Origin of the sequence: Sphingomonas sp. BE123 (assembly GCF_031456015.1) — a bacterium.
Lineage (GTDB): Bacteria > Pseudomonadota > Alphaproteobacteria > Sphingomonadales > Sphingomonadaceae > Sphingomonas.
Map to the genome: position 1 here is coordinate 891,622 of NZ_JAVDTW010000002.1, position 450,454 is coordinate 1,342,075.

Annotated in this window: 427 protein-coding genes, 2 tRNA genes, 1 pseudogene and 1 riboswitch (2 of these 431 running past the window's edge); of the genes and pseudogenes, 188 read left to right on the forward strand and 242 right to left on the reverse strand. The window is 66.9% G+C overall.

Annotation, left to right across the window (positions count from 1 at the left end):
• The 8 genes from J2Y54_RS12435 to J2Y54_RS12470 form a co-directional block, all read right to left on the reverse strand.
• Positions 1-1,589: the 5' portion of a diguanylate cyclase domain-containing protein gene (locus J2Y54_RS12435; protein WP_310040089.1), read on the reverse strand. The gene continues 361 nt to the left of window position 1, outside the view; the window shows 1,589 of its 1,950 coding nt (coding positions 1-1,589); the start codon lies at positions 1,587-1,589; the stop codon falls past the left edge of the window.
• A 160-nt stretch (positions 1,590-1,749) separates the two neighbouring features.
• Positions 1,750-3,144 (reverse strand): dihydrolipoyl dehydrogenase, encoded by a 1,395-nt coding sequence (lpdA, locus tag J2Y54_RS12440; RefSeq protein ID WP_310040091.1) that lies wholly within the window; start codon positions 3,142-3,144, stop codon positions 1,750-1,752.
• Positions 3,145-3,355: 211 nt separating this feature from the next.
• A complete protein-coding gene (gene odhB, locus J2Y54_RS12445) occupies positions 3,356-4,585 on the reverse strand; it encodes a 2-oxoglutarate dehydrogenase complex dihydrolipoyllysine-residue succinyltransferase (RefSeq protein WP_310040092.1) in 1,230 nt (409 codons plus the stop codon).
• Between the two features lie 23 nt (positions 4,586-4,608).
• A complete protein-coding gene (locus tag J2Y54_RS12450; RefSeq protein WP_310041302.1) occupies positions 4,609-7,578 on the reverse strand; it encodes a 2-oxoglutarate dehydrogenase E1 component in 2,970 nt (989 codons plus the stop codon).
• Positions 7,579-7,648: 70 nt separating this feature from the next.
• Positions 7,649-8,533 carry a succinate--CoA ligase subunit alpha gene (gene sucD / locus J2Y54_RS12455; RefSeq protein WP_310040093.1) on the reverse strand — a complete coding sequence of 295 codons (885 nt, stop codon included), beginning with the start codon at positions 8,531-8,533 and terminating at the stop codon, positions 7,649-7,651.
• Positions 8,534-9,127 (reverse strand): hypothetical protein, encoded by a 594-nt coding sequence (locus tag J2Y54_RS12460; protein ID WP_310040095.1) that lies wholly within the window; start codon positions 9,125-9,127, stop codon positions 8,534-8,536. It lies immediately after the preceding gene.
• Complete coding sequence (gene mdh / locus J2Y54_RS12465; protein ID WP_310040097.1) at positions 9,127-10,089, reverse strand: malate dehydrogenase; 963 nt, start codon at positions 10,087-10,089, stop codon at positions 9,127-9,129. The genes J2Y54_RS12460 and mdh overlap by 1 nt, the downstream gene beginning before the upstream one ends.
• A gap of 311 nt (positions 10,090-10,400) precedes the next feature.
• Complete coding sequence (locus tag J2Y54_RS12470) at positions 10,401-12,014, reverse strand: NAD(P)/FAD-dependent oxidoreductase (RefSeq protein WP_310040099.1); 1,614 nt, start codon at positions 12,012-12,014, stop codon at positions 10,401-10,403.
• A 275-nt stretch (positions 12,015-12,289) separates the two neighbouring features.
• Between J2Y54_RS12470 and J2Y54_RS12475 the strand changes: the two genes are divergently transcribed.
• The 3 genes from J2Y54_RS12475 (at position 12,290) to J2Y54_RS12485 (ending at position 15,437) form a co-directional block, all read left to right on the forward strand.
• On the forward strand, positions 12,290-13,888 hold the full coding sequence (locus J2Y54_RS12475; RefSeq protein ID WP_310040101.1) for an MFS transporter: 1,599 nt from the start codon (positions 12,290-12,292) through the stop codon (positions 13,886-13,888).
• A gap of 35 nt (positions 13,889-13,923) precedes the next feature.
• A complete protein-coding gene (alr, locus tag J2Y54_RS12480) occupies positions 13,924-14,958 on the forward strand; it encodes an alanine racemase (RefSeq protein ID WP_310040103.1) in 1,035 nt (344 codons plus the stop codon).
• 71 nt (positions 14,959-15,029) lie between these two features.
• Positions 15,030-15,437 carry a hypothetical protein gene (locus J2Y54_RS12485; RefSeq protein WP_310040104.1) on the forward strand — a complete coding sequence of 136 codons (408 nt, stop codon included), beginning with the start codon at positions 15,030-15,032 and terminating at the stop codon, positions 15,435-15,437.
• 141 nt (positions 15,438-15,578) lie between these two features.
• On the opposite strand, the gene J2Y54_RS12490 is transcribed toward J2Y54_RS12485, so the two are convergent.
• The 3 genes from J2Y54_RS12490 to J2Y54_RS12500 form a co-directional block, all read right to left on the reverse strand.
• Entirely contained in the window at positions 15,579-18,791 is a 3,213-nt protein-coding gene (locus tag J2Y54_RS12490; protein ID WP_310040105.1) for a TonB-dependent receptor domain-containing protein, read from the reverse strand.
• Between the two features lie 210 nt (positions 18,792-19,001).
• Complete coding sequence (locus tag J2Y54_RS12495; RefSeq protein ID WP_310040106.1) at positions 19,002-20,180, reverse strand: acetyl-CoA C-acetyltransferase; 1,179 nt, start codon at positions 20,178-20,180, stop codon at positions 19,002-19,004.
• Positions 20,181-20,211: 31 nt separating this feature from the next.
• Positions 20,212-21,273 carry an alpha/beta hydrolase gene (locus J2Y54_RS12500; RefSeq protein WP_310040107.1) on the reverse strand — a complete coding sequence of 354 codons (1,062 nt, stop codon included), beginning with the start codon at positions 21,271-21,273 and terminating at the stop codon, positions 20,212-20,214.
• Positions 21,274-21,296: 23 nt separating this feature from the next.
• Here J2Y54_RS12500 and phaR point away from each other — a divergent pair, with 23 nt between their 5' ends.
• Entirely contained in the window at positions 21,297-21,869 is a 573-nt protein-coding gene (gene phaR, locus J2Y54_RS12505; RefSeq protein WP_310040109.1) for a polyhydroxyalkanoate synthesis repressor PhaR, read from the forward strand.
• Positions 21,870-21,912: 43 nt separating this feature from the next.
• On the forward strand, positions 21,913-23,223 hold the full coding sequence (locus J2Y54_RS12510) for an amidohydrolase family protein (RefSeq protein ID WP_310040112.1): 1,311 nt from the start codon (positions 21,913-21,915) through the stop codon (positions 23,221-23,223).
• 190 nt (positions 23,224-23,413) lie between these two features.
• Here J2Y54_RS12510 and J2Y54_RS12515 read toward each other — a convergent pair whose 3' ends face one another.
• Complete coding sequence (locus tag J2Y54_RS12515) at positions 23,414-24,244, reverse strand: methyltransferase domain-containing protein (protein WP_310040113.1); 831 nt, start codon at positions 24,242-24,244, stop codon at positions 23,414-23,416.
• 81 nt (positions 24,245-24,325) lie between these two features.
• On the opposite strand from J2Y54_RS12515, the gene J2Y54_RS12520 reads away from it, so the two are divergent.
• Positions 24,326-24,481 carry a hypothetical protein gene (locus tag J2Y54_RS12520; protein WP_310040116.1) on the forward strand — a complete coding sequence of 52 codons (156 nt, stop codon included), beginning with the start codon at positions 24,326-24,328 and terminating at the stop codon, positions 24,479-24,481.
• 1 nt (position 24,482) lies between these two features.
• Here the strand turns inward: J2Y54_RS12520 and J2Y54_RS12525 are convergent, their stop codons facing one another.
• Both J2Y54_RS12525 and J2Y54_RS12530 read right to left on the reverse strand, forming a co-directional pair.
• Entirely contained in the window at positions 24,483-25,667 is a 1,185-nt protein-coding gene (locus J2Y54_RS12525; RefSeq protein WP_310040117.1) for an aspartyl protease family protein, read from the reverse strand.
• Between the two features lie 103 nt (positions 25,668-25,770).
• Positions 25,771-27,312, reverse strand: coding sequence for an ATPase, T2SS/T4P/T4SS family (locus tag J2Y54_RS12530; protein WP_310040119.1), 1,542 nt, complete (start codon positions 27,310-27,312; stop codon positions 25,771-25,773).
• 156 nt (positions 27,313-27,468) lie between these two features.
• Between J2Y54_RS12530 and J2Y54_RS12535 the strand changes: the two genes are divergently transcribed.
• Positions 27,469-27,939 (forward strand): hypothetical protein, encoded by a 471-nt coding sequence (locus J2Y54_RS12535; RefSeq protein WP_310040122.1) that lies wholly within the window; start codon positions 27,469-27,471, stop codon positions 27,937-27,939.
• Between the two features lie 79 nt (positions 27,940-28,018).
• Here J2Y54_RS12535 and J2Y54_RS12540 read toward each other — a convergent pair whose 3' ends face one another.
• The 7 genes from J2Y54_RS12540 to J2Y54_RS12570 all read right to left on the reverse strand — a co-directional run bounded on the left by J2Y54_RS12540 (position 28,019) and on the right by J2Y54_RS12570 (position 33,895).
• Entirely contained in the window at positions 28,019-28,273 is a 255-nt protein-coding gene (locus tag J2Y54_RS12540; protein WP_066657871.1) for an ATP synthase F1 subunit epsilon, read from the reverse strand.
• A gap of 121 nt (positions 28,274-28,394) precedes the next feature.
• Entirely contained in the window at positions 28,395-29,921 is a 1,527-nt protein-coding gene (atpD, locus tag J2Y54_RS12545) for a F0F1 ATP synthase subunit beta (RefSeq protein WP_310040123.1), read from the reverse strand.
• Between the two features lie 30 nt (positions 29,922-29,951).
• The gene (locus J2Y54_RS12550; RefSeq protein ID WP_310040125.1) at positions 29,952-30,557 is read right to left on the reverse strand and encodes a hypothetical protein; all 606 of its coding nucleotides are present in this window, start codon (positions 30,555-30,557) and stop codon (positions 29,952-29,954) included.
• A gap of 1 nt (position 30,558) precedes the next feature.
• Positions 30,559-31,437 carry a F0F1 ATP synthase subunit gamma gene (locus tag J2Y54_RS12555; protein ID WP_310040126.1) on the reverse strand — a complete coding sequence of 293 codons (879 nt, stop codon included), beginning with the start codon at positions 31,435-31,437 and terminating at the stop codon, positions 30,559-30,561.
• A 3-nt stretch (positions 31,438-31,440) separates the two neighbouring features.
• The gene (locus J2Y54_RS12560; protein WP_310040128.1) at positions 31,441-31,803 is read right to left on the reverse strand and encodes a hypothetical protein; all 363 of its coding nucleotides are present in this window, start codon (positions 31,801-31,803) and stop codon (positions 31,441-31,443) included.
• The gene (gene atpA, locus J2Y54_RS12565; protein ID WP_310040130.1) at positions 31,800-33,329 is read right to left on the reverse strand and encodes a F0F1 ATP synthase subunit alpha; all 1,530 of its coding nucleotides are present in this window, start codon (positions 33,327-33,329) and stop codon (positions 31,800-31,802) included. Before atpA ends, J2Y54_RS12560 begins: the two co-directional genes overlap by 4 nt.
• An 11-nt stretch (positions 33,330-33,340) precedes the next feature.
• A complete protein-coding gene (locus J2Y54_RS12570) occupies positions 33,341-33,895 on the reverse strand; it encodes a F0F1 ATP synthase subunit delta (RefSeq protein WP_310040131.1) in 555 nt (184 codons plus the stop codon).
• 220 nt (positions 33,896-34,115) lie between these two features.
• On the opposite strand from J2Y54_RS12570, the gene J2Y54_RS12575 reads away from it, so the two are divergent.
• Positions 34,116-35,072, forward strand: coding sequence for a hypothetical protein (locus J2Y54_RS12575; RefSeq protein WP_310040132.1), 957 nt, complete (start codon positions 34,116-34,118; stop codon positions 35,070-35,072).
• Positions 35,073-35,124: 52 nt separating this feature from the next.
• Positions 35,125-35,760, forward strand: coding sequence for a hypothetical protein (locus J2Y54_RS12580; protein ID WP_310040134.1), 636 nt, complete (start codon positions 35,125-35,127; stop codon positions 35,758-35,760).
• 39 nt (positions 35,761-35,799) lie between these two features.
• On the opposite strand, the gene J2Y54_RS12585 is transcribed toward J2Y54_RS12580, so the two are convergent.
• Together J2Y54_RS12585 and J2Y54_RS12590 are read right to left on the reverse strand one after the other, a co-directional pair.
• Positions 35,800-37,281, reverse strand: coding sequence for a DEAD/DEAH box helicase (locus J2Y54_RS12585; protein WP_310040135.1), 1,482 nt, complete (start codon positions 37,279-37,281; stop codon positions 35,800-35,802).
• A gap of 208 nt (positions 37,282-37,489) precedes the next feature.
• Positions 37,490-38,890: a 50S ribosomal protein L11 methyltransferase gene (locus tag J2Y54_RS12590; protein WP_310040136.1), complete on the reverse strand. Its 1,401-nt coding sequence runs from the start codon at positions 38,888-38,890 to the stop codon at positions 37,490-37,492.
• A 598-nt stretch (positions 38,891-39,488) separates the two neighbouring features.
• Here J2Y54_RS12590 and J2Y54_RS12595 point away from each other — a divergent pair.
• Positions 39,489-40,199 (forward strand): hypothetical protein, encoded by a 711-nt coding sequence (locus J2Y54_RS12595; RefSeq protein WP_310040138.1) that lies wholly within the window; start codon positions 39,489-39,491, stop codon positions 40,197-40,199.
• A complete protein-coding gene (locus J2Y54_RS12600; protein ID WP_310040139.1) occupies positions 40,196-41,803 on the forward strand; it encodes a hypothetical protein in 1,608 nt (535 codons plus the stop codon). The genes J2Y54_RS12595 and J2Y54_RS12600 overlap by 4 nt, the downstream gene beginning before the upstream one ends.
• A 115-nt stretch (positions 41,804-41,918) precedes the next feature.
• Here the strand turns inward: J2Y54_RS12600 and mfd are convergent, their stop codons facing one another.
• Positions 41,919-45,380 carry a transcription-repair coupling factor gene (mfd, locus tag J2Y54_RS12605; protein ID WP_310040141.1) on the reverse strand — a complete coding sequence of 1,154 codons (3,462 nt, stop codon included), beginning with the start codon at positions 45,378-45,380 and terminating at the stop codon, positions 41,919-41,921.
• Positions 45,381-45,501: 121 nt separating this feature from the next.
• The gene (locus tag J2Y54_RS12610; RefSeq protein WP_310040144.1) at positions 45,502-45,768 is read right to left on the reverse strand and encodes a succinate dehydrogenase assembly factor 2; all 267 of its coding nucleotides are present in this window, start codon (positions 45,766-45,768) and stop codon (positions 45,502-45,504) included.
• 170 nt (positions 45,769-45,938) lie between these two features.
• Between J2Y54_RS12610 and recG the strand changes: the two genes are divergently transcribed.
• A complete protein-coding gene (gene recG / locus J2Y54_RS12615) occupies positions 45,939-47,996 on the forward strand; it encodes an ATP-dependent DNA helicase RecG (protein ID WP_310040146.1) in 2,058 nt (685 codons plus the stop codon).
• A gap of 19 nt (positions 47,997-48,015) precedes the next feature.
• Complete coding sequence (locus J2Y54_RS12620) at positions 48,016-48,420, forward strand: hypothetical protein (protein ID WP_310040147.1); 405 nt, start codon at positions 48,016-48,018, stop codon at positions 48,418-48,420.
• Here J2Y54_RS12620 and J2Y54_RS12625 read toward each other — a convergent pair.
• Positions 48,417-48,755 (reverse strand): PilZ domain-containing protein, encoded by a 339-nt coding sequence (locus J2Y54_RS12625; protein ID WP_310040148.1) that lies wholly within the window; start codon positions 48,753-48,755, stop codon positions 48,417-48,419. The two genes, J2Y54_RS12620 and J2Y54_RS12625, sit on opposite strands and share 4 nt — an antisense overlap.
• Positions 48,756-48,868: 113 nt before the next feature.
• Complete coding sequence (gene tyrS, locus J2Y54_RS12630) at positions 48,869-50,095, reverse strand: tyrosine--tRNA ligase (protein WP_310040151.1); 1,227 nt, start codon at positions 50,093-50,095, stop codon at positions 48,869-48,871.
• A 113-nt stretch (positions 50,096-50,208) separates the two neighbouring features.
• On the opposite strand from tyrS, the gene J2Y54_RS12635 reads away from it, so the two are divergent.
• The 3 genes from J2Y54_RS12635 (at position 50,209) to J2Y54_RS12645 (ending at position 55,220) form a co-directional block, all read left to right on the forward strand.
• Complete coding sequence (locus J2Y54_RS12635; protein WP_310040152.1) at positions 50,209-52,107, forward strand: tetratricopeptide repeat protein; 1,899 nt, start codon at positions 50,209-50,211, stop codon at positions 52,105-52,107.
• A gap of 50 nt (positions 52,108-52,157) precedes the next feature.
• Positions 52,158-52,697: a DOMON-like domain-containing protein gene (locus J2Y54_RS12640; protein ID WP_310040154.1), complete on the forward strand. Its 540-nt coding sequence runs from the start codon at positions 52,158-52,160 to the stop codon at positions 52,695-52,697.
• A 174-nt stretch (positions 52,698-52,871) separates the two neighbouring features.
• Positions 52,872-55,220, forward strand: coding sequence for a TonB-dependent receptor (locus tag J2Y54_RS12645; RefSeq protein ID WP_310040156.1), 2,349 nt, complete (start codon positions 52,872-52,874; stop codon positions 55,218-55,220).
• 54 nt (positions 55,221-55,274) lie between these two features.
• Here J2Y54_RS12645 and J2Y54_RS12650 read toward each other — a convergent pair whose 3' ends face one another.
• On the reverse strand, positions 55,275-55,721 hold the full coding sequence (locus J2Y54_RS12650; RefSeq protein ID WP_310040157.1) for a DUF4126 family protein: 447 nt from the start codon (positions 55,719-55,721) through the stop codon (positions 55,275-55,277).
• Positions 55,722-55,833: 112 nt separating this feature from the next.
• On the opposite strand from J2Y54_RS12650, the gene J2Y54_RS12655 reads away from it, so the two are divergent.
• The 5 genes from J2Y54_RS12655 (at position 55,834) to J2Y54_RS12675 (ending at position 61,186) form a co-directional block, all read left to right on the forward strand.
• Positions 55,834-57,030, forward strand: coding sequence for a DUF1343 domain-containing protein (locus J2Y54_RS12655; RefSeq protein ID WP_310040159.1), 1,197 nt, complete (start codon positions 55,834-55,836; stop codon positions 57,028-57,030).
• 68 nt (positions 57,031-57,098) lie between these two features.
• On the forward strand, positions 57,099-58,265 hold the full coding sequence (locus J2Y54_RS12660) for a hypothetical protein (RefSeq protein WP_310040160.1): 1,167 nt from the start codon (positions 57,099-57,101) through the stop codon (positions 58,263-58,265).
• Between the two features lie 35 nt (positions 58,266-58,300).
• Complete coding sequence (locus J2Y54_RS12665) at positions 58,301-59,419, forward strand: DUF2336 domain-containing protein (RefSeq protein WP_310040162.1); 1,119 nt, start codon at positions 58,301-58,303, stop codon at positions 59,417-59,419.
• Complete coding sequence (locus J2Y54_RS12670; protein ID WP_310040163.1) at positions 59,416-60,792, forward strand: HAMP domain-containing sensor histidine kinase; 1,377 nt, start codon at positions 59,416-59,418, stop codon at positions 60,790-60,792. The genes J2Y54_RS12665 and J2Y54_RS12670 overlap by 4 nt, the downstream gene beginning before the upstream one ends.
• Positions 60,793-60,823: 31 nt before the next feature.
• Positions 60,824-61,186 carry an MmcQ/YjbR family DNA-binding protein gene (locus tag J2Y54_RS12675; RefSeq protein ID WP_310040164.1) on the forward strand — a complete coding sequence of 121 codons (363 nt, stop codon included), beginning with the start codon at positions 60,824-60,826 and terminating at the stop codon, positions 61,184-61,186.
• Here the strand turns inward: J2Y54_RS12675 and J2Y54_RS12680 are convergent, their stop codons facing one another.
• Positions 61,187-61,924, reverse strand: coding sequence for a MauE/DoxX family redox-associated membrane protein (locus J2Y54_RS12680; protein ID WP_310040166.1), 738 nt, complete (start codon positions 61,922-61,924; stop codon positions 61,187-61,189). It lies immediately after the preceding gene.
• A 67-nt stretch (positions 61,925-61,991) separates the two neighbouring features.
• Positions 61,992-62,858, reverse strand: coding sequence for an MBL fold metallo-hydrolase (locus tag J2Y54_RS12685; RefSeq protein WP_310040168.1), 867 nt, complete (start codon positions 62,856-62,858; stop codon positions 61,992-61,994).
• A gap of 84 nt (positions 62,859-62,942) precedes the next feature.
• Here J2Y54_RS12685 and J2Y54_RS12690 point away from each other — a divergent pair, with 84 nt between their 5' ends.
• On the forward strand, positions 62,943-63,710 hold the full coding sequence (locus J2Y54_RS12690; RefSeq protein WP_310040169.1) for a sulfite exporter TauE/SafE family protein: 768 nt from the start codon (positions 62,943-62,945) through the stop codon (positions 63,708-63,710).
• A gap of 39 nt (positions 63,711-63,749) precedes the next feature.
• Here J2Y54_RS12690 and J2Y54_RS12695 read toward each other — a convergent pair whose 3' ends face one another.
• Complete coding sequence (locus J2Y54_RS12695) at positions 63,750-65,024, reverse strand: citrate synthase (RefSeq protein WP_310040172.1); 1,275 nt, start codon at positions 65,022-65,024, stop codon at positions 63,750-63,752.
• Positions 65,025-65,053: 29 nt separating this feature from the next.
• Positions 65,054-66,499, reverse strand: coding sequence for a glutamate--tRNA ligase (gltX, locus tag J2Y54_RS12700; protein ID WP_405052930.1), 1,446 nt, complete (start codon positions 66,497-66,499; stop codon positions 65,054-65,056).
• A 130-nt stretch (positions 66,500-66,629) separates the two neighbouring features.
• Here gltX and J2Y54_RS12705 point away from each other — a divergent pair, with 130 nt between their 5' ends.
• Positions 66,630-68,765 carry a ComEC/Rec2 family competence protein gene (locus tag J2Y54_RS12705; protein ID WP_405052916.1) on the forward strand — a complete coding sequence of 712 codons (2,136 nt, stop codon included), beginning with the start codon at positions 66,630-66,632 and terminating at the stop codon, positions 68,763-68,765.
• 17 nt (positions 68,766-68,782) lie between these two features.
• Here the strand turns inward: J2Y54_RS12705 and J2Y54_RS12710 are convergent, their stop codons facing one another.
• The 10 genes from J2Y54_RS12710 to J2Y54_RS12755 form a co-directional block, all read right to left on the reverse strand.
• Positions 68,783-69,088, reverse strand: coding sequence for a hypothetical protein (locus tag J2Y54_RS12710; protein ID WP_310040174.1), 306 nt, complete (start codon positions 69,086-69,088; stop codon positions 68,783-68,785).
• 99 nt (positions 69,089-69,187) lie between these two features.
• The gene (locus J2Y54_RS12715; protein WP_310040176.1) at positions 69,188-69,598 is read right to left on the reverse strand and encodes a GFA family protein; all 411 of its coding nucleotides are present in this window, start codon (positions 69,596-69,598) and stop codon (positions 69,188-69,190) included.
• A gap of 105 nt (positions 69,599-69,703) precedes the next feature.
• Positions 69,704-70,375 carry a transcriptional repressor LexA gene (lexA, locus tag J2Y54_RS12720; RefSeq protein WP_310040177.1) on the reverse strand — a complete coding sequence of 224 codons (672 nt, stop codon included), beginning with the start codon at positions 70,373-70,375 and terminating at the stop codon, positions 69,704-69,706.
• A gap of 109 nt (positions 70,376-70,484) precedes the next feature.
• The gene (locus tag J2Y54_RS12725; protein WP_310040179.1) at positions 70,485-71,369 is read right to left on the reverse strand and encodes a PilZ domain-containing protein; all 885 of its coding nucleotides are present in this window, start codon (positions 71,367-71,369) and stop codon (positions 70,485-70,487) included.
• A 134-nt stretch (positions 71,370-71,503) separates the two neighbouring features.
• Entirely contained in the window at positions 71,504-71,980 is a 477-nt protein-coding gene (gene moaC / locus J2Y54_RS12730) for a cyclic pyranopterin monophosphate synthase MoaC (protein ID WP_310040180.1), read from the reverse strand.
• On the reverse strand, positions 71,977-72,762 hold the full coding sequence (trpC, locus tag J2Y54_RS12735; protein WP_310040182.1) for an indole-3-glycerol phosphate synthase TrpC: 786 nt from the start codon (positions 72,760-72,762) through the stop codon (positions 71,977-71,979). The genes moaC and trpC overlap by 4 nt, the downstream gene beginning before the upstream one ends.
• Positions 72,759-73,754 carry an anthranilate phosphoribosyltransferase gene (gene trpD, locus J2Y54_RS12740; RefSeq protein ID WP_310040183.1) on the reverse strand — a complete coding sequence of 332 codons (996 nt, stop codon included), beginning with the start codon at positions 73,752-73,754 and terminating at the stop codon, positions 72,759-72,761. Before trpD ends, trpC begins: the two co-directional genes overlap by 4 nt.
• Before the next feature lie 71 nt (positions 73,755-73,825).
• Positions 73,826-74,218 (reverse strand): PilZ domain-containing protein, encoded by a 393-nt coding sequence (locus J2Y54_RS12745; RefSeq protein ID WP_310040184.1) that lies wholly within the window; start codon positions 74,216-74,218, stop codon positions 73,826-73,828.
• 98 nt (positions 74,219-74,316) lie between these two features.
• Positions 74,317-74,901: an aminodeoxychorismate/anthranilate synthase component II gene (locus J2Y54_RS12750; protein WP_310040185.1), complete on the reverse strand. Its 585-nt coding sequence runs from the start codon at positions 74,899-74,901 to the stop codon at positions 74,317-74,319.
• A gap of 19 nt (positions 74,902-74,920) precedes the next feature.
• A complete protein-coding gene (locus J2Y54_RS12755; protein WP_310040186.1) occupies positions 74,921-75,856 on the reverse strand; it encodes a D-2-hydroxyacid dehydrogenase in 936 nt (311 codons plus the stop codon).
• 161 nt (positions 75,857-76,017) lie between these two features.
• Between J2Y54_RS12755 and J2Y54_RS12760 the strand changes: the two genes are divergently transcribed.
• Together J2Y54_RS12760 and J2Y54_RS12765 are read left to right on the forward strand one after the other, a co-directional pair.
• Positions 76,018-77,724 carry a DUF1800 domain-containing protein gene (locus J2Y54_RS12760; protein ID WP_310040188.1) on the forward strand — a complete coding sequence of 569 codons (1,707 nt, stop codon included), beginning with the start codon at positions 76,018-76,020 and terminating at the stop codon, positions 77,722-77,724.
• An 11-nt stretch (positions 77,725-77,735) separates the two neighbouring features.
• The gene (locus tag J2Y54_RS12765) at positions 77,736-79,106 is read left to right on the forward strand and encodes a DUF1501 domain-containing protein (protein ID WP_310040190.1); all 1,371 of its coding nucleotides are present in this window, start codon (positions 77,736-77,738) and stop codon (positions 79,104-79,106) included.
• A gap of 121 nt (positions 79,107-79,227) precedes the next feature.
• On the opposite strand, the gene cysS is transcribed toward J2Y54_RS12765, so the two are convergent.
• The 13 genes from cysS to J2Y54_RS12830 all read right to left on the reverse strand — a co-directional run bounded on the left by cysS (position 79,228) and on the right by J2Y54_RS12830 (position 88,253).
• Positions 79,228-80,670: a cysteine--tRNA ligase gene (gene cysS, locus J2Y54_RS12770; RefSeq protein WP_405052917.1), complete on the reverse strand. Its 1,443-nt coding sequence runs from the start codon at positions 80,668-80,670 to the stop codon at positions 79,228-79,230.
• Positions 80,671-80,710: 40 nt separating this feature from the next.
• On the reverse strand, positions 80,711-80,938 hold the full coding sequence (locus tag J2Y54_RS12775) for a hypothetical protein (protein ID WP_310040192.1): 228 nt from the start codon (positions 80,936-80,938) through the stop codon (positions 80,711-80,713).
• Positions 80,939-81,044: 106 nt separating this feature from the next.
• A complete protein-coding gene (locus tag J2Y54_RS12780) occupies positions 81,045-81,848 on the reverse strand; it encodes an RNA methyltransferase (RefSeq protein ID WP_310040194.1) in 804 nt (267 codons plus the stop codon).
• 4 nt (positions 81,849-81,852) lie between these two features.
• Positions 81,853-82,125, reverse strand: coding sequence for an HPr family phosphocarrier protein (locus J2Y54_RS12785; protein ID WP_310040195.1), 273 nt, complete (start codon positions 82,123-82,125; stop codon positions 81,853-81,855).
• Positions 82,122-82,529 (reverse strand): PTS sugar transporter subunit IIA, encoded by a 408-nt coding sequence (locus tag J2Y54_RS12790; RefSeq protein ID WP_310040196.1) that lies wholly within the window; start codon positions 82,527-82,529, stop codon positions 82,122-82,124. Before J2Y54_RS12790 ends, J2Y54_RS12785 begins: the two co-directional genes overlap by 4 nt.
• A 24-nt stretch (positions 82,530-82,553) precedes the next feature.
• On the reverse strand, positions 82,554-83,474 hold the full coding sequence (rapZ, locus tag J2Y54_RS12795) for an RNase adapter RapZ (RefSeq protein WP_310040197.1): 921 nt from the start codon (positions 83,472-83,474) through the stop codon (positions 82,554-82,556).
• Complete coding sequence (locus J2Y54_RS12800) at positions 83,471-83,908, reverse strand: HPr kinase/phosphorylase (protein ID WP_405052918.1); 438 nt, start codon at positions 83,906-83,908, stop codon at positions 83,471-83,473. The genes rapZ and J2Y54_RS12800 overlap by 4 nt, the downstream gene beginning before the upstream one ends.
• Positions 83,909-83,925: 17 nt before the next feature.
• On the reverse strand, positions 83,926-85,524 hold the full coding sequence (locus tag J2Y54_RS12805) for a stimulus-sensing domain-containing protein (RefSeq protein WP_310040198.1): 1,599 nt from the start codon (positions 85,522-85,524) through the stop codon (positions 83,926-83,928).
• Positions 85,493-86,209, reverse strand: a complete 717-nt coding sequence (locus J2Y54_RS12810; RefSeq protein WP_310040199.1) for a response regulator transcription factor — start codon at positions 86,207-86,209, stop codon at positions 85,493-85,495. The genes J2Y54_RS12805 and J2Y54_RS12810 overlap by 32 nt, the downstream gene beginning before the upstream one ends.
• A 67-nt stretch (positions 86,210-86,276) precedes the next feature.
• Positions 86,277-86,918 (reverse strand): DUF1109 domain-containing protein, encoded by a 642-nt coding sequence (locus J2Y54_RS12815; RefSeq protein WP_310040200.1) that lies wholly within the window; start codon positions 86,916-86,918, stop codon positions 86,277-86,279.
• 2 nt (positions 86,919-86,920) lie between these two features.
• Positions 86,921-87,451 (reverse strand): sigma-70 family RNA polymerase sigma factor, encoded by a 531-nt coding sequence (locus tag J2Y54_RS12820; protein WP_310040202.1) that lies wholly within the window; start codon positions 87,449-87,451, stop codon positions 86,921-86,923.
• A 25-nt stretch (positions 87,452-87,476) separates the two neighbouring features.
• Positions 87,477-87,941, reverse strand: coding sequence for a DoxX family protein (locus J2Y54_RS12825; protein ID WP_310040203.1), 465 nt, complete (start codon positions 87,939-87,941; stop codon positions 87,477-87,479).
• A gap of 27 nt (positions 87,942-87,968) precedes the next feature.
• Entirely contained in the window at positions 87,969-88,253 is a 285-nt protein-coding gene (locus tag J2Y54_RS12830; RefSeq protein WP_310040205.1) for a DUF2282 domain-containing protein, read from the reverse strand.
• 190 nt (positions 88,254-88,443) lie between these two features.
• On the opposite strand from J2Y54_RS12830, the gene J2Y54_RS12835 reads away from it, so the two are divergent.
• The 5 genes from J2Y54_RS12835 to J2Y54_RS12855 all read left to right on the forward strand — a co-directional run bounded on the left by J2Y54_RS12835 (position 88,444) and on the right by J2Y54_RS12855 (position 93,479).
• Positions 88,444-88,734, forward strand: a complete 291-nt coding sequence (locus J2Y54_RS12835) for a hypothetical protein (protein WP_310040207.1) — start codon at positions 88,444-88,446, stop codon at positions 88,732-88,734.
• Positions 88,735-88,822: 88 nt separating this feature from the next.
• Positions 88,823-89,647, forward strand: coding sequence for a DUF692 domain-containing protein (locus tag J2Y54_RS12840; RefSeq protein WP_310040208.1), 825 nt, complete (start codon positions 88,823-88,825; stop codon positions 89,645-89,647).
• Entirely contained in the window at positions 89,644-90,450 is an 807-nt protein-coding gene (locus J2Y54_RS12845) for a DNA-binding domain-containing protein (protein ID WP_310040210.1), read from the forward strand. The genes J2Y54_RS12840 and J2Y54_RS12845 overlap by 4 nt, the downstream gene beginning before the upstream one ends.
• 121 nt (positions 90,451-90,571) lie before the next feature.
• Entirely contained in the window at positions 90,572-92,191 is a 1,620-nt protein-coding gene (locus tag J2Y54_RS12850) for a phosphoenolpyruvate carboxykinase (RefSeq protein ID WP_310040212.1), read from the forward strand.
• A gap of 130 nt (positions 92,192-92,321) precedes the next feature.
• The gene (locus J2Y54_RS12855; RefSeq protein ID WP_310040213.1) at positions 92,322-93,479 is read left to right on the forward strand and encodes a mechanosensitive ion channel domain-containing protein; all 1,158 of its coding nucleotides are present in this window, start codon (positions 92,322-92,324) and stop codon (positions 93,477-93,479) included.
• On the opposite strand, the gene J2Y54_RS12860 is transcribed toward J2Y54_RS12855, so the two are convergent.
• From J2Y54_RS12860 to J2Y54_RS12875, 4 genes are all read right to left on the reverse strand, one after another.
• Entirely contained in the window at positions 93,476-95,290 is a 1,815-nt protein-coding gene (locus J2Y54_RS12860; protein ID WP_310040215.1) for a DUF885 family protein, read from the reverse strand. The two genes, J2Y54_RS12855 and J2Y54_RS12860, sit on opposite strands and share 4 nt — an antisense overlap.
• Positions 95,291-95,370: 80 nt before the next feature.
• The gene (locus J2Y54_RS12865; RefSeq protein WP_310040217.1) at positions 95,371-96,561 is read right to left on the reverse strand and encodes a GNAT family N-acetyltransferase; all 1,191 of its coding nucleotides are present in this window, start codon (positions 96,559-96,561) and stop codon (positions 95,371-95,373) included.
• 109 nt (positions 96,562-96,670) lie between these two features.
• Positions 96,671-97,135 (reverse strand): NfeD family protein, encoded by a 465-nt coding sequence (locus J2Y54_RS12870; protein ID WP_310040219.1) that lies wholly within the window; start codon positions 97,133-97,135, stop codon positions 96,671-96,673.
• Positions 97,132-98,118, reverse strand: a complete 987-nt coding sequence (locus J2Y54_RS12875; protein WP_310040221.1) for an SPFH domain-containing protein — start codon at positions 98,116-98,118, stop codon at positions 97,132-97,134. Before J2Y54_RS12875 ends, J2Y54_RS12870 begins: the two co-directional genes overlap by 4 nt.
• A gap of 46 nt (positions 98,119-98,164) precedes the next feature.
• Between J2Y54_RS12875 and J2Y54_RS12880 the strand changes: the two genes are divergently transcribed.
• The 7 genes from J2Y54_RS12880 to J2Y54_RS12910 all read left to right on the forward strand — a co-directional run bounded on the left by J2Y54_RS12880 (position 98,165) and on the right by J2Y54_RS12910 (position 105,888).
• Positions 98,165-98,986 carry a CoA ester lyase gene (locus tag J2Y54_RS12880; protein WP_310040222.1) on the forward strand — a complete coding sequence of 274 codons (822 nt, stop codon included), beginning with the start codon at positions 98,165-98,167 and terminating at the stop codon, positions 98,984-98,986.
• A gap of 86 nt (positions 98,987-99,072) precedes the next feature.
• Entirely contained in the window at positions 99,073-100,530 is a 1,458-nt protein-coding gene (gene guaB / locus J2Y54_RS12885; protein ID WP_310040223.1) for an IMP dehydrogenase, read from the forward strand.
• A gap of 119 nt (positions 100,531-100,649) precedes the next feature.
• The gene (locus J2Y54_RS12890; protein ID WP_310040225.1) at positions 100,650-102,737 is read left to right on the forward strand and encodes a PAS domain S-box protein; all 2,088 of its coding nucleotides are present in this window, start codon (positions 100,650-100,652) and stop codon (positions 102,735-102,737) included.
• A 48-nt stretch (positions 102,738-102,785) separates the two neighbouring features.
• Positions 102,786-103,595, forward strand: coding sequence for a hypothetical protein (locus J2Y54_RS12895; RefSeq protein WP_310040226.1), 810 nt, complete (start codon positions 102,786-102,788; stop codon positions 103,593-103,595).
• Between the two features lie 20 nt (positions 103,596-103,615).
• Positions 103,616-104,155 (forward strand): hypothetical protein, encoded by a 540-nt coding sequence (locus J2Y54_RS12900; RefSeq protein WP_310040228.1) that lies wholly within the window; start codon positions 103,616-103,618, stop codon positions 104,153-104,155.
• Between the two features lie 9 nt (positions 104,156-104,164).
• Complete coding sequence (locus J2Y54_RS12905; protein WP_310040229.1) at positions 104,165-105,349, forward strand: RsmB/NOP family class I SAM-dependent RNA methyltransferase; 1,185 nt, start codon at positions 104,165-104,167, stop codon at positions 105,347-105,349.
• Between the two features lie 32 nt (positions 105,350-105,381).
• Positions 105,382-105,888, forward strand: a complete 507-nt coding sequence (locus J2Y54_RS12910) for a tetratricopeptide repeat protein (RefSeq protein ID WP_310040230.1) — start codon at positions 105,382-105,384, stop codon at positions 105,886-105,888.
• Positions 105,889-106,017: 129 nt separating this feature from the next.
• Here the strand turns inward: J2Y54_RS12910 and rsmA are convergent, their stop codons facing one another.
• The 4 genes from rsmA to J2Y54_RS12930 form a co-directional block, all read right to left on the reverse strand.
• Positions 106,018-106,833 (reverse strand): 16S rRNA (adenine(1518)-N(6)/adenine(1519)-N(6))-dimethyltransferase RsmA, encoded by an 816-nt coding sequence (gene rsmA, locus J2Y54_RS12915; protein WP_310040232.1) that lies wholly within the window; start codon positions 106,831-106,833, stop codon positions 106,018-106,020.
• The gene (gene pdxA, locus J2Y54_RS12920) at positions 106,830-107,852 is read right to left on the reverse strand and encodes a 4-hydroxythreonine-4-phosphate dehydrogenase PdxA (RefSeq protein WP_310040234.1); all 1,023 of its coding nucleotides are present in this window, start codon (positions 107,850-107,852) and stop codon (positions 106,830-106,832) included. The genes rsmA and pdxA overlap by 4 nt, the downstream gene beginning before the upstream one ends.
• Before the next feature lie 3 nt (positions 107,853-107,855).
• On the reverse strand, positions 107,856-109,202 hold the full coding sequence (locus tag J2Y54_RS12925; protein WP_310041307.1) for a peptidylprolyl isomerase: 1,347 nt from the start codon (positions 109,200-109,202) through the stop codon (positions 107,856-107,858).
• A 128-nt stretch (positions 109,203-109,330) separates the two neighbouring features.
• Complete coding sequence (locus J2Y54_RS12930) at positions 109,331-111,589, reverse strand: LPS-assembly protein LptD (RefSeq protein WP_405052919.1); 2,259 nt, start codon at positions 111,587-111,589, stop codon at positions 109,331-109,333.
• A 175-nt stretch (positions 111,590-111,764) separates the two neighbouring features.
• Here J2Y54_RS12930 and J2Y54_RS12935 point away from each other — a divergent pair, with 175 nt between their 5' ends.
• The 3 genes from J2Y54_RS12935 to ndk all read left to right on the forward strand — a co-directional run bounded on the left by J2Y54_RS12935 (position 111,765) and on the right by ndk (position 114,324).
• Positions 111,765-113,240, forward strand: coding sequence for a leucyl aminopeptidase (locus J2Y54_RS12935; RefSeq protein WP_310040235.1), 1,476 nt, complete (start codon positions 111,765-111,767; stop codon positions 113,238-113,240).
• Between the two features lie 7 nt (positions 113,241-113,247).
• Positions 113,248-113,688 carry a DNA polymerase III subunit chi gene (locus J2Y54_RS12940; RefSeq protein WP_310041309.1) on the forward strand — a complete coding sequence of 147 codons (441 nt, stop codon included), beginning with the start codon at positions 113,248-113,250 and terminating at the stop codon, positions 113,686-113,688.
• Between the two features lie 213 nt (positions 113,689-113,901).
• A complete protein-coding gene (gene ndk / locus J2Y54_RS12945; RefSeq protein ID WP_310040237.1) occupies positions 113,902-114,324 on the forward strand; it encodes a nucleoside-diphosphate kinase in 423 nt (140 codons plus the stop codon).
• A gap of 206 nt (positions 114,325-114,530) precedes the next feature.
• Here the strand turns inward: ndk and J2Y54_RS12950 are convergent, their stop codons facing one another.
• The 6 genes from J2Y54_RS12950 to J2Y54_RS12975 all read right to left on the reverse strand — a co-directional run bounded on the left by J2Y54_RS12950 (position 114,531) and on the right by J2Y54_RS12975 (position 120,575).
• Positions 114,531-115,076 carry a hypothetical protein gene (locus tag J2Y54_RS12950; RefSeq protein ID WP_310040238.1) on the reverse strand — a complete coding sequence of 182 codons (546 nt, stop codon included), beginning with the start codon at positions 115,074-115,076 and terminating at the stop codon, positions 114,531-114,533.
• Between the two features lie 53 nt (positions 115,077-115,129).
• Complete coding sequence (locus J2Y54_RS12955) at positions 115,130-116,497, reverse strand: HAMP domain-containing sensor histidine kinase (RefSeq protein WP_310040239.1); 1,368 nt, start codon at positions 116,495-116,497, stop codon at positions 115,130-115,132.
• Complete coding sequence (locus J2Y54_RS12960) at positions 116,494-117,216, reverse strand: response regulator (protein WP_310040241.1); 723 nt, start codon at positions 117,214-117,216, stop codon at positions 116,494-116,496. Before J2Y54_RS12960 ends, J2Y54_RS12955 begins: the two co-directional genes overlap by 4 nt.
• Positions 117,217-117,299: 83 nt before the next feature.
• A complete protein-coding gene (locus J2Y54_RS12965; protein WP_310040242.1) occupies positions 117,300-118,001 on the reverse strand; it encodes a hypothetical protein in 702 nt (233 codons plus the stop codon).
• A gap of 277 nt (positions 118,002-118,278) precedes the next feature.
• On the reverse strand, positions 118,279-119,049 hold the full coding sequence (locus J2Y54_RS12970) for a thioesterase family protein (RefSeq protein ID WP_310040243.1): 771 nt from the start codon (positions 119,047-119,049) through the stop codon (positions 118,279-118,281).
• A complete protein-coding gene (locus tag J2Y54_RS12975; protein ID WP_310040244.1) occupies positions 119,046-120,575 on the reverse strand; it encodes a class I adenylate-forming enzyme family protein in 1,530 nt (509 codons plus the stop codon). Before J2Y54_RS12975 ends, J2Y54_RS12970 begins: the two co-directional genes overlap by 4 nt.
• An 86-nt stretch (positions 120,576-120,661) precedes the next feature.
• Between J2Y54_RS12975 and J2Y54_RS12980 the strand changes: the two genes are divergently transcribed.
• The 5 genes from J2Y54_RS12980 to J2Y54_RS13000 all read left to right on the forward strand — a co-directional run bounded on the left by J2Y54_RS12980 (position 120,662) and on the right by J2Y54_RS13000 (position 123,218).
• Entirely contained in the window at positions 120,662-121,276 is a 615-nt protein-coding gene (locus tag J2Y54_RS12980) for a glutathione S-transferase family protein (RefSeq protein ID WP_310040245.1), read from the forward strand.
• Entirely contained in the window at positions 121,273-122,061 is a 789-nt protein-coding gene (locus J2Y54_RS12985; protein ID WP_310040246.1) for an SDR family oxidoreductase, read from the forward strand. The genes J2Y54_RS12980 and J2Y54_RS12985 overlap by 4 nt, the downstream gene beginning before the upstream one ends.
• 2 nt (positions 122,062-122,063) lie before the next feature.
• Positions 122,064-122,213, forward strand: a complete 150-nt coding sequence (locus tag J2Y54_RS12990) for a DUF2256 domain-containing protein (protein ID WP_310040247.1) — start codon at positions 122,064-122,066, stop codon at positions 122,211-122,213.
• Complete coding sequence (locus J2Y54_RS12995; RefSeq protein WP_310040248.1) at positions 122,210-122,791, forward strand: nitroreductase; 582 nt, start codon at positions 122,210-122,212, stop codon at positions 122,789-122,791. Before J2Y54_RS12990 ends, J2Y54_RS12995 begins: the two co-directional genes overlap by 4 nt.
• A gap of 70 nt (positions 122,792-122,861) precedes the next feature.
• Positions 122,862-123,218, forward strand: coding sequence for a GntR family transcriptional regulator (locus J2Y54_RS13000; protein ID WP_300495190.1), 357 nt, complete (start codon positions 122,862-122,864; stop codon positions 123,216-123,218).
• Positions 123,219-123,342: 124 nt separating this feature from the next.
• Here J2Y54_RS13000 and J2Y54_RS13005 read toward each other — a convergent pair whose 3' ends face one another.
• Positions 123,343-125,034: an acyl-CoA dehydrogenase gene (locus J2Y54_RS13005; protein ID WP_310040250.1), complete on the reverse strand. Its 1,692-nt coding sequence runs from the start codon at positions 125,032-125,034 to the stop codon at positions 123,343-123,345.
• Positions 125,035-125,082: 48 nt separating this feature from the next.
• Between J2Y54_RS13005 and J2Y54_RS13010 the strand changes: the two genes are divergently transcribed.
• Positions 125,083-126,021, forward strand: a complete 939-nt coding sequence (locus J2Y54_RS13010; protein WP_310040252.1) for an L-threonylcarbamoyladenylate synthase — start codon at positions 125,083-125,085, stop codon at positions 126,019-126,021.
• 100 nt (positions 126,022-126,121) lie between these two features.
• Here J2Y54_RS13010 and msrA read toward each other — a convergent pair whose 3' ends face one another.
• Entirely contained in the window at positions 126,122-126,667 is a 546-nt protein-coding gene (msrA, locus tag J2Y54_RS13015; RefSeq protein WP_310040254.1) for a peptide-methionine (S)-S-oxide reductase MsrA, read from the reverse strand.
• An 82-nt stretch (positions 126,668-126,749) separates the two neighbouring features.
• Between msrA and galE the strand changes: the two genes are divergently transcribed.
• The 3 genes from galE (at position 126,750) to J2Y54_RS13030 (ending at position 131,137) form a co-directional block, all read left to right on the forward strand.
• Positions 126,750-127,751: a UDP-glucose 4-epimerase GalE gene (gene galE, locus J2Y54_RS13020; RefSeq protein WP_310040256.1), complete on the forward strand. Its 1,002-nt coding sequence runs from the start codon at positions 126,750-126,752 to the stop codon at positions 127,749-127,751.
• A complete protein-coding gene (locus J2Y54_RS13025; protein WP_310040258.1) occupies positions 127,748-128,371 on the forward strand; it encodes a MarC family protein in 624 nt (207 codons plus the stop codon). Before galE ends, J2Y54_RS13025 begins: the two co-directional genes overlap by 4 nt.
• Before the next feature lie 261 nt (positions 128,372-128,632).
• Positions 128,633-131,137 (forward strand): TonB-dependent receptor domain-containing protein, encoded by a 2,505-nt coding sequence (locus tag J2Y54_RS13030; protein WP_310040262.1) that lies wholly within the window; start codon positions 128,633-128,635, stop codon positions 131,135-131,137.
• Between the two features lie 66 nt (positions 131,138-131,203).
• Here the strand turns inward: J2Y54_RS13030 and J2Y54_RS13035 are convergent, their stop codons facing one another.
• The gene (locus J2Y54_RS13035; protein ID WP_405052931.1) at positions 131,204-132,946 is read right to left on the reverse strand and encodes an AcrB/AcrD/AcrF family protein; all 1,743 of its coding nucleotides are present in this window, start codon (positions 132,944-132,946) and stop codon (positions 131,204-131,206) included.
• Positions 132,947-133,110: 164 nt separating this feature from the next.
• On the opposite strand from J2Y54_RS13035, the gene J2Y54_RS13040 reads away from it, so the two are divergent.
• Together J2Y54_RS13040 and J2Y54_RS13045 are read left to right on the forward strand one after the other, a co-directional pair.
• A complete protein-coding gene (locus J2Y54_RS13040; RefSeq protein WP_310041310.1) occupies positions 133,111-133,491 on the forward strand; it encodes a GtrA family protein in 381 nt (126 codons plus the stop codon).
• Between the two features lie 9 nt (positions 133,492-133,500).
• Entirely contained in the window at positions 133,501-134,229 is a 729-nt protein-coding gene (locus tag J2Y54_RS13045) for a class I SAM-dependent methyltransferase (RefSeq protein WP_310040265.1), read from the forward strand.
• Here the strand turns inward: J2Y54_RS13045 and J2Y54_RS13050 are convergent.
• Genes J2Y54_RS13050 through J2Y54_RS13060 form a run of 3 tightly spaced genes read right to left on the reverse strand, consistent with a single transcriptional unit; the run spans position 134,204 to position 137,853 of the window.
• Positions 134,204-135,301, reverse strand: coding sequence for a tetratricopeptide repeat protein (locus tag J2Y54_RS13050; RefSeq protein WP_310040266.1), 1,098 nt, complete (start codon positions 135,299-135,301; stop codon positions 134,204-134,206). The genes J2Y54_RS13045 and J2Y54_RS13050 overlap by 26 nt on opposite strands.
• Before the next feature lie 27 nt (positions 135,302-135,328).
• Positions 135,329-136,771 carry a D-alanyl-D-alanine carboxypeptidase/D-alanyl-D-alanine-endopeptidase gene (gene dacB / locus J2Y54_RS13055; RefSeq protein WP_310040268.1) on the reverse strand — a complete coding sequence of 481 codons (1,443 nt, stop codon included), beginning with the start codon at positions 136,769-136,771 and terminating at the stop codon, positions 135,329-135,331.
• Positions 136,768-137,853, reverse strand: a complete 1,086-nt coding sequence (locus J2Y54_RS13060) for a glycosyltransferase family 2 protein (protein WP_310040271.1) — start codon at positions 137,851-137,853, stop codon at positions 136,768-136,770. The genes dacB and J2Y54_RS13060 overlap by 4 nt, the downstream gene beginning before the upstream one ends.
• Positions 137,854-137,986: 133 nt before the next feature.
• Between J2Y54_RS13060 and J2Y54_RS13065 the strand changes: the two genes are divergently transcribed.
• The gene (locus J2Y54_RS13065) at positions 137,987-140,143 is read left to right on the forward strand and encodes a TonB-dependent hemoglobin/transferrin/lactoferrin family receptor (RefSeq protein ID WP_310040273.1); all 2,157 of its coding nucleotides are present in this window, start codon (positions 137,987-137,989) and stop codon (positions 140,141-140,143) included.
• A 26-nt stretch (positions 140,144-140,169) separates the two neighbouring features.
• A complete protein-coding gene (locus J2Y54_RS13070) occupies positions 140,170-141,153 on the forward strand; it encodes a DUF6607 family protein (RefSeq protein WP_310040274.1) in 984 nt (327 codons plus the stop codon).
• Positions 141,154-141,226: 73 nt separating this feature from the next.
• Here the strand turns inward: J2Y54_RS13070 and J2Y54_RS13075 are convergent, their stop codons facing one another.
• A complete protein-coding gene (locus J2Y54_RS13075; protein ID WP_310040275.1) occupies positions 141,227-143,314 on the reverse strand; it encodes a bifunctional (p)ppGpp synthetase/guanosine-3',5'-bis(diphosphate) 3'-pyrophosphohydrolase in 2,088 nt (695 codons plus the stop codon).
• A gap of 111 nt (positions 143,315-143,425) precedes the next feature.
• The gene (locus J2Y54_RS13080; protein WP_310040276.1) at positions 143,426-143,731 is read right to left on the reverse strand and encodes a CC_3452 family protein; all 306 of its coding nucleotides are present in this window, start codon (positions 143,729-143,731) and stop codon (positions 143,426-143,428) included.
• A 145-nt stretch (positions 143,732-143,876) separates the two neighbouring features.
• Between J2Y54_RS13080 and J2Y54_RS13085 the strand changes: the two genes are divergently transcribed.
• Positions 143,877-144,356: a helix-turn-helix domain-containing protein gene (locus J2Y54_RS13085; RefSeq protein WP_310040277.1), complete on the forward strand. Its 480-nt coding sequence runs from the start codon at positions 143,877-143,879 to the stop codon at positions 144,354-144,356.
• Positions 144,357-144,366: 10 nt separating this feature from the next.
• Here J2Y54_RS13085 and J2Y54_RS13090 read toward each other — a convergent pair whose 3' ends face one another.
• Entirely contained in the window at positions 144,367-146,127 is a 1,761-nt protein-coding gene (locus J2Y54_RS13090) for a diguanylate cyclase (protein WP_310040278.1), read from the reverse strand.
• Between the two features lie 84 nt (positions 146,128-146,211).
• Positions 146,212-146,628, reverse strand: coding sequence for a thioesterase family protein (locus tag J2Y54_RS13095; protein WP_310040280.1), 417 nt, complete (start codon positions 146,626-146,628; stop codon positions 146,212-146,214).
• Positions 146,629-146,798: 170 nt separating this feature from the next.
• Here J2Y54_RS13095 and J2Y54_RS13100 point away from each other — a divergent pair, with 170 nt between their 5' ends.
• The gene (locus J2Y54_RS13100) at positions 146,799-147,383 is read left to right on the forward strand and encodes an outer membrane beta-barrel protein (RefSeq protein WP_310040282.1); all 585 of its coding nucleotides are present in this window, start codon (positions 146,799-146,801) and stop codon (positions 147,381-147,383) included.
• Positions 147,384-147,440: 57 nt separating this feature from the next.
• On the opposite strand, the gene J2Y54_RS13105 is transcribed toward J2Y54_RS13100, so the two are convergent.
• Positions 147,441-148,646, reverse strand: coding sequence for an LL-diaminopimelate aminotransferase (locus J2Y54_RS13105; RefSeq protein WP_310041311.1), 1,206 nt, complete (start codon positions 148,644-148,646; stop codon positions 147,441-147,443).
• 235 nt (positions 148,647-148,881) lie between these two features.
• On the opposite strand from J2Y54_RS13105, the gene J2Y54_RS13110 reads away from it, so the two are divergent.
• The 3 genes from J2Y54_RS13110 to clpS all read left to right on the forward strand — a co-directional run bounded on the left by J2Y54_RS13110 (position 148,882) and on the right by clpS (position 151,948).
• A complete protein-coding gene (locus tag J2Y54_RS13110) occupies positions 148,882-150,588 on the forward strand; it encodes a class I poly(R)-hydroxyalkanoic acid synthase (protein ID WP_310041313.1) in 1,707 nt (568 codons plus the stop codon).
• A gap of 89 nt (positions 150,589-150,677) precedes the next feature.
• Positions 150,678-151,427 (forward strand): TIGR01841 family phasin, encoded by a 750-nt coding sequence (locus J2Y54_RS13115; RefSeq protein ID WP_310040283.1) that lies wholly within the window; start codon positions 150,678-150,680, stop codon positions 151,425-151,427.
• Between the two features lie 179 nt (positions 151,428-151,606).
• Positions 151,607-151,948, forward strand: coding sequence for an ATP-dependent Clp protease adapter ClpS (gene clpS, locus J2Y54_RS13120; protein WP_310041315.1), 342 nt, complete (start codon positions 151,607-151,609; stop codon positions 151,946-151,948).
• Between the two features lie 33 nt (positions 151,949-151,981).
• Here clpS and J2Y54_RS13125 read toward each other — a convergent pair whose 3' ends face one another.
• Positions 151,982-152,716 carry a Crp/Fnr family transcriptional regulator gene (locus tag J2Y54_RS13125; protein ID WP_310040285.1) on the reverse strand — a complete coding sequence of 245 codons (735 nt, stop codon included), beginning with the start codon at positions 152,714-152,716 and terminating at the stop codon, positions 151,982-151,984.
• Positions 152,717-152,840: 124 nt separating this feature from the next.
• On the opposite strand from J2Y54_RS13125, the gene murA reads away from it, so the two are divergent.
• Both murA and J2Y54_RS13135 read left to right on the forward strand, forming a co-directional pair.
• Positions 152,841-154,136 (forward strand): UDP-N-acetylglucosamine 1-carboxyvinyltransferase, encoded by a 1,296-nt coding sequence (murA, locus tag J2Y54_RS13130; RefSeq protein WP_310040288.1) that lies wholly within the window; start codon positions 152,841-152,843, stop codon positions 154,134-154,136.
• Positions 154,137-154,341: 205 nt separating this feature from the next.
• Positions 154,342-156,075, forward strand: a complete 1,734-nt coding sequence (locus J2Y54_RS13135) for a bifunctional metallophosphatase/5'-nucleotidase (protein WP_310040289.1) — start codon at positions 154,342-154,344, stop codon at positions 156,073-156,075.
• A 121-nt stretch (positions 156,076-156,196) separates the two neighbouring features.
• On the opposite strand, the gene nusB is transcribed toward J2Y54_RS13135, so the two are convergent.
• The 3 genes from nusB to hisG form a co-directional block, all read right to left on the reverse strand.
• A complete protein-coding gene (gene nusB / locus J2Y54_RS13140; RefSeq protein ID WP_310040291.1) occupies positions 156,197-156,658 on the reverse strand; it encodes a transcription antitermination factor NusB in 462 nt (153 codons plus the stop codon).
• Between the two features lie 98 nt (positions 156,659-156,756).
• Positions 156,757-158,040, reverse strand: coding sequence for a histidinol dehydrogenase (hisD, locus tag J2Y54_RS13145; RefSeq protein ID WP_310040292.1), 1,284 nt, complete (start codon positions 158,038-158,040; stop codon positions 156,757-156,759).
• A complete protein-coding gene (gene hisG, locus J2Y54_RS13150) occupies positions 158,037-158,711 on the reverse strand; it encodes an ATP phosphoribosyltransferase (protein ID WP_310040294.1) in 675 nt (224 codons plus the stop codon). Before hisG ends, hisD begins: the two co-directional genes overlap by 4 nt.
• Before the next feature lie 59 nt (positions 158,712-158,770).
• Here hisG and J2Y54_RS13155 point away from each other — a divergent pair, with 59 nt between their 5' ends.
• Positions 158,771-159,820: a DUF2332 domain-containing protein gene (locus tag J2Y54_RS13155; protein ID WP_310040296.1), complete on the forward strand. Its 1,050-nt coding sequence runs from the start codon at positions 158,771-158,773 to the stop codon at positions 159,818-159,820.
• Between the two features lie 29 nt (positions 159,821-159,849).
• Here J2Y54_RS13155 and J2Y54_RS13160 read toward each other — a convergent pair whose 3' ends face one another.
• Positions 159,850-161,157, reverse strand: coding sequence for an isoprenylcysteine carboxylmethyltransferase family protein (locus J2Y54_RS13160; protein ID WP_310040297.1), 1,308 nt, complete (start codon positions 161,155-161,157; stop codon positions 159,850-159,852).
• A 243-nt stretch (positions 161,158-161,400) separates the two neighbouring features.
• On the opposite strand from J2Y54_RS13160, the gene J2Y54_RS13165 reads away from it, so the two are divergent.
• Both J2Y54_RS13165 and ppa read left to right on the forward strand, forming a co-directional pair.
• The gene (locus tag J2Y54_RS13165) at positions 161,401-163,317 is read left to right on the forward strand and encodes a peptidase M61 (RefSeq protein WP_310040298.1); all 1,917 of its coding nucleotides are present in this window, start codon (positions 161,401-161,403) and stop codon (positions 163,315-163,317) included.
• Between the two features lie 41 nt (positions 163,318-163,358).
• Positions 163,359-163,910 carry an inorganic diphosphatase gene (gene ppa / locus J2Y54_RS13170; protein ID WP_310040299.1) on the forward strand — a complete coding sequence of 184 codons (552 nt, stop codon included), beginning with the start codon at positions 163,359-163,361 and terminating at the stop codon, positions 163,908-163,910.
• A 45-nt stretch (positions 163,911-163,955) separates the two neighbouring features.
• Here ppa and J2Y54_RS13175 read toward each other — a convergent pair whose 3' ends face one another.
• From J2Y54_RS13175 to J2Y54_RS13200, 6 genes are all read right to left on the reverse strand, one after another.
• Entirely contained in the window at positions 163,956-164,432 is a 477-nt protein-coding gene (locus J2Y54_RS13175) for a GNAT family N-acetyltransferase (RefSeq protein ID WP_310040300.1), read from the reverse strand.
• Entirely contained in the window at positions 164,429-165,325 is an 897-nt protein-coding gene (locus J2Y54_RS13180) for a DMT family transporter (RefSeq protein ID WP_310040303.1), read from the reverse strand. The genes J2Y54_RS13175 and J2Y54_RS13180 overlap by 4 nt, the downstream gene beginning before the upstream one ends.
• A gap of 47 nt (positions 165,326-165,372) precedes the next feature.
• Positions 165,373-165,648: a type II toxin-antitoxin system RelE/ParE family toxin gene (locus J2Y54_RS13185; RefSeq protein WP_310040304.1), complete on the reverse strand. Its 276-nt coding sequence runs from the start codon at positions 165,646-165,648 to the stop codon at positions 165,373-165,375.
• A gap of 227 nt (positions 165,649-165,875) precedes the next feature.
• Entirely contained in the window at positions 165,876-166,187 is a 312-nt protein-coding gene (locus J2Y54_RS13190) for a hypothetical protein (protein ID WP_310040306.1), read from the reverse strand.
• Entirely contained in the window at positions 166,184-167,308 is a 1,125-nt protein-coding gene (gene ispG, locus J2Y54_RS13195) for a flavodoxin-dependent (E)-4-hydroxy-3-methylbut-2-enyl-diphosphate synthase (RefSeq protein WP_310040308.1), read from the reverse strand. The genes J2Y54_RS13190 and ispG overlap by 4 nt, the downstream gene beginning before the upstream one ends.
• A gap of 33 nt (positions 167,309-167,341) precedes the next feature.
• Complete coding sequence (locus J2Y54_RS13200) at positions 167,342-168,385, reverse strand: DUF3089 domain-containing protein (protein ID WP_310040310.1); 1,044 nt, start codon at positions 168,383-168,385, stop codon at positions 167,342-167,344.
• A 50-nt stretch (positions 168,386-168,435) separates the two neighbouring features.
• Here J2Y54_RS13200 and J2Y54_RS13205 point away from each other — a divergent pair, with 50 nt between their 5' ends.
• From J2Y54_RS13205 to J2Y54_RS13220, 4 genes are all read left to right on the forward strand, one after another.
• A complete protein-coding gene (locus tag J2Y54_RS13205) occupies positions 168,436-169,632 on the forward strand; it encodes an acyltransferase (RefSeq protein WP_310040311.1) in 1,197 nt (398 codons plus the stop codon).
• Positions 169,598-170,821, forward strand: a complete 1,224-nt coding sequence (locus J2Y54_RS13210; protein ID WP_310040314.1) for an acyltransferase — start codon at positions 169,598-169,600, stop codon at positions 170,819-170,821. Before J2Y54_RS13205 ends, J2Y54_RS13210 begins: the two co-directional genes overlap by 35 nt.
• Before the next feature lie 32 nt (positions 170,822-170,853).
• A complete protein-coding gene (locus tag J2Y54_RS13215; RefSeq protein ID WP_310041316.1) occupies positions 170,854-171,804 on the forward strand; it encodes an isoaspartyl peptidase/L-asparaginase in 951 nt (316 codons plus the stop codon).
• 159 nt (positions 171,805-171,963) lie between these two features.
• Entirely contained in the window at positions 171,964-172,839 is an 876-nt protein-coding gene (locus J2Y54_RS13220) for a S1/P1 nuclease (RefSeq protein WP_310040316.1), read from the forward strand.
• Positions 172,840-172,842: 3 nt separating this feature from the next.
• On the opposite strand, the gene J2Y54_RS13225 is transcribed toward J2Y54_RS13220, so the two are convergent.
• From J2Y54_RS13225 to J2Y54_RS13240, 4 genes are all read right to left on the reverse strand, one after another.
• A complete protein-coding gene (locus J2Y54_RS13225) occupies positions 172,843-173,115 on the reverse strand; it encodes a hypothetical protein (RefSeq protein ID WP_310040318.1) in 273 nt (90 codons plus the stop codon).
• 117 nt (positions 173,116-173,232) lie between these two features.
• Positions 173,233-173,448 carry a PF20097 family protein gene (locus J2Y54_RS13230; protein WP_310040320.1) on the reverse strand — a complete coding sequence of 72 codons (216 nt, stop codon included), beginning with the start codon at positions 173,446-173,448 and terminating at the stop codon, positions 173,233-173,235.
• On the reverse strand, positions 173,435-173,650 hold the full coding sequence (locus tag J2Y54_RS13235) for a toxin-antitoxin system HicB family antitoxin (RefSeq protein WP_310040323.1): 216 nt from the start codon (positions 173,648-173,650) through the stop codon (positions 173,435-173,437). The genes J2Y54_RS13230 and J2Y54_RS13235 overlap by 14 nt, the downstream gene beginning before the upstream one ends.
• A gap of 17 nt (positions 173,651-173,667) precedes the next feature.
• The gene (locus J2Y54_RS13240) at positions 173,668-174,561 is read right to left on the reverse strand and encodes an SPFH domain-containing protein (protein WP_310040325.1); all 894 of its coding nucleotides are present in this window, start codon (positions 174,559-174,561) and stop codon (positions 173,668-173,670) included.
• Between the two features lie 132 nt (positions 174,562-174,693).
• On the opposite strand from J2Y54_RS13240, the gene J2Y54_RS13245 reads away from it, so the two are divergent.
• Together J2Y54_RS13245 and J2Y54_RS13250 are read left to right on the forward strand one after the other, a co-directional pair.
• A complete protein-coding gene (locus tag J2Y54_RS13245; protein WP_310040328.1) occupies positions 174,694-174,891 on the forward strand; it encodes a type II toxin-antitoxin system VapB family antitoxin in 198 nt (65 codons plus the stop codon).
• Positions 174,888-175,262: a type II toxin-antitoxin system VapC family toxin gene (locus tag J2Y54_RS13250; RefSeq protein ID WP_310040330.1), complete on the forward strand. Its 375-nt coding sequence runs from the start codon at positions 174,888-174,890 to the stop codon at positions 175,260-175,262. The genes J2Y54_RS13245 and J2Y54_RS13250 overlap by 4 nt, the downstream gene beginning before the upstream one ends.
• A gap of 57 nt (positions 175,263-175,319) precedes the next feature.
• Here J2Y54_RS13250 and pal read toward each other — a convergent pair whose 3' ends face one another.
• The 7 genes from pal to J2Y54_RS13285 all read right to left on the reverse strand — a co-directional run bounded on the left by pal (position 175,320) and on the right by J2Y54_RS13285 (position 180,257).
• Positions 175,320-175,835: a peptidoglycan-associated lipoprotein Pal gene (gene pal, locus J2Y54_RS13255; protein ID WP_310040331.1), complete on the reverse strand. Its 516-nt coding sequence runs from the start codon at positions 175,833-175,835 to the stop codon at positions 175,320-175,322.
• Positions 175,836-175,924: 89 nt separating this feature from the next.
• The gene (tolB, locus tag J2Y54_RS13260; protein WP_310040334.1) at positions 175,925-177,298 is read right to left on the reverse strand and encodes a Tol-Pal system beta propeller repeat protein TolB; all 1,374 of its coding nucleotides are present in this window, start codon (positions 177,296-177,298) and stop codon (positions 175,925-175,927) included.
• Positions 177,299-178,156 (reverse strand): cell envelope biogenesis protein TolA, encoded by an 858-nt coding sequence (locus J2Y54_RS13265; protein ID WP_310040336.1) that lies wholly within the window; start codon positions 178,154-178,156, stop codon positions 177,299-177,301.
• On the reverse strand, positions 178,156-178,590 hold the full coding sequence (gene tolR / locus J2Y54_RS13270; RefSeq protein ID WP_310040337.1) for a protein TolR: 435 nt from the start codon (positions 178,588-178,590) through the stop codon (positions 178,156-178,158). Before tolR ends, J2Y54_RS13265 begins: the two co-directional genes overlap by 1 nt.
• A complete protein-coding gene (gene tolQ / locus J2Y54_RS13275; protein ID WP_310040339.1) occupies positions 178,590-179,303 on the reverse strand; it encodes a protein TolQ in 714 nt (237 codons plus the stop codon). Before tolQ ends, tolR begins: the two co-directional genes overlap by 1 nt.
• Before the next feature lie 7 nt (positions 179,304-179,310).
• Positions 179,311-179,781 (reverse strand): tol-pal system-associated acyl-CoA thioesterase, encoded by a 471-nt coding sequence (gene ybgC, locus J2Y54_RS13280; RefSeq protein ID WP_310040341.1) that lies wholly within the window; start codon positions 179,779-179,781, stop codon positions 179,311-179,313.
• A gap of 74 nt (positions 179,782-179,855) precedes the next feature.
• Positions 179,856-180,257 carry an EVE domain-containing protein gene (locus J2Y54_RS13285; RefSeq protein ID WP_310040343.1) on the reverse strand — a complete coding sequence of 134 codons (402 nt, stop codon included), beginning with the start codon at positions 180,255-180,257 and terminating at the stop codon, positions 179,856-179,858.
• A gap of 221 nt (positions 180,258-180,478) precedes the next feature.
• On the opposite strand from J2Y54_RS13285, the gene J2Y54_RS13290 reads away from it, so the two are divergent.
• Both J2Y54_RS13290 and J2Y54_RS13295 read left to right on the forward strand, forming a co-directional pair.
• The gene (locus J2Y54_RS13290) at positions 180,479-180,847 is read left to right on the forward strand and encodes a hypothetical protein (protein ID WP_310040345.1); all 369 of its coding nucleotides are present in this window, start codon (positions 180,479-180,481) and stop codon (positions 180,845-180,847) included.
• A 67-nt stretch (positions 180,848-180,914) separates the two neighbouring features.
• The gene (locus J2Y54_RS13295) at positions 180,915-181,181 is read left to right on the forward strand and encodes a DUF3297 family protein (protein WP_310040346.1); all 267 of its coding nucleotides are present in this window, start codon (positions 180,915-180,917) and stop codon (positions 181,179-181,181) included.
• A 77-nt stretch (positions 181,182-181,258) separates the two neighbouring features.
• Here J2Y54_RS13295 and J2Y54_RS13300 read toward each other — a convergent pair whose 3' ends face one another.
• Together J2Y54_RS13300 and J2Y54_RS13305 are read right to left on the reverse strand one after the other, a co-directional pair.
• Positions 181,259-182,059: a LytTR family DNA-binding domain-containing protein gene (locus tag J2Y54_RS13300; protein WP_310040347.1), complete on the reverse strand. Its 801-nt coding sequence runs from the start codon at positions 182,057-182,059 to the stop codon at positions 181,259-181,261.
• Between the two features lie 102 nt (positions 182,060-182,161).
• Positions 182,162-183,259: a histidine kinase gene (locus tag J2Y54_RS13305; RefSeq protein WP_310040349.1), complete on the reverse strand. Its 1,098-nt coding sequence runs from the start codon at positions 183,257-183,259 to the stop codon at positions 182,162-182,164.
• Between the two features lie 135 nt (positions 183,260-183,394).
• Here J2Y54_RS13305 and J2Y54_RS13310 point away from each other — a divergent pair, with 135 nt between their 5' ends.
• Positions 183,395-183,820 carry an OsmC family protein gene (locus tag J2Y54_RS13310; RefSeq protein WP_310040350.1) on the forward strand — a complete coding sequence of 142 codons (426 nt, stop codon included), beginning with the start codon at positions 183,395-183,397 and terminating at the stop codon, positions 183,818-183,820.
• A 106-nt stretch (positions 183,821-183,926) separates the two neighbouring features.
• Here the strand turns inward: J2Y54_RS13310 and gpmA are convergent, their stop codons facing one another.
• Complete coding sequence (gene gpmA, locus J2Y54_RS13315) at positions 183,927-184,613, reverse strand: 2,3-diphosphoglycerate-dependent phosphoglycerate mutase (RefSeq protein ID WP_310040353.1); 687 nt, start codon at positions 184,611-184,613, stop codon at positions 183,927-183,929.
• Positions 184,614-184,726: 113 nt separating this feature from the next.
• Here gpmA and J2Y54_RS13320 point away from each other — a divergent pair, with 113 nt between their 5' ends.
• Positions 184,727-185,449, forward strand: coding sequence for a dienelactone hydrolase family protein (locus J2Y54_RS13320; RefSeq protein WP_310040355.1), 723 nt, complete (start codon positions 184,727-184,729; stop codon positions 185,447-185,449).
• 171 nt (positions 185,450-185,620) lie between these two features.
• On the opposite strand, the gene J2Y54_RS13325 is transcribed toward J2Y54_RS13320, so the two are convergent.
• From J2Y54_RS13325 to radC, 3 genes are all read right to left on the reverse strand, one after another.
• Complete coding sequence (locus J2Y54_RS13325) at positions 185,621-186,211, reverse strand: hypothetical protein (RefSeq protein ID WP_310040358.1); 591 nt, start codon at positions 186,209-186,211, stop codon at positions 185,621-185,623.
• Between the two features lie 51 nt (positions 186,212-186,262).
• A complete protein-coding gene (gene purB, locus J2Y54_RS13330; protein WP_310040359.1) occupies positions 186,263-187,576 on the reverse strand; it encodes an adenylosuccinate lyase in 1,314 nt (437 codons plus the stop codon).
• Positions 187,577-187,637: 61 nt separating this feature from the next.
• On the reverse strand, positions 187,638-188,327 hold the full coding sequence (gene radC, locus J2Y54_RS13335) for a DNA repair protein RadC (protein ID WP_310040360.1): 690 nt from the start codon (positions 188,325-188,327) through the stop codon (positions 187,638-187,640).
• Between the two features lie 347 nt (positions 188,328-188,674).
• Here radC and J2Y54_RS13340 point away from each other — a divergent pair, with 347 nt between their 5' ends.
• The 5 genes from J2Y54_RS13340 to J2Y54_RS13360 all read left to right on the forward strand — a co-directional run bounded on the left by J2Y54_RS13340 (position 188,675) and on the right by J2Y54_RS13360 (position 191,273).
• Entirely contained in the window at positions 188,675-188,992 is a 318-nt protein-coding gene (locus J2Y54_RS13340) for an AtpZ/AtpI family protein (protein ID WP_310040364.1), read from the forward strand.
• A 63-nt stretch (positions 188,993-189,055) separates the two neighbouring features.
• Entirely contained in the window at positions 189,056-189,820 is a 765-nt protein-coding gene (locus J2Y54_RS13345; RefSeq protein ID WP_310041317.1) for a F0F1 ATP synthase subunit A, read from the forward strand.
• 41 nt (positions 189,821-189,861) lie between these two features.
• A complete protein-coding gene (locus J2Y54_RS13350) occupies positions 189,862-190,089 on the forward strand; it encodes a F0F1 ATP synthase subunit C (protein WP_066658331.1) in 228 nt (75 codons plus the stop codon).
• 67 nt (positions 190,090-190,156) lie between these two features.
• Positions 190,157-190,648, forward strand: a complete 492-nt coding sequence (locus J2Y54_RS13355) for an ATPase (protein WP_310040366.1) — start codon at positions 190,157-190,159, stop codon at positions 190,646-190,648.
• A complete protein-coding gene (locus J2Y54_RS13360) occupies positions 190,641-191,273 on the forward strand; it encodes a F0F1 ATP synthase subunit B (protein WP_310040368.1) in 633 nt (210 codons plus the stop codon). Before J2Y54_RS13355 ends, J2Y54_RS13360 begins: the two co-directional genes overlap by 8 nt.
• Before the next feature lie 293 nt (positions 191,274-191,566).
• On the opposite strand, the gene J2Y54_RS13365 is transcribed toward J2Y54_RS13360, so the two are convergent.
• Positions 191,567-192,886 carry an amidohydrolase gene (locus J2Y54_RS13365; protein WP_310040370.1) on the reverse strand — a complete coding sequence of 440 codons (1,320 nt, stop codon included), beginning with the start codon at positions 192,884-192,886 and terminating at the stop codon, positions 191,567-191,569.
• 29 nt (positions 192,887-192,915) lie between these two features.
• Here J2Y54_RS13365 and uvrC point away from each other — a divergent pair, with 29 nt between their 5' ends.
• Together uvrC and J2Y54_RS13375 are read left to right on the forward strand one after the other, a co-directional pair.
• Positions 192,916-194,871, forward strand: a complete 1,956-nt coding sequence (gene uvrC / locus J2Y54_RS13370) for an excinuclease ABC subunit UvrC (protein WP_310040373.1) — start codon at positions 192,916-192,918, stop codon at positions 194,869-194,871.
• A gap of 110 nt (positions 194,872-194,981) precedes the next feature.
• Positions 194,982-195,467: a hypothetical protein gene (locus tag J2Y54_RS13375; RefSeq protein ID WP_310040375.1), complete on the forward strand. Its 486-nt coding sequence runs from the start codon at positions 194,982-194,984 to the stop codon at positions 195,465-195,467.
• A gap of 60 nt (positions 195,468-195,527) precedes the next feature.
• Here the strand turns inward: J2Y54_RS13375 and J2Y54_RS13380 are convergent, their stop codons facing one another.
• Positions 195,528-196,757, reverse strand: a complete 1,230-nt coding sequence (locus tag J2Y54_RS13380; RefSeq protein ID WP_310040378.1) for a DUF2254 domain-containing protein — start codon at positions 196,755-196,757, stop codon at positions 195,528-195,530.
• A gap of 174 nt (positions 196,758-196,931) precedes the next feature.
• Here J2Y54_RS13380 and J2Y54_RS13385 point away from each other — a divergent pair, with 174 nt between their 5' ends.
• The 7 genes from J2Y54_RS13385 to J2Y54_RS13415 all read left to right on the forward strand — a co-directional run bounded on the left by J2Y54_RS13385 (position 196,932) and on the right by J2Y54_RS13415 (position 206,426).
• Complete coding sequence (locus tag J2Y54_RS13385; protein WP_310040380.1) at positions 196,932-200,138, forward strand: type ISP restriction/modification enzyme; 3,207 nt, start codon at positions 196,932-196,934, stop codon at positions 200,136-200,138.
• A 499-nt stretch (positions 200,139-200,637) separates the two neighbouring features.
• Positions 200,638-201,591 (forward strand): polysaccharide deacetylase, encoded by a 954-nt coding sequence (locus tag J2Y54_RS13390; protein WP_310040381.1) that lies wholly within the window; start codon positions 200,638-200,640, stop codon positions 201,589-201,591.
• Positions 201,588-202,508: a GNAT family N-acetyltransferase gene (locus J2Y54_RS13395; protein WP_310040383.1), complete on the forward strand. Its 921-nt coding sequence runs from the start codon at positions 201,588-201,590 to the stop codon at positions 202,506-202,508. Before J2Y54_RS13390 ends, J2Y54_RS13395 begins: the two co-directional genes overlap by 4 nt.
• A gap of 9 nt (positions 202,509-202,517) precedes the next feature.
• Positions 202,518-203,249: a DNA repair protein RecO gene (recO, locus tag J2Y54_RS13400; protein WP_310040386.1), complete on the forward strand. Its 732-nt coding sequence runs from the start codon at positions 202,518-202,520 to the stop codon at positions 203,247-203,249.
• A gap of 49 nt (positions 203,250-203,298) precedes the next feature.
• Positions 203,299-204,345: a 3-isopropylmalate dehydrogenase gene (gene leuB / locus J2Y54_RS13405; RefSeq protein ID WP_310040389.1), complete on the forward strand. Its 1,047-nt coding sequence runs from the start codon at positions 203,299-203,301 to the stop codon at positions 204,343-204,345.
• Between the two features lie 65 nt (positions 204,346-204,410).
• Positions 204,411-205,445, forward strand: coding sequence for a glycosyltransferase family 2 protein (locus J2Y54_RS13410; protein ID WP_405052932.1), 1,035 nt, complete (start codon positions 204,411-204,413; stop codon positions 205,443-205,445).
• Positions 205,446-205,487: 42 nt separating this feature from the next.
• Positions 205,488-206,426 carry a TraB/GumN family protein gene (locus J2Y54_RS13415; protein ID WP_310040392.1) on the forward strand — a complete coding sequence of 313 codons (939 nt, stop codon included), beginning with the start codon at positions 205,488-205,490 and terminating at the stop codon, positions 206,424-206,426.
• A gap of 41 nt (positions 206,427-206,467) precedes the next feature.
• Here J2Y54_RS13415 and J2Y54_RS13420 read toward each other — a convergent pair whose 3' ends face one another.
• Positions 206,468-207,706, reverse strand: coding sequence for a glycosyltransferase family 39 protein (locus J2Y54_RS13420; RefSeq protein ID WP_310040394.1), 1,239 nt, complete (start codon positions 207,704-207,706; stop codon positions 206,468-206,470).
• Between the two features lie 81 nt (positions 207,707-207,787).
• Between J2Y54_RS13420 and J2Y54_RS13425 the strand changes: the two genes are divergently transcribed.
• From J2Y54_RS13425 to J2Y54_RS13440, 4 genes are read left to right on the forward strand one after another with little or no spacing between them, the layout of a single operon-like run.
• Positions 207,788-208,996 (forward strand): aminotransferase class I/II-fold pyridoxal phosphate-dependent enzyme, encoded by a 1,209-nt coding sequence (locus J2Y54_RS13425; protein WP_310040397.1) that lies wholly within the window; start codon positions 207,788-207,790, stop codon positions 208,994-208,996.
• Positions 208,993-209,391, forward strand: coding sequence for a Co2+/Mg2+ efflux protein ApaG (gene apaG, locus J2Y54_RS13430; protein WP_066658294.1), 399 nt, complete (start codon positions 208,993-208,995; stop codon positions 209,389-209,391). Before J2Y54_RS13425 ends, apaG begins: the two co-directional genes overlap by 4 nt.
• 3 nt (positions 209,392-209,394) lie before the next feature.
• Entirely contained in the window at positions 209,395-210,189 is a 795-nt protein-coding gene (locus tag J2Y54_RS13435; protein WP_310040399.1) for a LysR family transcriptional regulator, read from the forward strand.
• Positions 210,186-210,725, forward strand: a complete 540-nt coding sequence (locus J2Y54_RS13440) for a GNAT family protein (RefSeq protein ID WP_310040400.1) — start codon at positions 210,186-210,188, stop codon at positions 210,723-210,725. Before J2Y54_RS13435 ends, J2Y54_RS13440 begins: the two co-directional genes overlap by 4 nt.
• A gap of 9 nt (positions 210,726-210,734) precedes the next feature.
• Here J2Y54_RS13440 and parE read toward each other — a convergent pair whose 3' ends face one another.
• Complete coding sequence (gene parE, locus J2Y54_RS13445) at positions 210,735-212,717, reverse strand: DNA topoisomerase IV subunit B (RefSeq protein WP_310040401.1); 1,983 nt, start codon at positions 212,715-212,717, stop codon at positions 210,735-210,737.
• A gap of 145 nt (positions 212,718-212,862) precedes the next feature.
• Between parE and J2Y54_RS13450 the strand changes: the two genes are divergently transcribed.
• Positions 212,863-213,687 carry an outer membrane beta-barrel protein gene (locus tag J2Y54_RS13450; protein ID WP_310040402.1) on the forward strand — a complete coding sequence of 275 codons (825 nt, stop codon included), beginning with the start codon at positions 212,863-212,865 and terminating at the stop codon, positions 213,685-213,687.
• A gap of 77 nt (positions 213,688-213,764) precedes the next feature.
• Here J2Y54_RS13450 and J2Y54_RS13455 read toward each other — a convergent pair whose 3' ends face one another.
• From J2Y54_RS13455 to J2Y54_RS13465, 3 genes are all read right to left on the reverse strand, one after another.
• Positions 213,765-215,315 (reverse strand): methyl-accepting chemotaxis protein, encoded by a 1,551-nt coding sequence (locus J2Y54_RS13455; protein WP_310040404.1) that lies wholly within the window; start codon positions 215,313-215,315, stop codon positions 213,765-213,767.
• The gene (locus J2Y54_RS13460; RefSeq protein ID WP_310040407.1) at positions 215,312-215,623 is read right to left on the reverse strand and encodes a hypothetical protein; all 312 of its coding nucleotides are present in this window, start codon (positions 215,621-215,623) and stop codon (positions 215,312-215,314) included. Before J2Y54_RS13460 ends, J2Y54_RS13455 begins: the two co-directional genes overlap by 4 nt.
• Before the next feature lie 62 nt (positions 215,624-215,685).
• The gene (locus J2Y54_RS13465) at positions 215,686-216,393 is read right to left on the reverse strand and encodes a GcrA family cell cycle regulator (RefSeq protein ID WP_310040410.1); all 708 of its coding nucleotides are present in this window, start codon (positions 216,391-216,393) and stop codon (positions 215,686-215,688) included.
• Between the two features lie 63 nt (positions 216,394-216,456).
• Between J2Y54_RS13465 and J2Y54_RS13470 the strand changes: the two genes are divergently transcribed.
• Positions 216,457-217,302 carry an ABC transporter permease gene (locus J2Y54_RS13470; RefSeq protein ID WP_310040411.1) on the forward strand — a complete coding sequence of 282 codons (846 nt, stop codon included), beginning with the start codon at positions 216,457-216,459 and terminating at the stop codon, positions 217,300-217,302.
• Between the two features lie 24 nt (positions 217,303-217,326).
• On the opposite strand, the gene J2Y54_RS13475 is transcribed toward J2Y54_RS13470, so the two are convergent.
• A complete protein-coding gene (locus J2Y54_RS13475; protein WP_310040412.1) occupies positions 217,327-219,249 on the reverse strand; it encodes an ATP-binding protein in 1,923 nt (640 codons plus the stop codon).
• A gap of 302 nt (positions 219,250-219,551) precedes the next feature.
• On the opposite strand from J2Y54_RS13475, the gene J2Y54_RS13480 reads away from it, so the two are divergent.
• From J2Y54_RS13480 to queE, 6 genes are all read left to right on the forward strand, one after another.
• Positions 219,552-220,748: an aspartate aminotransferase family protein gene (locus tag J2Y54_RS13480; RefSeq protein ID WP_310040414.1), complete on the forward strand. Its 1,197-nt coding sequence runs from the start codon at positions 219,552-219,554 to the stop codon at positions 220,746-220,748.
• 58 nt (positions 220,749-220,806) lie between these two features.
• Positions 220,807-221,730, forward strand: coding sequence for an ornithine carbamoyltransferase (gene argF / locus J2Y54_RS13485; protein WP_310040416.1), 924 nt, complete (start codon positions 220,807-220,809; stop codon positions 221,728-221,730).
• A gap of 155 nt (positions 221,731-221,885) precedes the next feature.
• Positions 221,886-222,776 carry an Hsp33 family molecular chaperone HslO gene (locus tag J2Y54_RS13490; RefSeq protein ID WP_310040417.1) on the forward strand — a complete coding sequence of 297 codons (891 nt, stop codon included), beginning with the start codon at positions 221,886-221,888 and terminating at the stop codon, positions 222,774-222,776.
• Between the two features lie 50 nt (positions 222,777-222,826).
• Entirely contained in the window at positions 222,827-223,228 is a 402-nt protein-coding gene (locus J2Y54_RS13495) for a hypothetical protein (RefSeq protein WP_310040419.1), read from the forward strand.
• Between the two features lie 54 nt (positions 223,229-223,282).
• Positions 223,283-223,969 carry a 7-cyano-7-deazaguanine synthase QueC gene (gene queC / locus J2Y54_RS13500; RefSeq protein ID WP_310040421.1) on the forward strand — a complete coding sequence of 229 codons (687 nt, stop codon included), beginning with the start codon at positions 223,283-223,285 and terminating at the stop codon, positions 223,967-223,969.
• Positions 223,970-223,979: 10 nt separating this feature from the next.
• Positions 223,980-224,612 carry a 7-carboxy-7-deazaguanine synthase gene (gene queE, locus J2Y54_RS13505; RefSeq protein ID WP_310040423.1) on the forward strand — a complete coding sequence of 211 codons (633 nt, stop codon included), beginning with the start codon at positions 223,980-223,982 and terminating at the stop codon, positions 224,610-224,612.
• 24 nt (positions 224,613-224,636) lie between these two features.
• Here the strand turns inward: queE and J2Y54_RS13510 are convergent, their stop codons facing one another.
• The 3 genes from J2Y54_RS13510 to lipB form a co-directional block, all read right to left on the reverse strand.
• The gene (locus J2Y54_RS13510; protein WP_310040425.1) at positions 224,637-225,287 is read right to left on the reverse strand and encodes a hypothetical protein; all 651 of its coding nucleotides are present in this window, start codon (positions 225,285-225,287) and stop codon (positions 224,637-224,639) included.
• Between the two features lie 234 nt (positions 225,288-225,521).
• The gene (locus J2Y54_RS13515; RefSeq protein ID WP_310040428.1) at positions 225,522-225,773 is read right to left on the reverse strand and encodes a hypothetical protein; all 252 of its coding nucleotides are present in this window, start codon (positions 225,771-225,773) and stop codon (positions 225,522-225,524) included.
• Positions 225,774-225,858: 85 nt separating this feature from the next.
• The gene (lipB, locus tag J2Y54_RS13520) at positions 225,859-226,533 is read right to left on the reverse strand and encodes a lipoyl(octanoyl) transferase LipB (RefSeq protein WP_310040429.1); all 675 of its coding nucleotides are present in this window, start codon (positions 226,531-226,533) and stop codon (positions 225,859-225,861) included.
• Between the two features lie 92 nt (positions 226,534-226,625).
• On the opposite strand from lipB, the gene J2Y54_RS13525 reads away from it, so the two are divergent.
• Entirely contained in the window at positions 226,626-227,450 is an 825-nt protein-coding gene (locus J2Y54_RS13525) for a hypothetical protein (protein WP_310040432.1), read from the forward strand.
• The gene (locus J2Y54_RS13530) at positions 227,447-228,181 is read left to right on the forward strand and encodes a hypothetical protein (protein WP_310040433.1); all 735 of its coding nucleotides are present in this window, start codon (positions 227,447-227,449) and stop codon (positions 228,179-228,181) included. Before J2Y54_RS13525 ends, J2Y54_RS13530 begins: the two co-directional genes overlap by 4 nt.
• Here the strand turns inward: J2Y54_RS13530 and J2Y54_RS13535 are convergent.
• From J2Y54_RS13535 to J2Y54_RS13545, 3 genes are read right to left on the reverse strand one after another with little or no spacing between them, the layout of a single operon-like run.
• Positions 228,145-228,744 carry a GNAT family N-acetyltransferase gene (locus J2Y54_RS13535; protein ID WP_310040435.1) on the reverse strand — a complete coding sequence of 200 codons (600 nt, stop codon included), beginning with the start codon at positions 228,742-228,744 and terminating at the stop codon, positions 228,145-228,147. The genes J2Y54_RS13530 and J2Y54_RS13535 overlap by 37 nt on opposite strands.
• A 1-nt stretch (position 228,745) precedes the next feature.
• The gene (hemF, locus tag J2Y54_RS13540) at positions 228,746-229,600 is read right to left on the reverse strand and encodes an oxygen-dependent coproporphyrinogen oxidase (RefSeq protein WP_310040437.1); all 855 of its coding nucleotides are present in this window, start codon (positions 229,598-229,600) and stop codon (positions 228,746-228,748) included.
• Positions 229,597-230,046 (reverse strand): tRNA (cytidine(34)-2'-O)-methyltransferase, encoded by a 450-nt coding sequence (locus J2Y54_RS13545; RefSeq protein WP_310040438.1) that lies wholly within the window; start codon positions 230,044-230,046, stop codon positions 229,597-229,599. Before J2Y54_RS13545 ends, hemF begins: the two co-directional genes overlap by 4 nt.
• 346 nt (positions 230,047-230,392) lie before the next feature.
• Between J2Y54_RS13545 and petA the strand changes: the two genes are divergently transcribed.
• The 4 genes from petA to J2Y54_RS13565 all read left to right on the forward strand — a co-directional run bounded on the left by petA (position 230,393) and on the right by J2Y54_RS13565 (position 233,722).
• Positions 230,393-230,965 carry a ubiquinol-cytochrome c reductase iron-sulfur subunit gene (gene petA, locus J2Y54_RS13550; protein WP_310040440.1) on the forward strand — a complete coding sequence of 191 codons (573 nt, stop codon included), beginning with the start codon at positions 230,393-230,395 and terminating at the stop codon, positions 230,963-230,965.
• 14 nt (positions 230,966-230,979) lie between these two features.
• The gene (locus J2Y54_RS13555) at positions 230,980-232,266 is read left to right on the forward strand and encodes a cytochrome b/b6 (RefSeq protein WP_310040442.1); all 1,287 of its coding nucleotides are present in this window, start codon (positions 230,980-230,982) and stop codon (positions 232,264-232,266) included.
• A 15-nt stretch (positions 232,267-232,281) separates the two neighbouring features.
• On the forward strand, positions 232,282-233,115 hold the full coding sequence (locus J2Y54_RS13560) for a cytochrome c1 (RefSeq protein ID WP_310040444.1): 834 nt from the start codon (positions 232,282-232,284) through the stop codon (positions 233,113-233,115).
• 67 nt (positions 233,116-233,182) lie between these two features.
• Positions 233,183-233,722 (forward strand): adenine phosphoribosyltransferase, encoded by a 540-nt coding sequence (locus J2Y54_RS13565; RefSeq protein WP_310040447.1) that lies wholly within the window; start codon positions 233,183-233,185, stop codon positions 233,720-233,722.
• A 15-nt stretch (positions 233,723-233,737) separates the two neighbouring features.
• Here the strand turns inward: J2Y54_RS13565 and J2Y54_RS13570 are convergent, their stop codons facing one another.
• Genes J2Y54_RS13570 through J2Y54_RS13585 form a run of 4 tightly spaced genes read right to left on the reverse strand, consistent with a single transcriptional unit; the run spans position 233,738 to position 237,164 of the window.
• A complete protein-coding gene (locus J2Y54_RS13570; protein ID WP_310040449.1) occupies positions 233,738-234,193 on the reverse strand; it encodes a MaoC family dehydratase in 456 nt (151 codons plus the stop codon).
• Between the two features lie 40 nt (positions 234,194-234,233).
• A complete protein-coding gene (locus J2Y54_RS13575; RefSeq protein WP_310040450.1) occupies positions 234,234-235,478 on the reverse strand; it encodes an ectonucleotide pyrophosphatase/phosphodiesterase in 1,245 nt (414 codons plus the stop codon).
• 36 nt (positions 235,479-235,514) lie between these two features.
• On the reverse strand, positions 235,515-236,801 hold the full coding sequence (locus tag J2Y54_RS13580) for a hypothetical protein (RefSeq protein WP_310040452.1): 1,287 nt from the start codon (positions 236,799-236,801) through the stop codon (positions 235,515-235,517).
• A gap of 51 nt (positions 236,802-236,852) precedes the next feature.
• Positions 236,853-237,164, reverse strand: a complete 312-nt coding sequence (locus tag J2Y54_RS13585; protein WP_310040454.1) for a hypothetical protein — start codon at positions 237,162-237,164, stop codon at positions 236,853-236,855.
• Positions 237,165-237,214: 50 nt separating this feature from the next.
• Between J2Y54_RS13585 and J2Y54_RS13590 the strand changes: the two genes are divergently transcribed.
• Together J2Y54_RS13590 and J2Y54_RS13595 are read left to right on the forward strand one after the other, a co-directional pair.
• Entirely contained in the window at positions 237,215-238,054 is an 840-nt protein-coding gene (locus tag J2Y54_RS13590) for an oxygenase MpaB family protein (RefSeq protein ID WP_310040457.1), read from the forward strand.
• Positions 238,055-238,088: 34 nt separating this feature from the next.
• The gene (locus J2Y54_RS13595) at positions 238,089-238,874 is read left to right on the forward strand and encodes a hypothetical protein (RefSeq protein WP_310040459.1); all 786 of its coding nucleotides are present in this window, start codon (positions 238,089-238,091) and stop codon (positions 238,872-238,874) included.
• Between the two features lie 9 nt (positions 238,875-238,883).
• Here J2Y54_RS13595 and ychF read toward each other — a convergent pair whose 3' ends face one another.
• Positions 238,884-239,984 carry a redox-regulated ATPase YchF gene (gene ychF / locus J2Y54_RS13600; protein ID WP_310040462.1) on the reverse strand — a complete coding sequence of 367 codons (1,101 nt, stop codon included), beginning with the start codon at positions 239,982-239,984 and terminating at the stop codon, positions 238,884-238,886.
• A 68-nt stretch (positions 239,985-240,052) separates the two neighbouring features.
• Complete coding sequence (locus J2Y54_RS13605; protein ID WP_310040464.1) at positions 240,053-240,652, reverse strand: TIGR02466 family protein; 600 nt, start codon at positions 240,650-240,652, stop codon at positions 240,053-240,055.
• Positions 240,653-240,763: 111 nt separating this feature from the next.
• Here J2Y54_RS13605 and J2Y54_RS13610 point away from each other — a divergent pair, with 111 nt between their 5' ends.
• Both J2Y54_RS13610 and J2Y54_RS13615 read left to right on the forward strand, forming a co-directional pair.
• Complete coding sequence (locus tag J2Y54_RS13610) at positions 240,764-241,303, forward strand: hypothetical protein (RefSeq protein ID WP_310040465.1); 540 nt, start codon at positions 240,764-240,766, stop codon at positions 241,301-241,303.
• Between the two features lie 161 nt (positions 241,304-241,464).
• The gene (locus J2Y54_RS13615; protein WP_310040467.1) at positions 241,465-242,484 is read left to right on the forward strand and encodes a hypothetical protein; all 1,020 of its coding nucleotides are present in this window, start codon (positions 241,465-241,467) and stop codon (positions 242,482-242,484) included.
• A 60-nt stretch (positions 242,485-242,544) separates the two neighbouring features.
• Here J2Y54_RS13615 and pth read toward each other — a convergent pair whose 3' ends face one another.
• The 3 genes and pseudogenes from pth to J2Y54_RS13630 form a co-directional block, all read right to left on the reverse strand.
• Positions 242,545-243,120 carry an aminoacyl-tRNA hydrolase gene (pth, locus tag J2Y54_RS13620; RefSeq protein ID WP_310040468.1) on the reverse strand — a complete coding sequence of 192 codons (576 nt, stop codon included), beginning with the start codon at positions 243,118-243,120 and terminating at the stop codon, positions 242,545-242,547.
• Positions 243,121-243,260: 140 nt separating this feature from the next.
• Positions 243,261-243,551, reverse strand: a pseudogene (gene rplY / locus J2Y54_RS13625) (50S ribosomal protein L25); the annotation flags it as partial.
• A gap of 110 nt (positions 243,552-243,661) precedes the next feature.
• Positions 243,662-244,507 (reverse strand): TraB/GumN family protein, encoded by an 846-nt coding sequence (locus J2Y54_RS13630; protein ID WP_310040469.1) that lies wholly within the window; start codon positions 244,505-244,507, stop codon positions 243,662-243,664.
• An 81-nt stretch (positions 244,508-244,588) separates the two neighbouring features.
• Here J2Y54_RS13630 and J2Y54_RS13635 point away from each other — a divergent pair, with 81 nt between their 5' ends.
• The 5 genes from J2Y54_RS13635 to J2Y54_RS13655 all read left to right on the forward strand — a co-directional run bounded on the left by J2Y54_RS13635 (position 244,589) and on the right by J2Y54_RS13655 (position 252,753).
• On the forward strand, positions 244,589-245,482 hold the full coding sequence (locus J2Y54_RS13635) for a glycine--tRNA ligase subunit alpha (protein ID WP_310040472.1): 894 nt from the start codon (positions 244,589-244,591) through the stop codon (positions 245,480-245,482).
• Positions 245,479-247,659: a glycine--tRNA ligase subunit beta gene (gene glyS / locus J2Y54_RS13640; protein WP_310040475.1), complete on the forward strand. Its 2,181-nt coding sequence runs from the start codon at positions 245,479-245,481 to the stop codon at positions 247,657-247,659. Before J2Y54_RS13635 ends, glyS begins: the two co-directional genes overlap by 4 nt.
• Positions 247,660-247,944: 285 nt before the next feature.
• The gene (gene ppdK / locus J2Y54_RS13645; RefSeq protein WP_310040477.1) at positions 247,945-250,608 is read left to right on the forward strand and encodes a pyruvate, phosphate dikinase; all 2,664 of its coding nucleotides are present in this window, start codon (positions 247,945-247,947) and stop codon (positions 250,606-250,608) included.
• 151 nt (positions 250,609-250,759) lie between these two features.
• Positions 250,760-252,118, forward strand: coding sequence for a globin-coupled sensor protein (locus J2Y54_RS13650; RefSeq protein WP_310040480.1), 1,359 nt, complete (start codon positions 250,760-250,762; stop codon positions 252,116-252,118).
• Positions 252,119-252,201: 83 nt separating this feature from the next.
• On the forward strand, positions 252,202-252,753 hold the full coding sequence (locus J2Y54_RS13655) for a hypothetical protein (RefSeq protein ID WP_310040482.1): 552 nt from the start codon (positions 252,202-252,204) through the stop codon (positions 252,751-252,753).
• Positions 252,754-252,761: 8 nt separating this feature from the next.
• Here J2Y54_RS13655 and J2Y54_RS13660 read toward each other — a convergent pair whose 3' ends face one another.
• The 8 genes from J2Y54_RS13660 to J2Y54_RS13695 form a co-directional block, all read right to left on the reverse strand.
• Positions 252,762-253,298 (reverse strand): hypothetical protein, encoded by a 537-nt coding sequence (locus J2Y54_RS13660; RefSeq protein ID WP_310040483.1) that lies wholly within the window; start codon positions 253,296-253,298, stop codon positions 252,762-252,764.
• Positions 253,299-253,384: 86 nt separating this feature from the next.
• Entirely contained in the window at positions 253,385-254,380 is a 996-nt protein-coding gene (locus J2Y54_RS13665) for a type II secretion system F family protein (RefSeq protein ID WP_310040486.1), read from the reverse strand.
• A gap of 7 nt (positions 254,381-254,387) precedes the next feature.
• Positions 254,388-255,365 (reverse strand): type II secretion system F family protein, encoded by a 978-nt coding sequence (locus tag J2Y54_RS13670; RefSeq protein WP_310040489.1) that lies wholly within the window; start codon positions 255,363-255,365, stop codon positions 254,388-254,390.
• 45 nt (positions 255,366-255,410) lie between these two features.
• Positions 255,411-256,694 (reverse strand): pilus assembly protein CpaE, encoded by a 1,284-nt coding sequence (locus J2Y54_RS13675; RefSeq protein ID WP_310040491.1) that lies wholly within the window; start codon positions 256,692-256,694, stop codon positions 255,411-255,413.
• On the reverse strand, positions 256,691-257,329 hold the full coding sequence (locus tag J2Y54_RS13680) for a CpaD family pilus assembly lipoprotein (RefSeq protein ID WP_310040493.1): 639 nt from the start codon (positions 257,327-257,329) through the stop codon (positions 256,691-256,693). Before J2Y54_RS13680 ends, J2Y54_RS13675 begins: the two co-directional genes overlap by 4 nt.
• Positions 257,330-257,347: 18 nt before the next feature.
• Positions 257,348-258,982 carry a type II and III secretion system protein family protein gene (locus J2Y54_RS13685; RefSeq protein ID WP_310040495.1) on the reverse strand — a complete coding sequence of 545 codons (1,635 nt, stop codon included), beginning with the start codon at positions 258,980-258,982 and terminating at the stop codon, positions 257,348-257,350.
• 1 nt (position 258,983) lies between these two features.
• Positions 258,984-260,030, reverse strand: a complete 1,047-nt coding sequence (gene cpaB / locus J2Y54_RS13690) for a Flp pilus assembly protein CpaB (protein ID WP_310040496.1) — start codon at positions 260,028-260,030, stop codon at positions 258,984-258,986.
• Positions 260,031-260,080: 50 nt separating this feature from the next.
• Complete coding sequence (locus tag J2Y54_RS13695) at positions 260,081-260,551, reverse strand: prepilin peptidase (protein ID WP_310040499.1); 471 nt, start codon at positions 260,549-260,551, stop codon at positions 260,081-260,083.
• A gap of 50 nt (positions 260,552-260,601) precedes the next feature.
• Between J2Y54_RS13695 and J2Y54_RS13700 the strand changes: the two genes are divergently transcribed.
• From J2Y54_RS13700 to J2Y54_RS13715, 4 genes are read left to right on the forward strand one after another with little or no spacing between them, the layout of a single operon-like run.
• On the forward strand, positions 260,602-261,546 hold the full coding sequence (locus J2Y54_RS13700) for an alpha/beta hydrolase (protein ID WP_310040501.1): 945 nt from the start codon (positions 260,602-260,604) through the stop codon (positions 261,544-261,546).
• On the forward strand, positions 261,543-262,649 hold the full coding sequence (locus tag J2Y54_RS13705; RefSeq protein WP_310040502.1) for an FAD-binding oxidoreductase: 1,107 nt from the start codon (positions 261,543-261,545) through the stop codon (positions 262,647-262,649). The genes J2Y54_RS13700 and J2Y54_RS13705 overlap by 4 nt, the downstream gene beginning before the upstream one ends.
• Positions 262,650-262,709: 60 nt before the next feature.
• Positions 262,710-262,880 carry a DUF1508 domain-containing protein gene (locus tag J2Y54_RS13710; RefSeq protein WP_310040504.1) on the forward strand — a complete coding sequence of 57 codons (171 nt, stop codon included), beginning with the start codon at positions 262,710-262,712 and terminating at the stop codon, positions 262,878-262,880.
• Positions 262,877-263,722: a hypothetical protein gene (locus J2Y54_RS13715; protein ID WP_310040506.1), complete on the forward strand. Its 846-nt coding sequence runs from the start codon at positions 262,877-262,879 to the stop codon at positions 263,720-263,722. The genes J2Y54_RS13710 and J2Y54_RS13715 overlap by 4 nt, the downstream gene beginning before the upstream one ends.
• 4 nt (positions 263,723-263,726) lie before the next feature.
• On the opposite strand, the gene rnhA is transcribed toward J2Y54_RS13715, so the two are convergent.
• The 3 genes from rnhA to ispH all read right to left on the reverse strand — a co-directional run bounded on the left by rnhA (position 263,727) and on the right by ispH (position 266,225).
• Positions 263,727-264,167, reverse strand: coding sequence for a ribonuclease HI (gene rnhA / locus J2Y54_RS13720; RefSeq protein ID WP_310040510.1), 441 nt, complete (start codon positions 264,165-264,167; stop codon positions 263,727-263,729).
• On the reverse strand, positions 264,164-265,159 hold the full coding sequence (gene thrB, locus J2Y54_RS13725; RefSeq protein WP_310040511.1) for a homoserine kinase: 996 nt from the start codon (positions 265,157-265,159) through the stop codon (positions 264,164-264,166). Before thrB ends, rnhA begins: the two co-directional genes overlap by 4 nt.
• 112 nt (positions 265,160-265,271) lie before the next feature.
• Complete coding sequence (ispH, locus tag J2Y54_RS13730; RefSeq protein ID WP_310040513.1) at positions 265,272-266,225, reverse strand: 4-hydroxy-3-methylbut-2-enyl diphosphate reductase; 954 nt, start codon at positions 266,223-266,225, stop codon at positions 265,272-265,274.
• A 108-nt stretch (positions 266,226-266,333) separates the two neighbouring features.
• Here ispH and J2Y54_RS13735 point away from each other — a divergent pair, with 108 nt between their 5' ends.
• The 8 genes from J2Y54_RS13735 to J2Y54_RS13770 all read left to right on the forward strand — a co-directional run bounded on the left by J2Y54_RS13735 (position 266,334) and on the right by J2Y54_RS13770 (position 273,999).
• Positions 266,334-267,014 (forward strand): hypothetical protein, encoded by a 681-nt coding sequence (locus J2Y54_RS13735; protein ID WP_405052933.1) that lies wholly within the window; start codon positions 266,334-266,336, stop codon positions 267,012-267,014.
• Positions 267,015-267,208: 194 nt separating this feature from the next.
• Positions 267,209-267,305, forward strand: a riboswitch (glycine riboswitch).
• A gap of 214 nt (positions 267,306-267,519) precedes the next feature.
• Positions 267,520-268,629: a glycine cleavage system aminomethyltransferase GcvT gene (gcvT, locus tag J2Y54_RS13740; protein WP_310041318.1), complete on the forward strand. Its 1,110-nt coding sequence runs from the start codon at positions 267,520-267,522 to the stop codon at positions 268,627-268,629.
• The gene (gcvH, locus tag J2Y54_RS13745; protein WP_310040517.1) at positions 268,626-268,997 is read left to right on the forward strand and encodes a glycine cleavage system protein GcvH; all 372 of its coding nucleotides are present in this window, start codon (positions 268,626-268,628) and stop codon (positions 268,995-268,997) included. The genes gcvT and gcvH overlap by 4 nt, the downstream gene beginning before the upstream one ends.
• 129 nt (positions 268,998-269,126) lie before the next feature.
• Positions 269,127-270,485 (forward strand): aminomethyl-transferring glycine dehydrogenase subunit GcvPA, encoded by a 1,359-nt coding sequence (gene gcvPA / locus J2Y54_RS13750; RefSeq protein WP_310040518.1) that lies wholly within the window; start codon positions 269,127-269,129, stop codon positions 270,483-270,485.
• Positions 270,482-272,050, forward strand: a complete 1,569-nt coding sequence (gene gcvPB / locus J2Y54_RS13755; protein WP_310040520.1) for an aminomethyl-transferring glycine dehydrogenase subunit GcvPB — start codon at positions 270,482-270,484, stop codon at positions 272,048-272,050. Before gcvPA ends, gcvPB begins: the two co-directional genes overlap by 4 nt.
• 113 nt (positions 272,051-272,163) lie before the next feature.
• On the forward strand, positions 272,164-272,514 hold the full coding sequence (locus J2Y54_RS13760; RefSeq protein WP_310040524.1) for a hypothetical protein: 351 nt from the start codon (positions 272,164-272,166) through the stop codon (positions 272,512-272,514).
• Positions 272,511-273,152 carry a DUF938 domain-containing protein gene (locus J2Y54_RS13765; RefSeq protein WP_310040527.1) on the forward strand — a complete coding sequence of 214 codons (642 nt, stop codon included), beginning with the start codon at positions 272,511-272,513 and terminating at the stop codon, positions 273,150-273,152. The genes J2Y54_RS13760 and J2Y54_RS13765 overlap by 4 nt, the downstream gene beginning before the upstream one ends.
• Before the next feature lie 157 nt (positions 273,153-273,309).
• Positions 273,310-273,999 (forward strand): hypothetical protein, encoded by a 690-nt coding sequence (locus tag J2Y54_RS13770; protein ID WP_310040530.1) that lies wholly within the window; start codon positions 273,310-273,312, stop codon positions 273,997-273,999.
• A 124-nt stretch (positions 274,000-274,123) separates the two neighbouring features.
• Here J2Y54_RS13770 and J2Y54_RS13775 read toward each other — a convergent pair whose 3' ends face one another.
• A complete protein-coding gene (locus J2Y54_RS13775) occupies positions 274,124-275,041 on the reverse strand; it encodes a DMT family transporter (protein ID WP_310040531.1) in 918 nt (305 codons plus the stop codon).
• Between the two features lie 85 nt (positions 275,042-275,126).
• Between J2Y54_RS13775 and J2Y54_RS13780 the strand changes: the two genes are divergently transcribed.
• Complete coding sequence (locus J2Y54_RS13780) at positions 275,127-276,659, forward strand: aminoacyl--tRNA ligase-related protein (protein WP_310040535.1); 1,533 nt, start codon at positions 275,127-275,129, stop codon at positions 276,657-276,659.
• Positions 276,660-276,756: 97 nt separating this feature from the next.
• On the opposite strand, the gene J2Y54_RS13785 is transcribed toward J2Y54_RS13780, so the two are convergent.
• Together J2Y54_RS13785 and glpD are read right to left on the reverse strand one after the other, a co-directional pair.
• Complete coding sequence (locus J2Y54_RS13785) at positions 276,757-276,936, reverse strand: hypothetical protein (RefSeq protein WP_310040537.1); 180 nt, start codon at positions 276,934-276,936, stop codon at positions 276,757-276,759.
• Between the two features lie 62 nt (positions 276,937-276,998).
• Positions 276,999-278,132: a glycerol-3-phosphate dehydrogenase gene (gene glpD / locus J2Y54_RS13790; RefSeq protein ID WP_310040540.1), complete on the reverse strand. Its 1,134-nt coding sequence runs from the start codon at positions 278,130-278,132 to the stop codon at positions 276,999-277,001.
• A gap of 83 nt (positions 278,133-278,215) precedes the next feature.
• Between glpD and J2Y54_RS13795 the strand changes: the two genes are divergently transcribed.
• Positions 278,216-279,235 (forward strand): hypothetical protein, encoded by a 1,020-nt coding sequence (locus J2Y54_RS13795; RefSeq protein WP_310040541.1) that lies wholly within the window; start codon positions 278,216-278,218, stop codon positions 279,233-279,235.
• Between the two features lie 3 nt (positions 279,236-279,238).
• Here the strand turns inward: J2Y54_RS13795 and J2Y54_RS13800 are convergent, their stop codons facing one another.
• On the reverse strand, positions 279,239-279,943 hold the full coding sequence (locus J2Y54_RS13800) for a carbonic anhydrase (protein ID WP_310040542.1): 705 nt from the start codon (positions 279,941-279,943) through the stop codon (positions 279,239-279,241).
• Positions 279,944-280,074: 131 nt separating this feature from the next.
• On the opposite strand from J2Y54_RS13800, the gene rnr reads away from it, so the two are divergent.
• Positions 280,075-282,330, forward strand: coding sequence for a ribonuclease R (rnr, locus tag J2Y54_RS13805; RefSeq protein ID WP_310040544.1), 2,256 nt, complete (start codon positions 280,075-280,077; stop codon positions 282,328-282,330).
• Between the two features lie 5 nt (positions 282,331-282,335).
• Positions 282,336-282,644: a hypothetical protein gene (locus J2Y54_RS13810; protein ID WP_310040546.1), complete on the forward strand. Its 309-nt coding sequence runs from the start codon at positions 282,336-282,338 to the stop codon at positions 282,642-282,644.
• A 37-nt stretch (positions 282,645-282,681) separates the two neighbouring features.
• Here J2Y54_RS13810 and J2Y54_RS13815 read toward each other — a convergent pair whose 3' ends face one another.
• Complete coding sequence (locus J2Y54_RS13815; RefSeq protein ID WP_310040548.1) at positions 282,682-283,851, reverse strand: saccharopine dehydrogenase NADP-binding domain-containing protein; 1,170 nt, start codon at positions 283,849-283,851, stop codon at positions 282,682-282,684.
• A gap of 101 nt (positions 283,852-283,952) precedes the next feature.
• Here J2Y54_RS13815 and J2Y54_RS13820 point away from each other — a divergent pair, with 101 nt between their 5' ends.
• Positions 283,953-284,258: a hypothetical protein gene (locus J2Y54_RS13820; protein WP_310040551.1), complete on the forward strand. Its 306-nt coding sequence runs from the start codon at positions 283,953-283,955 to the stop codon at positions 284,256-284,258.
• Here J2Y54_RS13820 and J2Y54_RS13825 read toward each other — a convergent pair.
• On the reverse strand, positions 284,255-286,057 hold the full coding sequence (locus J2Y54_RS13825) for an ABC transporter transmembrane domain-containing protein (RefSeq protein WP_310040552.1): 1,803 nt from the start codon (positions 286,055-286,057) through the stop codon (positions 284,255-284,257). The two genes, J2Y54_RS13820 and J2Y54_RS13825, sit on opposite strands and share 4 nt — an antisense overlap.
• Positions 286,058-286,244: 187 nt before the next feature.
• On the opposite strand from J2Y54_RS13825, the gene J2Y54_RS13830 reads away from it, so the two are divergent.
• Positions 286,245-287,474 carry a polyhydroxyalkanoate depolymerase gene (locus J2Y54_RS13830; RefSeq protein ID WP_310040554.1) on the forward strand — a complete coding sequence of 410 codons (1,230 nt, stop codon included), beginning with the start codon at positions 286,245-286,247 and terminating at the stop codon, positions 287,472-287,474.
• 13 nt (positions 287,475-287,487) lie between these two features.
• Here the strand turns inward: J2Y54_RS13830 and J2Y54_RS13835 are convergent, their stop codons facing one another.
• From J2Y54_RS13835 to J2Y54_RS13855, 5 genes are all read right to left on the reverse strand, one after another.
• Entirely contained in the window at positions 287,488-287,862 is a 375-nt protein-coding gene (locus J2Y54_RS13835; protein WP_310040556.1) for a YkvA family protein, read from the reverse strand.
• A gap of 124 nt (positions 287,863-287,986) precedes the next feature.
• The gene (locus tag J2Y54_RS13840) at positions 287,987-289,162 is read right to left on the reverse strand and encodes an acetyl-CoA C-acyltransferase (protein ID WP_310040558.1); all 1,176 of its coding nucleotides are present in this window, start codon (positions 289,160-289,162) and stop codon (positions 287,987-287,989) included.
• 25 nt (positions 289,163-289,187) lie between these two features.
• On the reverse strand, positions 289,188-289,661 hold the full coding sequence (locus J2Y54_RS13845; protein ID WP_310040559.1) for a MaoC family dehydratase: 474 nt from the start codon (positions 289,659-289,661) through the stop codon (positions 289,188-289,190).
• Between the two features lie 152 nt (positions 289,662-289,813).
• Complete coding sequence (locus tag J2Y54_RS13850; protein ID WP_310040561.1) at positions 289,814-291,007, reverse strand: mechanosensitive ion channel family protein; 1,194 nt, start codon at positions 291,005-291,007, stop codon at positions 289,814-289,816.
• A 9-nt stretch (positions 291,008-291,016) separates the two neighbouring features.
• Positions 291,017-292,024, reverse strand: a complete 1,008-nt coding sequence (locus J2Y54_RS13855; protein WP_310040563.1) for a DNA topoisomerase IB — start codon at positions 292,022-292,024, stop codon at positions 291,017-291,019.
• Between the two features lie 102 nt (positions 292,025-292,126).
• Here J2Y54_RS13855 and J2Y54_RS13860 point away from each other — a divergent pair, with 102 nt between their 5' ends.
• Complete coding sequence (locus J2Y54_RS13860) at positions 292,127-292,678, forward strand: type 1 glutamine amidotransferase domain-containing protein (RefSeq protein WP_310040564.1); 552 nt, start codon at positions 292,127-292,129, stop codon at positions 292,676-292,678.
• An 85-nt stretch (positions 292,679-292,763) separates the two neighbouring features.
• Positions 292,764-293,696 carry a right-handed parallel beta-helix repeat-containing protein gene (locus tag J2Y54_RS13865; protein ID WP_310040566.1) on the forward strand — a complete coding sequence of 311 codons (933 nt, stop codon included), beginning with the start codon at positions 292,764-292,766 and terminating at the stop codon, positions 293,694-293,696.
• A gap of 3 nt (positions 293,697-293,699) precedes the next feature.
• Here J2Y54_RS13865 and J2Y54_RS13870 read toward each other — a convergent pair whose 3' ends face one another.
• From J2Y54_RS13870 to J2Y54_RS13890, 5 genes are all read right to left on the reverse strand, one after another.
• The gene (locus tag J2Y54_RS13870) at positions 293,700-294,059 is read right to left on the reverse strand and encodes a hypothetical protein (RefSeq protein WP_310040567.1); all 360 of its coding nucleotides are present in this window, start codon (positions 294,057-294,059) and stop codon (positions 293,700-293,702) included.
• Positions 294,056-294,415, reverse strand: coding sequence for a hypothetical protein (locus tag J2Y54_RS13875; protein ID WP_310040570.1), 360 nt, complete (start codon positions 294,413-294,415; stop codon positions 294,056-294,058). The genes J2Y54_RS13870 and J2Y54_RS13875 overlap by 4 nt, the downstream gene beginning before the upstream one ends.
• A gap of 5 nt (positions 294,416-294,420) precedes the next feature.
• Entirely contained in the window at positions 294,421-297,090 is a 2,670-nt protein-coding gene (gene acnA / locus J2Y54_RS13880) for an aconitate hydratase AcnA (RefSeq protein WP_310040572.1), read from the reverse strand.
• Between the two features lie 218 nt (positions 297,091-297,308).
• On the reverse strand, positions 297,309-298,589 hold the full coding sequence (locus J2Y54_RS13885) for a hypothetical protein (RefSeq protein WP_310040574.1): 1,281 nt from the start codon (positions 298,587-298,589) through the stop codon (positions 297,309-297,311).
• A gap of 35 nt (positions 298,590-298,624) precedes the next feature.
• The gene (locus J2Y54_RS13890; protein WP_310040575.1) at positions 298,625-299,740 is read right to left on the reverse strand and encodes an acyltransferase; all 1,116 of its coding nucleotides are present in this window, start codon (positions 299,738-299,740) and stop codon (positions 298,625-298,627) included.
• A 122-nt stretch (positions 299,741-299,862) separates the two neighbouring features.
• On the opposite strand from J2Y54_RS13890, the gene J2Y54_RS13895 reads away from it, so the two are divergent.
• Both J2Y54_RS13895 and purT read left to right on the forward strand, forming a co-directional pair.
• Positions 299,863-300,114: a hypothetical protein gene (locus J2Y54_RS13895; RefSeq protein ID WP_310040576.1), complete on the forward strand. Its 252-nt coding sequence runs from the start codon at positions 299,863-299,865 to the stop codon at positions 300,112-300,114.
• Positions 300,115-300,383: 269 nt separating this feature from the next.
• Positions 300,384-301,553: a formate-dependent phosphoribosylglycinamide formyltransferase gene (gene purT, locus J2Y54_RS13900; RefSeq protein ID WP_310041319.1), complete on the forward strand. Its 1,170-nt coding sequence runs from the start codon at positions 300,384-300,386 to the stop codon at positions 301,551-301,553.
• A 15-nt stretch (positions 301,554-301,568) separates the two neighbouring features.
• On the opposite strand, the gene J2Y54_RS13905 is transcribed toward purT, so the two are convergent.
• From J2Y54_RS13905 to J2Y54_RS13915, 3 genes are read right to left on the reverse strand one after another with little or no spacing between them, the layout of a single operon-like run.
• Positions 301,569-301,961, reverse strand: coding sequence for a hypothetical protein (locus J2Y54_RS13905; protein WP_310040578.1), 393 nt, complete (start codon positions 301,959-301,961; stop codon positions 301,569-301,571).
• A gap of 50 nt (positions 301,962-302,011) precedes the next feature.
• On the reverse strand, positions 302,012-302,902 hold the full coding sequence (locus J2Y54_RS13910) for a hypothetical protein (RefSeq protein ID WP_310040579.1): 891 nt from the start codon (positions 302,900-302,902) through the stop codon (positions 302,012-302,014).
• Entirely contained in the window at positions 302,889-304,409 is a 1,521-nt protein-coding gene (locus J2Y54_RS13915) for a fumarate hydratase (RefSeq protein ID WP_310040580.1), read from the reverse strand. Before J2Y54_RS13915 ends, J2Y54_RS13910 begins: the two co-directional genes overlap by 14 nt.
• Before the next feature lie 87 nt (positions 304,410-304,496).
• Between J2Y54_RS13915 and J2Y54_RS13920 the strand changes: the two genes are divergently transcribed.
• Both J2Y54_RS13920 and J2Y54_RS13925 read left to right on the forward strand, forming a co-directional pair.
• Positions 304,497-304,889 carry a hypothetical protein gene (locus J2Y54_RS13920; protein WP_310040582.1) on the forward strand — a complete coding sequence of 131 codons (393 nt, stop codon included), beginning with the start codon at positions 304,497-304,499 and terminating at the stop codon, positions 304,887-304,889.
• 71 nt (positions 304,890-304,960) lie between these two features.
• Positions 304,961-306,991 (forward strand): TonB-dependent receptor domain-containing protein, encoded by a 2,031-nt coding sequence (locus tag J2Y54_RS13925; RefSeq protein ID WP_310040583.1) that lies wholly within the window; start codon positions 304,961-304,963, stop codon positions 306,989-306,991.
• A 72-nt stretch (positions 306,992-307,063) separates the two neighbouring features.
• On the opposite strand, the gene J2Y54_RS13930 is transcribed toward J2Y54_RS13925, so the two are convergent.
• From J2Y54_RS13930 to J2Y54_RS13955, 6 genes are all read right to left on the reverse strand, one after another.
• Positions 307,064-308,074 (reverse strand): hypothetical protein, encoded by a 1,011-nt coding sequence (locus tag J2Y54_RS13930; RefSeq protein WP_310040584.1) that lies wholly within the window; start codon positions 308,072-308,074, stop codon positions 307,064-307,066.
• Between the two features lie 113 nt (positions 308,075-308,187).
• Positions 308,188-309,480 (reverse strand): ATP-dependent protease ATPase subunit HslU, encoded by a 1,293-nt coding sequence (hslU, locus tag J2Y54_RS13935; RefSeq protein WP_310040585.1) that lies wholly within the window; start codon positions 309,478-309,480, stop codon positions 308,188-308,190.
• A gap of 17 nt (positions 309,481-309,497) precedes the next feature.
• Entirely contained in the window at positions 309,498-310,553 is a 1,056-nt protein-coding gene (locus J2Y54_RS13940; protein ID WP_310040586.1) for an aldo/keto reductase, read from the reverse strand.
• Between the two features lie 23 nt (positions 310,554-310,576).
• Positions 310,577-311,140, reverse strand: coding sequence for an ATP-dependent protease subunit HslV (gene hslV, locus J2Y54_RS13945; RefSeq protein ID WP_294019598.1), 564 nt, complete (start codon positions 311,138-311,140; stop codon positions 310,577-310,579).
• 89 nt (positions 311,141-311,229) lie between these two features.
• A complete protein-coding gene (locus J2Y54_RS13950) occupies positions 311,230-311,643 on the reverse strand; it encodes a holin family protein (protein WP_310040587.1) in 414 nt (137 codons plus the stop codon).
• A 37-nt stretch (positions 311,644-311,680) separates the two neighbouring features.
• Complete coding sequence (locus tag J2Y54_RS13955; protein WP_310040589.1) at positions 311,681-312,223, reverse strand: glycosyl hydrolase 108 family protein; 543 nt, start codon at positions 312,221-312,223, stop codon at positions 311,681-311,683.
• Positions 312,224-312,422: 199 nt separating this feature from the next.
• Here J2Y54_RS13955 and J2Y54_RS13960 point away from each other — a divergent pair, with 199 nt between their 5' ends.
• On the forward strand, positions 312,423-313,175 hold the full coding sequence (locus J2Y54_RS13960; RefSeq protein WP_310040590.1) for a TlyA family RNA methyltransferase: 753 nt from the start codon (positions 312,423-312,425) through the stop codon (positions 313,173-313,175).
• Positions 313,176-313,276: 101 nt separating this feature from the next.
• Positions 313,277-313,426: a hypothetical protein gene (locus J2Y54_RS13965; protein WP_310040591.1), complete on the forward strand. Its 150-nt coding sequence runs from the start codon at positions 313,277-313,279 to the stop codon at positions 313,424-313,426.
• Between the two features lie 9 nt (positions 313,427-313,435).
• On the opposite strand, the gene J2Y54_RS13970 is transcribed toward J2Y54_RS13965, so the two are convergent.
• From J2Y54_RS13970 to J2Y54_RS14025, 12 genes are all read right to left on the reverse strand, one after another.
• Positions 313,436-314,932: an ATP-binding protein gene (locus J2Y54_RS13970; protein ID WP_310040593.1), complete on the reverse strand. Its 1,497-nt coding sequence runs from the start codon at positions 314,930-314,932 to the stop codon at positions 313,436-313,438.
• Between the two features lie 179 nt (positions 314,933-315,111).
• A complete protein-coding gene (locus tag J2Y54_RS13975; RefSeq protein WP_310040594.1) occupies positions 315,112-315,960 on the reverse strand; it encodes a dienelactone hydrolase family protein in 849 nt (282 codons plus the stop codon).
• 1 nt (position 315,961) lies between these two features.
• Positions 315,962-317,689, reverse strand: a complete 1,728-nt coding sequence (locus J2Y54_RS13980) for a gamma-glutamyltransferase family protein (RefSeq protein WP_310040596.1) — start codon at positions 317,687-317,689, stop codon at positions 315,962-315,964.
• Positions 317,686-319,404, reverse strand: coding sequence for a gamma-glutamyltransferase (gene ggt / locus J2Y54_RS13985; RefSeq protein ID WP_310040598.1), 1,719 nt, complete (start codon positions 319,402-319,404; stop codon positions 317,686-317,688). The genes J2Y54_RS13980 and ggt overlap by 4 nt, the downstream gene beginning before the upstream one ends.
• A 161-nt stretch (positions 319,405-319,565) precedes the next feature.
• Complete coding sequence (locus J2Y54_RS13990; RefSeq protein ID WP_310040599.1) at positions 319,566-320,867, reverse strand: dicarboxylate/amino acid:cation symporter; 1,302 nt, start codon at positions 320,865-320,867, stop codon at positions 319,566-319,568.
• Positions 320,864-322,450, reverse strand: a complete 1,587-nt coding sequence (locus J2Y54_RS13995; RefSeq protein ID WP_310040600.1) for an amidohydrolase family protein — start codon at positions 322,448-322,450, stop codon at positions 320,864-320,866. The genes J2Y54_RS13990 and J2Y54_RS13995 overlap by 4 nt, the downstream gene beginning before the upstream one ends.
• Positions 322,450-325,494, reverse strand: coding sequence for a TonB-dependent receptor domain-containing protein (locus J2Y54_RS14000; protein ID WP_310040601.1), 3,045 nt, complete (start codon positions 325,492-325,494; stop codon positions 322,450-322,452). The genes J2Y54_RS13995 and J2Y54_RS14000 overlap by 1 nt, the downstream gene beginning before the upstream one ends.
• 53 nt (positions 325,495-325,547) lie before the next feature.
• Positions 325,548-326,765 (reverse strand): FAD-dependent oxidoreductase, encoded by a 1,218-nt coding sequence (locus J2Y54_RS14005; RefSeq protein ID WP_310040603.1) that lies wholly within the window; start codon positions 326,763-326,765, stop codon positions 325,548-325,550.
• A gap of 152 nt (positions 326,766-326,917) precedes the next feature.
• Positions 326,918-327,814, reverse strand: coding sequence for a LysR family transcriptional regulator (locus J2Y54_RS14010; protein WP_310040605.1), 897 nt, complete (start codon positions 327,812-327,814; stop codon positions 326,918-326,920).
• Between the two features lie 9 nt (positions 327,815-327,823).
• Positions 327,824-328,648: a phytanoyl-CoA dioxygenase family protein gene (locus J2Y54_RS14015; protein ID WP_310040606.1), complete on the reverse strand. Its 825-nt coding sequence runs from the start codon at positions 328,646-328,648 to the stop codon at positions 327,824-327,826.
• 55 nt (positions 328,649-328,703) lie between these two features.
• Positions 328,704-328,871: a hypothetical protein gene (locus J2Y54_RS14020; RefSeq protein WP_310040607.1), complete on the reverse strand. Its 168-nt coding sequence runs from the start codon at positions 328,869-328,871 to the stop codon at positions 328,704-328,706.
• Between the two features lie 51 nt (positions 328,872-328,922).
• Entirely contained in the window at positions 328,923-329,204 is a 282-nt protein-coding gene (locus tag J2Y54_RS14025; RefSeq protein WP_310040608.1) for a hypothetical protein, read from the reverse strand.
• Between the two features lie 191 nt (positions 329,205-329,395).
• Here J2Y54_RS14025 and J2Y54_RS14030 point away from each other — a divergent pair, with 191 nt between their 5' ends.
• The 4 genes from J2Y54_RS14030 (at position 329,396) to J2Y54_RS14045 (ending at position 333,026) form a co-directional block, all read left to right on the forward strand.
• Positions 329,396-330,052 (forward strand): DUF1013 domain-containing protein, encoded by a 657-nt coding sequence (locus J2Y54_RS14030; protein ID WP_310040609.1) that lies wholly within the window; start codon positions 329,396-329,398, stop codon positions 330,050-330,052.
• A gap of 80 nt (positions 330,053-330,132) precedes the next feature.
• On the forward strand, positions 330,133-331,230 hold the full coding sequence (locus J2Y54_RS14035; protein WP_310040610.1) for an MBL fold metallo-hydrolase: 1,098 nt from the start codon (positions 330,133-330,135) through the stop codon (positions 331,228-331,230).
• Positions 331,231-331,316: 86 nt separating this feature from the next.
• The gene (locus tag J2Y54_RS14040) at positions 331,317-332,177 is read left to right on the forward strand and encodes a dienelactone hydrolase family protein (RefSeq protein WP_310040611.1); all 861 of its coding nucleotides are present in this window, start codon (positions 331,317-331,319) and stop codon (positions 332,175-332,177) included.
• A 222-nt stretch (positions 332,178-332,399) separates the two neighbouring features.
• A complete protein-coding gene (locus J2Y54_RS14045) occupies positions 332,400-333,026 on the forward strand; it encodes a glutathione S-transferase (RefSeq protein ID WP_310040612.1) in 627 nt (208 codons plus the stop codon).
• 186 nt (positions 333,027-333,212) lie between these two features.
• Here the strand turns inward: J2Y54_RS14045 and J2Y54_RS14050 are convergent, their stop codons facing one another.
• The 3 genes from J2Y54_RS14050 to J2Y54_RS14060 are packed head-to-tail and all read right to left on the reverse strand — an operon-like array spanning position 333,213 to position 336,483.
• Positions 333,213-334,958 carry a hypothetical protein gene (locus J2Y54_RS14050; protein WP_310040613.1) on the reverse strand — a complete coding sequence of 582 codons (1,746 nt, stop codon included), beginning with the start codon at positions 334,956-334,958 and terminating at the stop codon, positions 333,213-333,215.
• Positions 334,959-334,982: 24 nt separating this feature from the next.
• Entirely contained in the window at positions 334,983-336,344 is a 1,362-nt protein-coding gene (locus J2Y54_RS14055) for a DUF5935 domain-containing protein (RefSeq protein WP_310040614.1), read from the reverse strand.
• Positions 336,337-336,483, reverse strand: a complete 147-nt coding sequence (locus J2Y54_RS14060) for a hypothetical protein (RefSeq protein ID WP_310040615.1) — start codon at positions 336,481-336,483, stop codon at positions 336,337-336,339. Before J2Y54_RS14060 ends, J2Y54_RS14055 begins: the two co-directional genes overlap by 8 nt.
• 174 nt (positions 336,484-336,657) lie before the next feature.
• On the opposite strand from J2Y54_RS14060, the gene J2Y54_RS14065 reads away from it, so the two are divergent.
• Both J2Y54_RS14065 and J2Y54_RS14070 read left to right on the forward strand, forming a co-directional pair.
• Positions 336,658-337,899, forward strand: a complete 1,242-nt coding sequence (locus tag J2Y54_RS14065; RefSeq protein WP_310041321.1) for a TIGR04063 family PEP-CTERM/XrtA system glycosyltransferase — start codon at positions 336,658-336,660, stop codon at positions 337,897-337,899.
• Positions 337,869-338,765: a hypothetical protein gene (locus tag J2Y54_RS14070; RefSeq protein WP_310040616.1), complete on the forward strand. Its 897-nt coding sequence runs from the start codon at positions 337,869-337,871 to the stop codon at positions 338,763-338,765. Before J2Y54_RS14065 ends, J2Y54_RS14070 begins: the two co-directional genes overlap by 31 nt.
• Before the next feature lie 13 nt (positions 338,766-338,778).
• On the opposite strand, the gene J2Y54_RS14075 is transcribed toward J2Y54_RS14070, so the two are convergent.
• Positions 338,779-339,093 (reverse strand): hypothetical protein, encoded by a 315-nt coding sequence (locus J2Y54_RS14075; protein ID WP_310040618.1) that lies wholly within the window; start codon positions 339,091-339,093, stop codon positions 338,779-338,781.
• Positions 339,090-339,290 carry a hypothetical protein gene (locus tag J2Y54_RS14080; protein WP_310040619.1) on the reverse strand — a complete coding sequence of 67 codons (201 nt, stop codon included), beginning with the start codon at positions 339,288-339,290 and terminating at the stop codon, positions 339,090-339,092. The genes J2Y54_RS14075 and J2Y54_RS14080 overlap by 4 nt, the downstream gene beginning before the upstream one ends.
• 101 nt (positions 339,291-339,391) lie before the next feature.
• On the opposite strand from J2Y54_RS14080, the gene J2Y54_RS14085 reads away from it, so the two are divergent.
• Entirely contained in the window at positions 339,392-340,012 is a 621-nt protein-coding gene (locus J2Y54_RS14085) for a S24 family peptidase (protein WP_310040620.1), read from the forward strand.
• Positions 340,013-340,019: 7 nt separating this feature from the next.
• Here the strand turns inward: J2Y54_RS14085 and J2Y54_RS14090 are convergent, their stop codons facing one another.
• Together J2Y54_RS14090 and J2Y54_RS14095 are read right to left on the reverse strand one after the other, a co-directional pair.
• Complete coding sequence (locus J2Y54_RS14090) at positions 340,020-340,793, reverse strand: TonB family protein (protein ID WP_310040621.1); 774 nt, start codon at positions 340,791-340,793, stop codon at positions 340,020-340,022.
• Positions 340,794-340,838: 45 nt separating this feature from the next.
• Positions 340,839-341,024: a hypothetical protein gene (locus tag J2Y54_RS14095; protein WP_310040622.1), complete on the reverse strand. Its 186-nt coding sequence runs from the start codon at positions 341,022-341,024 to the stop codon at positions 340,839-340,841.
• A 178-nt stretch (positions 341,025-341,202) separates the two neighbouring features.
• Here J2Y54_RS14095 and J2Y54_RS14100 point away from each other — a divergent pair, with 178 nt between their 5' ends.
• The 3 genes from J2Y54_RS14100 (at position 341,203) to J2Y54_RS14110 (ending at position 342,529) form a co-directional block, all read left to right on the forward strand.
• Positions 341,203-341,415 (forward strand): hypothetical protein, encoded by a 213-nt coding sequence (locus tag J2Y54_RS14100; RefSeq protein WP_310040624.1) that lies wholly within the window; start codon positions 341,203-341,205, stop codon positions 341,413-341,415.
• 103 nt (positions 341,416-341,518) lie between these two features.
• Positions 341,519-341,884 (forward strand): zf-TFIIB domain-containing protein, encoded by a 366-nt coding sequence (locus tag J2Y54_RS14105; protein ID WP_310040626.1) that lies wholly within the window; start codon positions 341,519-341,521, stop codon positions 341,882-341,884.
• A 30-nt stretch (positions 341,885-341,914) separates the two neighbouring features.
• The gene (locus J2Y54_RS14110) at positions 341,915-342,529 is read left to right on the forward strand and encodes a hypothetical protein (protein WP_310040628.1); all 615 of its coding nucleotides are present in this window, start codon (positions 341,915-341,917) and stop codon (positions 342,527-342,529) included.
• 42 nt (positions 342,530-342,571) lie between these two features.
• Here the strand turns inward: J2Y54_RS14110 and J2Y54_RS14115 are convergent, their stop codons facing one another.
• The 7 genes from J2Y54_RS14115 to J2Y54_RS14145 all read right to left on the reverse strand — a co-directional run bounded on the left by J2Y54_RS14115 (position 342,572) and on the right by J2Y54_RS14145 (position 351,690).
• Positions 342,572-343,996 carry an aldehyde dehydrogenase family protein gene (locus tag J2Y54_RS14115; protein WP_310040629.1) on the reverse strand — a complete coding sequence of 475 codons (1,425 nt, stop codon included), beginning with the start codon at positions 343,994-343,996 and terminating at the stop codon, positions 342,572-342,574.
• An 84-nt stretch (positions 343,997-344,080) separates the two neighbouring features.
• Entirely contained in the window at positions 344,081-344,692 is a 612-nt protein-coding gene (locus J2Y54_RS14120; protein ID WP_310040630.1) for an NAD(P)H-dependent oxidoreductase, read from the reverse strand.
• Positions 344,693-344,727: 35 nt separating this feature from the next.
• Positions 344,728-346,023, reverse strand: a complete 1,296-nt coding sequence (locus J2Y54_RS14125) for a M20/M25/M40 family metallo-hydrolase (protein WP_310040632.1) — start codon at positions 346,021-346,023, stop codon at positions 344,728-344,730.
• Between the two features lie 185 nt (positions 346,024-346,208).
• On the reverse strand, positions 346,209-347,258 hold the full coding sequence (locus J2Y54_RS14130; protein ID WP_310040634.1) for a phytase: 1,050 nt from the start codon (positions 347,256-347,258) through the stop codon (positions 346,209-346,211).
• The gene (locus J2Y54_RS14135) at positions 347,258-349,597 is read right to left on the reverse strand and encodes a TonB-dependent receptor domain-containing protein (protein ID WP_310040636.1); all 2,340 of its coding nucleotides are present in this window, start codon (positions 349,595-349,597) and stop codon (positions 347,258-347,260) included. Before J2Y54_RS14135 ends, J2Y54_RS14130 begins: the two co-directional genes overlap by 1 nt.
• 213 nt (positions 349,598-349,810) lie before the next feature.
• Positions 349,811-351,223, reverse strand: coding sequence for a type I glutamate--ammonia ligase (gene glnA / locus J2Y54_RS14140; RefSeq protein WP_310040637.1), 1,413 nt, complete (start codon positions 351,221-351,223; stop codon positions 349,811-349,813).
• A 128-nt stretch (positions 351,224-351,351) separates the two neighbouring features.
• Positions 351,352-351,690, reverse strand: coding sequence for a P-II family nitrogen regulator (locus J2Y54_RS14145; RefSeq protein ID WP_224923404.1), 339 nt, complete (start codon positions 351,688-351,690; stop codon positions 351,352-351,354).
• A 302-nt stretch (positions 351,691-351,992) separates the two neighbouring features.
• Here J2Y54_RS14145 and J2Y54_RS14150 point away from each other — a divergent pair, with 302 nt between their 5' ends.
• Positions 351,993-353,807 carry a DUF885 domain-containing protein gene (locus J2Y54_RS14150; RefSeq protein WP_310040639.1) on the forward strand — a complete coding sequence of 605 codons (1,815 nt, stop codon included), beginning with the start codon at positions 351,993-351,995 and terminating at the stop codon, positions 353,805-353,807.
• Between the two features lie 7 nt (positions 353,808-353,814).
• Here J2Y54_RS14150 and J2Y54_RS14155 read toward each other — a convergent pair whose 3' ends face one another.
• The 4 genes from J2Y54_RS14155 to map all read right to left on the reverse strand — a co-directional run bounded on the left by J2Y54_RS14155 (position 353,815) and on the right by map (position 358,246).
• Positions 353,815-355,794, reverse strand: a complete 1,980-nt coding sequence (locus tag J2Y54_RS14155; RefSeq protein WP_310040641.1) for a tetratricopeptide repeat protein — start codon at positions 355,792-355,794, stop codon at positions 353,815-353,817.
• Positions 355,795-355,908: 114 nt separating this feature from the next.
• Positions 355,909-357,078: an NAD(P)/FAD-dependent oxidoreductase gene (locus J2Y54_RS14160; protein WP_310040643.1), complete on the reverse strand. Its 1,170-nt coding sequence runs from the start codon at positions 357,076-357,078 to the stop codon at positions 355,909-355,911.
• A 142-nt stretch (positions 357,079-357,220) separates the two neighbouring features.
• Positions 357,221-357,403, reverse strand: a complete 183-nt coding sequence (locus tag J2Y54_RS14165) for a hypothetical protein (protein WP_310040644.1) — start codon at positions 357,401-357,403, stop codon at positions 357,221-357,223.
• 15 nt (positions 357,404-357,418) lie between these two features.
• Complete coding sequence (gene map / locus J2Y54_RS14170; protein ID WP_310040645.1) at positions 357,419-358,246, reverse strand: type I methionyl aminopeptidase; 828 nt, start codon at positions 358,244-358,246, stop codon at positions 357,419-357,421.
• Positions 358,247-358,309: 63 nt separating this feature from the next.
• Between map and J2Y54_RS14175 the strand changes: the two genes are divergently transcribed.
• The 5 genes from J2Y54_RS14175 (at position 358,310) to J2Y54_RS14195 (ending at position 364,444) form a co-directional block, all read left to right on the forward strand.
• Positions 358,310-359,065: a molybdopterin-binding protein gene (locus tag J2Y54_RS14175; protein WP_310040647.1), complete on the forward strand. Its 756-nt coding sequence runs from the start codon at positions 358,310-358,312 to the stop codon at positions 359,063-359,065.
• Between the two features lie 7 nt (positions 359,066-359,072).
• On the forward strand, positions 359,073-360,224 hold the full coding sequence (locus tag J2Y54_RS14180) for an FAD-binding domain-containing protein (RefSeq protein WP_310040649.1): 1,152 nt from the start codon (positions 359,073-359,075) through the stop codon (positions 360,222-360,224).
• Between the two features lie 96 nt (positions 360,225-360,320).
• Entirely contained in the window at positions 360,321-361,739 is a 1,419-nt protein-coding gene (locus J2Y54_RS14185; RefSeq protein WP_310040652.1) for a pitrilysin family protein, read from the forward strand.
• Position 361,740: 1 nt separating this feature from the next.
• Complete coding sequence (locus J2Y54_RS14190) at positions 361,741-363,156, forward strand: pitrilysin family protein (RefSeq protein ID WP_310040653.1); 1,416 nt, start codon at positions 361,741-361,743, stop codon at positions 363,154-363,156.
• Positions 363,157-363,244: 88 nt separating this feature from the next.
• Entirely contained in the window at positions 363,245-364,444 is a 1,200-nt protein-coding gene (locus tag J2Y54_RS14195; protein WP_310040655.1) for a hypothetical protein, read from the forward strand.
• On the opposite strand, the gene J2Y54_RS14200 is transcribed toward J2Y54_RS14195, so the two are convergent.
• The 13 genes from J2Y54_RS14200 to J2Y54_RS14260 form a co-directional block, all read right to left on the reverse strand.
• Positions 364,441-364,818, reverse strand: a complete 378-nt coding sequence (locus J2Y54_RS14200; RefSeq protein ID WP_310040657.1) for a hypothetical protein — start codon at positions 364,816-364,818, stop codon at positions 364,441-364,443. The genes J2Y54_RS14195 and J2Y54_RS14200 overlap by 4 nt on opposite strands.
• A gap of 272 nt (positions 364,819-365,090) precedes the next feature.
• Positions 365,091-365,468: a 50S ribosomal protein L7/L12 gene (gene rplL / locus J2Y54_RS14205; RefSeq protein ID WP_310040658.1), complete on the reverse strand. Its 378-nt coding sequence runs from the start codon at positions 365,466-365,468 to the stop codon at positions 365,091-365,093.
• A 56-nt stretch (positions 365,469-365,524) separates the two neighbouring features.
• Positions 365,525-366,040: a 50S ribosomal protein L10 gene (gene rplJ / locus J2Y54_RS14210; protein ID WP_310040659.1), complete on the reverse strand. Its 516-nt coding sequence runs from the start codon at positions 366,038-366,040 to the stop codon at positions 365,525-365,527.
• Positions 366,041-366,481: 441 nt separating this feature from the next.
• On the reverse strand, positions 366,482-366,793 hold the full coding sequence (locus J2Y54_RS14215; RefSeq protein WP_310040660.1) for a hypothetical protein: 312 nt from the start codon (positions 366,791-366,793) through the stop codon (positions 366,482-366,484).
• A gap of 17 nt (positions 366,794-366,810) precedes the next feature.
• The gene (locus J2Y54_RS14220) at positions 366,811-368,286 is read right to left on the reverse strand and encodes a murein L,D-transpeptidase (RefSeq protein ID WP_405052920.1); all 1,476 of its coding nucleotides are present in this window, start codon (positions 368,284-368,286) and stop codon (positions 366,811-366,813) included.
• A gap of 75 nt (positions 368,287-368,361) precedes the next feature.
• A complete protein-coding gene (locus J2Y54_RS14225) occupies positions 368,362-368,682 on the reverse strand; it encodes a multidrug efflux SMR transporter (protein ID WP_310040664.1) in 321 nt (106 codons plus the stop codon).
• 125 nt (positions 368,683-368,807) lie between these two features.
• A complete protein-coding gene (locus tag J2Y54_RS14230; protein ID WP_310040666.1) occupies positions 368,808-369,263 on the reverse strand; it encodes a YaiI/YqxD family protein in 456 nt (151 codons plus the stop codon).
• 46 nt (positions 369,264-369,309) lie between these two features.
• Positions 369,310-371,058, reverse strand: a complete 1,749-nt coding sequence (locus J2Y54_RS14235) for a DEAD/DEAH box helicase (RefSeq protein WP_310041322.1) — start codon at positions 371,056-371,058, stop codon at positions 369,310-369,312.
• Positions 371,059-371,233: 175 nt separating this feature from the next.
• Positions 371,234-371,932 (reverse strand): 50S ribosomal protein L1, encoded by a 699-nt coding sequence (gene rplA, locus J2Y54_RS14240; RefSeq protein WP_310040667.1) that lies wholly within the window; start codon positions 371,930-371,932, stop codon positions 371,234-371,236.
• Between the two features lie 4 nt (positions 371,933-371,936).
• A complete protein-coding gene (gene rplK, locus J2Y54_RS14245) occupies positions 371,937-372,368 on the reverse strand; it encodes a 50S ribosomal protein L11 (protein ID WP_310040668.1) in 432 nt (143 codons plus the stop codon).
• Between the two features lie 228 nt (positions 372,369-372,596).
• Positions 372,597-374,411 (reverse strand): translational GTPase TypA, encoded by a 1,815-nt coding sequence (typA, locus tag J2Y54_RS14250; protein WP_310040670.1) that lies wholly within the window; start codon positions 374,409-374,411, stop codon positions 372,597-372,599.
• 73 nt (positions 374,412-374,484) lie between these two features.
• Positions 374,485-375,426 (reverse strand): hypothetical protein, encoded by a 942-nt coding sequence (locus J2Y54_RS14255; RefSeq protein WP_310040673.1) that lies wholly within the window; start codon positions 375,424-375,426, stop codon positions 374,485-374,487.
• Positions 375,416-375,583, reverse strand: coding sequence for a hypothetical protein (locus tag J2Y54_RS14260; RefSeq protein WP_310040676.1), 168 nt, complete (start codon positions 375,581-375,583; stop codon positions 375,416-375,418). The genes J2Y54_RS14255 and J2Y54_RS14260 overlap by 11 nt, the downstream gene beginning before the upstream one ends.
• Before the next feature lie 156 nt (positions 375,584-375,739).
• Between J2Y54_RS14260 and J2Y54_RS14265 the strand changes: the two genes are divergently transcribed.
• Both J2Y54_RS14265 and J2Y54_RS14270 read left to right on the forward strand, forming a co-directional pair.
• Entirely contained in the window at positions 375,740-376,948 is a 1,209-nt protein-coding gene (locus tag J2Y54_RS14265; RefSeq protein ID WP_310040677.1) for a toxic anion resistance protein, read from the forward strand.
• Positions 376,949-376,957: 9 nt separating this feature from the next.
• On the forward strand, positions 376,958-377,671 hold the full coding sequence (locus J2Y54_RS14270) for a hypothetical protein (protein WP_310040678.1): 714 nt from the start codon (positions 376,958-376,960) through the stop codon (positions 377,669-377,671).
• Here the strand turns inward: J2Y54_RS14270 and J2Y54_RS14275 are convergent.
• The 3 genes from J2Y54_RS14275 to ubiA are packed head-to-tail and all read right to left on the reverse strand — an operon-like array spanning position 377,661 to position 380,737.
• Complete coding sequence (locus J2Y54_RS14275) at positions 377,661-378,449, reverse strand: 3'(2'),5'-bisphosphate nucleotidase CysQ (protein WP_310040680.1); 789 nt, start codon at positions 378,447-378,449, stop codon at positions 377,661-377,663. The two genes, J2Y54_RS14270 and J2Y54_RS14275, sit on opposite strands and share 11 nt — an antisense overlap.
• Positions 378,442-379,788: a TldD/PmbA family protein gene (locus tag J2Y54_RS14280; RefSeq protein ID WP_310040681.1), complete on the reverse strand. Its 1,347-nt coding sequence runs from the start codon at positions 379,786-379,788 to the stop codon at positions 378,442-378,444. Before J2Y54_RS14280 ends, J2Y54_RS14275 begins: the two co-directional genes overlap by 8 nt.
• Positions 379,789-379,819: 31 nt before the next feature.
• Positions 379,820-380,737 carry a 4-hydroxybenzoate octaprenyltransferase gene (gene ubiA, locus J2Y54_RS14285; protein WP_310040683.1) on the reverse strand — a complete coding sequence of 306 codons (918 nt, stop codon included), beginning with the start codon at positions 380,735-380,737 and terminating at the stop codon, positions 379,820-379,822.
• A 188-nt stretch (positions 380,738-380,925) separates the two neighbouring features.
• Between ubiA and J2Y54_RS14290 the strand changes: the two genes are divergently transcribed.
• Both J2Y54_RS14290 and J2Y54_RS14295 read left to right on the forward strand, forming a co-directional pair.
• Positions 380,926-381,669 (forward strand): 16S rRNA (uracil(1498)-N(3))-methyltransferase, encoded by a 744-nt coding sequence (locus J2Y54_RS14290; protein ID WP_310040684.1) that lies wholly within the window; start codon positions 380,926-380,928, stop codon positions 381,667-381,669.
• A 212-nt stretch (positions 381,670-381,881) separates the two neighbouring features.
• Complete coding sequence (locus tag J2Y54_RS14295; protein WP_310040686.1) at positions 381,882-383,255, forward strand: glutamate--cysteine ligase; 1,374 nt, start codon at positions 381,882-381,884, stop codon at positions 383,253-383,255.
• Here J2Y54_RS14295 and J2Y54_RS14300 read toward each other — a convergent pair.
• From J2Y54_RS14300 to secB, 4 genes are all read right to left on the reverse strand, one after another.
• Positions 383,252-384,814, reverse strand: a complete 1,563-nt coding sequence (locus J2Y54_RS14300) for a hypothetical protein (RefSeq protein ID WP_310040687.1) — start codon at positions 384,812-384,814, stop codon at positions 383,252-383,254. The two genes, J2Y54_RS14295 and J2Y54_RS14300, sit on opposite strands and share 4 nt — an antisense overlap.
• A 48-nt stretch (positions 384,815-384,862) precedes the next feature.
• On the reverse strand, positions 384,863-385,873 hold the full coding sequence (trpS, locus tag J2Y54_RS14305) for a tryptophan--tRNA ligase (protein WP_310040688.1): 1,011 nt from the start codon (positions 385,871-385,873) through the stop codon (positions 384,863-384,865).
• A 19-nt stretch (positions 385,874-385,892) separates the two neighbouring features.
• Positions 385,893-387,458, reverse strand: a complete 1,566-nt coding sequence (gene murJ, locus J2Y54_RS14310; RefSeq protein WP_310040690.1) for a murein biosynthesis integral membrane protein MurJ — start codon at positions 387,456-387,458, stop codon at positions 385,893-385,895.
• Between the two features lie 169 nt (positions 387,459-387,627).
• Entirely contained in the window at positions 387,628-388,140 is a 513-nt protein-coding gene (secB, locus tag J2Y54_RS14315) for a protein-export chaperone SecB (RefSeq protein WP_310040691.1), read from the reverse strand.
• Positions 388,141-388,316: 176 nt separating this feature from the next.
• Between secB and J2Y54_RS14320 the strand changes: the two genes are divergently transcribed.
• The 4 genes from J2Y54_RS14320 (at position 388,317) to J2Y54_RS14335 (ending at position 392,573) form a co-directional block, all read left to right on the forward strand.
• Positions 388,317-388,961: a Tim44/TimA family putative adaptor protein gene (locus tag J2Y54_RS14320; protein ID WP_310040692.1), complete on the forward strand. Its 645-nt coding sequence runs from the start codon at positions 388,317-388,319 to the stop codon at positions 388,959-388,961.
• 30 nt (positions 388,962-388,991) lie between these two features.
• A complete protein-coding gene (locus J2Y54_RS14325) occupies positions 388,992-390,242 on the forward strand; it encodes a murein transglycosylase A (protein ID WP_405052921.1) in 1,251 nt (416 codons plus the stop codon).
• Between the two features lie 76 nt (positions 390,243-390,318).
• The gene (locus J2Y54_RS14330) at positions 390,319-390,825 is read left to right on the forward strand and encodes a Smr/MutS family protein (RefSeq protein ID WP_310041324.1); all 507 of its coding nucleotides are present in this window, start codon (positions 390,319-390,321) and stop codon (positions 390,823-390,825) included.
• 71 nt (positions 390,826-390,896) lie between these two features.
• Positions 390,897-392,573: an EAL domain-containing protein gene (locus J2Y54_RS14335; RefSeq protein WP_310040695.1), complete on the forward strand. Its 1,677-nt coding sequence runs from the start codon at positions 390,897-390,899 to the stop codon at positions 392,571-392,573.
• Between the two features lie 3 nt (positions 392,574-392,576).
• On the opposite strand, the gene dapE is transcribed toward J2Y54_RS14335, so the two are convergent.
• A complete protein-coding gene (gene dapE / locus J2Y54_RS14340; RefSeq protein ID WP_310040698.1) occupies positions 392,577-393,698 on the reverse strand; it encodes a succinyl-diaminopimelate desuccinylase in 1,122 nt (373 codons plus the stop codon).
• 25 nt (positions 393,699-393,723) lie between these two features.
• On the opposite strand from dapE, the gene J2Y54_RS14345 reads away from it, so the two are divergent.
• Positions 393,724-395,379 carry a hypothetical protein gene (locus J2Y54_RS14345; protein WP_310040700.1) on the forward strand — a complete coding sequence of 552 codons (1,656 nt, stop codon included), beginning with the start codon at positions 393,724-393,726 and terminating at the stop codon, positions 395,377-395,379.
• Positions 395,380-395,383: 4 nt separating this feature from the next.
• Here J2Y54_RS14345 and J2Y54_RS14350 read toward each other — a convergent pair whose 3' ends face one another.
• Positions 395,384-396,049 carry a glutathione S-transferase family protein gene (locus J2Y54_RS14350; RefSeq protein ID WP_310040701.1) on the reverse strand — a complete coding sequence of 222 codons (666 nt, stop codon included), beginning with the start codon at positions 396,047-396,049 and terminating at the stop codon, positions 395,384-395,386.
• A 79-nt stretch (positions 396,050-396,128) separates the two neighbouring features.
• On the opposite strand from J2Y54_RS14350, the gene J2Y54_RS14355 reads away from it, so the two are divergent.
• Complete coding sequence (locus J2Y54_RS14355; protein ID WP_310040703.1) at positions 396,129-396,494, forward strand: DUF393 domain-containing protein; 366 nt, start codon at positions 396,129-396,131, stop codon at positions 396,492-396,494.
• A gap of 74 nt (positions 396,495-396,568) precedes the next feature.
• Positions 396,569-398,521, forward strand: a complete 1,953-nt coding sequence (locus J2Y54_RS14360; protein WP_310040705.1) for a S9 family peptidase — start codon at positions 396,569-396,571, stop codon at positions 398,519-398,521.
• 14 nt (positions 398,522-398,535) lie between these two features.
• Here J2Y54_RS14360 and yihA read toward each other — a convergent pair whose 3' ends face one another.
• The 6 genes from yihA to J2Y54_RS14390 all read right to left on the reverse strand — a co-directional run bounded on the left by yihA (position 398,536) and on the right by J2Y54_RS14390 (position 402,074).
• Positions 398,536-399,177, reverse strand: a complete 642-nt coding sequence (yihA, locus tag J2Y54_RS14365; protein ID WP_310040707.1) for a ribosome biogenesis GTP-binding protein YihA/YsxC — start codon at positions 399,175-399,177, stop codon at positions 398,536-398,538.
• Complete coding sequence (yidC, locus tag J2Y54_RS14370; protein WP_310040708.1) at positions 399,174-400,928, reverse strand: membrane protein insertase YidC; 1,755 nt, start codon at positions 400,926-400,928, stop codon at positions 399,174-399,176. Before yidC ends, yihA begins: the two co-directional genes overlap by 4 nt.
• A 20-nt stretch (positions 400,929-400,948) precedes the next feature.
• The gene (gene yidD, locus J2Y54_RS14375; protein ID WP_310040710.1) at positions 400,949-401,161 is read right to left on the reverse strand and encodes a membrane protein insertion efficiency factor YidD; all 213 of its coding nucleotides are present in this window, start codon (positions 401,159-401,161) and stop codon (positions 400,949-400,951) included.
• Positions 401,158-401,475, reverse strand: coding sequence for a ribonuclease P protein component (rnpA, locus tag J2Y54_RS14380; protein ID WP_310040711.1), 318 nt, complete (start codon positions 401,473-401,475; stop codon positions 401,158-401,160). Before rnpA ends, yidD begins: the two co-directional genes overlap by 4 nt.
• 92 nt (positions 401,476-401,567) lie before the next feature.
• Positions 401,568-401,702, reverse strand: coding sequence for a 50S ribosomal protein L34 (rpmH, locus tag J2Y54_RS14385; protein WP_224922788.1), 135 nt, complete (start codon positions 401,700-401,702; stop codon positions 401,568-401,570).
• Between the two features lie 87 nt (positions 401,703-401,789).
• On the reverse strand, positions 401,790-402,074 hold the full coding sequence (locus J2Y54_RS14390; RefSeq protein WP_310040713.1) for a hypothetical protein: 285 nt from the start codon (positions 402,072-402,074) through the stop codon (positions 401,790-401,792).
• Between the two features lie 106 nt (positions 402,075-402,180).
• Between J2Y54_RS14390 and J2Y54_RS14395 the strand changes: the two genes are divergently transcribed.
• On the forward strand, positions 402,181-403,689 hold the full coding sequence (locus J2Y54_RS14395; protein WP_310041326.1) for a YifB family Mg chelatase-like AAA ATPase: 1,509 nt from the start codon (positions 402,181-402,183) through the stop codon (positions 403,687-403,689).
• 234 nt (positions 403,690-403,923) lie between these two features.
• The gene (locus J2Y54_RS14400; protein ID WP_310040716.1) at positions 403,924-405,288 is read left to right on the forward strand and encodes an alginate export family protein; all 1,365 of its coding nucleotides are present in this window, start codon (positions 403,924-403,926) and stop codon (positions 405,286-405,288) included.
• Between the two features lie 109 nt (positions 405,289-405,397).
• On the opposite strand, the gene rpoC is transcribed toward J2Y54_RS14400, so the two are convergent.
• Complete coding sequence (gene rpoC, locus J2Y54_RS14405) at positions 405,398-409,672, reverse strand: DNA-directed RNA polymerase subunit beta' (protein WP_310040719.1); 4,275 nt, start codon at positions 409,670-409,672, stop codon at positions 405,398-405,400.
• 80 nt (positions 409,673-409,752) lie between these two features.
• A complete protein-coding gene (gene rpoB, locus J2Y54_RS14410; RefSeq protein WP_310040721.1) occupies positions 409,753-413,898 on the reverse strand; it encodes a DNA-directed RNA polymerase subunit beta in 4,146 nt (1,381 codons plus the stop codon).
• A 294-nt stretch (positions 413,899-414,192) separates the two neighbouring features.
• On the opposite strand from rpoB, the gene J2Y54_RS14415 reads away from it, so the two are divergent.
• Positions 414,193-414,276 (forward strand) — tRNA-Leu (locus J2Y54_RS14415).
• Between the two features lie 47 nt (positions 414,277-414,323).
• Here the strand turns inward: J2Y54_RS14415 and J2Y54_RS14420 are convergent.
• The 7 genes from J2Y54_RS14420 to J2Y54_RS14450 form a co-directional block, all read right to left on the reverse strand.
• Positions 414,324-414,608, reverse strand: coding sequence for a PqqD family peptide modification chaperone (locus J2Y54_RS14420; protein WP_310040723.1), 285 nt, complete (start codon positions 414,606-414,608; stop codon positions 414,324-414,326).
• Positions 414,609-414,728: 120 nt separating this feature from the next.
• Entirely contained in the window at positions 414,729-414,872 is a 144-nt protein-coding gene (locus J2Y54_RS14425; RefSeq protein ID WP_310040726.1) for a hypothetical protein, read from the reverse strand.
• Between the two features lie 108 nt (positions 414,873-414,980).
• A complete protein-coding gene (locus tag J2Y54_RS14430; RefSeq protein ID WP_310040728.1) occupies positions 414,981-416,915 on the reverse strand; it encodes an asparagine synthase-related protein in 1,935 nt (644 codons plus the stop codon).
• Positions 416,912-417,931, reverse strand: a complete 1,020-nt coding sequence (locus tag J2Y54_RS14435) for a DUF4118 domain-containing protein (protein WP_310040729.1) — start codon at positions 417,929-417,931, stop codon at positions 416,912-416,914. Before J2Y54_RS14435 ends, J2Y54_RS14430 begins: the two co-directional genes overlap by 4 nt.
• 111 nt (positions 417,932-418,042) lie before the next feature.
• On the reverse strand, positions 418,043-418,312 hold the full coding sequence (locus J2Y54_RS14440; RefSeq protein WP_310040730.1) for an SWIB/MDM2 domain-containing protein: 270 nt from the start codon (positions 418,310-418,312) through the stop codon (positions 418,043-418,045).
• A gap of 39 nt (positions 418,313-418,351) precedes the next feature.
• Positions 418,352-418,558 (reverse strand): DUF2945 domain-containing protein, encoded by a 207-nt coding sequence (locus tag J2Y54_RS14445; RefSeq protein ID WP_310040731.1) that lies wholly within the window; start codon positions 418,556-418,558, stop codon positions 418,352-418,354.
• A gap of 123 nt (positions 418,559-418,681) precedes the next feature.
• Complete coding sequence (locus J2Y54_RS14450) at positions 418,682-421,354, reverse strand: TonB-dependent receptor (RefSeq protein WP_310040732.1); 2,673 nt, start codon at positions 421,352-421,354, stop codon at positions 418,682-418,684.
• A gap of 228 nt (positions 421,355-421,582) precedes the next feature.
• On the opposite strand from J2Y54_RS14450, the gene folE reads away from it, so the two are divergent.
• From folE to secA, 6 genes are all read left to right on the forward strand, one after another.
• Positions 421,583-422,206, forward strand: a complete 624-nt coding sequence (gene folE, locus J2Y54_RS14455) for a GTP cyclohydrolase I FolE (protein WP_310040734.1) — start codon at positions 421,583-421,585, stop codon at positions 422,204-422,206.
• A gap of 4 nt (positions 422,207-422,210) precedes the next feature.
• On the forward strand, positions 422,211-422,960 hold the full coding sequence (locus J2Y54_RS14460) for an SDR family oxidoreductase (RefSeq protein ID WP_310040737.1): 750 nt from the start codon (positions 422,211-422,213) through the stop codon (positions 422,958-422,960).
• A complete protein-coding gene (locus J2Y54_RS14465) occupies positions 422,953-423,324 on the forward strand; it encodes a dihydroneopterin aldolase (RefSeq protein ID WP_310040739.1) in 372 nt (123 codons plus the stop codon). The genes J2Y54_RS14460 and J2Y54_RS14465 overlap by 8 nt, the downstream gene beginning before the upstream one ends.
• Complete coding sequence (locus tag J2Y54_RS14470; protein ID WP_310040740.1) at positions 423,314-423,784, forward strand: energy transducer TonB; 471 nt, start codon at positions 423,314-423,316, stop codon at positions 423,782-423,784. The genes J2Y54_RS14465 and J2Y54_RS14470 overlap by 11 nt, the downstream gene beginning before the upstream one ends.
• A gap of 109 nt (positions 423,785-423,893) precedes the next feature.
• Entirely contained in the window at positions 423,894-424,157 is a 264-nt protein-coding gene (locus J2Y54_RS14475) for a hypothetical protein (RefSeq protein ID WP_310040741.1), read from the forward strand.
• Between the two features lie 117 nt (positions 424,158-424,274).
• Complete coding sequence (secA, locus tag J2Y54_RS14480; protein WP_310040742.1) at positions 424,275-427,016, forward strand: preprotein translocase subunit SecA; 2,742 nt, start codon at positions 424,275-424,277, stop codon at positions 427,014-427,016.
• Between the two features lie 209 nt (positions 427,017-427,225).
• Here the strand turns inward: secA and J2Y54_RS14485 are convergent, their stop codons facing one another.
• The 4 genes from J2Y54_RS14485 to moaA all read right to left on the reverse strand — a co-directional run bounded on the left by J2Y54_RS14485 (position 427,226) and on the right by moaA (position 430,038).
• Positions 427,226-427,816, reverse strand: coding sequence for a CC0125/CC1285 family lipoprotein (locus J2Y54_RS14485; protein WP_310040743.1), 591 nt, complete (start codon positions 427,814-427,816; stop codon positions 427,226-427,228).
• A 163-nt stretch (positions 427,817-427,979) separates the two neighbouring features.
• Positions 427,980-428,054: transfer RNA gene (locus tag J2Y54_RS14490), tRNA-Asn, on the reverse strand.
• A 215-nt stretch (positions 428,055-428,269) separates the two neighbouring features.
• Positions 428,270-429,043, reverse strand: coding sequence for an NAD kinase (locus J2Y54_RS14495; protein ID WP_310040744.1), 774 nt, complete (start codon positions 429,041-429,043; stop codon positions 428,270-428,272).
• Positions 429,040-430,038: a GTP 3',8-cyclase MoaA gene (moaA, locus tag J2Y54_RS14500; protein ID WP_310040745.1), complete on the reverse strand. Its 999-nt coding sequence runs from the start codon at positions 430,036-430,038 to the stop codon at positions 429,040-429,042. Before moaA ends, J2Y54_RS14495 begins: the two co-directional genes overlap by 4 nt.
• Positions 430,039-430,096: 58 nt before the next feature.
• On the opposite strand from moaA, the gene J2Y54_RS14505 reads away from it, so the two are divergent.
• From J2Y54_RS14505 to J2Y54_RS14525, 5 genes are all read left to right on the forward strand, one after another.
• On the forward strand, positions 430,097-432,076 hold the full coding sequence (locus tag J2Y54_RS14505; protein WP_310040746.1) for a bifunctional diguanylate cyclase/phosphodiesterase: 1,980 nt from the start codon (positions 430,097-430,099) through the stop codon (positions 432,074-432,076).
• Complete coding sequence (locus tag J2Y54_RS14510) at positions 432,073-432,510, forward strand: hypothetical protein (protein WP_310040747.1); 438 nt, start codon at positions 432,073-432,075, stop codon at positions 432,508-432,510. The genes J2Y54_RS14505 and J2Y54_RS14510 overlap by 4 nt, the downstream gene beginning before the upstream one ends.
• Positions 432,511-432,529: 19 nt before the next feature.
• On the forward strand, positions 432,530-433,417 hold the full coding sequence (locus J2Y54_RS14515; protein WP_310040748.1) for an alpha/beta hydrolase: 888 nt from the start codon (positions 432,530-432,532) through the stop codon (positions 433,415-433,417).
• Positions 433,414-433,899 (forward strand): FKBP-type peptidyl-prolyl cis-trans isomerase, encoded by a 486-nt coding sequence (locus tag J2Y54_RS14520; protein ID WP_310040749.1) that lies wholly within the window; start codon positions 433,414-433,416, stop codon positions 433,897-433,899. The genes J2Y54_RS14515 and J2Y54_RS14520 overlap by 4 nt, the downstream gene beginning before the upstream one ends.
• A gap of 123 nt (positions 433,900-434,022) precedes the next feature.
• Entirely contained in the window at positions 434,023-436,014 is a 1,992-nt protein-coding gene (locus J2Y54_RS14525) for a BCCT family transporter (RefSeq protein WP_310040750.1), read from the forward strand.
• 9 nt (positions 436,015-436,023) lie between these two features.
• Here the strand turns inward: J2Y54_RS14525 and J2Y54_RS14530 are convergent, their stop codons facing one another.
• Positions 436,024-436,734, reverse strand: coding sequence for an SDR family NAD(P)-dependent oxidoreductase (locus tag J2Y54_RS14530; RefSeq protein WP_310040751.1), 711 nt, complete (start codon positions 436,732-436,734; stop codon positions 436,024-436,026).
• Between the two features lie 4 nt (positions 436,735-436,738).
• A complete protein-coding gene (gene purF / locus J2Y54_RS14535) occupies positions 436,739-438,190 on the reverse strand; it encodes an amidophosphoribosyltransferase (protein ID WP_310040752.1) in 1,452 nt (483 codons plus the stop codon).
• Positions 438,191-438,470: 280 nt separating this feature from the next.
• On the opposite strand from purF, the gene katG reads away from it, so the two are divergent.
• The gene (katG, locus tag J2Y54_RS14540) at positions 438,471-440,675 is read left to right on the forward strand and encodes a catalase/peroxidase HPI (protein ID WP_310040753.1); all 2,205 of its coding nucleotides are present in this window, start codon (positions 438,471-438,473) and stop codon (positions 440,673-440,675) included.
• 155 nt (positions 440,676-440,830) lie between these two features.
• Here katG and J2Y54_RS14545 read toward each other — a convergent pair whose 3' ends face one another.
• On the reverse strand, positions 440,831-443,497 hold the full coding sequence (locus J2Y54_RS14545; RefSeq protein WP_310040754.1) for a DEAD/DEAH box helicase family protein: 2,667 nt from the start codon (positions 443,495-443,497) through the stop codon (positions 440,831-440,833).
• 129 nt (positions 443,498-443,626) lie between these two features.
• Here J2Y54_RS14545 and hisI point away from each other — a divergent pair, with 129 nt between their 5' ends.
• The 4 genes from hisI (at position 443,627) to J2Y54_RS14565 (ending at position 446,928) form a co-directional block, all read left to right on the forward strand.
• Positions 443,627-443,986, forward strand: a complete 360-nt coding sequence (hisI, locus tag J2Y54_RS14550) for a phosphoribosyl-AMP cyclohydrolase (RefSeq protein ID WP_310040755.1) — start codon at positions 443,627-443,629, stop codon at positions 443,984-443,986.
• Between the two features lie 128 nt (positions 443,987-444,114).
• Positions 444,115-444,615, forward strand: a complete 501-nt coding sequence (locus tag J2Y54_RS14555; RefSeq protein WP_310040756.1) for a hypothetical protein — start codon at positions 444,115-444,117, stop codon at positions 444,613-444,615.
• Between the two features lie 78 nt (positions 444,616-444,693).
• Positions 444,694-445,113: a MerR family DNA-binding transcriptional regulator gene (locus J2Y54_RS14560; protein WP_310041327.1), complete on the forward strand. Its 420-nt coding sequence runs from the start codon at positions 444,694-444,696 to the stop codon at positions 445,111-445,113.
• A 15-nt stretch (positions 445,114-445,128) separates the two neighbouring features.
• Positions 445,129-446,928, forward strand: a complete 1,800-nt coding sequence (locus J2Y54_RS14565; protein WP_310040757.1) for an acyl-CoA dehydrogenase C-terminal domain-containing protein — start codon at positions 445,129-445,131, stop codon at positions 446,926-446,928.
• A 31-nt stretch (positions 446,929-446,959) separates the two neighbouring features.
• Here the strand turns inward: J2Y54_RS14565 and J2Y54_RS14570 are convergent, their stop codons facing one another.
• Positions 446,960-448,516 carry a deaminase gene (locus tag J2Y54_RS14570; protein WP_310040759.1) on the reverse strand — a complete coding sequence of 519 codons (1,557 nt, stop codon included), beginning with the start codon at positions 448,514-448,516 and terminating at the stop codon, positions 446,960-446,962.
• A 456-nt stretch (positions 448,517-448,972) separates the two neighbouring features.
• On the opposite strand from J2Y54_RS14570, the gene J2Y54_RS14575 reads away from it, so the two are divergent.
• Both J2Y54_RS14575 and J2Y54_RS14580 read left to right on the forward strand, forming a co-directional pair.
• Positions 448,973-450,307, forward strand: coding sequence for a hypothetical protein (locus J2Y54_RS14575; RefSeq protein WP_310040761.1), 1,335 nt, complete (start codon positions 448,973-448,975; stop codon positions 450,305-450,307).
• A 46-nt stretch (positions 450,308-450,353) separates the two neighbouring features.
• Positions 450,354-450,454, forward strand: the start of a protein-coding gene (locus tag J2Y54_RS14580) for a PH domain-containing protein (RefSeq protein ID WP_310040763.1). 385 nt of this gene lie beyond the right edge of the window; 101 of the gene's 486 nt are visible here — the first part of the coding sequence; it begins with the start codon at positions 450,354-450,356; its stop codon lies beyond the right edge, outside the window.

Genomic DNA, 450,454 nt, shown 5'->3' on the forward strand with positions numbered 1-450,454 from the left:
GCAACCTGAGTCAGCGCCGCATCGCCGGCGGCGCGGCCATGCTCGGCGTTGATCCGGTCGAACTGGTCGATATCGATCGCGAGCAGATAATGATCGTCCGGGCCAAGCACGGCCAGCCGCGCCTCGATCTCGGTCATCAGGTGGCGGCGGTTGGGGATGCCGGTGAGCGGGTCGCGCGTGGCTTCGACCTTCAACGCCTTGTTGGCATTGCGCAGGGCATCGGTGCGCAGCGCGACCTTGCGCTCCAGCTCGTCCTGGGTGCTCAACACGCGTTCGGCCATCAGGTCGAAATCATGCGTGAGCTGGACCACCTCATCCGGGCTGGTCAGCCGCTCGCGCTCGACAAAACGGGCCGGCGCGGTGCGGCGGGTGATCAGGCGGGTCCGTTCGATCAGCGCCTGAAGCGGTACGCCGACCTGCCAGCGCATCAGCAGGAAGATGGCGAGCGCCTGCAGCACGAGGCAGACCAGCGCGGTCATCGCGATGCGGCCGACGGTGCGCCATGTGTCGGCGTGGAGCACCGCGCGGTCCTGGCGGACCAGCACATACCATCCCGTCGCCTCGATCCGGCGCAGCGCGACGAAGGAATCGATCGCGGGCGCCTCGCCAAGGAAGGGGCGGTTGCCGGACTCACGGACGAAACGCCACAGCGCCTGGAGCGCGGGATCGGCGGTTCGGGTCAGGTCGAGCAGCGATTCGGGGCCGGGCTGGGCCTGACGCGTATAGCCGGGGTGATAGATCAGCCGCCCTTCGCGCGAGATCAGGATGACATCGGCGCCGCGAATGTCGCCAAAGTCCCCGGCGAGCATCAGCTGGTCGAGCAGGATGCTGGTGCCCCATGCGGCGACATGGCGCCCGCCAAGGTCGACCGGGGTCATGCAGCCGGTGGTCCAGGTACCGCCCTTGCGATCCGACAGGATGTGCCGCAGCGCGGTGCAGCGCATCGCCCGCGCGGGATTGGCCGCCGGCGTCACGATGGTCGCCAGTTCTTCCCTCTGGAAATCGAAATCCGGCGGCGCATCCTTGCGGTAGAAGTTCAGCCGGTCGGACCGGGCCGGGGCAAAGATCACGAGATCGTTGCGCGGGGTGAACAGGTACAGGCTTTCCATCCCCGGATGCACCGCCTCGCCCAGCGCATGGACGGTGTGGACCGCCGCCGACAGCATCCGGCGCTGCTGCGGATCGGGCTCGCCAGGGACAATCGCGCCGACGCCACGGACATAGCCCATCGGCGTCACGCCGCCGTCGAACAGCGCCGGAACACTGCGTCGCCCGCCGCGCGGATCGGGCGCGAACAGCGAATCGAAGGTGGCTGGCGTGCCCAAGGTCGGATTGGTCGCAAGCTCGGCGCGGAGCAGCTGGGTGGCACGCTGATGCACGGCGCGGATCCGGGCGAAGCGCTCATCCTGCTGCCGCGCGACCTGACGCGCATAATGATCGAGATTGGCAAGCCCCGCGGTACGCGCGCGGTGATCGGTGTCGCGAAAGGCGAAAATGCCGGCGATGATGAAGATCGCGCCGACCAGCGCCGACAAGAGGATGGCGGTGCGCGTGGTGATCGACATGTCACCAAAGATGTGTCGCGTCACCCTAGCCATGCCGCGACGCTAGCCGTTGGCGGGTAAAGCGGACCTTAAAGCCGGCCTAGGGGACCGCCCGGTGCGTGCTGGCACGCAGCCGCGTCAAGCGAAGCAAGGGGGCAGGGTCGGGATCCGGCCGCACCCCCCGCTTCGCTGCCGTGAGCACGGATCAGATGTGGATCGGCTTGCCCGTGACCGCCATCGCCGCTTCCTTGATCGCTTCGCTGTGCGTCGGATGGGCGTGGCAGGTATAGGCGATGTCTTCGCTGGTCGCGCCGAATTCCATTGCCTGCGTCGCCTGCGCGATCATCGTGCCGGCGAGGCTGGTGATGATCCACACGCCGAGCACGCGATCGGTCTTGGCGTCGGAGATGACCTTCACGAAGCCATCGGGCTCATGGTTGGTCTTGGCGCGGCTGTTGCCGGCCATCGGGAATTTGCCGACCTTGATCTCGCCCTTTTCCTTCGCCGCTTCCTCAGTGAGGCCGACGCCGGCGATTTCGGGCATGGTGTAGACGACCGACGGGATCAGGTCGTGGTTCACGATGCCGGTGAGGCCCGCGATATTCTCCGCGACCGCAATCCCCTCATCCTCGGCCTTGTGCGCGAGCATCGGGCCGGGGACGACGTCGCCGATTGCCCAGATGCCGTCGACCGCGGTTTCGAATTCGTGCCCGACCTCGATCTGGCCGCGCGCGTTGACGGTCAGGCCGGCGGCTTCGAGGTTGAGGCCGTCGGTGTTGGGACGACGGCCGATCGCGACCAGGACATTGTCCGCCTCGATCGTTTCCGCGTCGCCACCCTTGGCGGGTTCGACGGTGATCGTTGCCTTGCCGCCATTGACCGCGACGCCGGTGACCTTGGTCCCGGTCTTGAACTCGATGCCCTGCTTCTTGAACAGCTTCTGCGCTTCCTTGCGCACGTCGCCGTCGAAGCCGGGGAGGATCTGGTCGAGATATTCGACCACGGTGACCTTTGCGCCGACGCGGCGCCACACGCTGCCCAGCTCAAGCCCGATCACGCCGCCGCCGATGACGACGAGATGTTCGGGCACCTTGGCGAGCTCAAGCGCGCCGGTCGAGTCGACCACGACCTGCTGGTCGACGGTGACGCCGGGGAGCGGAGTGACGCTGGAGCCGGTGGCAATGACGATGTTTTTGGCGCGGACGGTGCGGTCGCCGACCTGGACCGAATCCTTGCCGGTGAACGCGGCATAGCCCTTGAGCCATTCGACCTTGTTCTTCTTGAACAGATATTCGATGCCGCCGGTCAGGCCCTTGACCGCTTCCTTGCGCTGCGCGTGCATCGCGTCGAGGTCGAGCTCGACGCTGCCGAGCTTGACGCCAAGCTTGGCGAGCGCGCCGCTGGCGGCTTCATTGTACAGCTCGGACGCGTGCAGCAGCGCCTTGGACGGGATGCAGCCGACATTGAGGCAGGTGCCGCCCAGCGTCTCACGACCCTCGGCGCAAGCGGTCTTGAGGCCCAGCTGCGCCGCGCGGATCGCCGCGACATAACCGCCGGGCCCGGCACCGATCACGAGGACGTCGAAGTCGTATTCAGCCATTTTCTACTCCGTTCGCCGTGTCTCGGCGTTTGTCCGGCCTCATGCACCGGAGCAATATGAGCCGCTGCGTTCCCATCGGCCGCCAGCATCAAGGCAAGCGTCGATCAGATTTTCCTTCTGTAGCAGCCATCCGCCTGCCAGCCCAACCAACAGGGCCGCAATAGTGATGGCCACGTACAGAGCGCGCCGCACGCTTTAGTTCCTTACCAAATTACAGGTCGATCAGCAGGCGGGTCGGGTCCTCGATCGCGTTCTTGAGCGCGACGAGGAAGGTGACGGCCTCACGCCCGTCGATCAGGCGGTGGTCGTAGGACAAAGCGAGATACATCATCGGGCGGATGACGATCTGGCCGTCGCGGACGACCGGGCGGTCCTCGATGCGATGGAGGCCCAGCACTGCCGACTGCGGCGGGTTGATGATCGGGGTCGACATCAGCGATCCGAACACACCGCCGTTGGAGATGGTGAAGGTGCCGCCCTTCATCTCTTCCATCTTGAGCGTTCCGTCCTTGGCGCGCTTGCCGAAGTCGCCGATCGTCTTTTCGACCTGCGCGACGCTCATCTGGTCGGCGTCGCGGATCACGGGGACGACCAGGCCCTGCGGCGCGCTGACCGCGACCGAGATGTCGGCATAGTCGTGATAGACGATCTCATCGCCGTCGATCTGCGCGTTGACGGCAGGGATGTCCTTGAGCGCCATGCACGCGGCCTTCACGAAGAAGCCCATGAAGCCGAGGCGGACGCCGTGCTTCTTCTCGAACAGATCCTTGTACTTGGCGCGCGCTTCGATGACGGCGGTCATGTCGACGTCGTTGAAGGTGGTGAGCAGCGCGGCGGTGTTCTGCGCATCCTTCAGGCGGCGGGCGACGGTCTGGCGCAGGCGGGTCATCCGCACGCGCTCTTCCTTGCGGCCGCCGGATGCTGCCGGGGCGGCGGCGGTCGCAGCCGGGGCCGGAGCCGCAGCCGGGGCGGCGGCGGGCTTGGACGAGGCGGCGGCGATCACGTCTTCCTTGGTGATGCGGCCATCCTTGCCGGTGCCGGTGATCGTCGCAGGATCGACGCCATGCTCCAGCACCGCGCGGCGCACGGCCGGGGAGAGGGCGGCGGCGGCTTCGCCGGCGGGCTCGGCGGGCGCCTGCTGCGCGGCGGCGGCGGGCGCGGGGGCCGGGGTGGCAGCGGCAGGCGCCGGTGCGGCGGCGCCAGAGCCGGCTTCGATCGTGCCGATCAGCGCGCCGACATTGACGGTGTCGCCGACCGCGACGGCATGCGCGCCCATCACGCCAGCGACGGGCGCGGGAACTTCGACCGAGACCTTGTCGGTCTCGAGGCTGGCGACGGGCTCGTCAGCCGCGACGGGCTCGCCCGGCTGCTTGAGCCATTCGCCCAGCGTCGCTTCGGTGATCGATTCGCCCAGCACGGGGACGAGGATTTCGGTGGCCATCTCGTTGGGTCCTTCCTGGGGAATCAGGCGCCCGCCTTGCCGGCGGTCTTGGGGTCTTCGGTGGTGCGTGCGCGGCGGATTTCCTCGCGCACATTATGGCCGAGCGCATCGGCGATCAGCGCGCCCTGTTCGGCCTGGTGACGCTTCATCAGGCCGGTGGCGGGCGATGCCGCCGCGGCGCGACCGGCATAGCGCGGACGCTGCGGCTTGATGCCTGCCTCGACCATGCATGCCTCGATATACGGCTCGACGAAGAACCAATAGCCGTTATTGCGCGGCTCTTCCTGTGCCCACACCACTTCCTCGACATTGGTCATGCGCGCGAGGCGCTTGACCAGCGGATCGCCGGGGAAGGGATAGAGCTGCTCGATGCGGATGATCGCGGTGTTCTTGTCGCCCGCCGCATCGCGCGCCTCGATCAGGTCGTACGCGACCTTGCCGGTGCACAGCACGACGCGCTTCACATCCTGATCCGCCGGGGCCGACGGATCCGACAGGATGCGCATGAAGTGCGTGTCGCCGAGGAACTGGTCGGCGCTCGACACCGCCAGCTTGTGGCGCAGCAGCGACTTGGGCGTCATGATCACCAGCGGCTTGCGGAAGGTGCGGTGCATCTGGCGGCGCAGCAGGTGGAAATAGTTCGCCGGGGTGGTGACGTTCGCGACCTGCATATTGTCGCCCGCGCACAGCTGCAGGAAGCGTTCGGGACGTGCCGAGCTATGCTCGGGGCCCTGGCCTTCATAGCCGTGCGGGAGCAGCATCACGAGGCCGTTGGCGCGCAGCCACTTCGACTCGCCCGACGCGATGAACTGATCGATCATGATCTGTGCGCCGTTGACGAAGTCGCCGAACTGCGCCTCCCACAGCACCAGGCTCTTGGGGTCGGCAAGCGCGTAGCCATATTCGAAGCCGAGCACGCCATATTCGGAGAGCGGGCTGTCCAGCACCTCGAACCGGCCGTGCGGGATTTCGTTGAGCGGGACGTACTTGCGCTCGTCGGTCTGGTCGACCCACACCGCGTGACGCTGGCTGAACGTGCCGCGGCCCGAATCCTGGCCCGACAGGCGCACGCCATAGCCTTCCGACAGCAGCGAGCCGAAGGCGAGTGCCTCACCGGTCGCCCAGTCGAAATTCTCGCCCGACTTGAACATGTTCGCCTTGGCATCGAGCACGCGCAGCAGCGTCTTGTGCGGGGTCAGCCCCTCGGGAACGCTGGTCAGCGTGCGGCCGAGGCTGTCGAACAGCTTCTTGTCGATGCCGGTTTCGACGTTGCGGCGCGCATTTTCGGCATCGACCGGGGCGGACAGACCGGTCCAGCGGCCGCCGAACCAGTCGGCCTTGTTCGCCTTGTAGGTCGCGCCAGCGGCGAACTCTTCCTCGAGGTGCGCGGTGAAATCGGCGACATGCTTGGCCGCGAAGCCGCTGTCGACCACGCCCTCGGCCTCGAGCCGCTTGGCATAGAGGTCGGCGACGCCGGGATGGCCCTTGATCTTGGCGTACATCAGCGGCTGGGTGAAGGACGGCTCGTCGCCTTCGTTATGGCCGAAGCGGCGATAGCACCACATGTCGATGACTACGTCGCGCTTGAACTTCTGGCGATATTCGATCGCCATCTTGCACGCGAAGGTCACGGCTTCGGGATCGTCGCCATTGACGTGGAAGATCGGCGCCATGACGCCCTTCGCGACATCGCTCGGATAGGGCGAGGAGCGCGCGAATTGCGGGCTGGTCGTGAAGCCGATCTGGTTGTTGATGATGAAGTGGATGCAGCCGCCGGTATTGTAGCCGCGGATGCCCGAGAAGCCGAGGCACTCCCACACAATGCCCTGACCCGCGAACGCCGCGTCGCCGTGCAGCAGCACGGGGAGCACCTGTTCATGCTCCTCGAGGTCGTTGCGGTTGGTCTGCTGTGCGCGGACCTTGCCGAGCACGACCGGGTTCACCGCTTCGAGGTGCGAGGGGTTGGCGACCAGCGACATATGGACGCTGATCCCGTCAAACTCGCGGTCGGTGCTGGTGCCGAGATGGTATTTCACGTCGCCCGAGCCGCCGATATCGTCGGGGTTGGCCGAACCGCCGGCGAATTCGTGGAAGATCACGCGATAGGGCTTGGCCATCACGTTGGCGAGCATGTTGAGGCGGCCGCGATGCGCCATGCCGTACACGATCTCGCGCACGCCATACTGGCCGCCATACTTGATGATCGCTTCCATCGCGGGGATCATCGATTCACCGCCGTCGAGGCCGAAGCGCTTCGTGCCGACATACTTCTTGCCGAGGAATTTTTCCCACTGCTCGGCTTCGATCACCTTGGCCAGGATCGCCTTCTTGCCGTTGGGCGAGAATTCGATCGCCTTGTCCTGGCCCTCGATCCGGTCCTGCAGGAAGCGGCGCTCCTCCACATCGGCGATGTGCATATATTCGAGGCCGACATTGCCGCAGTAATTCTTGCGCAGCGTCGCGACGATCTCGCGCATCGTCGCCTTTTCGAGGCCGAGATTGCCGCCGAGGAAGATCGGACGGTCCATATCGGCTGGCGTGAAGCCGTGATATTCCGGCGTCAGATCGGCCGGCAGCTCCTGCTTGGCGAGGCCGAGCGGGTCGAGATTGGCGGCGAGATGCCCGCGCACGCGATAGGTGCGGATCAGCAGCATCGCGCGGATCGAATCATTCGCGGCGCGCGCGATGTCGGCGGTCGACGCTGCGGGGGCAGGGGCTGCCGCCGGGGCCGGGGCGCCGCCGCGCGCGGGCTTGGGCGCAGGCTCCATCTGCGTCGGATCGAGCGCCGCGGTCAGCGCGTCGGTGTCCTTGAGCGGCCAGCGCGGATTGGCCCAGCTCGGGCCGGTCGCGGTGCTTTCCAGCCCTTCGAACCACTGGCGCCAGCCAGCTTCGACCGCCGAGGGATCGGCCTTGAACTTCGCGTACATCGTCTCGACGAAGGCGGGGCTCACGCCACCTGCGATCTCCGCGAAATCCAACCCATCAACGCCCATCATCAAATTCCTTCTACCCCCGGGGAATGGCCGGGCCGCGCGCCGCGCGCGCCCGGCCGGGAGTGGTGTGTCAGCCCTTCAGCGCCTCGAGCAGCGTTTCGCCGAGCAGGCTGGGCGACTGGCTGACGCGGATGCCCGCTTCTTCCATCGCCGCGATCTTGCTCTCGGCGTCGCCCTTGCCGCCCGACACGATCGCGCCGGCATGGCCCATGCGACGGCCCGGAGGCGCGGTGCGGCCCGCGATGAAGCCGGCCATCGGCTTCTTGCGGCCGCGCTTGGCCTCGTCGATCAGGAACTGCGCGGCCTGTTCTTCGGCGTCGCCGCCGATTTCGCCGATCATGATGATGCTCTCGGTCGCGTCGTCGGCGAGGAACAGCTCGAGTACGTCGATGAAGTTGGTGCCGTTGACCGGATCGCCGCCGATGCCGACCGCGGTGGTCTGGCCGAGGCCCGCGTTCGTGGTCTGGAACACCGCTTCATAGGTCAGCGTGCCCGAACGCGAGACGACGCCGACGCTGCCCTTCGAGAAGATGTTGCCCGGCATGATGCCGATCTTGCACTCGCCAGGCGTCAGCAGGCCGGGGCAGTTCGGCCCGATCAGGCGCGACTTGCTGCCCGACAGCGAGCGCTTCACCTTGACCATGTCGAGCACCGGAATGCCTTCGGTGATGCACACGATCAGCGGGATTTCGGCGTCGATCGCCTCAAGGATCGAGTCCGCGGCGAAGGGCGGCGGGACGTAGATCACCGACGCGTCGGCGCCGGTCTTGCTCTTGGCTTCGGCAACCGTGTCGAACACCGGCAGGCCGATATGCGTGGTGCCGCCCTTGCCCGGGGTCACGCCGCCGACCATCTGCGTGCCGTACGCCAGCGCCTGCTGGGTGTGGAAGGTGCCGGTCTCACCGGTCATACCCTGCGTGATGACCTTGGTATTCCGGTCGATGAGAATGGACATTCAGAACCCTCCGATAGATTGCGAGACCAGGACCAGGCCCTGGATGCCGTAAGACGAGCCGAGCGGGTGACCGCGCGGGACATAGGTAATTTCGAGCGTGACGCCAGTCTGCCACGGTTCCCACAGCCGCTTGGTGGCGGTGCCGTTGGCCTGAACGCCGGTGGGGGCGGAGCCGACCCAGCCATCGATCACTTCGCGCGGCGGCGCGGCGGGCGCGTCGAGGTCATAGGCGCGACAGCCATCGCCCCAATAGCCTTCCTTCGCGACGAAGCGGCTGGTGACGAGCCAGACGGTGCGGCCATCAACGCTGTGGCGGAACATCTGGCCGGCATAGCTGCCGCCGGGTTCGGCATCCTGCACCGCCTTGCGGCCCATCGCGGTGATGCGCGCGATGCGCGGGTCGGCATCGGCCTCCGCGACCTCGGTCCAGCCGGCAGCCTTGGCAGCGGGCGCGATCGAGTCGAACGCGGACTTGCCGTCCGCGCCCTTGAGGTTGAAGCACGCCGCCTTGAACGCAGCAAACAGCGGCGATGGCGCAGGGGCGGGTGCCGCCTGCGCCAGTCCGAATGCTGCGATGAGGGCGGCTGCCGACATCAGGCGAGCGTGCTGTCGATGCCCTTGCAGGCCACCAGCAGTTCCTTGACCGCGTCGACCGAGACCTGGAGGTTGGCCTTGGCCTCGTCATCCAGAGCGATTTCGACGATCTGCTCGACGCCGTCCGCGCCGATGATCACCGGCACGCCGACATAAAGGTCATCGACGCCGTACTGGCCGGTCAGGTGTGCGGCGCAGGGCAGCAGCCGCTTCTGGTCGTAGAGATAGCTTTCGGCCATCGCGATCGCGCTGGTCGCCGGGGCATAGAAGGCCGAACCGGTCTTGAGCAGGCCGACGATTTCGCCGCCGCCCGAACGGGTGCGCTGAACGATCGCGTCGATCCGCTCCTTGGTCGAACGGCCCATCTTGATGAGGTCGGGGATCGGGATGCCCGCGACGGTCGAATACTGGACGACCGGGACCATCGTGTCGCCATGGCCGCCAAGCACGAAGCTGTTCACTTCCTTGACCGACACCTTGAACTCGTCGGCGAGGAAGTGGCTGAAGCGCGCCGAATCGAGCACGCCGGCCATGCCGACGACCTTGCTGTGCGGGAGCCCCGAGAATTCGCGCAGCGCCCACACCATCGCGTCGAGCGGGTTGGTGATGCAGATGACGAAGGCGTCGGGCGCGTTGGCGGCGATGCCTTCGCCGACGGCCTTCATGACCTTGAGGTTGATGCCGAGCAGGTCGTCGCGGCTCATGCCCGGCTTGCGGGCGACGCCGGCGGTGACGATGATCACGTCCGCGCCCGCAATGTCGGCATAATCATTGCTGCCGGTGATGGTGGCGTCGAAGCCTTCGACTGGGCCGCACTGCGACAGGTCGAGCGCCTTGCCCTGCGGAACGCCCTCGACCACGTCGAACAGGACGATGTCGCCGAGACCCTTGAGGGCGGCGAGATGGGCAAGCGTGCCGCCGATATTGCCGGCGCCGATAAGGGCGATTTTCTTGCGGGCCAAATGAGCCTCCCTGAACATGCGTTGGGCGGCCGGTCCTACATATTTGGCCGCAGGGACGGAGGCGCCTTAGGCCCTTTATAGAGGCGGGGCAACCGACGAAATGCGCCGTGTCAAGAAATCTTTGCTCGTGCGAATTAGTTGCAATAAGGTCAGTTTTGACGTGCTGATCTTGTTATCCTTCCCCGCCAGGGGGAGGTGGCGCCGAAGGCGACGGAGGGGTAGGACGGCTGTGACCTCAAGCCTCTTGCGCATCGCTTCCTCCCCCTCCGCCACGCTGCGCGTGCCACCTCCCCCTGGCGGGGGAGGATTATTCAGGGTTCCGCCCCCAACCGCGCCGCCACTGCCTCAGCCACCTTGATCCCGTCGATCGCGGCGGACAGGATCCCGCCGGCATAGCCCGCGCCTTCGCCCGCCGGGAACAGGCCGGGAGTGTTGAGGCTCTGAAAATCGCCGCCGCGGGTGATACGCACGGGACTCGAGGTGCGGGTCTCGACGCCGGTCATGATCGCGTCGGGATGGGCGTAATTGGCGATGCGGCGGCCGAACACGGGCAGCGCCTCGCGAAACGCCTCGATCACGAAGGGGGGCAGGCAGGCGGACAGGTCGGTCGGCGTCACGCCCGGCTTGTAGCTCGGCACCACCTCGCCGATTGCGGTCGAGGCACGGCCGGCGAGCAGGTCGCCGACGCGCTGAACCGGGGCGTTGTAGTTGGAGCCGCCGGCGATGAAGGCGAGATCCTCGAAGTGGCGCTGGAGCGCGATGCCTGCCAGCGGGCCGTCGGGATAGTCGCGCGCGGGGTCGATCGCGACGACCAGGCCGGAATTGGCGTTGAATTCGGCGCGGCTATACTGGCTCATGCCGTTGGTGACGACGCGGCCTTCCTCGCTGGTCGCGGCGACGACACGGCCGCCGGGGCACATGCAGAAGCTGTAGACGCTGCGCCCGTTCGCGGCGTGATGCACCACCGAATAGGCGGCGGGACCGAGATCGGGATGCTTGGCGCAACTGCCGAAGCGGGCGGTGTCGATCCAGCTTTGCGGATGTTCGATCCGCACGCCGATCGCGAACGGCTTCGCCTCGACATGCACGCCACGGCGGTGGAGCATTTCGAACGTCGGGCGCGCGCTGTGACCGACCGCGAGTACGACCATGTCGGTTTCGAGGAAGCTGCCATCGTGCAGGTGCAGGCCGCGCAGATTGCGGTTGGCGTCCAGTTCGATGTCGTCGACGCGCGTCTGCCAGCGATATTCGCCGCCCAGCTCCTCGATCGCCGCACGCATGCTTTCAACCATGGTGACGAGGCGGAAGGTGCCGATATGCGGGTGCGCCTCCCACAGGATGTCGTCGGGCGCGCCGGCCTTGACGAACTCCTCCAGCACCTTGCGGCCGAGGAAGCGGGGATCCTTGACCCGGCAATAGAGCTTGCCGTCGGAAAAGGTGCCGGCGCCGCCCTCGCCGAACTGGACGTTGCTGTCGGGATTGAGCTCGCTGCGCCGCCACAGGCCCCAGGTGTCCTTGGTCCGCTGCCGCACCACCTTGCCGCGATCGAGGATGATCGGGCGGAAGCCCATCTGCGCGAGGATCAGGCCGGCGAAGATGCCGCAGGGGCCAGCGCCGATCACGACCGGGCGCTTGCCCGACCAGCCGGCTGGCGCGGTGACCGGCGGGCGATAGACCATGTCGGGGGTGGGGCGGACGTCCTTGTCGTCCGGGAAGCGTGCGAGCACGGCGGCTTCGTCGGCAAGGTCGAGGTCGAAGGTATAGACCAGCTGGATCGCGTTGCGCCGGCGCGCGTCATTGCCGCGCTTGAACAGCGTCCAGCCGCGCAGGTCGGCGCGCGTGATGCCGAGCCGCTCGCAGATCGCGGCGGGGATCGCTTCGTGGGCGTGGTTGAGCGGGAGGTTGAGGCCGGAGAGACGGAGCATGGGGTGGCTTTAGGCGCAACTGCGCCGCAATCCAATTCCTCCCCCAGCTTGCGGGGGGCGTGGGACCGCCCGCGAAGCGGGTGGTGGAGGGGCCGCCCCTTAGAGGGCGGAATTTTGCCGAGCCGCTTCGGCCGTCTGCGCGGCCGCCCCTCCACCACCGCCTACGGCGGCGGTCCCCCTCCCCTGAGCAAGCTCAGGGGAGGAATGGGATGCCCCTTGCCGCTCCCTTCATTCCCGTTAAACCTTTGCGTCAAAGGGATTGGGGGATTCTGGACATGGCGACCACCGCGGACGAGGCGTTGGCACAGCGCGAGCCGAGCAGGGCGGAGATGCGGCAGGTGGTGACGGCGTCGTCGCTGGGCACCGTGTTCGAATGGTATGATTTCTTCATTTACGGCACGCTCGCCGCTTCGGGGATCATCGGGCGCACCTTTTTCGCGACCGGTAATCCGGTGCTGGAGGCGCTCTATGCCTGGGCCGGGTTTGCGGTCGGGTTCGGCTTTCGCCCGCTGGGCGCGGTGCTGTTCGGGTATCTGGGTGACAAGCTCGGGCGCAAATACACGTTCCTCGTCACCATCACGCTGATGGGCGTGGCGACGGCAGGCGTCGGCCTGGTGCCGTCCTATGCCAGTATCGGCATCGCCGCGCCGATGATCGTCATCGGTCTGCGCATCCTGCAGGGGCTGGCGCTGGGCGGCGAATATGGCGGAGCGGCGATCTATGTCGCCGAGCATTCGCCCGCAGGCCGCGCCGGCTATCACACCAGTTTCATCCAGGCTAGCGTGTCGGCCGGGTTCGTGCTGAGCCTGACCGTCGTGTTGGCGACCCGCTTTGCCATGCCGCAGGCGACGTTCGACGACTGGGGCTGGCGCCTGCCGTTCATCTTCTCGATCGCGCTGCTCGCCATCTCGTTGTGGATGCGGGTCAAATTGTCGGAAAGCCCGGTGTTCCGCGCGATGAAGGCGTCGGGCGAGATCGCGCGCAACCCGCTCAAGGAAAGCTTCACCTATCCGGGCAACTGGCGGCGCCTGTTCGTCGCGCTGTTCGGGATTGCCGCCGGCCTGACCGTGATCTGGTACACTGCGACCTTTTCGGTCCTCTCGTTCCTGCAGGGGCCGATGCGGGTCGAGCCGGTCACGGCGCAACTGCTCGCCGCCGGGGGCGCCGCGGCTGGGCTGTTCTGGTTCATCCTGTTCGGCAAGCTGTCCGACCGGATCGGGCGCAAGAAGCCGATCATCATCGGCTATGGCTTCACGCTGCTGCTGCTGTTCCCGCTGTTCTGGGCAATGGGGCACGCCGCGAATCCGGGGCTGGCCGAAGCCGCCAAGCGCGCGCCGGTCGTCGTTTCGGGACCGGACTGCGCCTATGATCCCTTTGCCGCGCAGCAGGATACGACCTGCGGCCAGCTGATGGATTATCTGACCAAGAAGGGGGTTCCCTATACCCAGGCGGTGACCCCGTCGGCATCGGTCGCGATCGGCAGCGTGCCGGTGGTGTCCAACACCGCGACCGACATCGACGCGGCGCTGGCCGATGCCGGCTATTCGCTCGACAAGGTGACCCCGGGCACGGTCGACCTGGTGCTGATCCTGATCGCCATCGTTGCGCTGGCGGCGCTGTCGGGCGCGACCTATGGCCCGGTCGCGGCGCTGCTGACCGAGCTGTTCCCGCCGCGCATCCGCTACAGCTCGATGTCGATCCCCTATCATATCGGGACGGGCTATTTCGGCGGGTTCCTGCCGCTGATCAGCCAGTATATGGTCGCCAAGAGCGGGGACCCCTATGCCGGCCTGTGGTACACCTGGGCGGTGGTGGCGATGGCGCTGGTGGTGACCGTCTTCTTCCTCAAGGAACGCGATCTGGTGCAGGAGTGATTGCGGTTGCGCGCCGCGATGCCTAACCGGGCGGCATGATCGCTGCACCGCTCCGCCTGATCCTCGACCGTGACGCGCTCGTCGCCAACTGGCGCACGCTGGCCGCGATGAGCGGGCCGGCGGCGTGCGGGGCGGCGGTGAAGGCCGATGGCTATGGGCTGGGGGCGCGCGCGGTGGTGCGTCACCTGGCCGAAGCCGGCTGCCGGGACGTGTTCGTCGCGACCTGGAGCGAGGCCATGGCGCTCGTCGATGCCGGGATTGCGCTATCGGTGCTGCACGGCGTGCGCGCGGCGGACATGGCGGTGGCGTTGGCGGCGACCCATGCCCGGCCGGTACTCAACAGCGTCGAGCAGCTGCGCCGCTGGCGCGATGCGGGCGGGGGCGCGTGCGACGTGATGGTCGACACCGGCATGAACCGGCTGGGCATCGCGCCGGAGGATGTGGCGGCGGGGCTGCTCGACGGGATGCAGGTCGAGACGCTGATGAGCCACCTCGCCAGCGCGGACGAGGATGTGCCGCTCAACGCGCGCCAGCGCGACGCCTTTGCCGCGCTGCGGGGGCGCAGTGCGGCACGACGAATGAGCCTCGCCAATTCGGCGGGAATCGCGCTGGGCGCGGACTATGCGTTCGACCTGACCCGACCGGGCATCGCGCTCTATGGCGGGGTCCCCGGCCCGGCGCTGGCGGGGCGGATCCGGCAGGTGGTGACGCCCGAGGCCCAGATCTTGCAGCGCCGGCGCGTCCCGGCGGGAGCGAGCGTCGGATATAATGCGACCTGGACCGCGGCGGTCGATACCGAGGTGGCAATCGTCAATCTGGGCTATGCCGATGGCTATCTGCGCTGTTTTTCCGATCGGGGGCAGGCTGGCGCCAGCGGCGCCGTGCTGCCGGTGATCGGGCGCGTGTCGATGGACCTGACCGCGATCGATGTCAGCGCCGCGCCGGACCTGGCCGAGGGGGACTGGCTGGCGTTCGGGTACGACCTGCCCGCGACCGCGGCGCTGTCGGGGCTGTCGCAATATGAACTGCTGACCGGGCTGGGTGCGCGGTTCGACCGGATGTGGCGCTGATCCTGCGATCGGTTCAGCGTTGCGAAAGGCGCGGGACGGTATCATCCTGAGTAACAGAGGAGTGAAGCGCCATGCGATTTGCCATTGCCGCCGCCGCCCTTGCCGCCCTGGCCCTGCCGGGTGCCGCGATGGCCGATGAACAGCCCGATGCGAAGGGCGAAGCCGAACTGGCCAAGATGATCGAGGGGCGCGTCGCGGGTAAACCGGTGCGCTGCCTGCCGACCACCGCGATGAGCCAGACCACGGTGATCGACAAGACCGCGATCGTCTATCGCGCCGGATCGAAGCTGTACGTCAACCGTCCGCGCAGCGGCGCCGATCAGCTGGATGACGACGATATTCTGGTCACCAAAATCTATGGCAGCCAGCTGTGCAACATCGACAAGGTCGATCTGGTCGACCGCACGTCGCGGATGTGGAGCGGCTTCGTCGTGCTCGGGGACTTCGTGCCCTATACGAAGGTAACCGCCGCGCGCTGACCGGCGACGCGGACGACACCTGACGACCAGGCCGGCGGGGCAACCCGCCGGCCTTTTTCGTGCGCAGCCTCGGGCGTGCGCGGCATATACAAAAAGGGCCGCTCCCGAAGGAGCGGCCCCGATTGTCCAGTGCGGACCGGATTACATCCGGACGCGGAAACCGGCGTAGAAGTAACGACCGGTGACCGGCCAGATACCGCTGCCAGCGCCGGTGCCGGTGGCACCCAGCGGCGGCAGTTCGTCGGTGATGTTGTCGACACCGATGTAGAAGCGATACTTTTCGCCAACCTTATACCCGACCTGCAGGTCGTGGTAGAAGATCGCCGGGTACCACGGATCGGCAATCACGTCGCCATTGGTCGGTGCGCGGCCCTGGTGCGAGAACTGGGTTTCCCAGCCGAACACGGTCTGCTTGCCGACATAGCGCAGGTCATAGCCCAGATCCCACTTCGGGAAGTTCAGGTTTGCGCTGAACTGGCCCTGCCATTCCGGATCGCCGAGCGTGCCGTTGATCCGGTCCGAACGTGCCGGGTCGGTGATGTAGGTGAACTGCTCACGCTCCTTCAGCCAGCTGACGATCGCGCGGGTGCGGAACGTGCCCTCACCGATGCGGGTCGTGTAGCTTGCGTCAACGTCGATGCCCGAGGTGGCGAGCTTCGCGAAGTTGAAGGGCGCGGCAGTGAAGCCGGCCGTGATCGGCTGGTTGTACGGTGCGCCAGTCAGGTTGAAGTCGGGGAAGCCGTCGAAACGACGCCCGGCCTGCCCGGTGAACGTGCCGTTGACCAGCGGATCGCTCGACGTACGACGGTTGACGACGGCGCAGAACGGGTTGTTGATCCCGACGGGGTCGTCATAGCAGCGGTTGATGATCGCCTGACCCGTCAGGCTGTTGATCGCCTGCTCAACCTCGATGTCGTAATAGTCGACCGTCAGCGTGAAGCCGCGCAGGAAGCTCGGCTGGAACACGGCACCAACCGTGAAGCTGTAGCCGATTTCAGGCTGCAGGTTGATGTTGCCCGAGGTCGTACCCTGGATACCCGACGACGGTGCGTTGACCCACGGGCGGGTCGAACCGTCCGGAAGGGTGATCGTGGTCGGGATGCCGGCCGCGGCGCAGTTGCGGGCGCGGTTCGGGTTCGCGTTGATCGGGTTGCCCTGCGAGCAGGGGTCGACCAGATTGTTGGCGAACGTCGTGCCGGCAGTGGCGTAGACGTCGCTGAGGTCGGGCGCACGGACCGACTTGGCGTAGCCGACGCGCATGCGCAGGTCGCGGACCGGAGCCCAGACGGCGCCGACATTGTATGCCCAGACCGGGTCAGCCGAGTTGCTGTAGTCCGAAACGCGGCCCGAACCTTCGATCGTCAGTTCGTGGAAGAACGGAACGTCGGCGAGGATCGGCACGCGAAGCTCGGCGAACGCTTCCTTCACGGTGATCGCGGGCGGGTTGAACTCCGCGAAGCCGTTGAGGAAGGTCAGGCTGGCCTGCGTGACATCGTCATAGTCCGAATAGGCGTCTTCGCGACGATATTCGGCACCGAGCACCGCACCGATCGGACCGCCCGGCAGGTTGAAGAAGCCGCCCGTGTCGCCGGAGACATAGCCGACGAAGTTGAGCTGCTCGGCCCACTGGGTGCGCGACGAGGTGTGCAGGACATAGGCCAGGCCTTCCGGCGTGGTCGACGGAGCGCCTTCGCCGAACAGGTTCAGCGGACGGCAGTTGGGATCGTCGTTGGTCGTGCTCGCATCGGCGTTCACGCGGCAGACGATCTGGCCGGCGCTGTTCCGGACGGCGTTCGCCGCACGGTTGAAGTTGGCAATGTTAACGTTGCCGCCGGTTTCGTAATAGGTTTCGGTGCGGCCGAAGTTACCCGCGATTTCGTAGCGCAGGTTGCCGGTGTCCGACAGCTCGCCACGCAGACCGCCGACGATGCGGAACGTCTCACGCTCATGATCCTCGGCGCGCGTGCCGATGTCGTTGTTGAAGCGGAAGAAGGTGAACGCACCGGTGTCGTAGTTCGCCGTGCCCGGAGCATAGCCCTGGATCGTGCGGATCTGGTCACGCGCCTGTGCCGACAGGAACGGGTTGTCGAGGAAGAAGGTCGGCGACAGGTTCGAGTTGATGAAGGTCGGCTGCGTCGACGTCTGGTTGTTGGTGATCTTGACGTACTTTGCCTCGAGGAAGGCAGTTGCCGCCGTCGAGAATTCGTAGCGCAGCAGGACGTTGCCGGCATAGCGCTCCAGACCCGGAAGCAGCATCGCGCCTTCGACGCCGGTCGCGCTCAGGCCGCCGAAGCGACCGCCGCCGATGCGACGCAGGTCGAGCGTGGGATCGTCGCGGACGAGCTGACCGTTCGGGAGGAACACATAGCCGTCGGACAGCAGACCGCCGGTGCCGGGACCATTGACGGTCGCGCCACGCTCGCCGGTGCAGTTCGCCGCGATGCGCGCGGCGATGATCGGGTCGGTCGAGCTTGCCGCAGGGCAGGTGGTCTGGACCATGCCGCCGAGCGAGATGATGCCGAAGCGGTTACCCGGCGCGTTGATGCCGAAGAAGGTCTGGTCGGGGATGCCGTCGCCCATGCCGGTTTCGTCGGCGCTGAACTCCGAGGTGAAGTAGCCCGGGATGCCGCTATAGGCGCCGGTCTGTTCGTCACGGTCGTTGAACAGCAGGGTTTCGGAACGGGCATATTCCGCCGCGAGCGCGATATTGCCGCGGCCGCCAGCGAAGTTCTTGCCCCACACGACCGAAAGGCGCTGCGAATCGCGGTCGCCGCGATCCGAAATGCCGCCCTGGCCCGCGATGTCGAGACCTTCGAAATCCTGCTTGAGGACGAAGTTCACGACGCCGGCAACGGCGTCCGAGCCGTAGATTGCCGAGTTGCCGCCGGTCACCACGTCGACGCGCTCAAGCAGTGCGTTCGGGATGGTGTTGACGTCGACGGCGTAGCTGCCCGGAGTCGAGGTGACGTGACGGCGGCCGTTGACGACGACCAGCGTGCGGGCGGTGCCCAGGCCGCGCAGGTCGAGCAGGTTGAGGCCGGCGGTGCCGATCGCGCGGGTCGAGTTCGCCTGGCTGAAGGTCGAGCGCAGCGTCGGCAGCTGGTTGAGCGCGTCACCCAGCGAGAGGTTGCCGGTGTCGAGCAGGTCTTCCGCGGTGACGCTGGTCACCGGAACGACGGTGTCGACGCCCGGACGGGCGATACGCGAGCCGGTGACGACGACGACGTCGCTCGAGCTGGCTTCTTCGGTCGTCTCTTCCTCGGTCGTCGGCGCCTGCTGCGCGAACGCAAGCTGCGGAACCGTCAGTGCGGCACTCGCGAGCACCGTTGCCGACAATAAGCGGCTGATCTTCATGGTAGGGAGCCCCCAGAATCGTTGCAAGGAGCCGGCTCATGGCCGGTCGTCTCCATTGAAACCGCCCATTCATCCTGTGGCAAGCAAAACCGACCGAAATTGTCCCTTTCAGCGTCATTCCGTTGCAACAATACCACATTTGTGCGGTGCAACACGAATCGCGCGTAACATAATTACGTAACGCGCGATTCGCGTGAGGCTTTGTAATCCTTAGCCGGCGCGCTCGATGCACATGGCGATTCCCATGCCGCCGCCGATGCACAACGTCGCCAGCCCCTTGCGCGCGTTGCGGCGCGTCATTTCATAGATCAGCGTGGTCAGCACGCGCGCGCCGCTCGCGCCGATCGGATGGCCGATCGCGATGGCGCCGCCATTGACGTTGACCTTCGCCGGATCGAAGCCGAGCTCCTTGCCGACGCACAGGGCCTGCGCGGCGAAGGCCTCATTGGCTTCGATCAGGTCGAGGTCGGCGACGGTCCAGCCGGCCTTTTCCAGTGCCTTTTTCGACGCGGGGACCGGGCCGATGCCCATGATCGACGGATCGACCCCGGCGGTGGCCCAGCTCTTGATCGTGGCAAGGATCGGCGCGCCGCGCTTTTCGGCTTCGTCGCGGCTCATCACCACCAGCGCCGCCGCGCCGTCGTTGAGGCCCGATGCGTTGCCGGCGGTGACGGTGCCGTCCTTCTTGAACGCGGGACGCAGGCCCGCGACCGAATCCAGCGTCGCGCCGGCGCGGATATATTCGTCCTGATCGACGATCGTGTCGCCCTTGCGGCCCTTGATCGTGACCGGCGCGATCTCGGCCTTGAAGCGGCCTTCGGCACGCGCGGCTTCGGCAAGGTTCTGCGAGCGGACCGCGAACTCATCCTGCTCGGCACGGCCGACCTGATATTGTTCGGCGAGGTTTTCCGCCGTGATTCCCATGTGATAGCCGTTGAACACGTCGGTCAGGCCATCCTTGATCATCGTATCGACCAGGGCGACATCGCCCATCTTCGCGCCGGCGCGCAGCGTCTGGGCGTGCGCGGCGAGCGACATGGATTCCTGGCCGCCCGCGACGACGATGGTGGCGTCGCCGGTCTGGATTGCCTGCGCGGCGAGCGCGACGGCGCGCAGACCGGAACCGCACACCTGGTTGAGGCCCCATGCGGGCACTTCCTTGGGCACGCCAGCGGCCATCGATGCCTGACGCGCGGGATTCTGACCCTGCGCGGCGGTCAGCACCTGACCCAGAATGACTTCCGACACCTCTTCGCCCTTGACCCCGGCCTGCGCCAGCGCGGCTTCGATCGCCACGCGGCCAAGCTCGTGCGCGGGGGTGGCGGCAAAGGCGCCGAGGAAGCTGCCGACGGGGGTACGCTTGGCGGCGGTGATCACGACTTCGGTCATGGTGGAGCGACTCCTGATTGGACTTTGCGCGCTATCTAGGCGCGGGGAGGGCGGTTAGCCAGTCGGCAAGCGGGCGCCACAGCGATTGCCGTGCCGCGGATCCGACCATCATGCCGACATGGCCGAGACGCAGCTTGCGCTGATCGGCGAAGCCGACGGCACTGGCGGCGGGGACGATGCGATCGGTGAGCGAGACGAACTCGACCGTGGGGCAGGGGAGGGCGAGCGGGGTCACCGCCTGCCCCGCCACGCGCCATTGCCCGCGACCGGGGAGGTCGGCGGTGAAGAAATCGTCGAACAGCTGGCGCCCGGCGGCATAGGTCAGCGGGGCCCCGGCATTCGCCCAGTCTTCGAGCACCACGAAATTCTTTGCCGCCGCGCTGGCCGGGTCGAGGCGACCGAACTTCTCGAACTTGGCGATGGTGCGCGCCGGGTCGAGCTGCCAGAAGCCGGCCTGCAGGACCTCCATCGGCACCAGCCCGAGCACATCGCAGGTGCCATGCGCGGCGTGCCAGATCGCGTCGATCCGCTCCAGCGCCTCCGCGCCGAAATTCGCGAAGCGCCACGGCGCGGCAATCAGCGCGAGGCCCCGGACCGGCACGGCCTGAGCCGCCGCCGCGGCGATCGTGCCGCCGAGGCAATAGCCGGCGAGCGCAACCGGCTCACCGATGCTGCGGAGCAGCGGGATGAGCTGTTTTTCGACATGCTGCGTCACGCTGAACCCACGATCGGCAGCGGTCGGCGCGCCCCAATCGACCAGCAACGGGCGCACCCCCTGCCGCGACAGCCAGCGCAGCAGCGAACGGCGGTAGCGCATGTCGAGGATCATCGGCGGATTGATCAGCGAGGGCACAAACACCGTCGGAATCCCCGTTCCGCCATAGTCATGTAGCGTCGCGCGACCGGCGGTTGCGACCACCGGCATCGGGCGGCGCGGGCGCGGGCGCGGCGCGGCCTGATAGGCGGCGAGACCGGCAAGCGCAGCGGCGCGCCGCTCGGTCGATGCTGCGGTCTGTTCGCGCAGCAAGTCCAGAAACAGCGGCAGCGGACGTGGCCCGTGTTGCGACGCGGCAATGAAAGATGTTAGGGCCATGTCAAATACCCTTGGGGGCGAGCATGAAAAAGACAGCGCAGACGGACGGCCCGGTCATCATCAAGAAATACGCGAACCGTCGGCTCTACAATACCGAAAGCTCGTCGTACATCACGCTCGACCATCTCGCCGCGATGACGCGCGAAGGTCGCGATTTCAAGGTCGTCGACGCCAAGACCGACGAGGATATCACGCACAATGTGCTGACCCAGATCATCATGGAAGAGGAAGCGCGCGGCCAGACGCTGCTGCCGGTCAATTTCCTGCGCCAGCTGATCGCGCTCTATGGCGACTCGATGCAGGCGATGGTGCCGGGTTACCTCGAAGCGTCGATGGAAAGCTTTCGCCGCAACCAGGAACAGTTCAAGACTGCGGTCGAAGGCGCCTTCGCCAATTCGCCCTTTGCCGAGATCGCCAAGCGCAACATGCAGATGTTCGAGGCGGCGGCAGAAGCGTTCAAGCCCGGCGCGGGCGGCGTGACCGGCGCTGCACCGACGCGGCCCGCTGCGGCGCCGGAGAAGAGCAAGGACGACGAGATCGCCGCGCTCAAGGCCCAGCTCGCGGCGCTCAAGGATCAGGTCGACAAGCTCGGCTGAGCGCAATAGCTTTCCCGCTTTCGTGTTGTCGAAGGGGGAAGCCATGAAGTCCTGGATCGCCGTAGCTGTCGCCGGCCTGCTCGCCGGGTCGGCGCTTGCGCAACCACAGGCCCAGCCCGCAGGCGAGCGCCCCGACCGCTACATCCATGCCGGTGCGCTGCTCGACCGGCCGGGCCAGGCACCGCGCGGTGCGAGCACGATCGCGATCCGGGGCGAGCGGGTGATCGGCGTCTATGACGGCCATGTCATGCCGCTTGGCGACGCGCCGGTCATCGACCTCAAGGACAAGACGGTGCTGCCCGGGCTGATCGACAGCCATGTGCATCTGGGGTCCGACCGCGCGGGGCAGGAAGGGCTGCTGGCGGGCTTTGCCGAGAGCAAGGAACTGGGCGCGTACGAGGCGCTGTGGAATGCGCGCAAGACGCTGATGGCGGGCTTTACCACTGTGCGCAATCTGGGCGATGACGGTGCGACGCTGGCGCTGCGCGAAGCCATTGCGCGCGGCTGGGCCGCCGGGCCGCGGATCATTGACGCGGGACGGTCGATCTCCACCACATCGGGGCATATGGACCGACGACTGGGGGTGGTCGAGGACCTGCACCCGGTGATGAACATCGAAAATCTGTGCGACGGGCCGGAGGAGTGCCGCAAGGCAGTGCGCAATCAGGTCGCGCGCGGCGCGGACGTGATCAAGATCGCCACCACCGGCGGGGTCAACAGCCGCATCGGCGCTGGCCTTGGCAAGCAGATGTTCGACGACGAGGCCCGTGCAATCGTCGAGACCGCGCGCCTGTATGGCAAGAAGGTCGCGGTCCACGCGCATGGGGCCGACGGCATCACGCTGGCACTGAAGATGGGCGCAGATTCGGTCGAGCACGGCACGCTGATGGACGACGAGGCGATCGCGCTGTTCCGCAAGAGCGGCGCCTATTACGTCCCGACGCTGTCGACCGTGAACGGCTATCTGGAGCGGATCGCCAAGGATCCCAACGCCTATCCGCCCGCTGTCCGCGCCAAGATCGACTGGCGCATCTCGATCACCGGCAAGGCGCTGGAGCGGGCCGTGCCGGCCGGCGTCCGGATCGCGTTCGGCACCGATGCCGGCGTGTCCAAGCATGGGCGCAACGCCGATGAGTTCGAACTGATGGTCAAGCACGGCATGACGCCGATGCAGGCCATCGTCGCGGCGACCACCAACGCGGCCGATCTGCTGGGGCTGGCGAGCGAAGTGGGCAGCATCGAACCGGGCAAGAGCGCGGACATCATCGCCGTCAGCGGCGACCCGCTGAAGGATGTGCGCGTGCTGAAATCGGTCGGCTTCGTGATGCGCGCCGGGGTGGTCCACAAGCAATAAGGCGACCGAGTGCGTCGGAGGCGCGGGCGATGCGGCGGGGGCATCGCCGCGTTCGGAGCGGGCGATATTGCGAAGGCGCCTGCCGGACTGGAGGCCGCGCGCTCAGGTGGCGCTGCGCGGCTATCGTCCGCTTTATCCGGGCAGGGTCTACACCGCACGGGTGCTGGCGCAGACCCCGCCCTGATCGGGTTTACCCGCCCCGGACGCTCGGGTTGGGCTTGCGGAACTTGAGGGTCATGCGGTCGCTTTCGCCGATCGCTTCATATTTGGCGCGATCGACATCCTTGAGGCGGTAATTGGGGGGGAGCGTCCATACGCCCTGCGGCCAATCGGCCGTATCCTTGGGGTTGGCGTTCACCTCGGACGCGGCGACGAACTTGAAACCGGCTTCCTCGGCGAGGCGGCGCACGGTCGACACCTTCATGTAGCCGCTCGTCTTTTCGCGCTCGGCGTCGGCGGATTCGGGCAGGCGGTGCTCGACAATGCCGAGCGTGCCGCCGGGCTTGAGCATTGCGAAGATCTGCTTGAACGCCTCGGCGCTGCGGTCGGTCGTTCCCATCTTCCAGTTATGGATATTGCGGAAGGTCAGGACGACATCGGCGCTGCCGGCCGGCACCGCCGGCTGGTCCGCAGCGGCGGGGAAAGCGGCGAGCTTGATGGCGCCATAGGTCGCGGCATCCTTGGCCTGCAGCGCCTGGGTCCCGCGCGTGCCGTTCGGCCACGGTGCCGCCGCGTAGAGCGTGCCGCCGCCCTTTGCGATATAGGGCGCGAGGATTTCGGTGTACCAGCCGCCACCCGGCCACAGCTCGACCACTGTCTGGTTCGGCTTGACCCCGAAAAAGGCGAGCGTCTGCGCCGGGTTGCGATATTTGTCGCGGGCGATATTGGCCGGCGTCCGGGTCGGGGCAGCGACCGCAGCCTTGAGCGCTGCACTTGGCTGCTCCGCCTTCGGGCTGGCGGCGATGGCAGCAGTGGTAAGGGCGATCGCGGTGACGGCGATCGCGGGCAGGGTGTAGCGCATGGACGGCTCCTCTCTGTTCTGGCGCGAAGTTAGGCAGGGCGGGGCGCGATGCAAGGGGCGTTATGGATCGGAGTGGGCGCGATGGTTGCGCTGGTCGGCGTCAGCGGCCTGGCCGAGTGGCGACGCGGGCGACGCCGCGACCTTGACCGGGTCGGCTGGATGCCCTGGACCTTCATCCAGATCATGGCGCTGCTGCTGGCAATTGTCGGCGCCGCCCTGGCGCTCAAGGCGGGATAGGTCAGTAGAAGCGGGCCAGGGTCAGCGCGCGATCGCCGCCGCCGCATAGCGTCAGCCGAACCCGACGGCCCGGCGTTCCGGCAGCCCAGCCGGTCATCTGCGCGGCAGTAGCCCGACTCACCTGAACCCCGTCGACCGCGCAGATCGATGCGCCCGCCGTCCAACCCGTCGCCGCCGCCGGACTGCCGCGCATCACGTGCAGCACGCGGAGCCGATCCGCTTCCCGCCGCAGCAGCAGGCCGCTGGTCGATCGCGGGACCGGCCAGTGGCTGCGTGCACCATCGGCCAGCACCAGGCGGCCTGCCTGCGGATCGAGCAGGACGCGGTGGCGCCGCAACAGGCCGCCCCCGATGCGCCCCGCCGCACCCTTGCTGCCCGAAAAACCGTGGTCGCGCTCGATCCGCACCTCGACCTCGCGCGCGGCGATGCCGGGCAGGTGCAGCGCGGGCAGCACCGCGAGGTCGGTCTCGACTGCGCCGCCCAGTCCCCAGCCGATCGCGCTGGTGACGGGGCGGGCCGCATAAGGGCTGGCCAGCCAGGCGCTGCGGGTCAGGCTGAGCATTCCGCCATCGCCGGTATCGACGATCATCGGCCGTGCCGGCCCGCCGGATACGGTCATGCTGGCAAGATAAAGCCGGCTGTGGTCGGCGAGGCGGAGCGGCACGATGGCCCCGCGGAACGGCATCCGACCGCTGGGGAGCAGGCGGAAGCGCTGCGAATCATAGTCGATCTCCAGCGCATGACCGGCAAGTAGGTCCGCGCCGACGAACAAATCGACCGCGCCCGGCCCGGTGGCGCGGGGGTCGGCATCGATGATCGCCACGCGTCCGCCGGTTCGCACCAGTCCGCCGACCTCGACCCGGTCGATCCCGGTCCAGGCCAGCGCGATCGCGCCGCCGATCGCGTCGGCGCGGCCCGCGACGAGCGGCTTGAGCGCGGCGGTGCGGGCGAAGCGGGCCGTAACCGCAGTGTCGGTCGCGCCGGTGTCGAGCAGCGCATCGACCCAATGGCCGTTGACGAGGGTGCGAAAGCGGATCTGGTTGGCGGCGGTGAGTTCGAACGGCACCCAGCGCGCCTCGCTGTCGGCGGCGAGGTGCAGCACGGCCGGCGCCGCCCCGGCCTGTGGTGCTGGCAGGGTGAGTGCAAGCAGGGCGGCAAGCGCGGTCATCGGCGCACGAACATCCATGACCGCGATGCTAGGCCCCCCTCACTTGGGCGCCAGCGGTTGCGGTCGTGGTTAATGTCCCGTTGAGGGAGCGGGCGGGAGCCGGACCGCCGCCGCGCTGCGATCAGAGACACGCCTCGAGCAGTGCCTGATCGAACCCGAACGAGCGGGCCTTTTCCAGCGTGTAGGGGCGCAGGCCCATCGAGCGATACTCGCCGATGATCTTTCCATCGGCGCTCTCGTCGAGATATTCGAACTTGAACAGCTCCTGCGTCACGATGACGGGGCCTTCCATGCCGATCACTTCGGTAATGTTCGTCACGCGGCGGCTGCCGTCGCGCAGGCGCTTCACCTGAACGATCAGGTCGACCGAGTCGGCGATCTGGCGGCTGATCGCTTCCTTCGGGATCTTGATGTCGCCCATCAGCACCATGTTCTCCATACGCCCGAGGCATTCGCGCGGGGAGTTGGAGTGGAGCGTGCACATCGACCCGTCATGGCCGGTGTTCATCGCCGACAGCAGGTCGAAACATTCGGGTCCGCGAATTTCGCCGAGGATGATGCGGTCCGGGCGCATACGCAGCGCGTTCTTGACCAGGTCGCGGATCGTGATCTCGCCCTGACCTTCCAGGTTCGGCGGGCGGGTTTCGAGCGGGAGCCAGTGCGGCTGCTGCAGGCGCAGTTCGGCCGCGTCCTCGATCGTCAGCACGCGCTCGCCCGGGTCGATCATCTTCGACAGGGCGTTGAGCATCGTCGTCTTGCCCGAACCGGTGCCGCCCGAAATGACGATGTTGAAGCGGCTGGCGCCGGCGATCTTCAGCATGGTCGCCATCTTCTGCGACATCGACCCGAAGCCGGCCATCATGTCGAGCGTAATCGGCTTGTCGGAGAATTTGCGGATCGAGATGGCGGTGCCGCGCAACGACAGCGGCGGAACGATCACGTTGACGCGGCTGCCGTCCTTGAGGCGCGCATCGGCGAGCGGGGTAGTCTGGTCGACGCGACGGCCGACCGAGTTGCAGATGCGCTGCGCGATCTGGAACAGATGCTCCTCATCGCGGAACTGGATGTTCGCGAGCTCGAGCTTGCCCTTGCGTTCCACGAACGTCTGTTCGGGGCCGTTGACCATGATATCGCTGATCGAGCTGTCGGACAGCAGCTCTTCGAGCGGGCCCAGGCCGAGCAGCTCGTCGACCAGCACCTTTTCCAGCGCGAATTGTTCGCGGCGGTTGAGGGTGAGTTTGAGCTCGGCCAGCACTTCGCCGATGATCGGGCGGAATTCCTCGGCCAGCTCGTCCTTGTTGAGCGTTGCCGCCGCTTCCGGGTCGACGCGCTCAAGCAGGCGGGGAAGGACCTGTTCCTTGATCCGGTGGATCGAAGCTTCGAACCCCTCGACTCGCGAACTGCTCGGCTCGCCGGTCGCCGCCTGGCGGTCGGCGAGTCGCTGCATCGCCTCGCTGGTCGAGCCGGGGTTGCCCGCAGCGAGCGGTTCGGGCGGAAGCTGGGACGCGCCGGGCAGCGGCACGTCATGCAGCGGTGGGAATTGCTCGCCGCCCAGCGGGTCGGGCGGGCGCATCGCGCCGCCACCTTGCATCGGGCGCGCAACGCCGAAGGCAGGCCGGCCCGGCCCTCCCCCTGGTCCGCTGCGTCGTCCGAATGCGCTCACGCTTGCTCCCGCTCTCAATCTGCGAAGCACGGGATAGCCGCCAAGGTTTGACAAGTTCCTAACCATCAATGGGTTGGCGGGCTGACCGATCCTGACCGTGGCCAGTGCCGCCCATCGATGGGAGAGGGAAGCGCACTGATGTTGAGGAGGATTGCCATGGTCGCCGTGTTTCTTTCGATCCTGTCATTGTGGCTGGCACCGGTGCCCGGCGCGCCGGCACCGGTGCCCGCCGCGCCGGCGCCGGTCGCGCAGGGGGCGGCGCCCGCAGGCTCGGGTGCGTTCGATTGGCTGGACGGCACATGGCGGCGCACCGGGCTGGAGATGCGCTGCGGCCAGACCAAGCAGGGGATGACGTGCAGCGAGGAAGGGAGCGGCGCCATGGCGGGCGCAAAGGCAGAGCTGGCGTTCGATACGCTTGGCGAAAAGGCGGTGCTGGAAATCGCGCTTCCGTCGGTTCCGCCGAGTCGGTTCACCGAAGTCGCGCGCGATACGCACAGCGTGACGTTCGAGATGCCGACCAAGACCGGGGTTGCGCGGCTGCGCTTTACCCGGTCGGACAATGTGCTGAAGGTCGAGCGTGGCAGCGCGGCGGGCTGGGCCAATGCGATGGAGTATCGGCGCGGATGAGCTGACGCCGCTTTCCCGCGCACGAAAAAGGCCGCAGGGGCACCCCTGCGGCCTTTTCGCATCCGGCGAACGGGGTGGCTCAGCCCGCCTTTTCGGCGAGGACCGTCAGCCCCTTTTCATTGACCTCGGCAAAGCCGCCCTCGACCCGGATGATCTCGGGCGACTGGTTGGCCGCGGTCTTGTAGATTTCGATATTGCCGTCGCGGATCGTCGACATGAAGGGTGCGTGGCCCTCCAGCACGCCGAAATCGCCCTCGCTGCCGGGGACCACCACCATGTGGACGTCCTCCGAGCGGAGCAGCTTTTCGGGGGTCACGAGTTCGAAGTGCAGCATGTTCTTACCTTACTCCCTCTCCCCTTCACGGGAGAGGGTCGGGGAGAGGGGGAGAGCGATGGACCTGAGGACAGGCCCCTCTCCCAACCCTATCCCCCGAGGGGGAGAGGGCTAGCGTGGCTTACGCGTCGGCGGCCATCTTGGCGGCCTTGGCGACGACGTCGTCGATGCCGCCGACCATGTAGAAGGCCGATTCGGGCAGATGGTCATATTCGCCGTTCACGACCGCCTTAAACGACTTGATCGTGTCTTCCAGCTGCACGAACGCGCCCGGGATGCCGGTGAAGACCTCGGCGACGTGGAACGGCTGGCTGAGGAAGCGCTGGATCTTGCGCGCGCGGGCGACGGTCAGCTTATCTTCTTCCGACAGCTCGTCCATGCCGAGGATCGCGATGATGTCCTGCAGCGACTTGTACTTCTGCAGGATCGACTGGACGGCGCGGGCGGTCTCGTAATGCTCCTGGCCAACCACGCGCGGTTCGAGCACGCGGCTGGTCGAGTCCAGCGGGTCCACCGCCGGATAGATGCCGAGTTCCGAGATCGCACGGTTGAGAACCGTGGTCGCGTCGAGGTGGGCGAACGAGGTTGCCGGTGCCGGGTCGGTAAGGTCGTCCGCAGGGACGTACACGGCCTGGACCGAGGTGATCGAGCCCTTGTTGGTCGAGGTGATGCGCTCCTGCAGCGCGCCCATGTCGGTCGACAGGGTCGGCTGATAGCCCACCGCCGACGGGATGCGGCCGAGCAGTGCCGACACTTCCGCGCCCGCCTGGGTGAAGCGGAAGATGTTGTCGACGAAGAACAGCACGTCCTGACCTTCGACGTCGCGGAAATATTCGGCAATGGTCAGGCCCGACAGCGCGACGCGGGCGCGGGCGCCCGGCGGCTCGTTCATCTGGCCATAGACCAGCGCAACCTTCGACCCTTCGCTGATCGCGTTGCCGTCGGCATCCTTGGCGATCACGTTCGCGTCGAGGAACTCGTGATAGAGATCGTTGCCCTCACGGGTACGCTCACCGACGCCCGCGAACACCGAGGTGCCGCCATGGCCCTTGGCGATGTTGTTGATCAGTTCCTGGATGAGAACCGTCTTGCCGACGCCGGCGCCGCCGAACAGGCCGATCTTGCCGCCCTTTGCATAGGGTGCGAGCAGGTCGATGACCTTGATGCCGGTGACGAGGATCGCGCTTTCGGTCGACTGGTCGACGAACAGCGGCGCTTCGGCATGGATCGGTGCGCGCAGGTCGGTGGCGACCGGGCCGCGCTCGTCGATCGGCTCGCCGACGACGTTGAGGATGCGGCCGAGCGTGGCCGGGCCGACCGGCACCTGGATCTGCGCGCCGGTGTTGGTCACGGCCTGACCACGGGTCAGACCCTCGGTCGCGTCCATCGCGATCGTGCGGACGGTGTTCTCGCCCAGATGCTGCGCGACTTCGAGGACCAGGCGGTTGCCGTTATTGTCGGTTTCCAGCGCGGTGAGGATCGCGGGCAGTTCGCCATCGAAGCTCACGTCGACGACGGCGCCGATGACCTGGGCGATGCGGCCCTGGCCGGTCGCGGCGACCGACGCCGTCGCGGTGGCGTCCGCCTTGGGCTTGGTCGCGCGGGGCTTGCGCGCGGGCTTGTCTGCGGTGGGGGCTGCGGTTGCCATGTTCTTCAAGTCCTTGCTTGGCGAATGCGATCAGGGTTGTTGGGAATTGCCGACCATCGCCTCGGCCGGGGCCGTAGCGGAGGGGCGGCGGAAAGTCACGGTCAGGGTGCGGGCGGCGTCGCCCTTGTCGATGGCGATGACGGTCGGCGCCGCGCCGATCGTGCCGTCGAACGCCTGTTCCTTGGCAATGGCGTCGAGCGCCTTTTGGTCGTCGATGCCATATTGGAACAGGAAGGCGCGGATGATGTCGGTCAGGCGCTTCTTCGCCGTTTCGGCATTGGCGTCGTCGGTCAGCGACAGCGCGAAGGCGACCGAGTCGATCGCCTCGACATCCGAACCCGCGACGGTCACGGTACCGGTGTTGGGCGATTTGGCATCGGACTGCGACAGGGTGATCGTCGCGCCCTTCGCGGCGAAACCGGTCCCCGCCGCCGCATAAGGAGCGAGGCGATAGCCATATTGGTTCAGGCGGCCGATCGTTTCGCTCGGGAAGCCGAACATGCGGTCGGCACCCTTGAGGTCCGCCGCCGCGTCGCGCGCCGCCGCCTCATTCTGCGCAAGCGTCGGCTGCTCGGCAGGCTGCTGGTTGCAGCCCGCGAGCGCGACGGTCGCAGTCAGGAGGAGCAACGCGCGCATCTTACAGCGCCTCGGCGCCCGAAATGATCTCGACCAGTTCGGTCGTGATCGCGGCCTGACGTGCGCGGTTATACTGGATCGACAGCCGCTTGATCAGGTCGCCCGCGTTGCGCGTGGCGTTGTCCATCGCGGTCATCTTGCTGCCCTGTTCCGACGCGGCGTTTTCACGGATCGCGCGGTAGAGCTGGATCGCGACGTTGCGCGGCAGCAGGTCGGCGAGAATCGATTCCTCGTCGGGCTCATATTCGGTGACCGCTGCGCCTTCCTCGACAACGGCGACTTCCGGGATCTTGACCGGGATCAGCTGCTGCTCGGTCGGCTCCTGCGTGAGGACCGACTTGAAGTTCGAGTAGAACAGGTGCGCGACGTCATACTCGCCCGCTTCGAAGCGGGCGATCAGGTCGTCGGCATAGCCGCGCGCATCGGCGAAGCCGAGCTTGCCGAGGTCGCCTGGCTCGATCCCGTGAACGAAGCTGTTCGGGAACAGGCGGTTCAGCACCGCGCGGCCCTTGCGGCCGATGGTGTAGAACTTCACCGTCTTGCCCTGCGCGATCAGTTCCTGCGCGCGGCGACGCGCGAGGCGGGCGATGTTGGTGTTGAACGCACCCGCCAGGCCCTTGTCGCTCGTCGCGACGACGAACAGGTGGACCTGGTCCTTGCCGGTGCCGGCGAGCAGTGGCGACACGCCGGGGCCGCCCGCGACCTTCGACGCGAGGCTGGCGACGACCTGTTCCAGTCGCTGCGCGTAGGGACGCCCGGCCTCCGCCGCTTCCTGCGCGCGGCGCAGCTTGGCGGCGGCGACCATTTTCATCGCCTTGGTGATCTTCTGGGTCGACTTGACCGAGTTGATCCGGACTTTGAGTGCCTTGAGGCTAGCCATTTTCTAGTTTCCAGCCGCGCGGACGGCGTTCCAGTTGAACAGGAAATTGCGGTGTACGGCCCAGGTCTGGCCCTGCACTTCGGTTCCGACCAGACAGGCGGCGGTGTGATACGGCCCCTGACCATCGGTAGTGCGAAAGCTGACACAGGTACGACCGCGTGCGGTTTCCCAGCGCCCCGCCTGAATGTCGCTGTTGTAGAAACTCCCGGTCACGGTGCCGTCGGCTTCCAGCTTCAGCTTCATTGGCTGGGTGTAAGGCTTGCCCGGTTCGGTCGAGAGGTCGACCGTCCACGCGCCGTCCATCGGCTGCGCTGCGGGTGCAGCAGCAGCCTGGGCCGCGGTGATCAGGGCAAGCGCCAGGATCACGCGAACGTCTTGCCGAACGCGGCGAGCGCGTCCTTGAGCTTCGCCTTGGTGTCGTCGCTCAGATCCTTGCTGTCGCGGATCGCGGCGAGGATGTCGGCGTGCTTCGAACGCATTTCGGCGAGCATCGCGGCTTCGTAGCGGACGACGTCCTGCACGGCGATGCCGTCGAGATAGCCGTTGGTGCCGGCGAAGATCGACACGGTCTGCTCTTCGAATGGCAGCGGGCTGAACTGCGGCTGCTTGAGCAGCTCGGTCAGGCGCGCGCCGCGGTTGAGCAGCTTCTGCGTCGAGGCGTCGAGGTCCGACCCGAACTGCGCGAACGCGGCCATTTCGCGATACTGGGCGAGCTCGAGCTTAATCGAGCCCGACACCTTCTTCATCGCCTTGGTCTGCGCCGACGAACCGACGCGCGACACCGACAGGCCGACGTTGATCGCCGGGCGGATGCCCGCGAAGAACAGGTCGGTTTCAAGGAAGATCTGGCCGTCGGTGATCGAGATCACGTTGGTCGGGATGTAGGCCGACACGTCGCCCGCCTGCGTCTCGATGATCGGCAGCGCGGTGAGCGAGCCCGAGCCATTGTCCTCGTTCAGCTTCGCCGCGCGCTCGAGCAGGCGGCTGTGCAGATAGAAGACGTCGCCCGGATAGGCTTCGCGGCCCGGCGGGCGGCGCAGCAGCAGCGACATCTGGCGATAGGCAACGGCCTGCTTCGACAGATCGTCATAGACGATGACGGCATGCATGCCGTTGTCGCGGAAATATTCACCCATCGCGCAGCCGGTGTAGGGCGCGAGGAACTGGAGCGGGGCGGGGTCCGACGCGGTCGCGGCGACCACGATCGAATACTCCATCGCGCCATTCTCTTCGAGCGTGCGCACGAGCTGGGCGACGGTCGAGCGCTTCTGGCCGACGGCGACGTAGACGCAGTAGAGCTTCTTGCTCTCATCGGTGCCGGCGTTGACCGTCTTCTGGTTGATGAAGGTGTCGATCGCGACGGCCGACTTGCCGGTCTGACGGTCGCCGATGATCAGCTCGCGCTGGCCACGGCCGACGGGAACGAGTGCGTCGATCGCCTTGAGGCCGGTCTGCACCGGCTCATGCACCGACTTGCGCGGGATGATGCCGGGAGCCTTCACTTCGACGCGCGAACGCTGGTCGGAGACGATCGGGCCCTTGCCGTCGATCGGGTTGCCAAGGCCGTCCACGACGCGGCCGAGCAGGCCCTTGCCGACCGGAACGTCGACGATCGTGCCGGTGCGCTTGACGGTGTCGCCTTCCTTGATCTCCGAGTCCGAGCCGAAGATCACGATGCCGACATTATCGGCTTCGAGGTTGAGCGCCATGCCCTGAACGCCATTGGCGAATTCGACCATCTCGCCCGCCTGGACATTGTCGAGGCCGTGGACGCGCGCGATGCCGTCACCCACGCTCAACACCTGGCCGGTCTCGCTGACCTCTGCCTCGGTGCCGAAATTGGCGATCTGGTCCTTGATGACCTTGGAGATTTCTGCGGCGCGGATATCCATGGTTCTAGCTTTCAGCCTTTCATCGCATGCGCGAGGGAATTGAGACGGGTCTTGATCGAGCTGTCGATCATCTGGGAGCCGATCTTCACGACCAGCCCGCCAAGGAGCGAGGGATCGACCGACAGGTCGACAGTAACGTCGCGGCCGACACGGGCGCGCAGCTGGGACTTGAGCTCGGCCACCTGAGCGGCATCGAGCGGATGAGCTGAGGTGACTGCAGCGGTCACCTCACCCCGGTGACGCGCGGCGAGCATGGCGAAGTCGCGGATCATCGCGGGGAGCGCCGACAGGCGGCGATTCTGGGCGAGGACGCCGAGGAAACGGGTGGTGAGCGGGTCGAGCTTCATCGCCCCCGCTGCTGCAGCAACGCCGCGTGCCGCCGCATCGCGACCGAGCAGCGGGCTTTTGGTCAGCGCCGCAAACTCTGCCGAGTCGGTCAGCGCCTGCTTGACCGTGGCAAGGCTCGATTCGACCGTCGCGATCGAACCGCCCTCGCGCGCCAGATCGAACAGCGCGGTCGCATAACGACCGCTTAAGCTGGCTTGGATACCGCCGGAATTATCCACGGACGCGTGTTTCCTCTTGGACTAGCAGAAATGGCCCCATGGGGATTCGGGGCATGCCGCGATGGCATCCCCGATGGGTTGGCGCGCGCCTAGCAAAGGGGTGGCGCGGATGCAACCTGTGTGACCGCGCGATGACGGCGGCGGCCGTGGCGTGGGGGTTGCCCGGTGGCGAAACGGGTGCGACACCGTCAGTGCCGACGCAGCAACAGGGGGAACTGCCATGCTTCAGACGCCGATCCGTGCCGCCATGGTTCTTGCGGCGACGACGCTGCTCAGTCCGGGCGCCCATGCCGAAAGTGCGCGCATGACCGGGCGCTTTGCCGCGCCCTATCGCGATGCGGCGATGCTCGAGTCGCTGCGGGTCGGCCGCATCGCCGGGGAGGACGGCATGCAGCTTGGCATGGCGATCGAACGCGCGCTGGCGCGACCGGATATCGAGGGGCGCACCCATTTCGATCTGGTCGGCGGGCGCGGCGGCGATGCCGACGGGCTGTTGAACGGCAATGTCGTCACCGGCGTTCAGGAAAGCCGCTTCAAGCGCAAGGAAATGGAATGCGTCGAGCGTGAGGGCGGGAAGCGCGACGGCAAGTGTGTGAAGGAGGCGGAGGTCGAGAAGGACTGTACGCGCCGCATCATCAACGTGAATGCCGATCTGCGCCTTGCCGGCCCGGATGGGCGGGTCCTCTATAGTGTCTCACGTCCGCGCCGCGACGAGACCAGCTGGTGTCGTGGCCAGACCCCGGGGCGTACCACCGAAGAGGCGATCCGCGGAATGATCATCGACATTGCCGAAAATGTGCGCGCGGACATCGTGCCGGCGGTGCAGGACTATTCGATCCGGTTCCGTGAGAGCACCAAGGGGCTGCCCAAGGATCTGGTCCGGCCGTTCAAGGATATCGTGCGGCAGACCCAGCGCGACCTGCCCGGTGCGTGCGCTGCCTGGGCGGCGATGGACACGCAGCTGCCGAACCATCCGTCGATTACCTTCGACCTTGGCCTGTGCGCCGAATCGGCGGGGGCGTATGACAAGGCGCTGGCGCTGTACCGCCGCGCCGCACCGTTGATCGGGCGCGGCGCGAACGAGGCGACAGCCGGGGCAGAGCGCGCGCAGCGGCTGATCGCGGGACGCGACGATGAGGCGGAGCGGCGGCGCGGGCGCGGGCCGGGGCGGCGGTGAAGCCGCTTTAAAAGTGACTCGATTTCGACCGAAACTGCCTTAGCGTGGCGCCATGAAATTGATCCTGATCGCCGGCCTGTTTGCCGCCATTGCCACCCCCGCCGCCGCTCAACACCGCTTTCGCGTGGGCACGGTGGAGTTCACGACCGCGCTGCCGGCGGGCTATTGTGCTGCAGATGGCAGGAATGCAGCCGTCGCCCAGATGGTCGCGGCTGCCGACAATCGCAATGTCACGCATCTGACTACCCTGTCATGTGACGCGGACGTGGCGTGGAAGGACTATTTCATCCTCAAGACGCCGAACGAGTTGCTGGCCGTCAGCACCAGTACGACCGAGCTTCAGCAGGCGGTCGGGCCGGTGCTCAAGGCGGCGCAGTCCGGCGGCGAAAACGAAGAGGCGTCGAAAAGCGTTTCGCGCACCATGGGCAGCCCGGTCCAGATCAAGGGCGAGGTGCGCGGCTATGGCCAGGATGCGCACTGCCTCTATCTGGGTGCGGTGCTCGACATGGCGGTGCCGGAAAAGGGCGTCAGCTACACGCTGGCGATGAGCGGCTGCATGACCGTCGTGTCGGGCAAGGTGGTAACGATCTATCGCTACGCGCCGGGTACCACCGATGCGGATATCCGCGCGCTGATGCCGTCGGTGCTGGCCTTCGCCAAGGCGATCACGCCGGTCGTCGCCAACTGATCCGCTCCCCCCGGACGGGCCGGGAGGAGCGGGGATCGGTTACCCGCGACGCTGGCCCTGGCCGCCACCATTGCGCTGGCCGCCGCCGGCGCCAGCGGGACGCGGGGTGAACTTCTTCTTGCGCGGGCCGTAGAAGCGCGGCTTGTCGCCGGCTCCTGCGCCTTCGCCGCCGCGCGGGGCAGTGCCGAGGGTCTGGCGCTGGCCATCGCCCCGCGGCTGTTCGCCCTGGCGACGCTCACCGGCCGGATTGGCGCGCGGGCCGCGGTCGCGCTGGGCGGCGCGGTGATGGGCGTTGCGATCCTGCATCGTGCGGCCGTTGCGACCGTTGATCTCGTCGCGGCTCATCGGGATCGGGCCGCGGCTCGACTTGATGCGGGCGGACTCGGCAAGGAAATCTTCGGGCAGCGGCTGGACCGTCACCTTCTGACGGATCAGCTTTTCGATGTCGCGCAGGTACGGCCGCTCGTCATCGGCGCAATAGCTGATGGCGATGCCGGTCGCGCCGGCGCGCGCGGTGCGGCCGATGCGGTGGACATACTGATCGGGCACGTTGGGCAGTTCGAAGTTGAACACATGGCTGACGCCCGACACGTCGATGCCGCGTGCGGCGATGTCGGTCGCGACCAGAATCTTGACCTTGCCCGACTTGAACTCGCCCAGCGCTCGCTCGCGCTGCGGCTGGCTCTTGTTGCCATGGATCGCGTTCGACGCGATGCCGCTCGCCGCCAGCAGCTTCACGACGCGGTCGGCGCCATGCTTGGTGCGGGTGAAGACCAGCGCGCGATCGATGCTTTCGTCGCGCAGCGCGATGGTCAGCAGCGACTGCTTCTCGCTCTGGTTGACGTGGGTCACGAACTGCTCGACGCGCTCGGCGGTGGTGGCGACCGGGGTCACCTTCACCTCGACGGGATCCTTGATGAACTGCGTCGCGAGGTCGCGGATCGACTTGGGCATGGTGGCCGAGAAGAACAGGGTCTGACGCTTGGCCGGCAGCTCGCGCACGATGCGCTTGAGCGCATGGATGAAGCCCAGGTCCATCATCTGGTCGGCTTCGTCCAGCACCAGGATTTCGATCCCGATCAGGATGGCATAGCATTGGTCGATCAGGTCGACGAGGCGGCCCGGCGTGGCAACGACGATGTCGACGCCGCGCGCCAGATCGGTCTTGTTCTTGTGGATCGACGTGCCGCCGAACACGGTGGCGACGGTCAGGCCGGTGCCCTTGCTGTACTGGCGCGCGCTGTCGGCGATCTGGCTGGCCAGTTCGCGGGTCGGGGCGAGGACGAGCATGCGGCAGCCGCGCGGCTGGGCCCGCTTCTTCGACGCGACCAGGCGCTCGATCGACGGGAGCATGAACGCGGCGGTCTTGCCGGTGCCGGTCTGGGCGATGCCGAGCAGATCGCGCCCTTCGAGCAGCGCCGGGATCGACTGGGCCTGAATCGGGGTCGCATTGGTATAACCCTTTGCCGCGAGCGCAGCGAGGGTGGTCTCGGACAGGCCGAGGGTATTGAACTGAGTCATGAATTCTCTTTGCAGAACGGCCAGCGCGCAGGCGGAATGCGCGCGCGCAGGCGGGTCAATAAATGACGACCCGCGTGATATGGGAAGCCGAGCAATCAACCGAGGCGGAGCCGGAGCCGCGGGATGAACCCCGGCCCGATCACGCTGCATAACGCCTCGCTGCGGCGCGATATGGCAGTAGCGCTGTCTTAAGTCAAGGTGCCGCCGGTTATCGCGGCTGTTCCGGCAGCGGCATCAGGATCAGCGTGATCCGGTCATGGCCGACCGCGATGTCCAGCGTTTCGCCCGCCGCCACGTCGATCGGCGCGGGGAAGCTGTGCAGCACCTGCAGCCAGCCGCCATCGGTATAGCGGTCGGGATGGTTGTCGAACGCGATACCGTCCCACAGGTCGATCCGCATCCACTGAACGATGCCGATGGCGCGGCCGGTGGCGGTGACCGGGATGCGCAGCCGGGCGAGCGTCGCGTCATGCTTGTGCCGGGTGAGATCGAGATGGACCAGCTCGAGATCGTCCGACAACCGGGTCCAGCCGGTCATCGTGCCATGGATCGGCAACCGTTGCGGCGCGAAGTCGGTGAAGGGCGAGAGATCGAACCCCGACACCTGGCCGACAAAGGCATAGTCGGCGAGTGCATCGCTGGCGACGAGGCAGCCGATCGCGGTCGCGGCGCGGGGGATGACCAGCGCGTCGGGGGCGAGCAGGCGGCGGTGCGCATCCTCGAACGTGTCCAGCACCTTTTCGGTCAGCAGGTCACTCGACAGGATTTCGGAGACGAGGATGTCGGCCGGGGCGTCGAGCTCGGCCCCCACGGCGAGGTCGATCGACGGCCTGGCATGGACGGTGATGCGGTCGGCATAGCCGTTCAGCGCGACGATCCGATCGGCCATTTCGGCGATCATCGGCTCCATCTCGCACGCCACGACGGCGCGGGCGCCGGCGCGGGCGGCCATCAGCGAGAGCAGGCCGCTGCCAGCCCCGATATCCAGCACCCGCGCATCCGGCCCCCGCTCCGCCAGCGCCGCAGCGATCGCGGCCTCGAACGCATCGTTGCGCGGCGCGTCGTTCATCATCGGGATGTGCCAGAAGGGCACCGACGCCGACCCCAGCCGCCGCAGCTGATGCTGCAGGTGCAGATTGCCGGGCTGCAGCGTCAGCGCGTGGCGGAACTGGCGCACGGCATCGAGGTTGCGCCCGGCATCGGCGAGCGCCACGGCGAGGTTGCCCGCCGCAATCGGATTGGCCGGATCGACCGCACAGGCCCGCTCCAGCGTCGCGATCGCTTCATCGGTGCGGCCGAGCCAGTGGAGCGTCAGCCCCTGTTCGTGCAGCGCCAGGGCATGATCGGGTTCGAGCGCGAGCAGATCGTCCCACGCCGCCAGCGCATCCTCGGCCCGCGACAGGCGGCCGAGCACGCCGGCGAGCAGCGGCAGCACATCGGTGGCGCGATAGCCCTGCGCCAGCACCGCGCGATAGCCCGCCTCCGCCGCATCGAACGCGCCCTGTTCATGCGCCTCCATCGCCGCGGCGAGCATCGCGCGGGCGTCGATCGACGGATCGGCGGGAGCCGGATCGGGCAAGAGGGGGTCGGAGGCAGCGGCGTGGGTCAAGCAAGCGTCCTTAACACATCCAGTCGGCAACGCACCTGTCACGATGCACCGACCCGCTTCCCTAGCCGAAAATGCGGCGATTGCGATTCGGGATTGGTGGAGGGGCGCGGCGGGGAGGGGCGGCGCGGAAGTTTACACTGGCTTTACACGATCGCGCTGTGCGGCGCGGTTCGGTTGGGGCCGTGGACTGTTGCGACCCTGACGAAGTTACGCGAAACGCGGTTTATCCTGTCAGCTTTGGGCGGGGTTGGCGCGGGGGCCGCGGGGCGGGCCGGACGAAACTGACAACTATGCGCGTGTGTCCGGCGGGCGTGTCAGCTTCGTGCGAAGGACAGCGCAGTTCCGGCGGCGGGGCGATCGACGGGGTCAAAGAGCGGTCAGAGTGCGACCGGGGGATGAGAACATATCAGGTCCAACATTGCAAGGGGGTTGGCCGGCGCGTCGTCGACTCGTGGATCGAGTCACAAGGCCTGATGGGCGTCGCGCGAAAAATCGCATTGCGCGTTAGGCAATGTTTTGTACGCTATAACGCTCAAAGTTCAGGAAGAGTGAGATCCGGCTGAGCCGGGTATTCATCCTACAGCGAGATACGACGATGGTGGCTGAGCATTACGCCGGAATTATTGCTAAAAGCCGGGCGGCATTTCAGGATATGTCAGGTGTCGATGCAACGTACCAGAAATTTGTTGCTGCGCACAACGATGCCGATGAATTGGATCTGTTAAGCAAGTTGGTAGTAGGTCGACCTGAATATTCGATCTTTAGACTGGCTCGCTTAGAATACCAGCATTCGTTGTATTCGATGGCATTTTCTCAATATCGCCAAGCTCATGTCAGTCTTAGGTTGTTTCTTGAACTTTCTCTTTCTAGTGTTCTTTTTTCAGCTCATGAAATAGATGCGCATCTATGGCTTAAAGGAAAAAAAGATTCGAACTGGAACTCGATAATATCTAATGAAAATGGAGTGTTCTCAAAATTATTCGTCGGGGCATTTTTTGAAGAAATGAAAGAGTTCTCGGCTGAGTATCTTGCAATGGCGGCGAAGGTATATCGCGAGTGTTCAGAATTTGTTCACGGTAACAGGTCGTCTTATGAGGGTATAGACGCAGAAATCGTATTTAATGCAGATATAGCTGAAAGTTGGCTTGATCGAACGGACACTGTAAGGATGCTGGTAAAATTTTCCTTTCTCGTGCGGTATCTTGCTCATGCTGATGCTGAGCTAAGAAGTGAGTTCGAACAAATGGCACTAGAAGGTTTCGGTTATTTTGCGCCGATCCAGTCTCTGTTTTCGGGGGTGAGGCCATGAGCGATTTTTTTTATCGAACCGAAGACATTGGCCCGAAAGAAATACTGAATTTTCTCGTTGAAACTAACGAGGATCGAGAAGCCATTGATCAACTGAAAGGCAGAAATCCAACGGTTTTGATTGGAAGCCGTGGTGTAGGTAAGTCCTTTCTCATGAGAGTGGCCGAACAAGAGTTGCTTTCTGAGTACAAGCAGGCCGGCGTTATACCGGTGTTTGTTACGTTTGTCAGTAGTTCTCTTCTTCGGACAGCAGATCCAGATCAGTTTCGGCATTGGATGCTTGCTCGTTTGTGCACGTCTATTCTGCGCACTGTTCGTAAGCTTGGGCTTCTGGCTTCCACGCCAGCATCCGCCAACATCCTTGCTGGGCTGCCCGCGCATCACTCTGATACTGCAAAACTCGAGGAAATAATAAAAACTTATGAGGAGTCTTGGAGAACGCCAAATCAAGTTATAGACGCGAGCGTAGTGCCCGGGGTTGATGATGTAAAATACGCCCTTGAAGACCTTGCGGAAGAAATCGGTGTATCTCGTTTTGCATTGTTTATGGATGAGGCGGCTCATATCTTCCTTCCGTCCCAACAGAGGCAATTTTTTACACTGTTTCGAGATTTAAGAAGTCATTGCGTTACGTGCAATGCAGCAGTTTATCCGGGCGTCACTAGCTACGGAGATACTTTTCAGCCGACACATGATGCCACAATGATCTCGGTGAATCGAGATGTAAGTGCTGATGAGTACGTTGAAAGAATGCGGCAAATCGTAGAGAAGCAAGCGGACTCGAGGCTTTTAAAAAACATATCGAAGAACAGGCAAAACTTTGCAACCCTAGCATACGCCGCTAGCGGAAATCCAAGAATTCTTCTTAAGACAGTTTTTTCGGCGTCGGATATGTCATCTACTGACGTGAACGGTGTGATGCGCAGTTTTTATCGCAATGATATATGGTCTGAGCATTCCGCGCTTTCCGAGAAATATAATGGTCATGCGCCAGTCATAGATTGGGGCCGAAATTTTATTGAAGATGTCGTTTTGCCAGATCTTAAAAAGAAAAACGACGCATATTTGGCCAGCGAAAAGAACTCGACTGCTTTTATATGGATTCATCGTGAGGCTCCCGAATCTGTTAAGGAGGCTCTGCGTATACTTTGTTATACCGGAGTTTTGACGGAACATGCGTCCGGCATGAAGGGTACCAGAAGTGAGATTGGTACGCGATATTTGTGCAATTTGGGTTGCCTGTTTAGTCTCGAGGCCAATCCGTCCTCATCGGCTTTTGCGATTGCAAAGGCACTTACGCCCAAGCGGATGAGCGAGTTCGGGGCAAACCATCCGTCGTACCGAGCACTTACTGAGCAAGAGGGCGACCTTGGTGACATCGATGAGGGATTTGATCTTGAGGAACAGCTCGCCAAGCCAAATACGGTTCTGGATATTACGCCATGGCAGAGAGGAAAGCTCGATAGTTTAGAGCTGTTCACTGTGGGTCAGGTACTGGCTGCGGGCGAGGATAAGTTAAAAGAGGCGTTCTATGTGGGGGATAAGCGGGCCCGCCAAATGCGAAATGCTGCTTTGGCCTCAGTGCTTGAGTACCTTTCGGGCTGAGTAGCGGTTGATTTCCCCATCCGTCTGCATTGGAGGCGGGGCAGGGCTAGGCGGTGGGATTGTGACTGGGTTTACATAGATCGACCGTCGCATGGGCTTAGGTTCCACTCCCCCCTCACCCCGCCGCCTTCGCCAACCCCCGCGAAATCTGCAGCGCTGCGTTCAGCCGCGCCTTTGGCGTCGCGAACACGCGTGCCACGACCAGCTTCATGTCCGGGCGCAGTTTCGCTGTGCCGTCCAGGCGTTCGACATAGGCCATGAGCCCCTCGACGCTGGGGAATTTGTCTTCGTGGAAGGTGATGAGGGCGCCCTTGGGGCCGACGTCGATCTTGGCGATGCAGGCGCGCTTGGCGTTGAGCTTGGCCTCGATCAGGGTGAGGAGGTTTTCGGTCTCCTCGGGCAGCTTGCCGAAGCGGTCGATCATTTCGGCGGCGAATTCGTCGATGCCGCGCTTGTCCTCGACCTCGTTCAGGCGGCGGTAGAGGCCCATGCGCAGGTCGAGGTCGGGGACGAAGCCTTCGGGGATGAGGATCGGGGCGTCGACGGTGATCTGGGGCGACAGGTCGCGCGGGCGGGCGTCGTCGCGGACGCCGCCGGCCTTGGCGTCCATGATCGCTTCCTCCAGCATCGACTGGTAGAGTTCGTAGCCGACCTCCTTGATGTGCCCCGACTGTTCGTCGCCGAGCAAATTGCCCGCGCCGCGAATGTCGAGATCGTGGCTGGCGAGCTGAAACCCTGCGCCCAAGGAGTCGAGGTCGGAGAGGACCTTAAGGCGCTTTTCCGCGCCCTCGGTCATCAGCCGCTGGGGCGCGGTGGTCATATAGGCATAGGCGCGCGTCTTGGCGCGCCCGACGCGGCCGCGCAGCTGATAGAGCTGGGCGAGGCCAAAGCGGTCGGCGCGGTTGACGATCATCGTGTTGGCGCTGGGGATATCCAGGCCGGATTCGATGATGGTGGTGGAGACCAGCACCTCGTATTTCTTGTCGTAGAAGGCGGACATGCGCTCCTCGACCTCGCCCGCCGCCATCTGGCCATGGGCGACGACGTAGCGGACTTCGGGCACATCCTCGCGCAGGAACTTCTCGATATCGGGCAGGTCGGCGATGCGTGGGGTGACGAAGAAGCTCTGCCCGCCGCGATAATGTTCGCGCAGCAGGGCTTCGCGCAGGACCACGGGGTCCCATGGCATGACATAGGTGCGCACCGCGAGGCGATCGACCGGCGGGGTCTGGATCACGCTGAGTTCGCGCAGGCCCGACATCGCCATCTGCAGCGTGCGCGGGATCGGCGTTGCGGTGAGGGTGAGCATGTGGACGTCGGTCTTGAGCGCCTTCAGCCGCTCCTTGTGCGTGACGCCGAAGCGCTGTTCCTCGTCGACGATGACGAGGCCGAGGCGCTTGAAGTCGATCCCCTTGGCGAGGACGGCATGGGTGCCGACGACGATGTCGATGGTGCCGTCGGCAAGGCCGTCCTTGGTCGCCTTGGCCTCACCCGCGGGGACGAGGCGGCTGAGGCGCCCGATCCGGATCGGGAAGCCTTCGAAGCGCTGGACGAAGTTGGTGTAGTGCTGGCGCGCGAGGAGCGTGGTGGGGCAGACGACGGCGACCTGCATGCCCGCCATGGCCGCGACGAAGGCGGCGCGCAGCGCGACCTCGGTCTTGCCGAAGCCGACATCGCCGACGACGAGGCGGTCCATCGGCTTGCCGGCGGAGAGATCTTCGAGGAGGTCGCCGATCGCGCGGTCCTGATCGTCGGTTTCCTGGAAGGGGAAGCGGTCGACGAAGACGGGGTAGCTGCCGGGATCGGTCTCGGCCACGTCGGCGGGGCGGAGCGCGCGCTTGGCGGCGGTGGCGATGAGTTCACCCGCGATTTCGCGGATGCGCTCCTTCATCCTGGCCTTGCGCCGCTGCCACGCTTCGCCGCCGAGGCGGTCGAGCGTCGCGGCTTCTTCGGAGGAGCCGTAGCGGGACAGGACTTCGAGATTTTCGACCGGAACGTAGAGTTTGTCGCCGCCGGCATAGGAGAGGGCGACGCAGTCGTGCGGCGCCTGTTGCACCGGGATTTGCGTGAGGCCTTCGTAGCGGCCGATGCCGTGTTCGATATGCACGACGAGGTCGCCGGGGGAGAGGGTGGCGAGTTCGGCGAGGAAGGCGTCGGTCGATTTCTTGCGCTTGTTGCGGCGGACCAGCCGGTCGCCGAGCATGTCCTGTTCGGTCAGCAGCGCGATGTCGGGGCTGGTGAAGCCGTGGTCGAGCGGGAGGACGATGAGGGCGACCGACGTGGCGGCGATGCCCAGCGCCTCCTGCCAGCTGTCGGCCGGGCGGGTGTCGGTGACGCCGTGGTCCTTGAGCAGCCCGGCGAGGCGATCGCGTGAGCCGTTGGAATAGCTGACGAGGATCGGCTTTTTCGCGGAGATGCGCAGGCCGGACAAATGCGCGGCGACGGCGTCGTAGATGTTGGTCTGCGCCGCGCGTTCGGGGGCGAAGTCGCGCGGGCCGTCGACGGCGAAGTCGAGGACGGTGGCGGATTCGGGCTCGTGGAACGGGGTGACGAGGTGGGCGCGAGCCGCGGTGAGACGCTCGGTCCATTCGCTGGAGGTGAGGTAGAGCTGGTTGGGGGCGAGCGGGCGGTAGCTGCCGGCGTCGGTCGACTGGGCGCGGACGCGGTTGGATTGATAGTCGGCGATCGCCTCGAAGCGGGATTCCGCAGCGCCCGCTTCGCCGGAGTCGCGCACGATGACCGCACCGTCGGGGAGGTGATCGAACAGGGTTTCCATCCGCTCTTCGAACAGCGGGAGCCAATGCTCCATGCCGGCGAGGCGGCGGCCCTCGCTGATCGCCTGATAGAGCGGGTCGCCGGTGGCGGTGGCGCCGAACTTCTCGCGATAGCGGGTGCGGAAGCGCTTGACCGTGTCTTCGTCGAGCAGCGCTTCGCTGGCGGGGAGCAGGGTGAAGCCGTCGACGCGGCCGGTGGTGCGCTGGTCGGCGGGGTCGAAGGTGCGGACGCTTTCGATTTCGTCGCCGAAAAAATCGAGCCGGAGCGCCTGTTCGGCTCCGCTCGGGTAGAGATCGACGAGGCCACCGCGCACCGCGAACTCGCCGCTGTCATGGACGGTGTCGGTGCGGACATAGCCGTTGGACGAGAGCAGGGCGGCGAGCTTGTCGAGCGAGATGCGCTCGCCGGGTGCCAAGCGCGCGGTCATCTGGCGGATGCGGAAGGGGGTCAGCGTGCGCTGGGTCGCGGCATTGACGGTGGTGAGGATCAGGCGCGGGCCGGTCGGCTTGGCCTGAAGCGCGGCGAGGGCGGCCATGCGTTCGGCCATGACGCGCAAAGTCGGGCTGGCGCGGTCATAGGGGAGGCAGTCCCAGGCGGGGAACTGGATGACCTCAAGCTCCGGCGCGAAGAAGGGCGCGGTGCCGGCGATGGCGCGCATCGCGGATTCGTCGGGGGCGATATAGACCGCGCCGCTGGTCGACGCGCGCGCAAGGTCGGCGAGCAGCCAGGGGAGGAAGCCCGTGGGGACGCCCGACAGGGTCAGCGGGGCTTTGGCGGAGAGGATGCGGTTGAGGTCGGGCATCGGCTTCTTCTTTAGCCCTCTCCCCTTCAGGGGAGAGGGTTGGGAGAGGGGGCAGGAGTGGCGCGCGCATCGCACTGCCCCTCTCCCCGGCCCTCTCCCCTGAAGGGGAGAGGGAGTTGGGTCATTTCGAAATCGGGACGTAATCCAGGGACTTGAGGTCATCCATCATCGGCCCTTCCCAGCGCGCGGGGACAGGTTCGGTTCCCATCGCCCAGGCCATGATGTCGACGTCCTGTTCCTCCATCAGCTCCTCGAACCAGGCGACCTGATCTTCGCTCCAGCTGGCCGAGCGCGCGTCGTAAAAGCCGCCGAGCATCAGGTCGGCTTCCTTGACGCCGCGATGCCAGGCGCGGAAGCGGAGGCGTTTGAGGCGGGTTTCCAGATCCATCTTCGTCCAACGCAGATTGGCCGACGGCGCGGAAAAGCGCTGTCGGCTGGGTGGGCTCCAGCTTCATCTAGGACCGGGTTTGCCAAATTGCCAGCGCGCCGCAGCTTCCCCTTTGGACAGGGCATCGCGGCGCATGGCGCGGCGCGGGTGACGGTGATAGTCAGGCCGCGATGCGTCCCGAAGTGCTCAATCCCCTGTTCGCCGAAGTCACGTCGCTGAAAGGCGTGGGGCCGCAATTGGCCAAGCCGCTGGAGCGGCTGGGGCTGGCGCGGGTGGTGGATGTCGCGTTCCATCTGCCGAGCGGATATATCGACCGGCTGCCGCGCGAGGCGCTGGATCAGGCCGATGTCGGGCGGACGATCGCGATCCGGCTGACCCCGGTGAATTACCGCATGAGCGGGAGCGCGCGGGCGCCGGCGCGGGTCGAGGCGACCGATGCGCGCGGCAACTACGTCACGTTGGTGTTCTTTGGCGGCAACAGCGGCTGGGCGAAGAAGCAGCTGCCGCTGAACGAGGCCAAATGGATTTCGGGGCGGCTCGACCAATATGGCCAGGAATTGCAGATCGTGCATCCCGAGATTGCCGCGATCACCGATCCGCGGCCGGGCGGGCGCGAGGCGATCTATCCGCTGTCGGAGGGGATGACGTCGAAGCGGCTGGCGGATTTCGCCGCGCAGGCGGTGGCGCGCGCGCCGGAGCTGCCCGAATGGATCGAGCCGAGTTTGAAGGAGCGCAAGGGCTGGCCCGACTGGCGTGAGGCGCTTGGGCGCATCCATGCCGATCCGGCGGATGCCAAGGCGCGCGACCGGCTGGCCTATGACGAGGTGTTCGCCAATCAGCTGGCGCTGATGCTGGTGCGCGGGGCGGCGCGGGCGAAGAAGGGGCGGGCGCTGGCCGGCGACGGGCGGCTGCGCGATGCGCTGAAGCTGCCGTACACGCCGACGGGGGCGCAGGCGCGGACGATCCGCGAGATCGAGGGCGATATGGCGCAGCCGCGCCCGATGCTGCGGCTGCTGCAGGGCGATGTCGGCGCGGGCAAGACGCTGGTGGCGGCGATGGCGCTGCTGATCGCGGTCGAGGCGGGGGCGCAGGGGGCGATGCTGGCGCCGACCGAAATTCTGGCGCGGCAGCATTATGAGACGCTGCGCAAGCTGTTCGCTGGGCTTGGCGTCGAGATCGCGATCCTCACCGGGCGCGACAAGGGCCGGGCGCGGGAGGCGACGCTGATGGGGGTCGCGGATGGATCGATCGATATTTTGATCGGCACCCACGCGATTTTCCAGCAGGGGGTGGACTATCGCGACCTGGGGTTGGTGGTGGTGGACGAGCAGCATCGCTTTGGCGTCGCCGAGCGGATGATGTTGCAGGCCAAGGCAAAGGTCGCCCCGCATCTGTTGGTGATGACCGCGACGCCGATCCCGCGCACGCTGCAACTCGCGACGCATGGCGAGATGGATGTCAGCCGCCTCGACGAAATGCCACCGGGTCGTCAGCCGATCGAAACCAGCGTGATCAGCGAGGAGCGGCTGGAGGAGGTCGTCAACGGCCTCGCGCGGCATCTGTCGGGCGGGGGGCAGGCATACTGGGTATGCCCGCTGGTCGAGGAGAGCGAGAAGACCGACCTTGCCGCCGCCGAGGCGCGGGCCGAGGCGCTGCGCGCGCGGTTCGGCGAGCGGGTGGGCCTTGTCCATGGCCGGATGAAGGGGCCGGAGAAGGACGCGTTGATGGCGCGCTTTGCCGCCGGCGAGCTGGGCGTGCTGGTCGCGACGACGGTGATCGAAGTGGGGGTGGATGTGCCCAACGCGACGCTGATCGTGATCGAGGCGGCGGACCGGTTCGGGCTGGCGCAGCTGCACCAGCTGCGCGGGCGCGTCGGGCGCGGCGGGGGGCGGTCGGTGTGCGTGCTGCTGCGCGGCGGGACGTTGAGCGAAACATCGCGCGCGCGGCTGGCGCTGATGCGTGAGACCAATGACGGGTTCCGCATTGCCGAGGAGGATCTCCGGCTGCGCGGTGCGGGCGAAATGCTGGGGACGCGGCAGTCGGGGGAACAGACGTTCCGGCTCGCCCCGCCCGAGAAGTTCGCCGAACTGATCGCGGCGGCGACGGACGATGCGCGGTTGCTGGTCGATCGCGATGGCGGGCTGGACGGGGAGCGCGGGCAGGCGGCGCGCGTGGCGTTGTATTTGTTCGAGCGGGATGCTGCGGTGGGGTTGTTGCGGGCGGGGTAGGCCAAGCTAGATGACGCAGATGTACGACGAAGCCCTGAGAGACTTGATAATGTCTGTTCGGGGAGAGGTATCCCCGGCGGGACATCTGGGGCCCGTTAGTAAGCCTGACATCGACCGATGGGCTGAATCGGGCGGTATGGGCGTCGAGGAAGTTTTCGATGCAATCGGTGTCGGGCTGGCGAAAGACTATGACCGGGGTATTCTGACCTGGGGGTTTTGCGATCGAGTGGCCAACGACCTGTTTGGTGTCCTGGTTCAGACTGAATTTTCGGGGCAATGCGATCTATTCTGGAAATTCTATCTGGCGTTTGATTGTAGCGAGATGAAGCCAACTGAAGCTGAATCGGATGCACTGGCGCGAGAGGAAATCGCAAAATTTCTGAGGTCTTTGCCGACCTCTAGCCCGCAGTTTAAACCGCGTTAGCCCGCCTTCAGCATCTGCGCGAGCAGCTCGTAATAGCTCGCCAGATCGACCGCGCCGTCGAAGCTCACGCCGATACGGCCGCCGAGGGACCAGCGGATTTCGGCGGGGAGCGCGCCGACCACCGGGAGCATGACGCGCAGGCGGTCGCCCTCGACAAAGTCATGCTCGCAGCGCGCCATCAGGCCGTGCGGGGAGATGTTGACGATCAGCAGCGTGTGCGGCTGGGCGTCGGGGCCGAAGGCGCGGGCGCGGTAATGGACTTCGTCGCGTTCGATGGTCCGGCGATCGGTGTCGACCGCGGTGGCGCGCACGATGGATGAGAACTGATAACTCACACTGGACCCCGCCGACTCGTGGTTCAATGTCAGATTGGGTAGGGCGCAGGGCGTAAACAGCTCGGCAACCGGATTGGTTACCAGTGGTTACTTACGTAGTCTTACGGGGGCAATCACTCTGCGCGAAGCAGGCCGTGATGCTTCTTGCCCGCCGAGACGCGCACTTCCGCCGCACCGACCGTGACCGTCGCGGCCTCATCGCTGACCTTTTCGCCGTCGATCCGCGCGCCGCCGCCCTTGATCAGGCGGCGGGCCTCACCCTTTGACGCGGCGAAGCCCAGGCCGACGAGCGCGTCGACGACGCTGATTTCGCCGCTGACCGACAGGGTCGGGAGCGCGTCGCCGGAAGCGCCCTCCTCGAACGTCTTGCGCGCGGTTTCCTCAGCCGCCAGCGCGGCGTCGCGGCCGCGGCACATGGCGGTAGCTTCGGTCGCGAGGATCTTCTTTGCCTCGTTGATCTCGGCGCCTTGCAGCGCCTCCAATCGGGCGATTTCGTCCAGCGGCAGGTCGGTGAACAGGCGCAGGAAGCGGCCGACATCGCGGTCGTCGGTGTTGCGCCAGAACTGCCAGTAATCGAAGGCGGGCAGGGCGTCTTCGTTGAGCCACACCGCGCCCGACATGGTCTTGCCCATCTTGCCGCCGTCCGCGGTGGTGATCAGCGGGGTGGTGACGCCGTACACTTCGGTGCCGTCGACGCGGCGCGACAGTTCGATGCCGTTGACGATGTTGCCCCACTGGTCCGAGCCGCCCATCTGTAGGCGGCACCCGGCGCGGCGCGACAGCTCCAGAAAGTCGTAGCCCTGGAGGATCATGTAGTTGAATTCGAGGAACGACAGCGACTGTTCGCGGTCGAGGCGCAGCTTCACGCTGTCGAAGCTGAGCATGCGGTTGATCGAGAAATGCTTCCCGATGTCGCGCAGGAACGGGATGTATTCGAGCTTGTCGAGCCAGTCGGCATTGTCGACCATCACCGCGTCGGTCGGGCCGTCGCCAAAGGTCAGGAACTTTTCGAACACCGTCTTGATCGACGCGACGTTGGCGGCGATGACGTCGTCGGTCATCAGCTTGCGCGCTTCGTCCTTGAAGCTGGGATCGCCGATCTTGCCGGTGCCGCCGCCCATCAGCACGATCGGCTTGTGCCCGGTCTGTTGCATCCGGCGCAGCAGCATGATCTGGACGAGGCTGCCGACGTGCAGCGAGGGCGCGGTGGGGTCGAAGCCGATATAGCCGGGCACGATCTGCTTGGCGGCCAGTGCGTCGAGCGCAGTGGCGTCGGTGACCTGGTGGATATAGCCACGGTCGGACAAGGTGCGGAGCAGATCGGATGCGTATTCGGTCATAGCGCGCGCGGCGTTAGCAGGGATTAACGCACTGCGCCACCGGGTCGGGCAGGGCGCCGGCGCGCCACCGGTTTTGACTGTTTCGCTGTCGCAACGGGGTGATATGGCACGGCATGGTCAAAGCGGGATCGATGCTGGGGATGGCGGTGCTGCTGGTCGCAGCTTTGCCCGGCGCAGCGGCGGGGTACCCCGTCGATGCCGGTTCGGCGCGCCAGCATGCCGAACGGCTGGCGGCGGCCGGGCGCGATGCCGAGGCGGAGCGTTGGTGGCGGGAGCATCTGGCCGAGGTGGAGGCCGCGCGCCCGGGCGATGCGGCGGCGCGGGCATCGGCGCTGGATCAGCTTGGCCTCAACCTTGCGCGGCAGGGGCGCCCGGTCGAGGGTGAGCCGCTGCTGCGCGCCGGCCTGGCATTGCGCCGCGCCGCGGACCCGGTCGATCCCCTGGCCGTCGCGACAAGCCTCAACAACCTCGCCAGCTGCCTGCAGGACATGGGGCGCTATGAGGAGGCGGAAGCGGCGCTGCGCGAAGCCCTGACGCTCAAGGAAGCGCATCTGCCCGCAGTGCATCCGGATCTGGCGGCGGGCTATGCCAATCTCGGGTCGGTGCTGTTCGCACTGGCACGCTATGCCGAGGGCGAGGCGTTCACGCGCCGCGCGCTGGCCCTGCGCGAGCAGATCGGGCCGCCGGGCAGCGCCGATATTGCGCGCGCGATGAACAACCTGGCCGCGAACCTGGTGGCGCAGCGCCGCCTTGACGAGGCCGAGCCGCTGATCCGCGCCGCACTGGCGCTGCGTGAAGCGGCACTGCCGGCGGGCCATCCCGAGCTTGCGCAGGCCTATCTCAATACCGGGGTGACGCTGGTCGAACTCGACCGGCTGGACGCCGCCGAGCCGCTGTTGCGCAAGGCGCTGGCGCTGACCGAAGCCGCCTTTCCGGCCGGGCATCCGCAGATCGTGGTTGCGACGCTGCGGCTGGCCGATTGCCTCTATCTGCGGCGCGCGCATGATGCGGCCGAGGCGCTGTATCGGCAGGCGGTGGCGCGCGCCGGCACGCTCGCGGATGACCATCCCGAGCGGATCGACGCGCTCGACCAGCTCTCCCATTTTTTCGAGCGGCGGCGACGCGCGCCCGACGCGGTCCGGTCGCTGAGCCGCGCGGCGGGCGTGGCAGCGCTGGCGCGGATGGACGCCTATCGCGGGTTCAGCCCCGGCGCGCGGGCCGAACTGCAGCGGCACCGCCCGCTGTTCCAGCGCCACGTGGCGGCGGCGTGGCGGTTGGGACAGCGCTGGCCGCTGCCGCTCGCCTTTGTCCAGGCACGCGCGGCGGGCGACGCGGCGGCGGTGACGGAGCTGCAACGTGCGCTGCACGAATGCAGTGCGGGCGCATCGCCGGGGCTGCGCTGCTTCGACGTGATGCTCAGCCTCGCCAATGTCGAGGCCTATGAGGGCGATCCGGCGCGCGGCGAGCCGGTGGCGCGTGCGACAGCCGCGCTGGCGGATGCGGCGCTGCCGATCGGCCATGCCGATCGCGCCGCCGCGTGGAGTACGCTTGCGGCGTGCCTGACCGGACAGGGGCGCTTTGCCGATGCCGATGCGCCGTTCGTCCGCGCGCTCGCCGAATTCGATGCCGCCGCCGCGCCCGATCCGGCCGTACGCGCCGCGGTCCAGCGGGCGCGGGCAGTCAATCTGGACGAGCTGAAGCGCTACACCGAGGCCGAGCCGATCTATCGCGCGCTGCTGGCGATGCGCGAGGCGGCGGGGGAGGCGGGCGCGATCGTCGCTGCGCTCAACGACCTGGCCTATAATCTCGACCAGCAGGGGCAGGGGGCCGCAGCCGAGGCGTTGCTGCGCCGCGCACTGGCGATCCGGACGGCGAGCCTGCCGGCGGGGCATCCCGACCTGGCACGGGCCTATGCCAATCTGGCAGCCAATCTTGAGCGCCGGGGGCGGGCCGATGCGGCGGCAGCGCTGCGCGCGCAGGCGGCGGCGATGCGGGGCGCTGCGCCGCACTAGCGCGCATTCTTTGGTTTGCGCCGGAAGCGCTGCCGCAGGATAAGCGGGGCATGCATTGTGCGCTTCTCTGCCATCCCGACACGCCGGCGCGCCGCGTCGATCAGGTCCAGGTTTCGCTGGCGCTGGATGGAGCCATGGTGACGCTGGTCTGGCGGATCGCGCCCGCCGCCAGCGTCGCCATGCCCGCCCCCGCCCCGGCGGTGCGCACCGATGGCCTGTGGCAACGGACCTGTGTCGAGCTGTTTGCGGCGCCGGCGGGGGCGGCGGGCTATGTCGAGTTCAACCTGGCGCCGGGCGGTGCATGGGCGGCCTATCGCTTCGACGGCTATCGCGCGGGGATGGCGGCGCTGGACCTGCGCGCCGATCCGGTGATCGCGACGGCGATCGCCGACGATGCGCTGGTCCTGACCGCGCAACTGACACTCGATGCGCTGCCCCCCGGACCGATCGATCTGGGACTGTCGGCGGTGATCGAGGAAGTCGATGGCACCAAATCCTATTGGGCGGTTGCCCATCCGGCCGGTGCCCCCGATTTCCACCATCCCGAAACCCGCCAGCTGTCGCTGGCGCTGGGTCGTGGAATTAGTTGAAATTACAAATTATCTGCGCACGGGCCAAATAGTTCTGCAACATAACTGTTATTGACTTGAACAATTATCGGTGGGAGGAAGTCGCGACCGGCGATCGCCAAAGAATCGCGGAATGAGGGGAGTGTGATGATGGGTCGAGGGACTTTGCGCGCGCGGCGCTGCGCCGCATCCAGCATGGCCGCAATCGCGGTATTTCTGAGCGCGACTGCCGCTGCTCCGGCACTGGCGCAGGACGCGCCCGAAACCGCGTCATCCGCAGCGGACGACGAGATTCTGGTGACGGCCCGCCGGCGCGAGGAAAGCCTGCAGGACACGCCGGTTGCGATCTCCGCATTCAGCTCCGAAATGCTGCAGGAGCGGCAGATCACGCAGACGCAGGATCTTGAGCGGATCACGCCGAGCCTGCAGTTCAAGCCCGCCGGCCAGTTGTCGGGCAACAGCGCGTCGTCGGTGGTGTTCATCCGCGGCGTGGGTCAGGTGGATCCGACCGCCGCGGTCGATCCGGGCGTCGGCGTCTATCTCGATGAGGTCTATCTGGGCCGTGCCGTTGGCGGGGCGATCGATTTCGGCGATATCGCGGGCGTCGAAGTGCTGCGCGGTCCGCAGGGCACTTTGTTCGGTCGCAACACGATCGGCGGCGCGATCCTGGTGCGGACACAACAGCCCAAGCTGGGCGAATTCAGCGGCCGGGCGCGGGTGCGCGCGGGCAGCGAAAACCTGATCGAAGGCTTTGGTGTCATCAACGTGCCCGTGGGTGACACGGTCGCGGCGCGCGTTTCGGGCGGCTTCCGCAAGCGCGACGGCTATGTGATCCGCGCGGTCGACGGCCTCGACCTGGGCAACGAGAATCGTTTTTCGCTCGCCGCGTCGCTGCTGTGGGAGCCGTCGAGCGATTTCGACCTGTTCCTGCGCGCCGATTACAGCAAGCAGGACGAGAATGGCGCGCCGTTCACCTTTGCCGGGATCAACGAGCAGGCACCGGTCGCGGCCATCGCCAGCGTGGCGGCGGGCTGCCCCGGCGCGACGATCCCGTTCGCGCCGCTGACCCCCGGCGACCCGCGCTTCGGCGCGCCCAATGTGCCGATGATCAACGACATCCGCTGCGCCAATGACCTGCAGGCGCGTGGGCCGTTCGTGAATGGCGGCACCGCGCCGGTCGAGAGCAATTCGGAAGTCTGGGGCATCGGCGCGACCGCCAATATCCGCCTGACCGATGTCGCGTCGGTCAAGCTGATCACGTCGTATCGCGAAACCGAATCGCGCGGCATTCGTGACGGCGACAACACCCCGTTGCTGCTGATCACCACCGATGTCGCCGCGCAGTCGGCGCAGTTCAGCCAGGAAGTCCAGCTTCAGCTCGACTTCGGGTCGGTCAATGCGATTATCGGCGGTTACTATTTCAACGAGGTCACCGACGAGCGCGCGACCGTGCCGCTCGCCTTCCCGCCCTCGCCGCCGGTAATCGGGTCGCTGCTCGCCGGCGGACCGGGGTCGCGCGATCTTCAGGTCTCGCGGCTCAAGACCGACTCCGTTGCGGCGTTCGGCGAGCTGGCGTGGAACATCACCGACGCGCTCGAGATCAGCGGCGGCCTGCGCTACACCAGCGATCGCAAACATTATCGCGGGACGGTGCTGAACCTGTTCCCGGCGACGCAGCCCGATCCCAACCCGCTGCCGACGCTTGCGACCAGCCAGGGCGGCCCGCTGTTCATCTTCAACCGCCCGTTCAAGCAGGATTTCTCTGCGCTGACCGGTTCGGCGAGCATCCAGTATCGCTGGAATGACGCGATCAGCACCTATGCCTCCTATGCCAAGAGCTTCAAGTCGGGCGGCTACAACACGCGCTACAATGCCGCGCCGGCCGGCAACCTGCCCGTGCCGTTCGCGGAGGAAAGCGTCACCAGCTACGAGATCGGCGCCAAGACCAATATCGGGCGGCTGCGCCTGAACCTTGCCGCGTTCCAGGCCGAATATCAGGACATTCAGCTGATCTTCCGCCAGGGCGTCGTGCCGCTGCTGTTCAACGCGGGTGAAGCGCGCATTCGCGGGCTGGAGGCCGAGGCGAGCCTGCGTACCAGCTGGGGCCTGACCTTCGACGGCGGGATCAGCATCCTCGATGACAAGATCAAGAGCATCACCCCGGTGCCGGGCGCGACGGCGACCGTGACGCCGAACGACGACCTGCCGTTCACTCCAGACATGCAGGCCAATTTCGGCATCAGCTATGCGATCCCGCTGGGCGGCGACATGACGCTGACGCCGCGGGTCGATGGCAGTTATCAGTCGAAGATCACTTTCATCACCGGCAGCATCCCGCTGATCGAGGAGGATGGCTATTTCGTCGGCAATGCCTCGCTGACGCTCAAGCTCGGCAACGGGATCGAGGTCAGCGGCGGCGTCAACAATCTGCTCGACGAACGCTATCTGATCCAGGGCAACGCCAGCCTGGCGACGCTGGGCTATGCCGAGCGGATCTTTGCCCGCCCGCGCAGCTGGTATGTGCAGGTGGCAGCTTCGTTCTGACCGGCTGACGGTCGGTAGAAGAGGCGGCTCGGGCGACCGGGCCGCCTCTTTGCGTCAGCGGGCGGTGGCTGCGGCAAGCGCAGCGGGGACTACGATCGCGTCCTCCACGAAGCCGGTCGCTTCGCCGCTGTGCTTCGCCATTGCCCGTGTCCGGGCGCGCCAGGTGAGGTAGGTGGCGACCGCCGCCGTCGCGCCCGCGGCTGCTGCGCCCGCCCAGCGCTGACGTTTTGGCGCGACCAGCGCGCCGGCGATGGCGGCATTGACGATGCGGACCGCCGCGGCGGGAGCACTGATCCGGTCGGGTGCGTCGGGGTGCTTGTCCCCGATCAATTCATAGACGGCGAGCGCGGTCGTTCCCGCCGAGACCAGCGGGTGCGCGAGCAGATCCGGTGCGGCGCCGGATTTGCGCAGCTTGCCCGTGCGCGCGGCATTGGCGACCACCGCCAGCGGGGTCATGGCACGGGCTCCGGCGGCGGCGCCAAGCAGGATCGATCGCAGCATAGGTCAATTTCCCTCGGGTTCAGTCCGTCCAACGGCCGGGCAGGGGCTTGGGTCCGTCGCGCCGCGACAATCGCGATTGCGTTGCGGCACAAGGTTCGGCACCTGAAGCGCCATGAACTTCGGTATCGACCGGCTGCTCGCCGACCCCGCTTTGCTCAACCAACTCAAGGGCCGCCGCGTCGCGCTGCTCGCGCATCCGGCGTCGGTGACGGCGGACCTGACGCACAGCGTCGATGCGCTGGTTGCGGCTGGGCTTTCCGTGTCGGCGATGTTCGGTCCGCAGCATGGCGTGCGCGGCGACCTGCAGGACAATATGATGGAGTCGCCGGACTATACCGACCCGACCTACGGGATGCCGGTGTTCAGCCTGTATGGCGAAGTGCGGCGGCCGACCGGCCAGTCGATGCATACGTTCGACGTGATCCTGATCGACCTGCAGGATCTGGGCTGTCGCATCTACACCTATGTCACGACGTTGCTCTACATGCTCGAAGCCGCAGCCGAGCATGGCAAGGAAGTGTGGGTGCTCGACCGGCCCAACCCGGCGGGCCGCCCGGTCGAGGGGCTGACGCTGCTGCCCGGATGGGAGAGCTTTGTCGGCGCCGGGCCGATGCCGATGCGGCATGGCATGACGCTGGGCGAGATGGGCGCGTGGTTCATCGAGCAGTTCAAGCTGGACGTCGCCTATCGCGTGATCGAAATGCAGGGCTGGGCGCCCGATGCGGCGCCGGGCTTCGGTTGGCCGCCCGAGCGGGTGTGGATCAACCCCAGCCCCAATGCCGCCAACGTCAACATGGCGCGCGCCTATGCCGGCACGGTGATGCTGGAGGGGACGACGCTGTCCGAAGGGCGCGGGACGACGCGCGCGCTGGAGCTGTTCGGCGCGCCCGATATCGATGGCAAGGCAGTGATCGCGGAGATGCGCCGGATTGCGCCGGAGTGGACCGCGGGCTGCACATTGCGCGACTTCTGGTTCCAGCCGACGTTCCACAAGCATGTCGGGCAGCTGTGCAGCGGCGTGTTCATCCATGCCGAAGGGGCTGGGTACGACCATGCCGCCTTCCGCCCGTGGCGGTTGCAGGCCCTGGGGTTCAAGGCGATCCGGTCGCTGTACCCGGATTATGATCTGTGGCGCGACTTTCCGTATGAATATGAGTTCGAGAAGCTGGCGATCGATGTGATCAATGGCGGGCCGGGGCTGCGGGCGTGGGTCGATGATGCCGGCGCGGCGCCGGGCGATCTGGATGCGGCGGCGGGCGCGGACGAGGCGGCGTGGGCCGCAATGCGTGAGCGTTTCCTGCGCTACTGATTCCGCTCCGTGCCGGGGAGGATTTCTGCCCCTTCCCCCGCCGAATCAATTCGCCTAACCGGATCAATATGCTGGCAGGGCTGATCTTTGCGACCGAGGATGCGGGCGACCGTACGGGAACGCTCGCGGCGACGCTGCCGTTCGGCGGCATGACGCTGCTCGAATATCAGGCGCGCTTGCTGGTCGGTGCTGGGGCCGGGCATATCCTGGTCGCGGTGAGCCGGGTCACCCCGGCGCTGCTCGGCGCGGTCAGCCGCGCGGCCAAGCGCGGGGTGCCGGTCGATATCGTGCGATCGGCGGCCGAAGCGGCGGCGCGGGTGCATCCGCTCGCGCATGTCGTGGTGATCGCCGATGGCCTGGTCACGACCGACGACGTGATCGACAAGATGGCGCATGAGGGCAAGGACGCGATCCTGGTCACCCAGGACCCGGCCGCCGCGCTGGAACGGGTCGATTCGCGCAGCTGCTGGGCCGGAGTCGCGCGCGCACCGGCGCAGCGGATCAAGGATATTGCCGACTTCCCGCCCGATTATGATTTTCAGTCGACGCTGTTGCGCGTGATCGTTCAGGCCGATGCCGAACAGGTTGCGCTGTCGACCGCGGCGGTGCGTGCCGGACATGGCGTTGAGCGCGACGGCGCCGCGCTGGCCAGCCGCAGCAATGCCGTGCTGGCGGCACTGACCGAGCGCCGGACCAGCTGGGCCGACCGCCACGTCTTCACCCGCATCGCCCGTCTGGTCCTGCCCAAGGTCGTCGAAAAGGGACTGCCGGGCTGGTTGCTGATGGCTGGCGGTGCCGTCGCCGGCGCTGCCGCCACCGCGCTGATCGCCTTTGGTCATGCCTGGGGCGCGGCGATCGCGCTGCCCGGCGTCGCCGCGCTGGCGACCGGCGCCGCGCTGTCGGCGCTGCGTGGCGAGGAAAAGCGTGCGCTGATGCAGGAGGCGCTGATCGGCGCGATCGTCGGCGCCGTGGTGGGCGCGCTCGGCCTTGGCGAGATGCGGGTCGATGCGACGCTCGACGGCACCATCCTCGCGCTGGTAACGATCGCCGCCACCGCGATTGCCGAACGCAGCCAGGCGGTGATCCGGCGCTGGTGGGGCAGTCCCGCGGCATATCTGCTGCTGGTGACCCCGTTTGCGATCGCCGATCGGGTCAGCTGGGGCCTTGCGGTGATTGCGATCTACGCATTCGTGACGCTGGCCGCTGCGGTTGAGAGCCAACGGGAAAAGCCTTAGGGCGCCCTTAACTGCATTCCGCTAGTCCGGGGACCATGTCTGACCCGAATGTCGACATGAGTGACGGCGTCCAGATGGGCGCACGCACGCTGCTCGCGCATGCCGCGGCGGCGGACGATGCCGCGCACGATGGACTGTCCGGCGCGATTGCCGACTTTTTTATCCATGATTCCCATCGTTTGGACGAGCGTACCCGGCTCGGCCTGGCGCGGTTGATCCGTGCGTTGATCGATACGGTCGAAGGGGAATTGCGGGATCATGGCATCCGGCAGCTGCAGGCGCAGGGTGAGGGCGAGCTGGCCGAATCGCTGGCGCGGTCGACAGGCGTGTTTGCCGCGTTGAGCGAATCGGGCCTGTTGCGCGACCGCACCCTGATGGCCGAGCTGATCGCGCAGGTGCGTCAGGAACAATTGGCGGCGGCGCTGCCGATTCAGGCGCATGACGATCCGGAGCAGCCGAGCCTGGTCAACCGGCTGGTCCAGCACCCCGACCGCGTCCTTGCACAATGCGCAATGGGGCTGCTGATCGCCGAAAGCCGGCGGCGCAGCGTCCCCGAACAGGGTCCGCTGCCGCAGACCGACCTGTCGGCGGAACTGCATCACCGGCTGGTATGGTGGGTCGCGGCGGCGCTGCGGCAGTGCGTTCCCGGCGGTTCCGAACGCGACATGAGCGGCGCGGCGCTGCTCGACCGGGTGCTGGCCGAGGCGGCGCAGCGCAGCCTGGCCGCGCATGATGAAGGCGACCGGGTCGAGGCCGCGGTCATGCGCCTTGCGGTTGCGATCGATGCGCGACCCGAGGAGCTGCCCGAATTGCTCGACGAGGCGCTGGGGGATCGGCGGGTAACGCTGTTTGCCGGCCTGCTCGCCCATGCGCTGGGCGTCGACTATGCGGTGGCGCGCGATCTGGCGCTCGACAGCGCGAGCAGCCGGCTGTGGGTCGCGCTTCGCGCGCTCGGCCTGGAGCGTCCTGCAATCGCCCGGCTCGGCCTTGCCCTCGCGCAAGCCGATCCGCGCCGCGACATTGAGGCATTTGCCGAACAGATCGATACGATCATGGCGATCACGGTCGAGGATGCCCGCGCGGCACTGGCCGGGCTGCGGCTTCCCGTCGATTATCGCGCCGCCGTCCAGGCGTTGCGGCGGGGCCCGGCATGAACGCGATCGATCCCCATCTGCCCGTCGCCATCGGCCGGGTCGGGCGCGACGGGCGGCTGCTCGACGCCGAACCGCGCCTGTCCGACCTCAACGCCCGCGCCGGGGGGCGTCAGGGCGCACCGCTGGCGATCCCGCAGATCGCGTCGATCGCGCGCCTGTCCCAGCGGCTCGGCGTCGCGATCTCCCGCAACATCATCGCGGCCGATGGCGAGGATGACATCGACCTGTGGGTCCGCGCCGAGCCGGATGCCGATGGCGTGCGCCTCGAGGTCAGCGGATGGCGCCCGCGCGCTGCGTGGCGGGCGGTGCCCGACGCGGCGCGCGAGGATGATTTTCTGCGCAGCGATGCCGACTGGGTGTGGGAATGCGATTCGGCGATGCGGTTGACGCATCTGTCGATCGAAGCGGGCGCGCGCCATGGCTTTGACGCCGGCAAGATCCTTGGCCAGCCGCTGACGCTGCTGTTCGCGCTGGAAGCCGATGACGAGGGGGCGTTGCCGATCCTTACTGCCGCGGCCGAACAGGGCCGGTTCGAGGGGCAGGTAGCCGAACTGCGCGGCACCGGCCGCCGGGTGCGGCTTTCGGCCAGCCCGCGGGTCGACGCGCTGGGCCGCTTTGCCGGGTTCAGCGGCGCTGCCGAAATGATCGATCCGGCAGCGGAGGCGCCCGTCCAGCCGCCTGCGCCGCCAGCGGTGTTCACGTCCGAATTCGGACAGCGGCTCGACCGCGCACTGCGCCAGCCGCTCAGTCGCATCATCGCCAACGCCGACAGCATCAGCGCGCAGGTCGATGGACCGCTGCGCGCCGATTATGCCGATTATGCCGGCGATATTGCCAATGCCGGACGGCATTTATTGTCGCTGGTCGACGATCTGGCCGACCTGAGCGCGGTCGAGCGCGATGATTTCCAGGTTGAGGCCGAGCCGGTCGACCTGGCCGATATCGCGCGCCGCGCGGCCGGGCTGCTTGCCGTGCGCGCGAGCGAAGCGGATGTGCGGATCGACAAGCCCAAGGCGGACGAGCGCCTGCCCGCCACCGGCGAGTTTCGCCGCGTGCTGCAGATCATGGTCAACCTGATCGGCAATGCGCTGCGCTATTCGCCGCCAGGCGGGTCGGTCTGGGTGCGGCTGGAGCGCGAGGGCGCGCTCGGCTGTGTCATCGTCGCCGATCAGGGCAAGGGCATCGCGGCAGAGGATCATGCCCGCATCTTCGAGAAATTCGGACGGGTCGATCCGAGCGAACCGGGCGGCAGCGGCCTGGGTCTCTACATCGCGCGGCGGCTTGCCCGGGCGATGGGCGGTGATATCACCGTGGACAGCGCGCCGGGACAGGGCGCGCGCTTCGTCCTGACCCTGCCCGCGCGCGAGGGCTGACGCGACACCCGGAACGCGCTATCGGGGGCGAATGGCATCTCCGCGCGAAATCATCGATGCGCTGCGCCAATGGGGGCTGACCCTGCCCGGCGCGCATCTCAAGGCGCCGTGGCCGGATCACTCGGACCTGGCGGTCAATGACAAGACCTTTGCCTATCTGACGACCGGCGACGATTTCCGCATGTCGGTGAAGCTGCACTACACCGGCGCGATGGCGCTGGACCTGCCGTTCGCGCGGCCCACCGGCTATGGCCTGGGCAAGAGCGGCTGGGTCACGTTCGAGTGCGACGCGGCGGCGATCCCGGACATGGGCCAGCTGCGCGAATGGGTCGAGGAAAGCTACCGCGCTCAGGCGCCCAAACGGCTGGTCAGGGAACTGGACGCGCGCGGCTGATCAGCGCAGCAGCATCCATACCGCCATCGCCACCATCATCACATTTTCGGTCAGCGCGATGAAGCCGAGCGGGACATTGCTGTCGCCGCCCATGCAGGCGCATTTGAGTTCGCGCCGTTCGACATAAACCGCCTTGAACACCGAAACCGCGCCGACGCTGCCGATGAGCGCGGCGAGCGGGATCGACAACCAGTGCAGCGCCTGCGCGGTCATCAGGATGCCGGCCAGCCCCTCGGCAAAGGGGTAGAAATAGGCATAGGGCACCCAGCGCCGCGCGAGCAGGTCGTAACCGAGGAACATCGTCGAAAAGCTTTCGACATCGCGAAGCTTCTGGATGGCGAGTGCGACCATGCTGAAGGAGATGAACCACTCGGCCGCGCGGATCGTGAAGGGCGAACCATAGGCGGCATGGCTGGCCGCCAGCGCCATCAGCGCCATCATTCCGAACAAGGCGATTACCGGGGCGTAGCTGGTCGCGCCCTTTTCGCGGACATGCAGGCCGAAATGCCGCCGCAGATCGTCATGGCCACCGATGCGCACGCCATCGATAAAGGTCTGGGGTGTGGTCGCAACGCCATGCTGCGCCTTGAAGGCATCGGTCTCGGCACGACTTTTGAGCCACCGGTCGTCGACCGCAAATCCCTTGCGTTCCAGCAGCGCCTTGGCCTTCAGCCCATAGGGGCAGATATGCCCCGGCATGACCATGCGAAACAGGGTGGCAGTCGGGCGGTCGGACATGACAGGCTCCTCGATGGGGCAACGCCCCGCCGGCCGATCGGCTCCGCCGCCGGTCGGCAGGGTACGGTTACGCCGTGCGGGCTTTCACCGGGATGCGCAGATAGCGTACGCCATTCGCCTCGGCTTCGGGCAAGCGCCCGGCGCGGACATTGACCTGGATCGACGGCAGCAGCAGCCGCGGCACCGCCAGCGTCGCATCGCGCGCTTCGCGCATCGCGACGAACGCGTCTTCGCTCACGCCATCATGGACATGCACGCTCTCGCGGCGCTGGGCTCCGACGGTGGTTTCCCAGCGATAGTCGGCGCGGCCCGGTGCCTTGTAGTCGTGGCACAGGAACAGGCGCGTGTCGTCCGGGAGCGACAGCAATTTGCGGATCGAGCGGTACAGGGTCCGCGCGTCCCCACCCGGAAAATCGGCGCGAGCGGTGCCGTAATCGGGCATGAACAGCGTATCGCCGACAAAGGCAGCGTCGCCGATGCGATAGGCGATGTCGGCGGGGGTGTGACCGGGCACATGCATCACCTCGACCTCCAGTTCCCCCAGCGCGAAGCGTTCGCCATCGGCAAACAGCCGGTCGAAATCGGACCCATCGGGGGTGAGATCGGTGAGGTTGAAGACCGGCCGGAAAATCTTCTGCACGTCGCGGATATGCTCGCCGATGCCGATCCAGGCCCCGGTCCGCTCCTTGATCAGCGGCGCGCCCGACAGATGGTCGGCATGGGCATGGGTTTCGAGCACCATCGCGATGTTCCAGCCGCGCGCGGCCGCGGCGTCGAGCACGCGGTCGACCGACGCCGTATCGACTTCCCCGCTTTCGGGGTCGAAATCATGGACCGGGTCGATCACCGCCGCCGTGCCCGTTGCGGGATCGGCAACCAGATAGGTCACGGTATTGGTCGGGGTATCGAAAAACGCCTCGATCAGCGGCTGCATGCTATCCTCCATCACTGATTGACAATATATGAGCACTATCTAAATCAGCAATAGCTAATGTAACTCGGTCAATGGAGGCCGGCGATGTGGGTGGCAACGATCCTGTCGGGGGCGCTGATCGGCCTGGTGCTGGGACTGGTGGGCGGCGGCGGGTCGATTCTTGCGGTGCCGTTGCTCGTCCATGTTGTCGGCGTCGGATCGGCGCATGCGGCGATCGGCACGGCTGCGGTCGCGGTGGCGGCGAATGCGCTGGCGGGCCTGGTCGGTCATGCGCGGGCAGGAACGGTCAAGTGGCGGTGCGGCACGGTCTTCGCGATCGCCGGCGTCGCTGGCGCTGCGGTCGGCGCCGAAGCCGGCAAGGCGATGGACGGGGCGCGGTTGCTGATGCTGTTCGGCCTGCTGATGGTCGTCATCGGCCTGTCGATGTTCCGCAAACGCGGCGGCGCAGACCGGCCCGAGGTGCGGCTGACCCGCGCCAGCGCCGGGCAGCTCATCCCGCGCCTCGTGCCGGCGGGACTGCTGGTCGGCCTGGCATCCGGCTTTTTCGGGATCGGCGGCGGGTTCCTGATCGTCCCGGCGCTGATTGCATCGACGCGCATGTCGATGACCCAGGCAGCGGGAACGTCGCTGGTGGTCGTCAGCGCACTCGGCGCGACGACGGCAGGGTCCTATGCGGTGTCGGGCTTTGTCGACTGGCGCATCGCGGGCCTGATGCTGCTGGGCGGCATCGGCGGCGCGGTGGCGGGCATCGCGCTCGGCAAGCGGATGGCGGCGCGCAAGGGGCTGCTGGAGCGGCTGTTCGCGGTCGTGGTGATCGCGGTCGGTGGCTATCTCGTCGCCACCAATCTGTGAAACCCCCTCCCCGGCGCGCCGGAGAGGGGGTGGGTCACATCAACGCTGGCTGACCGGCACGTAATCGCGCTGGGTCGGGCCGGTGTAGAGCTGGCGCGGACGGCCGATCTTCTGGTCGGGATCGCTGATCATTTCGTTCCACTGCGCGACCCAGCCGACGGTGCGGGCGAGGGCGAAGAGGACGGTGAACATCGTCGTCGGGAAGCCGATCGCCGACAGGATCACGCCCGAGTAGAAGTCGACATTCGGGTAGAGCTTCTTTTCGATGAAGTAATCGTCGCTGAGCGCGATCCGCTCAAGCTCGCGCGCGGTGTCGAGCACCGGATCGCTGATGCCGAGCTTGTCGAGCACTTCGGTCGCGGCCTTGGACAGCACCTTCGCGCGCGGGTCGAAATTCTTGTACACGCGATGACCGAAGCCCATCAGGCGGAACGGATCGTCCTTGTTCTTGGCGCGGGCGATATACTCGGGGATGCGCTCCGGACGGCCGATCTCACGCAGCATGTTGAGCGCGGCTTCGTTCGCGCCGCCATGCGCCGGGCCCCACAGGCACGCAATGCCCGCCGCGATGCACGCGAACGGATTGGCGCCCGACGAGCCGGCGAGACGCACGGTCGAGGTCGACGCATTCTGTTCGTGATCGGCGTGGAGGATGAAGATCTTGTCCATCGCCGATTCGATGATCGGATCGACGACATATTCCTCCGCCGGCACGCCGAAAGTCATGCGCAGGAAGTTGCCGGTGTAGGACAGCGAGTTGTCCGGATACAGGAACGGCTGACCCACGCTGTACTTGTATGCCATCGCCGCGATCGTCGGCATCTTGGCGATCAGGCGGTGGCTGGCCACCATGCGCTGGTGCGGATCGCTGATGTCGGTCGAGTCGTGGTAGAAGGCCGAGAGCGCGCCGACCACGCCGCACATGATCGCCATCGGGTGCGCGTCGCGACGGAAGCCGCGATAGAAGGTCGCGAGCTGCTCATGCAGCATCGTGTGGCGAGTGATGGTGTTGGTGAACTTGCCCAGCTCGTCACCGTTCGGCAGCTCGCCGTTCAGCAGCAGATAGGCGACCTCCATGAAGCTCGACTGCTCGGCGAGCTGGTCGATCGGGTAGCCGCGGTGCAGCAGCACGCCCTGGTCGCCGTCGATATAGGTAAGGGCGCTCTCGCACGATGCGGTCGAGGTGAAGCCCGGATCATAGGTGAATTTGCCCGTCTGGGCATAGAATTTGCGGATGTCGACGACCTCGGGGCCGACGCTTCCCTGTCGTACGGGATATGCCTTGTCGCCCAGATTGAGGGTGGAGTCGGTCATCGTCACTTCCTTTCCTTCAGCCGTCCGTTTCATGCGCCCGGGGAGGCCGTCATCTGATCTGCAATGCGGCTGAGGCTTTCGTCGCGCCCCAGCAAGAAGAGCACGTCGTAAATCCCCGGCGAGGTGCGCTTGCCGGTAAGCGCCGCGCGCAATGGCTGTGCCACCGCGCCCAGTTTGACGCCTGCCGACTCCGCGACCTCACGTACCGCAGCTTCGAGTGCTTCCGTATTCCAGTCCGCCACCGCGTCAAGCGCGCTGTGCAGTTGCGAAATAAGTTCGCGTGCCGGACCTTCAAGCAGCGGCTCCGCATCCGCGTCGATTTGCAGCGGCCGGGTGGCGAACAGGAAGGCGGCGCCGTTCGCGATTTCGATCAGGCTGGCAGCGCGCGGCTTGAGCGCGTGCATGCTGCGCTGCAGAAGATCGCGCTGCTCCGGCGTCGGTTCGAACGGCAGGAATTTCGCGGCAAGCTCGGCCAGCCGGGCATCGTCGGCGGCGCGGATATAATGGCCGTTGAGGCTGTCGAGTTTCTTGAGGTCGAAGCGCGATGGCGACTTGCCGACGCCGTCGAGCGTGAACCATTCGATCGCCTGTTCGCGGTCGATAATCTCGGCATCGCCATGGCCCCAGCCGAGGCGGAGGAGATGGTTGAACAGCGCTTCGGGCAGCACGCCAAGGTCGTCGCGATAGTCGTTGACGCCGAGCGCGCCGTGCCGCTTCGACAGCTTCGCCCCATCCGCGCCGTGGATCAGCGGGATATGGGCATAGGTCGGCTCGGCCCAACCCATCGCGCGGATGATCGTGAGCTGGCGGAACGCGTTGTTGAGGTGATCGTCGCCGCGAATGACGTGGGTCACGCCCATGTCGTGATCGTCGACCACTACCGCGAGCATATAGGTCGGCGTGCCGTCGGAGCGCAGCAGGACCATGTCGTCCAGCTCGGCATTCTGCACCGTCACTTCGCCCTGGACGAGGTCGCGGATGGTTGTCGCGCCCTCGCGCTCGGCGCGGATGCGGACGACGTGGGGCTGGTCGAGCGGGCCGTCATTGCGGTCGCGCCACGGGCTGCGGATGCGATAGGGCTGTTTCGCTGCCTGCGCCGCCTCACGCTGCGCGGCGATTTCCTCCTGCGTCATCCAGCAGCGATAGGCATGGCCGCTTTCGAGCATCGCGTGCGCGACCTGCGCATGCCGATCGGCGCGGGCGAACTGATAGACTTCCTCGCCATCCCAATCGAGGCCGAGCCAGCGCATCCCGTCGAGGATCGCGGCGATGGCAGGCTCGGTCGAGCGCGCGCGGTCGGTATCCTCGATCCGCAGCAGGAACTTGCCGCCGTGATGGCGCGCGAACAGCCAGTTGAACAGCGCGGTGCGCGCGCCGCCGATGTGCAGGAAGCCAGTGGGCGAGGGCGCGAAGCGCGTAACGATGGTGGCGCCCGTGGCGGGCTCAGGTGCAGCGCTCAACCGCGCAATCTCCAGCTTGTCATTGGCGGCCAGGATGGCCGGGTGCGCCCCTAGCACGCGGTGCGGCGCGCTTCAAACCGCAGTGATACGTAGGGGATTGGAGTGGGTTGCGTAGGGATCATGGCTGGCCCAAGCTGCACGCCCGATGGGGACCGACGCCGCGCGCGCATGGGGGCCGGTGCGGTTCCCGACCCCGGCATGGCCGGGCAGCATTGGCGCGCGGGTCGAGCGCTGGCTGGAGGCCGAGCGCGGGCAGCTGTTCCTGTGGGTGCCGGTGATGATCGGCGCGGGGATCGCCGCATGGTTCGCATTGGCCGACGCGGCGCGGTGGGGCGCGGTGATCCTTGGTGGACTTGCACTCGCGGCGGCAGCGCTGGCTCTGGGACGCAGCGGCCGGATGCTCCGGGCGTTGGCCTGGGCCGGACTGCTGGTCGCGCTGGGCTGCGCGCTGGTGTGGTGGCGGGCGGAGCGGGTTTCCGCGCCGGTGCTGGCGCGTCCAGCGGTGGTGCAGGTGATGGGGACAGTCGCACGGATCGAGCCATTGCCCGCGCGCGCGCTGGTACGGCTGCGCATCGCGACCGATGTCGGGACCGGACTGCCCGGACTGGTGCGGGTCAATCTGGCGGTGAAGGACGTGCCCGCCGGGCTGACTCCCGGCGCGCGGGTGCGGTTGCGCGCGCGGTTGATGCCGCCCGCGCCGCCCGCCGTGCCGGGGGCTTATGATTTCGAGCGGGTGGCGTGGTTCGACGGGCTGGGCGCGACCGGGCGCGGCTTTGCGCCGGTCACCGTGCTGGCGCCGGGGCGGGCCGATAGCGGGCTGCGCGCACGCCTGACCGCGCATGTCCAGTCGCGCATCGACGGGAGTGCGGGCGGGATTGCAGCGGCGCTGGTCACCGGCGACCGGGGTGCAATCAGCGAGGAGGATGCCGAGGCGCTACGGCGGTCGGGGCTGGCGCATCTGCTGTCGGTCAGCGGGCTGCATGTAACGGCGGTGGTCGGCGCGACGATGCTGCTGGTGCTGCGGCTGCTCGCGCTCAGCCCGACGCTGGCGCTGCGCTGGCCATTGCCGGTGATTGCGGCGGGCGTCGCCGGGCTGGCGGCGGTGGGCTATACGCTGCTGACCGGGGCGGAGGTGCCGACGGTGCGATCGTGCATCGCGGCGCTGATGGTGCTGGCGGCGATGATGCTGGGGCGACAGGCGATCACGTTGCGGCTGGTGGCGTTCGGGGCGGTGGTCGTGCTGCTGCTGTGGCCCGAGGCGTTGATGGGCCCGAGTTTCCAGATGAGCTTTGCCGCCGTCACCGCGATCGTCGCGCTGTACGAAAACCAGCGCGTGCGCGGCTGGTTCGAGCGGCGCGAAGAGGGCTGGGGGGCGCGGTTGCTGCGGGGCGTTGCGTCGCTGCTGCTGACCGGCCTGGTGGTCGAGATCGCGCTGACGCCGATCGCGCTCTACCATTTCCACAAGTCCGGCCTGTACGGATCGCTCGCCAATATCGTGGCGATTCCGCTGACCACATTCGTCGTGATGCCGTTCGAGGCGGCGGGGCTCGTGTTCGATGCAGTCGGGCTGGGCGCGCCCTTCTGGTGGGTGGCTGAGCGGGGGCTGCATCTGCTGCTGTGGATCGCGCACACGGCGGCCAATGCGCCGGGTGCGTTAGCGATGCTGCCCGCGATGCCGGGCGGGGCCTATGCGCTGATGGTCGCAGGCGGGCTGTGGGTCGCGCTGTGGCGGACGCGGGTACGGCTGGCGGGGCTGCTGCCGGTTGCGGTGGGGGCGGTATGGGCGCTGGCGACGCCGATGCCGGACCTGCTGGTGACCGGGGACGGGCGGCATTTGGCGCTGCGGATGGATCATGGCGAACTGGCGCTGCTGCGCGACCGGGCGGGGGACTATGTGCGCGACACGCTCGCCGAGAATGGCGGGGTCGATGCCGAACTCCCGGCGCTGGCCGAACAGCGCGATGCGCGGTGCAGCGCGGATCTGTGCATGGTGGCGGTCGAGCGCGGCGGGCGCGAATGGCGGATCGCGGCGACGCGCAGCGGCTATCGCGTGCCGTGGCGCGCGATGGTGGAATTCTGTGCCTCGGCGGACATCATCGTCGCGGACCGCTGGCTGCCGCGCGGGTGCGTGCCGAAATGGCTGAAGCTGGATCGCGCGACGCTGGCGGAAACCGGCGGGGTGGCGATCACCTTCGGCGCGCGGCCGACGGTGGTGACGGTGCGGCGCCCGGGCGCACGGCATCCGTGGCTGGAGGCGGAGACGGTGATGCCGGGGCGGTGAGGGGGGCGCCGCCCAACTCAGTCGCGCACGACCTCATAGTTGGACACGCGACCCGCCGCATCGACATCGACAACGAGCCATTCGGAGTCGATGGACAGCAGCGACCGCTCGTTCCCGAGCCAATAGACATAGTCGCGATCGCGGAAATAGCTGGCGTCGGACGGTGCGCCCAGCAGCGCGACCAGCTCGCTGCGGTTCAGGCCGTCTAGCTTCCTGCTCCACATGAGATGCGCGATCATGTGAATACGGGCCTGATCGTCGGCGCGCTCCACTTGCTTCCAGCGATCCGAGTCAAACGGGCGCACCGGCAGATACCCGGTCACGAACCCATAAGTGACCGCCAGCGCCAAGAGGGAGACAAGCAGGCCCACGACACAACCAGACCCACGCGCGCGCGCACCGGAATAGGGCATGTCGCGGTCCTAGGCCCCGCCCGGGAACCGCTCAAATTCGGGCAGACCATGCGCATCCTTCATCCAGCCGATGCGGTCGGCGGTCTGGATGTGCGCGGCGGCGGGGACGGCGTCGGGGTCGTCGAGGGTCGATGCCTGGACATCGACCAGGCCCGGCAGGTTGGTCGCATTGCGATAGAACAGACCGGTGCCGCAGATCTCGCAGAACCAGCGGCGCCCGGTGTCGGACGAGGCATATTCGCGGGGCGCCCCCTGCGTGACCGTCAGCGCGTCTTCAGGATACATCGCCCAACCGACCATCGGTGCCCCGGCGCAGCGGCGGCAGTCGGTACAGTGGCAGAGCGCCTGACCGCCGTGGAGCGGTTCGCCGTCGATTGCGTAGCGCACCGCGCCGCAATGGCATCCGCCGGTCAGGGTCATGCTCACTCTCCCTTAGTTCCGCGAAGGGCTCGGCTTGGCGTATTCGCCCTTGCCGCACCGCCCCACCCCAACCCCTTCCCTGAGGGGGAGGGGCTGGTTCGGGTTTCAGTAGCGGCGCAGCAGGCCGGCCAGCTTGCCCTGCACACGCACCTGATCGGGGCGGTAACGCTGCGGGTCGTAGCTGCGGTTCGCCGGGTCGAGGCGGACCATGCTGCCCTCGTTCCGGAAATATTTCAGCGTCGCTTCCATCTCGTCGATCAGCGCGACCACGATCTCGCCGTCGCGCGCGGTCTCCTGGCGGCGGATCAGCGCATAGTCGCCGTCGAAAATCCCGGCCTCGACCATCGAATCGCCGGCAACTTCGAGCGCGTAGTGATCGCCCGAGCCAAGCAATGCGGCGGGGACGGGGAGCATCGTCGAGCCCTCCATCGCCTCGATCGGCACACCGGCGGCGATGCGGCCGTGGAGCGGGATTTCGATCACGTCGTTCGCCGGCTGCGGCGCGGGGCGCGGCATCGCGACCACCGTCGACTTGGGCGCTGCCGCCTTCTTGGTCTCGCCCCGCTCGGGCATCTTGACCACTTCGAGCGCGCGCGCACGGTTGGGCAGGCGGCGCAGGAAGCCGCGTTCCTCCAGCGCCGAGATCAGGCGGTGAACGCCCGACTTGGACTTGAGGTCGAGCGCGTCCTTCATCTCCTCGAACGAGGGCGAGACGCCCGTCTCGGCCAGCCTGTCGGCGATGAAGCAGATCAGCTCATGCTGCTTCCTGGTAAGCATTCCACGTCCCCTATCCAGAACAGACGCGGAACGTTTACGCCTTGTTCCACATCGCGTCAAGCGGTGGGATCGGCACGGTCCAAGGATTTCCCGCGAGTCGCCGCAGGAGTCAGCGCGGGCGCGCCGCTTCGCTCAATCGGGCCATGTCGTGCGGGCGCAGCGGCAGGCGGAATTCGGCGACATGGCGCGCGCCATGGCATTCGATCACGCGGATCGGCCAGCCGCCGATCTGCGGCAGCGACAGCCACAGGCCGCACAGCGGCGCGAATTCGATATCGCTTTCGAACTCGACCAGCGCATTGCTCAGCGCGGTGATCTGGGCATTCCACCAGCGGCTGCCCGAACGGACATGGGTGGCGGCATCGAGCTTGATCGCGTTCTTCACCGCGCCGAGCGGCGAGGTTGCACCGGGCATCGGCGCGTGCGCGACCGGCGGGCGCCGGTTCGCGACCTGGCGCAGCCATGGCATCAGCACCTGCCAGCCCAGTTCGCTGTCAAAGGCGAGCCCGGCCTGGCCGCGTTCGGTCCAGCGGACCTCGCCGGTAATCGGGCGCAGACCGTCGAGCGTGACTTCGACCGGCGCGCCGATCGCCAGCGGTGCGCGCGTTTCGACGCCGAGGCCGGCGGGAGACAGGTTGCGGGTCCAGGCGAAATCGACCTGGCCCGAATGGCGGATGCACAGCCGCTGGCGCAGCTCGATCCGGGGCATCTGCCGGCGCTCCGCGGGCAGCGCGGCGAGGCAGCGGGCCAGCGCGCCGACCACGTCGAGCGGCGCGTCGAAGCGGAAGGTGAAACCGGCCGGATCGTCGCCGTCGACCGATCCTTCGGCGCTGACCCCGAACGGGAATTCGATCGTGGCGCGCGTGCCGTGCGTGACCGGTCCGGTCATGGTCAGGGTCGCGCCGGCAGCCGTGATGCGATGGACGAAGCAATCGCGCGCGCCATCGGCATCGATCAGGCGTCCGGGGGTCGTGTTGTCGCCGGTGGCCGGCACCACCTGCTCCAATCCGCCCGACAAAGAAAATACGGCCGACCGCGCCGAACCCGACATAACGCCCCACAACTGAACTGCATCAAGGTGCAGCCGGGGCCATCAAGATTCACTGAGCGAGCGCGGTAAGGCGTCGGTTAACCCTGCTCCGCGCGCCAGTCGCCGGACTTGCCGCCGCGCTTTTCGATCAGCCGCACCGCACCGATTTCCATCGTGCGGTCGAGCGCCTTGGCCATGTCGTACACGGTCAGCAGCGCCACGGTGACGGCGGTGAGCGCCTCCATCTCCACCCCGGTGCGGCCGATCAAGCCGACCGTGGCGGTGGCGGTGACGCCGCCATCGTCGGGGACCAGGTCGAGGCTGACCTTGCTGAGCGACAGCGGGTGGCACAGCGGGATCAGGTCACTGGTCTTCTTTGCCGCCATGATCCCGGCAATGCGCGCGACGGCAATGACATCGCCCTTTTTGAGCAGACCGTTGCGGATCGCGGTCGCCGCCTCGGCCGACATGGCGATCCGCCCGGTGGCGATGGCGACGCGTTCCGTTTCGGCCTTGGCGCCGACATCGACCATGCGTGCCGCGCCGGTGGCGTCGAGATGGGTGAGGTCGCTCACCCGATCATCGCCCGCGTCGCCGCCTCCACATCGTCCTGCCGCATCAGCGATTCGCCGATCAGGAAGCAGCGCACGCCATGCTGCGCCATCGCGTCGAGGTCGGCGCGGCTGGTGAGCCCGCTTTCGGCGACGAAGGTGCACCCCTCGGGCGCGCGGCCGACCAGTTCATAGGTGCGGTCGAACGAGACGGTGAAATCCTTGAGGTTGCGGTTGTTCACCCCGATCAGCCGCGAGCGCAGCGCCAGCGCGCGGTCAAGTTCCTCGGCGTCATGCACTTCGACCAGCACGTCCATGCCAAGGCCCAGCGCCGCGTCCTCGATCTCCGCCATCTGCGCGTCTTCGAGCGCGGCGACGATGATCAGGATCGCGTCGGCACCGATGCTGCGCGCCTCCAGCACCTGCCACGGATCGATCATGAAATCCTTGCGGATCACCGGCAGCGGACAGGCGGCGCGCGCGGCGATCAGATAGTCCTCATGCCCCTGAAAGAAGGGCGCATCGGTCAGCACCGACAGGCATGCCGCGCCGCCAGCGGCATAGGCGCGGGCATGGGCGGGCGGATCGAACTCGGCGCGGATCAGTCCCTTGGAGGGCGAGGCTTTCTTGATCTCCGCGATCAGGCCGTATCCGGTTGCCGCCTTGGCATCCAGCGCGGCGCGAAAGCCGCGCGGCGGGGTTTGCGCCATGGCCAGCGCCTGAAGGTCGGCAAGCGACGTCGTCGCCTTGCGTGCCGCCACTTCGCCGCGCTTCACCGCGATGATTTCATCCAGCATCGTGCTCATGCGGCGGCGATCCAGCAGTCGAGCAGCGCTTTGGCAAGCCCCTTGTCGATCGTTTCCGCCGCTTCCTCCGCACCTTCGCGCAGATCGATCGCTTCACCCGCGACGACCAAAGCCGCCGCGGCGTTGAGCAGCACCGCATCGCGATAGGCGCCGTGCTCGCCCTCGAGCAGACGGCGGAGCGCTGCGGCATTCTCCTGCGCGTCGCCACCGCGGAGGGCAGAGAGCGGGTGGGCGGACAGGCCCGCGTCCGCAGGGGTCACACGCGCGGGCAGGCTGACATCGCCGATGCTGACCACCAGCGACCCGCCTTCGGGCGACAGTTCGTCCAGCCCCTCTTCGCCTGCCACGATTGCCGCGCCCTTGACGCCCAGCTGCGCCAGCGCTTCGGCATAGATCGGGGCATAATCGGGCCGGGCGATGCCAATCAGCTGGCGCTGCACCCCCGCCGGATTGGCGAGCGGACCCATCAGGTTGAAGATCGTGCGCCGCCCGATGCGCTTGCGGATCGGCGCGATCCGGCCCAGCGCCGGGTGGTGCTTCGCCGCAAACAGGAACGCGATGCCCAAGTCGTTGAGGTGCGCCTCGGCATTGGCGGCCGCGCGATCGAGGTCGAGGCCGAGCGCTTCCAGCGTGTCCGCCGCGCCCGATTTGGAACTGGCCGCGCGGTTGCCGTGCTTGGCCACCGGAACGCCCGCGGCCGCAACGACGATGGCCACGGCGGTCGATACGTTGAGCGTATGTTGCCCGTCGCCGCCGGTGCCGCACACGTCGATGGCATTGGCCGGTGCGCGGACCGGGATCAGCCGCGCGCGCATCGCCCGCGCCGCTTCGGCAATCTCGATGCTGGTTTCGCCGCGATCGGACAAGGCGATCAGGAACGCCTCGATCTCGTCCTCGGCGGCGCGGCCGTCGAGGATGTCGGCGAATGCCTGCGCCGCGCTTTCGCGGGCGAGCGGGCTGGCGGGGTCGGGGAGCAGGCTGAAGTGGGTCACGCCGCCTCTATTCCGGCGCGCGAACGCCAAGTCGAGCAATTCCTGTTATCGGCGGGACAAGCGCGGGCCGCTCAGCGCCGGTACGGGCTGTTCAGATCCTGAATCCATCCGGCGGTCGCGCCGCGATCGACCGCCACTGCCGGGCGCGGTTTGGGCGGGGCGATGATCGCCTTTGACCGCGCGGCATCGGGATCGATCAGCTCGGCAAAGCGCAGCCCGGCCAGGTCGTCCTTGACCCAGATCACCGTCGCGCCGACCGCCTTGAGCACGCCGACCGACACCAATACCGTCGCGCCGGGCCGCAGCATCCCGGCGCGATCGACCTTCGCGCCGGACACGGACAGGTCCTTGACGCGATGCTTGGTCGGGCCTCCGCCGCCGAACCCGCAAATCTCCGCGCCCAGCAGCACCTGCTGGCGCGGCATGCGGGGCGGTAGCGAGTCATGTGTGGCGGCTTCGCCCATGGCTTCCCTTGCAGCCCGTCCGGGAGACGGGGGTGAGACTGGATCGACGCTGTCGTATCGCAAAGGGGTTAACCCGATATTGATTCGCGGCCCCGGCGTTACGCCGGGATCGTCGCCTCAAGCCCCGCGATCTTCAGGAAATTCGCCAGCATCGCATGGCCGTGCTCGGTGGCGATGCTTTCGGGATGGAACTGGACCGAATGGATCGGCAGGTCGCGATGGCGGAATGCCATGACGCTGCCGTCGGATGCGGTGGCGTTGACCACCAGCGCGTCGGGAATGTCGGTGACGATCAGCGAATGGTAACGCGTGGCGGTGAACGGGCTGGGCAGCCCTTCGAACAGCCCGGTGCCGTCATGCGTGACTGGCGAGGTCTTGCCGTGCATCAGCCCGCCGCGCACCACCTTCCCCCCGAAATGCTGGCCGATCGACTGATGGCCGAGGCACACGCCGAGCAGCGGCTTGCCCGCGTCCGCACAGGCGGCGACGAGGTCGAGGCTGATCCCCGCTTCGTTGGGCGTGCACGGGCCGGGGGAGAGCAGGAACGCCTGCGCGTTGCTGGCGATCGCTTCCTGCGCGGTGAGCGCGTCGTTGCGCACCACCTTCACCTCCGCGCCCAGCTCCATCAGATAGTGGACGAGGTTCCAGGTGAAGCTGTCGTAATTGTCGATGACGAGGATCATGGGAGGGGGATTAGCCGCGTCAGTACCCCGCGTCGAGATCGACGACATTCTTCATCGGCCGACCCTCGGCAAAGGCGCGGGCATTGTCGAGGAACAGGGCGGCGGCGCGCATGAACATCTTCGTCTGCGAACGGCCTGACAGGTGCATCGAATGGAGCGTGTTGGGCGCGGTCCAGAGCGGGTGGTCTGCGGGCAGCGGTTCGGGATGGACGACATCGAGAAACGCGCCGCCGATCCGGCGCTTGTTCAGCGCCGCGATCAGCGCGTCCTGATCGACCATGTCGCCGCGCGCGATGTTGATCAGCCACGCGCCGGGCTTCATCGCCGCCAGCTCCTCCGCACCGATCATCGCCGCCGTTGCATCGGTCGAGGGGGCGGCGAGCACGATCCAGTCATAGTCCGCGATCCGGTCGCGCCACTGGTCAGGGGTGAGCGTGCCGTCGCGGCCCGAGCGGGTGACGCCGGTGACCGCGACCCCGAACGCGGCCAGCCGCTCCCCGATCATCCGCCCGATCGTGCCATAGCCGATCACCAGCGCGCGCGTTTCGAACAGCTCGACCTTGCCCGGCGCATCGCCCGGCCATTCGCGGCGGTCGGCGATCCGCACCACCTCATCGAAGCGTTTGGCCGCGGCGAGGATTCCGAGCACCGCATATTCGGCAACCGCGATGGCATTGATCCCGACGCCATTGGTCAGGATCGTGCCGCGCGCCTTGAGCAGATCGATGTCGAACGCGTCGATCCCGGCATAGATGGTCGACAGCCATTTGAGCTGCTGGCCCGCCGCTGCGATCTCGCCGGTCCAGCCGGGCCGGTTCATGTCGACCCAGCCGATCTGTGCATCGCCGATCAGCGCCAGCGCCTCCTCGCGGCTGGTGAACCAGTGGGCGTCGATTCCGGCGGGCAGGCCGGGTTCGATCAGCGGGCGGGCAAGCGCTGGCAGGACGGCTTTCATGGCGGACAGGATGGCGCGATCCGGGCGCCGGGGCAATCGCGGCGCTGATCTTGGTTTGCGACAAATTGATACTCTTTTTGGCTGGCGCGCGTCCGCTTAACGGGGAATGCTGGGCGTGGGTGATTTGGGGCGGGAGGCTCCATGCGCCCGGGGTGGAACCAATGGATAAACTGGAATCGCCGCCGATCGCGGTGGATGAACCGCTCGCGCCGCAACCGGCGCTCGCGGGCGATGCGGCGCGTGCAGGCGGTAGCTTCACCGCGGTCGGGGTCAGCGGGCTCGCGCTCGCGCTGGCGGCATGCGATTCGGGCGGCGGTGGCAGCGGCGGAGTGGTGTCCACACCAGGCCCGACGCCCACGCCCAGCCCCGCACCCGTTACCGCCGCGCAGGCCAGCCGCTTCCTGTCGCAGGCGACGATGGGCGCGACCGCCGCCGACATCGCCGAGGTACAGGCGCGCGGCTATGATGGCTGGATCACCGCCGAATTCGCCAAGCCGCGCCCGACCAGCCTGTGGGACTGGCTGGTGAGCAAGGGTTATAGTGACGCGGCCAACGTCAACAACCAGAACGGTTTCGACAACGCGATGTGGAGCCAGCTGATCGGAGCGGGCGATCAGTTGCGGCAGCGTGTCGTCATGGCGCTGCTCGAAATCCTCGTCGTCGGGATCGACGGGGTGAACCTGAGCTGGCGGCAATTCGCGATGGCCGCCTATGTCGACATCCTCATGGACAATGCGTTCGGCAATTTCCGCACGCTGATCGATCGGGTGACCTATAATCCCGCAATGGGGTCGTTCCTGACCTATCTCGGCAACCGCAAGGCGGACAGCCGCACGGGATCGGTCCCCGACGAGAATTATGCGCGCGAACTGATGCAGCTGTTCACCATCGGCCTGGTGCGGCTGAACATGGACGGCAGCGTCGTCACCGCCTCCGGACAGCCGGTCGAGACCTATACCCCGGCCGACGTGTCGGGGCTGGCGCGGGTGTTTACCGGGCTGGTGCTCGACAGCACCGACAATACCACCCCGGACCGTTACCGCCGCGCGATGATCTTCAACACCGGTCAGCACGAGACCGGCGCCTCGACCTTCCTCGGCGCGAATGTCCCGGCGGGGGCGTCGGGGGCGGATGCGGTCCGCCAAGCGCTCGACACGATCTTCGCGCACCCCAATGTGCCACCGTTCGTATCGAAACAGCTGATCCAGCGGCTGGTCACCAGCAATCCCTCGCCCGCCTATGTCGGGCGCGTGGCGGCGAAGTTCGCCGATAACGGATCGGGCGTGCGCGGCGACATGCAGGCGGTGATCCGCGCAATCCTGATGGACAGCGAGGCGCGGACCGAGCCGAGTGCCACCAGCGCGGGCAAGCTGCGCGAGCCGGTCATGCGCCTTACGGCATGGGCGCGCGCATTCGGCGCGACATCGAACTCGGGCAACTGGACGACGGGTAACACCAGCAATTCGACCAACCGGCTGGCGCAGTCGATGGGGCGCAGCCCGTCGGTGTTCAACTTCTTCCGCCCCGGCTACACCCCGCCGAACACGCCGATCGCCACCGCCGGACTGGTCGCGCCGGAACTGCAGATCACCAATGAAATCAGCGTCGTCGGCTATGTGAATTACATGCAGGCGGTGGTGAACAACACGACCGATCTGCGCACCGATTACGGGTCGCTTTCCACCTTGGCGGCGAACAGCGCGGATCTGGTCGACCGGATCAATCTGTGGCTCGCTGCCGGGCAACTATCGAGCGCCACGGTCACTGCAATCCGCGCCGCCGTCGACAGTTCGACCAGCACCAGCAACCGCATCGCGATCGCCGTCCTGCTGACGCTGGCATCGCCCGAATTTCTGACGTTGAAGTGAGGGGCCGGGACATGGACCAGAACCAATCGCGCCGCGCCTTCCTGAAGCGTACCGCCGCACTCGGCGGTGCTGGCGCCGCCGCGCCCTTCGTCACCCAGCTTGCCGCGATCGGTGAAGCATCCGCCGCCGTCGCCAGCGATTACAAGGCGCTGGTGTGCATCTTCCTCTATGGCGGCAATGACTATGCCAACACGCTGCCGCCCTATGACAGCGCGACCCACGCCGCCTATCTCGCGCAGCGCCCGACGCTGGGCCACAGCCGCGACAGCCTGACCGCGACCTTGCTCAACCCGGCCAATTCCCTTGGCGGGCGGCAATATGCGCTCGCGCCGACCATGGCGTCGCTGCTGCCCTTGTTCGATGCGGGCAAGCTCGCCCCGGTGCTCAATGTCGGCACGCTGGTGCGCCCGACGACCAAGGCCGAGTATAATGCTCGGTCCGTGGCGCTGCCGCCCAAGCTGTTCAGCCATAATGACCAGCAAAGCTATTGGCAGGCATCGAGCGCGGAGGGTGCGACATCGGGCTGGGGCGGGCGCATCGGCGACCTGCTGCAAAGCGGCAACGGCACCAGCGCGCTCACCTGTATCAGCGCATCGGGCAATGCGGTGTATCTGTCCGGCCGCAACTCGATCCAGTATGTCACCGGCACCAACGGGCCGACCGCGCTGATCAACGGCGCATCGACCCTGTACGGATCGGCCACCGCCGCCAGCACGCTGCGGTCGCTGATGGGCGGGGCGCAGGCAAACCTGATCGCCAATGAACACGCCACCGTGTCGAAGCGAGCGCTCGACCTTTATGCGCAGGTCAATGGCGCGCTGGGCAGCGCACCGGCGGCGAACTTCCCGCTGTTTCCGACCGGCAATTCGCTGGCCGACCAGCTCAAGATCGTCGCGCGGCTGATCTCCGTGTCGCAGGAACTGGGCGCGAAGCGGCAGGTGTTCTTCGTCTCGCTCGGCGGGTGGGACATGCACGATTTCCTGCTGCGCGATCACCCGACCCTGGTGGGGCGTGTCGCCGATGCAATGCGGGCCTTTTACGACACCACGGTAGCGTTGGGCGTGGCGGACAAGGTGACCAGCTTCACCGCATCCGATTTCGGCCGCACGCTGACCCAGAATGACGATGGCTCCGACCATGGCTGGGGCAGCATGCATTTCGTGCTGGGCGGCGCGGTGCAGGGCGGACGCATCTATGGCACGGCCCCGGACTACGGCCACAATACGCCGAGCGATGTGGGACAGGGGCGGCTGCTGCCGACGACCTCGGTCGATCAGTACGCCGCGACGCTGGCGAGCTGGTTCGGGGTGTCGGCGGGGAATATGTCCACGGTGCTGCCGAATATCGGGAACTATTCGACGACGAATCTGGGGTTTGTGTAACCTTCATCGTCACCCCCGCGAAAGCGGGGGCCCATCTCCAGGTGTTGCGGCATATCGTGCCGGTGTGACTGCGGACGGTTCAGGAGATGGGCCCCCGCTTTCGCGGGGGTGACGAACGGGATTAGAGTTCTACCCGCCAGTCCCACCCGATCGGGTCGCCGTCCATCACCTCGACTCCCGCACCGATCAGTTCGTCGCGGATCGCGTCTGACCGCGCGAAGTCTTTCGCCGCGCGGGCTTCCTTGCGCTGGGCGAGGCGGGCTTCGATCTCCGCTTCGGTCACCTGGGCATCGGCCGGCCGCACGCGCAAATCGGCGCGGGACAGGTCCATCAGGTTGAGGCCGAGCGCGGTGTCGAACTGCGTCAGCGTCATCAGCCGCGCTTCCTGTCCCAATTGCTTGTCGGCGAGCAATTCCTCCAGCACCGGTAGCGCCTTGGGGGTGTTGAGGTCGTCGGACATCGCCGCGTCGAGCCGTTCGAGATAGCTCGCGGCGTTACCGCCACCCTTGCCCTCGGTCGCGCGGAACTTCTCCGCCGCCAGCACCAGCCGCCGCAGCCGTACCAGCGCCGCCATCAGATTCTCGCCGCTGAACTCCAGCTCGCTGCGATAATGCGCGGAGAGGCACATCAGGCGATAGGCGAGGGGGTGGACGCCCTTTGCCACCAGCGCATCGAGCGTCGCGATGCCGCCCTTGGACTTCGACATTTTCCCGCCGCGATCGACCAGGAAATTGTTGTGCATCCAGAACCTCGCGCCGGAGTTCGCGCAGCGGCAATGCGCCTGATTCTGCGCGATTTCGTTGACGTGGTGGATCTCGCGATGGTCGATCCCGCCGGTGTGGATGTCGAACGGCAGGCCGAGCAGCTCGGCGCTCATCACCGAGCATTCAAGATGCCAGCCCGGCGCGCCGCGGCCCCAGGGTGAATCCCACTCCATCTGCCGCGTCTCGCCCGGCGGGGTGGTGCGCCAGATCGCGAAATCCTGTGGATGGCGTTTGCCCTCGACGCTCTCGATCCGGCCCTCGCCGGCATCGTCCTGCCCGCCCGACAGTTTGCCATAATCGGGCACGGTGCTGCTGTCGAAATACAGGCCGCTATCGAGCTGATAGCAATGCTGGTCGGCGATGCCCTTGGCGAAGTCGATCATCTTGGCGACGTAGTCGGTCGCCAGCGGCATGTGATCGGGGGTGCGGATGTTGAGGTCGCGCAGGTTGCGGCGGAACACATCGGCATAGTGACGGGAAATGTCCCACGCGCTCAGGCCGCGCTGCTTCGCCGCCGCCTCCATCTTGTCCTCGCCCGCGTCGGCGTCGGAGGTCAGATGGCCGACATCGGTGATGTTGATGACATGGGTGAGCGCATAGCCCTTCCACCGCAGCACCCGGCTGAGCGTATCGGTGAACACATAGGCGCGCAGATTGCCGAGATGCGGGTCGCTATAGACTGTCGGCCCGCACGAATAGACGCGCACACCCTTGGCGGGGTCGATCGGCGCGAACGCTTCGGTCGCGCGGGTGAGGCTGTTGTAGAGGGTGAGCGTGGCGCCAGTCATGCGCTGCGCCATAGCGCGGGGGAGGCGGCTTACCAACCTCCCCGCGCGCGAATTACGCCGCGAGCGGCTTGGACTTTTCGCTGACGCGGAAGGTGCCCGCGCCAAAGCTGCCGCCATGGTTGATCGGCAGCGCGGTGGCGCAGAAGGCGCATTCCGCAGTCATCCGCCCGATCGTCCAGTGCGACTGGCCGCAACCGGGGCAGATATTCTGCTCCCCGGGGCGAAAGGCAATGCGATAGCCGCTATTGGCGGCGGTGAAGGGGGTCGTGTCGTAAAACATCGGCTCGTCTCCAGACTTGCCCGGTTCGACGCACGGAATCCGGTTTTTGTTCCAAGTGCGTAGCGAAGCGGTTTGCCCGTGTTGCCAATGTGCAACGGTCGCGCGGTCAGTCCAACGGACGGATTCGGTCGAGCACCGTGTACGCCATCACCGCCGTCGCGACCGCGGCATTGAGGCTGTCGGCCTTGCCCAGCATCGGGATTTTCACGCGCACATCGCACGCCGCGGCATAGTCGTCGGGAAGTCCCTGCGCCTCGTTCCCGGTCAGCAGGAACACCGGCGCGGCAAAGTCCGGCGCGCGGTAATCGACCGCACCCTCGAGCGCGAGGCCGACGAGTTGGCCCGGCCCGGACCGCAGCCACGCATGGAACTCCGCCCACGGCGCGCGCGCCAGGGGAATCGTGAACAGCGCGCCCATGCTCGCGCGCACGGCCTCGACGCTGAACGGGTCGACGCACTCGTCCACCAAGATCAGCCCGCCCGCGCCGACCGCGTCGGCGGTGCGCAGGATCGTGCCGAGATTGCCCGGATCGCGCAGCCGCTCTGCCACCAGCCAGAGGGGCGCGGTGCTGCGGTCGATGCGGGCAAGATCGGTCGACAGCTCGCGATACACGCCAACCACCGCGCCGGGATTGTCCTTGCCCGACAGCTTGGACAGGATGTCGCTGTCGGTCGCGATCACCTCACCGCCCGCAGCTTCGGTCGCCGCGATCAGCTCCTGTGCCAGCGGATGCCCGTCATGCCCCTTGGCAAAGAACAGATAGGCAGGGAGGTGCCCCGCCTCGCGCGCCTCGGTCAGGATGCGCAGCCCTTCGGCCAGGAATAGCCCCTCGTCGCGACGATGCTTCTTGTCGCGCAGGCTGCGGACCCGCTTCACCAGCGGATTGGAAAAGGCGGTTATTTCGCGCACCGGCTCAATCCTCGCCGAAGCGATCCTCGACCAGTTCGACCAGCTTGAGCACCGCGTCCTCGGCGCCGTCGCCGGCGGCGCTGATCGTGATCGTGTCGCCCATCGCGGCGCCCAGCATCATCAGGCCCATGATCGACGTGCCGGTGACGGCATTGCCGTCCTTCTCGACCGTCAGTTCGACCGGCTGGGCCGAGGCGAGGGTGACGAACTTGGCGCTCGCGCGTGCGTGCAGGCCGCGGCGGTTGCCGATCAGGACGGTGCGGCTGACCCGGCTCAAGCGGCCGCCTCGCCCAGCACCTCGGAAGCGACGGTAATGTATTTGCGCCCGGCCTCACGCGCCGCTGCCACCGCTTCGGTCACCTTCATCGTCTTGCGCGCGCCGCCCAGGCGAATCAGCATGGGCAGGTTGATGCCCGCGATCACCTCGACCTTGCCCGCTTCCATCAGCGAAATGGCAAGGTTCGACGGGGTACCGCCGAACAGGTCGGTCAGGACAATGACCCCGCGGCCACCATCGACGGCCAGGATCGCCTTGGCGATATCGCTGCGGCGCTCTTCCATGTCATCTTCAGGCCCGATCGCGATGGTCGCGATTCGATCCTGCCGTCCGACAACATGCTCCATCGCGACGACGAACTCCTCCGCGAGCCGCCCGTGCGTCACGAGTACCAGTCCAATCATGTCGTTACATTTGTCCCATGCGGTTCATTTGCCGACCGGCGGGCCTTCTAGCGAGTCCTGCGGCGCGGTCTGCAAGTCACGATGTGTTACCGTGGGCGAAAAACCCGCATCGCGCAACCGCGTAGCGATACGTTCGGCGACATGGACCGACCGGTGTCTTCCCCCGGTACAGCCAAAGGCAAGGGTGACATAGGATTTCCCCTCCGCCTGATAGCGCGGGAGCAGCAGCAGGATCAGATCCTCGATCCGCTGCATCGCTTCGGGATAGGCGGTATCGGCGGCGACATAGGCGGCGACGTCCGCATCTTTGCCCGTCCCGGGCCGGAGCGATTCGACCCAGTGCGGATTGCGCAGGAAGCGCATGTCGAGCACCAGGTCGGCGCCGGCGGGAATGCCGCGGGCAAAGCCGAACGACATCACCGACACCACCGTCTCGCCAAGGCCCGGGCCGGAAAAGGTCCGCCGGATCTGCTGCGCCAGCTCGTTCGCGCTCATGCTCGTCGTGTCGACGACGCGATTGGCCCAGCGACGCAGCGGCTGAAGCAACTCGCGCTCGCGATGGATGCCGTCGCTCGCCGGACGGTCGAGCGCGAGCGGGTGGCGGCGCCGGGTCTCGGAATAGCGGCGTTCCAGCTCCGACCCAGAACAGTCGAGGAACAGGGTCCCCATGTCATAGCCGCGTTCGTCGCGCAGCTTCTTGATGCGGCGCACGATGCTGTCGGCGTCGAACGCGCGGGTGCGGGTGCCGATGCCGAGCGCCAGCGGCCGGTCGTCGCCATCCGCCCCTTCGGGCGGGTCGGTGTCGAGCAGACGGTTGAGCAGCAGCAGCGGCAGATTGTCGACCACTTCCCAGCCCAGATCCTCCAGCGTGCGCAGCACGGTCGATTTGCCCGCCCCCGACATGCCGGTGACGAGCAGAATCTGCTTGGGACGGCGCCTGTTCATCGGCCCAGCTCCTTGAGGTGACGCAGCGCCAGTTCGACCTTGATCGGCGCGGACGGTTCGAGTGCGGGAAGCGCGACGACCGGCACGTCGACGCCGGCGATCCGGCGCCGCTGCGGCAGATCGGGCATGCGTGGCGGATCGTCGAAAATCGTGATGAGCAGCGCGACCGGGGCGCTTTCGGCATGGGGCAGGGGGATGACGCCAATCCCGCGCACTTCGATCCGGCCGGCGATGGTCGCGGGGGCGGCGGCGTGCAGCACGCCATCACGGCGCGTACAGATCGTATAGTCGTCCGCGACCAGCATCGCGCCGCGGTCGATCAGGCGCAGCGCCAGATCCGACTTGCCTTCGCCCGACCGCCCCTCGACCAGCACGGCGCTACCGTCGATCGCGACGCACGAGGCATGGAGCGTTTCGGAAGACAGGATCGCCACGTATCGCCTCCGTGTTGCTACCGTTCCTGCACGCGCGGCAGGCGGACGACGAACCGGGCGCCGCGAATCCGGTCTTCGCGCGTTTCGACGCCGATCGTTCCCTGATGGCCTTCGACGATGGTCCGCGCGATCGCAAGCCCCAGTCCGGAATGTTTGCCGAATTCCTCCCCCTCGGGCCGGTCGGTGTGGAAGCGGCGGAAAATCGCCTCGCGCGCGTCTTCCGGCACGCCCGGCCCCTCATCCTCGACGCGTGCCTCGAGCATCTCGCCCGCCGGAATGAGCGACAGCGCCACCGTCCCGCCATCGGGCGAGAACGAGATGGCGTTGTCGATCAGATTGGCGAACACGCGCTCCAGTCGCGCGCCTTCGCCCATCACCAGCGGGGCTGGCGCTGCCCCCGGGGGCGCGTCGAAGCGCAGGCGGATGTTGCGCTCGATCCCGCGCGCGGTGCGGTGTTCGACCATGGCGGCGAGCATCGCGGCCAGATCGACCGGATCGAATTTGGCGCGCGACAGCTGCGCGTCGAGGCGCGAGGCTTCGGAGATATCGCTGATCAGCCGGTCGAGCCGCAACACATCGTCGCGCACTACCGCCAGCAGCTGCGCCTGCAATTCCGGATCGCGCACCGCCATCAGGCTGTCGACCGCGGAGCGGAGCGAGGCGAGCGGGTTCTTGATCTCATGCGCCAGATCGGCGGCGAATGCCTCGGTCGCGTCGATCCGCGCGCGTAGCGCCAGGCTCATGTCCGATAGCGACCGGGCGAGGTGGCCGATCTCGTCGCGCCGCTCGGGCAGACGCGGTACCACCACCTCGCGCGCGCGCCCCAGCCGCACCCGCACCGCCGCGCGGGCAAGGCGGCGCAGCGGGCGGACGATGGTTCGGGCGAGGAACAGCGAGAGGAAGATCGACAGCCCGGCGGTAAAGGCGAGCACCAGCCCCAGTCGGAACCGCTCGATCCGCACCCGCTGCGTGATGTCGCGCGCGTTGGAGCTGGTGAACACCGCTCCCCCCGGGCCATAGGGCGCGGCGGCGGTGATGACCGGCGTGCGATCCGGCGCGCGCCACACGCTCGCGCTGGCTTCGCCGGTGCGCAGCGCTGCGGCCAGGTCGGGCCAGTCAAGGCCCCGGTCGGGCGCGCGTTCGCGAAACTGTGCGACCCGGTCGGCGCCCGCCACCTTGTCGATCACCGCGTCGAGAAAGCGCGCCGCGCTCTGGTTCCACGGGTCCTTGTCGGGATCGCGCAGCACGAAATTGTTGAGCCCCAGCGCGCGCGTGTCGAGCGTCATCCGCCCGGCGCGATCGTACAGGCGGATGCGGATGTCGGCCTCGCTCGCCACGCGTTCGATCAGCGCGGTGCGGTCGTCGGGCGGCGTCATCGCCACCGCCTGCGCGATCAGCCGCGCCTCGCGGCTCGCCTGTTCGACGCGGCTGTCGACGATGCGCGCGCGATAGCTGTCGAGGTAGAAGAAACCGCCCGCCAGCATCACCAGCGCAAAGATGTTCACCGCCAGAATGCGCGGCGTCAGGCTGACCCGGCCGGACCAGCGCAGCGACAGGTCGCGCTCTTCCCGCGTCGCGGCGGACCTATTCGTCGGAGAAGCGATATCCGGCGCCATAGAGCGTCTCGATGGCGTCGAATGTCGGATCGACCTGCCGAAATTTGCGGCGCACGCGCTTGATATGGCTGTCGATGGTGCGGTCATCGACGTAAATATCGTCCTGATACGCCGCATCCATCAGCTGGTTGCGCGTCTTGACGATGCCGGGCCGCTGGGCGAGCGTTTCGAGGATCATGAACTCGGTGACGGTCAGCGTGACGTTGTCGCCCTTCCACGTCACCTTGTGTCGTGCCGGGTCCATCGTCAGCGGCCCGCGCTCGATCACCGGCTGGACCTCGGCCGCTGCCTCTTCTTCGCCCTGCGCCGTCGCCGCGACCAGCTCGGTCCGGCGCAGGATCGCGCGGATGCGGGCGATCAGCAGCCGCTGGCTGAACGGCTTGGCGATGTAATCGTCCGCGCCCATCGCCAGACCCAGCGCCTCGTCCAGCTCGTCATCCTTGCTGGTCAGGAAGATCACCGGGATCTGGCTCTTCTCGCGCAGCCGCCGCAGCAGCTCGAGCCCGTCCATGCGCGGCATCTTGATGTCGAGCACCGCCAGCTCGGGCGGATTGTCGACCAGCGCCTTCAGCGCCGCCTCCCCATCCGAATAGACGCGCGTGACAAACCCCTCGGCCTGCAACGCGATCGACACGGACGTCAGGATGTTGCGGTCGTCATCGACCAGCGCAATCGTTGCGGTCATGGTGCGGGGGTAGCGGAATGTGCGGCGCGGCTCAACGGGCCACGGCGCCCCGCAGCCGCCAATCGCGTTACCAGCGAATCCAGCGCGGCACGAGCAAGCGCCCCAGCGCCGCCCATATCGCAACCGGTGCGACGTGCCAGATTCCGAGATGCGCGATTGTGTCGATCGGGCATGACAATCCGTAAGCAAAGCTGCCCAGCGCGCCCGCAGCTACGCCGGTGTAGAAGCCGGCGCTGTTCAGGGCGACCGGCGCACCCCGGCGCAGCCATGCAATCAATGCTGCCGCGACGCCAGCACCGCTTGCTGTGCCGGCGAGAAAGCATTCGAGACCGTGCACGGCATAGTCATGCCCCAGCGGATGACCGTTCAGGAGCACAACCAAGACCGCAGTCGCGGGTAAGATGGCGAGCGCGACCATTAGCCAGCGCGCGCTATCCTGCCGCGCGCCGACGCGTGGTCCGGCCATGCGAATGACCCCAAGCGCCGCGACAAGCCCGACAAGGCCGATCAGCGCGTTCGCGACAAAGAACATGCTGCTCGCCTCGCCCAGAAGCGGGCCGGACCACAGTCCCATTGCGAGCGCCACCGCCGCGATCGTCGCGGCCATGGCAAGTGTCAGCCAACGCAGGCCCTGTTTCGTCCGCAACGGGCTCACGGGCTCAAGCCCTTTGGCGAGCTGGGCAATCAGGGGCGAAGGCGGGCGGGGCATGGTCAGTCAGCCTCTTCTACGAGCGTGGCGAGTTTTCTCAAACCGCGATGGATATTGACCTTGATGAGGCTTTCGCTCTGACCGCTGCGTTCGGCCGCTTCTGCGACAGACAGCCCCTTGATCTTGACCAGTTCGATCGCCGCGCACTGGCCCGGCGGCAGGTGAACAAACAGCCGCTCCAGGCTCATCCGCGCCAGCACTGCATCTTCGTCGCTGTCTTCCGCCGAATCCTGATCCTCCAGCGCGTCTTCGGCCGTGCGATAGACCCGTCGCAGATGATCGACCCAGCGGTAGCGCGCGATGGCCGCGAGCCACGGGAGAAAGGCGCGCGTCTCATCCCAGGTCGCCCGCTTGGCGTGCACCGCCAGCAACACGTCCTGCACCAGATCGTCAAGCTGCCCCGGTGCGACGCGGCGGCGGAAATAACGTTCCAGCCACAGCTGCACTTCGGTCAACAGGACAGTGTAGGCGCGACTGTCGCCTGCCTGAGAGGCGATCATCAGCCGCACGAAGCCGGCTTCGTCAGCAATCATCGCCGCCCTCCCGTCGCGCCTCGGTTCAGCCCAGCCGGCCGCGCCTGCCGTCGATCATCGCATCGAGCGATACGACGCCGCCACCCCGCGCGATCAGGATAGCTGCCAGTGCGACCCAGAGGATATGTGTCGCCCACCAAGCATCGGGATAAACGAAAACCTGGATGACCAGCGTCATGCCGAGCAGCGCGAGCGCGGAGAAGCGCGTCGCCAGGCCGATCAGCAGCAGCGCTGGGAACAGATGTTCGGCCATCAGTGCCATTGGTGCGGCAAGTTCGGGCGGCAGCGGGACCGCGCTGTAGTCATGTTCGAACAGATAGCGGGTGGAGTCGCTGAGTTCGAACCAGCTGCCCTCCACCACCTTGCTGCGGCCCGCGCGCCAGAACACTCCGGCGAGCGCGACCCGCGTGAGCAGCAGCGCAACGCCCTCTGCCGTGCGCGAACCGACCAGAGTGACGGCCCGGTCATACAAAGATGCGATGCGCTGCATGTCGATATCCTGTCAGATGCGAAGGGGTCAGCGCTGGACCGGGGTCAGCGAACCCTTGCCCTTGGGCGTTTCGGTCTTCGCGCACGTGCCCTTGGGCACCAGCTTCCAGGCATTGCCCTGATAGTCGCGGGTCGAGCTCCCGGCGCAGCTGGTGCCGGGGCCCGCCGCACAGTCATTCTTGCCCGCCTTGGCGATGCCATAGCATTTTTCCATCTCGGGCTTCTGCGCGGCGGCGGGTGCGGTGCTGAGGGCAGCGGCAAGGCCTGCGGTGGCGGCGAGCCCGGCGATGCGGGCAATCGTGGAAGCAGTCATCGTCATCGTCTCCAGATAAGGGTGCGATGCCGACGCATGGGATCATCATCGGCACAGCCGCTTATTCGGAAGCGCGTCGGCAATCGTTACAACGCAGGAAAAATTGTTTCGGGTGTAACCCCGGCGGCGGGTGCGGCGAACTAGCCACTGTGCGCTTTCGCACGACGATCCGCTTGAAAGGACTAGCGACATGAAGACCGCAACGCGCACCGCCGCATCCATCGCCGCCACCGCCGCCGCCATTGCACTCGGTTCGGTCGCGGCCTTCGCCGCTGACACGCCTGCGGGCAGCAAGGGCCGCGCGGTCGGCGCGAAGGACACGGTGCATTGCTATGGCCTGCACAGCTGCAAGGGCCAGTCCGACTGCGCGACGACCGAACACCAGTGCAAGGGTCAGAATGCGTGCAAGGGCCATGGCTTCAAGGCGATGAAGGCCGGCGAATGCCTCTCAAAGGGCGGAACTATCGGCGACCTCGGCTGATCCGTCCGATCCGGCGGGTCGTCCCCGTAAACCTGGCCCGCCGGATCACACACTGGTTTCATCGAGGAACAACGTGATGCCTGCATGCATGTCCCTTGGCGGCTTCGGTCTTGGCCTGCGCCGCGACCATTATCGCGACTTCCTCGACGGCGAGGTGCCGGTCGATTTCGTGGAGGTGATCTCCGAAAACTTCATGGTCGATGGCGGCCGCCCGTTGCGCATCCTGGAGCAGGTGCGCGCGAAGCTGCCGGTGATCCTGCATGGCGTGTCGATGTCGATTGGATCGGCGCATGGCCTCGACCCCGATCATCTCGCCCGCTTGCGCGCGCTGGCTGACCGGATCGACCCCCTATGGGTGTCCGACCACCTATGCTGGACGCGGACCAGCGCACACAATAGTCATGACCTGCTCCCGATGCCGCTGACTCGCGATGCACTCGATCTGGTGTGCGACAATATCGACCGTGCGCAAACGGCGCTGGGCCGCGCGCTGCTGTTCGAAAATCCGTCGAGCTATCTGTCCTTTCCGCAGGACGATTTCGCCGAGTGGCAGTTTCTGGCCGAGATGAGCCGCCGCACCGGCTGTTACCTGTTGCTCGACGTCAACAACATCTACGTCAGCGCGTGCAATCTAGGCTTCGATCCGGTGGATTACCTCGCGGGCATCCCTGCCGAGCGGGTGCGGCAGGTGCATCTCGCCGGGTACACCCCTGGCGAGATCGTGATCGACACGCATGACCGACCGGTTTGTGACGCGGTCTGGGCGCTGTTCGCGCGGGCGATGCCGCTGCTCGGCCCGGTTGCGGTGATGATCGAGCGTGATGACGCGATCCCGCCCTTGCCCGAGCTGCTGAACGAGCTCGATCGCGCGCGCAGCATCGCCGCGACCGCGCGGCTGGAGGCAGCGGCATGACCGCGCTTGCGATGCTTCAGGACGCGTTTCTGGCATGTCTGCACGACGATGATGCGCCGTTGCCGTTCGGCCTCGACGCTACGCGCGCGGCGGGCATGGCGGTCTATCGCAACGGTTATCGCGTGCGGCTGCTCGACGTGCTGGCGGACAGCTATGCGCGCACTGCCCGGCTGGTCGGCTCAGAGGTCTTTCATCAGGCCGCGGCGCACCATTTGATCGCGCACCCGCCATCGTCCTGGACGATCGACCGGGCAGGTGAGGGGTTCGCCCAGACCTGCGACGGGCTGTTTGCCAACGACCCCGATGTGGCCGAACTCGCCTGGCTGGAATGGGCGATGCAAACCGCGTTTACGGCCCGTGACGAAGCTCCGCTGACCCATGCCGGTTTTGCCGCGGCGACGGCGGCCTTCGATGCGGCGGAATGGGAGCGGTTCGTGCCGGTGCCGGTCGCCGGAACGGCGCTGCGACCGGTGACCCATGATTTGCCCCGCCTGTGGCGGTCGCTAGCAGACGATGCGAATCAGCCGGTGGTCGAGCGGCTGGATCAGCCGCAATGGCTGCTCGTCTGGCGCGAAGGCGAGGAAGCGGTGTTCGCGCTCCTCCCCGACCACGAGGGCGAGGCGCTGAACATGGCGCTGCACGGCGCGACCTTTGGCGACATCTGCGCCCGTGTGGCCGACCGGTTCAGTGCGGAAGGGGCCGCAGCGGCAGCGGCGGCGCTCCTTAAGCATTGGCTGGAAGTCGGCGTGATCGGGTCGGTGCGCACCACGATGCAACAGGTCAGCGTTGTCAGCCAAAAATAGCCGGTTAACGCGCTTTTGACACCGGTTACTCCGGTTGACCCCCCTTTTTTCCGCCGCCTATGCGCGACTCCACGCATACGAATGCAGACCCGCGCAGCGAGGCGCGGCGGAGGAGAGAGACGTGACCGATCGTACCCCGAAGATCGGCCTCGACGCGCTGGGCGTCGCGGCTGGCACCGCCATCCACTGGAACCTGCTGACCGCGCCGCTGGTCGAGCATGCCGTCCAGCGCGGCGAGGGCCGCCTCGCCAAGGACGGACCGCTGGTCGTCGAAACCGGCAAGCACACCGGGCGCAGCGCCAAAGACAAGTTCATCGTCCGCGATGCCGAGACCGAGAACAGCGTGTGGTGGGGCAGCACCAATGTCGGGATGACGCCGGAGCATTTCGCGGCGCTCAAGGCCGATTTCCTGACGCACCTTGGGAGCAAGGACACGCTGTTCGTGCAGGACCTGTACGGCGGTTCGCAGCCCGAGCATCGCGTGCGCGTCCGCGTCGTCAACGAATATGCGTGGCACAGCCTGTTCATCCGCACGTTGCTGTGCCGGCCGGAGGCGGACGAGCTGCCCGGCTTCGACCCCGAATATACGATCATCGACCTGCCGAGCTTCCGCGCGGACCCAGCCAAGCATGGCTGCCGCAGCGAGACGGTGATCGCGGTCAACCTGACCGAAAAGCTGATCCTGATCGGCGGCACCGCCTATGCTGGCGAGATGAAGAAGAGCGTGTTCGGCCTGCTCAACTACCTCCTCCCGGTGAAGGGCATCATGCCGATGCACTGCTCGGCCAATATCGGCCCGAACGGCGACACGGCGGTGTTCTTCGGCCTCTCGGGTACCGGCAAGACGACGCTGTCGGCCGATGCCAGCCGCACGCTGATCGGCGACGATGAGCATGGCTGGTCGGACACCGCGGTCTTCAATTTCGAGGGCGGCTGCTACGCCAAGATGATCAACCTGTCGGCCGAGGCCGAGCCGGAGATTTTCGCGACCACCAAGCGCTTCGGCACGGTGCTCGAAAATGTCGTGATGGACGCCGAAACGCGCGAGATCGACCTGTTCGACAACAGCCTGGCGGAAAACAGCCGCGGCTCCTACCCGCTCGATTTCATTCCGAACACGAGCGAGAAGAATCTGGGGCCGGTGCCGCAGAACATCATCTTCCTCACCGCCGACGCCTATGGCGTGCTCCCCCCGATCGCAAAGCTGACGCCGGAACAGGCGATGTATCACTTCCTCTCGGGTTACACCGCGCGCGTCGCGGGCACCGAGATCGGCGTGACCGAGCCGTCGGCGACCTTCTCGACCTGTTTCGGTGCGCCGTTCATGCCGCGCCATCCGTCGGTCTATGGCAATCTGCTCAAGGAGCGGATCGCCAAGGGCGGGGTCGATTGCTGGCTGGTCAACACCGGCTGGAGCGGCGGCAAGGCGACGATGCCCGGGATCAAGCGCATGCCGATCCGCGTCACCCGCGCGCTGCTCAACGCTGCGCTCGACGGCAGCCTGAAGGACGCGGAGTTCCGTCAGGACCCCAATTTCGGCTTCATGGTTCCGGTCGCGGTCGGCGAGATCGACCCCAACATGCTCGACCCGCGCGCCGCCTGGGCGGACAAGGGCGAATATGACGCGACCGCCGCCAAGCTGGTGGACGAATTCGTCGCCAATTTCGCGCAGTTCGCGGATCATGTCGACGCGGGTGTCCGTGACGCGGCACCGCGCAGCCGCACTGCCGAACCCGCCTGATCGCGACGGGGCGCGACGGTCCGCCGGACCTCGCGCCCCGCTTCCCGATCTCACGAGGCGCAGATCGGGCGTATCCGCCAGTAGGCGACCGTAGCGGGAACCGGCTGCGGCGTGGCCGGTTCATGCTGCAATGCGGCAGATTTTTCCCGAGCGCTGGGACGTGCCTGTTCAGGTCGTCGACTCACTGACCGTGCTCGCCGCGATCCTGATCGCGTTGGTGGTCCATTGGGCCGCAATGCGGATCGCGCGCCAACTCGCCGCGCGCACGCCGGAATCGATCGACGACGTCTTTGTCGATGCGGCAGCACGGCCCGCGCGCTGGATTGTCGTCGCCCTGGCGCTCGCATCGGTGCGGCAATTGCTTCACCTCGACGACGGCGCCCGCGCCTTGTGGGGGCAGGCGGCGGGGATGATCGTGCCGCTCCTGCTCGGCTGGCTCGCGATCAACCTGATCCGCGCCGGGGGCAGGGCGGTCGAACTGAGCGCCGATATCAGCGTAGCCGACAATCTCCGCGCGCGCCGCCGGCGAACGCGCAGCGCCATTCTGACCCGCGTCGCCGTGTTTCTGGTCGGGTTCGTGACCATCTGCCTGATGCTGCTCTCGATCCCCAGCGTTCGATCGGTCGGGGTCACGCTGATGGCTTCGGCGGGCCTTGCCGGGCTTGCGGTCGGCGCCGCCGCGCAACCCGCGCTCAAGAACATCATCGCCGGCATCCAGATGGCGTTCACCGAGCCGATCCGGATCGACGATGTCGTCATCATCGATGGCGAATGGGGCCGGATCGAGGAAATCCGCCTGACCTATGTCGTGGTCGCGATCTGGGACGAGCGGCGATTGGTGGTGCCGGTTTCGAAGTTCCTGGAAGAAAGTTTCCAGAACTGGACGCGCAATTCGAGCCAGCTCCACGGGACAGCCTTTTTCTGGCTCGATCCGACTGCGGACATCGCACGGCTGCGCGCGCGGCTGGAGGAACTGGTGCGCGCCAACGAGCGCTGGGACGGGCGCGGCTTTGTGCTGCAGGTCACCGATACCCGGCCGGACGCGATCGAGGTCCGTGCGCTGGTCACGGCCCGGGACGCGGCCAATGCCTTCGACCTGCGCTGCGACGTTCGCGAGGGGATTCTGGCGTTCATTCGCGACGAAATGCCTGAAGCATTGCCGCGCGGCCGCATGGAGCTGGGCCGCCCCGGCTGGACCGATCCGGCCGCGCTACCCGTGCCGCCCGCGCCGGGCGAGGAGGGCGCGAGCGGCGGCGCCGGCACGATCCCGGACGACGCGCGACCCTAGGCCTTGCGGCTGGCGATGTGCCGGTCGATCACGCTTTCCAGAACGCTCATCGGCACCCCGCCGCCGAGCACCAGCGCGTCGTTGAACGCGCGGAAATCGTAACGCGGGCCAAGTTCGCGCTGCGCCCTGGTGCGCAGCCGGTTGATCGCGGTGTGGCCCAGCTTGTAGCCGCACGCCTGACCCGGCCAGCTGCAATAGCGGTCGACCTCGCCGCTCACTTCCTCGACCGACGAGCCGTTGGCGGTGGCGAACCATTCGATCGCCTGTTGCCGCGTCCAGCGCTTGGCGTGCAGCCCGGTGTCGACCACCAGACGGCACGCACGGAACGCGAGGCTCTGGAGATAGCCCAGCCGCCCGACCGGATCGCTGTCATACGCCCCCAACTCCGCGCCGAGCTGTTCGGCGTAGAGCGCCCAACCCTCGCTATAGGCGTTGAAGCCGAGCAGCGAGCGGACCAGCGGCAGCTTGAACGTATATTCGCCCTGCCACGCATGGCCCGGAATGCCCTCATGATAGGCAAGGGTGGCGAGGCTGTATTTGGTGTGCAGATGCGTGGTGCGCAGGTTGAGCCAGACGCGTCCCGGCACCGTGCCGTCGATCGACCCCGCGCCGCCATAGGCGCCCGGTGCGCCCGGCTCCTCGGCCAGTGGCAAGCGCTTTACCTCGACATTGCCGCGCACCAATGTGTGGAACGCCTGCGGCATCTTGGCCTTCATGTCTGCGATCGTCTTGGTCATATAGGCGAGGATTTCCTGTCGCCCCGCATCGGTGTCGGGATAGAGGAACTTCGGATCCTTGCCGAGCGCGGTCATGCGCGCGCCGACCGTCCCCTGGCTGTAGCCGAGCTTGCGCAGGATGCCGTCCATCTCCGACTGGAGCGCTTTCAGCTCCTCCTGCCCGGCGCGGTGGACTTCGTCCGGGGTCATCGTCGTGGTGGTCGCCGCGCGCAGCGCCCAGGCGTAATAGGCCTCGCCGTCCGGGAATTTCCACACGCCCGCATCCGACGTCGCCTTTGCACGATGGCGCTTGAGCTCGGCGATCTGGCGGTCGAGCGCCGGGGCGATTTTCCCCGCCGCCAGCTTCGCCGCCGCCACCGCCTGATCGCCGGTCACGACCTTGTTCCCGGTGAACTTTTCGACCAGCTCCCATTTGCCCGCATCGGTGCCGCGGGTCAGCGCGATCTGGCGCAGGCACTTGTCGAGCAGGAAATCGGGCGCGACGACGCCCTTGTCGTACGCGATCTTCAGCCGCTCGGTCTCGCCGTCGATCTGTCCGGCCCAGCCCTCGAACCGCGTCAGCCACGACGCCGCATCCGCCGCGCTCTCGACCTTGTGATCGCTGTCGAGGAAGCGCGGCATGTCGAGATAGGCGCCGACATTCTGGATCGCGACATAGGGGGTGTTGCGCCACCCGCCGACCGCGACATCGCCATAGCCGAAGGCAAAGCCGTCCAGTCCGGTCTGGAACGCGGTGCGCACGACATCGACATTGGTCTGCATCACCGGCGACAGCGTGCTGCGGTCGAGTGCGTCGAGCTGCGCGATGCGTGCCCGCAGGCCCTCGGCCACCTTCTGCCGGCCCGCCATGCTGCGATCCTCGACCATCGACCTGAGGTGCGCGCGCTCGCCCTTGTCGATGCCGAGCGAGGTCGCGCTTTCGGGCGAGCTGGTCAGCAATTGTTCGGCAGTCGCGCTCAACAGCGCATCGGCCGCGGCGTCCGCCGATGGCGCGCCCTTGGCGCAGGCGGGCAAGGCGGGAAATGCGGCGAGGGTGGCGGTTGAGGCAAGGAACTGGCGGCGGGTGGGGGTCATGCGGGCTCCGGATACGCGGAAGGGTTGTTACCCGCGTTACCTTAGCCGCAGGGATGGCCAGCGCCACCCGCTAACCGCGCCTATTCCCCGAAACTGATCGCCGCCGCCGCGATCGCGCCCATCGCCATCAGCATGTCGATGCGGCTGCGCCCCTTGCGCGCGCGGGCGGCGTGGCGGAGCAGGCTGGCGGTGCGATAGGCTTCACCGGCGATGGCGCATTCCGGGCCCCAGCGCAGCTGGAGCAGCGACGATGCCGCGCGGTTGCGCACCAGCAGCAGGTCGACGATCCGCGACCCCGCTTCCGCGCCCATTTCGCGCTTGTAGCCCGAATCGCCCGCGCCGAAATCGATCCGCTCGATTCCCAGTGCCGCTGCCTGGCTCACCAGATGGGCAGTGACCAGCTTGCCGGGGCGATAGGCGGCAAAGGCCTCGTCATAGCTGCTGGCGATGCTGTACTGGACCGGCGGGGTCAGCAGGTCGAACGAGAAGGCAATGGGCCGCCCGTCGACGCGCAGCACCGTTGCCATCAGCATATTGGCCAGAACGGGATCGCTCAGCACGCGCCGCCAGTCGGCGCGGCGTGTTTCGGACAGGAATTTGGCGCCCGTTCCGTCGGTCGCGCGACCGACCCAGCTCGCCTGCTCGATCGCGCCGAGATCGTCGAGCAGCGCCGCGCTCCAGCCGGACCCGCGCGCGCACTCGATGGTGACCGCGCCCTGCTGCGCCAGCTGCCGCGCATAGTTGTTGAGCCGCCGCCGCGTCGATGCGCGCGGCCAGCCGGTCGCCGGATCGAAGAGGAAACTTTGCCCCAGCGGGCGCGACAGCACCGTCCATCCCGCCATCGCGGCGGCGCGCGAGAACAGCTGCGCTGCGGGATCATCGGCATAGGTCGGGCCAAGCCGCCACAGCTGCCCCAGCGCGCCGAGCGTCACCGGATGGGTGAGGAAGTCGGCAAGCTCCTCGGCGGTGGCATCTGCCGCGATCGGCAGCGCACGGAACGGCCAGTAGCTGCCCGGTACGGTCCGCGCGCCGACCAGTGCCGGACCAAAGCCGACCGTCGGGAGCGCCGCCACCGGCGTCTCGTCGGCGCGCCACGCGATCAGCGTTGCCGCGCGGCCGTCGTCCGCCGCGCCGAACCAGGCGGCGCGCAAAAAGCGGTGATGCGGGGCGAGGGCAGGGCAGAGCAAGTCCACGACGCGGCTGATGCCCGGCTGCCGCTCCACCGCGACGCCGATGCGCTGCTTTGCCCAGTCGATCCGTTCAACGTACATCGATCCGCTCCCTGGCGCGCAGGGTTAGCGGGCAAATCCCTTCGATCCGGTAAGCAGGCCGGCCGCACGCGTTCAGCCGGACGGCAGCAGCCGCAAGGCGGCAACAGGCTCAGTCGGAGGCGATGGCGCGCACCGGTTCGACCACCACGATCCCGCCGCGCACGGCGACGATCCGGCCCTTGCTTCCGGCGGGGAGATCCGGTCCCTCCGCCGGCCATTCGCCATCGCCGACGCGCACGCGTCCGGTGCCGCCGTCAATCGCCTCGACCACGGTCACGCTTTGCCCGATCATCCGCGCAGCGCGGTTGTTGAGGTCGGGGTCGGCGCTCGGCACCGGGTTCGCGCCATACCAGCGCTTGCCGACCAGGACCGCGACCGTCGACCATGCCGCAAAGCTGATGAACTGGCCGATCGCGCCCAGCTCGGGAAACAGCAGCGCCAGCACGCCGGTCGCCGCCGCGCCGAGCGCAAGGAAGGTCAGATACACGCCCGGGATCAGCAGCTCGCAGATCGCGAACAGCGCCGCGACGATCAGCCAGACGAACCCTGCCTGATCCGACAGCCACTCGCTCATTCCTGCGCGGCTCCGAACGGCGACTGGCGCACGCGCGCGGGCGGGGCGGGGGGCGCAGGCGGCGTGTCCTTGCCGCCCAGCGCTTCCTTCGCCAGCTCGCCGATACCGCCCAGCGTGCCGATCAGCTGCGTCGCCTCGACCGGGAACAGGATCGTCTTGGCGTTCGGGCTGGTCGCGAACTTGCTGACTGCTTCGACATATTTCTGCGCGATGAAGTAATTGAGCGATGCGGCCGATCCGCTCTCGACCGCCTGGCTGACCAGCTGCGTCGCCTTTGCCTCGGCCTCGGCCGCGCGCTCGCGTGCCTCGGCGTCGCGGAAGGCGGATTCCTTGCGTCCCTCGGCTTCAAGGATGCGGGCCTGTTTCTGCCCCTCGGCGCGCAGGATCTCCGACGCGCGGCTGCCCTCGGCCTCGAGGATGTTGGCGCGCTTCTCGCGCTCGGCCTTCATCTGTCGCGCCATCGCGTTGACGATGTCGGCGGGCGGGCGGATGTCCTTGATCTCGACTCGGGTGATCTTGACGCCCCACGGCGTGGTCGCATGATCGACGACGTTGAGCAGCCGCGCGTTGATCTCGTCGCGCTTCGACAGCGTCTCGTCGAGGTCCATCGATCCCATCACCGTGCGCAGGTTGGTCGTCACGAGGTTGAGCAGCGCGACATAGAGATCGCTGACCTCATACGCCGCCTTGGGCGCGTCGAGCACCTGGAAGAAGACGACGCCATCGGTCGAGATCATGGCGTTGTCCTTGGTGATGATCTCCTGCCCCGGAATGTCGATCACCTGCTCCATCATGTTCACGCGGCGCCCGACGCGATAGAAAAAGGCGGGGTAGAGGTTGAACCCCGGCTGCGCGACGGCGGTGAAGCGGCCGAAATGCTCGATCGTGTAATGATAGCCCTGCCGGACGATCTTGATGCTGGCGAACAGGTACAGCAGCACCAGTAGCATCAGGATGAAGAAGGTTCCGATCGTCAGTTCCATCGCTAGTCCCCTCGCATTTCGGCCGTGACTCTAGCATAGCGCTGCCATGAGCAAAGCGATTTACGCCCCGCCGCGCACCGCGCTGTTCCTGCCTGCATCGAATGCCCGCGCCATCGAAAAGGCGAAAGGGTTGAATGCTGACATGGTGATCCTCGACCTCGAGGACGCGGTGAAGGCGGAGGACAAGGAAGCCGCGCGCGCGGCGATGAAGGCGGTCGACGGCTTTGGCGACCGCCCGTTCGGTGTCCGCGTCAATGCCAAGGACAGCGATCACTGGAAGGCGGACCTGAAGGCGGTCAAGAAATCCGCCGCCACCCATGTCATCGTGCCCAAGGTCGAGACGGCCGAGGCGATCACCTATGCCGCGCTCTATGCCGACCGCCCGGTGCTGGCGATGATCGAGACCGCGGCGGGGGTGATGAATGTCGGCCCGATCGCCAGCACCACCGGCTGGGGCGTCGAGCTGGCCGGGCTGATCGTCGGCACCAACGATCTCGCCGCATCGCTCAAGCTGCCCCCGGCGGCGGGCCGCGCACAGATGGCGCTGTCGCTCCAGCTCGTGGTGCTGGCGGCGCGCGCGCGCGAACTCTGGGTACTCGACGGCGTGTTCAACCGCCTCGACGATCCCGAGGGGCTGGCGGCGGAATGCACCGAGGGTCGCCTGCTCGGCTTCGACGGCAAGAGCCTGATCCACCCCAACCAGATCGACATCGCCCGCGCCGCGTTCGACCCGACCGAAGCGGAGCTCGACGAAGCGCGCGCGCTGGTCGCGGCGTTCACCGGCGGCGCCGAACGTTATAAGGACGCGATGATCGAAGAGATGCATGTCGACCGCGCCAAGGCGCTGTTGGCGCGGGCGGCTAGCTGAACTTGATCAATCCTCCCCCCTAGCGCCTGTCCCCATGCGCGGTTACATGGGCCGCCAATTCTCGACTCAGGAACTTGGCGCACCCCATGGATATCCCCCTCGGCCTCACCTTCGACGACGTCCTGCTCTATCCGGGCGAGAGCGAGGTGCTGCCGAGCATGGCGGACACGCGCACGCGGGTGACCAAGGCGCTCGCGCTCAACATCCCGATCCTGTCCTCGGCGATGGACACGGTGACCGAAGCGGACATGGCGATCGTCATGGCGCAGCTCGGCGGGCTCGGCGTGCTCCACCGCAATCTCGAGATCGACGAACAGGTTGAAGCGGTGCGTGCCGTCAAGCGCTTTGAGAGCGGCATGGTTGTTAATCCGATTACCATGTCGCCCACCGGCACGCTGGCCGAGGCGCAGGCGCTGATGGCGCGGCGCAAGATCAGCGGCATTCCGATCACCGAAGCCGGCGGCAAGCTGGTCGGCATCCTCACCAACCGCGACGTGCGCTTCGCCGAAAATCCGGGCCAGCCGGTCAGCGAGCTGATGACCCACGACAATCTCGCCACCGTGTCGATCGGCGTCGGGCAGGAAGAGGCGCGCCGCCTGCTGCACCAGCGCCGCATCGAAAAGCTGCTGGTCGTGGACGAAAACTACCGCTGCGTCGGCCTGATCACGGTCAAGGACATCGAAAAGGCGGTGAACTATCCCAACGCGACCAAGGACGGTGCGGGCCGGCTGTGCGTCGCCGCTGCCACCACCGTGGGCGACAAGGGCTTCGCGCGCACCGAAGCGCTGGTCGATGCCGAGGTCGACCTGATCGTAATCGACACCGCGCACGGCCATAACAAGGACGTCGCCCGCGCGGTCGAGCGGGTGAAGAAGCTGTCGAACCGCGTCCAGGTCGTCGCCGGAAACGTCGCCACCGCGGCGGCCACCCGCGCGCTGATCGACGCGGGCGCGGACGGGATCAAGGTCGGCATCGGCCCGGGTTCGATCTGCACCACCCGCGTCGTCGCCGGCGTCGGCGTGCCGCAGCTGACCGCGGTGATGGACGCCGCGAACGAAGCCGCCAAGTCGGACGTGCCGGTGATCGCCGATGGCGGCCTGCGCACCTCGGGCGACCTTGCCAAGGCGCTTGCCGCCGGGGCCTCGACCTGCATGGTCGGATCGCTGCTCGCGGGCACCGAGGAAGCACCGGGCGAAACCTTCCTGTATCAGGGCCGCGCGTACAAATCCTATCGCGGCATGGGCAGCGTCGGCGCAATGGGCCGCGGCTCGGCCGACCGCTATTTCCAGGGCGATATCAAGGACCAGCTCAAGCTCGTTCCCGAGGGGATCGAGGGGCAGGTTGCGTTCAAGGGCCCGGCCAAGGACGTGATCCACCAGCTGATCGGCGGCATCAAGGCGGCGATGGGCTATACTGGCGCCGCGACCATCCCCGAGCTGCAGCAGAAGGGCAAGTTCGTCCGCATCACCAATGCGGGCCTGCGCGAAAGCCATGTCCATGACGTGACGATTACGCGTGAGGCGCCGAATTACCCGACGCGGTAACCCCCGCCGAAACCGCGTGATCTCAAAAATTTAGGTGCCGCAGGAACCGTGCGGCGCGCGGGTGCGTTGTGTGCTCCGGGGCGATGCATGTGCGTCGACGGGGCAGCGACGGAGCAGGCGTGGTATCCAGCGCACAGAGGGCGGCGAACGTCCCGGCATTTCTGGCAAATGGCGGCGAGATGGGCGCGCGCATCGCCGCCTATGACTGGTCTTCCACATCGGTCGGCGCCATCGCCGACTGGTCGCAGAGCCTGCGCAGCATCGTCGCCTTTCTCGTCAATTCCCCCGTCCCGCTGGTGATGCTGTGGGGGGAGGACGGCCACCTCGTCTACAATGACGCATATTCCGTGTTTGCCGGTGAGCGCCATCCCGGCCTGCTCGGCATGAAGGTGCTGGAGGCGTGGCCCGAAGTCGCCGATTTCAATGCCAATGTCATGCGCGTCGGGCTGGCGGGCGGCACGCTGGCCTATCGCAATCACAAGCTGCTGCTCAACCGGACCGGCACCCTGGCGGAATGCTGGCTCGACCTCGATTACTCGCCGGTGTTCGACGATGACGGTCGGCCTGCCGGCGTGCTGGCGGTGGTGGTCGAGACGACCGAGGCGGTGCTGGCCGACCGCGCGCTGCGCGACCTCAACGCGACGCTCGAACGGCGCGCGACCGAACGCGCGACCGCGCTGGAGCAGAGCCAGATCCAGTTCCGCCTTCTGGTTCAGGGGGTTACGGACTATGCGATCTACATGCTCGATCCGGACGGGATCGTTGCCAGCTGGAATGCCGGTGCCCAGCGGATCAAGGGCTATGCCCCCGACGAGATCATGGGTGCGCATTTCTCGACCTTCTATCTTGAAGACGATCGCGCCAGGGGCGAGCCGCAACGCGCGCTCGAAGCGGCGCGGCGCCAAGGGCGCTTCGCCGCCGAGGGTTGGCGGTTGCGCAAGGGGGGCATCCGCTTTCGCGCCAGCGTGGTGATCGACGCGATCCATGACGATGACGGCAAGCTGATCGGCTTCGCCAAGATCACGCGCGACATTACCGAGCGCGAAGAAGCACAGCGCGAGCTGGAGGTGGCGCGCGAAGCGCTGTTCCAGGCGCAGAAGATCGAGGCGATCGGTCAGCTGACCGGCGGGGTCGCGCATGATTTCAACAATCTGCTGATGGCGATCATGAGTGGCCTCACGCTGCTGCGCAAACGCCTGCCCGATGGCGATGCGCAGGCCGTCCGGCTGATCGACAATTCGATGCAGGCGGCCGAGCGCGGCGCCGCGCTGACCCAGCGGATGCTGGCCTTTGCCCGCCGCCAGGAGCTCAAGACCGAACGCGTCGATGTCGGCGCGCTTGTCGCCGACATGCGCGGCCTGCTCGAACGGACGATCGGTCCGGCCTGGCGGATCGAGACGTCGTTCCCCGATCGCCTGCCGCGCGTGGTGGCGGATTCGAACCAGCTCGAAATGGCGCTGATGAACCTGGTGGTGAACGCGCGCGACGCCATGCCTGATGGCGGCGTGATCCGGATCGAGGGGATGGAGCAGGAGGCGATCGGCAGCGTGCGGGGACTGGCGCCGGGCCATTATGTCCGCATGACCGTCATCGATTCCGGGACCGGCATGGACCCGGCCACGCTGGCACGGGCGACCGAACCCTTTTTCACGACCAAGGGCGTGGGCAAGGGGACCGGGCTCGGCCTGTCGATGATCCATGGCTTTGCCCGTCAGAATGGCGGCGCGCTGGAGATGGAAAGCGCGCCCGGCCTGGGCACCCGTGCGCATGTCTGGCTGCCGGTTGCGGGGGCGTGCGACCGCATTGCGGCCAGCCCGCCGGTGCGCAGCCTTGCGCATCCGCCTGCCCGGTCGCTGGTCGTACTGGTCGTCGACGACGATCCGCTCGTCCTGATGAACACCGCCGATCTGCTCGCCGATCTGGGGCATCGCGCGATCGAGGCTGAATCCGGTGCGGTCGCGCTCGATCGCCTGGCGACGCGCGACGATATCGCGCTGCTGATCACCGATCAGGCGATGCCGGGGATGACCGGGACCGAATTGATCGCCAGCGCGCGCGCGATGCGGCCGGGACTGCCGATCGTGCTCGCCACCGGCTATGGCGAGACGCCGAGCGACGCGGCGAGCGGTCTGGTGCGGCTCAACAAGCCATTCACGCAAGGCGACCTCGAGCGCGCGGTCGCGGAGGTGATGCAGCAACCGGCGTGATGGTGCGACATGATTTCGACGCAATGCCCGGGCAGGTGCGTCGACGTCTTGTCGAACTCAGCCGTCCTGCCCCCGCCTGACCATGCGCCCCCTCCGCTGTCGCGGTTGCGTGAGCGCTTCGGCACGCGCGCGGTTGCGATCGCGCTTGCGCTGCTGGTCGAACTGCTGCTGGCGTTGCTGCTGCTCACGATCGCGCCGCGGATCCTGACCCCGCCCGAGGAAACGGTGCCGATGGCGACATTCGGGGTCAGTCCGGAACCGGAACCAGCGCCGGAGCCGCCCTCGGCCGCGCGCCCGGCGGAGACAGCGCCGCGCACCGCTGCGCAGCCCCGGCCGGTCGAAGCCGAGCCGCAGCCGGCGGAGCCGGCGGTCAACGATCCCGCTCCCGCGCCACCGGTGCTGCTCGATATTCCATTGGGGCGCATGCCCGACATTGGCGCGGTGCCGCGTCGCCCTGCTGCCGGGCCGGCGGCGCCCGCGCGCCGGGTTGCCGGTCCGCCCGCGCCCGGCCCCGATCCCGGAGATTCGCGGCGGGTCGAGGGACGCGGGCCGAACGGAGAGCCGCTCTACGCCGCTGCCTGGTACCGCAAGCCCTATGACAGCGAATTGCGCGGCTATCTGTCGACCGCGCGCGCGCCCAGCTGGGCGCTGATCGCATGTCGCACCGTTGCCGATTTTCGCATCGACAGCTGCGCGCTGCTCGACGAATATCCAGAAGGCGCGAACATCGGCCGTGCGGTGCTGGCCGCCGCATGGCAATTCCGCGTCCGGCCGCCCCGCTTGCGCGGGCAATATCAGGTCGGCGAATGGGTGCGCATCCGCATCGACTGTGGACTGGATTCGGTTGCGGCCGAGTAGGCGTTGGAAGGAATTTGGGCATGTGGATTGCGGCATTGGCATTTCTCGCGGCGGCGCAGGCGGGCGGACAGGATGCGCCGGCGCTGACCCCCGGCACCGTCACGGTCGAAACCGCGGCAGGCGCCGATGCGCCCGCTGCGGTGCGGCAGGTGTTCGCCGATGCCGTCGAACAGGCGCTGCTCGACGCCCGCTTCACCGCGCTGCCGTCCCAGGCGCGTGGCCGCTACATCGCGCGCATCGGGGTCACGCGCGCGCCGCGCGGCGCGGTCGCGTCGAACGGGCGTGAGCCGGGGGCATCGGGCGGCGTCGGCAATTGGGGCGGCGGCATCAGTGTCGCGCTGCCATCGGACAAGCGCCAGCTGCGCGGGCTGATCGTGACCACGCTGACCGTCGAGCTGGTCGCCCGCGCGGACGACACGGTGGTGTGGCGCGGCAGCGCGCTGACCGCCCAGGCCGAAGGCACGCGCGCCGACACCCCGGCGGCATTGGCGGCGAAGCTGGCGCCCGCCATCATCCGCAGCTTTCCGCAGCCGCTCGCCGAACCGCTGTCGATCCCCTAGAGCGCCGGCATGACCCCCGCCGCGCGCACCCGGACCGCCATCGAACTGCTCGACACGATCATCGCCGCCGCGCGCGACGGTGGCGCGTCGGCGGACGTGCTGATCGCGCGTGAACTCGCCGCGCGGCGCTATGCCGGGTCGAAGGACCGGCGTGCGATCCGCGGCCTGGTCTATGACGCAATCCGCCTGTGCGGTGCGGTTCCGGCGAGTGGGCGTGCGGCATTGCTCGCGCTGGCCGCGCGCGATCCGGATCTCGCCGCGACCTTTGACGGCTCGCCCTACGGCCCGGCGCCGATCGCGCCCGAAGAGGCCGTCGCGGCACCGGGCGTCGCGCCGGCGTGGCTGATCGACGCGCTCGCCGCATCGGGTGTGGCCGCAGAGCAGGCCGCGGCGTTGCTCGACCGCGCCCCGCTCGACCTGCGCGCCAATCCGCGCAAGACGACCCGCGACCAGCTCGCCAATCTCTTCCCCGATGCGGCGCCGATCCCCGGCCTCGATCTGGCGGTGCGCCTGCCCGCCGACACGCCGGTGGAAAAGAGCGACGCCTACGCGCAGGGCTGGTTCGAGGTGCAGGACGCGGGCAGCCAGGCCGTCACCCTCGCCGCTGGTGCAGCACCGGGCATGCGCGTGGTCGATCTGTGCGCTGGCGGGGGCGGCAAGACGCTCGCGCTGGCTGCCGCGATGGCGGGGGAGGGGACGATCCTCGCCAGCGACAGCGACCGCGCGCGCCTCTCGCGCCTCGCCCCGCGTGCGCAGCGGGCCGGAGTGGAGATCGTCGAAACCCGCATACTCAACCCGAACCGCGAGGCTGAGGCGCTGACCGACTGGGTCGACGGCGCCGACGTCGTCCTGATCGATGCCCCCTGTTCGGGCACCGGCACCTGGCGCCGCAATCCCGAGGCACGCTGGCGGCTCACCCCCGCCCGGCTTGCGCGGCTGGTCGAAACGCAAGGCCGCCTGCTCGATGTCGGCGCGGCGCTGGTCCGCCCCGGCGGCGCGCTGATCCACATCGTCTGCTCGCTGCTCGATGCGGAAGGGGCGGATCAGGTCACCGCCTTCCTCGCCCGCAACCCTGGCTTCGCTGTCGAGCCGCTTGCGCTCCCGCTCGGCACGCCGCATGGGCCGGGCATGCGTCTCACCCCGCTCCGCGATGCGACCGACGGCTTTTTTGTCGCGCGGCTGGTGCGCGCATGATAGCCCTGTCCACTCCACGTCCGGAGACTGTCATGCGTATCTCGCTTGTGTCCGCTGCCGCTGCCCTGGCGCTGCTCAGCGTGTCCACCTCGATCAATGCCCAGCGCGCCGACGATCAGATCGATCCGCGATCGGTGGCGCTGCTCGAACGCGGGAAGGCCGCGCGTGCCGCGGGCAATCTCGACGCCGCCAATGGCCTGATCGAAAGCGCGCTGGCGGTCGATCCGCGCAACCGCGCCGCCTATCGCGCGCTGGCCGACATCGCGCGCGCACAGGGCCTGCCGGGCAAGGCGATCCGCTTCTACCGTGAGGCGCTGACGCTGGAACCCAATGACCAGGCGGCGCTGCGCGGGCAGGGTGAGGCGATGGTCCAGAAGGGCGCGGTTGAGCGCGCCAAGGAAAATCTCGCGCGCCTCAAGACGCTGTGCGGCAATTGCGCCGACGCGACCCAGCTGGCTGCGGCAATCGCCAAGGGCCCACCGGCGACGGCGACCGCGCAGGTCGCTCCCGCAGCAAAGGCCGACGAGAAGAAGAACTAGAAAAATCCTCCCCGGAACGGGGAGGGGGACCAGCGAAGCTGGTGGAGGGGGCCCGAGGCAGGCGAATCCGGTTCCTCGGGCCCCCTCCGTCAGCGCTAAGCGCTGCCACCTCCCCGTTCCGGGGAGGATTTAAGACAGCGCCCGCGCCAGCGCGACGAACTCCGCCACGCTCACCGTCTCCGCCCGGCGGGTCGGGTCGATCCTCAGCGCTTCCGCCGCCTCGACCGCGCCCGGCACTGCCTTCAAGCTCTGCCGCAGCATCTTGCGCCGCTGGCCGAACGCGGCGGCGGTCAGCTTTTCCAGCACCTTGAACTTCACCCCCGGCGGCTCCTCGCCCGGAACGATATGCACCACCGCCGACATCACCTTGGGCGGCGGGGTAAAGGCGCTGCGGTGCACCGGCATCGCGATCCGCGCGCTGCTGCGCCACTGCGCCAGCACCGCCAGGCGGCCATATTGATCGGTGTCCGGCGCGGCGACGATGCGCTCGGCCACTTCCTTCTGGAACATCAGCGTCAGGCTCGCCCACCACGGTTCCCACTCGGCCGAAAGCCAGCCGACCAGCAGCGCGGTGCCGACATTATAGGGCAGGTTGGACGCGATATGCGGCTTGCCGGTGAAGAGCGCGGGGGCATCGACCTCCAGCGCATCGCCCTCGATCACCGTGAGCTGCCCCGGAAATGCCTCGCCCAGTTCCTGCAGCGCGGGGATGCAACGCCGGTCGCGCTCCACCGCCGTCACCTTGGCGCCAGCGCCCAGCAGCGCCCGGGTGAGGCCGCCCGGCCCCGGTCCGACCTCGAACACCTCGGCGCCGTTGAGATCGCCGGGCACCCGCGCGATCCGGTCGAGCAATTGCGAATCGAACAGGAAATTCTGGCCCAACGCCTTGCTGGCGGAGAGCCCGTGTTTCGCAATCACTTCACGCAGCGGGGGCAGCTTGGTCACGCGGTCGCGGCCTGCTCTGCGTCATAAGCGGCGCGATGCTCGGCCGCCTGCGCCGCCATGCGGATCGCCGCGATCATCGCGCCGGGCTCGGCCATGTCCTTGCCGGCAATGCCGAACGCGGTGCCATGATCGGGGGAGGTGCGCACGATCGGCAGGCCCAACGTCAGATTGACCCCCTCGTCGAAATGCAGCGTCTTGAGCGGGATCAGTGCCTGATCGTGATACAGGCAGATCGCGGCGTCATAGGTCGCCCGCGCCCGCGCATGAAACATCGTGTCGCCGGCAAACGGGCCGGTCGCGTCGATCCCTTCGGCGCGGAGCTGTTCGATCGCCGGGATCAACAGGTCGATCTCCTCGCGCCCGATCGCGCCGCCTTCGCCGGCATGCGGGTTGAGGCCGGCAAAGGCGAGCCGCGGCGCGCTGATCCCGAAATTGCGGGCGAGGCCGCGTGCGGTCGCGCGTGCCTTGGCCAGGATCAAGGGGATGGTGAGGGTCGGGGCGACCTCGGTCAACGCGATATGCGTCGTCACCGGCACCACGCGCAGCGTCGGGCCGGCGAGCATCATCACGGCATTCTCCGCCGCCACGCCACAGCGTTCGGCGACGAATTCGGTCTGGCCGGGATGGGTGAAGCCGATTGCGTACAATTGGGCCTTCGACACCGGACCGGTGACGACCCCACTCGCCGCGCCCGACCGCGCCAGCCCGGTTGCCAGCTCAAGGCTGCTCAGCGCGCAGCGCGCCCCCGCGACATCGGGCACGCCGGGGGTGACCGTGTCGGAACAGTCGACCGGCAATACCGGCAGCGCGTCGTCGAACAGCGTCAGCGCCGCATCCGGGCTGCTGATCGGCGCGATCGGGCCGTCCCACACGGCAGCGATCGCGCCCGGTTCGCCCACCGCAAAGAACGGCGCAAGCGCATGGAGCGCGCGGTTTCGCCACGCCTTGCCGATGATCTCCGGCCCGATCCCGGCGGGATCTCCCATCGCGATCGCGAGCGGACGCAGCGCGCCGCTCACGACTCAGCGATACTCGACGATCGCGTCGCGGCGCAGATCGCGCAGCAGCCGCTGGGCACGCAGGTTGGTCCGGCGCTCTTCCAGGCCGTCGCGGATCGCGTCGGCAGAGGGGGCGCCCGGCGTCTTGGGATCGTCGCGCCCGCACAGGACCAGCGCGCGGATCCCCTCGGTCGGCGACCCGAATGGCGGGGTCGCCTGCCCGACCTGAAGGCCGAGGATCAGGTCCTGCAGCTGCGGCGGCAGATCGCGGACGACGACCGAATCATTGTCCACCACCTCGGCGCCCAGCTTTTCCGCCGCGCTGCCTACCGCGCCGCAACCGGCGGTCGACTTGAGCACGGCGGCGAATTCGGCGACGCGGGCAGTGGCCTGGGCCTGGGTGATTCCGGGGGCGAACTTGACCGTCAGCTGGCGCAGGCTCAGCCGCGCATCGCGCGGGTCGGGCATGCCGACTTGGCGCTTGTCGACCAGATAGAGGATCGAAAAGCCACCCGGAACCTCGACCGGCCCGGCAACCTGGCCGACCTGCATTTGCTGCGCCGCCTGGGCCAGCGGTCCCGGCAGCATTTCGGTGCGCACCCAGCCAAGGTCGCCGCCCTGCGCGCTGGTGGTCGCTTCGGAAAAGCGCGCGAAATATTCGAACGGGCGACCCTGCTGCATCTGCTGGATCATCTGCTGCATCGCCTGGAACACCTCGCCCGCGCGCTCCGGCGTGGCGGAGATATAGATTTCGCGCAGGTGATATTCGTCGGTGCCCTTTGCCGCCTCGATCGACTTGATGATCTCGTTGACCTCGTAATCGCCGATGTTGATGAACGGCCCGACGCTGCGGCGGATCACCGCCTGCCACGCCAGTTCGCCCTCGATCTGGCGACGGAACGAGCGGTCGGACGAGCCGATGTCACGCAGCCACGCACGCATCTGGTCGGGCGAGCGGCCATAGCGGCGGGCGATCCCGGCAAAGCTGCGGTCGATCTGCTCGGCGCTGACCGAAACGCTTTCCGACTTGGCCTGCTGGATCTGGATCGTTTCGTCGATCAGCAGGCGCAGCACCTGCATGCGCAGCTGGTCCTGCTCCTCGGCGCTCAGCTTGAGCTGGTTCAGCGCCATGAACAGATTGACCCGCTGGTCGACATCGGTGCGGGTCAGGACATGCCCGTTCACGATTGCGGTGGGCTTGCGGACATTGGGGTCCGCCTTGCCGAACAGCTGAAGATTTTCGGGGAGATTGAGATTTGCGGTCGACGGGACGTCGCCATCGGCCACCGTCTGCGCCGCCAGCGCGGTGCTGCCTGCAATTCCCAGAACAAGGGCCGCAATCCGGCCAAAACGCGCGACGTTCGAGGTCATCTTCACCTGTACCTGAAATCTGTCCGACAATCGGATCGAGGACTTTTAATAGCCAATTGTGCCTGAACTGGGGCTTACGGCGTGGATCGGGTTGCCGCAACGGTCATCATTGCCGCGTGCCGGGCAAATCAGCGGCCCAGATTCTTGAGCGACAGGGTGAACAGGAAGGAATTGCCGCGCCGTGCATCGCCGGTCGTCTGGTAATCGCGCTTCCACGTCATGCCGACGCGAATGCAATCATCTTCATATTCGACGCCCAGCCGGTGACGGATCGGATCGAACCCGTCCGCGAGCGACGTCGGATCCTCTTCGGCATCGGTCAGGTCGATCACGGCCGAACCGAACGCGGACCAGAAGCGGTTGATCTGAACCCGCGCGCCGACGCGCGCTTCCTCGCGGTCCTGCAGGTCCTCCAGCGCAAAGCCGATATTGCGGTTGAGGCGCAGATAGCCGAGCGTGACAAAGGTCGTGCGTGACCCGACCGTGGTGTCGATCTCGTTGCGCCGCACCGCGAAATTATCCTTGTCGACGCGGTAGCGGTGGGTGAACGACAGGAAGTCGCGATACCGCACCACCGTACGCCCGACGATGTCCGAAAACCGCCCGTCGAGCCCGGTGCCATCCGGCAGGATCGCGGGGCGCGCGGTCAGGCGATAGCTCTGCCCGACATTCGCCTCGATCGACAGGCCGGGCAGGTACAGCGCGTAATCGACCCCGAAAGTGAAGCGGGTCGAATCCTCGAACCGGTCATAGCCGGGGAAGCGGTTGAGCGCGAAGAGGTTCGAATCCTCAAGGTCGACCGATCGGGCGTCCTCGTTCGGAACGTCGAAATTCTCGACCCGCGGCGCGGCGACGATCTGGAAGCGCGGGGTGATGCGCTGCGTGCCCCCGAACGCTTCGCCGATCAGCGGCCATTTGACGTCGAGCGCGACCGCCCCGATCGCCCGCCCGCGAAACCCCTCGAGCCCGCGATAGCTCGCCACGCTCGTCGCGGCGGTGTCCTGGCTGTTGTACAGGTCGCCGCGCGCATAGCCGGTCAGCGTCACTTCCTGGCCCCACGCCGTCAGCTTGCGCAGGTCGTAGCGCAGCGAGGTGAAGGCGCGCTGGGTATCCTGTCCCGCGCTGCGCCCGATCGCCAGCGTATTGGCCTGAAGCTCGAACCGCCCGCCGGGGATCAGATCCTGGCCAAAGCGCAGGCGATAGTCGATTTCGGGCAGCGCGACCGGCTGCAGTCCTTGGTTTTCGGTCGGGCGCAGCGTCTGGACGAACCAGCCGTTGATCGAGAAATAGGAATCGCGGTCGATCCGCTCGACGCGCAGATTGTTGCGCAACCGGTCGTCGCTCGAAATGTCGTAGCGGCGCAGGAAGGTGCGGTCGCTGGCCAGCCGTACCGACCCGCTGGTGCTCCAGTTTTCGTCAAACTGGTAGCGGCCGGCAGCGTCGATATAGCCGCGCAGTGCATTTTCGCTCGACACGCCCGGCGTCGGCGAGATGAAATCGTCGCTGCGCCGGCTGTAGGTCGCATAGCCGGTGACGCGATAGGCACCGCGGTCGAGCAGGTGGCGATACTCGCCCTGCACCATCGGCAGTGCATTGGTGAACAGCCGCGGCGTGACCGTCACGTCGCGATTGGGCGCGAGGCTGAAATAATAGGGGAGCGCGGCCTCGAACCCGTTGACCGCGTCATAGCGGATTTCCGGGGCGAGCAGGCCGCTCGCATTGGCGTCGCCGACCGAATGGGAAAAGACCGGCAGCGGCAGCGCGGCGACACCGAACAGCGACACGCGCGCGCCGGTATAGCGGATCCGCTGCTTGACCGGATCGTACACGACTTTGACCGCGGTGATCTTCCACGATGGCTCCTTCGGGCAATTGCCCGAATCCACCACCGCGCACGGGGTATAGGCGGCGCGGTCGACCCGGATCACGCCATTGGCATCACGGGTGCCGCGCTCCGCCGCCAGCCGCCCGCCCTGTTCCAGCACGACCAGCATGTTGTCGATCGCGCCGTCCTTGAGCGAATCGGTCAGCTCGATCCGGTCGCCAAAGGCGGTGTCGCCCTCGGGATTGGTGACCGCGATATTGCCCTCGGCCACGACCTGGCCGGTCTTGCGGTTCCACACGACCTTGTCGGCGCGCAGCCGGCTGCCGTCGCGGAACAGGCGCACGTCGCCCGCGACCGTCACGATATCGCCGGTCGAATCATATTCGGCGAGGTCGGCGGAAAACTGGATCTGGTTCGGATCCTCGGGCAGCGGGGTTGCGGACGGCGGCGGCGGTTCGACCGCGCGGTTCTGCAGGTCCTGAATCCCGGTCGCGCCGGCCCCCGGGGCCAGACACAGGGCCAGCGGGACGACCCCGGCGAGCAGCAGAGCCTTGCGCGTCACGTTCCTTGAAACCCCTTCGTACTCACCATCGCCCCGCGCAGGGCCAACGCCGCCGTATCGCACCGCCGCGCCCGGTTCGCAATCGCCCGGCGTTGCCCCGTCCGGGGTGCCGCCCTAGATAGACCGGAATCGCGGTCGCACCGAACCGCAAACGTCCACAGGAACAGGAAGCTTCATGCAGGTCATTTTTTCCGCCACCCGCCCCGCCGACGCGGCGGTGCTCGCGCTCCCGGTCGAAAAGGACGGGCTCGACCGGATGCCTGCCGGCACGCTCGATGATGCGACGCTCGCGCTGGTACGCGGCGCGGCGCGCGCCGGGCGGTTCGAGGGTGAGACGGGCGGCATCGCCGAGATTTTCGTCCCCGGCGACGACGCGGCGCACCGCGTGCTGCTGCTCGGCGTCGGTTCGGGCAGCGAGGCGGATTATGAGCGGGCCGGCGGCGCGCTCACGGCGCGGTTCCTGACCTCGGGCGTCACCGGCGTGACGGTCGACTTCGCGGCGCTGGGCGGTCAGCCCACCGCGCGCGCCGTCGCCCGCTTCGCCGCCGCCGCGGTGCAGCGCAGCTGGCGGCACGACGTCTATCGCACCAAGCTCAGCGACAAGCAGAAGCCGACGCTGACCACCCTGACCCTCGCCAACGCCCCCGCCGACAGCGAGTCGAGCTGGGCGAGCCTCGACGCGGTGACGCAGGGCATGGAACTGACCCGCACGCTGGTGTCGGAGCCGCCGAACATCATCTATCCCGAAAGCTTCGTCGAACGCTGCCGCCACCTCGCCGACCTCGGCGTCGAGATCACCGTGCTCGACCGCGCCGACATGGAGGCGCTCGGCATGGGCGCGCTGCTCGGCGTCGCGCAGGGCTCGCGCCGTGAGGCGCGCCTGCTGGCGATGCGCTGGAACGGCAAGGGGTCGGGTGACGTCGATGTCGCGCTGGTCGGCAAGGGCGTGACCTTCGACACCGGCGGCATCTCGATCAAGCCCGCCGCCGGCATGGAAGACATGAAGTGGGACATGGGCGGCGCCGGTGCCGTGGCCGGCGCGATGAAGGCGCTCGCGCTGCGCAAGGCGAAGGCGAACGTCATCGGCGTATGCGGCCTCGTCGAAAACATGCCCGATGGCAACGCGCAGCGTCCGGGCGACGTCGTCACCTCGATGTCGGGCCAGACGATCGAAGTCATCAACACCGACGCCGAAGGCCGGCTCGTCCTGTGCGACGCGATCACCTGGGTGCAGAAGACCCATTCGCCCAAGACGATCGTCGACCTCGCCACGCTCACCGGCGCGATGATCATCAGCCTCGGGTCCGAGCATGGCGGCCTGTTCGCCAATGACGATGGCCTGGCCGAGGAATTGCTGTCGGCCGGCCGCGCGACCGGCGACCATTTGTGGCGCTTCCCGCTGGGTGAAGCATATAACAAGCTGATCGACAGCCCGATCGCCGACATGAAGAATGTCGGTCCGCGCGGCGCCGGGTCGATCACTGCGGCGCAGTTCATCCTGCGCTTTGTCGATCCGGGCGTGCGCTGGGCGCATCTCGACATCGCCGGCATGGTCTGGGCCGACAAGCCCGGCCCGAACTACGACAAGGGCGCAACCGGCTACGGCGTGCGCCTGCTCGACCGCTATATCCGCGACAATTTCGAGCGGTGATCGGGTGATGCAGGTCGATTTCTACCACCTGACCGCGACCCCGCTGGAGCGCGCGCTTCCGCAGATCGCGGCCAAGGTGGTGGAAACCGGCCAGCGCCTGCTGATCGTCTCCGCCGACGCGCAGCAGCGCCGCCGGATCGATCAGCTGCTGTGGACCTTCCGCCCCGACAGCTTCCTGCCGCATGCGCAGGCCGGGGCAGGGGACGACAGCCTCCAGCCGGTCCTGATCGGTGAAGCGGTCGCCCCCGCCAACGGCGCGCGCCACGTCGCGCTGATCGACGGCGAGTGGCGCGACGAAGCCCTGACCTTCGACCGCGCCTTCCACTTCTTCGGCGAAGACAGCATCGGCGCCGCCCGGATCGCATGGAAGACCCTTGCCGACCGCGACGGCGTCGAGCGGCGCTACTGGAAACAGGACGAAACCGGCCGGTGGGCACAGGCGGCGTAATCCCAAATCCTCCCCGGAACGGGGAGGGGGACCATGCGCAGCATGGTGGAGGGGGCCCGAAGCAACGGAGTCTGGTGCCTCGGGGCCCCTCCGTCAGCGCTACGCGCTGCCACCTCCCCGTTCCGGGGAGGCTTGAACGGCCTTGCCACCGCCCGCGCCTGCCTCTAAGGGCGCGCGCAATCCCTTCCCCCATATGACAGGAGCCGCATGGCCATGGCCGTGACCCGTACCTTTTCGATCATCAAGCCCGATGCCACCCGCCGCAACCTGACCGGCGCGGTCACCAAGATGCTTGAGGACGCCGGTCTGCGCGTCGTCGCCAGCAAGCGCATCCACATGACCCGCGAACAGGCCGAAGGCTTCTACGCGGTCCACAAGGAGCGCCCCTTCTTCGGCGAGCTGGTCGAATTCATGATCTCCGCCCCGGTCGTCGTGCAGGTGCTCGAGGGCGAGAACGCGATGCAGCGCAACCGCGACATCATGGGCGCGACCAACCCCGCGAATGCCGAGCCGGGCACGATCCGCGCGGAACTCGCCGAATCGATCGAAGCCAACACCGTTCATGGTTCGGACAGCGAAGAAAATGCGGCGATCGAAATCGCGTATTTCTTCAAGCCGGAAGAAATCGTCGGCTGATCGATCCGATCATCGGACTACGACCAAGCGGGCCGGGGGCAACCCCGGCCCGTTTTAGTTTTGGGGTCAATTTATCCTCCCCCGCCAGGGGGAGGTGGCGCCGAAGGCGACGGAGGGGGAGGAAGGGAATAACCTCACCGGTCGTGCGTCCTCCCCCACCGTCAGCTGCGCTGACACCTCCCCCTGGCGGGGGAGGATTAGGGCACTCAATGCCAGATCGCCGATAGCGGATAGAGCGCGATCAGCCAGACCAGACAGGCGATCACCACGGGTCGCTTGCGCACGAAAATCGCGATCAGGCTGACCGGAAAGAATGAGAAGGTCAGCACGAAGGTACGCACGTCGAACGCGAAGTTGAGCAGGGCAAAGGCAACCCCGATCAGTGCCAGGTTGCACAACAGCACCGCCCCGATCACGGTCCGGTAATTGCGCTCGAAATGCGCGTCGAGGTCGCTGTCGCGGTCGACCGCGTCGGGGAAGACCAGCGACGCCGCGACATAATAGACCGCCGTCACCAGAAACCCGCCGAACATCACTGGCCAGCTCAGCGGCAACTGGTCGCGCATCGCCCAGCCATACATCCAGAAGGTCACCACGTCGCACGACACGAACAGCCCGAGCAGCCCGGTCGACCAGCCGATCGTGCGGATCCCCCGCGCCTTGATCGCCCGTGTGAGGCCGCCCAGCCCTTCGGCCAAGGCGAGACCCAGGATCAGGCCGAACAGCGAAAAGATGAATTCAAAGCCGCTCATGCCACGTCCCCCGACCCCCATTGGTCGGGGGAAGCGGCTGGACTGTCAACCGCTTAGCGGCCCGGCAGCGTGATCGTCGCGCACAGTCCGCCACCCTCGCGGTTGGCCAGCGTGATGTCGCCGCCCGCCTCACGCACGATCGCACGCGCGAGCGTCAGGCCAAGGCCGACGCCGCCGGTGGTGCGGTTGCGCGACGGGTCGAGCCGGGTGAAGGGATCGAACACCGCCGCGATCTGCTCCGCCGGAATGCCCGGTCCGCGATCGCCGACTTCGATCCGCACGCCGCCCGCATCCTGGATCAGCTTCACCTCGGCCCCGCCGGCATATTTGACCGCATTCTCGATCAGGTTGCGCAGCGCGCGGCGCATCAGCGACGGGCGGATGCGGCGGATCAGGCGGTGGCCATTTTCATACTCCACCGCCGCGCCCAGATCGCGGAAATCCTCCACGACGGCATCGATCAGCGCCGACAAATCGGTCTCGGTCGGCGGTTCGCTCGGTCGTCCCAGCCGCGCGAGCGACAGGATATCGTCGAGCGTGCGGTTCATCTCGTCGATCGTGTCGGCCATGCGCGCACGATCCTCGTCATCCTCGACCGATTCGATCCGGACGCGCAGCGCTGCCAGCGGGGTGCGCAGGTCATGCCCGATCGCGCCGAGCATCTGGTCCTTCTCGTCGAGCATCGCGGTCACGCGGCGGCTCATCAGATTATAGGCGGCGATCACCGCGCGCACGTCGCCCGGCCCGCGTTCGGCGATCGGCTCGGTCGCGCCGGGACTGAACCCGCGCGCCGCATCGGCGAGCGAGCGCAACGGCCGGTTCACCCGCGCGCCGACCCACAGCACCGGCACGAGCACGATGCCATAGATGATTAGCGTCTGCAGGATCAGCCGCCAGATGATGTCGACATCGCTGCGCGGCCAGGCCGAGGTGAGTACGAGCCAGCCCCTGCCGGGTAGCTCCACCGCGACCATCAGCTCGCCGCCCAGCCGCTTCATCCGCTCGGCGCGCAGCGCGTTCATGCGGGCAAAGCGCGGATCGGTCGGCGACAGCCGGCGGACCCCGGTGACGATGCGTCCGACCGGGATGCCCGCTTCGGCGAGCGACGCGCGGATGCCGTCCTCGACATCGGGCTTGCTGCGCAGGCCGGGCGGGATCGGGTTGGTCGGCTCCAGCCGCAGCCGCGCCTTGCGCCCCTCCGGCGGATCGCGGAAGCGGCCGTCGCGAATGCGCTCGGCGGCATCAACCACGCGGGTGATTGCGGGCGCGGTCACCTGTTCGAAGCGCAGCGAGCGGCGTTCGCGCAGGATCAGCGCAAAGTTGATCGCCTGCGCCACGAACAGCGCGAGCGCCACCAGCAGCGCGATCTGCCCGGTCAGGCTGCTCGGGACGAGCCGCTTGAGGAAGCGCGGTGCGGTCACAGCTTGGTGACATCGCTTGCCAGCGTGTAGCCGCCGCCCCACACCGTCTTGATCAGCGTCGGATTCTTGGCATCCGGCTCGATCTTCTTGCGCAGCCGGCTGACCTGATTGTCGATCGCGCGGTCGAACGCCGCCGCCTCGCGCCCCTGCGTCAGGTCGAGCAACTGGTCGCGCGTCAGCACCGCGCGCGGACGCATCACCAGCGCCAGCAGCAGATTATACTCGCCGGTCGACAGCGGCACCGACACGCCCTCGCGGTCGACCAGTGCGCGCTCGCCGGTCTTCAGCACCCATCCGGAAAAGGCATAGCTGCCCGTCTCCGGCGCGACGAGGCGGGTGCCGCCGGCCTGCATCCGGCGCAGCACGACCTTGATCCGCGCCGCCAGTTCGCGGGGGGAAAAGGGCTTCACGACATAATCGTCCGCGCCCATTTCGAGGCCCACGATCCGGTCGGTTTCCTCGCTCTTGGCGGTCAGCAGGATCACCGGCACTTCGCTGGTCGCGCGGATATGGCGGCACAGGCTCAGGCCATCTTCGCCCGGCATCATGATGTCGAGCACCACCAGATCGATCGCATAGGCCGACAGCCGCACCCGCGCGGCTTCGGCATCGGCGACCTGCGTGACGCGAAACCCCTGTTTGGTCAGATATTGCGCCAGCGGCTCACGGATCGAGCGCTCGTCATCGACGAGCAGCAAATGCGGGGTCTCGTTGGTCATCTCGCTGGGGTTAGCAGATTTGGTCCGCTCGGGAAGTGCCGGGCGGGCGCGGAGGAGGTCGCTGATCCCGCCCGGCATCGCCGTCACGCGCCCTGGGGGTTGGGCGGTGGCGGGGTGTTTCCGCGGCGCTCGCGCATCGTCTGCATCGCGTCGCGCGCCTTCTTGCGCTGCGCCTGCATCTCGGTCGCGTCGATCTTGCCGTCCTTGTTGGTATCGAGCCGCGCGAAGCGCTGCGCCGACATCGCGTCGAATTCGGCCTTGCTGATCGCGCCGTCCTTGTTGGTGTCGGCCAGCATCATGCCGCCGCCGCGCATGCCCTTGGCCTTGCCGCCACGGCCTTCGCCGCGCTTGCCCCAGCCCGTGCGGCCTTCGCCGGCCTCGACGCTGCCGTCCCTGTCGGCGTCCATGCGGGCAAAGCGGGCCTCCACCATCGCGCGGTGCTCGGCCTTGCTGATCAGCCCGTCGCCATTGGTGTCGACGCGCGCCAGCATCCGCTCGCCCATGCCGCCGCCACGCTGTGCACCGGGCATGAAATCCTGCAGCTCGCCGCCCTTCTTCTCGGCCATTGCCTTGCGGGCGGCCTCGGCGCCGGCCTTGCGCTCGTCCGCGCTCAGCTGGCCGTCCTTGTTGGTGTCGAGCCGGTCGAACCGCGCATCGGCGCGGGCCAGCGCATCCGCCTTGGACACGGGCGGTTTGGGCGCCGCTGCGGGCGTGGTCTGCATCGCGATCGCGGTGCCGGTGATCAGCATCGCGCCGATCGCGGCGGTGGTCAGAAAGGTCTTCATCGGTGGCTCCTGTCACGCGGCAAGGGGCAGCCGCTGTGGTGCTCCTTCTGAACCCCGGCTGTCGCAGCCATTTGTCAGCGGGACAGGAAACTGTCGCAAAGTGTGTCGGGTTAGCCTTCGATCCTCCCCCGCCAGGGGGAGGTGGCGCCGAAGGCGACGGAGGGGGAGGACGGCTGCGCGCGTGAGGCCTCTTGCCCCAAAACTTCAAACCGGAGTGCTTCCTCCCCCTCCGTCAGCTGCGCTGCCACCTCCCCCTGGCGGGGGAGGATCGTCCAGCTCACCCGAATACCGCCACGCCCTGCATTCCCTCGGCCACCAGCGTGCCGTCGGCGCGCCACATCCGCATGGTCTGGCTGGAATAGCCGCCGCGCGCGCTGTCGGTCTCCGCCTCGAGCAGCCACCAGCCATCGGTGGTGGCGGGGGCCGGCTGCAGGATGTTGACCTGCCAGGTCAGCGACGACACCGGCGTCATCTTGGCGAACAGCTTGAGCGATGCCGGCGGCAGCGCGTCACCCATCACCATCAGCTCGACCTCCGGGTCCAGCCCGGCCCGGTCGATCAGCCGTCCCCAGCGCAGCCACTGCGTCGGACCGGCTTCGGCCTTGAGGTCGAAGAAATTGAAATTGCCGGTGAAAAACTCCTTCGGTCCGGTGTAGAGTTCGGCATCGGCCGGCGGCGGCGCGAAGCCGGTCGGCGCGGTCGTGTCATGCTCGATCGCCGACTCCAGCCGGCTCATGAAGACGAAGTTGGTGCGCAGTCCCAGCCCCGCCTCGCTCATGATGTCCGCCTGAATGAACGCCGCATTGCGTCCGCGCCGCAGCTTGGTTGCGGTGACTGTCACCGGCCCGGACAGCGGTCCGACAAACGCCACCTGCGCCGAACGCAGCGGCGGCAGGTCCGGCTCGACCTGCTTCGCCGCCGCCAGTGCCAGCGCCGACGACAGCCCGCCATAAGCGGTGCGCCCCTGCAGCCAGTTCGCCGGAATCTCGGTGGTAAAGCCGGTCTCGGTACGCTGCGCCGATGCCAGCAGGTCGATAAGCGAAGTCATGCCGGGGTCTTCTCCACATACAGGTCGCGCAATTCGCGCTTGAGCACCTTGCCGATCGCGCTGCGCGGCAACTCCGCGATCGCGATCAGGTCGGCCAATCGCTGGGTCTTCCCCAGCGTTGCGTTGACCGCCGCCAGGATCTCTGCCGCCGGGGTCGTGTCGGCCGGGACATAGAAGCCGACCGGCGTCTCGCCCCATTGCTGCGACGGCACGCCAACCACTGCGCAGTCGCGTACGCCGGGGTGCCGGCGCAGCTCCGCCTCCAGATCGCTGGGATAGATGTTGAACCCGCCGGAAATGATCAGGTCCTTCTTGCGGTCCATCAGGATCAGGAAGCCGTCTTCATCGAACCGCCCGACATCGCCATGGCGGATGAAGCGATTGCCATCTGCATCGAACCACTCCGCCTCCGACGTCGCCTGTTTGCGCCCGTGATAGCCCGACATCATTGCGCCGCTGCGCCCGACGACCTCGCCCATCTCGCCCTGCGGCACCTCGCAGCCTTCGTCGTCGATCAGGCGGATGTCATGCCCCGGCGCGGGCTGACCGACCGTGTGCAGCTTGTCGGGGTGCGCGGTCGCGTTGAGGATGCAGGTGCCGCCCCCCTCGGTCATCCCGTAATATTCGACCAGCAGCCCCGGCCAGCGCGCCACCACATCGGCCTTGAGCGCCGCCGAAAAGGGCGCGCTGGTGCAGGTCTTCAGCCGAAAACTCGACAGGTCGAAGCGATCGAAATCGGGCAGCGCCATGATCCGCTGATATTGCACCGGCACCAGCATCGCATGCGTGCCGCGATGCCGCTCCGCCGCCTCCAGAAACCCGCGCGCATCGAACTTGCCCAGCAGCACCGCCGTCCCGCCCCAGGCGAGCGTCGGGATGAAGCTCACCAACGTCGTGTTCGAATAGAGCGGCGTCGCGATCATCGTCACCGCTTCGGCAAAGCCCGCCGCATCGCCGCGCGCAACATGCGCCCAGCGCATCGCATGCGGCTGGACAATCCCCTTGGGCGTCCCGGTCGTGCCGCTCGAATAGATGATGTTGAACGGGTCCTCGGGCCGCAGGTCGACGGGGGAGGGCGCACCTGCACCCGCCAGCCACGTGTTGACCGCCTCCGGGGTCAGCATCACGCGCCGCGCCGGCACCGCCCGGTCGCCCAGCGTCGTCGCCGCATCGGCATCGAGGAACACGATCCCCGCGCCGCTGTCCGCGATCATCGCCGCCATCTGGTCACCGGTGGAGGACGGCGCGATCGGTGCCGGTGCGCCGCCCGCCCGAATCGCGCCGAGGAAGAGCGCGGCATAGTCCACGCTCATCGCCCCGACGATCGCCACTGCCTGCCCGCGCGCCAGCCCGTCGCGCTGCAATGCCGATGCGATGGCATCCATCCGCGCGTCGAGCTGCGCATAGGTGAGGGCATCCTCGCCATGCACCACCGCCGGCTTGTCGCCGCGCTCGCGCGCATGGGCCGCGATCAACTCCGGGATCGTCCCGAACGGCTGGGCCAGGATTTCCGCCGCTGTCTGCATCCCCACTCCTCGATTCGGATCAACTGCTATGCGAAACCGCCATTGGCTGCCATACGCGATCTTCGAAAAATAATGAGGAGAGGTCGATGCTGTTTTACGATTCGGCGATGCCCGCCCCCAATCCCCGCCGCGTCCGCATCTTTGCCGCGGAAAAGGGGATCACCCTGCCGACGCAGGATGTCTCGATCCTCAAGGGCGAGCACAAGAGCGACGCGTTCAAGGCAATCAACCCGCTCGGCCAGACCCCGGCGCTGCAAATCGACGATGGCACCTGCCTCTCCGAAAGCGTCGCGATCTGCCGCTATCTCGAAGCACTCCACCCGGAACCGCCTTTGTTCGGCAGCACCCCGAGCGAGATCGCCCAGATCGAAATGTGGAGCCGCCGCGTCGAGCTGCGCCTGATGGTGCCGACCGGCATGATCTGGATCCACACCCACCCGTTCACTGCGCGGGTCAACCCGAACCAGTATAAGGAGTTCGGCGAAAGCAACCGCCCGCTCGTCGCCCGCGCCCATGCGCTGTTCGACGCGGCGCTCGGCGAAACCCCGTACATCGCGGGCGAGCGGTACAGCATGGCCGACATCCTGCTGCTCACCACGATCGATTTCGGCACGTTCATCGGGCTGACGATTGCCGAGGAGCATGCCCGCCTCAACGACTGGCACCGCCGCGTCACCGCGCGGGAAAGCGCCACGGCATGACCATGGAGGGCATGGCCGCCATCGTCACCGGCGGTGGCACCGGCATCGGCGCAGCCGTCGTCCGGCGGCTGGCGGAGCGCGGCGTGCGCTGCGTCATCAACTACGCCAACAGCCGCGATGCTGCGGAGGCGCTGGCGGCGGAACTCGGCAACGGATCGATCGCGGTCCAGGCCGACATCGCCGACGACGTCCAGTGCCGCGCGCTGGCCAAGGCCGCGAGCGATGCGTTCGGTCGCATCGACCTGCTGGTCAACAATGCCGGGAAGACGAAGTTCGCCAATCACGAGGATCTCGATGCGCTCAGCGCCGACGATTTCCTCGACATCTACCGGCTCAACACCGTCGCGCCGTTTCAGATGATCCGTGCCTGCGCTCCCGCCATGCGCACCGGGCCGGCCAGCGCGGTGGTCAACATCGCCTCGGTCGCCGGGGTGTTCGGCAACGGCTCTTCGGTCGCCTATGCCGCGTCAAAGGGCGCGCTGGCGACGATGACCAAGAGCCTCGCCCGCGTCCTCGCCCCCGCGATCCGCGTCAATGCCGTAGCACCCGGCTATGTCGGTACCGGCTGGTTCAGCGAGCGGATGACCCCCGAAGCGTTCGACAAGTTCGAATCCTTCATCGCCAGCCAGACCCCGATGGCGATGGCCGCGCATGCCAAGGACATTGCCGGCCCGATCGTCAACCTGCTCGATCCGGCCAGCCGCGTGATCACCGGAGAGGTTGTGCTGCTCGATGCCGGTGCCCATCTCGATGTCGGATTGTCGCGGCGACCGGGAAAAGGATAAGGGTGGCGCACAAGAAGCTCAATCTGCCGACCAAGCTCTGCATTGCCTGCGCGCGCCCGTTCGCGTGGCGCAAGAAATGGGAACGCGATTGGGACAATGTCAAATATTGCTCCGACCGCTGCCGCGCGAAGGGGCCTGGTGGAGCCGCATGACGTTCAACGACCGCACGACCCCGCTCGCGCTGCTGCGCACCCGTCGCTCCGGCAAGGCGCGCGACCTGGTCGCGCCCGGCCCGGACGCGGCGCAGCTGCGCGACATGCTCGAAATCGCGGCGCGGACGCCCGATCATGGCAAGCTTGCGCCGTGGCGCTTCGTGGTGGTGCCGGCCGACGCGCGCGATGCCCTGGCCGCGCGGCTGGTCGATGCCTATCGCGCCGAGCGTCCCACCGCGTCTGCACTCGAACTCCAGACGATGGAGCAGTTCGCGCAGCAATCGCCCACGCTCGTCGTCGTGCTGCATTCGCCCAGGGTGGGCAGCAAGATCCCGCTATGGGAACAGGAATTGTCGGCGGGCGCCGCGACGATGAACCTGCTCCACGCGGCGCATGCCCATGGGTTTGCGGGCAGCTGGCTGACCGGCTGGCCAGCCTTCAGCGACGCCGTGCGCGACCTGTTCGGCGCCGCGCCGGAGCGGATCGCGGGCTTCGTGTTCATCGGGACCCCGGCCAAGCCATTGGAAGAACGCCCGCGCCCCGATCTCGACGCGATCGTGTCGAACTGGGCAGGTTGAGCGGCGGGTAGTTACCGTAGAAACCCGATGGGGGGTGGAACTTTGATCCCCTGTGCTGTATTAAGTCAGCATGACAGCGCTCGAGCATGAAGACAGCCCGGTTTACCTGAAGCTGCGTGCCAGCATCGCGACCGCGATCCTGCGTGGCGAGTATCGGGCAGGGGACCAATTGCCATCGGTGCGCGCGCTCGCCGCCGAACATGGCGCCAACCCGCTGACCGTGGCCAAGGCGTATCAGAGCTTTCAGGACGACGGCTATGTCGAGGTGCGCCGCGGCGTCGGCATGTTCGTCCTGCCCGGCGCAGTCGAACGGCTGAAACTGGCCGAGCGCGAGCGCTTCCTCACCGGATACTGGCCCAAGGTGCGCGATCATATCGCACTGCTCGGCCTCAGCGCCCACGAACTGCTGGACCGCGAGATCGCCTGAGGCCCCGTGCGTCATCCCCGCGAAAGCGGGGACCCATCTCCTGTCATGGCGTCTGACTGCGCCGGTGTTTGGGACCGATGGTCCGGGAGATGGGCCCCCGCTTTCGCGGGGGTGACGAATTTGGTTACGCCGCAAATGTCTCCGCATCGACGGCATAGAGCGCCTCGGCGCTCGCCATCCCCGCAGCCTTCAGCCCCATCGCCTCCGGCACGATCTGCGCGACATAGAAGCGCGCTGCCGCTGCCTTCATCGCCAGGAATGCAGGGTCGCCTTCGGCCCCGGTCGCGATCCGGCCCTGCGCTTCCATCAGCCAGCCGCATACGGCGGTCGAGACCATGGTGAGGAAGGGATAGCTGCCCGCCAGCCGGTCATCCATCTCCGCCGCCAGCATATGCTGCGTCACCTCCGCGCACGCATCGATCAGCGCGATCAGCCCCGAATCCTGCGCATCGGCCTTCATCCGCGCGAGCAGCGTCGTCAGCGTCGCGCCGCCGTCCATGTTGAGCTTGCGTCCGACCAGATCGGCGGCCTGAATGCCGTTGGTGCCTTCATAGATCGGGGTGATGCGCGCGTCGCGGAAATGCTGGGCCGCGCCCGTCTCCTCGATATAGCCCATGCCGCCATGCACCTGGATGCCGATGCTGGTCACTTCGCACCCGATATCGGTGCCATGCGCCTTGGCGAGCGGGGTGAGCAGGTCGAGCAGCGCGCGCGCCGCTGCGTCGCCGGCATTGGCGCGGTCGACCTGTGCCGCCGCCAGATAGACCAAAGCGCGCGCCGCCATCGTCTGCGCCTTCATCCGCATCAGCATGCGGCGGACATCGGGGAATTCGACGATCGTCGCGGGCTTGCCCGCGCGCACGCCCTGCACGCGGTCACGGGCATAGGCGACGGCGCGCTGGGTTGCGCGCTCGGCGACCTGCACGCCCTGCAGCCCGACGTTCAGCCGCGCATTGTTCATCATCGTGAACATCGCGCGCATGCCGCCCATTTCCGGGCCGATCAGCTCGCCGATGCAATCGCCATTGTCGCCGAAGCTGAGGACACAGGTGGGCGAAGCGTGCAGCCCCATCTTGTGCTCGATCGATACCACGCGGACATCGTTGAAGTCGCCCGGCGTGCCATCGGTATTCAGCCGGTACTTCGGCACCAGGAACAGCGAAATGCCCTTGGTCCCCGCCGGTGCACCCGGGGTGCGCGCGAGGACGAGGTGGACGATATTGTCGGCCAGATCATGGTCGCCAAAGCTGATATAGATCTTGGTCCCGCTGATGCTCCACTTGCCGTCCGCGCGCGGCTCGGCCTTGGTCTTGAGCGCGCCGACGTCCGATCCGGCCTGCGGCTCGGTCAGGTTCATCGTGCCGGTCCATTCGCCGGTCGCCAGCTTTGGCAGATACGCCGCCTGCTGTTCCGGCGTGCCATGGTGCATCAGCGATTCGATCGCGCCGACGGTCAGCGTCGGGCACAGCGCAAAGCCCATGTTCGCGCTGCCCAGCGTCTCCAGCACTGCGGTCGACAGCGCAAAGGGCAGGCCCTGTCCGCCAAAGGCTTCGGGCGATCCGATCGTGCCCCAGCCGCCCTCGACATAGGCCTGGTACGCCGCGCGATAGCCGTCGGGCATCGTCACGCCGTCGGGCGACCATTTCGCGCCGACGGTGTCGCCCGCACGGTCGAGCGGCGCCCATTCGCCCGCGGCGAACGCGCCCGCGCCCTCCAGAACGGCGTCGAGAATGTCGGATTCAACGCCCAGATCGGCAATCTGCGCGACATGCTCCAGCACGAAACGCTGTTCGGCGATGGCGGGGGTGAAGCTCATTTCGTCCTCTCTCTTGCGGCACTTTTGCCAGCGCTATAGCCATCGGAAATGACCACGCCAAATCCGCGCATCTTACCCTACGGCGAGGCGGCGATTGCCGAGGCCGCCGCGATCATCGCTGGCGGCGGGTGCGTCGCGACTCCGACGGAGACGGTCTATGGCCTCGCCGCCGACGCGACCAATGCGGATGCGGTGGCGGGCATCTACGCCGCCAAGGGGCGGCCCAGCTTCAACCCGCTGATCGTCCATGTCGCCGACCGCCGCGCGGCCGAGGCGATTGCGATGTTCGACCGTGATGCGCGCGCGCTCGCCGACGCGTTCTGGCCGGGTCCGCTCACCCTGGTGCTGCCGCTGCGCCCCGATGCGCCGATCGCCGGGCTGGTCACGGCGGGGCTGTCCACCGTCGCGATCCGGGTACCACAGCATCGCGCGATGCAGGCGCTGCTGGCGGCGACCGGCACGCCATTGGCCGCGCCGTCGGCCAACGCCAGCGGCACCATCAGCCCGACCCGTGCCGCCCATGTCGCCGCGTCGCTCGCGGGCCGCATCCCGCTCGTGATCGACGATGGCGCGACCAGCGGCGGGATCGAATCCACCATCGTCGCGGTCGGCGCACAACCGCGCCTGCTGCGCCCAGGTCCGGTATCGGCGGCGGAGATCGAGCGCGAGATCGGGCGCTGGTTGGGTGGGGCCGGGGACGCGATCGAAGCGCCCGGCCAGCTCGCCAGCCACTATGCCCCGCGCAAACCGCTGCGGTTGGACGCGACCGAGGCGCGCGAGGGCGAGTGGCTGATCGGCTTTGGTGCGGTCGGCGGGGACGACACGCTGTCCGCAGCCGGCGATCTGACCGAGGCCGCCGCCCGCCTGTTCGACGCGCTGCATCGCGCCGACGCTTCGGATCGTGCTGCGATTGCGGTGGCGACGGTGCCGGAGGACGGCATCGGCCTCGCCATCAACGATCGGTTGAAGCGGGCCGCTACCCGCTAAACACCCGTCGCCCCGGGCTTGACCCGGGGCAGGGCTTCTTCTGCAAGGCCGTCGGAGAAAGGCAGCCCAGCCCCGGGTCAAGCCCGGGGCGACGAGGGTGTTACGCCCCCGCCTTGGCCTTCAGCCGCTCGGCAAAGCTCTTGCGCAGCTTGTTGAGCTTCGGCGGGATGACGCCCAGGCAGTACGGGTTCCGCTGGCCTTCGCCTTCCCAGTAATTCTGGTGATAATCCTCGGCTGGCCACCAGGTGTCGGCATGTTCGATCGTGGTCACGATCGGCGCGGGCCATTCGCTGGCATTGCGCTCGATCCCGGCGCGCGCCGCCACTTCCTGCTCGGGCGACTGCGGGAAGATCGCCGAGCGATATTGCGTGCCCACGTCATTGCCCTGACGGTTGAGCTGCGTCGGATCATGCGTCGCGAAGAAGATGTCGAGCAGGTCGTCATAGCGGATCTGTGCCGGATCGAACGTCACCTTCAGCGCCTCGGCATGGCCGGTGTCGCCGCTGCACACCGCCTTGTAGGTCGGGTTGTCGACATGCCCGCCAATATAGCCGCTTTCGACCGTCTCGACCCCGATCAGGTCCTTGAACACCGCTTCCACACACCAGAAGCAACCACCCGCGAGGATTGCGGTTTCGGTAGTCATGCGCTTCAACTCCTTGCTACGGACGGCAAGATAGGGTTGAGCGGCGCGGGTAACTAGGGGCCAATCAGGGGGATCAACGGCAATGCGCGACGGCACGGTGATGGTGACGGGCGGGGCGGGCTATATCGGCAGCCATGCAGTGCTCGCGCTGCTCGACGCGGGTTGGCGTGTCGTCGTTGTGGACAATCTGGTCACGGGTTTCGACTGGGCAGTCGACCCGCGTGCAGCGCTGATCGTCGCCAATATCGCCGATGAGGACAAGGTCCGCGCCGCGATCCGCGATCACGGGGTCACCGCGATCATGCATTTTGCCGGGTCGGTGGTGGTGCCGGAATCGGTCAGCGAGCCGCTCAAATATTACCGCAACAACACCGCCGCCAGCCGCAGCCTGATCGAGAGCGCGGTGGCCGAGGGGGTGAAGCATTTCATCTTCTCCTCCACCGCCGCAACCTACGGAATTCCTGAGGTTGTTCCGGTGCGCGAGGATGCGCCGAAGCAGCCGATCAACCCCTATGGCATGTCCAAGCTGATGACCGAGATCATGCTGAAGGACGTCGCCGCCGCCCACCCGATCAACTATTGCGCGCTGCGCTATTTCAACGTCGCCGGCGCCGATCCGCACGGGCGCAGCGGCCAGAGCACGGCCGGCGCGACGCACCTGATCAAGGTCGCGGTCGAGGCGGCGACCGGCAAGCGCGACGGCGTTTCGGTGTTCGGGACGGACTTCGCGACGCCCGACGGCACCGGGGTGCGCGACTATATCCATGTCAGCGATCTGGCGGCGGCGCATGTCCATGCGCTCGACCTGCTGATCGCCGATCCGAAGGCGAGCCACACGCTCAACGCCGGCTATGGCCGCGGCTATTCGGTGCTCGAAGTGCTCGATGCGGTCGATCGCGTGACCAATGTCACGATCCAACGCCGCATGGAGGGCCGCCGCGCAGGTGATCCCGATGAACTGGTGTCGGACAATCGCGCGATTCTGGCGGCGCTGCCATGGCGCCCGCAATATGACGATCTTGAGCGCATCGTCCGCGATGCCCTCGCCTGGGAACGCACACTGGCAGAGAGGCAAGTGCAATGATCGAGCTGTTCCTGTCCGCCTTTGCCATGCTGTTCGTGGTCATCGACCCGCCCGGCTGCGCGCCGATCTATGCCGGGCTGACCAAGGGCGCGCGCCCCACTCAGCAGCGGGCGATGGCGGTGCGCGCCGTGATGATCGCGACCGCGATCCTGCTGGTATTCGCGCTGGTCGGCGAAGCGCTGCTGCGCACGCTCGGCATCAGCCTCAGTGCGTTCCGCATCGCCGGCGGGATCATGCTGTTCATCATCGCGCTCGAGATGGTGTTCGAAAAGCGTCAGGAACGCCGTGAGGACCGCGCGGAAAAGGTGATGCAGACGCCTGAGGTCGAGGATGTCTCGGTTTTCCCGATGGCGATGCCGATGATCGCCGGACCGGGCTCGATCGCCACGATCATGCTGCTCGTCTCGCGTGCCGAAGGGCCGGGGCAGACGGCGGCGGTGTTCGGCGCGCTCGCGCTGGTGCTGCTGCTGACGCTTGCCGCGCTGCTCGCCGCCGGGCCGCTGATGCGCGTCCTAGGGGCGAAGATCGAATCGGTCATTACCCGGCTGCTCGGCGTGCTGCTTGCGGCGCTGGCAATCCAGTTCGTGATCGACGGTGTAAAGCGAAGCTTTGGTGTCTGAATATCGCAGTTAAATTCGCATATGAATCTGTTTTTGATTTTCTTGCTGCGGTTCTGCCGCTTCGGTTGCTTTATGAGTTGCCCTATCGATCATTGGTTTGATGTTGCAATTGATGCTTCGATTGCATGAATATTTAAACGTTAAATACGCCACCCATTTTAAGATGCCCTGATGTCGTATTTCTACATAGTCGGACAATGAACCTGCCTTAAGTGCCGCCGCACCATGGCCCCGCCACCTTTCCTAAACACGGGGCCTGTGGTGAATAAGACGAAAGCAATCCTCCTTGTATCTGCAGCGCTGTTCGCGCTGCCCGCCTATGCCAATGAGGAGGCCGACGCGGACCGCGCCGCGGGGAGCGCAGCAGACGCGCCCGCCAAGAAGCAGTCCTTCACCACCGGCGTGGCCAAGGGGCGCGACCTGCTCGACACCGCGATCTCCGCGAGCACGCTGGACGAATCCGAAATCCAGAAGACCGGCACGCGCTCGATCGCCGAAGTGCTCGGGAACATCCCCGGCATTCGCGCCGAAACGGCCGGGACGGATGGCCTGACCGCGATCACCATTCGCGGTCTGCCGCTGGCTGCCGATGGCTCGAAGTTCCTGCAGATCCAGGAAGATGGTCTGCCGGTGATGGAGTTTGGCGATGTCCACTTCGCCGCCACCACCGCGTTTCTGCGGACCGACCTCAGCCTCTCGCAGGTTCAGGCGATCCGCGGCGGTTCCGCCTCGACCTTCGCGTCCAACTCGCCGGGCGGCATCGTCAACTTCATCTCCAAGACGGGTGACGAAGAAGGTGGTCAGATCCAGCTCTCGTCGGGCCTCGACCATGAACTGGGCCGCGCCGATTTCAACTATGGCGCGCGCCTCAGCGACAGCGTCCGCTTCAACATCGGCGGCTTCTACCGTCAGGGCGAAGGGCCGCGCGCAGCCGGCTACAGCGCGTTCCGCGGCGGCCAGGTGAAGTTCAACATCACCAAGGAATTCAGCGGCGGCTATGTCCGCCTGTACGCCAAGGTGCTCGACGATCGCGAGCCGAACTATGCGCAGGTTCCACTGCGTCTGACCGGCACCAACGCCGATCCGGTCTATGCCCCGCTGCCGGGCTTCGATCCGCGGCGCGACACGCTCTCGGCCTCGCGCTATCGCACGACGATCCTGTCCGTCGACCAGGACAACAACCTGCGCACGATCGACCTGCAGCAGGGTAACCGCAGCAAGGTCATGTCGCTCGGGCTCGAGGGCCAGTTCGATGTCGCCGGCTGGACCGTCACCAACCGTGTCCGCTACGCCCGCATTTCCGGCACCTATAACGAGACGCTGCCCACTGCCATGGTCCCGGCCGCGGTGTTTCCGACGGCTTTCGGTGCCCCCGGCGGTTCGCTGCGCTACGCGACCGGACCCAATGCCGGCGCGACGATCCCGGCGGCGGGCGCGATCAATGGCAATGGCCTCGTGGCCAGCGCGCTGGATCTCAATGCCGAGATCAACAGCATGGACAATTTCACCAACGACCTGCGCGGCAGCCGCGTGTGGGAAGTTGGCAAGGGCAAGCTGACCACTACGGCGGGCTTTTATGCCGCGTCGCAGGATGTCGACCTCTATTACGACTTCAGCAACAGCGTGTATGACGTCGCATCGGGCGGCAACAGCAGCTTCATCGACGTGATCGCCGCCGATGGCCGGTCGGTCAGCCAGGCCGGAATCCTCGACTATGGCGTGTTCGGGCGCAGCAGCTATCATCGCCGCTACGACCTCAACTACCGCGTCTACGCGCCCTATGGTTCGGTCAACTACCAGCAGGGTCCGCTCGCGATCGGCGCCAGCCTGCGCTATGATTTCGGCAAGGTCGGCGGGAGGCTGTTCGGCGCGGATCTGGGCGGCGGCCGGGTCGGCCTGACCGCAATCGACATCAACCGCGATGGCGTCATTTCCGGGCCGGAAGCCAATGTCTCGGTCCTGCCGCTGGGTCAGCCGGGCATCGCCGATTACGATTATGGCTATGCCTCCTATTCGGTCGGCGTAAACTATCGCCTGGCCGAGCCGGTGTCGCTGTTTGCGCGCTACAGCCGTGGCGCACGCGCCAGCGCCGAGCGGGTATTCTTCTCGCCGACCGCCAACCCGGCGACCGGCAAGCTGACCGATGACAGCGCGGCCTATGCACCGGTCAAGCAGGCCGAAGGCGGGATCAAGTTCCGTCAGCCGGGTCTGACGCTGTTCGTCACCGGCTTCTGGGCGTCGACCACCGACAAGAATCTGCAGATCGGTGCCGATGCGACCGGTGCGGTCGCGCTGATCACGATCGACCGCGCGTACAGCGCCAAGGGCGTCGAGGTGGAAGGCCTGTTCGAACGCGGCCCGCTCAGCCTGCGGCTCGGTGCGACCTATACCAAGGCGCGGATCGACAGCGACAAGGCGGATCCGACCGCGGTCGGCAACACGCCGCGCCACCAGCCGGACCTGATCTTCCAGGCGATGCCGCAGTACCGGACCGGGCTGTTCTCGATCGGTGCCAACATCCTTGGCACGACCAGCAGCTTTGCCCAGGACAGCAACCTGCTCAAGCAGCCGGGCTATGTGATCGTCAGCCCGTTCCTTGAGGTACGCCCGACCGAGCGCGTCCAGCTCAGCCTGAACGCCTATAACGTGTTCGACAAGCTGGCGCTGGTTCAGGTCGGTTCGGCGGCGATCCCGGCATCGGGCATCGTCAATGCCCAGACGCTGAACGGCCGGACGATCACCGGTTCGGTCCGCTTCAGCTTCTGACCCGATTACAAGGGGCGGCGCGGTGCGTCGCCCCTTGTCCCGTGCCGCGCCGCGTGGCGCGGACGGTCACCGGTCGTAGCGGATGCGCCACAGGCGATAGGGTGCATGCGTGTATAACGGCACCGGTTCGAGCCATTCGGGCACCTTGCCCTTGGACAATTGCCCGTAAAAGCCGTTCGGCTGGCGCGCGCGATACACGGTCGTCTCGGCCATGTTGGGGCAAACCAGCAGATAGCGTGCGCCATAGCGTTTCGCGATACCGCGAAACGCATCCGGCGACCCGGTAAAGGCGTGGTGGACGTCAAGGATCGCGCGCTCGTTGCGGTGATACGGCCCGGCAATGCCGTTGTGCCGGGTCATGACGATCAGCCGCGGGCCCAGATCGACATGCGTGAACAGCGTCGATCGCGGAATGGTGCGGTCGAGCATCCGCATCGCCGACGCGCTGGCGCAGCGGGCATTCGCCTTGCTCACGACCGCGCGCATCTTGCGTGGCGGATCGACCTGCACCCATTTGACGACGAAACCGGCGAACAGGCCCGACACGATCAGGAAAGCGGCGGCTGATCCGAGCACCCGCACCGCCATCCAGCGATGCCCAAGGAACCATGGCACGACCGTCCAGGCGAGCCACGTCGCCCCCGGCACCGCCAGCAGCTGCGCGGCGGGGCCGGCGCGCACCTGCCACAACAGCATCGCCCCGGCAAAGGCGGTGAACAGGCCGATCGCGACCCAGGCGACCAGCTGGTCGGCGGTGCGCGCGCGCCACGCGGCGAACCCGGCGCCGATCAGGCCGATCACCGGCAGCACCGCAATCGGAAATGCCATCGCAAAGCTGTGCTTGTAGATCGGCCGCGCCTCGCGGACATTGTTGAGCCAGGTATTCGCCAGCTCGTCGGACACGCCCTCAGGCCGCTGGAGGCATTGCGGGAACAGTCCGGCGAAACCGCCGGCGACAATTGCCCCGGCAATCGCGGCAAGGCCCAGCCGCGCGATGCGACCGGCCGGATTGAGCTGTGCGAGAAGGAAGAGCAGCGCGCCCGCCGCGATCATCACCGACAGCCATACCGGCGTCAGCGCGTCACAGCGCATCGCATAATTGGCGTTCGACGCGAACAGCACGAACCCGGCGCTGCTGCCGCCGGCAAGGCTGAGGCCATAAGCGCGCATGCGCGGCATTTCGTCGCGGTCCCACATCCAGCGCAGCGCAACGATCGCGCCGGCCATCGCGCAAAAGGGCAGCAGTTCGAGCCCGATGGTCAAGGATCCGGCGCTGGCGAGGCCGACCGTCAGCCCGCCGCGCAACCTGCTGGCATCGGCAAGGCCCATCACCGTGAGCGCAAGACACGCCAGCTGCCAGCCATGATGGTCGATCCGCAGCGGCAGATACATGACCATCGTCGCGGTGCAGCCCATCAGGATGATGACCGCCAGCGGCCAGGCCGCCGGCGCGATCAGGCGCCGTACCGCCGCGCCCATCGCCAGCATCGTGACGGCGAGCGGGAAGGTGGGTGCGATCCCAACCGCCAGCCGCTCGGCCATCGCCGTACCGGTGAAGGGCTGAAAGATCAGGATCAGCGCGGCGATCGGCAGGTCGACCAGCCGCGACCAGTGAATGTCGAGCCCGCCCGGCGGACTGAGCCGATACTGGCGCAGGTCGAACCAGTCCTGTCCGGCGAGCAGCCCGCGGACCTGCATCAGCCGCATATTGTCGTCGGTGTCGCCAAGCGCGAGCGCGTTGACCAGTCCCCAGCGCTGCCACAGATACCAGCCGGCGATCGCTGCCCAGGCGAGCAGCGTCCAGCGCATCCAGTGCGTCCGCAGTTCCCGTTCGAGGTCGAACCCCGCGAATCGTGTCGAACTCAAAACCGCTTCCCCTTCCGCAGCTTGGGCATTAGGGCGGCGCGCGGCTTCAGGGCAAGGCGGGCGTGGCTTCACTTATTCATCGACTGGACGATCTGCGGCGGAGCGGGATGCTGGGCCAGTTGATCCGTTTCGGCATCGCGGGGGGCATTTCCACCGTGATCTATTCGGCCGTCTACCTTCCGCTGGTATGGTGGGTGTTCCCCGACCTGGCCGTCGCCGCGGTCCCGTTCGCGTTTGCCGTCGCCGTCACCGGCGGCTTTTTCCTGCACAGCTTCTGGAGCTTTCGCGGGCATGGCACGCGCGACAATAGCGGGCGGCAGCATCTCAAATTCCTGATCGTTCAGGGGTTTGGCCTGCTGCTCAACGCGCTGTTCACCTGGGTGCTCGCCGATCTGCTGCATTATCCCGAATGGGTGCCGCTGATCCCGATCGTGACCGTAACCCCGCTCGCGACATTTGCGCTCAACCGCCAATGGGTTTTCGGATAAGCCACGATTATGGACCGCATCGTTTACGACCGCATGGCCGAGCACGACTCCACCCATTGGTGGTATGTGGCGCGCCGCGACATCCTTGCCGATTACATCGCGCGCTATGTGCAGCCGCCCAAGGATGCCCGCATCCTCGAGATCGGGTGCGGCACGGGCCACAACCTGCCGATGCTCGGCGCGTTCGGCACGGTCGATGCGATCGAAATCGACGAAGCCGCTCGCACCGTCGCCAGTGCGCGGCTGGGAAAGCCGGTCGGCAGCGCGCCGCTGCCCGACCTGACCGGCGTGGCCGAGGGGCAATATGACCTGATCGCCGTGCTCGACGTGGTCGAGCATGTCGAGGATGATGTCGCGGCGCTCGCCGGCATGGCAAAGCGGCTGAAGCCCGGCGGCAAGATCCTGATCACCGTGCCGGCGCATCAATGGATGTGGAGCGCGCATGACGTGGTGAACCACCACAAGCGCCGCTATTCGAAGGCGAGCCTGACCGCCGCGCTCGACAAGGCCGGCCTCACATGGCGCAAGCTGCGCTGGTTCAACTCGCTGCTGTTTCCCGCGGCGGTCGCGGCGCGGGTCGCGGGCAAGCTGACCGGCAAGGACGACAGCGACGATTCGCCGCCGCCCAAGCCGCTCAACTGGGCGTTCGAGAAGATTTTCGGGCTGGAGCGCCATCTGCTCGGCCGCGTGCCGCTGCCGCCGGGGCTGTCGATCATCGTGCTGGCGGAGCCGAAGTAAGCGACAGGCGCCAGGCGACGCGGATGCTGGTGGCGAACACCGGGGCATAGTTGCGCAGTTCCTGGCTCGCCGCCGCGTCGAACGTGCGGAACCGGCCCTGCGACACCATCGCGCCGTTCATCGCCGCGCGCAGCCGCGTCCGTGCCTCCGCCTCGCGCCCCGGCCGCGTCGCGAGCAGGTCGCCCAGGCTCCATTCGCCGACGATGCGGTCGCGATTGTCGGGCGGCAGGAAGCGCGCCTTGATCGCCAGCGCGCGGCGATAGCGGTCCTCGGCCTCCGCGATCATTCCAGCGGCGCGATAGTGGGCGGCAAGTCCGTTGAGCAGATTGGCGACATCCGGGTGATCGGCACCCGACGCGGCGGTGAACAGCCGCATGGCTTCGTCGAGCAGCGCGCGGCCCTGCGCGAGGAAGCTGCGTTTGCGTATCGGGTCGAGCCCGCCGCTTTCATCCATGTCGGTCGGCGCCACCACCGAACGCGTCGCACCCGCACGGCGTCGGAACAGCGGTGGGATTACCGTTGCGGTCGCCATGCGGTAGAAATTGTTGCCGCGATTGTTGAGCAGGATGGCAAGGTCCGGATCGCCCGCCTGTCGCGCGATCGTCACCGCCTCGTTGAACAACGGATCGGCGTCGAACGCCTTGCCCTGTGCTGCGAGCACCTCGGCCAGCGCGTTGAGCGCCCAGGCGAGCTCCATCTGTCCGGGCGAGGCCGTGCGTTGGATGTCGAGCGAACGCCGCGCCAGTGCCTCTGCCTCGGTCAGGGCGCCACGCGCCATCGCCAGTGCGGCAAGCTGGCGCAGGCTGCGCGCGGTGTCGCCATGCGTTTCGCCGCGCTTTGCCAGCCGGATTTCGAACGCACGCCGGTACAAGGGTTCGGCATCGGCGAGGCGCAACTGCATCGCAAGGTTGTCGGCGAGCTTTTCAGCCGCATCCGCGGTCGCGACGCTGTCTGCACCGCGCCGCTGTGTCTCTTCATAACGCGTCCGCCGTGCGCGCTCGGCATCGGCGTAGCGGCCCGCCGCCTCCAGCGCGGCGGCATCCTGAACGAGCGTCATCGCGGCGAGCAGCATGGCTGATACCCCCTTGTCGGGGCAGCGTCAGTTCGCCTCGGCCACCGCCAGCAATGCCGCGTCGATGATCGGCGTGCCTGACGCATCCCCCGGCACATCATTGGCATAGGCGGCGAAGCTGAGCAATTTCCCGCTCCTGCCCAGCATATAGCCGGCGAGCGCATTGGTCGCGTTGATCGACCCGGTCTTGGCAAAGATCCGCCCTTCCAGCGCGGTCCCCTTGAACCGCCGCGCCAGCGTGCCGTCGACGCCGCCAATCGGCAGCGTTTCGCGCCACGCTGGGCCCCAGGGTTGGCGTGCGACCCAGTCGAGCAGCCGCACCATGCCGCGCGGGGCGATGCGGTTATAGGTCGACATGCCCGACCCGTCGGAAAAGTCGAACGCGGTGCGCGGCACCCCGGCGACGGCGAACAGCGCGGCGACCTTTGCTTGCCCGTCGGCGACCGATCCGGTGCCGTCGATCAGGCCGGTGCGGCGCAGCAGCAGTTCGGCGTGGAGATTCTGGCTGACCTTGTTGATCGTCCGCACATCCTCGGCCAGCGCGGGCGGGGTCAGCGCGGCCAGCCATACCGGTTCGGGCGGGCGCGGCGGCGGGGCGGTGCGCCGGGCCGGATCGTCGGTCGCGGGATCGTGCATGCGGTAGCGCGACGTCACCGTCCCGCTGACCTTCACCCCACGTTCGCGCAGCAGCGCGGCCAGCCGCCACGCTGCATAATGCGCCGGATCGTCAATGCCGAAGCGCAGCGTCCGTGGCGATGCATCGGCGGCAATGGTTCCGCTGAGGCGGATCGTGCGGTCGAACGGCAGCCGGTCGAACCCGATATCGGTCTTGCCGCCCGCCGCGACCGTCACGACACGATTGTCGATCGTGACATAGCCGAGATGCGCGATCTGCGGCGCCGCGCCCGGTCTCGTCGGCGTGAGGGTAGCGACCAGTTCGTTGTCGTCGAGGCTGAGCGCGGAATTGGCGGTGCCCGAGCGCGTCGGAATGTTGTTCCAGCTCATCCCCGAACTCCAGCGTTCGTCGGGGAACAGCGTCGCGTCGCCGGTGATGTTGCGCACCCGCCGGATCCCCGCCGCAATCGCGTTGGCGAGTTGGCTGAGGCAATTGGTGACGCAGTCCGCCGCGCTCGACAGGCGCGCATCGCCGCGTCCGGTGAGGATCACGTCCTTGCCCTCGACCCGCACCGCCGTGCCGCCGCGCGTATCGGGGGCAGTGATTGCGTCGGGCATCGCCCACCACGCGGCGGCGGTGGTCACGATCTTGGTATTGGACGCGGGGATGAAGCGCTCGTCGGGGCGGATTGCGACGATCTCGCGCCCGGTGCCGTCGCTGACCACGATTCCGAAGCGGGCGCCGCTCGGTGCCTTGGCGAACTCCGCCTCGACCCGGTCGCGCAGTGTCGGCGCGTCCTGCGCCAGAACCGGCGCGGCGAGCGCAAGCGCGATGAGGGTGAGGACGGCCCTCACAGCAAGGTTGGCGGCTCGGGTTTGCGCTTGGGTGGCTTGGCCGGGGCTGGGGCGGGCTCGTCCAGCTCGGCGCGCGGCGGCGCGAAGGGGGCGACGGTCACCTCCCCCGAATCCTGGAAGCGATAGCCGAGCGAGGCATGGCCCTTCACCGGCCCCGCGACATCGGCGACGAGGTAGAGCGGCCGGCGTTTCGATTCGACATAGAGCCGACCGAGATATTCCCCGATCATGCCGAGCACGAACATCTGCACCGCGCCGAGGAACACGACCACCAGCATGGTCGAGGTCCAGCCCTGCACCGCATTGCCGAACAGCCAGCCGATCACGATGTAGAGGAACAGCAGCACCGACAGGCCGGTGAGCGCCAGGCCGACATGGCTGGCGAAGCGCAAGGGTGCGGTCGAGAAGCCGGTCACCGCGTCGAGCGCGAAGCGGATCATTTTGGCGAGCGGATACTTCGTCTCGCCGGCATGGCGCTCATGCCGGTCATAGACGAACGGCACCTGCCGGAAGCCGACCCAGGCGACCATGCCGCGGATGAAGCGCGCCTGTTCGGGCAGCGACAGGAACGCGTCGAGCGCGCGGCGGCTCATCAGGCGGAAATCGCCGGTGTCGAGCGGGATCGGCGTATCGGTGATCCGGTCGAGCATGCGGTAGAACAGCGCGGCGGTCGCCTTTTTGAAAAACGTCTCGCCATCGCGCTTGCGGCGCACGGCATAGACCACGTCCGCGCCCTGTTCGCGCATCGTCGCGCGCATGTCGGACAGCAATTCCGGCGGGTCCTGCAGGTCGGCGTCGATCACGAGGATTTCGTCGCCCGCGCACAAGTCGAGCCCGGCGGTCAGCGCCAGCTGATGCCCGTGGTTGCGCGACAGATTGACCGCGACCAGATGCGGGTCGCCGGCCGATAGCCGCTGCATCACCGACCAGCTGCCGTCGCGCGACCCATCATTGACCAGGACGATCTCATAATCGTCGCCGACTGCCGCGCGCGCCGCCGCCGACACGCGGGCGTGCAGCAGCTCGAGACAGCCTTCCTCATTGTAGCACGGCACGACGACCGAGAGCTTTGGACGTTGCATGGCGCGGTCTTAGCGCGCCGCGCGGCCCTCGTCATGCGGGATTTGTGCCGACGCGGTTGACAGCCGAAACGACCCTGCCTATCCGCATCGCAAATAAGAATCAGTCGCATTAGCAATCTATAGGGGTGTCGTAATGATGATCAACCGAACCGGCCTTGCCACCGGCGTGGCGCTCGCCGCGCTGCTCGCGACGCCCGCTTGGGCGGGTGAAGCTGAAGCGGATCCGAAGAACACGGTGACCATCACCGCCACCCGCACGCCGGTCGCGACGGCGGATGCCCCGGCCACCGTCAGCGTGATCGACGAGGCGCAGATCGCCGACGAACTGGTCACCGACATCAAGGAGCTGGTGCGGTTCGAGCCGGGGGTGAGCGTGACCCGCCAGCCGACCCGCTTCGGCGCCGCGCTCGGCACGACGGGGCGCGCGGGCAATGAGGGCTTCACCATCCGCGGATTGGGCGGCAACCGTGTGCTGATCCAGGTCGATGGCGTGCGCGTGCCCGACGGGTTCAGCTTTGGCGCGCAGGGCGTCGGGCGCGGCGATTATGTCGACCTCGGCCTGATCAAGTCGGTCGAAATCCTGCGCGGCGCCTCCTCGGCGCTCTATGGCAGCGACGGGCTGGCGGGCGCGGTCAGCTTCATCACCAGCGACCCCAAGGATCTGCTGCGCGCGGGCCAGGGTTTCGGTGGACTGGTGCGCGCTGCCTATTCCTCCGCGGATGCCGAGTTCAGCGAAACCGCGATCGTCGCCGGGCGCTCGGGCGACTGGTCGGCAATGGCCGCCTATACCCGGCGCGATTTCCACGAATATGAGAATCAGGGGCAGGTCGGCGGCACCGGCGCAACGCGGACTCAGGCCAATCCGCAGGATGGGCGGTCGAACGCGGCGCTGGGGCGACTGGTCTATGAAAGCGGCGGACATCGCATCCGGCTGACCGGCGAGTATCTTGATACCCACCTCACCACCGACGTGCTGACCGGCCATAGCGCGAGCGTGCTCAACCTTGACGCGACCGACACCGGCCACCGCTGGCGCACCGCGCTCGACTGGACGCTGACCGGGGAGGGGATGGTCGAGTCCGCGCGGCTCGCACTCTATCTCCAGGATTCGGAGGACAGCCAGTTCACGTTCGAGGATCGCAATCCGGCGGTCGATCGCACCCGGCTCAACATCTTCAAGAACCGCGTCTACGGCGCGGCGGGTGAGGCGCGGTTCAATTTCGGAACTGCCGACGTGCCGCTGCGGCTGATCGTCGGCGGCGACATCAGCCAGACCGAGCAACAGGGGCTGCGCGACGGCACCGTGCCGCCTGCCGGCGAGACCTTCCCGACCCGCGCCTTTCCCGACACCGATTACACGCTGATCGGCCTGTTCGCGGCGGGAGAGGTGACGCTCGGACCCGTCACGCTGCACCCGGCGCTGCGCTTCGACCATTTCGACCTGTCGCCCGACATGAGCCAGACTTTCCCCGGCATCACCCCGGTCGCGCAGAACGGATCGCGCGTCTCGCCCAAGCTCGGCGCGGTGGTAAAGCTCGGTGACCGCATCCGCCTGTTCGCCAACTATGCGCAGGGGTTCAAGGCGCCCGAGCCGAGCCAGGTCAACGCCTTCTTCGGTAACCTCGGCTTTGGCTATATCGCCGCGCCCAGCCCGGACCTGCGCCCCGAAACCAGCGCCAGCTTCGAAGCGGGCGTGCGGTTCCTTGGCGACAATGTCCGGCTCGACCTGACCGCCTTCCATGCCGATTATGACGACTTCATCTCGCAGGAGGTGGTCGGCGGCAGTTTCACCCCTGCCGATCCGGCGATCTACCAGTTCATCAACATCGACAAGGCCGAGGTCGAAGGGATCGAGGCGAAGTTCGAGGCGTGGAGCGACACCGGCTTCACCGGGAGGCTGTCCATCGCTTACGCGACCGGCGACGAGATCGCGCCGAGCGGCACCCGCGCGCCTTTGCTGACGGTCGATCCGCTCAAGGTCGTGATCGGCGCAGGCTGGCGCGATCCGGGCGGACGGTTCGGCGGGCAGTTGATCGCGACGCATAGCGCGAAGAAGGAAACCGACCGCGCGGGCGGCGGCTATACTCCGCCCGCCTTCACAACGCTCGACCTCACGGCCTTTGCGAAGGTCACCGACAGCATCACGCTGCGCGGCGGCGTCTTCAACCTGACCGACGAGACCTATGCCTGGTGGAGCGATGTGCGCGGCCTGTCGCCGACTTCGACCATCAAGGACGCCTACACCCAGCCGGGCCGCAACGGCAGCGTGTCGGTCAGCTTCCGCTTCTGAACAGCGACATAAAACGGAGGGAAACGATGAAACACTGGATACGCCTCGGCATCGCCGCAGCGCTGATGACCGCGACCGCCGCCCCGGCACTGGCCGATGGCCCGGTCCGTGTACGCACGCCGGAAGAGGAAAAGGCATCGTTCGAAGCCGACCGCCGCGACATCCTCGCGATGGCGGGCAACTACAAGGTCCGCTTCGACATGCGCGAATCGACGCCGTGGCGCGAAGGCTATGCGCCGATCGAGGCAAAGATTTCGGGCGGGCATGAATCGGTCCGGGTGATCGAGGATGCCGGCCGCGTGATCCGCCTCCAGCATCTGCTGGTCGTCAGCCATGAAGGCAAGGATCACGTCATCAAGCATTGGCGGCAGGACTGGGAATATGAGCCGGAAAAGGTGCTGGTCTATTCCGGCCCCGACAGCTGGACCTGGGAAGAAGTGCCAGAACGCATGCGCGCCGGCCGCTGGTCGCAGACCGTGTATCAGGTCGACGACAGTCCCCGCTATGGCGGCTGGGGCCAGTGGACGACCGAGGCCGGCGTGCGGCGCTGGCGCTCCAACTGGACCTGGCGTCCGCTCGCCCGGCGCGATGCGGTGCGCGGCCCGGTCTATGACCGCTATCTCGGCATCAACCGCCACCAGAGCTTTCCCGGCGGCTGGATCCATTGGCAGGACAATACCAAGATGGGCCAGTTCGACGGCAAGCTCGCGCCGGTGGTGCAGGAATATGTCCTCAACACCTACACCAGGTTCGACGGCTACAGCGTCAAGGCGGCGGACGACTATTGGGCGGCGACCAAGGGCTATTGGGCCGCGATCCGCGCCGAATGGGACCGCATCGCCGCCACCAAGAACGGCATCCGCATCACCGAGGCGGCCGAATCCGGCACGGTGATCGCGAGCCGCCTGCTGGAGATCGCTGGCGACGTGCAAAGCGGCAAGACCAAGGAGGCTGACGCGATCAAGACCGCCAGGGCGCTGATGGATCAGGCGACCCGCGCCGCCAACTGACCTGACCCTCCGGCTCGCGCGAACGTGCCGGTTCCTGCCCGCCCCGGATCAGCCCCGGGGCGGGCTTCGTGCGTCAGACCCGCTCCGCCGAACTCACCGCGTCCGCCGCACGCAGCGCCGCGATCAGCTTCATCAGATGCGCGGCGTCGCGCACTTCGACGTCGATCATGTTGGTGTGGAAGGTCGTGTCGCGCGTGTCGAAGCGGATGTTGAGGATGTTCGCCTTGTGCTGCCCCAGCAGCGTCGCGACCACGCCCAGCGCGCCGGGTTCGTTCTTCAGCGTCACGGCAATGCGCGCGGTGCCGCCCTCGGCCTTGTCGCCCCAGCCGATATCGACCCAGTCCTGATCCTCGACCGCGTCGAGCTTGGCGCAGCTGATCTGGTGGATTTCGATCGGGGCATGGGGCTGGCGCACGCCGACGATGCGGTCGCCCGGCACCGGGTGGCAGCACGCGGCAAGGGTGAAGGCGACGCCGGGGGTCAGGCCCTTGATCGAGATCGGGACACGCTGAACCGGCATCAGCGCCGCCTCATCCTCGGTCGATCCGGGCATCAGCGCTTCCATCACCTGCGCGTCGGTGACCTTTTGCCGCGCGATCGCCTCCATCAGCGAGTCGGCATCCTCCAGCTTCAGCCGCGTCAGCGCGATGCCCAGCGCTTCCTCGCCGATCGGCACCGGCAGGCGCCCGACAATCTCGTCGTATAGCTTGCGGCCCAGCGCGATCGTCTCGTCGCGCTCCTTGTGGCGCAAATGCCGGCGGATCGCCGCGCGCGCCTTGCCGGTAATCGCGAAATTGAGCCAATTGTCCTGCGGCCGCTGCGCCTTGGAGCGCAGGATCGCGACCTGATCGCCCTGCGCGATTTCGGTGCGCAGCGGGACGACGCGGCCGTTGATCTTGGCGCCCACCGCCTGATCGCCAAGGTCGGTGTGCACCGCATAGGCAAAGTCGATCGGCGTCGCGCCCTTGGGCAGCTGGATCAGCTCACCCTTGGGGGTGAAGGCAAAGATGCGATCCTGATACATCGCCATCTTGGTGTGTTCGAGCAGTTCTTCGGGGCTTTCGGCCTGTTCGAGAATGTCGACCAGATCGCGGATCCAGCTGACCTGCGTGTCGGGGCGCACCGCATCCTGCTTGTACGCCCAATGCGCGGCGAGCCCGTGTTCGGCCTGCGCGTGCATTTCGTGCGTGCGGATCTGGATTTCGACGCGGGTATCGCCGGCATGGATGATGCTGGTGTGCAGCGAACGATATCCGTTGCGCTTGGGCGTCGAGATATAATCCTTGAACCGGCCCGGCACCATCGGCCAGCGGCGGTGGATGATGCCGAGCGCGCGGTAGCATTCCTCTTCGCTGCCGACGATCGCGCGGAACGCCATGATGTCGGACAGTTGCTCGAAGCTGACATGCCGCTCCGACATCTTCTTCCAGATCGAATAGGGGTGTTTCTCGCGCCCGGAAATCTCCGTTTCGACCCCGCCGCGCGAGAGCAGCAATTTGAGGCCCGATCCGATCTTGGCGATCCGGTCCTCGCCCTCGACCTTCAGCGCTTCGAGCCGCTTGGTGATCGATTCATAGGCTTCGGGTTCGAGCTGCTGGAAGGCGAGCGTCTGCATCTCCTTCATGAACTCATACATGCCGATCCGCTCGGCGAGCGGGGCATAGATGTCCATCGTCTCGCGCGCGATCCGCCGCCGCTTCTCAGGCTTTGGAATATGATGCAGCGTCCGCATATTGTGCAGCCGGTCGGCCAGCTTGACCAGCAGCACGCGGATGTCGTCCGACATGGCGAGCAGGAATTTGCGCAGATTCTCCGCCGCGCGCTCGCTTTCGGTCTGCGCCTCGATCTTGGACAGCTTGGTCACGCCATCGACCAGTCGCGCGACGCTCGGGCCGAACTTGGCCAGGATCTCGTCCGGCGTGGCGACCGTATCCTCGATCGTGTCGTGCAGGATCGCGGTGGCGATCGTCTCGTCATCCAGATGCAGGTCGGTCAGGATGCCGGCCACCTCGATCGGATGGCTGAAATAGGGGTCGCCATTCGCGCGTTTCTGGCTGCCATGCGCCTGCATCGAAAAGACATAGGCGCGGTTCAGCAACGCCTCATTGGCTTCGGGGTCGTAGGAGAGGACCCGGTCGACGAGTTCATATTGACGCAGCACGGATCGAATGTGGGGTGGGAGGCTGCTGCTTTGCAACAGCTTTCACGCGAAACGGGCACCGGCGGCTGCCGATGCCCGTTTCACTGTTGCGTCAATGTGACGCGCGCGGACTTACTTGGCGCGTGCGTTGCACGCAGCCAGCGTCTCGGCGTCGAATGCCGTGCCGGCGACGGTGAAGCTGGTCAGTGCGCCGACGCGCTGGACAACGCGCTCGCACATCACCTTGTCGGTCATGGTCGACTTGGGTGCGGCGCAGCTGCCGTCCTTGCACTTCCAGACGGTGGTCTGGGTGATGAAGCTGGCCTTTTTCGGGGCTTCGGCGGGGGTCGCGGTGTAATGGCCCGACTGGGCCAGCGCGGGGGCGGCCGTGGTCGCAAAGCAGAGCGCGGCAGCGACGATCGGAGCGAGGCGGATCATGTTACTCTCCCAGGGTGCAGCGCAACAAAGGTTGCGAATCGCTACCTAGTCGGATAGATTTTCAGTTGCAACGGAAAACGTTTGCTGCGGCGCGAAAGGAATATCGCGTTGTGCAGCGTCGAAAATGAGGTAGGTTCTTTCGGTCATGGGTCATCACGGACTGCGGGAACCGCTGCGTCAGCTTGCCACTCAGTGCAGCCTTCCGGCCGCGCTCGAGGCGATGGGCGAGCGCTGGTCCTTCCTGATCCTGCGGGCCGCGTTTAACGGCCTGTATCATTTCGAGGAATTCCAGTCGGAGCTGGGGATTGCGCGCAACATCCTGGCCAACCGCCTGTCGCGGCTGGTCGATCACGGCATCCTCGCCCGCCAGACCTGCGACGATGACCGGCGCAAGGTCGAATATCGCCTGACCGAAAAGGGGTTCGCACTGCTCCCGACCATGGTTGCGCTGCGGCAATGGGGCGAGCGCTGGGAAACCGGGATGCCGGCCACCCCGGTACTCGTCGATGCGCGCGATCATCGCCGGATCGCCCCGATTCAGGTGATGAGCCATGATGGCCGCGTGCTCGGCAAGCACGACCTGATCTGGTCGCTGCCCGAGGATGTGGTGGGCGACGCCGGCTGAAGCCGATCCGCTAGGCGGCGGCGCGTTCGCTGCGGTTGCGACCGCGCGACTTGGCACGATACAGCGCCGCATCGGCGATGCGGAAGACCTCGTCCGATGACAGGTCGGCGCGGATCGGCGCCACGCCGGCGCTGACCGTGATGGTGAAGGTCGCGCCGCCGGCATGGATGCGCGCGTCCTGCAGCGACTGGCGAATCCGCTCGCACGCGGCATGCGCGCCGCTGGTTGCCAGGCCCGGGAACAGCACCGCGAATTCCTCGCCCCCCAGTCGGCCGATCACGTCCTCGACGCGCAGATTGGCACGCAGCACGTCGGCAAAGTGAAGCAGCGCGGCATCGCCGGCGTCATGCCCATGGCTGTCGTTGACCCGCTTGAAATGGTCGAGGTCGAACAGCGCGAGCGCCGCCGGCCGGTCGGCGGACGTCGACCGGTACAGGTCGATCCGGTCCTGAAAGGCGCGACGATTGAGGACGCCGGTCATCGGATCGGTCGTGGCCTGCCGCATCAGGTCCGCCTCGCGCGCCTTGTGCTGGCTGACCTCGCGCAGCACGGTGACGACACTTTGTGCGGTGCCATCGTCGTCGCGCACCGCGCGTGCGGTCGATTCGAACCAGCGGACGCCGCCACTGGCGGTGATCCCGCGAAATTCGAACCGCTGGGTCTTGTCCGGATCGGCGATCGCGGCGTGATAGGCCGCGTCGACGATCTCCCGATCAAGTTCGAACACCAGGTCGACCGGGCTGTGGCCGATCAGCGTCTCCGGCGCGTGGCCGGTCACCTCGCGCAACGACGGTGAGGCGAATTCGACCAGCCCGGTCGGCCCGAGCGTCAGCACCACGTCGGACACATGGTCGGCGATCAGGCGATAGCGCGCCTCGCTCGCGGCAATGGCCGAGGTCAGGCGCTGGTTGCGGGTGATCATCGTCGCGAACGGCACCGCCGTCAGGAACAGCACGGCCAGGTAGAATTGAAAGAACTGCAACCGGAAGGCCGGCGTGCCGGAAATCAGCTCGGCGGGGCCGGTGCCCAGTGCGGTAAAGCCCGCGCCGATCACCGCGATCACGAAAATGCCGAGCGCGGCGCCGGCAACGCGAAACGCCATCGTGGCGATGATCAGCGGCAGGATCGGGACAAACATCAGCGGCAGTCGCGTCTGCGCGAAGCACAGGCCCGTGACCGCGACGATCAGCATGCCGACTGCGGCAAAGCGCGCGGGCGCACCCGGCTGCAGCGCGCGTTCGCGATAGAGCGGTCCGGTCATCGCGATCAGCGCGATCGGGGTACAGATCAGCGTGCCGAGGCCATGGCCGATGCCCCAGCTCATCCACACGGTCCACGGATCGACCCCCAGATGCAGCCACACGGCAACCGCCGGCAGCAGCCCGGCGACGAGCGGCGCGACGATCCCGGCGCTGGCGACAAAGGCGCCGAGCGTGCCGAGCGACAAGAAGACGCGGGCATCCGCGCCCATGCGGCGCAGCAGCAGCCACGCGATGAGCGACTCGGCGACATTGGCGATCGCGAAGATCGGCGCCAGCAGCGCCATCGGCGACAGGGCGAGCGACGCCGCGATCGAGGCAGCGAAGCACGCGACAACATGCAGTGGCCGTTCGCGCGCCGGCCGGGTCAGCAGCGCCGCGATCAACGGGGCATTGGCCATCCACATCAGTGCGATATGACCACTCAGCCGGGTCAGCGCGATCGCGCTCGCCGCGCACAGGAAATAGGCGATCGCCACCGTCGCGATCACCAGCCGGTCCCGCCGCATCATGCTTCGCACGCCCATGCCCGGACGCTAGGCGCGCGAGGTTAATGGCGCGTTGCCGAACCCTCCGTCGGATTGCCTAGCGCGCGATCAGGCGATCGGTGCCATTCGCGCGCGGACCGCATCGGGAACGGCGGTCGAGCGCCCGGTGTCGAGGTCGACATTGACATGGACCAGTTCGATGACGGTATGCAGCGCGCCGGTCGCGGCGTGGACCAGTTCGACGCGGCTGGTGACGCTCGACCGGCCGACCCGTTCGGTGCGGACGCGGGCGTCGAATTCGTCGTCGTAACGGAACGGCAGCTTGTAATCGACCACCGCCCGCGCGACGTGAAACTCCATCGCGGCCCATTCGGGCAGCTCGGCGAGGCGCAACCAGCGCCAATATTCGCTCAGCGCGACATCGGCATATTCAAGATAGCGGGAGTTGAAGACGACCTTCTGGCCGTCAATCTCGGCGTAGCGCACGCGCAGCCGGGTCGAAAAGTCGAATTGGTTGTCGGTCATATCGTTGCAGTGGCGCAACACTGTCCCGATTTCAATCATTGCCGCCTGTGGCCCGCATCGCCCGCGCTCGACGGCAACCGGCCACGTGGTTACTGACCTGTCTGCCGCCGAATCAACAGGTTGGGGCGGCATTCTAAGGCCTTTCAGGGCCATTCTCGACAGGGGGTAATATGAAGAAGTTTCTGGTCGCCGCGGCCGCGCTGGCGTGCGTCCCGGGCGTTGCGTTCGCGCAAGATGCCGCGCCCGAGGGCAATCGGTTCGACGGCCTGCGCGTCGAGGCGCGGCTTGGCTATGAAACGCCGACCGTCAGCGGCGATGGCGATGTGTACAAGATCGGCAGCGCCATGTCCTATGGCGGTGAACTCGGTTTCGACCTCGCGGTCAGCAACACCGTGACCGTCGGCCCGTTCGTGAACTACGAGTTTTCGGGTGTGGAGCTGTGCGACGGGGCGGACTGCCTTGACGTGCAGAGCAACCTCGCCGCCGGTGCGCGCGTCGGTGTCGACCTGGGCGGTAACGCCGCCATCTATGGCAAGCTTGGCTACGCCTCGCTGACCATCGAGGCAAGCAACGGCGCCGTGTCGGCGACTGACAGCAAGGGCGGCGTTTATGGCGCGATCGGCACCGAACTGAGCGTGACCGACAAGGCCTATGTCAATCTCGAACTGGCCTATGCCGATTTCGGTGATTTCTACGGCACCGGCTTCAACCTGCAGCGCCGTCAGGCGTCGATTGGCTTCGGCTTCCGCTTCTGATCCGTTCGGATCGGTGATTGAAAAGGGGCGCTCCACCCGGGGCGCCCCTTTTTTGATTCAAGCCGATTTCGCGCCGGTGTTGACGCCCATCGATTGCAGATAGCGTTTCACGTTGCGCGCGGCCTGGCGCAGCCGCTGTTCATTCTCGACCATCGCGATGCGCACGAACCCTTCGCCATTCTCGCCATAGCCGACGCCCGGCGCGACCGCGACCTTGGCATGGGTCAGCAGCTGCTTGGAGAATTCGAGGCTGCCGAGATGCGCCAGCGCGGGCGGGAGCGGGGCCCAGGCGAACATGCTGGCGGGCGGAGGCGGGATGTCCCACCCGGCGCGGCCGAAGCTTTCGACCAGAACGTCGCGGCGCTTGTGATAGAGCTGGCGGTTCTTCTCGACAATGTCCTGCGGCCCGTTGAGCGCGGCGCAGGCGGCGGCCTGGATCGGGGTGAAGGCGCCGTAATCGAGGTATGATTTCACGCGCGTCATCGCCGCGATCAGCTGTTTGTTGCCGACCGCAAAGCCCATGCGCCAGCCGGCCATCGAATAGGTCTTGGACAGCGAGGTGAATTCGATCGCGACATCCTTGGCGCCCGGCACCTGCAGGATCGAAACGGTCGGCTTGCCGTCGAAATACAGCTCCGAATAGGCAAGGTCGGACAGGATCCAGACCTTGTTCTCCTTCGCCCAGGCGACCAGCCGCTCGTAGAAAGCGAGGTCGACCGTCTCGGCCGTCGGGTTGGACGGATAGTTGACGACCAGGATGCTCGGGCGCGGCACGGTGAACGCGATCGCGCGCTCGAGGCTTTCGAAATACGCCTCGTTCGGCGTCGTCGGCACCGCGCGGATCGTTGCGCCCGCAAGGATGAAGCCGAAGGTGTGGATCGGATAGCTGGGGTTGGGCGCGAGCACGACATCGCCCGGCGCGGTGATCGCGGTGGCAAGGCTGGCCAGCCCCTCCTTCGACCCCATCGTCACCACGACCTCGCTATCCGGATCGATATCGACGCCGAAGCGGCGGCCATAATAATTCGCCTGGGCGCGGCGCAGGCCGGGAATGCCCTTGGACTGCGAATAGCCGTGCGCGTCGGGTTTGCGCGCGACTTCGATCAGCTTTTCGATGACATGATCGGGCGGGGGCAGGTCGGGATTGCCCATGCCCAGGTCGATAATGTCCTCTCCCGCCGCGCGCGCCGCTGCCCGCATCGCGTTGACTTCGGCGATGACATAGGGGGGCAGGCGCTTCATGCGGTAGAATTCTTCGGACATCGTCTGGGGTTCCGGCTCCTCGGGGTGGTGCGCGACGCGCAATGCCTCGTTATACAGGGGGAAGGGCGGCAAGCCAGAGGAGAGGCGCGTGGCGACGGCAAAGAAAAAGACGACGACCGCAAAGACGAAGCCTGACACCGCCACCACCGCCGCGAAGCCCAGGGCCAAGCGCGCAGCCAAGCCGAAACCCGATCCCAAGCCGGCTCCTGACGCCGCTGCCGACGCGAAGCCCGCGCTGGAGGATCTGCAGCACTGGACCTGGGTGTTCGGGCGCGCGCAGCAGATGATGATGGAGCAGGGGCTGGACCTTGTCGGCCAGATGTCGACGCATGTGCCCCCGATGCCGGCTGTGCCGCCGGTCGATCCGGCTGCGGCGATGCGCGCGGGGGCGGAGCTCTGGGCGGACACGATGACGCTGTGGCAGCGTTTCCTCGACCCGGCCGCCGCGCCGAAGTTCGAGGAAACGCCCGAACAGGCGCGCGACAAGCGTTTCAAGGCGCCGCAATGGCGCGAACAGCCGGTGTTCGACTTCATTCGCCAGAGCTACCTCACGCTGTCGAACCACCTGCTCAAGGGCGTCGATCAGGTCGAGGGGCTGTCTCCGAAGCAAAAGGAACAGCTGCGCTTCGCGACGCAGGGCTTCATCGACGCGATGAGCCCGAGCAACTTCCCCGCGACCAATCCGCTGGTGGTCGAACGGACGATCGAGACCAAGGGCGAGAATCTGCTCAAGGGGCTCGCGCACATGCTCAACGATCTGTCCAAGGGGCAGATGACCCAAACCGTCGAGGGCGCATTCGCGGTAGGGGAGAATATCGCGACCACGCCGGGCCGGGTGGTCAAGCGCACGCCGCTCTACGAACTGATCCAGTACTCGCCGACGACGGAGACCGTGTTCGAGACGCCGCTGGTGATCTTTCCGCCGTGGATCAACCGCTTCTACATTCTCGACCTGACGCCGGAAAAGAGCTTCATCCGCTGGGCGGTGGAGCAGGGGCTGACCGTGTTCGTCGTGTCGTGGAAGTCGGCGGATGCGACGATGGCCGATGTCATCTGGGACGATTATGTCGAGCGCGGGCAGATCGACGCGATCGACACGATCCGCGAACTGCTCGGCGTCGAGAGCGTCCACGCGATCGGCTATTGCGTCGCCGGGACCACGCTCGCCGCGACGCTTGCGGTGCTCGCCGCGCGGGGCGAGGCGGCGAAGGTCAAAAGTGCGACCTTCTTCACCGCGCAGGTCGATTTCAGCGAGGCCGGCGACCTCAACGTATTCGTCGATGACGAGCAACTGGCGCTGATCCAGTCGCTGAGCAGCGACGGGTTCCTTGACGGGCGCTACATGGCCGCAACCTTCAACCTGCTGCGCGGGCGCGACCTGATCTGGAACTATGTCACCAGCAACTATCTGCTGGGTGAGGATTATGTCCCGTTCGACCTGCTCCACTGGAATTCGGACGTCACCAACCTGCCGGCGAAATGGCATGCCAGCTACCTGTCCGACCTGTATCGCGACAATCTGCTCGTCCGGCCCGGTGCGTTGGCGATCGCGGGGACCCCGATCGACCTGCACCGGATCACCACCCCCTGCTATGTCCAGGCGGGGCGCGAGGATCACATCGCGCCGGCGCGCAGCGTGTGGAAGCTGATGGACCAGCTTGCCGGCCCGCGGCGCTTCGTGCTCGCCGGATCGGGGCATATCGCCGGGGTCGTGAACCCGCCGGCTGCGGGCAAATATCAATATTGGGTCAACCCCGATCCGGTCGCTTCGCTCGATGCCTTTGTTGCAGGTGCAACAGAGGTGAAGGGCAGCTGGTGGCCGGACTGGATCGACTGGATCGCGGCGCACGACCCGAACCGCGTCCCGGCAACGGGCGCCCGTTGCCCTAGCGTCAATCCCGAATTGGGCGACGCGCCAGGGACCTATGTGCGGCAGCGCTAGTTTTTTGTGCACTGCACAATATCGCCCTTGAAACCGGGCTGATCCGGCGTTATATGCTGCATTGCAATAATCGCAGCGAGGACGTCGATATGGCCAGCAAGGGTCCGCGTACCGGGGCGAAGAAGCCGGTGGGCAAGGCGCCGATCGCAAAGGTCGCGTCGCAGCCAGCTACTCCGGAGCCGAGCGCGCCGGCTGTTGCAGCGGCAACGCCGGCCGAACCGGTCGCGGTCGAGCCGATTGCCGACGTGCCCGCTGAACCGATCGCGATGGTCGCAGAGGACGCGCCGGCAGCGATCGAACAGATTGAAGACGCGGTCGAGGCCGTCGCCGAGCCCGCAGTGGAAGCTGTTACCGAAGTCATCGAAACCACCGCCCCGCAGATGGCGGACACCGCAAGCAAGGGAACTGCAATCATGGAAGCCACGATGGAAAAGACCCAGGCGATGTTCGCCGAAATGAACGAGCGCGCCAAGGCAGCGGTCGAAAAGAACACCAAGCTGGTCGGCGAAATGACCGAGCTGGCGAAGGGCAATGTCGAAGCGCTGGTCGAAAGCGGCAAGATCGCTGCCAAGGGCTTTGAGTCGATCGGTCAGGACGCTGCGGAATATAGCCGCAAGCAGTTCGAGCAGGCCACCGCCACGATGAAGAGCCTGGCCGCGGTCAAGTCGCCGGCCGACTTCTTCAAGCTGCAGAGCGACTATGTCCGCACCGCGTTCGATTCGATGGTCGCCGAAACCTCGAAGACCACCGAAGCGATGATCAAGCTGGCCGGCGATGCCGCTCAGCCGGTGTCGAACCGCGTCGCGGTGGCGATGGAAAAGGTCAAGACCGCGGCCTGAACGGGTCGCAGGTTCTGACGAAACGGATCGGGGCGGTCGCGCGATGCGGCCGCCCTTTTTCGTGTCTGTCCGCCGGACGGACGATTGCGTGCCGTTTCCGGCGTGCGCGCCCCTTGCCCTCGACTCGCGGCTCCCTTATTTTCCGGAGCCTCATGACCGTGTTGCGCAATCCTGCCCCGATGGCCCCGTTCGCGATGGGCGACCCCGACCGCGATGACGATGAGGGGACGACGACTGGCGTCGCCACGCGCACGCGTGCGAAGACCAAGAAGCCGACACCCTATCGCGTGCTGATGCTCAACGACGATTACACGCCGATGGAGTTCGTCGTGCTGGTGCTTCAGCGCTTTTTCCGGATGGATATGGAGGAAGCGACGCGGGTGATGCTGCAGGTGCATCAGCGCGGCGTCGGCGTGTGCGGCGTGTTCAGCTACGAGGTTGCGGAAACCAAGGTGGCACAGGTGATCGACTTCGCCCGGCAGCATCAGCATCCGCTGCAATGCACGCTGGAAAAGGCCTAGCCGGCGGGGGCGGGGCCGGCCGCCCAGCGCGGGTCAGCGCGGCTCCGGCAACCAGCTGAGGTCCAGCCCGGCATAGCGGTTCACATAATTGGCGGTGTAGGCGAGCGCGGCTTCATCGAGCAACGTCACCCGCCCCGATTCGCGCCCGATCAGCCCCTCTTCCTCCAATTGCCGCAGCATGCGGTTGACATGGACCGAGGTGAGGCCCGTCGCGTCGCCAATTTCCTCCTGGGTCAGCCCCAGGTTGAACGCCTTGTCGATCGTCTTGTCGGTGCCGCGCAGCCGATTGCGCATTTCGAGCAGCAGCGCCGCAACGCGCGCCTTGGCCGAGGTGCGGCCGAGTGCCGCCAGCCGGTCGGTCAGTGCGACGCGTTCGATCTGGCACAGTACCAGGATCAGCGCGGCGAGGCGCGGGTGCGCGACGGTCAGCGCGCTGAACGCGGGCCGGTCGAACGGGCACACCACGCAGTCGGACAGCGCGCAAAGCGTTTCCGGCGACTCGCGATAGACGAGGCTCGACACGCCCAGCATGTCGCCGGGAAAGTGGAAGCGCAGGATCTGCCGGCTGCCATCGTCCAGCAGGACGTAACTCATCACCAGCCCCTTGCGGAGGATGAACAATTCGTCTGCCCGCTCATTCTCGCGCAGCAGGATGGCGCCGCGCCGGATATGGCGCTGCCGTTCCTCCAGACGTTCGAGCGCGGCCTGTTCTTCCGGTACGAGCGTAACCAGCTCGCCCAGAATCTCCGCGAAACAACTCCCTGACACTCTGTCCCTTCCCCCAACTTCCTCCTGCAAAGCAGTCCCGAAAAATCAGCGCATTAAAGTCGATCAAGCCGCGAAACACTTGGCCGCACTTGCGCCGCTTCCTTGACGCGATAGAAGCCCGTGAATGGACCGTATTCTCATTCGCGGCGGACGCCGCCTAGCTGGTAACATTGCAATATCGGGGGCCAAGAACGCCGCGCTGACGCTGATGCCGTGCGCGTTGCTGACCGATGAGCCGCTGACGCTGCGCAACCTGCCGCGGCTCGCCGATGCCGACAGCTTCGGGCATCTGCTCAACGAACTCGGCGCCTCGACCGCGATCGAGGGGACTCGCCCGAATGATTTCGGCCGCGTGCTCACCGTGCGCGCCTCGCGCCTGACCTCGACCGTCGCGCCTTATGATATCGTGCGCAAGATGCGCGCGTCGATCCTCGTGCTCGGTCCGCTGCTGGGGCGCGAGGGCGAGGCAACGGTGTCGCTGCCCGGTGGCTGTGCGATCGGCAACCGCCCGATCGACCTGCATCTGAAGGCGCTCGAAGCCATGGGCGCGGAGATCGAACTGGCCGCCGGCTATGTGAAGGCGACCGCACCCAAGGTGAACGGCGTTGGGCGTTTGCCCGGCGGCAAGTATCGCTTCCCGGTCGTCTCGGTCGGCGCGACCGAGAATGCGCTGATGGCTGCAGTCACCGCGCGTGGGACCACGGTGCTCGACAATGCCGCGCGCGAGCCGGAGATTGTCGACCTGTGCAATCTGCTGGTCGCGATGGGCGCGTCGATCCACGGCATCGGCACCGAAACGCTGACGATCGAGGGCCGCGAGCGCCTGCACGGCGCGACCTATGCCGTCATGCCCGACCGGATCGAGGCGGGCAGCTATGCCTGTGCCGCAGCGATCACCGGCGGCGACGTGGTGCTGGACGGGGCCAAGGCCGACGACATGCGCGCGACGCTCGACGCGCTGGTCGAGGCGGGGGTGACGGTCGAGGAACTGCCGGGCGGCATCCGCGTCGCTGCCGACGGCCCGCTCAAGCCGATCACCCTGTCGACCGCGCCCTATCCGGGCTTCGCCACCGACATGCAGGCACAGTTCATGGCGATGCTGTGCAAGGCGGACGGTGCCAGCGTGCTGACCGAAACGATCTTCGAAAACCGCTACATGCACGTGCCCGAACTCGCACGCATGGGCGCCGACATCACCGTCAGCGGCCGCACCGCCGTGGTGCGTGGCGTCGATCGCATGGTCGGTGCGCCGGTGATGGCAACCGACCTGCGCGCATCGATGAGCCTGATCCTCGCCGGCCTCGTCGCCGAGGGCGAAACCCAGGTCAGCCGCATCTATCACCTCGACCGCGGCTATGAGCGGCTTGAGGAAAAGCTGCAGGGCGTCGGCGCCGACATCGAACGCGTCGGTGACGGCTAGGGATTTAATCCTCCCCCGCCAGGGGGAGGTGGCGCCGAAGGCGACGGAGGGGGAGGATGGCGACGTCCTCCCCCTTCTTGCGTCATCCCTTCCTCCCCCTCCGTCAGCTGCGCTGACACCTCCCCCTGGCGGGGGAGGATTGAGATCGCGAATGTCCAGCGTTGCTGTTACCTGACCGGCAAGACCGACTCGCCGGAGACTGCATATGCGCCTGATCGTTGGACTTCTCGCCGGGCTGTCGCTGGCGGGCTGCGCATCGCAACGGGCGGCGACGCCAACCGCGTCGGTCAGCGTGCGCATCATCGCGTTCAATGATTTTCACGGCGCGCTCGAAACCCCGGCGCGGCCGATCGACGTGCAGGCGGCGGACGGCACGACGGTCAAGGTGCCCGCCGGCGGCGCGGCCTATTTCGCCTCGGCGGTTCAGGCGCTCAAGGCGGGCAACCCCAACACGGTCGTCGTCGCGGCGGGCGATCTGACCAGCGCCAGCCCGCTCGTCTCGTCGCTGTTCCTCGACGAACCGACGGTCAAGGCGCTGAGCATGGCGGGCCTTGAGTTCAACGCCGCCGGCAACCATGAATTCGATCGCGGGACGAAGGAACTGCTGCGTCTCCAACGGGGCGGATGCGAGAAGAATGCGGTGGCCCAGCCGTGCCAGCTCGAACCGTTCAAGGGCGCGTCCTACACCTATCTCGCCGGGAACACGCTGGATGCGTCGGGCAAGAGCCTGATGCCCGCGACCGGCCTCAAGACATTCGGCAGCGGCAAGACCAGGGTCACGATCGGCTTTATCGGCCTGACCACGCGCATGACCGGCACCTATGTCGATCCGGCGGGGATCGTCGGTTACCGCTTCGCCGATGAGGCGGAGACCGCGAACACGCTGATCCCGCAGCTCAAGGCACAGGGTGCCGACGCGATCGTGCTGATGGTGCATGAGGGCGGCTATCCCGCCCGCTCGGATCAGCCGAACCGGTGCGACGGGCTGTCGGGCCCGATCCTCGACATCATGGAGCGGCTCGACCCCGGCGTCGACGTGATCGTCTCGGGCCACACCCACCGCGCTTATGTCTGCGATTATTCCGCCACCAACCCGGCCAGGCCGGTGCTGCTGACCAGCGCCGGCAATAACGGCGTGATGCTGACCGGCATCGACCTGACCTTCGATCCCGTCACCCGGAAAGTGTCGGCGCGGTCGGCGCGGCAAGTGATCGTGCAGGGCGATGGCGCGGTCAGCGCGGGCGGGCCGGTCAAGGCGAACCCGGCATTCCCGACCTATCCCGCCGACCCGGCGGTCGCCGCGCATGTCGCGCGCTACGCCGCCGCCGCCGCCCCGCTCGCCCGCCGCCCGGTGGGCAAGGCATCCGCGCCGATCCTGCGCAATGAGGATAGCGAGCTGGTCGAATCGCCGCTCGGCCTGCTGATCGCCGATGCGCAGCTCGCCGCGACGCGCAAGGATGGGGCTCAGATCGCGCTGATGAACCCCGGCGGGGTGCGCGCGTCGATTACCCCCGCGGCAGACGGGACGGTGACGTTCGGCGACCTCTACACCACCCAGCCGTTCGGCAATAACCTGCAGGTGCGCGAATATAGCGGCGCGCAATTGCTTGCCGTTCTGGAGCAGCAATTCACCAATGAAGACGGCCCGAAGCTGCTGTTCCCGGCGGGGCTAACCTACAGCTATGACCGGTCGCGGCCGGAGGGACAGCGGATCATCGCGCCGCTGGTGCAGGGAAAACCGCTCGACCCGGCGGCGCGCTATCGTGTCGCGATGAACGGCTTTCTCGCCGGGGGCGGCGACAGCTTCACCACGCTCAAGGTCGGGCAGATCGTCGCCGGTGGCGTACTCGATCTCGACGCGCTGGAGGCGTGGTTCGCGCGGGGTGAGGTGGTGACGCCGCCCGCGCTGGGCCGGGTGAAGAATATGGGGGCGAACTAAACACGTTCGTCACCCCCGCGAAAGCGGGGGCCCATCTCCCGGACGCGCGGCAAACCGCACCGGCGCAGATGTGGTTGGCGGAGGTGATGGGCCCCCGCTTTCGCGGGGGTGACGGCTGAGCTTAAGCCCGAACCACCTTCGCAATCGCGTCGAGCAAGCCGTTGACGAACCCCTTTTCGCGGCGGTCGTAAAACGCATCGGTGACATCGAGATACTCGCTGATCGCCGCGCCGACCGGCACGTCCTTGCGCGCGAGCAGCTCGTATGTCCCGGCGCGCAGGATCTGGCGCATCGGGCGGTCGAGCCGGTCGAAGCTCCAGTCCACCGCCAGCTTCGACGCGATCAGCGCGTCGATCTCCTCGCGCCGCGCGTCCACGCCCTTGACGATATCGTCGAAGAAATTCGGATCGGCGTCGATATATTCCGCATCCTCGATCGTCGCGCCCAGCCGGTGCTGGTGAAACTCGGTGAGCAGCTGGGGCAGGGGGGTTTGCTCCATTTCCTGCTGATACAGCGCCTGCACGGCGGCAAGCCGCGCAGCGGCGCGGGCTTTGGAACGGGTCTTGGCGGATGGGCTAGGCATAAATCGAATATCCATTCGGGCCACGCGGCGCGCAGCCCATCAAATGAGGGTGTGTAGGGACCGCAACCGCCTTTGGGCAAGGTCGGGCGAATGCTATGTTATAGCCGCAGCGCCACCGACTTGGCATGCGCCGGCAGCCCTTCGGCCTCCGCCAGCGCCACCGCCGCCGGGCCGATCGCCGCCAGCCCCTGCGCATCGAGCGCGAGGAAGCTGGTGCGCTTCATGAAATCGAGCACCGATAGGCCGCTGGCAAAGCGCGCACGGCGGCCGGTGGGCAGGACGTGGTTGGGGCCAGCGACATAATCGCCGATCGCTTCCGGCGTCATCCGGCCGAGGAACACCGAACCGGCATGGCGTACGCGGGCGAACAGCGCGTCGGGATCGTCCACCGCGAGCTCGAGATGCTCGGGCGCGAGCTTGTTGACGAGCGGGATCGTCTCGTCGAGATTTGCGGTCAGGATGATCGCGCCATTGGCGTCCCAGCTCTGCCGCGCGACCTTGCGCGTCGACAACTCGCCGATCTGACGGTCGACCGCTTCGGCCACCTTGCCCGCCAGGATTACATCGTCGGTGAGCAGGATCGACTGGCTGGTCGGGTCATGTTCGGACTGGCTGAGAAGGTCGGCCGCGATCCATTCGGGGTCGTTCTTGCCGTCCGCGACGACGACGATCTCGCTCGGCCCCGCGACCATGTCGATGCCGACTACGCCGTACAGTTGGCGCTTGGCCTCCGCGACCCAGGCATTGCCGGGGCCGGTGATGACATCGACCGCCGCGATCCGCCCGGTACCATAGGCCAGCGCGGCAATCGCCTGCGCCCCACCGACGCGCCAGATTTCGTCCACCCCGGCGATGTGCGCGGCGGCGAGGACGAGCGGGTTGATCTCGCCATCCGGGGTCGGCGTGACCATCACGACGCGATCGACGCCCGCGACCTTGGCCGGAATCGCGTTCATCAGTACCGAGCTCGGATAGGCCGCGCGCCCGCCGGGAACATAGACTCCCGCCGCCTCGACCGCGCTCCAGCGCGCGCCGGTGCGCACGCCGGCAGCGTCGGTGGTGTCGCTGTCCGCCGGCTTCTGCTTTTCGTGATAGGCGGTGATCCGGGCTGCGGCGAGTTCGAGCGCGGCGCGCAGATCGGGGGCGAGCGCCTCATAAGCCGCGATGCAGTCGCTCTTCTCGATCCGCCAGCCGGTGTCGTTGAGGTCGTGGCGATCGAACTTGCGGGTAAAGGCGTGCAGCGCCGCATCGCCCTCGTCGCGGACGGATGCGACGATGGTGCGCACGTCGCGCGCGACATCGGCGTCGGCTTCGCGTCGCGCATCGACCAGCTCGCGGAACGCCTGGGCAAAGCCCGGTTCGGACGTGGACAGGCGGATCATGCGGCAGCCTCGCTTTCCACCGCGCGTCGGAATGCATCGACCAGCGGTACGATTTCAGGGCGCGTCTTGAACGCGGCGCGGTTGGCGATCAGGCGGCTCGACACCTCCATGATCGTCTCGACCTCGACCAGCCCGTTTTCCTTGAGCGTGCGGCCCGACGAGACCAGATCGACGATGCGCGGGGCGAGGTCGAGCAACGGCGCCAGCTCCATCGCACCATTCAGCTTGATGCACTCGGCCTGCACGCCGCGCGCCTCGAAATGCTTGCGCGTCAGATGCGGATATTTGGTCGCGACGCGGACATGGCTCCACCCGCGCGGATCGTCGCTCGCGGCGAGCGCGGCCGGCTCGGCCACCGACAGGCGGCAATGCCCGATGCCCAGATCAACCGGCGCATACAGCTCCGAATAGGCGAATTCCGCGAGCACGTCCGACCCGACAATGCCCAGCTGCGCCGCGCCATGCGCGACGAACGTCGCGACATCGAACGCGCGCACCCGGATCAGGTCGATATCGGGACGGTTGGTCTTGAAGCGCAGCGCGCGGCTGCCCTCGTCCGAGAACGCCGCTTCGGGCACGATTCCGGCATGCGCGAGCAGCGGCAACGCCTCTTCGAGGATGCGGCCCTTGGGTACGGCAAGGATGATCGGATCGGTGCTGGTGTCGGTCATGGGTTGCGCGCCTTTACTTGGGGGGGCGTTGCGGCGCAACAAGAGGGTCGGAGGTACATATGGCCGACTGGATGGCGCTGGAGGATGTGCGGACCGCGTTCGCCAATCAGGTGGACTATTGCCGCGCCAACGACGCTGGCCTGACCGCCAGCGTGGTGCAGGCGATCCGCGACGGGATCGACGGGCCGGGGGCGTTCCGCGCGCGGCTGCGCGACTGGCCGGGCAAGCCGATGGCCGACGCGCTCCCGCTGCGCGCGGCGGGCGGGCTGCATGCGCTGTATCTGACCGGGGCCGCGCCGTCGCTTGGCCCGCTCTATGCCGGGGAGGCGGTCGATGCCGGGCCGCTGGTCAATGCTGCGATCGACGCGCATGACGCCGCGCTGCTCCCCTGGCTCGACGGCCCGCCGCAGACCAATGAGGCAGCGCGGTCGAGCAACTATGCCGCCGCGATGCTGTGGCTGGCGGCGCGGGGTCTGCCCGGACGGTTCGACTGTATCGAGATCGGATCGAGCGCGGGCATCAACCTGATGATGGACCGCTACCGCTACGACCTTGGCGGAGTCGCGGTCGGTCCGGACGACGCGGCGATGCGCATCGCCCCCGATTGGCGCGGCCCGCCACCGCCCGAGAGTTCGGTCGAGATCGTGGCGCTACGCGGCTGCGACGTCGCGCCGATCGACCTGACCGACCCGGAGGCATTGCTGCGGCTGCGCGCCTATGCCTGGCCCGAACATCGCGTGCGCGCACAGCGGCTGGAGATCGCGGCAGCAGAGGCAGCCCGGCACGCGCCCGATCTGGTTGAGGCCGATGCGGCGGCGTTTGTCGCCGAGGCGCTCGCCCGGCCACAGGCGGTGGGGACAACTCGCGTGCTGATGCACTCGATCGTCTGGCAATATCTGGGTGCCGAGCGGCAGGCAGCAATCACCGCCGCGATGGAGGCGGCGGGCGCGAAGGCAACGCCCGAGCGCCCGCTGGCCTGGATCGCAGTCGAGGCGAACCGGCAGACGTTTCGCCACGAACTGACGGTGCGGATGTGGCCGGGAAGCGGGGAGCCGCAGCTGCTGGCCGCCGCGCATCCTCATGGCGCATGGCTGGAGTGGATGGGATAACATGCTCCTGCCCGCACAGGAGCGCGAGATCAGGTCGCTGCCTCGTCCGCGCGTCGTTTCCCCATCACCCACGCAAAAAACCGCGGGATCGGCGCATTGCGCGCCATCCATTCGCTATACGCCCGATATTCGGGGTCTTCGCCGAGATGCTTTTCCTCGGTCTTGGCGCGGACATAGTAGATCAGGCTGACCAGCCCGAGCAGCAGGGTCGCGCGCGCCGCGTCGGCCAGGCTGCCGGTGGTGACCAGCAGCGGACAGGTCGCGATCCACCAGAACAGGTTCTTCGATAGGTACGCCGGGTGCCGCGTCCACGCATACGGCCCATGGGTGATGATCCCGCGATGGGTGAGGTTCGAGAAGCGGAAGCCGAACGCCATCGTCGCCCAGGCATAGATGCCGGTCAGCGCCACCAGCACCGCGCCGACGATCCACAACAGCACATCATGCCCCGCCAGCCAATGCGTCCAGTCCGACGTGCCGGGGTGATAGTCGAGCGGCCCGCCATTGCCCATGAGGATGAACGGCGGGTAGCAGATCAGCGCTACCGCCCACGCGCCCGCGTAAGGGTTGGCGGTGCGGATATGGCTGTCGAGCGGGCGGAAGGTGAGAATATAGCCGACCGTCGCAAACGCCACGTCGAGCATGAACATGCCGGTGATCAGCCAGTTGGCGAGCGCGATCGGGTTGGTCAGGATGCCGCTCGCGTCCGCGCGCACGAATGCGCCGAACCCAGGTGGCACGATCGCGAGCATGAAGGCGAGGAAGAATGCCTTCACCGTCCAGCTGCGCAGATGATTGTGGATCGCGGCTTCGTCGACCGGCTCCTTCGACCCGATCAGCCACGCGCCCAGCATGTACGCGCCGTCCTTGGGCTTTTCGAGGTAGCGGTCGATCCACAGCACATAGGGGATCGACAGGATGAACAGCGCCGGCGCCGCCATCTGGAAACACCACATGGCAAAGGCGAAATTGCCCTCCCAGTAAAAGCGGCACACGGCATAGATGCCCGCGATCCCGCCCCAGGTCAGCCACAGCCCGGCGAGCTTGGTGATCGAAATCTCGCGCGTCTCGCTGAAGGGGCGCGGATCGCTCCACTTGACCCCGGTCGTCGGGTTGCGATGCACCTTATCGACGAACACCGCCCACAGCACCATCGGAACGCCACCCGCGGCGAGGTTGACCAGCGCTGCAAACGGGCCATCGAGGCCATAGGTCCGCGCAATCGTCAGCCAGATCGCCATCCCGACCAGACCGGCGAGGCCGCATCCGGTGCTGACGGCGGACTTCGGCCGCGGGTCGGCCTTGGCGCTGCGGGCAAGGGCGGGGTCGTGATACATGACGTCGCGTCTAGCGCGAAAATGGTAAGCAAGCCGTGAAGCATCCAATCCTCCCCGGAACGGGGAGGGGGACCGCGCCCGCAGGGCGTGGTGGAGGGGGCCCGAGGCAGCGGAATCCGTTGCCTCGGGGCCCCCTCCGTCAGCGCTGCGCGCTGCCACCTCCCCGTGCCGGGGAGGATTTACGCGCGCGGTGCTGCTGGCTAGGGTAACAAAATAACCCGATCCCTCCCGAAAGGTTCGTTCATGCGTCGCGCCCTTGCGCTTACTGCCCTGTTGCTCGCCACCGCATCGGTTTCATCTGGCGCCACCGCCCAGAACAGCACGCCTCAGCCGCTGCCGTTCGACAACCGGATCCCGGTCGCCAGGGACGTCGCCTATCCCGGTACGATGACCGTCACGGTCGATGCGACCAATATCCAGCAGGCGATCTATCGCGTGAAGCAGGTGATCCCGGTCGCGCAGGCCGGGCCGATGGTGCTGATGATGCCCGCCTGGCTGCCCGGCAAGCATGCCGCGCGCGGCGAGATCGAAAAGCTGGCAGGGCTGAAGATCAGCGCCAATGGCACGCCGGTCGCCTGGACCCGCGACACGGTCGATGTCTGGGCCTTCCACCTCGACGTCCCCGCCGGTGCGACTCAGCTCGACATCGAATTCCAGTTCGTCGGCGCCACCGATCGCGATCAGGGTCGCGTGTCGATCGCGCCCAACATGCTCAACCTGCAGTTCGAACAGGTCAGCCTCTACCCCGCCGGCTATTTCACGCGCCGCATCCCGGTGTCGGCGACCGTGACCTACCCCACGGGGTGGACCGCGGTGTCGGGCCTGCCCGCGACGAAGCAGGGCGACGCCTATGCCTATCAGACGACGGACTATGAAACGCTGATCGATTCACCGGTGTTCGCCGGAAAGCATTATCGCGAGTTCAAGCTGTCGGACCGGGTCGACCTCAATGTCTTCGCCGACGAGCCCGAGGAGCTGGAGGCCAAGCCCGAGCAGATCGAGGCGCACAAGAAGCTGGTCCAGCAATCGATCAAGCTGTTCGGGTCGCAGCATTACGACCAGTATGAATTCCTGCTGTCGATCAGCGACGAGATGGGCGGGATCGGGCTTGAGCATCACCGCAGTTCGGAGAATGGCGTCGGCCCGGGCTATTTCACCAAGTGGAGCGAAGGGCCGGGCTCGCGCAACCTGTTGCCGCACGAATTCGTGCACAGCTGGAACGGCAAGTTCCGCCGCGGAAACGACAGCTGGACGCCCGATTTCCGCACCCCGATGCGCGATTCGCTGCTGTGGGTGTACGAGGGGCAGACGCAATTCTGGGGCTATGTCCTGCAGGCGCGCTCCGGCATCGTCAGCAAGCAGGACACGCTCGACATGCTCGCCATCATCGCCGCGAGCCTCGACAACCGTCCGGCGCGCACCTGGCGTCCGCTGATCGATACCACCAACGACCCGATCATCTCGGCGCGGCGCCCCAAGGGCTGGGTCAGCTGGCAGCGGTCGGAGGATTATTACAATGAAGGCCTGCTGGTGTGGCTGGAGGTCGATGCCCGGCTGCGCTCCCTGTCGCGCGGCCACAAGTCGATGGACGATTTCGCCCGCGCCTTTTTCGGGATGCGCGACGGCGATTGGGGCGTGCTGACCTATGATTTCGCCGATGTCGTCAAGACGCTCGACGCGATCCAGCCCTATGACTGGGCAGGCTTCCTCACCACCCGGCTGCACGGCGTGGCCGACCGCGCGCCGCTCGATGGCTTCACCCGCAACGGCTATCGCCTGATCTATACCGACGAGCCGACCGCCGCGTTCAAGAGCGCGGAGAAGCGTTCCGGACGCGCCGATTTCAGCTATTCGCTGGGGCTGGCCGTGGGCAAGGGCGGGGCGATTGGCAGCGTCACCTGGGACTCGCCCGCGTTCAACGCCGGACTGGACCTTGGTGACACGATCGTCGCGGTGGCGGGCCGCGAATATTCGGACGAGCGGCTGAAGGCCGCGATTACCGAGGCGAAGGTCAGCAAGACCCCGATCAGGCTGATGATCAAGAGCGGTACGCGCTACCGCGAAACGACCATCGACTATACCGGCGGCCTGCGCTATCCGCGCCTCGAAAAAATCGGCACCGGAGAGGGTGGCCTGGACAGGTTGTTGCAGGCTCGCTGAGGCGGGCAGGGCATCGGCCGAACCAGAAATAAGGAAGACCAATGCGTATCGACAAAATCCCTGTCGGCGACAACGCGCCGCACAGCCTCAACGTCATCATCGAAGTGCCGACCGGCGGTGAGCCGGTGAAGTATGAATTCGACAAGGAATCGGGCGCGCTGTTCGTCGACCGCATCCTGCACACGCCGATGCGCTATCCGGCGAATTACGGCTTCGTGCCGCACACGCTGTCGCCCGATGGCGATCCGCTCGACGCGCTGGTGATCTCGCGCTCGCCCTTCATCCCGGGTTGCGTCGTGCGCGCGCGCCCGATCGGCGTGCTCAAGCTGGAAGACGAAGCCGGCGGCGACGAAAAGCTGATCTGCGTCCCCGTCGACACCACGTTCCCTTATTATTCGGACGTGGGTGAGCGGCAGGACTTGCCCTCGATCGTGCTTCAGCAGATCGAGCATTTCTTCAAACACTATAAGGACCTGGAGTCCGAAAAGTGGGTCCGCATCGGCCAGTGGGGCGATGCCGAGGAAGCCAAGCGGATCGTGGTCGAAGCGATCGAGGCGGCGAAGCAGGCCAAGGCTGCGGCCGAAGCGGCCTGAACCGGACGGACGGGGGCCGGCGCCGCGCGCCCGGCCCCCTGTTCCTTACCCCCTGGCCAGCGCCGCCAGCGCGTCGTCCTGCATCCGCCAGCGCTCCCAGCCATCGACATGGCCAGCGCCGATGCTGCGGTAAAAGCCTTTGCCGAGTTCGTTCCAGTCGAGGACGTTCCACTCAAGCCGCGCGCCGCCGCGCTCGATGACCAGCGCCGCCAGCCGCGACAGCAACGCCCGGCCCAGCCCCGCGCCGCGCGCCTGCGGTTCGACGAACAGATCCTCAAGCCAGATGCCGGGCTTGCCCTCGAACGTCGAAAAGGTCTGGAAATACAGCGCGAACCCGCTCGCCACCCCATCGACTTCGCCGATCAGCACCTCGGCCGCCGGGCGCGGCCCGAACAAATGGCGGTGCAGCGTCGCATCGTCGAAGCGCACTTCATGGGCCAGCTTTTCATAGTCGGCGAGCTTGCGGATGAAGTCCGCGACAAGGTTGAAATCGGCCTCGCCGGCCTGACGGATCGTGATCAAATCTGTGCCTCCGTATCGGCGACCGGCGCATGGTCGCGCCGCCGCGCCGCGATGATGCAGCCCCCGACGATCAGTGCCGCCCCGGCCACGGTAAAGAACGAAACGCCTTCGTCGAACACCACCCATCCCCATAGCGTCGCCCACAGGAAGCCGGTATATTCGGTCGGCGCGAGGTAATTGGCCTCGGCGCGGGCATAGGCCCAGCTGAGCAGGAACAGCGACATCGTCGCCAGCACCGCCGCCAGCACGATCGCCGGTGCATGCTCGACCGACGGCAGCATCAGGAACCACGGCGCGGCGCACAGGAATATGACGAAGATGAACAGCGACTGGTAGAAGGCGACCTCAAGCGCGCCGGCGACCAGCGACTGTTGCCGCATCAGAATGATGTTCCAGGCATAGGCGACTGCGGACACGAGGATCGCGATCGCGCCCCAGAATGCCTCGCGCCCCAGCTGCGCCTGTGCCTGTCCGAACAGGATCAGCACGACCCCGGCAAACGCCAGCGCGGTGGCGATCATCGTGACGCGCGTGATGCGCTCCTTGAGCAGCCAGGCGGCCAGGAACAGCGCGATGATCGGCGCGATGAACGCCAGCGCGATCGCCTGCGCCATCGGCACCCGGCCCAGTCCCCAGAAGAACAGGAACGTCATCACCGCCGACACTGCCGCGCGCAGCAGATGCAGTCGCATTGCGGCGCGACTGGGCCACCTGGGGCGCGACAGCGCATAGGGCACCCCGCTCGCCACGATCCCCGCCATCATCCGCCACGTCAGCGCGTTATAGGCCCCCAGCGCGAGCACCAGCCCCTTCATCACTGCGTCCATCGACGAAAAAATGGCGATGCCAAGCGACGCGACGGCAAAGGCGAAAAGGGGGGAGGCGGGGCGCATGGCGGGCGCACTAGTGGATTTAGGCGCCGGGTGGAATGAAGTGATTGTCAGGCGCGGTCGTCGCGTGCGCCGTGAACGATGTCGACAATGTAAACCGCGTCACCGTCGATCAGGTAGCGGATCGAATAGGGCCGCACGAGCGACCAGCGGCGGAGGCCATGCTCGATCTCGGGGCCTTTGCGCGGGAAATCCGCCAATCCTTCGCCAGCTTCAATCAGGCGTGCGGCAAATCGCACTGCCGCATCGGGGTCGAACTGCGCGATATAGGCGCGGATGGCGGCAAGGTCGGCAAGCGCCTCGCGCGTCCAGATTATTTGAGCCATTCCGATGGCATCGGCGTCTCGTCAGCTGTGCCCCAAGTCTTCAGCCATTCGGCAACCTGCTCATGTGGCACGACCCGCCCGGCCTCGATATCTGCCAGCGCACGAAGACGCGCGCGATCCGGCGCGTCGAGGTCTTCGTATAGGGCCCGCTCGGGTTTCACACGCGAACTATAGCAGCGATCGGTCCAGGACGCGAGATCATCCCGACGCGGCCCGATCCGCGAAACTCATTTGGGACTGACAGGCGACTGAACCAATGCGGTTTTGGTGAACCGATAGCCTTTCGACTGAATGCGATAGATCACGCCACCGATGCAACGATATGCCACCGCTTCGCCGGCAAAAACATCGACCATCCACTCCTTCGACGGATATTTCGCGAACGCCTCGTCCAGTGCCCTATCGTCGGAGGAGTCGACCTTTTGTCCGTTGATGATCACGACGCAGGGGGCGGCATCGCCATCGCCTTGCAGGTGCAGCCTGAGGACACGCGGTTCCTGTGCGGCTGCCAGAGACAAAAGGGCCATCGCGGCAATCACGCCGCCGCCACCGCCGCCGCCTCACTCGCCGCCTCGATCTCCGCCGCCTTGGCCTCGACCAGCTTGACGATATGGTCGAGCATGTCGGCATCCTCGACCGTGTGGTCGGTCACGCCGGCGAGATAGACCATGTGCTTGCCGTTGCCGCCGCCGGTCAGGCCGATATCGGTCTCGCGCGCTTCGCCCGGACCGTTGACGACACAGCCGAGCACGCTGAGCGACAGCGGGGTGCGGATGTGCTGGAGCCGTTCCTCCAGCGTCTGCACGGTGCGGATCACGTCGAAGCCCTGACGCGCACAGCTGGGACAGCTGACCACGCGCACGCCGCGATTGCGGATGCCGAGCGCCTTCAGGATTTCGAACCCGACGCGCACTTCCTCTTCCGGCTCGGCGGAAAGCGACACGCGGATCGTGTCGCCGATCCCGAACCACAGCAAAGATCCGATGCCGATCGCGCTCTTCACCGTCCCGCCGACGAACCCGCCGGCTTCGGTGATGCCCAGGTGCAGCGGGCAATCGACTGCCTCGGCAAGCTGCTGATAGGCGGCGGTGGCGAGGAACAGGTCGCTGGCCTTCACCGCCACCTTGAACTCGTGAAAATCGCGGTCCTGCAACAGCTTGATATGATCGAGCGCGCTTTCGACCAGCGCCTCGGGACACGGTTCGCCGTACTTCTCCAGCAGATCCTTCTCGAGCGAACCGGCGTTCACGCCGATGCGGATCGCGCAGCCATTGGCCTTGGCGGCGTTGACCACTTCGTTGACGCGATCGGCCGACCCGATGTTGCCGGGGTTGATGCGCAGGCACGCTGCGCCCGCATCGGCGGCTTCCAGCGCGCGCTTGTAGTGGAAATGGATGTCGGCGACGATCGGCACCCGTGCGGCGCGCACGATCTGCTTGAGCGCGGCGGTGCTTTCAACATCGGGGCAGGACACGCGGATGATGTCCGCGCCCGCATCCTCGCACCGGCGAATCTGGTTGAGCGTCGCGACCGGATCGGACGTCGGGGTGTTGGTCATCGTCTGCACGGTGACCGGGGCATCGCCGCCAACGGGGACGTTGCCGACCATGATCTGACGGCTGTGGCGGCGCGTGATATCGCGCCAGGGACGCACGGACATGGAAGTTCCTCTCGGGTTCGCCGCGCCTATAGCCTATCGCCGGGCGGCGCGGAAGGCGGCGGCGCGGGCAATGGCATTGTCGCGCAGGTCCAGCCAGAATAGCGGGATGTCGAGCGCGGCAAAGCTGCCATCCGGCCCGGCCAGTTCGGCATAGGCTCCGCCCGGATCGGACACGCGCAGCACGCCATCGCGGTCGCATCGCGCGCTGACCAGCCCGGCATCGGGCGCGCGCGACGGCTCGGGAAATTCCGCGCCGTTGCGCATCCATGCGCCGCGGTGCGTGGCGCGCGGCGCGATCTCGGGTCCGCTGGTCCAGCGGATCGGATTGGAGCACAGGATCGGTCCATGCGTGCGCCGGTGCGTGCCGCTCTCCAACCCGCTGACCCAGCTGACGATGCACCCGGTGTCGGTCGCGTTGCTGCACGCCGCCAGTCCGCGTCGCGCCGCCAGCCAGTCGCGCGTCACCGGCGTGCCGATCAGATAGGCCGCGACCATCCGCCCCGCGACCGGCTGGCCATCGATCACCCGCTCGATCAGCAGCTGCGCGATCCGCGCCCCCTCGCCATGCCCGGCGAGGATGAAGGGCCGATCGCCGACACGGGTGCGGAAAGCGGCAAAGGCGCGCGCAACATCGGAATAAGCGAGCGCGCGCGCTGCCGGATCTTCCCCCGCCGGGTTCGCCTGCCGATAGCGCGGCGCGTAAATCGCGCAGCATCCGTTGAACGCGCTGGCGTGATTGCGGATCGACGTCTGCCCGACATCGCCGTTGAACCAGACATCGCTGGTGTCGGCGTTCCACACCGCACGGCGCAGCGGGACGGACGAATGGATGAAGAAGACATCGACCGGCGCGCGCAATTGCGGGCCCTCCGCCACGCCCTGCGCTGTCATGTCGCCATCGTCGCGGATCCAGGGCAGCGATGCCCAATTGGCGGGACCGTCATAGTCGGGCGCGGGCGGCACCTGCGCGGCGTCGAAGCGGCCGGCAGGCGGCGTGTCGACGGTGATTGCCCGCTGCGCGCTGGCGGGAACGCCTGCCGCGACCAGCGCCATGCCCAGAAAAATCGTCCGCCGCATCGACGCTCCCGCTAACCAATTGGTGAGGCGCGCTGCCTATAGCGCAGTGCGTGAACGAAGCGAACCGGGGCCTTGAACGCGGCGGGCGGCATTACGGCCTCGACTGGCTGCGCATTGCCGCGTTCGCGCTGCTGATCGTCTATCATATCGCGATGGTGTTCGCGCCATGGCCCTGGGTGATCCACAGCCCCTACAGCCTGTCCGAACTGATCGTGCCGATGGCGCTGCTGACCCCGTGGCGGCTGCCCCTGCTGTTTGCGGTCTCCGGCTTTGCCTCGTGGCATCTGCTGCGCAAGTCGGGCGACGCGCGTGCGTTTGTGAAGGCGCGCAACCTGCGCCTGCTGATCCCGCTGGCGTTCGGCATGGTCGTGCTGATCCCGGTTGAAATGTGGGTGCGCGTGGCCGCGGCGGGTTATCCGCACGGCTATCCCCACTTCTGGACGGTCGATTACTGGCGTGTCGGAAGCTTCTGGGGACGCGAATTCCCCAGCTGGGAGCATCTGTGGTTCGTGGTCTATCTCTGGGCCTATACCGCGCTGCTGGCGCTGCTGCTGTGGCGTCAGCGCGCCCGCTTCGATGCACGCGCGGCGCAGCTCAGCGCGTGGATAGCTCAGGAATCGCGTCTGCTGTGGGTGCCGGCGGTGCTGCTGGTCATCGCCCGGCTCGGGCTTCAGTTCGTGGTGCCCGACGAACATGGCCTGCTGCGCGACTGGGCGGGACATGCGAACTATTTGCCGATGTTCCTGTTCGGGTTCGTGCTGGCTGGCGCACCGGCGCTGTGGCCTGCGCTGCGCCGCGTCTGGCGTGGGGCGCTCTTGCTGGCGGCGCTCGCCGGAGCGGTGATCGTGCTGGTCGAGCTGCGCTATCCCGGCGATGCCGTCCCGCCGCATTGGGTGATGGCGCTGGCCCGGGCGGGGCAGGTGACGATGGGCTGGGCGATGACGCTGGTGCTGATCCAGGTCGCCGACCGCTTCTGGAACCGCGACCATCGCTGGCGCCGCACCGCGGCCGAGGCGGTGTTCCCCTTCTACCTCGTGCACCAGCCGGCGATCGTGCTGATCGCATGGTACACGCTGCCGCTGCACCTGTCGGCGGGGGCGGAGTTCCTCGTGCTGCTCGGCGGAACGGTGCTGGTCTGCGCTGCCACTTATCTGATCGGGCGCGAACTGCGCTGGCTGCGGCCGTTGATCGGGCTCGGTCCGCGCCCGGCGGATGCGCCGCACCGGATTTCTCCGCAAGCCGCCTGACAAGCGCCATCGCCCCCGCTATGGCGCGCGGGTGGAACGGCATTATGGCATGGACTGGCTGCGGATCGGGGCGTTCGGCCTGCTGATCTTCTACCATATCGGCATGGTCTTTGTGCCATGGGGTTATCATGTGAAGACCGCCGATCCGGCCGGCTGGGTGACGGTGCCGATGCTGTTCACCAATCCGTGGCGGCTGACGCTGTTGTTCGTGGTGTCGGGCTTTGCCAGCCGCGCGCTGTGGCTCAAGTCGCGCGGAGCCGCGCGCTTCATGGCCGACCGCAGCTGGCGGCTGGTGCTGCCGCTGCTGTTCGGCATCGCCGTGATCGTCCCGCCCCAGGCCTGGGTCGAGCTGCGTACGCAATGGCCCTATGGCTTCGATTACTGGACCTTCTGGACCCGGCATTACTGGTATTTCGGGGACTTCGGTCCGATGATCCTGCCGACCTGGAACCATCTCTGGTTCGTCGGCTATCTCTATCTCTACACGCTGGCGCTGGTGTTGATCGCCAGCCTGCCCGGCGGCGCGGTGGCGCAGCGGCTGTTCGATCAGCTGTTCGCCGGAACGCGCGTGCTGTGGCTCCCCGCCGCCTGGCTGCTGATGACCCAGGTGGTCGTGTTCCAGCGCTGGAGCGACAGCCATGACGTGATCAACGACGGCGTCGCGCATCTTGCCTATTTCCCGGCGTTCCTGTTCGGCTTCGCGCTGGCCGGGTCGCGCCCGGTGATGGCGTGGCTGGCGCGGTTGTGGAAACCGGCGCTGGCGATTGCGCTGGCGGGCTATGCCGTGACGGCGGCGATCGACATCGCCTATACCGCGCGCATCCCGTGGCTGCCCGGTCGCATCATGCTCGCCGCGCGCTACATCCAGGCGTGGATGATGATCGCCGCGCTGATCGGCATTGCCGAAGTCTATCTCAACCGCGATCATCGCTGGCGCCCGATGCTGACCGAAGCGGTGTTCCCCTTCTACCTGATCCACCAGACGATCATCGTCGTCGCCATGTATTGGCTGCTCAAACTGTCGCTGCCCGCCGCGGCCGAGTTCGCGGTGCTGGTGCCCGTGACGATGCTGGGCTGCTGGATCTTCTATCGCTATGGGCGCGAAGTGCCGTGGCTGCGGCCGCTGATCGGACTGCGCTACGCCCGACGCGTCGCCGCGCCGCCTAAAATGACCCCGGAGGCCGTATGAACCGCCTTTCCCTGCTGATCGGAGCCTTGCTGATGTCCGCCCCTGTTTCCGCGCAAAGCCAATCCGACTGGACGCTCGTCATCCATGGCGGTGCCGGCGTGCTCGAACGCGACAAGATGACGCCGGAGCGTGAGGCGGCGGCGCGCAAGGGGCTGGATGCTGCGCTGGAGGCGGGGTCGAAGGTGCTGGCAGCCGGCGGCAGCGCGCTCGACGCGGTCGAGGCGGCAGTGAAGGTGCTGGAGGACGATCCCCACTTCAACGCCGGGCGCGGCGCGGTGTTCACCTATGAAGGCACCAACGAACTCGACGCCGCGATCATGGACGGCGCCGATCGTCGCGCGGGCGCGGTTGCCGGGGTCACCCGCACCAGAAGCCCGATTGCCCTCGCGCGCAAGGTGATGGAGGACAGCCCGCACGTCATGCTCGCGGGCAAGGGCGCAGACATTTTCAGCGCGGAAAAGGGGCTGGAGCAGGTCGGCCCGGAGTGGTTCGCAACCGACGAACGCCGCCAGCAGCTTGAAAAGATGAAGGCGCAAAAGACCAGCTGGTTCGATGTCGACATGAAATACGGCACGGTCGGCGCGGTGGCGCGCGACAAGGCCGGCAACGTCGCCGCCGCGACCTCGACCGGCGGCGTCACCGGCAAGCGCTGGGGCCGCGTCGGCGATTCGCCGCTGATCGGCGCGGGTACCTATGCCGACAACCGCGCCTGCGCGGTCTCGGCGACCGGGGCAGGGGAGTTCTTCATCCGCGAGGGCGTCGCCCACGAAATCTGCGCCCGCGTCCGCTTCAAGGGCGAAAGCCTCAAGGCGGCGGCCGATGCCGTCATGGCCGAAACCCGCGCACTCGGCGGCACCGGCGGGGTCATCGTGACCGGCCCGACCGGCGAGATGGCGTGGAGCTTCAACACCCCCGGCATGTATCGCGGCAAGGTGTCGGCCGGCGGCAAGAAGACCGTTGCGATCTACGGCGACGAGGACTGATCCAAAAAAAAATCCTCCCCGGAACGGGGAGGGGGACCGCGACGCGAAGCGGCGTGGTGGAGGGGCCCGAGACAACGGATTCCCTTGCCTTTGCCCCCTCCACCATCCTTCGGATGGTCCCCCTCCCCGTGCCGGGGAGGATTTAGTAAGGGCACTCCCATGATTCGCCGCATCCTCGCGCTGTTCGCGCTCGCCGCCAGCTTCGTCGCCACCCCCGCGCTCGCTTATTGGGAATATGGCCACCAGACGGTCGCCACCATTGCCTACAAGAACGTCAAACCCGAAACGCGCCGCGCGATCGACCGCCTGCTGGCGCGGCAGGCGCTGCTCGAAACCCCGACCTGTTCCGCAAAGACGCTGGAAGAAGCCAGCGTCTGGGCCGATTGCATCAAGCCACTCGGGGTCCGGTTCAGCTACGCCTACAACTGGCACTATCAGAATGTGAACATCTGCAAGCCGTTCACGCTCCGCGGCAACTGCCCCGACGGCAATTGCGTGTCGGCCCAGATCGAGCGCGGCGTGAAGCTGTTGCAGGACAAGGATGTGCCGGTCCGCGAAAAGGTGATGGCGCTCGCCTTTCTCACCCATTTCGTCGGCGACCTGCACCAGCCGCTGCATGCCGGTGACAAGGGCGACCTTGGCGGAAACCGCGCGCGCACCGATTACGGCATTTACGGCCCCGAACGGCTCAACCTGCACAGCATCATGGACGGCCTGCTCGCCGAGCGCGCGATCACCACGCCGCCGCCGATCGTGAAACTCTATTCGCCCGAGGAACGCGCCGCCGAAAGCGCCGGGACGGTCGAGGACTGGAGCCGCGAAAACTGGCAGGCGTCGCACATGGCCTATGCGGCTGCGTTCGACGGCGACCCGTGCCGCGCCGATCTGCCCGCACGCGGCAAGCTCGACGATGCCGATATCGAAAAGCTGGTCCCGATGATGCAGGCGCAGATCAAGCGCGGCGGCCTGCGTCTGGCCCGTCTGCTCGACGAAGCCTTCGGCCCGCCGCCGCCGGTGCAGCCGCGCCGCCGCTGATCGTCAGTCGCGGTCCGGACCCCAGCGCCAGCGAAAGCCGCCATCGGTCTTCGTCCAGGTGAACCAGATGAACAGCGCCAGCATCGGTCCGGTCACGCCGAGCCGCACGAACTGGCTCGGCGCCCAGTGGAGCACCGCCACCACGGCGAGGACGAACAGCAACACGCTCAGCCACCCCTGCCACGTCACCGGCGTCGCGCCCCAGCCGAACAGCTTGGGCGCGAACCAATAGCCCTCGCGCACCTTGAGCGCGTCGCGGTAGCGCTGCACGCTCATGCCAGCCCCGCGAGCAGGCCAAGACCGAGCGCGAGCGCCGAGGCGGCGATCAGCCAGGGCAGGTGACGGCGCGGGGCGAACAGGGCGGTCATCATCTCGTGTCTCCTTCAACAACGTTCAGGCGGGGGCGTAGTGTTCGAGGAAGCCACAGTTGCGACAACGCCAGCTGCGGATCTCGATCTTTCGGCGCTTGCCGATCTTCAGGCCGGTCCAGAAGCTCTTCTCGGGCGCGCCCTCGATCCACTTGCTGACATGTTTGGTGCCATAGCCCTCATCGGCGACAAATCCCTCGACCATCTGGCTCTGGCATTTGGGGCAGCTATGCGATCGCATCCTGATCCTCCTTTGGTGGCCGCCCGCGCTTGGCGCGTACCGGGTCGGCCAGTTTCACGCCGCGCCGCGCCAGCGCCTCGCGCAGCAGGCACTCGACCTGCGCGTTGACGCTGCGCAGGTCGGTCGCCGCGCTCCGTTCGATCGCGGCATAGAGCGCGGGATCGAGCCGGAGCGGGAACGCTTTCTTGGGTGGGGCGGCCATCGGCCTTCCTTTCCCGCTTACTGGTACAGCGATCCGGCGTTGACCACCGGCTGCGTGTCGCGCTCGGAGCAGAGCACGACCATCAGGTTCGACACCATCGCCGCGCGGCGCTCGTCGTCCAGCTCGACGACATTCTTCTCCGACAGCTGCTCCAGCGCCATCTCGACCATGCCGACCGCGCCTTCGACCAGCGTCTTGCGCGCCGCGACCACCGCCTCGGCCTGTTGCCGGCGCAGCATCGCCTGCGCGATCTCCTGGGCATAAGCGAGGTGGGTCAGGCGGCACTCGTCGATATGCACGCCCGCCGCGAGCACGCGCTCCTGCAGTTCGACGCGCAGCTCCTCGCTGACATGCTCGGCATTGCCGCGCAGCGTCATCTCCTCATGCGTGAAGTCGTCATAGGGGTAGCGCGACCCGATCGCGCGCACCGCGCTCTCGATCTGGATGTGCACGAACTCGCGATAGTCATCGACGTCGAACAGCGCCTGCGCGGTATCGGCGACGCGCCACACCACGTTCGACGCGATCTCGATCGGGTTGCCGCGCAGGTCGTTGACCTTCAGCCGCTCCGACGTGACATTGTGGATGCGCACCGACACCTTGGTCTTGATCATCCACGGCCAGGTCCAGCGCAGGCCGGTGGTGCGGTCGGTGCCCTTATACGCACCGAACAACAGGATCGCCGCCGCCTGGTTCGGCTGCAGCAGGTAGAAGCCCGGCGCGACAAAGGCGAGGATCACCACGCCCAGCACCAGCGCGAACGGCGCCCATGGCGCTTCGCCCATCTGCGTTGCGGATGCGACAATGCCGATCACTGCGGCAAGTGCGACAAGCAGCATGGCATAGCCGCTGGCGGTGCTGGCGGGCCGCTCGGCACTGGAGCGAAGCGCGCGCGAATCGAAGTCGGACATTTTTGCCTCCCTGAAAAGATGATATCATATTTATATCGATTCAGGCGGCGCGCAAGCAGAATCGGATGTCAGCTGAGTGCATTGAATGGCGCATCAAATGATGATAAATGCGTGCTGATCGGAGGAGGTACCATGCGGACCACCATTGTGCTCGATGACGAATTGCTCGCCAAGGCGCAGGCTTTCACCGGTTTCCGGGAAAAGTCGCAGCTCGTCCGCGAGGCGATGAAGGCGTTGATTGAGCGTGAGAGCGCCCGACGATTGGCCTTGCTCGGTGGCACTGAGCCTGATCTTGAAATTACGGCACGGCGACGCGCCGACGCCGAATGATCCTGGCCGACACCAGCATCTGGGTCGATCATTTGCGGCACGGCGACCCGGTGATGGTCGCGCGACTCAACGCCGGCCGCATCTGTATCCACCCGCATATCATCGGGGAAATTGCGCTGGGCAGCCTGCGCCAGCGCGCCATGGTGCTGACTGCGTTGGGCGATCTGGCGACGGTAGCGGTGGCGAGCGATGTCGAGGTGCTGGCGTTTATTGAAAGCCAGCCATTGCATGGGCGCGGGATCGGCTATGTCGATGCGCATCTGCTCGCGGCAGTGCGCCTGACCCCGGGGTCGCGTTTGTGGACGCGCGACCGGCGTCTGCATGAACTGGCCGCCGATCTTGGCATCGCGGATCTTCCCGGGACAAACTGAACAGGGGCGCGAACCGGGTGGTTCGCGCCCCTGGTCGGGTTGGCAATGTGCCGGTCGTCAGTTGATGACGATCGTCACTGCGCGACGGTTCTGCGCCCAGCTGGCTTCGTCCGAACCCAGCGCCAGCGGACGTTCCTTGCCATAGCTGATCGTGGTGATCCGCGTCGGCGAGACGCCACGCGCGGCCAGATAGTTCTTGGCGGCATTGGCGCGACGGTCGCCCAGGGCGAGGTTGTATTCGCGTGTGCCGCGCTCGTCGGCATGGCCTTCCAGCGTGATGCGCGTATTCGGGAACTGCATCAGCCACTGTGCCTGGCTGTCCAGAATCTGCCGCGCGCGCGCGTCGATGTCATACTGATCGAACTCGAAATTGATCGTGTCGCTGACGACATTCTGGCGGAAATGTGCGGCCGTGCCGGGCTGGACCATCCCGCCGGTGTCGCTGCCGCTACCGCCGCCGCCATTGTCGACCGGCCCGGGGCCGGGGGGCAGCGTCTCGGGGCGCTTCTTCTGGCAACCGGCGACGGCAACGGCCATCGTTGCGATGATCAGGGCGGTTTTCAGCTTCGCCATTGGTCTTGTCTCCCTAAGGCCTGTGGATCAAACTCGATACCCCTGCGTAACGGACAGGGTGCGTGGGTGTTCCCCGCCGGTCAACCCGGTTACGGGCGTAGCGGTCCCCATGCGGGATCGGAACCGTCCAATTGGGTCGGAATCCGACGCGATGTGCTGCCGGTCAGGTCCACCGACCAGATGTCGGACTTGCCCGAGCTGCCCTGCGATCCGCGCGCGAACAGCAGCACGCGGCCATTGGGCGACCAGCTCGGTCCCTCGTCGCCCCATGCATCGGTCAGCAGCTTCTCGCCGCCGCCCGACGGGCTCATCACCCCGATGCGAAAGCCCCCGCCCATGCGGGTAAAGGCGATCAGGTCGCCGCGCGGGCTCCACACCGGCGTCGCATAGCGCCCGCCCCCAAAGCTGATGCGTTGCTGGTTCGACCCGTCGGCGTTCATCACGTAAAGCTGCTGGCTGCCCGATCGATCGCTTTCGAACACGATCTTGCTGCCATCGGGCGAATAGCTGCCGCCGGTATCGATCCCCGGCGCGGTGGTCAGCCGCTGCGGCGTGCCCCCGGTCGCCGCGATGCGATAGACATCGGCATTACCCGCCACCGACATGGTGAACAGGATCCAGCGCCCGTCCGGCGAGAAGCGCGGCGCAAAGGCCAGGCTGACGTTCGTCACGAGCAACCGCTGGGTGCCGTTCGACAGGTCATAGACATAGAGCGACGGCTTGTCGTTCTGGTAGCTCATATAGGCGATGCGCCGCTCGTCGGGCGAAAAGCGCGGGGTCAGCACGATCGACTGGCCGTTGGTCAGGAAGCGGTGGTTGGCGCCGTCCTGGTCCATGATCGCCAGCCGCTTGATGCGGCGGTTCTTCGGGCCGGTCTCGCTGACGTAAATCACGCGGCTGTCGAAATACGGCCCCTCGCCGGTCAGGCGGGTATAGACGGTGTCGGAGCATTTATGCGCCGCGCGCCGCCAGTCGGCCGGACGCACGACAAAGCCCTCGCGCGCAAGTTCGGTGCCCAGCGCGACATCGTAGAGGTAGCAGCCGACGGTCAGGTTGCCGTCGCCATTGGCGCGCACAAACCCCTGCACCAGCGCCTGCGCGGTCGCGCCGCGCCAGTAACCGAAGTCCGGCGCACTCACCTCGCTCACCGGGATCGCGCGGACCCCCGTGGGGCCAAGCGGCTTGAACAGGCCGGAATTGCGCAGATTGTCGGTGATGATCTGCGCGATCTGGCGCCCCAGTGCATCGGTGCTGCCCGCGGGCGTGTTCACCACCTGCTGCGTCGGCATTGGCGGGACCAGGATCGTCAGGTCCTGCGCGCTCTCGTCGGTCACGTCGATCGTCGGCAGTTCCTGGCTGTCGCCGGCCGGCGCTGTCGGCTGGGCCGCGGGTTGCTCCTGCGCGACGGCGGGGGCGGCGACGAACAACGCCGTGGTAGCGGCAAAAAGGATGCGCAACTTCATTTACAGTCTCCTGTCGAAGGACAGTCGGAAGGCTTTCCAGCCGTCATAATAGTCTTCGGGCAAGCCCTTGAAGGGGGCAGCAAGCCGGATCGCGGCCAGCGCGCGTTCCTTGTGCAATTCCTGTTGCGGGCGGTTGCTGTCGGTCTGTCCGGTCTGCTGGACCACGCGCGGCTGCCCTGCCAGCGATCCATCCTTGTTCAGCCGCACCTCGACGATCGTGGCGAGCAGATTGACATCCGCCCCGGTCGGCGCGCGCCAGTGCGGCTTAACCTGCCGCCGGATCAGCCCGAACACCGACGAGCGCACTTCCGCACCCATCTGCACCGCCTGCGGTGTCGTCGCCTTGCCCTTGCTCTGCTGGTCGGTCAGCCCATCGGTGATCCCGGTCAGCCGTCCGGTCGGCCGCACCGCGCGTTCGCTGGCCTTGGGCTGCGCCTTGGTCTGGGCCGCGTTGGTCTGCGCCTTTGTCGGGCTGTCCGGGCGCGGGGGCGTGGGGGCCTTTTTCGGCTCGGCCTTGGGCTGCGGCTTGGGCGCCGGGGCGGGGGCCGCTTTGGGCGGGGTCGGATCGGGCCGCGCGATCGGCTGCGGATCGGGCTGCGGCGCGGGCGGGGGCGTATCCGGTTCGACCGGGCCGGGCACTTCGGCGAGCTTCTCGGCCGGCGCCTCGCGGTTGATCACCGGCGCCTCGCTCTTCAGTCCGACCGCGTCGGTGATCGAAATCTCGATCGGCGTCGCTTCCAGCTTGACCGGATTGGGGGTGGCGAGGAACCCGACCGACAGGACGCCGAACAGCGCGACATGGCCGATCACGGCCACGCCGATCCCGGCACCCTCCCTGCGGTCGATCGCCAGCGCCATCAGCCGCCGTCCGCCGGCGTGGTGACCAGCGACACCTTGTTCAGCCCGACGCGGTTGAGCTCGCCCATCACCCGCATGACCTTGCCATAGTCGAGGCGCATGTCGGCGCGCAGATAGATTTGCGGCTTGTCCTCACCCGCCTTGGCCGCGATCTCCTCCAGCATCGGGGCCAGCGCGGCTTCGCTCAGCTCCTGATTGTCGAGATAGATCACGCCCTTCTCGTCGATCGAGATCTGGACCGGCTTCTGCTCCTGATCCAGCGGCTTGGCGCGGCTCTCGGGCAGGTTCACCTGCACCCCCGCGGTCATCAGCGGCGCGGTGACCATGAAGATGATCAGCAGCACCAGCATCACGTCGACCAATGGCGTGACGTTGATGTCCGCCATCGGCGCGCGCCGCCCCTTGCCGCGCGAAGAGGGAAGCTGGGCGCCCATCAGAGCACCGGCTTGCCGCCCGCCGGCGCGCTGTCGAGCTGGCGGCTGAGCGTCGCGTGGAAGCCGTCGGCAAAGCGGTTCAGCCGCGCCTCGACCCGGTCGATGCCATGGCTGAAGCGGTTATAGGCGATCACCGCCGGGATTGCCGCGAACAGGCCGATCGCGGTCGCGAACAGCGCCTCGGCAATGCCCGGCGCGACGATGGCGAGCGAGGTATTCTGCTCGGTCGCGATCGCGGTAAAGCTGCGCATGATGCCCCATACCGTGCCGAACAGGCCGACGAACGGCGCGACCGACCCGACCGTCGCCAGGATGTTGAGCCGGTCCGACAGCCGGTCGATCTCCAGCGCCACCGCCGCGCCCATCGTCGTGGCCAGCCGCTCGCGCGTGCCTTCCTTGTCGAGGCTGCGGCCGCCGGTGGAGCGGCGCCATTCAGTCACGCCCGCGGCGAACACGCGCGCGGTCGGATGATCCTCGTCGCCATGCAGGCGGTGGAAGGCGTCGATATCGTCGGTCTTGCGATAATCGCCTTCGAACCGGTCGGCAGCCTTGCGCACCCGCGCGATGCGGCCGCGCAGCGACAGGATGATGCCCCAGGTCCAGATGCTGGCCAGCAACAGGCCGATCATCACCGCCTTCACCACCCAGTCGGCCTGAAGGAACAGACCGATGGGGGACATCGAATCGGCGTTGAGATTTACGAACCAGTCCATGTGTCGCTCAGTTTCCCTTCCACAGCAGCGGCACGAACGCTTCGACCCACTCCGGCGGTTGCCGTCGCGCGCGCCCCGTCGGGGTCACGAACGCCGCTTCCACATCCGCCTCGGTCAGCAATTCCCCGTCCCGCATGACTCGTTGCTGAATATTCACCGCTGCCGCGCGCACGCGCAGCACGCGGCTGACCACGACCAACGCATCATCCAGCCGCGCGGGTGCAACATAGCGGATCGCGATGTTGCGGACGACATAGACGCCTTCGCCCGCCTCATGCGCCGCGCGCTGGTCGATCCCGGCACAGCGCAGCATGTCGGATCGCGCGCGTTCCATGAACCGCAGGTAGTTGGCGTGATACACCACCCCCGACAGGTCGGTATCCTCGAAATAGATGCGCACCGGAAACCGGTGCTCGACGCCGTCGAAACGGCCCGCAACCGGCTGGTCGCGTGCAACGGGGGCGCTTGAGGCGGTCATCGCCCCGCCATAGCGGCGCGGTTCGCGCCAAGGCAACTGTCAGCGCGGGCCTAGGCCGGCGGCGTCTGTCCCGGTCAGCGCCGCGCCAGTTCCAGCACCACGTCCCATTCCTCGGGACTGACCTTGCCCACCGACAGCCGCGAATATTTGACCAGCTCCATCGCGGCGAGGCGCGGTTCGGCCTTGACCATCTTCAGCGTGACCGAGTGGGGCAGGGGCTCGACCGGCTTCATCTCGACCGACACCCAATGTTTCCCCTCGCCATCGGGCTTGGCCTCGCGGCTCACTTCCATGATGCCGACGATCTCCAGCCCGATATTGCTGTGATAGAAAAAGGTGCGGTCGCCGACCTGCATCGCGCGCAAGTTGCCCGCCGCCGTATGGTTGCGCACGCCGTCCCATTCGGTGCTGCCATCGCGCACCAGATCGTCCCAGCTGAACACATCGGGTTCGGATTTCATCAGCCACAGGGCCATCGCGCGTCCTTTGTTCTTCTGTCGGCGTTTGTGTGTCGGCTGCCGCCGAGCGGCGGGTGCGGCTCTCAAAAGAGCAAAACCACCCAAACCGCAAGGGCCAGCTAAACGCCACGTGAATGCGCGATTCCGCGCGCGTTCAGCCCGACTCGGCCACAAGCCTGTGCAGACGGACCGCATATGCGTTGAGACGTCGGAATGTGCAGATGCATGAGGAGGAAGACATGAAGACGATGATCACCAGGGCGGTGCTCGGTCTGACCCTCGGCGCCACCGCGCTCACCGCGGCCGCGCCGGCTGAGGCTCAGCGCTATCGCCATCGCGACCGCGACGATGCGGGCGCGGCCATTGTCGCCGGGATCGCCGGTGTCGTGATCGGCGCCGCGATCGCCAGCTCGGGCCGCGATCGTTATGACGACCGCTATTATTACGACGATCGCCGCTATGACGGCTATTACCGCCAGCGCGGCTATTATCCGCGCGAAAGCTATCGCTATCGCGATTATGAGCGGCGCGGCTGGCGCGGCTGCACCATCCGCCGCGTCTACGACCCCTATCTGGGGCGGCGCGTGAAGGTGCGCTACTGCCGCTGATCCGGCGCAGTCACGAACATGAGCGGCGCGGGTTTATTCCCGCGCCGCTTTTGGTTAGAGGCGCGCCATGAGCGACACTCCTCCCGACCGGCTCTCGGTCAACCCGAAGAGCCCCTATTTCGACCAGGCGCTGCTGCAGCGCGGCATCGGCATCCGCTTCAAGGGCAATGAACGCCGCGATGTCGAAGAATATTGCATCTCCGAAAGCTGGATTCGCGTGCAGGTCGGCAAGACCATGGACCGCAAGGGCAACCCGCTGACGATCAAGCTGTCCGGCCCGGTCGAGGCATGGTTCGAAAGCACCCCCGAGGGCGAAGCCGAGCCCGAGGCCTGAACCGCGCGGGCCCCCGCCCGTCCGGGCAGGGGCCGTGTCGGCCCGCCAATGATCGCCCGCGTGCAGGCGCCGGCGCGTCAGTGGACGAAGCGCGCCACCACGTCGCGATAGCTGCGGCTCACCTTCACCTGCGATCCTGAATCGAGGATCAGGAAACACTCGCCATTGGTGTGCGGCTTGACCTGCTTGACCTGGTCGAGATTGACGATGGTCGAGCGGTGGACGCGCTGGAAGCGGCGCGGGTCGAGCCGCTTTTCCAGATCCTTCATCGTCTCGCGCAGCACCAGCGTGTTGTCGGCGGTCTTGATGCACATGTAATCGCCGGCCGCCTCGACCACTTCGATCGTGTCGACATCGACGCGGAAAATCTGCCCGCGATCCTTGATGTTGATCAGCTTCTCGTAACGGCTGGACGACACGTCGGCGTCGCTCGCGGCCAGTTCCTCGGCTGCCTCCGGCGCGACTTCGGCCAGCACTTCCTTGAGCTTCTCGACCTCTTCGACGCCGCGCTTTTCGGTCAGGCGCTGGCGCACCCGGTCGAGCGTGTCGGCCAGTCGTCCTTCGTCGACCGGCTTCATCAGATAATCCATCGCATTCGCCTCGAACGCGCGAATCGCATGGTCGCTATAGGCGGTCACGAACACGAACAACGGCGGCTCGATTTCCATCAGCCCCTGCACGACCGAAAAGCCGTCGAATCCCGGCATCTGGATGTCGAGAAAGACCAGGTCGGGCTTGTGCGTCTTGATCGACCGGATCGCCTCGCGCCCGTTCTGGCACTTGTCGATGATCTCGACATCCTCATGCGCGGCAAGGCGCAGCTCAAGGCCCTGAATGGCCAAAGGTTCGTCATCGACCAGGATGGTGCGGATCGTCATATCTCTCTCTACTCACATTGGCGCCGTTCCGATGCCCCGGTCCGGCGTCACACAATCCCCTGCCTTTGATCCCTCAACCCAATGGTTACGGTCCGGTTCCGATCAGGCGGCCTCCCTGACTTGCTCTTCGCACTGAAACGGGATCTCGATCTCGACGCGAAACCCCCGTCCGGGGTCCGAATGCGTCGAAAACCGGTGTTCCGCTCCGAATGCCTGGACCAGCCGTTCCCGGATATTGGTAAGCCCGACCCCGGTTGAAAGGCTTGGCCGGTTCTTGCCCTCGATCAATCCCGGGCCGGTGTCGGATACGGTGATCTGCACCCGTTCGCCGCTGAGCCGAGCGGAGACCCGGATTTCGGCACCCTCTTCCTGCGGCGTGACCGCATATTTGATCGCGTTCTCGACCAATGGCTGCAGCAGCAGCGAGGGCAGCCGCGCCTTGGCGGTGCGCGGGTCGATATCGAATTCGGGCTTCAGCCGCGCGTCGAACCGCATCTTCTCGATCTCGAGATAGAGTTTCAGCGTCTCGACCTCCTGCGCAAGCGTGACATGCGCGGTCGGCTCGTTCGCCAGCGTGTAGCGCAGGAAATTGGCGAGCCGCGCCAGCATCGCATTGGCGCGGTCGGTCTGCTTCAGCAGCACCAGCGTCGAGATCGAATTGAGCGTGTTGAACAGGAAATGCGGGTTGAGCTGGTAGCGCAGCATCGCCAGCTGCGCCGTACTCGCCTGGCTCTCCAGCACCTGCATCCGGTCGATCTGATCCTCGACGATCAGGTAGAAGTTGATCCCGAAATACAGCGCCGACCACCCCGCCAGCACGGTAAAGTTGAGAAACAGGCTGCCCAGGATCAGCGGCAGCTCGATCCCCGGATCGCCGCGCATCACCGCCACGGTGAACGCGTTGAGCACCGCATAGACCAGCGTCGCCGCCAGCAATGTCGCAACCGTCGCCAGAATGCCGGTGATCCGCGGCACCCGCCGGTAATAGCCGTACAGCGCGGACAGCAGCAGCGTCAGGCAATATCCCACGATCGATTCGATCGTGACGCGGATCAGATCCTCGAAGCTGAAGCTGCGGTTGGAGAAGTTCGATACCGCGCGCAGCAGCAGATAGCCGCCCCAGCCCGCGCCCTGCAGCATCCAGAAGGCACGGCTCTTCTGCTCGAAGAAGGGGCGGGAGAAGATGGTGGGGCTGTTCATCGCGTTGGCGGCTTCTCTACATCGCGGCGCGCGCGGTGGGAAGAATGCGGAACGTGCCCGTCACGATATCGTTGCAGGCGGTGGATAGGGTGCCGCACCGCGCGGCCCGCGACCCGCCAGCTAGGAGACAGGATCATGACGACCCGTACCGCTACTGCCCGCTATTCCGGTTTCGGCAAGGAAGGGAAGGGCGCAATCACCACCCAGTCGGGCGTGCTGACCGACCAGTTCTACGGCTTCAACACCCGCTTCGAGGACGAACCCGGCACCAATCCCGAAGAACTGATCGCCGCCGCCCATGCCGGCTGCTTCACCATGGCACTGAGCTTCGCGCTGGCGAAGGCAGGCTTCAGCGAAGGCACGCTGGAGACCAAGGCAGCGGTCAAGCTGGAGCAGAAGGATGGCGGTTTCACCATCACCCGCTCCGACCTGACGCTGGAAGCCAGCGTGCCCGGCATCGACCCGGACGAATTCGCCGAGCTCGCCGACGACGCGAAGAAGAACTGCCCGGTGTCGAAGCTGATGAACGCCGAGGTCAGCCTGGCGCACAAGCTGAACTAACTCCTATCGTCACCCCCGCGAAAGCGGGGGCCCATCTCCCGCACTCCCCACCCGGTGGAACGGTCAGGAGATGGGTCCCCGCTTTCGCGGGGATGACGTGCAGATTTCACCGCTCGTTCAGATAATAACGGTCCGTCGCGCTCAGATCGTCGGCCAGCTCGTACACGATCGGCTGCCCCGTCGGGATTTCCAGGCTCGCGATATCGGCGTCCGAAATCCCCGACAGATGCTTGACCAGCGCGCGCAGCGAATTGCCGTGCGCGGCGATCAGCACGCGCTTGCCCGCGCGCAGGTCCGGCGCGATCCGCTCTTCCCAATAGGGCAGCACGCGCGCGATCGTGTCCTTCAGGCTCTCGGTCTGCGGGATCGGGATGCCCTTGTAGCGCGCGTCCTTGGCCAGGTCCCAGGGCGACCCTTCCTCGGGCAGCGGGGGCGGGATGTCGAAGCTGCGGCGCCAGATCTTGACCTGCTCGTCGCCATGCTTGGCCGCCGTCTCCGCCTTGTCGAGCCCGGTCAGCCCGCCATAATGGCGCTCGTTCAGCTTCCAGCTCTTCTCGGTCGGCAGCCACAGCCGCCCCATCGCCTCCAGCGCCAGGTTGAGCGTCTTGATCGCCCGGCTCTGAAAGCTGGTATAGGTCATGTCGAAGTCGAGACCCTTTTCGCGCATCAGCTCGCCCGCGGCCCAGGCTTCCTTGACGCCCTGCTCGGTCAGGTCGACGTCCCACCATCCGGTGAAGCGGTTTTCCAGATTCCAGGACGATTGGCCGTGGCGGATCAGGACGAGCGTGGGCATGGGACCTCCTTCAAATGTCGCACGCCCCTTACCGCTCAGGCTGAGCTTGTCGAAGCCCTGTTCTTCTTCCTAGGTGCAAAGCGACCTTTCATCCGGGCGAACGGAGGCGCGACATGATCCAGCGACAGACCATCATCTATGATGGCCCCGGCGGCCCGTTCGCGGGCGTCGCGGTCGCCGACACCGACTGGACCGGCCCGCGCCCCGGCGTGCTGATCGTCCCCAATGTACTGGGCGAGAAGGAACAGGACCGCGTCACTGCCGAGCGGATCGCCGCACTCGGCTATGTCGCGTTGGTCGCCGACCTTTACGGACAGGGCAAGCGCACCACCCGCGAATCGCCGGATCCGGCGGTGTACATGAACGCGCTCAACGCCGATCGCCCGCTGCTGCGCGACCGCCTGCGCGCCAGCCTCGCCGCGTTGCACGCGCTGCCCCAGGTCGATGCGGCGCGGACCGCCGCCATCGGCTATTGCTTCGGTGGCAAGGCGGTGATCGACCTCGCCCGGATCGGCGCGGATGTGCTGGGCGTCGTCGCCTTCCACGGCATCTTCGACCCGCCAGGCTATGACTATCCGGCCCCGATCGCGCCAAAGCTGCTGATCTGCCACGGCTGGGACGACCCGCTCGCCCCGCCCGAGGCCGTGACGGGCCTCGCCGCCGAACTGACCGCCGCCGGGGCAGATTGGCAGCTGCACGGATATGGCGGGGCAGGGCACGCCTTCACCGATGCCAGCCTGAAGACGTCGACCCGCCCCGGCTTCGGCTACGACGCCAACGCCGACCGCCGCAGCTGGGCCGCGATGACGGGGTTTCTGGAGGAACTGTTCGCGTAAAAAATCCTCCCCGGAACGGGGAGGGGGACCATGCGCAGCATGGTGGAGGGGGCCTGAGGCAAGCGAGTCCGGTGCCTCGGGCCCCCTCCGTCAGCGCTTCGCGCTGCCACCTCCCCGTGCCGGGGAGGATTGGAAGATCGGTCCGTCGCGACGTTTGCCGCGCCCTTGACGTCAGGCCGATGGCGTCTTCGGTTTCGCAGCACGCGGCGCACGCGGCTTGGCCGGGGCCTTGGCCGCGGCTGGCGCTTTCACCGCAGCGGGCTTCCTGGCAGCCGCCGGTTTCTTCGCGGCCGCCGGCTTCTTCGGTGCAGCCGGCGTCTCGGGCGCTGCCTTCGCGACCGGCGCCTGCGCAGCGGCCGGCGCCTCGGCCGCCTTCTCACCCGTCAGCTTGGCCGTGATCTTTTCCGCCGCCCGCGCCGCGATCAGCGTCGCGAGCGAGGATGCCGTCTTGGCAAGGTCATCCATTCCCGACGGCTTCGGCGCATCGCTCGGGGCCGGGGCGGGAGCCGGAGCCGCCGCCGCCTGCGCATCGGCCGCCTTTTTGCGCACATTGCCCGCCAGCGCGACCAGCCCCGCCGCGACGATATCGGCCACCAGCGGATGCTTGGTCAGCTCGAGCAGCTTGGCACCCTGCTCACGCAATTCCTTGGGCAGTTCGATTCCGGCGACGGTCTTGGGCAGCTTGGGCGCCTTGTCGGCCTTTGCTGCCTTGCTCTTCTTCGCCTTGGCCTTGTCCGCTTTGGCTTTATCCGCTTTCGCCATCGTCGCGCCTCCATGGTGTGTCAGTTGAGTGACACACCCGGAGGCATGCCGTCAATCCGAGAATACCCGTTCGAAAATGGTATCCACCGCCTTGAAATGATAGTCGAGGTCGAACTTCTCCTCGATCTGCTGCGGCGACAGCGCGGCGGTCACCTCTGCATCGGCCTTGAGCAGCTCGAGCAGCGACAATTCGCCGTCGCTCTCCCACACCTGCATCGCGTTGCGCTGGACCAGCCGATAGCTGTCCTCGCGGCTCACCCCCGCCTGGGTCAGCGCCAGCAGCACGCGCTGCGAGTGAACCAGCCCGCCCATGCGATCCAGATTCTTTTGCATCCGCGCCGGGTAGACCAGCAGCTTGTCGATCACCCCGGTCAGCCGCGCCAGCGCAAAGTCGAGCGTGATCGTCGCGTCCGGGCCGATATAGCGTTCGACCGACGAGTGGCTGATGTCGCGCTCATGCCACAGCGCGACATTCTCCATCGCCGGAATCACCGCGCTGCGGACCATGCGGGCAAGGCCGGTGAGGTTCTCGGTCAGCACCGGGTTGCGCTTGTGCGGCATCGCCGACGACCCCTTCTGCCCCGGCGAGAAATATTCCTCTGCCTCCAGCACTTCGGTGCGCTGCAGGTGGCGCACCTCGACCGCGAGCCGCTCGATCGAGCTGGCGATGACGCCGAGCGTCGCAAAGAACATGGCATGGCGGTCGCGCGGGATCACCTGAGTCGACACCGGCTCGACGCTGAGGCCCAGCTTGTCGGCGACATGCTGCTCCACGCGCGGGTCGATATTGGCGAAGGTGCCGACCGCGCCCGAAATCGCGCAGGTCGCGATGTCCGCGCGCGCCGCGATCAGGCGGGTCTTGCAACGCTTGAACTCGGCATAGGCTTCAGCGAGTTTGAGGCCGAACGTCACCGGCTCGGCATGGATGCCATGGCTGCGCCCGATGGTTGGGGTCAGCTTGTGCTCATAGGCGCGGCGCTTGAGCACGGCGAGCAGCTGATCGAGGTCTTCCAGCAGGATATCCGCCGCGCGCGTCAGCTGCACCGCAAGGCAGGTGTCGAGCACGTCGCTCGACGTCATCCCCTGATGCATGAAGCGCGCTTCGTCGCCGACATTCTCCGCGACCCAGGTCAGGAACGCGATCACGTCATGCTTGGTCACCGCCTCGATCGCGTCGATCGCCGCGACGTCGATCGTCGGGTTGGTCGCCCACCAGTCCCACAGCGCCTTCGCCGCCGATTCGGGCACCACGCCCAGCTCGCCCAGCTTCTCGGTCGCATGCGCCTCGATCTCGAACCAGATGCCAAAGCGGGTTTCGGGCGACCAGATCGCGGTCATGGCGGGGCGGGAATAACGGGGGACCATAGCAGAGCCTTTCGTGAGACGCGGCGCCCCTAGCAAAGCCCCGGCGGCGCGGCAAACCGGTCTACATCAATCCCTGCGCGCGCAGGCTGACATGCCCGCCGGTGCCGATCACGATATGGTCGTGCACCGCGATGCCCAGCCGCTTTCCTGCCTCGACGATCGTGCGCGTCAGTTCGATATCCGCGCGGCTCGGGCTCGGATCGCCGCTTGGATGATTGTGCACCAGGATGATCGCGGTCGATCCCAGGTCGATCGCGCGGCGGATCACCTCGCGGACATAGACCGGCGCCTCGTCGACCGACCCCTCCTGCATCAGTTCGTCGCGGATCAGCATGTTGCGGCTGTTGAGATGCAGCACGCGCACGCGCTCGATCACATGATGCGCCATGTCCGCGCGCAGATAATCGAGCAGGGCCTGCCAGTTGGACAGGACCGGCCGCGCCGCCACCTCGCTCTTCAACAGGCGCAGCGCGGCGGCATGGGCGATCTTGATTGCCGCAGCGGACGTGTCGCCCATCCCCGGCACCCGCGCGATCGCGTCTGAATCGGCGGTCAGCAGCCCGGCAATCCCCCCGAACTGATGCAGCAACGCCTTGGCCAGCGGCTTGGTGTCGCGCCGCGGAATCGCCAGCATCAGCAGATATTCGACCAGCTCGTGATCCATCAGCCCGTCGGCATCGGCCAGCAGGCGCGCCCGCAACCGCGCGCGATGCCCGGTCCCGTCGGTAATCGCCTCGCCGCCGTCTCCCATAAAAGGAGCCTAGCGGTAGCAAGGCGGGCGGGGAAGGGTGCAAGGACCAATTCCTCCCCTGAGCTTGTCTCAGGGGAGGGGGACCGCCGCCGCAGGCGGTGGTGGAGGGGCGGCCGCGCAGACGGCCGTGAACAGCTCGGCAAAATTCCGCCCTCTGCGAGGGCGGCCCCTCCGTCAGCGCTGCGCGCTGCCACCTCCCCCAGCGAGCTGGGGGAGGAATGGATTGCAACAATGTTGCACCGCGGTTGACTCGGGATGCCCCCCTTTCTAAAGCGCGCGTGCCTTGGCGGGCTCGCCGCTCGGCCCATGCGTTTCGCCCTGGTAATCGGACTGGCGGAGGAAGCGAAATGACCGAGAACGAGCCCGGACTGGACCCCCTCAAGGAGGATGCCCGCATCACTTCGCTCGATGAGCGGCTGGCGCGGGCGAAATCCGAAGAGGCGGATCGGCGGGGTGAGGGGCGGAAGGCCGGCGATGGCGACTATCGCATGGGCAACCGCGTTCTTGCCGAGCTGATCGGAGGAATGGTCGGGGGGGCGCTGATCGGGTGGGTACTCGATCGGTTCCTGGGAACCTCGCCATGGCTCCTGCTCACGCTGCTTGCCCTTGGCATCGTCAGCGCGTTCAGGAACATCATCAGGATTTCGAACCAGCGCTCGAAGTGACTTTCGGGCGCTTGCGTTACATGGGAAACGGGCGTGGCTGAAGAAGCAGGCAAGATCGATCCGATGCACCAGTTCGAGGTGACGTCGATTGCCGACATGTTCACCATCGGCGGGCAGCAGATCGCGTTCACCAACAGCGCGCTGTGGATGGCGATTGCCGCCGTCGCGCTGTGGGTGTTCATGCTCGGCGGCATGAAGCGGGAAGTGGTTCCGGGCCGCTGGCAGATGGCGGTCGAGGGCTTCACCGGCTTCATCGACAATCTGCTCAAGGCGAATATCGGGCATGAAGGGCGCAAGTTCCTGCCCTATGTCTTCTCGCTGTTCATGTTCATCCTGTTCGCCAACGTCATCGGCCTGCTGCCGTTCGGCGTGGTACCGGGCGTGCATCCGTTCACCGCGACCAGCCACTTCACCGTGACCGGCGTGCTGGCGATCCTGTCCTTCTCGATCGTTCTCGTCGTCGGTTTTGCGAAGCATGGCCTGCGCTTCTTCTCGCTGTTCGTGCCCAAGGGGACTCCGATCCCCGTGCTGATCCTCGTGGCGCCGATCGAGTTCGTCTCGTTCATGGTTCGCCCGTTCAGCCTGGCGCTGCGACTGTTCGTCGCGATGACCGCGGGTCACATCCTGCTCAAGGTGCTGGCCGGCTTCATCATCAATTCGGCCAATGCCGGCGCGGGCTGGGGCCTGCTGGTCGGCGTGCCCAGCTTCGCGCTGATGCTCGGCGTCTCGGCCCTCGAGATCCTGGTCGCCGGCGTCCAGGCCTATGTGTTCGCGCTGCTCACGTCGCTGTACATCAACGACGCGGTGCATCTGCACGATCATCACTGAGTTTTTCCCACCAAGACCTGATTTTCTAAGGAGTGATTTCAATGGAAGCAGAAGCATTCAAGCTGCTCGGCGCCGGTCTCGCGGCGATCGGTGCTGGCCTCGCGGCACTCGGCGTGGGCAACGTCTTCGCGGCGTTCCTCCAGGGCGCACTGCGTAACCCGGGCGCGGCTGCCAGCCAGCAGGGCAACATGTTCATCGGCTTCGCGGCTGCCGAGCTTCTCGGCCTGCTCGCGTTCGTCGTGGCGGTGCTGCTGATCTTCGTCGCCTGATGTCTCTGCCGCCCTGTGCGTTGGTGCGCAGGGCGGACTACAGGACGGACCGCGAGAGGACGGACCAATGCCCCAGATCGAACAAGTCGCGGCGACCTATGCGTCGCAGATCTTCTGGCTGCTGCTGACCTTCGGGCTCACCTTCGTGATCGTCGGCCTGGGCATCGTGCCCAAGGTGTCGGGCACGATGGACGCGCGCGATCGGTCGGTTGCGGCCGACCTCGCCGCTGCGGAAGCGGCGCGCGCGGCGGCCGATCAGGCCGAAGAGACGTGGCGCGCGCAGGAAAATGCTGCGCGTGAAACCGCGCGCAAGCGCCTGGCCGAGGCACGTGCCGCGGGGCAGGCACAGACCGACGCCGCGCTTGCAGCGGCCAATGCCGAGATCGAAGGCCGCGTCGCAGCGGCCGAAGCGCGCATCGCGGAGGCCAGTGCCGCCGCAGCGGGCGAGATCGAAGCGGTGGCCAGCGATGCTGCCCGCGACATCGTCGCCCGCCTGTCGGGCGTCAACGTCACGGCTGCGGAAGCCGGACAGGCAGTGAAGGCGGCGCTCAATGGCTGAGGAAGCACAAGTGACGGCGAGCACGGCGACCGATCCGGTCGCGGCGAATCTGAGCGAGGCGGCCAAGGGCGAGGGCATGGGGCTGCCGCATGCCGGCGGTACCGAGGCTCCGGGCACCGTGGTGCACGCCAAGCCCGCGGTATTCGGGATCGACGCGACCATGTGGGTCGGCCTGGCGATGCTGGCGCTGATCCTGATCGTGGTGTGGAAGAAGGTTCCGGCCGCGATCGGCGGGATGCTCGACAAGCAGATTGCGGGAATCCGCACCCGGCTTGACGAGGCGAGCCAGCTGCGCGCCGAGGCCGAAGCGCTGCGTGACGAATATGCGCGCAAGATCGCATCGGTCGAGCAGGAAGCGGCGGCAATGGTCGCCCATGCCGATCAGGAAGCCCAGGCGACGCTGGCCAAGGCCAAGGCCGATGCCGAGGATCTGATCCGGCGGCGCACCAAGATGGCGGAAGACAAGATCGCCGCCGCCGAACGCGCCGCGCTCGACGACGTCCGCGCCCGCGCGGCCGAAGCGGCCACCCGCGCTGCGGGTGCGATCATCGCGCAAAAGCATGACGCCACCGCCGACAAGGCGCTGGTCGACCAGACCATCGCAGGCCTCTCGCGTCTCAACTGAGCCGCAGGACCCGAGCAAGAAAAAGGGGCGTCGGTCGCAAGACCGGCGCCCTTTTTCTTGTTCTGAGCGTCGCCCCGTCAGGGGAGGGGCTTGGGGTGGGTCGTCCAAGTCTCATCGAGACCGCACGCGGGATGGTGTCCGTCGATCAATCCTCCCCCGCCAGGGGGAGGTGGCGCCGAAGGCGACGGAGGGGGAGGACGGCTTCGCCCTCGAGCCTCCGGTCGTCGTGCTTCCGCCCGCTCCGTCACGCTGCGCGTGCCACTTCCCCCTGGCGGGGGAGGATCATGACCGCCTCACTTGCCCAGCAAATCCAGCACCGCCACCGTCATCGCGGTCGTGCCCAGAGTCACCGACGATTTCGGTTCGACCTTGAAGAAGGGCGAATGGTGCGCGGGCAGCGTCTTTTCGCCGCGCCGCGCGGCGTCCAGCTCGGCCTGCGGCGTCCCGCCGACCACGAAATAGGCGCCCGGCACGCCCAGTTTCTGCTCGATGAAGTAGGCGAAATCCTCCGCCCCCATACTCTCGCGCGGTTCGGTCTTCAGCACGTCCTTGCCGAACGCCCTGGTGAACGCCCCGCGCACCCGCGCGGTCAGCGCCGGATCGTTGAGCGTCACCGGGGTCGATTCGAACCCGACCCGCACCTGCGGCAATTTGTCCTCGGGCAGGCCGTTCATCCGCCCGACATTCGCCGCGATGCGCTTGATCCCGTCGAGCAGCTTCTTGCGCGTCTCCTCGTCGTCCGACCGCACGGTCAGCTGCAGTTCGGCCTTGTCGCTGATGATGTTGTGCTTGAACCCCGAATGGAACGACCCGACCGTGACCACGCCGGGCTTCAACGGGGCGATCTCGCGGCTCACCAGCGTCTGCAGCGCCATCACGATCTGCGATCCCATCACGATCGGGTCCTTGCCCATATGCGGCGCGGCGCCATGGGTGCCGATGCCGTGGATCGTGATGTCGACGCTGTCCGACGAGGACGAGCTGATCCCCGGCTCCAGCCCGATCTTGCCGGTCGGAAAGCCCGATGTGACATGGAACGCCACCGCATAATTGGGCTTGGGAAAGCGGGTATAGAGCCCGTCCTCCATCATCTTGCGCGCGCCGCCGATCCGCTCCTCGGCCGGCTGCACCACGAACACGACCGTGCCCTTCCACCGGTTCTTGAGCTTCGCCAGCTGCCGCGCGGTGCCGATCAGCGACGTGATGTGCACGTCATGCCCGCATGCATGCATCACCGGCTTCACCACGCCGTCGATATCCTCCTGCGTCACGGTCGAGGCATAGGGCAGCCCGCTATCCTCCTTGAGCGGCAAGCCGTCCATGTCGGCGCGCAACAGGATCACCGGCCCATCGCCATTCTTCATCACGCCGACCACGCCGGTCCCGCCGACCCCCTCGGTCACCGTGATCCCACCCACCGCGCGCAGCTCCTTCGCCATGATCGCGGCGGTGCGGCTCTCCTTGAACGACAGCTCCGGGTTCTTGTGGAAATCGACGAACAGCGCCTCGAGATGCGCCGCATAATCCGCCTCCACCGCCGGCGCGAAGTCCGGCTCGGCCAGCGACGGCGTGGCGAGCAGCGAGGTGGCGAGCAAAGCGGTGAGCAGGCGCATGTGATTTCCCCTTTGCCTCAGGCTATCAGATGGAAACCGCGGCGCAATCGCCTTACATCCCCCCGGTGACCAGCGACCCCAATTCCCCCAGCCGCTTCAACGAAGAAACCGCCACCTATGCCGTGCGCGGGTCGGAAACGCCCGACCTCGACGCCGGGGTCGCCGCGATCCGCAACGTCCTCGCCACGCTGCCCGTCCGCCCCGGCGTGTATCGCATGCAGGATGCGCGCGGCGACGTGCTCTATGTCGGCAAGGCCCGCGCGCTCAAGAACCGCGTCGCCAATTACACCCAGCCCGCCAAGCTCTCCAACCGCCTGCGCCGCATGATCGCCCAGACGCGGTCGATGACAGTGGTGACGACCAATAACGAGGCCGAGGCGCTGCTGCTCGAAGCGCAGCTGATCAAGCGCTTCCGCCCGCCCTACAACGTCCTGCTGCGCGACGATAAGTCGTTCCCCTACATCCTGCTGCGCAAGGACCACGACTTCCCGCGCGTCCAGATGCACCGCGGCGCCCGCCGCGCACAGGGCGACTATTTCGGCCCGTTCGCGGGCGCGGGTCAGGTGCGCAAGACATTGAACGCGCTGCAGAAGCTCTTCCTGCTGCGGTCGTGCACCGACAGCTTCTTCAACAATCGCGACCGCCCGTGCCTGCTCTACCAGATCCGCCGCTGCTCGGCCCCCTGCGTCGACCGCATCGACAAGGCCGGTTACGCCGAACTCGTGTCCGATTCCCGCGACTTCCTGATGGGCAAGTCGACCAAGGTTCAGGCGAAGCTCGGCGAGCAGATGCAGGCCGCCGCCGAAAATCTCGACTTCGAACTCGCCGCGATCCTGCGCGACCGACTGAAGGCGCTCACCTTCATCCAGGGGTCACAGGCGATCAATGCGGAGGGGATCGGCGACGCCGACATCTTCGCCATGGCCGCCAAACAGGGTCAGATCGGCATCCAGGCCTTCTTCATCCGCGGCGGCCAGAATTGGGGCCACCGCGCCTTCTTCCCCGCGCACACCGCCGATGTGCCGGAGGATGAGGTGTTCACCCAATTCCTCATGCAATTCTATGAGGAAGTGCCCCCGCCGCGCACCATTTTCGTCGACCGCAACCTCGACGATCTCAAATTGCTCTCCGAAGCGCTCGCCGAACGCGCCGGGCGCAAGGTCGCGATCGGCATGCCGCAACGCGGCACCCGCCGTCGCCTGCTCGATCAGGCCAAGCGCAACGCGATCGAGGCGCTCGACCGCCGCATGGCCGAATCGACGACTCAAGCAAAGATCCTGCGCGATATCGCGGACCTGTTCGGCCTGCCCGAACCGCCCGACCGCATCGAAGTCTATGACAACAGCCATATTCAGGGCGCCCACGCCGTCGGCGCGATGATCGTCGCCGGACCCGAAGGCTTCCGCACCGGCCAGTATCGCAAGTTCAACATCAAGAGCGCCGCCACCAACGACGATTTCGCGATGATGCGCGAAGTCTTCACCCGCCGCTTCGCCCGCGCGCAGGAGGAAGACCCCGACCGGGACAAGGGCGTATGGCCCGACCTCGTCCTGATCGACGGCGGCAAGGGGCAGCTCAGCGCCGCGCGCGCCGTGCTGGAGGAACTGGGGATCGAGGATGTGTGCATGGTTGGCGTCGCCAAAGGCCCGCACCACGGCCGCGAGGGCCGCGAAGTCTTTCACCTCATGGACGGCAGCGAACGCATGCTCCCGACCAACGCCCCCGCGCTGTTCCACATCCAGAAACTCCGCGACGAAGTCCACCGATTCGCCATCGGCGCGCACCGCGCGAAACGGGCAAAGGCGATCGGCGCCAGCCCGCTCGACGACGTCCCCGGCATCGGCCCGGCACGCAAGAAGGCGCTGCTGATGCACTTCGGCACCGCCAAGGCGGTGCGCGGGGCGAGTTTGGAGGATCTACAGAAGGCGCCGGGGGTGAGCGCGGCGGTGGCGCAGCAGGTGTACGACTTCTACCATTCGCGGTGAGACTAGTCTCTGCACCCGCGAGTGACCGCTATCGGAAAGGCGGACTTGCGTCTCTTGGTGGGTAGAAAACGGCCATTATTGAAGTTATCTGTTGGCTACGGGGGATCGTCATGGGGCACAACATAACTGCAGTTATTGGCGCTCCTGCGGTGCTTGCGCGCGTTGTAGATGCCGCGGGTTGTCCGCCACCTACCGATCTGAAGTTCGGACTACAAATTGCCCCGTTAGGTCATCAGCAGATCGACCAGCTAACCCAGCTTCAGCCCGGAGAGCGCTTTGACGGGTTTGCATACCTATCGGCGGGCCTCCAAAATGCCCTGACTGATGCCATCGATCAGGGGACGCTGGTTTATCTCGAAACAGACTATTTTGGCGGGACCGGCTCGCAAGCCGCAGCAGTCCTCTCGGCTGGTAGCGTCGTTATGCGGGCCTCAGTGCCGGTCAGTCGAGAACCAGCGCGACGAGAGGATCCGATAAACACAGCTCTTCGCGCGCTTGGGATTGAGGCTGCAACCGGCGAAGACGAGTTTGAGACGATTGGATTGCGCCGGTTCCGAGACTTGGAATCGCTGGGTGTTGAATGGGATGACGATTAGGTCCGCTCTACCTCCGCAATGGGGTGGGAAGCGGAAAGGCCGTATTTTTGAACCCACCCCCTAATCCACCCACTCCCCAAACGCCCGCACCACCGCCAGCCGCTCCTCCTCCGTTGTGAGCGCATCCCGCGCCCGAGCCTTGGCGTCCTCCGCGGCATGCCGCGCCGCCGCCGCCCAGTCGGGTGCGATCCCGCCCAGCGCGGCCAGCACCGACTGCAGCTTCACCGCCACCTCGACCATCCCCGCGCCGTCGCGCCCGATCGGGCGGAACGCATCGACCACCAGCTTCTCGATCTCCAGCGCCGGGAACACCACGCGCTCGTCCGCCGGCTGGCCCGTCACCCGCGCCATCCGGTCGAACACCCTCAGTTGCGCGCCCAGCACCGCAATCGCCGTCCCCGGATCATTCACCGCCGGCGACAGCGCCCGCGACGCAATCTCCGACAGCACGATCAGGCCAAAGCGCGGGTCATGGTCGTAACTGCGGTCGCGCTGCACCGTGATCGCCTCGGCCACCCGCGCGCACACGCCGGCATCGCCGCCCACCACCCACGCCACCACCCGCCCCGGATCGACAAAGCTCCCCGGCAGCACTGCCAGATGCACCACGCCCCCGCACGCCGCCATCGCCTCGCCCAGCTCGGCGACATCGATATTGGTGACATAGCCGATCCGCTCCCCGCACCGCACCGGCGCCGCGCCCTCCGGCACCGGCGCCACCGCCAGTCCCGCAATACGCGGGCGATGCGGCATCCGCTCCGCCGCCGCGATGGCCGCGCGCTCGACCCGCGTGATCGTGTCATGCACCCGCCCGAGCAGCGCGATATGCTGGATCCAGCGCAGCAGCGTGACGACGATCACCACGATCAGCGCGATCGTCCCCGCGAACAGCAGCACGCGCCCCTGCTGCCCATAAAATCCGGTCGACAGCGCGATGATCCCGACAATCGCGAACAGGAACGCACCCAGAAACGTCGACAGCGCGTTCTGCGACGTCGAATCCTCGACCAGCAACGCCACCGCGCGCGGCGTGACGTTCGACGTCGCCGCGCCATAGGCCGACACCATCGCCGTCAGCGAAAAGGTGGTGACCGCCAGCATGCTCGACGCGATGATGCCCAGGATATTGTCGACCGCATCCGCCCCGATCTTCGCCCCCAGCGTATAGGGGACCAACGGCGCCACCAGCGGCGCCAGCAACGCCAGCACCACCGCCGCCAGCGAAAACGCCGCCGCGCGAAACCACAGCCGCCGCGACACCACGCGCCACACCCACGCCCAGCGACTCATCGCGCGGACCGAACCGGATTCGTAACGATCATGGGGGTCCCAACCCGCCGCGGCGGGGGAGGTTCCGGGGGAGGGGCGCGGCCGCCGCCAACCGCTTGATATCCCGCCGCGTTGACGCTCTACCGCTTCCCTTTCGCGCCGGATCGCGCCACCATGACGGGCAGGGGGAGCTTCATGAACATCGGCAACTATCTCGATCAGGTGCGCGCGGCCTATGACAGCGGGCGGGCGACCGAACACAGCTACCGCCCCGCGCTCCATGCGCTGTTCCAGTCGATCGACCCCGCGCTGACCGTCATCAACGAGCCGAAGCGTGGCGACGCCGGCATGGTCGATTTCATGTTCGAACGGAACGGCATCCCGTTCGGCTGGGCCGAGGCGAAGGACATCGACAAGGATGTCATTAGGCTCAAGGGCTATTCGATCGAACAGCGCAAGCGGTACGAACGCGCCTATCCCAACCTCATCTACACCAACGGCGTCGATTTCGAATTCATCCGCGACGGCGCCAGCGTCCATTTCGTCTCGATCGCCGATTTCGTCATGGGGCTGCAGCCCAATCCCGACCGGTTCGATGAGCTGGAGCGCCAGCTGCGCCTGTTCGCCGAAGCCAAGCCGATCAGCATCACCAGCGCGGCCCGGCTGGCGGAAATGATGGCGGCCAAGGCGGCGATCATCAAGGATGAGATAGCGATCGCGCTCAAGGACGATCCCGAATTCCGCACCGGCCTTGGCGGCCAGTATCGCAGCTTCAAGGCGAACCTGCTCCCCGCGCTGGAGCCGGACGAATTTGCCGATATCTATGCCGAAACCATCACCTACGGCATGTTCGCCGCCCGCTTCCACGACGACGACCTGACCACGTTCAGCCGGACCGAGGCGATGGAAAAGCTGCCTGCCAGCAATCCGTTCCTCAAGGGCCTGTTCGAATATGTCGCCGGTCCCGCGCTGCCTCAGCGCCTGCGCTACATCGTCGATGATCTGGTTCAGGTGATGCGCGCCAGCGACCCCCATTCGCTGTTCCGCGATTTCGGCAAGTTCACCGCGCGCAACGATCCCTTCGTCCATTTCTACGAAGACTTCCTCGCTGCCTACAACCCGGCCAAGCGCAAGAGCCGGGGCGTGTGGTACACCCCCGAACCCGTGGTCGATTTCATCGTCCGCGCGGTGGACGATGTGCTCAAAACCGAATTCGGCCTGTCCGATGGTCTGGCCGACACGTCAAAGGTGACGGTGGACTGGGACACCGGCACCAATGATCCCAAAACCGGCAAGCCGGTCACGATCCGAAAGGACGTGCACAAGGTCCAGATTCTCGACCCCGCCACCGGCACCGGCACCTTTCTGGCCAAGGCGGTTCAGCTGATCTCCGACCGGGTGAAGGCGCGCGCGCCCGGCAAATGGTCCGGCTATGTCGAACAGGATCTGCTCCCCCGCCTGCACGGCTTCGAACTGCTGATGGCCAGCTACGCCATGTGCCATATGAAGCTCGACATGCAGCTGACCGAAAGCGGGTACAGGCCCAGCGCGAACCCGCCGCGCCTTTCGGTCTGGCTCACCAACGCGCTCGAACCCGCCGAACGCGAAGTGCGCGACCTGTTCTTTCAGCCGCTGGCGGAAGAAGCGCGCGGCGCGAGCGAGGTGAAGCGGCAAAGCCCGATCATGTGCGTGATTGGGAACCCGCCTTATTCGGGCGAAAGCGCCAACAAGGGCGACCACATCATGGCGCTGATGGAGGCCTATAAAAAGGAGCCGGGCGGCAAGGAGAAGCTGAAGGAGCGCAACCCAAAATGGATCAATGACGATTATGTCAAATTCATCCGCATGGCGGAGGATTTGATCTCGAAAAACCCATCCGGTGGCGTGTTGGGTTTCATCACCAACCACGGCTATTTGGACAACCCCACGTTTCGCGGGATGCGCTGGCACCTGCTCAAGACGTTCGACAAAATTTGGGTGGTCGACCTTCACGGGAATTCCAACAAAAAGGAAGTGTCTCCGGACGGCTCGCCTGACACCAATGTCTTCGACATCATGCAGGGTGTCGCGATGGTAATCGCGGTGCGGCGCAAGGGGGTGGACAGCGGCAAAGTGGGCCAGGTGTTCCACGCAGACCTTTGGGGCGCACGAAAGGCCAAGTATGACGCCCTATGGGCGAGCCGCCACGATCAACTCGCCCATGCACCATTGGAACATAGCGCGCCGCTCTACCCATTTGTACGGCGGGATTACGCAGTTCAGGCGGTGTATGAGCAAGGATTCTCCATTTCGGAATTAATGCCGCAAAACTCAGTCGGCATTGTGACCGCGCGCGATGCACTGACAATCGATATTGATCGTCAGGCGGTTTTGGACCGAGTAATTGATATGACGGTGTCCGACATTGAGGACTTGCGAACCCGCTATGCGCTCGGGCCCGATGTGCGGGATTGGCGTGTCGAATGGGCCAAAGCTGATGTTGTACAAAATTTCAGCCAGAACCGGCTGACGCAGATCGCTTATCGCCCTCTCGATAATCGCTGGACCTACTACACCGGAAATTCACGCGGATTCATGTGCTATCCTCGTTATGAAGTCATGCACCACATGGCCGACCGAAAAAATATTTCGATCATGTCTTGCCGCCAAGCAATTCAGGCCGACTGGCACCATCTTTTTGTCGCAGATCAGATTGTTGATGACAGCTATGTCTCTAATTTATCTCGTGAACGGGGATATAATTACCCCCTCTACCTCTACCCCGACGAAGCCGCCGACCAATCCGACGCCTTCGCGCCCAAACAGCGCACGCTGAACCTCGACCCCGCGCTCTACGCCGCCATCTGCGCCGCCGCCGGGATCGACCCTGCGGATCAGGCCGGCCCGGACGATGATTTCCGCGGGCCGACCGGCGATGCCCGGCCCAGTGAGGTCAAGGTCTTCGACTATATCTATGGCGTGCTCCACGCGCCCAACTATCGCGAAACTTACGCCGAATTCCTCAAGATCGATTTCCCCCGTATCCCCTATCCCGCCTCGCCCGAACTGTTCCGCGCGGTGAGTGAACGGGGGGAGGCGCTGCGGCGGCTGCACCTGATGGAACCGGCGGCGATCGGCGACACGCCCTATCCGTTCATGGGCGATGGCGATGACGTCGTTGCGGCGGGCTATCCGAAATTCGACGCGGGGCGGGTTCAGATCAACGCCGACCAATATTTCGATGCCGTGCCCCCGGTGGCCTGGACCTTCCATATCGGCGGCTATCAGCCCGCCCAGAAATGGCTCAAGGACCGCCGTGGCCGCACGCTCAGCTATGACGATATCGGCCATTATCAGCGGATCGTGAAAATCCTGACCGAAACCGATCGTATTATGTCCGAAATCGATCTGCCGCTGGACTGACCCCGATCACGACCGCCCCCTCTTAAGCCCCTCCCGCATGCGGGAGGGGTTGGGGAGGGTCTTCTTCCTGCTTGCGGCGGTCGTCCGCTCGCCCCACCCATTCCTCCCCCAGCTTGCTGGGGGAGGGGGACCGCCGCGAAGCGGTGGTGGAGGGGCCGCCCCGAAGAGGGCGGAATTTTGCCGCGCTGGTCACGGCTGTCTGCGCAGCCGCCCCGCCACCACCGCCTGCGGCGGCGGTCCCCCTCCCCTGAGACAAGCTCAGGGGAGGAATGACGTCCCCCCGCATTCCCCAAGGGCTGTCCTACAAGCCCCCAACCCACTACACTCCCGCCATGCCCAGCACCCCGCCACCCCCGCACGCCTTCACCGCGCGGACGTGTCCGGCAACGCCCCTCACATACGGCAATCCTGTCCGCTTTGTCCGAATAGCGAACTCGGTCGTTCACCAACCCCGCCCGGATTTTGCGATTTCTTCACCCCCGTCCGCTAGGCCGCAGCCATGCCCACGCGCGTTTTCCTGACGGTCGATACCGAATTGATGTGGCGGCACCATGCCGCCGGGCTGCCGCTGGCGGAGATTGCGGCGCGGTCGCTGGAGCCGGCCGGGGTCGGCATCGGCTATCAGCTGCGGCGCTTTGCCGAGCATGGCCTCAAAGCCACCTTCTTCGTCGATCCGATGCCGGCGGTGGCGCATGGCCTCGATCCGATCCGCCGCGTGGTGGAGGCGATCCTGGCGGCGGGGCAGGAGGTTCAGCTGCACCTCCACCCCAATTGGGCCGCTGCGCGCGACGATGACCGCAGCGCCGCCGCGTCGTTCGAACTGATCGACTATAATTTCGCCGAACAGCGCGACCTGATCGCCGCGGCGTCCGACCTGCTCGTCGCCGCCGGGGCGCCGCGCCCGATCGCCTTCCGCTCGGGCAGCTACAGCGCCAGCGACGATACGCTCGCCGCATTGGCCGAACTCGGCATCCGCTATGACAGCAGCCACAACGGTTCCGAACATCCCTGGCCCAGCGCGATCGGCCTGCCGGTGCGTCAGATCGCCCCGGTCGAACATCGCGGCGTGATCGAAGTGCCAGTGACCTTGATCGAGGATGTGCGCGGCCATCTCCGCCATTTCCAGATTTGCGCGCTGTCCACTGCGGAAATGCGCGACGCCCTCGACCATGCGGTGGCGGCGGGCCATGCCGCGGTCACCATCGTCAGCCATGGCTTTGAGCTCGCGAACCGGTCCGGCACCCGCCCCAATGCGGTGCATCTGGCCCGCTTCGATGCGCTCTGTGCGATGCTGGCCGAACGGCGCGGGGGACTTGAGACGGTGCATTTCGCTGACCTGTCGCATCTGCCGCTGGGGCAGGGCGATGCCCCGCTCGGCCCCAGCCTGCTCCGCACCCGGATGCGGCAGGCGCAGCAGCTCTGGTCGAACTGGGTCGAGGAGCGCGCCGCATGACCGCGACCGCGCGTCCCACCCCGCTCAATTTCCGCATCGGCGCGCGGACGTTGATGGCGGTGCAGCGCGACATGGTCCGCGTGCCGCTCAGCCTCGATGAAGCGCGCGAAGGCCGCTTGCCGGTCCTCCCGCCCTTGCCGCGTGAGGCGCATGGCTATGTCGTGACCTCGCTGCCCGAGGACCGGCTTGAGGCGATGGTCTATGCCTCGGGCCGGATGATCGGCTTCGTCCGCCAGAAATATACGCGCTATTATGCTGACCTGACCGGCGGGTTCGACGCCTATATGGCCGGCCTGTCGGGCAATGCGCGGCAGGCGGCGAAGCGCAAGGCGAAGAAGATCGCCCAGGTGTCCGGCGGCGATCTCGACATTCGCGCCTATCGCACCCCGGCGGAGCTGGAGACGTTCCACGACATCGCCCGCCGCATCGCGCTGCGCACCTATCAGGAAAAGCTGATGGGGGAAGGGCTGCCCGCGACGCCCGAGTTCATTCGGGGGATGCTGACCGCGGCGGCGGGGGACCGGGTCCGCGCCTGGCTGCTATTCATCGCCGGGGAGCCTGCAGCGTATCTCTATTGCCCGGCGCATGGCGAAACATTGGTCTATGAATATGTCGGGCATGACCCGGCCTTCAACGACTTGTCGCCCGGCGCGGTGTTGCAAATGGAAGCCTTCCGCGACCTGTTCGACGAACAGAAATTCGCCCGATTCGACTTTACGGAGGGGGATGGCCAGCACAAACGCCAATATTCCACCGGCGGCGTGCCCTGTGTGGACGTGTTGCTGTTGCGCCCCAGCCTGACGAACCGGGTGACCACCGCAGCGCTTGGCGGGTTCAACAAGACGGTCGCCGGGGGCAAGGCGCTGGTCGAGGCGGTCGGTCTGGAGAAGCTGTCAAAGAAGCTGCGCCGGGGCTAAGCCCTCGCCATGCATCTGCGCAGTTCCGCCATCGTCGTCGCGATCCGCCCGCATGGCGAAAGCGGCGCGATCGTCCGGGCGCTGACCGCCGAAGCGGGGGTGCTGGCCGGCTATGTCCGGGGCGGCCGGTCCCGCCAGCACCGCCCGGTGCTCCAGCCGGGCAATGTGATCCTCGGCGACTGGCGCGCCAGGACCGCGGATCAGCTGCCGGCGCTGGTGGCGGAACTGGTGCACAGCCGTGCCCCGCTGTTCCGCGAACCGCTGCCCGCCGCGGCGATCGACTGGGCGACCGCGCTGACCGCCGCGGCCCTGCCCGAGGGGCAACCCTATCCGGCGCTGCATCTGGCGCTGGACGGACTGCTCGACGCAATCGAAGCCGCCCCGGCGGCGCGGGGCTGGGCGGTGGCGATGGTCCGCTACGAATTGCTGCTGCTGGCCCTGCTCGGCTTCGGCCTCGATCTGGAGCAGTGCGCCGCCACTGGCGAAACGCAGGATCTGGCCTATGTCAGCCCGAAAAGCGGCATGGCCGTCAGCACTGCCGCCGCGGTCGGCTATGAGCACCGGCTGTTCCGCTTGCCCCGCTTCGTCCGGCAGGGCGGTGCGGCGGAATGGGACGACATTCGCGACGGTCTCCGCCTGACCGGCCATTTCCTGGAGCGCGACCTGCTCCACGGCAGGGCGGCGGAAGTGCTGGCAGCCCGGGCCCGCCTGATCGACCGCATCAACAGGGCGGTTGCGTGATCCGCCGCAGCGCGGCAATGGGCTGCACCAAGACCAAGGGGGAACCGCAATGCCGCTGATCGCAATCCTTCCCGGCGACGGGATCGGCCCCGAAGTCACTGCCGAAGCACGCCGCGTCCTCGACGCCCTCGATCTCGGCCTGACCTTCGAAGAGGCCCCGGTCGGCGGCGCGGCCTATTTCGACAGCGGCCACCCGCTGCCGCCTGCAACGCTCGATCTGGCCAAGCGCGCCGACGCCATCCTGTTCGGCGCCGTCGGCGATCCGCGCTGCGACGCGCTGGAGCGGCATCTGCGCCCGGAACAGGCGATCCTCGGGCTGCGCAAGGAACTCGGCCTGTTCGCCAATCTTCGCCCCGCCACGCTGTTCCCGGGCCTCGAGGATGCCTCCGCGCTCCGCCCCGAAGTGGCCGGCGCGATCGACATGGTGATCGTCCGCGAGCTCAACGGCGACGTGTATTTCGGCGAAAAGGGAATGCGCACCACCGCATCGGGCCGCCGCGAGGGCTATGACATCATGTCCTACAACGAGGATGAGGTCGTCCGCATCGCGAGGGTCGGGTTCGAGACAGCGCGTGCCCGGCGCGGCAAGCTGTGCTCGGTCGACAAGGCCAATGTCCTCGAAACCTCGCAGCTGTGGCGCGACGTGATGGTCGAGGTCGCGGCCGACTATCCCGACATCGAACTCAGCCACATGTATGTCGACAATGCCGCGATGCAGCTGGTGCGCAACCCCGGCCAGTTCGACGTGATCGTCACCGGCAATTTGTTCGGCGACATCCTGTCGGATCAGGCGAGCATGTGCGCCGGATCGATCGGCATGCTCCCCTCCGCCTCGCTCGATGGCAGCGGCAAGGGGCTGTACGAACCGATCCATGGCAGCGCGCCCGACATTGCCGGGCAGGGCAAGGCCAATCCCTGCGCGACGATCCTGTCGGCGGCGATGCTGCTGCGCTACTCGCTCGGAATGGCGGCCGCTGCGGACCGGATCGAGTCTGCCGTCAGCACGGCATTGGCCAGCGGTGCGCGAACGGCCGATCTTGGCGGCATGCTGTCGACTCGGGCGATGGGTGATGCGGTGGTGAAGGCGCTGGCGTGACCCCTGGGCCGCTCGAACTGGCGGTCGTCGTGCCCACATTCAACGAAGCGGGCAATGTCCCGCTGATGGTGGCCGCACTCGATCGCGCGCTGACGGGACGAAGCTGGGAAGTTGTCTTTGTCGACGATGACAGCCCCGATGGTACGGCCGATGCGGCGCGGGCGATTGCCCGGACCGATCCGCGCGTCCGGGTGGTTCAGCGGATCGGGCGACGCGGCCTTTCCTCTGCCACGATCGAGGGGATGTGCGCCACCGCCGCGCCCTTTGTGGCGGTGATCGACGGCGACATGCAGCACGACGAAACGCTGCTTCCGCGCATGCTCGATGCGCTGCGGGCGGATCCTGCGCTCGACCTTGCGATCGGATCGCGTTTTGTTGCCGGCGGTGGCACCGGTGACTGGGACCGCGACCGGCTCGCCAAATCGGCATTCGCGACCAGGCTGTCGCGCGCCGTGCTCAAGGCAGACCTCAGCGACCCGATGAGCGGTTTCTTCATGATCCGCGCCGAGCGTGTGCGCCAGCTCGCGCCGCACCTTTCGGCAATCGGCTTCAAGCTTCTGCTCGACCTGCTCACCGCCAGTCCGCAGCCGCTGCGCTTCATCGAACTGCCCTATGTGTTCCGCACGCGGCAATTGGGGGAGAGCAAGCTCGATCACGTCGTTGCGATGGAGTATCTGATCGCATTGTACGACCGGTTGTTCGGGCGCGTCATTCCGGTCCGCTTTGCCATGTTTTCGGCGATCGGTGCGCTCGGCGCAGGGGTCCATTTCGGGGCGTTGTGGCTGTTTTTCCGCCTGTTCGAATATAGTTTCCTGACCGGGACGATCGTCGCCACCGGCGTGGCGATGACGTTCAACTTCTTCCTGAACAATGCGCTCACCTATCGCGACGCGCGGCTCAAGGGCTTTCGGGCGCTGCTCGACGGGTGGGTCGGCTTCTGTCTGGTGTGCTCGGTCGGGGCGATCGCCAATATCGGTGTCGCCGCCTTTCTGCACGATGTGCAGCAAGCACAATGGGCGCCCAGCGCGCTGGCGGGGATCGCGGTGGCGGCGGTGTGGAATTTCGCCTTGTCCTCCCGGTTTGTCTGGGGGCGGTACTGAAGCTGCCTTATTGGTGCTGCGATTTCCCGTAAGAATATGGGGATGATCCGCGCGCACCGCATCGTCCTCTCGCTTGCGCTTGCCATGGCAAGCGTCCCGCTATCCGCAGCCGCGCAGGAGACCGGCGATTCCGCCGAGGAGGTGGTGGTCACCGCCCGTACTTCCGGCGCGCCGATGTGGACGGTCAGGACCGGGTCGGGCATCGTCCTGCTGGTCGGCGAGATGCGCAACGTGCCCAAGGCGACGCCCTGGTACCCCGACCGGCTCGAACGCGCGGCCGGGGGCGCGCAACGAATCATTCTCGGCACCAAGGCGAAGGTGTCGCCGGGTGACATTTTGCGGCTGATCTTCGCGGGCGGAAAGCTCACCAAATTGCCCGATGACCGGGTTGCTGCGGACTATCTCGACGCGACGCGCATGGCGCGGCTGCGTGCGCTCGAGGCGCGCTATGATCAGGATTACAGCCGCCGCAATTTCCTGATCACCTCGTTCGACCTGCTCTCGCGACGGCTGGCGTTCAGCAAGGACACCGGTGACGATGCCACCGATGTCGTGCGCAGGGCCGCGCGGCGCGCCGATATCGCGACCCGTCCGGTCGGTGAGATGCGCGGCGAGGATATCATCGACAATCTCTTCGCAGCCGTACCGCAAACGCATTTGCCCTGCCTCGACGCTGCGATGGCAGCGGCGGAAATCGGGCCGGATATCGTGACTGCGCGCGGCAAGGCATGGACCAGCTTCGACATTCCCGCCGTCATGGCGAACCCGCTCGAGACGGCGCTGGGCCGCTGCTGGCCCTGGACCGACGATCGGCTTGGCGCAGAATTGCGCGGGCAGTGGGTGACCGCGATCGACGAAGCAGTCCAGCAGCCCGGCGTGACGCTGGCGGTAGTGCCAATCCGCGTGCTGGCAGAAGCGGGCGGTGTGCTCGATCAGCTCGAACGCCGCGACCTTGATGTCAGCGGCCCGCGCTGGCGCTAGCAGCGTTTTCGGCTTCGTGGGCCGCCGGTTCGAAAGCGACGCTAGATCCAGCCGGGCAGCCACATCCAGCGGGTGAAGGCGCGCGTACTCGTCAAGTCCTGCGCGGCGATGATCGGATAGAAATAGGCGAACAGGCCGACCGCGGGTACCAGCAGCCATTCGTCCCGCCGCTTCAGCGCGTCACGCCAATGATCCAGCCCCACCGCCAGCACGACGCACAGGATGATGCTGGACAGGTAATAATAATAGAAAAACCCCAGTGACTTGGGGATGACCGCCCAGACGCCGAGCGAGAAGGTCCACAGGATCGCGGCCGCCAATGGCACCCCTGCGCGCTCCCGCACCCCCGCCCACCAGCAGGCGGCGACCGCGACCAGCCCGGTCCACAGGATCGCCGGATTGCCGATCAGCAGCACGCCGCGCATCGCCCCCTGGTCGGGCTCGTAGAAATACCAGATCGGGCGCAACATCAGCGGCCAGGTCCACCAGTCCGATTGGTAGCCATGCGGGCTGAGCACCTGGGTCTGGAGCGCGAGCATCTCGAACTGGAACGGGATCAGCCGCGCCAGTGTCATCGGATTGCTGGCGTAGAAAAAGGCGGGGGCGAAGGTCGCGAAATATGTCGCGATGCTCACCACCCCCATCACCGCCAGCGCGGGTAGCCAGTGGATCCCCGCGAACCACTTGGGATCGCGCAGCCGCAGCCACAGGAAGGCGACCCCGGCCAGCGCGACATAGGGGATCGCCGCCCACTTTACCCCCACCGCTGCGCCGAACAGTACGGCGCTCGCCAGCCAATAGCCCCATGCCCGTCGCGACTCGGCGCGCATCGCGGCGAGGAAAGCGACCCCGGCCCAAACCAGAAACCCGCCCATGAACACGTCCAGCATCCCGATGCGCGCCTGCACGAACACCATCTGCCCCAGCATCGCGAAGATCGCGGCGAACAGGGCAGGGCGGGTGGCGCGGGTCAGCAGCAACGTGAAGGCATAGACCCCCGCGATCGTCGCACTGCCGAACAGTGTCGAGACGATCCGCCACCCCAGCGCATTGTCGCCCACCAAGTGAATGCCCAGCGCAATCAGCGACTTGCCCAGCATCGGATGTTCGGGATTGGTGATGTGCGAAAAGTCGAGCAGCACACGCGCTGCGGTGACGTAATGCACTTCGTCGAACAGCAGGATGCTGGGGCGCTCAACGCCGATGGTGAACAGGATCTGCGCTGCGGCCGCGACAAGCAGGCCGAGCAGGACGGGGCGCTGTTCGAGACGGTCGAGCATCGCGGCGTGAATAGCTGAGCTTGATGCGTGCGTCACCCGTTGCGCTTGCGCCCCCGCGCCATCCGCTTCTAGAGGGGCATTATGAAGCGCCGCACCGGACAAGATCGCAGCATCACCCGCAACTGGAAGCCCGCAACGCTCGCGGTGCGCGGCGGTACCGCGCGCAGCGAGTGGGGGGAGACGAGCGAAGCGCTCTTCCTCACCTCGGGTTATGCCTATGACTGTGCCGGGGACGCCGCCGCGCGCTTCGCCGGCGAGCAGCAGGGCATGACCTATTCGCGGCTGCAGAACCCGACGGTCGAGATGCTCGAACAGCGCATCGCATTGCTTGAGGGCGCCGAAGCGTGCCGGGCCACCGCCTCGGGCATGGCGGCGATGACGGCGGCATTGCTGTGCCAGCTGTCGGCGGGCGACCATCTGGTTGGCGGGCGCGCTGCGTTCGGATCTTGCCGCTGGCTCACCGACACGCTGCTGCCGCGCTTCGGGATCGAAACTACGGTGGTCGATGCGCGCGATCCGCAGCAATTCGCCGACGCCATTCGTCCGAATACGAAAGTGTTCTTCTTCGAAACCCCGGCCAACCCGACAATGGACATCGTCGACCTCAAGGCCGTGTGCGACATTGCGCGCGAACGCGGTATCACCACGGTGGTCGACAACGCCTTTGCCACCCCCGCGCTGCAGCGGCCGATGGACTTCGGTGCCGACGTGGTCGCGTACAGCGCGACCAAGATGATGGACGGGCAGGGGCGCGTCCTCGCCGGCGCGATCTGTGGGACCGAAGCGTTCATCACCAACACGCTGCTGCCGTTTCACCGCAATACCGGCCCGACGCTCAGCGCGTTCAACGCATGGGTGGTGCTCAAGGGGCTTGAGACGCTCGATCTGCGCATCCGCCGGCAGAGCGAGAATGCGATGAAGGTGGCGCGTTTCCTTGAGGGGCGCGTGGCGGCGGTCAACTATCCCGGCCTTTCCAGCCACCCGCAGCATGAACTGGCAATGCGCCAGATGAGTGCGGTCGGCCCGATCTTTTCGTTTGAGGTCGATGGCGGGCGCACGCAGGCCCACGGCCTGCTCGACGCGCTGGGCCTGATCGACATTTCGAACAATATCGGCGATTCCCGGTCGCTGATGACTCACCCGGCTTCCACCACGCATAGCGGCGTCGCCGAAGACCAGCGGTTGCTGATGGGCGTGCGTGAAGGGATGCTGCGGCTCAATGTCGGCCTCGAGGATCCCGACGACCTGATCGCCGATCTCGATCAGGCCTTGAGGGCGGTCGGGCTGTGAAGGCGCTGTTCGGCCAGGAAGCGGTCACGCGCGACATCACGGTGCGCGTGTCGGTCAGCTACCTGCCCGAACAATCGGAGCCGGGCCGGGGCCGCTGGTTCTGGGCCTATCATATCCGCATCGAAAACGGGTCGTACCAGCCGGTGCAACTGCTGTCGCGTCGCTGGACGATCACCGACGGACGCGGTGGCCAGCATATGGTCGAAGGGGAGGGCGTGGTCGGCGAACAGCCGATGATCGCGCCCGGCGCCAGCTATGATTACGTCTCCGGCTGCCCGCTGACCACGCCGACCGGCTGGATGGAAGGAAGCTATCTGATGGTCGGCGCCGACGGGCATACGTTCGACGTCGCGATCCCCCGCTTCGCGCTGCGCGCACCGGCGGTGGCGGAGTAAGGCATGAAGCGCACGCATCTCCCACTCAACGGCCTGCGCGTGCTCGACGCTGCGGCGCGGCATCTGTCCTTCACCCGCGCGGCGGATGAGCTGGCGGTGACCCCGGCGGCGGTCGGGCAGCAGATTCGCGCGCTGGAGGATACGCTGGGCGTCGTGCTGTTCCGCCGCACGACCAAGGGGTTGGAACTGACCCCCGAGGCCGAGGCGGGCCTTGCCGCGCTGCGTGCGGGCTTCCTGCAGTTCGAGGAAGCGGTGCGCGCCATGCAGGCGGGGCAGTCGTCCAAGTCGCTGACCATCGCGGCGCCGCGCGACCTCACCGAAAAATGGCTGATGCCGCGCCTCGCCGAAATCGCGCGGGAGGATCCGGAACTGCGCTTCGTGCTGATCGCGGCGGATGAGGCGATAGACTTTACCGAGGCCAATCTCGACCTTGCCATCCGCTGGGGCGAAGGCCCGGGCGAGCATGAGGGCGAGGCGCTGGAAAGCGACGGCATGGTGACCGTCGCCAAGCCCGGCGGGCGCGGCGAAACGCCGATCGGCTGGCCCGGCTGCGTGGCCGAGGATGGCGCGGCGCTGGTCAAGGTCGGCGATGCCGGCCTCGCGCTCGACGCCGCTGCCGAAGGCCTGGGCCGCGCGACCGTGCCCGAACTGCTCGCCCGCGCCGACATCGCCGCCGGGCGCGTTGCGGTGGTCGGCGATCCGATCCCCTCGCGCCTCGGCTATTGGCTGGTCGCGCCGCTGCCGCAATGGCGGCAGAAAAAGGTGAAGACGCTGGTCGAGGCGCTGGCGGAGGCGTGAGCCCGCTCAAGCCGCGTGAGACGGTGGTTCTGGAAACGCCGCGACTGATCCTGCGCCCGCGGCGTGTGGACGATGCCGACGCGCTCTTCCCCAGCTTCGCCGATCCCGATCTGATGCGTTACTGGTCCGGTGCTCCGCATGGCAGCGTCGACGAGACGCGCGCGGAGTTCGAGCGCCATGCCGACGACTGGCGCGCCTGGGCGGTGACGGTGCGCGGTGACGATACCGCAATCGGCATGGTCGCGGCGGGGGAGAAGCGGCAGGGCAATGTCACCGAACTCGGTTATCTCTTCGCGCGCACGCACTGGGGCGGTGGCTATGCGCGCGAAGCGGTGAGCGCGGTGATCGACCGCATCTTTGCGGAGGGGCAGCGCAAGGTATTCGCCGACACCGATCCCGACAATGCCGCCTCACGCGGGTTGCTCGAACGGCTGGGCTTCAAGCTCGAAGGGGTGCTGCGCGCCGAATGGCAAACCCATATCGGCGTGCGCGACACTACGCTTTACGGGCTGCTGCGCGACGAATGGTCAAGCTGACGCCCCGCGTCAGGCGTCGATTGCTTCCTCGTCCAGCCGCGCGGCATTTTCCTGGATGAAGGCGAAGCGGTGCGCCGGGTTGGTGCCCATCAGCCGGTCGACCAGATCCTTGACGCCTGCGCGCTCCTCATATTCCTGCGGCAGCGTGATGCGCAGCATCGACCGCGTCGCCGGGTCCATCGTCGTCTCGCGCAACTGGCTTGGGTTCATTTCGCCCAGCCCCTTGAAGCGTGACACTTCGACCTTGCGACCCTTGAACGGGCCCGCCTCGATCTCGGCGCGGTGCGCGTCGTCGCGGGCGTAGAGGCTCCTGGCGCCTGCGGTCAGGCGATAGAGCGGCGGCTGCGCCAGATACAGGTGCCCGCGCCGGACGATGTCGGGCATTTCCTGGAAGAAAAACGTCATCAGCAGCGTCGCGATATGCGCGCCGTCGACATCCGCGTCGGTCATGATGACGATGCGTTCGTAGCGCAGATTGTCCGGCTGACAGTCCTTGCGTGTGCCGCAGCCCAGCGCCTGGATCAGGTCGGCAATCTCGCTGTTCGCTCCGATCTTGGCACTGGTGGCGGATGCGACGTTGAGGATCTTGCCACGGATCGGCAGGATCGCCTGCGTCTTGCGGTCGCGCGCCTGCTTGGCGCTGCCGCCTGCCGAATCGCCCTCGACGATGAACAGCTCGGTCCCGGCGGGATCGTCGGCGGAACAGTCGGTCAGCTTGCCCGGCAACCGCAGCTTGCGGCCGCTGGTCGCGGTCTTACGCTTGACCTCGCGCTCCTGCTTGCGGCGCAGGCGATCGTCCATCCGCTCGAGGACGTAGCCAAGCAGCGCCTTGCCGCGTTCCATCTTGTCGGTGAGGAAATGGTCGAAATGGTCGCGTACGGCCTTTTCGACCAGTGCGGTCGCCTCGGGCGAGGTCAGCCGGTCCTTGGTCTGGCTTTGGAATTGCGGATCGCGGATGAACACCGACAGCATCAGTTCCGACCCGACCATGATGTCGTCGGCGGTGATGTCCTTGGCCTTTTTCTGGCCGACCAGTTCGCCGAATGCGCGGATCCCGCGCACCAGCGCCTGCCGCAGCCCCTGTTCGTGGCTGCCGCCATCGGGGGTCGGGATGGTGTTGCAGTACCAGCTATAGGACCCGTCGCTCCACAGCGGCCAGGCGACTGCCCATTCGACACGGCCCTGCGCTTCGCCGGGGAAGTCCTGGCTGCCGGAAAAAAACTCGGCGGTCGCCCCCTCGCGCGTACCAATCTGTTCCTTGAGATGGTCGGCCAGACCGCCGGGGAACTGGAATACCGCCTCCGCCGGGGTGTCGTCGGAGATCAGCTCCGGCGCGCATTTCCAGCGGATTTCGACGCCCGCGAACAGATAGGCCTTGGAGCGCGCGAGCTTGTACAGCCGCGCCGGTTTGAACTGCATCTCCCCGAAAATCTCGGTGTCGGGGGTAAAGGCCACGCTGGTGCCGCGGCGGTTGGGTGCCGCGCCGACATGCTCGATCGGGCCGAGCGTCACGCCCTGGTTGAAGCGCTGGCGATAAAGCTGGCGATCGCGCGCGACCTCGACCACCATGTCGGTCGACAGCGCGTTGACGACGCTGCTGCCCACGCCATGCAGACCGCCCGACGTAGCATAGGCTTTCCCCGAGAATTTGCCGCCCGCGTGGAGCGTCGAGAAGATCACCTCAAGCGCCGATTTGTCGGGAAACTTCGGGTGCGGATCGGTCGGAATGCCGCGGCCATTGTCGGTGATCGTGAGCCGGTTTCCGGCATCCAGCGTGACTTCGATCCGGCTGGCATGGCCGGCCACCGCCTCGTCCATTGCATTGTCGAGGATCTCGGCGGCGAGGTGGTGCAGCGCGCGCTCATCGGTCCCGCCGATATACATGCCCGGCCGGCGGCGAACCGGCTCCAGCCCCTCGAGCACCTCGATCGAGCTGGCGTCGTAGCTGTTGGCGGGGGTGGCGGAACCGGACTGGAAAAGATCGGACGACATTTGTTCTGGCTAATCCCCCGCGACGGTCCCGGCAAGCGCGGGTGTTGCTGCGGGGCAACATGAACGTGGAAATTCGGAACGGGCCGGGAAAGAACCGCGCCGTTCCTCGTTAAGCCCCGGCAAGTTCAGTTGGAGTAACCTGTAAATGCGTATGCGTACCCTGTTGGGGGCCGGAGCGGCCGCCCTGACCCTGATTGCCGCCCCCGCCATGGCCCAGGACGGCGAACCTGCCTTTGACGGCGTCTATGTCGGTGGCTCGTTCGGCTACACCGTGCAGAACAACGATGTCGGCGAGCGGATCGAGTTTGACGCCGGCCGCGACGGCAACTTCGGCGACACGATCGCGACTGCCGCCGGCGCGGATGCGTTTTCGCCCGGCTTCTGCAACGGCGCTGCGACGTCCAGTGCGAATGTCGCCTGTCTGAACGACAAGGATGATATCGAATATTATGGCCGTATCGGCTTCGACAAGCAGATGGGCAAGTTCGTGTTGGGCGCCGTTGCCGAATTCGGCAAGACCGAGGCACGCGACAGCGTCACTGCCTACAGCACCACGCCGGCCTTCTACACCATGACGCGCGAGCTCGACTGGAATGGTGCACTGCGGCTTCGTGCGGGCCTCGTCGCCGGGGACAGCACGCTGTTCTACGCCACGGGCGGCGGCGCCTACGCCAAGATCGACAACAGCTTCAGCAGCAGCAACGCGGCGAACAGCTTTGCGGTCACCGGCGACGACATGGCATGGGGCTGGCAGGCCGGTGGCGGCGTCGAGCAGAAGCTCGGTCGCAACTTCTCGATCGGCCTTGAATATCTCTACAGCCGCTACGACGACTCGGATGCGCGGGTCGAAGTGGGGACCGGCACTGCCGGCGCCACGAACCCGTTCGTGCTTGCCGGCGGCGCGGACTTCCGGCGTAGCCAGGATTTCGACTTCCACGCGCTGCGCGCCACGGCGGCATTCCGCTTCTAATCGGTACGTCTACTCAGTCGTGACGGGCTGGCGGAGCAATCCGCCGGCCCGTTTTGGTTGGCGCGTCCGCCAGCGCCTCAGGCCGCGTCGAGCCGGTTGAGGAACGCGCTGGTCGAATCGTCGAGCGCACGTGCGGCGCGTGCCAACTCGGCGGCAGAGGCGGCAACGCGATCGGACAGGCTTTCGGTCTCGCCGGCCATTGTCGCAACGCCCCGCGCGCGTTCGGCCATGAATGCGGCGCCAGTGGCGGTATCGCGCGCCGATCGATCGATCGCTGCGGCCGTTTCCCGCTGGGCATCGACCGCGGCGCGGATTGCTTCGGCGGCGGTGGCGAGGTCGCCGACCATCGCGGTGATTTCGGACAATGCGCTTTGCGCGACGGCCGCGCCGCCATGCATCGAATCTGCCAGCGTCCGGATCTCGCCGGTCGCGCGGGCCGCCTCTCCGGCGAGTTGCTTCACCTCGTTTGCGACCACGGCAAAGCCGCGACCGGCTTCGCCGGCGCGTGATGCCTCGATCGTGGCATTGAGCGCCAGCAGATTGGTGCGGGTCGCGATTTCGTGGATCGAATGCGCGAAGCTGGTGATCGTGTTCGACCGCTCGGTGAGCGCGGCGACTGCGCCCCGGCCATCGTCGGAAATGCTGCTCGCGTCGTCGCTGCGCTGCGCTTGCTGATCGGCGCTCGCGGCGATTGCGGTGATCGATGTCGACAGGTCGTGCAACCGCGTCGCGAGCAGTTTGGCAGCGCCCGACGTCTGGCTCGCGCTCGCCGCGGACTCGGTGGATTCATAGCTCGCCCGGCGTGCTACGCCGTTGAGCGCGCTTGCCATCTGTTCCAGTTCGCTCGCTGCGGCGCCGACCGTGGTGACGATCCCGCTCATCGATTGCTGGAAGGCCTGGGCCAGCCGGTGATGCTCGGCGCGCCGTTCGTCTTCGCTCGCGCGGCGCTGCGCCTCCGCGTCGCGGGCAAGCGACTCGCGGGCCGCACGCTCGATGGCTTCGCGGCGGTTGGCGGCGGCGGCTTCGCGCATCGCATCCTCCGCCTCCAGCCGGCGCTGCTCGGCGGATGCAGCGGCCTGTTCGCTTGCCATCCGTGCCTCGGCGTTGCGCTCGAGCAGCGTACGGATCGTGATCGTCAGATAGAACAGCACTGCAGCCTGAAGGACTACCGCCAGCGCGTGAAACAGGACGCGCCCCAGGTCGCCCGCGCCGGTAAACACCCACGCCGGTGCGGCATATTGCAGGACCAGGTGGTGCAGCGCGATCAGCGCCGAGGCGAACAGGATTGCACGCGCGTCGCACAGGATCGTCAATGCCGCGAGCGCGACAAAGAAGTACATGTGACCGTCCATCTGCCAGCCATGACCGCTGAGAGCGTAGACGACCAATGCCGGCTGGACCGCGGCAAGCGAGGCAATGATCAGTCGCCCCTGCGCATCGACGCGGCGCTGGCGCGCGACCAGCGTCGGCAGCACGTTCGACGCGACCCCGATCAGGGCGATCGGCGCAATACGGTCACTTCCCGCGATCAGGCTGATGAGGATGACCAGCGCGGTACTCGCCCAGCTCGCGCCGACCAGGATCGTCGCGCTGCGCTCGCGCAGCAGGTTGATGTCGCTGAGGGTCATGTCCGCGCCCCCGGCCCGCACAACCCGCCCGGTGCGGCGAGCGCGATGACGCCACGGTCCAGCAGTCGCGCAGCCTGAGCGCGTTCTCCGCTGACCAGCAGCATGTTGGGAAACGGACCGAAGCCGGACAGGGATAGTCCGGTGTCGAGCGCCGGAGCCGCGAGGCGCCCGGCATCGCGTCCGTCGAGCGCGACCAATACCATCGCCCCCTCGCGTGGCGGCCACAGCGACAGGACGGCGACGCCAGCCAGGACCAGCACGGCCTGACCGGACACGAAAGCATAGCGAAGCGGGAGGGGTACGCGCATGACCCTCCCGCCCTAGCGGAACATGGTTAAACCTTTGTTAGCCAGAATGCCCGGTGCCGGCCTTAGCGGACGCGCGGACCGCCATAAGGCAGCGGCGGCGGCGGGCGTCGGTCGCGGCGCGGGAGCTGTGCCTGATAGGCATGGCCGCAATGGTCGACGCAATAGGGGAAGCCCGGGTTCACCTTTTCGCCGCAGAAATGGAAATCCGGTTCGCCGGGATGGCCGAGCGGCCATTTGCAGATCCGGTCATTGAGGTCGAGCAAGGTGGTCTTGCCCTCGATTTCCTTGCTCGGCTTGGCGGGCACAAGGCGACGCGGCGGAGCCGGCGCGATCGGCGGAGCCTGCTCTCCCGGGTTCTGGCGGATGAAGCCGCCCGGCCCGACCGAGCGCAGCACCGGCGCATCGCTGCGCGGCGCGGGAGCCACCGGTTCGGCATCGTCATCCTCGGCATCGTCTGCCGATACCACCGGTTCTGGCGCCGCGACCGGGGCGGGCGCAGGGGGGGCAGCCCGCGGTGCCGGCGCACTCGGCTTTGCCGGAGCGGGGGCGGGCGCCGCTGCAGCCGAAGCGGGCGCCGCAGCGGCGGCGGCCTTCGCCTCGGCATTGTTCGCCTTTACCGGGGAGGGACGCGAGGCGAGGCCAAGGCGATGCGCCTTGCCGATCACCGCGTTGCGGCTCACTCCGCCCAGCTCTTCGGCGATCTGGGTTGCGGTCATGCCGCTATCCCACATCTTGCGCAGCGTCTCGATCCGTTCGTCGGTCCAGCTCATTTATCGTCCCTAAAGAATCAATCCCGTTGCCGGGCTTGGCGGCAGCGATTAACCGGCCTTGGCATGACCGACCAGTCCCCGACGCCCGAAAGCATGATCGCCGGCCCCGGCGTTCCGGTAATCCGTAACGTGAATTGGGGCGGGCTGTGGACCCTCTATGTGAAGGAGGTGCGGCGTTTCTTCAAGGTGCAGCTCCAGACCATCTGGGCGCCGGCTGTAACGACGCTGCTGTTTCTGGTCGTATTCACCGTCGCGCTGGGGGGCAGGGGGCGTACCGTGACACTCGCCGGCACGGCCATACCCTTCGCCGATTTCCTCGCCCCGGGTCTCATCGTCATGGGCATGCTGCAGAATGCCTTCGCCAATTCCAGCTTCTCGCTGCTGGTTGGCAAGATCCAGGGGACGATCGTCGATTACCTGATGCCGCCATTGTCGACCGGCGAACTGCTTGCCGCGCTGTGTGCCGGGGCGGTGACGCGCGCATTCTGCGTCGGCGCGACGGTGTGGCTAGCCATGGCGCTGTGGCCCGGCGTGCACGTCACCCCCGCGCACCTGTGGGCGATCCTGTGGTTCGGCTTTCTCGGTTCGCTGTTCCTTGCATTGATGGGGGTGATGACGTCGATCTGGGCAGAGAAGTTCGATCACGCGGCAGCCGTCACCAATTTCGTCGTCGCGCCGCTCGCGCTCCTGTCGGGCACTTTCTATTCGGTCGACCGCCTGTCGCCGCTGTTCCAGGCGATCAGCCACGCCAATCCGTTTTTCTACATCATTTCGGGGTTCCGCTACGGGTTTCTCGGGGTCGCCGACTCGCCGATCCTCATCGGCAGCGCGGTGATCCTGTTGCTCGACATCGCGCTGGCGCTCGGCTGCTATGCGCTGCTGCGCGCCGGGTGGAAGATCAAGAGCTGAGCCCGCGCGTCGCTGCTGGCGGGCCTAAAGCTGGGGCAGTTCACCCAGCGCGGGGACGGTGAAGCGGAAAGCTGCGCCCTCATATTGCCGGTTCGCTGCGGTCAGCGTGCCGCCATGCGCTTCAACGATCCGCTTGGAAATGTTGAGGCCGATGCCAAGCCCCGACTCGCCCTTGGTGGACGAGAAACGCTGACCCAGCCGTTCGGCAAAACCCTCGGGCAGGCCTGCGCCATTGTCGGCAACTTCGATCTCGACCAGATGGTCGCCGGAGCGGCGGGCAGAGATCGTGATTCGCGCCGATCGCCCCGCCTCGTCGCACGCCTCGAACGAATTGCGCAGCAGGTTCACGAGAACCTGCTGAATCTGGATGCGATCGACATAGACCGGAGGCAAATCCGGCGGGATCGCTACGGTCAGCCGGCCGCGCACGCGCCGCGATCCGATCCGCACCAGGTTCACCGCATCCTGCACGACGGCGTCCAGCGACTCGCGGCGCAGCTCGATCTCGCGATTGGCGAGGAAGGCGCGCAAGCGGCTGATGATGCCCCCCGCGCGGAGCAGCTGCGCCGTGATCTTCTTGAGGTGGTCCAGCGCCTTGTCGGTGTCGCCGCGCTGCTCGAGCACATAGGCTGCAGTCGACGCATAGTTGGTTGCCGCGGTCAGCGGCTGGTTGATCTCGTGCGCGATGTCGCCGGCCAGCTCGCCCATCGCATTCTGCCGCGACAGGTGCATCAGCTGGAAGCTGAGCCCGTTGAGCTGATCCTCCATCGCCATGCGGTCGCTCAGGTCGCGCACGAATGCGACGCAGACCCGCTCGCCTTCCTGTTCGGCGACACCCAGCCGCAATTCCGCCGGAAAGCTGCTGCCGTCGCCGCGTCGGCAGGTGGTGATCGTCGCGCCGCTCGGGAACCCGCTGCCAGTGCCTCCCTGAATGTCGCACGCGTCGATCGGCGTTTCGAACAGGTCGTTCAGCGAGTGCCCCGTCAGGTCGCCGTCGCGCGCACGCCACATCAACGGGGTCGAGGCGCTGTAGGCGCGGATGACCAGATCGTCCCCGGTCACGATCAGGGCGTCGGGCGCAGTGCCCAGGATCGATTTCAGGCGGGCCTCGTCCACCGCCAGGATACGGCTCTGCACGTCGGCGCGGTGCGTGACATAGGCAAGCAGCGCGGCAAGACAGATCAGGTTGGCCAGCGCGATCAGGAAATAAAGCTCGGCGTCCGACAGCATCGCGCGCTGACGCAGGGCGATCAGGACCATTGTCGGAATGACCGAGCAGACGATGATGACCGGGTGGATCCGCTGCAGCGTATCCCATGGCGTATCAGGACGCGGGGCGGCGCGCGGTCCGTCGAGCGACACCAGTACGGCACCGCATAGCAGCAGGACCGGGACTGCCGTTGCGGCCGCCACCCCGATAAAGCGTGCGCCATAGCTCAGCTGCGTCCCGACCGTGAAGGCAAGCAGCAACAGGGTCGCGGCAATGGCTATCCCGGCCACCTGTCCCACCAGCGGGCGGGCCATGGCCGATCGCGCGCTGCGCAGGTACAGCGCGGCGAGCAGGGCCGCGAGCACCACGACCGCACCCATCGGGGTGATCGGACGACCGAGGGCAGGGTCCGAGGCCATCGTCTCGGCAAACAGCAGGCGCGAGATCCCGCTATCGAGACCGGTCAGGTGCTGGATGAAGATGAGGGTCAGGTAGATGAGCGGGAAGATCAGCAGAAGCCGCGCCGCCTTGACGTAGCCGCCAAAGATCAGAACCGCGCCGCCCGCCATGGTCAGAAAGGTGAAGGCCGTCATCGGATGGACCGGGCGCGACGCTGCCCCCATTCCGCGCAGCACGGCGATGTCGAATGCCCATCCGCTCAAAATGGCGAGCAGCGGCAAGATCGACGCGATCGCGAGGGCGCAGGCCAGCATCCGGCGCGGTCGTTGCGGCGTCATGCGGTACAGCCCCGGGCGGCAATGCCCATCGATCCCTCGCGCGTTACCCCGGCGCGGTCCAGGCGCGCCACCCGTTCTATCGCGTTGCAGCTTCCGCTTCCTGCTTTGCTGCAACCCGCCCCGACCGCGCTTTACGCGGCGCCACGCGCCAAGTCATCCCGGGTTACTACCCATGGCGCAGATCGCGCGGCAGTGCGCAGCGGGGCGGCGGTGATGTTGACGCCCCGGGGGCGACATCATAGGGTTCGTTCAGGGCGGTTCGCAGGAGGCCGCCCTTTTCTGTTCCTGAAAGGAGGCTGCCCGTGTCGATCACTCCGCTCATGCCCGTTTACCCGCGGTGCGGTGTGCGTCCGGTGCGCGGTGAAGGCTGCTATCTGATCGGTGAGCGTGGCGAGCGCTATCTCGACTTTGCGGCGGGGATCGCCGTCAACGCGCTCGGCCATTCCAACGCCCATTTCATCAAGACCGTGCAGGATCAGGTGGCAACGCTGATGCACGTGTCCAATCTCTACGGCTCGCCGCAGGGTGAGGCGCTGGCGCAGCGGATCGTCGACGCGAGTTTCGCCGACACGCTGTTCTTCACCAATTCGGGCGCCGAGGCGATCGAGTGCGCGATCAAGGCCGCGCGCCGCTACCATTATGTGAACGGCAATCCGCAGCGGACGAAGGTCATCACCTTCCACAATGCCTTTCACGGACGCACGATGGGCGCGATCAGCGCGACCAATCAGGCGAAGATGCGCGACGGATTCGAACCGCTGCTCCCGGGCTTTGCCTATGCCCCGTTCAATGACCTCGACGCTGCACTCGCGCTGATCGACGACAGCACTGCCGGGTTCATGGTCGAAACCGTGCAGGGCGAGGGCGGGATGACCGCCGGCAAGCCCGAATTCATCCAGGGCCTGCGCAAGGCGTGCGACGAACACGGCCTGCTGCTGATCCTCGACGAGGTGCAGTGCGGCTATGGCCGCACCGGGAAGATGTGGGCCTATGAGCATTACGGCATCACACCCGACATCATGGCCGTGGCCAAGGGGATCGGAAACGGCTTCCCGCTGGGCGCGTGCCTTGCCACCGAGGAAGCGGCGAAGGGCATGGTGTTCGGTACCCATGGCTCGACCTATGGCGGCAACCCGCTGGCGATGGCGGCAGGGATGGCCGTGCTCGACGTGATCCTCGAGCCGGGTTTCCTCGACCATGTCACCGCCATGGGCGATCGCCTGCGCGCGGCGTTCGAACAGATGATCCCGAACCACGATCACCTGCTCGAGGAGATCCGCGGCAAGGGCCTGATGCTCGGCATCAAGATGAAAGAGCCGGCGGTGGCACGCGACTTCGTGGCGCATCTGCGCGACCATCACGGGCTGCTGACCGTCGCGGCAGGCGAGAATGTATTCCGCGTCCTCCCGCCATTGGTGATCGATGAGAGCCATGTGGTCGAGGCGGTCGAGAAGCTGAGCGCCGGTGCGCGCAGCTACACGATGCCTGAGGCGGCGTAGTCAATTGCTCCCCCGGCATGCTGGGGGAGGCAGCCCTGGCAACACGGGGGAAACCGAAATGACCTATCGCAATTTCCTGTCGCTGAGTGATGCGGGCGCGGATGGCCTTGCCGCCATTCTGGCCGAAGCGATCGATCGCAAGGCGGCGCGCGCCGGCCTTCCCAAGGGCGCGGTCGACCGCGATGCGCCGCTCGCCGGCCATACGCTCGCAATGGTGTTCGAGAAAAACTCGACCCGAACCCGGGTGAGCTTCGAAATGGCGATCCGCCAGTTGGGTGGCAGCGCGATCGTGCTCGACGCTGCGACCAGTCAGCTCGGGCGCGGCGAGACCGTCGCCGACACGGCGCGCGTCCTGTCGGGCTATTGCGACGCGATCATGGTGCGCACCGATGACCATGCCAAGCTGCTGGAAATGGCCGACTATGCCAGCGTACCGGTCATCAACGGGCTGACCGACGACAGCCACCCGTGTCAGATCGTCGCCGATCTCCAGACCATCCTCGAAAGCGGCAAGGCGCTGCCCGGGCTCAAGGTCGCGTGGCTCGGCGATGGCAACAACGTCCTCGCCTCGATCGTCGAGGCGGCCGGGCTGATGCAGTTTGACGTCGTTGCCGCCTGTCCGCAGAGCTTCTCGCTGCCCGAGGCGGCGATGGCGCTGGGCAAGGGGCGCGCAACCTGCGTCAACGATCCGGCCGAAGCCGTGGCGGGGGCGGATATCATCGTCACCGATACCTGGATCTCGATGGGTCAGCTGCACGCCGAGGCAAAGCTTGCCGCGCTCGCCCCCTATCAGGTCGATGCCGCGCTGATGGCACAGGCCAAGCCCGACGCGAAGTTCCTCCACTGCCTCCCCGCGCATCGCGGCGAGGAAGTGACGCCGGAGGTGATAGACGGCCCGCAATCGCTGATCTGGCCTGAGGCGGAAAACCGCCTGCACGGGCAAAAGGCCGTGCTGCGCTGGTGCTTCGGGCAGATCGGGTGAGTTGACGGACCTTCGTCGCGACCCCACTTAGCCGTCAACCCGGCGAAAGCCTGGGCCCATCTCCCGCATTTTCAGCATGCCCGACAGCCGTGTTGCGCGTGGCTAGCGACACGAGATGGGTTCCCGCTTTCGCGGGGATGACGAAGGAAGATTTGATGACCACCGATCTCGACCGCACGCTCAACTTCACGATTCCCCAGCGCCATGCGCGCGGGCGTATCGTGCGCCTCGGTCCGGTGCTGGGCGAGATTCTCGCCGCGCACGCCTATCCGGCGCCGATCGAGCGGCTGCTGGCCGAAGCGCTGGCGTTGACCGCGTTACTCGGCTCGACGCTCAAGGACGCTGGCGGCCAGCTGACGCTGCAGGCGCAGGCGCAGGGCGGCATCGTCAGCCTGCTGGTGTGCGATTACAAGGCGGGCGAACTACGCGGCTATGTCCAGTTCGACGCGGATCGGCTGGCCGAGCTCGGGAGCAGCCCGTCGCTCTACGCGCTGTTCAACCAGGGCTATCTGGCCATGACCTTCGATCAGGCGACGACTGGTGAGCGTTATCAGGGCATTGTCCCGCTCGACGGCGGCTCGCTGGCCGAGGCGGCGGAGAATTATTTCGACCAGTCGGAGCAGATCCCGACGCTGGTGCGGCTTGGCGTCGGCCATGACGCGGCGGGCAATTGCATCGGCGGCGGCCTGTTCCTCCAGCATCTCCCGGAGGGCGAGGAGGGTGGCGAGCGTCTTCATGCCCGCGACTCGCACCCCGAATGGGAGCATGTCGAGGCGCTGGGCGGCACGATCAGCGCCGAGGAGCTCGCCGACGCGGCCACCCCGCTCGAAACCCTTTTGTGGCGCTTGTTCAACGAGGATGAGGTCCGGGTGCAGGCGGACGCCGCGCTGGTGCGCGGCTGTCGGTGCGACCCCGACTATATCGGATCGGTGCTCGCCAAGTTCACTGCAGAAGATCGCGCGGAAATGGCTGATGACGGCTTCATCACCGTCGACTGCGCCTTTTGTGCAAAGAAGTTTCCGATTGCGCTCGACAGTTTTGCGTGACCGATTCTGTCAGCGAATTGAAAGACGAGCCGTGCTATTAGGGAGGTGACATGAAACTCATTGCTCCCCTGTTCGGCGCGCTTGCCTGTCTTGTCCCGCTCGGCGCGGGTCTCGCGGCGGTCCATGCCGACCCCGGCCTCACCGCGCTTGCCGCGATCGAGCGGGGCGAATGGCAGATGCGCGCACCGGACGGGTCGGTCCGCGCCTTGTGCGTCACCGACCCGCAGATGCTGGTCCAGCTGCAGCATCGCGGCGCAACCTGCACCCGGTTCATTGTCGAGAACGGTCCGCTTGGCGGCCGGGTGACCTATAGCTGCCCGGGGATCGGCACCGGATCGACGCGGATCGTTGTCGAAACCCCGCGCCTGATCCGGATCGAAAGCCAGGGCATCAACCGTGGGATGCCATTTTCGTTCGAATATGAAGGGCGCCGGACCGGCGCATGCCGGTGACCGCGGACGCGTGATTTCTTGCCGCGTCACGGCAAAGGCGATAGCGCAGCGCGGATGACCGAAGCCAGCTATGCCGTCGCCCTCGTGTCGGGCGGTCTCGACTCCTATGTTTCCGCTGCCTGCGCGCGCGCCGATGGGCACCGGCTGCTCGCGCTGTCGATTGACTATAACCAGCGCCATCAGGTCGAGCTGGCCGCCGCGCGCCGGATCGCCGCCGATCTTGGCGTTGAGCGGCATATCGTCCTCCCGCTCGACCTTTCGCTGTTCGGCGGATCGGCGCTGACCGCAGACATTGCCGTGCCCAAGGACGGCGTCGGCGACGACATTCCGGTCACCTATGTTCCCGCGCGCAACACGATCTTTCTCAGCCTTGCGCTGGGCTGGGCCGAGGCGATGGGCGCGCGCGAGCTGTATCTTGGCGTCAACGCGCTGGATTATTCGGGCTATCCCGATTGCCGCCCGGAATTCATCGACGGGTTCGAAAAGCTCGTCGAACTCGCCACCAAGGCGGGGGTGGAGGGGCATCCGTTCCGTATCCGTGCCCCGCTGCTGACGATGAGCAAGGCGGACATTGTGCGCAAGGGGACCGAACTCGGGCTCAATCTGGGGCTCAGCTGGTCATGCTACGATCCGGCGCCCGGCGGCGTGCATTGCGGGCTGTGCGACAGCTGCCGCCTTCGATCCAAGGGGTTCGAGGAAGCGGGCATCCCCGATCCCACCCGCTACGCCGTTTCGGCATAGGGCAGTCGCGATGAGCTATGCGGTCAAGGAAATGTTCCTGACCCTTCAGGGGGAGGGAGTGAACGCTGGTGCGCGTGCGGTGTTCGTGCGTTTCGCCGGGTGCAATCTGTGGTCGGGGCGCGAGCAGGATCGCGCGACGGCAATCTGCAAATTCTGCGACACGCAGTTCGTCGGGACGGATGGTCTTGGCGGCGGGAAGTTTGGCGATGCCGATGCGCTCGCCGATGCGGTCGCGGGATTTTGGGGTGACGGACAGGAACGCCGCTTTGTCGTACTGACCGGCGGTGAGCCGATGCTGCAGGTCGACGGCGCGCTGGTCGATGCGCTGCACGCGCGCGGCTTCCGCATCGCGATTGAGAGCAACGGCACGCTGCCGGTGCACCCCGGCATCGATTGGGTGTGTATCAGCCCCAAGGCCGGCAGCGACGTGGTCCAGCGGCGCGGCGACGAACTGAAGCTGGTGTGGCCGCAGGCGGGTACCGATGTCGCCGAGCTCGAGCGCTGGGACTTCGCCCATTTGCTGATTCAGCCGATGGATGATGCCGACGCCGCCGCCAATGTGCAGGCGGCGGTGGACTTCGCGCTGGCCAATCCGCGCTGGCGCCTGACGCTGCAGGCGCACAAGGCAATCGGCCTGCGCTAGACGACGGGTCGTTCGACGACCCGTTCAGCGCTTCTTCGGGCGGCAGCGCCGGGGTTCGTACACACCCTTGCGCCAGCAGCTTTCGTTGCGGAATTCAGCCGGGATCTGGAATTCGTGCGGCGCATGGAACGAGGCGGGGAATTGCTGCTCACCCCAGCGCACCAGGCTGTTGCGGATCGTTGCAAGATGGTCGGCCGCAAGGTCGCCGAACTTCCCGCGCGGGGTGAAGACCGCTTCGCTCGATACGGCGTCGGCGGCTGCGCAGAAGGTCAGCTGGGCATGGACTGCCGAGTAGCTGGAATAGACCCGCGTGCCATATTGATCGAGCGCGTTCTGCCCGGCCTTCGGCGTCTTGTGCGTCCGCGCGAAATATTTGCTCAGCACCGTGTAGGAATCGGCCAGCTCGGCTTTGTGATCCTTCAGGATGACGTTGTAATTCGGCAGCGTCCGCAAGGTCGGCGCAAACTGGCATTGCAGCGCGGCGACGTTGAGCGCGGCGCGCAGGTTCCACACCATTGCCGCACGCAGTTCGCCCGGGGTCGCGCCGGGAAGCGGCTGAGCCAGCATGCCGGGCTCACTGCCGACGATGCGCGGCCCGGAAATTTCCGGGCCACGGAAGTAGAATTGCGCGGAGGCCGGCGCTGCCGCCAGCGTCGCAGCACCCAGGGCCGCCATTGCACACAGACGCGAAACCAACATCACCATCCCTCTCGTACCCGGTTGGCGGTGGGTTAAGGGCTTTTTCGGCCTCGCCCAAGAGGTTTTTGGGACGGGATCGTTGCGCAGGTGCAAGGGACCGCGCCCCGCCATGGGACAGGCGGGACGCGCATGCGGTGGATTGATGCAAAAGGGGCCGCCCGGCTGCGCCGGACGGCCCCAATCGCTGGCAATTGCCGCCGCGCGGGCAGCTTACATGCCGTTGCCCATCGTGTCGTTGGCGACGGTGTCCGCGGCCATGCCGGCGTCGTTGCCGGTGGCGCCGTCGACCATCGTCATGTTGTCGCTGACGGTGCCGTCGATCACGCCGGCGTCGGTCGCGTTCACGTCCATGACCGTGGTGTTGTCGGCGGCCGTCTCAGTGGTGCCGCCGCACGCCGAGACGAGCAGGGCAGCGCTGGCGATCATCGAACCGGCAACGACCTTGGTGAAAACTGCACGCATAAATGAGGCTCCCTAGAAAATGGCGGGGCGGCGGACCGCTTATTCCCCGCGCCGTAGTGGATATTAAACGCTTCGCGGTGCGCCCTCAAGCCCCGCCTTCGGGCGCACGATTACAGGCCCCGCCAACGGCGTCGAGAAAGGCCGGAAATGCAAACGCCAGTGCAGCGTCGAAAGTTTCAGGCGAAATCGTTTTTCCGAGCTGCGCGGCGCTGGTGACGGGGAATTCGGGCAAGCCGCACGGCACGATTCCGCCAAAATCGTTGAGATCCGGGTCAAGGTTCACCGCAAAGCCGTGCATCGTCACCCAGCGCCGCACACGCACGCCGATCGCGCCGATCTTTGCCTCATGCCCGCCGTCGCGGGTCCAGATGCCGATGCGCCCGTCGGCACGGAACGCGCGAATGCCAAGCTCGGCCAGCGCCGCGATCACCCAGCCTTCGACCGCGTGGACATAACAGCGCACATCCTTGTTGCGCTGCGCCAGGTCGAGCATCAGATAACCGATCCGCTGACCCGGCCCGTGATAGGTATAGCGTCCGCCGCGCCCGGTGTTGAACACGGGAAAGCGCGGATCGACCAGTTCGACCGGATCTGCACTGGTCCCGGCGGTATAGACAGGCGGATGTTCGAGCAGCCAGACCTGTTCGCGCGCGGTGCCGGCCTGGATCGCGGCAACGCGCGCCTCCATGTCCGCCAGCGCGTCCGGATAGGGGATGCGTCCGGGCGAGACGCGCCACTCGATGCCATTGACTAGTTCCATCGCTGCCAGATGCGATGCCGCGGGCCGCTGTGCAAGCATGTGGCGCGGCGCGACCGGATCGGGTAACGGTCGCGCCAAAGGGGATGCACCGCATGATCAGCATGGGTAATGTCTGGGACCGGACCGCCGAGTTTTTGAGCGACAATCTTGGCGCGATCATGCCGGTCGCGCTGCTTGCGATCTTTGTCCCGGCAACCCTGTCGGCCAATCTGTCCGCGCTTCAGCCGGGTGCGAGCCCGGCGGTCGGCGCGTGGCTGGGCATCGGCGTGCTGGTGTTGTCGCTGGTCGGGTTCTGGGGCCAGCTGGCGATCACTGCGCTGGCGATCGACCCGGATCTGGGTCGCGGCGCAGCGAGCGTGGCGACGCGCCGCTTTCCGGCGGCGCTGCTGGTGATGATCGTGATCCTGGTTGCGGGCATCGTCGCGGTTGCCCCGATCGGTGCGATCCTTGCTATGGCCGGCGTTGACCTTGCCGCGATGGCAGGGGACACCATGCCGAAAATTCCGCCATCGGCCGCGATCGGAATTTTCTTCTACGGCCTTGTGCTCGCTGCGCTGCTGTTGTGGATCGGCGCGCGGCTTGCCGTCGTGCTCCCGGCGATTGTCGGCGACCGGCTGGCACTCCGCGCGATCCCGCGCGCATGGCAGCTCACACGCGGGGTCGCGTTCAAGATCATCGGCGTGCTGATCCTCTATGGCGTGGTATCGGTCATCGCCAATCTGGCCGCGACGACCGCGTTCGGGGCAGTCATGTTCGTTGTTGCCGGGCGGGGTGAGGATGGATTGTCGCTTGCCTCGGTGCTCACCACGATCGTCGGCGGAGCCGTGTCGACCGCCTTCACCGTGCTCGGCACCGCCTTCCTCGCCAAGCTCTACGTCGCGCTGCTCGCCCGCAGGGAGGCGGCTGCCGCCGCATGACCCTGTCGCTTCGGACGGCGCTTGCCGATGCCGTGATCCTGTGGCGCACCGACCGCGACCTGATGGTGCGGATTGCGGGCGTGTTCGTGCTGTTGCCGATGCTCGCGATCGGCCTGCTGGCGACGACCATCGCCATCGATCCCGCCGCCCAGCCCGAACAGATTCGCGCGGCGGTGTCGGCCTTTTACAGCGCCAATCTGATCGCCGTGGTCGCGATTTCGCTCACGCTTGAATTCGGCACGCTGATGCTGCTCAACCTGTATCTGCAGCGCGGTCGCAGCGTCGGGGAGATGCTGCGCGCGAGCGGGCTGCGGCTGTTGCCATGGGTGCTGCTGGTGATGGCCAATGGCGCGATCCTGCAGCTGGGTTTTGCGCTGTTCATCGTGCCCGGTGTCTATATTTTCGGGCGCACATGGCTGATGGGACCGGCCTATGTCGCCGAACCGACCCGCGGCCTGTTCGGGGCGATCGAACGCGGCTTTCGCCTCTCCGCAGGCAATGGCTGGCGCGTGGCAGTGCTCGCCTTCGGGACCGGGGTCGTACTTGCCGCAGCGGTGCTGGTGCTGCTGATCCTGGTGCAGGGGATCGTCGCCGCGCTGGGCGGGCATCCGCTGGTCCACGCCGTTCTGCTGGTGCCGGTCGCTGCGGCGGGAGCGGCGGCGTTCGTCTTCTTCACGCTGGTGCGAATCGCGGCCTATCGCCGGCTGGGCGGATCGATCAACGGGATGTGAGGGGCGGCGTCGCGGGGCAAATGGCCCGTGACGCGCGGATCGGCAAAGGTCTCGACCGCCCGGCTGTAGGGGGTGAATCCCGAAGCGCGGTAGAAGCCGAGCGCCCGTGGGTGGTCGAGCGTGCAGGTGTGAACCCACAGTCGCGTCACATCGGGTCGCCATCCCCGCATCAACGCATGCGCCATCAGCCAGCGGCCATGGCCCTGACCGGCGAGTTCGGGCACGAGCCCGAAAAACGACAATTCGCACGTTGCGGCCTGCCGAAAATCCAGCTCGAGTATCCCGATCTCGATCCCGCGCGGATCGACCGCGGCATAGATCTCGACCTGCGGGTCATGGATGATCGCGGTCAGCCGCTCGGTGTCCATGATCAGGCGCGAGAACCACAGCCAGGGCGCGCCGACTCGTGCAAATAGCGCGCGATACGTGTCGGGTGCGGGCGCATTCCACCGCACCAGCCGCAGTGGCGAATCGGGCATCGGACGCGGTTTGGGGCGTTCCAGCATCTCGAGGCTGGTGACGACCGTCGCCACCTCGCCGGGCTTGACCGGGATCAGGCCCATCTCAGCTCCATGTCGCGAGCGGGGGCAGGCTCATCAGGATCGCGTCGATATTGCCGCCGGTCTTGAGCCCGAACAACGTGCCGCGGTCATAGACCAGGTTGAACTCGGCATAGCGACCGCGCCATTCGAGCTGCCTGGCCTTGTCGGCGTCGGTGAAGGGCGTCGCCATGCGGCGGCGGACGATCGCGGGGAAGATGTCGAGGAACGCGCGGCCGACATCCTGAGTGAAGGCGAAATTCGCCTCCCATTTCGAAATGTCGTCACTTTCGAGGTGATCGTAGAAGATGCCGCCGACGCCTCGATGGACATTGCGGTGGGGAATGTAGAAATAGTCGTCGGCCCACGCCTTGAACCGGGGATAATGCGCCGGGTCGCGGACATCACATGCCGCCTGCAACCGTGCATGAAAGTCCAACGTGTCTTCATCATAGGGGATCGGCGGGTTCAGATCCGCGCCGCCGCCGAACCAGCGCTTCGTCGTCACGAGGAAGCGGGTGTTCATGTGCACGGCGGGGACATGCGGATTGGCCATGTGCGCGACCAGGCTGATGCCGGTGGCGAAGAAGCGCGGGTCCTCGCCCGCGCCATGGATCGACTTGGCGAAATCGCCCTCGAACGTGCCGCCGACGGTCGAGACGTTGACCCCGACCTTCTCGAATACCTTCCCCTTCATCACCCCGCGCACACCGCCGCCACCCGGTTCGCCCGAGGGGTCGGCGCGGTCCCATGCAAGATAGTCGAACGCGGCGTCCGACCCCGCTTCGCGCTCGATCGCCTCGAACTCGGCACAGATCGCGTCGCGCAGTTCCTCGAACCAGGCGCGGGCGCGCTGTTGCTGCGGGTCGAGTTCGTTCATTGCGGATAGCCTTTGGTTTGCCGGAGTGCTTCGGACAGTGCGATGCCCGCGGAAACGGACAGGTTCAAGGAGCGCATTTCAGCCTTCATCGGGATGCGCACGCGCAGATCGGCGCGGTCATGGACAGGGTCGGGCACGCCCGCATCCTCCGATCCGAACAGCAAGATATCGTCGGGCTGATACGCCGCCGCGTCGAAGCGCCCGGCGCCCTTGGTGGTGAACAGCACGATCCGGCTGCTCACGGTGGCCAGAAACGCATCCCAGTCGCGGTGCCGGGCGATGCGGACATGGTCGATATAGTCCATGCCGGCGCGCGCGACGCGCTTGTCGTCCCACGCGAAGCCCATCGGCTCGATCAGATCGATCTGGGTGTCGAAGCAGGCGCCGATGCGCAGGACCGCGCCGACATTTCCGGCGATACAGGGCTGAAACAGGGCAACACGCATCATGCTCCGATAGTGCAGGGAACGCACCGCCCACAAGGCGCTCTTGCTGTGCGACCCCGACCCGCTCTGCCACCCGGCCAACCGGCGGCAGGATGATAGGGGGGGGCGGGTGGGGGCAGCCCCGCAAAGCAGGACTTAGCGGGGAGCCCATGGAGGAGCGGGCCGGTGCCGAAACCGGGCGTGTCATCGACAGGTCAAAAAGGCGGTTGGCAAAGGCAGCCCGCGCCGTCTATCAGGCCCGCCAGCCACCGGGGGCAATCCGGGGGGCTTGGCGTGGCGTAACGGCGCTGCGCTATCCGGGACAGGGGCGCGCAAGCGCCGGAAATTGAAGTGCAAGGGCTGATGCATGGCAACGCTTGATGAAGCAGTTCCTCCGGGCGACGCGGGTGACGCGCCGGCCGATCCCCGTCGTCGCGACTATCTCGCGATCGGCGCGGTCGCGTTTGCGGGCGTCGGCGCGGGCGTGATCGCGCTCCCGCTGGTCAACCAGATGAGCCCGTCGGCAGACGTGCTCGCCCAGTCGACCACCGAGCTCGACATTTCGGCGATTCAGCCGGGCCAGTCGGTCAAGGCGACCTTCCGCAAGCAGCCTTTGTTCGTGCGCAACCTGACGCCGAAAGAGATCGAAGAGGCGAACGCGACTCCGGTCAGCGACCTGCGCGATCCCCAGACGCTGGCCGACCGCACCAAGGAGGGCAAGGCCAACTGGCTCGTCACGCTGGGCGTGTGCACCCATCTCGGTTGCGTCCCGCTGGGCGCAGGCGAGGGTGAGAATAAGGGGCCGTTCGGCGGCTATTTCTGCCCGTGCCACGGCTCGGCCTATGACACTGCCGGTCGCATCCGCACCGGTCCGGCGCCGACGAACCTCGTCGTTCCCGAATACGCATTCATTTCCGACACCGTGATCCGGGTCGGCTGAGGGGGCACCAAGACATGAGCTTTCCCTGGGCAAAGCAGTATGAGCCGAAGAATCCGGTGATGAAGTGGGTGGACGAGCGTCTGCCCCTCCCGCGCTTCGTCTACAACGCCGTCGGCGCCGGTTACCCGGTCCCGCGCAACCTCAACTATTTCTGGAACTTCGGCATTCTTGCCGGGATGTTCCTGGCGCTGCAGATCGTCACCGGCATCGTGCTGGCGATGCATTATGCCGCCAATGCCGGCATCGCGTTCGACAGCGTCGAGCATATCATGCGCGACGTGAACTCGGGCTGGCTGATCCGCTATGCCCATGCCAACGGCGCATCGATGTTCCTGATGGTGGTGTACATCCACATCGCCCGCGGCCTGTGGTACGGATCGTACAAGGCACCGCGCGAGATGGTGTGGCTGCTCGGCGTCGTCATCTTCCTGCTGATGATGGCCACCGCGTTCATGGGCTATGTCCTTCCCTGGGGCCAGATGAGCTTCTGGGGCGCGCAGGTGATCACCGGCTTCTTCTCGGCAATCCCGGGCGTCGGCGAAACCATCCGCGTGTGGCTGCTGGGCGGCTTCGCGCCGGACAATGCCGCGCTGAACCGCTTCTTCTCGCTCCACTATCTGCTGCCGTTCGTGATCCTCGGCGTGGTGATCCTGCACATCTGGGCGCTGCACATCCCGGGTTCGAACAACCCGACCGGCGTCGAGGTGAAGAGCGAGCAGGATACGGTCCCGTTCCACCCCTATTACACCGCCAAGGATGGCGTTGGCGTGGGCGTGGCGCTGCTGATCTATTGTTCGCTGATCTTCTATGCGCCGAACCTGCTGGGTCACCCGGACAATTATATTCCGGCCAACCCGCTCTCGACCCCGGCGCACATCGTGCCTGAATGGTATTTCCTGCCCTTCTACGCGATCCTCAAATCGTTCACGATCGACTTCCTGTTCCCGGCGAAGCTGTGGGGCGTGCTGGCGATGTTCGGCTCGATCCTGCTGCTGTTCTTCCTGCCGTGGCTGGACAATTCGCCGGTCCGCTCGGCCAATTACCGCCCGACCTACAAGTGGTTCCTGATTGTGCTGCTGGTGGACGTGCTGGTGCTTGGCTATGTCGGCGGCGCTGCCCCGACCCCGGGCGTGATCCTGATCGGTCAGATCGCCACCGCCTATTACTTCCTGCATTTCCTGGTGATCCTGCCGATCGTCTCGGCGATGGAGCGTCCGCGCCCGCTGCCGAACTCGATCACCGAGGCCGTGCTCGCCGGCAAGGGTGGCACGTCGCCGCTCCAGACCGCAGCTGCCGAATAAGAGGGGCATAAGAAAATGGTTCGCATCGGCGGATTTTTGGTCGGGCTCGGCTTTGTCTTCGCCCTGATCCTCGGGATCTTCGACACCGTCTCCAACGGGCTGACCACGCCCAAGACGGTGGAAGAGGAATTCCACGAGCATGCGAAGGGCCCCGCAGGCGGCTTCTCGTTCGAGGGCGCATTCGGCACCTATGACAAGCGCCAGCTTCAGCGCGGCATGCAGGTGTACAAGGAAGTGTGCGCCGCGTGCCACTCGCTGCGGCTCGTCTCGTTCCGCGACCTCGCGGCGCTGGGCTATAGCGAAGGTCAGATCAAGACCATCGCCAAGGGCTTCCAGGTCCCCTCGCTCAATCCGGAAACGGGTGAGCCGGCGACCCGCGACGGCATCCCGTCGGATCGCTTCCCGTCGCCCTACGCCAATGACATCGCCGCGGCGGCCGCGAACAACAACGCGATCCCGCCCGACCTGTCGCTGATGGCGAAGGCCCGCGCGGACGGCAGCAACTATATCTACTCGCTGCTGACCGGCTACCAGGCGCAGCCGGCGGAGCTGCTCAAGAAGTATCCGGAGGCCAAGACGCCCGAGGGGCTGCACTACAACCCCTATTTCCACACGCTCAACCTGGCGATGGCACAGCCGCTGAAGGACGGTCAGGTGACCTATTCCGACGGCACCGCGCCGACGCTGCAGAACTATGCTGCCGACGTCGCCGCGTTCCTGACCTGGACCGCCGAGCCGAAGATGGAAGTGCGCAAGTCGACCGGCTTCGGCACGCTGATCTTCCTCCTGCTGTTCTGCTTCTTCGCATATGGCGCCAAGAAGCAGATCTGGCGGAACGTGAAGGACTGACCTTCACCAGACCGAAACCTGACGGCCCGGGAAGCGATTCCCGGGCCGTTTGCTTGGGAGCGACGCCATGACCCCGACCAATGCCGATCTTGCCGCGCTGATCCGCACGATCCCCGATTTCCCCAAGCCCGGGATCCTGTTCCGCGACATCACCACCCTGCTGCTCGATCCCGCCGGCTTTGCCCGCGCGGTCGAGCGGATCGTCGAGGCGGTGGACGGGCCGGTCGACCTGGTTGCCGGGATCGAGGCGCGCGGGTTCCTGTTCGCGGCGCCGGTTGCGCTGGCGCTGGGTGCCGGCACGCTGCTGGTACGCAAGGACGGCAAGCTGCCGGGCGCGACGGTGGCGGAGGACTATGCGCTGGAATATGGCACTGACCGCATTGCGATCCATGCCGATGCAGTCGCGCCCGGTGCGCGCGTGCTGCTGATCGACGACCTGATCGCCACCGGCGGTACGGCGCGCGCCGCCGCACGGCTGTTGCGCAAGGTCGGGGCGGTGGTGACGCAGGCGGCGTTCGTCATCGACCTGCCCGATCTGGGCGGGGCCGATGCGCTGCGGGCCGAGGGGCTGCACGTCACCGCGCTGGTGACCTTTCCGGGGCACTAGGCCCCGGCGCAGCGATCAGTCGGGGGTGTGCGGACGGCGCGCAACCAGCGCGTTGGCGATGAAGCTGAGCACCGGTTCGTCCTGCTGGTTGAACACGAGCATGCGCGAGCGGGTGCGCCCGATCTCCGGCCGCTTTTCGGATTCGCGCTTTTCGAGCAATTCGGTCTCGCAGCGCAGCGTGTCGCCCGGGAACACCGGACGGATCCAGCGCAATTCGTCGATCCCGGCCGCGCCGAGGCTGGCGGTGGGGCGCAGCTTCATCTGTTCGACCAGCATCGCCATGGTCATCGCCGCAGTGTGCCAGCCGCTCGCGGCGAGCCGTACAAAATGGGTCTGCGCCGCGGCCTCGTCAGAGAGGTGAAACGGCTGGGGATCGTATTTCTGCGCGAATTCGAGGACTTCGTCGCGCGTGACGGGATAGGATCCGAAGCTGGCGCGATCCCCGACCTGCATGTCTTCAAAATAGATCATGGACCCGGTTTCGGACCGAAACCGGGCCTTGGCAAGAGGGTCAGCGGTTGAGAGCGGGGGCCAGCACCGTCGGGTCGCCATCGGCATCGGCCGCCTGCGGCACCCCGGCGAGCTGCCGCAGCAGCGGCGCGACATGGATATTGTCGAATGCCGGCAGGGTCGTACCGGCGCGGAACGCCGGGCCATGCGCGATGAACAGCGCGGCCATTTCCGGTGCGGCGGGGTCCCAGCCATGCGCGCCGCCGGGTCGCAGCGGTTCGGCGGCGGGCCGCGTGGTGATCGTCCAGCCGATCTGCGCAAGGCACAGGAACGACGCGACGCGCGGGTTGCGGCCATAATGGAGCCGCGCCGGGATGTCGGCGCGGCGCCAGCATTCCATCTGCGGATGCGGCTTCAGCAGCGCTGCGGCCAGCGCGGCCTCACGGCCCGGCTGCGGCTCGATCGCGGCATAGGGACCTTCCTCGATCGTGCGGAAATCGGTGGGTGCGGCGATGGTATCGAGCTGGATTCGCCGGCTCTGGTCGGTTGCTGCCATGCCGTGATCGGCGACGAACACGAGGTTGGCAGGCTGTCCCAGCCCGGCCAGTTCGCGCGTGAGGCGCCCGACCAGCGCGTCGACCTCGGCCACCGCGGCGTTGGTTTCGGGGGCATCCGGCCCATAACGGTGCCCGGCGGTGTCGACGGTGTCGAAATAGAGGCCAAGCAGCTTCGGCCGGGTTGCTGCGGGACGGCGCAGCCAGTCGACGATCGCGTCGACGCGCTGTCGCCCGTTCACCGCCATGCCGAATGCCTGCCAGTCGTGCGGGTAGGTGCCGCCAAGCTCGATCCCCGAGCCGGGCCAGAACATCACCGCGCTCTGCACGCCCGCCTTCTCGGCGGCGTGCCACACCGGCTCGCCCTGGTCCCACCAATAGGGCTGTTCCGACTGCATCGTGAACCGCTCGCCCGGGCGCGCCGGATCCTCGAAGCGGTTGCCGACGATGCCGTGGCGGTCCGGGCGCTTGCCGGTCACCAGCGTGTAGAAATTGGGAAAGGTCTTGGTCGGGAAGGAGGCGCGCATGGTGGCGCGGACCCCGCCCTGCGCCAGCGCCGACAGGACCGGCGTCACCCCGCGGTCGAGATAGTCGGGACGGAACCCGTCGATGCCGATCAGGATCGTCACCGGCTGCCGGATTTCGGCAACGGACTGAGCTGGGGCAGGGGCCGGGGCGACTGTCGCGGTCTGGGCACAGGCGCTGAGGAACAGGGCGGAGCTGGCCGCCGCCACGCAGGAAAGGATACGCATGGCGGCGGCCTAACCCGCTTCGATGACAGAAGCGAGTCAGTCGCCGAGCGACAGCTTTGCGAACGCCGTGCCGCTGACCGGGCTGTTCCCGTAATAGGGATCGAGCGCGGCGGGCTTGGCATAGGCCGCCACCGACCCGCCGAGCGCCAGCGTTACCTTCTCGCTCAGCGGGATGCGATAGGCATAGCCGCCCTCGAACCGCGCGACGCGGAACGGCTGGTCGTGCAGCGGATGGCTGTGCTCGGGGAACAGCTCGTCGTTGCGGACCAGTTCGGCGCGACCGAACAGGCTGTGGCGCGGATCGATGTCCCAGTTTGCCTCTGCCACCCAGGCGCTCAGCACGTCGCCGGGGATGCGGTTCTTGGCCGACCAGGCGAGCGTCGCGGACAGGCCGCCGCGCGCATAATGGACGCTGGCGGTGGTGCGTGCCTCGTCATTGCCGCCGTGCAGCGCCTCCGGGCTTTCGAGCCGCCCGTGGCTGACCTGCACCGCCCAGTTGGGGGAGGGGGTGAAGGTCGCGCGCAGGCTCCACGAATCGAGCTTGATCGGGTCGAAGCCCCAGCGTTCCTCGTCCGGCTCGCGCCCCTTGAACGCCGAACCTTCCAGCTGAAATGCGCGCGTGCGCACGCCCGCCGTCACCACACCATAGGTGATGTGGGTCGAATCGAACCAGTGATGCGCGATCGGCGACATCGTCTGATAGCGCGCCGAGCGGCGGTGCATGAAGGCGGGTGGGCCGAGCGCGGGTTCGCCGACCGGGCCGCCATAGAGAAAGGCGGTGGCGCCGGGGGCGACATCGACCTCGACCCGTGCGGCCAGCTCCATGAACAAATCGTGCGGATGCTGGCGATCGACCAGCGCGCGGCCATTGGCGGTCTCCCCGGCCGCGAACAGGTTGGGATAGCCGCGCTTGCCCATCAGGGGATCGAGGCTGAACATGCCGCGCAGCTCGATTCGCGCTGACTCACTCAGCGGGCGGCTGGCGGTGACCATGCCCATGCTCTGGACAAATGCCATGTCGTCGCCGCGCGGGCCGCCTTGGCTGGTTACCGCGCCCCAGGCATAGCCATGCGCCATCAGCATCCAGTCGCCGGTCGTGGCGTGCAACCCGCCATGCTGACCGCCCTCGGCTGCGGGGAGCAGGGCGGTGCCGGACGCGATCTGGGCGTTGGGCTTGGGCGCGGCAGGCGCTGCGTGCTCGCCATGGCGCCGATGCTCCGCCTTGGCAGGGGCGGGCATGTGGTGGTCGTGGTCCTGCGCTGCCGCCGCAACGGGCAGCGCCGTCGCCGCCAGCACGGCGGCGAACGTCGTTCGATAGGTCATCGTGATAAACTCCGTGAATGATCAGGAAACGGGGTCAGGCCCCGTACGCGATCACCCGCTCGGAGGGGGCGGCTCGGGCGTCAGCAGCGCGCCGGTCATCACGCGGGCCGGGCCGCTGGCATCGTGGCGCGCGATCAGCGGCAATGGCGTGGCCACCGCCGTGGCGCGCATCGTCGACGGCGCGATGCAGCCGACGCACAGCGTCTTGCCCATCGCCGGCGCCTTGTCCGGCTGCGGAGCGGGCGCCTCATGCTCCATCGGCATCGCCGTTTCGACCATGTCATGGCACGCCGGTGCCGCCGCCGCCGGGGCGGGGACGGTGCCGAGCACAAGTGCCAGCAGGATGAGCAGCCGGAAGATCACCCCGTCGCACTAGCATTGCCGCGCGCCCCGCGACAACCTAGCTTCACACCATGCCGCCCCCCGATCTCGCCGCCGGACTGCGCAACCGCCTGATCGGCGTCGTCCGCGCGACGTTCAACGACCAGAACAGGGGCGAGGCACCGGTGGTGCGCAGCGACGATGCGCTGTTCCCGCGCGACAGCGTCACCTGGCGCGTCCATGGCGACGTGACGACGATGATGGTCGGCGGGGTGGCGTCGCTGCTGCTGCAGATGCTGCACCCGGCGGTGCTGGCGGGCGTGTGGGACCATAGTGCGTTCCGCAAGGACATGCTCGGCCGCCTGCGCCGCACCGCGCGCTTCATCGCTGAGACGACCTATGCCGAACGCAGCATTGCCGAGGCGTCGATCGCCAAGGTGCGCGCGGTGCATGAGCGGGTTGCGGGGGTGCTACCCGATGGCACGCCCTATCGCGCTGACGATCCCGAACTGCTCGCCTGGGTGCATGTGACCGAGATGTGGAGCTTCCTCGCCGCGTGGCAGCGTTATGGCGTGCCGGTCAGCCGCGCGGAGGAGGACATCTATTATGCCGAGACAGCGCGCGTCGCGCAGGCACTGGGCGCCGACCCGATCCCGCGCAGCCGGTTCGCGGCGGAGGGGCTGATCACCGCGATGCGCCCGCAACTGGTGGTCGATGACCGCACGCGTGAGGTCGCGCGCTTCCTGCTCGATCACCCCGCGCCCAATCTGGCGATGGCTCCGGCGCAGGCGGCGATCTTTGCCGCAGCGGTCGATCTGCTCCCCGACTGGGCGCGCGCGCTGCATGGCTTGCACCGTCCGGTGGTCGCGCTGCCGCTGGTGCGCGGATCGACGCTGGCGATTGCCAAGACGTTTCGCTGGGCGTTTCACTAGCGGAACCAATTCTGGGCGCTTAGGTTCTCGGACCATGACCCAGACCGCATCCGCCCCGGACAGCCGCATGCGCGCCATCGCCGCGCTCGTCTTCGCACTCGCGCAGATCCTCGCCCCGCTGCTGCCCGCAATCGGCATCGGCAATCCGGTCGGCGAACAATCGGCGGACACGCAGACGCTGATCACGCCGGCGGGCTGGGCGTTCGCGATCTGGGGACCGCTGTATTTCGGTACGCTCGTCTATGTCGTGTATCAGTTGCTGCCGCGCCATCGCGACAGCGAACTGGTGCGCCGGATCGGCTGGCATTTCGCGCTGGCCGTGCTCGGCAACGCGCTGTGGGTCACCTATACCCAGTTGTTCAGCCTCGGTTTTCCCTCGGTGCTGATCATCGTGTTCACGTTGGTCAACCTGCTCGCGATCCTGCGTGTCTTCGCCAGCACGCCCACCTTCACCCTCGCCGAGCGGCTCGCGGTAGTCCTTCCGCTCAGCGCATTGGCGGGCTGGCTGACCGCTGCGACCATCGTCAACATCGCCGCCGCGCTCAACTTCCACGGCGTCGTGCTGCCCGGACCGGCGCCGCTGATCGCGGCGGCGATCCTGCTGGTCGGGGGCGCGATCGTCGCGGCGGCACTGGTCGGCACCGGCGGCAACCCATGGTATCCGATCCCGTTCCTGTGGGCGCTGTTCGCGATCCATCAGAAAGCAGGGCAGGCGCATTCCGAGATCGCCACCGCGACGATCGTCGCGGGGCTGCTCGTCATCGCGACCCTGGTCGTGATGCTGGCCAGCGCCGAGCGCCGGAAACGGTATCTCGGCTGAGGTGCCCGATCAGACGTTGAAGCGGAACAGCATCACGTCGCCGTCCTGGACGACATATTCCTTGCCTTCCGACCGGAGCTTGCCGTTGTCGCGCGCGCCGGTTTCGCCACCGAACTTGACGTAATCATCAAACGCGATCGTTTCGGCGCGGATGAAGCCGCGTTCGAAATCGGTATGGATTTCGCCCGCTGCCTGCGGTGCCTTGGCCCCGACATGGGTGGTCCAGGCACGCGCTTCCTTCGGCCCGACGGTGAAGAAGGTCAGCAGGTGGAGCAGCGAATAACCAGCGCGGATCACGCGGGCGAGGCCGGTTTCGGTCAGCCCCAGCTCGGCCAGGAACTCACCGCGCTCTTCGGCGGGCATGGTCGCGATCTCGGCCTCGATCGCGGCGGAGACGACGACGGCCTGTGCGCCCTCGGCCTTCGCCTTTTCGAACACCCGCGCCGAATAGGCGTTGCCGTCGGCGGCGTGTTCTTCATTGACGTTGCAGACGTACAGCACCGGCTTGGCGGTGATCAGCTGCGCCTGCTTGAGCACGCGCTCTTCCTCAACGTCATTGGGTTCGACCAGCCGCGCGGGCTTGCCCTCGCGCAGCAGGTCGAGCGCGCGGCCCAGCACCGCTGCGGCGATCTTGGCCTCCTTGTCGCCCTGCGCCGCCTTTTTCTGAAGGTTCGGCACGCGCTTTTCGAGGCTCTCGAGGTCGGACAGCATCAGTTCGGTCTCGACCGTCTCCGCGTCGGCGATCGGATCGACCTTGTTGTCCACATGCTGGATGTCGTCATTCTCGAAACAGCGCAGGACATGGACGATCGCGTCCACCTCACGGATGTTGCCGAGGAACTGGTTGCCCAGACCCTCGCCCTTGCTCGCGCCGCGCACCAGGCCGGCGATGTCGACGAAACCGAGCTGGGTTTCGATGATCTTCTGCGATCCGGCGATCTTGGCAAGTGCGTCCAGCCGGTCGTCCGGCACCGCGACATTGCCGACATTCGGCTCGATCGTGCAGAAAGGATAATTGGCCGCCTGTGCCGCCGCAGTCTGCGTCAGCGCGTTGAACAGCGTCGATTTGCCGACATTGGGAAGGCCGACAATGCCGCAGCGAAAGCCCATGGGTCTCTTGGTCCTGTGATCCGGGAAAGGCGCGCAGATACGCCGGAGACAGGCAAAAGGCCAGAGGGTCAGCGATAGTTGAAGCTGATGCTGATCCGTTCGCCCCTGGCGCCGTTGGGCATCACTTCGTGACGGAGCCAGCTTTCCCACAGAAAGATCGTGCCGGGCGCAGGCGCCGCATAGACAAAGGCCTGAAGCTCCTCGGCCGCATCGGCGCGGCGGGGCGGGGCGGCCATCATCATCGGCAGGCGCGGATCCTCAAGCTTCAGCATCCCCGCGCCGGGCGGGACGTCGACATAGAGCGTGCCCGAAATGATGCTGTGAGGGTGGATATGGCCCGAATGGGTGCCGCCGGGCTTGAGAACATTGACCCACAGGCTGTCGAGCCGCGGCTTGCGCGCCAGATCGAACGCGCAGGCATCGGCGAAGCGCGCAACATGGCGGTTGAGATGACGGACAAGGTCGGCAAAGCGTGGGTCGCGCACGGGCAGATCGTCGAGCGACGCATAGCTGGTATAGCCGCGATAGCCATGGTCGCGTGACCAGCGCTGGCCGGCGCGATCTTCGGCCGCCAGATCGCGACACGCATCGCCCAGTTCTGCCAGCAATGCCGGATCGTCGAGCGTCGTTTCGGAGAAGCGGGTGGCGAACAGGCTGCGGATCGTCATCCTGCGCGCACAGCATGGCGCGGCGCCGGGCGCAAGTCGCGATGCGGTTGACACCGCGCCTCCCGGCGTCATCATCGCGCCATGAATTCGCCAGCGAGAGGGTGCAAGTCGATGAAAGCAATCAGGTTCCTTGCACCGCTTGCGCTGCTGGCAGTGGCCGGCTGCGGCGACAATGGCGCGCAGGAACAAGCCGCCGCCCAGGCCAAGGCCAAGGCCGAAGCAGCGCGCAAGGCGCGCGACCTGCAGGAAGCGCTGGCGCTCAATGTGCGCTGCTATGCCGCGATCAAGTGGCAGGAGCGGCTGCTCGACAGCCCGGTGCCGCGCGCAATGGCGGGCGGTAGCCAGATCTTCCTCGATTATTATCGCGGGATGGTCGAACAGCGGTTGGGCGATCAGGTGATCCCGGCCGATCCGCCCAAGCCCGAACTGTCGCGCGCTGGACTGGACGCGTATCTCGACTGGGCGGTGCAGGATCATATCGCGCGCGATTTCACGCAAGGGGACCGCGCACAGGCACATGCGACAGTGACCACCTGTATCCAGAGCGGCGCGGAATTCGGCGCGATCGGCCCGATGGCCAAGCAGAGCCCCGCCGACCGCTTCGGCCGGGTCCAGCAGCTGCGCGGCCTGCTCCGCGACCTGGGCGCATGACCCGTGATTGCGGCAGGGCGCGGGAAACCGCGACCGCCGCTCTTTCGTTTCCCCGCCAGTCACGCTACCGCAGGGCCGAGATGGTCGCGGCAACGCGGCTTGTTCATTGACCGTACAGGCGCGACCCGCCTTCCAGACGACCACGTAACAGGAGTCGCAGTATGATTCGCCGTTCCATCCTGATCGCCAGCACCGCCGTGGCACTGACCGTTGCTGGCTGCAGCGGCAGCGACGATCCCTCGCCGACGCCGACCCCGACGCCGAGCCCGTCGGCCTCCGCATCGGCCAGCCCGTCGCCGATCAGCTATGCCACCCTGCCGATCAGCGCGAATACCGCGGCGGAGTTTTTCACCGTGAGCGCGGCGACCAGCTATAGCGGCGATGTTGCCGGTCCGGTGACGCTGGGCGTTGCCGGCACCGACGCCTTCTCGAACCGCGTCCGCCTGGCGCTGCAGGGGTCGCTGACCTCGACCAGCACCGCTGAACTGGTCGTGCGCGAGAATACCGAGGAAGCGCGCTTCACCGGCGCCGACCTGCAGACGCCGCCGGCGCCGGCGGTGTCCGAATATGTGCTGCGCGAATCGACCGCCCCGACGACACCGGGCGCGTTCACCCAGCTCGACCTGCTCAACAACACGGTGAACGGACAGGTGACGTCGGACAGCGCGCTGGCGCTGACCCGGGCGAGCTATGCCGGCTGGTGGCGCGGTGACAGCACGGCAGGCGCCAAGCGCATCACCTATGGCGTGTTCGGCTATCCGACGGTCTTGTCCGACATGCCGACCACCGGCACCGCGACCTATACCGTGCGTATCGCCGGGCGTTCGGTGATTGCGCCGACTGCCGGCGCGAGCGCGGTCGACAAGCTGGGCGGTACCGCGACGCTGTCGATCAACTATGCGACCGGTCTGGTCACGCTGACGCTGAACCTTGAGCGGGTGACCAGCGGCGGCAACGTCGCCTATGGCACCTTCACCGGCACCGGCGCGATCCCCGTTGGCAGCAACCAGTTCACCGGCAGCTTCGGCCCGGGCAGCACGGTTGGCGGCACTTTCCAGGGGCTGGCCTATGGCCCGCAGGCGGGTGAGATCGGCATCAGCTTCGCGATCAGCGGCGCCGTGGCGGCGGGCGATAGCCGCGCGGTCGGCGTGGTCGTCGGCAAGAAGAACACCGCTTCGTAAGGCCGACGACGTCCTGAACACCGAAAAAGGCCGGGGAAACCCGGCCTTTTTTGTGTCCGCTCAGGGGCGCTGCAGGCGTAGCGCGATGTCGTTCATGAAGCGCGCATCATCGCCCTTGGCCAGCCATTCGGCTTCGGCCGCGATCGCGCCGAGCAGGTCGGACAGATCCTCGATCTCCGCCTTGGCATAATTGCCGAGCACATAGCCGGTGACGCGGTCCTTGTGCCCCGGATGGCCGATGCCGATGCGCACGCGGCGAAACTCCGCGCCGATATGCGCGATCGCGCTGCGGATGCCATTCTGTCCGGCAGCCCCGCCGCCGCGCTTCACCTTGACCTGGAACGGCGCGAGGTCGAGTTCGTCATGGAACACGGTGACCGCTTCCGGCTCGAGCTTGTAGAAGTCGAGCGCGGCGCGGATCGCGCGGCCGCTTTCGTTCATGTACGTTGCGGGCTTGAGCAGCAGGATCTTGTCGCCGCCGATCCGCCCTTCCTGCAGCCAGCCCTGGAATTTCTTCGCGGGCGCCGAAAAGCCATGCACTTCGGCAATGGCATCGGCGGCCATGAAGCCGACATTGTGCCGGTTCATCGCATATTCGGGGCCGGGATTGCCGAGGCCTACCCACAATTGCGTCATTCAATCCCTCCGCAACGACAAACGCCCCCGCACCGGGGTGCAGGGGCGTCGGTACCGCGTATCGTGCGGCGCGCGAACCCGTTCCGGGCCGCAGCGCCGCCGCTACTGGCTCACTCCGCTTCGGGCAGTTCGCCGTTGAAGCGCAGGAAGTCGATATGAACCGGGCGCTCGGTCACGACGTCGAGTGCGACGTCCTTGGCGATCGTGCGCACGGCTTCGCCGCCCAGACCCTCGATCAGGATGACCGAATCCATGAACTGGCCGGTGTGCAGCGCCTTCATCAGCGCGCGCTCTTCCAGATGGATGCTCGTCGGTTCCTTGTTGTCGCCATAGATTACGGCGGGGACGCGGCCTTCACGACGCAGCGCCCGGGAGGCTCCCTTGCCAACCCGGTCGCGCGTCTCGGCCGACAGCGTAAGCGTGTCGCTCATATGTCGTTCCAATGCGCTAAAGTGTTTCCATTCCCGATCAGGCCTCCAGGGATGACCCTGACCGGAAGCGCGCGCCTATAGGCGAGGGGCGGGGGAAAGGCAAGTTGCGGTCAATATACCACGCGCTCGACCTTCAGCCCCTTATCGCCCAGCAGCGCCTGCACGCTGCCCTTGCCGGCAAGATGGCCCGCGCCGACTGCGACGAACACGGTTCCCGGCTGGCCCATCCGCGCCGCGATCCAGTCGGCGAAGCGAACATTGCGCCGCGCGATCAGCGCATCGGCGAGTTCGGGCGCGGCCTGCGCCTCGCGATTGAGTTCGGCACCGACGGTTTCGGCGTCGCCGCGCGCCCAGGCGGCGACAAAGCGGTCGATCCGCGCACCGGTTGTCGGAAGCGCCTTGACGCTCGCGTCGAGCATCGCGCTCTGCGTGGCGCCCGACAGGCCGTCGAGCAGCATCAATTGCCCCCGCGCGGATTCGAGCGCGCGCACCGGCTTGCCCGCATCCTCCGCCGCCTCCGACAACCTGGCCTCGACCCCTGCGGCGCTGTCATAGCCCGCGCGCGCCACGGCGAGCCGGGTGAGTGTCAGCGCCGCCAGCCACGGCTCCTGCTTGTCGATCGCACCCGCCGGCATGCCCAGATCGCGCGCCGCCGCATCGACCTCCGGCGCGAAGGGCGGGCCGCCGCGTGTGCCGAGCTGCGCGGTCAGCGCGGCGATCGCCTGCGGGTCGGGCTTCGCGATCTCCAGCACCACTTCGTCGCTCGCGTCGAACGCCTCGTGCACGCCTTCGTCGAACCAGTGCATCCGGGGTTTCAGCACATGGACGGTGCCGAACAGATAGATGGTGGTGTCGCCATCCTTGACCACCCACAGGGCCGGGTCGGCGTCCTCCCCGAACAGCGAACAGCCCGACAGCATCAGGGCGGCGAGGGGGGCGATCAGACGTTTGAACATGATCGCCCCTCCAAAGCCGCCCGCGCCCCTCGCGTCAACCGCAGTTGACCGCGTATCGCCCTTTCGCCAAAGCCCGGCACCATGACCACGCCGCTCAGCTTCCAGGGCATGATCCTGCGCCTCCATGATTATTGGAGCCAGCGCGGCTGCCTGATCCTTCAGCCCTATGACATGCGCATGGGTGCCGGCACCTTCCACACCGCGACGACGCTGCGCGCGCTCGGCCCGGAGCCGTGGAACGCCGCGTTCGTTCAGCCGTGCCGCCGCCCGACCGATGGCCGCTATGGCGAGAACCCCAACCGGCTGCAGCATTATTACCAGTATCAGGTGATCCTGAAGCCCAGCCCGCCCGATTTGCAGGAACTGTATCTCGGCAGCCTGACCGCGATCGGCATCGATCCGCTCAAGCACGATATCCGCTTCGTCGAGGATGACTGGGAATCGCCGACCCTCGGCGCCTGGGGCCTTGGCTGGGAAGTGTGGTGCGACGGGATGGAGGTGACGCAGTTCACCTATTTCCAGCAGATGGGCGGCTTTGACTGCAAGCCGGTCGCGGGCGAGCTGACCTACGGCCTCGAGCGCCTCGCCATGTATATCCAGAACAAGGACAGCGTGTACGATCTGGCGTTCAACGATGCGGGCGTCACCTATGGCGACGTGTTCCTCGAGAACGAGCGCCAGATGTCGAAGTATAATTTCGAAGTCGCCGACACCGAGACGTTGTTCGAAGGCTTCCGCAAGGCGATGGCCGAGTGCGAGAATTGCCTGACGAACAACGTTCCCATCGCCGCCTATGAACAGGCGATCGAGGCGAGCCATTTGTTCAACCTGCTCCAGGCGCGCGGCGTCATCTCGGTCGCCGAGCGCCAGGCCTATATCGGCCGCGTCCGCGATCTCGCGAAGGGCAGCTGCGAGGCGTATATCGAACATATGACGCCCGACTGGAGCGCCAAATATCCGGAGTGGAGCCTGTGACCGACTTCCTCCTTGAGCTTCGCTCCGAAGAAATCCCGGCACGCATGCAGGACAAGGCGCGCGAGGATCTTGCGCGCCTGTTCACCGCCGAACTCGACAAGGCGGGCCTGAAGGCAGCGAGCCTCGTCACCTACGCCACCCCGCGCCGCCTGACGCTGATCGCCCGCGACCTGCCCGCGCAGACCGCGGCGGTGAGCGAGGAGCTGAAAGGCCCGCCCGCCGATGCGCCCGATGCGGCGGTCGAAGGGTTTCTGCGCAAGGCCGGGCTGACCCGCGACGCGCTGGAGATGCGCGACGTCAAGGGCCGTGCGACGCTATTCGCGGTGATCGACAAGCCGGGCCGTGCCACCGCCGATGTGCTGGCCGAAGCCATCCCGGCGATCGTCCGCGCCTTTCCCTGGCCCAAATCGATGCGCTGGGGCGAGGCGTCGCTCAGCACCGAAAGCCTGCGCTGGGTCCGCCCTCTGCAGGGCATCGTCGCGCTGCTCGGCGATACGGTCGTCGATTGCGAAGTTGCGGGCGTGACGTCCGGTGCCGTCACGGTCGGCCACCGCTTCCATCACCCCGACGCGATCACCGTCACCAGCGCCGCGACCTATGTCGATCAGCTGCGCGATGCGTATGTGATCGTCGACCAGAATGAACGCCGCGCGACCATCGCGGTCGGCGCCAAGCTGGCGGCGAACAAGGCCGGGCTGACTTTGGTCGAGGACGAAGGGCTGCTGATCGAGAATGCCGGCCTCACCGAATGGCCGGTGCCGCTGCTGGGCCGCTTCGACGCCGCGTTCCTCGATGTCCCGCCCGAGGTGATCCAGCTGACCGCGCGCGTGAATCAGAAATATTTTGTCTGCACAAATGCCGATGGCAAGCTGGCGAACGCCTTTATCTGCACCGCGAACATCGACGCGGCGGACGGTGGCGAGCGCATCGTCGCGGGCAACCAGAAGGTGCTCGCCGCGCGGCTGAGCGATGCGCGGTTTTTCTATGAGACCGATCTGAAGACGCGGCTGGATGACCTGCATCCGAAGCTCGAGAAGATCGTTTTCCACGAAAAGCTCGGCACCGTCGCCGACAAGGTCGACCGCGTCGCCAAGCTTGCGCGGTGGTTGGCCGAGGAAGGGATCGTCAAGGCGGACCCGGACCTCGCCGAACGCGCCGCGCGGTTGTGCAAGGCGGACCTCGTTACCGGCATGGTCGGCGAATTCCCCGAGCTACAGGGCCTGATGGGCGGCTATTACGCCGCCGCGCAGGGCGAAGACCCCGCCGTCGCCGCCGCGATCCGCGACCATTACAAGCCGGTCGGGCAGGGGGATGACGTGCCCACTCCGCCGGTTACGGTGGCGGTGTCGTTGGCGGATAAGCTGGATTCTATCGTCCAGTTCTTTGCTGTTGACGAAAAGCCGTCTGGTTCAAAAGATCCATATGCGCTCAGGCGTTCGGCGCTCGCAGTGCTTCGACTGTTGTTCGCGAATGAGTGCCGTGCCGGGCTCTGGCCCCTTCTGGCCGGACATTTGGCGCTCGGCCAGTCTGCCGACACGGAGCTTGAGCGCACCGCCCGGCAGTGGTTTTGGACCAAGTCGAAGGATGAGATTTGGACGCAATACGCTTGGGGTAGCGACGCACGAAATCCATATCCTGAACGTCTCGAAAAAATGCCGACCGTCGTTGATAGTATCCTCGATTTCTTCGCCGACCGCCTAAAGGTCCAGCAGCGCGAAGCGGGCGTCCGTCACGACCTGATCGACGCGGTGTTCGCGCTGGGCGGGGAGGATGATCTTGTCCGCCTGCTCGCGCGCGTCCATGCGCTGCAGGCGTTCATGGCGACCGAGGATGGCGCGAACCTGCTCGCAGGCTACAAGCGCGCGGCGAATATCCTGAAGAAGGAAGGCGGCGTGCCCGAGGGGGCAGGGGTCAATGCTGCTCCCGAACCCGCCGAGGCGGCGCTGATCGCTGCGCTCGACGCGGCCGAGCCCAAGGCGGCGGCTGCGGTCGAGGCTGAGGACTTCGAGGGCGCGATGGCCGCGCTCGCGACGCTGCGCGCGCCGATCGATTCGTTCTTCGCGGATGTGACGGTCAACGACAGCGCCCCCGCCAAGCGCGCGGCGCGGCTCGCGCTGCTGGCGCGGATGCGGGATGCGGTGCATCGGGTGGCGGATTTCGGGAAGATCGAGGGGTAGCACGCTTTCAGGGGGGCGCTGTCCCACCCTCATGCGTCACCCCCGCGAAAGCGGGGGCCCATCTCCCGGACCGTCCACCGGCCGCGCCGGTTCGTTGCGCCGACCGTGTGGGAGATGGGCCCCCGCTTTCGCGGGGGTGACGATAAGGACCACCGTCCACAGCCCCACTCCATCCCCATAATTTCACACCACTGTAGCATTTCTTCCCCCTGACAACGGGGGACAAGCCCTTTCCCCTTGTTCGCACCTGCGGTAGGCGCGGCCCAAGTCACGGAAGGGGTTCGAATGACTCGCTATGTGTACCGCTTCGGCGGGGATGTTTCCGACGGCGGCCAGGGCGACAAGAATCTGCTCGGCGGCAAGGGCGCGAACCTCGACGGGATGGCGTCGATCGGCCTGCCGGTACCGCCCGGTTTCACCATTTCGACCCCGGTCTGTGCGCTCTATTACGAGAATGGCGAGAGCTTCCCCGACAGCCTGAAGGCCGAGGTCGCAACCGGCGTCGCGCATATCGAAGGCGTGACCGGCAAGAAATTCGGCGATGCGGCGGACCCGCTGCTCGTCTCGGTCCGCTCGGGCGCGCGCGTGTCGATGCCGGGGATGATGGACACGGTCCTCAACCTCGGCCTCAACGACGCCACCGTGGTCGGGCTGGCGGAGACCAGCGGCGACGCGCGCTTTGCGTGGGACAGCTATCGCCGCTTCATCCAGATGTATTCCGACGTCGTGCTCGAACTCGATCACGGTCGGTTCGAGGAAGCGCTGGAGATCGCCAAGGAAGATCGCGGCTACAGCCTCGATACCGAGATGACCGCCGCCGACTGGCGCAAGCTGGTCGAGGAGTACAAGGCGCTGGTGCAGGAATTGTGGGGCAAGCCGTTCCCGCAGGACGTGCACGACCAGCTGTGGGGCGCGATCGGTGCGGTGTTCGGGTCGTGGCAGTCGGAGCGCGCGAAGGTCTATCGCCGCCTCAACGACATTCCTGGCGACTGGGGCACGGCGGTCAATGTCCAGGCGATGGTGTTTGGCAATATGGGCGATACCTCGGCGACGGGGGTGGCCTTCACCCGCGACCCCGCGACTGGCGAAAATGCCTATTATGGCGAGTTCCTGATCAACGCGCAGGGTGAGGACGTCGTCGCCGGCATCCGCACGCCGCAATATCTGACCAAGACCGCGCGCGAAAAGGCGGGGGCCAAGCCGCTGTCGATGGAAGAGGCGATGCCCGAGGCCTATGCCGAGCTGGCGCGCGTGTTCGACCAGCTCGAACGCCATTACCGCGACATGCAGGACATCGAGTTCACGGTCGAGCGCGGTAAATTGTGGATGCTCCAGACCCGCTCGGGCAAGCGCACCGCCAAGGCCGCGCTGAAGATCGCGGTTGATATGGCCAATGAAGGGCTGATCACGCGCGAAGAGGCGATCCTGCGGGTCGATCCCGCGGCGCTCGACCAGCTGCTCCACCCGACGCTCGACCCGAGCGCGCCGCGCGACGTGCTGACCAAGGGGCTGCCGGCTTCGCCCGGTGCGGCGTCGGGCATCGCGGTGTTCGACAGCGACACGGCCGAGAAGCGCGCTGCGGCGGGCGACGCTGTGATCCTGGTCCGCGTCGAGACCAGCCCGGAAGACATTCACGGCATGCATGCGGCCAAGGGCATCCTCACCGCACGCGGCGGCATGACCAGCCACGCCGCAGTGGTCGCGCGCGGCATGGGCCGCCCCTGCGTTTCCGGTGCAGGCACGCTGTCGATCAAGGCGTCGGAAGGCGTGATGCGGATCGGCACGCGCGAAGTGCGCGAGGGCGAGGTACTGACGATCGACGGCACCACCGGCGAGGTGATGCTCGGCGCCGTCCCGACGATCCAGCCCGAACTGGCCGGGGATTTCGGCACGTTGATGGTGTGGGCCGATGAAGTCCGCCGCCTGAAGGTCCGCACCAACGCCGAAACCCCGCTCGACTGCCGCACCGCGCGCGAGTTTGGCGCGGAGGGCATCGGCCTGTGCCGCACCGAGCATATGTTCTTCGACGCGGCGCGGATCACCGCGGTGCGCCAGATGATCCTGGCGAGCGACGAGGCCGGGCGCCGCGCCGCGCTCGACAAGCTGCTGCCGGAGCAGCGCGCCGATTTCATCGAGATTTTCGAGGTCATGGCGGGGCTGCCCTGCACGATCCGCCTGCTCGATCCGCCGCTGCACGAATTCCTGCCGCATGAGGAATCGGAGTTCGAGGAAGTGGCCAAGGCTGCCGGGCTCGACGTCGAAACGCTGCGCCGCCGCGCGGCGGAGCTGCACGAGTTCAACCCGATGCTCGGCCATCGCGGCTGCCGCCTCGGCGTGACCTATCCCGAAATCTACGAGATGCAGGCGCGCGCGATCTTCGAAGCGGCGTGTGCTGTCGCGGAGAAGTCGGGCGCGGCGCCGGTTCCGGAGGTGATGATCCCGCTCGTCGGTACCAAGCGCGAGCTGGAGCTGATGAAATCGGTGGTCGATCGCGCCGCGCAGGCGGTGTTCGCGGAGCAGGGACGGACGATCGAGTATCTGGTCGGCACGATGATCGAACTGCCGCGGGCCGCGCTGCGCGCGGGCGAGATTGCGGAGGCGGGGGCATTTTTCAGCTTCGGCACCAATGACCTCACGCAAACGACCCTGGGCGTCAGCCGCGACGATGCCGGGCGGTTCCTGACCACCTATGTGGAAAAGGGCATCTACGCCCGCGATCCGTTCGTCAGCCTGGATGTCGAGGGTGTGGGCGAGCTGATCAGCATCGCCGCCGAGCGTGGCCGTGCGACCCGCCCGGACATCAAGCTCGGCATTTGCGGCGAGCATGGCGGCGACCCCGCCTCGATCGCTTTCTGTGAGCAGACCGGCCTCGATTACGTCTCTGCCTCGCCTTATCGTGTGCCGATCGCTCGGCTGGCGGCAGCGCAGGCGGCATTACGTTCACGTTAATCAGAACGTTTTGGTCTGATTGTTTTGCCTGCCCGCGACCGGGGCCGTAACGGTCGCGCTAGGATAGCATCGACGCTTCCGTCGGTGCTGTCCTGTCGCGACGCAGACGCATCGAGAGAGGAGCCTCTGAACCAATAGAGAGGTCCGCCAGATGCTGAATGACATGTTGGGTCCCCGGCTCGCCTTTATCGGCTTTGATGAGGCGCAACGGGCCACCCTGCAGGAACTGGGTCGCGAACTGGAACCGCTGGTCGCGGCGGCGCATAAACGGCTGTACGACAAGATCGCCGAGACCCCGGCGCTGCGCCATTATTTCCGCGACGCCCAGCATATGAGCGCGGCGCGCAACCTGCAGGACCAGCATTGGAAACGGCTGTGGAGCGGCCGGTTCGACCAAGACTATCTCGAAAGCGTGCGGCGCGTGGGCAAGGTCCATGCGAAGATCGGGCTTGAACCGCAATGGTATGTCGGGTCGTACGCGATCGTCGTCGACCAGCTGATCCACGATTATCTGGGGTCGCAGCCGCAGGGCTGGCTGAAGCGCGGCAAGGGTACGCGCGCAGACCAGATCGCGGTGCTGCTGAAGGCCGTGATGCTCGACATGGAGCTGGCGGTGACCGTCTATTTCGAGGAAGCGCAGGCCGAGCGTGACCGCGCGGCGGAAGAAACGCGCAAGCGCGAGGCCGCGCTGAACACCCTGCTCGAGACGATTTCGCAGACCAGCAGCGCGGTGCTGACCGGTGCGAGCGAGATCGTCGCCGCGTCGGACGACCTTGCCCGCCGCACCGAGGCGACGGCAGCAAGCCTTGAGGAAACCAACGCCTCGGTGTTGCAGATGGACCAGCGGCTGCGCGCCACGGCGGAAGCGGCGGGCCAGACCGTTGCGCGTGCCGATGGGGCGATGAACGCGGTCAATGCCGGCCGCAACGTCGCCGAAGTGGCGGTCAACGCGATGGGGCGGGTCAGCGAGTCCGCCAAGGGTATCGACGACGTGATCGAGGGTCTGGACAAGATCGCGTTCCAGACGCGCGTTCTGGCGATGAACGCTGCGGTCGAAGCCGGGCGGGCGGGCGAAGCGGGGCGCGGGTTCGCTGTCGTGGCTGACCTGGTCTCGGCGCTGGCAATGCGTGCGGAGGAAGAGGCGAAGCGCGCGCGCGACCAGCTGACCGTGACTCAGGCCGAGGTGACGAGCGCGGTGGAGGCGGTGCGGCAGGTCGATGGCGCGCTGACCGGCATTTCCGAAAATGTTGCCGATGTGCACCAGCTGCTCGACACCATCGCCAGCGAAAATGCCGAACAGTCGACGGCGATCGGCGAGATCACCAGCGCGATTGCCGCGATGGACCAGACCGCGCAGCAGAATGCAGCGATGGTCGAGGAGACGTCGGCGGCAGCGCGCAACCTGATGCGCGAGATCACGACGCTTGCCGAACAGGCAAATGGCAGCGGCGCGGGAACGCGGGCGAGCGGCAGCGCGGCGCATGCGCCGATTCGGCTGGCCTATGGCTGAGGGCGCGGCTATCGCGTCGCGATGACCACCCGCCTCGATCCGCGAATTCCGGGCTTCGCTCTCGCTGGCGCACTGGGCGCCGGATGAGTGCCATGGTGCCGGTGGCAGTGCTGGTCGAGGCGGTGGCTGCGGCCCAGATGACGCCTGTCGAGCGCCTCGACGCCGAGCTGCGGGCCGCCCGAACGGCGACGCAGGTACTGGAATCGCGCTGTGCTGCGCTGGGGCTGGCCGATCCGCCGCGCGTCCGCGCCGAGGTCACGCGCGGGCGCGTGGTGGCCAGCGCATCGCCAGCGCGGACCCGGCTCAAGGTCGCGAAACACGAACTATTGGGCTATCGCCGCGTGCGGCTGATGTGCGGCGATCATCTGCTGTCGGAAGCGATCAACTGGTATGTCGCATCGCGCCTGACCCCGGCGATGAACGCACAGCTGGACCAGGGCGATACGCCTTTTGGCCGGGTGGTCCTGCCGCTGTCGCCCTATCGCCGGACCTATTCCACCTGGCGCGTCCGGCCCGGCCGGGTCCCGCCCGGTGGCGTGGTGGTGCGGCATCGGGCGATCGTGCTCGACGGCGAGGGGCGGCCCCTCGCCGACGTGGTCGAACATTATCAGCAGGTGTTGCTCGACCGGCGTTGAATCGCCGGTCAGTGCTGGTTCGCCGGCTCCGGTGCCCGCACATGCGGCGGCAGCCACTCGCTCTCGGCGGTGGCCGGTTCTGCTACGCTTCCTCCCGCATCGACCGGATCAGCCGCTCCCGGCGCAGCTGCATCCGCTCCGCCCGCATCTGCCGGCGTGTCGGGCGTGGCCGCTGGCGCTTGAAAGTTCGTCTCGGCCTCGGCCGACTGAACCTCCTCCTGCACGGGGGCAGGGGCAGGGGTTTCGACAGCGGGTTCGGCAGCGACCGGCGCGGCGGCGGCAACGGCAGCGACCGGTGCGGCAGCCGCAGCAGCCGGCGCAGCGGTCTGCAGCGCGCGGACCTCGCGCTCCAGATCGCGGACCCGTGCACGGGCGGTGCGCAGCTCTTCTTCGTCGCGGTCGCGCGCGCTGGCATAGTCGAGCTCGGCGGCTTCGAGCTGCTGCTTCCACTTCTTTCCGCCGGAGCTGCTGGCAAGACCGAACAGCCAACCGGCAACGAGCGTGAGGCCGAGAGCCGCCCATTCGGTGGGCGTGGTAAACAACATGGTCGCGTCTCCCCGTTTCGCGTTCGAAACAGGTTAACCAAAGCGGAAGCCGAGCGCCACCCGCCGAATCGCGGGCCGGGCGCGGGTCAGCCGGTCATCAGCGCGTCGTTGATCGAGCAGGCGGCGGGGCCGAGAATGACGACGAACAGCACCGGCAGGATGAACAGGATCAGCGGCACGGTCATGATCGCGGGAAGGCGTGCGGCCTTTTCCTCGGCGCGCATCATCCGCTCGTTGCGAAACTCGGCCGAGAGGACGCGCAGCGCCGATGCCAGCGGCGTGCCGTATTTTTCGGTCTGAATCATGGTCGTGACGACCCCGCGCACCGAGTCGAGATCGATGCGGGTCGCCAGATTTTCAAAGGCCTGGCGGCGATCGGTCAGGAAACCGAGCTCGATCGCGGTCAGCGAGAATTCCTCGCCCAGCTCCGGATAGGCCTTGCCCAGTTCCTTGGCGACACGGCCGAATGCAGCGTCGACGGTGAGTCCCGCTTCGGCACAGATCACCAGCAGGTCGAGCGCGTCCGGAATGCCCTTGCGAATCGCGTCGGAACGCTTCTGGATCTTGTTCTTGAGATAGAGGTCGGGAGCCTTGTAGCTCAGGATGGCGGTGCCCGCGACCAGGCCATAGGCCTTGAGCGGGGTCCAGTCGGCGAACATGTCGGTGCCGTACACCAGGAAGGCGATGGTCCCGCCCAGAACGATCGGCAGCACCATGCGGCCGAAAATGACCGCGACGGCATAGTCCTTCGATCGGATGCCGGCCTGCATCAGCTTGACCTGCGCGGTCTTGACCTGCTCGTCCTGCAGCACCTTGAGCGACGACAGCAGGTCGCGGATGCGATCGGTGGTCGCATTCTTCTGGACCAGCTTGGCGCGCCGCTTGCTGGTCGAGGCGGTGATGCCCGCCTTGAGCTGTTCGCGCCGTTCGTTGAGCGCCTTGACGCGCTTGGTCATCGGGTCGCGCACCGACACGGCGGCATAGATGGCAAGCAGCACGCTGAACGCGGCGATGCCGGCCAGGATCGTCGCGACGTAGAAGACGTCGACGCCGAGCAGCGTGGGGCCGGTTGGAGTGGTCATCATCGCATCAAATCTCGAAATTGATCATCTTGGCCATGATGAAGGCCCCGATGCCCATCCAGATGATGCCGCCACCGCCGGCGATCATCAGCCGCTGGTCAGCGAAGAAGCCCTGCATATAGGTGTCGTTGATCGACCAGATCATGCCGAACACGATGAAGGGCAGGGCGCCGATGATGTAGGCCGACGCCTTGGACTCGGACGACATCGCCTTGATCTTGAGCTTCATCTGGCTGCGCTTGCGCAGCACTTCGGCAAGGTTGGCGAGCGTTTCGGCAAGGTTGCCGCCGGTTTCACGCTGGATCGCGATGGTGATGCAGAAAAACTGGAATTCGGGCGTGCCGAGCCGGTCGGCCGTTTCCTGCAGCGCCTGATCGAGCGTGCGGCCGATCTTCATTTTGTCGCTGATCGAACGGAATTCCTCGCCCACCGGCCCTTCGACCTCGGCGCCGACCACGCCCATGGTTTCGGTGATGGGCAGGCCCGAGCGCAGGCCGCGCACCAGCAGTTCGATCGCGTCGGGGAATTTGGCGGTGAATTTGCCGACCCGGCGCGAGATCAGGAAACCGACGACCAGATGCGGCAGGCCCGCGCCGATGACTACGCCGACGAGCAGCGCGAGCAGCGCCGGAAGCCCCTGAACCATCAATGCCGCAGCGACGACCGCGACGATCCCGACCGACGCAGTGCCATATTGGCCGACGGTCCAGCTCTTGCCGGTCATGGCCAGCCGCTTGCCGAGTTCGGCGGGGTTGGGCAGCAGCCGCGTCGCCACATTGTCCATGCGGCTCGACCGTGCGGTGGAAATGCGCCGCAGCTGCGCTTCGACCGCGCCCGCGCCGACGACACCGGCGTGGCGGTCGCGCAGCGAGGTCAGCCGGCGCGAGCCTGCGGCCTTTGCCGAGGGGCCGGAAAAGGCGAGGATCAGCAGCGCAAGCACCATGAAGGTGCCACCCGCCAGCATCACCATCGGGAGCAGTTCCACCCTTCCACGCCTCCATGTCGCGCAGCCGGCATGCGCCGGCGCCGGTTACGCCTTTGCCTTCTTGGCCAGCTTGATCGAATTGGTCAGCTTGCCGAGCAGCGAGCTGCCCTTGCTGCTGGCCTTGCCCTTGTCGCGGCTGAACTCCTCGCCGGCATCGGTGATCGCGACCACGCGCCGCGCAATTTCGGCGAGCGGATTGAGCGCCTTCACATTCTTGCCCGCTTCGGCGAGCGGCTTGCCGAGCTTTGCCGCCTGTACCGCCGTCTTCACGTCCAGCGGGATCTGGTAATCGATCTTGCGTTCGATCGACCCTTCAAAATCCTTGCGGCTGATTTCGACCTGGCCCGAAGCGGGGACGCGGTTGGCGACGATCACTAGCTGGGTGTGCGGCGCATTCGACTTGAACCAGCTGATGATGCGGATCGCATCGCGCGCAGCGGCGAGCGTGAGTTCGGTGACCAGCACCGCGACCTGCACGTCGGAAATGAGGTGCGGGTAGTTGACCAGCATCGAGCGCGGCAGATCGACCACGGTGCATTCGAAGGCGGAGCGGATTTCCTCCTGAAGCTGGAAGAAGGCAGCGCCGTCGGTCATGACCGGGGAGTTGATCGGCGCCTCGGCCGACAGCACCGCCAGCTTGTCCGACGCCTTGACCATGGCGCGTTCGATGAACAACCCGTCGATGCGGCTGGGGTTTTCGATCGCGTCGGTCAGGCCGCGGCCCGGCTCAAGGTCCAGCGCGAGCGCGCCGGTGCCGAAATGCACGTCAAGGTCGAGCAGAGCGGTCGTTCGATCCGCCTTGTCGCTGAGCAGCCAGGCGAGCGAGGTCGCAATGGTCGACGCGCCGACGCCGCCACGGGTGCCGATCACGGCCACCGCGCAATGCGGGCGATCGGATGCGGTATCGACCTGCTTGGGGGCGTTGAGCATCGCCTGGGCATGGACGAACGCTTCGCGCATGATATCGGGGTTCAGCGGCTTGAGCAGATAGTCCTGAATGCCCGACGCGACGAGATCGCGGTACAGGCGCACGTCATTGACCTGGCCCGACGCGATCACGACCGTGCCTGGCTCGCACACTTCGGCTAGCGCGTTGATATCGTTGAGCGGATCGCCGCTTTCGGACAGGTCGACGAACAGGATGTTCGGGCTGGCCGAGACCGACAGGGTCTGCACCGCGTTGCGCAGCCCGCCCTTGTTGACCTTGTCCGGATTCCAGCCCTGTTCGATCGCGATCGGGCGGATCGCCTCGGCAGTCGTCTCGTCGCACACAAAGGCGACAAAAGGCTCGCGGTGCGCGGCGCGCTGGGGGTTGAAGGGGGCGTTCACTGGCCGCCTCCGCCGGTGCCTTCGGCCTTGACCGTGGTGCCGCCGGTGCCGGTCGGCGCGGCTTCGCGCAGTGCCTTGATCGACTTGGTGATCTGCGCAGGGTCGGCGGTCGGCGATCCGGGTTCGCCGCGCACCAGATCTTCGGGGCGGGCGACCATCGCGGCAAGATTGCCATTGATCGCACAGCCATAGCCGGAACTGGTCTTGCCGCCGAAATTGCCGGCACCGGTGTCGCGCCGGTCCGGGCATCCGGGGACGCTCGCCTGCATCCGGCTGACGATGATGCGGACCATGCCGGGCTGCACCGCGCCCGCGGTCACCGGCGCCGGGCCGGACAGCAGCACGCCATAGCGCCCGGCCTCGGCCGCGATCTGGCGCGACGCCCCGGTGGCACCGGGATCGTCGACATAGACGCGGTCGCCATAGCCGAGCCGCAGCGAGGCAAGCCAGCCGGCGACACGCGCCTGTTCACCGGACGCCAGATAGCTGCCGTCGGTCGCGGCATCGAAGATGTAATCGCTACGGGCCACCACCGGCTGATTGGCCGATTCAAGGCCCGGGGTGCTGCCGGCGCCACAGGCCGATAACAGGCCCGCCGCGGCGCTGAGCAGAAGGATCGTGTTACGCTTCGCCATCATCGTTCCTCGCCGCGATCAGTTGAAACCGAAGCCCGGTGCGGGGGCCGCATCGCGCTTGCGCTTGCCTTTTTCGGGTTTGCCGCCCGTCGCGGCAGGCTGCGCCGGGGTTGCGACCGGTTCGACCGGCTGGGGCTGCGGGTCCGGCTGGGCGGGCGTTGCCGCACCGAGCGCGGGAACCGCGCCGACCGGCGGCGCCATGCGCGGGGTTGGCCGCTTGCCATCCGGATTCGAGCCGCCCAGACGTCCGAGCAGGATGCGTTCGGCGTCGTTCGGCGCCTGATAGCCATCGGTCGGCAGCGCGATCTGGTTGCCGTCGACCGGCTTGACCAGATAGGGGGTGATCACGATCACCAATTCGGTCTCGCTGCGCTTGAACCCGTTCGACCGGAACAGCGCGCCCAGGATCGGCATGTTGCCCAGCCCCGGGGTCTGATCGATCGAATTGTCGTGCGAATTCTGCAACAAACCGGCGATCATCAGGCTCTGGCCCGACCCCAGCTCGACCGTCGTTTCCGCGCGGCGGGTGGTGAGCGCCGGGATCTGGACCCCGCCGATGGTCACCGAGCCGGCAGCCGACAGCTGCGACACTTCCGGACGGACGCGCAGCGAGATGCGGCCATCGGCCAGCACCGTCGGGGTGTAAGCGAGGCTGACGCCATATTGCTTGTATTCGACCGACACGGCACCCAGCCCCTGGCTGACCGGGATCGGAATTTCGCCGCCGGCGAGGAAGGATCCGGTTTCGCCCGACAGCGCGGTCAGGTTCGGATTGGCGAGGGTCGAGACCTGTCCATTGGTTTCGCCGAGATCGAGCGCGCCGAGCACGTCGAGGCCGAACACCTTGCCAAGCATGCCGATCGTCGTGCGCTGGCTACCCGGGGTGATCGCGGTGCCGGGTTGCTGGACGATGGCGCCCGTGATCGGATCGACCGTGTAGCCGGTGACGGTCCCGCCGACGCCGAGCGGAAGGTTGGGATCGTTGGTGAAGCTGGTCGCCGGCTGCCGGCCGCTGCCGATGCCGAACTTGAACCCGCCAGACCCGTCGAGCGTGGTGAAGTTGCTGCCGATGTTCTTGGCGAAGCTGCGGCTGACCTCGGCGATGCGGACCTGAAGATTGACCTGCAGCGGCGTCGCGGTCTTGAGGCGCGAGAGCACCTTGGTTTCCTCGCCGACAAAGGCCTGGACCAGTTCGGCGGCTTCAGCCGTGTCCTGCGGTGCGGCGACCGTTCCGGTGAGCAGCACGAAGCCGTTCATCATCGTCGCGGTGATGTCGGATTCGGGCATCGCCGTGTCGAGCATGCCCTGCAGACTGTCGAAATTGTTCCCGACGCGAACGGTGGTCGAATAAATGACCTTGCCCGCCTTGGTCGTTGCATAGACCGTCGTTTCGCCGGCCTTCTTGCCGAACACCCAGAGCTGGGTGGGCGAGCGGACCTGGACGTCGGCGACATTGGGGTCGGCGACGAAGATGTCGGACATCGGCGCGTTGAGCGTGATGAGCCGTCCGCGACCGGTGGCGATCTGCACCATGTCGCGCGGGGCGGCGTGCACCGTCTGCGCCAGCGCCGTCGCGGGCAGTGTCGCGCCAGGCATCGCGAGCACGGATAGTGCCGCGAGCGATGCGCCCAGCTTGTTCCCCCTCACACCCATTTCAATTCTTCCCTCCGACCGGAACAACCGTCACCGAATTGCCCCGTGAAATCTTGACGACCGGCCCGTCCGTCGCGCCGGCGGCGCCGGGATAGGCGCCGGCCCCGGCCGGTGCCGCCGGCATCCCCGGCATCGCTGCCTGATCGCGCGCCTTGCCCGGCACGGTGCTGCGCTGGAACCGCGACACATCCGCGCCGGTCGAGAAGGTCGATCCACCCTCGGCCGGGCGTGACTCGACGCGCGCCATCATCGCCTTTTCGGCCTTGGGATCATTACCCTCAGGTACCGACACCGTGCCGGCGGCGATCGCCTCTTCCAGTTCGCTGGCGTTGTCGGCGATCGAGCGCAGCGACAGCGACAGCGTGCCGAGCGTTTGCGCAACGGCGATCTTTTCCGCGATGCGCGGCGTCGCTTCGACCGTCACGGTCGAATAGGCGGCGACGACCGTCTTGCCCTCTTCGTCCTGCTGCTTGTCGGTCCGCTGGTCGGTGGCGAGCACGCGCAGGTTCCGCAGCACCGTTTCCGACGCCTTGAGCGGCGGACCGTCGCCGCCGCCGGCGACCGTCTGGGTGAGAATGAGGTCGACCCGGTCGCCCGGGAAGATGAAGCCCGCAACCGCCGCCTGCGCCGATACCGGTACGGTCACGGCGCGCATGCCGGGCGCAAGCGCCGCAGCCAGGAAGCCACGGTCGCCGGGCTTGACCAGCGCGCCCTGAGTCAGGGGCTGGCCAGCGGGGATGGCAAAGCGGACGACGGTGCCCTGCAGCTTGCCAAGGTCGGTAGCGTCCTTCTTGAAGTAAGCGCCCTCGACCAGATCCTTGGGCCAGGCGACAAATTTCATCGAATCGGGGCCAAGGATCGTTCCGACCGGAAGCGCCTTGGTCGCGACGAGAACTTCGACCCCGTCGATCGGGGCCGGCTGTCCGGCGACCGGCGCCGCGCCGGCGATCGGCGCCGAAGCCCCGGTCATCAGGCTGCGCGCCATGAACGCGGTGATCGCGGCGACGATCAGCGCGCCGACCAGCAATATGATCTTGCGTCCATCCATGACGTCTCAGGCCTTTTCCTTGTCGGACCGGGTTGAACCGGCGTTAAGCATCACGCGAAGGGGTTAAGAATCGGTTCGCGAATGGTGAGCAGGGCCGCGATGGCAATCGCGATCCCATATGGAATTTCAGGCTGTTCGCTGCGGCGGCGCACCCATTTCTCGACCAGCATCACCAGCGTGATCGCCCCGCCGGCGAGCGACATGATGATCAGCAGCGTGACGAACTGGCCAAATGGGAACCACAGCGCCAGCGCGGCAATCATCTTCACGTCCCCGCCGCCCATCATCCCGAAGTGGAACGCGGCGGCGAAGGCCACGAACACCATGGCGGCGATTCCGAGCTGAATTGCCATGTCCGGCCACGGCGACAGCCCCATCGCCACCCACCACGGCAAAGCGAGCAGCGCGATCGCGGCGTTTTTCCAGTTGGCGATTTCGCGGATGCGCGCATCCTCGATCCCGGCCGAGACCAGGATCAGGACCAGCAGGCCCAGCAGCAGAGCAGGCGCAAATTCCCCCATCACAACCGAAGTCCTAGACGGGAGGGCTTTCCAAACCGTAACCAGCGGCCATGGCTTCTTTCCCGTTCGATCGTCGCGCGATTCCTGCCGGCGCCAGCATCACCCACTGGACCACACGCGACAGCTGGGCGCTGCGCTGCTTTTCGTGGCCGGTGACGGGGGCGCCGCGCGGGTCGATCCTGTTCCAGGGCGGGCGTGGCGATGTGATCGAGAAATATCTCGAGACCTTCGCCCATTGGCACAGCCGGGGCTGGACGGTGACGTCGTTCGACTGGCGCGGGCAGGGTGGTTCAGGCCGGCTGACCGATGCGGGCAATTGCGGGCACATCGCCGATTTTGCCCAGTATATCGAAGATTTTGAGGCGTTTGCCCGCGACTGGATGGCGCGCACGCCCGGCCCGCATGTGATCATGGGGCATTCGATGGGCGGGCATCTGGTGCTGCGCGGGCTGGTCGAGGGGGTGGCGCGGCCCGATGCGGCGGTTCTGGTTGCACCGATGCTTGGGTTGAAGGGCCCGTTCGGAGCAGCGCTGGGCGAAAGGCTGGCGCGGCTGCTGGGCGGAGTGGGCAATTCCGCGCGACCGGCATGGAAGTCCAATGAGCGGCCCTACACGACCGACACGCGCGAATCGTTGCTCACCCATGATCCGGACCGATATCAGGACGAACTATGGTGGCAGCAGACCAACCCGGGCAATGTCACCGGGCCGCCAAGCTGGAAATGGGTGATCGAGGCGTTCCGCTCGACGCGCGAATTGCGCGCGCATTCGGCGCTGCGGACGATGGACGTGCCCGTGCTGGCGCTGGTGGCGGAGCATGACGGGCTGGTCGATGCGCGCGCCGCGCTGGCGCTGCTGGCAAAATTGCCCGACGCGCGGATCGTCCGCTTTGGCAAGGAAAGCGCGCACGAAATCCTGCGCGAGGTGGACAAGGTCCGCAACCGTGCGCTCGGCGAGATCGACCTGTTTCTGGAAGCACGGGTGCGCGGCGCATGACCCGGTATGACATCGCGATCATCGGTGCCGGCATTGCCGGGGCAAGCCTGGCGGCGGAGCTGGCGCCGCATGCCAAGCTCCTGATTCTGGAAGGAGAAAGCCAGCCCGGTTATCACGCCACCGGCCGGTCGGCGGCATTCTGGTCCGAAACCTATGGCGGTCCGAATATCCAGCCGCTGGTGACGGCATCGGGCGATTTCCTGCACCACCCGCCCGAGCGGATGGGCGGGCAGAGCTTCCTGTCCCCGCGCGGCGAACTGTTCATCGCGCGGCGGGAGGATCGCCACGTCCTCGACGGTTTTGTCGCGGCCTTTGCCGAGGCGGGGGTGGTGCTCGACGATGTCGACCCGGCGCAATACTGCCCGGGCATCCGGCCCGAATGGACCGAGGCGCTGTACGATGTCAGCTGTTGCGACATCGACGTTGCCGCGCTCCACGGCGCCTATCTGGCGGCGGCGCGGCGCGACGGGGCTGAGCTGGTGTGCGACGCCGCTGTCACCGGACTGTCGCGTGACGGCCAGTGGCGGATCGAGACGCGCGCCGGGGCGTTCGCCGCCGATGTGATCGTGAACGCCGCCGGGGCCTGGGCCGAGCCGGTCGGGCTGCTGGCTGGCGCGCCGCCGACGGGACTTGCCCCGCTGCGCCGCACGATGGTGCAGCTGCGCGTCGATCCGCCCGCGCCGATGAGCCTGCCGCTGGTGCGCGACGCGCATGAGCGGTTTTACTTCAAGCCGGAATCGGGCGGGCGCATCTGGCTGTCGCCGCATGACGAAATCCCGACCGACCCGTGCGACGCCGCGCCGGAGGAGATCGACGTCGCGATCGCGATCGACAAGCTCGCCAGCGCGGTCGACTGGCGCGTCGAGGCGCTGGAGCGGCGCTGGGCGGGGCTGCGCACCTTCGCGCCCGACCGCAAGCCGGTCTATGGCTTCGACCCCGCCGTGCCGGGGCTGTTCTGGTGCGCGGGGCAGGGCGGGTTCGGCATCCAGACTGCGCCCGCCGCAGCGAAGCTGGCGGCAGCGATGCTGCTGGGCAGCGCGCCCGACCCGATGGTCGCGCATCTCGACCCCGAACGTTACTCGATCCGGCGATTCCGTGGCTGAACCGCTTTACCGGCGGGTCCGATCCGCTATCGTTGGGACCGCGCAACAATGGAGTTGGACATGGCCCACAAGTTCGTGATCGAGCAGAACAAGGCCGGCGAATATGTCGCCAAGTTCAAGTATAACAGCGAAGTGATCTTCTGGACCGAGGGCTATTCGAGCAAGGCGTCGGCGAAGAATGCGATCGAATCGATCCTGAAGAACGGACCGGGGGCACCGGTCGAGGAATGAAATCCGCGTTCGGCGCACGTGCCACCGCCGCCATTGCCGTCTTGCTGATGCCGCCGTCCGCGATGGCGCAGACGAGCGCGTCCGCCGATCAGCGACCGAAATGGGCGGTCCAGATCGCTCCCGGCGAATGTACCTTGCTACGCACGACGGGCGGGTCTGAGCCGTCGTTGCTGCGGCTGAAGACTAAGGTCGGGACCGAGCGCTACTGGCTTGCGCTGGCGGGCACGGGCGTGCGTGCCGTCTCCGGGATGATGCCGGAGCATGTCGAGTTGCGTGTCGATGGAAAGGTTGCGGCAAGGCGGTTCGGGAGCCAGTCCAACCAGTCTGAGTCGGGTTTCAATCGACTGTACCACGTGTCGGGTATCGCTCGGGAAGCGATCGACGCGGTTGCCGCGGGGGAGGCACTGGAAGTGCGGGCGTCCTCGGGCAAGGTCGCGACCATCAGCATGGCGGGTGGCGCCAAGGCCTTTGCTGCCTTCCGTACATGTGAAGCCGATCAACTGATCGCATGGGGCGCGGATCCGGCGCAGTTTGAACCGGGCGGTTCCGCGCCTGTCATCAAGGATCGGGATCGCCTCATTCCTCAGGAGCTGTTTCGTCAGATCAAGACCTCGGGGCGCTCAATCCAACCCGAACACAATCTGATCTTGTCCACTGAGGGCGTTGTCGAGAAGTGCGCCGCCACATACGGCATACCCGACAGCAACATGGAACAGGTCGTCTGCACCTATCTGACCGGGCGCAAGATCGGGGAGCCTGCGCGCGATCCTGCGGGCAAGGCGGTGCGCGGCGTGGTGACGGTTCAGCCCGCGCGAATAGTGACTGCGGCAGTTCGGAACTGACGGCTCACGCCCGCAGCGCCGCCTCACTCGCCAGCTGATCTGCGCGTTCGTTGTCCGGATGACCGGCGTGGCCCTTGACCCATTGCCATTCGATGCGGTGCGGCTTGGCGGCGTCGAGCAGTTCGATCCACAGGTCGCTGTTCTTGACCGGCTTTTTGTCGGCGGTCTTCCAGCCATTGCGCTGCCACCCTTTGATCCATTTGGTCAGGCCGTCCATGACATAGCGGCTGTCGGTCGACAGTTTGACGCGGCACGGCTTGTTGAGCGCCTTGAGCCCCTGGATCGCCGCCATCAGCTCCATGCGGTTGTTGGTGGTGTGCGCCTCCCCGCCCGACAATTCCTTCTCGACCGTCCCCGCGCGCAGCAGCACGCCCCAGCCGCCGCGCCCGGGATTGCCCTTGCACGCGCCATCGGTGGCGATTTCGACGAGGGGGAGTTCGGTCATTTTGAGAAGGGATCCGCTGCGCTTGGTTCGCCGACGATGAGGGTCACAGCCGGGTCAAAGGTTCGATAATAGTCATAGCGCTTTAGGTAGGCGAGCGGGTCCTTGCGCGTGACCATCGCCCCTGCGGGTGTATTCAGCCAGTCCCAAGCGCGGCTTAGGAGAAAACGGAGCGCAGCGCCCTCCGCCAGAACTGGCAGGGCGGCGCGTTCGGCATCGCTCAATCCAAACGTGCGGTCATAGCCATCGATAAGCGCCTTGCCGACTGCTGGCATGAACTCCATGCCGGATGCGTCGAATGCCCAAGCGCCATGCATGACCGCCAGATCATAGGCGCGAATATCGGTGCTCGCGAAATAGAAGTCGATCAGACCCGTGACCTCATCCCCCAGCATCAGCACATTGTCGGGAAATAAATCCGCATGAATGGCGCTTGTGGGCAAATTTTCGGGCCAACGCGACAGCACACTTTCCAGTGCCTCGCTTACGCGGTCGTAGAGACCCGGCTCAATCTGGTCGAGGTCGCGTCCGCATCGCTCGAACAGGGCGGCCCAAGTCTGCGCGCCCATCGAATTCACCCGGTTCAAGGGGAAATCCTCCACTGCGCGGTGCATCTGTCCGAGCGCGCTGCCAGCCGCATATGCCTGAGCCGGGGTCGGGTGAGACACCGACACCCCCGACAGGAACTTGATCAGGCAGGCCGGGCGGCCTTCGAGCGTCTGGATCGCCACGCCGTCGCGGTCGGGAATCGCGGGCGGCACCTTCAAACCCTTGGCATCGAGATGCGCGAGCAGGTCCATGAAATAGGGCAAGTCGCCCGCATCGACGCGTTTTTCGTAGAGCGTCAGGATGAAGCGGGCCTTGGTGGTGTCGACCAGATAATTGCTGTTCTCCACCCCCTCGGCGATGCCCTTGGCAGAGACCAGTTCGCCCACGTCATAGCGGGCGAGGAAGGCGGCGAGCGATTCGGCCGGGACCTGTGTGTAGACTGCCATCAGCGAAGAACCGTCATCCCGGCGAAAGCTGGGATCTCCTGCGACACGCGCGCGGACCGCGGCGAGAGACCCCAGCTTTCGCTGGGGTGCCGGACAGCCCCGACGCTCTTGGTCACGCCGCCTCGAGCCCCTTGGGCAGTTTGAAGGTGATCGTTTCCTGCGCCGTCTCAACGATCCGTTCGGTCACGGCGTAGCGCGTGGCGATGCGGTCGATGACTTCGCGGACCAGCACTTCGGGGGCGGACGCGCCGGCAGTGATGCCGAGCGTGCCCAGACCCTCCAGCCAGGCGAAGTCGAGGTCGTCGGCGCGCTGGATCAGGCGCGCGGACGTGCCTTCGCGCTCCGCCACTTCGGCAAGGCGCAGCGAGTTGGACGAATTGGGCGCGCCGATCACCAGCACCAGATCGCACGATCCGGCGATGGCGCGCACCGCCGCCTGACGGTTCGACGTGGCGTAGCAGATGTCGTCGGCCTTGGGCGCGACGATATCGGGGAAGCGCCGCTGCAGGATCGCGAGGATCGCGGCAGTATCGTCGACCGACAGCGTGGTCTGGGTCAGGAAAGCGAGGTTGCCCGGTTCGGCGGGCGCGACCTGCTCTGCGTCTTCCTCGGTCTCGATCAGCGTCATCGCGCCGTCGGGAACCTGGCCGAAGGTGCCGATCACCTCGGGATGGCCTTCATGGCCGATGAACAGGATGTGGCGGCCGGCGGCGACCAGGCGTTCGGCCTGACGATGCACCTTGGACACCAACGGGCAGGTCGCGTCGAAATAGGACAGGCCGCGATTTTGCGCGGCGGCAGGCACCGATTTGGGGACGCCATGCGCGGAGAAGACGACATGCACGCCGTCCGGCACCTGATCGAGTTCGTCGACGAAGATCGCGCCCTTTGCCTTGAGCGTATCGACCACATATTTGTTGTGGACGATCTCGTGCCGGACATAGACCGGCGCGCCGTGCAGCTCGATCGCGCGTTCGACGATCTGGATGGCGCGGTCGACCCCGGCGCAAAAACCGCGCGGCGCGGCGATGAGAAGGTCGAGAACGGGTTTCTGAGTGTCGGTCATCGCCGCTGCCTTACGCGATCCTGAGCGGCGGCGAAAGCGGCGGGATGGCCGTTGCGGGAAGGCAAAGCGCTGCCTATGGTGCGCGCCGCCGGGCCGGGTCCGCCAGCAATGGGGGAGGCTGGCATGTCTTGTTCGGGAAAGGTGCCCCAGTTGAACGTTCGCAAACTCGCGCTTGCCGCATCGATTCCGCTGGCGCTCGCCGCCTGCGCCCGTGAGGGCGACATTGCCGAGGGCGGCATCACGGCGGTCCGCTCGGCCTGCCCGCGCGTCGGCGTGCCCGCCGGGACCGGCGACATCACGCTGTTCAACCCCGCCGACAGCACCGCCGCAAGCGCGATCGACGTCACCGCGACGCTGACCAACGTCACGTCCAACTGTGACGATAGCGGCGACATGATCCGCAGCGACATCGCGTTCGAGGTCCACGCCAGCCGCCGTTCGACCGAGGGCGCGCGCGAAGTGACCTTGCCCTATTTCGTGACGGTGGTTCAGGGCGGCACGGCGGTCGTGTCGAAGCGCATCGCACAGGTGACGCTGCGCTTCGAACCGGGGCAGACGCGGGCGCAGGCGAGCGGCACGGCCAACGCCTATGTCGCGCGCGCCGCAGCGACGCTGCCCGACGAGATTCGCCGCGAGATTCTGGCCAAGCGCAAGGCGGGCGACGAAACCGCCGCGCTCGACCCGCTGGCGCGACCCGAGGTGCGCCAGGCGGTGCTGCGCGCGACGTTCGAGGCGCTGGTCGGCTTCCAGCTTACCGACGCGCAGCTGAAGTATAACGCGACGCGCTAGGTTATCGGGCGCCGCTTGCGCGGCGCGCGGCACCGGCCCGCTCCCCCACCCGGCCACCCATCGGCAGGATATTCTGAAATGGGTGGCCGGGTGGGGGAGCGGGCCGGTGCCGCAAACCAACAAACGCCAACTTCCCGATTGACTCAATCGGTGCGCCGCAGCATTCCGGCTGCGTCGGCACCGGGCAACCGGTGAAGGCACGCGCGGGAGAGTTTGCGGGTCCCCGGACCCGGAACGCCGAAGGAGCAACCGCCCCGGAATCTCTCAGGCACCAGGGACCGCGCGGGCCACGACACTCTGGAAAGCGCTTGCCCCGTCAGGGGTGAGCCACCGAAGGGGTAAGTCCCGGACACGCGCCGGGATCAAAGCTCTCAGGTTCCCGTGACAGAGGGGGCGACGGATGAATGGCCGCGCTGTGCGGCATTCCGTCGTCAATTCTGGAGCGCGTTCCGTGACCGACACCCCTGATACGACCACGGGCGAGCCCGAATTCGTCGAAGAACTGATGCTGCTCCCGCTCGATGCGTGGCACCGCGCGCGCGGCGGGCGGATGGTGCCGTTTGCGGGCTATGAGATGCCGGTCCAGTATGAGGGCATCATGGCCGAGCATCTGTGGGTGCGCGAATCGGCCGGGCTGTTCGACGTGTCGCACATGGGCCAGCTGCTGCTGTCGGGCGACGGACTCGACGCCGAGCTGGAAAAGCTGATCCCCGCCGATGTCGCGGGCGTCGCGGTGGGGCAGCAGAAATACTCGCTGTTGCTGGCCGAGAATGGCGGCATTCTCGACGACCTGATGTTCAGCCGCTGGCCGGGCGGGATCTACATGGTCGTCAACGGCGCATGCAAATGGGACGACATCGCCCATCTGCGCGAGCATCTGCCCGACGATATCGAGATCAACCATATGGACGAGCATGCGCTGCTGGCGCTGCAGGGTCCCAAGGCGTTCGATGCGCTCAAGCGCCATGTGACGGGCGAATACCCGCTCGACGCGCTGGTGTTCATGAAGGGCGGCAAGTTCGAGATCGGCGGGGTGCCCGCCTATATCAGTCGGTCGGGCTATACCGGCGAGGACGGGTTCGAAATCTCGATTCCGGCGGATCAGGCGGCCAAGGTCGCCGACCTACTGTGCGGCGAGCCCGAGGTGAAGCCGATCGGCCTGGGCGCGCGCGATTCGCTGCGGCTCGAGGCGGACCTGCCGCTCTATGGCCACGACCTTGACCCCGAGACGACGCCGATCATGGCGGCGCTGAACTTCGCGGTCGCGAGCAAACGTCGGCGTGAGGAAGCGAACTTCCCCGGCGCCGAGCGTATCCTGCACGAGCGCGAGCATGGCCCGATCCAGCGCCGCGTCGGCCTGATCGTCGAGGGGCGTCAGCCGGTGCGCGAAGGCGCGCTGGTGCTCGACGATGCCGGCAACGAAGTCGGTCGCGTCACCAGCGGCGGCTTTGCCCCGACCGTGCAGAAGCCGATCGCGATGGCCTATGTCCCGACCGCGATGGCCGCAATCGGCACGCGCGTGACGCTGAGCCAGCGCGGCAAGATCCATCATGGCGAAGTGGTGCAGATGCCCTTCGTCCCCCACCGCTATGTCCGACAGGGAGGCATGAAATGAGCCGTTACTTCACCGAAGATCATGAATGGATCGAACTGGACGGCGAGATCGCGACCGTCGGCATCACCGAATATGCGCAGAGCCAGCTGGGCGACATCGTGTTCGTCGAGGTGCCCGAGGAAGGGCGCGCCGTGAGCAAGGGCGATGACGCGGCGGTGGTCGAGAGCGTCAAGGCGGCGAGCGATGTCTATGCCCCGGTCAGCGGCACGGTGGTCGAGGGGAACCCGGCGCTGGAGGAAAACCCCGCGCTGGTGAACGAAGACCCCGAGGGCGATGGCTGGTTCTTCAAGATGACGTTGAGCGACACGAGCGAGCTCGACGGGCTGATGAACGAGAGCGCCTATGCGGATTTCGTGAGCAAGCTGTGACCTTACTAGCCCCTCCCCTTCAGGGGAGGGGTTGGGGGTGGGGCGTCCAAGTCTCACCGAGACCGGTCGCCAAGAGGACAGGCCCCACCCCAACCCCTCCCCTGAAGGGGAGGGGCTTTGGAGAATAGAATGCGCTACCTTCCCCTTACCCAGTCCGACCGGCAGGCGATGCTCGCCGCGGTCAATGCCGCAACGATCGATGATCTGTTCGCCGATGTCCCCGAAAGCGCGCGGCTGGCCGGCCCGGTGCCAGGCCTGCCGATGCATGCCAGCGAGCTGGCGGTCGAACGGCACATGTCGAAACTGGCGGCGAAAAACCTGTCGGCGGGAAGCGCGCCCTTCTTCTTGGGCTGTGGCGCGTACAAGCATCATGTGCCGGCCAGCGTCGACCACATCATCCAGCGCGGCGAGTTCCTGACCGCCTATACGCCGTACCAGCCCGAAATCGCGCAGGGCACGTTGCAGGTGATGTTCGAGTTCCAGACGCAGGTCGCGCGCCTGCTCGGCACCGATGTCGCCAATGCGTCGATGTATGACGGGTCGACCGCGTGCTGGGAGGCGATCGGCATGGCGCGGCGCATCACCAAGCGCGCCAAGGCGATCCTGTCGGGCGGGCTGCACCCGCATTATGTGTCGGTCGCCAACACCATGGCCAAGTACACCGGCGACACGCTGGTGACCGCGGTGCCCGAACTGACCGCCGAGCCGGATACCGCGTCGCTGATCGACCTGATCGACGACGACACCTCGTGCGTCGTGGTCCAGTATCCCGACATTCTCGGCCGCATTTCCGACCTGTCGGAGCTGGCGGCGGCGTGCCAGGCGAAGAAGGCGCTGCTGGTCGCGGTGGTGACCGAGCCGGTGGCGCTGGGGGCGATCAAGTCGCCGGGCGAGATGGGCGCGGACATCGTCGTTGGCGAGGGCCAGTCGATCGGCGTCGGGCTGCAGTTCGGCGGCCCCTATGTCGGCCTGTTCGGCTGCAAGGAAAAATATGTCCGCCAGATGCCCGGCCGCCTGACCGGCGAGACGGTGGATGCCGAGGGCAAGCGCGGCTTCGTGCTGACGTTGTCGACCCGCGAGCAGCATATCCGGCGCGAAAAGGCGACGTCGAACATCTGCACCAGCTCGGTGCTGTGCGCACTGGCCTGGTCGGTGCACATGACGTTGCTGGGCGAAAAGGGGCTGCGGCAGCTCGCGGCGCTCAACCATGCCGGCGCAAGCGCGGCGGCGGACCGGCTGGCGCAGGTGCCCGGCGTGGAGCTGGTGACGCCGACCTTCTTCAACGAGTTTACGCTGAAGCTGCCCAAGGAAGCACGCCCGGTCGTGCGCGCACTCGCCGACAAGGGCATCCTTGCCGGTGTGTCGCTGGGCCGTCTCTATCCGGGCGAGGGGGCGTTGGAGAACGGCCTCGTCGTCGCGGTCACCGAAACCACCACGGCGGAGGATGTCGAAACCCTTGCCGCCGCGCTCCAGGAGGTGCTGGCATGAGCACGATCAACCAGAGCGGCTGGCGGCCGCAGATGAACGCGGTCGAGGGTGAGGCTGCAGCCACCTTCACCGGCAACCGCGCGCTGATGCTGGAAGAGGCGCTGATCTTCGAGATCGGGTCGCTGGACACGACCGGCGTCGATTTCGCCGAAGCGCCCAAGGCGGCGTCGCGGCTCGGCGGGCTGGAGCGGCATCGTGACATCGGCCTGCCGGGCCTGAGCGAGCCGGAAGCGGTGCGCCATTACACCCGCCTGTCGCGCCAGAATTACGGCATCGACCTCGGCTTCTTCCCGCTAGGCAGCTGCACGATGAAGCATAATCCGCGCCTCAATGAGCGGATGGCGCGGCTTCCCGGCTTTGCCGACATTCACCCGCTTCAGCCGATCGACACGGTGCAGGGCGCGCTGGAGGTGATCGATCAGCTGGCGCACTGGCTGGTGACGCTGACCGGCATGAGCGCGGTCGCGATGTCGCCCAAGGCGGGCGCGCATGGCGAGCTGTGCGGCATCCTCGCGATCAAGGCGGCGCTGGAAGCGCGCGGCGAGGACCGCCGCGTCGTGCTGGTCCCCGAAAGCGCGCATGGCACCAACCCGGCGACGGCGGCGTTCGCTGGCTTCACGGTCGAGGATATCCCGGCGACCCCGGACGGGCGCGTCGATGTCGCGGCGCTGACCGCGCGACTGGGACCGGACGTGGCGGGGGTGATGATCACCAACCCCAATACCTGCGGCCTGTTCGAGCGGGACCTGAAGACGATCAGCGACGCGGTGCATGCGGCGGGCGGCTACGTCTATTGCGACGGCGCGAACTTCAACGCGATCGTCGGCAAGGTGCGCCCCGGCGACCTGGGCGTCGATGCAATGCATATCAACCTGCACAAGACCTTTTCCACCCCGCATGGCGGCGGCGGTCCGGGTTCGGGGCCGGTGGTGCTGTCCGAAGCGCTGGCGCCGTTTGCCCCGCTGCCGTTCGTCGAGCAGCAGGATGGCCGCTTCGTGCTGGTCGAAGAGGAAACCGCGGGCGAGCATCATGGGTCCAGCTTCGGCCGCATGGTCTCGTTCCACGGCCAGATGGGCATGTTCACCCGCGCGCTGACCTATATCCTGTCGCACGGCGCGGATGGCCTCAAGCAGGTGGCGGAGGACAGCGTCCTCAACGCCAACTACGTCCTGCGCAGCCTGGAGGACGTGCTCGATGCGCCCTTCGCCAGCAGCGGACCATGCATGCATGAAGCGATCTTCAGCGACCGGGGCCTGGCCGAAGGCTTCTCGACGCTCGACATCGCCAAGGGGCTGATCGACGAGGGCTTCCACCCGATGACGGTGTACTTCCCGCTGGTCGTCCATGGCGCGATGCTGGTCGAGCCGACCGAGACCGAGAGCAAGGCGGCGCTGGACCAGTTCATCGGCGCATTCCGTTCGGTCGCGCAGCGCGCCAAGGCGGGCGACGCGGCGCTCAAGTCCGCACCGCACTTCGCACCGCGCCGCCGCCTCGACGAGACGCTGGCCGCGCGCAAGCCGGTGCTGGTGTGGAAGGAGCCGGCGCAGGCGCAGGCCGCCGAGTAACGCATTTCGTCTGTTTCTCCGGGTTGGATTTCGATCTAATCCGGCTCCCGGGCGGGCGGCGGCTTCGTGCCGCCGCCCCTTCGTTTTTTCGGGAGGCGTCTATGCGCAGCGCAATGGCTTTGATCGCGACCCTGATGATGGCGGTCCCCGCGACCGCAGGGCAGGACCCCAGAATTCCGCAGGCCGAACAGGATGCGGACCGGATCGAGGCGCAGCGCCTCTACGACGCGCAGCGCCAGCGCGATCAGGACGAGGCGGAGCGGGTCGACAAGACCAATTTGGGGCGTCAGGCCGATTACGACCTGTACGTTGCGCGGCAGAAGGCCGAGCATGAGCGGAAGATGGCCGCGTGGCGTGCCGAGGTGGCGCGGCAGCAGGCCGAAGCTGCGCGCGCCCGCGCCGAGTGGGAGGCGCAGGTGGCGCGGTGCAAGGCAGGCGACCGATCGGCCTGCGCGCCCAAATGAGCGACCCGACCCCCTGGATCGTTGCCGAGGACCGCGGTGCGGTGCGCAAGCATGCGCCCGCCACGCTGCGCAACCGCGAGGCGATCACGGCGGAGCTGGCGGCGCTGCTGCCGGAGCGCGGCACGGTGCTGGAGGTCGCGAGCGGGAGCGGGGAGCATGCGGCGTATTTCGCCGAGCGGTTCCCCGCGCTGACCTTCGTTCCCAGCGATCCCGATGCGGCGGCGCGGGCGTCGATTGCGTCGTGGTGCGCAGGGCTTGCCAATGTCGCACCGCCGCTGGCGATCGACGCGGCGGCTGGGGAGTGGCCGATCGCCGCCGCCGATGCAGTGCTGTGCATCAACATGGTGCATATCAGCCCGTGGGAGGCGACGGTCGGACTGTTCCGTGCGTGCGCGGCGCTGTTGCCGCCGGGCGGCCCGCTGATCCTCTATGGCCCCTATCGCGAGGCGGGGGTGGAGACGGCGGAGTCCAATCTGGCGTTCGATGAGTCGCTCAAGGCGCGTGATCCGGCCTGGGGGCTGCGCGACGTGGCCGATATGGACCGGCTCGCGGCGGACTGTGGTTTCGCGCGCGCCGGGCGGGTTGTGATGCCGGCGAATAATCTGATGCTAGTGTATCGCGGCGGTGGCGGCGCGTAGTGTGACGTTGTGGGTCGCAATGGCGGGTTAGCGTGGGTTCGGTCCGTTAGCTGCCTTTCGGCTAACGACCCCGTTAGGGATTTTTCGCGGCCCCCTACCCACTACCCGAAAGCGGACATTTGCGCTTAGAAGTGTCGGCGGCGTAGGGGGGGGGATTATGCAGCGGTTTGAGGGGCGTACGTTTTGGCACGGCGGCGATCCGCTCAGCCTATCGCACGTTAGCGCGAGCGACTGCGGCTTTAATCAATGCAACGTGCGAAGCGTTTCACGTGGCTGGAACGTGTATTCTGATATTCGTCTTGAGAACGTCAGCCATTGGAACTGCGAAGCGACGGGCTGCGTCTTCGACGACATCTCGGTGCAGAACCTCAAAAAGACCGGGTCGGCCCCGCTGTTCTTGAACGCAAGCGTCTTCCGACACGTCACCCTAGCCGGCAACATCAGCGGCCTGAAGATCAACCGATCAGAGTTAGCAACGCTCGTTTCGGAGGAAGACCGCAGGTGGAGAGATGCGGAGGTGAAAGCCTTTTATTCCTCTGCTGATTGGGCACTCGACATATCTCGGGCCAAGTTTCCGAATGGGACGACCTTCGAAGCGCTCCCCGGCGATAAGATCGTTCGCGACCGAAAGACGCAGGCGCTTATCCGCCGCGACGCTCTCAAAACGATGGACTGGAAAGCGCTGGACTACAGGGGGACTGCAATCGACATTGCTATTGGCTGGTTCGAGCATGGGTCGCTGTTCGACTCAGTTGTGGTCGTTCCCCGCAGCAGTAGCAAGTATCGCGAAGCGGACGCGGCGGTGATTGACATGCTACGGCGTGAGGGAGTTGCCGAGATGGATTGATAGCCGATTTGACGCTTTTCGCACCAAAAGCAGTCAGTCCGCCTCCCACCCATTTGCGGTCATTCCCGAAAAGACCCCGAAATCCCCAAAACGGCAGCCGCGACACTCCGCCCTACGACCGCCCCTAATCGTCGCCCACATCCGCAACCGCCTCAACCGGTCCCGCGCGCCGCGCCAGTCCCAGCCGCTGTTCGCGCCAGGCGATGTAGAGGCCGCTGGCGACGATGATCGGGGCGCCGATCCAGGTCCATTGGCTGGGCAGCACGCCGAATAGCACATAGCCATAGAGCGTCGCCCAGATCAGGCTGGAATAGTCCATCGGCACCACCGCCGAGACCGGCGCGAAGCGCAGGGCGGCGGTGAGCGCGAGCTGGCCCGCGCCGCCGATCAGGCCGATGCCGATCAGGATCGCAAAGGTCTGCCAATCGTGCATCTGCGCGAAGAACGGGTAGGCGATGGCGAGCGGCGGGACCGATAGCGTCGAGAACCAGAAGACAGTGGTCGCCGGCCGTTCGGTCTTGGCCATCTGGCGCAGCTGGATCGCGATCAGCGCGACGAAGAAGGCCGCGGTCAGCCCGACCAGAGCGCCGGCGAGCGGGATATGCCCGTCCCCGGGCTGGGCGACCAGCACCACGCCGACGAAGCCCGCGATCACCGCCGCCCAGCGCCGCCAGCCAGTCTTTTCATGCAACACCAATGCGCCCAGGATCGTGGCAAAGATCGGCGCGGTGAAGGAAAAGGTCGTCGCTTCGGCGAGCGGGAGCAGCAGCACCGCGCCGAAATTGAACACCATGCCGGTCAGCCCGATCACGGTGCGGTTCACATGCAGCCCGAACCGCCGCGTGCGGAGCGAGCGCATGCCCGGGCCGGCCGCGATCCAGGCGAGGATGAAGGGGATCGCGAACAGCTGGCGAAACAGCATGATCTCGGCCAGGTTCGCGCCGCCCTGTTCCGCCAGCTTGATCATCGCGCCCATGGTCGAGAGCATCAGGATGGCGAGCAGGCGCAGGCCAAGGCCGGTAAGGACGCGATCACGATGCACGTGGCTTGCCTAGAGGCGATGCCGTGGTGCGGCAAGGCGCGAAGGGGCGTGACGCGCCCCAAATCGCGCGCTAATCGCGCTTCCCATGATCAAGCACGCACTCAACGTCACCCGCGAAGCGGATTTCGCCGCCTGGTATCAGGCCGTCATCACCGAAGCCGATATGGCCGAGGAGAGCGGCGTGCGCGGGTGCATGGTCATCCGGCCCTGGGGCTATGGCATCTGGGAGCGGATCCAGCGCCTGCTCGACGATCGCATCAAGGCGACGGGGCATGAGAATTGCTATTTCCCGCTGTTCATCCCGCTGAGCTATTTCGAGAAAGAGGCCGAGCATGTCGACGGCTTTGCCAAGGAAATGGCGGTCGTCACGCATCACCGGCTGGTGCAGAAGGATGGGCGGCTGGTGCCCGATCCCGAGGCGAAGCTGGAAGAGCCGCTGGTCGTCCGCCCGACGTCCGAAACCGTGATCGGTGCGGCGATGGCGCGCTGGGTCCAGTCGTGGCGCGACCTGCCGGTACTGATCAATCAATGGGCCAATGTCGTGCGCTGGGAAATGCGCACGCGCATGTTCCTGCGCACCGCCGAATTCCTGTGGCAGGAGGGGCATACCGCGCACGCCACGGTCGACGAGGCGCGCGAAGAGACGATGAAGATGCTGGAGGTCTATCGCGAGTTCGCCGAGACGTGTCTGGCGATGCCGGTCGTCGCGGGCGAGAAGCCGGAGAATGAGCGCTTCCCGGGCGCGGTCGCGACCTACAGCATCGAGGCGATGATGCAGGACGGCAAGGCGCTGCAGGCCGGCACCTCGCACTTCCTGGGCACCACTTTCTCCAGCGCGCAGGGCATCAAGTTCCAGAATGCCGAAGGGCAACAGGAACTGGCGCAGACGACCAGCTGGGGCGTGTCGACCCGCATGATCGGCGGCGTCATCATGGTGCATGGCGACGATGACGGCCTGCGCGTGCCGCCGCGCATCGCGCCGTGGCAGATCGTGATCGTGCCGATGCTGCGTGATACGGACGAGGACGCCGCGCTGATCGATTATTGCAAGGGGCTGCAGGCCGAGCTGGCCAAGCAGAGCGCGCTGGGCGAGCCGGTGCGCGCACTGCTCGACCTCAAGGCGGTGAAGGCCGCGACCAAGCGCTGGGGCTGGGTCAAGAAGGGCGCTCCGGTGGTCATCGAGGTCGGCGGGCGCGACATGGCGGGCGGCAACGTGTCGGTGATCCGCCGCGACCGGCTGTATCGTGAGGACGGCAAGCTCAACAGCGAGGTGCAGGCGAAGGACGCGTTCATCGACGAGGCAGGTTTTCTGCTCGAGCGGATCCAGTTCGGCATGCGGGAGTCCGCGCAGGCCCGGCTTGACGCGAATTATCGGCGCGACATCGACAGCTTCGACGCGCTCAAGGCACATTTCGAGGGTTCGGGGAAATATCCGGGCTGGGTCGAGGTGCAGTGGAGCAAGCCCGAAGGCGCGGAGCTGGACGCGGTGGTCGAGCGGATCAAGGCGCTCAAGCTGACCTTCCGTAACGTCCCGAACGATGCCGACCCGGCGGACGGTACGTGCATCTTCACCGGTAAGCCGGCGGTCGAGCGCATCGTGGTCGCGCGGGCCTACTAACGTCGCTTTCAGCTAGGCGGCACCGGCCCGCTCCAGCGAAGCTGAAAAACGCTGAGCCAGATATGACTGCCCCCGCCGAAGCGGGGGCAGTTGAAGCTCATTCGGCGCCGGTGCCGGGTTCGGTCGTCTTCGGCATCTTGCCGTCTTCGATCCGGCCCTCATTGCGCAGATCGCGCCCTTCCTGCGCGGCCTGCTTGCCCTCGGGCGAGTCGCGATGCTCGTTCAGCTCTTCGTTCACGAAGCCTGCGGCTTCCTTCAGCTTTCCTTCGACGCTCATACTGGCCTCCTTAAGTTCAGGTTGCCTCGGTTAAGCGCTTGAAGTCGTGAAAAGGTCCGTGGTCAGGGAAGTTGACGGTCGCGGGTCACCGGGCGCGCGGTGAAGCCGAGTTCGGGTGCCAGTCGGGACAGCGCATGTTCGGCAAGCGCGCGGGCGGTGGTGATCTTGCCGCCGAATACCGACAGGATCGGCGCGGCGCGCGTGTCGAGATCGAGATGATAGTCGCGCGTCACGGTCCGCGCCTCGTCCGCGCCATTGTCGTAGAGCGCGCGGATTCCGGACCAGCCGCCAGTCATGTCGGCGGGGGTGATCTGCTGCCGGAAATAGCGGTTCGCGGCGGCGCAGAGATAGGCGATCTCGTCGGCGTCGATGCCCGCGTCGCCGGGGTGCTGGACAGGCACATCGGTGGTGCCGATCATCGTCTCCCCCCGCCACGGTGCGGCGAAGACAACGCGGCGGTCGGGCTGTTGCAGGATATAGGCGTGGTCGCCCTGCCACAAAGCGGGGACGGTGATATGGCTGCCCTTGATCAGCCGCAGGCCGCTGGTTGTCGCGACGCCGAGCGTGTCGAGCAGCGCGCGCACCCATGGCCCGGCGGCGTTGACGATGGCGCGCGCCTGTACCCGACGCCCGTCGGACAGGGCGAGTGTCCAGCGCTCCGCATCGCGCTGCGCGCCCGTCACCGCGACGCCGGTGCAGATCTCCGCCCCGTTCGCCGCCGCATCCTGCGCATTGGCGCGGACCAACGCCGCGTCATCGACCTGCGCGTCCCAATAGATAAACCCGCTGCTTCCCGCCGTCAGCGGTGCAAGGCGCGGATCGTCGCGGCGCAGCGCATGCGAGCGCGGTAGCGAGGATCCGAGGCCGAGCAGATCGTAAAGATACAGCCCAGCCCGCACCATCCAGCGCGGGCGGACCGCGTGCGCGTGCGGCAGCACGAACGCCATCGCGCGGATCAATTGCGGCGCGGTGGCCAGCATCCGCTCCCGCTCGACCAAGGCTTCGCGCACCAGTCGGAACTCGTAGGTCTCGAGGTAGCGCAGTCCGCCATGGATCAGCTTGCTCGACGCCGAGGAGGTATGCGCGGCGAGGCTGTCGCGTTCGACCAGCACGACCCTGAGGCCCAGCAACGCCGCCTCGCGCGCGATCGCGCAGCCGTTGATACCGCCGCCGATGATGAGCAGGTCACAAGTCACGCGGCCAGCTTAATCGCTCGCGCGCGGCGGGGCGACCGGTTTCGACCATTGACCCGCGCGGCGGGGGCGGGGACGATGGCGGCATGGGACTAGGCCTGTCGATCCTGCTTGCCCTCACCGCCGTGCAGGCGTCCGAGGACCTGCTTGTGCAGGAGCGGGCGATCCGCGCGCGGATGGCGGACAATCCCGATTACGAATGCATGAGCCTCGATCGCGTGGCCTGCGCCGTCGAACTGGCGGAGGTGCTGGAGAAACTGGGACGGGCAGACGAGGGGATCGACGAAATCGCCAAAGCGATGGCCGCGCTGCAGGACGAGGGCGCGATGGGCAATGAGGCGCGCGGGGTGCTGCGCTTTGGCGCCGATGCGATGGCCGCCATCCGCGAGCGCCAGTCAGGGCCAACCGACGCGCTGGTACGTGCGCGCTGGGCGATTGCGGTGGACCGGCAGCGGCGGACCATGGCCGTGGACGGGGGCGGCGCGGAGATGATGACCGCGCGCGGTGAGGCGAGCTATCTCGACAAGACTGCGGACATGCTGCTTGCGCTTGGGCGGGGGAGCGAGGCGGTCGAACTGGCGCGGGCGAGCTATCGCACCGCCACTGCATTTCGCTTCGAGCGCGGCGCGGGCGATGTGCAGGTGCAAGATATCGCCCGGTTCAAAATGCAGCGCCGCCGTGCGCTGGCACTCGTTCGGGCAGGCTTTGTCGCGGCGCAGGAGCCATTTGTGTCCGAGCCGGAATGGCGCGCTGCCGACGCGGCGCTGGCGGCTGGCGATGCGGTCACCGCTGAAACCGCCTATCGGGCGCTGCTGGCGCGGGCCGGAACCCCGCTGATCGCCACGGCACAGCAGGTGCGCGCGATCCGCGGACTTGCCCGCGCACTCGGCGCCCAGGGCGGCGCAAAGCTGGACGAGGGTATCGGCATGCAGCGCGCGTTGCTCGAGCGGCTGGTGGTGCAGACCTGGCGCGGCGACGCGGTGCTTATGGCGCTGGGCGCGGAGCATCAGGCAGCACTGCGGGCGGCAGGGCAGGTGCAGGCCGCCGCGCGGGTCGGGAGCCTGCTTGCCCGCTACCGGGAAGGCGGTGCCCCGCCGCGCTTCTGACGGCTATTCGACGTCGAAAAATTCGACGATGCCCGATGCGAAATGATATTCCGCCCCGACGATCTTGAGCTTGCCCGCGCGGCGCGGGGCGGCGAGCAGGCGCTGGCTCGGCGCGCGCAGGTCGTGCACCACCTGATGCACATTCTCGCGGACCGTGTTTTCGACCACATCGCCGGGAATCTTGTGCGCGGTGTGGACGGCCGGGACGATCGGTTCGACCATCTGGCCCAGCTGACCGGGGAGCTTGGCATCCTTCTCGACCACCTCGATCGCTGCCTTGACCGCGCCGCAGGCCGAATGGCCGAGCACCACGACCAGCGGCACGCCGAGGTGCAGGACCGAATATTCGATGCTGCCCATCGCCTGGGGATTGGCGACCGTGCTTCCGGCATTGCGGATCACGAACAACTGGCCAACCCCGGTCTCGAAAATCTGTTCGGGCGCGGCGCGGCTGTCCGAGCAGCAGACGATCGTCGCGAAGGGACGCTGCCCGGCAAGAAAGGCGCGGCGCTGCGCGTCGTTCAGGCCGTAGTTGAAGGCGCGACCCATGGTGAAGGCCTGGTTGCCCTTTTTGAGCGTTGCGAGCGCGGCGTCGGGTGTGATCCCTGACCCCGCATGGCCGCTTTCGCCAGCGACCAGCGGGCGCGTGGCGAGCGCGGCGCCACCGGCGGCGACGGCGGCGAAGAGGTGGCGGCGGTTGAGGCGCATCGGCATGGCTCGCTCGGCAGAAAGGGGACTGGTCCAATCATAGGAACGCTGCGCGCATGCGGGACGCGGTGCAGGCGATTTTCCGGCAGCGCATTTGGTTTTGCGACGGCGAGGGGCTATGTTCGTTGCCAATGGCAAAACAGAAAAGCGCGAAGTCGAAGCCCGTCCCCGGCCTGCCGACCCGCCAACAGATCATCGATTTCATCACGTCGTCGGAGCAACCCGCAGGCAAGCGCGAGATCGCGCGCGCCTTTGGCCTGTCGGCGCAGGAGAAGATCGCGCTCAAGGCGCTGCTTAAGGACATGAGCGACGAAGGGCTGATCGACGTCGCCCCCGGTCGCGCCTTCCACAAGATGGGCGGGGTGCCGAAGGTGACGGTGCTGCGCATCGTCGAGGCCGATGGCGATACCGTATGGGCGGTGCCCGAACGCTGGGAGGCCGAAGGCATTCCGGTGCCGCGGTTGCGCGTGCGCGAAAAGCGCGGGCCGGGCGGCGCGCTGGGCGTCGGCGACCGCATCCTCGCGCGCACCGAGGAGGCCGGGAAGGGCCTGATCGCGCACCCGATGAAGAAGCTCGCCAAGGGCGATGCCGCGGTGCTGGGCGTCGTCCATGAAGAGGGCGGGCGACTGTATCTGCAGGGGCTGGACAAGAAGGAGCGCACCAGCCCCGTCATTTCCGACCGCAATGGCGCGGAGCCAGGCGACCTGGTGATGGCCGAGGTGACGGGCAAGGGACCGCGCCTGTTTGCCAAAGTCACCGAAATCCTCGGCGACCCGTTCGCGCCGCGCAGCTTTTCGCTGATCGCGATCCACAAGCATGAGATCCCGCACATCTTCTCCGAAGAGCTGCTCGCAGAGGCGGAGCGGGTGGCGAAGCAGCCGCTGGGCGAGGAGCGTGAGGATCTGCGCGACCTGCCGATCGTCGCGATCGACCCGGCTGATGCACGCGACCATGACGATGCGGTGTGGGCGACGCCAGACGACGATCCCGCCAACAGGGGCGGGTGGAAAGCCATCGTCGCGATTGCCGATGTCAGCTTCTACGTCCGCCCCGGATCGCTGCTCGACCGCGAGGCGCGCAAGCGCGGCAACAGTGTCTATTTCCCCGACCGCGTCGTGCCGATGCTGCCGGAGGTGCTGTCGGCCGATGTGTGTTCGCTGAAAGAGGGTGTCGAGCGGGCCGCACTGGCGTGCCACATGCGGATCGGCGCGGATGGCGAGATCAAGGATTGGCGGTTCAGTCGGGCGGTAGTGAAGCTGGCGGCGAACATCGCGTATGAGGATGCGCAGGCGGCGATTGATGGCGCAGAGGACCATCCGCTGACCGAGACGGCGTTGCGTCCGCTGTGGGACTGCTGGGTCGCGCTCAACAAGGCGCGGGCGAAGCGTGAGCCGCTCGACCTCGATTTGCCCGAGCGGCGGATCGTGCTCGACGAAAAGGGGCGCATCCTGTCGGTCGCGCCGCGCGAGCGGTTGGACGCGCACAAGCTGATCGAGGATTACATGATCGCGGCGAACGTCGCGGCGGCCAAGGCGCTGGAGAAGAAGAAGGCGCCGGTCATGTACCGCATCCATGAGCCGCCCAGCCGCGAGAAGCTGGTCGCGCTCAAGGAATATCTCAAGACGCTCGATGTCGAATTCGCGCTGGGGCAGGTGATCCGGCCCAAGACGTTCAACCATGTCATCGCGCGGACCAAGGAGGCGGATTACCACGCCGAGGTGATGACCCAGGTGCTGCGCACGCAGACCCAGGCCTATTACGGGCCGCAGAATGCCGGGCATTTCGGCCTGGCGCTGGGCAGCTATGCGCATTTCACCTCGCCGATCCGCCGCTATGCCGACCTTGTCGTCCACCGCGCGCTGACCGAGGCGTTCAAGCTGGGGCCGGGTGGCGAATTGCCGGCGGACAAGGACATGGAGCGGACCGGCGAGCTGATCAGCAAGCTCGAGCGCCGCGCGATGGAGGCGGAGCGCGACACGATCGACCGCTATGTCGCCGCCTATCTGGCCGCCCATGTCGGCGAGGTGCTGGATGCACGAATCACCGGGGTGCAGAGCTTCGGCTTCTTTGCGACGGTCGACGGCATCGGCGGCGACGGGCTGGTCCCCGCGCGCGATCTGGGGCGCGAATATTTCCGCTATGACGAGGCCGGGCAGCGGCTGGTAGGCGAGGATACCGGTGCCGAGTTCGCGCTGGGCCAGCGGCTGCAACTGAAGCTGGTCGAGGCGAACCCGGTGTCGGGCGCGCTGCGCTTCGAACTGCCCGATGGGAAGGGCAGCGGCTCGGGCCCGCGCCCCGATGGCGAGCGGCGCAAGAGCGGTCCGCCGCGGCCGCTCAAGCGGCGTGGGCGCCCGGCGAACATCAAGCATCAGGGGCGCAAACGCTGAACCCGATGGTCGAATCGCTGCCGATCACCCGCTTCGCGCGTCACCGCCACCGCATCCTCGCGCAATTCAGTGCAGCGGGTGCGGTGACGCCGCTGCACACGATCATCTACCGACCGCCGCCCGAGCTGAAGCCGGTGTTCGACCGGCTGGTGGCGCAGCGCGTGATCCGGCGCGAGGCGCAGGATTATTACTGGCTGGACCTGCGGGCGCACCGGGCGGTGCTGGCGCATCAGCGACGGCGCCAGGCGCCCGTCGCGATTGCAGTCGCAGTCGGGCTAGCACTGGCGGTCATGCTGGCCTTTTATCGCGGCTGACCATCGCTGTCCCTCCCTGTGCAGGGAGGGACGATGCTCAGTGCTTGACGGTGAAGGTCAGCCCGGCATTGGCCTCCAGCCGCGCCTTGAGCGGTTCGGCCATCAGCGCGCCCGGGGTCCACACGCCGCCGTCGCCGGCAACGTCGCGGATCAGGCACAAAGCTGCCTCGGCGATCATCTTCGACGTCGATCCATAGCCGGGGTCGCGGTCGCCCGTGACGGTGCAGGTCAGCGATTCGCCGGTCGGCATCTCCGCGATGAAGTCGATTTCGTAGAAGCCCGCTTCGCGCTCTTCCTTCGATGGGCCTTCGCCGGGGGCGGGGCCCTTGTCGGCGTTCATCGGGTTCATCTTGGCGATCGCTTCCGCCGCCGCCTTGCCGATGTCGCCCAGCCCGGGCGCCACCATCATCTCGTCGTAGCGGAAATCGGTGCCATAGGGGTGACCCGCGAGGAAATTGGTGCGGTGGACATTCTTGGTATTGATCACCGCCATCAAGAACGGCGCGACCCAGCCGCCCACGGCTTCGTCATATTCGGGCATCACCCCCTTGGGCTGGTCCGGCCCGGAAAAGCCGGGGGTGAGCGCGAACGGATCGAGCAGCACCTTGAACACCGCCGGGTTCTTTGCCGCCGCCGCTGCTGTCGCCTTGCCGCTGGCGAACGTACCGCCGGAGAAGGTGCCCTGCATCTTGCGCACGCGCCCCTTCACGCGCGGAGCGGGGCGGCCCCATTTGGCGATGGCCGCTTGCTCGGCGGTCCATACGCCGAGGTCGAAGGGAATCGAATCGAACCCGCACGACAGCACGATGCGCGCGCCGCTCGCCTTGGCCGAGTCCTGATGCCGCGCGATGACGTCGTGCATCCAGTTCGGCTCGCCGCACAGATCGACATAGCCGGTGCCGGTCTCGACGCATGCCGCGACCAGATCATTGCCGTAAAGCTGATACGGGCCGACCGTGGTCAGCACGACCGTGGCCCGCGCGGTCAGCGCGCGCAGCGCGGCGGGATCGTCGGCGTTGGCGGTCAGCAGCGGCGTGTCCGCCGGCGCGCCGATCGCGTCGCGCACCTGTTCGAGCTTGGTCAGCGACCGCCCGGCCATTGCCCAGCGCAGCGACCCGTCGCCGTAACGCTGCGCCAGATACTCGGCGACAAGTCGCCCGGTGAAGCCGGTTGCGCCATAGACGATCAGATCGAATTCGCGGGTCATGCCCCTCTCCCACCATACCGGATATTCCAACCCAGCCTAGGCAGCGTTGCCGCCAGGGGCAAGGGGCGGGGAGGTTGAAACCGGCGCGAAGGCGACCGACAATGGCGCTTATGCCTGTCGCATCGACCAATGACTTGTCCCACTTTCGCGTGCAGCGGCATTTTGCCGAGCATCGCGCCATCTCACCTGCAACCGCGATCGAATATGCGCCCGGCCCGGTCGAGCGCGCCGCTTTCGACCGGCTGCGCGCGAGCGGCGTGATCCGGGAAGCGCATCCCGCGCATTACTGGTTCGATCTCGACCGCATGGGTCGCGACCATCAACCCGCGCGCAATCCAAAGCTGCGCATTGCGCTCGCGCTGGGCGCGGTCCTTGCGTTCGCCGCCTGGTATCTGTCGCGCTATTAAGCGCTTTCGCTGAACTGGAGGCTGGCGAGCCGCGCGTAGAGGCCGCCCCTGGCCACTAGCTCGGCATGGGTGCCGCTTTCGACAATGCGGCCTTCGTCCATCACGATGATGCGCTGCGCCGCACGGACCGTGGCGAGACGGTGCGCGATGACCAGCGTGGTCCGGTTCGCCATCAGCCGTTCGAGTGCGTCCTGCACCAGACGCTCGCTCTCCGCGTCCAGCGCACTGGTGGCTTCGTCGAGCAACAGGATCGGCGCATCGCGCAGCAGCGCGCGGGCGATGGCGATGCGCTGGCGCTGGCCGCCGGACAGGCGCGCGCCGTCCTCGCCAAGGAAGGTGTCGAGACCTTGGGGAAGCTCGCGCAGGAACTCGGCAGCATTGGCGGCTTCGGCTGCCTGCCAGATCTGCTCTTCGCTCGCGTCCCAGCGGCCATAGCGCAGATTGTCACGGGCGGAGGCGGCGAAGATCACCGTTTCCTGCGGCACCATCGCCATGCGCGCGCGAATTTGGGCCGGGTCGGCGTCGCGCAGGTCGACGCCGTCGACGCGCACGCGGCCTGCTTCCGGGTCGTAGAAACGCTGGACCAGCTGAAACAGCGTCGACTTGCCCGCGCCCGAAGGACCGACCACTGCCACCGTCTCGCCCGGCGCGACCGACAGGGTGAAGTCCTGCAGCGCCGACGTTTCGGGCCGGGTCGGATAGCGGAAGGTCACCCCCTCGAACGCCACGGCGCCGCGCGCGGGTTCGGGCAGCGCGACCGGGTTCGCGGGCGCGGCGATGTCGGGCTCTTCCGCGAGCAGTTCGGCAAGCCGGGCGGCGGCGCCGGACGCGCGCAGCAGATCGCCATAGACTTCGGTCAGCGCACCGAAGGCACCGGTGACAAGCCCGGCAGTGATCACGAAGGCGGTGATCGACCCGCCGGAAATCCGCCCCTCGGCCACCCCGTGCACGGCGTCCCACATGATCAGGGTGATCGCGGTGAACAGCGCAAAGATGACGAGCGCGGTCATCAGCGCGCGGGTCGCAAACCGCTTGCGCGCGGTGGCGAAGCCGCGATCCACTGCAGCTTGGAAGCGTTCGCCCTCACGCGCTTCCTGGCCAAAGGCCTGGACGATCCGCATTGCGCCGAGCGTTTCCGAAGCGATCGAGCCGATATCGGCGACGCGGTCCTGACTGGTGCGGGAAAAGCGTCGCACGCGCCCGCCCAGCCACATGATCGGCAGCACGATCACCGGAATCCCGACCAGCAGATAGGCCGCAATCTTTGGCGCCAGCACGAACAGATACAGCGTGCCGCCGATCGCGATCAGCAGGTTGCGCAGCGCCACCGACACGGTCGTCCCGACAATCTGTTCGACGACCGCCGTGTCGGCGGTGAGGCGGCTGGCAATTTCCGACGGCCGGTTTTCCTCGAACCAGCGCGGCGGGAGGCGCAGCAGGTTGCGATGCACCGCCGCGCGCATGTCCGCGACGGTCCGCTCCCCCAGCCACGAGACGAAGTAGAAGCGCATCGCCGTGGCAAAGGCGAGGACCACGACCACAAGGAGCAGCCCCTGGAAATAACCGCCGATCTGCGTCGGATCCGCGCCGGCGCCGAAGCCCTTGTCGACGACTTCCTTGAACGTGCGCGGGATCCACAGCGTCGCGCCGGCCGCCAGGACCAGCGCGACAATCGCGAGCGTCAGCTGGAGCGGATAACGCCGGGTATAGCCCCAGACGATGGTCAGGCTCGACAGCTTGCGCGGCGGCTGTGCCGGCGTTGCGGCGGGGGTCGATGGGGGCGTGACGGTCTCGGCCATGCCGCCGCCTAGCCCGAAGCGCGGTGCAATGGAACCGCCTTCGCCGCGGGAGCAGCGGGCGGCGCGTCGCCGATCGTCCGCAACCGGGATCGAAAAACAGGTATGGCGTGTTTGCACTGCAGCATGTCGCCGCTATAACTAATCCAACCATTCGTCAGGCCCCGCAGGGGCGGGGAACAGCGTATCAATGCTTTACAACGCTTATGAACTTCAGCGCTCGATGCTCGCCGGCGCCAGCGCGCTCGCCAATTTCGGCGCGGGTCTGCTCAACAATCCGGCCAATCCCTTTGCCTATTTCGGGGGCGGCCCGATCATGGCCTCCGCGCTCGAAGTGTTCGCGCACGCCGCTGCGCCGCGCGGAAAGCCCGAATTCGGGCTCGATTTCACCGAGATCGACGGCAAGCAGGTCGCAGTCCACGAGGAGATCGTGCTGCGCAAGCCGTTCGGCCAGCTCAAGCGCTTCGTGCGCGAAGGCGTGGAGGGCGGTCCCAAGCTGCTGATCGTCGCGCCGATGAGCGGCCATTTCGCGACGCTGCTGCGTGGTACGGTGCAGCGGATGCTTCCGGTCGCGGACGTGTACATTACCGACTGGCGCGACGCGCGGCAGGTGCCGCTCAGCGACGGGCGCTTCGACCTCGACGACTATGTCGATTATGTCATCGAATTCCTTGCCACGATCGGGGCCGAGGGGGACGCGCGCCCGCACGTGCTCGCGGTGTGCCAGCCGTCGGTGCCGGTCTATGCCGCCGTGGCGCTGATGAACGCCGACAAGCATCCCAACACGCCGCGCACGCTGACGATGATGGGCGGGCCGATCGACACGCGTGAGGCGCCGACCGCGGTCAACACGCTGGCGACCGAACGGCCGCACAGCTGGTTCCGGCAGAATGTGATCGCGACCGTGCCGGCGACCTATCCCGGTGCCGGGCGCACCGTCTATCCCGGTTTTCTTCAGCTCGCCGGGTTCATGACGATGAACCTTGGCAACCACATGATTTCTCACTGGGAAATGTTCAAGCACCTGGTCGTGGGGGATGGCGAGAGCGCCGAAGCGACGATGCGCTTCTACGACGAATATCGCTCGGTGTGCGACATGACGTCGGAATTCTACCTGCAGACGATCGACGTGGTGTTCCAGTCGCACGCCCTGCCCAGGGGCGAGATGATGCATCGTGGGCGCCGGGTCGATCCGGCCGCGATCACCGACACCGCGCTGCTGGCGATCGAGGGTGAGAAGGATGACATCTCAGGCCTTGGCCAGACCAAGGCGGCGCTGACCATTGCGACCAAGCTGCCCGCGAAGATGAAGAAATATTACATGGCCCCGGATGTCGGCCATTACGGCATCTTCAACGGGAGCAAGTGGCGCAACCGCATCGCCCCGGTGCTGGAAGAGTGGATCGCGACGCACAGCTGAGCGGACGTTGCGCTCAGTCATACCCCAGCATCAGGAATTCATACACCACCAGCGCGATCAGCGCCCAGAGCGCGATCACGATGGCGACACCCCAGCGGCTGACCGGGCGCTGCGATGCGGCCTCGGCGGCGGCGCGGTGTTCGGTCATCAGCCCCGCCGGTACCAGCTTCTCGAACAGCCACACGCCGAGCGGGATCAGCACCGCATCGTCGACCAGCCCGAGCACCGGGATGAAGTCGGGGATCAGGTCGATCGGCGAGAGCGCATAGGCGCCGACCAACAGCCCGACCAGCTTGGCGAACAGCGGCGTGCGCGGATCGCGGACGGCGAGCCATACGGCGTGCGCCTCGACCCGGATGCGGTGCGTGAAGGACTGTCGGTTCGCCATGCGCCTGCGATGTGCCACCACTCGCGCGGCGTCAAGCGGGGCTGAAATCGGGGCAGCGCATGACCTGCACAAAAAAAGCCGGCGGATCGCTCCGCCGGCTTTTCGATTTGTGTCAGGGGAGGCGTCAGAGCACCTCGAACAGCCCCGCTGCGCCCATGCCGCCGCCGACGCACATCGTGACCACGACGTACTTCGCGCCGCGACGCTTGCCCTCGATCAGCGCGTGGCCGGTGCAGCGTGCGCCGGTCATGCCATAGGGGTGGCCGATCGAGATCGAGCCGCCATTGACGTTGAGCAGTTCGTTGGGGATGCCGAGCTTGTCGCGGCAGTAGAGCACCTGGACCGCGAACGCCTCATTCAGCTCCCACAGGCCGATATCGTCCATCTTCAGGTTGAAACGGTCGAGCAGCGCGGGGATTGCATAGACCGGGCCGATGCCCATCTCGTCGGGCTTGGTGCCTGCGACCGCCATGCCGACATAGCGACCGAGCGGGGTGAGGCCGCGCTTTTCGGCGACCTTTTCCTCCATCAGCACGCTGGCCGAGGAGCCGTCCGACAGCTGCGAGGCGTTGCCGGCGGTGACGGTGCCGTTCGGGACGACCGGCTGGAGCGACTGCAGCCCCTCCAGCGTGGTTTCGGGACGGTTGCCCTCGTCCTTGGTCAGCGTCACTTCCTTCTGGGTGACTTCCTTCGTCTCCTTGTTGACGATGTTCATCGTAGCGGTGACGGGGATGATCTCGTCGTCGAACTTGCCGGCGGCCTGGGCGGCGGCGGTGCGCTGTTGCGACTGGAAACCATATTCGTCCTGAACGTCGCGGCTGATATTGTAGCGCGCAGCGACGACCTCGGCGGTCTGCAGCATCGGCATGTACACGTCATTGTGCATCGCCACGAGTTCGGGGTCCATCGCGACGCGCATCTGCGGCGTCTGGACCAGGCTGATGCTCTCAACACCGCCACCGATGGTGATGTCCATGTTGTCGACGATGATCTGCTTGGCGGCGGTGGCGATCGCCATCAGGCCGCTGGCGCACTGACGATCGACCGACATGCCCGACACACCGGTGGGCAGGCCGGCACGCAACGCTGCCTGGCGCGCGATATTGCCACCCTGATGCCCCTGCTGGAGCGCGGCGCCGAATACCACGTCCTGCACTTCGCCACCGTCGATGCCGGCACGCGCGACCGCGGCCTCGATCGACTTGGCGGCCAGCGTCTGGGACGGGAGGGCGTTGAATGCACCGCGATAGGCGCGGCCGATCGGGGTACGGGCAGTGGAAACGATGACGGCAGAACGCATGCGGACGGTCCCTTCGGTTTATTGTCTATACAAAAAGCTGGCTGATCCATTCGGCGATCAGGGCAGGCTTGTCCTGGCCTTCGATCTCGATGGTGAATTCGACGGTTTGTTGCCACTGACCCGGACGCTTCTCGACCATCTCGAGTGTCTTGAAGCGCCCGCGCACCCGGCTGCCCGACCGTACCGGCGTCAGGAACCGGACTTTGTTGCCGCCATAGTTGACGCCCATCTTCAGCCCTTCGATCCGGGGCTGAGGCGTCTTCTGGCTGAGCAGCGGCATCAGCGAGAGGGTGAGAAAGCCGTGCGCGATGGTGCCGCCGAACGGAGTCATCGCCGCCTTGGCCGGATCGACATGGATGAATTGATGATCGCCCGTCGCATCGGCGAACTTGTCGATCATTTCCTGCGAGACGGTCACCCAGTCAGACACGCGCTCAGCGCCCGCCTGCGCGGCAAGCTCGTGGATCGTGACGCTCTCCTGCTGGTCGGTGTCGGCCATGACGGTTCCCTGACTGGTGTCGCCTTCGCATAGAAGCAAGTCGCGCGCGCGGCAAGGGGCACCTACTGATAACGCGAATGGCCCGACTTCCGTAAGGGAAGTCGGGCCAAAGTTTCCAAACCCGATATTCTAAAATGCCGATGCGGCGCGAATCAGCGCTCTCCTGGCTCCTTGTCGACACGGCGCACGGGCTGGACCTCCGGATAGGGGAGGATGAGCTTGCCGGCGGGATCGGCGGTGAAGGTGGTCTGTGTCGGGTAGGGGATCGAAATGCCCTCGGCGGCAAAGCGGCGCAGGACGCCGATGATGACCTTGTCGCGCACCTTGTGCGCGGTCGGCCAGTCGTCGCCCGGGATGTCGAACCACAGCGCGAAATCGACCGAGCTTGCTCCGAAGCTCTCGAAGCTGGCGCGGGCGATGATGCCGCCCGCGTCCTCGACAATCGTGGTGAGCATTGCCGGAAGCGCCTCGAGCTGCTCCGGCGGTGTCTCATAGGCGACCCCGACCGGCAGCTTGATGCGGACATGCTCGCGGTTGGAGATGTTCTGGATTTCCTTATCGAGCAGCTGCTTGTTCGCGATGACCCGCACTTCGCCGTCGAACGAGCGCACGCGGGTGGATTTGAGGCCGATTTCCTCGACCACGCCGACGGTCTGGTCATACATGACCTTGTCCCCGCGCCGGAACGGCTTGTCGAAGATGATCGCGAGCGCGGCGAACAGGTCGGCGAAGATCCCCTGCGCGGCCAGACCGATGGCGATACCGCCGACGCCAAGACCCGCGACCAGACCGGTGACGTTGACGCCGAGATTGTCGAGCACCACCACCAGGGCGATCGCGAACAGCGCGACGGTGACGAGCAAGCGGATCAGCCCCAGGGCGGAGAGCAACGCCTCGCCATGGTAGTTTTCGGACTCGGTCTTTTTTTCAATCGCGCCGAGGATGATCTCGCGCGCCCAGATCGCGCCCTGAAACACCACCGCAACCGTGAACAGGAAGGCGATGGTCTGCTCCAGCATCGCTGGCGGCGCGGCATAGTTGGAGACCAGCCGGACCGCGAGCATCACGATGAAAAAGCTGCCGGTGCGTGAAACCGCGCGCCCGATGATCGTGCCCCATCCCATCGCTCCGTCCGAGCGCTGGCACAATTTGGTGCCCCAGCTGCGCAGCCAGTAGAGCAGCAAAACGACGCCGACCGCGATGCCGGTCGCGATCAGGATTTGCAGCCAGTGGGACTGTACCCACAGGCTGGCATCCGTGAAAAAGGCGCGGGTCTGCACCTCAAGCGCCTCGCTGCTGTTGGACGCGGCCTGTTCGGCTGCGGCGGCAGTGTTGGAAACGGTCATGGAAATCCTTCAGGCGGCTTGGGCCGTGAGCCCGCCGCGTTCGAGAAACGCGATAAGGCCACGTTCGGCGCGGGACAGGTAGCGCGTGGTGCGCGGGAGGGCGAGGGTTTCGCGAAATGCGGCCTGCGCATCCCGGTCCTTGGCGAGTTCGATCAGGTCGGGATGGACATAGGATTTGCGCGCGATGCTCGGCGTATTGCCCAGCGCCGCAGTAACCGGCGCCAGCAATGTTTTCAGCCCGACATGCCCCTCGGCCGTCGCCAGCGTTTCGAATGCGATCACGCTCGCACCCCAGGTGCGGAAATGCTTGGCCGTGAAATCATCGCCCATGGCGTCGCGAATATAGGCGTTGACGTCACTCGACGTCACCGGGTGCGCTTCCCCTGCATCGTCGAGCCAGCCGAACAGATGCTGGCCGGGCAAATCCTGGCATTTCTTGACGAAGCCGATCAGGCTCCCGTCGGTGATACGTAGCACACGCATGCGGCCGGACTTGGCGCGATATTGCAGCTTCAGGCTGCGGCCTTCCAGCCTGGCGTGGCGGCGGCGCAGCGTCGTCGCGCCGAAACTCTTGTTGGCCTTGGCATAGCCCTCATTCCCGATGCGGACATGGCCAAGGTCGAGCAGGCGCACGACCGCTGCAACGGCGCGCTCGCGGCTCAGCGCGCGCTTGCGCAGATCCGCCTCGATCCGTGCCCGCAGCCGCGGCAGGCGGTTGCCGAACCCGGCGCAGCGGTCGTATTTCGCCGCCTCCTGCGCTGCGCGGAAATCGGGGTGATAGCGATATTGCTTGCGCCCGCGCGCATCGATCCCGGTCGCCTGAAGATGCCCGTCGGCATGCGGGCAATACCAGGCGTCGGTATAAGCGGGGGGCAGGGCGATGGCGTTCAGCCGGTCGATCTCGGCGCGGTCGGTGATGCGGTTGCCGTGCGCATCCCAATAGCCCCAGCCGCCGCGCACCGCCTTTCGCGTGATGCCGGGTTGCCGGTCGTCGCAATAGCGCAGCGCGCCGCTCATCCTGCCCTCGTCATGTCCGCTCAATGCGCATCCCGTCGCATCGTTCCGGAACCGCCCGGTAGCTGACCGGTTGAGGGGCCAACCCCAATGAGGAGAATGAACATGGCCGAGCTCTCGAACGCACGCGTGCTGATGATCGCGACCGACGGTTTCGAACAGTCAGAGCTGATGAAGCCGCGTCAGGCGCTGCTCGACGCGGGCGTGCAGGTGACGCTGGCGTCGCTCAAGCTGGATCCGATCACCGGCGAAAGCGGCGGCGAGAAGGGCGAGAGCATCACCCCCGACATGCTGGTCGGCGATGTCGACAGCGAAGCGTTCGATGCGCTGGTCCTGCCCGGCGGCGTTCACAATCCCGACACGCTGCGCATGGACGATACGACCATCGGCCTGATCCAGGAGTTCTTCGACGACGGCAAGACCGTCGCCGCGATCTGTCACGCCCCGTGGCTGCTGATCGAGGCCGACATCGTGGACGGCAAGCGCGCGACCAGCTGGCCGAGCCTGCGCACCGATCTGGAAAATGCCGGCGCGAGGCTGGTGGATGAGGAGGTTGTGGTTGACGACAATCTGATCACCAGCCGCAACCCTGACGACATCCCCGCCTTCATCGACGCGATCAAGACGGCGCTGACCAAAGCGACGGCGGACGCCTGACCCAATCCTAGCCTCTCCCCTTCAAGGGGAGGGGCTTTTTAACGCTTGCGGCGCATATCCTCCGGCAAACCGCCGGAGCCTCCGCATGCGCCTGTTCACGCTCGCCGCCGCCCTGATCGCCACCACCGCCCCCGCGATGCCGCAGGGGCAGGACGCGCCGTTCACGATCGTGGAAACCGGCCAGTCCTTCGCCAGCCTGCAGGAAGCGGTGTCCGCCATCGGCGAACGCCGCGGCACGATCCGCATCGCGCCGGGCCGCTATGGCGAGTGCTCGGTGCAGGAGGCGGGCGACATCACCTATGTTGCACAGGTGCCTGGCAAGGCGGTGTTCGACCGCGCGATCTGTGAGGGCAAGGCGACGTTGGTGCTGCGTGGCCGCGCCGCCAAGGTCGACGGCATCGTGTTCATGCGCACGCTGGTCGAGGACGGCAACGGCGCCGGTATCCGGCTCGAAACCGGCAACCTCTTCGTCACCAACGCCATGTTCATCGACGGCCAGTGCGGCATCCTGACCGCCAGCGATCCGCGTGGATCGATCACGGTCGAACGCTCGACCTTTGCCGGCCTTGGCAAGGACCCCACAGGCGCCGGCGCGCACGCAATCTATGTCGGCAATTACGGCAGCCTGCGCGTGTTCGAATCGCGCTTCGAACGCGGCACCGGTGGCCATTATGTAAAGGTTCGCGCGCCGCGGGTCGAGATCATCAACTCCAGCTTCGACGACAGCCTTGGCCGCAACACCAACTACGCGATCGACCTGTCCAACGGCGCATCGGGCCGGATTGCGGGCAATGCGTTCGAACAGGGCCCCGCCAAGGACAATTACGGCACGATGATCGCGGTGGCTCCGGAGGGCGCCAAGCACAGCTCCGCAGGGCTGGTGATCGAGGGCAACAAGGCGTGGCTGTCACCCGGCTTCAAATATGCGACGACCTTTGTCGGTAACTGGTCGCGCGACGCGGTCACGGTGCGCGACAATGACCTGGCCGATCGCATTGCGCCGCTCGCGCGGCGCTAAGTTTTACCCGCGACAGACGATCCTGAACGCCGGGTCCCTGGCCGGGTTGGCGATTTTCTGACGCGGGCGCTTGCCCACCGGAAAGGTCCGCTCGCGAACGGTCTTGCCGCGCGCGACCAGCCGTTGTCCGCGCAGTTCGGTGACGCCGGCGGCACAATCCATCGCTGCGGTGCCGATGATGGTCCCTTCGACCCCGAGCGAGGTCGTGCGGGTGCGAAACACACGCCACTTGCCCTCGCGCTTGATGCTCGCGGTGTCGATCGCGAAGGCGACGTTCGCCGCGCCCGGTACAGGCTTCCACGTCTGTGCGGCGGCGGGGAGGGTCAGGGCGATCAGGCCGAGCGTAAGGGGGGAGCGGATCATTTGAGCGGCTTTCCGTCGCAGACGAAATCGATCAGCTTGCGCATGAACGGATGATCGGGGTCTGCGGGCTCGCGGTTTTCCGGATTCACTTCGGTCGCTTTGCCCGACTTCACGTCGGTGAGGCGGATGATCATCGCCTGGCGTTTCACGCACGACACCGACAGATCGATATAGACGTCGCTGGTCGCCGGTGTTTCGGCGGTGTCGAGCAGGCGGATGACCTTCTCGCCGCCCGCGTCCCTGATGCTGGTCGGGTCGACGAAGACCGGCCCCTGACCTCTTGCCTGGAATTTGATCCATGGCGCTCCCGGCTCGCGGTCGAGGCAAAGCCCGGCCGCGAACAGCGGGAGCGCCATGCAGATCATGCAGCGAGTTTCCGCAGCACGTACTGGAGGATGCCGCCGTTGAGGAAATATTCCAGCTCGTTGACGGTGTCGATGCGGCAACGGGTCAGGAAGGTCTCGCTGCTGCCGTCGGCGCGGGTCAGCTTGACCTCGACATCCTGACGCGGGCGCAGGGCCGACACGCCGGTGATGGTGAAGGTCTCGTCACCCTTCAGGCCCAGCGTCTCGCGGGTCACGCCCTCGGCGAACTGGAGCGGAAGGACGCCCATGCCGACCAGGTTCGAACGGTGAATACGCTCGAAGCTCTCGACGATAACCGCCCGGACTCCAAGGAGGTTGGTGCCCTTCGCCGCCCAGTCGCGCGACGAACCCGTGCCATATTCCTTGCCGCCGATGACGACCAAGGGGGTGCCGTCGGCCTTGTGGCGCATCGCGGCGTCATAGATCGGCATGACTTCGCCATTGTAATGGGTCATGCCGCCTTCGACGCCGTCAAGCATCTGATTTTTAATGCGGATATTGGCGAAGGTGCCGCGCATCATGACTTCGTGATGGCCGCGGCGGGCGCCGTAGCTGTTGAAGTCGGCCTTGCTAACCTGATGATCCTGCAGCCATTTTCCGGCCGGGCTGTCCGCCTTGATCGAGCCGGCGGGCGAGATGTGGTCGGTGGTGATCGAATCGCCGAAGATCGCCAGGGGCTTGGCTTCGATGATGTCGGTCACCGGCTTCGGGTCCATCGTAAGTCCCTCGAAATACGGGGGATTTGCGACATAGGTCGATCCGGCGCGCCAGCTGTAGGTGTCCGATCCGGTGACGTCGATGGCCTGCCAGCGCGCGTCGCCGGAAAAAACGGTCGAATATCGCGAAACGAACATGTCGCGGGTTAGCGCGCCGTCCATCACCGACTGGACTTCCGCAGTCGTGGGCCAGATGTCCTTCAAATAGACGGGGCCGTCGGTGCCTTCGCCGATCGGCGTCGTGATGAAGTCCTGAACCACCGTGCCCTTGAGCGCATAGGCGACCACGAGCGGCGGGCTGGCGAGGAAGTTGGCGCGCACGTCGGGCGACACGCGGCCTTCGAAGTTGCGGTTGCCCGACAGGACCGAGGCGGCGACGATGTCGTTGCCGTTGATCGCAGCCGAGATCGGCTCGGCCAAGGGACCCGAGTTGCCGATGCAGGTGGTGCAGCCATAGCCGACGAGGTTGAAGCCGACCTGGTTGAGGTAGGACTGCAGCCCCGCCTTCTCCAGATAGTCGGTCACGACCTGCGACCCCGGGGCGAGCGAGGTCTTGACCCACGGCTTGGGCTTCAGGCCCTTTTCGACCGCCTTCTTGGCGACGAGGCCGGCGGCGATCAGCACGCTGGGGTTCGAGGTGTTGGTGCAGCTGGTGATCGCGGCGATGACGACGTCGCCGTCGCCGATATCGTGATCCTTGCCCGCGACCGGCACGCGGACCGGTTCGTCCTTCTTGTACACCTTGGTCAGGTCGGAATTGAACACGTCATCGACGCTGCCCAGCAGCACTTTGTCCTGCGGACGCTTCGGGCCCGCGAGCGACGGCTGGACGCTGCCGAGGTCGAGTTCGAGCACGTCGGTGAACACCGGCTCTGCATTCGGATCGAGCCAGAAGCCCTGTGCCTTGGCGTACGCTTCGACCAGCGCGACATTTTCTTCGCTGCGGCCGGTGAGGCGCATGTAATCCAACGTCTTGTCGTCGATGCCGAAGAAGCCGCAGGTCGCGCCATATTCGGGCGCCATATTGGCGAGCGTCGCGCGGTCGGCCAGCGACAGCGAGGCGAGGCCCGGGCCGAAATATTCGACGAAGCGGCCGACCACGCCCTTGGCGCGCAGCATCTGGGTGCAGGTCAGCACCAGGTCGGTCGCGGTGATGCCCTCGGCCAGCTCACCGGTGAACTTGAAGCCGACGACTTCGGGGATCAGCATCGACACCGGCTGGCCGAGCATCGCGGCCTCCGCCTCGATCCCGCCGACGCCCCAGCCGAGCACGCCCAGGCCGTTGATCATCGTGGTGTGGCTGTCGGTGCCGACACAGGTGTCGGGATAGGCGACCAGCTCGCCCTCCGGGGTGGTCGACGACCACACCGCCTGCGCGATATTTTCAAGGTTCACCTGATGGCAGATGCCGGTGCCGGGAGGGACGACCTTGAAATTGTCGAGGCTCTTGCTGCCCCACTTCAGGAAGTCGTAGCGCTCCATGTTGCGCTGATATTCCAGCTCGACATTATCCTCGAACGCCTGGGGCGTGCCGAATTCGTCGACCATGACCGAATGGTCGATGACGAGGTGGACGGGCACCTGCGGATTGATCTTCGACGCGTCCGCGCCGAGCGCGTTCATCGCGTCGCGCATTGCCGCCAGATCGACCACGCAAGGAACGCCGGTGAAATCCTGCATCAGCACGCGCGCGGGGCGATACTGGATCTCACGCTCCGGCGCGCGCGGGTTGTTCTGCCAGTCGACAATCGCCTGGGCGTCTTCGGTGCTGACGGTCACGCCGTCTTCGAAGCGGAGCATATTCTCCAGCAGCACCTTCATGCTGAACGGCAGACGGCTGACATCGCCCAGCTTCTCGGCCGCCTTGGCAAAGCTGAAATAGGTATAGCTCTTGCCACCCACGGTGAGCGTGTCGCGCGTCCCGAGGCTGTCCTGACCGATGGCTGTCATGTGCGGGTCCCTTTCCCTGTCCAGTTGACGCCGGGCGTCACGGGGAGGCGGCAAGATGCCGCGCGAGCGCGCCGGTGTGCGAATGCGAAGATTCGCGTGGCCGATAGCAGGGAGGGGGCGTGGGGGGAAGGGGAGGGGAAATGCGGAGGGGGGAGGATTTTGTTGGAGCGATGAGTTTGGCTGGAACGCGCTTCACATTTGGGCATCCAACCGATCCGTCAGCCCGCTATGCCGAACCAATTGGTCAGGACAAGGCCATAGAGCCCGTGATACGCCACCGCCCCGTGCATCGCCGCCACATAGACGGTCGGGATCAGCAGGTTGGCACAGGCAAGCCAGGCGCGCGACCGGGCCGACAGGTGCGTCAGGACGGGTGGCAGCGCGATGAGGATCGCGAAACCGCCGAATGCGGCCATGCGTGTGTAATCGGTCGCGACGGCCGTCAGCGCAAAGCCGCCGCCCAGCGCGACGCAGATGAGCAGCGCGGGTCGAAGCTGCTCGGCGCGGACGAACCCGGCGACCGCTGCGATCGCCGCCACGAGCGTCAATTTGTACGCGGCGCCCAGGCTAAATAGGGCGAGGGGAACATTCTGGAGAAACCGATCCAGATTACTGGTTTCGCCAGTGAGTTGCGTGCGCGCCGCGCGTCCGAAATCGAAGCCATAGCTGGCGAGCCATATCGCGACATACACCGCCAACAGCGATGCGAAATGAAGCCATGCGCGACGGTCGCGGCCGGTGAGCGCCAGCGTGCCGAACGCCAGGACCGCAGCGGTTTCGTGCGCGAGCAGCGCCAGGGCGAAACATGCCGGTTGAACCATGCTGTCGGGCCTTTCGCGATCGCTGTCGAGCAAGGCCACGAGTGTCAGCGCAAATACCAGGATTTCGCCATGGCCGGGCAGCGCGATCGCCGTGGCAAACATCCCGGTGGTATAGAGCGATGCGAGTTCGAGCCGGGACAATCGCAGCCCGCGCGTTTCCAGATAAATGCTGGCGAGCGCGAGGGTGAGCAGCGCGACGATCCAGTGGAACAGGCCGTACAGCACCCCGTCCAGATGAAGCATGTGGGCGAGCGCCGGCATCAGGATGCGGCGATGGAAAAATCCCTGTTGCTGGAGGAAGGGCTCGACCGAATTATACCCATAGATGCGGCCCATCCCGGTGGGCACGACCTCAAACAGGAAGATGCTGGCGATTGCGAGGCCAATCAGCAAATCGATCCACAGCCTGCGCGACCGCATTGCGGGCATGATCGCGACGGCGGCCGAGCGCAGCAGGAATGCGAAGGCCAGCAGCGCGGCGAAAAAACCGGCCCCCTTTAGCGAGCCGAGCAGATACCCGTCATATCGGTCGGCAGCTGCGTAAGGCAGGCGACGTGCCGTCTCAGCAGGCCAGTGCGGACCAAGCCCGACATAGTGGCGGATCAGGTCCAGTACGACGTCGTTGGTGAAACAGGTTATCGCTACGCAGATCGCGAACGCGGCATAAAGGGTCGCCAACGCCGGTTTCCGGTGCGTCGGATTAACAGATATAGTCACGCCCGGGGCACGCGCGCCGTCAGGTTCAAGATCAGCGCGCCAAGTCGCGCGCGCGCCGTCGCCACGATCGATTCGACCCGTTCGACTGCGACTTTCCTGCGTCGCATCGCCGGCTGTTCGACGAAATGCGCCGAGAACGCAGCAGCGAGCAGCGTCAGTACGAGGCCGAACGACACATTCATGTACCACGGACGAAATGCTGGCCACATCCACAGAAGCTGCTGGATTGGATAGGCGAGCAGATAGACGCCATAGGAATAATCATGACGCCCGGCGATCCAGGTCGCGCGCGGGTTGAACAGGCCGAGCCACACCGTCCAATAGGCGATCGGGATCATTGCTAGCGCGCGGGTGTGTGCGCTGAGATACAGCAGCGCGGTCAGCGCGAACGATGCCGCACCCCATCGCGCGTTCCACGGTAGCCGGTGCCGATACAGAAACAGGACGACGCCCGCTGCGAACGCGCTGACCAGGGACCAGGAATAGAGCCATGGTCCGCGCGGTACCGGCGTCACGAGGCCCAGCAGCCAGACCGTCATCGTGAACCCGATCAGGATAGCGAGGCCCATCGCTGGCCGTTGGAGCAGGCCGGCGAGGCCGAGCAGCGCGAGGGCACCGTAGCACCAGAGTTCATACGGCAGCGTCCATAGCTGGCCGTTCACTTCTGGGCGCGGATGATCGAGGAACACGCCGGGCAACAGATATTGCGGGACACCGGCGAGGTTGAGGAAGTAGGCGCGGAACAGCGGATCTGTGAAGTAATCGCTCAGCGCCACGGTTGTGACGAGCGGCCCCAGCAAGAGTGCCGACAAGAATACCTCCATCGACAGCGCGGGCATCAGCCTGACGACGCGGAGCGTGGCAAAGCCGGAAATCGTCCTCGCGCGCACTAGGCTTCCGGTCACGAGAAAACCCGAGACCGCGAAGAACATCGGCAGTATTGCGAGCTTGAACGCGGCGAACGGGCTGGTCTGCGTCCAGATTTTTGCCGCGATCGGATCGGCAAGGTCGAAGCTGTGCGACGTCAGCACGCAGATCGAAAGACCGATCCGGACATAGTCGAACCCCCTCGGGGCGCTAACCGCATCCAGACGCGAACCGATCGTGCCCATTGCCCCGTACTTCCCCCAACATCGCGCAGAGCATGGCCCGATGCAGTGCCGCGATCAAGACATCCGCGGCGCGCCTGCGTTTCAGGTGGCGGGTGGGGAGGGGGATGATCGAGCGACCTTATATGCGCTTGACGCAGGATACCGAGACGGCGTTTCTGCTGGTGCTCAAGGCGACGGGCATGGTGCGCTCGGGGGCGGCCAAGGCGCGGGGGGGGGCGGACTATGCCGCGCCGGACGAGACCGACACGGCGTTGCTGAAGGCGCTGGACCGGATTGCGCAGCGCAAGCGGCGCGAGGCGCTGGTGCGGGCGGATGCGAGGCAGGAGTTTGAGCGCGCGGTGCTGGCGGGGGAGCGGCCGGGGCCGGTGCCGTGAGGGAGACCGCCGCGAAGCGGTGGTGGAGGGGCGGCTGTGCAGACAGCCGTCGGCAACTCGGCAAAATTCCGCCCTCTGCGCCCACGGCTTGCTACGCAAGCCGGCCCCGCTGCTGCGATATGCCCCCAGCATATCGCTGTTCGCAGCTACGCCCCCTCCGTCAGCGCTGCGCGCTGCCACCTCCCCCAGCAAGCTGGGGGAGGAATGGGTTTGCGGCGGGTCGGGGGATGTGCGAGGCGGCGGGGACGTTGGATCGACGAGTGGATGCGATGACCTTTACCGCGAAAATCCTGTTGCTTGGCTCCGGCGAGCTGGGGCGTGAATTTGTCATTTCGGCCAAAAGGCTGGGGGCGCAGGTGATTGCGTGCGACAGCTATGCCGGCGCACCGGCGATGCAGGTGGCGGACGGGTGCGAGGTGTTCTCGATGCTCGACGGCGATGCGCTGCGCGCGGCGATCGACCGGCATGCGCCCGACCTGGTGGTGCCAGAGATCGAGGCGATCCGGACCGAGGTGCTGGCGCAGGTCGAGGCGGCGGGGGTGACGGTGGTGCCGTCGGCGCGCGCGACGATGATGACGATGAACCGCGATGCGATCCGCGAGGTGGCGGCGGTGGAGCTGGGGCTGCGCACGTCGCGCTACCGCTATGCCGAGAGTCTGGCGGAGGTGCTGGCAGGGGCGGAGCACACCGGGCTGCCATGCGTGATCAAGCCGGTCATGTCCTCGTCGGGCAAGGGGCAGACGACGGTGCGCGCGGCGGCGGGCCTGGAGGCGGCGTGGGACTATGCGGTCGCGAACATGCGCGGCGACCGGCGGCGGGTGATCGTCGAGGAGTTTGTCGACTTCGACTATGAGATCACGCTGCTGACGGTGCGGACGCGCGACGGCGTCGTGTTCTGTCCGCCGATCGGGCACCGGCAGGAGCGCGGGGACTATCAGGAAAGCTGGCAGCCGGCGGCGATGAGTGCGGGGGCGATCGCGGCGGCGCAGGACATGGCGCGCAGGATCGTCGACGATCTGGGCGGCTATGGGCTGTTCGGGGTCGAGTTCTTCGTGAAGGGCGAGGAGGTGATCTTCAGTGAGCTGTCGCCGCGACCGCATGACACGGGGATGGTGACGTCGATCTCGCAGAATTTGAGCGAGTTCGACCTGCATGCGCGCGCGGTGCTGGGGCTGCCGGTGCCGGAGGTGGTGCTGCGCGGCGGCGGGGCGGCGTCGGCGGTGATCCTGGCGGACCGGGACAGCGACGGGCCGGGGTATGCGGGACTTGCGGACGCGCTGGCGGTGCCGGGCGGCGAGGTCGATGTGCGCATCTTTGGCAAGCCGACGACGCGGCCCTATCGCCGGATGGGCGTGGCGCTGGCGCTGGCGGAGGATGTGGAGCGCGCGCGGCGGGTGGCCGTGGAGGCGGCGGGGAAGGTGCGGATCGTCTATCGCTGACCTGCGCCGTGCCGGTCAGGGCGCGACGATGGTGAAGCCGGGGAGCGCGGCGGGCTCGGCATGCTTGTGGTACATGTCGAGATAGACCGACAGCGGCGCGGCGCCCGCGCACTGGACCGTATAGAGGTCGAGGATGTTGTGATAGGGGCCGATCCCGGTGCTGCCGACCCGCGCGAACGCGGGGGCATTGCCGTCGGCGCAGCGCAGGCGGGCGAGATAGGCGCGCTCCCCCTCAGGCCCGCGGGCGCGGACCGGGTTCTGCTGGCTGCCGAGCGGATGCGCTTGGGCGGCGGCAATCGCGGTGCGCAGCTTCTTGCCCTTGAGCCCGTCGAAATATTGCGCCGACGCCGGGTGGATGCCGATCAGGGCGATGGTCGCGGCGGCCAGTGCGATGTCGGTCAGCTTCATGCGATCTCCCTGCGCGGTGCGGGTCGAGACTATCGCGTGGCGGCACAATCTCAAGCGGTGGATGGCGGGTCGACGATCCAGTCCCACTGGCAGCGGCTGTTCGGCGTCAGCTTGAGCGCGGCGTTCATCGCCTCGACCGCACCGGGGGCGAGCGCGGTCACGAACGCACCCTGATCGACCCAGAGCCATGCGAAGCGGCGGTCCGGCGGCATGTGCGCGGCGATGGCCGGGTGCAGGCCGATCGGGAAATATTTGAAATGGTGATCTTCGACAAAGGTCAGCGGCGTGCCGTTGATTGTCATCGTCGCGCTGGTGCGGACGGTGCGCGCGTCGGCGTCGACAATCTCCTGAGCGACCTGAAGATCGGCGATTACGAGCGCGCCGGCGGACAGGCGTTCGAGGTCGCGGATCATCGTTTCGATGAACTCGGCCGGGGTTTCGACCTGAATGTCGTGAAAGGCGAGATTGGCAAAGTGCGGCGCGGGGTCGGCGCCGGGGTGGTAATAGCTGGCTTCGGACAATGTCAGCAGGATCACGTCGGGCTGAATCGACCAGCCCATTTCCGCGGCGCCAGCGAACAGCAATGCGGGATCGGGCGCGGTCGGAGCGAAGACGCCGGCCTGTGCCATCACCCTGACCACACGGCGGACCTGGGCCTGCTTGTTGGCCGAGAGTTCGGGCAGCGCGCCCTTGTGCTGGACGCGCTGTTCCCGTGCGCGGGCCTTGCCCGACCGCGATCGACCGCTGCGCTGGTTCGGGCGATAGCCCAGCAGTTGCGCGCCGACCGCGACAATGCCGACCGCACCGAACGCGATGCTGAGCCAGCCGATCACGTTAAGCCTGACCCCAGCCATCGTCATCGCGAACGGAATCGCGACGAACAGGATGCTGAAGGCGAACGGCAGCAGCAACGCCGCCGTTTCGGGATCAGGCCTTTTCAAGCAGCCCTTCCTTCGCGATCTTGTCACGCCATACCAAAGGCGCGAGCTGGTGGACGTTGTTGCCCTCGGCATCGACCGCCACGGTCACGGGGAAGTCCTGCACCTCGAATTCGTAGATCGCTTCCATGCCGAGGTCTTCGAAGCCGACGACCTTCGACCCCTTGATCGCGCGGGCGACGAGATAGGCGGCCCCGCCGACGGCCATGAGGTAGGCGCTCTTCGCGTCACGGATCGCGTCGGTGGCGGCGGGGCCGCGTTCGGCCTTGCCGACCATCGCGAGCAGCCCCTGATCGAGCATCATGCGGGTGAATTTGTCCATGCGCGTCGCGGTGGTCGGGCCGGCGGGGCCGACGACTTCTTCACCGACCGGATCGACCGGGCCGACATAATAGATGACGCGGCCCTTGAACGCGACCGGCAGTTCCTCACCGCGGGCGAGCATGTCGGCGATGCGCTTGTGCGCGGCGTCGCGGCCGGTGAGCATCTTGCCGTTGAGCAGCAGGCGGTCGCCCTGCTTCCAGCTCTGCACGACTTCGGGCGTCAGCGCGTCGAGATCGACGCGGATCGCGGCTTTGTCTGGGGTCCAGTTGACGTCCGGCCACTCGTCGAGCTTGGGCGCTTCGAGATAGGCCGGGCCGCTGCCGTCGAGCGTGAAATGCGCGTGGCGGGTGGCGGCGCAATTGGGGATCATCGCCACCGGCTTGCCCGCGGCGTGGCAGGGCGCGTCGAGGATCTTGACGTCGAGGATGGTCGAGAGGCCGCCAAGGCCCTGCGCGCCGATGCCGAGCGCATTGACCTTGTCGAAAATCTCGATGCGCAGCGCTTCGAGATCGTTCTGGGGCCCGCGCTGCTTGAGGCTGGCCATGTCGATCTGTTCCATCAGCGCCTTTTTGGCGAGGAGGACGCAGTGTTCGGCGGTGCCGCCGATGCCGATGCCGAGCATGCCGGGCGGGCACCAGCCGGCGCCCATCTGGGGCAGCATTTCGAGGACCCAGTCGACGATCGAGTCCGACGGGTTCATCATCTTGAACTTGGACTTGTTTTCCGACCCGCCGCCCTTGGCCGCGACGTCGATATGGACCTTGTCGCCGGGGACGAGCTCGACATGCAGGACGCAGGGGGTGTTGTCGCGGGTGTTGCGGCGGGTGAAGGCAGGGTCGGCGAGGACCGAGGCGCGCAGCTTGTTTTCGGGGTGGAGATAGGCGCGGCGGACGCCTTCATCGACGACCTCCTGAAGCGAACGCGACGTATCGTCGAGCTGGCAGTTCATGCCCCATTTGACGAAGACATTGACGATGCCGGTGTCCTGACAGATCGGGCGATGCCCCTCTGCGCACATGCGGCTGTTGGTCAGGATCTGGGCGATCGCGTCCTTGGCGGCGGGGGACTGTTCGGCCTCATACGCCACGCCCAAAGCGCGGATATAGTCCATCGGGTGATAGTAGCTGATGAACTGAAGCGCGTCGGCGACGCTGTCGATAAGGTCGTCGGTCTTGATCGTAACCATTGCCTGTCCCTGTCCACTTTTGCCCGCTGGCGGGTCTCGACCCTTTAGCGGATGACAGGCGCGTTTCCAGTCGCTAACCGCGCCCTCGTGTTCCGGGGGCTGATCCTTTCGCATCGCGGGTTCGCGGCGGCGCTGATTGCGCTCGCGCTGGCGATGAAGCTTGCCGTGCCGGCGGGGTTCATGCCGGTCGAGCGCGCGGGCACGATCGTCGTGATAGTCTGTACCGGCATGGGCCAGCAGCAAGTCGAGATCGACGTGCCGGGCATGCCGGTGAAGGAGGATGGCGCGACGCGGGCTGCCGGACAGCCCTGCGCCTTTGCCGGGCTGGGCATGGACCTGATGCCGGGGGTGGACCCGGTGCTGCTGGCGGGAGCGCTGGCGTTCATTCTGGCGCTGGGCTTTGCCGGCGTTGCGGTGGTGCGCGTCGATCGGGCGCGGCAGTTGTGGCCGCCGATGCGCGGGCCGCCGATTACTTCCTGATCCTTTCGTAACCTCACACGAACCAGCGCGCGGGACGGTGATCCTGCGCGCCGATCAGGAATATCCATATCATGAAGACTCAATTTGCGGCCGCGCTGCTTGCGGCCACTTGCCTTGCGACCCCGGCGCTTGCCAATGACAGCGATCAGGTGCCGGTGATCATCGTCACCGCCAAGGCCAATCCCGAAGACCCGCCCGTCGTCGCGGAAGCGCGCGAACGGCTGGCGCGGACGCCGGGGTCGGTGTCGGTGGTCGCTGCCGAAGCCTATGAGGACCGGTTCGCCATCGGCACCCCGGACATCCTGCGCGACGTGCCGGGCGTGCTGGCGCAGAAGCGCTATGGCGAGGAAGGGCGGCTGTCGATCCGGGGATCGGGGCTGGACCAGAGCTTTCACCAGCGCGGCGTGCTGCTGGCGCAGGATGGCGTGCCGTTTGCCGATGCCGATGGCTTTTCGGACTTTCAGAAGATCGATCCGCTCGGCGCGCGCTTCGTCGAGGTGTACAAGGGCGGCAATGCGCTGCGCTTCGGCGGCGCGCAGCTGGGCGGGGCGATCAACTTCGTGACGCCCAATGGCAAGACCGCGCAGTCGCCGGTGCTTGTGCGGGTCGAAGGCGGCACCGACGAAACGATCCGCGGCGTCGCGCAGGTTGCGGGCAAGTCGGGCGCGTTCGATTTCTATGCCGGGGTCAATGCCTTCCACACCGACGGCTATCGCGTGCAGGGCTATCAGGATCAGGTGCGCGGCACGCTGAACCTCGGCTGGTCGTTCGGTGACGACAATGAGGTGCGCGCGATCCTCTATGCCGCCGACATCTATCAGGGCGTGCCGGGAACGGTGACGCTGGGTCAGGCGCTGACCAATCCGCGTGCGCCGGGGGCGACGGCGGTGGTGCAGAACCAGCGGCGCAATCAGGGCGTGTTTCGCGGCACACTGCAGACGCGGTTGCGGCTGACCGACAGCCTGGTGTTCGAGGGCGGGGTCTATGCGACGCAGACCGACCTGTACCACCCGGTCGGCATCTTCATCATCCAGGACACCGATACACAGGGCGCGTTCGGGCGGTTCGACTGGAAGGGCGAACTGGGCGGCATGAAGGCCGATCTGTTCTTTGGCGCATTCTATCGCGAGGGCGGGACCGAGCAGGATCTGTTCGTCAATGCGGCGAGCGCGCAGGGGCCGCGGATCGGCGATGCGCGGCAGGTCGCCAATGCGCTCGACCTGTTTGCCGAGGGGCGTTTGTTCGTGACCGAGGGGCTGGCGCTGGTCGGCAGGGCGAGCTGGGGCCATGCCGGGCGCGATTATCTCAACCGGCTGAACGGGCGCACCGCAGAGCAGGATTACGAGTGGTTCGCGCCGCGCGTCGGGCTGCTTTACGAGACTGGCGACGCGCAGGTTTACGCGAACGTCACCCGGTCGGTCGAGCCGCCGCATTTCGGGGCGCTCGCGCAGACCAATTTGCTGGGTTCGGTGTTCTCGCCGCTCGACCCGCAGCGGGCGTGGACCGCGGAAATCGGGACGCGCGGGCGTAGCGGCGCGGTGGCGTGGGACGTGACCGCGTACCGGGCATGGGTGAAGGGCGAGCTGCTGAGCTTCGCGACTTCGCCGACCATTCCCTCGACGATCTTCAACGCCGACAAGACGGTGCATCAGGGGATCGAGGCGAGCCTGGACTGGTGGATCCTCGACGGGTCTGAGGGGAAGCTGCGGCTGCGCCAGACCTATGCACTGTCGGATTTCCGGTTCGATGGCGATCCGGTCTATGGCGACAACCGGCTGCCGATCGCGCCGGTGCACAGCTATCGCGCTTCGCTGCGCTATGAGGGCGGGAGCGGATTGTTCGTCGAGCCGAATTTCGACTGGCGGCCGCAATCGACCTGGGCGGATTATCGCAACACGCTGAAGGTGCCGGGCTATGCGCTGCTGGGCATCGGCGCGGGGTTCGAGCTGGGCGGGGTGACGTTCTTCGCCGATGCCCGGAACCTGACCGACAAGCGCTATGTGTCGGATCAGTCGGCGGCGATCACTGCGACAGCGGCGAGCGCGATCTTTCACCCCGGTGAGGGGCGGACGGTGATGTTCGGGCTGCGGACGCGGTTCTGAGTTGTTGGGGCTGTGTTGGTCTCGGTGAGACCCGCACTGCCCCACCCCAACCCCTCCCCTGAAGGGGAGGGGCTATTGCGTGACACATCCGCCATCCCGCACCCAGCTGACGCTGCCCACCCCGAGGACGATCTTGGCGCGGCGGGAAAAGGTGAGGGCTTGCCAGCGGCCGGCATTGCCGGTGGCGGTGCGGCTGCGCAGATAGGTGAGGTGGAGCAGTTCGAACTGCTCGTCATCAATCTGCCTGGCGTCGATCAGGCAGGTCCATTGCGCGACGTTCCAGGCATAGTCGCGGCTGACGCCGTCCTGATCGACCGCTTCGCTGAGGCCTTGGTACCAGGCGAGCATCGCCTTCAGCCGTTGCGGGCGCTGTTCGGGGGTGAGGTCGGCGAGCTTGCGGCGGAGGCGGGCGACGTCTTCGTCGTTGGGCAGCGTCTTTTGCTGGACGCGGGTGTCGATCGCCCATTTGACCTTGCGCGCGGTGATTGGCCCGGTGGGCCAGAGGCGGAAGAGCTCGGCGCGGACTTCGAGGAGCAGGGCGACATAGGTGTCGGTCTGGACCTGAAGCATCGCGTCATGGTCGAAGAGCGCGGTGAGTTCGGCGAGGGCGGTCGGGTTGAGCTTTCCGTCCGGGCCATGCGCCGCGAGGATGCCGGTGCGGCAGTTCTGGCGGACGGGGATTTCGAGGCAATCCTTCGAGAAGAACAATTTGCCGTAAGTCGGGGCGAGTTCCTTTAGCGTGCGCTTGAAGGGGCGGCGGCTGGGGAAGCTGTCGCGCCAGGCGATCAGCTGGGGCTGGAGGCTGCCGGTGCCATAGTTGCGCTGCGCCATGCCGACCGAGACGAGCTGACTGTCGAAATTGCCGACCGGCATCGCCCAGCAGCCCATCGTCTCGGGGATCGATGTTTCGCGCATCCGGGCGAAGATCGCGGCGCGGTCGAGGCCGATCTGGGCGAGCTGGGTAGCGGCTTCGGGGGCGATCCGGATGTGGGGGACGTCGCCGACTTCGCGGCAGGGGGGACGGTTTTGGGCGGCGGCGGGGAGGGTTGCGAGCAGCGCTGCGGTGATCGCCCAGAATTTCATCCGATTTTCCTATCGTCGCCCCGGGCTTGACCCGGGGCCGGGCTTCTACTGCGCGCGAGTTCAGAAGAAGCCTTGGCCCGGGTCAAGCCCGGGCCGACGAAAGGTGGGGACGATCAGAGCACGTAGCGGCTGAGGTCGGTGTTCCTCGCGATGCTGGCCAGTTGCGATTCGACATAGGCGGCGTCGACCACCAGTTCGGTGCCCGAGCGGTCCTCGGCATCGAAGCTGACTTCCTCGAGCAGCTTTTCCATCACCGTCTGCAGGCGGCGGGCGCCGATATTCTCGACTTCGCCATTCACTTCCGCCGCGATGCGGGCGACGGCGCGGATGCCGTCTTCGGTAAAGCGGACATCGACCCCCTCGGTGCCGATCAGCGCGCGATATTGTTCGGGCAACGATGCCTTTGTGTCCGACAGGATCGCGACGAAATCATCCTCGGTCAGGCCCTTGAGCTCGACGCGGATCGGCAGGCGGCCCTGCAACTCGGGGAGCAGGTCGCTCGGCTTGGCGACGTGGAAGGCGCCGGACGCGATGAACAGGATATGGTCGGTCTTCATCGGGCCGTACTTCGTGGCGACCGTGGTCCCCTCGATCAGCGGCAACAGGTCGCGCTGCACGCCCTCGCGGCTGACGCTGCCGCCGCGCACGTCGCTGACCGCGATCTTGTCGATCTCGTCGAGGAAGACGATGCCATTGGCCTCTGCATCGGCGAGCGCGACGCGGGCGACGTCGTCCTGGTCGAGGCGCTTGTCGGCTTCCTCCTCGACCAGCTTGGCCCAGGCGGCGTGGACGTTCATCTTGCGGCGCTTGAGCTGCGGGCCGCCCAGGCCCTTCATCATCTCGCCGAGGTTGATCATCTGCGGCCCCGCGCCGGGAATGTCGAACGGCATGCCGCCCGAGGCTTCGACCTCGATCTCGATCTCGGTATTGTCGAGATGGCCCTGATTGAGGCGTTCGCGGAAGGCTTCGCGGGTGGCTTGCGAGCTGTCCTTGCCGGTCAGCGCGTCGAGCAGGCGAGTCATCGCCGCAGCCTCCGCCTTGTCCTTCACCGCGGCGCGGCGGCGTTCCTTTTCGAGGCGGATTGCTTCCTCGACCAGGTCGCGGGCGATCTGTTCGACGTCGCGGCCGACATAGCCGACCTCGGTGAACTTGGTCGCTTCGACCTTCACGAACGGGGCGTCGGCGAGCTTGGCGAGGCGGCGGCTGATCTCGGTCTTGCCGCAGCCGGTCGGGCCGATCATCAGGATGTTCTTGGGCGTCACCTCGTCACGCAGATCGGCCTTCAGTTGCTGGCGGCGCCAGCGGTTGCGCAGCGCGACGGCGACCGCGCGCTTGGCGTCGCGCTGGCCGATGATGTGCGCGTCGAGCGCCGCGACGATCGCCTTGGGAGTCAGTTGCTCGTTCATGGGGAAATGCGGGTCTTTCAGCTTGGTTCGGGGCGATAGGGGGCGCCGGGCCGGGCGGCGAGCGCCTGGGCGATCGGCTGGTCGATCCAGTCGATCATGATGCGCGGATAGGCGCGCGGCTGGCGGGTCATGCGGTCGAGTTCCTTGACCTCGTCCGGGGTCAGCGCGATGTTCACCGCGCCGAGATTATCCTCAAGCTGGTGCATCTTGCTCGCGCCGAGCAGGATGCTCGACACCGGTTCGCGGTGCAGCAGCCACGACAGGGCGACTTGCGCCACGGTCGCGCCATGGGCTGCGGCGATGTCGCGCAGCCGGTCGATCACGGCGAAGCCCTTGTCCTTGTCGATCGGGATGCCTTCGTACCCGGTCAGGCGGTCATCGACATCGCCGGGATTGTCGCGGGTATATTTGCCCGACAGGAAGCCGCCGGCGAGCGGGCTCCATGCGGTGATGCCGAGGCCGTAATGCGCCGCGAGCGGGAAGAACTCGCTTTCGATGTCGCGGCCGACCAGCGAGTACATCAGCTGGCCATGGGTGAAGGGCGCCCAGCCATTGGCGCGCTGCAGCTCCATCGCTGCCGCGACCTTCCACGCCGGCCAGTTGGAAAAGCCGAGATAGCGCGCCTTGCCCGCGCGGACGATGGAATCGAGCGCTTGCAGCGTTTCTTCGAGCGGGGTGTTCCGGTCGTCGCGATGGACGATGTAGACATCGACATGATCGGTGCCGAGCCGTTTCAGGCTGTGGTCGATCGACCAGTTGAGGTGCGATGCCGACAGGCCCGAGCGGTTGAGCGGCGCGCCGGCACGCCAGCCCGCCTTGGTCGCGATCACCACTTCGTCGCGGCGCGGGGCGATGATCTGGCCGAGCACCTGTTCGGATTCGCTTTCCGAATAAATGTCGGCAGTGTCGAAGAAATTGATCCCCGCATCGAGCGCGCGGCCGATCAGCGCGGCGGCGTCGGCGCGGCCGGTCTTGGCGATGGCGGGGATGCCGCCACCCAGGGTGAAGGTCATCGTGCCGAATGACAGGCGCGAAACGATGAGGCCGGTATTGCCGAGACGCGAATAGAGCATGGTCTTCCTCTCCCCCGTGGTCGTCAGGCCGTGGCGTCGAGGCTTTCGACGGTCAGCCGATCATTGGTATAGACGCACAGCTCGGCAGCGATGGCCATGGCCTTGCGGCACATCGTTTCGGCATCGGGTTCGTACTCGGCCAGCGCACGGGCGGCGGCGAGGGCAAAGTTTCCGCCCGATCCGATCGCGGCGACGGTTCCATGGGGGCCGGCTTCCGGCTCCAGCACATCGCCATTGCCGGTGACGATCAGCGTCGTCGACTTGTCGGCGACGATCAGCATCGCTTCGAGGTTGCGGAGATATTTGTCGGTGCGCCAGTCCTTGGCCAGCTCGACCGCGGCGCGGAGCAGCTGGCCCTGATGCCGTTCGAGCTTGCTTTCGAGCCGTTCGAACAGGGTGAAAGCGTCGGCGGTGGCACCGGCGAACCCGGCGATGACGCTGCCGTCACCCAGCGGGCGGACCTTGCGGGCATTGGGTTTCATCACGGTCGAACCCTGCGAGACCTGGCCGTCGCCGGCGATGACCACGCGGCCGCCCTTGCGCACGGAAAGGATCGTTGTGCCGTGCCACTGTATCTTGTCGCTCATGTGCCGGGATATGGGGAAGGGGTCTCGGCCTTGCCAAGACCCCTGACGAAACTGACAGATTGCGCGGGGTCGCGCGGTCCCGTCAGCGGCTATTTCTCCACCCCCTTGATCTTCCCCCATTGGCGCGCGGCGGTGTAGCCGAGATAGCCGGTGCCGAAGAGCGCGTAGAGCGATTCCGGGATGCCGGAGAGATAGGCGTTCATCGCGGCGGCAATGCCCCTGGCCATGTCGGGCTGGACCGCGCCGATCAGGCCCATCGGGATCGCCCACAGCAGCAGCGCATACATGACGTAGAGGAAGCTGGGGCGCGCGCGGCTGGTCCAGGGGTCGGGGGATTGCGCTTCGGCGACGATGGCCGAGAGCTGGGTGCGGACCGCCTCCATCTCCTGTGTGCCCTGCAGCTTCAGCAGTTCGAGCTTGGCGGCGTCGCGCGCCTTGGGGTCGGGGATGATCTTGTCGATCAGGCCGGCAATGGGGCCGATCAGGCTGGCAATGATGCTCATGGACTGTCTCCGGACAAAACTGACAAAAATGCGCGGCCTACGAACCGATGCGGTTCGCGAGCCAGCCGTAGAGAAAGGCTTCGTTGACGGGGCGGCGTTCGGCGAGCGCGAGATAGCGTTCGCCCTGCAGCGCCTCGACCGCCTTGAGCAGCATGCGCTCACCCGCCGGGCCGCGCGTGTCGAGGAACGCGGCGAGCGCGGCGAGGGTGACGGGGCCGATCTTTCCGTCGACGGCCATGTCGGGATAGTCGCGCGCGTTGCGGTTGAGGCCGTTGAGCGCGCGTTGCAGGAAGCGCGCGGCGATAGCGGGACCCATGTTGACGCCGGTGTCGAACAGTTCGGCGGCGAGCGCGGGCGCGCGTTCCGCCACCTGATCGAAGCGCGGGCGGAGCCAGTAGAGACGGCGATAGATGGCGGCGGCTTCGCTGCGCGGAAACACGCGCATGTCTCCCGAATAGCCGTGCGCGCGGGCGACGCGCTGCGTCACGCCCCAGCGGGTCGGGCCGCCACGGTCGGCGGGGTGGTCGCTATAGCCGCCCTCACGGGCGATCACGTCGTCGATGAGCCGATCAATGGTCATGATTTGTTCCTCCTTCCGACTCGCGGTAACCTATATGGTTCGCTGTAGGAAAGGGGGCTTTCGTTTCCGTCGTCCCGGGCTTGACCCGGACCGGGCTGCTTCGCCGGGTCAGAAGAATAGCCCTGCCCCGGGTCAAGCCCGGGGCGACGAGGAGGCTTGGGAGGCGTGACGCGGGCGGCGGGAGGCGTTAGGGCAAGCCATGGCCAAGACACGACCCGATCAGCTGCTCGTCGAACGCGGGCTTGCCGAGAGCCGCACGCGCGCGCAGGCGCTGATCCTGGCGGGGCTGGTGTTCAGCGGCGACAAGCGCGTGGACAAGCCGGGGCAGACGATCGCGGCCGATGCGCCGCTGACGGTGAAGGGCCGCGACCATCCATGGGTGTCGCGCGGCGGGGTCAAGCTGGCGCATGGCCTCGATCATTTCGGGATCGATCCGGCGGGCATGGTGGCGATCGACGTGGGGTCGTCGACCGGCGGCTTTACCGATGTGCTGCTGAGCCGGGGTGCGGTGCGGGTCTATGCGGTGGACAGCGGGACCAACCAGCTGGCGTGGAAGCTGCGCCAGGACGCGCGGGTGGTGGTGCATGAGCAGACCAGCGCGCGGGTGCTGACGCCGGCGCATATTCCCGAGCCGATCGACATTGTGGTTTGCGATGCGAGCTTTATCGCGCTGTCCAAGGTGCTGGAGCGGCCGTTCGCGTTCGTGCGCGAAGGGGCGTGGGTGGTCGCGCTGATCAAGCCGCAGTTCGAGGCCGGGCGCGGCGAGGTCGGCAAGGGCGGCGTGGTGCGCGACGCGGCGGTGCATGAGCGGGTGTGCGCCGAGGTGGTCGGCTGGCTCGAAGGGCTGGGCTGGAGCGTCGCCGGGGTGACGACCAGCCCGATCACCGGGCCGGAGGGGAATGTCGAATTTCTGGTCGCGGCGCGCGCCGGCGCGGCGGGGGAACTGGCCTGATTCCCGTTTCGGGTATGCCCGGTGTCATGTGACGGTTTGAGGACTCGACAGCGCCCCCGGTTCGATGCAGCATGCCTCCTACTCTAGGGGGTAGGGTAACCATGCGCATTCCGTTGATTGCCACCGCGACCGATCTGTTCCGCGAAGTGCCGGAGGAACCGGTGCAGCGCGAACCGCGCCTGCTTTGCTATATTGAGGCGTTCGGCGCGTGCGGCTTGCTGGTCGCCGCGGGACTGATGCTCGCGAGCTGAGACCGGCTGCTAGATCAGCTTCGCGCGCTCGGCGGCGCGCACCGCGGTGCGGCCGACGGGCGGCGGCTTGGCCGGATCGGGCCAGGCAGGGGCGGTGGTCCAGCCGAGATGGGGCAGGCTGACGCTGCGCTTGCCCGACAGGTCGGTACGCGCGACGATCAGGCCCTTTTCCTCGATATGCGCCATCATGCGCTTGGCGCGGCCCATCGAGCTGGTGCCGTAGAGCGCGGCGATGCGCGCGTCCGACGGGCAGGGTTCGCCCGCGCGCGCGGCCTTGGCGATGCCGAGGAAGGGGGCGAGCATTTCCTCGGGCAGCGAAGCGGCGAGGGTGAGGGCGTCGTCCCAACCGGCGGCATCGGTGATGCCGGCACGGGCGAGCGCGAGCGCCGAGCGGAAGGCGGGCAGGTCGAGCCCCGCATCGACGCCGCGCATTTTGCAGCGCACGCCATAATCCTGGAAAATCGTGGCGAGCGGCGCGCGGCTGTCCTCTGACCCGATTTCGGCGAGGATCGCGCGGCGAATCGCTTCCTGCTCGCCTTCTTCCAGCACCGGCATGTCGGGGACCGGGGCGGGCGCGGGAGTCGCGACGGCGCGCATCAGGTCGGCCATCGGCACCGGGGCGGGCGGCGGCGGCGGGGGTACCTCATCCTCGGCCGGCGGGGCGAAGAGCATGTCGCGCATGTCTTCGGTGGGGGCGGTCGGGAGCGGGGTGAGCTTGGGGCTGACCGCCTTGGATCCGGTCTGGACCGCGCCGATGCGGATGCTGATCGGGCGGCGGGTGATCGCGGGGCCGAGCGCGAGGAACTCGCCGCGGGCAAGGTCGCGGATCGTGTCGGCCTGGCGCCGGTCCATGCCAAGCAGGTCGGCGGCGCGGGCCATGTCGATGTCGAGAAAGGTGCGGCCCATCAGGAAGTTGGAGGCTTCGGCGGCGACATTCTTGGCGAGCTTGGCGAGGCGCTGGGTAGCGATGACGCCAGCGAGGCCGCGCTTGCGGCCGCGGCACATGAGGTTGGTCATCGCGGCGAGCGAGGTGCGGCGCGCTTCCTCGCTCACTTCGCCGGCGGCGGCGGGGGCGAAGAGCTGGGCCTCGTCGACGACGGTGAGGACCGGGTACCAAAACTCGCGCGGGGCGTCGAACAGCGCGGAGAGGAAGGCGGCGGCGGCGCGCATCTGGCCGTCGATCTCGAGCCCCTCGAGGTTGAGGACGACGCTGGCGCGGTGTTCGCGGACGCGCAGCGCGAGGCGGGCGAGTTCGGTGAGGCTGTATTCGGCGGCGTCGACCGCGATATGGCCGAAGGCTTCGGAGAGGCTGACGAAATCGCCCTCGGGATCGATCACGACCTGCTGAACGTAACCGGCGCTGCCTTCGAGCAGACGGCGCAGCAGATGCGACTTGCCCGAGCCCGAATTGCCCTGAACGAGCAGACGGGTGGCGAGCAACTCCTCCAGATCGACGGCAACCGGGTTGCCGCCGCTGTCGAGTCCCATGTCGATACGGGCGGTCATCGCCGGGGGCTTTGGCGTATCGCGGGGGGTGGGGGCAAGGGTGGTGAGACGAAAATCCTCCCCGGAACGGGGAGGTGGCAGCGCGCAGCGCTGACGGAGGGGGCCCGAGGCAACGGAATCCCATGCCTCGGGCCCCCTCCACCAGCTTCGCTGGTCCCCCTCCCCGTTCCGGGGAGGATTTACTTCTTCAGCTGCTCCGCCAAGAACGCCAGCACGTCGGCTTCGGTCGCGGCCTTGGCGGTGACGTTGGCTTCGACCGACTGGCGGGATCTGGTGGGGGTGTCGTAGCTGTGGGTGGCGCCTTCGAACATGCGCAGCGCGATGTTGTGGCCATTGCCCTTGCTGCGCGCGACGAAACTTTCGCAGAGCTTGGGGGACACCTCTTCGTCCGCCGTGCCCATGAACACGCGGACGGGGTGGTAGGGTTTGTAACCGTCCCGGTCGAAGCGCTTCTTGAGGCCGCAGCCGGGGTAGAGCGCGACGCCGGCGGCGAAGCCGATCTTGCGCATGTCGCCGGGCTTGTCGTCGGCCATCGCGGCGAGCGTGGCGCTGGCGCCGTTCGACCAGCCGAGCAGGGCGACGCGGTTGGGCACGACGTCGGGGCGCGACTGGAGGTAACGGAGCGCGCCATAGGCGTGGAGCGGGCGGAAATTGACCTCGTCCACCTCGGGCGGGCGATCGGCATAGGTGCCGGCAGCGAAGCCGGTGGGGTGACCGACCGCGCCGAAATCATCGACCATCAGCGCGACATAACCATGTTGCGCGAGCAACTGGCCCCATGCCTTGTGGCGTGAGGCGAGGGTGGTGGCGTCGTAGCGACCGCGGGCAAGGCTGGAATAGGCGCCGCCACGACCGTGCAGCATCACTACGGCGGGTGCTTTGGCCGGGGCGTTGGCTGGCTTGAACAGGTAGCCCTTGACCTGCGTCTTGCCGTCGCGGCTGAGGAAGCTGACGTCCTCGACCTGCACCTGCTGGGCGGCGACGGGGGCGGCGACGATCAGGGCGATGGGAGCTAGAGCAAAACGCATCCTATTTCCTCGCTGGCAAGGTGATGGTTTTCGCGACGCCGTCGCGGCGGGGGTCGGCGCCGCCGTCGAATGCGCCGTTCCGGATCATGACGCCGTGGAGGCCCGAATCCTCGCCGGTGCCGCCGCGCACGGTGACGCCGCGTTCGGCCATCGCGGCGCGGAGCTCGGGGGCGAACTTGTCCGCCTCGCCATTGAAGCTGCCGCCGCGTGCGACGAGGTTGGGCAGGGCGATGGCGTCGGCGACGGGGAGTTTCCAGTCGATCATGCCGACCAAGGCCTTGGACACATAGCCGAGGATCGCGTTGCCGCCGGGCGATCCGATCGCGCCGGCAAGGCTGCGGTCGGGGTTGAGGATCACCGTGGGCACCATTGACGAGCGCGGACGCTTGCCGGGCGCGATCGCGTTCGGCCCCTTTGGCACGAACGAGAAATCGGTCATCTGGTTGTTGAGGAAAAAGCCATCGACCATGCGTCCGGTGCCGAAAAAGCTTTCGACCGTGGTGGTCATCGACACCGCGTTGCCGTCGCCGTCGATGATCACGAAGTGCGAGGTGCCGGCGACTTCGTTGGTGGCGTCGATGCGCGCAGTGACAGCGCCGGGAGGCGTGCCGGCGCTGGGCGCGGGACCGGCGCGGTCGCCGATCAGCGCGGCGCGGCTGGCGACATAGGCGGGGTCGAGCATGCCCCTGACTGGTACGGTTGCGACATCGCCGACATAGGCGTCGCGGTCGGCATACATCAGGCGGCTGGCTTCGGCATATTTGACCCAGGCGATCGCGTCGTTGGGGCCGCGCGATGCGATGTCGGTGCGCTCGATCATCGCCATCAGCTGCAACAGACCGACGCCCGAGGAGGGCGGGGGCGGGGCGCAGAGGATGTAGCTGCGATACGGGTTGCAGAGGCCTTCGCGCACGACCGGCTTGTAGGCGGCGAGGTCGGCCTCGGTCATGCTGCCGGCGAGGTCGCCTTCGCGCACCTTGGCGACGATGCGACGGGCGGTTTCGCCCTTGTACATCGCGTCCGGCCCTTGGGCGGCGAGGCGGCGGAGGAAGGCAGCATAGGCGGGGTTGCGCAGCGTGTCGCCGGCCCTGGTCTTGCTGCCATCGGCGTTCCGGAAATAGGCGAGCGAATCCGGGGTGTTGGCCTGGGGGCCGCTGGAGTTGATGAAGCGACCGAGCCGGGCGGTGACAGTGAAGCCGTTCGCGGCGGTCTGCTCCGCATCGCTGAACAGATCGCGCCATTTGAGCTTGCCATGCTGCCCCTGCGCCAGCGCCATCATGCGGACGACACCGGGGACGCCGGTCGCGCGGCCCGACAGGACGGCGGTGCGGAAGCCGAGCGGCTTGCCGTCCGGGCCCATCAGCATGTCGGGCGTGGCACCGGCCGGGGCAGTTTCGCGGCCGTCATAGACGGTGACGGCGCGGGTCGTGGCGTCATAGCGGACCATGAACGCGCCGCCGCCAAGCCCGCTGCTCTGCGGTTCGACCAGGCTGAGCATCGCCTGCACCGCGACCGCGGCGTCGACCGCGCTGCCGCCCTTGCGCAGCACGTTGAGGCCAGCCTCGACCGCGAGCGGGTGGGCGGCGGCGACGAAGGCTTGCCGGTCGGGCGCTGCGACGGGTGCCGAAACGGGTGCCGACGCGGCGGTCTCGACCGCGCCGCGCGGGGCGCAGGCGGCGAGGCCGGTCGCGGCGAGCGCGAGGAGGAAGTGCGAGCGGGTCAGCTTCATGGTTCGATGGCCTTTGCGCCGGGGCGACGGGGGTCGGCGGCGCCGAGGAAGAGATTGTCGGTAATCATGATCGAGTGGGCGCTTCCCATGGTTTCGTCCGAGGTGATGCGATGCCCCTTTGCCTTGAGCGCCGCAACCGTGTCGGGGTTGAACCCGGGTTCAACGCGCAGCGACGCATTGTTGCCCTGATAGATGCGCGGACGGTGGGTCGCCTCATCGACGTTGAGGCCATAGTCGATCGCGTTGACGACGATCTGGACCACCGTGGTCGGGATCGTGCTGCCGCCCGGCGTGCCGGTGACCAGCCACGGCTTGTCGCCCTTGAAGATGATCGTCGGCATCATCGTCGACAGCATGCGCTTGCCCGGGGCGAGCGCGTTCAGCGGCGGCGGGGTGCCGGTGCGCTGCGCCTCCCATGCCTGTTCATGGCTGAAATTGTTCATCTGATTGTTGAGCAGGATGCCGGTGCGCGAGATCATCACGCCCGAGCCGAAGTCCGAGCCGAGCGTGGTGGTGAGCGAGACGGCGTTGCCATCGGCATCCGCGACCGAGAGGTGGGTGGTCGAGGGGCTTTCGAACTTGAGCGGATCGCCGACCGGGGCGTCGGCACCGGGGATCACCTTGTCGGGCGAGATCAGCCTGGCACGTTCGATGGCATAGGCCTTGGACGTGAAGCCCTTGACCGGAGCGGTGACGAAGGCGGGGTCGCCGAGCACGCGATAGCGATCGGCATAAGCGAGCTTCATCGTCTCGGCGAGCAGGTGAAGCGAAGCGGCGCTGCCTTGCCCCGCGGCCTTGAGGTCGAACTGCTCAAGGATGTTGAGCATGTTGAGCAGCGTCGCGCCGCCCGCACTGGCGGGGGGCGGGGTATAGACGGTGTAGCCGCGATAGGTTCCGACCAGCGGATCGCGCTCGACCGGCTGGTAGGCGGCGAGGTCCTCCATGGTGATGATGCCGCCATTGGCCTTCATGTCCGCGACGATGCGGCGGGCGATTTCGCCGGTGTAAAAGGCCTTGGCGCCGCCCTTCTGGATTTCGCCGAGCGTCCAGGCGAGGTCGGGCTGTTTGAGCACATCGTCCTTGGCATAGAGGCTGCCGTCGGGCTTGTAGAAGGTCGCCTTGCCCGAGACGCTGTTGCTCAGCCGCTCGCGCCCCCAGCCGAAGACGAAGGCTTCGTCGGCGGTGAGCCTGACGCCGTCGCGGGCGAGGCGGAGCGCCGGTTCGACCACCTTGGCCCAGGGGAGCTTGCCCCATTTCCTGTGCGCGTGTTCGAGCCCGGCGACGCTGCCGGGGACGGAAGGGGCGAGATAGCCATAGGAGGCGATGCCGCGCTCCTTGCCCTTGTTATCCACGAACATGGCGGCGGTGGCGGCGCGCGGGGCGATGCCGCGGAAATCGATGACGCGGACCTGTTTCGACTTGGCGTCATAGACGGTGATGAAGCCGTCGCCGCCGACATTGCCCGCGCGCGGCAGGGTGACGGCGAGGGCGAAGGCGACCGCGACGGCGGCGTCCACCGCATTGCCGCCGTCGCGCAGGATCTGCGCGCCGACGCTGCTCGCCATCTCGTTCTGGCTGACCACCATCCCGCGCGTGCCGACGACGGGGGAGTGGATCGAGGGATATTCGAGCAGGTGGCGGCTTTGCGCCGCGACCGGGACGGGCAGCGCGAGCGCGAAGCCGGAAAGGGCGAGGGTGAGTTTGCGCAGGAACATGGGCGGGGTCCGTTTCACTTTCTCAAATGCTCCCCGGAACGGGGAGGTGGCAGCGCGGAGCGCTGACGGAGGGGGCCCGAGGCAGCGGAAACCCTTGCCTCGGGCCCCCTCCACCAGCTTCGCTGGTCCCCCTCCCCGTTCCGGGGAGGATTTTGTTGCCCTCACTCATTGTCGCTCGCCTTGTAGCGCGCGACGTCCATCTCGCCCTCCCAGCGGGCGACAGCGGTGGCGATCGAGAGGTCGGAGGTGACGTTGGGCACGGTGCGGATCATGTCGAGGATGCGGTCGAACGGCAGGATGAAGCCGACGACGATCGCGGTCTGTTCGGGCGTGATGCCGATGGCGTGTAGCACGGCCGCAAGCACGAACAGCGACCCTGACGGGACCGGCGCGACGCCCATTGCGACGATCGTGGTGGTGGCGGCGATCACCAGATAATCGGCGAGCTGAAGGTCGACGCCGAACGCCTGTGCCGAAAACAGCGTCAGCATCGCGACATACATCGCCGCGCCGTCCATCCCGATGGTCGCGCCGAGCGGGAGCACGGTCGAGGCCACGGGGGGCGAGACGCCGAGGTTACGCTCGGCGACGCGGATCGCGACGGGGAGGGTGGCGGAGCTTGAGGAGGTCGAGAAGCCGACCATGATCGCATCGGCGATGCCGCGGAAAAAGGGCAGCGGCGACAGCCACGCCATCAGCCGCACGACGATCAGGCCGTGGATCAGCAGGGTGACGATGGCCGAGCCGACCACAACGCACAAGGCAAGTTTGAGCACCGCGAGGAAGCTGGACGGGCCGGTGGTGCCCATCACGACCGCGATGAGGGCGAAGACGCCGAACGGGGCTGTTTCCATCACGAAACCGACAATGCGGAGCATGACTTCGGAGCCGGCGTTGAGCAGCTGACGCACCGGTTCGGCGCCCTTGCCCGCCGCGATCACGCCCGCGCCGACGAGGATGGCGAAAAAGATCACCGACAATGTCCTGCCATCGGCCATCGCGCCGATCGGATTGTCGGGAATGATCTCCATGAACATCTGCGCGGTGTCGGGCGGGGTGCCCATCGCCTTGGGGATGGCGCCGGCAAAGCTCGCGCCGAGGCCGGGGGCGATCAGCGTGGCGACGATCAGGCCGGTGGTGACCGCGAGCGCGGTGGTGAAGACATACATCGCGAGCGTCTTGACGCCGATGCTGCCGAGGCGCTTCGGATCGGCGAGCGCGGCGACGCCGGACGCGATGGTCAGGAACACCAGCGGCACGACGAGCATGCGGATGAGACGGACAAAGGCGGTGCCGATCCAGCCGATCGCGGTCGCGCCCTCACCCCAGGCGAGGCCAACGGCGGCGCCGAGCACGAGCGCGGCGAGGATGCGTTTCCACAATGCGATGCCGAACCACCAGGCGAAGGCGCGCTTGATCGGGCCGGGTCGCTCGGCGGGTTCGGACAGAATCGTGTCGGTCATGCGGGGCAGGTCCATTCGGGTTGGCGCGGTTTGGCGAGCGGGCGACCGGCAAGCGTGCCGGTTAGCCTGCCCTTGTCCACCGCGAGGCGGCCATTGACCAGCACGTAGCGGACGCCGGTGCTGGGGAGGTCGGGCCGGTCATAGGTTGCGCGTTCGGCATAGCGGGCGTGATCGAGGATCGCGATGTCGGCGAACTTGCCCGGCGCGAGGATGCCGCGATCGGGCAGGCCGAGGATCTGCGCGGTCTGGGCGGACGAGCGCTGGACGAAGCGTTCGGGGGTCATGAGCCGCGCCTCGCGCACGAACATGCGCCAGCCGCGCGCGAAGCTGCCCATGCGGCGCGGATGGCCGTTGGTGGCGTCGGACGATGTGACGACCCAGTTCTGGCGCGCGAAGGCGTCGATATCGGGCTGGGTCATGTTGAAGCTGGCGATGCTGGTGCCGGGGTCGGCGATCAGGATGCGCGCGGCGGCGTCGAGCAGGTCGAGCTTCCACGCGGTGGCGAGGGCGTCGAGCCGCTGACCCTGGTGCGGGCCGCTGACCATCAGGATGGCGTTGGCGCCGCCGCGGACGCGGAGTTGCTCGGCCATGTCCTTGCGCAGCTGCGGGTCGAGCGCCTTGAGATTGGCGACCATCGCGGGCGCGCCGCCATCCTGTGCGCGGCGCGGGACGAGCGCGGCGGCGAGCGAGGTGCTGGAGGCCTGCCACGGATATTGGTCGGCGGTGATGGTGACGCCGGATCTCTGTGCGTTCGCGATATGCGCGACGATCTTGGGCGCCATGCCCTGAACATCCGCGCCGAGCGCCTTGATATGCGCGATGTGCAGCGGGAGCTTGCCGTCGCGGGCGATGGCCACGGCTTCGTCGATTGCGGGGATCAGGCCGATGCTGGCGCTGCCCTCGTCGCGCAGATGGGTTTCGTAGATGCCGTTGAAGCGACTCGCGACAGCGGCGAGTGCGGCGACTTCGCCGGTCTTCGCGAAGCTTTGCGGGGCGTAATAGAGGCCGGCGGAGAGGCCGAGCGCGCCGTCGCACATGGCGCGGGTCACGTTGGCCTTCATCGTTTCGAGTTCGGCGAGGGTGGGCGCGCGGTCGCGGTTGCCGACGACTTGCAGCCGGATCGTGCCGAAGCCGGTGAAGCTGGCGACATTGGGGCCGGTCGGGTTGGCGGACAGGCGCGCGAACAGGCCGGCGATGTCCGCCTCGCCGCCGCCGTCATTGCCGATGACGATGCTGGTGACGCCCTGCAACAGATGGTTGGCGAGCTGGCGCCGTGCTGCATCGGGCGCGCGGGCGTCGGGGCCGCTATGCGTGTGGGGGTCGATGAAACCGGGGGTGACGGTGAGCCCGGCCGCATCGAGGGTGCGCCGCGCGGTGATGCCGCGCGGACGCTGCCCGACATAGAGAATGCGGTCGCCGTCCACGCCGATCTCCGCCACCCGCGCGCGCGCGCCGGTGCCGTCGATGACCTGGCCATTGGTGATGACCAGGTCGATCGTGCGGGGTGCGGACGCCGGGTCCTGCCCGGCCCCGAGGGGCAGGAGCAGGAGCGGGGCCGCGAGAACGCGGACGGCGCGACGCATCAGAACCGCTTGCTGATCGAGAAATAGATCTGGCGACCGCGGTTGCTGTAGAGATCGCCGATATAGCCGTTGCTGTTGTCGGCGATCGGGGCGAGCTGGTTGAAGATGTTGCGCGCGCCGACGCGCAGCCGCAGATCGTTCATCGGCCCGCCATCGACCTCATATTGTGCGTAGAGGCTGTGCGTCATGTAGTCGTCGACGCGGAAGCGGGTTCCGTCCGCGAGCGAGGCCGAGGTGTCGGTCACCTCCCCGACATAGCCGCCATAATAGCCGATGCCGAAGCCGTCATAGCGCCAGGTGACGCTGGCCGAGGCACGCCATTTCGGACGACCATTCTGCTCGATCAGATCCTGCGCGCCGGCGATGATGATCGACGGATCGATCGTTCCCGCCGCCTGCGCGTCGACCAGTGCCTGCGCCGCCGGTCCGGGTACCTGATAGAATTCGAGCAGGCGGGCGGCGTTCACGCGGACGCTGAAATCGCCGATGCCGGTGTCCTTGACCTGATAATAGACGCCAAGGTCATAGCCGCGCACCGAGCGCGGCGAGAGGTTGGTATAATTGTCGATCACCTGAACGATGCGACCGACCGGCGCGATGCCGGTCCCGGCGACCGCGTCGATATCCTCCTGAGTCGGCGCGACGCGCTGAACATTCGGATTCGACGAACCCTGCAGGCGCAGCAGATAGTCGAGGATCAGCGCATTGCCGTCGCCGAACAGGCCGATCACGTTCTTCTGGCGGATTTCCCAGTAATCGGCGGTGAAGGTCAGGCGACCGGCCTTGCCCATGTTGAGCTGGAACGTGCCGCCGAGCGAGAGGTTGTCGGATTCTTCGGGCTTCAGATCCTGGCTGCCGGAGCGGTTGCTGACCACGCCCTGGCTGCGCGAGCAATCGTCGAAATTGGCGATCACGCCCGCGCGCCGGTCCGCCTCGCAGCGGATCCAGTCGGTACGGGTGTTCGAGCGCTGGATACCGCTTTCGAACAGCTGCGGCAGGTTCGGCGCGCGGAAGCCCTGCGACCAGCTGCCGCGCAGCTGAAGGTTGGCGACCGGGTACCAGGAAGCTGCGACCTTGGGCTTCGCGACGGTGCTGAACCCCTGATAGGCTTCGACGCGGCCCGCGAGCTGGAGATCGAGCGAGTGGACCAGGGGCACGTTCATGTCGGGCGCGACCAGCGGCACGGCGAATTCGAGGAAGCCCGAAATCGTGTCGCGCGACCCGCCGCTGTCCGGGGTCGGGCTGGCGCCCATCGTGTCGCTGCCGTTCGAGCTGCCGTCGAGCGCGGTGAACACGATCGTCCCGTCGAGCCGGTCGTCGCGGTCGTCGGCAAAGGTTTCGTGGCGGAACTCGACCCCGGCGGCCATGCCGACGCGACCGCCGGGCAAGGTGAACAGGTCGTTCTTGCTGATCTTGAAATCGCCCATTGCCAGCTCGGTCGTGCTGACCCGGCCGATATCGACCATGAAGCTGTCGATCACGCTCTGCGGATTCGGCGTGCTGTCATAGCGGCCCGGATTCAGCGGGTCGCCGCCGTTGAACGGGTTGTACGCGCTGGCATCGAGGCGGCTCAGCGCCTCCTGGAACTTGGTCAGGCTGACCGTGCGCATGCTGTCGGCGGTGCGGGCGCGCGAATAGAGCGCGGCGCTGTCGAAATCGAAGCCGAGCAGTTCGCCGCGGAACCCGGCGAGGAAGCGGGTGGTGTCGTTGCGGACGTTGACGACCAGCGGGCCGGCATCGACCGGGCGATAATCGATCAACTCAAGCGGCACGCCGCCGGATACGACACCGGTCAGCCCGGGAATGCGATAGGCGCTGCCAACCGGTCCGAGCGGGTTGTAAAAGCCATTTGCCGGGATGATGAGCCGCTGGCTGGCGAGTGCGGTGTCCTGTTCGCGCTGTGACTGGTAATCGGCGCGATACCAGCCTGCCTCGGCAAAGAATTCGAGGCCGCTGTCGAATTCATGATTGAAATAGCCGAACAGGTTGATGCGGTCGTTGCGCCCCTGGATCGTGCGGACGTCGTTGACGTCATATTTCAGGTTGTTGTCGGTCGAGAGGGTGGACAGCGAGCTGTTGTCCCAGCAGGTGCCGGCATAGGTGCCGGGCGCGGCGCAGCTCGCATTGGTTGCGGGCTGGACGTGAAAAATGCCACTGGTGGTCAGCGCCGTGCCATTGACGGACGTTGCGGTGGTGACCGGCGCATAGCTGGTGCTCAAGCGCCGGAACTCGCCCCAGATGCTGTCGACGGAGGTGTTGTCGAAATCGCTGTCGCCGGCGAAGGGCGTTCCCGCGACCAGCGGGCGCAGGTCGGACGAGCGCGAGTTGCGGCGATCGCGCGCCCAGAGCGCGTCGCGATGGTTGTACGAGCCGAACACCGAGATGTTCGACTTGCCGCCGTTGAAGCGGTGGCCGAATTCGAACGCGAACTCGGCCTCGACCTGACCCGAATCCTCGGTGAAGCCGAGTTCGGCGGTGGTGCGCAGGCCGCGGAAATTATCCTTGAGCACGGTGTTGATGACGCCCGCGACCGCGTCCGAACCATAGATGGCGGCGGCGCCGTCGAGCAGCACTTCGACCCGGCGGACGCCGAGCACGGGGATGGCGTTGGTGTTGACGCTCTGCACCGGCACGAGGTTTTCGCTCTGCGTGCCGGGGTGGAGGACCATGCGGCGGCCGTTGAGCAGCACCAGCGTGTTGCCGGTGCCGAGCGCGCGCAGGTTGATCGAGGCGGTGTCGCCGCGCGCATCGTTGATGCCGCCGGCGTCACGGCTTTCGTTGAACGCGACGTCGCCCGATTGCGGGATCGCGCGGAACAGGTCGTCGCCGCTGGTCGGTGCGGCGGCGGCGATGTCGTCCTCGCTCAGCACGGTGACGGGCAGTGCGCCCGCGACATCGGCGCCCTTGATCTGCGAGCCGATGACGACGACCTCTTCAGGTGCTTCGTCGGGGGTGGTCGGCGCATCTTGTGCCATGGCGGCGGTGGCGGTGGCGAGGAGCGAGATGCCCCCCAGCAGGCGCGCGATCCGGATCGTCGTGTTCATGGTCGTACCTTCCCTGTTCCCAGTTATTCTGTGCCCTGGCGTCTGGCGCGCCTTCAGCCCCTCTCTTCGATGATGTCCGCGACGCGCTCTGCGCTGCCGGCGGCATAGGTCCAGCCTAGCGCTCCATGCCCGGTCGCCGCGATCACGCCCGGCGCGATGGTCCGGATGATCGGCAGCGAGTTGGGGGTCATCGGTCGCAGCCCGGCCCAGCTCGTTTCGATTTGGTCATAATCGGCCGCCTGAGGCAATGCCGCGCGCGCACTGTCGATCAGCACGCGTAGCCGCGCGGGATCGACCCGGGTGTCGCGCCGGCCGAGTTCGGCCAGACCGGCAATGCGCATGCGGTTGCCGATCCGGGCAAAGACGACGCGGTTGGCGACGTCGGTGATGCTGGCGCTGGGCGCGGCAGCACCGGGCGGCAGCGTGATCGAATAGCCCTTCATCGGCTGGACCGGCAGGCGCACACCCAGTTGCCGGGCGAGCGCGACCGAGCCGGTGCCGGCGGCCAGCACGATGCGGTCGGCGCTCACGCGCGTGCCGTCGCTGGTGACCAGCGAGGGCCGCTGGCCGGTGGCGATAATCCGGTCGATACCCGTGCCCAGCAGCGAGCTGCCCCCGGCACGCAGCAGTGCGTCATGCGCGCTGAGGCAGAAGCGGTGCGGGTCGCCGACCTCTTCGTCCGCAGTATGGAGCGCCCCGACGATCGCAGCGCGCACCGGCGCGAGCATCGGTTCGAGCGCAACTGCCTCGTCGGGACCGAGCAGCGTCTGGGTCACGCCATGCGCCTGTTTGAGCGCGACCATCGACCGGGCACCGGCAAAGGACTTGGCGCTGCGGTAGAGGTGGATCTTGCCCGGCATCGCATGGCCGAACTGCAGGCCGTGGCGCGTGGCGAGCCCACCGAGCGCGGTGCGCGACTGCGCGGCGAGCGCCAGCCCGGCGAGCGTGTTCGCGCGGAACCGTGCCGCCGATCCGTTGCGCAGAAAGGCCAGGCCCCAGGCGAGCAGATCTGGGTCGAGCCGCAGATGGAAGCGCAAGGCCCGGTCGAGGCCGAGCAGCACGCGCGGGATCTGCGCCAGCGTGCCCGGGCTGGCGAGCGCGTCGGTATAGGCATAGCTCAGCTGCGCGCCATTGGCGAAGGACGTGCCGAGGCCGGGAGCGGCTGCACCGTCGATCACCGTCACGCGATGCCCGCGCTCGGCCAGGGTCAGCGCCGTTGCCATGCCGACGACACCCGCGCCGACCACGATGATCTCGTGCCGGGCGGTCATCCGTGGCGCTCCGGATCGGTCGCGATCAGCCTGTATCTCCCCCCAAGCGGCATGCCGTGCGCATGCGATTTCAATTTCGTGACAGTTCACGACATGAATGGTCGCGCCGTGTCACAATAGAGGGGAATTGATGCGCAGGGTATAAATACAGGTTATGGTTTTGCCCGATTGTCCTCAAGCACCTGTTCGAACATGCGCAAAAACGCCTGGGCCGCGCGCGAGGGTTGGCGCTCCTCCAGCGTCACCCAGGAAATGGTGAAGCGCAGCGGCGGATCGGTGGGCAGGCAGGTGAAGCCCCGCGCGCGCCACGCCCGCGCGGTGAATTCGTCGATCACCGTCACCCCGCGTTCGAGCTGGGCCAGCCGCGCGGCGATGAAGAAGGTCTGCACCGACACGGTTTCGCGAAAGGCAATGCCGCGTTGCCGCGCTGCGTCGGTCAGCACCGCGCCGATCGGGCCGGTCGCCGCCACGCCGATGACGTCGCGGTCGGCGAGCAGTTCGAGCGGCAACCGCGCGCCCGGATCGGGGAACATGCCCTCGGGAAACTGGACCACCAATTCGCCTTCGGCCATGGCCTCGCGCGTCAGCCGGGGGTGCGGCGGAGGGGTATAGGCGATGGCGATATCGACCTGACGTTCGATCAGCGAGCGGACCAGATCGTCGTGATGATGGGTATGTACCTCGAACGTCACGCGCGGCCAGTCGCGGCGGAACAGCGCCATTGCCTGTGGCACCATGTCGAGTGCGAGGCTGGGGACGATGCCGAGCCGGATATGCCCGCCACCCGAGTGCGAGAGGTTGCGCGCGGTCTGCTGCAGCGTGCCGAGCCGTTCGAACAGGTCGCCCGCCTCGCGCATCAGGGCATGCGCCTCGTCGGTCGGGACCAGCCGGCCGCGCGACAGCTGAAACAGGCGGAAGCCGAGATTGTCCTCGGCATGGTGCAGCGTCTTGGACACCGACGGCTGGGAGACGCCGAGCGCGCGCGCGGCGGCGCTGATCGAGCCATGCTGATAGACGGCGTGGACGATCTCGAGCTGGCGCAGGCGCATCAGCGACGCTCAGACATAATGCGGCTCGGGGCGCTCGCGCAGCGCCTCGTAATGCACCAGCGCCGGCTCGGGGCCGAGCGGGACGGGCCGGCCGTCGCGAAAGGCCCATTCGCCGCGGTCGCAATCCGTCGCGCGGACATAGCCGTTGATGTAGAAACGGCGCTGGTGGTCCGCCGTGTTGCGGCCCGAGCCATGGACGAGATAGGGGCTCCACAGCGCGACATCGCCGGGCTCCAGCTCCAGATCGATGACGCTGGCCGGGTCGATGCCGGCCGCGCGCAGGGCGTCGTCGGTCATTTCAGTGCCCAGCACCTCGGTCGCGGTGTCGAGCGCGAGCGGACCGTTGCGATGGCTGTCGGGGATCATCCGCATCGCGCCGCTGGCCGGTGTGTGGGGATCGATGGCAAGGCCGGTCTGGACATAGGCGTCGCCGAGATTGCGATAGGCGGCGTCGGGCTTGCGGAAGCGCGAATCCTGGTGCCAGGCGAAATCGCCCAGCGCGCCCGGCGCCTTCCAGTGCAGCTGGTTGATGATCTGCTTGAGATCGCCACCGATCAGCGGGGCGAGCAGCGCCACCCAGCGCGGATCGAGCCGGACGGCGTCGAGCACGGCATTGTGATAGGATGGCCATTGCACCATCGGCACGATTGGCGTGCCGGTGTCGCCGGGCCGGACATTGTAGAACAGATTGCCGTGGCGGAAGCTGCGGCCATGCGCGACGCCTTCGGCATGAACCGCGTCGATCGCGGCGGCGATCCGGGCGACCTCATCGGGGGTGAAGACGCCACGAACGACGGCATAGCCGCGTTCGCGATACTGGGCGACATGATCCATAGCGGCCTCCGCACACGCGTTACGCGGGCGAGGCTTTCACCGGATGGCAGCCGCGTCAACCCGCCGGGGCGGCTGCGCCGGGATCAGGATCGGTCGCATTGGCGTCGAGCAGGTCGGCAGCGGCGTTGAGTTCGGCCGCTTCGTCCGCGGTCACGCCGGTCGTGTCGCTCGCCGGATCGCACGCGGCGAGCAGCGCGATGGGCAGCAGGATGGCGATGCGCATATTCCCCCCGGAAAAACGCGGGGCCGCCAGCGCGACGGCCCCGGCTGACGATCAGTTGTTCTTGTCGAGTTCGTCCTCGGCAGCGTCGGCGGCATTGCCGGTCCGCTCCGCGCCTTCCTCGATCGCGGCACCGGCGCGGTCGACCGCGTTTTCGGCGGCGCCCAGCGCGCTGTCGGTCGCGGCTTCGACGTCCTGCGCCGCTTCGCTCATCGTCGCATTGGCATCCGCACCGATCGCCTCGGCCGCTTCGGCGGTTTCGTTCTGGGCGTTGTCGCTGCAAGCGGCAAGGCCGAGCGCGGCCAGCGCGGCGAGGGGAAGAAGGGCCTTTTTCATCGATGATCCTCTCTGAACTTTCGGGTCGATCGCTGCACGACGCCCGAACCCGCTTGTAGGTTCCGCAGCGCGGAGCGGCAACTGTGCGCGGAGCGGGCAAAAGGCTTGCCTCGCGGCGCCCTTCGCCCTAGATCGCATCTGTGGTCGGCCGCCCGTGGAGGGCGGCCCTTATTGTTTCTGGAGACGTTGACGTGGCCCAGCCGCTCATGCCGCATGCGACCGCTTCCTGGCTGGTCGACAATACCGCGCTCAGTTTCGAGCAGATTGCAGACTTTTGCGGCCTGCACATTCTGGAGGTGCAGGCGATTGCCGACGACACCGCCGCGACCAAGCTGACCGGGCGCGATCCGGTGCGCGCGCACGAACTGACGATGGACGAGATCGAAAAGGGTCAGGCCGACCCCGATTATCGCCTCAAGATGAGCAAGGGCCCCGAGCAGGTGCGCCGCACCAAGGGGCCGCGCTACACCCCGGTGAGCAAGCGTCAGGACAAGCCGGACGGCATCGCCTGGATCATCCGCAACCATCCCGAGATTTCGGACGGCGCGATCGGCAAGCTGATCGGCACCACCCGCACCACGATCGCGGCGATCCGCGACCGTTCGCACTGGAACATCGCCAACATCGTGCCGAAGGATCCGGTGACGCTGGGCCTGACCAGCCAGCGCGAGCTGGACGCGGCGGTGTCGAAGGCCGCCAAGGCGGCTGGGATCGAAGCGCCGGTCGATACGCGGCTTGAGGGCGATCGCGAAGCGCTGCTGGAACAGCTGCGCGCCGAACGCGATGCCGCGTCGCGGGGCACGGAAACGACCCCGGAACTGGACCGCGACACGCTGTTCAAGAGCTGATCGACCCGTTTTTCGGTTTTCCGGTATCGTGACGGCGCGCGGACTCGACAAGCGGGTCCCGCGCCGTCACTGTTTCCGGTATGGCTGATCCTGTACATTCGCCCGATGTTTCGCTGGCCCAGGACGAGAGTTTCGTCGCGACCAGCCACCGCGGGCTGACCTATCCGCTGGGCGAGCGGGTGCCGGATGTGGGCACGGCGATTGCGGTGGCGCCCGGAGTGCATTGGGTGCGCATCCCGATGGCCGGGCCGCTCGACCATATCAATTGCTGGCTGGTTGCCGATGGCGACGCCACCACCATCGTCGATACGGGCCTGAACGTCGAAGCGTCGGTCGCGGCATGGCGCGCGCTGTTCGCGGTCGCGCCGCTGGCGTCGGCGCCGCCGGCGCGGGTGATCTGCACCCATTTCCATCCCGACCATATCGGCCTTGCCGGCTGGCTGTGCCGCAAGTTCGAAGCGCCGATCTGGATGACGCGCGGCGAGTGGCTGACCGGGCGGCTGCTGACCGCCGATGTGCGCGATGCCGTGCCCGACGAGCAGATCGACTTCTGGCACGCGGCCGGGTGGGATGCGGACCAGATCGCAGCGGCACAGGCCAAGGGATTCGGACAGTTCCGCCGCATGGTCGCGCCGCTGCCGATCGGCTATCGCCGGATCGTGGATGGCGAGGCAGTCGCGATCGGCGATGCGACGTGGCGCGTGGTGGTCGGATCGGGGCATTGCCCGGAACATGCGTGCCTGTGGAATGCGCGCGACGGCGTGCTGATCGCGGGCGACCAGGTGCTGCCGCGGATCAGTTCGAATGTCTCGCTGACCGCGAGCGAGCCCGAAGCCGACCCGCTGGGCGAGTGGCTGGCATCGATCGAGCGGCTGTTGCAACTGCCCGACGACCTGCTGGTGCTGCCCGCGCATGGCGCGCCGTTCACCGGCCTGCATGCGCGGCTGGCGGCGTTGCGTGACGAACATCGCAAGCGGCTCGACATTCTCGAGGGCTTTCTGAGCGAGCCGCGCCGCGCGACCGACTGTTTCCCGCGCATGTTCCGCCGGACCATCACCGGCGACATGCTGGGCCTCGCCACCGGCGAAACGATGGCGCATCTGCGGCGGCTGGAGGTCGAGGGGCGCGCGGTGCGCGATGTGCGCGACGGCGTGTGGTGGTATCGCAGCCAGGCTTAGGTCCGGTGCCGCACGTTTCAGTGTAACTGAAACCGGCACTACGCTAGCGTCGGCTCGCCGGGGACTGCGAATCTGGAGAGCGATGCATGTGCGACGACCTGACCAACGCCGACAATGAAAAGCTGCTCAAGGGTATCAGCCGGCGCGATTTCGGTGTGATGGCGGGGGCGGCGGGGCTGGCCGCGCTGCTGCCGGCCCCGGCCAATGCCAAGGCGGTGAAGGGGCGCGACGTCACCTTCACCACGCCGGACGGCACCGCCGACGGCTATTTCGTCGCGCCGAGCAGCGGGCGGCACCCGGCGGTGCTGGTGTGGCCGGATGTGATGGGGATGCGCCCCGCCTTCCGCCAGATGGGCGAGCGGCTGGCGCAGTCGGGCTTTGCGGTGCTGACGGTCAACCCCTTCTACCGGTCGGTAAAGGGCCAGTTCCTGCAGCCGGGCGAAAGCTATGCCGACCCGGCGGTGCGGGCGAAGATCGGCCCGTGGCGCGCGCTGCTGACCCCCGACGCGGTGGTGCGCGACGCCGCCGCCTATGTCGGCTGGCTCGACCAGCAGAAGGAGGTCGATGCGAAGCGCGGGGTCGGCACCACCGGCTATTGCATGGGCGGGCCGTTCACGATGCGCACGGCGGCGGCGCTGCCGAAGCGGGTGCGCGCGGGTGCGTCGTTCCACGGGGGCGGGATCGGCACCGACCGGCCCGACAGCCCGCATCTGCTGGTCCCGCAGATGCAGGCGCAGTTCCTGTTCGCGGTCGCCGAGAATGACGACAAGCGCAATCCGGGCGAAAAGGAACTGGTGCGGCAGGCCTTTGCCGACGCGAAGCTGAAGGCGGAGATCGAAGTCTATCCGGCCAACCATGGCTGGTGCCCGCCCGACAGCCAGGTCTATGATCAGGTGCAGGCCGAAAAGGCCTGGGCCCGGTTGCTGGCGACGTTTGCGGGGCTTTGAGTTGGTAGCACGTTAAGTGATCCTCCCCCGCAAGGGGGAGGTGTCGCCATATGGCGACGGAGGGGGAGGACGGCTGTGTCGTGTCGGCTCTTGCCGCCGCGCTTCCTCCCCCTCCGTCACGCTGCGCGTGCCACCTCCCCCTAGCGGGGGAGGATCGATTTAGCTTGACCCGCGACTCAAGCTCGTTCCTATTTCGTTCCGGATCGACTCGGAGGGACGACGATGACGCTGACGCTTTATACCAACCCGATGTCGCGCGGGCGGATCGCGCGCTGGATGCTCGAGGAAGCGGGCGCGCGCTATGACACGGTCGTCATCGACTATGGCCCGCGCGCGCCCGAATTCCTTGCGGTGAACGCGATGGGGAAGGTGCCGGCGATCGTCCATGACGGGGTGGTGGTGACCGAGTGCGCGGCGATCTGCGCCTATCTGGCCGATGCGTTTCCCGATGCCGGGCTGGCGCCGCCGGTCGCTGCGCGCGGGGCCTATTATCGCTGGCTGTTCTTTGCCGCCGGGCCGCTGGAACAGGCGGTGACGAGCCGGTCGATGGGCTGGGACGCGGGCGACGATCCGCAGAAGCAGGGGATGCTGGGCTTTGGCAATTTCGACCGGACGATCGACACGCTGGACGCGGCGGTGCGCGCGGCGGGCGATGGCTGGCTGGCGGCGGACCATTTCACTGCGGCGGACCTGTATGTCGGTGCGCATCTGAGCTGGGGCACGCAGTTCGGGACGATCCCCAAGCGCGAGTCCTTTATGGCGTTCGTCGCGCGGGTGCAGGCGCGCGACGCGGCACAGCGGGCCAACGCGCTGGACGACGCGCTGATGGCGGTGCCGGCGGCGGGGTGAGTGCTACCTTATTCCTCCCCTGAGCTTGTCTCAGGGGAGGGGGACCGCCCGCGCAGCGGGCGGTGGAGGGGCGGCTGCGCAGACAGCCGGGAACAGCTCGACAAAATTCCGCCGTCTGACGACGGCGGCCCCTCCGTCACCGCTTCGCGGCGCCACCTCCCCCAGCGAGCTGGGGGAGGAATTGGTTCACACCACCACCCGCGATCCGAGTTTCGCCGCGAGATATTCGAGATTGGCGATACGCCGCCACACCGCGCTGTCGGTGATTGCCGGCATGTCGAAAAAGGTGCGCATCGCCGGGAAGTCGAGGTCGATCACCCGGCCCATATAATCGGGGGTCAGCATGCCGCCATGTTCATCGCCCATCGGGCCAAGGCGCCGGCGCAGCGCATAGCTGTGGCGGCGCAGCCAGACCGGGCGGATGCGGGTCAGCCATTCGCTGCGGCGATGCGCAAGGCTGGGCGGACCGGCAAAGTCATGGCCATAGGCCGATGGTTGGGCGGCGAGCGCGGGGTCGATCGCGTTGAGCAACGCCGCCTCGAACCGCCCGGCATGTTTGAGCGCGAGCGGCAGGGTCATGGCCTCGGCAACGACGCGATGGTCGAGGAACGGCATGAGATACGGGCTGAAGCGCGCTTCGAGGCTGATTTCGCGGCCGAACAGCGCGCGACAGCGGATCCGCGGATAGATTTGCTCGACGCGGTTGCGCGTCAGCCGTCCGGTCGCAGCGGGCGGGGCGAGCGCGGCGGCGATCTTGCCCGCGATCCGGTCGAGAAAGGCGCCGGCGTCGAAGCGTGCCGTGGCATCGCTGGCCACGAACCGCGCGAAGAAGGTGCCGGCAATGTCGTGCGCGGTGTAGCGGCGGTCGGGCAAATAGAAGAAGTTGCGGTAAATCTCTCCGCACCCGCCCGAAACGGCCAGCGCGCCATCGGCATGACGCGCGCGCTGCGCGGTGCCGTGCGCGCCATTGTCGAAGATGTTGCCGAATGTCGGCAGTCCGTCGAACTGGTGGAAGTTGCGATCGACCAGCGCGGCAAAGGCATCGGGCGCGATCTGCGCCTGCTGCTTGTCATGCCATTCGACCGGAAAGCCCAGCGCTGCGCCGATCGCCTGGGCGATCACGACATCCTCGTCGCCCGGGACGCCATAGACGTAGAGCTGCGGCGCGCAGCCGCGGTCGCGCAGGGCGGCAAGCACGAGCCGGGAGTCGAGCCCCCCCGACAGCGGCGCGCGGACATTGCCACCCAGCGCATCGACATGCGCCTCGACGATGGCGCGCAGCCGCTCACGATGGCGCACGATCATCTCGGACACGGGCAGGTCGCTCGGCGCATCGGGCAGCGGCTTGGCCACGGCGTGCCGGACGGCGCCGGTTGCGGTCAGCTCGACAACGCTGTTGGGCGACAGCGTCCTGAGCTGTTCGAACACCGTGTCGTCACCGACCGGCATGACGTTGAACGCCAGCTCATACACCCCCTGCGCATCGAAGCTGAGGCGCGGAAGTGCGCGCGCGGCGGCGAGGAAGGTGGTGGCGAAGACGCGGTCATCGGTATCGTGGAACAGCTGGAAGGCCGAGAAATAGTCGCCGAACAGGAAGGTGCGGCGATTGCGGCGGACGAGCGCGACGAACTGGCCGCCGAGCCGGTCCCAGTCGAGTGCGAGCGGGTCCATCGCGAGCAGGGCGGCGAGCGCGGCTTCGCCCATCTTGCCGTCGGCCACCAGCGTTCCGGCAACCGCGACGAGATCGTCGCCGCGCTGGAGCAAGGACGGCGGCCCGGCGATGATGTGGCCGGCGTGGAGCAGGGTCCAGCCGGGCAGGGCCAGTTGGGCGGGTGCGGGGAAGCCCTGTTCCGACAGTACCGCACGCGCCTCACCCAGCGCGGCTTCGGCGAAGCGCGCATCGTCGGTGCGGACAAGGAACAGGCTGGCCATGGCTGTGCTTAGCCCCTTACCCGATCATGCCGCCGCAGGCGCGGGCGACGTGCGCCTTTTGCCCATGGGGCGAATGCCTTCTTCGGCCCGCTTGCGCGCGAGATAGGTGTCGAGGCCGATCTGCGCGCCGACCAGCATGTAGACGAACGGGTTGAGCGCGATGCCGACGAACAGCGACCCGAACAGATAGATGATGTGCCCATGCTGAAGCGCGGTGGCGAGCGGGGCGATCCATGCCTTGTCCGGCGGCGCGGCGCGATAGCGGCGGCGCAGCACCTCCATGCGCAGGATGCCGCCGAGATGGATCATCAGCCACAGGATGAAGCCGGGCCAGCCCTGTTCGCCGAGCATTTCGAAAAAGGCCGAGTGATAGGCGCGTGCCTTGTCGATTTCCGGGGTGCGCACCACCGTGCGGCTGGCGCCTTCGCCGACGATCTCGACCTTGTCATACTTGATCTCGTTCTGGCGATAGGCCTCGAACCCGCCGCCAAGCGGGTGCGTTTTCACATAGTCCCAAGTCCATTTCCACACCTCGATCCGGGTCGAGGCGCTGGCATCGGCGCGATAGGTCGAGATCGTCCCCATCCGCTCGGTGAAGCTGGCGGGGAGGAACGGGATCGACGCGACGGCAAGGAAACCGGCGCCCGCGACGTAGAGGATGCGCCGCTTGACGTCGCGCAGCATCAGGACGGCGAGCAGACCGATGCACAGAAGGCCGGTGCGCGCCTGCGTCCCCACCGGCATCAGCAGGCAGGCGAAGATCAGCGCGTAGCCGAACGCCTTGACCCGCCAGTCGGGCGGGAAGATCGTGCCATAGCGGGTGAACCACAGGATCAGCGGGATCAGGCAGATCGACACGGCGGAGATGATGCTGCCTTCGAACAGGCCGCTGTTATTGTCGACGATCAGCTTGAGCTGGCCATAGCCGCCCCCGCCCAGTGCGGTCTTGACCCCGCCGGCGATGATGATCGTCGCCACCGACAGCAGCATGAACAGGAGCAGCGCCTCGATCCGCAGCCTGGTGCGCAGCGTGAGCGGCAGGAAGATCGCAAAGGCGAGCGATTTCCACACCCAGTCCCATTTGAACGCGGCATCGATCGGGAAATCGGCGTTCACCGTGGTGTAATAGCACCAGCCGAGCAATGCGAGCATCAGCCCCTGACGCGGCGCGACGCGCACGTCGCGCTTGTCGTCCATCGCGAGCCAGGACAGCACCGCGAACGCCACCGCCATCGCCGAAATCGGAAAGGCGTTGAGCAGGAAATAGCTCATCCGCTGGGGCGAGACGATGTCGATATAGACATAGGCGAGCACGAACAGGAACGGCCGGCGCAGGCCGAGCGCGAAGATCGCTCCCAGAAAGGCGATGAAGGCGAGATCACGCACCGGGGCGTTTCCAGCCGCGCCGGGGTTGCGGCGGCTTGCCGTCCGCGCTGTCGTCATCGACCGCCGGGCTGTTCACCAGACGCCAGGCGACGACGAGCAACAGCCCGTGAGTAAGCGCAAGGACCAGCGTGTCGATCATCGTGGGTGCGGGGGCGTTCCTGTTGAGTTGCGGCACCGGCCCGCTCCCCCACCCGGCCACCCATAGAATACACTGTCGTTGGGTGGCCGGGTGGGGGAGCGGGCCGGTGCCGGACACAGGCTTAACCAACTCCGGTTGACGGGCCGTTAAATGATCGCGTGGCAGAGGGACGGCATGCGGATCCTGCATGTCCTCGACCATTCGCTGCCGCTGCACAGCGGCTACACCTTTCGCACGCGCGCGATTTTGAAGGCGCAGATGGAGCGGGGCTGGACCGTCGCGGGGGTGACCGGGCCGCGTTATCATACCGGCGATTCGCCGTTCGAAACGCTCGACGGGATCGACTTTCACCGCACGAAACAGATGCGTCGCTTGCCGCCGGTTATCGGCGAACTGGCCGAGATCGCGACGTTCGCGCGGCGGATCGGGGAGGTGGTCGAGCGGTTTCGGCCCGACATCCTCCACGCGCATTCGCCGGTGATCGACCCGCTCGCGGCGATGCGCGCGGCGAAACGCTATGGCTTGCCGCTGCTCTACGAGATTCGCGCATTCTGGGAGGATGCAGCGGTCGGAAACGGGACCGGGACCGAGAGATCGGCGAAGTATCGCGCGATCCGCGGGCTGGAAACCTGGGCGGCGCGGCGCGTCGACGGCGTGGCGGTGATCTGCGAAGGGCTGAAGCGCGACCTGATCGCGCGCGGGATCGACGCGGGCAAGATCATGGTGTCGCCCAATGGCGTCGACCTGCACCTGTTTGGCGATCCGGCGCCGCGCGACGCGCTACTGGCGGCGCAACTGGGGCTGAAGGGCGCCGACACGATCGGGTTCATCGGCAGCTTCTATGACTATGAGGGCCTGGACGATCTGATCGCGGCGATGCCGGCCTTGCTGGCGCAGCGGCCCGCGGCGCGGCTGGTAATGGTTGGCGGCGGGCCGATGGAGCAGGCATTGCGCGCGCAGGCGGCAGCGTCGAGCGCGGCGCACGCGATCCGCTTTGTCGGGCGCGTGCCGCATGAGCAGGTCGAGCGTTACTACTCGCTGATCGACCTGCTGGTCTATCCGCGCAAGCACATGCGGCTGACCGATCTGGTCACACCGCTCAAGCCGATCGAGGCGATGGCGCAGCACCGGTTGGTTGCGGCGTCCGATGTCGGCGGGCATCGCGAGCTGATTCGGGATGGCGATACCGGCACGCTGTTTCCGCCCGACGATCCGGTTGCGCTGGCGCACGCCGTGGCAGCCGTGTTCGCCGACCGCTCCGGCTGGGACGCACAGCGCGCGCGTGCGCGGCGCTGGGTCGAGGCCGAGCGTAACTGGTCGTCAAACATTTCCCGCTACGAACCTGTTTACCAAAGACTGATCGACGCCCGATCACGGGAAGCCACATGGTTGCGTACGCCCTCGTTCAACGCCTGACCCCGAATATCGCGCTCGCGCTTGCGGGCGTGGCCGGCGCGTGCGCGGTTGTGGCGAGCCTGGCGCTGCCGACCGCGCTTCTCGAGGATCTCGTGCTCCGAAGCGGGATCGCTGCGTTCGTTCCCGCTGCCGAACCGCCGCTGGGACTGACTGCGCGGCTGTGCCTGGGCCTGTTTTCCGGCGGTCTGGTCACCCTGATCGCATGGATGGGGCTGTCGGCCGTGATGGCGTGGCGCGAGTCGCGCGACACCGACGAACCGGAGGGCGAGCGCCGCCCGACCGTGCGGCGCGCCGATGCGCATCCCGACGCGCGGCCGCGCGAACCGCTGCGCGCGCGCGATCTGGAGCCAGCCGGCACGGTGACGCTCGCCGATGCGCTGGCCCCGCTCGATCTGGCCGATCCGCTGCCCGACGAGCCGGCGATCGCGATGGGGCCGCCGAGCGAAGGGCGCCCGCTTCACGCGGCGCTTCCCGAAGTTCAGGACCTGCCGGCCGATCTGGACCAGCCTTTGGCTGCGTTCGATCCGGCGGCGATCCCGGCGGTGCCGATGGCACCCCCGCCGCCCGTGCGCCCGTTGCGCCGGCGAACCCCGCGCATGCCGATCTATGACGCCGGCGAACGGTTCGAGACGTTCGAGCTGACGCCGCCGGTGCGCCCGGTGCCACAGGTTCAGGCGGAGCCGTCGCCGGCAGCGCCGCAACCGATCGCCACCCCGCAGACCGAGGCGAGCGTCCAGGCGCTGCTCGAACGGCTGGAACGCGGCCTTGGCAAATTCGCGCCGCCGCCGCCCGAGCCGGAGCCCGACCCTCGGCGCAAGCTGGAAGACGCGCTGTCCGAGCTGCGCCGGATGGCAATGCGCGCCTGACGCGGTCCGGCGCTCAGCGCGCCTCGACGGTCAATACCCCGATCTGCAACTCGACCCGATCATCGATCCGGGTCCATGCGTCGAGCGTGAGATCGGCGACGAGATGACCGCGCAGGTCGAACTCCGCCTCGGGCAGTCCGGCAATCCAGCGGTCCAGCGCGGGCGACGCGACGGCGGCGAGCGAGAGGGCGTGGCGGGCGCCGGCAAAGGTCGCGCTCGCCCAGCGCGTCCATCCCGCCGACACGATCGCCATGTCGACCCCAGCCGCCCGCGCCTGACCGCTCAGGGCGCGTTCGAGCAGCACCCCGGCATCGGGACCGCGGCTCATCGTGCCAGCTCCCGGCCCGGTGCAACGGGCTGACGCGCCAGCTGTGCCTCGATCCGCGCGCAGATTTCCGGTCCCGGCATGCGCCCGTTGCGCAAATCATCGACCAGCCGCGGATCGTTGACCGCCAGCCGCCCGAATTTGGTCCGCGGCATGTCATAGCGCCGCAAATATCGTTCGATCTTTCCCAAGATAGCCATCGCCTTTCCCTCATCCGCCGAGACCGCCCCCGACTCATGCGTTCATTAAATGTTCTCATTTCCAACTTGTCTAGGAAAAATCCTGCGACTATGATTGCCGCATGGAACCCGAGCAGCAGCGTGAGGCATTGGAACGGGCGGCAGCGGATCGCGGCGAATCGCTGGCGGCGCTGTCGCGGCTGATCGGGCGCAATCCCGCCTATCTTCAGCAATATGTCACGCGCGGCAGCCCGCGGGTGCTGGCGGAAGCAGACCGGCGGCGGCTGGCGCGCTATCTGGGCGTCAGCGACGCGGCGCTGGGCGGTCCGGTGAACGAAGCGCTGGTGGCGGTGGCGCGGGTCGATGCCGGGGCGGCGGCCGGCCGCGGGCGCGTGGTGGACAGCGAACGGGCCCGTCCGCTCTTGCTCGACCCGGCATTGCTGCGGCGATTGGGCGTGCGCGCCGACATGGCGTCGACGATCCGGGTGGAGGGGGCGTCGATGGAGCCGACGCTGTGCGATGGCGACGAGATTCTGGTGGACGGTGCGCGGCGACTGCCCGGGTCACGCCCCGCAATCCATGTGTTTCGCCGCGACGGACTGCTGGCGGTGAAGCGGCTGCGGCTGATGGGTGGAGAGGTCGAGCTGGCGAGCGACAACCCGGATTACGGGCGTGAGGTCGTACCGCTGGCGGCGATCGACGTGGTCGGGCGGGTAGTGTGGATGCACCGCGCGCTGCTGTGAGGCGCGATCAGCCCGATTTCCAGCGGAAGCGATAGGTGATCCGGCTGCGGATCGGATTGCCTGCGGCATCCTTGGCCGGCGTGAACTTTGCGCGTTCGCGGATGACGATGCAGGTCTGTGCGTCGAGCGTGGCGACGCCGCTGGTGCTTTCGACGATACAGTCCCGGATCGCGCCGGTCTCGTCGATCAGCAGCGATACCCCGGTCGATCCATCGCGCCCCTCGAAATTGGCCTGGGCGGGAAAGTCGTCAGCGCTGACATAGCGCGCGGGCGAACGCTGGGCGATGGCGCGGGTCGCGATCCGCGCGGCGCCCGTCTCATCCGCATTCCAGTGGCTGCGCAGATCGGTGTTGCACGTGTCCATCGCGCGCGCCGCCGCGGCAAATCCGGTGGTTGCGAGGGTGAGGTCGAGGCTGCCGCCGTCAATGCGCAATGCGGTGCCACGCGTGAGGCGGTCGAAATCCTCCCGCGTCAGATTGATCCAGTAGATTTGCGTCTTTGACCGCTTCGGCGTGAATACCAGGGCGGTGGTCGCCAGATCGCCCAGCTTGACGTTGAAATGGACCGCGTTGCGGTAGGGGCCCGTGCGCGACAGGACCATGTGGATCGTCTTGCCGTCGATCGATGGCTTGAACAGGAAGGTGGTCGGCGCCTTGGCATCGCCATAGCGCTGCATCGCTGCGCAATGGGTCTGACCCCAGTCGACGGTCCATTTGCCCAGCGGCGGGAGCGGATCGGCAACGGGGGCCTGGAGCGCGGCCGCGAGGAAAAGAGCGAGCATCGGGAAAGACTTGCACAGCCCGGCCCGGCCTGCAAGCGCGACCGGCTAGCGGCGCGCGCGCAGCCAGTCGACCAGCGCGATCAGCAGCACCAGCGCGGTGCCGACGCCCAGCCCGATGACAAAGCCGAGCGACGCCTGGCCATAGCGGACACCGATGATCGCGCCGAGGATCAGCGACAGGGCGAGCAGGGCGCCGCCGGCGATCGGCGCGGGCTTTGACGGACGGTTCATGCGTCCGCCATGCCACGTCCCGCGCGGGGACGCCACCGTCCCGTGACGGTACGCGTGGCACGGCGCTGGCGGGATGGTTGATGGAGATTCACCCTCGAACCCCGCGCGCGAGCGGGATTCCCGCGCGGCTGGCACGGGCAGTGCGTGCATGGCGCGCGTGACCGTTCAAGGAAACCCGATGTCGCCCATCCCCTATCTTGCCGACCGCGCGCATGTGCATGACGCAACCGACCTGATCCGCACCTTTGGCGAGGATGCGGGGTTGCACGCGGCGGCGCGCGCGGATCGCTATCGCGACCTTGGCAATCACATCAATTTCTGTCGCTGGCGGCAGATCGAGCGGCTGATCGTGCTGATGAGCATCAAGCGCGCCGTCGGCACGGTGCACTAGGACAGACGCCGCGCGGCGCGTTGGCGCCGATTATGACGTGCGGACCCGTTGTGGCGGTGCGTCCGGCTTCCTAGCTTCGGTGCGAACCATGTCAGGAGAGACTATGCGTAGCGCTGAAGCCGTCGCCGGAATGCTGTGCCCCGTGTGCAAGGTCGGCCTTCATATGAGCGATCGGCAGGGGATCGAGATCGACTATTGCCCGCAATGCCGGGGCATCTGGCTGGATCGCGGCGAGCTCGACAAGATCATCGAGCGCAGCGCGGTGGCCGAGGCGCCGGTCGCGCAACAGGCACCGCAACCCGCGATGCCGCCCCAGCCCCCGATGCCGCCGCAAGGCAGTCCGTGGCCGCAGCCGGGCGGCTACCCGCAGCAACAGGGCTATGGCGGCGGCTATGGCCATCAGGGCCACGATCCGCGGTACTACAAGCACAAGCGCAAGAAGAGCTTTCTGGAAGAGCTGTTCGACTGAGGTAAAATATCATAGCAATGCGGTATGCGATTGTCCGCTGCCGCATTGCTCTCCAGTTTTGCGTTCGCGCTTGGCGGGTGCAATCTCGTCGTCACCGACACGCCATTCTTCATGCAAGACCCGTCCGCGCCGACACTGCGCAACGGGTTGTGGCGATCGGTCGAGGCTGACTGCCGGTTTGACGAGCACAAGCCGGTCGAGCGATGGCCGGAGTGCGCCGAGTGGACCGTCGTCCGAGATGGCGAGACGCTGAACTTCGGCACGGCTGATGGCGAACAACGCGGACCCAGACGCTGGGTAACGGAGCGCTATGTCGTCGCGCCGGGGGATCCCCTGATCCTCCAGCAATCGTGCGCCGCTGGAGAAGGGACGGACCCGCTCTATTGCTATTACGGCATCCGGGTTCGCGCCGCTGACGCCAGCGGTCGCGTGACTCAGTTCGATGGATGGAATGTGAGTTGCGGCCCGCTCGCGGAGGGGGACCGGGTAACGACTGCGCCGTGGCCGGGATTGTCGATCAAAGACGATGGCTGCATCCCCGATTCCGCCGATGCCATTCGCGGCGCAGCGAAGCGCTCGCTAGAGCTGGATCGCAAGGGCATGCCGCCCGTGCAAATACGGTGGGTTCGGGACGGTTACCGATGAGGAGAAGTCCTCCCCTGAGCAGGCTCAGGGGAGGAATCTGCATCACGCCAGCGCGCCGACCATCGCCTTCACTTCCATGAATTCGGCGAGACCGTATTTGCCGTGCTCGCGGCCATTGCCGCTCTGCTTGTAGCCGCCGAACGGCAGGTCGGGGTTGGGCTGGCCACCATTGATATAGACCATGCCGGCGCGCAGCCGGGGGGCGACGCGCTTGACCGCTTCGGGGCTGCCGAACACCACCGCCGACAGGCCGTAATCGGTGTCGTTGGCGATGCGGACGGCGTCTTCCTCGGTTTCATAGGGGATGATCGTGACGACGGGGCCGAAGATCTCCTCACGCGCGATCGTCATGTCGTTGCGCACGCCGGAGAACAGCGTCGGCTTGACAAAATAGCCGGTTTCGATCCCGTCGGGACGGCCCGGGCCGCCGGTTTCAAGCGTCGCACCTTCCTCCAGCCCCTTGCGGATCAGGCCCTGGATCTTCTCCCACTGGGTCTTGTTGACGACCGGGCCGATATGACGGCCCTCTTCTGCAGGGTTGCCGCAGGTGGTCGCCTTCATCACCTCGACGGCGGCGGCGGCGGCGTCCTTCTCCAGCGCGGCGGGGACGAGCAGGCGGGCAGGGGCGATGCAGCTCTGGCCGGAGTTCAGCAGAACGCTGAACAGCGTGCCCTTGACCGCTGCCGCGACATCCGCGCCCTCGAGCATCAGCGAGGGCGACTTGCCGCCCAGTTCCTGATGCACGCGCTTGACCGTCTCGGCGGCGTTCTTGGCGACCGCGATGCCGGCTCGGGTCGACCCGGTGAAGCTCACCATGTCGACGTCCTTGTGCTTGCTGAGCGCGGTACCGACGCCGGGTCCGTCGCCATTGACGAGATTGAACACGCCGGCGGGCACGCCCGCCGCGTCCATCACCTCGGCAAAGATCGCGGCGCAGCTCGGCGCTTCCTCGCTGGGCTTGAGGATCATCGTGCAGCCGGCGGCGAGCGCGGGGGCGACCTTCGACACGATCTGGTTGAGCGGCCAGTTCCACGGCGTGATCATCGCGACGACGCCGATCGGTTCGTGGACGACCAGGCTGTTGCCCACCGCTTCCTCGAACTGGAAGTCCTTGAGCGCGCGGGCGGCGGACATCAGATGGCCGATGCCGGAGCCGACCTGCGCGGTCTTGGCAAGGCTGAGCGGGGCGCCCATTTCGGCGCTGATCGCCTGCGCCATGTCGTCCATGCGCGCCTTGTACTCGGCAATGACACGTTCGATCAGCGCGAGGCGATCCTCGACGCTGGTGCGGCTGAAGGTTTCGAACGCTGCCTTGGCGGCGGCCACCGCCTTGTCGACATCGGCCTGGGAGCCCAAAGTGATTTCGGTAGTCGCAGATTCCGTAGCGGGATCAATGACTTGGTGGGTGGTTCCGCCGTCGCTTTCGACCCATTGGCCGCCGATATAGTGTTTCAGATAGCTGCGCATCCTGCCCTCCGGCTTTTTGAGTATCGGGTATGGTCGTTTATGTGGCGAGCCGGGGCAGGGGTTGCAACCTGAAACTTAATCCGGTCAGCCATTGCCGGGATAGGGTGCGGCCTTGAGCAGTCCGGCGAGGTGCGCGGCATTGCCGGCGACCATCGCGGCGGTTTCCCTGACCTTCTTGGGCGTCGTGTCGAGGTCCTGAAAGTCGGTCGAGCCCATTGCTTCGCCAACCCAGTAACAGGCGGCGACCGCGGGGATGGTGTAGCCGACATCGTTCAGCGCCTGAAACAGCTGGGCCGAACTGAAATGCGCGCCGTCCTCATTGCCGACAATCGCGGCGATCGCGACCTTGGCGTAGCTCGGCATCCGGCCCTGGTCGTCGGTTTCGGAGATGAAGGCGTCCATCCGTTCGAGCACGCGCTTGGCGATGCTCGAAATCTGGCCCATCCAGATAGGGCCGCCGAAGATCAGGATGTCGGCGGCGAGGATCTTTTCGCGCAATGCGGGCCAGTCGTCGCCATCGCCCTCGTCCGACGTCACCCCGGGCTTGATGTTCAACGCGGCGACCCGGACGGTTTCGGTGATCGTGACATCCTGTTTGGCGAAGGCGTCGGCAAGGACCGCGATCATCGCATCGGTGGAGGAGCGCTCGGACTCGTCGGCCTTGAGCGTGCAGTTGAGGGCTAGGGCGTTCAGCATCCCTGCACGACGCGCGGGGATGCGAAAGCGTTCCGTCAGTCGCGCTTTTCCCGGCTCAACCGCGTGATGAATGCCGCGCTGCGCATTGCCTGAAGCGGGATCGAACCGAGGTCGATCCATTCGCCCACGGCATGCGCGCCGCCACCGGCCACGCCCAGCCCGGCGAGCGTGTCGACGTCCGCCGCGACGAACGCGCTGTCGGCTGCGCCGCGGCGGGCCGGGTCCATCTCGGCCATTTCGGGGAGCTTCAGGTCGCGGTTGACCGCGTTGAGTTTGGCCAGCAGCGCGCGGTTGCCGGCGGTCGGCGCCATCGGGGGATAGCCTTCCTGAAAATCGAGGCTGGCGGTGGTTCCTGGCAGGTTCTGGGCGACAATCGCCTGCATCGCGGCGCGGGTCCTGGCCTCCTGCTCAGGCGTCAGCGCGCGCAGGTCGCCGCGCGCGACCGCCTCGGCAGCGACGATGTTGGTCTTGCCGCCCGCGCTGACCTGATAGTTGTTGTCGGCGAGGGTGGCGGGGGTGCCGGCGGCCATCACCCCGACGTTGAAGGTCAGGTTCGGCTCGGGCAGCGTCCGGCGAAACGCATCGAGGATGCGGGCGAGTTCATAGGCCGCGCCATAGCCAAGGCCGGCGCCGAACACGCCGCTGCTGTGCCCGGTCTTGCCCGTGGTGCGCAGCGTCCAGTTGATCGAGCTGCGCCGGGCAACGGTGCCGAGATCGGCGCCGTCCTCCCGCGCGAGATTTTCATATTCGAGCGCGACATCGGCCCATTTCCCCGCAGCGATCAGGTCGCGGCGCGCAATCTCCATCGGGGCGCCGGTGCGCTCTTCATCGCCGGTCAGCACGATCTTGATATCGGCGTTTTTCAGCGTCCCGGCGGCCTGCATCGCGCGCATCGCGGCGATGATGACGACGATCCCGCCCTTGTCGTCGCCGATGCCCGGCCCGGTCGCGCGATTGCCGTCGCGGACAAAGGTCTGGAACGGCGATTCGGGCTCGAACACGGTGTCGAGATGCGCGATCAGCAGGATGCGCTTGCCCTTGCCATTGCCGGTGTGCGTGGCGACGAGATGCCCGGCGCGGCCGGTTTCCTTCATGTCGATCCACTCGACCGCAAAGCCCAATGGCTCGAGCTCGGCGCGGACCATCTGGCCCACCTTGGTCACGCCAGCGATATTGAGCGAGCCGCTGTTCTGGTTGACCAGCCGTTCCAGCAGCGCGACGTGGCGGTCGGTTTCGGCGGTGATGGTCGCGGCCATCTTGCTTTCGGCGGGGGTCTGCGCGGCGACCGGAGCGGCAACCAGCAGGGCGAGCGGGGCGAGAGCGCGGAACATGCCGCCACCCTAACGCGCGCGCCGCGAAAGGGAATGGCGCCGCGTCGCTTTGGCGCGTTCGAATATGCGGTATCGAAATCCTGTTGGAGCGCAAAATTGCGCAAAGCGAACATGTCGCGGCACAATGCGCCGCCGGTCACCGCCGGCGTGTCGCATCGTGCCGCGCCATGTCCTGCAACGCGACGCTACTCGATCCCGAGCGCCGCCTTGATGTCTGCCCAGGCGACATATTTGAAGTTCTGGGCCTTGGGCAGGTTGTAGCCATCCTGTGCCACGAACAGCCCGCCGGGATAGGTGGGACCGAAATCGCCCGGGGCGAAATCGATCCCGTCGGTTTCTTCCGTAGCGCCGATGTTGCTGCCCGCGGCGATCCGGAAGCGACCGACATAGGAATCGTCGGAGAGGCGATAGACGGTATAGGCGTGGTCGCCCTGGCTGGAGACGATCACGTAACCGCCATTGCCGGTGCCTTCGGGCGCGAGCGTCACGCCCTCGACATCGATCACCAGTTTCTGACCGTCCGCCGGGGCGATCAGCGTGCCGGCGACCGGGCCGTCGGCGCGCGCGTCGAAGCGCCACAGCCCGACATTTTCCTCGCCGACATAGAGGCGACCGGTGCGGTCGTCGGCGGCGCAGCCCTCCGACTGGGTGGCGAGCTTCATCGTGCGGACGATCGTGCCGGTGGGCGTGGCGCCCGACAGGTCGAGCGCAACCTGGCGGATCGTGCCGTCCTTGATCACGTTGAACGCGTGCAGCGTACCGCCGACCTTCATCAGGCAGACGCCATAGGCTTCGCCCGGACCGACCGGGACGGTGCCGAGCGGGACCAGCTTCACCGCCGCAGTGTCGAGCCGGAACAGCGCGAGCTTGGCATTCTTGCGGTCGTTGCGGTCGCTCGCCGCGACGATGATGCCAGCGGCGCCCATGTCCTTGAGGTCGACATTGTTGACCTGGCCCGCATCGATGAAGAAGCGGTCCTTGCCGCTCAGGTCATAGACGTGCAGCCCGGCCTTCTTGTCGGTGCCGACGATCAGGCTGGCGGCGGGGTTCGCCGGGTTGCGCCAGATCGCGGGATCGTCCGCCGCATCCGCATTGGCGGTGCCGACGGCGTCGGTCTCGCCGCGCGCCTGAACGCTGGCGGCAGGAGTGGTGGGAACCACCGGGACCTTGGCCCCGGTGGTCGCACAGCCTGCTGCCACGAGGGGCAGCAGGCACAGGGTCAGTTGCTTGATCATCAGAAGGCGAGACGTGCCATGACCTGGAACACCGGGCCAGCGGTTTCGCTTTCGAGTTCATATTCGTCGAACGTGCCGGTCCGCTGCTCGGCGGTGAGGTTGTACTTGTCGAACACCTCTGCCTTTGCCCCGTCGAGCAGGTTCGAGCCGACCGCGCGGATCGTGAACGCCTTGCCGATCCGCTTCTCGACGAAGATTTCGAGGTCAGCGCCATAGGTGGTGCGGACTTCTTCGGCGACCAGACGGTCGATCGCCGCACCCTGCTTGCGATAGGTCGCGCCGAACGCCGCGCCGAAGCTGGGAATGTCCTGGATGAAGCCGAAATTGTACACGATGTTCGACTGGCCGTTGAAGCGGCGCTCGCCCAGTTCGTCGGTGATGTCGCTTTCGAGCAGCGACAGATTGCCGAAGATGCCGGTGTCGGGCAGGCCGAGGAAGCCGAGGCTGGTCGAGACGTCGAACTCGATACCGTAAACCTGGCCATCGCCGGTGTTGCGCGGCTGATAGACCCAGGTGCGGTCGCCCGTGGGATCGTCCGCGGCACCGGGGACGCCGGTATTCGCGATTTCGATCAGGTCGGTGATGCTGCGGTAGAAGACGTTGACGCCGATGACACCGGTACGGCCGAGGCGATGTTCATAGCCAAGGTCCGCGCCCCAGGCCGATTCCGGCTTAAGCAGCGGGTTGCCGAGGAAGTCGTTGTCGCCCAGTTCTTCCTCGAGCAGGATCGGCGAGGCATCGTCGAAGCGCGGGCGGCGGACGGTGCGCGCGCCCGACACGGTGATGCGGCCGTTGCCGACCTCGATCTTGGCCGAGGCGCTGGGCAGCAGGTGGCTGTAGTCGGTGTCGATGCTGAGACCGCCCGGGGTCAGGTCGCGGATCGCGACGTCGGTGTTTTCCCAGCGGACGCCGACTTCCCACTTCACTGCGCCCGACTTGCCCTCGATCAGCGCGTACAGATCCTTGCGCTGTTCCTCGATCGTGCTGAAGCCGCCGGGGATCGGAGCCCAGCCGGTGTACGCGCCGATATTGCTGTCGGGCGTCGCGGCGAACTGATCGTAGCTGGCATGGAGCGCGGTCGGCAGGTTGAAGCGCTGGCGCGCCGCTTCGATGATGTTCGTGTCGCGGTCCTTGTCCTGGTAGAAGCCGCCCACGGCGACGTCGATCCCGTCGCTGACCGGCACCTTGTGTTCGAAGCCGAGCGAGAATTCCTGATCGACGATGCGGGTGTCGAACCGGTCGCCGGTGAAGCGCGGGGCCGAACGGTCGAAATCGATTTCGTTTTCGGTCTCGAACTGGTTGTCGATGAACTTGGCAAAGCCGGCCTTCAGCTTGGTCTCGCCAGCCGCCCAGACGTGGCTGACCTTGCCGGCGAGGCTGTAGTTGTACTGAAGGATGTCGTTGATGTTCGAATTGTCGGTGAGCAGGTTGCCACCCGCGCGAACCGAACCGTTGATCGCGGTGAGATCGTCATATTCGAACGAGCGTTCGGTCTCGAGCCGGTCGGTGTGCACCCAGAAGCCCGAAATCTCGACATCGGTGGTTTCGGTATCGATCGAATAGCTGGCGTTCAGCGCATAATCGGTGCCGTCGCGAACGTCCGACTGGTCTTCGCGATTGTCGAACTCGGGCACGTTGGTCGGGTCGCCGTTCGCGTCCTCGGCATTGGCGAAGCGGATGCTGAACTTCTGCTTGGGGTTGTAGCGGCCCTGAAGGTTGGCGCCGACGAGCAGGCGGCCCGGGCCGACCTGGGTACCGAACACCGCGCCGACGCTGGGCTTTACCTTGCCATCGTCGAACAGCAGCCCGCCGCCGCGGATATAGCCGCCGTCGAGCTGATAGCCGTCACGCAGCACGATGTTGAGCGTGCCCGCGACCGCATCGCCGGTGCGGCGGGCGGAGGAGGAGCGGACGATTTCGACCTGCTTGACCAGTTCGGCCGGGATGCGATCGAGGAAGAAGCTGCGGTCGGCGTTGGTGCCGGGCACCTTTTCGCCGTTGATCAGGATCTGGGTATAGCCGGGGTCGAGGCCGCGCAGGCGGGCGCCGTCGCTTTCGATCACGTCCGACAGGAAGGTGACGCTGGGCACGCGCTTGAGCGCGTCGCCGGCGGTCAGCGGTTCGAAGCGCTGGAAGAAGTCCTGGTCATAGACCAGTTCGGGCTCGGCACCCTCGCTGCGGTTGCGATAGGCGATCGTGCCCTTCACCACGATTTCTTCGGCCGTTTCGATCTTGTCGTCGGCGGCCGGCTCGGCCTGCTGGGCAGCGGCCGGTGCAGCGCTGGCGAGCGCGACCGAGGCCAGGCTCACGCCGGTGAGCGCGGTGAACAACGTCTTCATTGAGAATCCCCCGATTGAGTCTGGGGGCGCTTAGGGTCGGCGCGTGTCAGTTCACCGCAGTTTCAGTGTCGCTTCGGTTGCGTAACGATGACAGTTGCATGACGTTGCCGATGCGCCACGTCAGCCCTGACGGCGAAAAACGCCCGGGCCTTTCGACCCGGGCGTCTCGCTGTCCGGCGCCGCCTCCCCCGAAGCGGCGACGAAGGGTCCGTCTTACGACGAATAGTACATGTCGAATTCGACCGGCGACGGGGTCATTTCCCAGCGCGCGACGTCTTCGCGCTTCAGCTCGATATAGGCTTCGATCTGATCGCGGGAGAACACGTCGCCCTTGAGCAGGAAGTCCATGTCCGCCTCGAGGCTGTCGAGCGCTTCGCGCAGCGAACCGCACACGGTGGGAACCTGGCTCAGCTCTTCGGGCGGCAGATCATAGAGGTTCTTGTCCATCGGGTCGCCCGGATGGATCTTGTTCTGGATGCCGTCGAGGCCCGCCATCAGCAGCGCGGCGTACGCGAGATAGGGGTTCGCCAGCGCATCCGGGAAACGGAATTCGACGCGCTTCGCCTTGCTGCCCGCACCATAGGGGATGCGGCACGAGGCCGAGCGGTTGCGCGACGAATAGGCCAGCAGCACCGGCGCCTCATAGCCCGGGACCAGACGCTTGTAGCTGTTGGTCGACGGGTTGGTGAAGGCGTTGAGCGCCTTGGCATGCTTGATCACGCCGCCGATGAAATAGAGGCACATGTCCGACAGGCCGGCATAGCCATTGCCCGCGAACAGCGGCTTGCCGCTGTCCCAGATCGACATATGGGTGTGCATGCCCGAGCCGTTATCTTCCTTGATCGGCTTGGGCATGAAGGTCGCGGTCTTGCCATAGGCATGGGCGACCTGATGCACGACGTACTTGTAGATCTGCATGCGGTCGGCGGTTTCGACCAGCGTGCCGAAGGTCAGGCCCAGTTCGTGCTGCGCCGCGGCGACTTCATGGTGATGCTTGTCGCAGGGCAGGCCCATTTCGAGCATGGTCGAGACCATCTCGGCGCGGATGTCGACCGCGCTGTCGACCGGCGCGACCGGGAAATAGCCGCCCTTGGCGCGCGGGCGGTGGCCCATATTGCCGCTTTCATATTCCTTCGAGCTGTTGCCGGGCAGCTCGATATCGTCGAGCTGATAATAGCTGGAGGAATAGGTGTTCTCGAACCGGACATCGTCGAACATGAAGAATTCGGCTTCCGGGCCGACATAGACGGTGTCGCCGATGCCGAGCGACTTGAGATAGGCCTCCGAACGCTTCGCGGTCGAGCGCGGGTCGCGGGCGTAGAGCTCGCCGGTCGAGGGTTCGACGATGTCGCACACCAGGATGAGCATCGGGGTAGCGCTGAACGGATCGACCCAGACGGCGTCGAGGTCGGGCTTGAGGATCATGTCGGATTCGTTGATCGCCTTCCACCCGGCGATCGACGAGCCGTCGAACATCAGGCCGTCGGTCAGCTCATCCTCGCCCAGCACGCTGGCGACCATGGTCAGGTGCTGCCACTTGCCCTTGGGGTCGGTGAAGCGCAGGTCGATCCATTCGATCTCCTGATCCTTGACCATCTTCAGAATGTCGGCGGCGGTGTTAGCCATTGGAACCAAGCCCTTTCTTCGCTGTTCTGGTCCGCCCTGGCGCTGGGCCTGGTGCGGAGAATCATCTTGCGCTGCATTGCAGCTTCGTGAAATTTTTGCAGTGCGTCAATTCGACGCGCTGCGGCGTGTCAGATTGCGTTTTCGTCGCGCTCGCCGGTGCGGATGCGCAGGGCGGTTTCGATCGCGGTGACGAAGATCTTGCCGTCGCCGATGCGACCGGTCTGCGCGGCGTTGGCGATCGCCTCGACCACGCGTTCGGCCAGCGCGTCCTCGACCACCACTTCCAGCTTCACCTTGGGCAGGAAGTCGACGACATATTCGGCGCCGCGATAGAGTTCGGTATGCCCCTTCTGCCGACCAAAGCCCTTGGCCTCGGTCACGGTGATGCCCGACACGCCCACTTCGTGCAGCGCCTCCTTCACCTCATCCAGCTTGAACGGCTTGATGATGGCTTCGATCTTTTTCACGGTTTCACCCCTTTGTGACGCCGGCGCGAGTCCCGACCGGCCCGGTTCCGGCGCCAGCGTGGCGGCGGAATGGGTTGCGATCAAGCGGAACGCCCCTGTCGCGCGACAATGCACGGAGCGTGCCAGTTTCGCGCGCCGCGCTCTTCCGTGGGACGGGGCGGCGCGCGCGTTAACAACTGCCTAACAAATGGGCAGCCGCGCGCCGCGATTGCGCGATTGCGGTGCAGCCTTGCGCGGGCGCAGCGTGGGTGTAATGTCCCCCTATCACACTTCGCTACTTCCATCGTTCGCAAGGATCCTCGATGCGCGCAGCCACGCTTTTGTTCACCGCCCTGCTCGCCGGGGTTGCCGCCACGCCAGTTGCGGCACAGCAGCAGCCGGCGCCGGCCGCGCTGCCCGGCGAAGGGGCCGAGGATGCGCGGCTCAAGGCGCTGTTCCACGCCAGCGACGAGGCGTCGCTCAAGCGCAATCCGCTGATGGCGCTGTTCCGCGGCGACCTGCGCTATGCCGACCAGCTCGGCAGCTATTATACCGACGCCTATGTCGCGGCGGAGAAGGCGGCGGTCGAGGCCGACCTCGCAGCGCTGCGCACGATCGACCGGTCCAGGCTGACCGCGGTCAACCAGATTGCGTATGACGTGTTCGCCGCCGACCAGCAGCGCGCGCTCAAAGGGTTTGCGCCGGCGATCCTGGAAGTGTCCAAATATCTGCCGATCGACCATTTCACCGGCTTCCAGTCCTTCTACCCCGATTTCGCGTCGGGGCAGGGCGCGGCGCCGTTCAAGACGGTGGCGGACTATGACAACAACCTGAAGCGCAACGCGCAGTACGCGGAGACCTATGACCGGGTGATCGGCCTGTTCCGACAGGGGATGCAGCGCAAGATCGTCCAGCCCAAGCTGGTCGTCACCAACATGATCGGCCAGTTCGACAATCTGATCGCGCAGGGGGTGGAGGGGTCGGTCTTCTACGCGCCCGTCACCAAATTCCCGGACGGGATTCCGGCGGCGGATCAGGCGCGGCTGAAGGCGGCCTATGCGCGCCAAGTGCGCGACGTGATCCTGCCCGCGCACCAGAAGATCCGCGATTTCCTGGCCAGCGAATATCTGCCCGCCGCGCGCGACAGCGTGGGCACGTCGGCGCTGCCCGGCGGGGCCGCGCTCTATGCCTATGCGATCGAGAGCAACACGACGCTGCCGCTGACCGCCGATTATGTTCACGATCTGGGGCTGGCGGAGGTCAAGCGCATCCTGACCGAGATGGAGGCGCAGAAGGCCAAGGTCGGGTTCAAGGGGACGCTGCAGGAATTCTTCACGCATCTGCGCACCGACAAGCGCTTCCAGCCGGAAAGCGCCGATGCGTTGCGCGCCGGATATGAAGCGATCGGCAAGCGGGTGGATGCGCGGATCGGCGAGCAATTCTCGCTGATTCCCAAGGCGCCGCTCGAGATCCGGCCGGTGCCGGCCTATCGCGAAAAGACCGATGCGGCGGGCAGCTATTCGCAGGGCACGCCGGACGGGTCGCGGCCCGGCATATTCTACTTCAACGCCTATGACCTGCCGACGCGCTACACCTGGGGCATGGAAACGCTCTACCTGCACGAAGGCGCGCCGGGGCATCATTTCCAGATCAGCCTGGCCCAGGAGAATGCGGCGCTGCCCGCCTTCATGCGCTTTGGCGGGAACACCGCCTATGTCGAGGGCTGGGCGCTCTATGCCGAGACGCTGCACGACGAACTGGGCGTCGCGGTCGAGCCGTATCAGCGCATGGGTGGCCTGAACGACGAGATGCTGCGCGCGATGCGGCTGGTGGTCGATAGCGGGCTGCACGCCAAGGGGTGGAGCCGCGACCGGGCGATCGATTACATGGTCACCAACTCGCCAATGTCGAAGACCGACGCGATTGCCGAGGTCGAACGCTATATCGCGATGCCGGGCCAGGCGCTGTCGTACAAGATCGGCCAGCTGACGATCCTGAAGGCCAAGGCCAAGGCAAAGGCGACGCTCGGCGCCAAGTTCGATCCGCGCGGCTTCCATGCCGCGGTGCTCGACACCGGCGCGCTGCCGATGCCGGTGCTGGAGAAGAAGATCGACGACTGGGTGGCGGGGGTGAAGTAGCGGGCGGTCAGCGCCGCGACGCCTTCCACGCCGCCTCGACCATCAGCCGGGCCGCTTCGGTGCGTTTGCGGGCGAGGGCGAGGTCGCTGAGATTGGCGCGGATCGCGTCGCCGGTGAAGCGGGTCGAGGTGCGGGCAGCGAGTGCCAGCCGCGCCGGGGCGAGCGCGGCGGCGGCGCGGCCCGACTGGAGCAGGGCGCGGGCGAAGGGTTCGGCAACGGCGAGCATCTGCGGACTGTCGAGGCCATAGATCCGGGTGCTGGCGTCGAGCCGCTCGGCAAAGCGGCGCGACCCCTCCGGCTTGCCCTGAAGCGTCAGGTTGGCGGCCAGCGCGAGGAGCGCGGCGGTGCGATATTCGCCCTCCCACGGGATCATGTCATTGCCCTCGATCCGGGCGAGCAGCAGGCGGCGGATCGGCTCGGCCTGCGCGGCGCGACCCTGACGTTCGAGCAGGTGCGCGAGGCGGGCGCGGGCGAAGACATTGGGGTCGTCGAACATCGCGGCGATGTTCATCTTCTCATCGCTGTCGCCAAGCGCCAGCGCTTCGCGCGCATGTGCCTCTGCGTCAGCGAGCGCGCCCGACGCCTCGAGCGCATCGGCGCGGGCCAGCAGATAGAACATGCGCCGCCATGCGTTGATGTCCTTTGCCGCGCGGACCCGGGCGATGCCGTCGGCGGTGAAGGCGAGCGCATCGCCGACCAGCCCGCGGCCGAGCAGGGAGCGGGTGATCCCCTCGAACGCCTCCCGCGCATCGTCCGGTTCGTAATTGTCGTAGCGCAGCGCCAGCGCCCAGATGCGACGGTAGAGCAGCTCTGCCTCCGCCAGCCGGTTCTGCGCTTCGACCGACGCGGCGAGTTCGAGAACGAACATCAAGGCGCCGTTGGATTCGGGGCCCCAGCGCTTCTCGGCCAGCGCGAGCAGGTCGATCAGGATCGGTTCGGCTTTGGCCGGGTCGCCGGTTTCGACATAGAGGTTGGCGAGCACCGATCCGACATTCTGCAACGGCAGATCGTCGATCTTCAGCGTGCGGCGATAGAGCGGCCAGACGCGTTCATAAATGGCGATGGTGGCGGCATTGCCGCTGCCGCTCTGGCCCGCGACCTCGATCAGCCGGTCGGCGGCGCGGCGGGAGAGCGCGCTGCCGGGGCTGTCGCCGACCGCCTGCTGCACCGCGCGGATGCCGGCATCGACTTCGCCCAGCGCAAACATCAAGGCGAGTTCGGCGTCGGCGGGCGGGGTGCCGGGCTTGCGCGCCTTGGCGAACGCGGCGCGGGCTCCGGCAAAGTCCCCGGCGGTGCGCAGGATCTGCCCCTGCACGCGGTACAGATCGCGCACCGCGTCGGGCGCGCGGGCGGCGGGGCGGTCGAACGCGGCGATGGCGAAGGCGACGAGGCGGGCGGCGCGGGGCTTGTCCTGCCCACCCCAATTCTGGACGCTGAGCGCGCGTTGCGCCATGTCCTTGGCAAAGGCGATCTCGAACGCCGGATCGGGCGCCGCGAGGAAGGGGGCGAGGAAAGCGGTCGCGCGATCCTCTTCCCCGGCGAGGACCAGGCCGTAGCTCATGTAGAACAGGTCATCGACATCGTCTGGCGTAACCGGGCCGGTCTCGCCGCTGCGTTCCGCCGCGCGCAGCAGGTTGAACGCGCTGGTCCGCCATGCCCAGCGGGCAAAGGTCGCGAAATCGCGGACCTTCATCGCGGCGCTGCGTCCTTCGAGCCAGCGCGAATAGACGTCGAACTGGGTCATGCCCTGCATCTGTGCGACATCCTCGGCGGGGGCGGCGAGCGCGAGCGCTTCGCGGATCAGCGGCGCGGCATGGGTGCGGCGGCCGGAGATGAGGTGCCGGGTGGCCTGAATCAACAGGGTGTCGGCGCGCGCCTGAACCTCGGGCGGGAGTGCGGGGAACTGGACCGGGGGCGGGGCAGGGGCATCCTGCGCCTGCGCGGGCAAGGCGACGAGCAGGCCGAGGGCCAGGACGGTGATACGCATGCGATCCTCCCGCGCGGCGTTGTGGCAGCGGGTGGCAGAGGCGGCAACGGTTGAAATCGGGCGGGGGCTTCGGCCGTTAAATCCTCCCCGGCAAGGGGGAGGATTATTTGGGACTCAAATCGTCTGTCCCGCGGCCCAGCCGCTCGACCAGGCCCATTGGAAATTATAGCCGCCGAGCCAGCCGGTGACGTCGACCGCTTCGCCGATGGCGTAGAGGCCGGGGGCGGTGCGCGCCTCCATCGTTTGCGATGACAGGTCGGCGGTGCTGATGCCGCCGATCGTCACTTCGGCCTTGGCGTATCCCTCGGTGCCATTGGGGTGGAAGGTCCAGGCGGCAAGCTGGCGCTCGGCTTGCGCGAGGCGCTTGTCGGAAGCGTGCTGGAGTTCACCGTCGAGTGCGAGCTGATCGGCGAGCGTGTCGGCGAGGCGGTTGGGCAGGGCGTCGCCGAGCAGCTTGCGCAGCGTGGTGCGCGGCGCGGCGCGCTTGGCTTGCGTCAGCCAGCCGGGGGCGCGGTCGGGCAGGAAGTCGATCGCGACCGGCTGGCCGTGGCGCCAATATGAGCTGATCTGGAGGATCGCGGGGCCGGACAGGCCGCGATGGGTGAAGAGCGCGGCTTCGCGGAAGGTCGTTTTGCCGGCGCTGGCGGCAACCGGGGCGGCGACGCCGGAAAGTTCGCGGAACAGTATTTCGTCGCCGCCGAGCGTGAGGGGGACGAGCGCAGGGCGGGGCTCGACCACCTTGAGCCCGAACTTGCGGGCGAGGTCATAGGCGAAGCCGGTCGCGCCCATTTTGGGGATCGAGGGGCCGCCGGTGGCGATCACGAGCGCGGGAGCGGTGGCGGTGCGATCGCCCCAGGTGACGGTGTAGCGGCCGTCGGCGTGGGTGACGTCGCGGATAGCATGGCCTAGCGCGATTTCGACTCCGCCTTTCTCGCATTCGTCCAAAAGCATCGCGACGATCTGCCTCGCGCTGCCGTCGCAGAAGAGCTGGCCGAGCGTCTTTTCGTGCCAGGCGATGCCGTGCCGGTCGACCAGCTCGATAAAGTCATGCTGGGTGTAGCGGCGCAGCGCGGACTTGGCGAAATGCGGGTTGGCGGAGAGGTAGCGGTCGGGGGCGATGCCGAGATTGGTGAAATTGCACCGCCCGCCACCGGAGATCAGGATCTTTTTCCCGACCTGATCGGCATGGTCGATCAGCAGCACGCGGCGGCCGCGCTGGCCGGCGGTGAGCGCGCACATCAGGCCGGCGGCGCCAGCGCCGAGGATGATCGCGTCGTAGGTCATGATCCTCCCCGGAACGGGGAGGGGGACCATCCGAAGGATGGTGGAGGGGGCCCGAGGCAAGGGAGTCCGGTGCCTCGGGCCCCCTCCACCACGCCGCTTCGCGTCGCGGTCCCCCTCCCCGTTCCGGGGAGGATTGGATCGTTCACCGCAGTTTCGCGATCGACAGGCCGTCTTCCTTGGCGCGGTCCTTGACCGATTCCTCGCTGCGGGTCAGCGCCTTGGCGATGGCTTTGAGCGCCATGCCCTTTTTCGCGAGCGTGTGCAGCTTCTGGATCTCGTCCTGCCGCCACGGCTGGCGGTGACGTTCGAATTTTCCCTCGGCCATGTCAGGCGCCAACTCTCACAAATACGGCGGGTTGTGGCGGCCGGTGGGCGACTGGGTGAAGATCTCGCAGCCGGTCTCGGTAATGCCGATCGAATGTTCGAACTGCGCGGAGAGTGAGCGGTCGCGGGTGACCGCCGTCCAGCCATCGTCGAGCAGCTTCACATCGGGGCGGCCGATGTTGATCATCGGTTCGATCGTGAAGAACATGCCGGGCTTGAGCTCAGGCCCGGTGCCGGGGCGGCCGACATGGACGACTTCGGGCGCATCATGGAATACGCGGCCAAGGCCGTGGCCGCAGAAGTCGCGGACGACGCCGTAGCGATGCTTTTCGGCGTGGCGCTGAATCGCGTGGCCGATATCGCCCATCGTGTTGCCGGGCTTGGCCATTTCGATGCCGATCATCAGGCATTCATAGGTGACGTCGACCAGCCGCTTCGCCTTCAGCGGCACGTCGCCGACGAGGTACATGCGGCTGGTGTCGCCGTGCCAGCCGTCGAGCAGGGGGGTCACGTCGATATTGACGATATCGCCATCCTTCAGGACTTTCGGCCCCGGAATGCCGTGGCAGACGACATGGTTGATACTGATGCAACAGCTGTGCGTATAGCCGCGATAGCCGAGCGTCGCGGGGACGGCGCCGCCGTCCAGCGTCATGCGGCGGACGATATCGTCCAGCTCCGCGGTGGTCACGCCGGGGACGACATGCGGGACGAGCGCGTCGAGAATCTCGGCAGCGAGGCGGCCAGCGGCGCGCATCCCGGCAAAGCCATCCGGGCCATAGAGCTTGATCGCCCCGTCGCGGGCGAAATTGGTGTCGTCAGTTACGGCAACATATTCGGTCATGCGCGCCATATAGGGCCTAAAGGGCAACTTTGCGAGGAGGGAAGCGCGCGCTATGGCGGGTTTATGAGCGAGCGCATCTGGACCGCCGGGCTGGTCATCATCGGGGACGAGATCCTGTCGGGTCGGACCCAGGACAAGAATGTCGCGCAGATCGCGATCTGGCTGAACGTGCAGGGCATCCGCCTGTCCGAAGTGCGCGTGGTTCCCGATGTGCAGGAGCGAATCGTCGAAGCGGTGGACGCGATCCGCACCGGTTATGATTATTGCTTCACGACGGGCGGGATCGGGCCGACGCATGACGACATCACGGTCGACGCGATCGCGGCGGCGCTGGGTGTGCCGGTCGTGGTGCACCCCGAGGCGCGCGCCGTGCTTGAGCGCTATTACGAAACGCGCGGCGGGCTGACCGAGGCGCGGTTGCGGATGGCGCGGGTGCCGGAGGGGGCGGACCTGATCCCCAACCGCATGTCGGGCGCGCCGGGCATCCGGTTCGGCAATATCTTCATCATGGCCGGGGTGCCGCACATCACCGCCGGCATGCTCGACGCGCTGACCGGCACGCTGGAGGGCGGCAAGCCGGTGGTGAGCGGGACGATCGGATGCTGGGTCGCCGAGAGCGAGGTCGCCGAAATCCTCCGCGCGACCGAAAAGGCGCATGAGGGCGTGGCGATCGGCAGCTACCCGTTCTTTCGCGAGGGGCGCGTGGGCGCGAATTTCGTCGCGCGCGCGACCGAAGCGGCGGTGGTGGAAGCATGTCTTGCCGACCTGACCGCGCAGCTGGAAGCGACCGGGCGCGACGTCACGCAGGGCGGGATCTGATTGCGCAATGGCGCAGTGGGAGCCCACCCGCGCCGCTGGATTGGCCCGGGCCGCAGCGTTCGCGCCCAACATGGGCCGTGCCTATGCCGCGCGGCGCAATTACGACAGCGGGGCGCAGCCGGATACGGTGTCGGCGCTGTCCCCCTGGGTGCGGCGTCGGCTGATCGCCGAGCGCGAATTGCTGGAGATGGCGCGCGCGGCGCATGGACCAGATGCGGCCAAGTTCGTCAGCGAGGTGCTGTGGCGCGCCTATTTCAAGGGCTGGCTGGAGCAGCGGCCGGAGATCTGGGAGCGCACTGTCGCCGGGTTGGACGCGGCGCGATCGGCGGTGGCGCAGGATGCGGCGCTGGCACAGCGGCTGGCGGCGGCGATCGAAGGGCGCACCGGCATCGATTGTTTCGATGCGTGGATCGCGCAGCTGCGGGCTGAGGGTTGGCTGCACAATCACGCGCGGATGTGGTTTGCGAGCATCTGGATCTTTACCCTGAGGCTGCCATGGGAGCTGGGCGCGGACCTGTTCCTGCGCGCGCTGGTCGATGGCGATGCGGCGTCGAACACGCTGTCGTGGCGCTGGGTCGCCGGGCTGCACACGCGCGGAAAACATTATCTGGCGCGGGCGGAGAATATCCGGCGGTACACCGACGGGCGCTTCGATCCGCAGGGACTGGACGAGGAAGCCGAGCCATTGCCCTATGACGGCGATGCGCCGCTGACCCCGCCGACCCCGGGCGATGCGATGCCAGCCGGCCGCTATGCGCTGCTAATCCATGCCGACGATACCGGGTACGACGCGCTGGACCTGCCCCCGCCGGCGCAGGTGATCGGGGTGACCGCACACGGACTGGCCGATGCCAGCGCCGCCGCGCGCAGCTTTGCCGAAGGGGCGGTGGCCGATGCCGCAGCGCGGGCGGGGGCGGCCTTTGGGTGCCCGGTCGCACTGGTCGCGGCGTGGCCGGAGCCGGGCGACCTGCCGCTGGTCGCGCCATGGCTGACGGTCGGTCCGCTGCGCGACAGCCTGCCCGACGGCTATCCGCTGGCGCAATTGCGCAACCCCTATGACGCTGCGCTGTGGCCGCTGGCGACCGCTGGGTTCTTCAAGGTCAAGAGCCGGGCGGCGGGCGCGCTCGCCCCACTCGGGATTGCGCTGCCCGCATTGTGACGGCGCACCTGTACGAAGGTGCAGGTGAAATCCCCGCTCGACTTTCGGTGCTGTGCTGGTAGCATCATACACCTACGGTCAAACGAGGGGATCGCCATGATCATGAGAAAATGGGTAACGGCGCTTGCGCTGGCGGGGACCGCTGCGCCGCTCGCGCTCGCGGCGGCGCCGGCACGGGCGCAGCAGGCGCCGGCCAAGCTGGCCGTCGAGATGCAGTATTTCACGCTCGACAACGGCCTGCGCGTGGTGCTGGCCAAGGACAATCTCAGCCCGACGGTCACCGTCGGCGTCTATTACGGCATCGGTTTTCGCATCGAGCCGCGCGAGCGCACCGGCTTTGCGCACCTGTTCGAACATCTGCTGTTCCAGGGATCGAAGAACGCGCCCAAGGGCGTGCATATCGGCACCGTGACCAATGCCGGCGGCATCCTCAACGGCTCGACCCGCTATGACTTCACCAACTATTTCCAGGTCGTGCCGTCGAGCGCGCTGGAGCGGATGCTGTGGCTGGAAGCCGATCGCATGGCGAGCCCGGTGATCAATGACGAAGTGCTGAAAAACCAGCAGGGCGTCGTCGGCAACGAGGTCAAGGTCAACGTCCTCAACCAGCCCTACAGCACCTGGCCGTGGATCGACCTGCCGATGCTGGCCAATACCAACTGGTACAACAGCCACAATTTCTACGGCGAGCTGAAGGAGATCGAGGCGGCGACGGTGGCCGACGCCAAGCAGTTCTTCGACAGTTTCTACAAGCCGTCCAACGCCGTGCTCGTGGTGGCGGGCGACATCGACTATGCCGCGACCCGCGCAATGGTCGAGAAATATTATGGCTGGATGCCCAAGGCGGCGCCGGTCAAGCTGCCCGACATCAGCGAACCGCGCCAGACCGCCGAGAAGTTCCGCGCGCGCACCGATGCGCTGGCACCCAAGCCGGGCTGGGCCGCGGGCTATCACGTCCCCGCGCGCGGCACGCCTGAATGGTATGCGATGGGCCTGATCGACCAGATGCTGGTCAAGGGCCAGGACAGCCGCCTGTACCGCAAGCTGGTCGCCGAGACCGGGATTGCCGGCGAGGTGGGCGGGGGCATCAACTTCCCGCTGGGCAACATGTTCAACTATCAGGGGCCGATGCTGTGGAGCTTCAACTTCACGCATGACGCCAATCGCAGCCGCGACGAGATCAAGGGCGCGGTCGATGCGGTGATCGAGGATCTGCGCACGACCAAGGTGTCGGCCGCCGAACTGGCGCGCGCCAAGACCAAGATGCGCTCGTCGCTCTATTCGACGATCGACGGGACCGGGCGGATCGGCCTGATCGACCTGCTCGCGGTGCACGCGCTGTTCGACAATGACCCGGGCAAGGTCAACACGCTCGAGGATGGGTTCGCCAAGGTCACGCCCGAGCTGATCCAGAAGACGGCGCAGGAATATCTGCGCCCCACCAACCGGTCGATCTACGTCATCGATCCCGGCGCGGCACAGCCCGCGCCCGCCGCTCAGCAAGGAGGCAAGTGAGATGCGCCGCATGATCGCAGGCCTGATGGCCGCCACCCTGCTTGCCGCGCCGGTCGGCGCCGCCGCGCAGGAGCTTCCGACCACCCCGCCACCGATCCCCGCGCCCAAGGCATTCACGGTGCCGGCGAGCGAGACCTACACGCTTGCCAACGGGATGAAGGTGACGCTGATCCCCTATGGCGTCGTGCCCAAGGCGGTGGTGTCGCTGCAGACCTATGCCGGGTCGATCAACGAGGGGCCGGATACCTGGCTCGCCAGCCTGACGCTGGACATGATGCGCGAGGGCGCCGCCGGCATGACCGCGGCGCAGATCGCGCAAAAGGCCGCCGATATGGGCGGCGGGATCGGGACCGGCGCGGGCGCGACCAGCGCCAGCGTGTCGATCAACGTCCTGTCCGATCGCATCGGCGATGCGGTCGCGCTGGTCGCCGATGTCGCGCAGCGGCCGAGCTTTCCCGATAGCGAGCTGGCGCGGGTCAAGGCCAATTGGAACCGGCGGCTGGCCATCGCACTGACCCAGCCGGGAACGCTGGCCAATGCCGCGCTGACGCGCGCCTATTACGGGCCGGACCACCCCTATGGCCGCGTGCTGCCCACCCCGGCGCAGTTCAACGCCTATGACGCCGCCAAGCTGAAGGCATGGCATGCCGCCAATTTTGGGGCGAAGCGCTCGCACCTCTATATCGCCGGGCGGTTCGACGCGGCGGCGGTGAAGGCTGCGGTGGAGAAGGCGTTCGGCGGCTGGGCTGCCGGGCCCGACCGGACGCTGATCCCGGTCAACCCCAAGCCGGGCCCGCAGCTGTTGCTGGTCGACCGGCCGGGCGCGCCGCAATCGACGATCAGCCTGGCGTTTCCGGCTCCCGATGCGGGCAGCGCTGGCGACATCCCGACGCGGGTGATGAATGCGCTGCTCGGCGGCGCGTTCAGTTCGCGCATCACGCGCAACATCCGCGAGAACAAGGGCTATACCTATTCGCCCGGATCGAGCGTCGCGCTGTTGCCGACCAATGCGGTATGGACGTTCAACGCCGATGTCACGACCAGCGCAACCGGCGCATCGCTGACCGAAGTGTTCAAGGAAATCCGCACGCTGCAAACGACCCCGCCGGGTGACGAGGAAGCTGCCGGGATGCGCCAATATATGGCCGGGCTGTTCGCGATCCAGAATTCGACCCCCGGCGCGCTGGTCAACACGCTGGCGACGCGCGACTCGCTGGGCCTGCCGCGCGACTGGCTGGAGAATTACGTCCCCGCGACGCTCGCGGTGACCAATGCCCAGATCAGCGAAGCCGCCCGGCGCCTGCCGCTCGACAAGATGACGCTGGTTGTCGTCGGCGACCTCAAGGTGGTGACGCCGCAGCTTCAGGCGCTGCCCGAACTGAAGGGCATGACGGCCATAACGGTCACGGTGCCCTGAACCCGCCGGCGCGGCAAAGCGCCGGATTCTCGCGGGCGCGCGCATTTTTTGATGCGCGCGCCCGCCTTCGTCATGCTAGGCGCGGGCTGTGACTGCGTTGACCCTTCGCGCGACCACCGCGCTGACCACGATCCTGTTCCTTGCGACACCCGCTGCCGGCCAGAACAGCCAGCGGCCGGTGGTGATCACGCCCCCTGTCGGCAATTTCGACATCAATCCCAACCCGACGCCGCGCCCCGCGCCGACCCCTGCGCCCGCGCCGCAGCCGAGCGCGACGCCGGCAGCGCCCGCCAGCCGGACGACGCCGACGCCGCGCCCTGCCGCGACCCGGGCGCCGTCCGCGCCTGCACCCGCACCGGCCGCGCAGCCGACGCCACAGGCCAGCCCGACGCGGTTCGGGCCATCCGATTTCACCCCGGTGGCGACGCCGACCCCGGTCCCCCAGGGCACAGCGGCGACCCCCGCTGCGGCGAGTGCGCCGCCGATCGCGCTGCCGGGCGATGCGCTGGCGCTATGGCTATGGCCGGCGCTGGGCGCGGCGGCGGCGCTGGTGGTGGGGCTGGTCGCGGGACTTGCGATTGCCGGGCGCCGACGCCGGCGGGACGCGCCAGACGCGACGGCAGCGGACACCGCCGAAACGCCGCTGGTCGCCCCGCCGCCCACGCCGGGGCCTCCGGCGCGCACCGGCCTGGCTCCGCCGCCGCCGTCACCCGCCCCGCAGCCTGTCGCGCGGAGCGAGCAGCCGGCCCGGAGCGCGCCGGTCGCCCCGGTACCCCCGCCGCCGGGCGCGCTGGTGACCGAACTGCGCCCGCTGCGCGCAACGCTGCGCGACGGCATGGTCAGCATCGATTTCGAGCTGTACATCCAGAATCGCGGTGCCGAGCCGGCGGACAATGTCCGCGCTGTCCTCGCACTGTTCGCCGCCAGCGCCGATCAGGACGCCCAGATTGCCGCCTTTCATGGCGCGGCGCGGATGGCGCCGGGGTCGGAGCCGTTCAGCATCGCGCCGGGCGGCATCCATATGCTCAAGGGGCAGGTAACCCAGTCGGGCGACCAGATGCGCGTCGTGCATGTGCAGGGCAAGCCGATGTTCGTGCCGATCCTGCCGGTCGCGCTCAAATGGTATGCCGGCCTGTCGATCCGCACGCTGCGCGACGCGTTCATGGTCGGCACCGTGCCCGCACCGGGCAGCGACCGGCTGGGGCCGCTATGGGTCGAGCGTGCGGCCGAGGGGTTCGGGCGGCTGGCGGCGAAGCGCTATGTGCCGAAGGATGTGGCCGGGGGCTAACGCAGTACCAGCACGAGCAGGACGAGGATCGCCGCGCTTGCGATCACCAGCATCGCCATCATCCGGCTGAGGTTGCCAAGGCCGCGCCACGGAAGTGCTGCATCGAGCAGCGGGCTGTCCGGCGTGATCGTCGCCGGATCGACGCCGGTTTCGTGGGTCAGGGCGGTGGCGAAGCGGTCCCATGTGTCCGCAGCGTTCGCGATATCGGCGGGGAGGGCGTTCCGGAGCGAGCGGAACACGTCGCCCGCGGTCTGCCAGGTCGGCGCGTCGGCATAGTCGAGCGTGACGCCGAAGGTTGCCTCGACCTCGTCGATTGCCGCGATCTCGTCGCTATCGCCGCCGAGACCGACGCTGACGGGCGTTTCCTGCTCCATAGGCGCGGATAGCTAACAGGTGGCGGGCGCGCCGCAAAGGATGTGGAGAAATCCTCCCCGGAACGGGGAGGGGGACCGCCGCGAAGCGGCGGTGGAGGGGGCCCGAGGCAACGGAGTCGCTTCGAGGAGGGCCCCCTCCGTCAGCGCTTCGCGCTGCCACCTCCCCGTTCCGGGGAGGATTTGTCGCCGCGGCGTGGAGGCCACCCCCCAACGAAAAGGGGCGGCCCGTTGCCGGACCGCCCCCTTCATAAGCTGCAGGTGCAGCCGCGAGATTACTTGATCTCGACGGTCGCGCCGGCTTCTTCGAGCTGCTTCTTGAGCTTCTCGGCTTCGTCCTTCGACACGCCTTCCTTGACGGCCTTCGGCGCGCCCTCGACGAGAGCCTTCGCTTCGGTCAGGCCGAGGTTGGTGATCGCGCGGACTTCCTTGATGACGTTGATCTTCTTGCCACCGTCGCCGGTGAGGATCACGTCGAACTCGGTCTGCTCTTCAGCAGCCGGAGCAGCGGCGCCGGCGCCGCCAACGGCTGCAACCGCGACCGGAGCAGCGGCGCTGACGCCCCACTTCTCTTCGAGGAGCTTCGACAGCTCAGCGGCTTCGAGGACGGTCAGTTCCGACAGCTGGTCAACAAGAGCGTTCAGGTCAGCCATTTGATATTCCCTTCAAAAATTCAGATTGGTTCGAAAAATCGCAAATGAACGACGGCTTATGCCGCGTCCTTCTCCGCATAGGCATTGAACACGCGGGCGAGCTGCGCCGCGGGTGCCTGGGTGATCGACGCGAGCTTGGCTGCCGGTGCCTGAAGCAGGCCGACAATCTTGCCGCGCAGTTCGTCGAGCGAAGGCAGCGATGCGAGCGCCTTCACGCCGTCCGCGTCGAGCAGCATGCTTCCCATTGCGCCGCCGACGATCTCGAGCTTGTCGTTCGTCTTGGCGAAATCCGACACCACCTTGGCGGCGGCGACCGGATCGGTCGAATAGGAAAGCGCCGTCGGACCCGTCAGCAGGTCCGCGAGCACCGCATAATCGGTGCCCTCGATCGCGATCTTGGCAAGGCGGTTCTTTGCGACCTTGTAGCTCGCGCCAGCTGCACGCGCCTTGTTGCGGAGGTCCGTCGACTGCTTGACGGTCATCCCGAGGTTGCGGGTGACGACCACCACTGCGACCTCGTTGAAGGTGCTGTTCAGCTCGGCAACGGCCTGGGTCTTCTGAGAACGATCCATGCCTGTCTCCTCACTATGCCCCGGCCAGGGCCGGAGCGGTTACGCCAGAAACCGGGCGGCTGCCCGATTCCCATTGTCCGTGGGGGCATGATCGTCAGGGCCGGAAGGGTCCGGCGGGCTGACCCGGATGCTCCGCGCGGGCGGATGCGACCGGTGAAAAATCTCTGTCCCCGTCTTGGCGGGAAATTAAGTGCGGCCAGTTGCCGCACACCCACTGTCTCGGACGGAACGCGTACCGGTTGCCCGATGACGCGACGGCGCGCTCATAGCGGGTGGGGGACAGGAGTCAAGGGTGGGGTAAGATCCTCCCCCGCCAGGGGGAGGTGTCAGCGCAGCTGACGGAGGGGGAGGACGGCGATGCCCTCAAGGCTCAAGCGCAGTGCTTCCTCCCCCTCCGTCGCCTTCGGCGCCACCTCCCCCTGGCGGGGGAGGATTAGCAGTTCACTCCGCCGGGGTTGCCTGGTTGCCGGTGCTGTCGCCGCGCTGGACGCGGGCGGTCATGCCGACCGATTCGGCGTCGTCCTGAATCTGCTCGGCATCGGGCAGCGCCGCTTCGGCGACCGGCGCCGGCGTGGCGCTGGGGGTCGGAGTCGGTTCCGGCTCGACCATGTTCTCGACCGGCAGTTCTTCGGGCAGCTCCATCGCATTGACGCTGTCATTGGCGGGCAGCGGTTCCCCCGAACCGCCCGAACAGGCCGCGAGCGCGGCGGCGGCAAGGGCGGTGGCGAGCTTCATCGTGCGGCGGTAGGTCATCTGTGTCTCCCCTGTCTTCAGCGCGCGGAGCGGGCCTGGGCGGCCGATCGCGCTTCAATCTTCGATGCGAGCACCTTGTCCCAATTATAGGGATCGCCGCGGAAGTTCATCGTCCCGCTGGCGCTGCCATAGGCGGTCCAGTAGAGCAGATAGACCGCGACCTGCTTCTGCAGCGGCACGCGCGTCGTCTGCCCGGCGGCAACGGTTTCCGCAATCTTTTCAGGCGTCCACACCGGATCGCCGGCCAGCAGCAGATTGGCCAGCTCACCCGGCCGCTCGAGCCGGATGCAGCCATGGCTGGCAAGGCGGTCGAAGCGCGAGAAGGTGCCCTTGGTCGGCGTGTCGTGCAGATAGACGGCGAACGGGTTGTTGAAGTCGAACTTGAACTTGCCCAGCGCCGAATGCGACGGCTGTTGCTGCAGGCGACGGTTGGCGCCGGTACCGATGATCTTGAACCCGTTGCGGGCGAGATACGCTTCGCCCTTGGGGAACAGTTCGCGCGCGGCGATGCCGGCGGGAACGTTCCACGGCGGATTGACGACGATCGAATGGATGTTGGACACCAGCATCGGCGTTTCGCCGCCGCCGGGCTTGCCGGTCACGCCGCGCATCGACATCACCGGGCGGTCGCCCTCGAACACCGCGACGCTGGCCGAGGCGATGTTCACCTGAACCCGGTCGGTCGGCATTTCCTTGGGCATCCAGCGCCAGCGCTCCATGTTCGCCATGATCTGGCGGATGCGCGCTTCAACCGGCACGTTGAGCGCGCCGAGCGTGCCGCTCGACACGGTGCCGGTGGGGTTGAGGCCGTAGCGCCGCTGGGCGCGGATCACCGCTTCCTTGAGTTCGGCATCGAAGCTGTCGCCGAGCCGGGCGACGCCGTCATCCTCGACCGCGAGCCGGGCGCGCAGCGCGGCGACCCGCGGGCCGGTGGAACCGACGGTGAGGTCGGGCCCTGCCGCTATCGCGCTCCAGCCGCCCGCCGCCTCGATCAGGCGATAGCGGGCGAGGCCGGTGCGGAGCGTTTCATAGCCTTCGTACGGCGGGGCGAGGTCGGCGAACCATTGCGCCAGCCGGTCGTCGGCGAGCGCGCGGGTGAGGCCGGGCAACGGATCCCATGCCGCCGGACGCAGCGCCCAGTCCTCCTGGAAATCGGCAGTGTCGAGGCGGCCGATATGGATCGCGCGGGCATAATCGAGCGCGGCGCGGACCAGCCCCGCATCATCGCCCGGCAGCACTTCGGCGGCCTGGGTCGAATAGCGCAGGCCATGCGCGATGCGGCCCTGCACGATGATGTGGCGCAGCTGCTGCGCCTGTGCCGGCGTGACCGTCGGCAGCGGCAGCGCTGCCGGGGTCGGCTGAACCTGCAGCGGCGCGGCGGTCGGGGTCGCGCTGGGCGCCGGGGCCGGCGCAGCGGTCTGTGCCAGCGCGGGGAGTGCCGTCGAGAATGCCAGGGAGGCTGCCACTGCGCACAGCCCGGGTCGTGCCAACATCGAAACGCGTTTCCTTTTCACCGCTGGTCAAATCATAGGGGCGCGCGCGGCGGATGTCACCCGCCCGCGCACCGGTCAGACGCTCGCGTTGAGCTTCGTCCCGGCAACGCCGATGACGATCAGCAGCATGAAGAAACCCTGAACCAGCGACACCTTGTCCCCGAACAGGATCACGCCGCCGATGATGACACCGACCGCGCCGAGCCCGGTCCAGATCGCGTAAGCGGTACCCGCCGGAATGTCGCGCATCGCCAGCGCAAGCAGCCCCATGTTGAGAAAGCTGAGCACGATCGGGACGATCGCCGACTGCCAGGTCGCGGTGGTCGCGGCCCATTTGAGGCTCAGGGCCCAGATGATTTCGGTGAACACGGCAATGCCGAGGATGATCCACGCCATGCGGGAAGCTCCATGCGTGCGGGCTCGGACTGGACAGGCGCGCAGGCCGGAAACCCGTAAGAGGCGGCGCGCCGAACCGGATCGGCCGGTTTGGGCGCCGCATCTGGTAGCTCGCGCCGCACGGGTCAACCCCGCGCGAGGCGCACCAGCGTTTCGTCGAGCGCGGACAGGAAGCGCGAGCGATCCTGTTTGGCGAACGGGGCAGGGCCGCCAATCTGATCGCCGCCGGCGCGCAGATCGGCCATGATCGCGCGGGTCGCGATCGCCGCGCCGATCGAACTGGTGGTGAAGGGCTTGCCAGTCGGAGCAAGGACCGTAGCCCCGGCCTTGAGGCAGCGGTCGGCAAGCAGGATGTCGGCGGTGATCACGACCGTTTTCGGCCCGGCGCGCTCGGCGATCCAGTCGTCGGCGGCGTCGAACCCGTCCGACACGATGCTGCGGGTGATCAGCGGGTGATCGGGGATGCGGATGAAGCTGTTGGCGACGATCGTCACCGGCACGTCGCGCCGCCATGCGACCTTGTAGATCTCGTCCTTCACCGGACACGCATCGGCATCGACGAGGATGTGGGGGGCGGTCATGGCTTTCTCCTTAGCCCTTCCCCTGAAGGGGAAGGGCTTGATAGGCTCACTTCTTCGGCGGTTTGCCGCGATGGGGCTTGGGCGCGCGCGTCGGCTGGCCGGCACCCGGGCCGCCGGCCGGGCGGGCGCGGTGCAGCGGACGGCTGTGGTTGCGCGGCTTGCCGTGGCGCGGTTCATGGTCGCCGCGCGTCCCGGGCGGGGGCGGACCGTCGGCCTGCTCGATCAGCACATCCTCGTCGGCGCTCGCCGATTTGGCCACTTCGCGCGCGAAGCGGTCGGCGATGGCGCGCGGCACCTGAAAGCGGGTTTCGCCCGCGCCGATGCGGATCGCGCCGATCTCGCTCTTGGTCACATGGCCGCGACGGCAGATCAGCGGCAGGATCCAGCGCGGATCGGCATTCTGGCGACGGCCGATATTCATGCGGAACCAGATCGTGTCGTCGAAGCCCGGGCGATGCACGGCGCCGCGCGCGGGGCCGTCGGCCGGGGCGCGGTCGATCAGTTCCTCGGGCGCGGGCATCGACGCGCGGTGGGCGCGGACCAGCGCGGCGGCAATGTCCTGCGCCGTCATCTTTTCCATCAGCTCGGCGGCGAGCGCGCGATCGTCCTCGTCGGCCTCGACCGGGGCGGTGATCTTTTCGATCAGGCGGTCGCGGTCCTTGGCCTTGATGTCCTCGACGCTGGGGACGGGCAGCCACTCGGCGTTGATCTTGGCCTGTTTCAGCGTCATTTCGACGCGGCGGCGGCGCGGATAGGGGACGATGAGCACGGCGGTGCCCTTCTTGCCGGCGCGCCCGGTACGCCCCGAGCGATGCTGCAGCGTCTCCGCATCGCGCGGCAGCTCGACATGCACGACCAGGCTGAGCGTCGGCAGGTCGATGCCGCGCGCGGCGACGTCGGTGGCGACGCAGACGCGGGCGCGGCGGTCGCGCAGCGCCTGGAGCGCGTGGTTGCGCTCCGACTGGCTGTGCTCACCCGACAGCGCGACGGCGGCGAACCCGCGCTCGACCAGATTGGCGTGGAGGTGGCGGACATTGTCGCGCGTCGCGCAGAACAGGATCGCGGTCTCCGCCTCATGGAAGCGCAGCAGGTTGATCACGGCATGTTCGATATCGGCGGGGGCGACGGCGATCGCCTGATAGCTGATGTCGCCATGGCCGCGATCCTCGCCCACGGTCGAGATGCGGTGCGCGTCGCGCTGATAGCGGCGGGCGAGCGCCACGATCGGCTTGGGCATGGTTGCGGAGAACAGCAGCGTGCGGCGCTCTGCCGGGGTGGCGTCGAGCAGCGCTTCGAGCTCCTCGCGGAAGCCCATGTCGAGCATCTCGTCCGCCTCATCGAGCACGACCGCGCGGATGGCGCCAAGATCGAGCGCGCCGCGTTCGAGATGGTCGCGCAGGCGGCCCGGGGTGCCGACGACGATATGGGTGCCGTAGGACAGGGTGCGCCGCTCGCGCGCGGCGTCCATCCCGCCGACACAGGTGGCGATGCGCGCACCGGCGGCGGCATAGAGCCAGCTCAGTTCCTTGGCGACCTGAAGCGCCAGTTCGCGCGTCGGGGCGATGACCAGCGCGAGCGGCAGGCCGGGGGCGGGCAGGGCATCGCCATCCAGCAGCTGATCGGCGATGGCGAGGCCGAAGGCGACGGTCTTGCCCGACCCGGTCTGGGCCGAGACGAGCAGGTCGCGGCCGCGCGCATCATCCTGCGTCACTTCGGCCTGGACGGGGGTGAGCGCGGCATATCCGCGCTGGGTCAGCGCCTCGGCGAGGCGGGTGGGAAGGTGTGAAAAGGGCATCAAGCTCACAAATATGCCGCGCGCCCCGCGGGCAGCGCGTCGGAATCGAATTTATCGCGGGGATTTGTGTCGCCCCTAGCGCATTTTTGTCGGTTTGGCGAGGGGGCGGTACGGGAACGAAAAAACCCCGGGGTCGCCCCCGGGGTTCTTCGTGTTTTCGCACGGGGTGCGAAGATCAGATCGCCGACACCTGGGCGACGTCGACCTTCACGCCCGGGCCCATCGAGGACGAGACCGCGACCTTGCGCAGATACTTGCCCTTGGCGCCCGACGGCTTGGCCTTGATCACCGCGTCGACCAGCGCATCGAAGTTCGCGCGCAGGTCAGCGGCCGAGAACGACGCCTTGCCGATGCCCGAATGGATGATGCCGGCCTTTTCGACGCGATATTCGACCTGGCCGCCCTTGGCAGCCTTGACCGCTTCGGCGACGTTCATGGTGACGGTGCCGAGCTTCGGGTTCGGCATCAGGCCCTTGGGACCCAGCACCTTGCCGAGGCGGCCGACCAGACCCATCATGTCCGGGGTCGCGATGCAGCGATCGAACTCGATCTTGCCGCCCTGAACGATCTCGAGCAGGTCTTCGGCGCCGACGACGTCCGCACCCGCTTCACGGGCTTCGTCCGCCTTCGCGCCCTTGGCAAACACGCCGACGCGAACGGTCTTGCCGGTGCCGGCGGGCAGGGTGACGACGCCACGGACCATCTGGTCGGCATGACGCGGATCGACGCCCAGGTTCAGCGCGACTTCGATCGTCTCGTCGAACTTGGCGGTCGCGTTCTTCTGCGCCAGCGCGATGGCTTCATCGACGCCGTACAGCTTTTCGCGGTCGACGGTGCCGGCCAGGGCCTTCTGCTTCTTGGTCTGCTTAGCCATGGGTTCAGCCCTCCACCACTTCGAGGCCCATCGCGCGGGCGGAGCCTTCGATGATGCGCGTTGCGGCATCGAGATCGTTGGCGTTCAGATCCTTCATCTTGGCGGTCGCGATCTCGGCGAGCTGGGCGCGCGTGATCTTGCCGGCCGAGATCTTGCCCGGCTCCTTCGAGCCCGACTTGAGGTTGGCGGCCTTCTTGATGAGGTAGGTTGCCGGCGGCTGCTTCGTTTCGAAGCTGAAGCTGCGATCGGCATAGACGGTGATGACGGTGGGAAGGGGCGTGCCCTTTTCCACATCGCCGGTCGCCGCGTTGAACGCCTTGCAGAATTCCATGATGTTGACACCGCGCTGACCCAGCGCCGGACCGATCGGCGGCGAGGGGTTGGCGGAGCCAGCGGCCACCTGGAGCTTGATATAGCCCGTGATTTTCTTTGCCATTGCTCTCACTCTGTCGCTGGGCACGGCACAGGCCGCACCCGGTTCAAGTTTAGCGGTTCATGCGCCCCGGACTTGCAATCCGGCGCTCCCGCAATTCCAACGATGATCGATGGAAGCGCGCGCCCTTAGCGAGGATTGCCGATCAAGGCAAGCGCAGGGCGCAGCGCCCGCATGAAAAAGCGCCGGAGTTGCCCCCGGCGCTCTTTGCAAACGGTCGCGCGGAGCGCCTCAGGCCGCCTTTGCGCGGCTTGCACGCTTGCGCTCATGCGGATCCAGATGGCGCTTGCGCAGGCGGATCGTCTTTGGCGTCACCTCGACCATCTCGTCGTCGTCGATATACGCGATCGCCTGTTCCAGCGTCATCTTCTTCGGCGGGGTCAAGCGGATCGCGTCGTCCTTGCCGGACGAGCGGACGTTGGACAGCTGCTTCGCCTTCATCGGATTGACCTCAAGGTCTTCCGGCTTGGCGTTCTCGCCGATGATCATGCCTTCGTACAGCGCTTCGCCATGGCCGACGAACAGGATGCCGCGCTCTTCCAGCGTGTTGAGCGAATAGGCATTCGCCTCGCCCGACCCGTTGGAGATCAGCACGCCATTCTTGCGGCCTTCGATCACGCCCTTGTGCGGGCCGTACTTCTCGAACAGGCGGTTCATGATGCCGGTGCCGCGCGTGTCCGACAGGAACTCGCCATGGTAGCCGATCATGCCGCGGCTGGGCGCGCTGAAGGTGATGCGGGTCTTGCCGCCGCCCGAGGGACGCATGTCGGTCATCTCGGCCTTGCGCAGGTTCATCTTCTCGACCACCGCGCCCGAATGTTCTTCATCGACGTCGATGATGACGGTTTCGTACGGCTCCATCTTCTGGCCGTCTTCTTCCTGAAGCAGCACGCGCGGACGGCTGATGCCGAGTTCGAAACCTTCGCGGCGCATCGTTTCGATGAGCACGCCGAGCTGAAGCTCGCCGCGGCCGGCGACTTCGAAACTGTCCTTGTCGGCAGCTTCGGTCACCTTGATCGCGACGTTGCTTTCCGCTTCGCGCATCAGGCGGTCGCGGATCATGCGGCTGGTCACCTTGGTGCCTTCGCGGCCCGCCATCGGCGAATCGTTCACGGCAAAGCGCATCGACAACGTCGGCGGATCGATCGGCTGCGCCTGGATCGCTTCGGTCACGCTGGTGTCGGCGATGGTGTTCGACACGGTCGCGACGGCGAGGCCGGCGAGGGAGATGATGTCGCCCGCCTGCGCTTCGTCGACCGGAACGCGCTCAAGCCCGCGGAACGCCATGATCTTCGACGCGCGGCCGGTTTCGATCACGTTGCCGTCCATGTCGAGCGCGTGGATCGCCTGGTTCGCGCGCACCTTGCCGCTGGTGACGCGGCCGGTGAGGACGCGGCCGAGGAAATTGTCGCGGTCGAGCAGGGTGACAAGGAAGGTGAAGGGCGCATCGACGTCCAGCGCGGGCGGCGGGACGTGATCGACGATCTTCTGGAACAGCGGCTCCAGCGTGCCTTCGCGCTTTGTCGGATCCTCATTGGCATAGCCATTGCGGCCCGACGCGTAGAGGACCGGGAAGTCGAGCTGTTCGTCGGTCGCGTCGAGCGACACGAACAGGTCGAACACTTCGTCCAGCACTTCCTGAATGCGCTCGTCCGGGCGGTCGATCTTGTTGACCACGACGATCGGACGCAGGCCGAGCTTCAGCGCCTTGCCGGTCACGAACTTGGTCTGCGGCATCGCGCCTTCGGAGCTGTCGACCAGCAGGATCACGCCGTCGACCATCGACAGGATGCGCTCCACCTCACCGCCGAAATCGGCGTGGCCGGGGGTGTCGACGATGTTGATCCGCGTGCCGTTCCACTCGACCGAGGTCGGCTTGGCCAGGATGGTGATTCCGCGTTCCTTTTCCAGGTCGTTGGAATCCATGGCGCGCTCTTCGACGCGCTGATTGTCGCGGAAGGTGCCGGATTGACGGAAAAGCTGGTCGACGAGCGTGGTCTTGCCATGGTCGACGTGGGCGATGATCGCCACGTTGCGGAGGTTCATGTCGGTTCCTGGATGCCGCGGAAGCGCGGGTCGCGGGCGCCCTTAGCGGAAATTGTGCGGCGCGGGAAGGGCTTCAGTCCCGGCGGCGCGGGGCCCATTTCTCGACGATGGCGACATCGACTTGCCTGAGCACCAGGCGCCGCCCCGCGATCGTGAACTCAAGCTGCGCCTCGCCGCCGCTGGGGCAGCAATTGGCGTCCTGGTCGCGCCACAGCTTGCTGGTCGCCCCCATGCCTTCGAAATCATAATCGACGCCCTTCCAGATGCCGAAGCCTCTGGGCAATTTTGCGGGAAGCGTTTCGCGCCAGCTGTCCAGATCGATGTCGTTCCAGCGCGCGGCGGCGTCATCCCATGCGAACAACAGGTCGGCATTGCCGTCCCCCGTCCCGGCAATGCGGCCTGGAACCCAGATCAGCCCCGCCTGGGTGATCCGGGGCGGTTCGTAAAAAACCCCGTCGAACGACCAGCCGATCAGCCGCGCGGTGCCATGACCGGTTTCGGCCCACAGCAGGATGCCGGCGCCGACCCCGTCTGCAGCCGATGCGCCGGCCAGCATCTGCCAATGCACCGTCCGCCCCGCCGCGTCGCGCAAGATGCCCGACGCCGACACGCGGCAGCCCTGGTCGAGCCAGGTCGCCATGCAGGTTGCGCTGCGCGCCGAGGGGGTCTTGATCATCATGCGCACCTGTTCCGCCTGGGCGAGCGCGCGGTCATAATCGGCGATCACGTCGCGAAACTGCTGTGCCAGCGCGGTGTCGTCCAGCGGCGCGCCATCATAATCGCGCGCGGCGCGAATCGCCTGCAGCGCCTGCGTGTGACGCGCCTGCCATGTTGCCGTGCGGTTGCCGAGAGCCAGGAGCGCCGCATATTTCTGCGCCAGCTCGGCGCGGAGCGGGGCGAGGGCGGGTGCCGCGCAGGCGCGCTGGCCATAGGTGGATTGACAGTCATCCGTCTGCGCTGCCGCAGCGGGAATGGCGAGGGCGGCGCAGGCGGCCGCGATCAGCTTAACGCGCATGATCCTCCATCGCGGGGGGCGCGTCCATCGCAGGCTGGACCTTCAGGCGATAAAGGTTGCCGATATCGATCCGCGCGGGAGCGGCGTCGGCGGCTGAAGCCACCGGGACCCAGACCGCGATCGAACCGGCAATCATCATCCTGAGCCTGCGTTCCATGACTCCTCCCTAACGCGCGCATGTTAACAGGTCGCGACAGCGGAACGACTGACAATCACGGTCGGTTGCGCCCCGCTCGATGTGTATTATATCGCCGATACACTTGAAGGCGAGGCGGTTCCCGTTCATCTAGGGGATAACCGCTGGAGGGATGGGATGGCGACCGAGACTGCGACTGCCGAGAAGACCGACGATCTGGTGCTGACCGCGCCCGAGCCGCTGAAGGAACGCCCGATCGAGAAGATGGCCGGGCTGGTGCCCGTTGACGAGGGCAAGAAGTCCGAACTGGTGACCCGGGTCGAGAGCTTCATCGACGATCTGGTGGCCCAGGATGTGAACTCGCCCGAGTTCGGCAAGCGCGTCGATGCGATCACGGCGATGGGGTCGAAGGAAATCCGCGATGCGGCGGGCCAGTCCAACCGCTTCCTCGATCGCCCGGTGCGCGCGATGGACAAGGATGTCGGCGTCGGCAAGGATCTGGCCGAGCTGCGCCGCGTGGTCGAGGATCTCGACCCCGGCAAACGCGGCAGCCTGACCCAGCGCAAGAAGCTGTTCGGGATCATCCCGTTCGGCAATTCGCTGCGCAATTATTTCGACAGCTACAAGTCGAGCCAGGGGCATATCGCGGCAATTCTGAAGAGCCTGCAGTCCGGCAAGGACGAGCTGTTGATGGACAATGCCGCGATCGACGTGGAGCGGCAGAATCTGTGGGCGGCGATGGGGCGGCTCGAGCAGATGATCTATATCTCCAAGGAGATGGATCAGCGGCTGGAGGACAAGGCCAATGAGCTGGATCACAGCGACCCGGCCAAGGCCAAGGCGATCCGTGAGACCGCGCTGTTCTACACCCGCCAGCGCACCCAGGACCTGCTGACCCAGATGGCGGTGACGGTGCAGGGCTATCTGGCGCTCGATCTGGTCAAGAAGAACAATGTCGAGCTGGTAAAGGGCGTCGATCGCGCCAGCACCACCACCGTCGGCGCGCTGCGCACTGCGGTGACCGTGGCACAGGCGCTGACCGCGCAGCGGCTGGTGCTCGACCAGATCACCGCGCTCAACACCACGACCGCGAACATCATCGATTCGACCGGCAAGCTGCTCAAGGACAATACCGGCCGCATCCACGAACAGGCGGCGTCGGCGACGATCCCGATCGAAACGCTGCAGCGCGCGTTCCAGAATATCTATGACACGATGGACGCGATCGACACGTTCAAGGTCAAGGCGCTCGATAACATGAAGACCACGGTCAACGTGCTGTCGACCGAGGTGGAAAAGTCCAAGGGCTATATCGCCCGGGCCGAGGGCGCGGCGCAGAATCAGATCGGCGGCGCCAACGACACGTTCAAGCTGGAGGCCCTGTAAGTAGCTGTCATGCCCACCGAGATCGACCGCCAGATCGACCGCGCGAGCGAAGTCCTCAACCGTTCGCGCGAGCGCTACACGACGCTGAATTCGCGCGCGAAGAAGCGGCGCGAGGCGGAGATTCTCGGGCGCGTCGGGCGCATCGCTGCTGCGGTCGGCGCGATCCTGGTCGGCGCGATGGTGCTTGGCTGGTTCATCCCGCTCGGCATGGGCGGTGCGCTGCTGGTGATGGCGGCACTGATCGCGGTGACCCTGTTCTTTGGCCTGATGCCGACCAGCCGCGAAGCGACGCCCGAGCGGTTCGGCGAGGTGGCGCTCGCGTCGCTGCCGTTGCAGACCGAAGAGTGGCTGGACCGTCAGCGCCCGAGCCTGCCCGGAGCGGCGATGCCGCTGATCGACGGGATCGGGGTCAAGCTGGACGTGCTCGCCGGGCAGCTCAAGGCGCTGAACGAGGGCGAACCGGCGGCGGCGGAAGTGCGCAAGCTGGTGGGCGAGCAGCTCCCTGAACTGATCAAGGGCTATCAGCGGGTTCCCGAAAATCTGCGCCGGGTCGACCGCTTCGGCCAGTCGCCGGACAAGCAGTTGGTCGACGGGCTGGCGCTGATCGATCAGGAAATCGCGCAGATGTCGGCGCAGCTGGCGCAGGGCGATCTCGATGCGCTGGCGACGCGCGGGCGGTATCTGCAGATCCGCTATCGCGGCGATGACGAGGTCAGCGGATAGGCTTGCCCAACGCCTCCACCGCCCGTGGCCGCAGGTGATCGGCAGCGGCGGCGTGGATGCCGGGAGTGGCGGCGAGCAGGCCGAAGCTTTCGCCGCGCGGGGTGTTGAAGCGGATTTTCTTGCCGAGCGCGTCGGTCACTTTCGCGCCCGCTTCGCGCGCGATCAGCACGGCGGCGGCAATGTCCCAATCGGCGCCCCAGCGGAAGGTGGCGAGCAGATCGGCGTCGCCCGCAGCGACCATCGCCATGCGCAGTGCGATCGAATTGGGCTTGTGCACCGTGACCAGATGGCGGTCGACCCTGGCGAGATCGTCGGCGGGAACGCGCGCGCCGGTCAGGTCGGTGCGGTCCGATACCGCGATTGCCGTGCCGTCGCGGGTCGCGCCTTGGCCCTTCACAGCCAGCCAATGTTCGCCGCGCACCGGGGCGTCGAGCACGCCGATCACCGGCTGACCATCCTCAACCAGCGCGACGGATACGGCCCAGCCGGGGCGTTTGCGCAGGAAATCACGGGTGCCGTCGATCGGATCGACCACCCAGACGCGGCGGCACGACAGGCGGGCGAGGTCGTCGGCGGTTTCCTCCGACAGCCAGCCGGCATCGGGGAGGAGGGCGGAGAGGCGGTTCCGCAGCAGCTCGTCGACCGCCAGATCGACTTCGCACACGAAATTATTGGGCGATTTCTCCCATTTCTCGACGTCCGTGCCATAGCGGCCGAGCGCCAGCCGACCCGCCTCGGCGGCGATGGCGCTGACGGCGGCGGCGAGATCGTCAGCCACTGGCCACCGTCATCCCGTCGATCCGCAACGTCGGCACGTTGATGCCATAGCGGAAGTTCAGGTCATTGGCCGGGACCAGTTCGCGGAACATCGCTTGCAGCGTTCCGGCGACGGTGAATTCGCTGACCGGCGTGGTGATGACGCCACCTTCGATCAGATAGCCCGCCGCGCCGCGGCTATAGTCGCCGGTGACGAGGTTGATCCCCTGACCGATCAGTTCGGTGACATAGACGCCGTAGTCGATATCGGCGATCAGCGACGCGACCGGGGTCTTGCCATTGGCGAGGTAGAGGTTGCTCGGGCCGACGCTGGGCGCCCCGCCGACGCCGCGTACGGCATGGCCGGTGGGTTCGAGGCCGAGCTGACGCGCGGCGGCGCTGTCGAGCAGCCAGGTTTCGAGCATCCCGTCGGCGACCAGCTTCATCGGCGACACCGGCAGCCCTTCGCCATCGAACGGACGCGAGCGCAGGCCGTGCGGGCGGTGGGGGTCGTCGATGATGTCGATGCCGGGCGCGAAGATGCGCGTGCCCATCGCTTCGAGCAGGAAGCTGGTCTTTCGGGTGATCGCGCTGCCCGAAATCGCGCCGCTCAAATGACCGAGCAGGCTGGATCCGACGCGCGGGTCGAGGACGATCGGCATCGCGCCGCCGCGGACGCGACCGGCGCCGACGCGGGCAACGGCCCGCTCACCCGCGCGGCGGCCGATGTCTTCGGCGGAGTCGAGCCGGGCGGCGTGGCGGGCGCTGTGATAGTCGTAATCGCGCTCCATGGCTCCGGCGTCGCCCGCGAGCACGCTGGCGGAGATGCTGTGGCTCGATGTCGCATAGGCACCGGCAAAGCCGTGACTGGTGGCGAGCGCCCAGATGCTGCGGCTGGCGCTGGCGCCCGCGCCCTCGCTGTTGGTCACGCCGGGGACGGCGCGGGCGGCGCGTTCGGCGATGAGGGCGGTCTCCTTGAGCGCGGCGGGGTCGCCCAGCGCACCATCGTCCAGATCGAGCTGCGGCACTGCGCCGCGCATCAGCCGCTCGGCCGGGGCGAGGCCGGCCCATTCGTCCTCGGGGGCTTCGCGCGCCATCGCGACGGCGCGTTCGGCGAGGATGTCGAGTGCGGCGGGAGTCAGGTCGGTGGTCGAAATGCTCGCCGAACGCTGGCCGCAGAACACGCGCAGGCCAAGTTCGAGATGCTCGGCGCGGTCGACATCTTCGAGCGCGTCGAGGCGGACCGAGACCGACAGCGATTCGCCGGCGGACAGCATCGCATCGGCGGCGTCGGCTCCGGCGCGGGTAGCGCGGGCAATGGCGTCGTGGACGCGGTCACGGGCTTGATCGGGGGTCAGCATCGACGCGATCTAGGAAGTGCAGGGGCGAAGGTCAAAAGGCTGTCGTCCCCACGACGAAGCAGGCGGCGAACATCAACAGCCCGGCATTGCGGTTGGAGCGGAAGCGGTGGAGCGCGTTGGCGCCGTCGGCCGGGGCCAAAGTCGCGACCTGCCACACCAGATGCAGCGCCATCGGGGCGAGTGCGACGAGGACCAGCGGGTCGGGGCGGACCTGCCACAAGGCCGCGCTCCACAGGCCGAGGGCGAGGATGTAGAAGAGCGCGACCCCGGCCTTGACGCTGCTGCCGAGGCGGCGGGCGGAGGAGCGGACGCCGACCAGCGCATCGTCCTCGACGTCCTGCAGCGCGTAGATCGTATCGTAGCCGATCACCCAGAAGATGCATCCGGCATAGAGCAGCAGGCCGGGCAAGGGTAGTTCGCGCGCGACTGCCGCCCAGCCGACAAGCGCCGCCCAGGAGAAGACGAGGCCCAGCCAGGCCTGTGGCCACCAGGTGATCCGCTTCATGAACGGATAGGCGGCGACCAAAGCGAGGCTGGCGACGACGATCCCGGCGGCGAAGGGGTTGAGCTGGACCAGCACGACCAGCCCGATCAGGCACAGGACGCCGAGCCATAGCCATGCGGCCTTCAGGCTGACGGCGCCGCTGGCCAGCGGGCGGCTGCGGGTGCGGGCAACCTGACGGTCGAGGTCGCGGTCGACAATGTCGTTATAGACGCAGCCTGCGCCGCGCATCGCGATGCTGCCGAGCAGGAACCACAGGATCAGATCCCAGCGCTCGACCGCGCCGCCGGACAGCGCGATGGCCCAGGCGCCGGGCCAGAACAGCAGCCACCAGCCGATTGGCCGGTCAAACCGGGCGAGCAGCGCATAGGGCCGCGCGGCGGCTGGCAGCAGCGCCATCAGGCCGCGATGTTCTGTATCGGGGACGGTCTGCGCCGGATCAGTCATGGGCGAAGCTGACAGCAAAGCGGACAAAGCGGACAAAAAATGCGGGTTGTACGCGCGGTGTCCGGCGCGGTGTCAGGCTGGGGGCGGGGGCCGTTTCGGTCATGCCCTTTGCTGCCACAAGCGGCCGCTTGTAGGACAGCGAAAAGACGCCGGGTGACGAAGCATTTGGGGCGCGATATGGCTCGGCCATGATCGCTACCCCCGCCTGGCCGCCGCAATCGACCCCGCGCCTGTTCGTCGAACCCGCGCTGACGCAGGGCGAGCAGCGCCGCATCGACGGGCAGCAGGGCCATTACCTTGCCAGCGTGATGCGGTTGAAAGTCGGCGATCCGGTCAAATTGTTCGACGATGCGACCGGCGAATGGCTGGGCGTGGCGAGCGAGGTGCGCAAGCGCGACGTGGTGCTGGAGGTGCGCGAAAAGCTGCGCGAACGCGAGGCGGTGCCGGATCTGTGGCTATGCGCCGCGCCGATCAAGAAAGGGCGGATCGACTGGGTGGTCGAAAAGGCGTGCGAACTGGGCGTTGCGCGGGTCGCCCCGGTGCTGACGCGGCGCGCGGTGGTGGACAAGCTCAACCTCGACCGGCTGCGCGCGCATATGGTCGAGGCGGCGGAGCAATGCGGGCGCACCGCGCTGCCTGACCTGGTCGAGCCGGTGAAGCTGGCGGCGATGCTGCGCGACTGGCCTGAGGGGCGGACGCTGTTCTTCGCCGACGAGACCGGCGGCGTGCCCGCGCTGGAGGCGATGCAGGCGCATCCGGGCCCGGCGGCGATTCTGGTCGGGCCGGAGGGCGGCTTCGACGCCGAGGAGCGCGAGGCGATCCGCGCGGTGCCGGGGGCAGTGGGGATATCGCTCGGGCCGCGGATTTTGCGCGCGGAGACGGCGGCAGCGGCGGCGGTGAGTTTGTGGATGGGCGCGGTGGGGGATTGGTAGTCACAAAATCCTCCCCGGAACGGGGAGGGGGACCGCGCCCGCAGGGCGTGGTGGAGGGGGCACGAGGCAAAGGCTTCCGGTGCCTCGGGCCCCCTCCACCATGCTGCGCATGGTCCCCCTCCCCGTGCCGGGGAGGATTTTGAAAATCCCATCCCGATTTGGGTGTTTCATCCCCCCTTTCGCAGATCGTTTCGCGCGCCTAAATGCGCGCGATGAGCACAAAGACGGTTTCAAACAGCAACGCGCCTGTCATCGAGAGCCGTCAGATGCTCCTCGACTATTTCGCCGGGGGCGAGAAGCCGGCGGAGCGCTGGCGCATCGGCACCGAGCATGAGAAGTTCGTCTATGCGATCGGCGACAATCACGCGCCGTCCTATGACGAGCCGGGTGGCATCCGCGACCTGCTCGCCGAGCTGACCCAGTACGGCTGGAGCCCGGTCGAAGAGGGCGGCAAGGTGATCGCGCTGTCCGGTCCGGACGGGACGGTGAGCCTGGAGCCTGCCGGACAGCTCGAACTCTCCGGCGCGCCGCTGGAGAATCTGCACCAGACCTGCGCCGAGACCGGGCGGCATCTGCAGCAGGTGAAGGCGGTGGGCGAGAAGCTGGGGATCGGCTTCCTTGGCCTTGGCATGTGGCCGGACAAGACGCGCGCCGAGCTGCCGGTCATGCCCAAGGGCCGCTATGGCATCATGCTCAACCATATGCCGCGCGTCGGGTCGCTCGGCCTCGACATGATGCTGCGCACCTGCACGATCCAGGTGAACCTCGATTATTCGAGCGAGGCGGACATGGCGCAGAAATTCCGCGTCGGGCTGGCGCTGCAGCCGCTGGCGACCGCGCTGTTCGCCAATTCGCCGTTTACGGAAGGGCGGCCGAACGGGATGCTCTCGTATCGCTCGCACATCTGGTCCGACACCGATCCGCACCGCACCGGCATGCTGCCGTTCGTGTTCGAGGACGGGTTCGGCTATGAGCATTATGCCGACTATGCGCTCGATGTGCCGATGTACTTTGTCTATCGTGAGGGCCGGTACATCGACGCGGCGGGGCTGAGCTTCCGCGACTTCCTCAAGAGCGAGCTGTCGGTGCTGCCGGGCGAAAAGCCGACGCTCGACGATTGGGCGGACCATCTGTCGACCGCCTTCCCCGAAGTGCGGTTGAAGACCTTCCTCGAGATGCGCGGCGCCGATGGCGGGCCGTGGGGGCGGATCTGCGCGCTGCCGGCGCTCTGGGTCGGGCTGCTGTACGATCAGGGGGCGCTGGATGCGGCGTGGGATCTGGTCAAGGGTTGGGACATGGCCGGGCGGCAGACGCTGCGCGACAGCGTGCCCAAGCTTGGCCTCGACGCGCCGCTGCCGGGTGGCGGCACGCTGCGCGACATTGCCGGACAGGTGATCGACATTGCCGGGGCCGGGCTGACGGCGCGGGCGCGGCTCAATTCGGCGGGGGACAGCGAGAACGGCTTCCTCGACCCGCTGCGCGAGATCGTGCGCAGCGGCAAGGTTCCGGCCGAGCTGCTGCTCGAGCGATATCACGGCGACTGGCAGGGCGATGTCAGCCGGATCTACGCCGAGACGCGTTTCTAGGGCGTTTTTACCGCCAGCTGCCACGCCGCGCGGACCTGAAGCGCATAGACCCCGGCGAATTGCTTCAGCTCGCGCTGAGCGGCGGGACCGTAATCGGCAAAGGCGGCGGCGCGATCGAGGCCGGCCTGGCCCACTGCGCGGAATTGTGTGCGGGCGGTTGCCGGGTCGCCGCTCAGCAGCTTGAGCATCCCCCAGCTATATTCGGCCTGTAACCGGTCGACATGGGTCAGCGCCAGGCCCGCGCGGATAATGCCCAGGCTGCGTTCGATCGTGGCGATCGATTGCCGATCGCCCTGGCGCAGTTGCGCCATGCCGGTGAACAGCAGCACGCGGCCGTAGAGCGGATGCGTTTCGCCGACCGAGTCGCGCACCGCAAACTCGGCCGAGCGCAGCGCGGATACGGCTTCCTTGAGCTTGTCCTGCAGCAGCAGATTCTCACCATAGCGCAGCCATGCGGTGGCGGTTTCGGGATGTTGCATGAACAGCTTGCCCTGCAACGCCCAGGTGCCGGCACGGCGCAGCGGCTCGGCCTCGGCGTAGCGGCCCAGTGTCTCCAGCAGCGTGGCGATGGCGAGCTGGGCGCGCGCGGTGTCGACATGCTTCTCCCCAAGCGTGTCGGTGCGCAGCGCGAGCGCGGTGCGGGCGAGCGCCAGCCCGGCTTCGGGGAGAACGACCGCCGACAGGTCGAGATAGATCCGCGCGGCCTGGAGCGGATCGGCGCGGGCGGCGGCGAGACGGGTCAGAAGATTGCGGCCCAGCGCCTCGGCCTCCTGCCGCCGGTCGAGCCGGACGAGCAGGCGCAGATAGCGCATGTCCGCGTCGAACCGCGCGGTGGGGTCGGTCAGCCGCGCGCGCGTGTCGCGGTAGAGCGGCTCGGCCTCGCCGAAGCGACCGAGCTGCGCCAGTGAATCCGCGCGGATCAGCGCGAGCGAGAGCGTCAGCGGGTCGGTCGGGCCGAACGCCGTGCGCGCCGCGTCAAACGCTTCGCGTGCGGGAGCCTCGCCCTCATCGGGGGAAGGGGAGTCGGTGAAGACCGCCGCGCGCTTGCCCGTGGCGCGGAGCCGCTGTCGCAGATCGGCCTCACCCCGCCCGCGCTGTTCGAGGATTGCGGCAGTGCGCCCATAGGCGCCGGTCATCTCGCGATAGGGCTTCCCCGCGGCGAGCGACGCGTCGCCGATCAACTCGCTGGCCTGCGCCATTTCGATCCAGATGCGGCGCAGCACTTCTTCATCGCGGCGCGCTCCCGCTGCCTCTTCGGGCGTGACCGGGGGGCCGACGCGGCGATATTTCACCCGGCCGATCCGGTTGTCGACGATTTCGCTGGCCTCATCCAGCGCGGCATTTGCGGCCTGGGCGAGCTTCAGTGCGCGCTCCGGATCGCTGGCCAGCAGCGCGCGGGCGCGGGCGAGCTGCAGATCGACACAGCGGTCCACGGGATCGGGTCGGGCGAGGCATGCGTCGAGCGCGGCCTGTACCTTCGTAGCCGCTTTCGGAACCGGCGCGCGGTCCGCGGCGAGCGCCGGGATGGGCAGGAGCAGCAAGGGGATGAGCCATCGCATCCCCCGCAGCCTATCAGGCTATCGCGCGCAAACCAGCGACAAAGCCTGTCAGCCGATGCGCAGCCCCATCGCCTGCTGCACGTCGCGCAGCAGCGGCGCGGCGAGGGCGGCGGCGCGCTCAGCGCCCTTGCGCAGTTCGGCATCGACCGCGCCGCGGTCCGCGATCAGGCGGACCATCTCGTCGCGGATCGGGCCGAGCTTGGCGACGGCGAGGTCGGCCAGCGCGGGCTTGAAGCTGCCGAAACCCTGGCCGGCATACTCCGCCACCACATCCTCGGGCGTGCGGTCGGCGAGCGCGGCGAAGATGGTGACGAGGTTCCGGGCCTCGGGCCGGTCCTTGAGCGACTCCCAGCTCTCGCCCATCGGTTCCGGGTCGGTCTTCGCCTTGCGGAATTTCTGCGCGATCGCGTCATCATCGTCGACCAGGTTGATCCGCGCTGCTTCGGACGGGTTCGACTTGGACATTTTCTGAGTCGCATCGCGCAGCGACATGATGCGCGGCGCGGCCTTGCTGATCAGCGGTTCGGGTTCGAGCAGCAGGTCGGTCTTGTAATCGAGGTTGAACTTGGCGGCGATGTCGCGCGCCAGCTCAAGATGCTGTTTCTGATCCTCGCCCACCGGCACATGCGTCGCGCGGTAGAGCAGGACGTCGGCGGCCATCAGCACCGGATAGTCATAGAGACCGACGCTCGCGCCCTCGCGGTTCTTGCCCGCCTTGTCCTTGAACTGGGTCATGCGGTTGAGCCAGCCGACGCGCGCGACATTGTTGAGCAGCCAGGCAAGCTCGCTGTGCGCGGGGACGCGCGCCTGGTTGAACAGGATCGAGCGGCTGGGGTCGATGCCGCTGGCGATCATCGCCGCGCTCACCTCGAACGTGCTGTCGGTGATCGCGGCGGGCTCGCTCCATTCGGTCAGCGCGTGGAGGTCGGCGATGAAGTACATCGACTCGCCGCCCGCCGCCTCGACATCGGCCTGCATGCCGACCCATTGCTTGATCGCACCGAGATAGTTGCCGAGGTGGAGATTGCCGGTGGGCTTGATGCCGGAAACGACGCGCATGAGTTGGTTGTCCAGGTCTTCAGGTTGATTTGCGGCGCACCAGCGCCGTGATGTCGCTCGGGCGGAACGCGCCGGTCGCGAAACAGGCGGCGGCGTAGACGATGCAGCCGGCGCCGACCAGCACCATCATCGCCGCCGTGCGGATCGTCCAGGCGCCGCTGGTATAGGGCGTGAACAGATCGTTGAGGAAGAACATCACCGCGCCCATCGCCGTCGCCGCGCCGACCAGCCGCCAGACGCGACGGCGCAGCTGGGGGTCGGCGGTGAAATGGCCGCGCTTGACCAGCGTGCGGTAGAGCAGGGCGACATTGACCCAGGCCGCGATCGCGGTGGCGAGCGGCGGACCCATATGCTTGAGCGGGACGATCAGCGCGAGGTTGAGGACGAGATTGATCCCGATCGAAATCGTCGCATAGCGCACCGGGGTCTTGGTGTCGGACCGCGCGTAAAAGCCCGGGGTCAGCACCTTGACCAGGATGTAAGCGGGCAGGCCGACCGAGAAGGCGGCGAGCGCCTGTGCCGTCGCGCGGGTATCCTGCGGCGTGAAGGCGCCATGCTGGAACAGCGCCGCGACGATCGGCGCGCCGCAGACGACCAGCGCGATCGTGGCGGGGAGGGTGAGGAACAGCGCCAGTTCCGCACCGCGATTCTGCGTGTGCATCGCCGCGCCGTCATTGCCCGCGCCCAGCTGGCGCGCGATGGTGGGGAGCAGCACGGTGCCAAGCCCGATGCCGATCAGGCCGAGCGGCAGCTGGTTCAGCCGGTCGGCATAATAGATGTAGGACACCGACCCCTCGACCAGCAGGCTGGCGGCGAGCGCGGTCGAGATGACGAGATTGATCTGATAGGCACCCGCTCCGGCCGCAGCCGGACCGATCAGCTTGAGCAACTGCTTCACGTCCGGGGTGAGGCGCGGGAGGCGCAGCCTGAGCTTTACCCCGGCGGCGCGGCAGGCGAGGATCAGCCACAGCAGCTGGAGCACGCCCGAAACGGTCACCGCAATCGCCTGATTGCGCGCGGTCAGCAGCGTCGAGTCCGCGTGGAAGAACAGCAGGGCGACGATCAGCGTCGCGTTGAGCAGGATCGGCGCTGCGGCATTCACCCAAAATTTGTTGAGCGAATTGAGGATGCCGCCGAGCAGCGAGACGAGGCTGATCAGCAGCAGATAGGGAAAGGTGATCCGCGACAGTTCGACCGCATAGGCGAATTCGGCAGGACTGGCTTCGTTGAACCCGCCCGACAGCGCCCACACCACCGGATAGGCGGCGATTTCCATGACGGCGGTGATCAGGATCAGGATCGGCAGGAGGACCGACAGCGCCTGTTCGGCGAAGGACAGGGCCGATTTCGTGTCGCCGCCGGATTCGCCGACCTTCTTGCTGAACATCGGCACGAAGGCAGCGCTGAACGCGCCCTCGGCAAACAGCGCGCGGAACAGGTTGGGCAGGCGGAAGGCGATCAGGAAGGCGTCGGACGCGAAGCTGGCGCCGACATAGCGCGCGAACAGCGAATCGCGGACCAGCCCGAGCACCCGGCTGACGAGCGTCAACCCGCCGATCGACCCGAGTGCCTTGACGAGGTTCATGCGTGCCCGCCCTTATCTCAATCCTCCCCCGCCAGGGGGAGGTGGCGCCGAAGGCGACGGAGGGGGAGGACGGGAATGTCCGCTCGACCGTCGTGCTTCCGCCCCCTCCGTCAGCGCTGCGCGCTGCCACCTCCCCCTGGCGGGGGAGGATAGAAGGGGGCGTCGGCCTTTACGCCTGGCCGGCCTCGCCGCCCAGCATCGCCGGCGAATCCTGCTGCGCGCGCTGCTGTTCGTACAGGCCGTTGAAGTCGATCGGCTCGAGCATCAGCGGCGGGAAACCACCGTCGCGGACCGAATCGGCGAGCACGCGGCGCGCGAACGGGAAGAGCAGGCGCGGCGCTTCGCCGAGCAGGAAGGGCTGGAGATGTTCGGCCGGCACGTTGCGGATCGCGAACAGCCCGGCATAGGACAGGTCGACGATGAACGCGACCTGGTTCTCCATCGTCGCGCGCACGTCGATCTTCAGGATCACTTCATGAATGTCCTGCGCGACTTCGGAAGCGCCGATGTTGAACTGAACGTCGAACGCCGGCTGGCCCTGGACCTGGTAGATTGCGGGCGAGTTCGGATTCTCGAACGAGAAATCCTTCACATATTGCGAGATCACGCCGACCGACGGCGCGGTGTCGGCGCCGTTCGCCTGAGGTTCGCCCATCGGCGCTGCGTTGTCGGGCGTGTCCATGGTCGTCAAACTTCCTTTGCCTGTTCGGGATACTTGTCGCGGCGACCCGCGTTCGAATGACCGCCGCGCCTAGCAGGGGCGGTTGACCGTTTCAACGGGCCAGCATCCGGCGCAATGGCGGATTTGAAACCCGGCGGTTTCGCGCCTATGTTGCGCATGAGAAAGAAGGTGCCGACGTGTATCTAGTGATCCTGTTTGCCGCGATTGCGGCGTTTCTGGCCCTCCGGCTCTATTCGGTGCTGGGCAAGCGGACCGGGCATGAGCAACCCTTGCCGCGCCCGGCGGAAGAACGCGCCGGCGCGCCGCAGATGCCGCGCACGATCGACATGCCGGCCGAGGTGCGCGACACCGGTCCGCGCCCGCTGGAAAGCGGTGCCGAAACCGGTCTGCGCGCGCTGGTCGCCGCCGACCCGGCGTTCGATGTCGGGCAGTTCGTCGAGGGCGCGAAATCGGCGTACCGCATGATCCTGGAAGCGTTCTGGAAGGGCGACCGCGAAACGCTCGACTGGCTGGTCGATGCCGAAGTGCGCGACAGCTTCATCGCCGCGATCGACGCGCGCGAGGCGGCGGGCGAGACGCTCGACAACCGCCTGATCGGGATCGAGCGCGCGGTGATTTCGGACATCGCGCTTGATGGCAAGCTGGCGCGCATCACGGTGCGCTTCGACGCCGATATCGCCGCGGTGACGCGCGACAAGGACGGCAACGTCATCGCCGGATCGCTGAGCGATGCGGTGCAGACGCATGACGCCTGGACGTTCAGCCGCACCCTGGGTAGCGGCGATCCGAACTGGAAGCTGAGCGACACCGACGAGGTCTGAGCGACCGGTTGGGACGATGATGGAGGAATGATGCGCGCTTGGGGGGTAGCGGCATGCGCCGCACTGTTGGGCGCCTGTTCGTCCGGAGTGGTTCCGGCGGGACGGCCGGCAACCGGCGGCGCGACGCCGGTTCGCCCGGCGCCGCTGCCCGGTGGGGTGCGCCAGCCGGTTGCGGCAACGCCGCTGGCACCGGCACCCGCACCAGCCGTCGCGGCCGGGGTGACCACCGCCGCAGCCGCCGGGCTGGTCGCCGGGCCGGCCGTTCAGGACCTGCCGGTGACGATGGCGGCGGCAGCGCGCGCGCTGGGGGCGTTCAAGCTGAGCTGTGCCACGCTGCTGCGCCGCACGGACGCCACCGGCCTGACGCGCGGCGAGGACTGGCGCCCGGCCTGCACCGCCGCCGCAACGACGCAGGATCGCGACGCCAGCAGCTTTTTCGCGCGCTATTTCGAAACCGTGCAGGTCGCCGACGGCAAGGCCTTTGCCACCGGCTATTACGAGCCGGAAATTGCCGGATCGCGCACGCGCCGTCCCGGCTATGAAGTGCCGGTCTATGCCCGCCCGGCCGACCTGGTCGATGTCGACCTTGGCAGTTTTTCGGAGGCGCTGGCGGGCAAGTCGATCCGTGGGCGGGTCGAGGGGACGCGGCTGGTCCAGTATCATGACCGCACCGCGATCGAGCAGGGCGCGCTGGCCGGACGCGGGCTCGAGATCGCCTGGGCGGCGGATCCGGTCGAGCTGTTCTTCCTGCAGATCCAGGGGTCGGGGCGCCTGCGCCTGCCCGATGGCGGGGTGATGCGGATCGGTTATGCCAGCCAGAATGGGCGCGACTATACCGGGATCGGCAAGCTGATGCTGGATCGCGGGCTGCTCAAGCCCGGCCAGGCGTCGATGCAGGGGATCATGGCGTATCTGCGCGCGAACCCCGAACAGGGCACGGCGATCATGCGCGAGAACAAGAGCTATGTGTTCTTCCGCGAACTGACCGGCCCCGGGCCGCTGGGCGCGCTGGGCGTGCCGGTGACTGCGCTGGGCACGGTGGCGGCCGATCCGAAATTCGTGCCGCTGGGCGCGCCGGTGTTCCTGTCGATGGACCGGCAGGACGCCAATGGCCTGTGGGTGGCGCAGGATACCGGCGGCGCGATCAAGGGCGCCAACCGTTTCGACACCTTTTGGGGTGCGGGCGACGATGCGCGGGCAATTGCCGGTGGCATGGCCGCGCGCGGCACCGCCTGGCTGTTGCTGCCCAAGGGGACGCTTGCCCGCCTGACCGGGAACTGAGGTGACCCGCCCGCCGCGCGCCTTGTCGCCCGAAGAGCGGGCCTTGTGGCAGCGGGTGATTTCCAGCGTGACGCCGATGCCGCGGGCGGTGCCCGTGCCGCCGGCGCCGATGGTGCCGTTCGTGGCGCCGGCCCCCGTCGCCGAGCCGGTCGCGGCGAGGAAGGTGAAGGGGCGGGTGCCGCCGCTGCGCCAGCCCGCGCCGCCACCGCCCAAGCCGCCGCGCGATACGCTGGATGGCAGCTGGGAGCGGCGGCTGGCGCGTGGGCTGGTCGCGCCGGAAAGCGCGATCGACCTGCACGGCCATACGCTCGCCAGCGCGCATGCGATGCTCGACCAGGGGCTGGACCGTGCGATTGCGCGCGGCGATCGCGTGCTGCTGCTGATCACCGGCAAGCCGCCGCGTCCCGAGTCCGAACGACCGCATGCGCGCGGGGCGATCCGCGCGGCGGTGGGCGACTGGCTGGCCGCGTCGCGCCATGCCGATGCGATCGCGGCGGTGCGTGGCGCACACCCGCGCCATGGCGGTCATGGCGCGCTCTATATCATCCTGCGCCGCCCGCGGTCGCCAGCGCGAAAATTTTAACTCTTTCGCGCGATACCCGGTAACGAACCGCCGGAATGGGTCCGGCGTGCGTGGGGGATCGCGCGACTGCGATGGACGGATTTTCGCTGAAAAGCCGCGCAATCGCATTTGCGTTTTGTGCCGGTGCGCTGGTGTTCATCCTCGCGCTCGCCGCAACCGCGCGCGACGCGCTGGATGCCGCGAGCACCGGGCGCGCGCTGATCGCGGCGATCATCTGTGCCGTGATGTGCTGGGCCTATGCCGAGCGCACCATCGCCTCGACCGCCGAGGCGATCGACGCGGCGATCGAGCGGCTGAGCCGCGCCGCCAATGGCGATCTGCAGAGCGAGATTCCGGCCGAGGTCGAGCAGTGCGTGCCGCCGCTGGCGCGGGCGATGGACGGGCTGTTCAGCCAGATGCACAGCAATCTCGACAGCGTGCAGCGGCTGGCGCTGTTCGACCCCGTCACCGGCCTGCCCAACCGCATCCATTTCCGGCGCAGCTGCGAGCGGATGCTGGGCGAGCTGCCGCACGATGCGATGGCGGCGCTGTTTTTCATCGACCTCGACCGGTTCAAGGCGGTCAACGACACGCTGGGCCATGCCGTGGGCGACCAGCTGCTGGCGATGGTATCGAACCGGCTGCGCGCGGTGGCCGACCGGTTCGCGATCGAGGGCGATGCCCGCCAGCCGCTGATCGGGCGCCTGTCGGGCGACGAATTCACCATCTTTTTCCCCGAACTGGGGCATGTTCGCGACGCCGACCGGGTCGGGCGCGGCATCCTGTTCGCGCTGTCCGAGCCGTTCGACCTGGCCGATCAGGAAGTGTCGATCGGCGCCTCGGTCGGCATCGCGCTGCGCCCCAATCACGGCAGTTCGCTGACCGACCTGATGCGCGCGGCCGATACGGCGATGTACCATGCCAAGGCCAAGGGCCGCGGCCGCGCCGAGCATTTCACCGACCAGCTGGCGGCAGATATCGCCGAGCGCGCGCTGCTCGAAAGCGACCTGCGCCTCGCGGTGGAACGCAACCAGTTCGCGCTGGTCTATCAGCCGCAGGTGAGCGCGCGCGACGGCCGCATCGTCGCGGCCGAGGCGCTGTTGCGCTGGGAACATCCCACGCGCGGGCTGTGCCTGCCCGGATCGTTCATCGCGCGGGCCGAGGAAACCGGCCTGATCGTCGAGATCGGCGAATGGGTGATCGAGCATGTCGCGCAGACCATTGCCCGCTGGGGCGAGATCGGGGTCGAACAGCGGCTGGCGGTGAACATCAGTCCGCGCCAGCTCGACCATGCCGCCTTTTTCCGGCGGCTGCGCGAGGCGATGCAGGCCGCCGGTGCGCCGGCGCGGCTGCTCGAACTGGAGATTACCGAGACGCTGGCGATGCATTGCTCGCGCGAGGTGATCGACGCCATTGCCGCGCTGCGCAGCGACGGGGCGACGGTGGCGGTCGACGATTTCGGCACCGGCTATTCCAACCTGGCGCGGCTGCGCGACCTGCCGCTGGACCGGGTCAAGCTCGACCGCAGCCTGGTCGAGAATATCGCGACAAGCAGCGAGGCACGGGCCATCGCGCATGCGGTGATCGGCCTGATCCACGGCATCGGTTGCGAAGTGGTGGCAGAGGGGATCGAGACCGAGGCGCAGCTCGACGTGCTGCGCGTCATCGGTTGCGACATTCTGCAGGGCTATGCGATCGCGCGCCCGATGCCCGAGTCGGCGTTCCTCGACTGGGCGCGGGCAGTGCCGCAGGCGGCGCGGCGCGCCTGAACGTCAGGCAAAGGCGCGCGCGAGCACCCCGGCATAGATGCGCGTGAGCGCGTGGAGGTCGTCCAGCGCCACCGCTTCATCCAGCTTGTGCATGGTCGCGTTGAGCAGGCCGAATTCGACCACCGGGCAGATGCGCGACAGGAAGCGCGCGTCGGACGTGCCGCCGCTGGTCGACAGCTCGGCTTCGACCCCGGTTTCGGCGCGGATCGCGTCGGCAACCAGCGTGGACAGTGCGCCCGGCTGGGTCAGGAACGCCTCGCCATAGACGCGGCCGCGCACGATGCCGGCAGGGGCATGGGCGTGGACGATATCCTGCACCCGCGCGATCAGGTCAGGGCCGCGATGGCGGTCGTTGAAGCGGATCGAGATGCGCGCCCGCGCGCGACCGGGAATAACGTTGGTCGCGGGATTGCCCACTTCCAGGTCGATCACTTCGATGTTCGACGGCTGGAACCAGTCGGTCCCGGTGTCGAGCACGATGGCGTCGATCTCCGCCAGCGCGCGGACGAGGCGCGGGACCGGATTGTCGGCGAGATGCGGATAGGCGACATGGCCCTGCCGCCCTGGCACCTCGATATCGATCACCGTGGACCCGCGCCGCCCGATCTTGATCGTGTCGCCCAGCCGCTGCGTGCTGGTCGGTTCACCCACCAGGCACAGATCGGGGGTCAGGCCGCGCGCGGCCATGCGGTCCATGATCGCGAGCGTGCCATAGGTCGCCGGGCCTTCTTCATCGCCGGTGATGATCAGGCTGACCGTGCCGGTCGCGGGCAGGGGGGCGAGCGCCGCGACGAACGCCGCGATCGCGCCCTTCATGTCGACCGCGCCGCGCCCGTACAGCAGGTCGCCGCGGATTTCCGGCGCGAATGCACCCGATGCCCAGCCTTCGCCCGGCGGCACCACGTCGAGATGCCCGGCAAAGGCGAAATGTGGCCCCGGCCCGGCGGTGCGCACCGCGAGCATATTTTCGACCGGGCCGTCGGGGGCCTCCCCCGTGACGAACCGCTCGACATCGAAACCGAGCGGGATCAGCGCCGCTTCGAGCACGTCGAACACCGTCCCGCGCGCCGGGGTGATGCTGGGCGCGGCAATCAGCGCCTTGGTGAGGTCGACGACGTCGGGCATACAGGCTCCTTCTATGGAGGCTCCTTTGCCCAAGCGTGACCGCGACACAATCCCGCACGCCGCGCCGCCACGGAGAAGGCGGCGCTGGCTGGCGCTGCTGTGCGGCATGCTGATCGCCAGCCCGGCAGCGGCACAGGTCGAGTTTCGGGCGATGACGCCGGGCGTCGAGGCCGCTGCGCGGACCGCCAGCGATGCGCGGATGGAACAGATTGTGCGGCGCGAACATGCCGCGTGCGTGACCGGCGCGCGTGCGCGGGGCGACGCCAAGGCATTCGAATGCAACGGCGTGCTCGTCTTTGCCTTTGACGAAGCGCGGCGGCGCGGGTTGCGCGCGCTGTCCGACTGGGCGGTGCAGGGGGTGCTGGCGTCGGTCTATGATCCGATCGATGCGCCGACCGCGCTGGCCCGGCTACGCGCCGCGGCGGGGATCCTGTCGAGCGCCGATTATCCGACATCATTGCCGTTTCACGCGGCCTATGTCGCCGACACGCTTGCCGACCCGGCGGCAGGCGCCGCCGCGCTCGCGGATCTGGTCGCGCAGGCCGAGCGCTATGAACAGCTTGGCTATCCCGCGAGCATCCTGATCCATGCCGAGGGCGCGGCGACGCTGGCGCGGCGGATCGAGGGTGCCGATTCGGCGCTGGGATGGCGGATGCAGGCGCAGGCGTTGCGCGCCGCGGCGCTGCTGGGCCGCGCGTCGGCGCTGCAGCGCTGTAGCGTCGATCCCGCCGGCCCCGGCGCGGATCCGGCGACACGGCTGCATCTGCAGGTCAGCTGCGCGATCGCGACCGAGCAGGCCGGCCGCTGGCGGGAAGCGGAGGCGCGGCTGCGCGCCTTGCTCGCCGACGCGCAGGCACAGCCCGCGCCGGAGGTGCGCGCCGATGTGCTGGTCGCGCTGGGCCGCAATCTGATCCGCCAGGAGCTGTACGACGCGGCGGTGCCGTTCCTGACCAGCGCGCGCGACCTGCTCGCCCCGCTGGTGACGGCCGAGGATGAGCGGTTGCTGCGTGCGCCCGCCATCCGGGCGGCGCGGGCGCAGGGCGCGCTCAACATCGCCACCGGGTTTCGCGACGGCAAGCCGTCGGGCGTGCATCGCGCGCTGACCGGCATCGATGCGCTCGAGGCGACGATTGCTGCCGCAGACACCTGGGCGCTGGCGGCCGAGCGGCTGCAGCGCGACATCGATCGCGGCGCGCTGCAATGGGAAGGCGGGGTGTGGCGCCAGCTGCTGACGGCCTATCGCGAGGCGCATGAGGAAGCGGGCCGGCTGATCGGCAAGGACGCGCCGATGGTCGCGATGCTCCGCGCCAAGGATGCGCAGGGGCAGGAGCAATATCTGACCGAGGGTTTCCGGCGGCCGCTGGCGCGCGATTATATCGAGGAGGACCTGATCCGGTTGATGCAACAGGCCGTGGCCGGGCTCGTCACGCTGCCGCAGGGGGACCGCCACCGGGTCGAAGGGCTGGCGGTGGCCGCCGGCTTTCTGGCGCGCAACGACCGCGACGTGCCCAGGGCGCGCAGCCTGTGCCGGTCGGCGATGGCGGGCGCGATCGAACGGCTTGAGGCGCATGCCGAATTCGATACGGCAGCCCAGGCCCAGCTGCGCCGGCGGGCGCCGCTGTTCGCGCAATGCGTCGGGATCGCGTGGCAGGCGGGCGCGGCGCCGGGCACCGCGCGCTGACCGGTCAGGCGGGCGCCTGCTCGAACTGTTCGATCACCCAATCCTCTTCCTGCGCGCCGGCGATCCAGTCCTGCATGAAGGGATGCTGCAGCACCGCGTTCATATAGGCGGGGGCGAAGCGCGCGACGGGAAGGGAATAGGTGACGAAGCGCGTCACGACCGGCGCGAACATCACGTCGACCGCGCCGAACTGGCCGAACAGGAATTCCCCGTCGCCGCCATAACGCGCGCGGGCCTGCGCCCACAGCTCCATGATCCGCTGGATGTCGTGCATCACATCGTCGTCGGGCGTCCGGGGCGGATAGACCTGGCGGATGTTCATGCTGTGCTTGCGGCGCAGCGCGGCATAGCCCGAATGCATTTCGGCCGCCATCGAGCGCGCCATCGCGCGCGCCGCGGGATCGGTCGGCCAGAATTTGTCGCCGCCCGATTTTTCATTGAGATATTCGACGATGGCAAGGCTGTCCCACACCACCGCGTCGCCATCCCACAGGATCGGCACCTTGCCCGACGACGGCGCGAACTCGTCGCCCTCGCGCCGCTTGTCCCAGTCCTGATCGTAGAGCGGGACCACCACTTCCTCGAACGGCAGGCCGGAGAGCTTGCACGCGAGCCAGCCGCGCAGCGACCAGGAGGAATAGGCCTTGTTGCCGATGAAAAGCTTGAGCATCGCGTGGGGATAGCGGCGCGCGGGGGGTGGAGCAACCGGTCCGCTGTTACCGGTGCGACGGCGCTGCTAAACCCGCATGATGCGCAACCTGACCATCTGGTACGACGACCAATGCCCGCTGTGCGTGCGCGAGATCGCGCTGATGCGTCGGCTCGACCGGCGCGGACGGATCGATTTCGTCCCGATCGCGGGGCTGGGCGACGGCGCGTGCCCGGTCAATCGGGCCGAACTGCTCGCGCGGTTTCATGCGCGTGAGGACGGGCAATTGCTGTCCGGGGCGGCTGCCTTTGCCGCGATGTGGCGCGCCATCCCGCTGCTGCGCCCGCTGGGGCTTGCCGCGCGCAATCCGCTGGTGCTGGCGCTGCTCGAACGCGGCTATCGCGCCTTTCTGCGCGTGCGGCCCCGGTTGCAGCGCTGGGCGGGGCGGCGCGGTCCGCAGCGCTGAGCCGTATTTCGCTTGCGCCGGCGTCGGCAACGCGACAGGTTGACCGCTGGGGCGTTCGCGCAATGGGGGGTAAAATGCCGCGCAAGTTCATCATGATAGCCGCTGGTCTTGCGACAATCGGCGCCGCGCCGCCACAGCAGGGAGCGGCCCCCGCGCCCGCCCGTCCAGCCGCTGCCGCAACTCCCGCGCCGCTTGCGGTCGAAGCCTTTGCCGACATGCCGCAGATGGAGGGGCCTGCCCTCTCGCCCGATGGCACGCGGATCGCGGCAAAGATCGCGATTCGCGGGACGCAATATTTCTCGATCTCGACCATCGGTGCGGCCGGGGCGCCGCAATTGCTGGGCGCGGGCAAGGCCGACGTCAACTGGTGGCGCTGGGTCAACAAGGACTGGGTCGTGATCGGGATCGGCCAGACCGTGCCGGTCGACGGCGACGAATGGTATGCGACGCGCGCGATCGGCTATCATGTGCCGACCGGCAAGGTGATCCAGCTCGCCCCGCGCGACGCCGGCCAGACCGGCGATGACGTGATCTGGACCGCGCGCGACGGCAGCGCGCGGGTGATGCTCGCCTTCCAGACCTCGATCTTCACCGACACCGCCGGCTTCTGGCCCAAGGTCGAGGAAATCAACCTCGACACCGGCAAGCGGCGCACCATCCTGGCCGGCCTGACCGGGGTGATGGACTGGTACGCCGACAGCGCGGGCGTGGTGCGGATGGGCATCGGCTTCAGCGAGGACGGCCGGTCGCGCCGGATTCATTATCGCGACACCAACGAGCAGTTGTTCCGCACGATCGACCGCACGCGCAAGGGCGACGACCGGCTGACCGTCCCGGCGCTGTTTCTGGAGGACAAGAGCCGCGCGCTGGTGATCGACGACGACGCGGACGGATTTTCGGCGCTGTACGAGCTGGACCTGCGCACGCTGGAACGCGGCAAGCAGCTGTTCGCCAGCAAGGGCTATGACATTGCCGGGCTGATCCCCGATGCGGGCGGGTCGAAACTGCTGGGCGTGGCGGTCGAGGAAAATGCCGCCGCCGTGCGCTGGGTCGACCCCGACATGCAGGCGATGCAGGCGACCGTGTCGGGACTGGTCAAGGGCGCGCAGGTCCAGATCGTGTCGACCAGCAGCGATCGCAGCCGCGCGATCATCGCGGTCGGCGGGGCCGACGCGCCGGGCGGCTATTTCCTGTTCGAGCGCGCCAGCACGACGGTGATGCCGCTCGCCTATACCAACCCGAGCATCAAGCTGAAGCGGATGCACCCGGTCCGCACCATCCGCTACAAGGCGCGCGACGGGGTCGAGATTGCGGCGGTGCTGACCACGCCGCGCGGGCGCACCGGCAAGCTGCCGCTGATCGTCATGCCGCATGGCGGCCCGCGGGCGCGCGACAGCGAAACCTGGGACTGGTGGCCGCAATTCCTGGCCGATCGCGGCTATCTGGTGGTCCAGCCCAATTATCGCGGCTCCACCGGCTATGGGACGCGGTTCATGGAGCTGGGCGAGGGGCAGTGGGGCCTGTCGATGCAGGACGATCTGGACGATTCGGTCCGGGCGCTGGCCGATCTGGGCCTGGCCGATCCGGCGCGGGTGTGCATGGTCGGCGCTTCCTATGGCGGCTATGCGGCGCTGCGGGCGGCGCAGCGCGACAGCGACAAATATCGCTGCGCCATTTCCTATGCCGGTGTTTCCGACCTCAACCGCATGCTGCGGCACCAGCGCAACTTCCTCTACGCCGGCGCGCGCAGCGACTGGCTGCGGCGGCAGGCGAGCGATCTCAAATCGGTGTCCCCGGTCAATTACCCGGAGGCGGTGAAGATCCCGGTGCTGCTGATGCACGGCGAGGAAGACCGGGTGGTACCGATCATCCAGTCACGTGCGATTGCGCAGAAGCTGAAAAGCGCGGGGAAGGACGTGACCTATATCGTCCAGCCGCTGGCCGACCACCATTTCTCGCGCCAGGAGGACCGGCTGGAGTTCCTCAAAGCGATGGAAGCGTTCCTGGCCAAGCATAACCCGGCCTGAGCCGGGCGAGGCGGTCAGATGCTGACCGCCTCGATCACCGCGGCGCGCAGCTCGGCGATGCCGTCATTCTTTTCGCTCGACGTGGCGAGGATGTCGGGGTGCGCGGCCGGGCGCTTGCGCGCTTCGTCGATCGTGCGCTGCGTCACTTCGGCAAGTTCCGCCGGCTTGATCTTGTCGCCCTTGGTCAGGACGATGCGATAGCTGACCGCCGCCGCGTCGAGCATGTCGAGGATCTCGCGATCGACATCCTTGATGCCGTGGCGGCTGTCGATCAGCACCAGCACGCGCTTGAGCACGTCGCGGCCGCGCAGATAGTCGTTCACCAGGAACCGCCACTTGCGGACAATGTCCTTGGGCGCCTTGGCAAAGCCGTAGCCGGGCATGTCGACCAGCCGGAACTTCACCGGATCGCCGACGTCGAAGAAATTGAGCTCCTGCGTCCGCCCCGGCGTATTCGACGTGCGCGCCAGGCCGTTGCGGTTGGTGAGCGCGTTGAGCAGCGAGGATTTGCCGACATTCGACCGGCCGGCAAACGCCACTTCCGGCACGACCGCGTCGGGCAGGAAGTTGAGCGCAGGCGCGGATTTGAGGAACGCGACGGGCCCTGCAAAGGTCTTGCGCGCGCTCTCGATCAGCTCGGGGTCGAATTCGGTCACTTCTTCCCCTTGCCGGGCTTGGCATCGATCACCGCGGCCGATGCCGGCACCGGCTCCTTGAGCGCCGGGTGGCGCATGTACAGGAACTTCTGCTGCGCGATGGTGAGCAGGTTCGAGGTGATCCAGTAGAGCTGGAGCCCCGCCGCGAACGGCGCCATCACGAACATCAGCACCCATGGCATGATCGCGAACATCTGCTTCTGCACTTCGTCGGTCGGGGCCGGGTTCAGCTTGAACTGCGCCCACATCGACACGCCGAGCAGGACCGGGAACACGCCCAGCGCCAGGAACATCGGCAGCTGGATGCCGGTCAGATAATGGATCAGGTTGACGAGGTTCGCCGGGTCGGGCGCCGACAGATCCTTGATCCACGCCACCAGCGGCTGATGGCGCATCTCGATCGACAGCATCAGCACCTTGTACAGTGCGTAGAGGATCGGAATCTGCAGCAGAGTCGGCAGGCAGCCCGCGAGCGGGTTCACCTTCTCGTCCTTGTACAGCTTCATGATCTCCTGCTGCTGGCGCGGTTTGTCGTCCTTGTAGCGTTCCTGCAGCGCCTTCATCTTGGGCTGGAGCGCGCGCATCGCGGCCATCGACGCGAACTGCTTCTGCGCGATCGGGAACAGCAGCAGGCGGACGGTGACGGTCAGCAGGATGATCGCGACACCGAAATTGCCGACCATGCGGAACAGCCAGTGGAGATAATGGAAGATCGGCTTTTCGAAGATTTCGAACCAGCCCCAGTCGATCGCCTTGCCGAACTGGCGGATGCCGCCTTCTTCCTCATAGCTGTCGAGCAGGTTGACGTCCTTGGCCCCCGCGAAGAAGCGCGTCGTCTGAGTCATCACCTGACCCGGCGCGATCTGGCGCGCGGTGGTCGGTTCGAACTGCGCCTGGGTCGCGCCATTGGCGGCGGGACGGAAGCTGAGGCCCACCGGCATGCCCTGATCGGGAACCAGCGCGGTCAGCCAGTAGATGTCGGTATAGCCGATCCAGCCGCCCTTCGAATCGAAGCGCTTCGTGCCTTCTTCGGTCACCGTGTCGTAGTTCACGCCATAATCCACGGCGCCGCCATAGGATGCGACCGGACCGGCATGGATCGTCCAGGTGTCGACATCCTTGCCCGCGCCATAGCGGTAGAGATAGCCATAGCCGGCCGCCGCCACCGGCTTTTGCCCCAGGTTCGCGACCTGCTGGCGGACGGTGAACATATAGCCGTCATCGACCGACAGCTCGATCGCGAAACGCTGCGTGCCATTGCTGGCAGTCAGCGTGACCGGCGTGGTCGGGGTCAGCTTCGACCCGCTGGCTTTCCACACCGTGTCGGGGCCGGGGGCGTTGAGGCCCTGACCCGACCAGCCGAAGCCGGCGAAATAGGCGTCGCGCGTGCCGCTGGGCGAGAGCAGGCGGATCGGCGCGCTGTCCTTGGCGATCGTTTCCTTGTGCTTGACCAGCACCAGATCATCGATGCGCGCGCCCTTGAGGTTGAGCGAGCCGCGCACCGTCGGCGTTTCGATCGCGATGCGCGGGGTTTCGCGCAGCACCGTGTTGCGGTCGCGGATCGCCTGCGGCGTGTCGGCGGTCGGATCGGCGCCGGGATTGGGCACGACCTTGGGCGCGCCGTCCGCTGCCTTGGTCACCGTGGGGGCGGGGGGCGTGGGGAACAGCCAGCCGGTCACCGCCGGCCACGCGAACAAGAGCAGCCCCGCGATCACCGCGAACAGCAGGAAATTCTTCTGGTCTTCTTTCACGTCATTCCCCGGTCAGGACATCAGGGCACGGGATCATAGCCGTGCCCACCCCATGGATGGCAGCGAAGGATGCGCCGCAGCGCCAGCCATCCGCCCTTGAGCGCCCCATAGCGGGAGAGCGCCTCGATTGCATAGGCCGAACAGCTTGGCGCGAAGCGGCAGCTGGGCGGCAGGATGCGCGACGGGCCGATCTGCCAGGCGCGCGCGATCAGGATGAGGATGCGGGCGATCACCGCTGTACCTTTGCCAGTGCCTTGGCCAGTTCGGCCTTGAGTGCGGCATAGTCCCGCTCGATCCCGCTGGCGCGGCCGATCAGGACATGGTCGGCGCCGGGCACGCCGGCGACCGGCAGCACGTCGCGCACCAGCGCGCGAAAGCGGCGCTTCATGCGGTTGCGGATGACCGCGTTGCCGACCTTCTTGGACACGGTGATGCCGATTCGCATCGTCGCGTCGGCATCGTCGCGCCGACGCACGATCAGCACGAAGCCGGGCATCGGCGCGCGCTTGCCGGCGTTGGCGGCAAGATAGTCCTTGCGCTGGGTCATCCGCGCCAGCGGCGGGACGGGCGAACAAGAACAGCCCGCTTCCCCGGTCGAGGAAACGGGCTGGTGTGGCGCCAGCGATGCTGGCGTCAGGCTTATGCGCTCAGCTTGTTGCGGCCGCGGGCGCGCCGGGCACGAATGACCTTGCGGCCGCCCGGGGTCGCCATGCGCGACCGGAAGCCGTGCCGGCGCGCCCGCACCAGGTTGCTCGGCTGAAAGGTCCGCTTCATCGCTCATTCCCTGAATTCTAGAAACTGAAAAGGCCGCCGCGGGGGCGACCGTGTGAACGGGGCCGTTAGCCAAAGCCGACGCCCAAGTCAATTCGCGGCGAGCCTTTTTGCCCGGGAACGCCGGCGTTTGGCGCTTCCGCGCACCAAAATCCGGTCGATAAAGGCGCCAACGCGCGGCCAGCGCGCCTTGAGCCGCACGAATCGGTGCCGCGCCCAGCGCGAATTGCGCAGGATGAGAATCAGTCCGAACGCGGCGACGACCGTTCCGGCCGGTCCCGGAAACGGCGACACCAGCGGTGCGACGACCAGAAACAGGATCCATCCGGTCACCAGCAGGACGATTCGAACGACGGGATGCGGAGCGCGGCGCATCGTTTCGAGATGGGGTGGTGTATTGCCGATGCAAGGCGCAGGCGCGATGAACCGTTTCCCTCCAGCGAAAAGCCGCTACAACCCCGTGAACAAAAAGGGGGCGGTGATGGTCGCGAGTGTCTCGACGGTCGCATATCTCGGGCTGGAGGCGCGCAGCGTCGAGGTGCAGTGTAACCTCGTCCCCGGTCTTCCCAAATTCATGATCGTCGGCCTGCCGGACAAGGCGGTGGCGGAAAGCCGCGAACGGGTGCGCGCGGCGATGGCGGCGATCGGGCTGGCCATGCCGCCCAAGCATATCGTCCTCAACCTGTCGCCCGCCGACCTGCCCAAGGAAGGGTCGCATTTCGACCTGCCGATCGCGCTCGCCCTGCTGGCGGCAATGGGCGTGACCGATGCCGAGGCGCTGGCCGATTATGTCGTGGTCGGCGAACTCGCGCTCGACGGACGGATCGCGCCGTCGCCCGGCGTGCTGCTCGCGGCGTTGCATGCGGCGGGGGAGGGGAAGGGGCTGATCTGTCCTGCCGCGCAGGGGGCTGAGGCGGCATGGGCCGGGACCGGCGCGGTGCTGGCCGCGCCCGACCTGATCGGCCTGCTCAACCATCTGAAGGGTCAGCAACTGCTGGGCGCGCCGGAGCCGGGCGAGGCCGATGCGCCGGACTTCGGCCCCGACCTCAAGCAGGTAAAGGGGCAGGAGACGGCCAAGCGCGCGCTCGAAATCGCGGCGGCGGGCGGGCATAATCTGTTGATGGTCGGGCCGCCCGGCGCGGGCAAGTCGCTGATGGCGAGCTGTCTGCCCGGTATCCTGCCCCCACTCGACGCCGCGGAGGCGCTGGAGGTGTCGATGGTCGCCAGCGTCGCGGGCACGCTAGAGGGCGGGCGGCTGACCCGCACGCGGCCGTTCCGCAGCCCGCATCATTCGGCGTCGATGGCCGCGCTCACCGGCGGCGGGCTCAAGGTCAAGCCGGGCGAGGTCAGCCTTGCGCATCTGGGCGTGCTGTTCCTCGACGAACTCCCCGAATTCCAGCGTGCCGTGCTCGATTCGCTGCGCCAGCCGCTGGAGGCGGGGACGGTCAGCGTCGCGCGCGCCAATGCCCATGTCACCTTTCCGGCGCGGGTTCAGCTGGTGGCGGCGATGAACCCGTGCCGCTGCGGGCATCTCGGCGACCCCGCGCTCGCCTGCGCCCGTGCGCCGCGCTGTGCCGCCGATTACCAGGCCAAGGTGTCGGGGCCTTTGCTCGACCGCATCGACCTGCATGTCGAGGTGCAGCCGGTCACCGCCGCCGATCTGGTGCTGCCCCCGCCCGCCGAAGGCTCCGCCGAAGTCGGCGCACGCGTTGCCGCGGCGCGCGCGGTTCAGCGCGCGCGCTATGGCAGCGACGGCCCGCGCACCAATGCCGAGGCCGATGGCCCGGTGCTCGACGCCGTTGCCACCCCCGACGAACCCGGTCGCAAGCTGCTCGCCCAGGCCGCCGAGGCAATGCGCATGAGTGCGCGTGGCTATACCCGCATGCTGCGCGTCGCGCGCACCATCGCCGATCTCGCGGGGGCTGAAACCGTCGGCCGCATCCATGTCGCCGAAGCGCTGAGCTACCGGCGGCAGGCTCCGCGGAATTAGGCGGTGGCGAGCGGACCGCCCGGAGCCGCGCGCGGGGACCCGCGGGGCAAGCGGACGTTCGGCGCGGCGACGCTGCCCGGCATCGCTACCTCCGGCGCAGACGACAGCGCGATCGCGGCGTCGTTGCGAAGATGCAACGGACCCTTGTGAAACTACGTGAGTGGCGGTGCGGCGCACGGGTCCCGTCCGATCTTCCTCTATAAATCAGCGAGGAAGTCATGGAGGAATGCGGTGATGAAACGGTGGACGCTGGCGGCGGGGGGCACGGCACTTGCCAGCATGTTGATGGTCGCAGGGCCGGCTCAGGCAGCCATCGACGAAGATGCCACCGGCTTCAGCATCGAGGGCAGCGTCCGCGCCCGCGCCGAGGCGGTCGATGGTCAGGTCCGCCCCAATGCGCCCGAAAGCGACGCGATGCTGTCGTTCCGGACGCTGATCACGGCCAGCTATGATTTCGGCGGCATCCACCTGACGGCAGAACTCGACGACGCGCGCAGCTATTTCCAGAACAGTCGTTCGACCGCCGGGACCAGCGAGAGCAACGCGCTCGAACCGCTCCAGGCCTATCTTGGCGTCGAACTGGGCGGGGTGGCCGGACAGGCGGGGAAGGGCGTTGTTCGCCTCGGCCGCTTCACGGTGAATTCCGGTTCCGGGCGCATTCTTGACCGTCCGGACTGGTCGAACTCGCCCAACAGCTTCCTTGGCGTCGATTTCGACTGGACCAGCAAGCGCGGCGACCGGCTGCACCTCGTCGCGGTGCGCCCGTTCGACAAGCTGCCGTCGGACCGCGCGAGCATGCAGGACAACAAGGTCGAGCTCGACCGCGCCAATCCCGGCCTGCATTTCTGGGGCGGATCGTTCACCCGCGCCAAGGCGGTGGCCGGGGCCAATGCCGAAATCTATGGCTTCTGGCTGGGCGAGCGCGATCGCACCGGGCGCCCGACGCGCGACCGCGAGCTGTTCACCAGCGGCCTGCGCATCAACCGCGGCGCGGCCAAGGGCAAGTTCGACTTCGACGTCGAGGGAATCCTGCAGCGCGGCACCATGCGCGCGACCACGTCCGCTGCCGATGTAACCGATCGCAAGGTGCGCGCGGGCAGTGCGCATGTCGAACTCGGCTATACCTTCCCGACCGGCTGGACGCCGCGCGTCGCCGCGCTGTTCGAATATGCCAGCGGTGACACCAGCGCGCCGAGCGTGACGCGCTTCGACCCGCTGTTCGGCGGGCGGCGCGGCGATTTCGGCCCGATCAGTCTGTACGGCCCGGTCAGCCGCGCCAATGTGATCAGCCCGGGCATCTTGTTCGATGCGAAGCCTGCCAAGGGCTGGGACTTCATGCTCAAGGCCCAGAAACTGTGGCTCGCCTCGGCCACCGACAGCTTCGCCGCCACCTCGGTCCGCGATGCTACCGGCGCATCGGGCCGCGATGCTGGCTTTCAGTTCGAAGGGCGCGTGCGCACCTGGGTGGTCCCCAAGCGGCTGCGGCTTGAAGCCGGAGCGGCGCTGCTGGCCAAGGGCGATTTCCTGACCGATGCGCCGAACGCGCCGGATACCGGCGACATGCGCTTCGCCTATCTCGGGATCTCGACCTTCTTCTGACCGAAGCGTCATGGCGAGGGCATGAAAAAGGCCGCCGTCCGGGGTTCCGGGCGGCGGCCTTTTCATGTCCGGTGTCCGGGCCAGCACGGCCCGGACCGGGGCACGGCTATTACTCCTTGTTCAGGTAATCGCCCGCCGCTTCGTCGCTGCCATCGCCCGACACTTCGACCTTCTCCAGCGCATCGCTGGTGACCATCGCGTCCACCGGGTCCTGCGCCAGCTCGGCGGCCCGCTCTTCAGCGGCCGAGTTCGGCGCGATCAGCGCTTCCTGCAGCTTGCGCTGCTGGGCGCGGAGCGCGGCGTCGCGGCTGGTGGCCGCGATGCGCATGCGGTTCATGCCCGCGCCGGTACCGGCGGGGATGAGACGGCCGACGATCACGTTTTCCTTCAGGCCGATCAGCGTGTCCTGCTTGCCCTGGACCGCCGCCTCGGTGAGGACGCGGGTGGTCTCCTGGAACGACGCCGCCGAGATGAAGCTGCGGGTCTGCAGCGACGCCTTGGTGATGCCGAGCAGGATCGGCTTGCCCTGTGCGGGGGCCTGGCCGGGCTCGAGCTTCGCGTTGGTCTCGTCCATCTCGTCGCGATCCACCTGCTCGCCGGGGAGCAGGGTGGTGTCGCCCGCGTCGGTGATCTCGACCTTCTGCAGCATCTGGCGAACGATCACCTCGATGTGCTTGTCGTTGATCTTCACGCCCTGGAGTCGATAGACTTCCTGGATTTCCGCGACGAGATATTCTGCCAGCGGCTCGATGCCGAGCACTTCGAGAATGTCGTGCGGATCGGGCGAGCCGCCGATCAGGTTGTCGCCACGCTTGACATAGTCGCCTTCCTGAACGTCGATCACCTTCGACTTGGGGACGAGATATTCGACGATCTCGCCACCATCCTCGGGCTGGATGCCGATCTTGCGCTTCGCCTTATAGTCCTTGCCGAACACCACGCGGCCCGAGACCTTGGCGATGATCGCATTTTCCTTGGGCTTGCGCGCTTCGAACAGCTCGGCGACGCGCGGCAGACCGCCGGTGATGTCGCGGGTCTTGGCCGACTCGCGGCTGACACGGGCCAGAACGTCACCGCCCTGAACCGTCGCACCATCCTCGACGCTCAGCACCGCGCCCGGTGCCAGCATGTAGCGGGCCGCCTCTGCCGCACCGTCGCCGGTGAGGGTCAGGCGCGGACGCAGGTCTTCCTTCTTCGCCGCGGCGCCGCGGTTTTCGATCACCACGCGCTGTGCGATGCCGGTCGCTTCGTCGACCTGTTCGGTCAGCGTCTTGCCGTCGATCAGGTCCTGATACTTCACGACGCCGCCGGTTTCCGTGATCACCGGCATGGTGAACGGATCCCATTCCGCCATGCGGTCGCCCTTGCTGACGATATGGCCATCGTCGAACATGACATACGCACCGTACGGGATGCGGTGGACCGCCAGCTCGCGACCATCGGTGTCGAGGATCGCGATCTCGCCCGAACGGGCCAGCACCACGCGACGACCGCGCTGGTCGGTGATCAGGCGCAGGTCGCGGAACTCGACCTTGCCGTCCACCGGCGCTTCGAGGTTCGACTGCTCGTTGAGCTGAGCCGCGCCGCCGATGTGGAAGGTACGCATGGTCAGCTGCGTGCCCGGCTCACCGATCGACTGCGCCGCGATGACGCCGACCGCTTCGCCGATGTTCACCGGCGTACCGCGGGCAAGGTCACGGCCATAGCATTTGGCGCAGACGCCGATCTTGGCTTCGCACACCAGCGGCGAACGGATCTTCATGCCCTGGACGCCCAGCGCCTCGATCTGCGCGATCATCGGCTCGTCGAGCAGCGTGCCCGTGGGGATCGCCACCGCGCCGGTCTTGGGATCGACCACGTCTTCTGCGGTCGTGCGACCCAGAATACGCTCACCCAGCGACGCGATCACGCTGCCGCCCTGCACGATCGCCTTCATCTCCAGCGCGCGCGCAGTGCCGCAATCCTGCTCCATGACGACGCAGTCCTGCGACACGTCGACCAGACGGCGGGTCAGGTAACCCGAGTTCGCCGTCTTGAGCGCGGTGTCGGCCAGGCCCTTGCGGGCGCCGTGGGTCGAGTTGAAATACTCAAGGACGGTCAGGCCTTCCTTGAAGTTCGAGATGATCGGCGTTTCGATGATCTCGCCCGACGGCTTGGCCATCAGGCCGCGCATGCCGGCCAGCTGCTTGATCTGCGCCGCCGAACCACGCGCACCGGAATGCGCCATCATGTAGATCGCGTTGGCGGGCAGCTCGCGGCCGTCCTCGCCCTTCTTGACCGACTTGATCTCGTCCATCATCGCGGCCGCCACCTGGTCACCGCACCGGCTCCAGGCGTCGATCACCTTGTTGTACTTCTCCTGCTGCGTGATCAGGCCGTCCTGATACTGCTGCTCGAAGTCCTTCACGAGCGCGCGGGTCTCGTCGACCGTTGCTTCCTTGCTTGCCGGGATGATCATGTCGTCCTTGCCGAACGAAATGCCGGCCTTGAACGCGTGGCGGAAGCCGAGCGCCATGATCGCGTCGGCGAACAGGACGGTCTCCTTCTGGCCGGTGTGGCGATAGACCTCGTCGATCACGTCGCCCACGTCCTTCTTGGTCAGCAGGCGGTTGACGACGTCGAACGGCACCTTGTGCGACTTCGGCAGGCACTCGCCGAGCAGCATGCGGCCCGGCGTGGTCTGGAAGCGCTTCATGTACGTCTTGCCGTCCTCGTCCGTCTGCGGGACGCGGCTGGTGATCTTGCTGTGCAGCGTGACTGCGCCGTTGAACAGCGCCTGGTGCACTTCGGCCATGTCGCCCAGCACCATGCCTTCGCCCGGCTCGCCTTCCTTCTCCATCGACAGATAGTAGAGGCCCAGCACCATGTCCTGCGACGGCACGATGATCGGCTTGCCGTTGGCGGGCGACAGGATGTTGTTGGTCGACATCATCAGGACGCGCGCTTCCAGCTGCGCTTCAAGCGACAGCGGGACGTGCACGGCCATCTGGTCGCCGTCGAAGTCGGCGTTGAACGCCGAGCAGACCAGCGGGTGAAGCTGGATCGCCTTGCCCTCGATCAGCACCGGTTCGAACGCCTGGATGCCGAGGCGGTGGAGCGTCGGCGCGCGGTTCAGCAGCACCGGGTGCTCGCGGATCACCTCGTCCAGGATGTCCCAGACTTCCTTGCGCTCCTTCTCGACCCACTTCTTCGCCTGCTTCAGGGTCATCGACAGACCCTTGGCGTCGAGGCGCGCGTAGATGAACGGCTTGAACAGCTCGAGCGCCATCTTCTTGGGCAGGCCGCACTGGTGCAGCTTGAGCTCCGGACCGGTCACGATGACCGAACGGCCCGAATAGTCGACGCGCTTGCCGAGCAGGTTCTGACGGAAGCGGCCCTGCTTGCCCTTGAGCATGTCGGACAGCGACTTCAGCGGACGCTTGTTGGCACCCGTGATCGTGCGGCCGCGGCGGCCGTTATCGAACAGCGCGTCGACCGCTTCCTGCAGCATGCGCTTTTCGTTGCGGACGATGATGTCCGGCGCGCGCAGCTCCATCAGGCGCTTGAGGCGGTTGTTGCGGTTGATGACGCGGCGATACAGGTCGTTGAGGTCCGACGTCGCGAAGCGGCCACCGTCCAGCGGGACCAGCGGGCGCAGTTCGGGCGGAATGACCGGAACGACGTCGAGGATCATCCACTCCGGACGGTTGCCCGAATCCAGGAAGCTCTCGACGACCTTGAGGCGCTTGATGATCTTCTTGGGCTTAAGCTCCGACTTGGTCGTCGCCAGCTCTTCGAGCAGTGCGCGCTTCTCGCCCTCGAGGTCGAGGTCCATGAGCATGATCTTGACCGCTTCCGCGCCGATGCCGGCGGAGAAGGCGTCTTCGCCATATTCGTCCTGCGCGTCGAGCAGCTCGTCCTCGGTCAGCAGCTGGAACTTCTCCAGCGGCGTCAGGCCCGGCTCGGTGACGATGTAGGACTCGAAGTACAGCACGCGCTCAAGCTGCTTGAGCTGCATGTCGAGCAGCAGGCCGATGCGCGAGGGCAGCGACTTGAGGAACCAGATATGCGCGACCGGCGCGGCCAGCTCGATATGGCCCATGCGCTCACGGCGGACCTTCGAGACGGTAACCTCGACGCCGCACTTTTCGCAGACAATGCCCTTGTACTTCATGCGCTTGTACTTGCCGCACAGGCACTCGTAATCCTTGATCGGACCGAAGATGCGCGCGCAGAACAGGCCGTCACGCTCGGGCTTGAACGTGCGATAGTTGATCGTTTCGGGCTTCTTGATCTCGCCGAACGACCAGGAACGGATGCGGTCAGGCGACGCAATGCCGATCTGGATCTGGTCGAAGGTTTCCGGCTTGGCCACCGGGTTCGCGAAGTTGGTCAGTTCGTTCATTTTTCAGTCCCTCTAGAGGGTCAAATTCGTCGGGGCGGGAGCGGGGAGGGGCGCCGCGCATGGCACGGCGCCCGATCCGGTTACTCCGCCGCCTCGGCCATCTCGTCGCCCTCGTCCATCGACTTGAGTTCGACGTTGAGGCCCAGCGAGCGCATTTCCTTGACGAGCACGTTGAAGCTCTCGGGGATGCCGGCCTCGAACGTGTCGTCACCCTTGACGATCGCCTCATAGACCTTGGTGCGGCCGACCACGTCGTCGGACTTCACCGTCAGCATTTCCTGCAGGGTGTAGGCAGCGCCATATGCCTGCAGTGCCCAGACCTCCATCTCACCGAAGCGCTGGCCGCCGAACTGCGCCTTGCCGCCCAGTGGCTGCTGGGTGACCAGGCTGTACGGGCCGATCGAACGCGCGTGGATCTTGTCGTCGACCAGGTGGTGCAGCTTGAGCACATATTTGTAGCCGACGGTCACCTTGCGGTCGAACGCGTCGCCGGTGCGGCCGTCATACAGCGTCACCTGACCGCTCTCGTCGAGCCCGGCCAGCTTGAGCATCGCCGACACGTCCGCCTCGACCGCGCCGTCGAACACCGGGGTGCCCATCGGAACGCCGGCGCGGACATTCTGCGCCAGTTCGACCAGCGACGTGGCGTCGCGGCTCTTGATCTGCTCGGCATAATTGTCGCCGTAGATTTCGAGCAGCAGCTCCTTGACCGCTTCGGGGGCTTCGCCCGCCTGCGGGTTCGGATTGGCCTCACGCCATGCGTCGAGCGCCTCGCCGATCTTCTTGCCCAGGCCGCGTGCGGCCCAGCCCAGATGGGTTTCGAAGATCTGCCCCACGTTCATGCGCGACGGCACGCCCAGCGGGTTGAGCACGAAGTCGACCGGGGTGCCGTCCTCGAGGAACGGCATGTCTTCCTGCGGCAGGATGCGGCTGATGATGCCCTTGTTGCCGTGACGGCCGGCCATCTTGTCGCCCGGCTGCAGCTTGCGCTTCACCGCGACGAACACCTTGACCATCTTCAGCACGCCCGGCGGCAGCTCGTCGCCGCGCTCCAGCTTCTCGCGGCGGTCCTCGAACTTGTCCTTGATGCGCTTCACGGCCTCGTCATACTGGCCCTTCACCGCTTCCAGATCGCCCTGGACCTTGTCGTCCTGAACCGCGAACCGCCACCATTCGTGCCGGTCGACGCTGTCGAGCAGGTCCTGATCGATCACCGCGCCCTTCTTCAGGCCCTTCGGCACTGCAGTGGCGACCTGACCGATCAGCATCTCGCGCAGACGCGACCAGGTCGCGCGGTTGAGGATGTTGCGCTCGTCGTCGCTGTCCTTCTTCAGGCGCTCGATCTCCTCGCGCTCGATCGCCATCGCGCGCTCGTCCTTGTCGATGCCGTGGCGGTTGAAGACGCGAACGTCGACCACCGTACCGGCAACGCCCGGCGGCAGGCGGAGCGAGGTGTCGCGCACGTCGCTGGCCTTTTCGCCGAAGATCGCGCGGAGCAGCTTTTCTTCCGGCGTCATCGGGCTTTCGCCCTTCGGCGTGATCTTGCCGACCAGGATGTCGCCCGGCTCGACCTCGGCGCCGATGTACACGATGCCCGCCTCGTCGAGGTTGCGCAGCGCTTCCTCACCGACGTTCGGGATGTCGCGGGTGATGTCCTCCGGCCCGAGCTTGGTGTCGCGGGCCATCACTTCGAACTCGTCGATATGGATCGACGTGAACACGTCGTCCTTCACGATCCGCTCGCTGATCAGGATCGAGTCCTCGTAGTTGTAGCCGTTCCACGGCATGAACGCGACGAGGACGTTGCGGCCCAGCGCCAGCTCGCCGAACTCGGTCGACGGGCCGTCGGCGATGATGTCGCCGGCCTGCACCATGTCGCCCACCTTCACCAGCGGACGCTGGTTGATGCAGGTCGACTGGTTCGAACGCTCGAACTTCATCAGCGTGTAGATGTCGACGCCGCTTTCCTCCGCCGACACTTCGCCGGTGGCGCGGATGACGATGCGCGAGGCGTCGACCTGGTCGACGATGCCGGCGCGCTTGGCCGCGATCGCCGCACCCGAATCGCGTGCGACGGTCTCTTCCATGCCGGTGCCGACGAACGGCGCTTCGGCCTTCACCAGCGGCACCGCCTGGCGCTGCATGTTCGATCCCATGAGCGCGCGGTTGGCGTCGTCATTTTCCAGGAACGGAATGAGCGAGGCGGCGACCGACACCAGCTGCTTGGGGCTGACGTCCATCAGCGTCACCGTTTCCGGCAGCGCCATCAGGAATTCGCCGGCCTGGCGCGCGGAGATCAGCTCTTCGGTAAAGCGGCCATCGCCATCGACCTCGGCCGAAGCCTGGGCGATGGTGTGCTTGGCCTCTTCCATCGCCGACAGATAGACGACGTCCTTGGTCACCTTGCCGTCGACGACCTTGCGGTACGGCGTTTCGATGAAGCCGTACTTGTTGACGCGGCTGAACGTCGCGAGGCTGTTGATCAGACCGATGTTCGGGCCTTCCGGCGTTTCGATCGGGCAGATACGGCCATAATGCGTCGGGTGAACGTCGCGGACTTCGAAACCGGCGCGCTCACGCGTCAGACCGCCCGGCCCAAGCGCCGACACGCGGCGCTTGTGGGTGACTTCCGACAGCGGGTTGGTCTGGTCCATGAACTGCGACAGCTGCGAGCTGCCGAAGAATTCGCGGACTGCGGCGACCGCCGGCTTGGCGTTGATCAGGTCGTTCGGCATGACCGTCGACACGTCGACGCTCGACATGCGCTCCTTGACCGCGCGCTCCATGCGCAGCAGCCCGACGCGATACTGGTTTTCCAGCAGCTCGCCCACCGAACGCACGCGGCGGTTGCCGAGATTGTCGATGTCGTCGATCTCGCCCTTGCCGTCCTTCAGGCCGACCAGCGTCTTGATCACCGCGAGGATGTCCTCGGAGCGCAGCGTCGTCACCGTGTCCTCGGCATCGAGGTCGAGGCGCATGTTGAGCTTCACGCGGCCGACGGCCGACAGGTCGTAACGCTCGGGATCGAAGAACAGGCCGCCGAACAGCGACTCCGCGGTTTCAAGCGTCGGCGGTTCGCCGGGGCGCATCACGCGATAGATGTCGGACAGCGCCTGCTCGCGCTCTTCGGCCTTGTCGGCCTTGAGCGTGTTGCGGATCCACGGACCGGTCGAGACATGGTCGATGTCGAGCAGCTCGATCCGGTCGATGCCGGCCTTGTCCAGCTTCTCGAGATTCTCGGCCGAAACCTCGTCACCGGCCTCGATATAGATTTCGCCGGTCGACTCGTTGATCAGGTCGAACGCGCTGTAACGGCCGAAGATTTCCTCGGTCGGGATCAGCAGAGTTTCGAGCCCGTCCTTGCCCGCCTTGTTCGCGGCGCGCGGGCTGATCTTCTGGCCCGCGGGGAACACGACTTCGCCGGTCTTGGCGTCGACGATGTCGAACATCGGCTTGACGCCGCGCCAGTTCTCGGGCGCGAACGGGATCTGCCAGCCATTCGGACCGCGCACATAGGTGACGGTGTTGTAGAAGTGGTTGAGGATATCCTCGCTGTTCAGACCCAGCGCATAGAGCAGGGTCGTGACCGGCAGCTTGCGCTTGCGGTCGATGCGGACGTTGACGATGTCCTTGGCGTCGAACTCGAAGTCCAGCCACGAGCCGCGATACGGGATCACGCGCGCGGCAAAGAGATACTTGCCGCTGGCATGGGTCTTGCCGCGGTCATGGTCGAACAGCACGCCCGGCGACCGGTGCATCTGCGACACGATCACGCGCTCGGTGCCGTTGATGAAGAAGGTGCCGTTCTCGGTCATGAGCGGCATGTCGCCCATGTACACGTCCTGCTCCTTGATATCGAGCACCGACCGCGCTTCGGTATCGGGATCGACCTCGAACACGATCAGGCGCAGCGTGACGCGCATCGGGGCGGCATAGGTGATGCCGCGCTGGCGGCATTCCTCGACGTCGAACTTGGGCGCTTCGAGCTCGTAGGTGACGAAGTCGAGTTCGGCGGTGCCGGCAAAGTCGCGGATCGGGAACACGCTGCGCAGCGTCTTTTCCAGGCCCGAAACATAGCCGATCGACGGATCGCTCCGCAGAAACTGTTCGTAGGATTCGCGCTGAACCTCGATCAGGTTCGGCATCTGCACCACTTCGTGGATGTCGCCGAACACCTTGCGGATGCGGCGCTTTGCGGTGCCGCTTTCGATCGCTTTGGTTGCCATGTGCTGTATTCGCCTTCTCAGCCTGAATTTCGGCCCGGTATCCGCCGGGGCAGGCACGCATGCAGACGCCAAAAGGGCCGAGCGCCTCCCTCCGTCAACGAGCGGGAAAAACTCAGCCTCTCAAGCGTCTATGATCCCGGTGCGGTCCATTCGTCCGGTGCGCTGCGCGACGGCGCACCATGTCCCGACCGTCCGGGGCAGGGGGGCGATATAGGCGGGGGGCGCCGGGCTGTCAAACCGCCGCGCTTAAGTGCTTGCGGCCGCGCCACCCATCGTCTAGCCAGCGCGCTCGCTGCCCCTGTGGCGAAATGGTAGACGCAGTCGACTCAAAATCGACCGCCGCAAGGCATGCTGGTTCGAGTCCGGCCAGGGGCACCACCACTTTTTTCAAGCAGTGCAGCGAGCTGGGTGTTCACCGGCGTCAGCTACGACGCGACCACGCGGACCAGGTCCAGCGCCTGGAGTTCGCCAAGAAACAGCAGCACGTCGGCCTCGCACGTGGCGGGATCGACCTCGAACTCGGCGCACAGACGATCGCGCAACTGCGCCACGGTGCCCGGAACTTCGAGCAATTGCCAGATCCGCCCCGCCACCGGGTCGAGGTCGTAAAACTCCCCGGCGGCCACGCTCATCATCACGGTTTCATCGCCGATCGCGGAATGCAGGATGTCGCCATTTCGCGCGATGCAGCTATCGGGACCGAGCACCATGCGCCCTTCTCATTCCGTGACGTTCTGCGGGCGCGGCGCATCGGACCGCATCACCGGAGCCGATCGCCGCGGATCAGGGCAGCACGCGGCAGGATCGGCCCCGAACGATCAGCCGTCGCGTCAGGAAACCTGCAAGCCGCCATCTTCAGTGAAGGCCGAAAAGGCGGCGGTATCGCGCGCCTTGGTCGTCTTCACGCGGGGACGCTGCCAGGTCCGGCGTGACTGGGCGGGGCGTTGTGCTTCCGGCTTGACCTGTTCGACCATCATATCCCTCGCAGTCCGACATGTTGGTTCCGAGCCGTACCCGCTCCGGCGGACGCGGGCAAGGTGCGGATGCGCGCGGCGATCGGTTCACGCCCCGCCCGCTGCGTGTCACTGGTTGCCGCCGGCGGTGCGGCGCAGAAAATGTCCCGCCGACACGCCGCGCAACAGCGCCAGCCGATAGGCCTGACTGACCGCATCGGTGTGCCAGCCGCCGCTCGGCCAGTCGCGCACCAGCGCGCGCATCCGCTCGACATCGAGCGTCTCGGCAGCTTCGCGGCATGTCGCAAGCCGTTCGATCTCCGCTGCCACCTCGGCCCGCGCGGCGGTGAGATTCTCGTGCCAGTCGATCGCCTGCAGCCCCTTGCGCCGCTCGTTCAGCACGTGCGGCGGAAGCCGGTCGGCCAGCGCCCGGCGCACCAGGCTGCGCGGCATGCCACGCAGCAGAAACTGTTCGGTGGGCAGTGACAGGCAATATTCGATCAGCCGCCGGTCGGCGGTCGGATCGCGCTGATCGATGCCCCAGCCGCCGAGAATCCCCTTGTTGTAATTGCCCGAATCCATGCGGCGCAGCACCCATAGCCGCAGGTCGAACCCATTGCGCCACGGGCGGTAGGACAGGTCCAGACCGCGCTCCCGCGCCCGCGCGGGCAGGTCGAGCGCGTCCAGCGTTGCGCCGCCAATCGCGGTGTAGTGGCGGACGTCGCGGCCGCTCTTGCCAAAGCTGCGCATCGCCCAGCGCCATAGGCCCGGCGGCACGAACGGCCCGATCAGTGCCGCGGCGATGCCCGTCGGGCGCATGACGCGGGTGCGCAACAGATCGCGCGCGCTGCCGAGCAGGCGCAGCCAGCGCCCTGCCAGCATCAGTTCGACCAGCAACTCGCTGCCGGCATAGCTGATGCTCATATTGCCCAGCTGGCCGTGCAGCATGACCGACAGGCCGCGTTCGCGCGCCGTGTCGTTGATCGCATGGATCCAGGTCATGTTGTTGAGATTGAGCAGCGGGCGTTCGAACAGGTAGAAGTCGCGGTCGAGCGTGCCGATGGGCGAGCGCCCGGAGCTGCAGATACGCACATGCTCGATATTGGGGTGCATCGCGGCAGTGGCGGCGGCCAGCGGGCCTTCATCGCCGATCCGATTGCGCGGGACCGGGCCGTCATATCCCGGGCGTGGCACTGCGGTGAATGCCGCGACCTGCCCGCCCTGCGGCGCCATCAGCCGCGCGGCGGTCGCCGCCACCGCCGCGCTGTCGAACCCTGCGCTGAGATGCGCGCCGACCCGGCCTTCCGCACCGCGCAGCCGCACGCGAACCGCTTCGTCCAGATGGTGGCGCAGGCCTTCCTCATAGTCTGCATCGCTGCCGAGCGAGAGCGTGTGCCGCGCCGGTTCCCACCAGCGGCGCACCGCCACGCCGCGGTCGGTCACCACCGCAACATGGCCGGCCGGGACGCACGCGATGCCGGCAAAGAAGCTGCGCGACCCGGTTTCGGGGATGAGGGTCAGGAACTCGGCAGCGCGCGAAGCATCCGCGCCATAGGGCACATCGGGAAGGGCGTGCAGCCCCTTCGGCATCGACGCGAACGCAAAGAAACGCTCCCCGCAATGGTAATGCAGCGGACGCTGGCCCAGGAAATCGCGCGCCAGCAACAGCCGGCGGCGGCGCGGGTCCCACGCCGCGAAGGCGAAGTCTCCCTGAAGGCGATCGAGCGCCGCGTCGTCCCAGCGCTCGATGGCGGCAAGCAGGATGGCGGCATCGTACAAGGCGCGACCTGGCTGCGCGATGTCCAGCGCGCGCAGCAGTTCGTCGCGATTGTCCAGACGGACATCGCCGACCAATATCTGTCCGCTGGCGCCGACTACCGGTCCGCGATCCTGCGCGTCCTCCGGCAGGATGCGGAACAGGCGGCGGCCAAGCGCGATCGACTCTTCGCTCCACCCGGCGCTATGGTGCGGGCCATAGAGCGCCTGGGACTTGAGCATCCGCTCAAGATCGTCCCGCGCATCGGGACGCCCGTCGAAATGCCACAGCCCGGCAATGGCCGTCATTGTGCGGGGAGGGGGAAGCGCAGCGTGGCGCACGCGCCGCCGCCGTCCTGCCGCTCCAGCGTGAACTTGCCCCGCATCTGGTCGGCCAGTGTGCGCGCGATGCGCAGGCCAAGGCTCGATGCCTGGGCGACGGCAAAGCCATCGGGCGGCCCCGCGCCATCGTCGGCGATGGTGAGCACGCCGTCCGCCGCCACCGTTTCCAGCTGCACCGTGATCCGCCCGCCGTCGCGTCCGGCAAAGCCATGTTCGACCGCGTTGGCGATCGTCTCGGCAACCACCAGCGCGATCGGCATGATCGTGTCGGCGGGGAGCTTGATCGTGTTGTCGACCGTAACCGTGGCGACCACACCCGGCTTGCCCGATGCGGCGACAAGGTCGCCGACCAGTTCGGGCAGCATGCGGTCGAGCGTCTGAAACGCGCCGCTCGGGTCATAGAGCTGGCGCTGGATCCGGCCGATCGTCTGCAGCTTGGTCGCCGCTTCGCTGAGCGCCTGGCGCGCGGCGGGGTCCTCGACGCTGCGTTGCTGCAGCGACAGGACCGCGCCGATCATCTGCAGATTGTTCGATACGCGGTGCTGCAGTTCGTCGAACAGCAGCCGGCTGCGCTCGGCCAGCGTCTCGCTGCGCTCGCGCTCGCGCCGCAGCTGCGCAGTGCCGCGCTGCATCCAGTCGATCAGGAGCAGGTCGACCGCGACCACCCCGACATAGAAGCCGAGCGCGATGCCAGCGCCTCCGGTCAGCGCGAAGCTGCCGAACGGGGGGATGAACAGATACCAGGACAGCAGCCCGCAAATCACTGCCGACAGGATCCCGGGGCCGCGCCCGAACAGGAAGCCGGACAGCACGACAGCGGGGAAAAAGGTGAGGAAGGGAAAACCCGGCGGGAACGCATCGGCCAGCAGCCAGCGCACACCGAGCGCGATGGCCGACAACACGACTGCCAGGCTGCAGCCCAGCAATGGTCGCCCCTGCGCCAGCGGCAGGCGTTCCAGCAATCGACCTGTCCGTCCGTCCATCGCCGCCCCCTTCAGCGACTGCCCTGACCGGGCATCATGGCTAGAAAAAGCCTCCGAAACCAGAGGTTCCGGAGGCTCTCGCTGTCCGTCCGGATCGCTCCGGAAGGTAACTTACTTGACGTGCTTGGCGATGTGCTTGTTCAGCTCGAACATCGTCGCCTTGTCGCCGCCAAAGATCGGCTTCAGCTTGTCGTCCGCCAGGATCTCGCGCTTGTTGGCGGGATTCTGGAGGTTGTTCGCCTTGATGTGCTCCCACATCTTGCTGACGATCTCGCTGCGCGGCAGCGGGCCGGCACCGACGACGGCGGCGAGCTCGGGGGAGGGGGTGACGGGCTTCGCGATGCCGCCACGGGCCCCGCCGGATGCCTTCTTTTCCGCCATTCTTTCTTCTCCTTTGCGAACCGGCAACCCGATGCCGGTTCAAATCTTGGTCAGCGCCGACGGCTTGTGCGATGCCTTGCCACCGTTGTCGCTGCGCACGATGTACTGCGGTTCTTCGCGCGATGCACGTATTTGATGACCCTTGATGGTCGTATCTGACGTTTGTTTGTGGAGAACTTCGCCTTTGGCGGTCCCACCGGGCGCGTTCCAGCGTACGCGATCGCCCTTGTGCAGTGTCTTGGCCATGCCGGTTCCTTTCCTGGTCACGCCCCGTTCGCCCTGCTCGGAAACGCAGAAGGGCGCGCCGGTGTCCCGGACGCGCCCTCCCGTTGCCGGTCGGGGCCGTTGCGACCCCGCCGTCGGGCCGGATCAGAAACCGATCTTTGCCCGCACGCCATAGAAGCGCGGCAGACCCGGATAGGCGGCGAAGTTGCCGTTCTGCTCGGGCACCGCAAAGCCGGTGACGTGGTAATATTGGTTGGTCAGGTTCTCGACGAAGAATTCGAGGCTCTTCTTGCTGTCCTCGGTCTGCACGCCCAGACGCGCCGAAATCAGCGGATAGCCCGGATTGTACAGCACCGTCCGGCCGGTGACCGGGTTCGGGTTGTTCGACGGGATGTTGACTTCGCTGTTGTAGCGCATGTCGACATGGACCAGGCCGCGGATGTTCGACGTGATGCTCGGCGTCCAGGTCGTCGCCATCGTGACGGTGTGCTTGGGCTGGTTGCTGACCTGACGGCCTTCCTGACCCTGCAGCGGGGTGCCGACGAAGTTGTTGTCGGCATCATATTGCGCGTCGATGTAGCTATAGCCCAGGCGGACGGTGAAATCGCGCACCGGCTGGATGATCGACTCGACTTCCACGCCCTTGCTGGTCGTGCTGTCGACATTCTGCACGACGAAGTTGGTACCGCTGAACACCAGCGACTGCAGGTTGCTGAACTTCTGGTAGAAGCCGGCGATGTTGAAGGTGAAGGCGCGGCCCCACTGGGTCTTCAGGCCGATTTCGAATGCGTCGACCGACTCCGACCCGAACGCCAGGTCGCTGCCCTGCGCGCCGTTGCCGCCCAGCAGGACGCTGTCGAACGTCGCCTGGTCCATGTTGTAGCCGCCGGACTTGTAGCCCCGGTCATAGCCGCCATAGAGCAGCACGTCGGGCGTGATCTTGTACGCCAGCTTGGCGGTACCGGTGATCTTGCTCTCGTCCTGATCGTGGGTGTAGCTGCCGTTGAACTCGCTGTTCACCGCCGGGTTGCAGCTCAGCAGGAACAGGTTGTTGAACAGGCCGACCTGGCGCAGCACATTGGCATAGGCGACCGCAGCCGGGTTGCCGGTGCGCACCTGGTTGAAGAAGGTGCAGCTGCCGGTGTTGCTGTTGATCGTCGCCGACAGGTCCTTCTTCTCATAGTTCCAGCGCGCACCCAGGGTCAGCGTCAGCTTGTCGCTGAGGTTGATCAGGTTGTGCGTGAACAGCGCGAAGGCATTGGTCTTGACGCGGAAATTGTCGTCATTGTTACCCTGGCCCGATGCGCCGCCGGGAAGCGGGCTGGCCGCGAGCGCGGCAAGGCCCGGAACCGGTGCCGACGGGAAGCCGGGGATGACGCACAGGCTGGACGGAGCGGTGCCGGCCTGCGCGCGGAAGCAGCCGACCAGCGGCGCCAGCTGCGCGCCATAGACCGCCTGCAGCGCGGGCAGCGCGTTCGGCACTGCCGGGTTCAGGAACACCGCGCCCGGCGTCGGGACGCTGGGGCCGAGCGAGCCATAGAATTGCACCGAACCGCCAAAGGACGGGCCGGCCAGCGCGTTGAAGATCGAGTCGACATAGCGGTTCGCGTCGGTGCCGATGCGGACCGTGTCGCGCAGCTCGTTGGTTTCGTTGAGGTAGAAGCCGCCGACCAGCCAGTCGAGCGCGCCGCCGAACGCCGATCCCTGGAACCGGATTTCCTGGGTGAAGTCGCTCAGGCGGTTGCGATAGCCCTCACGATAGGCGCGGTCGATGCCCGAGAAATCGATGTCCTGGTTCCGCAGCGCGCGCCAGTTGCGATAAGCGGTGATCGAGGTCAGCTTGATCTCGCCCAGTTCGAAATTGGCTTCGGCCGAAACGCCCCAGTCGCGGACGCGCTCGGAAAAGTCGCGGTTGGGCGACACCGCCATGCGGCGCTCCGACGGATCGCCGGTGTAGAGGCCGTCCAGGCCCTGCGCGCCGGCAATGCCGTCGATCAGCGGGCCGAGCGAGCCGCGCACCGCGCTCACCGCGCCGCAGCACTGCTCATCGGTCTCGTAATAATCGGCGATCAGGCGCAGCGAGAAGGCCGAGGTGTCGTACAGCGCCTGACCGCGGGCGTACCAGCGATCGACATTGTTGAGCATGCGGTCGCTGTTGACGTCCTCGATATAGCCGTCGCGCTTGCGATAGCCGCCGTCGAAGCGCAGCGCGATCTCTTCGGTCACCGGGCCGGTGACCGCGCCCTTCAGCTCGAACGCGTTGTAGTTGCCGTAGCTGCCCTCGACATAGCCGCCCAGGTCGAACGCCGGCTGCGCCGTGAAGATCGACAGCGCACCGGCCGAGGTGTTGCGCCCGAACAGCGTGCCCTGCGGGCCGCGCAGGATTTCCACGCGCTCCAGCTGGGGCAGGTCGGACACCGCGACACCGGCACGCGCGCGGAACACGCCGTCGATGAACACGCCGACCGCCGGTTCGAAACCGGGGTTGTCGCCCGCGGTCGTGATGCCGCGGATATAGAGGGTGGTGCCGGTCGCCGACGACTGGCCGGTCGAGCTCTGCAGCGACGGCGCGAGCTGTTCGAGCCCGCGAATATCCTCGATGCCGGCATTTTCCAGCAGCGTTGCGGGAACGGCGGTGACCGCGATCGGCACGTCCTGCACGGTCTCGTTGCGGCGGGTCGCGGTGATCACGACCTCGTTCGCGGACTCATATCCGGCATCGTCCTGCGCGGCGGGGGCAGGGGCGTCCTGCGCCATCGCGGGGGTGGCGGCGATCAGCGCAAGCGCGGATGCGGAAAATAGCTGGAGCGTTCGCATGGGTCTCTCCTCTCTGGGGTGCCGGGGCTGCCGCCGCCGGAACCGGCATTCTTGTTGTGGTTGCCGATAAGCTAACGTTGCCGGAATCCTTACGTCAACGTCAAATCGCGCCATCAATCCCGCGGAAATGCTTGCTATTTCCCGTTCCGATACCATCTGTGGCCGCTGGGCAACACGGCCATGTCCGCGTGCCGTAGCGTAACGGGAAGTTTTGGGGGACGGGGCCGGATGAGCTGCCATGATCATGACGAAGTGCACGATGGCGACCTTGTCGCCGCGCCGGCCAAGCTTCCGGTGCCCGATGATGTTGCCGACGCGATCCGCACCGTGCTGCGCTGGGCCGGGGAAGACCCGAGTCGCGAAGGGCTGATCGACACGCCGCAGCGCGTCGCGCGCGCGTGGAAGGAATATTGCCAGGGCTATGGCGAGGATCCCGCGCATCACCTCAGCCGGGTGTTCGAGGAAGTCGGCGGCTATGACGAGATCGTCCTGCTCAAGGACATTCCGTTCCAGTCGCATTGCGAACATCACATGGCGCCGATCATCGGCAAGGCATCGATCGCCTATCTGCCGCAGGACCATGTCGTCGGCATCTCCAAGCTCGCCCGCGTGCTGCACGGTTTTGCCCGCCGTCTGCAGGTGCAGGAACGGCTGACCGCGCAGGTCGCCGACTGTATCTGGGAGCATCTCAAGCCGCGCGGCGTCGCGGTGGTGATCGAGGCGAGCCATGCCTGCATGACCGCGCGCGGGGTGCGCACCCCCGGCGTCGGCATGGTGACCAGCCGGATGATGGGGACGTTCCGCGAAGACGAGCGCAGCCGCAAGGAAGTGCTCGCGCTGATGGGCTATTGATCCGATGCGGGTTCTTGTCACCGGCGGCGCGCGCCGCATCGGCGCGACGATCGTCCGGCACCTGGTTGCGCAGGGGCATCAGGTCGCGGTCCACCATCATGACTCGCATGACGAAGCGGCCGCGCTGCGCGCCGAGCTCGGGGTGGCGCTGGTCACCGCTGACCTTGGCGACGCGGCCGGGACGCGCGGGCTGATCGCCGCCGCGGCCGCCGCGCTGGGCGGCCCGGTCGAAGGGCTGGTCAACAATGCCTCGCGCTTTGCCTGGGATGCGCTCCCGCTCGCCGATTATGCCGGGCTCGACCGGCACATGCATGTCAATCTCGGCGCGCCGCTGCTGCTCGCATCGGCGCTGTCGGCGCAGGTCGGGCTGGGGGAGGGGGCAATCGTCAACCTGCTCGACCAGAAGCTCGCCAACCCCAACCCCGATTTCCTGACCTACACGCTGAGCAAGGCGGCGCTGGCCGAGGCGACGACGCTGCTCGCGATGCAGCTCGCCCCGCGCATCCGCGTCAACGCCGTCTCGCCGGGGCTGACGCTGCCGAGCCTCGACCAGACGCCGGAGGAATTCGCCAGCGTCGCCTCGGCCAACCTGCTCGAACGCCCGGTCGACTTGGGCGAACTCGCCGCGACCGTCGCTTATCTGCTCACCACTCGCAGCATCACCGGCCAGAACATCTTCGTCGATTGCGGACAGCGCCTCGTGAAGCGCGACAGCGACGTGATGTTCACCGGCAAGGAGCGCCCGCATGGCTGAATATACCATCCATCTCGACGGGCTGGTGGTCGCGATTGGCCTTGGCATCCACGACCATGAGCGCGCGGCGCCCCAGCGCGTCGAACTCAATGTCGCGATGCGCTGCGTCTATCCTGCCGCGCCCGACGACCGGATCGATGCGGTGGTGGATTACGATTATCTGCGTACCGGCATCCATGCGCTGGCGGCGGCGGGCCATATCGAGTTGCAGGAAACGCTGTGCGACGCCGTCGCCGCGCTGGCGCTGTCGGCGGACCCGCGCGTCGCCGAAGTCCGCGTGCGTTCGATGAAGCTCGACGTCTATCCGGACGCCCGCGTGGGCTGCGAAGTGGTGCGCCGGCGCGGGAATGCCGATGCGGCTTGACGAACGGCTGCGCGACCGTGGCCCGGGCGCGCCGGTGCGTCCCGGCAACGATCTCGCGCGGCTGTTGACACTGATCGGTGCGCTGGCGGCGATCGTCGCGATCTGGGCGGTGGTCATGCTCGTCCAGGCGGAGCTGCAGCCACCGCCGCCCGATCCGCGCCTCGCCAACACGCCGGCGCGAAGCGTGGAGAGCCCGGCGGCCTGGATCACCCCCGACGACTATCCGCGCAGCGCGCGTCGGGACAATGTCGAGGGTTCGGTCGGCGTCGCGTTCACGGTCGATGTCTGGGGCCGCGCCACGCAATGCACCGTGACGACCTCGTCGCGCTCGGACGTGCTCGACGCGGCAACCTGCGATCTGGTCGAGCGCCGCGCGCGCTACACGCCTGCGCGCGACGCGGCGGGCCGGGCGGTGGAGAGCCGCAAGACGCTGCGCTTCCGCTGGATGCTGCAGGATTGATCGCGCGCCACTTTTGGGGTTGGAGTCGTTCACCCCAACCCCTATGTCCTTTCGGTCCGTCGTTCAGCGACGGGCAACAAGGGGCCGTCTAACGGGTTTGCGCGTGCAATTGCTGCTGTTCCTTTCTGCGCTCCTCGCGAGCCTGACCGGCGTCATCGCCGGTGACCGCGAGCTGCGCGGGTTCCAGCAGTCGAGCGATACCGCCATTTCGCGCACCGCCGAAACCGCAGTCGAAGCCGCGGCGCATGTCGCGGCGCGCGTCGCGCACCGCCCCCTTGCCACCCGCACGGTGCCCGTTGCGGCCACCTATGCGCGCCATCCCGCTCCGGCTGGCACCGCTGCCCGCCTGACCAGCGAACGCCGGCTCGAATAGCCGCGCGCCGCCGCCCGCTGCGCACTGCGCGTGCGGCCGGCATCCATTTCGTCTTCGCTTCGTTGGCGCTCGCGATGCGGGCGCGCACCCCGCACTTTCATACGACTGGAAACCATCATGTTCCGCGGTCTCGCCAAATCCCTGTTCGGTTCGTCCAACGACCGGTATGTTCGCTCGCTCAACCCCATTCTCGCCAAGATCGCCGGGTTCGAACCCGCGCTGCAGGCGCTGTCGGACGACGAGCTCGCCGCCCAGACGGTCAAGTTCCGCGAACGGCTCGCCAATGGCGAAAAGCTCGACGCGATCCTGCCCGAAGCCTTTGCCACCGTGCGCGAAGCCTCGCGCCGCGTGCTCGGCATGCGCCATTTCGACGTGCAGATGGTCGGCGGCATCGTGCTGCACCGTGGCGAGATCGCCGAAATGCGCACCGGTGAGGGCAAGACGCTGGTGGCGACGCTCGCGACCTATTTGAACGCGCTGCCGGGCAAGGGCGTCCATGTCATCACCGTCAACGACTATCTGGCGCGGCGCGACTCCGAATGGATGGGCCAGATCTACCGCTTCCTCGGCCTCACTGTCGGCGTGATCGTGCCCAACCTCGCCGATCATCAGCGGCGCGACGCCTATGCCGCCGACATCACCTACGGCACCAACAATGAATTCGGCTTCGACTATCTGCGCGACAACATGAAATATGACCGCGCATCGATGGTCCAGCGCCCGTTCGCCATGGCGATCGTCGACGAGGTCGACTCGGTGCTGATCGACGAGGCGCGCACCCCGCTGATCATCTCCGGCCCGACCGACGACAAGAGCGAGCTCTATATCGGCGTCGACGCGATCGTGAAGCAGCTCGTGCCCGATCTGTATGAAAAGGACGAGAAGCAGAAGAGCGTCGTCCTGACCGAAGAGGGGATCGAAACCGCCGAGCGGCTGCTCGAAGGCGCCGGGCTGCTCAAGGGCAGCAACCTCTATGACTTCGAAAATACCCAGGTGGTGCACCACCTGAACCAGGCGCTGCGCGCGAACACGATGTACAAGCGCGACATCGATTACATCGTGAAGGACGGCAAGGTCGTCATCATCGATGAGTTCACCGGTCGCATGATGGACGGCCGCCGCTGGTCGGACGGCCTGCACCAGGCGGTCGAGGCCAAGGAAGGCGTCAAGATCGAGCCCGAGAACCAGACGCTCGCCAGCATCACCTTCCAGAATTATTTCCGCATGTACCCCAAGCTTGCGGGCATGACCGGCACCGCCGCGACCGAGGCGCCGGAATTCTTCGACATCTACAAGATGAATGTGGTCAGCATCCCGACCAACATTCCGGTCAAGCGCATCGATCAGGACGATGAGTTCTACAAGACGATGCAGGACAAGTTCATCGCCATCGCCCGCACCATCCGCGAACATGCGGTCAAGGGCCAGCCGGTGCTGGTCGGCACGGTGTCGATCGAAAAGTCCGAACTGCTCAGCGAATATCTGACCAAGGAAGGCGTCGACCATTCGGTCCTCAACGCGCGCTTCCACGAGCAGGAGGCGCATATCGTCGCGCAGGCCGGTCGGCTCGGCGCGGTGACGATCGCCACCAACATGGCGGGCCGCGGTACCGACATCCAGCTCGGCGGCAACCTTGAATTCCGGGTCGAGGCCGAACTGGGCGACATGCCCGAGGGGCCGGAGCGCGATGCCGCGATCGCCCAGATCAAGGCCGAGATCGCCGCCGAGAAGCAGAAGGTGCTCGAAGCCGGCGGCCTGTTCGTGCTCGGCACCGAACGCCATGAAAGCCGCCGCATCGACAACCAGCTGCGCGGCCGTTCGGGCCGTCAGGGCGACCCCGGCCTGTCGCGCTTCTATCTCAGCCTCGACGACGATCTGCTGCGCATCTTCGGCCCGGACACGCTGTTCGCGAAGATGATGCGCAACAACATCGCCGATGGCGAGGCGATCGGCAGCCGCTGGCTGACCAAGGCGATCGAGACCGCCCAGAAAAAGGTCGAGGCGCGCAACTACGACATCCGCAAGCAGGTCGTCGAATATGACGACGTGATGAACGATCAGCGCAAGGTGATCTACGAACAGCGGTCGGACATCATGGACGCCGACACCGTCGGCGACGTGGTCGAGGACATGCGCGCAGAGACGGTCAACGATCTGGTCGCCAGCACCTGCCCGCCCGAAACCTATCCCGAGCAATGGGATCTGGAGGGGCTGAAGACCCGGGCGCAGGAGATGCTGGGCGTCGAGGCACCGGTCGAGGCGTGGATCGCCGAGCAGGACGGCATCGAGCCCGAGGATATCCAGAACCGCCTGCTCGACCTTGCCAGCGCGCGTGTCACCGCCAAGTCGGATCAGCTCGATCCCGAAACCTGGACCTCGATCGAAAAGTCGATCCTGCTGCAGAATCTGGATCATCACTGGAAGGAGCATCTCGCGATGCTCGATGCGCTGCGTCAGGTCGTGCACCTGCGCGCCTATGCGCAAAAGACGCCGATCAACGAATATAAGCAGGAAGCGTTCGCGATGTTCGAACGCATGCTGACCGCGATCCGCGAGGATGTGACGCGCACGCTCGCCTGGGCCGAGTTCCAGTTCCAGGCGCCCCCGGAACTGCCCGAACTGCCCGATTTCCTGACCACGCATATCGACCCGCTGACCGGGCTCGACAACAGCGCCGACTGGGATGCGGGCAGCGCCGGCCTGATCTCGAACGAGCTGCCGGCGATGCAGATCCCGCGCCCGACCGGCGAAGCGCTGGGGGACGATCCGGCATCGTGGGAAGGTCGGGTGAACCGCAATTCGCCGTGCCCGTGCGGGTCGGGCCGCAAGTACAAGCATTGCCACGGCGCGGCAGTGTGACCTGAATCACCCCTCCCGGAACGGGAGGGGGCTGGGGAGGGGCGCGCGTCTGCGCGCCTCACAGACTCTTCCCGAACCAATCGAAAAGGGCCGCCCGAGACGTTCGGGCGGCCCTTTCTAATTCCCGTGCTCCTGCGAAAGCAGGAGCCCAGAGTTTCACGCGATGCGCCCAGCGACCCTGGGCTCCTGCCTGCGCAGGAGCGCAAGGATCACCGCGGGCGCGGCGGAGCGATCGACGTGCCGAGATTCTGCAGCACTTCGCGCGCATTGAATGCGCGGACATTGTCCGGCTTGGGTCCCTTGCCGATCACGATCTCGGCGGTGGCTTCATAGCGTTCGACCGTGCGGATATCGACGTCGCGGTCCCAGAACGGATCGCCGCCCCACGGACTCCAGCTGCGCCAGCCCCAGCGCGGGCCGTAATAGCGCCAGGTCGGGCCCCAGCCGCCCCACACACCGCCGCTGAACGGGCTCGGCGTGGCATAGGTGCGCGACTTCTTTTCGGTATCGCGGTCGGACAGCACGAAATGGTCGCCGCCGCGCTCCACGGTCAGCTGGGCCGCGCGATAGAGGAGATAGCGCTCGACCGTTTCGCGCGAGGTCATGCTGTTGCCGGCAAAGGTGACGCGAAAGCGATCGGTTTCGATCTGCTCGTCCCAATAGCCGGTGCGATAGGATCCGCTGCCCGTCGCCGGCTGATAGGGGGTGGGCGTCGCGCAGGACGCAAGCACGCTGGCACTCGCCAGCGCCAGGGCGACTGCCGCGATCCGCGATCCGCGACGCGCATGTCTGCTGGACATTATCTTCCTCCTAAGTGGTTCGTTCTGCGGCGAATCGTGCCGACACTGTGACGACAACGAAAACCATGGACCAAATGTCCCTAGGCTGAACGAAACGACAGATTTCGGCGCGGCGCAAGGGCTGCGCGGCGCGGTCGGTGTCTATGTCAGGAGAAAAACTCGCTGGCTCCCTGAGTAGGATTCGAACCTACGGCCGCTCGATTAACAGTCGAGAGCTCTACCGCTGAGCTATCAGGGAACACCAGCGAGGGCGCGCCTATACGAAGGGGTTTCGCGCATTGCAAGCGGGGAAAGGGGGAATTTTAACAACAATCCTCCCCCGCCAGGGGGAGGTGGCACGCATAGCGTGACGGAGGGGGAGGAATGGGGCGCGCTCGAACTGAGAGGACACAGCCGTCCTCCCCTTCCGTCGCCTTCGGCGCCACCTCCCCCTGGCGGGGGAGGATCGCCGAATCACGCGATGAACTGCTCCATCGTGATCCGGTCATCCAGCGCATGTTCGGGGTCGAACAGCAACGTCAGGTCGCGATTGCGGTCGATCGCAATGTCGACCTGCGCCACATCGCGCACCTCGCGCTGGTCTGCCACCGCGCTCACCGGGCGCTTGCCGGGGTCGAGCACGCGGATCGAAATGCGCGTCCGTTCGGGCAGGATCGCCCCACGCCAGCGGCGCGGCCGGAACGGGCTGATCGGGGTCAGCGCCAGCAGGCGCGAGCCCAATGGCAGGATCGGTCCATGCGCCGAGAGATTATAGGCGGTCGATCCCGCCGGCGTTGCGACCAGGATGCCGTCGCACACCAGTTCGGGCAGCACCACGCGGTCGTTGACCCGCACCTCCAGCTTGGCGGTCTGGCGCGTCTCGCGCAGCAGCGACACCTCGTTGATCGCGGGCAGCAAATGGCGTTCGCCGTCGACCGTGGTTGCGGTCATCACCAGCGGGCTGACCTTGAACGGTCGCGCGCGGACCAGCCGCTCCTCCAGCCCCTCGGGCCGCCAGTCGTTCATCAGAAAGCCGACGGTGCCAAGGTTCATGCCGAACACCGGCACGATCCGCCGCCGCTCCAGCATCGCATGCAGCGTTTGCAGCATGAAGCCATCGCCGCCCAGCGCGACGACCATGTCGGCCTGCTCGACCGGCACCCAGTCGCCATCGGCCAGCAGTTCCGCCGCAGCGGTCTCGGCCGGGGTGGTGGGGGAGGCGGCAAGCGCGCGGCGCACGTCGCTCATCCGCCGGTCACGCTCATGTGCCGCGCGACCGCCGGGGCAGCGCCCGGCGTCACGTCGAAATCGTGCCGCGCCGGCTTGCTCGCGATTGCCGCATCGATCGCCGCATCGACCGCGGCCAGCCCGCCGGTGCGGATCGCGGCCTTCAGATCGACCTGGTCGTCATGCCCCAGACAGGTGAACAGCTTGCCCTCCGTGGTCAGCCGCACACGGTTGCAGCTGTCGCAGAAATTGCCCGTGAGCGGGGAAATCAGGCCCAGCCGCGCACCGGTCCCGCCGACCCGCCAGTAGCGCGCCGGGCCGCCGCTGTCATGCGCGTCGCGGACCAGCGAGAACCGCGCCGCCAGCGTGTCGAACACCTGGGTCAGCGGGACGAAGCGATCCGCGCGATCCTCGTCGATCCGCCCCAGCGGCATCGTCTCGATCAGCGTCAGGTCCATGCCCTGCGCGCTGGTCCAGTCGAGCATCGCGGGGATCTCCGCGTCGTTCAGACCCTTCAGCGCCACCATGTTGATTTTCACCGCCAGCCCGGCCGCGCGCGCCGCGACGATCCCATCCAGCACCTGCGCGACATCGCCGCGCCGGGTGATGTGGCGAAACCGTTCCGGGTCGCGGCTGTCGAGGCTGACATTGATCCGCCGCACCCCGGCTGCGGCCAGCGTCGTGGCATGCGCCGCCAGCTGCGTGCCATTGGTGGTCAGCGTCAGCTCGTCGAGTCCGGCGCCGACGCTGCGGCCCAGTCGCCGCACCAGGTCGAGCGCATCGCGCCGCACCAGCGGCTCGCCCCCGGTCAGCCGGATCTTGGTCACGCCGCGCGCGACGAAGCGCTCGGCGATCAGTGCGATTTCATCGAGCGTCAGGATTGCGCTGCGCGGCAGGAAGCGCATTTCCTCCGCCATGCAATAGCGGCAGCGCAGGTCGCACCGATCGGTGACCGAGACGCGCAGATAGCGAATCGCGCGGCCATGCCGGTCCACAAGGGGGCGTTCGGTCGACATGATCACGGGAGCTAAGCTGTTCGTAGCGTCGCGACAAGCCATGCGTTAGGAAGGGGTGATGACCGACGCCGCCTCTGCCCCCGCTGCCGCCATGACCGGGCGCGATCGGCCGTTGTTCCTGTTGTCCTTCCGCCAGCGCGACGAACTCGCCGGGCTCGCCGCGCGGGCCGGCTGGCGGGTGGTCGCGGCGCGGCGCGGGGAGGGGGCGGACCGCCGCTTCCTTGCCAGCGGTGCGGCGGTGGCGGTGGTCGATGCGCGGGGCAGCGTCGCCGACGGGCTCGCCGCGGTGCGCGCGCTGGCGGGACAGGTCAGCGCCGCGGGCGGCGCGCTGCTCGTGCTCGTCTCGCGCGGCGATGCGGGCCGGCTCGGCGAATTCTACGATGCCGGCGCAACCCAGTTCCTCGCCAGCCCGATGCGCGAGGTCGAGTTTGTCCAGGCGCTGCGCTTTGCCGCGCGCCACGCCCGGCGCGTGGCCGGCGATGCCGGCGCGGCGCCGATGGCGGGCGAACCGCTTGGCTGGCGCTACGATCCGGCGCTGCGCTCGCTCCAGCTCACCCCGGCGCTTGCCGCGATGCTCGATCTCGCCCCGGCGCCGTCGCTGCGCGCGCTGCTGACGCGGGTCGAGGCGCGCGATCGCGGCGCGATGCGCGCGGCACTCGCCCGGCTGCGTGACGGGATCCAGGCGACCGCGTTCGCGCACGACCTGCCCGGCGCCGGGCGGGTGGTCGAACATCTGCAGCGCGACGCCCGCACCGGGCGCATCCACGCACTGATCGAGCGGCTGGGAGAGGTCGATGCCGGCGCGGTGGTGCGCGACGTGCTGACCGGGGTGCGGGACGAGGCCGGGATGCGCCGCTGGATCGCGCGCCGGCTCGACGACGGCGTTACGGTCGCGGTCGTGCTGGTCACGCTCGGCCGGTTCGACATGGTCAACACCAGCTATGGCCGCGACGCCGGCGACGCGGTGTTGCGCGCAGCCTCGACCCGGATCGGGGAGGCGGCACGCGCCGCGCTGGGTCGCCGCGCGGTCGTCGCGCGCATGGGCGGGGCGGAGTTCCTCGTCGCGGCCGAGGGCGCCGACGCGACCCAGCTGGCCGCCGCTGCCGCCGCCATCGCCGATGCCATGGCGCGCCCGTTCGTCATCGGCGACGCGATCGCTCCGGTCGGCGCGCGCGTCGCCACGGCGATCGCGCGGACCGGCGACGATGCCGCCGCGCTGCTGCGCCGTGCGGGCGACGCGCTCAGCGGGACCGCACAGCCCGACGGCGCTGCGCCGGTCGAGCGGCTGGCGCTCGACCTGCGGCGCGCAATGGAGGCGGGTGAGATCGAACTGCGCCTGCAGCCGCAGGTCGCGGTCGCCACCGGCGCGATCGTCGGGGTCGAGGCGCTGGCGCGCTGGCGCCACCCGCAGCATGGCGAGGTCGGCGCCGAAACCCTGTTCGCCGCCGCAGCCTGCGCCGAGCTCGAGGTGGCCCTGTCCGAGCATGTCCAGCGGCTGGCACTGGCCCAGGCCGCGCGCTGGCCCGCCGCGCTCCGCCCGTTGCGCCTGTCGGTCAACGTCACCGCCGCCGATGTGGCGCGCGCCGGGTTCGCCGACCTGTTCCTCGACTGGGTCGACAGCAGCGGCTTTCCGCGTTCGCGCCTCACCGTCGAAATCACCGAAGGCGGCCTGATCGACGATCTTGGCGAAGCCTCGCGCCTGCTCAGCGAGCTGCGCGCCGCCGGCTGCCGCGTCGCGATCGACGATTTCGGCACCGGCTATTCCAGCCTCGCCTATCTGAAAGCGCTCCCGCTGGACTACCTCAAGGTCGACCGCAAGCTGACCCAGGATATCACCGGCAGCGCGCGCGACCGCATCGTCGTGCGCGGCGTGATCGACATGGCGCGCTCGCTCGGCCTCACCGTGATCGCGGAAGGGGTCGAGACGCCCGAACAGCTCGACCTGCTCGCCAAGGAGGGGTGCCAATATTATCAGGGCTATCTCTGCGCCGAGCCGCTGACTTTGCCCGAACTTCTCGCATTGGTGGAACCCGCATGAACGACCCCCGCGACACCACCGGCGTCTGGTATGGCCGCTATTTCGCGACCGCATGGGACGTGCCCGAAAACAGCTTCATCGCGCATCTTGAGGAATTTGGCGGCGCGGTCGAGGGGCGGATCACCGAACCCGACGATACCGGCAACGCCGATATCCGCCGCGCCTTCGTCTCCGGCACCCGCAGCGTCGACATGCTTGAGTTCGTCAAGCAATATGACCCCGCCGGCCCGCTCGCCCACAGCGTCGCCTATTCGGGCCGCATCAGCGCGGACGGCACCGAAATCACCGGCGACTGGCGCTTCTCCGGCTATCACGGCAGCTTCGTGATGAACCGCGAGATTTTCAGCGCCGAGGAACTGGACGAAGACGCGGCGGTGGACGAAGAACTGGTGATCGAATTGGGGGATCCGGCGCCGCCCGCATGGCGCCCGTAACTTGGGAGGGATTGAGATGATGAACCGCCGCGGCCTGTTCGCGACACTGGCGATGCTGCTGACCGCAGCCCTGCTGCCCACCGCAGCGACGGCAAAGGACTTCACGTCCGACCGCATCGCCGTGACCGTGGAGGGGAAGGGCGCGGACGTCATCCTGATCCCGGGCCTGTCCTCGTCTCCGCGCGTCTGGGCGGAAATGACCGCCGCGCTGCCCGGCTATCGCTATCACAAGGTGCAGGTGCACGGGTTCGGCGGCCTGCCCAAGGGCGGCAATACCGACGGCAATGTCGCAGCGCCCGTGGCCGATGAAATCGCGCGCTACATCGCCGAAAACAAGCTCGGCAAGGTCGCGGTGATCGGCCATTCGATGGGTGGCACGATGGGCATGATGCTCGCCGCGCGCCACCCCGACCGGGTCGGCAAGCTGATGGTGGTCGACATGCTGCCCTTCCTCGGCGCGATGTTCGCCGGGCCGCAGGCAACGCCCGAGTCGCTCAAGCCGATCGCCGACCAGATCATGGCCGGCATGCGCAACAGCCCGCAGGACGCCTATCTCAAGCAGCTCGAAGGCACGATCACGTCGATGGTCGCGACCGAAAGCATGCGCGCGCCCGCGCTCGACGATGCGGTCAAGTCCGACCGCGACGTCTCCGCCCGCGCCTATGGCGAACTGGTCGTCACCAACCTGATCCCGGAACTGGGCAAGATCACCGCGCCGACCACCGTGCTCTACGTGACCCCGACCGGGGCGCCGGTCACCGACGCGCAGATGGACGGCTTCTACCAGGCATCCTACGCCCCGATCAAAGGCGTGAAGCTGGTGCGCGTGCCCGCTTCGGCGCACTTCATCATGTGGGACAACGCCCCCTTCTTCCAGGCGCAGGTCAAGGCGTTCCTCGCGGCATGAAGCACGCGATCGCCCTTGCCGCCGCGCTGATCGCGCTGCCCGCCGCCGCGCAGGACGCGCCCGACCGGTCGCAGGACGTCGCCTGGCACAACCAGCAATCGCTCGCGCTGGCGCAGCGCCACGGCGGCGCCGGCTGGAACGTGACGAAAAGCGGCCTGCGCTGGCGGCTCGTTGCCGGGAACGGCGCCGGCCAGCGCCCCGGCCCGACCGATCGCGTGACCGTCCATTATGTCGGCACCTTCACTGACGGCGCCGAATTCGACAGCTCGGTCAAGCGCGGCCAGCCCGCCACCTTCCCGCTCAACCGCGTGATCCCCGGCTGGACCGAGGGGGTTCAGCTGATGGGCGTCGGCGACACGGTCGAATTCGCGATTCCGTCCGCCATCGCCTACGGCCCCAACGGCCGCGGCCCGATCCCGGGCGGCGCGACCTTGCTGTTCACGGTGGAGTTGCTGGGGATCGAAGGGGCGGGGGCGGAGTAACGCGACCCCATCGTCACCCCGGGCTCGACCCGGGGCGGAGCCGACGGCGCTCCTTCACCGTAACGCGAAACCATTACGCTACCGGCCCGTTCTCCTGCTTCGGACAGGGAGACGGGCAACGCGATGAGCGATCGACAGGACAATGTGGCACTGCCGGCCAGCGCTGGCTGGATCCGCGTCAATCCGCCGGTCTTCTTCACCTCCGCCGGCCTTATTCTGGCGTTCGTGCTGCTCGGCGCGCTGTTCCCCGATCGCGCGCGCCTGTGGTTTGCCGCGATTCAGACGGCGATCACCGTCGATTTCGGCTGGTTCTACGTCCTGTCGGTCGCGGGCTTCCTGCTGTTCGTGCTGTTCCTGATGTTCAGCCGCTATGGCGATGTGCGGCTCGGGCCGGACGATAGCGAGCCGGAATATGGCTATCTGTCGTGGTTCGCGATGCTGTTCAGCGCGGGCATGGGCATTGGCCTGCTGTTCTTCGGCGTCGCCGAACCGATCCAGCATTATGCCCTGCCGCCGGTCGGCGAAGGGCGCACGGTCGAATCCGCGCGACAGGCGCTGGTGCTTACCTTCTTCCACTGGGGGCTGCACGCCTGGGCGATCTATATTGTGGTCGGACTGGCGCTGGCCTATTTCGCCTTTCGGCGCGGGTTGCCGCTCACCATCCGCTCCGCGCTCTACCCGCTGATCGGCAAGCGCATCTACGGCCCGATCGGGCATGCGATCGACATCTTTGCTGTGCTCGGCACGATGTTCGGCGTCGCCACGTCGCTCGGCTTCGGCGTGCTTCAGGTCAATGCCGGCTTCAACTATCTGTTCGGCCTGCCCACCGGCCCACTGGTTCAGGTGCTGCTGATCGCGGCGATCACGCTGCTCGCCACGCTGTCCGCCGCCGTCGGGCTGGACAAGGGGATCAAGCGGCTGTCCGAACTCAACATCATTCTCGCCATCACCCTGCTGGTTTTCGTCCTGCTCGCCGGCTCCACCGTGTTCCTGCTTCAGGCTTATGTGCAGAATATCGGCGCCTATCTCGGCGCGGTCGTGCAGCGGACGTTCCGCATGTACGCGTATGAACCCAATGCCTGGTTCGGCGACTGGACGCTGTTCTACTGGGGCTGGTGGATTTCCTGGTCTCCCTTTGTGGGCATGTTCATCGCGCGGATCTCGCGCGGGCGCACCATCCGCGAATTTGTCGGCGGGGTGCTGCTGGTGCCGACCCTGTTCACCTTTCTGTGGATGACCGTCTTCGGCAATACCGCGATTGATCTCGACATGCGCGGGGTGGCCGACATCGCCGGAACCGCGGCCAGCAATATGCCGGTCGCCTTGTTCGAAACGCTGGAACAGCTGCCGTTCCCGCTGATCGCGTCGGGCGTCGCCACGCTGCTGGTCGTCACGTTCTTCGTGACCTCGGCGGACTCCGGGGCGTTGGTGATCGACATGCTGACGTCCGGCGCGGTGGAGGATCCACCGATCTGGCAACGGATTTTCTGGGCCGTTGCCGCCGGAGTAGTGGCCGCCGTGCTGCTGATGACCGGCGGGCTACAGGCGCTTCAGACGGCTGCGATTGCCAGCGCGCTGCCGTTCACTGCGGTCATGCTGTTCGTCTGCTACGGTCTGTTGCGCGCGCTGCAGACCGAGGGCGCGGGCGGATCCATCGACCTGTCTTCCGACGCGCGCGCGGCCACGGTCCCGGATCCGGGGCAGGGCTGGCAGCAGCGTCTGGCCAGCATCATGCACTTCCACGATGACGTCGAGATCGCGGCCTTTTTGCAGGATGTTGCCCAGCCAGCGCTTCAGGCGATCGCCGCACAGATGCAGGACAACGGATTGCTCCCCCGGCTCGAGGAAGGGGAGTGGCAGCTCGATTTGACGGTTCCGCATGGCGACCGCGGCGCGTTCCGCTACACGGTGCGCATCCGCGCCTATCGCGCGCCCAGTTTCGCCTTTGCCGAAGCGCCGGGCAGCGCGCGGCGGGATCGCCGCCACTTCCGCGCGATTGCCCACGGGTCGGACGGTGCCGTGCCGCATGATGTCACCGGCTATGACCGGGACCAGCTGATCAACGATCTGCTCAACCGCTACGCCCGTTTCCGTCAGGCGCGCCGGATCGACTGACGCGGCGCGTCAGCCGATGGCTTCGAACGTCCCCGTCTCGAAATCCTGCGCCAGCATCGCGACGATCCGCTCCGCCACCTCTTCCGGCGGCTTGACGCTCTCGGGTGCTTCGCCCGGATAGGCGCGCGCGCGCATCTTGGTGCGGGTCGCGCCGGGGTTGAGCAATGCGACGCGAATTTTGGTCAGGTTGCGCACCTCGTCGGCATAGCTCAGCAGCAGGTTCTCGAACGCCGCCTTGGTCGCGCCATACAGGCCCCAATAGGCGCGCGGCTGGCGGCCGACGCTCGACGTCAGGCCGATCACGCGGCCGGCATCGGACTTGCGCAGCAGGCCGTCGAACGCCCCGATCAGCGCCGCCTGCGCGCTGACGTTGAGCGCCAGCACCTTGGCCACTTCCTTGGGATCGAACGCCGAAACCTGTGACAGCGTGCCGAGCGCGGCGGCGTTGAGCACCAGGATGTCGAGCTTGCCCCAGCGTTCCGCCACGGCGGCGGCAAGGCGCGGGATCGAATCCGTCTCGATCAGGTCCATCGGCGCGATCGTCGCCGATCCGCCGGCTGCAAAGATCGCTTCCTCGACCTCTTCGAGGCCCCCGGCGGTGCGCGCGGTCAGCACGACATGCGCGCCCTGTGCCGCCAGCGCGATCGCGGTGGCCGCGCCGATTCCGCGGCTCGCGCCGGTGACGAGCGCGATGCGCCCCGCAAGTGCCTGTCCGGTCATGGGATCAACGCTTCTCGTCGAGCAGGGCGAACTGGCTGGTCGCCTGTTCGTCATGGTCGGTCAATTGGGTGGGATAATCGCCGGTGAAGCACGCGTCGCAATAGCGCGGCAGCACGTCGCCGCGCTGCGCCTCGCCCAGTGCGCGGTACAGCCCGTCGATCGACACGAACGCCAGGCTGTCGGCCTTGATGAACTTGGCCATGCCGGCCACGTCATGCTGCGCGGCGAGCAGCTTGGAGCGCTCGGGCGTGTCGACGCCATAGAAACAGCTGTGCGTCGTCGGCGGGCTGGCGATGCGCATATGCACTTCGGCCGCGCCGGCCTCGCGCATCATCTCGACGATCTTCAGGCTGGTGGTGCCGCGCACGATCGAATCGTCGATCAGCACGATGCGCTTGCCCTGGATCAGCGCGCGATTGGCATTGTGCTTGAGCTTGACGCCCAACCGCCGCACTTCCGCGCTCGGCTGGATGAAGGTGCGGCCGACATAATGCGATCGGATGATGCCCAGCTCGAACGGAATGCCCGACTGCTGGGCATAGCCGATTGCGGCGGGGACGCCCGAGTCCGGAACCGGGATCACCAGATCCGCCTCGACCGGCGATTCGATCGCCAGCTCGGCGCCGATGCCCTTGCGCACGGTATAGACCGAGCGGTCCTGCGCGATGGAGTCGGGACGGCTGAAATACACCCACTCGAAGATGCACGGGCGCGGCGCGATTGCGGTGAACGGGCGGATCGATCGCATCGCGCCATCCTTGACGATCACCAGTTCGCCCGGCTCGACATCGCGGACATAGGTCGCACCGACCACGTCGAGCGCAACCGTCTCCGACGCAAAGATGAAGCTGTCGCCTAGGCGCCCCATCACCAGCGGACGGATGCCGAGCGGGTCGCGGCACGCGATCATGCCTTCCTGCGTCATGCAGATCAGCGAGTACGCACCCTCGACCTGCTTCAGCGCGTCGATGAACCGGTCGAGCAGGTCCTTGTAGCCGCTGGTCGCGACCAGATGGATGATCGTCTCGGTATCCGATGTCGACTGGAAGATCGAACCGCGCCGGATCAGCTCGCGGCGCAGGTGCATCGCGTTCGAGATATTGCCGTTGTGCGCCACCGCGAACCCGCCGCTCGCCAGCTCGGCATAGAGCGGCTGGACGTTGCGCAGCGCGGTCTCGCCGGTGGTCGAGTAGCGGACATGGCCGCACGCGACATTGCCGGCCAGCGCGCGGATCACCTCGTCGCGGTCGAAATTGCCCGCGACATGGCCCATCGCGCGGTGCGTGTGGAAGTTGGCGCCGTCAAAGCTGGTGATGCCGGCGGCCTCCTGCCCGCGATGCTGGAGTGCGTGCAGGCCCAGCGCAACGAGCGCGGCTGCGCCCTCGGCACCGGAAACACCGAATACGCCGCACTCTTCGCGCAGCTTGTCGTCATCGAACGGGTTCGTGGTCAGCATCGGCCCTTCGGGGGAGTCGTTGGTCGATCCGCGGGCCTATAGGCGCTCGATCCGGCTTTGTCGCCTGTTTGTCACATCGAATGCGGGATCATTGTGTTTGCCCGTAGGTTGAGTGGGGGGACCTGTCGACCCGAAATCCCGACTCTGTTCGCCGCAATCGATGACTGAACGATGACATGATCGATTTCCTCACTCGCACTGACCGGTTTATCCCGTTTCAGCCTTGGCGCCCGCTCCGATAGCCTCGCGCCACAACAACCCACCCAAGGAGGGATTCCCCATGGACGCAAAGACCGGATCGATCGACGGCGGCGGCTGCCCCGTGCACGGCAATGGCGGCGTTCGCGCGCTGCTCGGCCGCACCAACAAGGATTGGTGGCCGGAGATGCTCGCCACCGAAATCCTCAACCCCAACGGCCCGTCCAACCCGATGGGGCCGGACTTCGACTATGCCGAGGCGTTCAAGAAGCTCGATTATCAGGCGCTCAAGGCCGATCTGACCGCGCTGATGACCGACAGCCAGGACTGGTGGCCCGCCGATTACGGCCATTACGGCCCGTTCTTCATCCGCATGGCGTGGCACGCCGCCGGCACCTATCGCACCGCCGACGGTCGCGGCGGCGCCAATAGCGGGCAGCAGCGCTTCGCCCCGCTCGACAGCTGGCCCGACAACGGCAATCTCGACAAGGCCCGCCGCCTGCTGTGGCCGATCAAGCAGAAATACGGCCAGTCGATCAGCTGGGCCGATCTGTTCATCCTCGCCGGCAATGTCGCGATCGAGAGCATGGGCGGCCCGGTGTTCGGCTTCGGCGGCGGCCGCGCCGACGTATACGAGCCCGAGCGCGACATCTATTGGGGCAGCGAAGACAAGTGGGTGAATGAGGGCGTCCAGACCCGCATCGCCCCCGAACATGGCATGCACCAGATCGAAGGCCCGCTCGCCGCGATCCAGATGGGCCTGATCTACGTCAATCCCGAGGGGCCGGGCGGCAATCCGCACGACGATGAAGGCATGGCGCGCGACATGAAGGAAACCTTCCGTCGCATGGCGATGAATGCCGAGGAAACCGTCGCGCTCACCGCCGGCGGCCACACCTTCGGCAAGGCGCATGGCAATGGCGACGCGTCGCTGCTCGGCGCGGCTCCGGCCGGCGGCGACATCACCGCGCTCGGCTTCGGCTGGGTCTCCAGCCATGAGAGCGGCGGCATCGGCGAACACACGGTCACCAGCGGGATCGAGGGCGCGTGGACCAACACCCCGCGCGAATGGACCGAGAATTATTTCCGCCTGCTGTTCGACTATGAATACGAGCTGGTGAAGTCGCCCGCAGGCGCGCACCAGTGGCAGCCGATCAACCAGAAAGAGGAGGACATGGCCCCGGCGGCGTGGGATCCGAACATCAAGGTTCCGACCATGATGACCACCGCCGACATGGCGCTCAAGCGCGATCCGGAATTCCGCGCGATCAGCGAGCGGTTCCGCGCCGATCACGAAGCGTTCAAGGACGCCTTCGCCCGCGCCTGGTTCAAGCTGACCCATCGCGACATGGGCCCCAAGGTCCGCTATCTCGGCCCGGAAGTGCCGGAAGAAGACCTGATCTGGCAGGATCCGATCCCCGCCGGCACCATGCCGAGCGACGCGGACGTCGCGGCGGTGAAGGAAAAGATCGCCAATAGCGGCCTCACCGTCAGCCAGCTGATCAAGACTGCCTGGGCCTCGGCCAGCACCTATCGCAAGTCCGACCATCGCGGCGGCGCAAACGGTGCGCGCGTGCGGCTGGCTCCGCAAAAGGACTGGGAAGTCAACGAGCCGGAGATGCTGGCCAAGGTGCTCGACACGCTCGACGGACTGCGCGGCAGCATGTCGATGGCCGACGCGATCGTGCTCGGCGGCGTGGTGGGCCTTGAAAAGGCGATCAAGGATGCCGGTCACACCGTCCCGGTCCCGTTCGTCGGCGGCCGTGGCGACGCGACGCAGGAGCAGACCGATGTCGAGAGCTTCGAGTGGCTCGAGCCGGAGGCGGACGCGTTCCGCAACTATCTCGGCAAGAAGAAGCTGGCGGTGAAGACCGAGGAAATGATGCTCGACCGCGCATCGTTGCTCGGCCTTTCGGTCCCCGAAATGACCGTGCTGGTCGGTGGCCTGCGCGTGCTCGGCGCCAATCATGGCGAACGTGGCCATGGCCACTTCACCAAGCGTTCGGGCCAGCTGACCAACGACTTCTTCGTCAACCTGCTCGGCATGACCAATGTCTGGAAGGCGGCCGACGGATCGGACGATCAGGAGTTCATCGCGACCGACCGCAAGGGCGGCCACGAAACCTGGCGCGCGACCCGTGCGGACCTGATCTTCGGCTCCAACTCCGAACTGCGCGCGGTCGCCGAAGTCTATGCCGAGAACGGCAATGAGGAGAAGTTCGTCCGTGACTTCGTCGCGGCCTGGACCAAGGTGATGAACGCCGACCGCTTCGACCTCACGGCGTAAGCGACGCATGCAAAAGCCCCTTCCCCGCCAGGGAAGGGGGTGGGGAAGCCAGTGCCCCGCAGTGAAACGACCGCATCGGGCATCCCCCGCTGCGGTCGTTTTCGTGTCGGTTCAGCCGCGCACCACCCGGCCCCGCCCGAACCCCGCCGCGCGCGTCACAGCCATACTGACCGTCGATCGACCTGCCGCTGCTGCCCAGCCGCAAAGGACGCCGCGCGTGCCCGCAGCAACAGCCGGCGTCCTTCCGCAGTGCGGGTAAAGGCCAGGTCGGACGACCCCACGCCCGCGCGCCACCATGCGGCAAAGCGTTCGGCATCCTCCTTGCGCGCGGCCAGCGCAGCCGGCACCGCATGGTAATCGACCCGCCGTTTCGGCCCGAACCGCGACCGCCGCAGCAGGAGGTAACGGGGATTTTGTACCGGGCTGAGGATCTCTGCCACCGCCTGCATGACGTGCCGCTCGCACGCGCGGCTGACCCCGGTCAGGATGATGTCCTTGCGTCCGTCGAAACTGGTACGCAGCTCGATCTGCGCCGTGTCCAGTTCGTCCTGCCTGATGACGCCGGCATCGGCCAGCGCGCGCAGCGTCGCCAGCGTCACTTCGCGCAATGATCCCTCCAGCGATCCGTTGCGCCACGCCAGCCGCGCAGCCTTGGCCAGGCGCGGCAGGGTGGCGATCGTGACCGCCCCGGCGATGGCCATGGCGGCCATGCCGACCGTGGCAAAGGACGGGATTGAACGCAGCGCGCTCGCCGCGGCCATGCCGGCGCCGCTCGCCGCGGTCCAGCCAAGCGCGTGGAGCGTGTCGAACCAGCTCAGCACGCGCGGTGCATGGGTTGCTGCCGCCGTTTCGTGAACGCGTGCCCGTTCCCGTCCGGCGCCGAGCGAGCGGCGCCAACGCTCCGCGATCGCCGCACGGTCCGCCGCGATCGCAAAGCTGCGCGCATTGCTGGCGGCGACCGGCAATGCCGGGTTCAGGCCGATCCGCCCGACGCCGTCCTCGATCAGCGTCGATCCGTCATTGGCAATCCCCTCGAACGCCTTGAACCGGCGCGCCACCAGCGCAAGGTCGGACACGCTCGCCGCGCCAGGATCGCTGAGAAAGCCCCAGTTCAGCGTGGCCGCCACCGTGTTGGCGCCTTCGCTGTCCGCCGGATCGACCGTCGCGAGGTGCCAGATATTGGCCACCTTGTCGGGGCGGTCCGGGTCGATCCGGATCGCGCGCCCGCGCATCTGGTTGGACAGCATGAACGACGCGGTGTTGCTGGCCAGCACCAGGCTGTTGAGCGCCGGGGCGTCCCAGCCTTCGCCCAGCAGCGATTGGGTGCCGACCAGGATGTTGAGATCGCCGCGCGTGAACAGCGCCGTGACCACGCGGACCAGCGCTGCCGCGCCGCCACTGCGACCTGCCACCTGAACATGATCGGGGCAGCCGGACAGGTCCGCTGCCCGGAAATCGGCGGGATCGATGCGCAGCGCCGCGGCCACGGCGTTCAGGCGGGGCAGCGCGCTGCGGGGGATGATGACCAGGCTCCCGGTCAATACGCCGATCCGCGTTGCAGCGATGGCGGCGCGGCGCAGCGTTTCGAAGATCGGGACGACCCCCAGTTTCGCCGGGCGATAGGGGGCATCGGCGCGGCTCGGCAATTCACCGGCGCGGATATGGTCGGACAGGACCACCATGCGCAGATCGGTGCCCAGCGCCCGCGCTTCGGACTGGGCGATCGCAACGATCGAATCGAGTTTGGCAAGGCTCGATGCCATCAGTTTGAACACCGCCTGGTTGTGGGTCAGCCGCACCCGGCCCCCTTCGATCAGGCCGTGCTGCTGCAGCCGGTCGCGCAGCGCCTTGCGCGCCGGCGGGGGCAGGATCTGAGCGCCGCCCTCGCGTCCGATCACGCCCTCCAGCAGCTGTTCGAGCCAGAAGGCGGATGGCGTGGGGACGGCGCGCGCCGATACGCCGAGCAGGGTGAGCGGCGCCTCGGGCAGTGCGCGCCCCGCCGCGGCAAGCTGCACGAGCATCGCCGAGAGCAGCTCCGGCGCTTCCAATATTGCTTCGATCTGCGCGTCGGGGTCGGTCAGCCACGGATGCGCGGCAAGCTGGTCGAGCAGCGCGGCATCGCTGCGCAGATCGGCGGCCAGCGCCGCGACCGCCGTCCGCCGCGCGTCGAGCAAGCGGCACGCATCCTCGGTCGGCTCCGACAGGATCAGGTGATCCTGATGCGGACACAGATCGCCATTGCGCACCAGTTCGGGAATGCCGATCTCAAGATCGATCGGCCCGCACAGCGTTTCGTACCGCGACCACTCGGCATAGCTTGCGTCATAGGGCGGCGTGGCGGTCAGCGCGACCAGCCGGACATCGTCCAGCCGCTCGGCCAGTTCGTTGAGGCACTTCCACCATTCGCGCCGCAGATGGTGCGCCTCGTCCAGCACCAGCGTCAGCGGCCCGTTCCGGTTCAGCGCGGCGATCAGTCGGTCGAGGTCGTCGCTGCGCCGCAGGCTGTCCAGCGCCTGATAGCTGGTCAGGGTCAGCACGCCCGGCGCGGCCAGACCGCGCGACAGCGTGTCCGGGGCGGGCGGGGCGTCCATGAACAAAGGGCACAGCCGCTGTTCCCACTGGTCTCGGATCGCGATGGTCGGCGCAAACACCAGCGCCGGCCGGCCGATCCGGCGCACGATCTCAAGGCCCAGCACCGTCTTGCCCGCGCCCGGGGCGGCAACGATATGCAGCCGGCGGTCATCCAGATGCCGGTCCATCTCCTCCAGGATCCGCGCCTGATAGTCGCGCCACACCCCCCTGAAGATCATCGCATCCAGCATCGTCACCCTGCTAGCAGCTGCGCGTCGGCACAACCATGCGGTTTTCAGCGCTGCGGCGGCGCGGGGCCGTGCGCGGTGGCGGCGCCAATCCATCGTGCATTTCGCGCCCCGACCCCCTAACACCGCGCCATGACCGAAGCTCGCGATTCCACCCTCGACCTGAACCCGAACTACGACGCCAACGGCCTCATCACCGCCGTCGCCACCCATGCCGCGACCGGCGAATTGCTGATGCTCGCGCACATGAACGCCGATGCGCTGGCAAGGACGCTGGAGAGCGGCGAGGCGTGGTTCTGGTCGCGCAGCCGCCAGCGCCTGTGGAAAAAGGGTGAGAGCAGCGGCCATGTCCTGCGCGTGGTCGAAGCGCGGATCGATTGCGATCAGGACGCGCTGTGGCTCAAGGTCGACCCCGCCGGCCCCGCCTGCCACACCGGCGAGCGCAGCTGCTTCTTCCGCCGCATCGAGGGCGGCCGCCTGGTGCGCGGATGAGGGGAGGGGCAAAAAATCCTCCCCGGAACGGGGAGGGGGACCAGCGTAGCTGGTGGAGGGGGCCCGAGGCATCGGACTCCCTTGCCTCGGGCCCCCTCCACCACCGCTTCGCGGCGGTCCCCCTCCCCGTGCCGGGGAGGATTTTACCGTTTCTCCTCCTCGCCGCCTGCTCCGGCGGCAGCCCCCAGCCGGCTGCGTCGCCGACCCCGCCCGACCTTGAATCCGCCGCGGTCGAACGCGGCCTCGTCCGCGATCCGCGGGTAAGCGATGTCACCGGCCTCTATGCCCGCGACACCGACCGGCTGTGCATCGTGCGCGACGGCACCGCCTATCGCATCGGCGCGTTCGTCGATTATGGCGACCGCGTCAGCTGCACCGGGCGCGGCACCGCGGCGCGGTCCGGTTCGACCCTCGCGATCGAGTTCACCGGCAGGAACGGCGCGACCTGCAGCTTCGCCGCGCGGTTCGACGGCGACCGCATCACCTTTCCCGCGACCGTCCCTGACAGCTGTGCCCGGCTGTGCGGCCCGCGCGCCTCCTTCGCCGCGCTCGAGGTCGAGCGGCTCAGCGAATCCGCCGCCGAGGCGCAGGCGCTGCGCAGCGCAGAGGGCGTGCGGCTGTGCAGCTGATCCCGCCCGCATTGCGGCGCGATCAAACGAGTTGACGTTAACGTCAAGCCGGCATAAATTCGCGGCATGGCCACGTTGATGAAACCCGTCGCCAGCTTCGCTCCGATCGAAGCGCGGCCGGACAAGGACAGCTTCTCGATCTCGGACCTGTGCGCCGAGTTCGATGTCACCGCACGCGCGCTGCGCTTCTACGAGGACGAAGGGCTGATCAGCCCCGAGCGCCGCGGGCTCCAGCGCATCTACTCGCACCGCGACCGCGCCCGGCTCGCCTGGATCCTGCGCGGCAAGCGCGTCGGCTTCAGCCTCGCCGAAATTCGCGAGATGATCGACCTCTACGATGTCGGCGACGAACGCCGCACCCAGCATCAGGTGACGCTCGACAAGTGCCGCGCGCGCATCGCGCTGCTGGAACGGCAAAAGACCGACATCGACGCCGCCATTGCCGAACTCGACGATTTCATCGCGGTCCTCGAAGGCCGCGCCGCCCCGATCAAGTAAGAACAGGATAGAGAGATGCCCCGCTACAATCCCCCCGTCCGCGACACCCGTTTCGTCCTCGACCGCGTGCTCAAGCTCGACCGCTACGCGAACCTCCCCGGTTTCGCCAACGCGACGCCCGACACCGTCACCGCGGTGCTCGAAGAGGGCGGCAAGTTCGTCGCCGAAGTCCTGTTCCCGATCAACCATAGCGGCGACCAGCAGGGCTGCACCCGCCACGCCGACGGCTCGGTAACCACCCCCGACGGCTTCAAGGAAGCCTATCAGCAGTTCGTCGAGTCCGGCTGGGGCACGCTCAGCGCGCCGGAGCAGTTCGGCGGACAGGCCATGCCGCACGTCGTCTCGACCGCGTTTCAGGAGTATATGATCTCCGCCAACATGGCCTTCGCCATGTACCCCGGCCTCACCCACGGCGCGATCGAGGCGCTGCTGGCCAAGGGCAGCCCGGAGCAGCAGGAGAAGTACGTCCCCAAGATGGTCAGCGGCGAATGGGGCGGCACGATGAACCTCACCGAACCGCATTGCGGCACCGATCTCGGCCTCATCAAGACCCGCGCCACCCCGAACGCCGACGGCAGCTGGTCGATCACGGGGACCAAGATCTTCATCTCCTCCGGCGAACATGACCTCACCAGCAACATCATCCACCTCGTCCTCGCCAAGACCCCCGGCGCGCCGGAAAGCAGCAAGGGCATCAGCCTGTTCGTCGTGCCCAAGTTCATCGTCAACGACGACGGCAGCCTGGGCGACCGCAACGCCGTCAGCTGCGGCTCGATCGAGCACAAGATGGGCATCCACGCCAACTCGACCTGCGTCATGAACTATGACGGCGCGACCGGCTGGCTGGTGGGCGAGGAGATGAAGGGCCTCGCCGCCATGTTCATCATGATGAACGCCGCCCGCCTCGGCGTCGGGCTTCAAGGCCTCGGCATCGGCGAAGTCGCCTATCAGAACGCCGTCCAGTACGCCCACGACCGGCGTCAGGGCCGCGCGCTCACCGGCGCCGCGGAGCCACAGGAAAAGGCCGACACCCTCTTCGTCCACCCCGATGTCCGCCGCATGCTGATGGAGGCCAAGGCGATGACCGAAGGGCTGCGCGCCCTCTGCCTGTGGGGCGGCCTCCAGGTCGACCTGTCGCACAAGGCGGCGAGCGAGGAGGAGCGTCAGCTCGCCGACGACCTGATCGGCCTGCTCACCCCGGTGATCAAGGGCGTCGGCACCGACGCCGGCTACCGCATCGCGACCGACAGCCAACAGGTCTATGGCGGCCATGGCTACATCGCCGAATGGGGCATGGAGCAATATGTCCGCGATGCCCGCATCGCGATGATCTATGAAGGCACCAACGGCGTGCAGGCGATGGACCTGGTCGGCCGCAAGTTGGCGCAAAATGGCGGCCGCGCGGTCCAGACCCTGTTCCGCATCGTCACCGAAGAGGTCGCCGCGGCCAAGGCCAAGCCCGAACTGACCCACCTCGCCGAAGCGCTCGAAAAGGCCAATGGCCAGCTTCAGGCCGCGACCATGTGGTTCATGGCCAACGGCATGAAGGACCCCAACCAGGTCGGCGCCGGCGCGTACAGCTATATGGAGCTGATGGGCACCGTCGCGATCGGCCTGATGTGGCTCCGCATGGCCGACGCCGCCGTCGCGGCACTGGCCGAAGGCGACGACGACAAGGCCTTCTACGAAGCCAAGCTGGTCACCGCCCGCTTCTACGCCGATCGCATCATGCCCAACGCCGGCGCGCTCCGCCGCAAGATCGAAAGCGGCGCAGAGACGATCATGGCGCTGCCGGTGGAGGCGTTTGGGGTTTGAGGGGAGGGGGAAGTTACTGGAGCCGCGTCGGTTAGGACTGCGGCTTCTTTCTTTTACTCGGTGATTTGAGTGACGGTGCGGCAAAGCGAGGAATTGCCGAGAGACTAAGCAATGCAGTCACCTCGCTTTCCGCGTAGTATGGGATTGTCGTCAAGAATGTTGGAGCTGCATTAAGCCTGTTCCACTGCTTGGCTGTTCCATCATCATTTTTCCGTTTTGTAGTTTTAGAAAATGCTCGTTTGAATCCTGCCGGTGTCACTCCTTTTAGGCTTGAAAACTCAACCTTATTGGCGATGCCAGGGCGCTCAAATGCAACCGTGTCTTTAAATAGTTCGGATGTTAGGCTTTTTACATAGGGCTGGAGATAAACAACTCGTTTAATTCCTGAGGAAATAATGAGTTTTGTGCACATGTGGCAGGGCATTGTTGTGCAGTATAGAGTCGCATTAGAGGTGGACCGTCGAAATCGCGCCGCGTCAGTTATTGCATTCATTTCAGCGTGAACCATTCTGCCATACTCAATGATGTCAGCCATCATTGAGCGCCGCCATGGCCCTTCATTTTTTCCATCCTTATCTGCTTTAGAGAAGACTAGTTCAATTAGCCTGTCGAGATCATACTTTTTATATCCATTCGCAAGCCACCCCATGTCTCGGAGTTTCGCAAGCGCCTCACGCGCAAGATCTTCTTTTACCCTTTGATTGGAATCGTAACCCAATATGTAATCGCGGGTATCATTGTCGTGATGGCACCAATAAGTTCCTCCTCCAGCGGCGGGAACCTCATTGCAGCCCATTGAGATTATTTCGCCCTCCTCACTGAAGATTGCTGCACCAACCTGGCGTGAAAGGTCAAGCGAGCGATACGATGCGGCGTTCGCTATGTAAGACGCATGCTCATCTAGCGTGGGGGATACAAAGGGGTGTCCGAAAAATATTTTGAAAAGTCGATCACATGATTCCTCGAGTGACAGGCGACTGGAGCAATCAAGTATAAAATCCGACTTCGGATAGCAGTCGATTACCTTTTGTCCAAAATCTTTGTCAGATTCATCTTCGTCAATCGACATTATTTCTAAAGCTTGACTGCGAAGTTTTGCATCATTTGAAGTTCTGTCGCTAACTCGCATTCGATCAACAAGGTAATTTGCTCGGTCTTCAACGGACGCGTAGCAGCCTACAAATAGAATATTTCTGCCATAGACGCGTTCAAGTGTATTATATTCGTCGATTCGCTTAATTTGTCTGAATATGTTTAGCCTTCTTGAGTATATTTGAGTTTTTCTTTTTTCTTCTCCTCCAGCTAAAAGCGCGGATATTCCGAGAAGTGCGAGCACGTCACCTTGCCCAGATTGTTCGCATAATTCGTCACCGGCTTGAATATATGCTTTGTATCGAGCAACTTCGTTTTCGAACGATTTTGGAACCATGCCGAATGTTTTTAGAAAATCAGTGAGTTTTATTATGTTTGGATCGTAGCTGATCTGTTTCGCTTTCTCCGAGAGGACGGAGGTAACCAAGCCCATGTCAACGCCGATTGGCGCGATAAGCGCCATGAATGCCTCACGTGATGTATCGACTATGCTCATTTTGACGCCCCGAAAAATGCGATGGCCGGATGCAATCTCCCGTTGAGTCTTGTGTCAAGCATGTTATCGACTGGCCTCAACGTGCTTGGGAGGAAAATATGCGAGAAGAATGCGAGGAGCGCTGGCTCGTCGAGGTGTTCTTGCAATATCAAGAGGCACTTGACAAAAACAGAAAATTGACGGCGGGCCGCAATGTGTTGCGAGATGCGCTCGAATCAGATCGTCGGGAACGATCTAGTTTGGGCATCGCAGAACGCGTTGTCGATTAACTTCCCCTTCTCAAGGTCATGAGATAAATTAGCCACCTTTTTTGGGCGCTGATCGTTGTGGCCGGATGGGGCGGGTTAGCTGCGATCTCGCGCTAGCCGACTAGAACAAAAATAGAACTTTCCTACAGCCCCCGTTCCGGCATACCTAACCGATCCTCTGCATCACATCAGCAAAGGACCGGCAGACATGAACGCTTTCACCGCGCCCGAACCGGCGCCCTACAACCCCGCGACCTTCAACCACGCCGCCTTCCACGACCTCGAACCCGGCGTGCCCGATGCCCAGCGCTATGACGGCTGGACCCCCGAAAAGCAGAAGCGCTTCCTCACCGCCCTTGCGCGCGGGCACAACGTCACCCAGGCGTGCGCCATTGTCGGCATGGCGCGCTCGACCGCCTATGCCCTGCGTGACAGCGCGCGCGGCGCGGCGTTCGCCTTGGGGTGGAAGGCGGCTCAGCTGCGCAGCCGCGATTGCCTCGCCGACGAACTGATGGACCGCGCCTTCAATGGCGTGCGTGAATCCGTCACCGGCGACGATGGCCGCATCACCACCCGCCACCGCTACGACAATCAGCTGGCGTGGAAGATGCTGAACCGGCTCGACAAGCGCGCCGACGCCGCCTGCACCGATACCGACGCTGCCGCCGTCCGGCTCGCCGCGGCGGACTTCGAACAATTTCTCGATCTGGTCGAACACTCCGCCGCTCCGGGCCGCGCCGGCCTGTTCCTCGCCGCGCGCATCGGGGCGGCGGGGGTGGCAAGCGAGGACGACCTCGCCCCGATCCGCACGCTCGCCCGCGCCGATCGCTGGCTGCGCACCCATGTCGACGACAGCGCCGCCGTCTCCGCCACCGACCTCGACCCCGCCGACCGCGCCCGCTGGACCGACGAACAATGGCGCCGCGCCGAAGCCATCGGCCTCGTCGCCCTCGCCTCCGAAGCCCCGCCAGAGGAGGAGGCGGACAGCCCGCCGGACACACGCGATTTTTGTCCGGTTCGTCCGGATAGCGAGGACGATTATCACGGTTCGGTCTGGTGGTGCGACGATGCGCGCGGCTGGCGCACCGATTTCCCGCCACCCCCCGGCTTCGACGGCGTCGAGGAGGGCGATCCCCTCGACGACGACTATCAGCGCGACCTGACCGACGAAGAGGAAGCCGCCGTCACCGCCGCCGACGCCCGCGAGCGCGCCGAACTGATCGCCGCCGGCCTCACCGCCCGCGAAGCCTGGCTCGCCAACACCCGCCGCGCGGCGGGGGAGCCTGACAATCCTCCCCCGCGAGGGGGAGGTGGCATGCGCAGCATGACGGAGGGGGAGGAAGGGAATGCCGATGAGGCTCCATCCAATTCCTCCCCTGAGCCTGCTCAGGGGAGGGGGACCACCGCCAAAGGCGGTGGTGGAGGGGCGGCCGCGCAGACGGCCGGTGAACAGCTCGACAAAATTCCGCCCTCTGCAAGGGCGGCCCCTCCACCCCCGCTGCGCGGCGGTCCCCCTCCCCGTGACAAGCTCCGGGAGGAATAGTTCGCCACCCCCTTGAGCCTTTCGCCCACCCCGCCATAACGGAGGCATGCTACTCCCCGACACGCCGCTCCACCCGCTCGAACGCGGCCAGCTCAATGCGATGCGCCTGTCCGCTGCGCTGTTCTGGACCATCGCCACGCTCGTTTC

Bases quoted from the DNA above. Each gene is read 5' to 3' on its own strand.
- lpdA (WP_310040091.1), bottom strand. From the start codon at position 3,144: ATGGCTGAATACGACTTCGACGTCCTCGTGATCGGTGCCGGGCCCGGC.
- odhB (WP_310040092.1), bottom strand. From the start codon at position 4,585: ATGGCCACCGAAATCCTCGTCCCCGTGCTGGGCGAATCGATCACCGAA.
- J2Y54_RS12450 (WP_310041302.1), bottom strand. From the start codon at position 7,578: ATGGGCGTTGATGGGTTGGATTTCGCGGAGATCGCAGGTGGCGTGAGC.
- sucD (WP_310040093.1), bottom strand. From the start codon at position 8,533: ATGTCCATTCTCATCGACCGGAATACCAAGGTCATCACGCAGGGTATG.
- J2Y54_RS12460 (WP_310040095.1), bottom strand. From the start codon at position 9,127: ATGTCGGCAGCCGCCCTCATCGCAGCATTCGGACTGGCGCAGGCGGCA.
- J2Y54_RS12470 (WP_310040099.1), bottom strand. From the start codon at position 12,014: ATGCTCCGTCTCTCCGGCCTCAACCTCCCGCTCAACCACGCCCACGAA.
- J2Y54_RS12475 (WP_310040101.1), top strand. From the start codon at position 12,290: ATGGCGACCACCGCGGACGAGGCGTTGGCACAGCGCGAGCCGAGCAGG.
- alr (WP_310040103.1), top strand. From the start codon at position 13,924: ATGATCGCTGCACCGCTCCGCCTGATCCTCGACCGTGACGCGCTCGTC.
- J2Y54_RS12485 (WP_310040104.1), top strand. From the start codon at position 15,030: ATGCGATTTGCCATTGCCGCCGCCGCCCTTGCCGCCCTGGCCCTGCCG.
- J2Y54_RS12490 (WP_310040105.1), bottom strand. From the start codon at position 18,791: ATGAAGATCAGCCGCTTATTGTCGGCAACGGTGCTCGCGAGTGCCGCA.
- J2Y54_RS12495 (WP_310040106.1), bottom strand. From the start codon at position 20,180: ATGACCGAAGTCGTGATCACCGCCGCCAAGCGTACCCCCGTCGGCAGC.
- J2Y54_RS12500 (WP_310040107.1), bottom strand. From the start codon at position 21,273: ATGGCCCTAACATCTTTCATTGCCGCGTCGCAACACGGGCCACGTCCG.
- phaR (WP_310040109.1), top strand. From the start codon at position 21,297: ATGAAAAAGACAGCGCAGACGGACGGCCCGGTCATCATCAAGAAATAC.
- J2Y54_RS12510 (WP_310040112.1), top strand. From the start codon at position 21,913: ATGAAGTCCTGGATCGCCGTAGCTGTCGCCGGCCTGCTCGCCGGGTCG.
- J2Y54_RS12515 (WP_310040113.1), bottom strand. From the start codon at position 24,244: ATGCGCTACACCCTGCCCGCGATCGCCGTCACCGCGATCGCCCTTACC.
- J2Y54_RS12520 (WP_310040116.1), top strand. From the start codon at position 24,326: ATGGTTGCGCTGGTCGGCGTCAGCGGCCTGGCCGAGTGGCGACGCGGG.
- J2Y54_RS12525 (WP_310040117.1), bottom strand. From the start codon at position 25,667: ATGGATGTTCGTGCGCCGATGACCGCGCTTGCCGCCCTGCTTGCACTC.
- J2Y54_RS12535 (WP_310040122.1), top strand. From the start codon at position 27,469: ATGGTCGCCGTGTTTCTTTCGATCCTGTCATTGTGGCTGGCACCGGTG.
- J2Y54_RS12540 (WP_066657871.1), bottom strand. From the start codon at position 28,273: ATGCTGCACTTCGAACTCGTGACCCCCGAAAAGCTGCTCCGCTCGGAG.
- atpD (WP_310040123.1), bottom strand. From the start codon at position 29,921: ATGGCAACCGCAGCCCCCACCGCAGACAAGCCCGCGCGCAAGCCCCGC.
- J2Y54_RS12550 (WP_310040125.1), bottom strand. From the start codon at position 30,557: ATGCGCGCGTTGCTCCTCCTGACTGCGACCGTCGCGCTCGCGGGCTGC.
- J2Y54_RS12555 (WP_310040126.1), bottom strand. From the start codon at position 31,437: ATGGCTAGCCTCAAGGCACTCAAAGTCCGGATCAACTCGGTCAAGTCG.
- atpA (WP_310040130.1), bottom strand. From the start codon at position 33,329: ATGGATATCCGCGCCGCAGAAATCTCCAAGGTCATCAAGGACCAGATC.
- J2Y54_RS12575 (WP_310040132.1), top strand. From the start codon at position 34,116: ATGCTTCAGACGCCGATCCGTGCCGCCATGGTTCTTGCGGCGACGACG.
- J2Y54_RS12580 (WP_310040134.1), top strand. From the start codon at position 35,125: ATGAAATTGATCCTGATCGCCGGCCTGTTTGCCGCCATTGCCACCCCC.
- J2Y54_RS12585 (WP_310040135.1), bottom strand. From the start codon at position 37,281: ATGACTCAGTTCAATACCCTCGGCCTGTCCGAGACCACCCTCGCTGCG.
- J2Y54_RS12600 (WP_310040139.1), top strand. From the start codon at position 40,196: ATGAGCGATTTTTTTTATCGAACCGAAGACATTGGCCCGAAAGAAATA.
- mfd (WP_310040141.1), bottom strand. From the start codon at position 45,380: ATGCCCGACCTCAACCGCATCCTCTCCGCCAAAGCCCCGCTGACCCTG.
- J2Y54_RS12610 (WP_310040144.1), bottom strand. From the start codon at position 45,768: ATGGATCTGGAAACCCGCCTCAAACGCCTCCGCTTCCGCGCCTGGCAT.
- recG (WP_310040146.1), top strand. From the start codon at position 45,939: ATGCGTCCCGAAGTGCTCAATCCCCTGTTCGCCGAAGTCACGTCGCTG.
- J2Y54_RS12620 (WP_310040147.1), top strand. From the start codon at position 48,016: ATGTACGACGAAGCCCTGAGAGACTTGATAATGTCTGTTCGGGGAGAG.
- tyrS (WP_310040151.1), bottom strand. From the start codon at position 50,095: ATGACCGAATACGCATCCGATCTGCTCCGCACCTTGTCCGACCGTGGC.
- J2Y54_RS12635 (WP_310040152.1), top strand. From the start codon at position 50,209: ATGGTCAAAGCGGGATCGATGCTGGGGATGGCGGTGCTGCTGGTCGCA.
- J2Y54_RS12640 (WP_310040154.1), top strand. From the start codon at position 52,158: ATGCATTGTGCGCTTCTCTGCCATCCCGACACGCCGGCGCGCCGCGTC.
- J2Y54_RS12645 (WP_310040156.1), top strand. From the start codon at position 52,872: ATGGCCGCAATCGCGGTATTTCTGAGCGCGACTGCCGCTGCTCCGGCA.
- J2Y54_RS12650 (WP_310040157.1), bottom strand. From the start codon at position 55,721: ATGCTGCGATCGATCCTGCTTGGCGCCGCCGCCGGAGCCCGTGCCATG.
- J2Y54_RS12655 (WP_310040159.1), top strand. From the start codon at position 55,834: ATGAACTTCGGTATCGACCGGCTGCTCGCCGACCCCGCTTTGCTCAAC.
- J2Y54_RS12660 (WP_310040160.1), top strand. From the start codon at position 57,099: ATGCTGGCAGGGCTGATCTTTGCGACCGAGGATGCGGGCGACCGTACG.
- J2Y54_RS12665 (WP_310040162.1), top strand. From the start codon at position 58,301: ATGTCTGACCCGAATGTCGACATGAGTGACGGCGTCCAGATGGGCGCA.
- J2Y54_RS12670 (WP_310040163.1), top strand. From the start codon at position 59,416: ATGAACGCGATCGATCCCCATCTGCCCGTCGCCATCGGCCGGGTCGGG.
- J2Y54_RS12675 (WP_310040164.1), top strand. From the start codon at position 60,824: ATGGCATCTCCGCGCGAAATCATCGATGCGCTGCGCCAATGGGGGCTG.
- J2Y54_RS12680 (WP_310040166.1), bottom strand. From the start codon at position 61,924: ATGTCCGACCGCCCGACTGCCACCCTGTTTCGCATGGTCATGCCGGGG.
- J2Y54_RS12685 (WP_310040168.1), bottom strand. From the start codon at position 62,858: ATGCAGCCGCTGATCGAGGCGTTTTTCGATACCCCGACCAATACCGTG.
- J2Y54_RS12690 (WP_310040169.1), top strand. From the start codon at position 62,943: ATGTGGGTGGCAACGATCCTGTCGGGGGCGCTGATCGGCCTGGTGCTG.
- J2Y54_RS12695 (WP_310040172.1), bottom strand. From the start codon at position 65,024: ATGACCGACTCCACCCTCAATCTGGGCGACAAGGCATATCCCGTACGA.
- J2Y54_RS12705 (WP_405052916.1), top strand. From the start codon at position 66,630: ATGGGGACCGACGCCGCGCGCGCATGGGGGCCGGTGCGGTTCCCGACC.
- J2Y54_RS12715 (WP_310040176.1), bottom strand. From the start codon at position 69,598: ATGACCCTGACCGGCGGATGCCATTGCGGCGCGGTGCGCTACGCAATC.
- lexA (WP_310040177.1), bottom strand. From the start codon at position 70,375: ATGCTTACCAGGAAGCAGCATGAGCTGATCTGCTTCATCGCCGACAGG.
- trpC (WP_310040182.1), bottom strand. From the start codon at position 72,762: ATGAGCACGATGCTGGATGAAATCATCGCGGTGAAGCGCGGCGAAGTG.
- J2Y54_RS12745 (WP_310040184.1), bottom strand. From the start codon at position 74,218: ATGGGCGAAGCCGCCACACATGACTCGCTACCGCCCCGCATGCCGCGC.
- J2Y54_RS12750 (WP_310040185.1), bottom strand. From the start codon at position 74,901: ATGATCCTCGTCATCGACAATTACGACAGCTTCACCTGGAACCTCGTC.
- J2Y54_RS12755 (WP_310040186.1), bottom strand. From the start codon at position 75,856: ATGAAAGCCGTCCTGCCAGCGCTTGCCCGCCCGCTGATCGAACCCGGC.
- J2Y54_RS12760 (WP_310040188.1), top strand. From the start codon at position 76,018: ATGGATAAACTGGAATCGCCGCCGATCGCGGTGGATGAACCGCTCGCG.
- J2Y54_RS12765 (WP_310040190.1), top strand. From the start codon at position 77,736: ATGGACCAGAACCAATCGCGCCGCGCCTTCCTGAAGCGTACCGCCGCA.
- cysS (WP_405052917.1), bottom strand. From the start codon at position 80,670: ATGGCGCAGCGCATGACTGGCGCCACGCTCACCCTCTACAACAGCCTC.
- J2Y54_RS12775 (WP_310040192.1), bottom strand. From the start codon at position 80,938: ATGTTTTACGACACGACCCCCTTCACCGCCGCCAATAGCGGCTATCGC.
- J2Y54_RS12790 (WP_310040196.1), bottom strand. From the start codon at position 82,529: ATGATTGGACTGGTACTCGTGACGCACGGGCGGCTCGCGGAGGAGTTC.
- rapZ (WP_310040197.1), bottom strand. From the start codon at position 83,474: ATGAACAGGCGCCGTCCCAAGCAGATTCTGCTCGTCACCGGCATGTCG.
- J2Y54_RS12805 (WP_310040198.1), bottom strand. From the start codon at position 85,524: ATGGCGCCGGATATCGCTTCTCCGACGAATAGGTCCGCCGCGACGCGG.
- J2Y54_RS12810 (WP_310040199.1), bottom strand. From the start codon at position 86,209: ATGACCGCAACGATTGCGCTGGTCGATGACGACCGCAACATCCTGACG.
- J2Y54_RS12815 (WP_310040200.1), bottom strand. From the start codon at position 86,918: ATGCCCCGCCCGCCTTCGCCCCTGATTGCCCAGCTCGCCAAAGGGCTT.
- J2Y54_RS12820 (WP_310040202.1), bottom strand. From the start codon at position 87,451: ATGATTGCTGACGAAGCCGGCTTCGTGCGGCTGATGATCGCCTCTCAG.
- J2Y54_RS12825 (WP_310040203.1), bottom strand. From the start codon at position 87,941: ATGCAGCGCATCGCATCTTTGTATGACCGGGCCGTCACTCTGGTCGGT.
- J2Y54_RS12830 (WP_310040205.1), bottom strand. From the start codon at position 88,253: ATGACTGCTTCCACGATTGCCCGCATCGCCGGGCTCGCCGCCACCGCA.
- J2Y54_RS12835 (WP_310040207.1), top strand. From the start codon at position 88,444: ATGAAGACCGCAACGCGCACCGCCGCATCCATCGCCGCCACCGCCGCC.
- J2Y54_RS12840 (WP_310040208.1), top strand. From the start codon at position 88,823: ATGTCCCTTGGCGGCTTCGGTCTTGGCCTGCGCCGCGACCATTATCGC.
- J2Y54_RS12845 (WP_310040210.1), top strand. From the start codon at position 89,644: ATGACCGCGCTTGCGATGCTTCAGGACGCGTTTCTGGCATGTCTGCAC.
- J2Y54_RS12855 (WP_310040213.1), top strand. From the start codon at position 92,322: ATGCGGCAGATTTTTCCCGAGCGCTGGGACGTGCCTGTTCAGGTCGTC.
- J2Y54_RS12860 (WP_310040215.1), bottom strand. From the start codon at position 95,290: ATGACCCCCACCCGCCGCCAGTTCCTTGCCTCAACCGCCACCCTCGCC.
- J2Y54_RS12865 (WP_310040217.1), bottom strand. From the start codon at position 96,561: ATGTACGTTGAACGGATCGACTGGGCAAAGCAGCGCATCGGCGTCGCG.
- J2Y54_RS12870 (WP_310040219.1), bottom strand. From the start codon at position 97,135: ATGAGCGAGTGGCTGTCGGATCAGGCAGGGTTCGTCTGGCTGATCGTC.
- J2Y54_RS12875 (WP_310040221.1), bottom strand. From the start codon at position 98,118: ATGGAACTGACGATCGGAACCTTCTTCATCCTGATGCTACTGGTGCTG.
- J2Y54_RS12880 (WP_310040222.1), top strand. From the start codon at position 98,165: ATGAGCAAAGCGATTTACGCCCCGCCGCGCACCGCGCTGTTCCTGCCT.
- guaB (WP_310040223.1), top strand. From the start codon at position 99,073: ATGGATATCCCCCTCGGCCTCACCTTCGACGACGTCCTGCTCTATCCG.
- J2Y54_RS12900 (WP_310040228.1), top strand. From the start codon at position 103,616: ATGTGGATTGCGGCATTGGCATTTCTCGCGGCGGCGCAGGCGGGCGGA.
- J2Y54_RS12905 (WP_310040229.1), top strand. From the start codon at position 104,165: ATGACCCCCGCCGCGCGCACCCGGACCGCCATCGAACTGCTCGACACG.
- J2Y54_RS12910 (WP_310040230.1), top strand. From the start codon at position 105,382: ATGCGTATCTCGCTTGTGTCCGCTGCCGCTGCCCTGGCGCTGCTCAGC.
- J2Y54_RS12925 (WP_310041307.1), bottom strand. From the start codon at position 109,202: ATGACCTCGAACGTCGCGCGTTTTGGCCGGATTGCGGCCCTTGTTCTG.
- J2Y54_RS12935 (WP_310040235.1), top strand. From the start codon at position 111,765: ATGCAGGTCATTTTTTCCGCCACCCGCCCCGCCGACGCGGCGGTGCTC.
- J2Y54_RS12940 (WP_310041309.1), top strand. From the start codon at position 113,248: ATGCAGGTCGATTTCTACCACCTGACCGCGACCCCGCTGGAGCGCGCG.
- ndk (WP_310040237.1), top strand. From the start codon at position 113,902: ATGGCCGTGACCCGTACCTTTTCGATCATCAAGCCCGATGCCACCCGC.
- J2Y54_RS12950 (WP_310040238.1), bottom strand. From the start codon at position 115,076: ATGAGCGGCTTTGAATTCATCTTTTCGCTGTTCGGCCTGATCCTGGGT.
- J2Y54_RS12960 (WP_310040241.1), bottom strand. From the start codon at position 117,216: ATGACCAACGAGACCCCGCATTTGCTGCTCGTCGATGACGAGCGCTCG.
- J2Y54_RS12965 (WP_310040242.1), bottom strand. From the start codon at position 118,001: ATGAAGACCTTTCTGACCACCGCCGCGATCGGCGCGATGCTGATCACC.
- J2Y54_RS12970 (WP_310040243.1), bottom strand. From the start codon at position 119,049: ATGACTTCGCTTATCGACCTGCTGGCATCGGCGCAGCGTACCGAGACC.
- J2Y54_RS12975 (WP_310040244.1), bottom strand. From the start codon at position 120,575: ATGCAGACAGCGGCGGAAATCCTGGCCCAGCCGTTCGGGACGATCCCG.
- J2Y54_RS12980 (WP_310040245.1), top strand. From the start codon at position 120,662: ATGCTGTTTTACGATTCGGCGATGCCCGCCCCCAATCCCCGCCGCGTC.
- J2Y54_RS12985 (WP_310040246.1), top strand. From the start codon at position 121,273: ATGACCATGGAGGGCATGGCCGCCATCGTCACCGGCGGTGGCACCGGC.
- J2Y54_RS12995 (WP_310040248.1), top strand. From the start codon at position 122,210: ATGACGTTCAACGACCGCACGACCCCGCTCGCGCTGCTGCGCACCCGT.
- J2Y54_RS13000 (WP_300495190.1), top strand. From the start codon at position 122,862: ATGACAGCGCTCGAGCATGAAGACAGCCCGGTTTACCTGAAGCTGCGT.
- J2Y54_RS13005 (WP_310040250.1), bottom strand. From the start codon at position 125,034: ATGAGCTTCACCCCCGCCATCGCCGAACAGCGTTTCGTGCTGGAGCAT.
- J2Y54_RS13010 (WP_310040252.1), top strand. From the start codon at position 125,083: ATGACCACGCCAAATCCGCGCATCTTACCCTACGGCGAGGCGGCGATT.
- msrA (WP_310040254.1), bottom strand. From the start codon at position 126,667: ATGACTACCGAAACCGCAATCCTCGCGGGTGGTTGCTTCTGGTGTGTG.
- galE (WP_310040256.1), top strand. From the start codon at position 126,750: ATGCGCGACGGCACGGTGATGGTGACGGGCGGGGCGGGCTATATCGGC.
- J2Y54_RS13025 (WP_310040258.1), top strand. From the start codon at position 127,748: ATGATCGAGCTGTTCCTGTCCGCCTTTGCCATGCTGTTCGTGGTCATC.
- J2Y54_RS13035 (WP_405052931.1), bottom strand. From the start codon at position 132,946: ATGCGCTGGACGCTGCTCGCCTGGGCAGCGATCGCCGGCTGGTATCTG.
- J2Y54_RS13040 (WP_310041310.1), top strand. From the start codon at position 133,111: ATGCTGGGCCAGTTGATCCGTTTCGGCATCGCGGGGGGCATTTCCACC.
- J2Y54_RS13045 (WP_310040265.1), top strand. From the start codon at position 133,501: ATGGACCGCATCGTTTACGACCGCATGGCCGAGCACGACTCCACCCAT.
- J2Y54_RS13050 (WP_310040266.1), bottom strand. From the start codon at position 135,301: ATGCTGCTCGCCGCGATGACGCTCGTTCAGGATGCCGCCGCGCTGGAG.
- J2Y54_RS13060 (WP_310040271.1), bottom strand. From the start codon at position 137,853: ATGCAACGTCCAAAGCTCTCGGTCGTCGTGCCGTGCTACAATGAGGAA.
- J2Y54_RS13065 (WP_310040273.1), top strand. From the start codon at position 137,987: ATGATGATCAACCGAACCGGCCTTGCCACCGGCGTGGCGCTCGCCGCG.
- J2Y54_RS13070 (WP_310040274.1), top strand. From the start codon at position 140,170: ATGAAACACTGGATACGCCTCGGCATCGCCGCAGCGCTGATGACCGCG.
- J2Y54_RS13080 (WP_310040276.1), bottom strand. From the start codon at position 143,731: ATGATCCGCCTCGCTCCGATCGTCGCTGCCGCGCTCTGCTTTGCGACC.
- J2Y54_RS13085 (WP_310040277.1), top strand. From the start codon at position 143,877: ATGGGTCATCACGGACTGCGGGAACCGCTGCGTCAGCTTGCCACTCAG.
- J2Y54_RS13090 (WP_310040278.1), bottom strand. From the start codon at position 146,127: ATGATGCGGCGGGACCGGCTGGTGATCGCGACGGTGGCGATCGCCTAT.
- J2Y54_RS13095 (WP_310040280.1), bottom strand. From the start codon at position 146,628: ATGACCGACAACCAATTCGACTTTTCGACCCGGCTGCGCGTGCGCTAC.
- J2Y54_RS13100 (WP_310040282.1), top strand. From the start codon at position 146,799: ATGAAGAAGTTTCTGGTCGCCGCGGCCGCGCTGGCGTGCGTCCCGGGC.
- J2Y54_RS13105 (WP_310041311.1), bottom strand. From the start codon at position 148,646: ATGTCCGAAGAATTCTACCGCATGAAGCGCCTGCCCCCCTATGTCATC.
- J2Y54_RS13115 (WP_310040283.1), top strand. From the start codon at position 150,678: ATGGCCAGCAAGGGTCCGCGTACCGGGGCGAAGAAGCCGGTGGGCAAG.
- clpS (WP_310041315.1), top strand. From the start codon at position 151,607: ATGGCCCCGTTCGCGATGGGCGACCCCGACCGCGATGACGATGAGGGG.
- murA (WP_310040288.1), top strand. From the start codon at position 152,841: ATGGACCGTATTCTCATTCGCGGCGGACGCCGCCTAGCTGGTAACATT.
- J2Y54_RS13135 (WP_310040289.1), top strand. From the start codon at position 154,342: ATGCGCCTGATCGTTGGACTTCTCGCCGGGCTGTCGCTGGCGGGCTGC.
- nusB (WP_310040291.1), bottom strand. From the start codon at position 156,658: ATGCCTAGCCCATCCGCCAAGACCCGTTCCAAAGCCCGCGCCGCTGCG.
- hisD (WP_310040292.1), bottom strand. From the start codon at position 158,040: ATGATCCGCCTGTCCACGTCCGAACCGGGCTTTGCCCAGGCGTTCCGC.
- hisG (WP_310040294.1), bottom strand. From the start codon at position 158,711: ATGACCGACACCAGCACCGATCCGATCATCCTTGCCGTACCCAAGGGC.
- J2Y54_RS13155 (WP_310040296.1), top strand. From the start codon at position 158,771: ATGGCCGACTGGATGGCGCTGGAGGATGTGCGGACCGCGTTCGCCAAT.
- J2Y54_RS13160 (WP_310040297.1), bottom strand. From the start codon at position 161,157: ATGTATCACGACCCCGCCCTTGCCCGCAGCGCCAAGGCCGACCCGCGG.
- J2Y54_RS13165 (WP_310040298.1), top strand. From the start codon at position 161,401: ATGCGTCGCGCCCTTGCGCTTACTGCCCTGTTGCTCGCCACCGCATCG.
- ppa (WP_310040299.1), top strand. From the start codon at position 163,359: ATGCGTATCGACAAAATCCCTGTCGGCGACAACGCGCCGCACAGCCTC.
- J2Y54_RS13180 (WP_310040303.1), bottom strand. From the start codon at position 165,325: ATGCGCCCCGCCTCCCCCCTTTTCGCCTTTGCCGTCGCGTCGCTTGGC.
- J2Y54_RS13185 (WP_310040304.1), bottom strand. From the start codon at position 165,648: ATGGCTCAAATAATCTGGACGCGCGAGGCGCTTGCCGACCTTGCCGCC.
- ispG (WP_310040308.1), bottom strand. From the start codon at position 167,308: ATGTCCGTGCGTCCCTGGCGCGATATCACGCGCCGCCACAGCCGTCAG.
- J2Y54_RS13200 (WP_310040310.1), bottom strand. From the start codon at position 168,385: ATGCGGCGGACGATTTTTCTGGGCATGGCGCTGGTCGCGGCAGGCGTT.
- J2Y54_RS13210 (WP_310040314.1), top strand. From the start codon at position 169,598: ATGCGCCGCACCGGATTTCTCCGCAAGCCGCCTGACAAGCGCCATCGC.
- J2Y54_RS13215 (WP_310041316.1), top strand. From the start codon at position 170,854: ATGTCCGCCCCTGTTTCCGCGCAAAGCCAATCCGACTGGACGCTCGTC.
- J2Y54_RS13220 (WP_310040316.1), top strand. From the start codon at position 171,964: ATGATTCGCCGCATCCTCGCGCTGTTCGCGCTCGCCGCCAGCTTCGTC.
- J2Y54_RS13225 (WP_310040318.1), bottom strand. From the start codon at position 173,115: ATGAGCGTGCAGCGCTACCGCGACGCGCTCAAGGTGCGCGAGGGCTAT.
- J2Y54_RS13230 (WP_310040320.1), bottom strand. From the start codon at position 173,448: ATGCGATCGCATAGCTGCCCCAAATGCCAGAGCCAGATGGTCGAGGGA.
- J2Y54_RS13235 (WP_310040323.1), bottom strand. From the start codon at position 173,650: ATGGCCGCCCCACCCAAGAAAGCGTTCCCGCTCCGGCTCGATCCCGCG.
- J2Y54_RS13240 (WP_310040325.1), bottom strand. From the start codon at position 174,561: ATGTCCGACTTCGATTCGCGCGCGCTTCGCTCCAGTGCCGAGCGGCCC.
- J2Y54_RS13245 (WP_310040328.1), top strand. From the start codon at position 174,694: ATGCGGACCACCATTGTGCTCGATGACGAATTGCTCGCCAAGGCGCAG.
- J2Y54_RS13250 (WP_310040330.1), top strand. From the start codon at position 174,888: ATGATCCTGGCCGACACCAGCATCTGGGTCGATCATTTGCGGCACGGC.
- pal (WP_310040331.1), bottom strand. From the start codon at position 175,835: ATGGCGAAGCTGAAAACCGCCCTGATCATCGCAACGATGGCCGTTGCC.
- tolB (WP_310040334.1), bottom strand. From the start codon at position 177,298: ATGAAGTTGCGCATCCTTTTTGCCGCTACCACGGCGTTGTTCGTCGCC.
- J2Y54_RS13265 (WP_310040336.1), bottom strand. From the start codon at position 178,156: ATGGCGCTGGCGATCGACCGCAGGGAGGGTGCCGGGATCGGCGTGGCC.
- tolR (WP_310040337.1), bottom strand. From the start codon at position 178,590: ATGGGCGCCCAGCTTCCCTCTTCGCGCGGCAAGGGGCGGCGCGCGCCG.
- tolQ (WP_310040339.1), bottom strand. From the start codon at position 179,303: ATGGACTGGTTCGTAAATCTCAACGCCGATTCGATGTCCCCCATCGGT.
- ybgC (WP_310040341.1), bottom strand. From the start codon at position 179,781: ATGACCGCCTCAAGCGCCCCCGTTGCACGCGACCAGCCGGTTGCGGGC.
- J2Y54_RS13285 (WP_310040343.1), bottom strand. From the start codon at position 180,257: ATGGCCCTGTGGCTGATGAAATCCGAACCCGATGTGTTCAGCTGGGAC.
- J2Y54_RS13290 (WP_310040345.1), top strand. From the start codon at position 180,479: ATGAAGACGATGATCACCAGGGCGGTGCTCGGTCTGACCCTCGGCGCC.
- J2Y54_RS13295 (WP_310040346.1), top strand. From the start codon at position 180,915: ATGAGCGACACTCCTCCCGACCGGCTCTCGGTCAACCCGAAGAGCCCC.
- J2Y54_RS13300 (WP_310040347.1), bottom strand. From the start codon at position 182,059: ATGACGATCCGCACCATCCTGGTCGATGACGAACCTTTGGCCATTCAG.
- J2Y54_RS13305 (WP_310040349.1), bottom strand. From the start codon at position 183,259: ATGAACAGCCCCACCATCTTCTCCCGCCCCTTCTTCGAGCAGAAGAGC.
- J2Y54_RS13310 (WP_310040350.1), top strand. From the start codon at position 183,395: ATGACGACCCGTACCGCTACTGCCCGCTATTCCGGTTTCGGCAAGGAA.
- gpmA (WP_310040353.1), bottom strand. From the start codon at position 184,613: ATGCCCACGCTCGTCCTGATCCGCCACGGCCAATCGTCCTGGAATCTG.
- J2Y54_RS13320 (WP_310040355.1), top strand. From the start codon at position 184,727: ATGATCCAGCGACAGACCATCATCTATGATGGCCCCGGCGGCCCGTTC.
- J2Y54_RS13325 (WP_310040358.1), bottom strand. From the start codon at position 186,211: ATGGCGAAAGCGGATAAAGCCAAAGCGGACAAGGCCAAGGCGAAGAAG.
- purB (WP_310040359.1), bottom strand. From the start codon at position 187,576: ATGGTCCCCCGTTATTCCCGCCCCGCCATGACCGCGATCTGGTCGCCC.
- radC (WP_310040360.1), bottom strand. From the start codon at position 188,327: ATGGGAGACGGCGGCGAGGCGATTACCGACGGGACCGGGCATCGCGCG.
- J2Y54_RS13340 (WP_310040364.1), top strand. From the start codon at position 188,675: ATGACCGAGAACGAGCCCGGACTGGACCCCCTCAAGGAGGATGCCCGC.
- J2Y54_RS13345 (WP_310041317.1), top strand. From the start codon at position 189,056: ATGCACCAGTTCGAGGTGACGTCGATTGCCGACATGTTCACCATCGGC.
- J2Y54_RS13350 (WP_066658331.1), top strand. From the start codon at position 189,862: ATGGAAGCAGAAGCATTCAAGCTGCTCGGCGCCGGTCTCGCGGCGATC.
- J2Y54_RS13355 (WP_310040366.1), top strand. From the start codon at position 190,157: ATGCCCCAGATCGAACAAGTCGCGGCGACCTATGCGTCGCAGATCTTC.
- J2Y54_RS13360 (WP_310040368.1), top strand. From the start codon at position 190,641: ATGGCTGAGGAAGCACAAGTGACGGCGAGCACGGCGACCGATCCGGTC.
- J2Y54_RS13365 (WP_310040370.1), bottom strand. From the start codon at position 192,886: ATGCGCCTGCTCACCGCTTTGCTCGCCACCTCGCTGCTCGCCACGCCG.
- uvrC (WP_310040373.1), top strand. From the start codon at position 192,916: ATGGAAACCGCGGCGCAATCGCCTTACATCCCCCCGGTGACCAGCGAC.
- J2Y54_RS13375 (WP_310040375.1), top strand. From the start codon at position 194,982: ATGGGGCACAACATAACTGCAGTTATTGGCGCTCCTGCGGTGCTTGCG.
- J2Y54_RS13380 (WP_310040378.1), bottom strand. From the start codon at position 196,757: ATGAGTCGCTGGGCGTGGGTGTGGCGCGTGGTGTCGCGGCGGCTGTGG.
- J2Y54_RS13385 (WP_310040380.1), top strand. From the start codon at position 196,932: ATGAACATCGGCAACTATCTCGATCAGGTGCGCGCGGCCTATGACAGC.
- J2Y54_RS13390 (WP_310040381.1), top strand. From the start codon at position 200,638: ATGCCCACGCGCGTTTTCCTGACGGTCGATACCGAATTGATGTGGCGG.
- J2Y54_RS13395 (WP_310040383.1), top strand. From the start codon at position 201,588: ATGACCGCGACCGCGCGTCCCACCCCGCTCAATTTCCGCATCGGCGCG.
- recO (WP_310040386.1), top strand. From the start codon at position 202,518: ATGCATCTGCGCAGTTCCGCCATCGTCGTCGCGATCCGCCCGCATGGC.
- leuB (WP_310040389.1), top strand. From the start codon at position 203,299: ATGCCGCTGATCGCAATCCTTCCCGGCGACGGGATCGGCCCCGAAGTC.
- J2Y54_RS13410 (WP_405052932.1), top strand. From the start codon at position 204,411: ATGGTGGCCGCACTCGATCGCGCGCTGACGGGACGAAGCTGGGAAGTT.
- J2Y54_RS13415 (WP_310040392.1), top strand. From the start codon at position 205,488: ATGATCCGCGCGCACCGCATCGTCCTCTCGCTTGCGCTTGCCATGGCA.
- J2Y54_RS13420 (WP_310040394.1), bottom strand. From the start codon at position 207,706: ATGCTCGACCGTCTCGAACAGCGCCCCGTCCTGCTCGGCCTGCTTGTC.
- J2Y54_RS13425 (WP_310040397.1), top strand. From the start codon at position 207,788: ATGAAGCGCCGCACCGGACAAGATCGCAGCATCACCCGCAACTGGAAG.
- J2Y54_RS13435 (WP_310040399.1), top strand. From the start codon at position 209,395: ATGAAGCGCACGCATCTCCCACTCAACGGCCTGCGCGTGCTCGACGCT.
- parE (WP_310040401.1), bottom strand. From the start codon at position 212,717: ATGTCGTCCGATCTTTTCCAGTCCGGTTCCGCCACCCCCGCCAACAGC.
- J2Y54_RS13450 (WP_310040402.1), top strand. From the start codon at position 212,863: ATGCGTATGCGTACCCTGTTGGGGGCCGGAGCGGCCGCCCTGACCCTG.
- J2Y54_RS13455 (WP_310040404.1), bottom strand. From the start codon at position 215,315: ATGACCCTCAGCGACATCAACCTGCTGCGCGAGCGCAGCGCGACGATC.
- J2Y54_RS13460 (WP_310040407.1), bottom strand. From the start codon at position 215,623: ATGCGCGTACCCCTCCCGCTTCGCTATGCTTTCGTGTCCGGTCAGGCC.
- J2Y54_RS13465 (WP_310040410.1), bottom strand. From the start codon at position 216,393: ATGAGCTGGACCGACGAACGGATCGAGACGCTGCGCAAGATGTGGGAT.
- J2Y54_RS13470 (WP_310040411.1), top strand. From the start codon at position 216,457: ATGACCGACCAGTCCCCGACGCCCGAAAGCATGATCGCCGGCCCCGGC.
- J2Y54_RS13475 (WP_310040412.1), bottom strand. From the start codon at position 219,249: ATGACGCCGCAACGACCGCGCCGGATGCTGGCCTGCGCCCTCGCGATC.
- argF (WP_310040416.1), top strand. From the start codon at position 220,807: ATGACCTATCGCAATTTCCTGTCGCTGAGTGATGCGGGCGCGGATGGC.
- J2Y54_RS13490 (WP_310040417.1), top strand. From the start codon at position 221,886: ATGACCACCGATCTCGACCGCACGCTCAACTTCACGATTCCCCAGCGC.
- J2Y54_RS13495 (WP_310040419.1), top strand. From the start codon at position 222,827: ATGAAACTCATTGCTCCCCTGTTCGGCGCGCTTGCCTGTCTTGTCCCG.
- queC (WP_310040421.1), top strand. From the start codon at position 223,283: ATGACCGAAGCCAGCTATGCCGTCGCCCTCGTGTCGGGCGGTCTCGAC.
- queE (WP_310040423.1), top strand. From the start codon at position 223,980: ATGAGCTATGCGGTCAAGGAAATGTTCCTGACCCTTCAGGGGGAGGGA.
- J2Y54_RS13510 (WP_310040425.1), bottom strand. From the start codon at position 225,287: ATGGCGGCCCTGGGTGCTGCGACGCTGGCGGCAGCGCCGGCCTCCGCG.
- J2Y54_RS13515 (WP_310040428.1), bottom strand. From the start codon at position 225,773: ATGCGTGCAGTTTTCACCAAGGTCGTTGCCGGTTCGATGATCGCCAGC.
- lipB (WP_310040429.1), bottom strand. From the start codon at position 226,533: ATGGAACTAGTCAATGGCATCGAGTGGCGCGTCTCGCCCGGACGCATC.
- J2Y54_RS13525 (WP_310040432.1), top strand. From the start codon at position 226,626: ATGATCAGCATGGGTAATGTCTGGGACCGGACCGCCGAGTTTTTGAGC.
- J2Y54_RS13530 (WP_310040433.1), top strand. From the start codon at position 227,447: ATGACCCTGTCGCTTCGGACGGCGCTTGCCGATGCCGTGATCCTGTGG.
- J2Y54_RS13535 (WP_310040435.1), bottom strand. From the start codon at position 228,744: ATGGGCCTGATCCCGGTCAAGCCCGGCGAGGTGGCGACGGTCGTCACC.
- hemF (WP_310040437.1), bottom strand. From the start codon at position 229,600: ATGAACGAACTCGACCCGCAGCAACAGCGCGCCCGCGCCTGGTTCGAG.
- J2Y54_RS13545 (WP_310040438.1), bottom strand. From the start codon at position 230,046: ATGCGTGTTGCCCTGTTTCAGCCCTGTATCGCCGGAAATGTCGGCGCG.
- petA (WP_310040440.1), top strand. From the start codon at position 230,393: ATGGCAACGCTTGATGAAGCAGTTCCTCCGGGCGACGCGGGTGACGCG.
- J2Y54_RS13555 (WP_310040442.1), top strand. From the start codon at position 230,980: ATGAGCTTTCCCTGGGCAAAGCAGTATGAGCCGAAGAATCCGGTGATG.
- J2Y54_RS13560 (WP_310040444.1), top strand. From the start codon at position 232,282: ATGGTTCGCATCGGCGGATTTTTGGTCGGGCTCGGCTTTGTCTTCGCC.
- J2Y54_RS13565 (WP_310040447.1), top strand. From the start codon at position 233,183: ATGACCCCGACCAATGCCGATCTTGCCGCGCTGATCCGCACGATCCCC.
- J2Y54_RS13570 (WP_310040449.1), bottom strand. From the start codon at position 234,193: ATGATCTATTTTGAAGACATGCAGGTCGGGGATCGCGCCAGCTTCGGA.
- J2Y54_RS13575 (WP_310040450.1), bottom strand. From the start codon at position 235,478: ATGCGTATCCTTTCCTGCGTGGCGGCGGCCAGCTCCGCCCTGTTCCTC.
- J2Y54_RS13580 (WP_310040452.1), bottom strand. From the start codon at position 236,801: ATGACCTATCGAACGACGTTCGCCGCCGTGCTGGCGGCGACGGCGCTG.
- J2Y54_RS13590 (WP_310040457.1), top strand. From the start codon at position 237,215: ATGCCGCCCCCCGATCTCGCCGCCGGACTGCGCAACCGCCTGATCGGC.
- J2Y54_RS13595 (WP_310040459.1), top strand. From the start codon at position 238,089: ATGACCCAGACCGCATCCGCCCCGGACAGCCGCATGCGCGCCATCGCC.
- ychF (WP_310040462.1), bottom strand. From the start codon at position 239,984: ATGGGCTTTCGCTGCGGCATTGTCGGCCTTCCCAATGTCGGCAAATCG.
- J2Y54_RS13605 (WP_310040464.1), bottom strand. From the start codon at position 240,652: ATGACGATCCGCAGCCTGTTCGCCACCCGCTTCTCCGAAACGACGCTC.
- J2Y54_RS13610 (WP_310040465.1), top strand. From the start codon at position 240,764: ATGAAAGCAATCAGGTTCCTTGCACCGCTTGCGCTGCTGGCAGTGGCC.
- J2Y54_RS13615 (WP_310040467.1), top strand. From the start codon at position 241,465: ATGATTCGCCGTTCCATCCTGATCGCCAGCACCGCCGTGGCACTGACC.
- pth (WP_310040468.1), bottom strand. From the start codon at position 243,120: ATGACGCAATTGTGGGTAGGCCTCGGCAATCCCGGCCCCGAATATGCG.
- J2Y54_RS13630 (WP_310040469.1), bottom strand. From the start codon at position 244,507: ATGTTCAAACGTCTGATCGCCCCCCTCGCCGCCCTGATGCTGTCGGGC.
- J2Y54_RS13635 (WP_310040472.1), top strand. From the start codon at position 244,589: ATGACCACGCCGCTCAGCTTCCAGGGCATGATCCTGCGCCTCCATGAT.
- ppdK (WP_310040477.1), top strand. From the start codon at position 247,945: ATGACTCGCTATGTGTACCGCTTCGGCGGGGATGTTTCCGACGGCGGC.
- J2Y54_RS13650 (WP_310040480.1), top strand. From the start codon at position 250,760: ATGCTGAATGACATGTTGGGTCCCCGGCTCGCCTTTATCGGCTTTGAT.
- J2Y54_RS13655 (WP_310040482.1), top strand. From the start codon at position 252,202: ATGAGTGCCATGGTGCCGGTGGCAGTGCTGGTCGAGGCGGTGGCTGCG.
- J2Y54_RS13660 (WP_310040483.1), bottom strand. From the start codon at position 253,298: ATGTTGTTTACCACGCCCACCGAATGGGCGGCTCTCGGCCTCACGCTC.
- J2Y54_RS13665 (WP_310040486.1), bottom strand. From the start codon at position 254,380: ATGACCACTCCAACCGGCCCCACGCTGCTCGGCGTCGACGTCTTCTAC.
- J2Y54_RS13680 (WP_310040493.1), bottom strand. From the start codon at position 257,329: ATGGCGAAGCGTAACACGATCCTTCTGCTCAGCGCCGCGGCGGGCCTG.
- J2Y54_RS13685 (WP_310040495.1), bottom strand. From the start codon at position 258,982: ATGGGTGTGAGGGGGAACAAGCTGGGCGCATCGCTCGCGGCACTATCC.
- cpaB (WP_310040496.1), bottom strand. From the start codon at position 260,030: ATGGATGGACGCAAGATCATATTGCTGGTCGGCGCGCTGATCGTCGCC.
- J2Y54_RS13695 (WP_310040499.1), bottom strand. From the start codon at position 260,551: ATGGGGGAATTTGCGCCTGCTCTGCTGCTGGGCCTGCTGGTCCTGATC.
- J2Y54_RS13700 (WP_310040501.1), top strand. From the start codon at position 260,602: ATGGCTTCTTTCCCGTTCGATCGTCGCGCGATTCCTGCCGGCGCCAGC.
- J2Y54_RS13705 (WP_310040502.1), top strand. From the start codon at position 261,543: ATGACCCGGTATGACATCGCGATCATCGGTGCCGGCATTGCCGGGGCA.
- J2Y54_RS13710 (WP_310040504.1), top strand. From the start codon at position 262,710: ATGGCCCACAAGTTCGTGATCGAGCAGAACAAGGCCGGCGAATATGTC.
- J2Y54_RS13715 (WP_310040506.1), top strand. From the start codon at position 262,877: ATGAAATCCGCGTTCGGCGCACGTGCCACCGCCGCCATTGCCGTCTTG.
- rnhA (WP_310040510.1), bottom strand. From the start codon at position 264,167: ATGACCGAACTCCCCCTCGTCGAAATCGCCACCGATGGCGCGTGCAAG.
- thrB (WP_310040511.1), bottom strand. From the start codon at position 265,159: ATGGCAGTCTACACACAGGTCCCGGCCGAATCGCTCGCCGCCTTCCTC.
- ispH (WP_310040513.1), bottom strand. From the start codon at position 266,225: ATGACCGACACTCAGAAACCCGTTCTCGACCTTCTCATCGCCGCGCCG.
- J2Y54_RS13735 (WP_405052933.1), top strand. From the start codon at position 266,334: ATGGGGGAGGCTGGCATGTCTTGTTCGGGAAAGGTGCCCCAGTTGAAC.
- gcvT (WP_310041318.1), top strand. From the start codon at position 267,520: ATGCTGCTCCCGCTCGATGCGTGGCACCGCGCGCGCGGCGGGCGGATG.
- gcvH (WP_310040517.1), top strand. From the start codon at position 268,626: ATGAGCCGTTACTTCACCGAAGATCATGAATGGATCGAACTGGACGGC.
- gcvPA (WP_310040518.1), top strand. From the start codon at position 269,127: ATGCGCTACCTTCCCCTTACCCAGTCCGACCGGCAGGCGATGCTCGCC.
- gcvPB (WP_310040520.1), top strand. From the start codon at position 270,482: ATGAGCACGATCAACCAGAGCGGCTGGCGGCCGCAGATGAACGCGGTC.
- J2Y54_RS13760 (WP_310040524.1), top strand. From the start codon at position 272,164: ATGGCTTTGATCGCGACCCTGATGATGGCGGTCCCCGCGACCGCAGGG.
- J2Y54_RS13765 (WP_310040527.1), top strand. From the start codon at position 272,511: ATGAGCGACCCGACCCCCTGGATCGTTGCCGAGGACCGCGGTGCGGTG.
- J2Y54_RS13770 (WP_310040530.1), top strand. From the start codon at position 273,310: ATGCAGCGGTTTGAGGGGCGTACGTTTTGGCACGGCGGCGATCCGCTC.
- J2Y54_RS13780 (WP_310040535.1), top strand. From the start codon at position 275,127: ATGATCAAGCACGCACTCAACGTCACCCGCGAAGCGGATTTCGCCGCC.
- J2Y54_RS13785 (WP_310040537.1), bottom strand. From the start codon at position 276,936: ATGAGCGTCGAAGGAAAGCTGAAGGAAGCCGCAGGCTTCGTGAACGAA.
- J2Y54_RS13795 (WP_310040541.1), top strand. From the start codon at position 278,216: ATGGGACTAGGCCTGTCGATCCTGCTTGCCCTCACCGCCGTGCAGGCG.
- J2Y54_RS13800 (WP_310040542.1), bottom strand. From the start codon at position 279,943: ATGCGCCTCAACCGCCGCCACCTCTTCGCCGCCGTCGCCGCCGGTGGC.
- rnr (WP_310040544.1), top strand. From the start codon at position 280,075: ATGGCAAAACAGAAAAGCGCGAAGTCGAAGCCCGTCCCCGGCCTGCCG.
- J2Y54_RS13810 (WP_310040546.1), top strand. From the start codon at position 282,336: ATGGTCGAATCGCTGCCGATCACCCGCTTCGCGCGTCACCGCCACCGC.
- J2Y54_RS13815 (WP_310040548.1), bottom strand. From the start codon at position 283,851: ATGACCCGCGAATTCGATCTGATCGTCTATGGCGCAACCGGCTTCACC.
- J2Y54_RS13820 (WP_310040551.1), top strand. From the start codon at position 283,953: ATGGCGCTTATGCCTGTCGCATCGACCAATGACTTGTCCCACTTTCGC.
- J2Y54_RS13825 (WP_310040552.1), bottom strand. From the start codon at position 286,057: ATGGCCGAGACCGTCACGCCCCCATCGACCCCCGCCGCAACGCCGGCA.
- J2Y54_RS13830 (WP_310040554.1), top strand. From the start codon at position 286,245: ATGCTTTACAACGCTTATGAACTTCAGCGCTCGATGCTCGCCGGCGCC.
- J2Y54_RS13835 (WP_310040556.1), bottom strand. From the start codon at position 287,862: ATGGCGAACCGACAGTCCTTCACGCACCGCATCCGGGTCGAGGCGCAC.
- J2Y54_RS13840 (WP_310040558.1), bottom strand. From the start codon at position 289,162: ATGCGTTCTGCCGTCATCGTTTCCACTGCCCGTACCCCGATCGGCCGC.
- J2Y54_RS13845 (WP_310040559.1), bottom strand. From the start codon at position 289,661: ATGGCCGACACCGACCAGCAGGAGAGCGTCACGATCCACGAGCTTGCC.
- J2Y54_RS13850 (WP_310040561.1), bottom strand. From the start codon at position 291,007: ATGACCGTTTCCAACACTGCCGCCGCAGCCGAACAGGCCGCGTCCAAC.
- J2Y54_RS13855 (WP_310040563.1), bottom strand. From the start codon at position 292,024: ATGAGCGGCGCGCTGCGCTATTGCGACGACCGGCAACCCGGCATCACG.
- J2Y54_RS13860 (WP_310040564.1), top strand. From the start codon at position 292,127: ATGGCCGAGCTCTCGAACGCACGCGTGCTGATGATCGCGACCGACGGT.
- J2Y54_RS13865 (WP_310040566.1), top strand. From the start codon at position 292,764: ATGCGCCTGTTCACGCTCGCCGCCGCCCTGATCGCCACCACCGCCCCC.
- J2Y54_RS13870 (WP_310040567.1), bottom strand. From the start codon at position 294,059: ATGATCCGCTCCCCCCTTACGCTCGGCCTGATCGCCCTGACCCTCCCC.
- J2Y54_RS13875 (WP_310040570.1), bottom strand. From the start codon at position 294,415: ATGGCGCTCCCGCTGTTCGCGGCCGGGCTTTGCCTCGACCGCGAGCCG.
- acnA (WP_310040572.1), bottom strand. From the start codon at position 297,090: ATGACAGCCATCGGTCAGGACAGCCTCGGGACGCGCGACACGCTCACC.
- J2Y54_RS13890 (WP_310040575.1), bottom strand. From the start codon at position 299,740: ATGGGCACGATCGGTTCGCGTCTGGATGCGGTTAGCGCCCCGAGGGGG.
- J2Y54_RS13895 (WP_310040576.1), top strand. From the start codon at position 299,863: ATGCGCTTGACGCAGGATACCGAGACGGCGTTTCTGCTGGTGCTCAAG.
- purT (WP_310041319.1), top strand. From the start codon at position 300,384: ATGACCTTTACCGCGAAAATCCTGTTGCTTGGCTCCGGCGAGCTGGGG.
- J2Y54_RS13905 (WP_310040578.1), bottom strand. From the start codon at position 301,961: ATGAAGCTGACCGACATCGCACTGGCCGCCGCGACCATCGCCCTGATC.
- J2Y54_RS13915 (WP_310040580.1), bottom strand. From the start codon at position 304,409: ATGGTTACGATCAAGACCGACGACCTTATCGACAGCGTCGCCGACGCG.
- J2Y54_RS13925 (WP_310040583.1), top strand. From the start codon at position 304,961: ATGAAGACTCAATTTGCGGCCGCGCTGCTTGCGGCCACTTGCCTTGCG.
- J2Y54_RS13930 (WP_310040584.1), bottom strand. From the start codon at position 308,074: ATGAAATTCTGGGCGATCACCGCAGCGCTGCTCGCAACCCTCCCCGCC.
- hslU (WP_310040585.1), bottom strand. From the start codon at position 309,480: ATGAACGAGCAACTGACTCCCAAGGCGATCGTCGCGGCGCTCGACGCG.
- J2Y54_RS13940 (WP_310040586.1), bottom strand. From the start codon at position 310,553: ATGCTCTATTCGCGTCTCGGCAATACCGGCCTCATCGTTTCGCGCCTG.
- hslV (WP_294019598.1), bottom strand. From the start codon at position 311,140: ATGAGCGACAAGATACAGTGGCACGGCACAACGATCCTTTCCGTGCGC.
- J2Y54_RS13950 (WP_310040587.1), bottom strand. From the start codon at position 311,643: ATGAGCATCATTGCCAGCCTGATCGGCCCCATTGCCGGCCTGATCGAC.
- J2Y54_RS13955 (WP_310040589.1), bottom strand. From the start codon at position 312,223: ATGACCATTGATCGGCTCATCGACGACGTGATCGCCCGTGAGGGCGGC.
- J2Y54_RS13960 (WP_310040590.1), top strand. From the start codon at position 312,423: ATGGCCAAGACACGACCCGATCAGCTGCTCGTCGAACGCGGGCTTGCC.
- J2Y54_RS13965 (WP_310040591.1), top strand. From the start codon at position 313,277: ATGCGCATTCCGTTGATTGCCACCGCGACCGATCTGTTCCGCGAAGTG.
- J2Y54_RS13970 (WP_310040593.1), bottom strand. From the start codon at position 314,932: ATGACCGCCCGTATCGACATGGGACTCGACAGCGGCGGCAACCCGGTT.
- J2Y54_RS13975 (WP_310040594.1), bottom strand. From the start codon at position 315,960: ATGCGTTTTGCTCTAGCTCCCATCGCCCTGATCGTCGCCGCCCCCGTC.
- J2Y54_RS13980 (WP_310040596.1), bottom strand. From the start codon at position 317,689: ATGAAGCTGACCCGCTCGCACTTCCTCCTCGCGCTCGCCGCGACCGGC.
- ggt (WP_310040598.1), bottom strand. From the start codon at position 319,404: ATGTTCCTGCGCAAACTCACCCTCGCCCTTTCCGGCTTCGCGCTCGCG.
- J2Y54_RS13990 (WP_310040599.1), bottom strand. From the start codon at position 320,867: ATGACCGACACGATTCTGTCCGAACCCGCCGAGCGACCCGGCCCGATC.
- J2Y54_RS13995 (WP_310040600.1), bottom strand. From the start codon at position 322,450: ATGCGTCGCGCCGTCCGCGTTCTCGCGGCCCCGCTCCTGCTCCTGCCC.
- J2Y54_RS14000 (WP_310040601.1), bottom strand. From the start codon at position 325,494: ATGAACACGACGATCCGGATCGCGCGCCTGCTGGGGGGCATCTCGCTC.
- J2Y54_RS14005 (WP_310040603.1), bottom strand. From the start codon at position 326,765: ATGACCGCCCGGCACGAGATCATCGTGGTCGGCGCGGGTGTCGTCGGC.
- J2Y54_RS14010 (WP_310040605.1), bottom strand. From the start codon at position 327,814: ATGCGCCTGCGCCAGCTCGAGATCGTCCACGCCGTCTATCAGCATGGC.
- J2Y54_RS14015 (WP_310040606.1), bottom strand. From the start codon at position 328,648: ATGGATCATGTCGCCCAGTATCGCGAACGCGGCTATGCCGTCGTTCGT.
- J2Y54_RS14020 (WP_310040607.1), bottom strand. From the start codon at position 328,871: ATGCGCATCGCCATCCTGCTGCCCATCGCGCTGCTCGCCGCGTGCGAT.
- J2Y54_RS14025 (WP_310040608.1), bottom strand. From the start codon at position 329,204: ATGAAAAAGGCCCTTCTTCCCCTCGCCGCGCTGGCCGCGCTCGGCCTT.
- J2Y54_RS14035 (WP_310040610.1), top strand. From the start codon at position 330,133: ATGGCTGATCCTGTACATTCGCCCGATGTTTCGCTGGCCCAGGACGAG.
- J2Y54_RS14040 (WP_310040611.1), top strand. From the start codon at position 331,317: ATGTGCGACGACCTGACCAACGCCGACAATGAAAAGCTGCTCAAGGGT.
- J2Y54_RS14045 (WP_310040612.1), top strand. From the start codon at position 332,400: ATGACGCTGACGCTTTATACCAACCCGATGTCGCGCGGGCGGATCGCG.
- J2Y54_RS14050 (WP_310040613.1), bottom strand. From the start codon at position 334,958: ATGGCCAGCCTGTTCCTTGTCCGCACCGACGATGCGCGCTTCGCCGAA.
- J2Y54_RS14060 (WP_310040615.1), bottom strand. From the start codon at position 336,483: ATGATCGACACGCTGGTCCTTGCGCTTACTCACGGGCTGTTGCTCGTC.
- J2Y54_RS14065 (WP_310041321.1), top strand. From the start codon at position 336,658: ATGCGGATCCTGCATGTCCTCGACCATTCGCTGCCGCTGCACAGCGGC.
- J2Y54_RS14070 (WP_310040616.1), top strand. From the start codon at position 337,869: ATGGTTGCGTACGCCCTCGTTCAACGCCTGACCCCGAATATCGCGCTC.
- J2Y54_RS14075 (WP_310040618.1), bottom strand. From the start codon at position 339,093: ATGAGCCGCGGTCCCGATGCCGGGGTGCTGCTCGAACGCGCCCTGAGC.
- J2Y54_RS14080 (WP_310040619.1), bottom strand. From the start codon at position 339,290: ATGGCTATCTTGGGAAAGATCGAACGATATTTGCGGCGCTATGACATG.
- J2Y54_RS14085 (WP_310040620.1), top strand. From the start codon at position 339,392: ATGGAACCCGAGCAGCAGCGTGAGGCATTGGAACGGGCGGCAGCGGAT.
- J2Y54_RS14090 (WP_310040621.1), bottom strand. From the start codon at position 340,793: ATGCTCGCTCTTTTCCTCGCGGCCGCGCTCCAGGCCCCCGTTGCCGAT.
- J2Y54_RS14095 (WP_310040622.1), bottom strand. From the start codon at position 341,024: ATGAACCGTCCGTCAAAGCCCGCGCCGATCGCCGGCGGCGCCCTGCTC.
- J2Y54_RS14100 (WP_310040624.1), top strand. From the start codon at position 341,203: ATGTCGCCCATCCCCTATCTTGCCGACCGCGCGCATGTGCATGACGCA.
- J2Y54_RS14105 (WP_310040626.1), top strand. From the start codon at position 341,519: ATGCGTAGCGCTGAAGCCGTCGCCGGAATGCTGTGCCCCGTGTGCAAG.
- J2Y54_RS14115 (WP_310040629.1), bottom strand. From the start codon at position 343,996: ATGCGCAGCTATCTGAAACACTATATCGGCGGCCAATGGGTCGAAAGC.
- J2Y54_RS14120 (WP_310040630.1), bottom strand. From the start codon at position 344,692: ATGCTGAACGCCCTAGCCCTCAACTGCACGCTCAAGGCCGACGAGTCC.
- J2Y54_RS14125 (WP_310040632.1), bottom strand. From the start codon at position 346,023: ATGTTCCGCGCTCTCGCCCCGCTCGCCCTGCTGGTTGCCGCTCCGGTC.
- J2Y54_RS14130 (WP_310040634.1), bottom strand. From the start codon at position 347,258: ATGATCAAGCAACTGACCCTGTGCCTGCTGCCCCTCGTGGCAGCAGGC.
- J2Y54_RS14135 (WP_310040636.1), bottom strand. From the start codon at position 349,597: ATGAAGACGTTGTTCACCGCGCTCACCGGCGTGAGCCTGGCCTCGGTC.
- glnA (WP_310040637.1), bottom strand. From the start codon at position 351,223: ATGGCTAACACCGCCGCCGACATTCTGAAGATGGTCAAGGATCAGGAG.
- J2Y54_RS14150 (WP_310040639.1), top strand. From the start codon at position 351,993: ATGCGCGCAGCCACGCTTTTGTTCACCGCCCTGCTCGCCGGGGTTGCC.
- J2Y54_RS14155 (WP_310040641.1), bottom strand. From the start codon at position 355,794: ATGCGTATCACCGTCCTGGCCCTCGGCCTGCTCGTCGCCTTGCCCGCG.
- J2Y54_RS14160 (WP_310040643.1), bottom strand. From the start codon at position 357,078: ATGACCTACGACGCGATCATCCTCGGCGCTGGCGCCGCCGGCCTGATG.
- J2Y54_RS14165 (WP_310040644.1), bottom strand. From the start codon at position 357,403: ATGGCCGAGGGAAAATTCGAACGTCACCGCCAGCCGTGGCGGCAGGAC.
- map (WP_310040645.1), bottom strand. From the start codon at position 358,246: ATGACCGAATATGTTGCCGTAACTGACGACACCAATTTCGCCCGCGAC.
- J2Y54_RS14175 (WP_310040647.1), top strand. From the start codon at position 358,310: ATGAGCGAGCGCATCTGGACCGCCGGGCTGGTCATCATCGGGGACGAG.
- J2Y54_RS14180 (WP_310040649.1), top strand. From the start codon at position 359,073: ATGGCGCAGTGGGAGCCCACCCGCGCCGCTGGATTGGCCCGGGCCGCA.
- J2Y54_RS14185 (WP_310040652.1), top strand. From the start codon at position 360,321: ATGATCATGAGAAAATGGGTAACGGCGCTTGCGCTGGCGGGGACCGCT.
- J2Y54_RS14190 (WP_310040653.1), top strand. From the start codon at position 361,741: ATGCGCCGCATGATCGCAGGCCTGATGGCCGCCACCCTGCTTGCCGCG.
- J2Y54_RS14200 (WP_310040657.1), bottom strand. From the start codon at position 364,818: ATGGAGCAGGAAACGCCCGTCAGCGTCGGTCTCGGCGGCGATAGCGAC.
- rplL (WP_310040658.1), bottom strand. From the start codon at position 365,468: ATGGCTGACCTGAACGCTCTTGTTGACCAGCTGTCGGAACTGACCGTC.
- rplJ (WP_310040659.1), bottom strand. From the start codon at position 366,040: ATGGATCGTTCTCAGAAGACCCAGGCCGTTGCCGAGCTGAACAGCACC.
- J2Y54_RS14215 (WP_310040660.1), bottom strand. From the start codon at position 366,793: ATGACCTACCGCCGCACGATGAAGCTCGCCACCGCCCTTGCCGCCGCC.
- J2Y54_RS14220 (WP_405052920.1), bottom strand. From the start codon at position 368,286: ATGTTGGCACGACCCGGGCTGTGCGCAGTGGCAGCCTCCCTGGCATTC.
- J2Y54_RS14225 (WP_310040664.1), bottom strand. From the start codon at position 368,682: ATGGCGTGGATCATCCTCGGCATTGCCGTGTTCACCGAAATCATCTGG.
- J2Y54_RS14230 (WP_310040666.1), bottom strand. From the start codon at position 369,263: ATGACCGCCCCCCACATCCTCGTCGATGCCGATGCGTGTCCGGTGAAG.
- J2Y54_RS14235 (WP_310041322.1), bottom strand. From the start codon at position 371,058: ATGCCCTTTTCACACCTTCCCACCCGCCTCGCCGAGGCGCTGACCCAG.
- rplA (WP_310040667.1), bottom strand. From the start codon at position 371,932: ATGGCTAAGCAGACCAAGAAGCAGAAGGCCCTGGCCGGCACCGTCGAC.
- rplK (WP_310040668.1), bottom strand. From the start codon at position 372,368: ATGGCAAAGAAAATCACGGGCTATATCAAGCTCCAGGTGGCCGCTGGC.
- typA (WP_310040670.1), bottom strand. From the start codon at position 374,411: ATGAACCTCCGCAACGTGGCGATCATCGCCCACGTCGACCATGGCAAG.
- J2Y54_RS14255 (WP_310040673.1), bottom strand. From the start codon at position 375,426: ATGCGCGTTAAGCTGATCGCGGCCGCCTGCGCCGCCCTCGCCATTCCC.
- J2Y54_RS14260 (WP_310040676.1), bottom strand. From the start codon at position 375,583: ATGGAACGCAGGCTCAGGATGATGATTGCCGGTTCGATCGCGGTCTGG.
- J2Y54_RS14265 (WP_310040677.1), top strand. From the start codon at position 375,740: ATGGCGACCGAGACTGCGACTGCCGAGAAGACCGACGATCTGGTGCTG.
- J2Y54_RS14270 (WP_310040678.1), top strand. From the start codon at position 376,958: ATGCCCACCGAGATCGACCGCCAGATCGACCGCGCGAGCGAAGTCCTC.
- J2Y54_RS14280 (WP_310040681.1), bottom strand. From the start codon at position 379,788: ATGCTGACCCCCGATCAAGCCCGTGACCGCGTCCACGACGCCATTGCC.
- ubiA (WP_310040683.1), bottom strand. From the start codon at position 380,737: ATGACTGATCCGGCGCAGACCGTCCCCGATACAGAACATCGCGGCCTG.
- J2Y54_RS14290 (WP_310040684.1), top strand. From the start codon at position 380,926: ATGATCGCTACCCCCGCCTGGCCGCCGCAATCGACCCCGCGCCTGTTC.
- J2Y54_RS14295 (WP_310040686.1), top strand. From the start codon at position 381,882: ATGAGCACAAAGACGGTTTCAAACAGCAACGCGCCTGTCATCGAGAGC.
- J2Y54_RS14300 (WP_310040687.1), bottom strand. From the start codon at position 384,814: ATGCGATGGCTCATCCCCTTGCTGCTCCTGCCCATCCCGGCGCTCGCC.
- trpS (WP_310040688.1), bottom strand. From the start codon at position 385,873: ATGCGCGTCGTTTCCGGCATCAAGCCCACCGGCAATCTCCACCTCGGC.
- murJ (WP_310040690.1), bottom strand. From the start codon at position 387,458: ATGAACCTCGTCAAGGCACTCGGGTCGATCGGCGGGTTGACGCTCGTC.
- secB (WP_310040691.1), bottom strand. From the start codon at position 388,140: ATGGACACGCCCGACAACGCAGCGCCGATGGGCGAACCTCAGGCGAAC.
- J2Y54_RS14325 (WP_405052921.1), top strand. From the start codon at position 388,992: ATGCGCGCTTGGGGGGTAGCGGCATGCGCCGCACTGTTGGGCGCCTGT.
- J2Y54_RS14330 (WP_310041324.1), top strand. From the start codon at position 390,319: ATGCCGCGGGCGGTGCCCGTGCCGCCGGCGCCGATGGTGCCGTTCGTG.
- J2Y54_RS14335 (WP_310040695.1), top strand. From the start codon at position 390,897: ATGGACGGATTTTCGCTGAAAAGCCGCGCAATCGCATTTGCGTTTTGT.
- dapE (WP_310040698.1), bottom strand. From the start codon at position 393,698: ATGCCCGACGTCGTCGACCTCACCAAGGCGCTGATTGCCGCGCCCAGC.
- J2Y54_RS14350 (WP_310040701.1), bottom strand. From the start codon at position 396,049: ATGCTCAAGCTTTTCATCGGCAACAAGGCCTATTCCTCCTGGTCGCTG.
- J2Y54_RS14355 (WP_310040703.1), top strand. From the start codon at position 396,129: ATGCGCAACCTGACCATCTGGTACGACGACCAATGCCCGCTGTGCGTG.
- J2Y54_RS14360 (WP_310040705.1), top strand. From the start codon at position 396,569: ATGCCGCGCAAGTTCATCATGATAGCCGCTGGTCTTGCGACAATCGGC.
- rnpA (WP_310040711.1), bottom strand. From the start codon at position 401,475: ATGACCCAGCGCAAGGACTATCTTGCCGCCAACGCCGGCAAGCGCGCG.
- rpmH (WP_224922788.1), bottom strand. From the start codon at position 401,702: ATGAAGCGGACCTTTCAGCCGAGCAACCTGGTGCGGGCGCGCCGGCAC.
- J2Y54_RS14390 (WP_310040713.1), bottom strand. From the start codon at position 402,074: ATGCGCCGCGCTCCGCATCCCGTCGTTCGAATCGTCCTGCTGGTGACC.
- J2Y54_RS14395 (WP_310041326.1), top strand. From the start codon at position 402,181: ATGGTCGCGAGTGTCTCGACGGTCGCATATCTCGGGCTGGAGGCGCGC.
- J2Y54_RS14400 (WP_310040716.1), top strand. From the start codon at position 403,924: ATGAAACGGTGGACGCTGGCGGCGGGGGGCACGGCACTTGCCAGCATG.
- rpoC (WP_310040719.1), bottom strand. From the start codon at position 409,672: ATGAACGAACTGACCAACTTCGCGAACCCGGTGGCCAAGCCGGAAACC.
- rpoB (WP_310040721.1), bottom strand. From the start codon at position 413,898: ATGGCAACCAAAGCGATCGAAAGCGGCACCGCAAAGCGCCGCATCCGC.
- J2Y54_RS14420 (WP_310040723.1), bottom strand. From the start codon at position 414,608: ATGGTGCTCGGTCCCGATAGCTGCATCGCGCGAAATGGCGACATCCTG.
- J2Y54_RS14425 (WP_310040726.1), bottom strand. From the start codon at position 414,872: ATGGTCGAACAGGTCAAGCCGGAAGCACAACGCCCCGCCCAGTCACGC.
- J2Y54_RS14430 (WP_310040728.1), bottom strand. From the start codon at position 416,915: ATGACGGCCATTGCCGGGCTGTGGCATTTCGACGGGCGTCCCGATGCG.
- J2Y54_RS14435 (WP_310040729.1), bottom strand. From the start codon at position 417,931: ATGGACGGACGGACAGGTCGATTGCTGGAACGCCTGCCGCTGGCGCAG.
- J2Y54_RS14440 (WP_310040730.1), bottom strand. From the start codon at position 418,312: ATGGCGGAAAAGAAGGCATCCGGCGGGGCCCGTGGCGGCATCGCGAAG.
- J2Y54_RS14445 (WP_310040731.1), bottom strand. From the start codon at position 418,558: ATGGCCAAGACACTGCACAAGGGCGATCGCGTACGCTGGAACGCGCCC.
- J2Y54_RS14450 (WP_310040732.1), bottom strand. From the start codon at position 421,354: ATGCGAACGCTCCAGCTATTTTCCGCATCCGCGCTTGCGCTGATCGCC.
- folE (WP_310040734.1), top strand. From the start codon at position 421,583: ATGAGCTGCCATGATCATGACGAAGTGCACGATGGCGACCTTGTCGCC.
- J2Y54_RS14460 (WP_310040737.1), top strand. From the start codon at position 422,211: ATGCGGGTTCTTGTCACCGGCGGCGCGCGCCGCATCGGCGCGACGATC.
- J2Y54_RS14465 (WP_310040739.1), top strand. From the start codon at position 422,953: ATGGCTGAATATACCATCCATCTCGACGGGCTGGTGGTCGCGATTGGC.
- J2Y54_RS14470 (WP_310040740.1), top strand. From the start codon at position 423,314: ATGCGGCTTGACGAACGGCTGCGCGACCGTGGCCCGGGCGCGCCGGTG.
- secA (WP_310040742.1), top strand. From the start codon at position 424,275: ATGTTCCGCGGTCTCGCCAAATCCCTGTTCGGTTCGTCCAACGACCGG.
- J2Y54_RS14485 (WP_310040743.1), bottom strand. From the start codon at position 427,816: ATGTCCAGCAGACATGCGCGTCGCGGATCGCGGATCGCGGCAGTCGCC.
- J2Y54_RS14495 (WP_310040744.1), bottom strand. From the start codon at position 429,043: ATGAGCGACGTGCGCCGCGCGCTTGCCGCCTCCCCCACCACCCCGGCC.
- moaA (WP_310040745.1), bottom strand. From the start codon at position 430,038: ATGTCGACCGAACGCCCCCTTGTGGACCGGCATGGCCGCGCGATTCGC.
- J2Y54_RS14505 (WP_310040746.1), top strand. From the start codon at position 430,097: ATGACCGACGCCGCCTCTGCCCCCGCTGCCGCCATGACCGGGCGCGAT.
- J2Y54_RS14510 (WP_310040747.1), top strand. From the start codon at position 432,073: ATGAACGACCCCCGCGACACCACCGGCGTCTGGTATGGCCGCTATTTC.
- J2Y54_RS14515 (WP_310040748.1), top strand. From the start codon at position 432,530: ATGAACCGCCGCGGCCTGTTCGCGACACTGGCGATGCTGCTGACCGCA.
- J2Y54_RS14520 (WP_310040749.1), top strand. From the start codon at position 433,414: ATGAAGCACGCGATCGCCCTTGCCGCCGCGCTGATCGCGCTGCCCGCC.
- J2Y54_RS14525 (WP_310040750.1), top strand. From the start codon at position 434,023: ATGAGCGATCGACAGGACAATGTGGCACTGCCGGCCAGCGCTGGCTGG.
- J2Y54_RS14530 (WP_310040751.1), bottom strand. From the start codon at position 436,734: ATGACCGGACAGGCACTTGCGGGGCGCATCGCGCTCGTCACCGGCGCG.
- purF (WP_310040752.1), bottom strand. From the start codon at position 438,190: ATGCTGACCACGAACCCGTTCGATGACGACAAGCTGCGCGAAGAGTGC.
- katG (WP_310040753.1), top strand. From the start codon at position 438,471: ATGGACGCAAAGACCGGATCGATCGACGGCGGCGGCTGCCCCGTGCAC.
- J2Y54_RS14545 (WP_310040754.1), bottom strand. From the start codon at position 443,497: ATGCTGGATGCGATGATCTTCAGGGGGGTGTGGCGCGACTATCAGGCG.
- hisI (WP_310040755.1), top strand. From the start codon at position 443,627: ATGACCGAAGCTCGCGATTCCACCCTCGACCTGAACCCGAACTACGAC.
- J2Y54_RS14560 (WP_310041327.1), top strand. From the start codon at position 444,694: ATGAAACCCGTCGCCAGCTTCGCTCCGATCGAAGCGCGGCCGGACAAG.
- J2Y54_RS14565 (WP_310040757.1), top strand. From the start codon at position 445,129: ATGCCCCGCTACAATCCCCCCGTCCGCGACACCCGTTTCGTCCTCGAC.
- J2Y54_RS14570 (WP_310040759.1), bottom strand. From the start codon at position 448,516: ATGAGCATAGTCGATACATCACGTGAGGCATTCATGGCGCTTATCGCG.
- J2Y54_RS14575 (WP_310040761.1), top strand. From the start codon at position 448,973: ATGAACGCTTTCACCGCGCCCGAACCGGCGCCCTACAACCCCGCGACC.